This window comes from Erwinia aphidicola (assembly GCF_024169515.1).
GTDB lineage: Bacteria > Pseudomonadota > Gammaproteobacteria > Enterobacterales > Enterobacteriaceae > Erwinia > Erwinia aphidicola.
Genome location: NZ_JAMKCQ010000001.1, coordinates 2,464,111 through 2,922,453 on the forward strand (window position 1 = coordinate 2,464,111; position 458,343 = coordinate 2,922,453).

Sequence of the window (458,343 nt, forward strand, 5' to 3'; positions counted from 1 at the left end):
TGCTTGAAGGTGAGTTCCACTGTCAATTTGCCTGATACCCGTCATTCTTCAAGCTGCAGATGCGTTGGCTGCATGCGCTCACCCGAATCACTTACTCCAGTAAGCTCATCGGGATTCGCTCTTTTGCCGCCTTCCTGCAACTCGAATTATTTAGGGTATCGCTATGAGAGTTATCCATAATGTCTGAACATGATAACAACCGCACGGTGCCGAACGCACTGCCGGTCGGCTACCGCTTCAATGAGTTTGAGATTGAGCAGGTGATTGGCGGCGGCGGCTTTGGCATTGTCTATCGCGCCCGCGACCATCAGCTGGAGCGCACCATCGCCATCAAAGAGTTTATGCCCGCCTCGCTGGCGGCGCGTAACAGCGACCTGACGCTGGTGCTGCGCAGCGAGCACTTCAGTAAAACCTTTCACGCCGGGCTGAACAGCTTTATTCAGGAAGCGCGCCTGCTGGCGCGTTTTAACCACCCGAACCTGCTGCACGTGCTGCGCTTCTGGGTGCAGAACGACACCGCCTATATGTGTACCGCGTTTTACAGCGGCACCACGCTGTCGCAGCTGCATCAGCAGCGCCCGCAGATCATCGACGAGGCCTGGATCCGCCGCCTGCTGCCGCCGCTGTTTGGCGCGATTAACGCTATCCACCAGGAGGGCTACCTGCACCGCGATATCTCGCTGGATAACATCCAGATCCAGGATAACGGCGTGCCGGTGCTGCTTGACTTTGGCTCGGCGCGTAAGGCGATTGGCAACCTGTCCGATGAAACCGAGACCATGCTCAAGCCCGGCTTCGCGCCGATTGAGCAGTACAGCGACGACAACGAGAGCGAGCAGGGCACCTGGACCGATATCTATGCGCTGGGCGCGGTGCTGCACACTCTGATTGTCGGCGCGCCGCCGACCGTCAGCGTGGTGCGCAGCATTGAAGACAGCTACCAGCCGCTGACCGAACGCCGCCCGGCGGGCTACTCGCTGCCGCTGCTTAACGCCATTGACCAGGCGCTGGCGCTGCATCCGGAAGACCGCCCGCAGACCGTCGATGCCTTTGCCGCACTGATGGAGCTGCCGGTCTCTGACATCAACGAGATCCACGAAGTGAAAGTCAGCGGGCCGGGCACCATGCTGGTGCCGGTTGAGCCAGAAGCGCAAGCGCCCGCCCCGGTTAACCGGCTGCAGCGCTTTATGCTGCCGGGCCTGGTGGCCGCCGGGGTGCTGGTGGGGATCGGCGTTGGGGTGCTGATGGGTTCATCCGGCGGCGACGATGCCCCGGTGGCCGCGCAGGCGCCGGCTGAGACGCCCGCGCAGCAGAGCGCCAGCAATGCCGCGCCCGCTAACAGTGGCGCGGCGGCGCCAGAAGCGGCAGCGACGCCTGCTGCCGCACCGCCGCCGCCGGAGCCGATTGCCCAGGTCTATATCCGGCTGCAGCCGGGCGACAAAGTGCAGGTGAACGGCAAAGCCGAAGCGCTGGTGCCGTCGCCAAACGGCTTTGCCACCCTGCAGCTGCCGCCTGGCAACTATCAGTTTGACGTCACCAATCGCGGTGAAACCCGCAGTCAGAGCATCACTATTGAGCAGGAAGGTGCGTGGCTGCTGAACCCGCAGAGCTGACGCTAACGCCCGCCGCGTGCGGGCACCGCATTCAGGGAGCAAGATAATGTTTGATCGTATTACCGCCACCACCCCCGCCGGAGACGGCACCCTGCAGTTCTGGAAGCTGGAGGGGATGGAAGTGGTCTCGCGCAGCTTTGAGCTGACCGTGACGCTGCTCAGCACCGACGCGCGCCTTGACCGCCGGGCGATGCTCGGCCAGCCGATCACGCTGACCATTCCCACCACCGCGCTGGCCGCCGCGCCGCGCTACCTCAACGGCAAAATCACCTCGGTGAAGGTGCACAGCGCCGACCTGAACGGTACGCGCTACGCGGTGTATACCCTGGTGATGGAGTCCGACCTGTGGCCGCTGAAGCGCGACCGCAACCAGCGCATCTTCCAGAACCAGCGCCTGCCGGACATCATTAAAACCGTGCTCGGCGAGTACGGGGTCAACGTGGAGGACAGGCTGGCGGGCGACTACCGCACGTGGGAGTACTGCGTGCAGTACCAGGAGAGCAGCTACGACTTTATCTCGCGCCTGATGGAGCTGGAGGGGATCTACTTCTTCTTCCGCCACGACGCGGAGCAGCACACGCTGGTGATGTTCGACGCGCCGCAGCAGCACCAGCCGTTCGCCGGGTATGAGGCGATCCCCTATCACGCCACCGCCTCCGGCGGCTCGACGGATGAAGAGGGGATTGGCGCATGGTCGATAGCCGAGCGGGTCACGCCGGGCATCTACAGCCTGGACGACTACGACTTCCGCAAGCCGAACGCGTGGATGTTCCAGGCGCGGCAGAACCCGTCGTCGCCGCAGCCGGGCAAGATTGACTACTACGAGTGGCCGGGGCGCTTTGTTGAGCACAGCCACGGCGAGTTTTATGCGCGCATCCGCCAGGAGGAGTGGCAGGCGGAGCACCAGCGCATCGACGCCAGGGCGACCTCGACCGGCATCGTGCCGGGCTGCACCTTCACGCTGAGCAACCCGCCGTTCGCCAGCGACGCCGACGACTACCTGATCCTCAGCGCGCTGTACCACTTTGAAGAGAACACCTACGCCTCCGGCGGGGGCGAGAGCAACCATACGGTGTGGCTGACGGTGATCCCGTCCAGTACGCAGTTCCGCTCGGCGCAGCGCACCGCGTGGCCGCGCACCCACGGTCCGCAGACGGCGAAGGTGGTGGGGCCGCAGGGCGAATCAATCTGGACCGACAAATATGGCCGGGTAAAGGTGAAGTTTCACTGGGACCGTCACGCGAAGGGCGACGACACCAGCTCGTGCTGGGTGCGCGTGTCGAGCGCGTGGGCGGGCCAGGGATTTGGCGGGGTGCAGATCCCGCGCGTTAATGACGAGGTGGTGATCGACTTTATCAACGGTGACCCGGACCGGCCGATGGTGACGGGCCGCGTCTATAATGAATCCAGCATGCCGCCGTGGGCGCTGCCCGCCGCCGCCACGCAGATGGGCTTTATGACGCGCAGTAAAGACGGCACCAAAGACAACGCCAGCTATCTGTTTTTTGAGGATAAGCTGGGCAGTGAATCTGTGGACCTGCACTCAGAAAGAAATATGAATGTCTCTGTTGAAGGGATTCATAATGAAGTTGTGCATCAGCAGACCATCTACTCGCATATGAATACCCGCAATGTGACGGTTATGCAGCACGATACTCAGACGTTCAATAACGGTCAGACGATATCGGTGACCGCAAGTGGGCGTAATGAATCCATTGTTGATAATGAAACCAAGTGTGTGACAGGGTATTCCGATAACAGTTATACTGGCAACGTGATTATTAAAACGGATGCTACAGTGAGTACCAATGCGGTCAGCAAAATCATGTACGAGACACCTGAAGTAGTGTTCGGACAAGTGATTGATGCACAAGGAACTCCGAGTGCAGTGCCTGCTGTACCTTTTGATATCAAAAAAACAGTTGGTCCGGTGATGTCAGCACCTGGTACAACTGTGCCTGCCAGTGATTATCTCGCTTCAGCATCCGGTGCCGCCATCAGCGCAGCAACAAAGGTGACCTATAAAAAAGGTGTGGTGACTGATATTCAGGGCATTGATAAGCTAACCGTGCAGCAAAATCAGATTGTCGATGTTAAAGGGAATGTCGCGAGGACTATCCAGGGTACTTATGCAGATACAGTTATGGGTGAAATGACAATCTACTCTCCTAGTAAGATCACAATAAAAAGTGATACGGAAGTGAATGTGGATACTCCTTGGGCGGTTGAAACTAAGTGGAATACGACTAGTTTAGCTGCAACAAATTTTTCTACCACAGGAACTGGTGTCTCCTTGACAGGATTAAATGTAGGCATAACTACTACGAAGTTGGAAAATAATCCAGTGGCTATTGTTTGGAATAATGGGCTTAAGTTTAAATCAGGGGCTATGACAACCTCAAATTACTTGTTGGCATTAAAAAATGCGGCGTTGACATTATTTAACTAGTAAGGGTCTATAAGATGTTTTTTTGGAAATCATTAAATTATATTATTCCTGCAATAGTTGTTTTTATTATAATCTTTATGATTTTTCGGTCCATGAAAAATGGAAAGGTAGAAAGGGAGATAGCTGCTAACCCTGTTTTTGTTGAGGCAACCATCGTCAAGGTTGTGCCTGGGACACCTTCTACAAATGGTCTTGTTAACATCACTTTTGATTATGAGTTTAACGATGATAAAGGAAAATTAGTAGAACGGAAGAATTACCTCACTGCAATTAAAACTATGGATTTGTATAACTTTAATGTTGGAGGGAAGTTAGGAGTTATGTACCTCAAGACGGACTCATCAAAAAACATGCTAACGATGAAAAATGCTCTTGAAGAGCAATGATTTCAATGTGAGAATTTGATTTATTTTCAGGTGCTCCTTAAGAATATCTGGTTTCTAAAAGTAGTATGCATCTTCGAAGTTTTTATTACATGGTGAGTATGAAAGTTATAATGTAGTGTAAGTATGATAACTGAATGTAATTGTGACGATTTCTTATTGGGCTATTTTTTAAAGTTGGCAGATTGTGCGTCAAAAAAAGTTAGTCGTATGTTCCGGTAATGGTTATTTTAAAAATTATCATGATGGGTTTGAATGGATATGCCCTGGATTTTAAATGCATTATTAGTAATTTCCCTTATTCTTGCTATGAATTTTTTTGTCAGAAGGGCAATAAAGAAGTCTCAATTACACCGCGAAAACATCACGAATAAAGGCACAAGTGTCAACCTGACGATTTTATCCATGAAGCAAAGTGGTGTTTTCATAAACAACTGTCCCGTTTTATTACTCAAGCTTAGAGTTGAAGACGTTGCAACTGGTGATAACTGGGTCATAGATGAATTCAAGGAGACTGCGTTACTGATAGCTCTTAATGACTATCAGTCAGGTAATGTTTACCAGGGGAAACTTGACAGAAATAAAAGTGAAATTATTTTTGTTCGTGATCCTGGTGGAAAACCCATTCTCTTGGACAGGAAGTGAGATGGTCAAGATAGAAATTGCTTTTCCGATAAAGGGAGGTTAGTAACAATAGTGATTTCTGTTGAAACTATAATTAGTGTCTTACTATAATATTTTGAAGGCTGATAATGGGTATGAAGGAAGCGATTGCATCGATGTCTGGCATTGAATTAACTTTCATGATGACCGGAATTCTTGTTCCTATGGTCTTCATTGTTTTTACTATCTTTTCCTTTAAGGGAAAGTCTAAAGGAACTGTTGATGCTTTCAGAGTAATTAAGCATGAATCATGGGCAGGAGACCTTATCAGTACAAAAATGGAATCTTGGCAACAGACTGATATAAGCTATGGAAATGACCTTTTTTTTGATGTGTTTTTTTATACAGGTGATGGATCAGAAATGAAATCAGCCAAGGCACTTGTTGCTCTGAGCGATATGCACCTGCTTAAAAAAGGGTTGGATATCATTGTGAAGCAAGATAAGAAGGGAAGGATTGCAGTAGTAAAAATAGATTATTAATATTCAGAATTTGAATAAAACATTCTAAAAAAGCTACTTATTTTTAATATTTTTTTTACGATGTTTTGATGGCTGGGTTCCCCTCCTTTAATCAATGTAATGTGCCTTGGTTTATAATGTTGATTAATTCATTATAGGTTAAATTATTAATGGTGTTGTGACGGTGTTAATTGCCTGCTTTATATATTCAGCAGTTGCGTTGCTATTTATTTATGTTTTGATTTCACTGTATCGCAGAGATCTCAGGAACAAAAAAATCAAAAACGAAGTCTTGAGGGATGGGGTTGATACCACCGCGGTCATCACTCAGGTTGCCAGTCGCTCTGGCGGTAATTCAGGGTTTATCAATATCTCCATAGACTTTCGTTATCAAAACCAACGTGGTGAAGAGCTGCACGGGCAGTCACTGGCGGTGATCGACGCCATGGACAGCGCGAAATATCAAGCCGGGTAGCGCATCAACATTCGTTATGCCCGCACCGATGCACGAAAAACCCTTGTTGATATTCCCAATCCCCTAATGAAACGGAAAAACAGATCTTCCTAAGGACGTATTCCATGAAGATTATCAAACCGCTGCGCCTCAGCGTGCTAAATCGCCCCTTTCGCCTGCAGGGAAAAAACCATCTTGGCGTTACGGTGCTGGCGCTGGCGGATATGGGGCCAAAACCTCAGCTGCGCCCGGAAGCGGAACTGTGGCAGCTGGCGGCCAGCGAGTTGCAGACCAGCGGCGGAGTGCTGGATATGGCGATCCCCAAGGCCCGCGCCGAATTTCTGGCAACCGGCTTTGCCTATACCCACCATCAGCAGGATAAAACCCTGTGCGCTGCGCGTATAGATGTCGAGTCGCGCAGCAAAACGCTCGCGATCTCCGGCGACCGAATCTGGTCCGGTTCACACCCCACGCCACCGCGCCCGTTTGAGCAGATGCGCCTCGACTGGAGCCGTGCCTTTGGCGGCGAAGGCTATGCCGATAATCCGCACGGCATCGGCGCGCTGGAGGAAACTCAGGATGGCATCAAGTATCGCCGCCTGCCGAATATTGAGCCGCTGCACCCGCGCATCACCTCACCACGCCAGCAGCCGGAACCGGTCAGCTTTGGCCCGCTGGATATGCAGTGGCCGCGCCGCATGAAGCGTATGGGCAAGGCCTATGACGCCAGCTGGCTGCAGAACGAGTTTCCCGGCTTCGCGCGCGATATCGACTGGCGGGTATTTAACGCCGCCAGCCCCGACCAGTGGTGGGACGATCGCGACAGCCTGCCCGATGAGGCCGAGTGGCGCATCTGGAATATGCACCCGGAGAAGGCCCTGCAGCAGGGCAGGCTGCCGCCGTGGCAGGCACGCTGCTTTATCAATCGCCAGCGCGGCGATGAGCTGCTGTTTGAAGAGATCCCGCTGCGCGCCACCACCGTCTGGTTCTTCCCGCACCTGGAGCAGATGGTGCTGATGTGGCAGGGCAACCGGCGCATCAACGAAGATGACGCCGCCGACGTGCAGCAGCTGATGCCCGCGCTGGAAACCACCGGCGCCACCCGCTCGCTGAATCACTATCGCAAAGTGCTGGCGCAGCGGCTGGATAAAGAGAAGGGCGCGCTGTTTGCCTTCCGGGAAAAAGATCTGGTGCCGGAACATGCCATCGGACCCTGGCTGGACAGCGAAGTGCAGACCAGCGAAAGCCCGATGCAGAACAATATGAAAAATCGTGCCAGCCAGCTACGCGAACAGCACCGCGCAACGCTGGAGGCGCAAGGGGGCGATATCAGCACGCTGCTGGCTGAGGTGGAAGAGCCGGAGATGCCAAAGCTGGACGAGCTGCCCGAATTTATCGAGAAGATGGAGCGTAAAGCGGCAGAGATGCAGCAGCAGGCCGAAGCGCGCAAGCGGGAGATGGAAGCGAAATATCCCGATGCCGCCAGCCGCGATAACCTGCCGCGTGGCCCGGAGTCAATGCACCGCATGCAGGAGATGCTGCACCAGCATGGCGACAAGATGACGCAGAAGAAACTGCAGCAGAGCCGCGAGGCGATGCACCAGCTGTACCTGATGTCGGTGCAGAGCCAGCCGCCTGCGCGGCGCTTAACCGGCGATATCGCGCTGATTATCCGCCAGCGTGCAGAACGCACCATGGCGCAGGGCGGTGACTTCAGCGGGCTGGATCTGACCGGGGCGGACTTCTCCGGGATGGATCTGCGCGGCGCTAATTTTCATCAAACCCTGCTGGAGTGCGCCGACCTCAGCGGCTGCCAGCTGGACGGTGCCAGCTTCACTGAAGCGATGCTGGCGCGTGCCAACCTGCACAACGCTTCGCTGCGCGGCTGCGACCTGAGCAGCGCCAGCCTGGCGCTGGCGCAGTGCCAGAACAGCTGTTTCAGCGGTGCGAAGCTGAAAGAGACGCAGCTGGAGCAGGCGCTGCTCGACGGCTGTGATTTCAGCCACGCCACGCTGGAGAACCTGCTGCTGCGCGAAAGCGGCATCAGCGGCTGCGGTTTCCGGCAGGCCACCCTTGAGGGCTGCATCTTTATGGAGATGACGCTGGCGCAGCCCGACTTCAGTCAGGCAACGCTGCGCAAAACCACCTTTCTGAAATGTCAGCTGCAGGCAGCGCGCTTCAGCGGTGCAGATCTTGAGAGCTGCTCCTGGGTGGAGAGCAACGCCGACGGGGCGCGCTTTGACCAGGCGACGCTGACCACCTGCGCGCTGGCTGCGGAAAGCTCGCTGGCCGGAGCCGATTTCAGCAGCGCAACGCTGAAGCAGAGCAACCTGCGCCAGACCGCGCTAAACGGCGCACAGTTTACGCTGGCGAAGTTAGAGAACAGCGACCTCAGCGAAGCCAACTGCCAGGGGGCCAACTTTACGCGCGCCAACCTGGTTGGCAGCCTGTTTATGCGCACCGACTTCCGCCACGCCGATTTTAGCGATGCGAATCTGATGGGCGCCCTGATGCAGAAAACGCAGCTGGGCGGCGCCCGCTTCCACGGTGCTAACCTGTTCCGCGCCGATCTGTCGCAGTCATTCACTGATGATACCACCGCGCTGACAGGGGCCTTTATCAAGCGGGTCAAAACCCTGCCAAAGCGTGACGGAGAAGTGATATGAACGCAGCCGAACTGCAGCAGAAGATCAAAGGCGGCGAACCGATCGGTGAGATCAATCTGGACGGCCTCGACCTCAGCGGCTGTGACCTCTCCGGCGGCATCTTGCAGGAGGTCTCACTGCAGGGGGCTAACCTGCGCGGCGCCAACCTGCATGAAACGGTGTTTACCGAGTGCCAGCTGGAGGGCGCAGATCTGACGGGTGCGACCCTGCAACAGACGGTGTTTAACCAGTGTGGCATGGCGCAGCTGCACACCAGCGACAGCGCGCTTAGCGAATGCGTGTTTAACCAGTGCGCGCTCAGCGGCAGTGACTTTGCGCGCAGCGTGCTGGATAAAACCCAGTTTATGCGCTGCGCGCTGGCGCACAGCCGCTTTAGCCAGTCGCGGCTTGAGCGCAGCACCTTTTTCGAATCCCCACTGACAGAAGCGCATTTCAACGGCTGCCGCTCCCTGCTGACCACCTTTTTTGGCATTGACCTGCGCAGCACCGATCTCAGCAGCAGTCAGTTTGAACGCGTGGTGTTCTTTAACTGCGACCAGCGCGGAAAAAGCTATGCGCAGCAGCAGTTTACTGGCTGCCAGTTTACCGACAATCAGCTGGACGGTGCCAACTTCAACGGTGCCCAGCTGACGCAGTGCAACTTCAAAGGAGCCTCGCTGAAGCAGGCTCAGCTGCGCCAGGTGAATGCCAGCCAGGCGCTGTTTATGGCGGCGGACCTGAGCGGCGCGCAGTGCCAGCACAGCCTTTTTGACCAGGCGCTGTTTGTCGGGGCCACGCTAAGCGGGGCCGACTTCAGCCACAGCCGCCTGTTTCAGAGCATCCTGCAGCAGGTCACGGCCTGCCAGACGTCGTTCGCCCTGTGCGACCTGACCTACAGCGATTTTTCCGCCGCCGATTTACGCCAGGCGGATTTTCGCAGCGCCACATTTTCCCGTACCCGCCTGCACCGGGCACGCCAGGAGAATGCCCACTTTTCCGACCGTCAGGGCATTCTTGAATATGATGAAGAGTTACTGGCTGCCGAAGCCTGGAGCATTGAGCGGCAGAGCCGCAGTTGAGGAGACATGATGAACAATATCAATCACAAACTGGCGCAGGCGGTAACGCTGCCCGTGCAGGCTTCCGGCAGCGTCACCCACGTTTTTGCCGATGGCAGCCTGACCGTTGAGAGTGAGGGGCGCGGCTGGCACTGCCAGCGTGCGGTGAGCTGCGTGATAGCCCCACAGGTGGGGGATCGGGTGTTGATCACTCACGTCGATAACCAGATCTGGCTGCTGGCGGTGCTGGAGCGGGCCAATCCGCAGGCGGCGGAGCTGAGCGTGCCGGGCGACCTGCATATTCGCAGCAGCGGTGAGCTCAGACTGAGCAGCGCGGCGCTGCGCGTCACGGCTGACGAGGGCGACTGCCATATTAGCGCGATGAACTACAGCGGCGACAAGCTCTCCGCGTGGGTCAGCCTGTCGCGCATCGTCGGCAAACGTGCCGAGTCCGTCTGGCAAACGGTGAGCCAGATCAGCCACAACCTGCTGCGCACCACGCGCAACACCGAGCAGGTGCGCGCCGGGCAGCTGGATATCAAGGCTGAAGACTATGCGCGCCTGCATGCGCACAACACGGTGATCACCTCGAAAGCGATCACCAAAGTCGATTCTGAACAGATCCATATGGGCTAAGGAGCTTCTATGTTTGCTAACTGCCAGCTGTTTGGCGTTGACCTCGCTTTTCCCGACGTCTGCCTGACGCCGATGCCGGTGCCGACGCCGGTTCCTTATCCGGATATCGCGCTGGGGCCGACGGCGATCCCTAATGCGCTAAATATTCTGTTTATGGGCATGCCCGCGCACAACATGGCGACGGTGACGCCGCTGACCAATGGTGATAACCCCGGCGTGGCGACCGGCGTGGCTTCCGGCACGGTAATGGGGCCGTCGCGCCATCTGACCGGGGCCTTTACCGTGCTGCTGAAGGGCACCCCGGCCACGCGGCTGACCAGCGTTACCCTGCAAAACTCCACCAATGCTATTGGCATGCGTATTGTGCCCAGCCAGTTCAAGGTGCTGATGCTGGCGCCTTAATTTGCTTCACAGGGTGTATGCCCGATTCGCTGTTGTGCTGCTGACCCGGGGAAGGAGGGCAATATGGAAATTTTTCTCAGATGGGCTGGGGTGACGGTATTTACCCTGTTGTCCTGGCGATATCTTTGGAATGGACGGGATGAGTTTAGTGGAAAAGAGTGGGGGCTGACCCTACTGAAGATGGTGGGCCTGCTGGTCGGTTTCACTCTGGCAATGCTGATTTTAAGAGGATTACACGAGATCTGGCCGGTTATCGATCGGCGGCTCGCCGTCACGATCGTCGTGCCACCCTGCATGTCACTGTTAGCCATACAGATGAACAAAATATTGATAGCCGCCCTGCATACGATCTTCGCGCGAATCCTGCAGTTTCATCAAGTCCACAACACGGCGGAGAATTACCGCAAATTATCCTCATCCCGATACGGCTCCGTCTCCGATCGGGTGTGGTTTATCAAATGGCTACTGACCTTTAATGTTGTGCTGATGCTTTACGGTATTTGGTTTGGCATCCATCCATGATTACGAATCGGGAAGTTATCTATGTTTGACCGTATTACCGCCACCACCCCCGCCGGAGACGGCACCCTGCAGTTCTGGAAGCTGGAGGGGATGGAAGTGGTCTCGCGCAGCTTTGAGCTGACCGTGACGCTGCTCAGCACCGACGCGCGCCTTGACCGCCGGGCGATGCTCGGCCAGCCGATCACGCTGACCATTCCCACCACCGCGCTGGCCGCCGCGCCGCGCTACCTCAACGGCAAAATCACCTCGGTGAAGGTGCACAGCGCCGACCTGAACGGTACGCGCTACGCGGTGTATACCCTGGTGATGGAGTCCGACCTGTGGCCGCTGAAGCGCGACCGCAACCAGCGCATCTTCCAGAACCAGCGCCTGCCGGACATCATTAAAACCGTGCTCGGCGAGTACGGGGTCAACGTGGAGGACAGGCTGGCGGGCGACTACCGCACGTGGGAGTACTGCGTGCAGTACCAGGAGAGCAGCTACGACTTTATCTCGCGCCTGATGGAGCTGGAGGGGATCTACTTCTTCTTCCGCCACGACGCGGAGCAGCACACGCTGGTGATGTTCGACGCGCCGCAGCAGCACCAGCCGTTCGCCGGGTATGAGGCGATCCCCTATCACGCCACCGCCTCCGGCGGCTCGACGGATGAAGAGGGGATTGGCGCATGGTCGATAGCCGAGCGGGTCACGCCGGGCATCTACAGCCTGGACGACTACGACTTCCGCAAGCCGAACGCGTGGATGTTCCAGGCGCGGCAGAACCCGTCGTCGCCGCAGCCGGGTAAGATTGACTACTACGAGTGGCCGGGGCGCTTTGTTGAGCACAGCCACGGCGAGTTCTACGCGCGCATCCGCCAGGAGGAGTGGCAGGCGGAGCACCAGCGCATCGACGCCAAAGCGACCTCGACCGGCATCGTGCCGGGCTGCACCTTTACGCTGAGCAACCCGCCGTTCGCCAGCGACGCCGACGACTACCTGATCCTCAGCGCGCTGTACCACTTTGAAGAGAACAGCTACGCGTCCGGCGGGGGCGAGAGCAACCACACGGTGTGGCTGACGGTGATCCCGTCCAGTACGCAGTTCCGCTCGGCGCAGCGCACCGCGTGGCCGCGCACCCACGGTCCGCAGACGGCGAAGGTGGTGGGGCCGCAGGGTGAATCAATCTGGACCGACAAATATGGCCGGGTGAAGGTGAAGTTTCACTGGGACCGTCACGCGAAGGGCGACGACACCAGCTCGTGCTGGGTGCGCGTGTCGAGCGCGTGGGCGGGCCAGGGTTTCGGCGGGGTGCAGATCCCGCGCGTTAATGACGAGGTGGTGATCGACTTTATCAACGGCGACCCGGACCGGCCGATTATCACCGGGCGCGTTTACAACGAAGCCAGCATGCCGCCGTGGGCGCTGCCCGCCGCCGCCACGCAGATGGGCTTTATGAGCCGCTCAAAAGACGGTACCCCGGATAACGCCAACGCCCTGCGTTTTGAAGATAAAGCGGGTGAGGAGCAGCTGTGGGTGCAGGCCGAGCGCAATATGGACACCACCGTTAAAAATGATGAGACGCGCTCGGTTGGCGGTAACCAGACGCTGGCGGTGGCAAAAAGCTTTGACGGCAAGGTGAGTGGACTCTACAACCATGCCACCCAGCTGAACCGCAGCGAGCTGGTGGGCGGCGATTACAGCCTTGATAGCCAGGGCGCGATCCTGCTCTCTTCAGGTCAGGGCATTCGCCTGCTGAGCGGCGACAGCATGCTGATCCTCGACCCGAACGGCACTATCTCGCTGCAGTGCCTTAACTTCCAGATAAATGCCTCGCAGCAGGGCGAGATCAATACCGGCGGTACGCTGGATCTCAACGTCAAGCAACCCGCGCAGGCCGCCCCGCAGCAGCCAACCCCGGCGGATATCACCGCCAAAGTGAAGGATGCCTTTAACAACTCAGGGAGCAACTCATGAGCCAGCCAGTCGAATATCACCTGTCGGAAGGCACCCTGACGCTGCCGGAAGTGGCGCAGGATCAGAGCGTGACCATTCTGCGCCTGCCAGCAAGCCGCGCCACGCTGGTGCTGACGCGCGCGTGGGAGGTGAAAGCGGGCGACGAGCAGGCTTTTATCGACCAGCAGATTGCCAAAGTTAAGCGAGATATGAAGAAGTTCTCCGGCGATGAGCCGCAGGAGAGCCATTTCGGGCCACTGCCCGCCCGTGAAATCACTATGCGCTTTGAGACGCAGGGCGTGCGCGTGGCGCAAAAACTGCTGGTGGCCATGCTGCCTACGCATCTGCTGGCGGTGACGTTTAGCTGCAGCGGCGAGTTCGATGCGGCGGCGCTGGCCGTCTGGGAGGGGATCCGTCAGGGATTCACTCCGTTGCCGGGCGGGGAGGCGTAAGCGATGGCGGATGAGTTAATCGCAGCGCGCATCGACGACCCGCTGGTCCACAGCTCGCTGCTGGGGGACTTCGCCGCCGGGCTGGTGGAAGGCGCGATCTATCTGGCGGTGTTCTCCGCCGGGGCGGCGATGGCCGCCAGCGGTGTCGGCGTGGCGATTGGCGCCGCGCTGGTGGTGGGGGCGATGGTCAACGGTTTTCCGGAGCGCATCGGCAGCATGGTCAGTGACGCCGTTGATGGCCTGCTGGATACCCTCGGCATGCGTGGCCCGCCGGATGCGCTGATTACCAGCGGTTCCGATAACGTGCTGATGAAGGGCAAAAAAGCGGCGCGTGCGGCGGGTAAAGTCGACCATGATTTTCTCAACGCCCCGGCCCCGAAAGCGGAAGATGAGCCGGGCGCGCTGGCGATTGCTATGGCGATGGCCACCAGCGTGGCCGATACCGTGCGCCATCCGGGGGCTTTTCTCAGCGCACTGGGCGAGAGTATCAGCAGCATCAACGCCGATTCGGTAGGTAACTTCTTCAAAAACGTCGGCCAGGATATTGTGCAGCCGACCGTGGCCAGCGCCAGCCCTTATGCGACCCCGGCGGATAAAGATACCGTGGCGTGCAGCAAAGGGCATATGGCGGAGAGTGAAAACTTTCTTGCGGAAGGCTCAAAGCGCGTACTGATTAACGGCCACCCGGCGGTGCGCAACGGTCACCGCAGCACCTGCGAGGCGAAGATAGAAGTTGCTGACGACCCGCGCGTGCGCATCGGCGGCGACAGCATCGTGGTGCGCGACATCCGCAGCGGTAAAAATTTCCTCGCCTACTTTGCCGGCAACCTGATTGGCGGTGGACTCGGCAAGGAGCTGGGGCAGCTGGGCGTGCAGATGCTTGACCGCTCGGTCAGTCGCCTGATGGCGCGCCTGGCGGTGCGTAAAACCGCCTGCGCCATCGGCGGTGAAGCGGTGGGGAACGCGGCGGCGGCGGCTGTTGGCAGGCTGGCGCAGAACGCCATGGCGACCGCGCACCCGGTCAATATTGCGCTGGGGTCGAAGATCCTCGCCGGGCAGGAAGATCTCGACTTTGTGCTGCAGGACCGTATCCCGCTCTACTGGCAGCGCATCTACCATAGCCGCAACCGCGCCAGCGGGATGCTGGGCAGCGGCTGGATGCTGCCGTTTGAGACCCGCCTGCTGCGCGTGCAGGCAGCGGACGGTACGCTGCATTTTCTCTGGCGCGATATGTCCGGGCGCGAGCTGGGGCTGGGCGAAGTGCGCCCAGGTGATGTGATCCAGTTCCATGAAGATGGCTTTACCCTGTACTGCACCCTGCAGGGCGTGGTGGTGATGCAGACCGCGCAGGGGGAGTTTTTCCTCTACGAGCCGGACCCGACCCGCGAAGGCGAGTGGCGCATTGCGCGCCAGTACGATCGCCACGATAACTGCCTGCACTTCAGCTGGAACGACGCCGGGCAGCTGGTCTCCATCGCCAGCGACAATGAGGCGCTGGAAGTGCGCCTCAGCTATGAGAATGCTCACGGGCGGCTGGAGGCGGTGCATCAGCAGGTAGACGGCGCGCCGCAGCTGCGGGTGCGCTATGCCTACAACCCGCAGGGGCAGCTGATTGCGGTGCAGGATGCGGACGGCATCACCACCCGCTGCTTTGGCTGGGATCGCGCCAGCGATCTGCTGGCCTCGCACAGCTACGCCACCGGCCTGACGGTGGCGTATCAGTGGCGGCCCGCCGCCGACGGCGAGAACTGGCGCGTCAGCGAATATCAGGTTCTCGATGGCGAACAGAGCCTTGAGCACTGGCTGATCGATGCGGATGAACAGGCGCGCAGCGCCACCGTCACCTGCCTTTCAGGGGGCAGCAGCGAGCATCGCTGGGATGCGCTGTACCGTATTACTCACTATACCGACAGCTACGGCGCGGAGTGGCGTTATCGCTGGGCGGTGCAGGGCGAACTGCTGCTCAGCACCACCGGCCCGCAGGGTGAGCGCTGGGAGTATGGCTACGACGAGCGCGCTAACCTGACGCAGGTGAAAGATCCGCTGGGGCGCTCGACGCTGACCGTCTGGCACCCGGTGTGGGCGCTGCCGGAGCAGGAGGTCATGCCGGACGGTGCCGCCTGGCAGTATCAGTACAGCGCGCTGGGCGATGTGGTGGCGGTAACCGATCCGCAGGGTGCCGTGACGCGCTATCAGTGGAACGCGCAGGGCGACCTGACCTGCACGATTGATGCGCTGGAGAATACGCACCGCTACGCCTGGGATGAGCGCGGCCAGCTGCTGCATGACGAGGACTGCTCGGGCTACCAGAGCCACAACCAGTATGATGCCGCCGGACGGCTGGCAGCCCACACCGACGCTGCCGGTAACTGCACGCGCTACCGCTGGAGCGCGGCGGGCCGTTTGCAGCGGCTGACCCGCCCGGACGGGCGCGAGACGCTTTACGAGTACGATGCCGCCGGGCTACTAATCGGCGAGAATATTGACGGCTTCAGCGAGCGTAAGGTAAAACGCAACGTGCGCGGGCAGATTGTCAGCGAGATCAGCCCTGCCGGGCACGTCACCCGTTACCAGTACGATCGCTTTGGCCGCATGACCGGATTGATCAACGCCAACAGCGACCGCTGGCAGTTTGAGTACGACAGCGGCGAGCGCCTGCTGGCGCAGACTGACTACGCCGGGCGGCGTAAGCGCTATCGCTATGACCAGCAGGGCCAGGTGGTTGAGATAACCCAGCAGCCGCTGCTGCAGGCGGGCGAAGCGCTGGCCGCACACAGCACAAAGATGGAGTATGACGCGCTGGGCCGCATTACCGCCCGGCAGACGGCGGAGCACCGCACCGAGTACCGGTACCAGCCGCGTGGCATCACGCTGCGCAAAGTGGCGCTGGCACAGTGGCAGCAGGCGCAGTCTGCGGGCCAGGCGGTAGCGTGGGCGGAAGAGCTGAACTTTACCCGCGACGCGCTCGGCAACCTGCTGAGCGAGGAGAACCACGGCGGCCTGTGGCAGTATCAGTATGATGCGCTGGGCAACCTCAGCCAGAGCAGCCGCCCCGATGGTCGGGCGCTGAATTTCCTGCGTTACGGCAGCGGGCACCTGCTGCAGCTCAACCTGCAGCACGCCGGGCAGAACGAGGAAGTGACGGCTTATCAGCGCGACGCGCTGCACCGCGAGATCGTGCGCAGCCAGGGCGCGCTGAGCCTGGAGACGCGCTATGACCGCGTCGGGCGCATTGTGATGCGACGCAGCCCGGTGCTGGAACGCCGCTATCAGTGGGACCGGCTTGACCAGGTGGCGCAGCAGACGCTGATTAACGGCGTCAGCGCCGACGGCGAAGCGCCGTTTGCGCAGCAGCGCTTTGGCTACGATGCCGAAGGGCAGGTGACGCGCAGGCTGCGCCCGCAGCAGGAGGAGCGCTTCCACTACGACCCGGCGGGCAACCGCACCGATGCACCGGGGCAGGTGGTGTGGCACAACCTGCTGCAGCGGCTGAAGGGGGCGCGCTGGCAGTATGACGGCTTTGGCCGCCTGACGTGGCGCCGCGCCGCGCGCGACGGCGTGGAGCAGCATTTCGCCTGGGACGACGAGCACCGCGTGTCGGAGGTGACCCTGAGCGGCCACCGCGAATTCAGCCGGGTGGCCTACCGCTACGACCTGCTGGGGCGGCGCACGCAGAAGATCCTGCACCGCCACGGCGAGTCCCCGGATGATGCCGAGATTGTCACTTTCCACTGGACCGGCCTGCAGATGGTCGGCGAGCAGAGCAGCCGTCAGCCTGCGCGCAGCACGCAGTATATCTACGCGGAGGGCGGCTGGGAGCCGCTGGCGCGGGTCGACAGCGTGGGCGAGAGCAGCGAAACGTACTGGTATCACAGCGAGCTGAACGGCCTGCCGGAGCGCATGACTGACCAGTATGGCGAGGTGGTGTGGCAGGGGAGTTTCTCCACCTGGGGGGAAACGGAGCGCGAGAGCAGCCCGCGCGGGCTTAAGCAGAACCTGCGCTTTCAGGGGCAGTATTTTGACGCGGAGACCGGGCTTCACTACAATTTATTCCGCTACTACGACCCGGTAGCAGGGCGGTTTACCCAGCTGGACCCGATAGGGCTGGCGGGAGGGCTGAATACCTATGCTTATGTGCCGGACCCGCTGACGTGGGTGGATCCGCTGGGGTTAGCATCTTGTCGACTAAATAATATGGGAAGGACTCCAAGTAAAAATAGCAAGACTGGTAGAGAAGTTATTGAGCGAATGCGTAGTGAAGGCCGTATTCGGGGTACAGGTGATAGAATGCAATTCAAGAGTTCAACAGATAAAAGATGGTATAATATCAAAGATGCCGATATGGCTCACTTAACAGATGCGGTTAAATATTGGAATCAAAAAGGTGGTTATTACGGTCCGAAATCTAAAGAAGTTAGAGCATTTATGAGGGATTCCATGAATTATGAACTGGAATATTATGGTCACAACCGTTCTCAAGGTGCAAGATTATCTGATAGATATAAAACCCCAAGTGATTTTATTGGCGCGGCAGAAAGATCACAATACTTTTTTAATTAAGGTCGATATATAATGAAAGAACTTGCTGTGGAAAATAAAAAGTTGGAAGAGGAAATAGTTGCTATAGTTGAGAAAGGTAATGAGTTTCATGATGTTAAATCTTATGAACGCGCGTTAGGTGAGTATAAAAAAGCTTGGGAATTGATTCCTGAACCCAAGCTGGATTGGGAGATTGCCGGTTGGATTGCAGCATGTATATATAGTGCTTATTTTGATATGGCAGCCTTCACAAATGCTAAAAAATGGGCGGAAGTTGCATTGCAAACTCGAGGGTCAGAAATTGATACTGCGCCTATAATGGATCTTGGAATGGTCTGCTTTGAGTTAGAGGAGTATGATGAGTCATTTAAATACTTCGAAGATGCTTACAGCTATGGTAAAGCCCGTGCTTTTAAAGAAAGGCCCAAGAAATATCTCGATTTTTATTTGTCAAAAAAAAATAACTGAAGTAAAGAATGGTCGGAATAGTTGTTGTTTTTTCGACCATAGTTTACTTTATGTTCTGTTAATATTTTATCTTGTAAAATCTTAACCAACGCTTTGCCTGGCATAGTGCTAATTTACAGTGCTGCCCGGCCAAGCTGTTTAGTGTCAATTAATTCGCCCCTAGAGGTAGCTCAAAGCTATTTTTTTATCTATTCCAGATTAATATATATATGAGCGTCTGCTTTCAATGGAATTCGCTAAAAAGCTGCATCTTTAAAAGTTGATTTTATTTATTATTTATCATGGTCTTTATTTGTGTTAAGTCACTCCTTTCCAAGGGGGTAATTTAATATCAGCATCTTTGTTACGAATAGACTAAGGGGTTAACCCGCTGATGGTTTACTGTGAGTTATGCGAGCTGAGCCTCATTTGCATTCCACCTGAACAATTAATCTTTCCTATTAAATATTTATTATAATTGGCTGGCGGATAAGAATCTTTGTTATTCCAGCCAACATCCCTTTATAAGCATCAGCGGCGCGTTATACGCAGAGGTTTGGTCAATTGATTTATGTTATTTGCCCTTTTACTCAGCTAATTGAATCTTAATCTACATCTCTTACTGCTTGGTGTGGGCGTGAGAAATGAACGTTGTTCGCTGTGCGTCCGACATATTAATAGACCAATACCGATTACGATTATCAGCCGCGTGGCATCACGCTGCGCAAAGTGGCGCTGGCACAGTGGCAGCAGGCGCAGTCTGCGGGCCAGGCGGTAGCGTGGGCGGAAGAGCTGAACTTTACCCGCGACGCGCTTGGCAACCTGCTGAGCGAGGAGAACCACGGCGGCCTGTGGCAGTATCAGTATGACGCGCTGGGCAACCTCAGCCAGAGCAGCCGCCCCGACGGCCGGGCGCTGAATTTCCTGCGCTACGGCAGCGGGCACCTGCTGCAGCTCAACCTGCAGCACGGCGGCCAGAACCAGGAAGTGACGGCTTATCAGCGCGACGCGCTGCACCGCGAGATCGTGCGCAGCCAGGGCGCGCTGAGCCTGGAGACGCGCTATGACCGCGTCGGGCGCATTGTGATGCGGCGCAGTCCGGTGCTGGAACGGCGCTATCAGTGGGACCGGCTTGACCAGGTGGCGCAGCAGACGCTGATTAACGGCGTCAGCGCCGACGGCGAAGCGCCGTTTGCGCAGCAGCGCTTTGGCTACGATGCCGAAGGGCAGGTGACGCGCAGGCTGCGCCCGCAGCAGGAGGAGCGCTTCCACTACGACCCGGCGGGCAACCGCACCGATGCACCGGGGCAGGTGGTGTGGCACAACCTGCTGCAGCGGCTGAAGGGGGCGCGCTGGCAGTATGACGGCTTTGGCCGCCTGACGTGGCGCCGCGCCGCGCGCGACGGCATGGAGCAGCATTTCACCTGGGACGACGAGCACCGCGTGTCGGAGGTGACCCTGAGCGGCCACCGCGAGTTCAGCCGGGTGGCCTACCGCTACGACCTGCTGGGGCGGCGCACGCAGAAGATCCTGCATCGCCACGGCGAGTCACCGGATGATGCCGAGATTGTCACTTTCCACTGGACCGGCCTGCAGATGGTCGGCGAGCAGAGCAGCCGTCAGCCTGCGCGCAGCACGCAGTATATCTACGCGGAGGGCGGCTGGGAGCCGCTGGCGCGGGTCGACAGCGTGGGCGAGAGCAGCGAAACGTACTGGTATCACAGCGAGCTGAACGGCCTGCCGGAGCGCATGACTGACCAGTATGGCGAGGTGGTGTGGCAGGGGAGTTTCTCCACCTGGGGGGAAACGGAGCGCGAGAGCAGCCCGCGCGGGCTCAAGCAGAACCTGCGCTTTCAGGGGCAGTATTTTGACGCGGAGACCGGGCTTCACTACAATTTATTCCGCTACTACGACCCGGTGGCAGGGCGGTTTACCCAGCTGGACCCGATAGGGCTGGCGGGGGGGCTGAATACCTATGCTTATGTGCCGGACCCGCTGACGTGGGTGGATCCGCTGGGGTTGAGTGGTTGTAATCTTGGAATTGTATATCGTGGCGATAAACGTCATCCGAATATAATTTTTTCAGAAGGATTTAAACCACTAGGTGATAGTAATAATTTATTCTTGCACGCTTTGGATAATAAAAATCCGCCAAGTAACTTTATAAGTACATCATTGGATATGGATCGATCGATTGATTTTGCTTCTATGTATAATACACCTGGGTTCCTATATTCAATAAAAAGACCTGTTAATGGGGTTGATGTTAATGGTACGCTGGGAGTAAACAGCCCTTATCCTCATGAGGTAGAAATTGCAGTCCCTGGGGTAATTAAACCTGAAGAAATTCTTGGTGTGACACCAATCAATGCTGATGGTAGTTTTGTAGGTTTCAGTTTTATAAATCCTGTGAGGTTATAGATGGACGAGAATTATGATGTGGTAAGGGATGTGATAGTATATTGTAATGGTGTAAGGGAAAGCGTAAAAATAAAGTTAAACTTGAGGCGTCCTTGTTATCTGCATTTTTCACGTAGCAATGGTTTTACCTTTAGTGCAGGCGGCGAAGATTTTTTTGAATGTCTTTGTGAATTAAGAAGAGCTCTGAAAGATGTTACATTCTTATGTAAGGGCGCGAAGCTAAGTGTTTACCCATCAAGAATGATGCGAGATATGGCTATGGGACTAAAGGCCTATGATCACAAAATTGGCAAGCCTGCTACAAAGATGGATGAAGTTGATATATTTGATTATGAAGATTTCAATATCACGAATAACCCAAGTGATCAAGATGTTTTCTGGAAAGAGTGGTTGGATTTTTTAATGAAAAAAAACGGTTGCTAATCCTTAATATTTAATTGAAATTATAGAGATTTATATCTATGGTGGATTTTTTTTGAAAGTTATTTTGAGTGTCCTATCGAATTAAACAGCCATAATAGGCAGAGGGGAGCATTTTGATGGACTTACGCCAATCTTACCCTTCACTTGCTTACCATGTAGAAGAGCATTATCTCCGCTACTGTCCACCTGAGTATCATTCTTCTTTAACAGAGAGCGGCGATCTGCAAGTAGACTACACTGACTGGCTAAGCGGGCGAAGAGCGTTGCCGCATTGGTTAGGTAATGTTGTTCCGTATGGTGATGAACTACAGTTGTTGGACCGTGCCAAAGGCTCTCTAGTCGGTCTGGCGGTAGCGGACGCAGTCGGTACCACATTAGAATTTTTGCCACGAGATCTGCAGCACGTTAGCGACATAGTTGGCGGTGGTCCTTTCCGGCTTAAGCCGGGGGAGTGGACTGATGATACCTCAATGGCGCTGTGCTTGGCTGAAACTTATATTCAAGCGGGACACTTGGATATAACGTCGTTTCGTAATCGGTTGGTGAACTGGTACCACTTTGGGGTCAATAGTGCTAACGGTGTATGCTTCGACATTGGGAATACTACACGCTATGCGTTGGAGCAATATCTAGATAAGGGGCCATCCTGGTTCGGTAATACCGAATCAGATACAGCAGGTAATGCTGCGATCATCCGGCAGGCTCCGGCGGGGATATTTCAGCGTCATTCTTTGCTGCGCTCACTCTATGACGGTGAGAAGCAGGGGCTGGCTACTCATGGTGCCATAGAGTCACTGGATGCCAGCCGTCTTATGGCATATATACTTTATCAGTTACTTAACGGGGCTGATAAGGCAAAGGCGCTGTCTCCTGCTATGCTGCCGTTGAATGCCCGTTGCGCATTGATCAATGCCGGAGAGTATAAAAATAAGCAACGCGATGAAATCCGCTCCAGCGGATACGTGATCGATACGCTGGAGGCCGCATTATGGGCCGTTTGGCAGACTGATAATTTCCATGATGCAGTACTGCTAGCCGCTAATCTGGCAGATGACGCTGACAGCGTAGCTGCAACAGCAGGTCAGATAGCGGGAGCTTTATATGGTTATAAAGGTATTCCCGAAAGGTGGCGAGAAAAGCTGGTTGAAGAGCCACGCATTTGCATGATTGCCGAACAGTTATTCCTTTCCGGACCTAAGGTTTAATGCAAGCGGAGAATCCGCATCAGGCAGCTTATTTTTACTTACTGGCTGCATTTGCAGTCCCAGTTTATCAAATACCCTCGCGTGGTGGCGTTAAAACAGCTGCTTTTTCTCCAGGCTCACATGCTGCTTGCAACTCAGCCACATTTCACCACCGCGCCGGCTCTCTGCCATTTATTGGCCCAGCGCAGCATAATTACATATGATGCTTTATTGATAGCCGGGTCTTATTACATAAGCATCTTCATCCGTGCGTCCTATCAGGACTAAATCGATACATCACAATAGTATACTCATCCCTGGAAATAATATAGCGATGACTTTTTCAGGGGTGATCGTATTTTCTCCTGCTTTCCATGTCAAAGCGAAAAATCAGGTGAGGAGGGATGCTGACAGGGATATTCACACTCAGGAAGGCCCTTTTGTCAAACAGTTACATTATTAGAAATGCATAAATAATATGATTGAGGTGTGTGATAATTTACATGAATATCTTTTAATAACCTTTATAGCAACAAGGATAGCTAATGAACGATAAAAAAATCAGCAGCCTGGTAATATACAAACTGATGCTGATAGGCTTTGGGGTATCAATAATGGTATTGTCCACCATCATTGGCATAGCCGGTATATTCGGTGCAGGCGTGGTGAAATTTAACGATAAACTCATTACGGGTATTGCCGCATTACCTGTTTCTCTGTTTAGTGGCCTGCTCATCACGGTGGGATTTACTGCTTTTTTTGGTACCCTGGCTTTTATCGGGCTGTGGTTATATAGCAAAGTCAGGCCGCTTAAAATAAAAGTCATTGATTAATCATCTTATCGGTAAGCACGATATCCCACTCTATACGGCACGGGCGGTATCTCTCCGTGAGGCTTAAGACGAAATGCCGGTGGGATTGGGCGGCCTGGCTCAGGCCGCCCTCTGCCGCTCTTACAGCCCCAGCTTAGCAAAGTCCTGCGCGTCGTGGCGCTCCGCCAGCTGCTCGTTCTCCGGGCCCCAGGTGCGGTTAACCACGCGGCCGCGTTTTACCGCCGGGCGGGCTGCCACTTCGTCGGTCCAGCGCAGCAGATTTTTGTACGATGCTGCATCAATAAACTCCGCCGCCTCATACATCAGCCCCTTCACCAGCGCGCCGTACCACGGCCACACCGCCATATCGGCAATCGTGTAATCATCCCCGGCAATATAACGATGCTTCGCCAGCTGCTGGTCGAGCAGGTCGAGCTGTCGCTTGGCTTCCATGGTGAAGCGGTCGATAGCGTATTCGATTTTCACCGGTGCATAGGCGTAGAAGTGGCCAAAGCCACCGCCCAGGTAAGGCGCAGCGCCCTGCAGCCAGAACAGCCAGTTCAGCGTTTCGGTGCGCGCTGCCGGGTCTTTCGGCAGGAAGTGGCCAAACTTCTCGGCGAGGTAAAGCAGGATAGCGCCGGACTCAAATACGCGGGTACCGGGAACGGTGGTGGTGTCGAGCAGCGCCGGGATTTTCGAGTTCGGGTTCAGCGCGACAAAACCGGAGGAGAACTGGTCGCTGTCGCCGATGCGGATCAGGTGCGCGTCATACTCCGCGCCCTGCACGTTTAACGCCAGCAGCTCTTCCAGCAGGATAGTCACCTTCTGACCGTTCGGCGTGCCCATCGAATAGAGCTGTAGCGGGTGCTTGCCGACCGGCAGCTCGGCGTCAAAGCGCGCACCCGCAGTCGGGCGGTTGATGCTGCCCCAGGTGCCGCCGAGGGCTTTGTTTTCGCTCCAGACTTTTGCTGGCTGATACTCTTTATCGCTCATAATTTACACGGCCTTATTAAGTAGTGATGGAGTAAACGTAGTTGAACAGGGTGGTTTATGCGATTAGGTATAGCATTGCGTGCGCGTTGGCGTTTACCCTCAAAGAGCACTGTTAAACAAGGAGAGCGTTAAATGGATAACGTGGATCTTGCCGCTTCAGGGCTGACCCTAAGCGCAGACGGGCGCACCTGCTGTGCCTGGCAGCCTGCCATGCCGCATTACCACGATAGCGAGTGGGGGCGGGTGGTGGTGGATGACATCCTACTGTTTGAAAAAGTGTGCCTGGAAGGATTTCTCTCCGGCATGTCGTGGAAGATGATTTATAACAAGCGCGATAACTTCCGCCGGGCGTTTGCCGGCTTTGATTTTCGTCAGGTGGCGCGCTTCGACGATGAGGATATCGCCCGGCTGATGGCGGATAAGGGCATCGTGCGCAACCGCGCTAAAATCCTCTCGACCATTAATAATGCGCAGCGGGCCATCGAGCTGGTGGACGAAGCGGGTTCGCTGGCGGCGTGGTTCTGGCAGTTTGAGCCTGCGGCGGACCAGCGCCCGGCGCAGGTTGACCTGGCGTACTGGCAGACGGTGAAAACCTGCCCGGAAGCGCAGGCGATGTCAAAAGCGCTAAAAAAACGCGGCTGGACGTGGGTGGGGCCGGTGGCGACCTACTCGCTGATGCAGGCGCTCGGGCTGGTGAACGATCATCTGGCAGGCTGCTGCATTCGGGCCGAGTGCGAGGCCGAACGATCGGCTGCGATAAGACCGTCCTGACCGTTGTTTACGGCGTTTGTCGGCCATTCGGCTGAATAAGCGCCGTTGTTCATTGTTTCTCACGCCGGGATCGGCGAAAATGCCGGCCATTAATGATTTATCATCTGTAGAAGAATTTTCATGTCAAATGCACCCTTTATGCAAGAGGTGGCTCGCCGCCGCACTTTTGCCATCATCTCGCACCCGGATGCCGGTAAAACCACCATCACTGAAAAAGTGCTGCTGTTCGGACAGGCGATCCAGACCGCCGGTACGGTAAAAGGCCGCGGCTCCAACCAGCACGCCAAGTCCGACTGGATGGAGATGGAAAAACAGCGTGGTATCTCCATTACTACCTCGGTGATGCAGTTCCCCTATCGCGATAGCCTGGTCAACCTGCTGGACACTCCGGGGCACGAAGACTTCTCCGAAGATACTTACCGTACTCTGACGGCGGTGGACTGCTGTCTGATGGTGATCGACGCCGCGAAAGGCGTTGAGGATCGTACCCGTAAGCTGATGGAAGTGACCCGTCTGCGCGACACGCCGATCCTGACCTTTATGAACAAGCTCGACCGTGACATCCGCGACCCAATGGAAGTGATGGACGAAGTTGAGAGCGAACTGAAAATCGCCTGTGCGCCAATCACCTGGCCAATCGGCTGCGGCAAGCTGTTTAAGGGCGTTTACCACCTGTATAAAAATGAAACCTACCTGTACCAGACCGGTAAGGGTCATACCATTCAGGAAGTGCGCGTGGTTAAAGGGCTGGATAACCCGGAGCTGGACGCCGCCATCGGTGAAGATCTCGCCGGGCAGCTGCGCGATGAGCTGGAGCTAGTGCAGGGCGCATCGCACGAGTTTGACCGCGAGCTGTTCCTGGCAGGCCAGCTGACCCCGGTGTTCTTCGGGACTGCGCTGGGTAACTTTGGCGTTGACCATATGCTCGACGGGCTGGTTGAGTGGGCGCCATCGCCGATGCCGCGCGATACCGATCTGCGCACCGTCACCGCTGCCGATGAGAAATTTACCGGCTTCGTGTTTAAGATTCAGGCCAACATGGACCCGAAACACCGCGACCGCGTGGCGTTTATGCGCGTGGTGTCCGGTAAATATGAAAAAGGCATGAAGCTGCGCCAGGTGCGCACCGGTAAAGATGTCACCATCGCCGACGCGCTGACCTTTATGGCCGGTGACCGTTCGCACGTGGAAGAGGCCTATCCGGGCGATATTATTGGCCTGCACAACCACGGCACCATCCAGATCGGCGACACCTTTACCCAGGGTGAGAACATGAAGTTCACCGGTATTCCGAACTTCGCCCCGGAGCTGTTCCGCCGCATCCGCCTGCGCGACCCGCTGAAGCAGAAACAGCTGCTGAAAGGGCTGGTGCAGCTGTCTGAAGAGGGCGCCGTGCAGGTGTTCCGTCCGGTCCACAACAACGATCTGATCGTGGGCGCGGTGGGTGTCCTGCAGTTCGACGTGGTGGTTGCGCGCCTGAAAAGCGAATACAACGTGGAAGCGATCTACGAAGCGATTAACGTCTCTACCGCCCGCTGGGTAGAGTGCAGCGACGCGAAGAAGTTTGATGAGTTCCAGCGTAAGAATGAAGTTAACCTGGCGCTCGACGGCGGCGATAACCTGACCTACATCGCGCCAACCATGGTGAACCTCAACATTACCCAGGAGCGTTATCCTGACGTGGTGTTCCGTAAAACCCGCGAGCATTAATCTTCCCAGGTCCGCCCCTACTGTAGGGGCGGACCTTGTTTTTCGGTCCGCCCGCCGGCCAGTGCCAGTTTGTAATAAGGGCCGTTCGAAAAAAAGATCGGCCCCTACAATCTACAGACTCCTCCTAAACAACCTCTTTTCTGCTGCTTTATCCATCAATTCAACTACTCTCCCCGGTGAAATCCTGATTACCGTCTATATTCATTTCTACAGGACGCAAAATATGCGGCGCGGTTGCTGCAACGTTCACGGGCTAAGCTCCATCTGGCCGACAACTACAGCCACGCCGTTTGTGGCTGAAAAGCTCACCGTTGTGAGTGGTACTAATCAAAAGGAACGAATCGATGATCAACACTAAGATTGCAAAAACTCTGATGGCGGTAATGGTAGGTTCGGTACTGGCTGGTGGCTCTGCGATGGCAGCGGACACTATGACGGGCAAAGCGGAGTCTACCGCCGACAGCGCGGGTTCGAAAATCGATAGCTCAATGAAAAAAGTCGGTGGCTACATGGACGACAGCGGCGTAACGGCGAAGGTGAAAGCAGCCCTGGTCGATGACGAAGCGATTAAAAGTACCGATATTTCTGTCGAAACCCACAGTGGCGTTGTCACTCTGAACGGCTTCGTGACTTCCCAGGACCAGGCCGAGAAGGCTGTAGCGGTCGCGGGTAAAGTTGAAGGCGTGAAATCGGTTAGCGACAAACTACACGTAAAAGACAGCACTAAGCAGACAATGAAAGGTTACGCTGGAGATACGGCAACAACCTCTGAAATTAAAGCTAAACTGTTAGCAGATGACATCGTACCGTCACGTAATGTGAAAGTGGAAACCACCAATGGCGTGGTGCAGCTGTCCGGTACGGTGAAAACGCAGGCGCAGTCAGAACGCGCTGAAGGTATTGCCAAGGCCATTGATGGCGTGAAAAGTGTTAAAAACGATTTAGTGGTTAAATCGTAATTACCCGGCGGCCTTCGCTCTGCGGGGGCCACCACTGTCACACCTGCAAAGAATAACGTTCAGCCACAAGCCGTGAGCTGAATGATAAAAACAGTTTGAATACACTACTGGTAAGGAGAGGCTTATGTTTCGTTGGGGTATTATCTTCCTGATTATCGCACTGATTGCAGCTGCGTTAGGGTTTGGTGGTCTGGCTGGTACAGCAGCATGGGCAGCAAAAATTGTCTTCGTTGTCGGTATCATTATCTTCCTGGTCAGCCTGTTTACCGGTCGTAAAAAACTCTAGTTTCCAAACGTTACATCTGAGAGCAAGAAGCGCCTCACAGATTTGACTGATAACAGGTATCCTCTCTTTTTCATCTGAGAGGATACCTGGCTTGGGCATACGCATCCCGATAACCCTCGGCAATATCGAGCCGCTGGCGTTAAAACCTTTCACCCCGGGCAGAATTGCTCTGGTGTGCGAAGGGGGTGGGCAGCGCGGTATCTTCACCGCGGGAGTGCTGGATGAGTTTCAGCGTGCTCACTTCAATCCTTTCGACCTGATGCTCGGCACCTCCGCCGGGGCACAAAACCTTTCCGCTTTCGTCTGCGCACAGCCCGGCTACGCGCGGCGCGTCATCACCCGCTACACCACCAGTAAACTGTTTTTTGACCCGATGCGCTTTGTGCGCGGTGGTCATTTGATCGATCTCGACTGGCTGGTGGATATTACCCGTTCTGAGTTCCCGCTGGCGCTCAGCGCTGCCGAAAAAATGTTTGCTGACGGGCGCGAATTTTATATGTGCGCCTGCCGTAGCGACGACTACACCCCAAGCTACTTCGCGCCGACGGCGGATAACTGGCACGACATTATTAAAGCCTCCAGCGCTATTCCCGGTTTTTATCGCCCCGGGGTGGATCTGGCGGGCGTCAGCTATCTGGACGGCGGTATTCGGGATGCGATCCCGGTGCGTGAAGCGGCGCGGCGCGGGGCAGATACCATTGTGGTGATCCGCACGGTCCCCTCTCAGATGACCTATACTCCGCAGTGGCTGAAGCGCGTGGAGCGCTGGCTGAGTGAGGGCGCTTTGCAGCCGCTGATCAACATTATGCAGGTGCACGAAGAGAGCTATCACCAAATCCAGAGCTTTATCGATAACCCGCCGGATAATCTGCGCATTATTGAGATCTACCCGCCACGCCCGCTCGCCAGTATGGCACTCGGCAGCCGGGTCGCCTCACTGAATAAAGATTATCATCTGGGCCGCCGCTGCGGGCGTTACTTCCTCGCCACCGTCGGCCAGTGGCTGAATGGCGGTGACAGCGTGGTGCGTCGCCATATTGTGGTGCCTCCTGCGCCGGTGGCGAATGAGCCGGATCGCCAGGGGATTATTCTCGACCCGCTGGTGGGTAATGAAACCGATTACGATAAAGGATCGCTGGCATGACAATGCGTTTTGTCGATACCCACTGTCACTTTGATTTTCCGCCGTTTGTCGGTGACGAGGCCGCCAGCCTGGCGCGTGCCGCCGCTGCCGGGGTGGAGAAGATCATTGCGGTGGGCGTGTCGGCGCAGCGCTTTGCCGGCGTGCTGGCGCTGGCAAAGCAGCATGACGCTGTCTATGCCGCGCTGGGCATGCACCCGATGGCGATTGCCGAACACGGTGAGCCGCAGCTGGCAGCGCTGGAGCAGCAGCTAAAATCACGCCCGCCAAAGCTTGTGGCGATCGGGGAGATCGGCCTCGATCTGTTTATCGAAAACCCGCAGTTTGAACGCCAGCAGGCGCTGCTGGATGCGCAGCTGCGGCTGGCGCGTGATTACGATCTGCCGGTGATCCTGCATTCGCGCCGCACCCATGACAAACTGGCGCTGCACCTGCGGCGCATTGCGCTGCCGCGCCGTGGCGTGGTGCACGGCTTTGCCGGCAGCGAACAGCAGGCGCTGGCCTTTATTCGCGCCGGATATTCTATTGGCGTCGGTGGCACCATCACCTATGAACGCGCCAGCAAAACCCGCAATACCCTTGCCCGCCTGCCGCTCTCTTCGCTGCTGCTGGAAACCGACTCCCCCGATATGCCGCTGCAGGGCTTTCAAGGCCAGCCCAACCGCCCGGAACGGGTAAAAGAGGTGTGGCAGGCCCTGTGTGAACTGCGCCCCGAATCCCCTGAGCAAATTGCTGAAACCCTGCGCCAAAACACCCGCACGCTCTTTGGCCTGTGAAGCACGGGCTACACTTCTGAGAGACCTGTTTTGCCTTGAAGATGAAATGTTATAATTATAACATTTTCCAATGGCTCGCTGTGGCCGCCTTACTGCGCGCCGTTCCGGGCGTAATGGCGGTTAAATTGTGATTGCTGTCACTATTCATGCAATAATGGTGCAACTGTCATCTTTTTAATGTGAAACTACCCGCAAAATAGCTCGCCACGGGCTGTTATAATTTTAACATTATCAGGTGCGCTGACCGTGCCTGCTGCTAAATTGTCTGGAGACAACCATGTCCGATGTAAAAACTCAGGCGCTGCGCGCGCTGCAGCTGATGGATCTCACCACCCTGAACGACGATGACACCGATGCGAAAGTGATCGCGCTGTGCCATCAGGCGAAATCCCCGGCCGGAAACACCGCCGCCATCTGCATCTACCCGCGCTTTATCCCGATTGCGCGTAAAACGCTGCGCGAGCAGGGTACCCCGGATATCCGCATCGCTACCGTCACCAACTTCCCACACGGTAACGACGATATTGATATCGCGCTGGCGGAAACCCGTGCTGCTATCGCTTACGGCGCGGACGAAGTGGACGTGGTATTCCCGTACCGTGCGCTGATTGCCGGTAATGAAACCGTCGGCTTCGAGCTGGTAAAAGCCTGTAAAGATGCCTGCTCTGCGGCAAACGTGCTGTTAAAAGTGATTATTGAAACCGGTGAGCTGAAAGAGGAAGCGCTGATCCGTAAAGCCTCCGAAATTGCCATCAAAGCGGGTGCGGACTTTATCAAAACCTCGACCGGTAAAGTGCCGGTCAATGCGACGCCAGAAGTCGCAGAGATTATGATGCGCGTGATTGCCGAGCAGGGCGTGAAGCAGCAGGTGGGCTTTAAGCCTGCTGGCGGCGTGCGCACCGCTGACGATGCGGCGATCTACCTCAAGCTGGCCGATGACATCCTGGGGGCGGGGTGGGCCGATGCGCGCCATTTCCGCTTTGGCGCTTCCAGCCTGTTAGCCAGCCTGCTGAACGCGGCAGGGCACAGCGGTGCAACCAGCGACAGCAAATATTAATTCCGGCATGCGGGTCAGGCATGCCTGACCCCTACGACGGTGCATAACTCGCCGCCGTCGGGCATGCCGATGCGAGACGGCGGCACAGGCAAACGTGCTGTTTACCCGCAGGGGCCGGGCATGCCCGGCCCGTAAATCCGTTGTTCGATTTTCAACTTAAATACCGGGGGTTAGCGTGTTCCTGCCACAAGAAATTATTCGCAAAAAACGTGATGGTCAGGCGCTGAGCGAAGAAGAGATCCGCTTTTTTATCAACGGCGTGCGCGACAACACGGTGTCAGAAGGGCAGATTGCCGCGCTGGCAATGACCATCTACTTCCACGATATGTCGCTGCCGGAGCGCGTGGCGCTGACCATGGCGATGCGTGATTCTGGTTCGGTACTGAACTGGAAGGCGCTGAACCTCAATGGCCCGGTGGTGGATAAGCACTCCACCGGCGGCGTCGGCGACGTGACCTCGCTGATGCTGGGCCCGATGGTGGCGGCCTGCGGCGGCTACGTGCCGATGATCTCCGGGCGTGGCCTGGGGCACACCGGCGGCACGCTGGACAAGCTGGAAGCGATCCCCGGTTTTGACATTTTCCCGGAAGATGACCGCTTCCGTCAGATTATTAAAGACGTTGGCGTGGCGATTATCGGCCAGACTAACTCGCTGGCGCCGGCGGATAAACGCTTCTACGCCACGCGCGATATCACCGCGACCGTCGACTCTATTCCGCTGATTACCGCCTCGATCCTCGCGAAAAAACTGGCTGAAGGGCTGGATGCACTGGTGATGGATGTGAAAGTGGGGTCCGGCGCGTTTATGCCGACCTATGAACTGTCGGAATCGCTGGCGCAGGCGATAGTCGGCGTGGCCAACGGCGCGGGTTGCAAAACCACCGCGCTGCTGACCGATATGAACCAGGTGCTGGCCTCCAGCGCCGGCAATGCGCTGGAAGTGCGCGAAGCGGTGCAGTTCCTCACCGGGGCTTACCGCAACCCGCGCCTGCTGGAGGTGACGATGGCGCTGTGCAGCGAAATGCTGATCTCCGGCGGCCTGGCCGCGACGGCGCAGGAGGCGCAGGCGAAGCTGCAGGCGGTGCTGGACAATGGCCGTGCCGCCGAAATCTTCGGCCGCATGGTGGCGGCGCAAAAAGGTCCGCTGGACTTTATCGAGCGTATGGACCACTACCTGCCCGCGCCGATGCTGAGCAAAGCGGTGTATGCCGACCGGCCGGGCATCGTCGGTGCCATGGATACGCGCGCGCTGGGAATGGCCGTGGTGTCGATGGGCGGCGGGCGTCGTCGTGCCAGCGACAGCATTGATTACAGCGTTGGCTTCAGCGAGATGGCGCAGCTGGGCGACAGCGTTGATGCGCAGCGCCCGCTGGCAGTGATCCACGCGGCGACGGAAGCCAGCTGGCAGGAAGCCGCCGCCGCCGTGAAGCGCGCGGTGGCGGTGGGCAGTGAACAGCCGCAGGTAACGCCGGTTATCTATCGCAGAATCTCGCAATAACGAGTATTCTGTTCTGATCGCATTTTTTTAATGCCAATCGCGCAGGAGACCAGGATGAAACGTGCATTTATCATGGTGCTCGATTCCTTTGGAATCGGCTCCAGTAAAGACGCCGACAAGTTCGGTGATGAAGGCTCGGATACGCTCGGCCATATCGCCGAGGCGTGCTTCAGGGGTGAAGCAGACAAAGGGCGTAAGGGCCCACTCCATCTGCCGAATCTGACCGCCTTAGGGTTGGGCAAAGCGGCAGAGGCCTCAACCGGGAAATTCCCGCCGGGGCTGGACAAAGATGCCGAAATTATTGGCGCTTATGCCTACGCCAGCGAGCTCTCCTCCGGGAAAGATACGCCGTCCGGCCACTGGGAAATCGCCGGGGTGCCGGTGCTGTTTGACTGGGGCTATTTCAGCGACGTGGAGAACAGCTTCCCGCAGGAGCTGCTCGACCTGCTGGTGGAAAAAGCCAATCTGCCGGGTTATCTCGGCAACTGCCACTCCTCCGGTACGGTGATCCTCGACCAGCTCGGCGAAGAGCATATGAAAACCGGCAAGCCGATTTTCTATACCTCCGCCGACTCGGTATTCCAGATTGCCTGCCATGAAGAGACCTTCGGCCTTGACCGTCTGTATGAGCTGTGCGAAATAGCGCGCGAAGCGCTGACCGAAGGCGGTTACAATATCGGCCGCGTGATCGCCCGTCCGTTTGTTGGTGATAAGCCGGGCAGCTTTGAGCGCACCGGGAACCGTCATGACCTGGCGGTGGAGCCTCCGGCCCCGACCATCCTGAAAAAACTGGTGGACGAGCAGGGTGGGGAAGTGATCTCCGTCGGCAAAATCGCGGATATCTACGCCCACGTTGGCATCACCAAAAAGGTGAAAGCCACCGGGCTGGACGCGCTGTTTGACGCGACCGTTGAAGAGATGAAAATTGCCCCGGATAACAGTATTGTGTTCACCAACTTCGTTGATTTCGACTCAACGTGGGGCCATCGCCGCGATATCCCTGGCTATGCCGGTGGTCTCGAGCTGTTTGACCGCCGCCTGCCGGAGCTGATGGCGCTGGTCAAAGAGGGCGATATTCTGATCCTCACCGCCGACCATGGCTGTGACCCAAGCTGGCGCGGCACCGAGCACACCCGCGAGCATATCCCGGTGCTGATCTACGGCCCAGGCGTGAAACCGGGCGATTACGGCTATCGCGACACCTTCGCCGACATTGGTCAGACGGTTGCCAGCTATTTTGGCCTGTCGCCGATGGAATACGGTAAAAGTATTCTTTAAACCCCATTTAATAAGATTAAGGATTTAACATGGCTACGCCTCATATTAACGCTGAGATGGGTGATTTCGCTGACGTGGTACTGATGCCGGGCGACCCGCTGCGCGCTAAGCACATCGCGGAAACCTTCCTGCAGGACGCGGTCGAAGTGAACAACGTGCGCGGCATGCTGGGTTATACCGGCACCTATAAAGGCCGTAAGATTTCAGTGATGGGCCACGGTATGGGTATTCCATCCTGCTCCATCTATGCGAAAGAGCTGATTACCGATTTCGGCGTGAAAAAAATCATCCGCGTCGGTTCCTGCGGTGCGGTGCGCAGTGATGTGAAACTGCGTGACGTGGTGATCGGCATGGGTGCCAGCACCGACTCCAAAGTGAACCGTATGCGCTTCAAAGACCATGATTTCGCGGCGATTGCCGATTTCGACATGGTGCGCAACGCGGTTGATGCGGCTAAAGCGCTGGGTGTGGATGCCCGCGTGGGTAACATCTTCTCGGCGGATCTGTTCTACACCCCGGACCCGCAGATGTTCGACGTGATGGAGAAGTACGGCATTCTCGGCGTGGAGATGGAAGCCGCGGGTATCTACGGCGTGGCGGCAGAGTTTGGTGCGAAAGCGCTGGCGATCTGCACCGTGTCTGACCATATCCGCTCCGGCGAGCAGACCACCGCCGCCGAGCGTCAGACCACCTTCAGCGAAATGATCGAGATCGCGCTGGAGTCCGTCCTGCTGGGTGACAAAGAGTAACCCTGGGCTGACGGGCTGACCGAAAAAGAGGGTCAGCCCCTACGACTTCGGTGTTACCCAATAGGGTAGGGGTCGACCGTTTTTATTCAGGCTGACCGAAAAAGAGGGTCAGCCCCTGGGACTTCGGTGTTACCCAATAGGGTAGGGGTCGACCCTTTTTTCCGGTCGACCCGGTTTGCCCCTACAATTAAAGGATAGGTCGCGTGTTTGCGATCGATGAACAGGGAGAACGTTATGAATTCACGCGCGATGTTCGTCAATGCCGGTGGCGGCTTTGACCATGTCTTTCCCGGTGAAAGCCCGGCTGCCGCCCCCAAAAGCGGCGAAATCACCGTGCGCCTGCACGCCAGCTCCCTTAACTTCCATGATTACGCGGTGGTCTGCGGCATCATGCCCCCTGCGGAAAAACGTATCCCGATGGCCGACGGTGCCGGAGAGGTGATCGCCGTTGGCCCCGACGTCAGCGAGTTTGCCGTGGGTGATGCGGTGGTCAGCACCTTCTTCCCTGACTGGCTGGATGGCGACTCGGCGGAATCGAGCTTTATGAATACGCCGGGTGACGGTATCGACGGCTATGCGCGCAGCGTGGTGACCGCGCGCGTCAATGCCTTTACCCGTGCCCCCAAAGGCTGGAGCCACGCTCAGGCCTCAACCCTGACCACCGCCGGACTGACCGCCTGGCGTGCGCTGATGGTTGACGGGCAGCTGAAACCCGGCGACAGCGTGCTGGTGCAGGGCACTGGCGGCGTGTCAATTTTTGCGCTGCAGCTGGCAAAACTGGCGGGCGCGACGGTGATTGCTACCTCCTCCAGCGACAGTAAACTGCAGAAGCTGCTCGACCTGGGCGCGGATCACGTCATCAACTATCGCCAGCACGCTAACTGGGGCGAAAAGGTTCAGCAGCTGACGCGCGGGCGGGGGGTTGACCATGTTATCGAAGTGGGCGGGCCGTCGACGCTGGAGCAGTCGCTGATCGCCGCACGGATTGGCGGCCATATTGCGATGATCGGCATTCTTACCGGCATGGCGGGCGAGCTGCCGGTGATTAACGTGCTGCTGAAGCAGCTGCGTCTGCAGGGTGTGCTGGTGGGCAACCGCAGCCAGCAGTTGGCGATGATCCGTGCGCTGGATGCCAGCCCGCTGCGCCCAGTGATTGACCGCCAGTTTGACCTCAGCGAAATGGTGGATGCCTTCCGCTATCAGGAATCGAATCAGCACTTCGGCAAGATCTGCCTGAGCATCTGACGCAGCGGGCACGGTGCCGCTGCGCCGTGCTTCTACCTGAATTATCTATTGAAGTATCCATTCCTAAGGCGGCTTGCAGAGAATCTGCAGGCCGTTTGACGGCGTTACTGGCAGCTGTCGCTGATTTTGACGATGACCGCCTGATAGACGCTGGCATCATCAGCGGAGAAGATCGCCAGCCCCTTGTGGTTGCCCTGCGCGGGCAGCTGGCCGCTCAGCAAAGCGTCATCAACCGTATCGAGCTTAAAACGTTTACCATCTGGAGAGAGGGCAATCAGACAAAGGTTCTTCAGGTTGATAGCCTTATCGGATAAATTCGCCAGCGTCACTTCAAAACGTTTGGTGAACACCTGTTTCGCCCCGGTCGAAATTGACCCTATCTCCTGCTGCGTGGCGATAACGGCAATCGAGTCTGTCTTCGCCGCGACGGCGGAAAAGCTGAGAAGAGCGGTGAAAAAGAGGGCGAGTTGATTGCGTTTCATTGCATGTTCCCCGATCCGTGAGAGTCAGAAAGCGCGCGATGCGCGGGTGAAAGACTACCATGCCGGGGACAGGGATGAGCGTACAGACCCGCAAGAGCTATTCGGCGTGAACAGCTCTATTTGCAGAGGGGATCAGCGAGGGTTCTCTTGCGGTTTCTCGTCCTCGTCGTCATCCTCTTTTACCGGGTTATTGGCAGTGAGCAGGAATGGCGACTGCTGCCAGCGCGTACGGCGCGCGCGCAGCAGGGTGCGGGTGAGGATAATTCCAATAGCCAGCGCCAGCAGCATCATCAGGCGCAGAATGTTGGTGGTGTTATCCACCTGCTTGGATTCCGTGACCAGCACGTGGGTATCCAGCGTAATGCGCAGGGAGCCGCGCGGGCCATCCTTCGTCGCCAGCGGCTCCACAATCTGATGGTTGAAATAGCTGCCGGCACGCTGGCCGTCGAGCGCCAGGCGATCGCGCACGTTGATGTTTTCACCACTGTGGGCGATCAGGCTGCCTTCGTCGTCATACACTGAAGCATCCAGAATACGGCTTTCGTGCGTCAGCTGGTCGAGGGTGTCGACAATTTTCTGGTGATTGTCATCGCTGTTTTCCATCAGCGGGGTCAGATTCCACGCCACCTGGCGGGTCAGCGTATGCGCCAGCTCTTCCACCTGCTCGGAACGGGCCATCTGGTGCCCGAGGCTGAACCAGGATGCACCCTGCATCAACACCACTAACAGCGTCAGGCAGATCAGCACGATCACCGTTCGGTGCAGGCGAAATTTTAGTTTGGCTTTAGCCATCTTGACCCTTCAGACTTACCAGAGGAACCGCTGAGCTTTATGTTGCCAGAACACGCTTGAACAAGGTAGCCTCTTGCATTATTTTGCGCAGAATTGCGTGTTGAATGTCCCTACAGGAGCTGTAATGCCAAATAGTCTGACCTGGTGCGACCTGCCTGCTGAAGTCTCTCTCTGGCCGGGGTTACCTCTTTCATTAAGCGGTGATGAAGTGATGCCGCTGGACTACCGCGCTGGCCGAAGCGGCTGGCTGCTGTATGGACGCCAACTCGACAAAGCCCGCCTGACCGAATATCAGCGCCAGCTGGGCGCGGCGATGGTGATCGTCAGCGCGTGGGTGGTGGAAGATTATCAGGTCGTGCGGCTGGCCGGATCGCTGACCCCGCTGGCAACCCGGCTGGCGCATGACGCCGGGTTTGATGTGGCGCCGATGGGCAAGATCCCGCATCTGAAAACGCCGGGCCTGCTGGTGATGGATATGGACTCCACCGCGATTGAGATTGAGTGCATTGATGAGATCGCCAAACTGGCCGGCAGCGGCGAGCAGGTGGCGGAAGTGACCGAGCGGGCGATGCGCGGCGAGCTGGACTTTGCCGCCAGCCTGCGCCAGCGCGTGGCCACCCTGAAAGGGGCCGATGCCAATATCCTGAAAGCGGTACGCGATACGCTGCCGCTGATGCCGGGCCTGACCTCGCTGGTGGCGAAGCTGCAGGCGATGGGCTGGGAAGTGGCTATCGCTTCCGGCGGCTTTACCTACTACGCTGAGCATCTGCGCGACACCCTGCACCTCTCTGCAGTGGCCGCTAACGTGCTGGAGATCGCGGACGGCAAGCTGACCGGTGAAGTGCTGGGCGATATCGTCGATGCGCAGTATAAAGCCGACACGCTGCAGAAGCTGGCCGAGCGCTTCAACATTGCACCTGAGCAAACCGTGGCCGTCGGTGACGGGGCCAACGACCTGCCGATGATCAAAATTGCCGGCCTCGGTATTGCCTATCACGCCAAGCCGAAAGTGAATGAACAGACCGCTGTGACCATCCGTCACGCGGATTTAATGGGCGTGTTCTGCATTCTGAGCGGCAGCCTGATTTTTGACGAGCGTTAAGGGGACGATTTGGCCAAAGCGGTAAAGCGCGCCTTTGTATGTAACGAGTGCGGCGCAGACTATCCTCGCTGGCAGGGGCAGTGCAGCGCCTGTCACGCCTGGAACACCATCACCGAGATGCGGCTTGCCGCCTCCCCCACCGTGGCGCGTAACGAGCGGCTCTCCGGCTATGCGGGCAGTGCGGGCGTCAGCCGCGTGCAGAAGCTGTCGGAAATCAGCCTTGACGAACTGCCGCGTTTCAGCACCGGTTTTAAAGAGTTTGACCGCGTGCTTGGCGGCGGCGTGGTGCCGGGCAGCGCCATTCTGATTGGCGGTAACCCCGGCGCGGGGAAAAGTACCCTGCTGTTGCAGACCCTGTGCAAGCTGTCAGAGAGCATGAAAACCCTGTACGTCACCGGGGAAGAGTCGCTGCAGCAGGTGGCGATGCGCGCCCATCGTCTGGGATTACCGAGCGAAAACCTGAATATGCTGTCGGAAACCAGCATCGAGCAGATCTGCCTGATCGCCGAGCAGGAGCAGCCGAAGCTGATGGTGATCGACTCGATCCAGGTGATGCACATGGCGGATATCCAGTCTTCGCCGGGCAGCGTGGCGCAGGTACGCGAAACCGCCGCCTACCTCACGCGCTTCGCCAAAACCAAAGGCGTGGCGATTGTGATGGTCGGGCACGTGACGAAAGATGGCTCGCTGGCTGGCCCGAAGGTGCTGGAGCACTGCATCGACTGTTCGGTGCTGCTCGATGGCGATGCCGACTCGCGTTTTCGCACGCTGCGCAGCCATAAAAACCGCTTTGGCGCGGTGAATGAGCTGGGCGTGTTTGCCATGACCGAGCAGGGGCTGCGTGAAGTCAGCAACCCGTCGGCGATCTTCCTGAGCCGGGGGGATGAAGTGACCTCCGGCAGCTCGGTGATGGTGCTGTGGGAGGGAACGCGCCCGCTGCTGGTCGAGATCCAGGCGCTGGTCGATCACTCAATGATGGGCAATCCGCGTCGCGTGGCGGTGGGGCTTGAGCAGAACCGCCTGGCGATTCTGCTGGCGGTGCTGCACCGTCACGGCGGCCTGCAAATGGCCGATCAGGACGTGTTTGTTAACGTGGTTGGCGGGGTGAAAGTCACCGAAACCAGCGCCGACCTGGCGCTGATGCTGTCGATGGTTTCCAGCCTGCGCGACCGCCCGCTGCCGCAGGATCTGGTGGTGTTTGGCGAGGTCGGGCTGGCCGGTGAGATCCGTCCGGTGCCCAGCGGCCAGGAGCGTATTTCAGAAGCGGCGAAGCACGGATTCCGTCGCGCGATTGTTCCCGCCGCCAACGTGCCGAAAAAATTGCCGGAAAATATGAAAGTGTACGGCGTGAAAAAGCTGGCCGATGCGCTCTCTATCCTTGACGATCTCTAATTGCCGGAGGCATAAATGTCGTCTTTTGATTACCTGAAAACCGCGATCCGCCAGCAGGGCTGTACTCTGCAACAGGTGGCGGACGCCAGCGGCATGACCAAGGGCTACCTCAGCCAGCTGCTGAATGCCAAAATCAAAAGCCCCAGCGCGCAGAAGCTGGAGGCGCTGCATCGCTTTCTCGGCCTGGAGTTTCCGCGCCGCGAGAAAACCATCGGTGTGGTGTTCGGCAAGTTTTATCCGCTGCATACCGGGCACATCTACCTGATCCAGCGCGCCTGTAGCCAGGTTGACGAGCTGCATATCATCATGGGCTATGATGAGCCGCGCGATCGCCAGCTGTTTGAGGACAGCGCGATGTCGCAGCAGCCGACGGTCAGCGACCGCCTGCGCTGGCTGCTGCAGACCTTTAAGTATCAGAAGAACATCCGCATTCATTCGTTCAATGAAGAGGGGATGGAGCCGTATCCGCACGGCTGGGACGTCTGGAGCAAAGGGGTGCAGGCGTTTATGGACGATCGCGGCATCGTGCCCAACTGCATTTATACCAGTGAAGAGGGTGACGCCGAACAGTTCAGCGCGCAGCTCGGGGTAGAGACGATCGTTATCGATCCAAAACGCTCGTTTATGAGCATCAGCGGCGGGCAGATCCGTCAGGATCCGTTCCGCTACTGGGAGTATATCCCGACCGAAGTGAAGCCGTTCTTCGTGCGCACCGTGGCGATCCTCGGCGGTGAGTCGAGCGGCAAATCGACGCTGGTTAACAAGCTGGCGAATATCTTCAATACCACCAGTGCGTGGGAGTTCGGCCGCGATTACGTCTTCTCACACCTCGGCGGCGACGAGATGGCGCTGCAGTATTCTGACTATGACAAAATCGCCCTCGGCCAGGCGCAGTACATCGATTTTGCGGTGAAGTACGCCAATAAAGTGGCATTTATCGATACCGACTTCGTGACCACTCAGGCGTTTTGCAAAAAGTATGAAGGGCGCGAGCACCCGTTTGTGCAGGCATTGATTGACGAGTATCGCTTCGACCTGGTTATTCTGGTGGAGAACAACGTCCCCTGGGTGGCCGATGGTCTACGCAGCCTCGGCAGCTCGGTCGACCGTAAAGAGTTTCAGTCGCTGCTGATCTCGATGCTGGAAGAGAACAACATCAGCTACGTGCGCGTCGAGCAGGATAACTACGACGAGCGCTTCCTGCGCTGCGTCGAGTTAGTGAAAGAGATGCTGGGCGATCAAAAATAGTAGCCAATATTGACGTTGCTGCGGAAATACCACTTACCGCTGCCGGGGGACTGAGTGCGGGTCCAGCCGGTGGCGTTAAGCGCACCGCCCCAGGGATTGGCGTTTTTTGCCCAGGTTAAATCCAGCCAGAACATCACCGGCAGCGCAAACAGCTGCATTCCCAGGGTGTTCATCTGCGAGTCATCCCAGCTGCCTTTATCTTTCCACAGCACGCTGTAATCATCATAAAAGCGCAGTTTGCTGACCGGGCCAAGATTGACGTCAACATCGCGCGCGATATTCAGCGCCGCAGTGGTGGCTTTAGCCGGGATCAGATAGGCAGGCGACAGCCCGTTGGTTCCCATCAGGATGGTATCTTTATCCCCCCCGCTGGGGTTCTTCGCCGCGTAAGCATAACGGATCGCCTGGGTGCTGAGCTGCCACGGACCGTTGTTCAGTTTGGCATGCAGCCCGCCCGACCAGAATGAGCCGTTATCGCCGCTGCGGTGGTTATACAGGCGCGAGGCCGCCAGTGAGCCGCCCAGCTCGCTGTGCCAGCTGCCGCTGTCAAACTCGCGCGCCAGCCGCAGGTTAAGCTGATCGCGCTTCTCATTGAGCTGCAGGTGGTGCGGGCCATATATTGTGCCTTTCAGCTCGCCGTAATAGCCCACGTCCGGCGCATAGCGCACCCCCTCAGGCAGCATTTTGGCAAAATACGCCGCCTCAAACGTCCAGTTATTCGCCCGGTAGCGATACTTAGCACCGAGCCCGCTGTTGACCGCAAAGCCGAGATAAAACGGAATATCATATGACCAGCCAAACTGCGGATAGGGGGCCAAACCAAAAGGTTTCTCCGGTGCGCCGATCTGAATCTGCTGGTCGCGGTTAATTTGGTAGCCAATATAGGCGCGGTCAATAGCATATTTGCGCTGGTCCTGAAACCAGAAGCCGGAATCAAAAAAGAAATTATCGGCATGGCCGCTGGCATCAATGCGAAAAGTATCAAAACGCAAATGGGGCTGGCGGCGGTTGCGGCTGGTGTTCCAGTCTTCATAGCGATAGTTGGCGCGCAGCGCGCCGCCAATATCAATGCCCTGTTGACCATCCGCGCTCTGCCAGTGCAGGTGGGGCGGGGCGCTGGCGGCCTGAACGCCGCTGCTGAGGCAAAATGTCAGTAACAGCTGCTTTATTTTACGCATAACGATCCCTCGTCTTTTTCCTTAATTAAAGAAAAAATCCATGAAGTATTAAATATGAAACTTGCGCGGTTTAAATTACCGTTGAACCATAAAATAACCAGCAGCTATGTCAAGATGAAATAAATGGAAGTGCCAGCGGGGTAAAATAAAAAAAGATATTAAGGCGGGATGTTTCATGGGCGAACCAAATAAGGTCCGCCCGTTGGGATTAATAGACCATCACCACCTTGCCGCGCATATGACCTTCCAGCACCTGCTTATGGGCCGCGGTCAGCGTGTCGACGCTTAAGCCGTGCAGGGTCTGGCTCAGTGAGGTAGTGACTTTCCCCTCATCCAGCAGTTTTGCCGTGGCGTCGAGGATCTCCCCCTGGCGCGCAATATCCGGGGTGTTATACATGCTGCGGGTGTACATAAACTCGAAGTGCAGCGCGGCGCTTTTCAGCTTCAGCTGGTCCATGCTCAGCGGTTTTTCATTCTCAACGATGGTACAGATTTGCCCCTGCGGCGCGATAAGCTGGCTCATCGTTTCCCAGTGGCCGTCGGTATCGTTCAGGCAGAAGATATAATCCACCTGCTTGAGGCCATGTTTCTCCAGCTCTGCTGGCATATCCTGATAGTTGATCACCAGGTCCGCGCCGCGATCTTTACACCACTGCACCGAGTCCGGGCGCGAGGCGGTGGCGATCACTTTGACCTTGGTGTGCAGCTTAGCAAACGGGATCGCCAGCGATCCAACGCCACCGGCACCGCCGACGATCAGCAGGGTTTTACCTTCTGCAGCGCGGTCAAGCTGCAGGCGGTCGAACAGGCCTTCCCATGCGGTAAGCGCGGTCAGTGGAATAGCCGCAGCCTGCGCCCAGTCGAGCGAGCGCGGCTTGTGCCCGGTGATACGCGCATCAACCAGCTGCTGGCTGGCGTTGCTGCCGGGGCGAGTGATGTCCCCGGCGTAGTAGACTTCGTCACCCGCTTTAAAGCCGCTGACCTTACTACCTACCGCCAGCACCACGCCGCTGGCATCCCAGCCGAGAATACGCGGCTGCTGCAAGCCATTTTTCTGCGCACCCTTATGCACTTTGGTATCCACCGGGTTGACCGAGGCGGCTTTCACTTCAACCAGCAGATCAAACTCGCCCGGAGTGGGCTGCGGCTGCTGGATTTCAATAAAGCTCTGCGGATTTTCTGGATTGATAGCAATCGCTTTGATTGTCATAGCACTTCTCCTTAATGATGTGATATTCAGTGTAGGTAATAAGCAGGCTAATGATAAGCTGCACAATAACGCACTAAGTGTTCGTCTGGGGTGAACAATAATGTTTAAACAGTTGCAGGATATGGCGCTGTTTGCGCTGGTCGCAGAGTGTGGCAGTTTCACGGCGGCGGCTACGCGCGCGGGATTACCGAAGTCCAGCGTCAGCCAGCGCGTCAGCCAGCTTGAACAGGCGCTGGGGCTGCGCTTAATCAACCGTACCACCCGCCAGCTCAATCTGACCTTTGCCGGGGAACGTTATCTGGTGCACTGCCAGGAGATGCTGGCCGCCAGCGAACGCGCCAGTATGGCTATCGAACGCCTGCGTGATAACCCCAGCGGGCGACTGCGCATCACTTCTCCCGCAGGCATCGGTGCCACGCTGCTGGCGCGCTTCAACGCCGGGTTCCAGCGCCAGTTTCCCGACGTCACGCTGGAGGTCTCAGTCTCTGATGAGATCCGCGATCTGGTGCAGGACGGTTTTGATGTGGCGCTGCGCACCGGGCGGCCGCAGGACTCGTCGCTGATCGGTCGGCGTATTGGTTACTGTGAGCGGATGCTGGTGGCCTCACCCGCCTATCTGGCCGATTACGACGTCCTGACACACCCCAGCCAGCTGATGGAGCATCGCAGTATTGCTCACCGGGCCTGGAGCGAATGGGTATTGAAACGTAACGAAGAGTTCTACAGCTGGCTGCTACCGCCGACCCATATGACCGACAACCTGGTGTACGCGCGCGAATGTGCGCTGGGCAATGCCGGGATCACGTTACTGCCGCTCTTTATGATCAATGAATTATTACCGCGGGGTGATTTAGTGCGGGTGTTACCGGAATGGGAAGTGGAGGGGAATGAACTGTGGCTGGTTTACCCGAGCCGAAAGCTGAACTCACCCGCGCTGGCGCGCTTTATTGAATTTGCCATGCAGTCGCCGGTATTCCGCGAATTTTATCAGTAGGGGGCGACCTTTTACTGGTCGCCCCGCAAGCCTGAATAGCTTACTTAATCATACGCTTGTACTTGATACGCTTCGGCTCCAGCGCTTCGGCGCCCAGCGTGCGTTTCTTGTACTCTTCGTATTCGGTGAAGTTACCTTCGAAGAACTCGATCTTGCCTTCATCCTGATAGTCCAGAATGTGGGTGGCAATACGGTCGAGGAACCAGCGGTCGTGCGAGATCACCATGGCACAGCCCGGGAACTCCAGCAGGGCGTTTTCCAGCGCGCGCAGGGTTTCGATGTCGAGGTCGTTGGTCGGTTCATCCAGCAGCAGCATGTTGCCGCCAACCTGCAGCAGCTTCGCCAGGTGCAGACGACCGCGCTCACCACCGGAGAGTTCGCCAACGCGTTTACCCTGATCAACCCCTTTAAAGTTAAAGCGGCCAACGTAGGCACGGCTTGGCATCTCGGTGTTGCCGATACGCATAATATCCTGGCCGCCGGAGACTTCTTCCCAAACGGTTTTAGAATTATCCATGCTGTCGCGGAACTGATCGACCGACGCCAGCTTAACGGTTTCACCCAGCACGATCTCGCCGGAATCAGGCTGCTCCTGACCGGACATCATGCGGAACAGCGTGGATTTACCCGCGCCGTTCGGACCGATGATGCCGACAATCGCACCCTTAGGAACCGAGAAGGAGAGGTCGTCAATCAGCAGGCGGTCGCCGTAGGATTTACGCAGGTTGCTGACTTCCAGCACCTTGTCACCCAGGCGTGCTCCCGGTGGAATGAACAGTTCGTTGGTTTCGTTACGCTTCTGGTACTCGGTGTTGTTCAGCTCTTCAAAGCGCGCCAGACGGGCCTTGCCTTTGGACTGCTGACCTTTGGCACCTTTGCGCACCCACTCCAGCTCTTTCTCAATCGATTTACGACGAGCGGCTTCGGATGAGGCTTCCTGCGCCAGACGCGCATCTTTCTGCTCCAGCCAGGAAGAGTAGTTACCTTCCCACGGAATACCTTCGCCGCGGTCCAGCTCGAGGATCCAACCCGCTACGTTATCCAGGAAGTAACGGTCGTGGGTAATCGCCACCACGGTCCCTTCGAAGTCGTGCAGGAAGCGTTCCAGCCAGGCCACGGATTCGGCATCCAGGTGGTTGGTCGGTTCGTCCAGCAGCAGCATGTCCGGCTTTTCCAGCAGCAGGCGGCACAGAGCGACGCGGCGGCGCTCACCACCGGACAGGTTAGCAATTTTTGCATCCCAGTCCGGCAGGCGCAGCGCATCGGCCGCACGCTCCAGCTGGGTATTCAGGTTGTGGCCGTCGTGCGCCTGGATGATCTCTTCAAACTTGCCCTGCTGAGCGGCGAGCTTGTCGAAGTCAGCATCCGGCTCGGCGTACTTGGCGTACACCTCGTCCAGCCCTTTCAGCGCGCCCACCACTTCGGCCACGGCTTCTTCCACCGATTCGCGCACGGTGTGTTCCAGGTTCAGCTTCGGTTCCTGCTCCAGGTAGCCGATCTTCAGGCCTGGCTGCGGGCGTGCTTCCCCTTCGATATCTTTATCGATGCCGGCCATGATGCGCAGCAGGGTGGATTTACCCGCACCGTTCAGACCCAGTACGCCGATCTTGGCACCAGGGAAGAAACTGAGGGAGATGTTCTTTAAAATATGACGCTTCGGCGGAACGACTTTGCCGACGCGATGCATGCTATAGACGAATTGAGCCACGTTGGGTTGAGCCTCTTATGGTCTGGGGTTTAATTGGGGCAAAACAGCTGCCCACTCAGATAGCGGAGTTTAGCTGTTTTCCCCTGCTATTCACAGCCGGGACGGCCTGATTATCCTGATATCGCTACAAGCGCCTGTTTCTGATTGATTTCTGTTCAGTTACGGCTAAGCTGGTTTTTTTGCCTTTAAAACCATGGAGATATCAATGAGAGTTCTGATAGCCGCGGAAGAGAATGCCTGGGGTGGGATGATCCAGCAGTTTCGCCAGCGTTTGCCCGACGTCGAATTTGTCGCATCGCCGGGCCACGCGGCGGAAAGCCTGGCCGGTTTTGACGCGTTGATCCCTGGCATGGCGAAGGTCACTCCCGCTCTGTTGCACACCGCCGATCGCCTCAAGCTGATTCAGCAGGCCGGGGCCGGGCTGGAAGGGGTGGATATCGCCAGCGCCCATGCGCAGGGCGTGATGGTGGCGAACGTACCGTCCGACCGCTCCGGCAACGCCGACTCGGTGGCGGAGCTGGGCATCTGGATGATGATCGGGCTGGCGCGTAAGGCTAACCAGCTGCCGCAGATGATCGCCACGCGCCAGCTTGGCCTGCCGGTTGGCATGGGACTGAAGGGCAAAACCGTCGGGCTGGTCGGGCTGGGGGGCATTGGCAAAGCGCTGGCGCAGAGGCTGGCGGCGTTTGAGATGCGTACGATCGGCGTTAAGCGCAGCGCCGATGATGACTTTGCCCGCCAGCATCGCCTGGCGTGGGTCGGAGAGATGGACTGCCTGCCGCAGCTGCTGCGGGAAGCTGACTTTGTGGTGCTCAGCCTGCCGGATAACCCGGCGACCCATCATATTATCGATGAAGCGGCGCTGGCGCAGATGAAGCCGGGGGCTTTCCTGATTAATCTCGGGCGCGGCGGGCTGATTGAGAAGTCTGCGCTGCTGGCGGCGCTGGCGAACGGTCAGCTGAGCGGCGCCGGGCTGGACGTGTTCTGGCAGGAGCCGCCCGAGCCGCAGGATGCGTTGTTCAGCTATAACGTGATTGCCACCCCGCACATTGGCGGCGTGACCGATATCTCGCTGGCTGGCAATGTCGCCGCGGTGTGTGAGAATTTACGCCGCCTGCGCGACGGCGAAGAGATTTTAAATCGCTGGTAAAGCGCAGCGGGCGGAGCGAAAAAGAAGGTCCGCCCCTACCGTTTCTGCGGTCGCCGCGCGCCGAGAGTTTGCGCCGGTTACGGGGTGATAACCTCAATACCGATGTCGTACCCGGGGGCGGCATCGCTGATTAAGCCGTTAAACGCGCTGAGATCGGCGATGCGCGCCGGCAGCACCTTGCCATATTTGCTGCTGTCGGCCACCAGTAACTTCTGGCGCGCGCGCTGCAGTGCCAGAAGCTTCATCGGCAGTTCGTTCAGGTTGTAGCAGCTGGCACCCTGCTGCACATCGATTCCGGCGGCGGAGATGAACGCCTTATCCGGGCACAGGCTGTCCATCACTGACAGCTGACCCAGCGGGGTGAAGATGGCGTTATCCGCGTGGAACTCGCCGCCGCACAGGATCACCCGGGCATTTTTCTCTTTCAGCGCGAGGAAAGTGTTCATCGCACAGCAGACGGCGGTAAACGGCAGGTCGGGATCGATGGCGTCAATCACCCACGGAATGGAGGTACCGCAGTCAAAATAGACCGTTTCATTGGCATTGATCAGCGAGCTGGCGTGCTGGCCCAGCAGGCGCTTTTGCTCGACATGCTGCCCCTGCTGATCGGAAACAAAATAGTGGTTCTGGTGACGCATCGGGTCGCTGACGATGTAGCCGCCCAGCAATACCACTGCGCCCGGGCCTTCATTCAGGTCGCGGCGTATGGTCATCTCAGACACCCCAAGCAGTTGAGCCGCCTCTTTCAGATGGATTTTATCGGTGCCTTTCAGCGCCTGGGCCAGCTTATTGATGCGCTCGTCGCGCCGGGTTTCCATGAGTTTGCTTCCAGTTGTCGCGGAATTTGGAGTTTACCGTCAATAAGATAGGGCTGCAAACAGCAGGGCGCAGGCAGGTAAAAACAGGGGGCGGGCATGCCCGCCCCCTACGCAGGAACGCGGATGTTGTAGGGGGCAGGCATGCCTGACCCGCCGTGCAGGGACGCGGATGTTGTAGGGGTCAGGCATGCCTGACCCGCCGCGCAGGAACGCGGATGTTGTAGGGGTCAGGCATGCCTGACCCGCTGCGCAGGGACGCGGATGTTGTAGGGGTCAGGCATACCTGACCCGCCGCGCAGGAACGCGGATGTTGCATGCCTGACCCGCTGGTTTACGCCGCGCTGCTGCCGATCTTCTGCGCCAGGTTCAGCGCGGCGACGATCGGTTCGTGGCACAGGATAATCGAATGGTGATTGGCCGCCAGCGGGATCACCTGCAGCTGCGGGCAGACTTTACCTAGGCCATTATCGCTCAGCGCCAGCAGTTCCGCGCCGTCGATACCGTCCATGCTCAGGTCGGCAAACTCGGTGGCTTTAAACAGCGTCACCCGGCTGTGGCGCAGCGGGGCGCTCAGCGGCTGGTTGTTCATCGACAGTTCAAGCTGCTCAATGCGCAGCGCGCGTTCGGCCGCTTCCCCCTCGATGCCGATCATCGCCAGCAGTGGCGCCAGCATGCCCGCCACAATGCGCTGCTGAATGTCGGTCTGGTACAGGCTGTCGAGCAGGCAGAGATGGATATCGCGATAGCCGCGCTGCTCGAGCTGAGCGGCTATCTCCAGCGCAATCACGCCACCGAGCGACCAGCCCAGCAGCTGCACCGGCTGCTGGCGCGACAGCCCCTGGCTCACCATATGCTGCAGGTAATAGCTGGCGAGCGCCGACAGCGACGGGATAGGCGGCTGGTGGTACAGATTGTAATTATTGATGCCGATGGCATTGAGCTGGCCGTCAAACGCCTGCGCCAGATCGCGGTAGATCTCACAGCCAACCACCGCCGGATGCACCATCCACAGATTACCTGCTTCAGCGGGCGAGTTCAGGCGCTGGGTGAGCCGGAACTGCGCCGCGGGCTGGTTGAGCTGCTTCAGCAGTTTCTGCATCGGCAGCGGCGCGTCAGCCTGCGCGTTCAGCTCCGCGCATCCGGCGATGGCGCGCGCCTGGGCGCTTAGCGTGCTGTTGGCAAACAGGGTTTTCATCTCCAGCGCGATGCCCGCGCGCTTGAGCTTCACCATCAGCTGGATGGCGTGCAGCGAGTGGCCGCCAAGCGCGAAGAAATCGTCGTCGCAGCCGATGTTCTCCACCTGCAGCAGCTCGCGCCACCACGCTGCCAGCTGGCGTTCACCCGCGCTCTGCGGGGCGCGCCACGCCGTTTCTTCCGCCTGCCACGCAGGCTGCGGCAGTGCTTTGCGGTCCAGCTTACCGTTAGGGGAGAGCGGAAACGCATCCAGCCGCACAAAGGCGCTGGGGATCATATATTCCGGCAGCGCGGCCTGCAGGGTGCTGCGCAGCTTCTCGCGCAGGCCGGGCTGCGGGACGGCAACCAGCCAGGCGATCAGCCGTTTGTCACCCCGGCCGTCGTCGCAGGCCATCACCACCACATCGTCGATGCCGCTAAACCCGGCAATCTGCTGCTCAATCTCGCCCAGCTCAATGCGCAGGCCGTGGATTTTCACCTGGAAATCATTGCGCCCGAGGTACTCAATGCTGCCATCCTCCAGCCAGCGCGCCAGATCGCCGGTTTTATACAGGCGGGCATCGGGGTCGCTGCTGAACGGGTCGGCAATAAAGCGCTCGGCGCTCAGCTGTTCGCGGTTAAGGTAGCCGCGCGCCACCTGCACGCCGCCGATATGCAGCTCGCCGCTGACGCTCGGCGGCAGCGGTTGCAGCTGTGCATCAAGGATATAGAGCTGGGTGTTGGCGACCGGTCTGCCAATCGGCACCAGCCCGCGCGCATCGTCGCGCCGGCAGTGCCAGAAGGAGACATCCACCGCCGCTTCGGTCGGGCCGTACAGATTATGCAGTTCGGCATCCGGCAGCTGCTGGTGGAAGCGCTGCACTGCCGCCAGCGGCAGCGCTTCCCCGCTGCACATCACCTTGCGCAGCGGGCGGCACCGTTCCATGTCGCCGTGGCGAAGAAACAGCTGCAGCATTGAAGGGACGAAGTGCAGGGTCGTGACCTGCTGTGCGGCGATAAGCTGGCTGAGGTAGTCCGGGTCCTGGTGACCCGCCGGCCTGGCGATGGCCAACCGTGCGCCGACCATCAGTGGCCAGAAGAACTCCCACACCGAGACATCAAAGCTAAACGGGGTTTTTTGCAGTACGCAGTCCTGCGGCGTCAGCCGGTACTCCTCCTGCATCCAGCGCAGGCGGTTCATCACCCCGAGGTGTTCGTTCATGACCCCTTTCGGTTTGCCCGTTGAGCCGGAGGTGTAGATAACATAGGCCAGCGAGCGCTGGGGATCGGCGGCCAGCGCGGGCAGATTAGCCTCGCGCTGAGTTTGCCAGCGGGCGGCATCGCGGCTCAGATGCCAGACCGGCAGATCGGCGCCCAGCAGCGGGCGCAGCGCCTGCTCGCCGGCATCGTCGAGCAGCACCAGCGCGGCCCCGCAGTCGCTGAGCATATGGCTGAGGCGATCCGGCGGATAGTCGGGATCGAGCGGTACGTAAGCGCCGCCGGATTTGAGGATCGCCAGCAGCGCCGTCACCATCTCACTGCTGCGGGCGCAGCACAGCGCCACGCGATCGTCAGGGCCAATCCCCGCCTGGCGCAGTTCTGCCGCCAGCCGGTTAGCGCGCTGATTGAGCTGCTGATAGCTGACGCTGCCGCCGTGACCGCACAGCGCAACGGCGCCGGGCGTGCGTGCCGTCTGCTGCTCAAACCCGCGGTGAATGCCTTCCGGCAGCGGCCACTGCTGTTCAGTGCTATTCCACTGGCCGAAGATCTGCTGCTGTTCCTGCGGCAATAGCAGTGGGATCTGCGCCAGCGGCTGCTCTGCGCCGTGGTCGAGCAGATGATCCAGCAGCATCAGCAGGCGGTCGGCGCTGCGCTGCGCATCGGCGGCGCTGAACCAGGCTTCATTGAAGTTAAACTCCAGCAGCGGCGCATCGCCGGGGTGATAGTGGCGCAGATAAAGCGCCAGCGGCATCTGTTCAAAACCGTGATGCAGGGTTTCCACTTTCAGCTGGCTGCCTTCCAGTTCAATATCGGTCGGGAAGACTTCCAGCGAAAAGCTCAGGTCATACAGCTGGCGGCGGCCCTGCTGCCCGAGGCGCAGCTGGCGGTTAAGCTCGGCAATCGGGAAGCGCTGGTGGCGGTAGCAGCAGCGAAGTTCGGCGGCAATCTGGCTCATCAGGGCGCTGAATGGCTGGCTGAGGTCAACGCTGAGTGCCACCGGGATCATCGAAGAGAACATGCCAAGCGTACGCTTGTGCTGAGCGCCGCTGCGGTTATGGACCGGCACGCCGAGCGTCAGCTGTTCAACCTGCCACAGGCGGCTGTACCAGCAGGCCAGCAGCGCGGTCATCAGGTGCATCGGCGAACAGCCGTGTGCGGCGGCCAGGGCGCACAGGCGCTGATAGCGCTCCAGCGGAAGAGGGCGGTTAATCTGCTGGCTGGGCCACGCCTGGCCTGGGTCAAAGCCGGCGCGCCGCTCCATTCCCGGCTGGGCATGCTCAGCAAAGCGCGTCAGCCAGAAGGCGCGGTCGCGTTCATAGCGTGTGGACTGCAAATAGGCGCAGTCGTTAGCGATAAAGTCACGATAGCCGAAAATCTGCTGGTGGGCTGCTAACTGACCGCTTTTCAGCTGTTTGTAGCGATCCATAATCATGCCGCTCAGCAGAGAGACGGAAGTCCCGTCGGCGATAATATGGTGGGCATTAATCAACCACAAGGCAGTTGTCGCCGTGGTTTTAATAAATACGCAGCGCCAGAGTAATTCTTCATACAGTTTAAAAGGTTGATTAAATTTATCCTTTAGGTATTCGCGGGCTTTTTTTTCGGCGTCGTTATCCTGACTAAAGTCGTGGTATTCGAGAGTGAAGTCTTGATTCGATACGGTCGTCTGAATAATACCGCCTTCACTCTCTTTTAAGGTTAATTTCAGTGCATCATGTTGGGCGAGAGTTTCATTTATTGCCTGATTTAACAGGGTGATATCAACCTCTCTTTCAATGCGCCACAGCGCGCCAACGTTGTAGCAGGGGGTGGATGGTGTTAATAACTGATCGAGCCAGACGGCTTGCTGCACGCTGGTTAGCGGATAAATAGCCACGTGAGTACCTCCATTAAAGGATCGGTAAATTTGATTTCATGACAATACAGGAAAGTAGTATATGAATATTTCCAAAATATGAAATGAAATTAAATTTATTTCTTTATGAAGAATATTCAGTAACGGCAGGGAATTATAATATTGCGGGCGGAGATATAAATCTATTAATGAGATGGGAATTTATTTAATTGGGATTATTAACATGATTTTTTTAAAGGCCGATCGAGACATCCGTAGGGGCCGACCCTCTTTTTCGGTCGGCCCGCCGTATCAAAATCAAATCGCTACTAACCCGCGCACCCCGTCGCTTTCCATCTCCTTGCCGAGGCCGCGCTGGACGATCTCACCGCGCGACATCACCAGATAGCTGTCGGCCAGCTCGGCGGCAAAGTCGTAAAACTGTTCAACCAGCAGGATCGCCATATCGCCGCGTGCGGCCAGCTGGCGGATCACCGCGCCGATCTCCTTGATCACCGACGGCTGGATCCCTTCCGTCGGTTCGTCGAGGATCAGCAGCTGCGGCCTGCAGGCCAGCGCGCGGCCAATGGCTAACTGCTGCTGCTGGCCACCGGAGAGATCGCCGCCGCGCCGCTGCTTCATCTGCCACAGTACCGGAAACAGCTGCCAGATCTCCTCCGGCACCTGACGCGCCTGGCTGCCGGAAAAACGTGCCAGCCCCATGAGCAGATTCTCCTCTACCGTCAGGCGCGGGAAGATCTCGCGCCCCTGCGGCACGTAGGCGATGCCCGCCTGCACGCGCTGGTGCGGCTTGCGCCCGTTGATTGGCTTATCCTGCCAGCTGATGGTGCCGGACTTCGCCGGGATCAGCCCCATCAGGCATTTAAGCAGCGTGGTTTTCCCTACGCCGTTGCGCCCCAGCAGGCAGGTGATCTCACCCGCTTTAACCTCAAACGACAGGCCGCGCAGAATGTGGCTGCCGCCATAATATTGATTTAGTTCAGTAACCTGTAACATATCAGCGCCCCAGATAAACTTCGATAACCTGCTCGTTGGCCTGCACCTCGCGCAGCGATCCTTCCGCCAGCACCTGGCCCTGATGCAGCACCGTCACGTGGTCGGCGATGGTTTCGACAAAGCCCATATCGTGCTCAACCACCATCAGCGAATGCTTGCCGGCCAGCGAGCGGAACAGCTCGGCGGTGTATTCGGTTTCGGCATCCGTCATGCCTGCCGCCGGTTCATCCAGCAGCAGCAGGTGCGGGTCCTGCACCAGCAGCATGCCGATTTCCAGAAACTGCTTCTGCCCGTGCGACAGCAGCCCGGCGGGGCGCTGACGTTCCGCCCCGAGGCGCAGCAGCTTCAGCACCTCATCAATGCGGTCCTGCTGCTCGCCGTTAAGCTTTGCCCGCAGGCAGGCCCATACCGACTTATCGGTTTTCAGCGCGATCTCCAGATTTTCAAACACCGTCAGCGCGGCAAACACCGTTGGTTTCTGGAACTTGCGCCCGATGCCGATGCGTGCGATCTCGACAGGGGAAAGCGTGGTCAGGTCAGTGCTCTGGTCGTAGAACACCCGGCCATTGTCCGGGCGGGTTTTGCCGGTTATCACATCCATCAGGGTGGTTTTTCCCGCGCCGTTGGGGCCGATTACGCAGCGCAGTTCACCGACGCCAATCTGAAGTGACAGGTCGGTCAGCGCTTTAAAACCGTCAAACGAGACGTTGATTTTTTCCAGCTGGAGCACCGGGTCGGTCTGCTGGCGATGGCGGTCTGCCGGGTGTGGCTGGGTAAACAGGGGTTCAGTCATGCTTCCTCCGGCGCAGCAGGCCAATCACGCCACGCGGCAGGAACAGCGTGACGAGGATAAACATCAGGCCTAAGAAGAACAGCCAGTATTCCGGGAAGGCGACGGTGAACCAGCTTTTCGCGCCGTTGACGATCCCGGCTCCGAGCAGCGGACCGATCAGCGTGCCGCGCCCGCCGAGCGCCACCCAAATGGCAGCCTCAATCGAGTTGGTAGGCGACATTTCGCCGGGGTTGATAATCCCCACCTGCGGCACGTACAGCGCGCCCGCCAGCCCGCACAGCACGGCGGAGAGCGTCCAGACAAACAGTTTGAAGCCTTTCGGATCGTAGCCGCAAAACATCAGGCGATTTTCGGCATCGCGCACTGCCGTCAGCACGCGGCCAAACTTGCTGCGTGCCAGGGCAAAACCGACGGCGAGACTGGCTGCCAGCAGCAGCACGCTGGCGACAAACAGCCCGACGCGGGTGCGGGTGGCGGTGACAGGGAAGCCAAGCAGCGTAGTGAAGCCGGTGAAGCCGTTATTGCCGCCAAAGCCGGTTTCGTTGCGGAAGAACAGCAGCATCCCGGCGTAGGTCAGCGCCTGGGTCATAATCGAGAAGTAGACGCCTTTGATTTTCGAGCGAAAGGCGAACCAGCCGAACACCAGCGCCAGCATCCCCGGCACCAGCACAATCAGGCACAGCGCCCAGGCAAAATGCTGCGTTCCCGCCCAGAACCACGGCAGCTCGTTCCACGACAGGAAGGACATAAACGCTGGCAGGCCATCCCCCGCTGCCTGGCGCATCAGATACATGCCCATCGCATAGCCGCCGAGGGCAAAGAACAGCCCGTGGCCAAGCGACAGCAGCCCTGCGTAGCCCCACACCAGGTCGAGCGCCACCGCGACAATGGCATAGCAAAGGATCTTGCCGATCAGCGTCAGCGTATAGGTGGAGATCGCCAGCGGATTATCTGCCGGTAGCAGGGCGAGAAACGGCAGCAGCAGCAGGGCGAGCAGCAGCAGCGCGCCAAGGCTGAGCGTCAGGCGCGGCGCTTTCTGCGCCACGGTAAGCGTTATCGGTTGCGTCATCAGTCAATCACCCTGCCTTTTAAGGCGAACAGCCCCTGCGGTCGCTTCTGAATAAACAGTACGATGAGCACGAGGATCAGGATTTTGCCGAGTACCGCACCAATCTGCGGCTCCAGCACCTTGTTGAGAATACCCAGGCCCAGCGCGGCGACCACGGTGCCCGCCAGCTGGCCGACGCCGCCGGTGACCACCACCAGGAAGGAGTCGATGATATAGCCCTGTCCCAGCTCCGGGCCGACGTTGCCAAGCTGCGACAGCGCCACGCCGCCCAGCCCGGCAATGCCGGACCCGAGGCCGAACGCCAGCATATCCACGCGTCCGGTCGGCACGCCGCAGCAGTCGGCCATCGCGCGGTTCTGCGTCACCGCACGCACGTTCATCCCGAGGCGGGTTTTATTCAGCAGCAGCCAGGTGAGCACCAGCACGCCGATAACAAACAGGATCACCGCCAGGCGGTTGTACGGCAGCACCAGGTTTGGCAGCACCTGTAAGCCACCGGAGAGCCACGGCGGGTTAGCGACCTCAAGATTCTGCGAGCCGAACAGCACGCGCACCAGCTGGATCAGCATCAGGCTGATGCCCCAGGTCGCCAGCAGGGTTTCCAGCGGGCGGCCATACAGGTGGCGAATGATGGTGCGCTCCAGCGCCATGCCGACGGCGGCGGTGATAAAGAACGCCACCGGCAGCGCCAGCAGCGGATAAAACGCCAGCCACTCCGGGGCGAAACGCTGGAACAGGCTCTGTACCATCCAGGTGGCGTAGGCGCCGATCATCAGCATCTCGCCGTGCGCCATATTGATCACCCCGAGCAGGCCGTAGGTGATCGCCAGGCCAAGCGCCGCCAGCAGCAGCACCGATCCGAGCGACAGGCCGGTGAAGGCCTGGCCGAGCAGGTCGCCGAGCAGCAGGCGATGGCGGATCTGTTTCAGGCTGTCGGCGGCGGCGGCACGCACGCTGGCATCGGCTTCGACGCTGGGTTGCAGCAGGCGTTCGAGGCTGGCCTGCGTCTGCGGATCGCTGGTTTCGCCCAGCAGCTTCACCGCTTCGAGGCGTACCTGCGGGTTAGCGTCGGCCAGCTGCAGCCCGGCAACGGCCTGCGCCAGCACCGCCTGCACCCGGCTGTCCGGTTCGGCGGCCAGCCGCTGTTTCAGCAGCGGCAGCTGATCGGCCTGCGCATCATTTTGCAGCGTGCGCGCCGCGCTGAGGCGCTGGGCGCTATCCGGGCTAACCAGCTGGTGGGCGGCGAGGGTGGTGGCGATCATTACCCTTAGCCGGTTGTTCATAAACAGTTTTTTGGTGCTGCCAGCGGGCGCATTGCTGCCTTCCAGCGGCGTCAGCTGGCCATTAATCTGGCTGAAGGGGTGTTTATTGTCGTCCAGCACGACACGCTCCTGGCGCAGAGCCTGCAGCAGCGGCAGGCGTGCGGCATCCGGTGCGGCGGCCCACTGCTGCAGAAGTTTCAGCCGATCGCTGCGGCTGGCGGCGGCAAAATCGGCGGCCGGTCCGGCCTGAGCAAGCCACGGCAGGCTGAGCAGCAGTAACAGCAGGAATCGCATCATCATATTTTGCTCCGGGAGTGGGCGGGGCATGCCCCGCCCCTACAATTTGACGGCGGGGTATGCCCCGCCCCTACAATTTGACGGCGGATTAATTGCTGGTTTTTACCGGGCTATCCGGCTTTTTATCGTTGCCGGCGATATACGGGCTCCACGGCTGGGCGCGCACCGGTTTGTCGGTCTGCCAGACCACGTTGAACTGGCCGTTATCTTCGATCTCGCCAATCATCACCGGCTTGTGCAGGTGGTGGTTGGTCTGATCCATGGTCAGGGTGAAGCCGTCCGGCGCGGCAAAGGTCTGCCCGGCCATCGCCGCACGCACTTTATCCACGTCGGTGGTGCCCGCTTTTTCGACCGCCTGCGCCCACATATGGATGCCGACATAGGTGGCTTCCATTGGGTCGTTGGTCACCACGGTATCGGCGTTCGGCAGCTTGTGCGCTTTGGCGTAAGCACGGTAGGCAGCGACGAACTGCTTGTTGGTTGGGTTATCCACCGACTCGAAGTAGTTCCACGCGGCGAGGTTGCCGACCAGCGGTTTAGTGTCGATGCCGCGCAGCTCCTCTTCGCCCACCGAGAAGGCGACGACCGGAACATCGGTGGCTTTGATGCCCTGGTTAGCCAGCTCTTTATAGAACGGCACGTTGGAGTCACCGTTGATGGTGGAGACCACCGCCGTTTTACCGCCCGCCGAGAATTTCTTAATGTTGGCGACGATAGTCTGATAGTCGCTGTAGCCAAACGGCGTATAGACCTCTTCGATGTCGCTATCCTTCACGCCTTTTGAGTGCAGGAAGGCGCGCAGGATTTTGTTGGTGGTGCGCGGGTAGACGTAGTCAGTGCCGAGCAGGAAGAAGCGCTTAGCGGAACCGCCATCCTCGCTCATCAGATATTCCACCGCCGGGATCGCCTGCTGGTTTGGCGCGGCGCCGGTGTAGAACACGTTGGGCGACATCTCTTCGCCTTCATACTGCACTGGGTAGAACAGCAGGCCGTTCAGCTCCTCAAACACCGGCAGCACGGACTTGCGCGACACCGAGGTCCAGCAGCCGAACACCACGGCGGCTTTATCCTGAGTCAGCAGCTGGCGCGCCTTTTCGGCAAACAGTGGCCAGTTAGAAGCCGGGTCAACCACCACCGGCTCCAGTTTTTTCCCCAGCACGCCGCCTTTGGCGTTGATCTCATCAATGGTCATCAGCGCCACATCCTTCAGCGGTGATTCGGAAATCGCCATAGTGCCGGACAGGGAATGCATAATCCCCACTTTGATGGTGTCAGCCGCCTGCACGCTCCACGACAGACCCATTGCCACAACGCTGGCAGACAGCGCGAATGCCTTGATCAACGAACGTCTCTTCATCAGTAAACCCCTAAAAGTAGTGAAAGATTATGTGGGTGAAACAGGGTGTAGCCTTGCCTGCTGTAACATATGGAGAGTGATTTTTCTGACCTCGGCCCGACTGACGGCAATGTGATCGGTCAGGATGCGCTGAGCCTCCTCGCTGTGCTGATGCAATATCGCGCGTAAAATGCGCGCGTGTTCGTGATAGGTGGCGCTAATGCGATCCGCGCGGGTGAAGTCGAGGCGGCGAATAATGCGGATTTTCTCCGTCAGTTCGGCGTGAATACGCGCCATTTCGCTGTTGCCTGCGCTGGCGACCAGCGCCAGATGAAACGCCTCGTCGTGCAGCGACACGGCGTTGCCGTCTGCCAAAGGCGCTTCGTCGATCCAGAAGCAGGTCAGCCGGGTCAGCAGCTGGGCGCAGTCAGCGCCAGGCAGGCGGCACAGGCGTTTCACCGCTTCGCACTCCAGCACGATGCGCAGGTCGTACAGCTCTTCGAAGTAGGCGAAGTCGAACTGCCGCACCTGCCAGCCGCTGCGGAACCACACCTCGACATAGCCTTCGCGCTCCAGGCGAAACAGGGCCTGGCGCACCGGCGTGCGGCTGACCTCCATGCGCTCCGCCACTTCGCTTTCGCTGAAGCGGTCGCCCGGCATCAGGCGAAAGTCGAAGATGTCGTTTTTCAGCTGCTGGTAAACGCGATCGGCCAGCGCTTCCGGCCGATCTTTACTGCGTTTGGCCTCCATGACTATTCCAGCCATAGCAGGGCATCGCCGGGGCTGACCGGGCGGCCTGGCTGGCAGCCGATGCGCTTCACGCGCCCGGCCTGTGGGGCGTTGATCGCCAGCTCCATTTTCATCGCTTCTACGATGATCAATGGCTGCCCGGCTGCCACTTCGTCGCCCGGCTGCACCAGCACTTTCCAGATATTGCCGTTCATGTCGGCGCTGACCTGCAGCGCGCCGTCATCCTCTGGCGCCGGGCACAGCGTCTCTTCGCTGGTCACCGGAGCGCCTTCCTCCTCCTGCGCCCACAGCGCCACTTCGGTCTCAAAGGCGCTGGCCTGCCTGCGGCGGAATTCAGCGATAGAGTGCGCATTTTCGTTAAGAAACTGCGTATGTTCGGCGAAATCAAACAGCGACGGCTCGATGCGAATGGTGGCGCGCCCCTCGCGGAAGTCGTCGCGCAGCACGTCCAGCTCGGCTTCGCTCACCGGGTAGAAACGGACCTGGTCGAAGAAGCGCAGCAGCCACGGCTCGCTGGCGGCGAACTGTTCGTTCTTAAGGAACTTGTTCCAGATTGGCAGCGTGCGCCCGACCAGCTGGTAGCCGCCCGGTGAGTCCATGCCGTAGATGCACATGTACATGCCGCCGATGCCGACGGTACCTTCGGCGGTAAAGGTGCGCGCCGGGTTGTATTTCGAGCTCAGCAGGCGGTGGCGCGGGTCGATCGGCACGGCGCACGGTGCGCCGAGGTAAACGTCGCCGAGGCCGAGGATCAGGTAGCTGGCATCAAAAAGGGTGCTGCTGACCTCTTCACGGCTGCTGAGGCCGTTAATACGCTGGATGAAATCAACGTTGTTGGGCAGCCACGGCGCGCTGGCGCGCACGGTTTCGGCATAGCGCTCAACCGCGCCCAGCGTGGCGCTATCCTCAAAGGCCATCGGCAGGTGAACGATGCGCGACGGCACTTTCATCTGCGTGACGTCGCCGAGATTTTTTTCCAGCTGAAGCAGCAGGGTCATCAGCTGTTTCTGGCTGAGGATCTGGCTGTCGTAGCGAATTTGCAGCGAGCGCACGCCCGGAGACAGCTCCTCCACCCCCGGCTGGCCGGACTCGCGCAGCGCGGTCATCAGCAGGTGAACGCGCAGGCGCAGCGCCAGATCCAGCACGTTGTCGCCATACTCCAGCAGGATGTAGTTGTCGCCCGCCTGGCGATAAATCGCGGTTGGCGTGCTGGTAGTGGCTTTGATCGCCGCCAGAACCGTGGCCGAGCCCTGTGCGGTTTGCGCCAGTGACGGCACGGCAAAGGGGGCGCAGTGCAGGGCGCTCAGGCTGTCGACGCTGCGGTCCTGCGCCTGCTCCAGCGCGTGCGCCTCGTCGAAACCGATCGGATGGAAGCGGATGCGGTCACCCGGTTTCACCTGGCCAACCTTCCACAGCTCGGCTTTGGCGATGGTCACCGGGCAGACGAAGCCGCCGAGGCTCGGTCCGTCACGGGTGAGGATCACCGGGAAGTCGCCGGTAAAGTTGACCGCACCGATGGCGTATTCACAGTCGTGGACGTTGGACGGATGCAGACCGGCTTCGCCGCCGTTGGCGCGTGCCCACCCCGGTTTTGGGCCGACTAAGCGCACCCCGAGGCGGTTTGAGTTGTAGTGCACCTGCCACTCGGCGGCGAAGAACTCGTCAATCGACTGCTGGGTGAAGAAGTCCGGGGCGCCGTGCGGGCCGTACAGCACGCCGATGCGCCACTCGTCGCCATACACAGGCTGCTGCGCCGGGGCCAGCGCGGCGGGTTCAGTCTGCGGGGCGGGCGTGGTGCAGGCGGCCAGCTCAGGCTGGGAGATCGCCAGCATATCGGCGACGCGCAGGGTGCGCCCGGCGTGGCCGCCAAACTGACCCAGGGCGAAGGTCGAGCGGCTGCAGAGGTATTCCGGCACGTCGAAACCGTTGCGCACCGCCAGATAGGTGCGGCAACCCTGCTGAGCACGGCCGAGGGTCAGCGTCTGCCCGGCTTTAACCTTTAGCGGCTGCCAGTACGCCACTTCTTCGCCGTCCAGCGCTGCCGGGCAGGCGGCACCGGTCAGGGCAATCAGCGCGTCGCTGTGAAAACGCAGGGTTGGCCCCTGAAGAGTGAACTCCAGCCCGGCGGCCTCTTTGGCATTGCCGACGATGCGGTTGGCCAGGCGAAAAGCGTAATCATCCATCGGGCCGGACGGCGGCACGCCGATGTCCCAGTAGCCGAGGCGGCCCGGATAGTCCTGAATGCTGCTCCAGGTGCCGGGCTGGATCACCTCGATCACCGGCGCTTTGGGCGTGAAGCCGTCGAGCAGGCGCGTCCAGACGTTGCCGGTGCGGAAGGCCTCGGTGGCGACGATCTGGCGCAGGTAGTCGAGGTTGGTGGCGATGCCGTGCAGGCGGGTTTCACTGAGCGCCGCCTGCATTTTTTCCAGCGCCGCCGCGCGGCTGTCGGCATGGACAATCAGCTTGGCGATCATCGGATCGTAGAACGGCGAAACTTCGGTGCCGGTACTAATCCAGCTGTCGACGCGCACCCCCTCCGGGAAGCAGACTTCGGTCAATACGCCGGGGCTGGGCTGGAAATTTTTCAGCGGATCTTCAGCGTAAATACGCACTTCGATCGAGGCGCCCTGCGGCATCCGGGCCATCTTCGCCCAGTCCGGCTGTTCCCCGGCGGCGACCTGCAGCATACACTCCACCAGATCCAGCCCGGTCACGCACTCGGTGACCGGGTGCTCCACCTGTAAGCGGGTGTTCACTTCGAGGAAAAAGAATTCGTCGCGCGCCGCGTCATAGATATATTCCACCGTCCCGGCGCTGCGATAGTTGACCAGTTCGCCGAGCTTAACGGCGGATGCCAGCAGGGCAGCGCGGGTGGCGGCAGGCAGGTTCGGCGCTGGGGTCTCTTCCACCACTTTCTGATTACGGCGCTGCAGCGAGCAGTCGCGTTCGCCGAGGGCCACAACCTTGCCTTTACCGTCACCGAAGATCTGTACTTCGACGTGGCGCGCCTGGTCGATGCAGCGCTCCAGAAACACCCCTGCGTCGCTGAAGAACTGTTCGCCGAGGCGGCGCACGCTCTCCCAGGCGCTGATGAGTGCGGCCTCATCCGCGCAGCGCGTCAGGCCGATGCCGCCACCGCCCGCGGTGCTTTTCAGCATCACCGGGTAGCCGATGCGGGTGGCGGCTGCGATGGCATCGTCCAGTGAGGCCAGCAGCGGGGTGCCGGGCGTCATCGGCACGCCAGCGGCGGCGGCCAGCTCGCGCGCGCGGTGCTTGAGGCCAAACTCGCCAATCTGCTGCGCGGTCGGGCCGACAAATTCAATCCCGGCCGCTTCACAGGCGACGGCGAAGGCCAGGCTCTCGGAGAGAAAGCCGTAGCCCGGCCAGATCGCTTCGGCACCGCTCTGTTTGGCGGCGGTGAGGATCTTGTCGATTGCCAGGTAGCTGTCGCTGGCTTTATCCCCGCCGAGGGCGATAGCGATGTCGGCATCTTTGACGTGCTGTGCGTTTTTATCGGCGTCGGAGTAGACCGCCACGCTGGTCACGCCGAGGCGCTTCAGGGTGCGGATGGCGCGGCAGGCAATTTCGCCGCGGTTAGCGATCAGAACAGTGCTAAACATGTGATTTCTCCTCGCGGCTCAGCCAGCGACGCCAGCCGCCGAATTCGGTAATGTCAGTGGCCTGCGTCAGCGCCGCAGGTTCGCAGATAAAGCCTTTCACCGTGCGGCCATCGGCCAGTTCCAGCGTACCGATGCCGAGCGGGGCGGGGATCTCCGCCACGAACTCGCCAAAGCGCGCCAGCGGGATATCCCACAGCTCAACGATAATGGCGCTGCCTGCGCTATCGCGTGCCAGGCCCGGCTTTGGCGGGGTAGTGTTGGCCAGCGCGTACAGGCGGTAGCAGGCGGCGGTGGTGGTCTCTTCAACCCGCACCGCATCGCGGCGCGTCAGCTGGTGGTTGAGCGGCATTCCGCTAAGGTGCGCGCCGACCACCGCCACGCGCACGTGCAGCGCGGAGGCAGGCAGATCGTTGGCGAACGGCAGCGGCCTGCCGGTGGCGCCGAGGCTCAGGGCCTGGCGCTTCTGCCAGCGGCTGCCAAAGGTCGCCAGCGCCCGGTCATACCAGGCTGGGGCGATCAGCGTAATGCCCGCAGGCAGGCCGTCGGCGCGGAACGGGCCCGGCAGCGCAAGGGCTGACAGGTCGGCGAGGTTGGTGAAGTTGGTGTAAGTGCCGAACTGCGAGTTGTAGCGCACCGGCTCCTGCTTCATCTCTTCCAGGGTGTGAATGGTCGGCGAGGTGGGCACCACTAAGGCGTCGAACTGGCTCAGCGTCTGTTGGATCTGACGGGTCAGTTCGGCCCGCAGGTACTCAGCCTTAAAGGCATCCACCGCGCTGTAGCTGTTGCCGCTGGCAACGATGCCATACACCACCGGGTCCATCTCTTCCGGGCGCGACAGCATTTCGCCCACCGCCACGGTGCGCTCTGCCACCCACGGGCCGTAGTAGAGCTGCTCGGCGAGTTGAGTGAAGGGGGTGAAGTCGATCGGATGCAGCGTGGCTCCGCCAGCGATTAATTTGTCCAGGGCGGCCTGCCACGCATCCTGCGCCTGTTGGTCACCGAAGAACTCCGGGCTGGCCGGAATCGCGAAACGCGCCGCTTCCGGCAGCGAGGCCGGGGCAAGGCCTGGGTTAACACGCGAGTAGGCGTCGAGGCTGTCATAACCCCCGGCGCAGCTGGCGGCGAGGAAGGCATCTTCCACCGTCAGGGCAAAAATTGAGAGGGTGTCATTCAGGCGGCAGGCGGGCACCACGCCGGTGGCGGAGAGCCAGCCTTTGGTGGGCTTCAGGCCAACGATATTGTTAAACCCGGCCGGAACGCGCCCGGAGCCGGCCGTGTCGGTGCCAAGGGCGAAGCACACCAGGCCGCGCGCGGTGACGGAGGCAGAGCCAGAGCTGGACCCGCCGCTGACGTAGTCAGGATTAAAGGTGTTACACACCGCGCCAAACGGCGAGCGCGTGCCGACCAGCCCGGTGGCGTATTGATCGAGATTGGTTTTGCCGATGGCAATCGCGCCTGCGGCCTTGAGATTCGCGACTGCCACGGCATCGCTTTCCGCGGTGTAGGTAAATGCCGGGCAGGCGGCGCTGGTCGGCCAGCCGGCAATATCAATATTGTCTTTCACCGCAAAGGGGACGCCAAACAGCGGCAGCGAGGCGGGATCCTGCTGCCAGGCGACCAGCAGCGGTTCCAGCTGCGCACGCAGCTGCGCCTTCGTCGCCAGGTAGAGCCAGGCGTTGTCATCGATAGAGAGCGAGGCCAGCAGCGCCTCCAGCGTGGAGAGCACCTCCTGTGGATGCTGCTGATGGTGCTGCTGCCACTGCTGGAGCGTAAACCCGGTGGTCAAAGCCATATGTTGAATTCCGTCTGGTATACAAGATGGAATTCAACAAAGCAAACGATGTGCCAGTTTTTAATATATTGATTTAAAGCGATATTTTAAAAGTCAGAGTGACCGCATGCACGCTCAGTGCGCAGGCTTTGTACAAAGTTGGGGCAAGGGTTGAACCGTTGCAGGGGGCGACCGCTTTTTTGTGGCGCCCCGTGTCTTCAATGCCGGGTCGATCGAAAAAGAAGATCGACCCCTACAAAGGAATGCGAACGTGCCGAGCGAAAAAATGGCGTAGGGGGCGACCGCTTTTTTTGGTCGCCCCGTGTTTTCAATGCCGGGTCGATCGAAAAAGAGGATCGACCCCTACAATGGAATGCGGGCGTGCCGAGCGAAAAAAATGGCGTAGGGGGCGACCGCTTTTTTTGGTCGCCCCGTGTTTGCAATGCCGGGCCGATCGAAAAAGAGGATCGATCCCTACAATGGAATGCGAACGTGCCGAGCGAAAAAATGGCGTAGGGGGCGACCGCTTTTTTTGGTCGCCCCGTGTTTGCAATACCGGGTCGTTCGAAAAAGAGGATCGACCCCTACAATGGAATGCGAGCGTGCCGAGCGAAAAAATGGCGTAGGGGGCGACCGCTTTTTTTGGTCGCTCCGTGTTTTCAATGCCGGGTCGATCGAAAAAGAAGATCGACCCCTACAATGGAATGCGAGCGGGCCGGGCGAAAAAATGGCGTAGGGGGCGACCGCTTTTTTTGGTCGCCCCGTGTCTTCAAAACCGGGTCGATCGAAAAAGAAGATCGGCCCCTGCAGTGGAATGCGAGCGTGCCGAGCGAAAAAATGGCGTAGGGGTCGACCGCTTTTTTTGGTCGCCCCGTGTTTTCAATGCCGGGTCGATCGAAAAAGAGGATCGACCCCTACAGAGGGGTGGGTGTCATTCCGTAAATATTTGTTCAGTTCATGGCACGTTGGGCCGCTCCTGGTTAGCATGAAGGGGATACATTTCGCGGTTCAGGATAATTAAGGCGGTAACGTGGGGAAAGTCATGGCGGACAAGTGGCAGTTATGGGTAGTAGCGGCGTGCTTAACGGCAGCCACCGGCAGTGCCTGGGCGGATTCACTGGATGAACAGCGTACCCGCTACCTGCAAATTAAGCAGGCGTGGGACAGCAAGCAGATGGATACCGTCGACCAGCTGATGCCGACGCTGCGCGATTATCCGCTCTATCCCTATCTGGAGTATCGCCAGCTGGCGCAGAACCTCGATCAGGAGACCGGGCTGGCGGTGAACGCATTTATCCAACGTTACCCGACGCTGCCGCCGGTGCGCTCGCTCTCCTCACGCTTTGTTAATGAACTGGCCCGCCGCGAAGACTGGCGCGGGCTGCTGGTGTTCAGCCCGCAGGCGCCGAAGCCGGTGGCGGCGCGCTGCAACTGGTATTACGCCAAATGGGCAACCGGCGAGCAGCAGGTGGCCTGGGAGGGAGCCAAGTCGATCTGGCTGACCGGAACCTCGCTGCCCGCTACCTGCGACAAGCTGTTTACCGTCTGGCAGCAGGCCGGGCAGCAAAACCCGATCACCACGCTGGAGCGTATCCGCCTGGCGATGAAGGCGGGCAACTCGAGCCTGGTGAATTTCCTTGCTAAGCAGCTGCCGCAGGATTATCAGACCATTGCCAATGCGGTGATGGATCTGCAAAACAATCCGGGCACCATTGAGAGCTTCGCACGCAGCGTGGGGCCGACCGACTTTACCCGCCAGGCCACGGTGATTGCCTTTGCCAGCGTGGCGCGCAGCGATGTGGAAAATGCGCGCCAGATGATCCCGACGCTGGTGCAGCTGCAAAAGCTCGACGAGCAGCAGGCGCAGGAGCTGAAAGAGACGGTGGCCTGGCGTCTGATGGGCAACGATATCACCAGCGAACAGGCGCGCTGGCGCGACGATGTGGTGATGCGCAGCGATTCAACGTCGCTGATTGAGCGGCGGGTGCGCATGTCGCTCGGCAATAACGATCGCCGCGGTATGAATACCTGGATCGCCCGTCTGCCGGTGGAAGCAAAAGAGAAAGACGAGTGGCAGTACTGGCAGGCCGACCTGCTGCTGGAGCAGGGGCGCAAGGATGAAGCGCAAGGCATTCTGCGCAAGCTGATGCAGGAGCGCGGCTTCTACCCGATGGCCGCTGCGCAAAAGCTGGGCGTGGACTATCCGCTGCAGGTCGATAAAGCCCCGGCGGTCGACAGCAGCCTGACCAGCGGCCCTGAGATTGCCCGCGTGCGCGAGCTGATGTACTGGGGGATGGATAACCTGGCGCGCAGCGAGTGGAGCTACCTGGTCTCCAGCCGCACCACCTCGCAGCAGCAGATGCTGGCCAGCTACGCGCGCCAGCAGAACTGGTGGGATCTCAGCGTGCAGGCGACGATCACCGGCAAACTGTGGAACAGCCTGCAGGAGCGTTTCCCCATCGCCTGGCAGCCGCAGTTTGAACGCAATATCAGCGGCAAGAGCATCCCGATCAGCTATGCCATGGCGATCGCACGCCAGGAGAGCGCCTGGAACCCGAAAGCGCGATCTCCGGTGGGCGCAGCGGGCCTGATGCAGGTGATGCCCGCCACGGCGCAGCACACCGTGACTAAATTTGCTATTCCGGGCTACAGCAACAGCAGCCAGCTGCTGGATGCGGAAACCAATATCCAGATTGGTACGCAGTATCTGGAATCGGTCTATCAGCAGTTTGGTCAGAACCGTATCTTTGCCTCGGCGGCGTACAACGCGGGTCCGTCACGGGTGCGCACCTGGCAGGGCAACAGCGCCGGGCGCATTGACGTGGTGGCGTTTGTCGAGACGATCCCGTTTTCAGAAACCCGTGGCTACGTGAAGAACGTGCTGGCGTATGACGCTTACTACCGCCACTTCCTGAATAAATCCGATAAGCTGTTTGCCGACAGCGAGTGGCAGCAGCGCTACTGATCGCTGCTTCAAGTCTGTAGGTGATGATGATATGCTTCCGTACTAGTTAAATAGTATGGCGGCCTATCATGAACGAACATGCACCCATTCCCGTTACCGCAGAGCCAGCCAATGAAGACTGGCTGCGCTTTGTCACGCTGCTACAGCGCGCCTATCAGGGTGAGCTGCATCTGCCGCTGCTGCAGCTGATGCTGACCCCGGACGAGCGTGAAGCGCTGGGAACCCGGCTACGGATTATTGAAGAGCTGATGCGCGGCAAGATGAGCCAGCGTGAGCTGAAGAATGAGCTGGGTGCGGGGATTGCCACGATTACCCGTGGCTCGAACAGCCTGAAAAGTGCGCCGCCAGCCCTGAAGCAGTGGCTGGAGGCGCAGCTGCTAAATGGCTCAGATAAGGTCTGAGCCATCATCGGCTTTGCGCTGATAGATGTCGTTATGGAACGGGCACAGCGCGAGGATCAGCGCCTGATGGTAAACGCTGGTGCGCGTCAGATGGCCTGCGGTAAACGCCCCGATAGCACCACCTTTGTGCTTAATATTCTCAACACCGGTCAGGCGCGCCATCTCATCACCCAGCTCGCGCCCGGCGTGAATGCCCTTCATCACAATCGCCGGCAGGGTGAAGCTGGCAGAGCGTGATTCACCACGCAGCTTATGGTTTTCTATCACCATCCACGCGAAGGCGCTGTCATCTTCAATACCGGCTTCAATCGCGACCCAAAAGTCGGCTTCTGGTCTGACCTGGCGAGCATTCATCACGCGCTGACGTGCGCCAGTTCGCGTTTCTGTGTTTGTGATCGGCTGTGCGGCCACGCCGCTATCGACCTCGACACCTTCAATATGGCAGGATCCCTCGCCAAATATATCGCTGAACGCTTGAGAAATTGCCTTAATTTTGGCGGGATTGATGGTAGCAGCGACAACATGGTACATAATTGTTTGAACCCTCTACGCAAATTTGTCGCAGTATAACGGAAAAAAGCATGTTACAGGTCTATCTTGTTCGCCACGGAGAAACGCTATGGAATGCGGCTCGTCGCATTCAGGGCCAGTCAGACAGCGCGCTGACTGAAAAAGGAGAGCAGCAGGCTCATCAGGTGGGGGAGCGAGTGAAGCAGCTCGGAATTACCCATGTGATCGCCAGCGATCTGGGCCGTACCCGCCGTACCGCCGAGATCATTGCCGATGCCTGCGGTTGTGAAGTGACACTCGACCCACGCCTGCGTGAGCTGAATATGGGCGTGCTGGAACAGCGCCAGCTGGATTCACTCAGCGCTGAGGAAGAGGGCTGGCGCAAAACGCTGGTGGATGGCACCGTCAATGGCCGCATCCCGCAAGGGGAGTCGATGAGCGAAATGGCGGCGCGCATGCATCAGGCGCTCAATGCCTGCCTCGAACTGCCCGAGGGGAGCCGTCCGCTGATTGTCAGCCACGGCATGGCGCTGGGCGTGCTGCTGAGCACCATTCTGGGGCTGCCAGCGAATGCTGAACGCCGTCTGCGCCTGCGCAACTGTTCCCTCTCTCGGGTTGATCATCAACAGAGCGCGTGGCTGGCTTCTGGCTGGGTGGTGGAAACGGCCGGGGATGTGGCGCATCTTGAACAGACGTCACTCGACGAACTGCAGCGCTAATGGAATGCCTGAGATAAACAGGGCCGCAGTGAGCGGCCCTTTTGACATCTGTCTGCTTAATCCTGATTGTGACGGATCGGGATCAGATATTCACAGCGAATATCGACCGGAGGTTCAGCGCGCTTCTTACCGCCGTGGGTGTAGAAACGCTCAATATCCTGACCGTGGCGACGTGTCAGTTTCAGTGTCGGCATACAGGTTCCGTAGATTTGCAGGACAAACTCCTGAAGACCGCTACGCGGCCCTTCATAGGTAAACTGTACGTAATCCCCGCCTTCCAACATCACCCGCTGAGTGGCATGAAGCTGGCTGGACATCTGATCGGACGTCACGGCGGTGGTATACAGGATCTCCTGCTCATCATCTTTTTCCGCACTCGGTCGCGACTGGTGCAGGCCATACAGCACCGGCGGAACCGTATCGGTCTCAGTCAGGAACTGGCGCCAGAAATGCAGGCGCATCTCATCGCGAAAGCGAGAAATCTGTTCCAGAGTGCAGGTGTAGCTTTGGGTTTGCCCTATCAGCTCGGTTTCCGGCAAACTGACCCACGTAGGTTCAGGCAGTTTGCTATCGCCAAGGCGAATAGGAGGCCGCAGGCCATAGGCATTCCAGTCTGATATCCGGCGATACCAGGCAGGGGTCTGGGTAAACTGTTTCTTGAAGGCCCGGGTGAAGGTCTGCTGGGAATCAAAACGATACTGTAAAGCGATGTCCAGAATTGGCCGGCTGGTCAGGCGTAGTGCCACTGCCGCTTTTGACAGGCGGCGGGCGCGAATATAAGCGCCAATCGCATGACCGGTGACGTCCTTAAACATTCTTTGCAGATGCCATTTTGAATATCCTGCCTTCGCCGCCACGTTATCCAGCGATAACGGTTGGTCCAGGTGGCTCTCCAGCCAGACAAGCAAATCTCGAATGATACCGGCTTGGTCCATAAATCGTCCTCATATTACTCAGTGTTGGTGCAGATAAGCAAAGCCGACGAATATTAGCATTAATTGCAAAGCAAGGTGTTGAATTTTAGCGGTAAGAATCCGCTTAATCACTGCAGGTTAACGACAAATCAAGAAATAGTTATAGGTAGGCGTTTGCGTTTAAGTTAACTTACAATGGCATCTATTTTCTTTGAAATGGTAACGTGATGACAATTAAAAAAGTGTTAGTAGCCGCGTCAGTGATAGCCACATCCTGGGCCGCACAGGCTGAACAGGTGGGTTCTGTGGACACCGTTTTTAAGATATTCGGTCCCGATCATAAAATAGTGGTCGAAGCCTTTGATGACCCTGATGTGAAAAATGTGACCTGCTATATCAGCCGGGCAAAAACCGGCGGAATCAAAGGGGGGCTGGGTTTGGCTGAGGATACCTCTGATGCCGCCATCTCCTGTCAGCAGGTTGGCCCAGTAGAGATCAGCGATAAGATTGCCAAAGGCAAAGCGGAAGGGGAGGTGGTATTCCGTCAGCGGACATCGCTTATTTTCAAGAAGCTGCAAGTTGTGCGTTTTTACGATCGGAAGCGCAACGCGCTGGTCTACCTGAGCTATTCAGACAAGGTTGTCGACGGTTCACCTAAGAATGCACTTAGCGCGGTACCGATTATACCGTGGGGAAATAAATAACGTACCTGACGGGATTGACGCGGGTCGAGCGGACCTTTGATACAGGTCGACCGGACCTTTGATACGGGTCGACCGGAAAAGAAGGTCGACCCCTACGGCAGAATGTCAATTTACAGGTGGCCCCTGCAATTAATCCTGCAAATCGCCGCAGAAGCGGTAACCTTCGCCGTGGATGGTGGCGATGATTTCCGGGGTGTCCGGAGTCGATTCGAAATGCTTACGGATGCGGCGAATCGTCACGTCGACGGTACGGTCGTGCGGTTTCAGCTCGCGGCCGGTCATTTTCTTCAGCAGATCGGCACGGGTCTGGATCTTGCCAGGGTTTTCGCAGAAGTGCAGCATGGCGCGGAATTCGCTACGCGGCAGCTTGTACTGCTCGCCCTGTGGGCTGACCAGTGAACGGCTGTTAATATCCAGCTCCCAGCCGTTAAAGCGGTAGGCTTCAACCAGCTTACGTTCTTCACTCACTGCCGCCAGGTTCATGGTGCGTGACAGCAGGTTGCGTGCGCGAATGGTTAATTCACGCGGATTGAACGGTTTGGTGATGTAATCATCTGCACCGATTTCAAGGCCGAGGATCTTGTCCACCTCATTATCGCGACCGGTGAGGAACATCAGGGCAACATTGGCCTGCTCGCGCAGCTCACGCGCCAGCAACAGGCCATTTTTACCCGGCAGGTTGATGTCCATAATCACCAGATTGACGTCGTTTTCAGTCAGGATCTGGTGCATTTCAGCGCCGTCTGTAGCTTCATAAACCATGTAGCCTTCGGCTTCAAAAATACTTTTGAGCGTATTACGAGTGACTAATTCGTCTTCAACGATAAGTATGTGCGGGGTCTGCATGTGTTCGCTACCTAAAATTGCCAACAATATCGAAACAGGGCATACCGCTGTTGGCGCTGGCAAAACCCAGTGTTCAGAGCCAGAAGCATAACAACAGCAGTACAGAATTATGTTCTTGATACACCATCCATTACCGTCAACAACATATGTAGCGCAGCCATTAGGATGAATCCTGCATGCCCCGGCAGTGCTCAAAACGGTGTATATCCTAACTGCATTAACAGCAACATAACAGCAAAGGCAACAACCATTACGCAACAAAACAACGCTTAGTTGACTTATATCAAACCAATTGTAGCACGTTAACACTTTTGTGAAAAACTCTTCCCAGATTGCCAGCTTAGCTCACAAACCCGTAGAGAAGGTCACCTTTTAGCGTGAATAGTTAACAGCAGGTTTACGTTGTTTTTAACAAATGTTAATTGATTGATAGATAATGTTTTTGTCTGTGAAAAAACCAATTTTATAAGTTAATCAATAAAGAATGAGTATAACACTGCATCCAACGAATTTAAATCGGCGGGAAATAGCGTTGCTTTACTGTTAATTAATGCCGTTTGGATTTTTAAGGGCGGGCATGGCAAAGTAGGCGCCGTCATTTTTCTATATTGGGATATCTATGCGTTTTCCTCTGATCCTGGTTGCCCCTGCGCGTGCTGAAAATGTGGGTGCTGCCGCCCGTGCCATGAAAACCATGGGGTTTAGCGAATTACGCATCGTCGATAGTCAGGCGCATCTCGACCCGGCAGCAAAACGGGTGGCCCACGGCGCGGGCGAGATTCTGGAAAATGCCACCCAGTGGGGATCGCTAAGCGCGGCGCTGGCGGATATCGATTTCAGCATTGCGACGACCGCCCGCGCACGGGCGAAGTTCCGCTATTACGCGACGCCGCAGCAGGTACAGACAGTACTGGAAGAGAAGCAGCAGTGGGTCAAAAGCGCCGCGCTGGTGTTTGGCCGCGAGGACAGCGGGCTGACCAACGAGGAGCTGGCACAGGTTGACCTGCTGACCGGCATCCCGATGGCGTCTGACTACCCGTCACTGAATCTGGGCCAGGCGGTGATGGTTTACTGCTATCAGCTCTCCGCGCTGCGCCAGGTGAGTGCGCAAACGGCCGCTGCGGCAGAAGTGCCACAGCTGGATGCACTGCGCCAGCGTGCTGAGAATCTGCTGCATCAGCTGGACGTGGCCGCAGACGAAAAGCTGGCGGACTGGATGCAGCAGCGACTGGGCCTGCTGCAGCAGCGCGATACCGCTATGCTGCACCGACTGCTGCATGACGTAGAAAAAAAACTTATAGATAAAAACGCTGGCAAAAAGTAAAAAATTAGCGCGTTTTACTGCCTTTTTTTCTCTGCGTAACAGAACAGATCGGCGACGAAGCGAAAAAGGCTGAGCGGGCATCGCGGCACGAAAAGTGCCGTTTGATAAAAAAATTGACTTGGCCGACCGTTTGCTTTACTTCTGAAGGCCGACAGATTTTACAGACAGAATAAATCCAAAATGCGTAAACACAGCCTGATTGCCACAATCATTATTACCACCACCATTACCACAGGTAACGGTGCGGGCTGACGCATACAGGAAAAATCAAAAAAAAGCCCGCACCTAACCAGTGCGGGCTTTTTTTTCGGCAAAAATTCAGGAGAGCTTGAACATGCGAGTGCTGAAATTCGGTGGAACCTCGGTAGCCAATGCGGAACGTTTTCTGCGTGTGGCTGACATTCTGGAAAGCAATGCAAAGCAGGGACAGGTCGCTACCGTATTGTCCGCGCCAGCGAAGATTACCAATCACCTGGTGGCAATGATTGAGAAAACCATCAGCGGCCAGGACGCCACGCCGAACATCACTGATGCCGAGCGCATTTTTGCCGAACTGCTGCAGGGGCTGGCTGAAGCCCAGCCTGGCTTTAACGGCGACAAGCTGAAAGCGGTAGTCGACCAGGAGTTTGCCCAGCTTAAGCAGGTGCTGCACGGTATCGCGCTGCTGGGTCAGTGCCCGGACAGTGTCAATGCCGCCATCATCTGTCGCGGTGAAAAGCTCTCTATCGCCATCATGGAAGGGTTGCTGCAGGCGCGCGGTTATGGCGTCAGCGTGATTAACCCGGTTGAGCAGCTGCTGGCCGTCGGCCACTATCTGGAATCCACCGTTGATATTGCCGAATCCACCCGCCGCATCGCCGCACGCCTGATCCCGGCCAGCAATATGGTGCTGATGGCGGGCTTTACGGCCGGTAACGAACGCGGTGAGCTGGTGGTGCTGGGCCGTAACGGTTCTGACTACTCAGCCGCCGTGCTGGCTGCCTGCCTGCGTGCGGACTGCTGTGAGATCTGGACCGACGTTGACGGCGTGTATACCTGCGATCCGCGCCAGGTACCGGACGCCCGTCTGTTAAAATCAATGTCTTATCAGGAGGCGATGGAGCTCTCCTACTTCGGCGCCAAAGTGCTGCACCCGCGCACTATCTCACCTATTGCCCAGTTTCAAATCCCCTGCCTGATCAAAAATACCGCCAACCCACAGGCCCCCGGCACGCTGATCGGCGGCGACGGTAGTGATGAAGATAACCCGGTGAAAGGCATCACCAACCTGAATAATATGGCGATGTTCAACGTTTCTGGCCCGGGAATGAAGGGCATGGTCGGCATGGCGGCACGCGTGTTTGCGGCAATGTCGCGCAGCGGGATCTCGGTGGTGCTGATCACCCAGTCGTCGTCCGAATACAGCATCAGCTTCTGCGTGTCGCAGAGCGAGCTGGCGCGTGCGCGCCGCGTGCTGGAAGATGAGTTCTATCTGGAGCTGAAAGATGGCCTGCTGGAGCCGCTGGACGTGATGGAGCATCTGGCGGTGATATCGGTGGTGGGTGACGGCATGCGCACGCTGCGCGGCATCTCTGCCAAGTTCTTCTCCGCGCTGGCGCGCGCCAACATCAATATTGTGGCGATTGCACAGGGCTCCTCCGAGCGCTCCATTTCGGTGGTGGTGAATAATGACGAAGCAACCACTGGCGTGCGCGTGGTGCATCAGATGCTGTTTGCTACCGATCAGGTGATTGAAGTGTTCGTTATCGGCGTGGGTGGCGTGGGTGCTGCGCTAATCGACCAGCTACATCGTCAGCAGAGCTGGCTGAAGAACAAGCATATTGACCTGCGCGTCTGCGGTATCGCCAATTCACGCGCGCTGCTGACCAACGTGCACGGCATTCCGCTGGAGAACTGGCAGGAACAGCTGAAGGCGGCGAAGGAGCCGTTTGATCTGGGCCGTCTGAATCGTCTGGTGAAAGAGTATCACCTGCTGAATCCGGTGATTGTCGACTGTACCTCCAGCCAGCAGGTCGCCGACCAGTACGCTGATTTTCTCGCCGACGGTTTCCACGTGGTGACGCCGAATAAAAAGGCCAACACCTCAAGCTGGAATTACTATCAGCAGATGCGTGCGGCGGCGGCAAAATCGCGCCGTAAGTTCCTTTATGACACCAACGTCGGTGCCGGTCTGCCGGTGATTGAGAACCTGCAAAATCTGCTGAATGCCGGCGATGAGCTGATCAGCTTCTCGGGTATTCTTTCTGGCTCGCTGTCGTTTATTTTCGGCAAGCTGGATGAGGGCGTATCGCTCTCTGACGCGACGAAAATGGCGCGTGAGATGGGCTTTACCGAGCCGGATCCGCGGGAAGATCTCTCCGGCCTCGACGTGGCGCGTAAGCTGCTGATCCTCGCCCGCGAAGCGGGGCATCAGCTGGAGCTGAGCGACATTGAGATTGAAGCGCTGCTGCCGCCAGAACTGACCGCGATTGCCGATGTGGAAGCGTTTATGGCGCGCCTGCCGGAGCTGGATGACAGCATGGCGGCAAAAGTCGCCAGCGCCCGCGATGCGGGTAAAGTGCTGCGCTTTGTCGGTGCCATTGAAGAGGGCGGCATCTGTAAAGTGAAGATCGATGCGGTTGACGGCAACGATCCGCTGTATAAAGTGAAAAACGGTGAAAACGCGCTGGCCTTCTACAGCCGCTATTATCAGCCAATCCCACTGGTGCTGCGCGGTTATGGCGCCGGTAATGATGTGACCGCGGCAGGGGTGTTTGCCGATCTGTTACGTACTCTGTCGTGGAAGTTGGGAGTTTAATCATGGTTAAAATTCATGCCCCTGCCTCAATTGGCAATGTCAGCGTTGGTTTTGACGTGCTCGGGGCTGCGGTGTCGCCGGTTGATGGCACCCTGCTGGGGGACTCCGTGACCGTGGAAGCGGCCAGCGAGTTCAGCCTGCACAATGAAGGCAGCTTTGTCAGCAAACTGCCTGCCGACCCCAAAGAGAATATTGTCTATCAGTGCTGGGACCGCTTCTGTGAGGCGATCGGCAAGCGCGTACCGGTGAAGATGACGCTGGAAAAAAACATGCCGATTGGTTCCGGCCTTGGCTCCAGCGCCTGCTCGGTAGTGGCGGGCCTGATGGCGATGAACGAACACTGCGGCAAACCGCTGAACGACACGGAGCTGCTGGCGCTGATGGGCGAGTTAGAAGGGCGTATTTCCGGCAGCGTTCACTATGATAACGTGGCGCCTTGCTTCCTCGGCGGCATGCAGCTGATGCTGGAAGAGAACGGCATCATCAGCCAGCAGGTGCCAGGCTTTAGTGACTGGCTGTGGGTAATGGCCTATCCGGGGATTAAGGTTTCTACCGCCGAAGCCCGTGCGATCCTGCCTGCGCAGTATCGCAAAGAGGAGATTATTCGCCACGGTCGCTATCTCGGCGGTTTTATCCACGCCTGCCATACGCAGCAGCCGTTGCTGGCCGCGAAGCTGATGCAGGATGTGATTGCCGAACCGTACCGCACCAAATTGTTACCGGGCTTCGCACAAGCTCGCCAGGCCGCCGCCGATATCGGTGCGCTGGCCTGCGGTATTTCCGGCTCCGGCCCGACGCTGTTTGCCGTGTGCAACCAGCCGGATACCGCACAACGCATGGCAGAGTGGCTGCGTCAGCACTATCTGCAAAATGATGAAGGCTTCGTCCATATTTGCCGTTTAGACACGGCAGGCGCACGTAAACTGGGATAACGCATGAAACTGTACAATCTTAAGGATCACAACGAGCAGGTGAGCTTCGCACAAGCGGTGAAGCAGGGGCTGGGCACACAGCAGGGCCTGTTCTTTCCACTGGAGCTGCCTGAGTTCGAACTGACCGACATCGATGAGATGCTCGAGATGGATTTCGTGACCCGCAGCAGCAAAATTCTCTCGGCTTTTATCGGCGATGAAATTGCCCCGCACCAGCTGAACGAGCGCCTGAAAACGGCGTTTACCTTCCCGGCTCCGGTGGTGAAAGTGACTGAGGATATCTCGGCGCTGGAGCTGTTCCACGGCCCGACGCTGGCATTTAAAGACTTCGGCGGCCGCTTTATGGCGCAGATGCTCGCCTACGTTAGCGATGCCGATGAGCAGATCACCATTCTGACCGCCACCTCCGGCGACACCGGTGCAGCGGTTGCCCATGCCTTCTACGGCATGGATAACGTGCGCGTGGTGATCCTCTACCCGCAGGGCAAAATCAGCCCGCTGCAGGAGAAGCTGTTCTGCACCCTCGGTGGCAATATTGAAACGATTGCCATCGACGGCGATTTTGATGCCTGCCAGGCCCTGGTGAAACAGGCGTTTGACGATGAAGCGCTGAAAAAAGCCATTGGCCTGAACTCGGCGAATTCGATCAACATCAGCCGCCTGCTGGCGCAGATCTGCTACTACTTCGAGGCGGTCGCACAGCTGCCGCAGGAGAAGCGTAATCAGCTGGTCATCTCAGTGCCAAGCGGTAACTTCGGCGACCTGACCGCGGGCCTGCTGGCGAAATCGCTCGGCCTGCCGGTGAAGCGCTTTATCGCCGCCACCAATGCCAACGATACCGTGCCGCGCTTCCTGGAAAAGGGTGAGTGGACGCCAAACGTGACGGTTGCCACGCTGTCGAACGCGATGGATGTGTCGCAGCCAAACAACTGGCCGCGCGTGGAAGAGATTTTCCGCCGCAAAACCTGGCGCTTGCAGGATCTTGGCTACGGTGCCGTCAGTGATGAGACAACCAAAGCCACCATGCGCGAGCTGGCGGATATCGGTTACCTGTCTGAGCCACACGCGGCGATCGCTTACCGCCTGCTGCGCGATCAGCTGCAGGAAGGGGAGTTCGGTCTGTTCCTCGGCACCGCGCATCCGGCGAAGTTTAAGGAGAGCGTGGAAGCAATCCTTGAGCAGCAGCTGCCGCTGCCGGAAGCCCTGGCCGAACGCGCCGACATGGAACTGCTGTCGCATAATATGAAAGCGGACTTTGCCGATCTGCGTGCTTTTTTACTGAAAAAGTAACCTGATGCACAGGGGCTGGCCCTTATTGTGGTCAGCCCTCCCTCCTGGCACCCAAAGCTTCAGCGTAGCGGTTTAAAACCCGCAGCCAGCACGATGCTAACGGGGGGATGAGCTCAGACCGGTTAACAGACGTTTAGCGATAGCAGTCATTTCTGGGGAACCCGCAGGGGCGCCCCTGCGCTCAAACGGCTTCGTGACGTTTAAACACCAGCTCGTTGCCCTTGCTGGCATCCGCATCAAAGAAGTAGCCATCGACATCGAACGTCTTCAGCTGTGCCGGTTTACTCAGTTTATTCTCAATGATATAGCGGCTCATCAGGCCACGCGCTTTCTTGGCGTAGAAGCTGATCACCTTAAATTTGCCGTTCTTCTCATCTAAAAATACCGGTTTGATAATCTCGCCGTTCAGCAGTTTCGGCTTCACCGCTTTGAAATACTCATCCGAGGCAAGATTAATCAGCACGTTATCGCCCTGTTCCGCCAGCGCAGCGTTTAGCGCTTCAGTAAGCTTGTCGCCCCAGAAGCTGTAGAGGTCCTTACCGACCGGATTCGCCAGTTTAATCCCCATTTCCAGGCGGTACGGCATCATCAGGTCGAGCGGGCGCAGCAGGCCGTATAAGCCGGAGAGCATGCGCAGATGCTGCTGGGCAAAATCGAACTGCTTCTCGCTGAAGGTTTCGGCCTGCAGGCCGGTATAGACATCGCCTTTAAACGCGAGGATCGCCTGGCGGGCGTTGTCCGGGGTGAAATCCGGCTGCCAGTCGTTGAAGCGCTCGGCATTCAGTACGGCCAGTTTATCGCTGATATGCATCAGCGAACTGATATCGGCAGGGGAGAGCTTACGGGCGACGTTAATCAGCTTTTGTGACTCATCCAGCAGCGCGGGCTGAGTGTAGCGTTTGGTCGCCAGCGGACTTTCAAAATCCAGCGTTTTGGCCGGAGAAATTACCATCAACATGCGCGCGTCCTTTTAAAATTTTTAGTCGCTCTGATTTCGGATAACAGTGTGCAGCTATGTTAGCAAAAAAGCGCCTTCGCGTGACGAATCGCTGCTATTGGTGAAGGTTTATCACCGAATCTGGCCGTTGTTGCCCGCAGAGCATGCAGGGAAAAATGTGATTTTGTGCGCTGGCATTCTCCTGCTGTGTTACGGGGAACGGCACTGCTTGCATGGCGGGGTGCGCGTGCTATCATCCGGGACAGACATTTTCAACACCCTGACAAATCAACTTTGATGAGAATGACAACTATGACGGACAAATTATCTTCCCTGCGTCAACTCACTACCGTTGTTGCTGATACCGGCGACATTGCGGCGATGAAACTCTACAAACCTCAGGATGCCACCACTAACCCTTCTCTGATCCTCAGCGCTGCACAGATCCCGGAATACCGTAAGCTGATCGACGAAGCGGTGAGCTGGGCGCGTGAGCAGACCAGTGACAAAGAAGAGCAGATCTCCTACGCTGCCGACAAGCTGGCTGTGAACATCGGTCTGGAAATCCTCAAGCTGGTCCCTGGCCGTATCTCTACCGAAGTTGATGCGCGCCTCTCTTACGACACCGAAGGCAGCATCGCTAAAGCGCATAGCCTGATCAAACTGTATAACGATGCCGGCATCAGCAATGACCGCATCCTGATCAAGCTGGCTTCCACCTGGCAGGGCATCCGTGCCGCTGAGCAGCTGGAAAAAGAGGGCATCAACTGTAACCTGACGCTGCTGTTCTCCTTCGCCCAGGCGCGTGCTTGTGCTGAAGCTGGCGTGTTCCTGATCTCCCCGTTTGTTGGCCGTATCCTCGACTGGTACAAGGCGAACACCGATAAGAAAGAGTACGCACCTAACGAAGATCCAGGCGTGATTTCCGTGACTGAAATCTACGAATACTACAAGCAGCACGGTTACGAGACCGTGGTGATGGGCGCCAGCTTCCGTAACGTGGGCGAAATCATCGAACTGGCCGGCTGCGACCGCCTGACCATCTCTCCGGGCCTGCTGAAAGAGCTGTCTGAAACCGAAGGCACTCTGGAGCGTAAGCTCTCTTACCAGGGCGAAGTGAAAGCGCGCCCGGCTAAAATGACAGAGTCCGAGTTCCTGTGGCAGCACAACCAGGACCCAATGGCGGTCCAGAAACTGGCTGAAGGCATCCGTAACTTTGCCATCGACCAGGGCAAGCTCGATAAGATGATTGCTGACCTGCTGTAATAGCCCGCAGTCTTAAACTGTAGCGGGGTGAGCGCATTTGCCGCCTTGCTACAGTTCCCATTGTTTTGGCTATTCCTGAATTCTAATCTCTCTCCCCTCGCTATACATCCTGCTTTGCTATGGTTTATCCTTGCTTCAATCTCCCTTTATCTCACGGCAAAAACCTATGAATACACTACGCATTGGCCTGATCTCCGTTTCCGATCGTGCCGCTAATGGCATCTATCAGGATCAGGGCTTACCGGCGCTGGAAGCGTGGCTGGGGAAGGCGCTGACCACATCGTTTGAAATTGAAAAACGTCTGGTGCCCGATGAGCAGCCGATGATTGAGCAGGCGATCTGTGAACTGGTCGATGAGCTGTTCTGTCATCTGGTGCTCACCACCGGCGGCACCGGCCCGGCGCGGCGCGATGTGACGCCGGACGCGACGCTGGCGATTGCCGACCGTGAGATGCCGGGCTTTGGCGAGCAGATGCGCCAGATTAGCCTGAACTTTGTCCCGACGGCCATCCTGTCGCGTCAGGTTGGCGTGATCCGCAAGCAGTCGCTGGTCATCAACCTGCCGGGCCAGCCGAAGTCAATTACAGAGACGCTGGAAGGATTGAAAGATGAGCAGAGTAATAGCCTTGTCCACGGAATCTTTGCCAGCGTGCCTTACTGCATCCAGCTGCTGGAAGGGCCGTATATCGAGACGGACCCGCAGGTGGTAGCAGCATTTCGCCCGAAAAGCGCCCGACGCGAGACAAATAGCTAAAAATTCATTTTTTCAGGCATAAGATCCAGTGCTCGCTGCTGTGGCAGAAAATTGACGGTATAGTAAGCTCAGCTTTACAGCGGCAACGATACTGTTTTCTTCTGACTCTGGGCCATTCTGACAACATATGCAGACCGATCACGCACGCCGTCTTAACCGACAGGATTACAAAACTCTGGCGCTGGCTGCCCTTGGTGGCGCGCTGGAGTTCTACGACTTTATCATCTTCGTCTTCTTCGCTGCGGTCATCGGCGAGCTGTTCTTCCCCGCGGATATTCCCGAGTGGCTGCGCCAGCTGCAAACCTTTGGCATCTTTGCCGCCGGTTATCTGGCGCGCCCGCTGGGCGGGCTTATCATGGCGCATTTTGGCGACAGTAAAGGGCGCAAGAAGATGTTCAGCCTGAGCATTTTACTGATGGCCCTGCCGACGCTGGCCATGGGCCTGCTGCCGACTTATGACGCTATTGGCATTACTGCACCGCTGTTACTGCTGCTGCTGCGCGTATTGCAGGGGGCGGCGATAGGCGGAGAAGTGCCGGGCGCCTGGGTGTTCGTTGCCGAACACGTGCCGGAAAAACGCATCGGCTTCGCCTGCGGCACGCTGACCGCCGGGCTGACCTTCGGCATCTTACTGGGTTCGCTGGTGGCAACGCTGATTACCACGACCATGAGCCAGCAAAGCATCCATGATACCGGCTGGCGCATCCCATTCCTGCTGGGCGGCGGGTTTGGACTGCTGGCGATGTATCTGCGCCGCTGGCTGCATGAAACGCCGGTGTTTACCCGGATGCAGCAGCGCAAAGCGCTGTCGAGCGAGCTGCCGTTGAAAACGGTGGTGCTGCGCCACACGCATGGCGTGGTGGTCTCGATGCTGCTCACGTGGCTACTGTCGGCCTGTATTGTGGTGGTATTGCTGATGGCCCCCGCGCTGCTGCAGAAACTGCACGGCCTGCCCGCGGCGCTGACGCTGCAGGCCAACAGCGTTGCCACCGTGATGCTGATCTTTGGCTGCATCATTGCCGGGGCGCTGGTCGATCGCATTGGGGCCGGCGTAACGCTGATTGTCGGCAGTGTGCTGATGGCCGCGACCAGCTATACCTTTTTCCACGTCGCGGCCACGGCACCGGCTTATCTGTTTAGCGCCTATGCGCTGGCCGGGCTGTGCGTTGGCGTGGTGGGCGTGGTGCCCTTTGTGATGGTGCGCGCCTTTCCGGCAGAGGTACGGTTTACCGGCATCTCCTTCTCTTACAATATCGCCTACGCCATTTTTGGCGGCCTGACGCCGATCGCGCTGACGCTGGTGATGAAGCTGACGCCAATGGCCCCGGCATACTACGTTCTGCTGCTGGCGGTGATTGGCGTGCTGGTCGGCTGCTGGCTGCAGCGCGATGCCGGCAGACAATCGCTGTTAAAACAGGTCAGTATTCAGTAACTCTCCCAATCGCGTCAAAAAGTGGGTCAGCTTCAGCTGGCCCACTTTTTTGCGGCAAAGTGAAAATTTTTTTACCTTCCCCCCTTGATGCCGCGCTGCGCGGCCCCATCTTATTTGGCATCCGAGGCTACGGACCTGGAAAAAAAGCGCAGGGCGAGCAGTTGAAACTGTAAAAAATGCCCGCATTTATTGGTTCATAACCTGATTTGACATGAATTTAAGTGGGAGACGTTTCAATGGGTAAGATTATTGGTATTGACCTGGGCACAACTAACTCTTGTGTAGCTATCATGGATGGCGGCAAAGCGCGTGTACTGGAGAATGCAGAAGGCGATCGCACTACGCCATCGATCATCGCTTACACTCAGGATGGTGAAACACTGGTCGGTCAGCCTGCTAAACGTCAGGCGGTGACTAACCCGCAGAATACCCTGTTTGCGATTAAGCGCCTGATTGGCCGTCGCTTCCAGGACGAAGAAGTACAGCGTGATATTAAAATCATGCCGTTCAAAATCGTCGGCGCTGATAATGGCGACGCATGGCTTGACGTGAAAGGCCAGCGTGTTGCACCTCCGCAGATCTCTGCTGAAGTGCTGAAGAAAATGAAGAAAACGGCGGAAGATTACCTGGGCGAGCCAGTGACTGAAGCGGTTATCACTGTACCGGCTTACTTCAACGATGCGCAGCGTCAGGCAACGAAAGATGCCGGTCGTATCGCCGGTCTGGAAGTAAAACGTATCATCAACGAACCAACCGCTGCGGCACTGGCCTACGGTCTGGATAAAGGTCAGGGCAACCGCACTATCGCGGTATATGACCTGGGTGGTGGTACTTTCGATATCTCTATTATCGAAATCGACGAAGTTGACGGCGAAAAAACCTTCGAAGTTCTGGCAACCAACGGTGATACCCACCTGGGTGGTGAAGACTTCGACAGCCGTATGATCAACTATCTGGTGGCTGAATTTAAGAAAGATCAGGGCATCGATCTGCACAACGATCCGCTGGCAATGCAGCGTCTGAAAGAAGCCGCAGAGAAAGCGAAAATTGAGCTCTCTTCTGCACAGCAGACCGACGTGAACCTGCCGTACATCACCGCTGATGCAACAGGTCCTAAGCACCTGAACATCAAAGTGACCCGTGCGAAGCTGGAATCACTGGTAGAAGACCTGGTTGCACGCTCTATCGAGCCGCTGAAAGTGGCTCTGCAGGATGCTGGCCTGTCGGTTTCTGACATCAACGACGTGATCCTGGTCGGTGGTCAGACGCGTATGCCAATGGTGCAGGCGAAGGTTGCTGAGTTCTTTGGTAAAGAGCCACGTAAAGACGTTAACCCGGACGAAGCGGTTGCTGTAGGTGCTGCGGTTCAGGGCGGCGTGCTGGCCGGTGAAGTGAAAGACGTTCTGCTGCTGGACGTTACCCCGCTGTCGCTGGGTATCGAAACCATGGGCGGCGTGATGACTTCACTGATCGCTAAGAACACCACCATCCCAACCAAGCACAGCCAGGTGTTCTCTACCGCTGAAGACAACCAGTCTGCGGTAACCATTCACGTGGTGCAGGGTGAGCGTAAGCGTGCAGCGGATAACAAATCGCTGGGCCAGTTCAACCTCGACGGTATTCAGGCGGCGCCGCGCGGTATGCCACAGATCGAAGTGACCTTCGACATCGATGCTGACGGTATTCTGCACGTGTCTGCAAAAGACAAAAATAGCGGTAAAGAGCAGAAGATCACCATCAAAGCCTCTTCCGGTCTGAATGACGAAGAGATCGAAAAAATGGTGCGTGATGCCGAAGCTAACGCTGAGTCTGACCGTAAGTTCGAAGAGCTGGTACAGACCCGTAACCAGGGTGACCAGGTCTCGCACAGCACGCGTAAGCAGCTGGACGAAGCGGGCGACAAACTGCCAGCAGACGACAAAGCGCCAATCGAAGCCGCACTGGCTGAGCTGAACACCGCGCTGAAAGGCGAGGACAAAGCGGAAATCGAAGCCAAAATGCAGGCTCTGATGGAAGTGTCCGGCAAGCTGATGGAGTTCGCCCAGCAGCAGCAGGCCGCTGGCGGCGCAGCTGATGCCACCGACGGTGCGAAGAAAGACGATGATGTTGTCGACGCTGAATTCGAAGAAGTGAAAGACAACAAAAAATAATCGCCCTTGAGCGGGCACGGTGGCAGTCATTGCCACCGGTGATAACCAGCACGGGCGTTGGAGAAATCCTACGCCCGTGCACGCATGTTAAGGGCAGGAACAACAACAATGGCGAAAAGAGACTATTACGAGGTTTTAGGCGTATCCAAATCTGCGGATGAGCGTGAGATCAAAAAGGCTTACAAACGCCTGGCAATGAAATTCCACCCTGACCGCAACCAGGGCGAAGGTGCCGAAGAGCAGTTTAAAGAGGTAAAAGAAGCCTACGAAATTCTGACCGATGCGCAGAAACGTGCGGCTTACGATCAGTACGGCCATGCAGCCTTTGAACAGGGTGGTGGCGGCGGTGGCTACGGCGGCGGCTTTGGCGGCGGCGGTGGTGCTGACTTCAGCGATATCTTTGGCGACGTATTCGGCGATATCTTTGGCGGAGGCCGCCGTCAGCAGCGCGCCGCTCGCGGTGCTGATTTACGCTACAACATGGAGCTGTCGCTGGAAGAAGCGGTACGCGGCGTGACCAAAGAGATCCGCATTCCAACCCTGGAAGAGTGTGACGTTTGCCACGGTAGCGGCGCGAAAGCGGGGACGAAACCGCAAACCTGCCAGACCTGTCACGGGGCAGGCCAGGTACAGATGCGCCAGGGCTTCTTTACCGTGCAGCAGGCGTGTCCAACCTGTCACGGCCGCGGTTCGGTGATTAAAGATCCGTGCAACGCCTGCCACGGTCATGGCCGGGTTGAGAAGTCGAAAACCCTGTCGGTAAAAATCCCGGCCGGTGTGGATACCGGCGACCGCATCCGCCTGACCGGCGAAGGCGAAGCGGGTGAGCAGGGTGCGCCAGCGGGCGATCTCTACGTTCAGGTGCAGGTGCGTAAGCACAACATCTTCGAGCGAGAAGAGAACAACCTGTATTGCGAAGTGCCAATCAACTTTGTGATGGCCGCACTGGGCGGTGAAATTGAAGTGCCGACCCTTGATGGCCGCGTCAAGCTGAAGGTGCCTGCGGAAACGCAGACCGGCAAGCTGTTCCGCATGCGTGGTAAAGGTGTGAAATCGGTGCGCGGTGGTGCTCAGGGTGACCTGCTGTGCCGCGTGGTGGTCGAAACCCCGGTCAGCCTGAACGAGAAACAGAAAGCGCTGCTGCGTGAACTGGAAGAGAGCTTTGGCGGTCCTTCCGGCGAACATAACAGCCCGCGTTCTAAAAGTTTCTTCGACGGCGTGAAGAAATTCTTCGACGATTTAACCCGCTAATCTGCCAGCCTCAGGGCCGATCGATATAAAAAGATCGGCCCTTATCCCTTAATCCTCGTAAATACCGAACCTTTCGCGCTGTATAAACTGTTTTTTTCGAGCGGTTTAACGGCGTATGCTATCCGCTATCTGATTGACAACATCTGGATATTCAGCGGAGTCTGTAATGAATCTCTTTCTCAAAAAACTGTTAAAAAATGACGCCACCGGCGGCGTGGTGCTGATCGTTGCTGCGGCAGTGGCGATGTTTCTCGCCAATAACGCCAGCACGCAGCAGGCTTACCAGGCCATTCTGGCCATGCCGGTGCAGTTCCGCTTCGGCGCGCTGGACATCAATAAAGACCTGCTGCTGTGGATCAACGATGCCCTGATGGCGCTGTTCTTCCTGATGATCGGTCTGGAAGTGAAGCGCGAGCTGTTGATGGGCTCGCTGAAAGGGCGTGAGAAAGCGATGTTCCCGCTGATTGCCGCCCTGGGCGGCATGGTAGCCCCAGGGTTGATTTATGCGGCGCTGAACCACAGCGATGAGCTGGCGATCCACGGTTGGGCAATCCCGGCCGCGACGGATATCGCTTTCGCGCTGGGTATCCTCGCCCTGCTGGGCAGCCGCGTACCTCCGGCGCTGAAAATGTTCCTGATGGCGCTGGCGGTGATCGATGACCTTGGCGCCATTGTGATTATCGCCTTCTTCTATACCCACGATTTATCGCTGGTCTCACTCGGCGTCGCGGCGGCGTCGATCGCGGTGCTGGTGATACTCAACCTGTGCGGCGTGCGGAAAACTTCGGTGTATCTGCTGGTCGGCATGGTGCTGTGGGTGGCGGTGCTGAAGTCGGGTGTGCACGCTACGCTGGCCGGTGTGATTGTCGGGCTGTTAATCCCGCTGAAAAAGCAGGATGGGCATTCACCTTCTATCGAGCTGGAACACGGCCTGCACCCGTGGGTCAGCTGGCTGATCCTGCCGCTGTTCGCCTTTGCTAATGCCGGTGTTTCACTGACTGGCGTCTCCATTGACGGCCTGTTCTCGATGGTACCGCTGGGGATTATCCTTGGTCTGCTGGTCGGTAAGCCGCTGGGGATCACGCTGATTTGCTGGCTGTCGGTGAAGTTAAAAATTGCGGCGCTGCCGGAAAATACCAAGATGGTGGATATTGCCGCGGTGGGTGTGCTGTGTGGGATTGGCTTTACCATGTCGATCTTTATCGCCTCGCTGGCGTTTGACGCCGCACATGAAGAGATGGTGACGCTGGCCAAGCTGGGCATTCTTAGCGGGTCGGTGCTGTCGGCGGTACTGGGCTATGTGCTGCTGTACTTCAAACTGCGCCCAGCCCCGCAGAAGCACGCTTAACGGTTTGGCCCAGCTATGGCGCAGATGAACTACAACCACCTCTACTATTTCTGGCAGGTGTGTAAAACCGGCTCGGTGGCGGGCGCGGCGGAGGTTCTCAACCTCACTTCGCAGACCGTCACCGGCCAGCTAAAAACGCTGGAAGAGCGCCTGCAGGGTAAGCTGTTCAAGCGCCAGGGGCGGGGGCTGGTGCCGTCGGAGCTGGGCCAGCTGGTGTTTCGCTATGCTGACCGCATGTTTACGCTTAGCCATGAGATGCTGGATATCGTCAACTACCGCAAGGAGGCTAACCTGCTGTTCGACGTGGGCGTGGCGGATGCGCTCTCCAAGCGGCTGGTGAGTAAAGTGCTGGAAACGGCGGTGGTGGCGGAAGAGCCGATCCATCTGCGCTGTTTTGAATCGACCCATGAACTGCTGCTGGAGCAGCTCAGCCAGCATAAGCTGGATATGATCCTCTCCGACTGCCCGGTCGACTCCTCGCAGCAGGAAGGGCTGTTCTCGGTAAAACTCGGCGAGTGCAGCGTCAGCTTCTGGTGCCACGCGCCGCTGCCGGAAACGGCATTTCCGCACTGCCTCAGCACGCGCAAGCTGCTGATCCCCGGGCGGCGTTCAATGCTCGGCCGCAAGCTGCTCAACTGGTTTCAAACGCAGGGGCTGGAGGTGGATATCCTTGGCGAGTTTGACGATGCCGCCCTGATGAAAGCCTTTGGCGCGGCGAACCGGGCGATCTTTGTTGCGCCAACGCTGTACGGGCAGGAGAGTTTTCAGCACGAGGGAATTGTTGAACTGGGGCGGCTTGATACGGTAATGGAAGAGTACCATGTTATTTTTGCCGAGCGGATGATCCAGCATCCGGCGGTGCAGCGTATTTGCAATAAAGATTTTTCTCAGCTTTTTACCCAGCCCGATTAATATTCAGGCGGCAATCACTCCTTCGCTAATAATAAGCCTGCTCTTTTATTTCACTGCCATTAATTACTGGAATCAGGCGACTTTTCTGCGGGTAAATAATAGCGAAATTCTCAAATTAATCCCGGCTATTTACCGCGCTATCATCCTTGAATACTCTGTTACGTGAAGTTAACTGAACCTGCTCAGGTTTATTTTTCACTATATTTGAATGACATTCCCGGCGGAACGCTGTTTCTGCCGAGGGATGCGTTCGGGAGAGTCGCCTTGGAAGAGACCAACAATACGCTGCCAGAAGCGGGCAGCGCGGCGCTGCTCCCCATTCCCGCGCTGGCCAGCCACAAAAGTCGTCGGCTAGTGCTCAGCCACTATCAGTATTTGTTCCTGCTGGTCGCGCTGGTGAACCTCAGTCTGTTCAGCTATGGATTAACGGGTGGGCACTGGTGGTCAGAAAAAGGCATTCATCTGATTGAAATCGGCAACATGGTTATTATTAATCTGACGGTGGCGGTGCTTATTCGTCAGCAATATATCATCAACTTTTTATTTCGTCTGGTCTGGCATACCCCGCTGCACTGGCCCTTATCAGTACGCAGGCAGCTGGCGAAAGTGTATCATTTTGGCGGTCTGCACTCCGGCTGTGCACTGTTTGCCTGCCTGTGGCTGATGGTTTTCAGCGCGGCGGTCTATTACCATCACTGCCACGCGCTGCCCAATGCTTCCCTGATGCTGCTGACGGTCACGGCGATGCTGGCCGCGCTGCTGCTGACCATTGTGATTCTGGCGCTGCCGGCTGTGCGTGCGCGCTACCATAATCTGTTTGAGCATGCCCACCGCTACGTTGGCTGGCTGGCCCTGCTGCTGTCATGGCTACAGGTAACCTGCTTTATTCGCGACTGCCACGGCGGGCAGTGGTCATGGCAGGCGTTGATTGAAACACCCGCATTCTGGGCACTGCTGACCATCACCGCCAGCATCATCCTGCCCTGGCTGCGCCTGCGTAAAGTTGCGGTGCAGGTTGAGCGCCCTTCATCGCACGCGGCCATCGTCACTTTCTCGCTGCCGCGGGATCCTTTCCCCGGCTCGTCATTTGCGATTAGTCGGGCGCCGCTGGATGAGTGGCACGCCTTTGCCAACATTCCCCTCGGCAGCGGGTCGGGCTGCCGCATGCTGATCTCGCGCGCCGGTGACTGGACCGGGCGCTTTATCGACTCGCCGCCGGATCACGTGTGGTTTAAAGGTTTGCCGACGCCGGGCGTGGGCAGCGTAGGAAAAATTTTTCACTCAGTGGTGTACGTTGCCACCGGCAGCGGCATTGGCCCGCTGCTGCCGCATCTGATGGCGCCAGGCAAACCCCGGCGCTTAATCTGGTCGACGCGTAATCCGCGTCTGACCTACGGCGACAGTTTTGTGGATGAAATCATTCGCCTTCAGCCCGACGTGCTGATCTGGGATACCGATGCACACGGTAAACATGATTTGCTGCAGTTGGCGTTACAGAAGGTAGAAGAGAGCGGGGCGGAGGCGGTGATCTGCATCGCTAATCGTAAGCTGACGGACTATGTTGTCGGGGGCTGTGAGGCGCGCAGGGTGGCGGCCTATGGCGCGATTTGGGATTCCTGAGCGGTTTGCCAAATTTTGGGCATAAAAAAACCGGCCAGGCCGGTTTCTTTATCAAAGCTCGATTAACACGCTGACATTAAGCCAGTTTGCTGATCTGTGCAGCCAGGTTAGCTTTATGGCGTGCAGCTTTGTTCTTGTGGATCAGGCCTTTAGCTGCCTGACGGTCCACAATTGGTTGCATATCGTTAAATGCGTTCTGCGCAGCTGCTTTATCGCCAGTAGCGATTGCCGCGTAAACTTTCTTGATAAAAGTACGCAGCATTGAACGACGGCTAGCGTTGTGCTTACGACGCTTCTCAGACGTTACAGCGCGTTTCTTAGCTGATTTGATATTAGCCAAGGTCCAACTCCCAAATAGTTCTATGAGGACAATTCAAAGGCCGAGGAATATGCCCTTTTCGCCTTCGGTTGTCAATGGATTTGTGCAAATAAGCGCCGATGAAACAATGGCACTTGGTTACGTTTCGATGGCGCAAGATTCTATCAGCTTCGGCATGGCGAATACAGCTCAATCACAAGAAAAATATCAATACGCTCAGGATCAGCACCATACAGAACGAAATGGCGCGGGTATAGCATGAAAGTGATGAATCGCGGGTTAACCTTCCTGGCTGTACAAGGTATAATCCGCCGATTTCCACAAATTTGAGCCAGCCATGAAGTTTATCCGCGGCATACATAACCTTAGAGAGCAGCATCGCGGCTGCGTACTGACCATCGGCAACTTCGATGGCGTACATCGCGGCCATCAGGCGCTGCTGGCACAACTGTGCGAAGAGGGGCGTCAGCGCAACTTGCCGGTAATGGTAATGCTGTTTGAACCTCAACCGCTGGAGCTGTTTGCAGCGGATAAAGCCCCGGCACGCCTGACGCGCCTGCGCGAGAAAGTGCGCTACCTCCAGCAGGCGGGCGTTGATGCCGTGCTGTGCGTGCGCTTTGACCGCCGCTTTGCTGCCCATACGGCACAAAGTTTTGTCACCGACCTGCTGGTCGATAAGTTGGATGTAAAGTTCCTGGCCGTCGGAGATGATTTCCGCTTTGGCGCTGGTCGCCAGGGTGATTTCCTGTTATTACAGAAGGCTGGCGTCGAGTATGGCTTTGATGTCATCAGTACCCAGACCTTTTGCGATGATGGTAAGCGCATCAGCAGTACTGCAATTCGCCAGGCGCTGTCAGATGACAATCTGGCACTGGCTAACGTCCTGCTGGGGCGTCCCTTCAGCATTTCAGGCCGTGTCGTGCATGGCGATGCGCTGGGCCGCACCATCGGTTTTCCTACCGCTAATCTGCCGCTTAAGCGCACGGTCTCCCCGGTGAAAGGGGTGTATGCCGTTGAAGTGCTGGGGCTGGGGGATAAACCGCTTCCCGGCGTGGCCAATATCGGCACGCGTCCCACGATAGGCGGGCTACGTCAGCAGCTGGAAGTGCACCTGCTGGACGTATCGATGGACCTGTACGGGCGCCATATTGAAGTGGTGCTGCGTGACAAACTGCGTAACGAGCAGCGTTTTGCCTCGTTTGACGCGCTGAAAGAACAAATTGCTAACGATGTGCTCACTGCCCGCCGCTTTTTTGGGCTGAACGCATCGGTTTAAGTGTAAACAGAACCGACATACGGAACCGAGAATCTGATGAGTGACTATAAATCTACCCTGAATTTGCCGGAAACGGGGTTCCCAATGCGTGGCGATCTGGCCAAACGCGAACCGGGCATGCTGCAACGTTGGTATGATGACAAGCTGTACGGCATCATCCGCGAAGCCAAAAAAGGGAAAAAAACCTTTATCCTGCACGATGGCCCTCCTTACGCCAACGGCAGTATTCATATTGGTCACTCGGTTAACAAGATTCTGAAAGACATTATCGTTAAGTCGAAAGGCATGGCGGGCTATGACTCCCCTTATGTTCCCGGCTGGGACTGCCATGGTCTGCCTATCGAGCACAAAGTTGAGCAGATGATCGGTAAGCCGGGCGAGAAAGTCAGCGCCGCTGAGTTCCGCGCTGCCTGCCGTGCCTATGCCGCAGAGCAGGTTGAAGGGCAGAAAGCCGACTTCATCCGTCTTGGCGTGCTGGGTGACTGGGATCGCCCATACCTGACGATGAACTTCCAAACCGAAGCGAACATCATCCGTGCGCTGGGTAAAATTATCGGTAACGGCCATCTGCACAAAGGCGCTAAGCCGGTGCACTGGTGCCTGGACTGCCGCTCCGCGCTGGCGGAAGCGGAAGTGGAGTATTACGACAAAACTTCACCGTCTATCGACGTGATGTTTAACGCCGTTGATAAAGACGCGGTTGCCGCCAAATTTGGCGCTGCTGCGGTCAATGGCCCGATTGCCCTGGTGATCTGGACCACCACCCCGTGGACCATGCCGGCCAACCGCGCTATCTCTCTGCACCCTGAGTTTGACTATCAGCTGGTACAGATCGACGGTCGTGCGCTGATCCTGGCGAAAGACCTGGTCGATAGCGTCATGAAGCGTGCAGGTGTTGCCGAGTGGAACGTGCTGGGCGAAGTGAAAGGCGCCGAGCTGGAGCTGATGGGCTTCCAGCACCCGTTCCTCGGCCACGTTTCCCCGGTGGTGTTGGGTGAGCACGTGACGCTGGATGCGGGTACCGGTGCGGTACATACGGCGCCAGGCCACGGCCCGGATGACTTTGTCATCGGGCAGAAATACGGTATCGAAGTCGCTAATCCGGTCGGCCCGGACGGCAGCTTCCTGCCGGGCACTTACCCTGGCCTTGATGGGGTTAACGTCTTTAAAGCCAACGACCTGATTGTTGAGCTGCTGCGTGAAAAGGGTGCGCTGCTGCATGTGGAAAAACTGCATCACAGCTACCCACACTGCTGGCGCCACAAGACCCCGATCATCTTCCGTGCTACCCCGCAGTGGTTTATCAGCATGGATCAGAAAGGCCTGCGTGCGCAGTCGCTGAAAGAGATTAAAGGCGTGCAGTGGATCCCAGACTGGGGCCAGGCGCGTATCGAGTCGATGGTCGCCAACCGTCCAGACTGGTGCATCTCGCGTCAGCGTACCTGGGGCGTGCCGATGTCGCTGTTTGTGCATAAAGACACCGAGCAGCTGCACCCGGACTCGCTGGCGCTGATGGAGAAAGTCGCGAAGCGGGTTGAGCAGGACGGCATTCAGGCGTGGTGGGACCTCGATCCGCGCGATCTGATGGGCGCCGACGCCGATCACTACGTCAAAGTGCAGGATACGCTGGACGTGTGGTTCGACTCCGGTTCAACCAGCTACTCGGTAGTGGATGCTCGCCCAGAGTTTGGTGGCCATACCCCGGACATGTATCTGGAAGGTTCTGACCAGCACCGCGGCTGGTTTATGTCCTCGCTGATGATCTCCACCGCGATGAAGGGCAAAGCGCCTTATCGCCAGGTACTGACCCACGGCTTCACCGTTGACGGCCAGGGCCGCAAGATGTCCAAATCGCTGGGCAACACCGTGAGCCCGCAGGATGTGATGAACAAGCTCGGCGCTGACATTCTGCGCCTGTGGGTAGCATCCACCGACTACTCCGGCGAGATCGCGGTGTCCGACGAGATCCTCAAGCGCTCTGCCGACAGCTATCGCCGTATCCGTAACACTGCGCGCTTCCTGCTGGCCAACCTCGCGGGCTTCAACCCGGAAACCGACATGGTGAAACCGGAAGAAATGGTGGTGGTTGACCGCTGGGCAGTTGGCCGTGCGCTGGCAGCACAGAACGACATCGTTGCCTCCTATGAAGCGTATGACTTCCATGAAGTGGTCCAGCGCCTGATGCAGTTCTGCTCGGTCGAAATGGGCTCCTTCTACCTGGATATCATTAAAGATCGCCAGTACACCGCCAAAGCCGATGGCCTGGCGCGCCGCAGCTGCCAGACCGCGCTGTGGTACATCGTGGAAGCGCTGGTGCGCTGGATGGCGCCGATCATGTCCTTCACTGCGGATGAGATCTGGGGCTACCTGCCGGGTAAACGCAGCCAGTATGTGTTCACCGAAGAGTGGTTCGACGGGCTGTTCAGCCTGGCGGATAACGAACCGATGAACGATGCCTACTGGGCGGAGCTGCTGAAAGTGCGCGGCGAAGTGAACAAGGTGATCGAGCAGGCGCGTGCCGATAAGCGTATCGGCGGCTCGCTGGAAGCCAGCGTCACGCTGTATGCCGATGCCGCGCTGGCTGCTAAGTTGACCAGCCTGGGCGAAGAGCTGCGCTTTGTGCTGCTGACCTCCGGTGCGCAGGTAGCGGATTACGCGCTGGCAACGGATGAAGCGCAGCAGAGCGACGTGGTGAAAGGTCTGAAAATTGCCCTGCATAAAGCAGAAGGCGAGAAATGCCCACGCTGCTGGCATTACACTAGCGATATCGGCCAGAACGCTGAACACGCTGACGTCTGTGGCCGCTGTGCCTCTAACGTCGCGGGCAGCGGCGAACAGCGTAAGTTTGCATGATGAAAAGACCTGTTCTCTCAAGCGGATTACGCTGGCTGTGGCTGGTATTGGTGGTGATTGGCATCGATTTCGCCAGTAAGCAGTGGATTATGAATAATCTGATGCTGCACGAATCGATGTCCGTGATGCCGTTCTTCAACTTCTTTTATGCTCACAACTACGGCGCGGCGTTCAGCTTCCTCGCCGATAAAGGTGGCTGGCAGCGCTGGTTCTTCGCCGGAATTGCCATTGCCATTGTGGTGGTGCTGCTGGTGATGATGTACCGCACGGCGGCGAGCAATAAACTGAATAACATCGCCTATGCGCTGATTGTCGGTGGCGCATTGGGCAACCTGTTCGACAGGGCATATCATGGCTTTGTGGTGGATTTTATCGACTTCTACGTCGGTGACTGGCACTTCGCCACGTTTAATATTGCCGACTGCGGTATCTGTATTGGTGCCGCGCTGATCGTGCTGGAAGGGTTTATCACCCCGGCCAGCAAGCAGGCTAAGAATAAAGGGTAAGGCATGACTGATTCTGTACAGCATGACAGCGCAGTGCTGGTGCATTTCACCTTAAAGCTGGCGGATGGTTCCACGGCGGAGTCAACGCGCAGCAACGGTAAGCCTGCGCTGTTTTGCCTCGGCGATGGCAGCCTGTCAGAGGGGCTGGAAAGCCATCTGCTGGGCCTGCCGGTTGGCGGGAAAGCGGCGTTCGCGCTGGAAGCGGCCGACGCGTTTGGCGGTATCAGCCCGGATCTGGTGCAGTACTTCTCGCGCCGCGATTTTGTCGAGGCCGGGGAGCCGGAAATCGGCGCCATCATGCTGTTCAGCGGCATGGACGGTAACGAAATGCCGGGGGTGATCCGCGAGATCTCCGGGGATTCCATTACCGTGGATTTCAACCACCCGCTGGCCGGGCAGACCATTCACTTTGACGTAGAAGTGCTGGAGATTGATCCGGTACTGGAGACCAGCAATGCAGATCCTGTTGGCTAACCCGCGCGGTTTCTGCGCAGGCGTTGATCGTGCTATCAGTATTGTCGAGCGAGCGCTGGAAATGTACGGTGCGCCGATCTACGTGCGTCACGAAGTGGTGCATAACCGTTACGTGGTGAACAGCCTGCGCGAGCGCGGGGCGATCTTTATTGAAGATATCGGTGAAGTGCCGGACGCGTCGATCCTGATCTTCTCTGCGCACGGGGTCTCTCAGGCGGTGCGTGCGGAAGCCAAAGCGCGCGACTTGACGATGCTGTTCGATGCCACCTGTCCGCTGGTGACCAAAGTGCATATGGAAGTGGCGCGTGCCAGCCGTAAAGGCACCGAGGCTATCCTGATTGGTCATGCCGGTCACCCGGAAGTGGAAGGCACCATGGGCCAGTACAGTAACCCGAAGGGCGGCATGTATCTGGTTGAAGCCCCTGCGGATGTCTGGAAGTTACAGGTTAAGGATGAAAATAACCTGTGCTTTATGACGCAGACCACGCTGTCGGTGGATGACACCTACGAGGTGATTGACGCCCTGCGTGAGCGCTTCCCGAAGATTGTTGGCCCGCGCAAGGACGATATCTGCTACGCCACCACCAACCGTCAGGAAGCGGTGCGCACGCTGGCACGCGATGCGGACGTGGTGCTGGTGGTGGGGTCGAAGAACTCTTCAAACTCTAACCGCCTGGCGGAGCTGGCACAGCGTGCTGGTAAGCTGGCGCGCCTGATCGACTCGGCTGATGATATTCAGGAAGAGTGGGTGCGCGGCGTCGGCTGTGTTGGCGTGACTGCCGGTGCCTCCGCGCCGGATATTCTGGTGCAGCAGGTGATCCAGCGTCTCAATGAGCTGGGCGGCGTCGATGCTGTCGAGCTGATTGGCCGTGAAGAGAATATCGTGTTTGAAGTGCCGAAAGAGCTGCGCGTTGACGTCCGTCAGGTCGACTAACCGCTAACGGGCGGACCGAAAAAGAGGGTCCGCCCCTACATTGATCGCGATTCTTCCGTAGGGGGCGACCTTGTTTTCCGGTCGCCCCGTGCCGATGATTTCCACCGGCCATGATGAAGACCTTGTTTTCTGGTCGCCCCCGTGCTGCTCATTTAATATCATAGGTTCCGCCATTGGGGTCATGCCACTGGTTGTGATCGTAGAAGAGGTTTACTGAGCGTTCATCGTTGAGAACCAGCAGCGCAATACCACTGGAAAATAACATCCATTTCCCTGGCAGTTGATCGCCATACTTAACATCCCCCTGGGCATAACATGAAGAGTAGCGAGTATCGTCAGCGAAATGGCTTTCAACGGGGTAGGCATGGTTAAAGAAGTTGATCACCTGTTCTTTTGTCGGCCTGAATTTTTTACAGGCTCTGATTTCATAAGGATTTGTTACCTCCTTTAGCGTTTGCCCGATGCTGACAATGTTCACGGACGAAACCGATTGGGCCTCGCTGAAGCCAGTGAGAAACAATAAACTCAGAAGTATGTAGCTTTTAAAATCACAGTTCTTCATTCCCATTTCACTGTGCTCGCTTCCGTTTTGTTTTTTCTGGCTATTTCAGGATGCCTGAAAATTTCGCTGGTATTAATCTTAAGTGTGTCTTTTAATTCGGCAATTAACCATTTTAGTGATTCAGACTGTGGCTGATTTACCGTCACATAAATTTTCCCATCAGGATAGTTTTTCAAATCATCGGTCGGGTAAGTCTCTCCGACAATCTCTATACCAATAGAATCCGTATTTGCTGGAAAACGGTCAGGCCACTCTTTCTTCCTTTCACGATCTGATATTGCCTTTACTTGCCAGGCATTCTCTAACTGAATAGCTTTTTTGAGTTCGGCAGGGGCACCTTTGTGGGTGATCAGGCAGCGTGAGCGCATCCTCCCCACGTGATAAGTCACCCTGAACAGCGACGCGGTTTGATAGATGGTGCCGTCTTTATCAATGATAACGTATATTCATATCTGACCCGCGAGAACGACAGGCTGATGTTTTCGGGTGGCATATCCAGCCTGTAAGTAAAAATTCAGTTTTACTGATAATCCTCACGCGCTGGCGTAAAATTCTTATTATGTGGTTTTAGTTGTGGCGCAGGGGTTAACCCGTGGTTAATCTGGGTGCGCTTTGCATGCATAGACATCTGTCAGGAATGAATAATTATGAGTAATGCAGAAATCCGTATCGCCATTGTGGGAGCCGCAGGGCGTATGGGGCGTCAGCTGATTCAGGCAACTGAACAGGCTGAGGGGGCGCGTCTGGGCGCAGCCATTGTCCGTGCTGGCTCATCGCTGGTTGGCGCCGATGCCGGTGAACTGGCGGGCTGTGGCGCACTGGGTATCAAGGTCAGCGACAATCTGGATGCCGTGGTTAATGACTTCGACGTACTGATCGACTTCACCCGCCCGGAAGGCACGCTGCACTATATGGCATTTTGCCGTCAGCATAAGAAAGCGATGGTGATTGGCACCACCGGTTTTGATGAGGCAGGCAAAGCGGCGATCAAAGCCGCAGCGCAAGAGATTGGTATCGTATTTGCGGCTAATTTCAGCGTTGGCGTCAATCTGGTGCTGAAGCTGTTGGAGAAGGCGGCAAAAGTGATGGGTGACTATGCGGATATCGAAATTATCGAAGCGCACCACCGTCATAAGGTTGATGCACCATCAGGGACGGCGCTGGCAATGGGGGAAGCCATTGCTGATGCGATGAACTGGAACCTGAACGAGCATGCGGTCTATGCGCGTGAAGGTCACACCGGTGAGCGTGAAGCGCAGACTATCGGTTTCGCCACCGTGCGCGCCGGGGATATCGTCGGCGAGCACACCGCGATGTTTGCTGATGTTGGCGAGCGAGTAGAGATTACCCACAAGGCTTCAAGCCGCATGACCTTCGCTAATGGCGCAGTTCGTGCAGCTGTCTGGTTAAAGGCACATAAAAGTGGTCTTCATGACATGAGAAGCGTGCTTAACCTGGATGATTTATAAGTGTTGTGCACCATCGTGATGTGGTTATTTCAATCATAACGTTTTGATTGGATGGGCAATAATTTTATTGCCCTTTTTATTTTTAAGGAAAATAGCTGTTTGTCATTAATATTTAATCATTGCTGCTATAAAGTTATATTACCCTTCTTTTTTACTCACTCATGACGCTAATTTTGACCATTTGGTCCACTTTTTTACTCTGTCACACCAGAAATAATGCAGAAGCTGGCAGGCAACCGTTTTTATTGCCAGGATATGTGCTGTTTTCAGGGTAAATCATCCGACTTTCCACTCAGTGAGTTAAAAAACGCAGAAAAAGTGGCGCGCAGGGTAGACTTTCGCCAGGGCTATCATTAGAATGCGCCCAATTTGCCAAAAACTGGGCAGTCAGGCAGTTTTTGCATTGATTTTGGGGTCATACCTGAATTAATATGCAGATATTGTGACTGTTTATTCCCTGGAGGATGTTTTGATTAAGTCAGCGCTCTTGGTTCTGGAAGACGGAACCCAATTCCACGGTCGGGCCATCGGGGCAACCGGATCGGCAGTGGGAGAAGTTGTTTTCAACACTTCAATGACCGGTTATCAAGAAATCCTCACTGATCCTTCCTATTCCCGCCAGATCGTCACTCTCACTTATCCCCATATCGGCAATGTCGGCACTAACGCCGCTGACGCAGAATCCACTCAGGTACACGCTCAGGGATTAGTTATCCGCGACCTGCCGTTGATTGCCAGCAACTACCGCAATGAAGAAGGCCTGTCTGACTATCTGACGCGCAACAACATTGTCGCGATTGCCGATATCGATACGCGTAAGCTGACCCGTCTGCTGCGTGAGAAAGGGGCGCAGAACGGCTGCATCATCGCCGGAGACGCACTGGACGCCGCCGAAGCCCTGGCAAAAGCCAAAGCTTTCCCGGGCCTGAAGGGGATGGATCTGGCGAAAGAAGTGACTGTGGCACAGCCTTACAGCTGGCAGCAGGGCAGCTGGACGCTGGAAGGCGAACTGCCGGCCGAGAAAGCCGCTGCTGACCTGCCATTCCACGTGGTGGCCTACGACTACGGCGTGAAGCGCAACATTTTGCGTATGCTGGTTGATCGCGGCTGCCGCCTGACGGTGGTGCCGGCGCAGACCCCGGCAGAAGAGGTGCTGAAGCTCAACCCGGACGGGGTGTTCCTCTCCAACGGTCCTGGCGATCCGGAGCCTTGCGACTACGCCATTACCGCGATTAAACGCCTGCTGGAAACCGAGATCCCGATCTTCGGCATATGCCTCGGCCATCAGCTGCTGGCGCTGGCAAGCGGTGCGAAAACCGTGAAGATGAAGCTTGGCCACCACGGCGGTAACCACCCGGTGAAAGATCACGACAATAACACCGTGATGATCACCGCACAGAACCACGGCTTCGCCGTTGATGACAGCAACCTGCCGGCCAACCTGCGCGTGACGCACACCTCGCTGTTTGACCACACGGTGCAGGGCATCCACCGCACCGATAAAGCGGCGTTCAGCTTCCAGGGTCACCCGGAAGCCAGCCCGGGGCCGCACGATGCCGCACCGTTGTTCGATCACTTTATCGAACTGATTAAAGCCTCTAAATAAGATCAGGAGAGAAAGACAATGCCAAAACGTACAGACATACAAAGCATCCTGATCCTTGGCGCTGGCCCGATCGTAATCGGCCAGGCCTGTGAATTCGACTACTCCGGTGCGCAGGCGTGTAAAGCGCTGCGTGAAGAGGGTTACCGCGTTATCCTGGTGAACTCTAACCCGGCTACCATTATGACCGACCCGGATATGGCCGATGCCACCTACATCGAGCCGATTAACTGGGAAGTGGTACGCAAAATCATTGAGAAAGAGCGTCCGGATGCGGTGCTGCCCACCATGGGCGGCCAGACCGCGCTGAACTGTGCGCTGGAGTTAGAGCGCCAGGGCGTGCTGGAAGAGTTCGGCGTGACCATGATCGGCGCCACCGCGGACGCGATTGATAAAGCTGAAGACCGTCGTCGTTTCGACGTGGCGATGAAGAAAATTGGCCTCGACACCGCGCGTTCCGGTATTGCGCACACCATGGAAGAAGCGCTGGCGGTTGCCGCTGACGTCGGCTTCCCGTGCATCATCCGTCCTTCCTTTACCATGGGCGGAACCGGTGGCGGTATCGCATACAACCGTGAAGAGTTCGAAGAGATTTGCGAGCGCGGCCTCGATCTGTCGCCGACCAATGAGCTGCTGATTGACGAGTCGCTGATTGGCTGGAAAGAGTACGAGATGGAAGTGGTGCGTGATAAAAACGACAACTGCATCATCGTCTGTTCAATTGAAAACTTTGATGCCATGGGCATCCACACCGGTGACTCGATTACCGTTGCGCCAGCGCAGACGCTGACCGACAAAGAGTACCAGATCATGCGTAACGCCTCGCTGGCGGTACTGCGTGAAATCGGCGTGGAAACCGGCGGATCAAACGTGCAGTTCTCGGTGAACCCGGAGAATGGCCGTCTGATCGTCATTGAGATGAACCCACGCGTGTCGCGCTCCTCCGCGCTGGCCTCGAAAGCGACCGGCTTCCCGATTGCTAAAATCGCCGCCAAGCTGGCAGTGGGCTTCACCCTCGATGAGCTGACCAACGACATCACCGGCGGCCTGACCCCGGCGTCGTTTGAACCGTCTATCGACTACGTGGTCACCAAAATTCCACGCTTCAACTTTGAAAAATTTGCCGGTGCTAACGACCGTCTGACCACGCAGATGAAATCTGTCGGGGAAGTGATGGCGATTGGCCGCACCTTACAGGAGTCGATGCAGAAAGCGCTGCGCGGCCTGGAAGTGGGCGCGCACGGCTTTGATCCGAAGGTGGATCTTAACGACCCGGAAGCGCTGACCACTATCCGTCGCGAGCTGAAAGATGCGGGCTGTGACCGCATCTGGTACATCGCGGACGCCTTCCGCGCCGGAATGAGCGTGGAAGATGTCTTCGCGCTGACCAATGTTGACCGCTGGTTCCTGGTACAGATCGAAGAGCTGGTACAGCTGGAGCAGCAGGTAGCAGAGCAGGGCGTTAAAGGCCTGAGCTATGACTTCCTGCGCACGCTGAAGCGTAAAGGCTTTGCCGATGCGCGCCTGGCCGATGTCGCGGGCGTGTCTGAAGCGGAGATCCGTGCCCTGCGCGAGCAGCACAACCTGCACCCGGTCTACAAGCGTGTGGATACCTGTGCGGCGGAGTTCTCTACGGACACCGCCTACATGTACTCAACCTATGAAGAAGAGTGCGAAGCCAATCCGAATCAGGACCGTGACAAAATCATGGTGCTGGGCGGCGGTCCAAACCGTATCGGCCAGGGTATCGAGTTCGACTACTGCTGCGTACACGCCTCGCTGGCGCTGCGCGAAGACGGTTTCGAGACCATTATGGTCAACTGCAACCCGGAAACCGTGTCGACCGATTACGACACCTCTGACCGCCTTTACTTTGAGCCGGTCACGCTGGAAGACGTGCTGGAAATCGTGCGCATTGAGAAGCCAAAAGGGGTGATCGTGCAGTACGGCGGGCAGACTCCGCTGAAGCTGGCGCGTGCGCTGGAAGCCGCAGGCGTGCCGGTTATCGGCACCAGCCCGGATGCGATTGACCGTGCAGAAGACCGTGAACGTTTCCAGCAGGCGGTTGAGCGCCTGGGCCTGAAGCAGCCGGCCAACGCCACCGTCACCGCCATCGATATGGCCGTGGAAAAGGCGGCGCTGATTGGCTATCCGCTGGTGGTGCGCCCGTCCTATGTCCTGGGCGGCCGCGCGATGGAAATCGTCTATGACGAAATCGACCTGAAGCGCTACTTCAATACCGCGGTTTCGGTGTCTAACGACGCACCGGTGCTGCTGGACCGCTTCCTTGATGATGCGGTAGAAGTTGACGTTGACGCGATCTGCGACGGTGAGCAGGTGCTGATTGGCGGCATCATGGAGCACATCGAACAGGCGGGCGTTCACTCCGGTGACTCTGCCTGCTCCCTGCCAGCCTACACGCTGAGCCAGGAGATTCAGGATGTGATGCGTGACCAGGTGAAGAAGCTGGCCTTTGAGCTGGGCGTGCGTGGCCTGATGAACGTGCAGTTTGCGGTTAAGGACAATGAAGTTTACCTGATTGAGGTCAACCCACGCGCTGCGCGTACCGTACCGTTTGTCTCCAAGGCAACCGGCATGCCGCTGGCGAAAGTGGCCGCGCGCGTGATGGCGGGTAAAACTCTCGCCGCGCAGGGCGTGACCAAAGAGATCATCCCACCGTACTACTCGGTGAAAGAGGTGGTGCTGCCGTTTAACAAGTTCCAGGGCGTCGACCCTATCCTCGGGCCGGAAATGCGTTCTACCGGTGAAGTGATGGGCGTGGGCCGCACCTTTGCAGAAGCGTTCTGCAAGGCGATGCTCGGCGCGCAGAGCAACATGAAGAAAACCGGTCGTGCGCTGCTGTCCGTGCGTGAAGGTGATAAGAAGCGTATTGCTGAGCTGGCGCGCCGCCTGCAGGCTTACGGCTTCGAGCTGGATGCTACCGCGGGTACTGCTGCGGTGCTGAAAGCTGCCGGTATTGAAGTGCGCCAGGTAAACAAAGTGCACGAAGGCCGCCCGCACATTCAGGACCGCCTGAAAAACGGTGAGTACGCCTACATCGTTAACACCACCGCAGGCCGCCAGGCGATTGAAGATTCCAAACTGATCCGCCGCAGCGCGCTGCAGTATAAGGTGCATTACGATACTACGCTGAACGGCGGTTTCGCCACCGTGACGTCGCTGAACTCCAGCGCCACGGACCAGGTGATTTCCGTGCAGGAGATGCACGCGCAGATTACCGCGTAATTCTCAGGACAACGGGCGGACCGAAACAAAGGGTCCGCCCCTACTTCTGAAGGGGGCAACCGTCTTTTCCGGTCGCCCCTTTTTTATTGTGATCTCAACAGAAGGCTGGCTCCGGCAGAAGCAGGCGAGCGCCTTTTACGACAATGCCACTTTAATCCCCAGCGCGATCAGCACGCCGCCGAGCATCTTGTCCACGACGCGCTGCGCTTTTGCCAGCCCGCGACGTACCGGACCGCTCTGGATCAGGACCACCAGTAGCGGCCACCACAGCGTGGAGAGGCCGAGGATAATCCCGGCGTACAGCAGCTTCTCGTGCACGTCCGAGTTGACGTTCAGCACCTGGGTGAAGATCGACAGAAAGAACAGCGTCGCTTTCGGGTTCAGCAGGTTGCACAGATAGCCCTGCAAAAAGGCTTTCTTCAGCGAGGTCTGCTCCTGCACCACATTGCTCAGATCCATTTTGCTGTTGCCGCGCGAGCGCAGCGCCTGGATACCGATATAGATCAGGTAGCCCGCACCGGCATATTTCAGCAGCATAAACAGCCATGGCGTGGTGGTGATCACCACGGCCAGCCCGGCCACGCAGTAGGCCATATGAGTGGCAACGGCACAGTTTACCCCCATGGCGGTCATCAGCGCGGCGCTGCGACGGTAGCGGGCGGCATTTTTAATAATCAGGAAAAAGTCAGGGCCGGGAGAGATCATCCCGAGTGCCGCAATAGTGGCGACAAATAAGCTGGTTTCTAACATGGCGGCGGTCTGTGGCTGAATGAACGGCGGATTCTACCACGGCCGTTGTTTTTTGCATGGTGAAAAACAGCGGGAAGGTGACGCAATCGATACCCTGATAAACCTTTACCGAATAACCCGGGCTTTCCTATCGACGAAAGTTTCGCCTTTCCGTATGATGGCGCCAATTTTACACCCTGTTGAGTTGATATGATGATTAGCCTGATTGCGGCCCTGGCGGCCGACCGCGTCATTGGGATGGAAAACGCCATGCCGTGGCACCTGCCGGCTGACCTGGCGTGGTTTAAAAAGCAGACGCTGAATAAACCGGTAATTATGGGGCGCCGTACCTGGGAATCTATCGGTCGCCCACTGCCGGGCCGCCTGAATATCGTGATCAGCAGCCAGAAGGGCGATGCTGAAGGCGTCACCTGGGTAACCTCAATTGAAGATGCGCTGAAAGCGGCGGGCGAAGTCGAAGAGCTGATGGTGATTGGCGGTGGACGCATCTATGAGCAGATGCTGACGCGCGCCGATCGTCTGTATCTGACGCACATCGATGCGGAAGTGGAAGGGGATACCCATTTCCCGGACTACGAGCCGGATGAGTGGCAGTCAACCTTCAGCGAGTTTCATGACGCTGACGACAAGAATTCGCACAGCTTCTGCTTCGAGATTTTAGACCGCCGTTAAACATAAAACGGGTCGGGCGTGCCCGTAAAAATACGGGTCGGGCATGCCCGTAAAAACACGGGTCGGACATGCGCATAAAAACACGGGTCGGGCATGCCCGACCCCTACGGGGCGCTGCGATTCGATACCTGAGTAAATACCCGCTTATCCTCCCAGCGCAGCATGGTTAAGGTGCCACCCCAGCAGCAGCCGGTGTCCAGCGCAATTATCCCTTCCGGCGTTCCTTTACCTTCCAGCGAAGCCCAGTGACCGAAGGCAATGGTGTAGTCGCGTGATACCGGGCCGGGAATGGAAAACCACGGTTTCAACGGTGGTGGCGCGCTGTCCGGCGCTTCTTTGGCGATCATATCCAGCTGCCCGTTCGGGAAGCAGAAACGCATACGCGTCAGGGCATTGGTGCTGAAGCGCAGGCGCGCCAGCCCGGTCAGTTCCGGTACCCAGTTGTTAGGCATATCGCCATACATCGCATCAAGGAACAGCGGATAGGTGTCGCTGCTCAGCACCGCTTCCACTTCACGCGCGCAGCTGATGGCGGTGTCGATGTCCCACTGCGGGGTAATACCGGCGTGCGCCATCACCAGCTTTTTCTCTTCATCCACCTGCAGCAGCGGCTGGCGACGTAGCCAGTTGATCAGCAGGTCGGCATCTGGGGCTTCCAGCAGCGGGGTAATACGGTCTTTCGGCTTGTTGCGGCTGATCCCGGCGTAGACGGCCAGCAGGTGCAGGTCGTGATTACCCAACACCATTTTTACGCAGTCGCCCAGATAGCGCACAAAACGCAGAACTTCCAGTGAGTCAGGCCCGCGCGCCACCAGATCGCCGGTTAGCCACAGCTGATCGACCTGCGGGTCAAAAGCCACCTGGTCAAGAAGTGAACGTAGCTCGTCGTGGCAACCGTGGACATCGCCGATTAAATAAGTGCTCATGCAGTAACGCCGGATTTAGTGAATATGGGTGGCAATCGCCAGGCGGAAAACCGGGATATCGACAAGGAACAGAGAGCCATCAGGTTCGGCCATCTGATAGTGGCCCTGCATGGTGCCCATTGGGGTTTCCAGAATGGCGCCGCTGGTGTACTGAAACTCGCCGCCGGGTTCGATGTGCGGCTGCTCACCGACCACACCTTCCCCCTGTACTTCGGTTTCACGCCCGTTGCCGTTGGTGATCAGCCAGTAGCGGCCAATCAGCTGAACCGGGATACGCCCCAGATTACGAATTGTGATGGTGTAGGCGAAGACATAACGCTCATCTTCGGGCGCTGACTGCGATGCAATATAGCTGCTCTGCACCTGGACACAAACTCGGGGCGTATCGATCATGATCAGTTCTCCTGCGGCTGTTCCTGTGACTGTGGGTGCGCAGTCAACCAGTTTGCCAGCTGGCAATATTGCTTCACGCTGATGTTCTCAGCGCGCAGCGTCGGGTCGATGTTTAGCTCCGCCAGCACTTCAGCAGAGAACAGGTGACCAAGGCTGTTGCGCAGCGTTTTGCGGCGCTTGCCAAAGGCTTCAGTGGTGATACGGCTTAGCGCGCGGATATCCTCAACGGGATGCGGGATTGTCTGGTACGGCATCAGTCGCACCACGGCAGAGTCCACTTTTGGCGCCGGAGTAAAGGATTCTGGCGGCACTTCCAGCACCGGAATAACCTGGCAATAGTACTGTGCCATTACGCTCAGGCGGCCATAGGCTTTACTGCCCGGTCCGGCAACCAGACGGTTAACCACTTCTTTCTGCAGCATAAAGTGCATATCTTTGATAGCACCCATGTAGCTGAAGAGGTGGAACATCAGCGGCGTAGAGATATTGTAGGGCAGGTTGCCGAACACACGTATCGGCTGGCCTTTCTCCGCAGCGTAGGCGGCGAAATCAAAGGTCATCGCATCCTGCTGGAAAATGGTCAGCTTAGGGCCAAGGAACGGATGGGTTTGCAGGCGTGCGGCAAGATCGCGGTCAATCTCGATCACCGTCATGGCATCCAGACGATCGCCTACCGGCTCCGTCAGAGCAGCAAGACCAGGGCCGATCTCAACGACCACTTCACCTTTTTGCGGGTGGATGGCGTTGACAATACTTTCGATAATGTAGGGATCGTTAAGGAAGTTCTGTCCAAAACGTTTGCGGGCAAAGTGACCCTGGTGAACGCGACTATTCATTACTGCTCTTAATCATGGTAATGGCGAGGTTAAGCGCCGTCTTAAAGCTGCCCGCATCGGCCTGACCACTGGCGGCCAGCTCTAAAGCTGTCCCGTGATCTACTGACGTGCGGATAAATGGCAGACCGAGGGTGATATTCACCGCCCGACCAAAGCCCTGATATTTTAGCACCGGAAGCCCCTGATCGTGATACATCGCCAGCACCGCATCGGCATGCTGCAGATATTTCGGCTGGAACAGGGTATCCGCAGGTAGCGGTCCGGTTAACTGCATGCCGCGCTGGCGCAGCTCATCCAGCGCCGGAATGATCACATCGATCTCTTCCCGGCCCATATGGCCGCCTTCCCCTGCATGCGGGTTAAGGCCACAAACGTAGATGTGCGGCTGCTCCAGCCCGAACTTGCTTTGCAGGTCGGCGTGCAGAATGGTGATCGTTTCATGCAGGCTGTCGCGGGTGATACTGGCGGCAACGTCTTTCAGCGGCAGATGGGTGGTGGCCAGCGCCACGCGCAGCTCCTCCGTTGCCAGCATCATCACCACGCGTTCGCGATGAGCGCGCTCAGCGAAGAATTCGGTATGGCCGCTGAACGGGATCCCGGCATCGTTGATCACCCCTTTATGTACCGGCCCGGTGATCAGCGCGGCAAATTCTCCGCTCAGACAGCCGTCGCAGGCGCGGGCGAGAGACGCCAGCACGTAGCCGCTGTTCTCCACGCACAGCTGCCCGGCGACCACGGGCTGGGCAAGAGGAAGCGGCAGCACGGTCAGCGTGCCCGCCTGCTGCGGCTGGGCTGGGCTGTCTGGCTGATACTCGCGCAGCGTAAGGGGTAAATGCAAAGCTGCCGCGCGGGTGCGCAGCAGCTCGGGGTTAGCACAGACAACCAGTTCAACCGGCCAGTCCTGCTGGGCCAGCTGAACGATTAAATCGGGACCAATCCCGGCGGGTTCGCCGGGAGTGATCGCGACACGTTGATTACTGAGCATTCGCATCCAGAATCTTCACATAGGCAGAAGCACGCTGTTCCTGCATCCAGGTCTGGGCTTCTTCAGAGAACTTACGGTTGAACAGCAGACGGTAAGCGCGCTCTTTCTTCGCCGCGTCGGTTTTATCCACCTGGCGGGTATCGATCAGCTGAATCAGGTGCCAGCCGAAGGAGGAGTGAACCGGTGCGCTCATCTGGCCTTTGTTCAGGCGCAGCAGGGCATCACGGAACGCCGGATCGAACACTTCCGGTGAGCTCCAGCCAAGATCGCCGCCCTGGTTCGCGGATCCCGGATCCTGAGACAGCTGTTTCGCGGCGTCGGCAAAGGTCAGCTTGCCGCTGTTGATCTGCGCTGCCACTTCCTGCAGCTTCTGACGCGCCTGGTCATCGGTCATGATCGGGGACGGCTTCAGCAGGATGTGACGGGCATGAACTTCAGTAACGGAAATACTTTTGTTATCACCGCGCACGTCGTTCACTTTCAGGATATGGAAGCCAACACCTGAGCGGATTGGGCCGACGATATCGCCTTTCTGTGCGGTGACCAGCGCCTGAGCAAACAGCGATGGCAGCTCCTGGAGACGGCCCCAGCCCATGTTGCCGCCTTTCAGCGCCTGTGGGTCAGCCGAGTAGGTGATCGCCAGCTTGCCGAAGTCAGCGCCGCCTTTGGCTTCGCTCACCAGCTGTTTTGCCAGCGCTTCCTGATCGTCAACCTGCTGCTGCGTTGGGTTTTCCGGCAGTGGCAGCAGGATATGGCTGATGTTCAGTTCGGTGCCGGCATCGTTCTGCGAGGCCATCTGCGTGGCTAACTGGTCCACTTCCTGCGGCAGAATGGTCACGCGACGACGCACTTCGTTATTACGCACTTCTGAGGTCAGCATCTCTTTGCGGATCTGCTCACGATAAGTGGCGTAGTTCATGCCGTCGTAGGCCAGGCGGCTGCGCAGCTGATCGACAGACATTTTGTTCTGTGCGGCGATGTTGGCAATCGCCTGGTCCAGCTGCTGGTCGCTAACCTGAATACCGGCCTGTTTTGCCATTTGCAGCAGGATATTGTCCATCACCAGACGCTCAACAATCTGATGGCGCAGGGTTTTATCATCGGGCAGCTGCTGACCAGCCTGCTGAGCCTGGCCCTTTACTGACTGCATCATGCCGTCAACATCACTTTCTAATACCACGCCGTTATTGACGACGGCGGCGACTTTATCAACGACCTGCGGGGCTGCAAACGCGGTGCTGGCTGTCAGGGCTGCACCGAGGATCAGCATTCTCCAGTTCTTCATACTTTTTCCATTCTTCTATCCGCACTGCGGGTTGGCATACCAAACATTACAACATCAGAAAGCGCGCTGATAAGGCAGGATGCCCTGACGCAGCATTTGACCGGTGCCTAAGCCATAACTCGGGCTGAGACCACGCAGTTCAATGTTGAACGAGATTTTGTTGTCGTACTTACTGTTGTCGTTTTCCCAACCGTTGATTTTGCGCTCGTAGCCAAGGCGGACCGCATAGCAGCAGGAGCTGTACTGCACGCCCAGTAGCTGGTCAGCAGCCTGGTTAGCTTTGGTATCGTAATACCAGGCACCCACCACGGACCACGCATCGGCGATTGGCCAGCTGGCGGTTGCACCCACCTGTGAAATCTCCTGCTGCCACAGCGGGTTGTTATACCCGGTAAGCGTCTGCTGGACATATTCTTTGCTGGTATAACGGTAGTTCAGCTGCACCATACGGTCCGCATCACGGCGATATTCCAGCACGGCGTTGCCCTGCGAAACATCATTCAAACGGGTGTCATACTGCACTCCGCCGCGTGCTGCCCAGCGGTCGCTGATCTTCCAGTAGCTGTCACCTGCCCAAATCAGGCTGCCGCGATCGTCTTCACCAACGGTGTTCACTCCGGTACGAGACGGGGTGAACGAGTAGATTTGACCAATGGAAGCGTTAAAACGTTCAACCAGATCGTTATCAAAAATTCGCGTGGTCACGCCGGTGCTGACCTGGTTGTTCGACGCAATGCGATCCAGGCCGCTGTAGGTGCGGTCGCGGAACAGGCCGGTGTAGTCACTCTGCAGCAGCGTGGAGTCATAGGCACGAATGTCGCTCTGGTCGCGATACGGCGTGTAAAGGTACTGCACGCGCGGTTCCAGCGTCTGGGTGTAACCCGGTGACCAGTCCATGTCGCGGTCGAAGACCATCTTGCCGTCAACCTTGAACTGCGGCATGACGCGGTTAACCGTGCCCTTGAGCTGGTTATCAGCGCTGCTGCTCAGCGAGTTGTAATACTCAATGTCATCCTGCTGATAGTGGGTCGCCAGCAGTTTGGCTTCGGTATTCAGGCTGCCCCAGCCGTTCGACATCGGCAGATCCAGCGTTGGCTCCAGGTGCAGACGCGTGGCATCCGGCAGCCTTTGGTTCACGTTGGTAAACTTCACCGCCTGCGCGTAAACGTGAGTATCGAACGGGCCAACATCATTCTGGTACCAGTTCATATCGAGCTGAGGTTCAGCGCGATAGACATCGTTGTTCGCATTGGTTGAGAAGATCTGGAACTGCTTGGTCGACAGCGTGGCATCCCAGTTGGTATCGGCGTAGCCAATGCTGAACTTCTGCGTCACATAGCCGTCGGTAGTCGATCCATAAACCGAGTCGAGATCGGTAAAGTAGTAGGGATCGCTGACTTTGGTGTAGTCAGCGCTGAAGCGCCAGTGCTGATCGTAGACACCGGCATGGCGCCAGTAGAACAGCCAGCGGTTCGAGTCTTCATCCGTCGGATGCTTATCTTCATAGGTGCGGTCAGAGCCGAGGTAGTCGAACTGCAACAGACCGGCACCGGCGGTGGTCAGGTAGCGGAACTCATTCTGCCACTGCATGCCGCGGCGGCTGATATAGTGCGGCGTAATGGTGGCATCGGCCTGCGGCGCGATGTTCCAGTAGTACGGCAGCATAAACTCGAAGCCGCTGTTACTACCGTATTTAGCATTAGGGATCAGGAAACCTGAACGGCGCTTATCCCCGACCGGCAGCTGCAGGTACGGGCTGTAAAACACCGGCACCGGGCCGAGTTTGAAGCGGGCGTTCCAGATTTCGACCAGCTGCTCGTCGCTATCGTGGATCACTTCTGAACCCGCCACGCTCCAGCTGTTCTGGCCCGGCAGGCAGGAGGTAAAGGTGCCGTTTTCCAGAATGGTGTAGCGGTTATCGTCGCGCAGCTTCATCTGGTCTGCCTTACCACGGCCCTGACGTCCCACCATCTGGTAGTCGCCGTTCCAGACGTTGGTGTCTTTAGTATCCAGATTCGACCAGGCTTTCGGACCTTTCAGGATGACCTGATTGTCGTCATAGTGCACATTACCCAGTGCATCAACCGTGCGGGTCGGGGTAGTTTGTCCGCTGAGCATCCTTTGATGCAGCTGAACTTCGTCGGACTGCAGGCGACTGTTGCCCTGACGAATGTCGACATTGCCGGTAAAGACCGCATCATCGGGATAGTTGCCTTTGGCTTTATCCGCGTCAATGGTGACCGGCAGTTCGTTGGTTTTACCCTGTACTAAAGGACGGTCGTAACTGGGCACCCCAAGCATACATTGAGATGCGAGGTCATCGGCCAGGCCCTGCTGGCTGTAAAGCGCTGAACCGATTAGGGTGGCCAGCAACGTAGGTAGTCTTTTTTTCATACGCGGTATCGAGAATTCCGTGATCACTGGCATCATGCCGACAAACGGTCAGAGACTAACTTACTCAACTGCGTTGCGCTAGTCTTTATCCTGGTTGTTTGACCGCGTACCAATAGGCTATGGGATAAATGACAGGTATGATAATGCAATTTTTAGCCTTCAGCATGGCGAATTGAGGAGTATATGCGCTATTGGGGAAAAGTATTGGGTCTTGTGCTGGGATTATTGTCCGGTGCAGGCTTTTGGGGCGTCGTTTTTGGCCTGTTGGCCGGCCATTTGATTGATAAAGCGCGTGCGCCAAATCGACAGGGCTATTTTGCTAACCAGCAGACGCGGCAAATGCTGTTTTTCCGCACCACGTTCCAGGTGATGGGCCATTTAACCAAATCCAAAGGGCGGGTGACGGACGCGGATATCCAGATGGCAACGCTGCTGATGGACCGCATGCAGCTGCATGGCGAAGCGCGCACCTCGGCACAGCGCGCGTTCCGTGAAGGCAAAGAGGGCGATTATCCGCTGCGCGATAAACTGCGTGAGCTGCGCAGCGCCTGCTTTGGCCGTTTCGATCTGATTCGCATGTTCCTGGAAATTCAGATTCAGGCGGCCTTTGCCGACGGTTCACTGCACCCTAACGAACGCCAGGTGCTGTATGTGATTGCCGAAGAGCTGGGCATATCCCGCACCCAGTTCGATCAGTTTCTGCGCATGATGGAGAGCGGCCAGCAGTTTGGCGGCGGCTATCAGGGCGGCGGTGGCTCTTCGCAGGGCGGCTTTGCCGGTGCACGGCGTGGTCCCACGCTGGAGGACGCCTGCAGCGTGCTTGGGGTAAAAAGCAGCGACGATGGCACTACCATCAAGCGCGCCTATCGCAAGCTGATGAGCGAGCATCACCCGGATAAGCTGGTGGCGAAAGGGTTACCGCCGCAGATGATGGAGATGGCGAAGCAGAAAGCGCAGGAGATTCAGTCAGCGTATGACCTGATCAAGCGCGAGAAGGGATTTAAATAAGGCTGAAAAAAGGGCGGACCGAAAAATAACGTCCGCCCCTACCGTAGGGGCCGATCATCTGTTCCGATCGGCCCGTATCACTGGGTCAATAAATTAAAACTCCGCCGGCTGCCGGAACGTCATTGGCGTGCCGTACTGCGGGTGGCTGATGCTCAGGCTTTCGGCATGCAGCTGCAGCCGGGGTGCCATCGCTTTCGCCGCGTCGTGCGCGTAAAAGTTATCGCCGAGGATCGGGTGGCCGAGCGCCAGCATATGCACGCGCAGCTGGTGGGAACGCCCGGTAATTGGCTTCAGCTGTACGCGCGCGCTGTTATCACTGGCGTAGTCCAGCACCTGATACTCCGTCTGCGCCGACTTACCCGTATCAAAACAGACCTTCTGCTTTGGCCGGTTCGGCCAGTCACAGATCAGCGGTAAATCGACCAGCCCTTTCTCCGGCTGCGGATGGCCCCAGACGCGCGCCACGTAAGTTTTCTGCGGCTCGCGCTCGCGGAACTGCCGTTTCAGCTCGCGCTCGGCGGCTTTGGTTAGCGCCACCACCATCACGCCGCTGGTGGCCATATCCAGCCGGTGCACCGACTCCGCCGCCGGGTAATCACGCTGGACGCGGGTCATGATGCTGTCCTTGTGATCGTCCAGGCGGCCGGGAACCGACAGCAGCCCGCTGGGTTTATTGACCACCATGATGTGCTCATCCTGATACAGGATATGCAGCCACGGCTCCAGCGGCGGATTGTAGGGTGCCATCATCATTTACTGGTGCGTCACAACAATCAGACGCAGCGCATCAAGACGCCAGCCTGCTTCATCAAGATTGGCCAGCACCTGCTCGCGGTTGCTTTCCAGCGCGTCAATCTCATCCTGACGGATGTTAGGATTGACCGCGCTCAGCGCCTGCAGGCGTGACAGCTCGGCGCTCAGCTTTTCATTAGCTTCCACGCGTGCTGCATCAATCACTTTACGCGCTTCCAGCGCGGCCGGCTCTTCTGACAGCTTAATGATCTCATGTACGTCCTGTTGCACCGCATTGACCAGCTTGCTGCCGGTGTGGCGGTTAACCGCATTCAGCTGGCGGTTGAAGCTTTCAAACTCCACTTTGGCCGCCAGGTTGGTGCCTTTGCGGTCTACCAGCATGCGGATAGGCGTTGGCGGCAGGAAGCGGGTCAGCTGCAGGTGCTTCGGCGCCTGAGCTTCCACCACGTAGATCAGCTCCAGCAGCAGCGTGCCGACCGGCAGGGCTTTGTTCTTCAGCAGCGACAGCGCGCAGCTACCGGTGTCGCCGGAGAGGATCAGATCCAGCCCGTTACGGATGATCGGGTGCTCCCAGCTGACGTACTGCGCATCTTCACGCGACAGCGCCTGGTTGCGGTCAAAGGTGATGGTGCAGCCATCTTCCGGCAGACCCGGGAAGTCCGGCACCAGCATATGGTCGCCCGGCGTCAGGATGATCAGGTTATCGCTGCGATCTTCCTGATTAATACCGACGATATCGAACAGGTTGAGGGCAAAGTTGACCAGCTCAATATCGTTATCCTGCTCGGAGATCAGGTTAGCCAGCGCCTGGGCTTTTTCGCCGCCGTTGGAGTTCAGCTCCAGCAGACGGTCACGGCCCTGTTCCAGCTGGGCTTTCAGGCCGTCGTGCTGCTTGCGGCACTGGCGGATAAACTCATCCAGCCCTTCCGGGTTCTCCGGCGCGGCGAGATACTCAATCAGCTGGCTGTAGGCGCTGTCATACACGGTACGGCCGGTCGGGCAGGTGTGCTCGAATGCATCCAGCCCTTCGTGATACCACTGCACCAGCACCGACTGTGCGGTTCTTTCCAGATAAGGCACGTGGATCTGAATATCGTGCGCCTGACCGATACGGTCGAGACGGCCAATACGCTGCTCCAGCAGGTCCGGGTTAAACGGCAGGTCGAACATCACCATCTGGCTGGCGAACTGGAAGTTTCGCCCTTCAGAGCCGATTTCAGAACAGAGCAGCACCTGCGCGCCATCCTCTTCCGAGGCGAACCAGGCCGCCGCGCGATCGCGTTCAATAATTGACAGCCCTTCATGGAATACGGCGGCACGAATACCTTCGCGCTCGCGCAGGACCTGCTCCAGCTGCAGTGCTGTGGCGGCTTTAGCGCAGATCACCAGCACTTTTTTATCGCGGTTGCTGGTGAGGAAGCCCATCAGCCACTCAACGCGCGGGTCGAAGTTCCACCAGGTGCCGCTGTCGCCTTCAAATTCCTGATAAATCTGCTCCGGGTAGAGCATGTCGCGGGCGCGTTCGTCGGCTGACTTACGCGCGCCCATAATGCCGGAGACTTTGATTGCCGTCTGATACTGCGTCGGCAGCGGCAGACGGATCTGATGCAGTTCGCGTTTCGGGAAGCCTTTGACGCCGTTACGCGTGTTGCGGAACAGCACGCGGCTGGTGCCGTGACGGTCCATCAGCATGCTAATCAGCTCCTGGCGCGCTTCCAGCTTGCCTTCGCGATCGCTGTTGGCGGTTTGCAGCAGCGGTTCGATATCCTGCTCGCCCATCAGGTCATTCAGCAGGTTCAGCTCATCGTTGCCGATGGTTTTATCGGCCAGCAGCAGAGAGACCGCGTCGGCAATCGGGCGGAAGTGCTTCTGCTCTTCCACAAATTGCGCAAAGTCGTGGAAGCGATTCGGGTCCAGCAGGCGCAGGCGGGCGAAGTGGCTCTCCATTCCCAGCTGTTCCGGGGTGGCGGTCAGCAGCAGGATGCCGGGGATCTGCTCGGCGAGCTGTTCGATCACCTGATATTCGCGGCTTGGTGCCTCTTCGGACCACACCAGGTGATGAGCTTCATCCACCACCATCAGGTCCCATTCGGCATCGGCCAGTTTTTCCAGGCGCTGTTTGTTGCGGCGCACAAAGTCGAGCGAACAGATAATCATCTGCTCGGTTTCAAATGGGTTATCGCTGTCGAGCTGCGCCTGAGCGTAGCGGTCATCGTCGAACAGCGCAAAGCGCAGGTTAAAGCGGCGCAGCATTTCCACCAGCCACTGATGCTGCAGCGTTTCCGGTACCACGATCAGAATACGCTCGGCACGACCGGCCAGCAGCTGCTGGTGGATGATCATCCCGGCTTCGATGGTTTTACCCAGGCCTACTTCATCGGCCAGCAGCACGCGCGGCGCGTGGCGGCGGCCAACATCGTGCGCGATATGCAACTGGTGCGGGATCAGGCTGGTGCGCATGCCGCGCAGGCCGCTGGTGGCAAGGCGATATTGCTCACTCTGATATTTACGCGCGCGAAAGCGCAGCGCGAAGCGGTCCATGCGGTCCAGCTGGCCGGCAAACAGGCGGTCCTGAGGTTTACCGAACACCAGCTTGCTGTCGAGCATTACCTCGCGCAGCACCACATCGCTTTCCTCAGTATCAAGGCGGGTGCCGACGTAGCTGACGACGCCGTTGACCGTGTTGACTTCGGTAACTTCCATCTCCCAGCCTTCGTGACTGGTAATGGTGTCGCCCGGGTTGAACACCACGCGGGTGATCGGAGAATCATTTCTGGCGTAGAGACGGTTTTCGCCCGTAGCAGGAAAGAGCAGGGTGACCATGCGTGTATCGACGGCAACCACAGTTCCCAATCCCAGTTCGCTTTCCGTATCGCTTATCCAGCGTTGACCAAGTGTAAAAGGCATAAATATTCGGCTCGATTCTCGTCTGGTGTGTTTCAGGTGTTAGCATTCCGCCCGGCGATAATAAGGCCCGGCAGTGAATTCAATCTGAGTGAAAACAGGAAGGGCGCTATGGTACTGGAAGGCTGCCCGTTCGTCACCTGTCAAAAAAGCCCCATTTGTCCGGTCACCAGTGTAGCAAAGTCATCATGCATGAAGGGCAGAATGCCATCGGCCACCGGCTGCAGCTGGCGCTCAAGGTAGTGATCGTAGTCCAGCGGCGTAATGCGCGCTTCCAGCGGTTCCGGTCCGCTGGTGGCAATCACATAGCGGATCTTGCCGCCGTTCTGATACAGCAGCGGGCGGCCAAGCTTTTGATTCTGCTCATCGGCGATGCGCGCAGCGCGCACGTGCGGCGGCACGTTGCGCTGATATTCCCCCAGCGGGCGGCGCAGGCGCTTGCTATAGGTGAGCTGATCGTCCAGCTCGCCATCCAGCAGCTGGCGCACGGTTTCGCGAATGTAGTCCTGATAGGGCTGGCCGGTGAAAATTTTCAGGTACAGCTCCTGCTGGAACTTCTGCGCCAGCGGCGTCCAGTCGGTACGTACCGTTTCCAGCCCTTTAAATACCATGCGCTGATTTTCACCCTTGCGGATCAGGCCCGCATAACGTTTTTTACTGCCCTGTTCGGCGCCGCGAATGGTCGGCATTAAAAAGCGGCTGAAGTGGGTTTCATACTCCAGCTCCAGCGCACTCTCGACGCCGTACTCCGCCTGCAGATGCTGTTGCCACCAGCGGTTCACTTTCTCCACCAGCTGATGACCGATTTCAGCGGCGCGGGTTTCGTCGTGCGCCGATTTTAGCCAGACGAAGGTGGAGTCGGTATCACCATAAATCACGTCATAGCCTTCGGCCTCAATCAGCTCGCGCGTCTGGCGCATGATGTCATGGCCGCGCATGGTAATTGACGAGGCCAGCCGCGGGTCGAAGAAGCGGCAGGCGCTGGTGCCGAGCACGCCATAAAAGGCGTTCATGATAATTTTCAGCGCCTGCGACAGCGGCTTGTTACCCTGTTTTTTCGCCGCTTCGCGCCCCTGCCAGATCTGGTTAACGATCTCCGGCAGGCAGTGGGTGGTGCGCGAAAAGCGGGCGCCCAGGTAGCCGCCAACGGAATCGGCCTCGTCAGGGTGCGCCATTCCTTCCACCAGCCCGACCGGGTCAATCAGGAAGGTGCGGATAATCGACGGATACAGGCTTTTATAATCCAGCACCAGCACCGAATCATACAGGCCGGGGCGTGAGTCCATCACGTAGCCGCCGGGGCTGGCCTGCGGGGCGACTTCACCCATATTTGGCGCGACAAATCCGGCGCGATGCATGCGCGGCAGGTAAAGATGGCTGAACGCCGCCACCGATCCGCCGTGACGATCGACCGCCAGGCCATTGACGGAGGCGCGCTCCAGCAGGAATGGCATCAGCTCGGTGTGCTGGAAGATGCGCGTTACCAGCTCGCAGTCTTTCAGGTTATAAAGCGCCAGCGCGGGCTTGTCCTCGGCGAAGCGCTGGTTGATCTCCTCCATGCGCTGCCACGGATTATTGATCGCTTTCCCTTCGCCGAGCAGCTCGCGCGATACCGCTTCCAGACTGAAAGAGTCAAAGTTCCAGAAGGCGGACTTCAGCGCTTCAATACCGTCTATTATCAGCCGCCCGCTGGCCTGGGCGAAGAAGACGCCGGGCTTAAACCCGTGCTCGCGCCACTCAAGCGCGCCGTTGTGTCCGCGCCCAAGCTGAAGAGGAATGCCGTAGCGGTCGGCGTGCTTTTGCAGCACGCGCAGGTCGAACTGCACCACGTTCCAGCCAATCAGCACGTCGGGGTCATGGCGGGCAAACCAGGCATTGAGTTTTTCCAGCAGCTGCGGGCGGGTATCAACGTACTCAAGGTTGAAGTTCAGCTGGCTGGCATCGCCGTTTTCCGGGCCGAGCATATAGACATCACGCTGGCCGCAGCCCTCCAGCCCGATGCAATAAAGCTCGCCGTGGCGGGTGGTCTCGATATCCAGCGACACCCACTTTAGCGGTGGGCGATAGTCGGGGTGGGGTTTCAGCCGGGTATTGACCAGGCGATCGCCGGAAGGCTGACCGCTGAACCACACCGGGGCGGTGATAAAGCGCTCCATCAGATAGCGCTCGGGCGGGCGCACGTCGGCCTCATACACGGCGATGCCGTTTTCGCGCAGCAGCTTTTCCAGCTTCTGCAGCTGACGGTTTTGCTTGCAGTAGAGGCCGACCACCGGGCGCTGGCGGAAATCCTTCAGCTCAAGCGCGGCAAAGCGCCAGTGCCGCTCACCAGCCAGTAAGGCCGCGGCATCCGCCTGCTGCTCTGCGGGGATAAACGCCACGGACTCCTGCGGCGGTAACACCACCTGCTGTGGCCCGCTGTCGGTTGCCAGCCACAGCACCACCTCACTGCCGGCGGGCGTATCGCGCCAGTGGCGGCTTAACAGGAATCCTGCACGTGCGTCGTTCACCCAAATTCTCCTGCATCATAATTCATCAATGATAGCATGTTTATTTATACAGTGATTGTGTTGTTCACTCGCCGCCATACGTTCCCATACAAATCAGGCCTTGACGCTTTCCAGCTGCCTCTGGAGAATCCAGGGTTCTTCTTACCGTTTTGGAATGATATGGAAGCCTGGCTGCAACATTTAATTACCCAATCACTGGCCTGGTCGCTACTGGCGATCGGCCTGGTGACTTTCTTTGAATCGTTGGCGCTGGTCGGGCTGCTGCTGCCGGGAACGGTGTTAATGGCTTCCTTTGGCGCGCTGATCGGCAGCGGGCAGATTGGGCTCTATCCTGCGTGGGCGGTGGGGACGATAGGTTGCCTGCTCGGTGACTGGATCTCCTATTTTATCGGCTGGCAGTTTAAAGGGCCGCTGCACCGCTGGTCGTTTATCAAAAAACACCAGAAGCTGATGGATAAAACCGAACATGCGCTGCACGCGCACAGCATGTTTACCATTATCGTCGGGCGCTTTGTCGGGCCTACGCGGCCGCTGATCCCGCTGGTGGCAGGGATGCTGGAGCTGCCGGTGCGCAAATTTATTCCGCCGAACCTGATTGGCTGCATTCTGTGGCCGCCGCTCTATCTGCTGCCGGGGATCCTGGCGGGCGTGGCGATTGACGTGCCGAAAGACGCCAGCAGCGGGATGTTTAAGTGGCTGCTGCTCGGCGTGGCGCTGCTGGTGTGGTTCGGCTGCTGGCTGTGCTGGCGCTGGCTGCGGGCGAAAAAGCAGAACGACTGGGCCACGCCGTTTCTGCCGGTTGCGCGCCTGCGCTGGTTAGCGCCGCTGGTGGCGGTGCTGGCGATAGCCAGCTTTACCGCGATTCAGTTCCACCCGATGATGCCGATTTTCCGCCATCTGTTATGGGAGGTGTTTTTCTAAAGTCACCCCGAGTACCGCCGCCTCCGGCACGGCACCGCGCTGCAACAGCGCGGTGCTGCCATCCCAGTAAACCCTTCCGTCAACGATCAGCAGGCTGCGCGGTGCGATGGTCGCGGCATCTTCAATGCTGTGCGACACCATCAGCAGCGTGATATTGCGCTCGGCACAGACCTCATCCACCAGCGCCAGCATCTCTTTACGCAGGGCCGGATCGAGGGCGGAGAACGGCTCGTCGAGCAGCAGGATCGGCTGTTGTCTCACCAGGCAGCGGGCGAGGGCCGCACGCTGGCGCTGGCCGCCGGAGAGCTGATGCGGCAGGCGCTGTAGCTCATCCGTCAGCCCGACGCGCTGGGCGATGTTCTGTAACTCATGCTTGTGCTGGTGGCTGAGCTTCAGCCCGGGGTGCAGGCCAAGGCCAATATTCTGCGCCACCGTCAGGTGCGGAAACAGGTTGTTCTCCTGAAACAGCATCGACACCGGGCGCTGCGCCGGAGGCGTCGCACGATGATCGCAGCCGTTTAGCCGCAGATCGCCGCCGCTGATCGGCAGAAAGCCGGCCAGCAGGCTCAGCAGGGTGCTTTTGCCCGCGCCGCTCGGGCCGAGGATCGCCAGCCGCTCGCCCGCCTGCGCGCTGAAGGTGAAGCGCATCGGCAGGTGGTTGTACAGATAGGTGAGATTAGTCAGGCTTAACATGGCGCCCCGGCAGTTTTTCAATCACGGTGAACAGCAGGAAGCAGAGCAGCAGCAGCAGCAGGGCCGTTACTGCGCCGTCGCTGCTGCGGTACGAACCTATCTGCTGATAGAGGTAGAACGGCAGCGTGCGGAAGTGCTCGTTGCCAAACAGCGCCACCGCGCCGAAATCCCCAATCGACAGTACGCAGGCAAAGGCCAGCGCCTGCGCCAGCGGGCGTTTCAGGGCGCGTAGCTCAATCAGCCGCAGGCGGTTCCAGCCGCGAATATCCAGCGATAAGCAGAGGCGGTTGTAGCGCTCGGCGATGTCGCGCAGCGGGTTTTCCAGCACCTTCATGGCATAGGGCACCGCCATCAGCGCATTGGTGAAAATAACGATGCCGTCCGCGGAGTCCGGTAGCCCGACGCTCTGGTTGAGCAGCAGGAAAAAGCCGGTCGCCAGGACAATACCGGGCATGGCGAGGATCAGCATGCCGCTTAGCTCCAGCGCCTGGCTCCACAGCCAATGCTGACGCAGGCGCAGTTCGCGGCTGCTCCACAGCAGCATCACCGTCAGCAGCACGCTCAACAGCCCGGCCCCGAGGGCGATGCGCAGCGAGGTAAACGTCGCCTGCCACAGCGCGGTCTGCTGCAATACGCCGCTAAAGCCCTGATTGAGCCCGTCAGCGACCACCGCCAGCAGCGGTGGCAGGATCAGCAGCAGCGCCAGCGCGATCAGCACGCCGTCAAGCAGGCGTGCGCGCCAGCTGTCCTGCGGATTACGCCAGCCGCCCAGGCTGTCGCTGCCCGCCGGAATCGCCTTGCTCAGACGCTGGCTCAGCACGACCAGCCCCAGGCAGCAGACCATCTGCAATAGCGCCAGCAGAGCGGCGCGGCCCGGGTCGTAGTCAAAGCTCAGCGCCTGAAAAATCGCCAGCTCGATGGTGGTGGCCTGCGGTCCGCCGCCAAGCGACAGCACCGTCGCGAAGCTGGCGAAACAGAGCATAAAGATCAGCGCGCCTGCCGGCAGGATCTGCCGCCGCAGCCACGGCCATTCGACAAGGCAAAAATGCGCCCAGCCGCCCAGGCCCAGCTGGGCAGCAAGCTGGCGCTGTTCGCCGGGGATCTGCTGCAAGGCCTGCAACAGCAGGCGCGTGGCCAGCGGCAGATTAAAGAAGACGTGCGCCAGCAGGATGCCCTGCAGGCCGTAAGGCGTGAACGAATAGTGGATGCCGAGCAGGGCGCAGAGCTGCGCCAGCCAGCCGCTGCGGCCATAGACGCTGAGAATGCCAAACACGGCGACCAGCACCGGCAGCACCATCGTCATGGCGCACAGCCGCAGCAGGGTGGCGCGCCCGGGAAAGCGGCGGCGATACAGCGCCCGCGCCAGCAGAATCGCCGGTAACACCGACAGCAGCGCCGACAGCAGCGCCTGGCCGAAGGAGAAGCGCAGCACGTGCCACAGATAGCTGTCATGCCAGAGTGCGCGCCAGTCGGTTGCGGGTGCATTCTGCCACAGGGCAAAAAACGCCAGCAGCGCCACGCCGATCAGCAGCAGTGCGGCAATCGCGCCGGGCAGCAGCCAGCCGGGGATTACTGGCTGACGGCGCGTTGCCATGCACTAATCCAGCTGCTGCGCTGGCTCGCTACGTCCCCGGCGCTGTACTGCAAAGAGGTGGCGGGCACGGTCAGGGTGTCGAAACCGGCAGGCAGGGTGGTTTTGATCGCCGGGTACATCCAGTTGCCGGTGGCGATAGTGTCCTGGAAGGCAGGCGTCAGAATGAACTGCATAAACTGCTGTGCCAGTTCAGGCTGCTTGCTGGCCTTCAGCTGCCCGGCCACCTCTACCTGTAGATAGTGGCCTTCGCTGAAGTTAGCGGCGGCGTACTGGTCTTTCTTCTCGGCAATCAGGTGATAAGCCGGGGAGGTGGTGTAACTCAGCACCATATCGCTCTCCCCTTTCAGAAACAGGCCATAGGCTTCGCTCCAGCCTTTGGTGACGGTGACGGTTTTCTTCGCCAGCTTCTGCCACGCCTGCGGGCTGTCAGCGCCGAACACTTTCTGCATCCACAGCAGCAGGCCGAGTCCCGGCGTGCTGGTGCGCGGATCCTGGTAAATGATCTTCAGCGGTCGGTCGCTCTCCACCAGCTCTTTCAGGCTTTTTGGCGGATTTTGCAGTTTGGTTTTATCATAAACGAAGGCGAACCAGCCGTAATCGAACGGCACGAAGGTGCTGTTGTGCCAGCCGCCCGGCACCGTGCTGCCGTGGGTGTCGACAGTGGCCGGGGCAAACAGCCCGGTCTTTTCGGCGGCATCCAGCAGGTTGTTATCCAGCCCCAGCACCACGTCGGCCTTGCTGTTTTTGCCTTCCATGCGCAGCCGGTTGAGCAGCGATACGCCATCCTCCAGCGCCACGTATTTCAGCTCGCAGTTGCACTGCGCTTCGAACGCTTTTTTTATCGCCGGGCCGGGGCCCCAGTCGGCGGAGAAAGAGTCATAGGTGTAAACCGTCAGGGTCTCTTTCGCCGCGAAGGCAGGCAGGGAAAACAGCACCAGCAGAGGCAGTATTCTTTTCAACACGTGGCGTTCCTTGAGTGGGGTGGGCCGCTAATCGCGGCTTAGAACCTATCCCATTAGGCTATTTTACTTGCCATTTTGAACCTGGGCAGTGCTCAAAATCCTCACGTACTGCGTGTACGCTCCGGTTTTTCCGCGCTGTCCGTGTCCAAACTGCCTGCGACAATAACGCCTACTGGAAAGGTTCATATTCTAAATGCTTCATCTTAGTTACGAAAGCGTCATGATTCCGGCGGCGCGAACCAGGCAGACTTGAAGTCAAACCAGCCGAGGGTGTTCATGCGTACGCCGCGCATACTGCGCTGCCCGTGCAGCAGCAGCCAGTGGTGGAACAGCGGATGCAGGAAGTTGCTCTCAATCAGCTGCTTGCTCCAGTCGGCGAGCGGCAGCTTCTGCTGGCGCCACTGCTCCGCATCGCTTTCCCAGTCGATCGGCACGCAGTGGTGCATCAGCGGGATCTCATACAGCAGGGCAAACAGCGAGAACTCCAGCGGCAGGGTAAAGTTGGCGCTGCCGAGCCAGATATCGCTTTCGGCTTCGCCGCGATACCAGCTCTCATAGTCGATCTCCTGAGTGATGAGCTCGACGCCGTGCGCGGCCAGGATTGGCCCGAGCGCGTTGGCGATGCCCTGGTGCTCAATGTGGTCGCTATACCAGGTGATGGTCAGCGAAGTCAGCCCCGGCGGCTTCCCGGCAATCGCCATATCGCGCCGGTGGTGCCAGCGCGGCAGCAGGCCGTAGGCCGGGAACCAGTAGCGCTGATAGGCGATGCCGCTGTGGTTAAGCAGCGCGATCGGGTTGAAGATGGTGCTGATCCAGCGGCGCAGCTGCTCGTTGCGGCCGTGTGCGGAGCGCTGGTCAAACATCAGGAAGTAGCAGCCCTCCTCAAGGCGGCTCTCCTCTGATTTCTCATCGGTATTTTCGCTTTGCAGCTTCACGCCGGAGTAGACCAGCTCGTCGCTGATCTCAGGCAGCACCCAGATGTTGACCTCGTCAATCAGCGCCCGGTAGCCAAAGTAGTCGTCAAACGCCGAGATGCGCAGCTGGCTGTGCTGGTTGCGCTCGACCGCGTAGGCTCCGGTGCCCACCGGCTGGCGGGCAAAGTTGCGCATGTGCGGCCACTCCTTTGGCAGGATCATCGCGCTGACGCTGCCCAGCAGCCAGGGTAGCCAGGCATCAGGGTGGCTGAGATGGATATCCAGCGTCCAGGGCGTATGGCTTTCAATCTGCGCGAAGTGGCTGAACAGCTGCTGCTGTTTCAGGCGCTCCAGGGTGGCGATGACATCGTCCATCTCCAGCTCGCGGCCGTGGTGGAAATGAATCGCCGGGCGCAGAAAGAAGCGCCAGTGCAGCGGGGCGATCTGCTGCCAGTGGTGGGCAATGTCCGGCTCGATTTCCCCGTTTTCCTCATTTATCCGCGCCAGCCCGTTAAAGATCTGGCGGGCGAGGTGGGTTTCGGAGCGGCGCAGCGGCGTGCCGGGCAGCAGATTGAGCAGCGGGCGGTAGTAGAGCACGCGCAGGATATGTTTCCCCTGGCGGAAGCTGCGCCCGAGGTGCGACAGCAGCATCTGGCGCACGCGGTTTTTGTCGCCGACCAGCTGCACCAGCTGATCGATGCGGTCCTGCTCCAGCAGGTCCTCCGCCCGCTGCTGCTGCAGGGCCAGCCCGGTGTAGCGGAAGGTCAGGCGTGAGCGCTTACCGCGCCCGGCTTCCGCCTGCCACTCCAGCCAGCCCTGATCCTGCATGGCGTTCAGCAGGTTGCGCATATGGCGGCGTGAACAGCTGAGCTGGACCGCCAGATCGCTCAGCGTGGTTTCCTGTGACTGACCCTCGCAGCACTGCCAGAGCCGGATAAACTGCTGCTGCAAACGCGGTGAAGACATAAAAGGGGAACCCTGTGTTAAAAGCCGTCTGTTTTTGCTGCCCTATATTACGGTGATAATGCTGGCAGATGAAAGAGTGGGAGGCATTCTTCGGAATGGCACTTGATCATCCAGACCCCGCTGGGGTCATTCTGAGTATGGTGCTTTTCACCGGCCAGCTGGCGTCTACGCCGCTGGCTTTTTTCATGCTTTCTCTTCTAAGCTATTGGTTTAGCACTCTCTCCATTTTTGCAGGTCGAGGCACCCGTAATGAAATCGCTCCTTCGCAATCGCCGTATTCATCCGGTGTACCTGGCTTTTATGGCTGTCTCATTTATGGTCGGCGTCGCCGGGGCGCTCCAGGCACCGACGCTGAGCCTGTTCCTCAGCCGTGAAGTCGCAGTGCGGCCGTTCTGGGTCGGGCTGTTTTATACGGTGAATGCGGTGGCGGGGATTGTGGTCAGCCTGCTGCTGGCGAAGCGCTCCGACAATCGCGGCGACCGGCGCATGCTGATCCTGTTCTGCTGCGTGATGGCGGTGGCGAACGCGCTGCTGTTTGCCTTCAACCGCCACTATCTGACGCTGATCACCGCCGGGGTGCTGCTGTCGGCGATTGCCAGCGTGGCGATGCCGCAGATATTTGCCCTGGCGCGGGAATATGCCGACAGCTCGGCGCGTGAGGCGGTGATGTTCAGCTCGGTGATGCGTGCCCAGCTGTCGCTGGCGTGGGTGATTGGCCCGCCGCTGTCGTTTGCTATTGCCCTGAATTACGGTTTTACCACCATGTTTATCGTTGCCGCAGCGCTGTTCGTGGCCTGCGTGGCGCTGGTGTGGTTTACCCTGCCGTCGGTGCCGCGTACGCAGAGCAGTGGGGCAGTTCCTGTCACCGAGATTAGCGCCTGGAAAAGTGCGGACGTGCGCATGCTGTTTATCGCCTCGGTGATCATGTGGACCTGCAATACCATGTATATCATTGATATGCCGCTGTATATCAGCGGCGTGCTGGGGCTGCCGGATAAACTGGCCGGGCTGCTGATGGGCACCGCGGCCGGGCTGGAGATCCCGGTAATGCTGCTGGCCGGGCACTATGTGAAACGCTTTGGTAAACGCACCATGATGCTATTGGCGATCGGCTGCGGCGTGCTGTTTTATCTCGGGCTGGTGCTGTTTCACAGCCGTACGGCGCTGATGATACTGCAGCTGTTTAACGCGGTGTTTATCGGCATTATTGCCGGGATTGGCATGATCTGGTTCCAGGATTTGATGCCTGGCCGCCCCGGCGCGGCCACCACGCTGTTTACCAACAGTATTTCGACCGGGGTCATTCTGGCGGGGGTGCTGCAGGGAGCGCTGGCGGAGACCTTCGGGCATGACGCGGTTTACTGGCTGGCGTTCCTGCTGGCGATAGTGTCGTTTGCGCTGTCGTGGCGGGTGCGGGAGAAAAGAGCGGAGTGATTGATAGGGGGCGACCGGGAAAAAAGGTCGACCCCTACCGTATTTGTAGCGGCTGACCCTCTTTTTCGGTCAGCCCGCCGCCGCATCAACGCAAAAACGCGGGTTGTTTCTGTTCCCAGGCGCTGATATCGGCATCGTGCTGCAACGTCAGGCCAATGGAGTCCAGACCGTTGATCAGGCAGTGGCGGCGGAAGCTGTCGATCTCAAACGGCCAGGCTTTATCCCCGACCAGCACCTGCTGATTGACCAGATCAACGGTAAAACGCATGCCCGGCTCAGCGGCGACCATCCGGAACATCTCATCCACTTCTGCTTCACTCAGCGTCACCAGCAGCAGCTGATTATTGAACGAGTTATTAGCAAAGATATCGGCAAAGCCGGAGCCAATAATCGCCTGGATGCCATAATCGGTCAGCGCCCACGGTGCATGTTCACGCGAGGAGCCGCAGCCGAAGTTTTCACGGGTCAGCATAATGCTGGCACCGCTGAACGCCGGCTGGTTAAGGATAAAGTCCGGGTTAGGGATTTGCCCCTCAGCGTCGCTGTAGCGCCAGTCATAAAACAGGTTGCGGCCAAAACCGGTGCGCGTCACCATCTGCAAAAACTGCTTGGGGATAATCGCATCGGTGTCGACGTTGGCTGCATCCAGCGGCACCACGATACCGCTGTGTTGGGTAAATTTTTTCGCCATAATAATTCCTTACGCCAGCTCACGAATGTCGGCAAAATGGCCGGCTACGGCTGCTGCGGCTGCCATCGCCGGGCTGACCAGATGAGTGCGTCCGCCGCGCCCCTGGCGACCTTCAAAGTTACGGTTGCTGGTGGAAGCGCAGCGTTCACCCGGGCTGAGGCGGTCGTTGTTCATGGCCAGGCACATTGAGCAGCCTGGCAGGCGCCATTCAAAACCCGCATCAGTAAAGATCTTATCCAGACCTTCCGCTTCCGCCTGAGCTTTCACCGGGCCGGAACCGGGCACCACATACCCCTGCACGCCAACAGCGATCTTATGGCCTTTTACCACCGCCGCCGCCGCGCGCAGATCTTCAATGCGTGAATTGGTACAGGAGCCGATAAACACTTTGTCGATGCGCACATCGGTCAGGCGAATACCGGGTTTGAGATCCATATAGGCCAGCGCTTTTTCCGCAGAGGCGCGTTCCACCGGGTCGCTGAACGACGCCGGGTCCGGGATAAGATCGCTGACGGCGATCACCTGGCCGGGATTGGTGCCCCAGGTCACCTGCGGCGCAATATCGGCGGCATCCAGCGTCACTACTTTGTCGAACTGCACGCCATCATCGGATTTTAGCGTGCGCCAGTAATCTACCGCCTGCTGCCACTCAGCCTCTTTCGGGGCAAAGCGACGGCCCTTAACGTAGTCAAAGGTGGTGTCATCAGGCGCAATCAGCCCGGCCTTCGCGCCCAGCTCAATCGCCATGTTGCACAGGGTCATGCGGCCTTCCATGCTCAGGGCTTCCACCGCTTCGCCGCAGAATTCGACCACGTGACCGTTGCCGCCGCCGCTGCCGGTTTTACCGATAATCGCCAGCGCGATATCTTTCGCGGTAATGCCCGCCGCCGTTTTGCCGCACACTTCCACCTTCATGGTTTTCGCCCGCGACTGTTTCAGCGTCTGCGTGGCCAGCACGTGCTCGACCTCGGAGGTGCCGATACCAAACGCCAGCGCGCCTAACGCGCCGTGGGTGGAGGTATGGGAATCACCACAAACGATAGTCATGCCCGGCAGCGACAGGCCCTGCTCCGGCCCCATCACGTGTACGATGCCCTGAAACTGATGGTTCAGGTCAAACAGCTGCACGCCGAACGCCGCACAGTTTTTCATCAGCATCGACATCTGGATACGCGCCATCTCGCCGCTGGCGTTGATGTCCCGCGACTGGGTGGAGACGTTATGATCCATGGTGGCAAAGGTTTTTGACGGCTGGCGCACCGGGCGGCCGTGCGCGCGCAGGCCGTCAAATGCCTGCGCTGAGGTCACCTCATGGACGAGGTGACGGTCAATATAGATCAGCGGTGTTTCATTAGGTGCTTCGTGCACGACGTGCGCATCAAACAGCTTCTCGTACAGTGTTTTCATCATTATGCTTCGCGAATAAACCGGGCAATCACGCTGCCCATTTCATCGGTGCCGATCGCTTTACCGTTACCGGCCAGGTCGCCGGTGCGATAACCCTCTTCCAGCGCGCGGTTAATGGCGTGCTCAATAGCGTCGGCGGCGTTTGCCGCATTCAGGCTGTAGCGCAGCAGCAGGGCCAGTGACAGGATCTGCGCCACCGGGTTAGCGATATTTTTCCCGGCGATATCCGGCGCGGAACCGCCCGCCGGTTCGAACAGACCAAAGCCTTTCTCATTCAGGCTGGCGGAGGGCAGCATGCCCATCGAGCCGGTGATCATTGCGCATTCGTCCGACAGGATGTCGCCAAACAGATTTGAGCACAGCATCACGTCAAACTGCGACGGCGCCTTGATCAGCTGCATGGTGGCGTTGTCGATATACATATGGCTCAGCTCAACGTCCGGGTAGTCCTGCGCCACTTCGTTAACAATCTGACGCCACAAAATAGAGGACTGCAGCACGTTAGCTTTATCGATCGAGGTTACCTTGTTGCGGCGTTTGCGCGCTGACTCAAAAGCGATACGCGCAATGCGTTCAATTTCGAAACGGTGATAAACCTCGGTGTCGAAAGCGCGCTCATGCATTCCGCTGCCTTCACGCCCCTTCGGCTGGCCAAAATAGATGCCGCCGGTCAGTTCACGCACCACCAGAATGTCGAAACCCTGGTCGGCAATGTCGCGGCGCAGCGGGCAGAAATCTTCCAGCCCCTGATACAGGCTGGCCGGGCGCAGGTTGCTGAACAGCTGGAAGTGCTTACGCAGCGGCAGCAGTGCGCCGCGCTCCGGCTGTTCTGCAGGCGGAAGGTGTTCCCATTTTGGGCCACCGACCGAGCCGAACAGAATCGCATCCGCCTGCTCACAGCCTTTAATCGTTGCCTGCGGTAACGGCTCACCGTGGCGGTCAATAGCGATGCCGCCGACGTCATATTCGCTGGTGGAGATGCGCATGTTGAAGCGCTCGCGTACTGCGTCCAGCACTTTGCTGGCCTGAGCCATCACTTCCGGGCCGATGCCATCACCGGGTAATACTGCAATATGGTAGCTGCTGGACATTTATACGGCTTCCTTCTGATCTTTCATCTGCGACTTACGCTGCAATTCCTGCTCGACCTGGCGTGCGCGCCAGATGTTATTCAGTGCGTTAACCATGGCTTTTGCTGAAGACTCAACGATATCGGTCGCCAGACCGACGCCGTGGAATTTACGCTCGTTGTACTGCACCACGATATCTACCTGGCCCAGCGCATCTTTACCGTGGCCTTTGGCGGTCAGCTGATAGTTGATCAGCTCAGCATCGAAATCGGTGATGCGATTGATCGCCTGATAGACCGCATCAACCGGACCGTTACCGGTAGCGGCTTCGGTTTTCTGCTCATCACCGCAGCCCAGCTGCACGGTGGCGGTAGCAATTACGGTAGAACCGGACTGCACGTTGAAGGTGTCCAGCTTGAAGTATTCCGGCTCTTCAGACTGCTTGTTGATAAACGCCAGCGCTTCCAGGTCGTAATCGAAGACCTGGCCTTTCTTGTCGGCCAGCGCTTTGAAGGCCTCGTACAGCGTATCCATGTTGTACTCGGCTTCGGTGTAGCCCATCTCTTCCATGCGGTGCTTCACGGCAGCGCGGCCGGAGCGCGAAGTCAGGTTCAGCTGTACCTGTTTCAGACCGATAGATTCCGGGGTCAGGATTTCATAGTTTTCGCGGTTCTTCAGCACGCCATCCTGGTGGATACCGGAGGAGTGGGCGAATGCGTTGGAACCGATAATCGCTTTATGTGCCGGGATAGGCATATTGCAGATTTTGCTGACGGTCTGGCAGGTACGGTAAATCTCCTGATGATTAATGCGCGTGTGCACATTCATCAGCTGGCTGCGGGTTTTAATCGCCATGATCACCTCTTCCAGCGCGCAGTTACCGGCACGCTCGCCCAGGCCGTTCATGGCGCCTTCAACCTGGCGCGCACCGGCATTTACCGCGGCCAGCGCGTTGCCGACCGCCATGCCCAGGTCATCATGGGTATGGACGGACAGGATCGCTTTATCGATATTGGGTACGCGTTCGCGCAGGGCGCTAAAGATGTTGGCGTATTCGTAAGGCAGGGTGTAACCGACGGTATCCGGGATGTTGATGGTGGTAGCACCGGCATTAATCGCGGCTTCTACCACGCGGCACAGGTCATCGATTGGCGTTCGGCCGCCGTCTTCGCAGGAGAACTCCACATCGTCGGTGTAGTTACGGGCGCGCTTCACCATCTTCACCGCACGCTCAATCACTTCTGGCAGGGTACTGCGCAGTTTGGTGGCGATGTGCATCGGCGAGGTCGCCAGGAAAGTGTGGATGCGGTAGGCCTCCGCCACGCGCAGCGCTTCGTAGGCTGCGTCGATATCTTTTTCCACACAGCGTGCCAGACCGCAAACCCGGCTGTTCTTAATCTGGCGGGCGATGGTCTGCACCGATTCAAAATCACCCGGGGAGGAGACCGGGAAGCCGACCTCCATGACGTCGACGCCCATACGTTCCAGTGCCAGGGCAATTTGCAGCTTTTCTTTCACACTCAGGCTGGCCTGTAATGCCTGCTCGCCATCGCGCAGAGTGGTATCGAAAATAATGACTTGTTGGCTCATTGGGTTGTTCCTTGTCGTGTTTACGTCGCCGGTTGCCGCGAGCATAAAAAAACCCGCGCATTGGCGCGGGTTTCTTAGTTTTGCAAGCCTGAATCAGTGATTGATTCCGCCCACAAGTCTACCGCGCAATGAGGATGCGTTTAGTAGTAGACCGAGTAGGCGGGTGGAACGAATCATTGAATCAGACCCCATAAATTGTAAAGTGGCTTTATTGATACCCGATCAAACCCAGGGCTGTCAACCATCAATAACAATCCGCTGCGCATGGTCATTATTCAGCCGACCGGGCATTCGATGCCACAGAGTTTTAATAACAAAACGATCACAATGCAAATAACCGGGCAGCAGTATATTCCGCTTTTGGAATGCCTTATTTTCAGTGTAATTGTCGCTGGCAAGGGTAGGGCGGCAGAGCCTTAATTAACGCTTTGCGCACTCGTGGTGTGGTTTGCCGTTTGCCTGCCAACTTTTCTACGGTTATGGTATTTGCGATAAACGCCCACAAGAATTCATAACTCAATAACGTTTATCCAACGAGTGGGGCTGCGCCCTGTACCTGGATGTTGGAAATGATTTCCAATTTCTGAGCATAAAAAACAGGTTTTGACCTTATCTGTCCGCAGATAAATCAGCACCTTAAAGCCTGGAGGCAAAAATGGAGATGTTGTCAGGAGCCGAGATGGTGGTCCGATCGTTAATCGATCAGGGCGTAAAACATGTATTCGGCTATCCCGGTGGAGCGGTCCTCGATATCTATGACGCTCTGCAAACCGTCGGCGGCGTAGATCACATCCTGGTCCGTCACGAACAGGGCGCTGTGCATATGGCGGATGGTTACGCCCGTGCCACCGGTGATGTCGGCGTGGTGCTGGTCACCTCCGGTCCCGGTGCCACCAATGCCATTACTGGTATTGCCACGGCCTATATGGACTCGATCCCGATGGTGGTGCTCTCCGGTCAGGTGATGTCCTCGCTTATCGGTTATGACGCCTTCCAGGAGTGCGACATGGTCGGGATCTCCCGTCCTGTGGTGAAACACAGCTTTATGGTGAAGCGGGTTGAAGATATCCCGACCATCATGAAGAAAGCTTTCTGGCTGGCTGCCAGCGGTCGTCCTGGCCCGGTGGTGGTTGACCTGCCAAAAGATATGATGAACCCGGCGAACAAACTGCCTTACGTCTGGCCGGATGAAGTGAGCATGCGCTCTTACAATCCGACGACGCAGGGTCACAAAGGTCAGATTAAGCGCGCATTGCAGACGCTGCTGGCGGCGAAAAAGCCGGTGATCTATGCCGGTGGTGGTGTGATTAATGCAGCCTGCCACGAAGAGCTGCTGACGCTTGCCGAGAAACTGAATGTTCCGGTGACCACCTCGCTGATGGGGCTGGGCGCCTTCCCGGGCACGCACCGTCAGTGCGTGGGGATGCTCGGCATGCACGGCACCTATGAAGCCAATATGACGATGCATCACTCCGATGTGATCTTCGCCGTTGGCGTGCGCTTCGATGACCGTACCACCAACAATCTGGCAAAATACTGCCCGAATGCCACCGTGCTGCACATCGATATCGACCCAACATCGATCTCGAAAACCGTGGCCGCCGATGTGCCGATCGTGGGTGATGCGAAGCAGGTGCTGCAACAGATGCTGGAGCTGCTGGGCCAGAGCGACGTGCAGCAGAATTATGACAGCGTGCGCGACTGGTGGCAGAGCATTGAGCAGTGGCGTTCCCGTCAGTGCCTGGAGTTCGACCGCACCAGCGATAAGATTAAGCCGCAGGCGGTAATCGAAACCATCTGCCGTCTGACCAAAGGTGAAGCCTATGTCACCTCTGACGTGGGTCAGCACCAAATGTTTGCCGCGCTTTACTATCAGTTCGACAAGCCGCGCCGTTGGATCAACTCCGGCGGTCTCGGCACCATGGGCTTCGGCCTGCCGGCTGCGCTGGGCGTGAAGCTGGCGCTGCCGCAAGAAACCGTGGTCTGTGTGACCGGTGACGGCAGTATTCAGATGAATATTCAGGAGCTGTCTACCGCGCTGCAGTACGGCATTCCGGTGCTGGTGCTGAACCTCAACAACCGTTTCCTCGGCATGGTGAAGCAGTGGCAGGATATGATCTACTCCGGTCGCCATTCACAATCTTATATGGAATCACTGCCTGACTTCGTGCGCCTGGCGGAAGCCTATGGCCATGTTGGTATCTCGATCAATCGCCCTGACGAGCTGGAATCGAAGCTGACAGAAGCACTGGAACAGTTAGGCAAAGAGCGCCTGGTGTTTGTTGACGTCAACGTTGATGGCACCGAGCACGTCTACCCGATGCATATTCGCGGTGGCGGTATGGACGAAATGTGGCTGAGCAAAACGGAGAGGACTTAATTATGCGTCGTGTATTATCGGTTCTGCTGGAAAACGAATCCGGCGCATTGTCCCGCGTGGTGGGTCTGTTCTCCCAGCGTGGCTACAACATTGAAAGCCTGACCGTGGCGCCAACGGACGACCCGACGCTGTCACGCATGACCATTCAGACCGTCGGTGACGAGAAGGTGATTGAGCAGATCGAAAAGCAGCTGCACAAGCTGGTGGACGTGCTGCGCGTCAGTGAGCTGGGCCAGGGCGCTTTCGTCGAGCGTGAGATCATGCTGGTGAAGATTCAGGCCAGCGGCTACGGTCGCGAAGAGGTGAAACGCTCGGCGGAGATCTTCCGTGGGCAGATCGTTGACGTTACGCCATCGCTTTACACGGTTCAGCTTGCGGGCACCAGCGATAAGCTGGATGCCTTCCTCAGCACCGTGCGCGAAGTGGCGGAAATCGTTGAAGTTGCGCGCTCCGGCATTGTTGGCGTGTCGCGCGGCGATCGTATCATGCGGTAATTTCACCAGGTGACGATCAGAATTGTTTGCTAACCCGGCGTAATGCCGGGTTTTTTTTATTTGTCACAAAGCGCCTGCTGCGGATGAAAAGCGGTTGCTCGCCACACTTTTCTGCGGTTAGATGTGACAAATGCTAATCCATAAAGAAGTGTGGGGTTATTGTGAAACTGGATGAAATTGCGCGCCTCGCGGGTGTTTCGCGCACGACGGCCAGCTATGTGATTAATGGCAAGGCTAAGCAGTATCGTGTCAGCGATAAAACCGTCGAGAAAGTGATGGCGGTGGTGCGTGAACATAATTACCACCCTAACGCGGTAGCGGCAGGGCTTCGCGCCGGTCGTACGCGCTCAATAGGGCTGGTGATCCCCGATTTGGAAAATACCAGCTACACCCGAATTGCTAACTATCTGGAACGCCAGGCGCGCCAGCGCGGCTATCAGCTGCTGATCGCCTGTTCAGAAGATCAGCCCGATAACGAAATGCGCTGCGTTGAGCATCTGCTACAGCGCCAGGTCGATGCAATTATCGTCTCGACCTCACTGCCGCCGGAACATCCGTTTTATCAGCGCTGGGTCAATGATCCGCTGCCGATCATTGCGCTGGACCGGGCGCTGGATCGTGAGCACTTCACCAGCGTGGTCGGTGCCGATCAGGACGATGCAGAAGCGCTCGGTGCTGAACTGCGTAAGCTGCCGGCGAAATCGGTGCTGTTCCTTGGCGCGCTGCCGGAGCTGTCCGTCAGCTTCCTGCGCGAGCTGGGCTTCCGCGATGCGTGGAAGGGCGATGAACGACCGATCGACTTTATCTATGCCAACAGCTTTGAGCGCAGCGCAGCGGCGGCCCTGTTCGAAAATTATCTCGACACCCACGAGATGCCGGAAGCACTGTTCACCACCTCTTTCGGCCTGCTGCAGGGCGTGATGGACGTGACGCTGAAACGTGAAGGGCGTTTACCACAGGACCTGGCGATTGCCACCTTTGGCGACCACGAACTGCTGGATTTCCTTGAGTGCCCGGTGCTGGCAGTGGGCCAGCGTCATCGCGATGTGGCAGAGCGCGTGCTGGAACTGGTGCTGGCCAGTCTTGATGAGCCGCGCAAGCCAAAGCCGGGGCTGACGCGTATTCGCCGTAATCTTTATCGCCGTGGGCGTCTGAACCGCAAAGCAAACTAAGACAGTGGGCGCGCAACGTCGCGCCCATTATTTCCGCCCCCGTTTGTCCAGAACCAATCTGAGCCACCTTTGGCCCCCTCCTCACATTTAAGCGTCCGCGCTCAGCCAGACAGGTAAATAAAAGTAAAGCCCAGCCGTCGGCGTCAGCTTTTGATTATAAAACTTAACGTTTCTAAATAAGTTGTTGCACCTGTCGCCACGCGCCTGCCGCAGCGAATCTGCATCACGCTGGGAAAGTGTTAGGAAATGCCTTAAAATGCCGCCGGTGTCGCAAAGCGGGCAGTTTATTTTTTACGGTCAAAATGTGGTATTTTTTTGAGCAGCTTAAAGGTGTGTGAGAATTTCCTGCCACTATTCATTAGTTTATTTTTGAATTCTCTCCTCAGGCGGTTTGTTTCTAACTTCCCTACGTTTTATCTCACGAAGAAATAATGCCAATCCGCTATTACTGCGGCTTGACAATGTTTTCCTCTGCTCCGTACACTCTTTTGGTGGGAATTTGTGGAGTAAAGTGGTGATTTTGGGTATCTGGGGGGTGAGGCTGACATGTTCCGGGGAGCAACGTTAGTCAATCTCGACAGCAAAGGCCGGCTTGCCGTGCCAACGCGCTATCGCGAAACGCTGATCGGGGAATCACAGGGGCAAATGGTCTGTACCATTGACCTCCACCAGCCATGCCTGTTGCTTTACACCTTACCCGAGTGGGAAATCATTGAACAAAAGCTGTCGCGTTTATCCAGCATGAACCCCGCAGAGCGCCGTGTACAACGCCTCCTGCTGGGGCACGCCAGTGAATGTCAGATGGATAATGCAGGCCGTTTACTGCTGGCGAATACGCTTCGTCAACATGCGAGCCTGACTAAAGAAGTGATGCTGGTTGGGCAGTTCAACAAGTTTGAACTGTGGGATGAACAGACCTGGTATCAACAAGTCAAGGATGATATTGACGCAGAGCAGTCCTCACAGGACCCCCTGTCTGAGCGGCTGCAGGATTTGTCGTTATAGCTATGCAGGATACTTACAAACACAGAACGGTGCTGTTAGACGAGGCGGTAAGCGGCCTCAATATCAAACCTGACGGCATCTACATTGATGGCACCTTTGGGCGCGGCGGGCATTCGCGCCTGATCCTCTCCCAACTGGGCGAGCAGGGTCGTTTATATGCTATCGACCGCGATCCGCAAGCTATCGCAGCCGCTGCTGAGATTGACGATCCTCGTTTCAGCATCATCCACGGTCCGTTTTCTGCACTGGCAGAGTATGCCGAAGAGCGCGGGCTGAAGGGCAAGATTGATGGGATCCTGCTGGATCTGGGCGTCTCCTCACCGCAGCTGGATGATGCCGAACGTGGATTCTCCTTTATGCGTGACGGGCCGCTGGATATGCGTATGGACCCGACGCGCGGCCAGTCGGCTGCCGAATGGCTGCTGAAAGCGGAAGAGGCGGATATCGCCTTCGTGCTGAAAACCTTCGGTGAAGAGCGTTTCGCTAAGCGCATTGCCCGCGCCATCGTTGAGCGCAATCGTGAACAGCCGATGACGCGCACCAAAGAGCTGGCCGAGGTGATTTATGTCGCCACGCCGGTGAAAGACAAATTCAAACACCCGGCCACGCGCAGCTTCCAGGCGATCCGTATCTGGGTCAACAGTGAACTCGAAGAGATTGAACAGGCGCTGAAGGGCGCACTGAGCGCGCTGGCCCCGGGTGGTCGCCTGTCGATTATCAGCTTTCACTCGCTGGAAGACCGCATTGTGAAACGCTTTATGCGCGAGCAGAGCCGCGGACCGCAGGTGCCACATGGCCTGCCGATGACCGAAGCCCAGCTCAGCAGCCTGGGCGGTCGCCAGCTGAAAGCGCTGGGCAAAATGATGCCGGGCGACAGCGAAGTGGCCGATAATCCGCGCGCCCGCAGTTCCGTGTTACGCATCGCGGAGCGAACGGCATCATGATCGGTAACGAGCGCCACAATTTACCCGGCGTCATCGGTGGTGACCTGTTACGCCACGGCAAGATCGCTCTGATTTTGATGATTGCGGTGCTGGTCACTGCCGTGACGGTGGTGACCACCGCACACAAAACCCGCTTGCTAACCGCACAGCGTGAACAGCTGGTACTGGAGCGGGATGCGCTGGATATCGAATGGCGCAACCTGATCCTCGAAGAGAATGCGCTTGGCGATCACAGCCGGGTGGAACGTACGGCTACGGAGAAACTTCAGATGCAGCATGTTGATCCTTCGCAGGAAAATATTGTGGTACAGCAATAAGGACGCCCGGACTCAATGAGAGCCGCAAAAAAGACGCAGAAGTCGAAACGCACGGAAGATCAGGCCAGCTTTGTCAGCTGGCGTTTTGCGTTGTTGTGTGGCTGTATTTTCCTCGCGCTGTCAGGCTTGCTGCTGCGCGTGGCCTATCTGCAGGTGATCAATCCTGACCGCCTGGTGCGCGAAGGGGACATGCGCTCCCTGCGCGTGCAGGCGGTACCGACCTCACGCGGCATGATCAGCGATCGCGCTGGCCGCCCGCTGGCCGTCAGCGTGCCGGTCAACGCCATCTGGGCCGATCCGAAAGAGCTGCACGACAAGGGCGGGATTACGCTCGACAGCCGCTGGAAGGCGTTGTCTGACGCGTTGTCGATTCCGCTCGACCAGTTAGCCGCGCGCGTGAATGCCAATCCTAACGGCCGCTTTGTTTATCTGGCGCGTCAGGTCAACCCGGCCATCGGCGACTATGTGAAAAAACTTAAGCTGCCGGGCATCTTCCTGCGTGAAGAGTCACGCCGCTACTATCCTGCCGGGCAGGTCACTTCTCACCTGATTGGCTTCACCAACATTGACGGCCAGGGTATTGAAGGCGTTGAGAAAAGTTTTGATAAGTGGTTAACCGGCCAGCCGGGCGAACGTACCGTGCGTAAAGACCGCAACGGCCGCGTGATTGAAGATATCTCCTCGGTGGACAGTCAGGCGGCGCATAACCTCGCGCTGAGCATCGACGAACGCCTGCAGGCACAGGTTTACCGCGAGCTGAACAACGCCGTGGCGTTTAACAAAGCGGAGTCGGGCACCGCGGTGCTGGTGGATGTCAACACCGGCGAAGTGCTGGCAATGGCTAACAGCCCGGCCTACAACCCGAACAACCTCTCCGGCACGACAAAAGATGTGATGCGTAACCGCGCGATTACCGACATCTTCGAGCCAGGCTCCACCGTGAAGCCAATGGTGGTTATGACCGCACTGCAGCGCGGCGTGGTACGTGAAGGCAGCGTGCTGAACACTGTGCCTTACCGGATTAACGGCCACGAAATTAAAGACGTGGCGCGCTATAGCGAACTGACCCTGACCGGGGTGCTCCAGAAATCGTCCAACGTCGGTGTTTCTCGACTGGCGCTGGCGATGCCTTCCAACGCGTTAGTAGATACTTACTCACGTTTTGGTTTCGGCAAAGCGACCAATTTGGGGTTGGTCGGAGAAAGCAGTGGCATATACCCTCAAAAACAACGGTGGTCTGACATAGAGAGGGCCACCTTCTCTTTCGGCTACGGGCTAATGGTAACGCCGTTACAGCTAGCGCGAGTCTACGCAACGATGGGCAGCTATGGCATTTATCGCCCGCTGTCGATTACCAAAGTTGACCCGCCGGTGGCGGGTCAGCGCGTCTTCCCTGAACCGCTGGTGCGCACCGTGCTGCACATGATGGAAAGCGTAGCCCTGCCGGGCGGCGGTGGCGTCAAAGCAGCGATCAAGGGTTACCGCATCGCGATTAAAACCGGTACGGCGAAGAAAGTTGGGCCGGACGGGAAATACGTCAATAAATACATTGCTTATACCGCAGGTGTTGCACCTGCAAGCAACCCTCGTTTTGCGCTGGTGGTGGTGATTAACGACCCGCAGGCCGGCAAATATTACGGTGGTGCGGTATCCGCGCCGGTATTTGGCGCCATCATGGGCAGCGTGCTGCGCACCATGAACGTTGAACCGGATGCCATACCCACCAGTGACAAAAGCGAGATGGTAACTAACAAGAATGAGGGATCGAGTGACCGATCGTAATCTGCGCGACTTACTGGCTCCATGGGTGCCTGCTGCGCCCGATCGCCCGCTGCGTGAAATGACGCTGGACAGCCGTGAAGCGGCCTCTGGCGATCTGTTTGTGGCAGTAAAAGGCCATGCGGCTGACGGCCGTCGTTTTATTCCCCAGGCCATTGCTCAGGGCGTGGCGGCGGTCATCGCGGATGCCGAAGGTGAAGCGGAAGATGGGCAAATTGTAGAGATGCATGGCGTGCCGGTTATCTACCTTGCCCAGCTCTCCCAGCGTTTATCAGCCCTGGCCGGGCGCTTCTATCAGCAGCCAGGCGAAAAGCTCAAGCTCATTGGCGTGACCGGCACTAACGGCAAAACCACCACTACGCAGCTGCTGGCGCAGTGGGCGCAGCTGCTGGGTGAAACCGGCGCGGTGATGGGGACCGTCGGCAACGGCGTGTATGGCCAGCTGGCCCCGGCGGAAAATACCACCGGCTCAGCGGTTGACGTTCAGCATCTGCTGGCATCGCTGGTCAACAAAGGCGCCACGCTGGCGGCGATGGAGATCTCCTCGCACGGCCTGGTGCAGCATCGCGTAGCGGCCCTGCCGTTTGCGGCTGCCGCCTTTACCAATCTCAGCCGCGACCACCTCGACTACCACGGCGATATGGCGCGCTATGAAGCCGCGAAATGGCTGCTGTTCTCTGAGCATCAGGTCGGCCAGGCGATTATCAACGCCGATGATGAAGTCGGCCGCCGCTGGCTGCAGCAGCTGCCTGACGCCGTTGCCGTCACCATGGAAAACAATTTACAGCCTGGCTGTCACGGCCGCTGGCTGAAAGCCACTGACGTTCGCTATCACGACGGCGGGGCTTCCGTGCGCTTTGAGTCAAGCTGGGGCAACGGTGAAATTGACAGCCGCCTGATGGGCGCATTCAACGTCAGCAACCTGCTGGTGGCGCTGGCGACGCTGCTGTCTCTGGATTATCCACTGGCGGCGCTGGTCGCTACGGCAAGCCAGCTGTTGCCGGTTACCGGGCGCATGGAAGTGTTTAGCGCGCCGGGCAAACCGACGGTAGTGGTGGATTATGCGCACACGCCAGACGCGCTGGAAAAAGCGCTGAGCGCCGCGCGACTGCACTGTAAAGGGCAGCTGTGGTGCCTGTTTGGCTGCGGCGGCGATCGCGATAAAGGCAAGCGCCCGCTAATGGGGGCGATTGCCGAGCAGTTCGCCGATGTGGTGGTGATCACCGATGATAACCCGCGCAGTGAAGATCCGGCGGCGATTGTGGCCGATGTGCTGACTGGCCTGCTGGACCCCGGCCGCGCCCGCGTGGTAATGGGGCGTGCGCAAGCGGTCACTAACGCGGTGATGCAGGCGCAGGAAGGCGACATTGTAGTGGTGGCCGGCAAAGGCCACGAAGATTACCAGATTATCGGCAGCCAGCGCCTTGATTACTCTGACCGCGTGACCGTGGCGCGTCTGCTGGGGGTGATAGCATGATCGCCTTCACTCTGCAGCAGCTGGCTGAGATCACCGGCGGCACGCTGTACGGCGCTGACCGCAGCATCACCGAAGTGACCACTGACACGCGTAAGGTGAGCGCAGGCTGCCTGTTTATCGCCCTGAAAGGCGAACGCTTCGATGCCCACGACTTCGTCGGTGACGCTATCAGCGCTGGCTGTTTAGCGCTGCTTGTGAGTAAGCACTTACCTGTCGCGGTAGCGCAGGTTGTGGTCGCAGACACCCGCATTGCCCTCGGCCAGATCGCAGGCTGGGTGCGTCAGCAGTCCACTGCCCGCGTCGTCGCGCTCACCGGTTCCTCCGGCAAAACCTCGGTTAAAGAGATGACCGCCGCCATTCTGCGTGAATGTGGCGAGACGCTGTACACCGCGGGTAACCTGAATAACGACATCGGCGTGCCGCTGACGCTGCTGCGCCTGACCGAAGCTCACCAGTATGCGGTGATCGAACTGGGGGCTAACCACCAGGGTGAGATCGCCTATACCACCGAACTGACGCGCCCGGAGACGGCGCTGGTCAATAACCTGGCCGCAGCGCACCTGGAAGGGTTCGGGTCGCTGGCGGGCGTGGCGAAAGCCAAAGGTGAGATTTTCAACGGTCTGCCGCTGCACGGCACCGCCATTATCAACAGCGACAGCAACGACTGGCCGCACTGGCAGCAGACGCTGCACGGCAAAACCGTCTGGCGCTTCTCACCGGAGCCGCAGGCTGACTGTGATTTCAGCGCCTCTGAGGTGAAGTTCAGCGCTAAGGGTACCCATTTCACGCTGCACAGCCCGCAGGGCGACATCGCGATTACCCTGCCGCTGCCGGGCCGTCACAACATTGCTAACGCGCTGGCCGCGACGGCGCTGGCCCTCTCTGTCGGAGCGCCGCTCGCGGCGGTGCAGCAGGGGCTGAGCCAGCTTAAAGCCGTGCCGGGGCGCCTGTTCCCGATCGCACTGGGTGAAAACAAGCTGCTGCTGGATGACAGCTACAACGCCAACGTCGGTTCAATGACCGCCGCCGCGCAGGTGCTGGCTGAAATGCCGGGCTACCGCGTAATGATCGTCGGCGACATGGGCGAACTGGGGGCAGAAGCCGCCGAGTGTCATCGTCAGGTCGGCGAAGCGGCTCGTCTGGCCGGCATCGATAAAGTTTTAAGCGTGGGCACGCTCAGCCAGGGTATCTCTGATGCCAGCGGCGTGGGTGAGCACTTCACGGAGAAGGCAGCCCTGAGCGCGCGTGCGCTGGCGCTGCTGTCACAGCATTCACACATTACCGTATTGGTTAAAGGTTCACGTAGTGCCGCGATGGAGCAGGTAGTGCAAACCTTACAGGAGAAAGGCACATGTTAGTCTGGCTGGCCGAGCATCTGGTCTCTTTATATTCTGGCTTTAACGTCTTCTCCTACCTGACGTTTCGCGCCATTGTCAGCCTGCTGACCGCGCTGTTTATTTCATTGTGGATGGGCCCGCGCATGATCGCCCGCCTGCAGGAAATGTCGTTTGGCCAGGTGGTACGTAACGACGGTCCTGAGTCGCACTTCAGCAAGCGCGGTACGCCGACCATGGGCGGGATTATGATCCTCACCTCCATCACCATTTCGGTGCTGCTGTGGGCTTATCCATCAAACCCTTACGTCTGGTGCGTACTGTTCGTGCTGGTCGGTTATGGCATTGTCGGCTTCGTCGATGACTACCGCAAAGTGGTGCGCAAGGACACTAAAGGCCTGATCGCCCGCTGGAAATATTTCTGGCAGTCGGTGATCGCCCTCGGTGCCGCTTTTGTCATGTATATGATTGGCAAAGACACCCCGGCGACCGAGCTGGTAGTGCCGTTCTTTAAAGACGTGATGCCGCAGCTTGGCCTGCTGTATCTGCTGCTGGCTTACTTCGTGATTGTCGGCACCAGTAATGCGGTCAACCTGACCGACGGACTGGATGGCCTGGCGATTATGCCAACCGTGTTTGTCGCCGCCGGTTTCGCGCTGGTGGCGTGGGCGACCGGTAACGTGAAGTTTGCCGAGTATCTGCATATCCCTTATCTGCGTCACGCGGGTGAGCTGGTGATCGTCTGTACCGCCATTGTCGGTGCGGGCCTTGGCTTCCTGTGGTTCAACACTTACCCGGCGCAGGTCTTTATGGGGGATGTCGGTTCCCTGGCGCTGGGCGGCGCGCTCGGCACTATCGCCGTGCTGCTGCGTCAGGAGTTCCTGCTGGTGATTATGGGCGGCGTATTCGTGGTGGAGACGCTGTCGGTGATCCTGCAGGTCGGTTCCTTCAAACTGCGCGGGCAGCGTATTTTCCGCATGGCACCCATTCACCACCACTATGAATTGAAAGGCTGGCCGGAACCGCGCGTGATTGTGCGCTTCTGGATTATTTCACTGATGCTGGTGCTGATTGGCCTGGCCACGCTGAAGGTGCGGTAATCATGGCTGACTATCAGGGTAAAAAAGTCGTCATCATCGGGTTGGGGCTGACCGGCCTCTCCTGTGTTGATTTCTTTGTCGCACGTGGCGTGACGCCGCGCGTGATGGATACCCGTGTCGTGCCGCCGGGGCTGGAAAAGCTGCCGAAAGAGGTTGAGCGCTGGTTAGGTTCGTTAAACGAAGACTGGCTGCTGGCTGCCGACCTGATCGTGGCCAGCCCGGGAATGGCGCTGGCTCATCCGTCGCTGATGGCGGCGGCGGATGCCGGAGTAGAGATCGTTGGCGATATCGAGCTGTTCTGCCGCGAAGCGCAGGCGCCCATCGTAGCGATCACCGGCTCTAACGGCAAAAGCACCGTCACCACGCTGGTGGGCGAGATGGCGAAAGCCGCAGGCTGGCAGGTTGGCGTGGGCGGCAATATCGGCCTGCCAGCACTGATGCTGCTGGAGCAACCGGCGCAGCTTTACGTGCTGGAACTCTCCAGCTTCCAGCTGGAAACCACCACCAGCCTGCGCGCCGCAGCTGCCACCATCCTTAACGTGACAGAAGATCATATGGATCGCTATCCGCTGGGGATGCAGCAGTACCGTGCGGCCAAGCTGCGCATTTATGAGAATGCCGCCGTCTGCGTGGTCAATGCCGATGATGCGATGACCATGCCGGTGCGTGGTGCCGACACGCGCTGCGTCAGTTTTGGCGCCGACGTCGGCGATTATCATCTCAATCACCAGCAGGGCAGTATCTGGCTGCGGGTGAAAGGCGAGAAAGTGCTGAACACCGATGAGATGCATCTGGTCGGTAAGCACAACTACACCAACGCGCTGGCCGCGCTGGCGCTGGCGGACGCCGTCGGCCTGCCGCGTGCCAGCAGCCTGAAAGCGTTAACCACCTTCGCCGGTCTGCCGCACCGTTTCCAACTGGTGCATGAGCGCAACGGCGTGCGCTGGATAAATGATTCCAAAGCCACCAACGTCGGCAGCACCGAAGCGGCGCTGAAGGGGTTACAGGTTAAGGGAACGCTGCATCTGCTGCTCGGCGGTGACGGTAAATCCGCCGACTTCAGCGCGCTGGCACCCTACCTGCAGGGGGAGCGTATCCGCATCTGGTGCTTTGGCCGTGACGGTGCGGAGCTGGCTGAGCTGCGCCCGGAAATTGCCGTGCAGACGGAAACCCTGGCTGAAGCGGTGCAGCAGATTAAAACCGTACTGCAGCCTGGCGATCTGGTGCTGCTGTCTCCGGCCTGCGCCAGCCTCGATCAGTTTAAAAACTTTGAGCAGCGCGGCGACGTGTTTGCCCAACTGGCGCGGGAGGCTGACTGATGCGCGTTCCTGGTCTGAGCCTTGCCAGCGGTATTTCTGACCTGCTGAGAAACTGGGTCATGGGATCGCGTGAAAGCGATACCAACTCGATGGTGCTGTATGACCGCACCCTGCTATGGCTGACGTTTGGCCTGGCGATTATAGGTTTTGTGATGGTGACATCGGCGTCGATGCCGGTTGGCCAGCGTCTTAACGATGACCCGTTCTACTTTGCCAAGCGCGATGCGTTTTACATCCTGCTGGCGATGGGGATGGCGCTGGTGACCCTGCGCGTGCCGATGGATTTCTGGCAGCGCTACAGCAATATCATGCTGCTGGGCACCGTTGCCATGCTGCTGGTGGTGCTGGTGGTGGGTAGCTCGGTTAACGGGGCATCGCGCTGGATCGCCCTCGGCCCGTTGCGTATCCAGCCTGCCGAGCTGTCAAAACTGTCGCTGTTCTGCTATCTCGCCAGCTATCTGGTGCGTAAGGTCGAAGAGGTTCGTAACAACTTTTGGGGCTTCTGCAAGCCGATGGGCGTGATGGTGGTGCTGGCGGTACTGCTGCTGGCGCAGCCGGACCTCGGTACGGTGGTAGTGCTGTTTGTCACCACGCTGGCGATGCTGTTCCTTGCCGGGGCAAAACTGTGGCAGTTCCTTGCGATTATCGGCTCCGGGATTTTCGCCGTCTGCCTGCTGATTGTGGCCGAACCCTATCGTATGCGTCGCGTCACCTCCTTCTGGAACCCGTGGGAAGATCCGTTTGGCAGTGGCTACCAGCTGACCCAGTCCCTGATGGCGTTTGGCCGTGGGGAATTCTGGGGCCAGGGCTTAGGTAACTCCGTGCAAAAACTGGAATATTTACCGGAAGCTCACACCGACTTTATCTTCTCGATTATCGGAGAAGAACTGGGTTATATCGGTGTGGTTTTAGCCCTGTTAATGGTATTCTTCGTCGCTTTTCGCGCGATGTCCATCGGGCGAAAAGCTTTAGAGATCGATCAGCGCTTTTCCGGCTTCCTCGCCTGTTCAATTGGCGTCTGGTTTAGCTTCCAGGCACTGGTTAACGTCGGGGCCGCAGCGGGCATGTTACCGACCAAAGGTCTGACGCTGCCGCTGATCAGTTACGGTGGTTCGAGTCTGATTATTATGTCGACCGCCATCGTGTTCCTGTTACGCATAGATTATGAGACGCGTCTGGCGAAAGCCCAGGCGTTCACCAGAGGGTAGTTGATGACTGGAAAGCGACTGATGGTGATGGCTGGCGGAACCGGTGGGCATGTTTTCCCCGGGCTGGCGGTGGCACACCATCTGATGGCGCAGGGCTGGCAGGTACGCTGGCTTGGAACCGCTGACCGTATGGAAGCGGACCTGGTGCCGAAGCACGGCATCGAAATTGATTTTATTCGCATCAGCGGGCTGCGTGGCAAAGGCATCAAAGCATTACTGGCGGCGCCACTGCGCATCTTCAACGCCTGGCGTCAGGCGCGGGCGATTATGAAAGCCTGGCAGCCGGATGTGGTACTGGGAATGGGCGGTTACGTTTCCGGCCCCGGCGGTCTGGCCGCGTGGAGCTGCGGTATTCCGGTGGTGCTGCATGAGCAGAACGGCATTGCGGGTCTGACTAACAAATGGCTGGCGAAGATTGCCAGCAAAGTGATGCAGGCCTTCCCAGGTGCCTTCCCTAAGGCGGAAGTGGTGGGGAACCCGGTGCGAACCGACGTGTTGGCACTGCCTCTGCCGGCGGTACGCTTAGCCGGGCGTGAAGGCCCGACGCGCGTGCTGGTGATCGGTGGCAGTCAGGGCGCCCGCGTACTGAACCAGACCATGCCGCAGGTGGCGGCCAGGCTGGGTGACAGCATTACGCTGTGGCACCAGGTGGGTAAAGGCGCGCTGGATGAAGTGAATCAGGGCTACATTCAGGTGAACCAGACGCAGCATAAGGTGTCCGAGTTCATCGACGATATAGCCGCCGCCTACGCCTGGGCTGATGTGGTGGTGTGCCGTTCCGGCGCGCTGACCGTCAGCGAAGTGGCTGCGGCAGGATTACCGGCGATATTTGTGCCGTTTCAGCATAAAGATCGTCAGCAGTACTGGAATGCCCTGCCGCTGGAGCAGGCCGGTGCCGCCAAAATTTACGAGCAGCCGCAGTTCACCAGTGAGGTGGTGGCGGCAACGCTGGCAGGATGGGATCGCGCAACGCTGCTGAACATGGCAGAAAAAGCCCGCGCGGTGGCGATCCCGGATGCAACCGAACGTGTCGCAGCTGAAGTCAGTAAAGCGGCCAAATGATTTTTGTAGGGGCAGGCAGGTCTGACCCGCAGCAACACAGGTAACAGATGAATACACAGCAACTGGCAAAACTGCGTTCTATCGTGCCCGAGATGCGTCGCGTCCGGCACATCCACTTTGTTGGCATCGGTGGTGCCGGCATGGGCGGTATTGCCGAAGTGTTAGCGAATGAAGGCTATGAAATTAGCGGTTCAGACCTGGCGCCGAATGCGGTGACTCAGCATCTGAGCGCGTTGGGCGCAACGATCTATTTTAACCATCGCCCGGAGAACGTCAGCGATGCCAGCGTGGTGGTGGTCTCTACCGCTGTCTCGCAGGACAACCCGGAAGTGGTTGCCGCACGCGAAGCGCGTATCCCGGTGATCCGCCGTGCTGAGATGCTGGCTGAACTGATGCGCTTCCGCCACGGTATTGCCGTTGCTGGTACGCACGGCAAAACCACCACCACGGCGATGGTCTCCAGCATTTATGCCGAAGGCGGCCTCGACCCGACTTTCGTTAACGGTGGGCTGGTGAAAGCGGCGGGAACCCACGCGCGCCTTGGCAGCAGCCGTTACCTGATTGCGGAAGCGGACGAGAGCGATGCCTCATTCCTGCATCTGCAGCCGATGGTGGCGATTGTCACCAATATCGAAGCCGACCACATGGATACCTACCAGGGCGACTTCGAAAATCTGAAGCAGACGTTTATCAACTTCCTGCACAACCTGCCGTTTTATGGCCGTGCGGTGATGTGCGTGGATGACGCGGTGATCCGCGATTTGATCCCGCGCGTCGGGCGCCAGATCACCACCTATGGCTTTAGCGATGACGCCGATGTGCGGGTGGAAAATTACCAACAGCGCGGCGCACAGGGCTTCTTTACCCTGGTACGCCACGACAAACCGCTGATGCACGTAACATTGAACGCCCCGGGCCGCCATAACGCGCTTAACGCCGCCGCTGCGGTTGCCGTGGCGACGGAAGAGGGCATTGAGGATGATGAAATCCTCAGCGCGCTACTGAGTTTCCAGGGCACCGGGCGCCGCTTCGACTTCCTCGGTGAATATCCGCTGGCAGAAGTGAACGGCCAGGCAGGCAGCGCGATGCTGGTGGACGATTACGGCCATCATCCGACCGAAGTTGACGTGACGATTAAAGCCGCGCGTGCCGGCTGGCCGGATAAAAATCTGGTGATGATCTTCCAGCCACACCGCTACACGCGCACCCGCGATCTGTATGACGATTTTGCCAACGTGCTGTCACAGGTCGATGTGCTGCTGATGCTGGATGTTTACGCCGCCGGTGAGGCACCGATCCCCGGCGCCGACAGCCGCTCTCTGTGCCGCACCATTCGTGGTCGTGGCAAAGTCGACCCGATTCTGGTGTCTGACCATGATGCCGTGCTGGAAATGCTGTTACCGAAGCTGACCGGTAACGACCTTATTTTAGTGCAGGGCGCCGGCAACGTTGGCCGTATCGCCCGCACGCTGGCTGAGCTTAAGTTACAACCGCAGACGATTAAAGAGGAACATCATGGCTGAGAAAGTAGCGGTATTGCTGGGTGGAACCTCCGCAGAACGTGACGTATCGCTGTTATCGGGCGCTGCCGTTCTGCAAGGCCTGCAGGATGCAGGCATTGATGCACATCCGGTCGACATCCGTGATTTCCCGGTGATGCGACTGAAAGAGGAAGGGTTTGCCAAAGCCTTTATTGCCCTGCACGGTCGCGGCGGTGAAGATGGCACCTTACAGGGCGTGCTGGAATTTCTGCAGATCCCTTACACCGGCAGCGGCGTAATGGCCTCGGCCATCACGATGGACAAACTGCGCAGTAAGTATCTGTGGCAGGGCTGTGGGCTGCCGGTGGCGCCATTTGTCGCGCTGACGCGCGCCCAGATGGATGAAGGCCTGACGGCGGATGAGCTGGCCAGCATTGATGCCCTTGGCCTGCCGCTGTTCGTCAAGCCGAGCCGTGAAGGTTCAAGCGTGGGGATCTCGCGGGTGAACGAGGCGTATCAGTTCCCTGCTGCGCTGGATGAAGCCTTCCGCCACGACGATGAAGTGCTGGTGGAAGCCTTTTTAAGCGGCCCTGAGTACACCGTTGGCGTGATTGGCGATCAAATTCTGCCGTCAATCAGAATAAAAACCGCCAGCGAGTTCTATGACTATGAAGCTAAATACATTTCTGACGATACTCAATACTTCTGCCCGTCAGGATTGAGTGCCGAACAGGAAGCGGAACTGAGCGAACTGACCCTCGCCGCCTGGCGCGCGCTGGGTTGCAGCGGCTGGGGCCGCGTAGACGTGATGATGGGCGGTGATGGCCGTTTCTATCTGCTGGAAGTCAACACGTCACCGGGTATGACCAGCCATAGCCTGGTGCCAATGGCGGCAAAACAGGCCGGGATGACCTTCTCGCAGCTGGTGGCGCGCATTCTGGAGCTGGCGGACTGATATGTCCCAGGCTGCTCTGAATGTCCGTAACCGCGAAGCGCAGGAAAAAGCGCGCACCGGGCGCAGTAACGGTTCACGCCTTGCCGGGATGATCTTTCTGGCGATGGTACTGGGCGTGATGCTGGCCGGTGGGTTTGTGGTGCTGAAATGGATGAACGATGCCTCGCAGCTGCCGCTGTCAAAGCTGGTAGTGACCGGGCAGACGCACTACACCACCAATGATGACATCCGCCAGGCGATTTTGTCGCTTGGCGAACCTGGCACTTTTATGTCGCAGGATGTGGATGTTATTCAGCAGCAGATTGAGCGCTTGCCGTGGATCCAGCAGGTGAGCGTGCGCAAGCAGTGGCCGGACGAATTAAAGATTCATCTGGTTGAGTACGTTCCGGTTGCACGCTGGAATGATGTGCATATGGTTGATGCAGAAGGCAAATCGTTCAGCGTCCCGGCCAGTCATCTCGGTAAAGAAAATATGCCGATGCTGTATGGCCCGGAAGGCAGCGAATCTGAAGTGTTAGCCGGCTACCACCAGATGAGTAACGCGCTGGCGGCCAGCAAATTGAAATTGAAGGCGGCGTCCATGACCGCAAGGCGTTCATGGCAGCTGGTGTTAGAAGATGACACCCGTCTGGAGTTAGGGCGTAACGAGGATATGAAACGTCTGCAGCGTTTCATCGAGTTACTGCCTACCCTGCAACGTCAGGGCCAGGCGGAGAACAAACGTATCAGCTACGTAGACCTGCGTTACGACTCTGGCGCGGCAGTAGGATGGGCACCGGCGCCGATGGCGGCCGCTGACAGTAATCAGCAACAGCAACAGAATCAGGCACAGGCTAAACAACAATGATCAAGTCGACGGACAGAAAACTGGTAGTTGGACTCGAGATAGGCACCGCGAAGGTTGCCGCCCTGGTAGGGGAAGTTCTGCCTGATGGCATGGTTAATATTATCGGGGTGGGCAGCTGCCCGTCTCGCGGGATGGATAAAGGCGGCGTTAACGACCTGGAGTCGGTAGTGAAATGCGTTCAGCGCGCTATCGATCAGGCCGAACTGATGGCGGACTGTCAGATTTCGTCGGTTTACCTTGCATTATCGGGCAAACATATCAGCTGCCAGAACGAAATAGGGATGGTTCCTATTTCCGAAGAGGAAGTGACGCAGGAAGATGTGGAGAATGTGGTACATACCGCTAAATCCGTCCGTGTTCGCGATGAACACCGCATCCTCCATGTTATTCCGCAAGAATATGCGATCGACTATCAGGAAGGGATCAAAAACCCGGTCGGATTATCGGGCGTGCGCATGCAGGCGAAAGTGCACCTGATCACCTGCCACAACGATATGGCGAAAAACATCGTCAAAGCGGTTGAACGTTGCGGCCTGAAAGTTGACCAACTGATTTTCGCCGGTCTGGCATCGAGCTTTGCCGTGCTGACCGAAGATGAGCGCGAGCTGGGCGTCTGCGTAGTCGATGTCGGCGGCGGTACCATGGATATCGCGGTTTACACCGGCGGCGCACTGCGCCACACCAAGGTTATCCCGTACGCGGGCAACGTGGTGACCAGCGATATCGCTTACGCCTTCGGCACTCCGCCAACCGACGCGGAAGCGATCAAAGTGCGTCACGGTTGTGCGCTGGGTTCGATTGTTGGCAAAGACGAAAACGTCGAAGTGCCAAGCGTAGGTGGGCGTCCACCGCGCAGCCTGCAGCGCCAGACGCTGGCTGAAGTGATTGAACCGCGTTACACCGAGCTGCTGAACCTGGTGAATGACGAAATCCTGCAGCTGCAGGAGCAGCTTCGCCAGCAGGGCGTGAAACATCACCTCGCGGCCGGAATTGTGTTGACCGGCGGCGCGGCACAGATTGAAGGATTGGCGGCTTGCGCCCAGCGTGTCTTCCACACGCAGGTGCGTATCGGACAGCCGCTGAACATTACAGGATTAACGGATTACGCGCAGGAGCCTTACTACTCAACGGCGGTGGGCTTACTGCACTACGGAAAAGAGTCTCACCTTAACGGTGAAGCAGAAGTAGAAAAAAGAGCCTCAGTGGGTAACTGGTTCAAGAAAATCAACAGCTGGCTGAGAAAAGAGTTTTAATTTTTACCATAGGGGATCATGCTAGACTTATTTAGTGATCTCCAGGCGAACAGGCACATAACGGAGAGAAATTATGTTTGAACCAATGGAATTAACCAATGACGCGGTGATTAAAGTCATCGGCGTCGGCGGCGGCGGCGGTAACGCCGTAGAGCATATGGTGCGTGAGCGTATCGAAGGCGTTGAGTTCTTCGCGGTGAATACCGATGCTCAGGCATTGCGTAAAACTGCGGTAGGCCAGACGATTCAGATCGGTAACGGAATTACTAAAGGTCTGGGCGCTGGGGCAAACCCGGAAGTCGGCCGTAACTCCGCCGAAGAAGATCGCGAAGCACTGCGTCAGGCACTGGAAGGTGCAGACATGGTATTTATCGCTGCGGGTATGGGCGGTGGTACCGGTACGGGCGCTGCGCCAGTCGTGGCTGAAGTGGCCAAAGACCTCGGTATTCTGACCGTTGCAGTGGTGACTAAGCCATTTAACTTTGAAGGCAAAAAGCGCATGGCTTTTGCCGAGCAGGGGATTGCCGAGCTGTCTAAGCACGTCGACTCACTGATCACCATTCCAAACGACAAGCTGCTGAAGGTGCTGGGTCGCGGTATCTCTCTGCTGGACGCGTTCGGCGCGGCTAATGACGTGCTGAAAGGCGCGGTACAGGGTATCGCAGAGCTGATCACCCGTCCGGGACTGATGAACGTCGACTTTGCCGACGTGCGCACCGTAATGTCCGAAATGGGCTACGCGATGATGGGTTCTGGCGTGGCCTGTGGCGAAGACCGTGCGGAAGAAGCGGCAGAAATGGCGATCTCCAGCCCACTGTTGGAAGATATCGACCTGTCTGGCGCACGCGGCGTGCTGGTTAACATCACCGCTGGCTTCGACCTGCGTCTGGATGAGTTCGAAACCGTGGGTAACACCATCCGCGCCTTCGCTTCTGACAACGCAACCGTGGTTATCGGTACTTCCCTTGACCCGGAAATGAACGACGAACTGCGTGTGACCGTGGTGGCTACCGGTATCGGCATGGACAAACGTCCAGAAATTACGCTGGTGACCAATAAGCAGACCACTCAGCCAGTGATGGATCACCGTTACCAGCAGCACGGTATGGCCCCGCTGCCACAGGAGCAGAAACCTGCGGCGAAAGTGGTCAACGATCCGGGCACACAGACTAACAAAGAGCCTGACTATCTGGACATTCCAGCCTTCCTGCGCAAGCAGGCAGACTAGGAATAACCCGAGAAATTGGGATTCTTCGCTCTTTGTGTTAAACTGTTCGCCCGCCAGTGAAGTAAACTGGCGGTCGGATGGCTAATTTTTGCGAGATAATGCGATGATCAAACAACGGACATTAAAACGTATTGTTCAGACGACTGGCGTCGGGTTACATACCGGCAAGAAAGTCACGCTGACGTTACGCCCTGCGCCGGCTAATACCGGGGTCATCTATCGTCGCACTGACTTGAATCCACCGGTTGATTTCCCGGCTGATGCCAAATCCGTGCGTGATACCATGCTCTGTACTTGCCTGGTTAATGAGCATGACGTACGTATTTCGACAGTCGAACACCTGAATGCAGCCCTTGCAGGCCTTGGCATTGATAATATTGTGGTGGAAGTGAACGCGCCTGAAATTCCAATTATGGATGGCAGCGCCGCACCCTTTATCTATCTGCTGATGGACGCAGGTATTGAAGAGCTGAATAGCGCTAAGAAGTTTGTGCGCATCAAACAGCCTGTCCGGGTTGAAGATGGCGACAAATGGGCTGAGTTTACGCCGTACAATGGTTTCTCACTGGATTTCACCATTGATTTTAACCATCCGGCGATTGACTCCAGCTCCCAGCGCTACCGCATGGAATTCTCTGCGGAAGCCTTCGCGCGTCAGATCAGTCGTGCTCGTACTTTCGGCTTCATGCGTGACATCGAAGCACTGCAGTCCCGTGGCCTGTGCCTCGGCGGCAGCTTTGACTGCGCAATCGTGGTAGATGACTACCGTGTATTGAACGAAGATGGCCTGCGTTTCGAAGATGAATTTGTGCGTCATAAAATGCTCGATGCTATCGGTGACCTGTACATGTGTGGCCATAACATCATTGGTGCGTTTACCGCATTCAAATCTGGCCATGCCCTGAACAATAAGCTGTTGCAGGCTGTTCTGGCTAAGCAGGAAGCATGGGAATGGGCAACGTTTGAAGACGAAGCAACACTCCCGGTGACATTCAAGGCACCCAATCTGGTTCTGGCGTAAGCCTGAACCTACTTATTACGACTGGTTGAGCTGGTACCCTCTCCGGCCAGTGAGGCCAGTCGTTCTAATATTTTCTTCAGCTTTTCCGGGCTTTGGCTCGCGACACTCCGTAAAATCTCCGCGCTATGCTCACTCAGCTGCCTCAAAGGCGGTTTCTCCGCGTCTTTCGCTCGAGTGCTGTTTTCTTGCACAGATTCCTGGCCTTTTGCCGCCAGCGATGGATTTATCCTGATGTCGATTGACGTCAATGATGGTAATATTTGCGCACGTAAAGCTGACAGCAAGCTGGACTGTTCGTAGCGTAAGCGCATCAGCCAGTTAGCATTAGCCGTTTCGATCACCAGAACGCCCTGACGAAAGTTTGCCACGCGGCACCAGGGATGCAGTTGGGCAGGAAGAATGCCCTGCACTGCGCGGTTCAGTTTGTTCAGAGCAATAGCTCGCTGCTGCACGTTTTGCAGCGCGCTCTTCTCCTGAGCATGGTCGAAAAAACTCTCAATTGATTGTGGGCGACTATCGCGCATAGCAAGCTCCGGCGGAACACAGTGATCGGTATTCTTAATCGTTGGCGACAATTTGGCAGACGTTATTTCTGGCCGCATCTCCTGTTGGGGATGGTCGCGGCGAGTCTTGGCCTGCCGCACGCGTCAGCGCACGATCGCCCTACCTTAGCAGAAACCTCGTCGCGAAGCCTGAATATTGGCACGGCGGTGCGTTTTGAGAGCCTGGCGCTGCTGGAGAGTGCGCGTCGCCCTTCATTCAGCGTAGATTACTGGCATCAGCACGCGATCCGCACGGTTATCCGCCACCTGTCATTTACGCTTACGCCATCGGTTTCCCCGGTGGCGGAAGAGACCCAGCCGCTTGAAGCCCATAAGCTGGCGCTGCTCGACACCCTTAACGCGCTGCTGACCCATGAAGCGAAACCGCCGGTCATCATTCGCACGACGGCCCAACGTCAGGTTGAAGCCGTTCCCCGCCATCAAACCGGCCTGTGGCTGGCACAGGTTCACGGCATTCGCGCCGGACCGCTATCTGCACTTAATTCATAACAACCAATCTGTTTAAAATTAAACGTTAAGTGTCCATCGTAAACGCGGTGGCTGAGAGAATTATTTACTATGTTAATCAAATTATTAACCAAAGTTTTTGGTAGCAGTAACGACCGCACGCTGCGTCGTATGCGCAAAGCGGTAGACCTGATCAACAAGATGGAACCCGATTTCGTTAAGCTGTCTGACGACGAGCTGAAAGCGAAAACCGTTGAGTTCCGCGCACGCCTGGAGAAAGGCGAAGAGCTGGAAAACCTGATCCCGGAAGCGTTCGCCACCGTTCGTGAAGCGAGTAAACGCGTATTCGGCATGCGCCACTTTGACGTGCAGCTGCTGGGCGGTATGGTGCTGAACGATCGCTGCATCGCCGAGATGCGTACCGGTGAAGGTAAAACCCTGACGGCAACGCTGCCAGCCTACCTTAATGCGCTGAGCGGCAAGGGCGTCCACGTGGTTACCGTGAATGACTACCTGGCCCAGCGTGACGCCGAAAACAACCGTGCGCTGTTTGAATTCCTCGGCCTGAGCATTGGTATCAACCTGCCGGGCATGCCGGCTCCGGCCAAGCGTGCCGCCTATGCCGCCGATATCACCTACGGCACCAACAACGAATACGGTTTTGACTACCTGCGCGACAACATGGCCTTCAGCCCGGAAGACCGCGTGCAGCGCAAACTGAACTATGCGCTGGTGGATGAGGTTGACTCCATTCTGATTGATGAAGCGCGTACGCCGCTGATCATCTCCGGCCCGGCGGAAGACAGCTCTGAACTTTACATCCAGGTGAACAAAATCATTCCGCGCCTGATCCGTCAGGAGAAAGAGGATTCCGATACCTTCCAGGGCGAAGGCCACTTCTCCGTTGATGAGAAAGCGCGCCAGGTTCACCTGACCGAACGTGGTCTGGTCGCCGTTGAAGAGCTGATGGTCAGCGAAGGCATTATGCAGGAGGGTGAATCCCTCTACTCGCCGGGCAACATCATGATGATGCACCACGTCACCGCCGCACTGCGCGCGCACGTGCTGTTTACCCGCGACGTTGACTACATCGTTAAAGATGGCGAAGTGATTATCGTTGATGAGCACACCGGTCGTACCATGCAGGGGCGTCGCTGGTCTGACGGCCTGCATCAGGCGGTGGAAGCCAAAGAGGGTGTGGAAATTCAGAACGAGAACCAGACGCTGGCCTCGATTACCTTCCAGAACTACTTCCGTCTGTATAACAAACTGGCCGGGATGACCGGTACCGCCGATACCGAAGCGTTTGAATTCAGTTCAATCTACAAGCTGGATACCATTGTCGTACCGACTAACCGCCCAATGGTGCGTAAGGATCTGCCGGATCTGGTCTACATGACCGAAATGGAGAAGATCGGCGCGATCATCGAAGATATCCGCGAGCGTACCGCTAACGGTCAGCCGGTGCTGGTCGGTACTATTTCGATTGAAAAATCCGAAGTGGTGTCCCATGAGCTAAACAAAGCGGGCATTAAACACGAAGTGCTTAACGCCAAATTCCACGCCCGCGAAGCGGATATCGTGGCGCAGGCGGGTCAGCCTTCAGCCGTGACCATCGCCACCAACATGGCCGGTCGCGGTACCGACATCGTGCTGGGCGGCAGCTGGCAGGCAGAGATTGCGGCGCTTGAAAATCCAACCGAAGAGCAGATCGAAGCGATCAAGAGCGCGTGGAAAGTTCGCCACGACGCGGTGCTGGCGTCAGGCGGTCTGCATATCATTGGTACGGAACGCCATGAATCACGCCGTATCGATAACCAGCTGCGCGGCCGTTCAGGTCGTCAGGGCGATAACGGTTCATCCCGTTTCTACCTGTCGATGGAAGATGCCCTGATGCGTATTTTCGCCTCGGACCGCGTCACCAACATGATGCGTAAACTGGGGATGAAACCGGGCGAAGCGATTGAGCACCCGTGGGTGACCAAAGCGATTGCTAACGCCCAGCGCAAAGTGGAAAGCCGCAACTTTGATATCCGTAAGCAGCTGCTGGAGTACGATGACGTTGCCAGCGACCAGCGCCGTGCCATCTATACCCAGCGTAACGAACTGCTCGACGTCTCTGACGTGTCAGAAACTATCGCCAGCATTCGTGAAGACGTGTTCAAAGCCACCATTGATGGCTATATCCCACCGCAGTCTCTGGAAGAGATGTGGGATGTTGCTGGCCTGCAGGAGCGCCTGAGCAACGACTTCGACCTCAATCTGCCGATTGCCGAGTGGCTGGATAAAGAGCCGGATCTGCATGAAGAAACGCTGCGTGAGCGCATCATGGAAGAGGCAAAAGCCCAGTATCAGCGCAAAGAAGAAGTGGTTGGCGTGGAAATGATGCGCAACTTCGAAAAAGGCGTGATGCTGCAAACGCTGGACTCGCTGTGGAAAGAGCACCTGGCGGCGATGGATTACCTGCGTCAGGGCATCCATTTGCGTGGCTACGCGCAGAAAGATCCGAAGCAGGAGTACAAGCGAGAGTCCTTCGCGATGTTTGCCGCAATGCTGGAGTCACTGAAATACGAAGTGATTAGCACCCTGAGCAAGGTTCAGGTGCGCATGCCGGAAGAGATTGAGCAGATGGAAGAGCAGCGCCGTCAGGAAGCTGAACATCTGGCGCAGCAGCAGCAGCTGAGCCACGCTGATGCCGACACGGAAGCCGCGCAGTCACTCTCTGAGCAGACTGGCGAGCGTAAAGTGGGGCGCAATGACCTGTGCCCATGCGGTTCCGGTAAGAAATATAAGCAGTGTCACGGCCGTCTGGCTTAACCCAGCAGCACGGTAACATCGAGAGGCGGCGATGCCGACCTGATGTCAGCCAGTGAAGCGAATAAAATTGCCGCAGCGGATAACGCTGCGGCTTTTTTTTTGCCGCGACTGAGGCAGGGCTCCGCCCCCTCTGCCCCCGCGCTATTGCGGCGGCAGGAAGAAATAAAAAAACGCCCCCGGCCATTCAGGCCGGGGGCGTCAGGGTATTAAAGACCTGCTTTCCGCTACATGGATTCAGGTATTAGTGCTTATGAGACTTAGCCGCAGTGCCCACTTCGCTCCACGCATCTTTCCAGTAGCCGCCTACGCCCGGCTCGTAGTGGTTAGCGCTGGCAGCGTAGATGGTGCACCAGCCGCTGGTCTGGCCTTTATTACACTCATACACTTTGCCATCTTTTGGCTGCAGAACTTTGGTGCCGCCTACGTACTGCTTGATGTTTTCCGGGTAGGTGAACTGATAATCACCGCCGCCAGCCGCTTCGCTCAGGGTCAGATCGAAGCTCTGCTGCAGCATCTGCTGATCGCGGGTGATACCCACTACGGTCAGGGTGTAGTTGCCTGGCTTCAGGTTCTTATTTTGCAGCGCCACGTTAACGCTACCGTCTTTCACCGTTTCGCTGCCAAAGCCGAGCAGGGTGTTATGTTTATCGAACAGCTTGGCGTTAATCACCATCTCACCGGTTACGGTAGCGGTCAGCTCAATAGGTGCGTGGCCATCGGTAATGGTGTACTGATTTTTTACCCCGCCGATCTCCATCACCGGTTTAACTTCTTCGTGCGTGTCCAGCTCAATTTCCACGCGCGTCAGGCCGCTGCCATCGCGGGTATAAATGGTATTCATCCCCTCAACCGGGTTAACTTCGCCCTGGTTATTTTTCTGGCCGGCGCGCAGGTCAGGCTGTTGCGCATTGATACGTGCAGCCAGTGCTTTTGACCAGATGTTGATATCGCCTTCGGCGTCGCTGTTAATGGTGAGGGTGGTGCTCAGCTCAGGGCGCTCATCAGGACCAAATACGCGGGTTTTCACGCTGTCGCCCGCTTTCAGCGCCACTTTTGGCGAGATGGTACCGATGGTTTTTTTCCACTCGGAAGGGACGGTATCTTCAAACTCGACGTCGATCATCTTATAGAAGGTGTTCGCGGTGTTAGATACTTCCCAGTTAGCGTAAATCACGTGGTAACCGCTGCGCTCCGGGATAGTACAGCTGTGGGTGATATCGTTCGGCGGAACAATCTCTTTACCGTCATGCACGCAGAATGGCGTTAATTCAAACGAGTCGCGCGTCAGGACTTTATTTGGGTTCCAGCCTGGCTTGGTGATGAAGTATTTCCAGTTTTGCGTGGCATGTACCGCGGTAAAGTGCCATGAGAAGTTATGTTCACCGGCCTGAATCTTATTTTTTGCCCAGCGTTCGCTGGTCTGCTCATTCAGCCTTGCAGCCAAACTCTCGCTATTGTCGTTATTACCGCTAGCCAGTTTGCCATCCGGCGGGGTGCCCGCACCCGGGAAGCCTTTGTGAGACTCACCCACGCTCTGCGGCTCGTAGGCGGCATTGCCGCAGTCGGTGTTCACCCCTTTCTGGCACAGCAGGTCGCGTGAAGGCGGCTCGGTGACATAACCGTGGGCCAAAGCGCCACCGCTGACTAACAGTGAAGATAATGCCAGGGCGACTTTGTTCAGTTTCATCATTTTCTATTCCATAATTCCAGATATAAAGTGGATACCTGCCACAGGTCAGGTGCTCGTAGCCTAGGGAAAAAATGCAGGTGGGGTTACTTATTGAAACTTAAACAGCGTTAACGCCGCTGGCGGGGAATGGCTCAGGGCTGAAAACGGCTTAAATGACCTTAGCAAAACGGAGAGGTGAAACAGGGGATGTATAATTTCCCCTCTTTATGTCTCCCAAAAGATGACCTTAATGATGAAGATAGTGTTTCCCGCTCTGCTGCTCAGCACGCTGGCGCTCAGCGCCTGCCAGCATCACCAGCCTGCGGCAGCCGTGCCGGTTGCCAGCCAGCTCTCTCAGCTCTCTGCCGTTGTGGCTTCCGCCAGCTGGCTGCGCCAAAACTGCAACCGTAGCGATATTGCGGCGGACGATCGCCTGGCCGCCAGCGCACTCTTGCTGGCCGCAGAGCGGGGATGGGCGACGCCGCCAGACTTTCGTCAGCAGCTGGCGGCGCAGGTTGCCAGCCGCATGAGCGCGCTGGATGCGGATGCTCCCACGCTGGCCGACAAATGTGCGGCGCTGAACCAGTCCAGCGCGCCCTTTATTCACTTTACTCAGAAAAAAGAGTCAGCGGTTGCCGCTCAGCCACAGTAACCAGCCGGCAACGGCCAGAAAAGGGCCAAAGGGCAAAGCGGCGCTGAGGGGGCGCTGCCACAGCAGGCGCGCCATCAGCGCCCAGCCAATCCCGCCAATCGAAGCCAGCAGCAGCAGCTGGGGCAACGGTTGCCATCCCAGCCACGCACCCAGCGCCGCCAGCAGCTTGGCATCCCCCAAACCCAACGCCTCTTTCCCGCGCAGCCAGTACCAGCCATGTGCCAGCAGCGCCAGCACGCCATAGCCCGTAATGGCCCCGGCAACGCTGGCATGGAGCGTAACGGCGGGCAGCCACGCCAGCAGGTTAGCCAGCAGACCAAGCCACAGCAATCCCAGCGTCAGCAGATCGGGCAGTAGCTGATGTTCGGCATCAATTACCATTAGCGGCAGCAGCAGCCAGCTCAGCAGCAGCGCCGCCAGCAGCAGCGGGCCACAGGGGAAGATGGCGCTGACCGCCAGCGTCAGTAGCAGGGTGACCCCCTCCATCAGCGGATAGCGCACGGCAATCCGCTGCCGGCAATGACGGCAGCGGCCCTGTAACCGCAACCAGCTGATGAGCGGAATATTGTCGCGCCACTTCAGCGGCGTTTGACACTGTGGGCAGTGTGAAGCGGGTAGCCACAGGCTGAAACCTGCGGGCGCCTGCGCGGTGATCATCAGCGGCAGTCGCCAGCAGACGACATTCAGCAGGCTACCTACCGTCAGACCCAGCGCGGCCAGCAGCAGCCAGTAAGCGGCATCAGCGAACATCGTTCAGCTCCAGCAGCGTCAGGCGCAGCCGTGTTTCCTGCCGTTCCAGCCGCAGGCGGGTAGCCTGCAGGCGCTGCTGCTGCTCCAGCGATATCAACACATTGATCAGCGGCTTAAACTCCACGGAATCGGCACTGGCAATCAGTCCGCCATTTGCCGCCGGCTGCAGCGACAGGCCGGTGAGCTGATTAAGGGTGGCAATGTCGGGCCGCGCGGGTAATACCGCCTGCATACGCGCCTCAAGCTGCTGCATCTGCTGCCATGCCCGCTGCTGCTGTTGCAGGCGTGCTGCCGCCTGCTGCTGCCACGCAACGGCACCCTGCCGGGCGCTGTAAAGCAGGGTAACGCAGGCCACGACCAGGCACAGCAGCAGCAGAGCCTGCTCGCGCGGCTGTCGAGACTGCCAGAAATGGTGTACGCGTTGCTTCATGGTTTCCTTCCTATAATCAGCTCATTACGTTCCTGCAGATTGACAGTGATGCCCGCGGGTGCAGCCTGCAGGGCTGTCGCTGCCAGCGGTGTGGCGAAGTGTAAGTGCAACTGCTGGCGTGCTGCATCCCATTCCAGCCGCTGCAGGGCAGTTGTATCCAGATTTGCGAGCAGTGCCTGAGATGCCGTCATCAGCGACAACAGCCCTGAGGTGGAAGGGGCGGTTTCCAGCCGCTGCAGCTGGTGGCGAAATGCTGCGCCCGCATCGGTCGGCGACTGTCCGTTAAAATAGTGCTGGTAACGCTGCAGCGCCTGCTGGTTTATCTGCCCGGCGGCGCGGTTTAACTGCCAGCCCTGCCACAGCGGTACGGCAGGCAGGGCCGCAAGCGAAAGCAGCAGCGCGGCAGCCAGGCAGTGCAGGCTTTTACCCCAGCGGATGGCCGGAGAAAATGCGCCATGCAGTAGAGAGAAGCAGGGTGGTTTAGCGGGCAGCGCTGGCCACGCCACCTGGGGTAAACCCGCCAGCGTAGGGTCAAGCGTCTGCAAATGCGCAACATCGCCAGAGGGCAGGCTGACGCCAGCAAAGGGCGCATGATGTGCCAGCCACTGTTCGCCAGCCTGGCTGGCATGCCCCTGTGGCAGGCACATGACGTCCGGCAGCGCGTAACTTACCCTGAGGCCACTTTGTGCGATGTGCGCCAGCGTGGTACGTAACCACTCTGCGTCAATGGCCACCAGATGCTGCTGCCCGGCCTCTTTTGCCAGCACGGTGATATGCAAGGCTTCGATATCGCCCAGCGCAAACCCCTCCAGCTGCCAGCGCAGGGCCTGCGGCGAGATCCTGCCGCCGCCGCCGCTGGCGGTATAAAACAGACAGCGTTCCGAGGGGACCGCAAGCCACACCTGGTCGCCCTCAAGCGCCGGGCAAGGGGCATCCTCCACGCCCGTGCTGCATTCGCCAGAGGCGGAGCGATAGTGCCAGTGCCGCTGGTTTCGCCCGGCACCGCTGAAATAAAGACAAAGTAATCCGCTTTGCCTGCGTGCAAATGTGATCATGTCGTTCACTCACTTAATCCATAAAGCCGGGCAGTGACCCGATAGCTTTCATCCTGCTGTTCAACCCGGCTACGTAATGCACTAAAAATTGTCGGATGATCGCCCCAAATCAGCAGTTCAAAGTAGCGGCTCTCGGTTACCACCACGCTTTGCAGGGTGGCGATAGCAGGTTCGAGCGTCCGGCTGCTTATCCCGCTAACCAGAGCATGAATGTCTTTCCACCCCTCAGGTGGACGGGCATCAAGCAGCGATTGCAGCTGCGTGGAGGAGAGCTGCCCGGCAAACAGCGCGCTGAATAACGGCATCTGGCGTGCAGTCAGGCCATTCACGTTGATGTTGAGGCGGGTTTCCGGCGTCACGCACAGCAGCGGCTGCAGTTTTTGCCATAGGGTGGGGGTGACCGCAGGCAGCGTTCTCAGCTGGCTGACTTCATCAAACAGCCGCCATTTGTTGACCTGCGGGTCGGGTTTAACCGAGGCAATAAGCTGCTGCATCAGGCGGTCGGCTTCTTCTTTCTTCAGGCCAAGCTGGCCCAGCATGCGCAGAAAAAGCTGGCGCGCGAGGGAGGGTAAAGCAGGCTGCTGGTCTTCCGCCACCCTCTGCATCAGCAGCGCATTCAAATTGAAACAGGCCTGACGATCGCGCAGCCTGAAGTGCAGCAGCTGTTCACCAAACTGCTGCTGGCGCACCGCATTAAACGGCTGCTGCAGCGGCTGAGTGGTGAGAAACCACTGCTCTGCACCCAGCAGGTCCCATTTCGCCTGCAGCATAGCCTGCCGGTTGCCCGCCTGGGCCACAGCCAGGTTGCCATACTGATTGCTGGTGGTTGCCAGCAGCGTCATCATGGCGATCATTAGCAGAACCACCAGCAGCGCCATTCCGCGCTGTTGCCGCTGCATTATTGCCCGCCGCTCAGCAGAATGATGGTGGAAAGCAGGCCGTAATCCGGGGTGTGCAGCGTGACCTCTATCGCCTCGGGCAGGTTAAACGCTGCGGGCCAGCCAGCCTGCCAGCTCCCCGCCGACCAGAAGCGTAGCTGCACCCGATCGATCCTCTGAAAGCGGGCTGTGATCTCATTCGACTCAAGATTTTCACGCAGCAGGCCGCTATCAGCCAGCCGCCAGCGCACCCTCTGTAATGAGGATCGTGGTGCGATGCTGACGGGAAGGGTACTGTTACGCCGGGTAAACTGCAGCAGCGCAGCCGGCGTATTACTGATAAATGCCGGGTGCGCGTGAGAGCGCTTTTCATCCTGTGACGGGATCATTGCCTGTGAGAGATCGCGATCGAGCAGTGCAAACAGGCGGCCAATCTCTTCCCGCCTGGTGACGTTCTGGCGGATCTGTTCGTCGCTGCGCATAACCGCCTGCAGGATCTGATAGCCCGTCAGGCTGAGAACGGCAAAAATTGCCAGCGCCAGCATCATTTCAATCAGGGTAAACCCTTGCTGACTGCGCATCATGATTTGCCCTGCCAGCCGTGCAGCGTAGCCAGTGCGGCCTGCTGAGAAGGGTCGAGACGCACCTCAATTTCCAGCGCCCTGATTTGCGCATGACGGGTGCTGACGCCGCGCCAGCGCCAGTACCAGCGCCGCTGCGCCATCGACGTGTTGCCATACTGCCGGCTTTGCGGCGGCCAGACCTGCTGCAGCTGTAGCTGTGCGAGTTGATTATCCGCCACCAGATAAGCGAACTGTTTCTCCTCCAGCCGCGACAGATTACGTACCTGCTCACCGCTGGTTTTCATCAGTGCCAGACCGGCAATCGCCAGCAGCGCCAGCGCGACCATCACCTCCAGCAGCGTCATCCCCCGTTGCTTCATGGTGACTCCGATAACACAGCCTCACCGCTGCGCGCGGTGATGCGGGTGGCGCGCAGCCCAGGGCTGCTAATCCGCAAAGTAAAAGCGGGTTGACTGCCGTCCGCCAGAAACAGCAGTGATGCTGGCAGTGCCACCATTTTGCCCTCCACGATTAAACTCAGCTGCCCGGGCTCAGGCAGGTCGAGCTGCCCCAGGCGCGTGCCAAGTGGCTGCCAGTGGTGTCCAGGAAACGGCGTTTCGCCCTCAGAGTGGCCAGCCGCCAGGCGGAAAAGCGTGGCCTGCTGCTGGCTCACCTGAAGCCGTATCACGCCACCATCGAGCTGCGGCTGGCCGATCGCCTGGCGAATCATCACCAGCAGTTTCTCCGCCTGGGGTCTGGTGCTGGCCGCAGGCAGGGTGGCGATAGTTCCCAGGGCAATGATGCTTAACAGCAGCAGCACCATCATCATTTCCAGCAGCGTAAATCCGTTCTGGCGCGGCATCAGTCGCTTTCGGTCTGCCAGTTAGTTATATCGTCCTCAGTGCCGGCGATACCATCCGCCCCCGCAGAGAAAATATCCACGCTGCTCTGTTTCCCGGGGCTGACCAACTGATAATCATTTCCCCACGGGTCCTGCGGCAGGCGGCGAATATAGCCATCGCTGCGGTAATTATGCGGTACGGGCGGCAGGGCCGGTTTACTCACCAGCGCTTTCAGCCCCTGCTCGCTGCTGGGATAGCGGCTGTTGTCCAGCCGGTACATATCCAGCGCATTTTCCAGCGTCACGATATCGCTGATGGCTTTCTGACGATCGGCACGATCTTTATTGCCCATCAGACTGGGGATCACCAGGCTGGCAAGAATGCCGAGTATCACGATCACCACCATCATTTCGAGCAGGGTGAAGCCCCGCTGCCTCTGTTGATTAACGCCTTGTTCCATAATGATTTATCCTACCAGGTTGTTGAGTTGTAAAATGGGTTGCAGGATCGCCAGCACGATAAACAGCACCACGGCGGCCATCACCACCACCAGCAGCGGTTCGAACAGGCTGACCGCCAGCGTCATCTGGCTGAGAAACGCGCTATCCTGCATATCTGCGCAGCGCGCCAGCATGCTGTCCAGCTCGCCGCTGCTCTCTCCACTGGCGACCATATGACGCATCATTGGTGACAGTAGCTGCGTCTGATCAAGCGCCAGCGTCAGGCTGCTGCCTTCGCGTACCTGCGTGGCGGCCTGTTCAAGCTGCTGGCGAATAAACTGATTGGTCAGCACCGTGGCACCGATGCTCATCCCCTCCAGCAGCGGCACGGCGCTGTTGCTGAGAATGCTGAGGGTGCGCGCATAGCGGGCGAGGTTGAGATTGAGAACAATACGTCCCACTATCGGCAGCCGCAGTGTCGCCTGATGCCAGCGCAGGCGGTGTCGTGGCTGGCGCAGCAGCAGATGGGCAGCGCCAGCCGCCAGCAGAAGCAGCACCAGCAGTGGAAATCCAGTGCGACGCACCAGATCGCTGAGCGCCATCAGCAGGCGGGTCGACAGCGGGAGCGCCTGCTTCATGTGCACAAACTGTTCCACCACGGTAGGAACCACGGCGGCCAGCAGCACAGAGATCACGCCAATAGCCACCAGCGTCAGCAGCAGGGGATAGATCAGTGCCTGAGTCAGCTTACTTTTGAGCTGCGCACTCTTTTCGCTGTAGTCTGCCAGCTGCTCCAGCACGCTATCGAGCTTGCCCGAGGCTTCGCCGGCAGCGATCATCGCCTGATAGAGTGGGGGAAAGATGGCGGGGTAGAGCGCGACCGCGTACGCCAGCGTCGCCCCCTCCAGCACCTTCTGGCGCAGGGTATGCAGCATGGCGCGGCCCGCAGGGCGGGTGGTCTGATTTTCCAGGGCCAGCAGCGCCTGTTCCAGCGGCAGTGCGGCAGCGATCAGCGTGGCCAGCTGGCGTATCAGCAGCACGCGTTCCCCGGCGGAGAGCGCGCTGCGTTGGAGGCTCAGGCCTGCCCGCTGTACACGCAACTGCAACGGCTGCAGCTGCTGTTCGCGCAGCCGCTGGCGTGCCAGCTGCGCAGTGTCGGCTTCCAGCACCCCGCGCACGCGCTGTCCCTGGCGGTTAACGGCCTGATAACGAAAACGCATCTTAGCTTTCATTCCTTGTCACGCGCAGGATCTCTTCCAGCGTGGTGACCCCCTCCTGCGCTTTTTGCAGTCCATCCTGCTGCAGGCTCTGATAGTCAGCGCTGACCAGTTGATGCAGCGGCTGCTCGCTATGCGGGTGGCTTATCGCCCGACGCAGGCTGTCATCAATGATTAACAGTTCGTGAATGCCGATACGGCCACGATAGCCGCTGTGATGGCAGCGTTCGCAGCCCACCGCCTGCCAGAGCGTCAGCCCGCTGGAGGCGGAGGGGAAGTAGCTGAGCTGGGCCGCCGTCGCCGCCACCGGCTGGCGACAGGCCTGGCAGAGCCGGCGTACCAGGCGCTGAGAAAGCACACCCAGCAGCGAGCTGGCCAGGAGAAAGGGTTCAACGCCCATATCTCGCAGGCGTTCAATGGCGCCAAGCGCGCTGTTGGTGTGTAGCGTTGACAGCACCAGATGGCCGGTCAGCGAGGCCTGCACGGCAATCTGCGCGGTTTCGCTATCGCGGATCTCACCGATCATCACCACGTCGGGGTCCTGGCGCAGGATCGCCCGCAGCCCGCGCGCAAAGGTCATATCGATTTTGCTATTAACCTGAGTCTGCCCGATCCCTTCCAGCTCGTACTCGACCGGATCCTCAATGGTCATAATATTTTTATCATCGCCGTGGATCAGCTTCAGTCCGGCGTACAGCGTGGTGCTTTTACCTGAACCCGTAGGTCCGGTAACCAGTAAAATGCCGTGCGGGCTGTGCAGCAGACGGGCCATTTCCCGCTGCGCTGCAGCCGTCATGCCAATCGCCGCCAGACTCAGCGTCAGCCCATTTTTATCCAGCACGCGCAGTACAATACGTTCGCCATGCTGGGCGGGCAGGGTTGAGACGCGGACATCAATATTTCGCCCGCCGAGGCGCAGCGAAATACGGCCATCCTGCGGCACCCGCTTTTCGGCAATATCCAGCCGGGCCATCACTTTAATGCGCGACAGCAGATAGCGGCTGAGCTGCACCGGTGGCGATAAAACCGGGCGCAGCATGCCATCAATGCGAAAGCGTACCGACAATACTTTTTCAAACGGCTCAATATGAATATCGGAAGCCCCCTGCTTGATCGCCTCGGTGAGAATGGCATTGATCAGGCGGATCACCGGCGCACCGTCATCGCTGTCCAGCAGATCGTTATCCTCCGGCAGGTGCTGGACCGCCTGATCGAGGTCAAACTCACTGCCCAGTGATTCAAACAGCTCGGCAGAGCGGCTGTTCTGCTGGTAAACCTCCGCCACTTTCTCACGGAAGGCGGCCTCATCAAGCGGCATCAGCGAGCTTTGCGGCAGATAGCGCCGTGCTTCGAACAGCGCGGATGTGCTGCTTTTGGGATGAAAGCACAGGGTCGCGTCAGGCAGCAGCAGCACCTGGTACTGCTGTACCCAGTTAAACGGCAACAGCGGCTGAGTCATGATGCATCCGCCCGCCAGAAGGTCGCGACATCCTGCTGCAGCTGCTGGAGCGCGTGGTTACTCTGGCGCACGTTAAGCTGCTGCTTCAGCGCTTTCTTGAGCGGCAGGTCTTCATTTCCCTCATCAAGCTGCTGACGAAAGGTGTTCAGCTTATCTGAGCTGGTGCGGTCAAAGGCGTGCTGCTGACGAATGATGGTGGGGCGAATAAACAGCATCAGATTACGCTTGCTCTGCTTGTCGGAGCTGTAGCGAAACAGGTGGCCAATCAGTGGGATATCACCCAGTAACGGTACGCGACTTTCGCTACGGTTGTGCGCAGTATCGAGCAGGCCGCCGACCACGACGGTATTACCGCTGTCCACCAGCACCGCGTTTTTGACCATGCGCGTATTAAACGTCATGCCAAGCGGGTCACCGCTGCTTTGATCGGCCACGCTGGAAACCTCCTGCTCGATCTCCATCAGCACCGAATCGCCTTTGTTAATCTGCGGCTTCACCTTCAGCTTGATGCCGACACTTTTGCGCGCCACCGAGTTGAATACCCCGTCGCCGCTGGTGGTTTGTGAACCGGTGAGAATGGGGACATCCTGACCGACGGTGAATTCTGCTTCCATATTATCCAGCGTCACGATGCTGGGGGTGGCGAGAATATTATTCTGTCCATTGGTTTGCAGGGCGCTGAACAGCCCGGCCCAGTTACCACGATAAAACCCGGCGGCCAGCCCGCTGGTCTTGCTCAGCGCACTGGCAAACCCTTTATCCGGCAGCGTGGTAATAGGGGCATCAGTGCCCGGGAACTGCGTGCCGCCAGCGTGACGGTTAAACCACTGTACGCCCAGCGCCAGGCCATCGGCGTCCTGAACCTCCACGATAATCGCCTCCACCTGAACCTGCGGGCGACTGATATCCAGCCGTTTGATAATCTCTTCAAGGTCGTCCATCACGTCAGGCGGCGCGTTAATAATCAGCGAGTTAGTGTGCGCATCGGCTTTCACCACGATATCTTTCATCATGGTGACGCCGCTGGCGGCCTTACCTTCGGCTTTGTCCTGCAGCGAACCGCTGACGCCGGTCAGAACCTCCAGCAGATTGTCAGCCTTGGCATGCTGCAGGTAAAACACGCGCGAGTTGCTGTGGCTGTCATTCTTCGTATCCAGATCGTGCGCCGCGTCAATCATCTGCTGACGCGCCTGCTCCTCGCCGGTAATTAACACGGCGTTGGTCCGGGTGTCTGCCACCGCTTTGGCGCGCAGTTTGCTGCTGCTACCGGGCTGAGTGCCGCTATTTAACTGATTAAGGATTTCGGCAACCTGCGCGGCGGAAGCCCAGCGCAGTTTGACACTGTCAACGCTGTTGTCTTCCGGCTGGTCGATACTCTCGACTATGGCTGACAGCTGCTGGATAACTGCGGCTCGGCCGGTCATCAGCAGCACGTTTGAAGGGTCGTAATGCACGACGCTGCCAGCCGCAGCGTCATTGAGCTGGCGCAGCAGCGGGGCCAGCTCTTTGGCGGTAATATAATGCAGCGGGAGCACGCGGCTAATCATTTCATCCCCGCTGGCCTGACCGTCAGCGGAAACCAGCGGGAGCGCAGCACCTTTGGCATTTTTAGCCGGGATAACCTTGACCACCCCATTGTCCATGCTGATGGCGGCAAAGCCATGCACGTCGAGCACGCTGAGGAAAAACTGGTAATACTGCTGGTCATTCAGCGTTTCGTAACTGCGCACGCTGATTTTCCCTTTTACCGTCGGGTCGATGATGATGGTTTTGTTCAAAGCCTTACTGACCGTGGTAATAAACTCGTCAATATCGGTATTTTTGAAATTAGCCTGGTAGCCCTCTGCATGAGCGCTGAGGGAAAACAGAAAGCTGGCCAGTAACAGCAGCATGCCACGGCCCGCCGGACGACATGGGGAGAAAATCATCGGCATAAATGTTCCAGAGTAAAGCGACTCATTTGATATAAAAGGCTTCATAGCGACCGTTATGGCGAATCACCACGCGGTCGGGAAAAATGCGTACCACAGAGGCTGGCGTGCCCGGCAACTGCTCTGCGATGCTCACGACCAGCTGCTGATTGCCGTGCTGGAAGACGGCCATCGAGAGCCGGGCATCGCTGTTGCTAAGCAATCCGCTTAACCTGAACGGCAGGGAACTTGGCACGGCGTGCACTATTTGCTGCTCTTCATCCCCCGCCGGCGCGGCAGCCGTGCTGGCCTGGGTGGCGAACCACGCCAGCGCCTGCAGCGTCGCATAAGGTTGTGCTGGCGGCGGCGGTGGGGCCGGCGCATGACGCTGCGCCACCGGTGAAGGTTTGCCTTCGTAGTGAAGCGCAGCGGTGAAAGAGGTTAGCGGTAATAGCAGACTGAAAATAATGATCCTGCCTGGTGTTAACACCCGACGACCCAAAAAAAGAAGATCCTGACCAACCGGTAATATCATGATTAATAGTGTAAAACCTTAAAGATTAAATTAGCGAATAGCATTTAAAAACCACTGCCTTAGGGAAGGTCGATTAAGCTTATCTTTCTTTTCTACGGCTTTTACAGCACTGCTTTCGCAAAAGTCATTGTGCCTGGATTCTGCTGCGATCTTCATCAATAAAGGTTTGTTAAGCTTTAATCCATAGTAAGGGACGGTGATCAAAATATCTCCCGGCAGTTGATGGCGTTGTAGCAGCGCCCGTAGTTGAAAAACTAACTGGTGATAGTTATTATCCCGAATGTATTGATGGTTCTCGTACCAGACGATATTGATAATTTCTCTTTTGTTATTGATGTTGGTCAACATGCAGATTAACAACCGCTTTTGCGTTTCACTTAACGGGATGCTGAGCTTTTTGCTGGGAATATTAAGCATATTGAGCTGGCAATCCACCGTTAAAACGTTATCGAAATGAATGTGATCAATATCGAGAATCTTTTCGCATTGCTGAACACTTAGCATTGTAGATATTCCTTGGTAATTTCCACGTCACCTGATTTTTTTAGTAGATCTGACCAGGGCAAATGTTCATGCAAAATGTTCTGATTAACGGACACTTTGATGTTGAAATGCAATTGACCTGAATCGCCATCTGATTTGAAGGATATAGATAACTCTCATCACCCTGCAATACAAGCTGTAGAGGTTAATTTGTAAAGTTATCTATATATATGATTTATATGATTTTTGTATGTTTTATTAATGAATTAATTAAAGTTTAAAACTCATTATTACCTTGCGCAAAGGACTTTTTTTTCATTATGTTTTCCTGTGAAGTTTATGAGGGTGCCAGAGAGTACGCTACCAACTCATTTTCTTCAGGATAGGGTTTCCTGCAAGGTGGTGAAAAAAAACAGCCAGCACATGCATGACAATCAGTATAGACAGCGTCACGCAGGAGATAATATGCAGCTGATGAAATGCGCTGGTCAGAGCTCCGCCCTGCAGCGGATGGGGAAGCTGGATGAAATTAAATATGTTGATATCCCGTTCCATCATCATCACACCGGTAAAAAGCACCAAAGCGGTATTGATGTAGATAATGATATGCACTGCATTGGCTAAAGCATGGTTGCCGGATTTTCTTTTAATATTGGCTGATTTTCCTGATTTGATTGCGTAAAATATACGAACAGCAAAGAAAGGAATAAACAGTGTTGTCACGGATACATTGATAAACCCTACGAACTCTTTTACATGATCTGAAGTATTTCCCAAGAAAATATAAAAGCCACTTGCCATCGCCCATATAATAACGATGGCGGAAATCCAGTGTAATAACACTTGCACCGGTGAGTACTTAGTCATTGTTTTTCCTTCTGCTATGGTGTTCAGCACCATTCATTTTACTGATGCCAGGATGATTTATAGTGGAATACACTAAGCAAATACTCGCTGCGGGATAAAATTAAACTCTCTTATTCAACTTATTGTCCGGGCTGTTTACACCTGCATCCTGTAAAGATGTGTATGTGCGGCGGCAGGACAGTACTGTCAATCGATGATAAAGTGGCGCGGTTCGAATTAAACCCTGGCAGAGTGAATAAGCATGAAACATTTACAGGTAGCAGTAGGCATTATCCGTAACGGCGCTCGGCAGATTTTTCTGGCTCAGCGCGCCGCCAGTTCGCATATGGCAAACATGTGGGAATTTCCGGGCGGTAAAATCGAGAGCGGTGAAACGCCAGAGCTGGCGTTGAAACGTGAGCTGCAGGAAGAGACCGGCATTGAGGTGCTGAGCGCCAGCGCATACGGGATTGCCGACCATACTTACGCTGACCTGCGCGTGACGCTGCACTTCTTTCTGGTTGAACAGTGGAATGGCGAGCCGTATGGGCGGGAAGGGCAGCCGTCACGCTGGGTGGATCAGGCAGAGTTGCAGGCCGATGAGTTTCCACCGGCCAATGCGGAGCTGGTGGTGCGCCTGAAAGCTGAAGCGCATCAGGCCACGCCGTAACCTTAACAGCTAGTCGCGATCGAGCAGTTGCTCACTCCAGCTTTCGTTGTCATTCAGACCGTCGCTGCTGGGAATACGCTTCTCTTCAGCGGCCCATTCGCCAAGATCGATCAGCTGGCAGCGCTTGCTACAAAACGGACGCCAGCTGCTAAGTTCATCCCAAATGACCTGCTTGCCGCAGGTCGGGCAGTTCACCATGGTTACATCACTCATACAATTACCTCAACAACAGGCCAGCTCAAAATCGAGACGGGCGGGAACTTCACCCCGTTCGCTATCCAGCGGCAGAAAACGGATGGCATAACGGCTTTTATGACCGGAAACCTGCGGATAAAGAGAGTCGTCCAGCTTTAACTGCAGGCGCAACAGGTCAGCACCCTCGGCGTTATCCTGGAAGAAACCATTCAGGCTGGTGTGGTTGCGGAAAATCCCGGACTGACGGATCAGGTCGAGGATCATCGTCAGTGCATCGCGCATTGGCGCCAGGGAGTTCACCCAGATGGCCACCTGCTGGTCACGTAGCGGTTGTTCAATATGAAGCCAGATATGCAGCGTCGGCAGATCAAAGCTACAGCAGCCACCCGGAATGCTTAAACGCTGACGCACCAGAGCAATTAAACGGTCTTCGCGCAGCTGCTGGCCCATGCGCGGGGCGGCCATCAGCGCCGCACCGCGGGTTTTCAGGTCGGCACGCAGGGCATCAATCGTGGCGGTATCGACGCCGGGAACTTCAGACCATGACTGCAGTTTTTGCTGCTGACGCTCCAGCTCTTTAAGGATTTCGGTGCGCAGTTCACCACGCTCAAACACGTCCAGCAGCTCGGCGGCATTGCGGAAAAATGTCAGCGCGCCCAGGTGATCAACAATGTTCTGGCTGGCGCTAAGTTGCTTGAGTAAAAATTCGATACGCAGCCAGGTACGCATTTTTTCGTTCAGTGGATGTTCAAAAAGAACCGTTGTGCTCATGCTGTTAATCCCGATCGGTTGCTGCTGCCAGCGCCAGATAGCGCTGATGGAGTTCAGCAACGCGCGCGATCGCCGTCTCGGGCGATCCGCTGTTATCAATAATGTCATCCGCCACTGCCAGACGCGCTTCACGCGAGGCCTGAGCAGCAAGAATATTTTCCGCCTGTTCACGGCTGATACCGTCGCGGCGTAGGGTGCGCGCCAGCTGGGTTTCACGGTCTACGTCGACCACCAGCACCCGGTCAGCGAGGTGTTGCAAATGGTTCTCTACCAGCAGCGGAACCACCCACAGGCACCAGGCCGAGCGGGTCAATGCTAACTGCTTACGCGTCTCTGCATGGATAAGAGGATGTAACAGTTTGTTAATCCAGCTTTTATCCTGCGGCGAACTAAAGATTTTCTGCCGCAGCACGCCCCGGTTCAGCGAACCGTCCGGGTGCAGAATCTCATCACCAAAGCGTTGAGAAATGGCCGCCAGTGCCGGCTGCCCAGGCGCTACCACCTGGCGCGCAATCACGTCGGCATCAACAATATCAATGTCCAGTGCGGCAAAAGCGTTAGCAATGGTACTTTTTCCACTGCCGATGCCGCCGGTTAGCGCAACGATATAAGGCATGCTTTCAAGTTCTCGCTGCTTTGTTGACCTGATTTTACACCGCCCAGCTCAATTTTGAGGCGCAGATCACAAAGCAGTTTTACAGGTAAATTTAACGGATTGTAGCGTAAATAAAGCAAATTTCGCAGTCTTGTCGGCGCGTTTTTAGCGCGTATGATAGCGTCACTGGAACAGGCATTCAGCTTTATCCGCGTCGCGTAACCCTGAAGGGAGCGCGCCCGGATCACCGCCATCAACCAGGATAATCGTTATGCGTATCGAAGAAGATATTAAGTTAGGCTTTAAGGATGTTTTAATCCGTCCAAAGCGTTCCACCCTGCAAAGCCGTTCTCAGGTTGAGCTGGAACGTCAGTTCACCTTCAAACACTCCGCTATCAGCTGGTCCGGCGTTCCTGTCATTGCCGCCAATATGGATACGGTGGGCACGTTCAGCATGGCGACTGCGCTGGCTTCCTTCAATATTCTTACTGCCGTCCACAAGCATTACAGCGTTGAGCAGTGGCGTGAGTTTGTCATCCGTAGCACCCCCGAGGTATTGCGCCATGTTATGGTCTCAACCGGGACGTCAGATGCAGACTTTACCAAGCTGCAGCAGATCCTGGCCTTGTCTCCGGCGCTAAATTTTATCTGTATCGACGTGGCAAACGGCTATTCCGAACACTTCGTGCAGTTCCTGCAGCGTGCGCGTGAGGCCTGCCCGGGGAAAACGATCTGCGCCGGGAATGTGGTGACGGGTGAGATGGTGGAGGAGCTGATCCTCTCCGGGGCCGATATTGTTAAGGTGGGCATTGGTCCGGGTTCCGTCTGCACCACGCGGGTGAAAACCGGCGTCGGCTATCCGCAGCTTTCCGCCGTGATTGAGTGCGCCGATGCGGCACACGGCCTGGGTGGGCAGATCGTCAGCGATGGCGGTTGTTCCGTGCCGGGTGATGTGGCGAAGGCCTTTGGCGGCGGCGCTGATTTCGTCATGCTGGGCGGCATGCTCGCCGCCCACGACGAATGCGAAGGCACGCTGGTTGAGGAGAACGGCGAACAGTTTATGCTGTTCTACGGCATGAGCTCCGAATCCGCCATGAAACGCCACGTCGGCGGAGTGGCGCAGTACCGTGCTGCCGAGGGAAAAACCGTTAAGCTGCCGCTGCGTGGGCCGGTTGATCAGACCGCGCGTGACATCCTTGGCGGGCTGCGCTCAGCCTGTACCTATGTAGGCGCAGAGCGTTTAAAAGAGCTGACCAAGCGCACCACGTTTATCCGCGTTAACGAGCAGGAAAACCGCGTCTTTAATCGTTAAAGATTGCTGTTGACCAGGGGGCCGTCGTGCATCCAGCGCGACGGCCTAACCCAGCGCATCACCGAGGCGGAACACCGGCAGATACATGGCAACCACCAGCGTGCCGACAATCGCGCCAATCACCACCATCATTAGCGGCTCCAGCGCGGCTGCCAGCGCATCCGCCAGCTGATGAGTTCGCTGTTCATGCCAGCCCGCCAGCCTTGCCAGCAGCGCATCCAGTGAACCTGACTCTTCCCCCACTTTCACCAGCTGATAGCACAGCGGCGTAAACAGCTGATGCGTCTTTAACGCCTGGTGCAGCGGATTGCCGTTTTCGATATGCCGCTGCAGCGCAGCAATAGCTTCGCGCCACAGTAGCGGGGACAGCGTCTTCTCTACCGCCTGCAAACTTTGCAGCAGCGTCAGCCCGGCGCGCTGGGTGAGCGACAGGGTGGTAAAGATCTGGCTCAGCAGGCTGCCACGATACAGGGCGGCGATCAGCGGCAGCCGCATCAGCAGCCGCTGCTCGCGGCGCTGCCAGCCAGGGGACTTTTTATGCAGCCTGCGCCAGAGCAGAACAACCGCGATAACCAGCGTAATGCCCGGCAAGGCCTGCTGCTGGATGAGCTGCGAAAAGGCGATCACCGCGGCGGTAAACGCCGGCAGTGGGGCATTAAATGTCTGATAAATCGCGACAAACTCCGGCAGAACAAAGACCAGCATACCGATGCTAATCAGTAGCGCCACCGCGAGGATAAACAGCGGATAGCGCAGCGCCTTTTTCACCTTCTGCTGCAGCTGCTGCTGCTGTTCCTGTTGCAACGCCAGCTGCAGGCAGCACTCATCCAGCTCTCCGGTCAGTTCACCGATGTGGATCAGTGCGGCGTACAGCGGCGGAAATACATCAGGCCAGGCCGCCAGCGCGTCTGAAAAAGGGATACCTGATGTAATCCGCTGCTGGAGTTCCAGCAGCAGGGCCTGCCAGCAGGGTTCAGGATGCCCCTCACCCAGCAGCTGCAGGCTGGATGCCAGCGGCATTCCCGCCTTGAGTAAGGTTGCCAGCTGGCGCACCAGCGCGGTTTTTTGCGCCCCCTTCCACTGACGTTGCCCACAGCGCTGGCGCGGGGATATCTTCAGGGGCAGCTGGTGATGCGCGGCAAGGTCGGCCGCAATCTGCCCGGCGCTGGGGGCAAAACTGCAGCCGTGATGCAGGTTGCCGCTATCGTCCATGGCCTGCCAGCGAAAGAGGTAGCGCTTACTCATCACAGCCTCCGGCAACGCGTGTCAGCTCCTCGAGGGTGGTATCGCCCCGATTCACGCAGTGAAGTCCCTCAACAAACAGTGAATTCAGCCCCTGCTCACGCGCGATTTTCTCCAGCTCTTCAGGCATGGCCGAGCTGGCCAGCGCATTTTGCAGCCGTGCAGATATCGGCAGCATTTCGAACAGCGCCAGGCGGCCGTAAAAACCGGAAAAGCAGCGATCGCACCCTACGGCGTGCCAGTTCTGAATGGTTCCCGGCCAGATATGTGATGGCAGGTGAGCGGTAGCCTCGGCGGGCTGACGGCAGTGCGGGCACAGTCTTCGCACCAGACGCTGGGCAATCACCAGTTTCAATGCTGAAGCCAGCAGATAACCGGGTACGCCCATCTGTCCCAGCCTGACCAGCGTTTCGGTAGTTGAGTTAGTGTGCAGCGTCGACAGCACCAGGTGACCAGTCTGCGCCGCTTTCACCGCAATTTCAGCCGTTTCACCATCGCGGATCTCGCCGATCATAATCACGTCGGGATCCTGGCGTAGCAGCGCGCGCAGCACCCGATGGAAATCGAGCCCCGAGCGGGGGTGGATCTGGGTTTGGTTGATCCCCGCCAGCGGGATCTCCACCGGGTCCTCCACGCTGCACAGATTACGCGTGGCGATATTCAGCCAGCTCAGCCCGCTGTAAAGCGTGAACGTTTTGCCACTGCCGGTCGGGCCTGTCACCAGAATCATGCCCTGCGGGCGTGAGAGGGCTTCGCGGTAACGCTTAAGTTGGGGGGCGGGCATCTTGAGATTCTCCAGTGCCACCGACTGGGAATCACTCTGCAGCAGGCGCACCACGGCTTTCTCACCGCCGCGCACCGGCAGCGTCGACAGGCGGAATGAGTGGGTTTGCTGGCCAAGCTGCAGGGAAAACTGCCCATCCTGCGGCACCCGGCGCTCAGCGATATCGAGGCTGGCGAGGATTTTCAGGCGCGCAATCAGCGGGGCGCTGTTCTCCGCCCAGCTGCCCGGCAATTGCTGTAGTACGCCATCGACGCGTAAGCGGACGCGCAGCCCCTTTTCCTGGGGTTCAAGGTGAATATCCGACGCGCGCTTCTGCAAAGCCTGGGTCAGCAGTTCGTTAATCTTCACAACGGCCGCACCGCTGTACTCTTCGGCGCTCTCCTGTGCTGATGCGGTGGCGCTATTTCCCTCGCGCTGAATAAATTGTTCAAGCCTGGCCTGAGGCCAGCACTCCACTTCGATGGCACTTTGTGTGGCAAAGCGCAGTTCTGTCATCATTTCGTGACCCGGAGTAGCGGCCAGTGCAATGTGCAGCCGCTGGGCATTGAATCCGACAATCACCGCCTGATAGCGCTGGCAGATGGCCTCTACCGCGCGCTGCGTCTCTGGGTTCATGGCGCCTGCTCCTCATCAAAGCGGAACACATCCTGACAAGCCTCTTGCAATCCGGAAGACTCGCTTTTACAGCTGCGCTGCCAGTCCATCTGTCCGTTATCGCTGTTCCATTGCGGTGTCAGTTTGACGTCCAGCCCTTTAAGGCTCTCCTTGCCGCTTAGGGCAATCACGCCGGCTTTAACGCTGAGTGCCGACACATAGCGAGAAGTGCGCTCCATCGGCACACCGTTGCTGCCTGCGCTGCAGTTGCCGCTACCGCCGTGCTCGATAGCGCAGAGCTCAACGGCGGTTTTGAACGGCATCGCCGTTTGCAGCATATCGGTCAGCGCGGCTTTTTGCAGATAGCCCTGGTAAGCGGGCAGCCCGATAGCGCTGAGAATGGCAATAATGGCGATAACGATCATCAGTTCGATCAGGGTGAATCCCTGCTGGTTCATGGCAAACCTCCTTGTGGTTAAGAGGTGAGCAACATAATTCGCCACTGCAGGCTGGCGCCAGCAGCGATCCCGAGTTTTCAGAGCGGGGCCGTAAACAATTTTTGTCTGTTACATCAGCGGATTAATGTGGCGGAAGGCGGCTCGCAAAAATAAAACCTGGGCAGAAAAAAGGCCACTGTATGAAGTGGCCTGAATCGTCAGAGGATAAGTTGTTCGGGGCGGCATTGGTAAAGTCTGGCAAGTTTCTCACGGGTTTTCTTATGCGGTTTACTGTCAACGCGCTCCCACTGCGAAACGGCGGACTGGGTGGTACCCAGCTTTTCCGCCACGTCATATTGCGACAGGCCGCGATGAATGCGCCAGGCTGCCTGCAGGCTGACCTCCTGCCCGACCATGATCCCGACAATTTCCTGCGGAACGGTTTCATTATCATGTTCGTCAGCCTCATAGGGCAGGCTGGCCCATTCACTGCTGGCATTGGACAGCAGCTTTTCATACTCGGCCACAGGCAGTACTACAAACTGCGCCGTGCCGTTTTCATCATAAATAACCTGTTTTGGCACTGGGTATCCTCCAGTCTGAGAGCCATGTTCCGTATCTGGTTGCGTTAGCAAGTGTGGGTTGCCCGACGCTTTACTTCCTGAATAACCACAACCACAGGCTCGCCGTTAATCAGTTGAAAAATGACTCTGTAGTTCCCTACTCGCAGCCGGAAAAGAGTGTCATTTCCCTCTATTTTTTTCACGTCCAGCGGCACCACCGGAAAAGCGACCAGCTGTCGACTCTTTTCAGCGATGGCTCTGCGATAGCGGCTGTCAATTTTGCTGAGCTGCTTTAACGCCCGCCTTGTCCACATAACTTCAACCATTGCTCCCCCATTTCCCTGGCATAGCCACACGAGGTTGATTAGATAATAGGTCTAAAATTTGGCTTATACAATGACTTTACTAATTATCTAATCCCTGTGTGGGCTGGTGCTGTGTAACACATTCCGCTGTTAATCTCATTAACCCTCCCTCTGTTGCCAGCGGTAGCCATGATTTTTCAGAGCGGGGCCGTAAACAATTTTTGTCTGTTACATCAGCGGATTAATGTGGCGGAAGGCGGCTCGCAAAAACAAAACCTGGGCAGAAAAAAGGCCAGCACATGTAGCTGGCCTGAGGTACAAACAGGTGAAGAGCAGGGATGATTAGCGCTTAGCGAAAGCGCATCGACAAATCGAGGGCACGCACATGTTTGGTCAATGCACCAACGGAGATATAGTCCACGCCGGTTTCGGCAAAGGTTCGCAGGGTCTCGTCGGTGACATTCCCGGAGACTTCCAGCAGGGCGCGGTTGTCACTCAGCTTGACGGCATCGCGCATCTGCTCGACGGTAAAGTTATCGAGCATCACGATATCTGCGCCAGCCTGCAGCGCTTGCTCAAGCTCTTCCATGGTTTCGACTTCGACCTCTACCGGCACATCAGGGTGCATCCAGAAGGCTTTCTCCACCGCTTTGGTGATCGAACCGCAGGCAATAATGTGGTTCTCTTTGATCAAAAAGGCATCCGACAGGCCGAGACGATGGTTGGCGCCACCGCCGCACAGCACGGCGTACTTCAGCGCGGTACGCAACCCGGGCAGGGTTTTACGCGTATCCAGCAGCTGGGTGCGGGTACCTTCCAGAATAGCCACATAGCGGCTGACTTCAGTCGCTACGCCGGACAACGTCTGCACAAAATTCAGCGCGGTGCGCTCTGCGGTAAGAATAAGCTTCGCCGGACCGATAGCTTCGAACAGCGTCTGGTCGGCAGCGATCTTATCGCCGTCATCCACATGCCAGGTAAGCTGTACTTTGTCACCCAGCTGGATAAACACTTCCTCCACCCAACGTTTACCGCAAAAAATACCGGGTTCACGGGTAATGACAACAGCGTGCGAGGCCGTATCGTCAGAGAGCAGGCTGGCGGTGATGTCCCGGCAGGGGTCCACTTCGCCACCCAGATCTTCACGCAGCGCCTGCGCGACGGCAGGGGGAATATCGTCCTCAATACGGTCCATCAGTTCAGCACGGCGGCTGTCGGGATCGTAACGGCGAGATGTCATGATCAAACTCCGAAAGGTCGGGTAACAGAGGCTGACATGCTAGCGTGTTTAATCCGGCCTTGCCAGCCACCTCAGCGCACGAAAGGCGTGTCATGATGGCGCCGTTGAAACCGATAACCTTCGACCTGGAAGCCGTGCGAACCTTCGTGCGGGCAGTGGAGTTGGGCAGTTTTGTGCAAACAGCAGGCCAGCTGCAGCAATCGGCCTCTGCGGTCAATGCTCAGCTGAAGAGGCTGGAGCGGCAGTGCGGGCTGCCGCTGTTACAGGCGTCCGGCGAACAGCTGACATTAACCGCAGGCGGGGAGGTGATGATTGCCTATGGCCGACGGCTGCTGGCGTTGAACGATGAAGCTGTCAGCACCTTACACTGCGCCTACCCTGAACGGGTGGTTAAAGCTGAATGACCTTGCCGCTAAACAGGACTGGTCCGGTGGGTTGCCCGGTGGGGGAGCCACCGCGAGGCTCCAGGCTGATCGCCAGCGTTGGCAGGCTGGCAAGCTGAACGGGCCTGATGCTCACCTGCTGGCTGGCGGAGGTGGCAATCAGCCCCAGCGACTGCGGTTTTTCACCCGGCGGGATCAGCCAGAGTTGCAGGCTGCGGTCTGGCTGAATGGCTGCAGCATTGATAGCCTGCACTGTCAGCCGGTCTTTGGCCGCATTAAGGCTGACCACCCACGACCCCTGCTGTGCGCTGCCGTTGAGAACAGCCACGGCCTGTGGAGCAGCAGGCGGGGGCGTAAGCTGCGTGTAGATTAGCGCACCGGCAAAAGAGGCCGCCAGCGCCCAGCCCAGCCACGGCCAGCGCACGCTGCGGGCTGGCGTTTTGTCCGCTGGCAGGCTGTGTGCCAGCCGTTGCCAAACCGCTTGCGGAGGCGTAACCGGCTTAACGTTGTGGTCCAGCTCCGCCAGCGCGTGCTGCCAGCGGCCGACTTCGGCCGCCAGTTCAGGCTCCTGCAGCAGGCGGCGGGCGAAACGCTGGCGCGCCGCGCCGCGCAGCGTGCCAAGGGCATATTCTGCGGCCAGGGCTGAGTCGTAATCGCGTCTGCTGTTCATAGGCCCACACACTCTTTCAATTGCGCTAATGCCCGGCGGATCCAGCTTTTTACCGTGCCGTCCGGTTGCTGTAGGTGCTGCGCTATTTCACGGTGCGACAGCCCCTGATAATAAGCCAGACGGATGCTTTGCCGCTGTTCCGGCTGCAGCTGGTCCATACAGTCAGCCAGCCTGCGCGATTCCGAGCGGAACGGCGAATCCTGAGTGGGGTCGTCAGCGTCTGACAACGCTTCCTCTTCCAGTTCGATAACGCGGTTATCCTGCAGGCGTAAATAATCGATTGCGCGGTTGCGCACGATGTTCGTTAACCAGGTTTTAGGGGCGCTGAGCGCCGGATCGAAGCTGGCGGCACGCTGCCAGACGGTGAGAAAGCTGTCGTGCAACACCTCTTCAGCCCAGCCACGTCGACGCAGCATGCGCAGTGCAATGGCGAAAAGGTAAGGGGAATAACGGCGGTAAAGCGCTTCGAAAGCGCGCTTGTCCCCTGCGGCTATTGCCTGCATCAGCACAACCTGGCTATCAATTACGTCGTCCGTCATGAACCATCCTGAAAAAAGGTGCAGAGGGGTTAAAAATCCTGCTGCACCAAGTGTATACCCTTATTTTTAACCTCTGCGGGTATTTTTAATATTTTCCCTGGTGTTACCGGGTAAATCTTTATGGCATCAGGACGGTATCAATCACGTCAATCACGCCATTTTTCTGCTGCACATCATAGGTACTGATATTGGCGACATTGCCTTTGTCATCTTTCAGCTGAATATTGTGCGGGCCGTTCATCATCAGCCACAGCGGTGCGCCGTTTACGGTCTTCAGCTCTGTGCTGCCGTGGCCCTGTTTGATTTTTTTCATCAGCGCCTGCATATCATATTTCCCGGCAACCACATGGTAGGTCAGCACGCTGGTGAGCATGGCTTTATTTTCCGGTTTTAGCAGATTATCAACGGTGCCGGCAGGCAGTTTGGCAAAGGCCGCATTGGTCGGGGCAAAGACGGTGAACGGGCCCGGGCCCTGTAGCGTGTCTGCCAGTCCAGCCGCTTTAACCGCAGCCACCAGCGTGGTGTGATCTTTAGAATTAAGGGCATTCTCAACGATATTATGGGAAGGGTACATAGCAGCCCCGCCTACCATCACGGTATTCTGCGCCATCTCAGCCATTGACGCGGCGCTAAACAGCAGTGATGCACACAGAGCAGAGCGGATGAATGTTTTCATGATGAATTCCTCAGGGTAAGAGAAGGCGTTTTTGCCTCACACTGCTATCTACGGTTGAGGAGATAAATTGGATGCAGAATCAGAAAAATATTTTTCTTCGGCGCTAAACAGCGGGCAGAGAAGTTTGAAAAAGCGAAAAAAAATCATGTTAATCTGAAGGGAATTGAACACAGGAGAGCAGGGTATGCAGTTGCAAGAGGGTTGGATAGCTGGCGTCCGGCGCGTGCCGTCCCCCCATTTTAACCCGCGGCCGGATGATGAAACGCCTTCGCTGCTGGTGGTCCACAATATCAGTCTGCCCCCGGGTGAGTTTGGTGGCCCGTGGATTGACGCGCTGTTTACCGGCCAGCTCGATCCTGAAGCCCATCCCTATTTTGCTGATATCCACCATCTGCGGGTGTCAGCCCACTGCCTGATCCGTCGTGACGGAGAAATTGTGCAGTATGTTCCGTTTCATCTGCGCGCCTGGCACGCGGGCATCTCTCTTTATCAGGGGCGGGAAGCCTGCAACGATTTCTCTATCGGCATTGAGCTGGAGGGGACCGATACGCTGCCCTACACCGATGCCCAGTACGCTGCGCTGCAGGCCATTACCGAACTGCTGGTGCAGCACTATCCCCTGATTGCGCAAAATATTACCGGGCACAGTGATATTGCCCCGCAGCGTAAGACCGACCCTGGCCCGTCCTTCGACTGGCCTCGTTTTCGCGCCGGGCTGGCGCACCTCACCCAGACTACTGTTAATGGGAGTAAGGCATGACGTTATTTAGCCTGTTGCTGGTTCTCGGATGGGAACGCTTGTTTAAAATGGGGGAGCACTGGCAGCTTGACCACCACCTGATGCCGCTGTTCCGCGGTCGTCAGCGTTTTTCGCTAATGCGCACGCTGCTGATGATGCTGCTGGCAATGGCGGTGGTTGCCCTGTGCCTGCTGGCGCTGAACGGGCTATTTTTTGGCGTACCGAAGCTGCTGTTCTGGATTTTAGTCGGGCTGCTGTGCATCGGGGCGGGGTCGGTGCGCCTGCACTATCACGCCTATTTGCAGGCGGCCAGCCATAACGATGCCGACGCGCATAATGCGATGGTGGAGGAGCTGACGCTGATCCACGGCGTGCCGGGCGAATGTAACGAACGCGAATTCCTCTGCGAACTGCAAAATGCGCTGCTGTGGATCAACTACCGCTTCTACCTCGCGCCGCTGTTCTGGTTTGTGGTGGGTGGCCCGTGGGGGCCGGCGCTGCTGGTGGGTTACGCTTTCCTGCGCGCCTGGCAGAGTTGGCTGGCGCGCAGGCAGGATGCGCTGGCGCGTGCGCAGTCGGGCGTGGATGCCATTCTGCACTGGGTGGACTGGATCCCGGTTCGGCTGGTGGGCGTGGCCTATGCGCTGCTGGGTCACGGTGAGCGCGCACTGCCCGCCTGGTTCGCCTCCCTGGGCGACCGTCATACGCCGCAGTATCAGGTGCTGACCCGCCTGGCGCAGTATTCGCTGGCGCGCGATCCGCACCTTGATAAGGTAGAGACCCCGCGCGTGGCGGTGGCACTGGCGAAAAAGGTGTCGCTGGTGCTGGTGGTAGTAGTTGCGTTACTGACTATTTACGGCACGCTGGTGTAACACCGTGTCGGCCGGTGGTGTGCCAAACTGCGGCATGCCATCGGCGCCCCAGCTGAAGGTTTTGATGCGCGTATGGCGGTTAGGGTCATACAGCGGGTCCCCCTCAATTTCCGTGTAATTGCGCGCGTGATAAACCAGCACATCCTCGCCATTTTCCCCCTGCGTAAAGCTGTTATGCCCCGGGCCATACTGACGGTTCTCCCAGCTGGTGGTGAACACCGGTGCGGCGGATTTTTGCCAGTTAGCCGCTTCCAGCGGATCGGCATCCGCGTCAATCCACAGCAGCCCCATGCAGTAGTTCTCATCGGTAGCGCTGGAAGAGTAGCTGACAAACAGCCGCTGGCCATGGCGAATAGCCGCGGGCCCCTCATTGACGCTGAACCCCGCGCACTCCCACTCATACTGCGGGCGGCTGATCATCACCGTCGGGCCGCTGAGCTGCCACGGCGTCGCCAGCTCACTGAGATAGAGGTTGGAGTTGCCGGGGATCGCCGGATCTTTCTGCGCCCACAAATACCAGTGTTTGCCCTGATGTATGAAGTGGGTGGCATCCAGCGCGAAGCTGTCGATGGGGGTAACGACCTGGCCGCGCTCCTGCCAGCTTCCACTCTGGGGATCGGCATCATCGCAGGTAAGGGCAAACATGCGGTGCTGGAACAGGCCGTTTTTAATCTCCTTTGACGGCGCGGCGGCAAAATAGATCACCCACTGCCCGTCAATATGGTGCAGCTCCGGCGCCCAGATCAGTGCGCTCAGCGGGCCGCGATCGGGTTTACGCCACACGACGGTCGCCGGGGCATCTGCCAGTTGGGCCAGCGTCTCAGCACGGCGGATCTCCAGCCGATCATATTCGGGTACGGAGGCAATAAACCAGTAGCTGTCCTGATGGCGCAGGATGAACGGGTCGGCGCGTTGTTCAATTAATGGATTAGGCCAGTGGCTCATCGGCGGCTCCTTTAAGTTTGGTTTTCAGCGGTTTGCTGTGGTGATAGTCATTGAGTTCCTGGTAATTGACCCGGCGCTGTTCCAGCTCCCGCTGGATCTGCTGCATCAGCGTGCGGTCCACCTTCAGCAGGCGCACTACGCCCGCAGTAATCAGATAGCCCACGCCGGGGATCACGGTGAACAGCAGCACAATACCGTTCAGCGCCGCCGGGCTTTGCTGCTTAGCACCCGCGTCGTAGCCGTACCATGACAGCAGGAAACCGACCATCGCTCCGGCAACCGCCAGCCCGACTTTGAGGAAGAACAGGTTGCCGGAGAAGCTAATCCCGGTTATGCGCTTGCCGGTTTTCCACTCGCCGTAGTCATCCACGTCTGCCATCAGCGACCAGTGCAGCGGTGATGGGATCTGATGCAGAATATTCAGCAGGAAGTACATCACCAGCACCAGTACGGTGGCCTGCGGGTTAAGGAAGTAAAAGCCGCTGGAGAAGATCGCCAGCGCGATGTTGGTCCAGAAAAACACCTTCAGTTTGCACCAGCGGTCGGTCAGCACTTTCGCCAGCGTACTGCCGAGCATCATGCCCACTACGCCAAGGCTGATAAACAGCGTGGCGAAGTGGGTCGACTGCTGCATCACCCAGGTGACGTAATACATGGTGGCCGCCATGCGGATAAAGCCAGGGCAGACGTTGCACAGCGTCAGCAGCAGGATGCGCACCCACTGATCGTTTTTCCACACGTCGCGCAGGTCGGCTTTCAGATCGTCATTGCTCGGCACCGCCGGTCGGATACGTTCGCGCACCGTAGCGAAGCAGAACAGGAACATCAGCAGCGCCACCAGGGCCATCACGCCCATCGCCATCTGGTAGCCGCGCGCTTTATCTGCGCCGCCGAACCACTCCGCCAGCGGCAGCAGCGTCAGTGACAGGATCAGGGTGGCAATCCCCACCATGACAAAGCGGTAAGACTGGCAGGAGACGCGTTCCCCCGGGTCATTGGTGATCACTCCACCGAGCGAGCAGTAGGGAATATTGATGGCGGTATAGGTGAGCGACATCAGGAAATAGGTGACAAACGCCCAGATGACTTTGCTCTGGTAGCTCCAGTCCGGGGTGGTGAACATCAGCACGCTAAACAGGACATAGGGCAGGGAGATCCACAGCAGCCACGGGCGAAAGCGCCCCCAGCGGCTCTGAGTACGGTCGGCAATCGCGCCCATAATCGGGTCGGTTACCGCATCCAGCACCCTGACCGACAGCAGTAAAATGCCCACCAGCGCCGGAGCCAGGCCAAAGACATCGGTGTAGAAATAGTTAAGAAAAAGCATAATGGCGCCGCCGATCATATTGCACCCGGCATCGCCCATTCCGTAGCCAATCTTCTCTCTGACAGAGAGTGCTGTGCCCTTCATGGATAATTCTCCCGCTTGTCGTTAGTGCTCGAGAGTATTCACGCTTAACGTACGGCGTGCGCAGGTGTAAAACGTTGCAGAGATGGACAAAACGCCTGGGAGGGGGAAAGTGTGAGGCAGATAACAATTCGGCCAGCGGGTGCTGGCCGAATCAAAAGCGCGAGTAATGTTTACGCGCGCTGTGCGCGGTTCTTCACCCAGTAGCCGACGCCGAGGATAGCCACCCAGACCGGGATCAGCCACACCGAGATCGCCATACCCGGGGTCATGGCCATCAGCACCAGAATACCGGCAAGGAACAGCAGGCAGATCCAGTTGCCCAGTGGGTAAAGCAGCGCCGGGAAGCGGGTTTTTACCCCCTGCTGGTCTTTCTTACGGCGAAACTTCATGTGCGCCAGGCTGATCATCGCCCAGTTAATCACCAGTGCAGAAACCACCAGCGCCATCAGCAGGCCAAAGGCCTCGCCCGGCATCAGATAGTTGAGCAGTACGCACAGGCCGGTGGCTAGCGCAGAGAACAGGATTGAGATCACCGGCACGCCACGGCTGTCGACTTTCAGCAGCGCTTTCGGGGCATTGCCCTGCTGCGCCAGGCCGAACAGCATGCGGCTGTTACAGTAAACGCAGCTGTTGTACACCGACAGGGCAGCGGTGAGGATCACCACATTGAGCGCATTGGCTACCAGCGCATCGCCCAGCTCGTGGAAGATCAGTACAAACGGGCTGGTGTCAGCGGTGACGCGGGTCCAGGGCAGCAGAGAAAGCAGCACCGCCAGCGAGCCGATATAGAAGATCAAAATGCGGTAGATCACCTGATTGGTGGCTTTTGGAATGCTGGTTTCCGGGTTATCAGCTTCTGCTGCCGTAATGCCAACCAGTTCCAGACCGCCGAAGGAGAACATGATAATCGCCATCATCATAATCAGCCCGGTGAAACCGTGCGGCAGGAAGCCACCCTGTTGCCACAGGTTGCGCACCGTGGCTTGCGGACCGGCGGTGTCGCTGAACAGCAGCCATGCGCCGAACAGGATCATGGCGACAACGGCCACCACTTTGACAATCGCGAACCAGAACTCCATCTCACCGAACACTTTGACGTTCGTCAGGTTGATGGCGTTGATAAGGATAAAGAACACTGCAGCCGACATCCACGTCGGGATATCCGGATACCAGAACTGGATGTATTTGCCGACGGCGGTCAGTTCCGCCATCGCCACCAGCACATACAGCACCCAGTAGTTCCAGCCAGAGGCGAAACCGGCGAAATTACCCCAGTATTTATAAGCGAAGTGGCTGAAGCTACCTGCAACAGGTTCTTCCACTACCATTTCGCCCAACTGGCGCATAATCAGGAAGGCGATAAAACCCGCGATAGCGTAGCCGAGAATAACCCCCGGACCCGCAGATTGAATAACCGATGCACTACCCAGAAACAGGCCGGTGCCGACGGCGCCGCCTAATGCAATCAGCTGAATGTGACGGTTTTTTAACCCGCGCTTCAGCGTTTCGCCCTGCTGTTGTTCCATAGAGACCTCGTTCTTATAATTCTTGAAAATGTATTAAAATCTTTACGCTGTGGTGTAAGCGAAAATAGGGCAAAACCTATCCTGGCGAAGAGAATAGTGTTAAGTGCCCCCTAATGCACTCGCTTTTGCTTTCCGTGCGAAAGAATGCCCAAAAAATCAACGTTCGCTCTCACTTTTCACATTCCATTATTTGGCATAAACCGGAGCGAATGACGAATAACATTCTCTTATAGTGCTTTCAGATTTTATCTACTAAGCCGCTGCCGCCTTTCGAAAAAGTGACCAAATTTAACATTTGCCGCGCTGCTTCAGGTGGGGAATACGGGGGCCTGTTGCCTGATGAGGAACGAGACGACGGTCTGCTTTCAGTCGGTTGCCATATGGACATCAGGTGAATACTTTGTTACTTTACGGGCTCCTTTTGGAAATTGGTATTACCAATTTACTTTGGCAAATCGTAGAAGAAGGGATAATGGCATACAGTAAGATCCGCCAACCAAAGCTCTCTGATGCCATCGAGCAACAGCTCGAGTCCCTGATTATGGAAGGGACACTGCGTCCCGGAGAGAAACTGCTGCCCGAGCGTGAGCTGGCCGTGCAGTTTGATGTCTCCCGTCCCTCCCTGCGTGAAGCTATCCAGCGTCTGGAAGCCAAAGGGTTGCTGCTGCGCCGTCAGGGCGGGGGCACCTTCGTCCAGAACAGCCTGTGGAAAAGCCTGAGCGACCCGCTCGTTGAATTACTTGCCGGCCATCCTGAATCCCAGTTCGACCTGCTGGAAACGCGTCACGCGCTGGAAGGGATTGCCGCCTATTACGCCGCACTGCGCGGCACTGACGAAGACCTGGTGCGCATCCGCGACTGCCACGTGCAGATCCAGACCGCCCAGCAGAGCGGCGACCTGGACGCTGAAGCCAATGCGGTGATGCAATATCAGATTGCTGTCACAGAAGCCGCCCATAATGTCGTGCTTTTGCATCTATTACGCAGCATGGGGCCGATGCTGCAACAGAACGTCAGACAGAACTTCGAAATGCTTTACTTGCGCCGTGAAATACTGGCGCAGGTGAGTGAACACCGCGCCAGTATTTTTGAGGCGATTGTGGCACGCGAGCCGGAACAGGCGCGCGAAGCTTCACACCGCCATCTGGCGTTTATCGAGGAAATATTGCTGGACAGGAGTCGGGAGCAAAGTCGTAGAGAGCGCTCCTTGCGACGTTTACAGCAACGTAAGGACTAACGCGTAAAAATAACGCGGCAGATACCGATAAAGGTATAAACGACGGGCCTGTCTCTCTGTGTTTTGCAATGAGTCAGAGGACAGAGAGACAGGCTCCAGACAATTCAACGTAATTAGACACAGATAAGGAATACCCCCCATGTCAGAACGTTTAAACAATGACGTGGATCCGATCGAAACTCGCGACTGGCTAGAAGCGATCGAATCGGTCATCCGTGAAGAAGGTGTTGAGCGCGCACAGTACCTTATCGACCAGGTCCTGAGCGAAGCACGTAAAGGCGGCGTTAAAGTGGCAGCCGGTGCTGGAGCCAATAACTACGTCAACTCTATTGCTGTTGAAGATGAGCCGGAATACCCGGGCAACACCTCTTTAGAGCGCCGTATCCGTTCCGCGATTCGCTGGAACGCCATCATGACCGTGCTGCGTGCTTCCAAGAAAGATCTGGAACTGGGTGGCCATATGTCCTCCTTCCAGTCTTCCGCAACCGTGTATGAAGTGTGCTTTAACCACTTCTTCCGCGCGCGTACCGAAAAAGACGGCGGCGATCTGGTTTACTTCCAGGGCCACATCTCTCCAGGCGTTTACGCACGTGCGTTCCTTGAAGGTCGCCTGACCGAAGAGCAGATGAACAACTTCCGTCAGGAAGTGCATGGTAAAGGCCTCTCCTCTTACCCGCACCCGAAACTGATGCCTGACTTCTGGCAGTTCCCGACCGTTTCCATGGGCCTGGGTCCACTGGGTGCGATCTACCAGGCGAAGTTCCTGAAATATCTGGAACACCGCGGCCTGAAAGATACCTCTCAGCAGACCGTTTACGCCTTCCTCGGTGACGGTGAGATGGATGAGCCGGAATCCAAAGGTGCGATCACCATCGCCACCCGTGAAAAACTGGATAACCTGGTCTTCATCATCAACTGTAACCTGCAGCGCCTGGATGGCCCGGTCACCGGTAACGGCAAGATCATCAACGAACTGGACGGCATCTTCGGTGGCGCCGGCTGGGAAGTGATCAAAGTGATCTGGGGCGATCGTTGGGATGCGCTGCTGCGTAAAGATACCAGCGGTAAACTGGTCCAGCTGATGAACGAAACCGTTGACGGTGACTACCAGACCTTCAAATCGAAAAACGGCGCTTACGTGCGTGAGCACTTCTTCGGTAAATATCCGGAAACCGCAGAGCTGGTGAAAGATATGACCGACGACGAGATCTGGTCACTGAACCGTGGCGGCCACGATCCGAAGAAAGTCTATGCCGCGCTGAAAAAAGCGCAGGATACCAAAGGCAAACCTGTGGTGATCCTGGCTCATACCGTTAAAGGTTACGGTATGGGTGAGACTGCGGAAGGCAAAAACATCGCGCACCAGGTTAAGAAGATGAACCACGAAGGCGTGCGTTACATCCGCGACCGCTTCAACGTGCCAGTCAGCGATGAAGAGATCGAAAACCTGCCTTACGTGACCTTCGCTGAAGGCTCGGAAGAGCACACTTACCTGCACGGCCAGCGTCAGAAGCTGGGTGGCTACCTGCCAACCCGCGAAGCAAAATTCAGCGAGAAGCTGGAAATGCCTGCGCTGGAAGATTTCCGTCAGCTGCTGGATGAGCAGAACAAAGAGATCTCCACCACTATCGCCTTCGTGCGTGCCCTGAACGTGATGCTGAAGAACCCGTCGATCAAAGATCGCCTGGTGCCAATCATCGCCGATGAAGCGCGTACCTTCGGTATGGAAGGTCTGTTCCGTCAGATCGGTATCTACAGCCCGAACGGCCAGCAGTACACCCCGCAGGACCGTGAGCAGGTTGCATACTATAAAGAAGACGAGAAAGGTCAGATCCTGCAGGAAGGCATTAACGAACTGGGTGCAGGCGCATCGTGGCTGGCGGCGGCAACGTCTTACAGCACCAACAACCTGCCAATGATCCCGTTCTACATCTACTACTCCATGTTCGGTTTCCAGCGTATCGGCGACCTGTGCTGGGCAGCAGGTGACCAGCAGGCGCGTGGCTTCCTGGTGGGCGGTACTTCCGGTCGTACCACGCTGAACGGCGAAGGTCTGCAGCACGAAGATGGTCACAGCCACATTCAGTCGCTGACTATCCCGAACTGTATCTCTTACGATCCAGCGTACGCCTATGAAGTCGCGGTCATCATGCATGACGGTCTGGTACGCATGTACGGTGACGCGCAGGAAAACGTCTACTACTACATCACCACGCTGAACGAAAACTACCACATGCCAGCCATGCCGGCCGGTGCCGAAGAGGGTATCCGTAAAGGTATCTACAAACTCGACACCATCGCGGGTAGCAAAGGTAAAGTTCAGCTGCTGGGTTCAGGCTCTATCCTGCGTCACGTGCGTGAAGCGGCTGAGATCCTGGCGAAAGACTACGGTGTGGGTTCTGACGTCTACAGCGTGACCTCCTTCACCGAACTGGCCCGTGACGGTCAGGACTGTGAGCGCTGGAACATGCTGCACCCAACAGAAGAAGCACGCGTACCGTACATCGCTCAGGTGATGAACGATGCACCGGCCGTGGCGTCAACTGACTACATGAAACTGTTCGCCGAGCAGGTGCGCAGCTATGTGCCTGCCAGCGATTACCGCGTGCTGGGTACGGACGGCTTTGGTCGTTCAGACAGCCGTGAGAACCTGCGTCACCACTTCGAAGTGGACGCGTCTTACGTGGTCGTAGCGGCCCTGGGTGAACTGGCTAAACGTGGCGAAATCGACAAGAAAGTGGTGGCAGATGCCATCGCCAAGTTCGAGATCGATGCAGATAAAGTTAACCCGCGTCTGGCATAAGAGGTAAGAGAGTAATGGCTATCGAAATTAATGTACCGGACATCGGCGCGGACGAAGTTGAAGTCACCGAGATCCTGGTCAAGGTTGGCGACAAGGTTGAAGTTGAGCAGTCGCTGATTGTCGTAGAAGGCGATAAAGCCTCTATGGAAGTCCCATCTCCGCAGGCTGGCGTGGTAAAAGAGATCAAAATCTCTACCGGCGACAAAGTTGAGACTGGCAAACTGATCATGATCTTCGAAGCGGAAGGCGGTGCTGCGGCACCGGCTCCGGCCGAAGAGAAGAAAGAAGAAGCGGCCCCGGCGGCTGCGCCTGCTGCGGCCAGCGGTGCAAAAGACGTTAACGTACCGGACATCGGCGGCGACGAAGTTGAAGTCACCGAGATCATGGTTAAAGTTGGCGACAAGGTTGAAGCTGAGCAGTCGATCCTCACCGTTGAAGGCGACAAAGCCTCAATGGAAGTTCCGGCGCCGTTCGCGGGTACCGTGAAAGAGATCAAAATTGCCACCGGCGACAAAGTCAGCACCGGCTCTCTGGTGATGGTGTTCGAAGTGGAAGGCGCTGCTCCAGCCGCCGCCGCTCCGGCTGCCAAAACAGAAGATGCCCCAGCTGCGCCTAAGCAGGAAGAGAAAGCGGCCCCGGCTGCGGCGCCTGCTAAAGCGGAAGCGAAGTCTGATTTCGCAGAAAACGATGCCTACGTGCACGCCACCCCGGTGATCCGCCGTCTGGCACGCGAATTCGGTGTAAACCTGGCGAAAGTCAAAGGCACCGGACGTAAAGGCCGTATTCTGAAAGAAGACGTGCAGAGCTACGTGAAAGACGCGGTGAAACGCGCTGAAGCTCCTGCTGCCGCTGGCGGCGGTCTGCCTGGCATGCTGCCATGGCCGAAAGTGGACTTCAGCAAGTTCGGCGAAATCGAAGAAGTCGAGCTGGGCCGCATCCAGAAAATTTCTGGTGCTAACCTGAGCCGCAACTGGGTGATGATCCCACACGTGACTCACTTCGATAAAACCGACATCACCGAACTGGAAGCGTTCCGCAAGCAGCAGAACGCCGAAGCCGAGAAGCGCAAGCTGGACGTGAAGTTCACCCCGGTGGTGTTCATCATGAAAGCAGTCGCGGCTGCGCTTGAGCAGATGCCTCGCTTCAACAGCTCGCTGTCTGAAGATGGTCAGAAACTGACGCTGAAAAAATACATCAACATCGGTGTGGCGGTTGATACGCCAAACGGTCTGGTGGTTCCGGTGTTCAAAGACGTGAACAAGAAAGGCATTACCGAGCTTTCGCGTGAACTGATGGCTATCTCCAAAAAAGCGCGTGATGGCAAGCTGACCGCGGGCGAAATGCAGGGCGGTTGCTTCACCATCTCCAGCCTGGGCGGTATCGGGACAACTCACTTCGCGCCAATCGTTAACGCGCCGGAAGTGGCTATCCTGGGCGTTTCCAAGTCTGCGATGGAGCCGGTCTGGAACGGTAAAGAGTTCACGCCGCGTCTGATGATGCCGATGTCGCTCTCCTTCGACCACCGCGTCATCGACGGTGCTGACGGTGCGCGTTTCATCACCATCATCAACAATGCACTGGCCGACATTCGCCGTCTGGTGATGTAACCCTTAACAAGGCCGGCGAAAGCCGGCCTTGTCGTAAGATGTTGTAGTGATTCGTGGCACCGCGGTTTGCAGTTTATTAACAATTCTGTAAACTCTTGCGGTGAACGCGTCCCGGTGGAAGAAGGACGTTCAAATTCAAAGCCCTGACCCGCCGGACAATCAATTAAGAGGTCATGATGAGTACAGAAATTAAAACTCAGGTCGTGGTACTTGGGGCAGGTCCTGCAGGCTACTCTGCAGCCTTCCGTGCAGCGGATTTAGGTCTGGAGACCGTGATCGTTGAGCGTTACAGCACCTTGGGTGGTGTCTGTCTGAATGTCGGCTGTATCCCTTCTAAAGCCCTGCTGCACGTGGCGAAGGTGATTGAAGAAGCCAAAGCGCTGGAAGCTCACGGTATCGTCTTCGGCAAGCCGCAGACCGATGTTGATAAAATCCGCAGCTGGAAAGAGAAAGTGATCGGTCAGCTGACCGGTGGCCTGGCCGGCATGGCAAAAGGCCGTAAAGTGAACGTGGTCAACGGCCTGGGTAAATTTACCGGTGCAAATACTCTGGTTGTGGAAAATGAGAAGGGTGAAACCACCACGATCACTTTCGACAACGCAATTATCGCGGCGGGTTCCCGTCCCATTCAGCTGCCATTCATTCCGCACGAAGACCCACGCGTTTGGGACTCTACCGATGCGCTGGAGCTGAAAGAAGTGCCAGAGCGTCTGCTGGTCATGGGCGGCGGTATCATCGGTCTGGAGATGGGCACCGTGTATCACGCGCTCGGCTCACAGATTGACGTGGTAGAAATGTTTGATCAGGTGATCCCGGCTGCCGACAAAGACGTGGTGAAAGTCTTCACTAAGCGTATCGGTAAGCAGTTCAACCTGATGCTGGAAACCAAAGTCACCGCGGTAGAAGCGAAAGAAGACGGCATCTACGTGACCATGGAAGGCAAAAAAGCCCCTGCAGAACCACAGCGTTACGACGCGGTGCTGGTGGCGATTGGCCGCGTACCGAACGGTAAAGGTCTGGATGCTGGCAAAGCGGGCGTGGAAGTGGACGACCGTGGTTTCATCCGCGTCGACAAGCAGATGCGTACCAACGTGCCGCACATCTTTGCTATCGGCGACATCGTCGGTCAGCCAATGCTGGCACACAAAGGCGTGCATGAAGGCCACGTGGCGGCAGAAGTGATTTCTGGTAAGAAACACTACTTCGACCCGAAAGTGATCCCATCGATTGCTTACACTGAGCCAGAAGTTGCCTGGGTCGGTCTGACCGAGAAAGAAGCGAAAGAGAAAGGCATCAGCTATGAAACCGCCACCTTCCCGTGGGCAGCTTCAGGCCGTGCTATCGCTTCCGATTGTGCAGACGGCATGACCAAACTGATCTTCGACAAAGAGACTCACCGCGTGATCGGTGGTGCGATTGTCGGCACCAACGGCGGCGAGCTGCTGGGTGAAATCGGTCTGGCTATCGAGATGGGTTGTGACGCTGAAGATCTGGCGCTGACCATCCACGCTCACCCAACCCTGCACGAATCGGTTGGTCTGGCGGCGGAAATCTTCGAAGGCAGCATCACCGACCTGCCAAACCCGAAAGCGAAAAAGAAATAATTCGCTGACGCGTTAGAAACGGCTCCTGCGGGAGCCGTTTTGCTTACTGTACCCCGCTAAAAATCCGCGCAGGGCGACGAAAATTCGCGTATCTTTGCAGGCAATTTCTGCCCAGCTAAAAGGCGTGTTGTGCTAAACAAAGTCGCACTGATTACCGGTGCCTCCCGCGGTATCGGTCACCATCTTGCCCGCCATTTCTATGAGCAGGGCTATCATCTGATTCTACTGGCGCGTGATGCGCAGGCGCTGGCAAGCTTTGCCGCTACGCGCGACCCCGCACGTTTACAGACGCTGGCGCTCGACGTCTGTGACTATCCTGCCGTTGCACAGCAGGTGCAGCAGGCACTCAGCCAGCATCCGCAGCTGGACGTGCTGATCAACGCCGCCGGGATTTTCCGCGCCGGGTCGACCTGCACCCCGGTCGATGACTTCAGCGCGATGCTGGCCACCAACGTCACCGCCATTCATCACCTGTGCCAGCTCTGTACGCCGTGGCTGCTGCGTGCGCCGGACGCGCGCATCTTTAATCTGGCTTCGGTCAGCGGCGTGCAGCCTTACGGCAGCGTCGCCAGCTATGCCGCCAGCAAACATGCACTGGTCGGCTACAGCCGCTCGATTGCCCGCGAGCTGGGCGCACAGGGGATTAAAGTCACCACCCTGTGCCCGGACGTGGTGGATACCGATATGGCGCAGGGTTCAGGACTGACACCGGACGAGATGCTGAGCAGCGAAGATATCTGCCGCGCCGTCGATTTCGTTGTGTCGCTGTCGCCTGCCGCGGTGGTCGAGCAGCTGACCATTGGCCGCCAGTATCGCCCGCGCAAACCCGCCTGAGCCAGGAGACTTCATGCTGGAACTGAAAGGGGTATCGCACGCTTACGGTGAGCGCACGGTACTCGACAATATCAATCTGCAGCTGACGGAAAAACGCATCGGCATCGTCGGCAGCAACGGCTGCGGTAAAAGCACCTTTGTCCGCCTGCTGAATGGCCTGCTGCTGCCGAAGCAGGGCGAAGTGCTGGTCGACGGCCTCAACACCCGTCAGCACGGTAAAGCGGTGCGGCGCAAAGTCGGCTTTGTTTTCCAGAACCCGGATAATCAGATTGTTTTTCCGGTGGTGGAGGAAGATCTCGCCTTCGGGATGAAAAATCTTGGCCTGTCGAAGGCGGTGATCCGCGAGCGCAGCGATGCCGCACTGGCGCGCTACGATATGCAGGCGTTTCGCCAGCATCCGGCGCACCTGCTGAGCGGCGGTCAGAAACAGCTGCTGGCGATCTCCGGCGTGCTGGTGATGGCGCCGGAGTACATCGTGTTTGATGAGCCGACCACGCTGCTGGATCTACGCAACAAGCGCCGGATTGCCCAGGCGATTGCCGACCTCGAGCAGACCGCTATTGTGGTCTCGCACGATCTGGAGTTTTTGCAGGATTTCGAGCGCGTGCTGGTGTTCGATCACGGCAAAGTGGTGATTGACGATGTGCCCGCCGTGGCGCTGAAAGAGTACGTCAGGATGATGTCATGACGCTGAGCGACTATATTCCGGGTCATTCCCCGCTGCACCGTTTGCCGCCGGGCATCAAGATCCTCACGCTGGCGATCCTCGGCACGCTGCTGTTTGTCTTCCCGCGCCTGGATGCGACGCTTGGCGCGCTGCTGGTGGTGATGCTGCTCTATCCGCTGGCACGCATCAGCCTGCGTATTATGCTGCTGCAGCTGAAGCCGCTGCTGTGGGTGCTGGTGCTGCTGTTTTCCGTCCAGTGGTGGATGGTCAGCTGGCAGTCCGGGGTGCTGGTGATTGCCCGCCTGGCGGCGCTGATGCTGATGGCGGCGCTGGTGACGCTCACCACCCGCACTTCAGAGATGATCGACGCGCTGGAGAAAGGGCTGTTCTGGCTGCGCTTCCTGCGCATCAACCCGGCCAAAGTCAGCCTGGCGCTGTCGCTGGCGCTGCGTTTTATTCCGGTGCTGGCGGGGATCACCGCCGAAGTGCGCGAAGCGCAAAAGGCGCGCGGGCTGGATCGCAGCGTGCTGGCGGTGGCGATCCCGGTGATTGTGCGTACCCTGAAGATGGCCGATGATATTGCCGCCGCGCTGGAAGCCCGCGCCTGGGACCCCCAGCTGCGCCGTGAGCGCAGCGATGCTGAAAAAGTGAGAGAGTAATGTCGACCCGAGATATTGTGTATATCGCGCTGTTTGCCGCGATCACCGCCGCGCTGGGCCTGTTCCCGGCCTTCAGCCTGCCGGTGATTGCGGTACCGATCACCGCCCAGACGCTAGGCCCGATGCTGGCCGGAGCGATTGCCGGGGCGAAACGCGGTGCGCTGGCGCTGGTGCTGTTTGTGCTGCTGGTGGCAATTGGCCTGCCGCTGCTGGCCGGCGGGCGGGGGGGCTTGGGGATTTTCCTTGGCCCCAGCGGTGGATTTATCCTCGCGTGGCCGCTGGCGGCACTGCTGATTGGCTGGCTGTATCAGCGTAATTTGCGATCGCTAACGCTGGTGAAAGAGCTGCTGTTCCTGACGCTGGGCGGCGTGGTGCTGATCTACTCGGCGGGTATTCCGTGGATAGCGCTGGTGGCGGGGCTGCCGCTTAAGCAGGCGGCGCTGGGTTCTCTCGGCTTCCTGCCGGGGGATATCGTTAAAGTGGTGCTGGCGGTGCTGATTGTGCGCGCCGTGCGCCGGGCCTATCCGACCCTGGAATAAGCCCGACACCTGCGTAGGGGCCGACCCTCTTGTTCGGTCGGCCCGTTTCTGACGCTACATGCGCAATAAAATCTTGCCCTGCAACTCCCCCGACTGCACCGCTTTTACCGCTTGATCAATCTCTTCCAGCGCGAACTCCGCCACAATGTCGGTGGCGATCACCCCGTCGCGGATAAACGCCATCACCTCGTTGATCCGGCGCTGCACCAGCGCTTTCTCATGGTTATGCACCCACAGGCGCAGATGGAAATTGGAAAAGCGAATGTCCGGGCGACTGCGCCAGAACGCAGGGGGAATGGGCTGGCCGGAGAGCAGGCCGTAATGGATAAACTGCCCGCCGGGTGCCAGCGCCTGCGCCAGCGTCAGCGACTCGTCGCCGCCAATGCAGTCGAGGATCGCCGCCGCGCCGCCGCTGCGGGCAATGGCCGCCAGCCTCTGCGCATAATCCGCCGCGCTGCTGTTGATCGCCTGCTCAGTGGCACAGCCCGCGAACAGCCCGAGGTTCTGCGCCCGGCGTACGATAACAATCGGCTCCAGCCCCATATGGTTGGCGATGCGGATCAGCATTTTGCCAATCGCGGAGTTGGCGGCGTTAATGATGATGCGCATCCCCGGGGTAAACTGCAGCTCCTCGGTCAGCATCAGCAGCGCGGTCATCGGGTTGACGTAGCTGGTCGCCGCCTGCTGGTCAGTGACGTAGTCCGGCAGGGTGAAGCACCACTGCGGCTCGCTCTCTTTAAAGGTCTGCCACGCGCCCATACTGCCGACCGGCAGCACGCGCTGACCGACGACCAGCCCGTCGTCATGGCTCTCACAGACAGTGCCGGTGCCTTCAAACCCCGGCACGAACGGCAGGGCGATGCGTGAACGGTATGCACCGGAAATGGTAATAATATCGGAGGGATTAATCGTGGCGTAGCGCATTCTGACCCGCACGCTGCCCGCCGCTAACGGGGCTAATGCGCACTGCTCCAGCTGCACAACGTCGCTGATGTTGCCGAACTCCCGGACCACCGCTCTGGTGAATAAAGTCTCTTTCATGGTATATTTTCTTCAGTGTTGTCCGGTTTACAGGTTAATGATTTTTATGCAGGATCAGTATAATAGCGAAACATTTCGCGTATCAATGCGCGACATTGATTTCAACGGCCACGTGCATAATTCCGTCTATCTGGACTACTGCGAAGACGCGGTAGTGAATGCTTTTCGCCGTGCGGATATTCTGCCGCTGTTTCGCCCCGACAGTGCGGGCGTGGTGTATCACGTTAAAAAATGCGAAGCCACTTTTCTGCATCCGCTGTCGGTGGATGATGTGGTAGCGCCGCAGGTGGCGATTGAGCAGCTCGGCAACAGCAGCCTGACGTTTAGCATCCAGCTGATGCTGCAGGGGAAAAACATTCCCGCCGCGCTCGGCAAGTTAGTCTGGGTCTGCGTCGATCTCACCGACCATAAACCCTGCCGCATTCCCGATGAAACGCGCCAGGCGTTAACCCGCTATTTCCCCGTCAGCGAGGCCTGAGGCAGATGCCGGTCCACGACAGGGTTAAGCTGCACGCGAACAACACCCCGAATAAAACCGCCGTCAGCATCGACGGCCAGACGCTGAGCTGGCAGCAGCTGTGGCAGCGCGGCCTCGCACTGTATCAGCATCTGCGCCAGCAGCCGAATGCATCCGGCACTGTGGCGATTGCCACCGGTAACCACCTTGCTTTTCCCGTCGCCTGGCTTGCCGCCACCGCGCATCCCTACACCGCCGCGATTATCGACCCGCAGGCTCCGCTTGAGCAGCTGCGCGATATGCTGAGCCGCCTGGCGCCCGGCCTGCTGCTGCTGAAACAGCAGGACCATCAGCTGATCGCCGTGGCGGAGCAGCTTGCGATCCGCTGGCTGGCGGTGGACGGCTGGCAGCCAGCCGACCCACTGCGGGAGGAGGGAGAGTTTTGTGCCCAGATGCAGGCGCCAACGCCGTTTCTGATCAACTTCACCTCCGGCACCACCAGCCTGCCAAAAGCCTTTATCCGCTCGCGCCGCTCGTGGCGCTGCAGCTTTGAAAACGGCGAGGCGATTTTCCAGCTGGCCGCAGCGCCGTCAACCCTTTTTCCCGGCCCGCTATCGCACGGCATTGGCCTCTACTGCCTGAACGAGACGCTGTATGCCGGGGGCACCTTTTACAGCCTCGGGCAGTGGCAGCCTGCGGCGGCGCTGGCCCTGATCGCTGCGGAAAAAATTGCGCGCATCGTGCTGGTGCCGACGATGATCGCCGGTTTCGCCCGCGTCAGCGCCGGGGCAGAATTCCCCGAGCTGCGCAGCCTGCTGAGCGCCGGGGCCAAGCTGGAGCTAAACCACTATCGCCAGGCGCGCGCGCTGTTTCCGGCGGCGCGCATGCAGGAGTATTACGGCGCTTCCGAGCTGGGATTTATTGCGGTCTCGACGCTGGATGACGACAACATCAGCGACTCGCTGGCCAACGTCGGGTCTGCTTTTCCCGGCACCGAAATCACCATCCGTGATGACGACGGTAAATTACTGCCCGCCGGCCAGCCCGGCACCATCTGGCTCAGCAGCGAGCAGCTGATCGAAGGGTATTTATGGGGCGATGACGGCACTGCTTTTGTAAAGCAGGGTCATATGGCGACGGTGGCCGATATCGGTTATCTCGACCAGCGTCAGCGCTTAACGGTGATTGGCCGCCGGGGAAATATGATCCTCAGCGGCGGCAATAACATCTATCTCTCCGAAATCGAGTCGGTGATTAAATCGCTGCCGGGAATGATTGAAGCGGTGGTGATCGCCGTTGATGATGACTACCTCGGCAAAAAGCTGGTAGCGGTTGTTGAAGCCGATGACGACGCCTGCCGCCAGCTGGCAGTCAAGTGCCGCGAGCTTCTGGCAAAATATAAGCGCCCGCGCCACTATTACCGCATTAGCCGCTGGCCGCTGACGCCAAGCGGCAAGATAAAACGTAACGAGCTGGAAAAGAGGATTGCAGGCCATGCCGCAGAGCTTACTGAACTATCAGCCGCCGAGTGACAGCCAGCCGGTGATTGTCGCCGCCTGCCGCACGCCGGTAGGCAGAGCTTATGGCGCACTGGCCAGCCTGCCAATGGAAGCGCTGCTGGCACCGCTGTTTACCCATCTTCTGGCGACGCTGCCGGAAAATTTCAGCGCCATCGACGAGGTGATTATCGGCAATGCTACCGGCGGCGGTGGCAACATTGCCCGCCTGGCGGCGCTGGCGGCAGGGCTTCCGCTGGCGGTTCCGGCGGTAACGGTTGACCGCCAGTGCGGCTCGGGGCTGGAGGCGGTGATCAACGCCTGCCGTCTGGTGCAGGCGCAGGCCGGGGAGTGCTACCTGGCCGGTGGCGTTGAGAGCGTCAGCAGCGCGCCGTGGCGGGTGGAGAAACCCGGCTCTCTGAAGCAGATGCCGCGCTTTTATGGCCGTGCGCGCTTCTCGCCGGAGGAGGTGGGAGACCCTGAAATGGGCATCGCCGCCGAAAATGTCGCGCAGCACTGCGGCATCGGCCGCCAGCGCCAGGACCAGTTTGCCCTGCGCAGCCATCAGCGCGCCATCGCCGCGCAGCAGCAGGGCGCGTTTGCCGCCGAAATCGTGGCGCTCAGCGTGAACGGCCAGCAGATTGCCAGCGATGAGTGCCCGCGCCCCGGTACCTCCCTTGAACGACTGGCGGCACTTCCTCCGGTTTTCGCCGCCAACGGCACGGTGACCGCAGGCAACTGCTGCCCGCTAAATGACGGCGCTTCGCTGCTGCTGGTGATGAGCCGCCGCAAAGCGCGCGAGTGCGGTTTTAGCGAGGGGCTGCTATTTGCCGATGCCTGTAGTGCGGGCGTTGACCCGAACCTGCTGGGCCTCGGCCCGGTGCCCGCCACGCAAAAGCTACTGGCGCGCCAGCCGCAGCTGACGCTGGATGCTATACCCGTGATTGAGTTTAACGAGGCTTTCGCCGCGCAGGTGCTGGGTTCGGTGGACGCGCTGGGCATTGATGAGCAGCGCATTAATTTGCAGGGCGGGGCGATCGCTCTCGGCCACCCTTACGGCGCTTCCGGTGCCATTATGGTGACGCGCCTGTTCAACCAGCTGGTCGGCAAACAGCAGGGGAGTGGCTACGGGCTGGCGATGCTCGGCATCGCCGGAGGATTAGGGCTAAGCGCGCTGTTTCAGGCGGTGCGGCTGTAATCCTACTTTCCGCGCCACTGCGGGGCGCGCCGCTCAGCAAAGGCGTGCAGGCCTTCCTGATAGTCGAGGCTGCTTTGCAGCTGCTGTAACTCTTCAGCGCTGCGCTGGCGCAGATCCTCAGCGAGAGTCTCTCTCAATAGCGCGTTGCAGGCCTGAACCGCCAGCGGCGCGTTGCGGTTTAGGCGGGCCGCTAGCGCCAGCGCGCTCTCCATCAGCTCTTCCGCCTCCGCCAGCTGATAAAACAGCCCCAGCGCCAGCGCCCGCTGTGCGTCCATCGGTTCGCCGATCAGCAGCATCTCACGCGCCACGCTGGCAGGCAGCCGCGTGGCCAGCTGGCCGATCGCGCCCCCGAGCGGCAGCAGCCCGTGCTTCACTTCCGGCAGTGCGATTTTCACCTGCGGCGCCGCGATAATAAAATCGCACTCCAGCGCCAGCTCCAGCCCGCCGCCGAAGGCATGACCGTTAAGCGCGGCAATCCAGATTTTGCGCCGCGGCAGGTGCTGCAACGGGTTATAGCCACCGTGAGAGTTCATCAGCCCTTTGCCGCCATCGGTGAATGCCTCCTGCAAATCGGCACCCCCGCAGAATACCGTACCGCTGCCGGTGAGGATCACCGTGCGGATATCCGGCTGCTGCTCGCACCAGCTCAGGCACTCTTCCAGCTCGGCGACCATCACCGCGTTGTAGGCATTGCTGGCGGCGGGGCGGTTAAGCGTCAGGCGCGCCACGTGGGCAATCGGGCGGTCGCAGCGCACCAGCTGCGTGTTCGGTTGTTGGCTATTCATCATGGCTTACCGTGACTGTCTGAGGGCGAAGAGTGTAGCTTTATGCCTATCCATTTATTTAGCAAGCTTACGACGCGCGAGTTCGTGAGGTTAAAGTTTTAAAGCAAAAAGATCCTTCTGCTGAAAAAAGCTAAGTATTTACAGTCGAGGGTAGGGTCGAGGCATGCCTCGACCTGGTGTTTAGAGGCTTATCTCATCCACTGTCACTCTTAATGATCTGTACGTTATTGAAAACCGCACGCCCCTCTTTTTTGTCACCTCGATAACCTTTTGATTTAAACGATCTAATCGAACAGCTTTAAAAAAGGGTTTTTTACCAGGAGTGCGGCAATTGAATAATGTTTATAACGAGTTAGAGTGGTTTGTTAGCCGTTCACTGCCGAGCAGGCAGCTTAGAAAATCATGCACGTGAATTTTCAGCTGTGCAGGGGGGATCAACTGCTGGATGAAACGTTGTCAAAGTATCCCCTTCACACCAGTAATCATTAAATAATGCAATTGCATTAATTTAACCCGCGTCGTATAATTTGCTCAGAAGTTAATCAGATTTTTAAGGTGAGAAATATGAGTGCTAACGCGCGTCCCGATACTGCTCTGACTGTCGATTCAAAAGTGACGGCCCGCTGTCAAACGACAATACCAGCACCGGTACGTGAAGCGCTGAAGCTTCGGCCGGGCAAAGACCATATTCAGTATGAGATCCTTTCCGGTGGGAAAGTACTACTGAGCCGTCAAGAAATAGCGCAAGAAGATGATGTCATGGACGCATTCCTACATTTTCTCGCTGCTGACATCAAAAGTGCTCCTCAGAATGTTCAACCTTTCGACATGTCGCGAGGCCGCGAACTGGTTGCTGGCATGAACGTTAACATTGACGATGATATCTGCGACGAGGACTGATGGGCTAATGGACAAAGGATTGCCGGAAGAAGTTAATGGGTGGAAAATTTATGCGCATCCATGTTTTAAGCAAGCCTACGACGCGCTAGTTAGCGAGGTTGAGGTTTTAAAGCAAAAAGATCCTCAAGGATACCAGAAGAAAGCATCAGCAAAGCTCCTGGCCGTTGTCCATAAAGTTATTGAGGAAGGAATTGCTGTCGACCCTTCTGCTGCAGCGTATCGTCAGGGGACTACCCTGGGGAGCAATTTTAAGGATTGGTCCAGGGCGAAGTTTGGTAATGCACGTTATCGATTATTTTTTCGCTACAGCTCAGCGGAAAAGGTGATAATCCTGGCGTGGATGAACGACAGTAGTACCCTTCGCACCTATGACAGCAAAACCGATTCTTACAGGGTTTTCGAAAAAATGCTTAGAAAAGGGAAACCGCCGAAGGATTGGGGGCAGCTCTTTCATGAATCGAAGAAAAATAAATAAAAATCCGTATTAATACAGCTTCATATCCCGCATAGAATTTTATTCCCGCGCTAGCGTGGGATAGAAGTTCCTGCCTGGAGCCGCAGACAGCGCTAACCAGTTATTCCCGACAGTCAAATTAGGCATGTATGTAAAGTCAGCCGGGTTGATGGCGGTGTTTAATGTCATAGAGCTTGTTCCGAAATCCGCTGAAAAAAAAGCTTAAAGTATTTACCGTCCAGTGTAGGGTCGAGGCATGCCTCGACCTGGTGTTTAGATGCTTATCTCATCCACTGTCACTCTTAATGTTCTGTACGTTATTGAAAACCGCGCGAACCTCTTTTTTGTCACCTCGATAACTTTTTGATTTTAAACGACCTAATCGAACGGCTTTAAAAAAGGGTTTTTACCAAGCGTGCAGCAATTGAATAATGTTTATAACGAGTTAGAGTGGTTTGTTAACCGTTCACTGCCGAGCAGGCAGCTTAGAAAACCACAACGCAGCACAGTAGTCGCCAGGCTTAGTTCACTGCCGTACAGGCAGCTTAGAAAAGTTAAAACGTAGCCAGCAGCTGTGGCTGGACGTTCACTGCCGAGCAGGCAGCTTAGAAAATTCTGTCGTAGAGTCTGCAGTTCACTGCCGTACAGGCAGCTTAGAAAACAGAGTTGCTCCCGCCTGGATGCATACTGCACTGGCATCGAAGGGCGGTTGATGTCACCACAGATATTAAGATGCTAGTGAGTACCGCCGGTACGCCGATTGATCCTAACGATACGGCCATTGCCGTCGGTGCTATTCTGGTGACTAATAACATGCGGGAGTTTAAGCGAGTGCCAGGCATTAAGTTGGAGGACTGATAAAAATAATTTTAGCAATAATGAGCTTTGCGCATTGATGGAAAAACGTATGCTGAAAACACTGCTAATATACTTTTCTTAATATTCTTTTGACTGGTTTTTCGTCATCATAATACCGCGATGGCCAGATTTTTTCTGGCGGAATCCCGATTTTCATAGCAATAATTAACTCACCCTTCAGCCATGGTTTTGATAAAGCATTTGCCAGCGTTCCGGATGATAAACCGTACTCGCGAGATAACTGTGCTAAAGAATAGCCTTTCATTCTGAGTGCGCACTGGATCTGCGCCCTGTGCCAGTCTGGAGCGTTAATGCTAGTTTTGGTTTTATTTCGATTCATGATCTCAACCTTTTTTCTTTGGGTTTATTAGATTTTATGTTTTTCATGTAATCATGTGTTAGAAGGTTTTTTGGTTCATTTCCCCACTTTTGATTCAGGCTTTTGAAAGAAATTCTGTGGGATGTAACTGTTGAAATTATGCTGAAAGCAGTAGTCCAGGAATGCGCGCTTATTATTTACATTGGCTTTGCTATGGATGACCCGCATTCTGTTTTCTATGGTTCTTTTGGACAGACATAGTTTGTTTGATATCTCTTTACCTGTAAAACCATGGATGACATAAAAAATCAAATCCCATTCACTGGTTGTAAACAGCTCTGATGGGGGAGTAAATACGAGCGATGTTGGGATTTGAATGCTTTCAAGACTGGTTAACACCAGTGCATCTACGGGGCGGCCATGAAAAATAGTCCCACAGCACAATCCCACATCATCAAACAAGGGATATTTGTCAAAATACCAGGGTTGCAGCCAGTCATGTTTTTCAAATGGATGAATTTCTATCGATGTGACGCGATCCTGCATTGCTTCAACTTTACGGTCATGCGCCTGGAATTGTTCCTGAAAGCGCGCTGTTGATGCCGGCAATTCGCCATCCAGTCTTCCAGACACGTCGTAGCCTGCAGGCAGCCCCAGTAATCTGCAATAAGCACCATTTGCATAGATAAACGTTGATGTGGCATCTTTCGCTCCCCATGGTTCCTGGCTAACCTCCCAGAATCTAATCATATTATTGATGCTGGTTCTCAGTTTGAACATGTCTTTCATTCTGTTTTCCTTGTAGTAATGCATCCATTTTAATGAAGCGTAATTATTTTCTTTTACATGTTTGTATTATGAGTGTAGGTAATTAGATTGTTTGTAGTGCCGATTTTATAGGGTAAAAGTTACTCTAAATTGTAAACAAAGGAGCCAAACGTGATTTCAATATCAGATTTTAATATTGAACGTGCAGAAAAGGATCAGCTGGCAGGGATTTCAATCACTGAGATGGTCATTAAGAACGGGCTATGTGCCTACGGCACCTCGCTGGCCAAAGGAAAACGGGTGACGTGCCACAGTCATGGCGAAGGGGAAGAGTGGTATATTATCCTGTCAGGCAGGGGGACGATTTGGACGGGGGACAGTGACAATGATACGGTGAAAAATACCCGTTCGGATCCGATAAAGTCAGGTTCGGTATTTTGCATATATCCAGATACTGCGCATCAGCTGATAGCGCTCACCGACATGGAATTTATCTTTTTGTGCCCGCCTACACATATCACCACCGATAGAACCTTTTTTGACGATATAGCCAGCTGAGTAAATTCACGGGGCGGCGAAATGCTGCCCACCGCGCGCATTCAGCAATTGAATCATGTTTATAACGGGTTAGAGTAGTTTGCTAAAGGTTCACTGCCCGGCATGCAGCTTAGAAAATTCCGCTAGAAAGTTCTCATTTATTGCCGCGCAGGTAGCTTAAAAAATTCATTGATATATTGATATAAGGCGTGATTGAAAGGAACGTTTAAAAGTGCACCTTCAGCCTGATCGCCCCTGACTAACCCATTAATCCCACCCCATAAGTTATCAAACCCATCTGATAAATAAGCTGAAATTATTTCCACAGGCTCTGATGGGAGATGACTGTGCGGGAGATATGCGGTTTTTTAATCGCTGTCGCAGTGTGATTGCCAAAACAAGCCTGAAAAGGTAGTGAAAAGCGCTGCAAAAGGCCGTTTACTGCCGCGTGAATCAGCAGCAAGCTGATGTTGCTTTTTTGTAAACAGATTAACATGCAGGCCGAATCCTGCTATGCTGCCACTCGCGAAACCGGGCACCTTACCCTACACACGGATTGTTTTCACTTCGCGGTGACTTAGGTAGCCCGGGATGCCAAATACAATGAGAGTGAGGAGAACGTCGTGCTAGAAGAATACCGTAAGCACGTTGCCGAGCGTGCTGCCCAGGGGATTGTTCCTAAACCGTTAGATGCTTCCCAAATGGCCGCGCTGGTTGAACTGCTAAAAGCCCCTCCAGCGGGTGAAGAAGAGTTTCTGTTAGACCTGTTAATTAACCGAGTGCCGCCGGGCGTAGATGAAGCGGCGTATGTCAAAGCCGGTTTCCTGGCTGCTGTCGCGAAAGGCGAAGCGACTTCTCCTCTGGTTACTCCTGAAAAAGCCGTTGAGCTGCTGGGCACCATGCAGGGCGGTTATAACATCCATGCGCTGATCGAAGCGCTTGACGATGAAAAGCTGGCGCCAATTGCCGCTGAAGCCCTGTCCCACACGCTGCTGATGTTCGACAACTTCTATGACGTTGAAGAAAAATCCAAAGCGGGCAACCCTCACGCGAAGAAAATTATTCAGTCCTGGGCTGACGCCGAGTGGTTCCTGAAGCGTCCGAAACTGGCAGAAAAAATCACCGTAACCGTGTTCAAAGTGACCGGCGAAACCAATACCGACGACCTCTCTCCGGCGCCGGATGCCTGGTCGCGCCCGGATATTCCACTGCACGCGTTAGCGATGTTGAAAAACGCCCGCGAAGGCATCGAACCCGATGATGCCGGTAACGTTGGCCCGATCAAACAGATTGAAGCCCTGCAGCAAAAAGGCTTCCCGCTGACTTACGTAGGTGACGTGGTCGGTACCGGTTCTTCACGTAAATCCGCCACCAACTCGGTGCTGTGGTTTATGGGCGACGATATCCCTTACGTGCCAAACAAGAAGGGCGGCGGTGTCTGCCTCGGCGGTAAAATCGCGCCGATCTTCTTCAACACCATGGAAGATGCCGGCGCACTGCCGATCGAAGTGGACGTTGACCGTCTGAATATGGGCGATGTGATCGACATCTATCCCTACAAAGGCGAAGTGCGTCATCACGAAACCGGTGAAGTGCTGGCTAATTTCGAACTGAAAACCAACGTGCTGCTGGATGAAGTGCGTGCGGGTGGCCGTATTCCACTGATTATCGGCCGTGGCCTGACCACCAAAGCGCGTGAATCTCTCGGTCTGCCGCACAGCGACGTGTTTGAGCAGGCGAAAGACGTGGCGGCCAGCACCCGTGGCTTCTCCCTGGCGCAGAAAATGGTTGGCCGCGCCTGTGGCGTTGACGGCGTGCGCCCTGGTGCTTACTGCGAACCGAAAATGACCTCGGTTGGCTCGCAGGATACCACCGGTCCAATGACCCGTGATGAGCTGAAAGATCTTGCCTGCCTGGGCTTCTCTGCGGACCTGGTGATGCAGTCCTTCTGCCACACCGCGGCCTATCCGAAGCCGGTGGACGTGACCACGCACCATACTCTGCCTGACTTCATTATGAACCGTGGTGGCGTATCGCTGCGCCCTGGCGACGGCATTATCCACAGCTGGCTGAACCGTATGCTGCTGCCGGATACCGTCGGTACTGGCGGTGACTCGCACACCCGTTTCCCGATCGGCATCTCCTTCCCGGCGGGTTCTGGCCTGGTGGCGTTTGCTGCGGCAACCGGCGTTATGCCGCTGGATATGCCAGAGTCGGTGCTGGTGCGCTTCAAAGGCAAAATGCAGCCTGGCATCACCCTGCGCGATCTGGTACACGCGATCCCGCTGTATGCGATCAAAGCTGGCCTGCTGACCGTTGAGAAGAAAGGTAAGAAAAACATCTTCTCTGGCCGCATCCTCGAAATTGAAGGTCTGCCTGACCTGAAAGTTGAGCAGGCATTCGAACTGTCCGATGCTTCGGCAGAGCGCTCTGCAGCGGGCTGTAGCATCAAGCTGGGCAAAGACCCGATCATCGAGTATCTCAACTCGAACATCGTGCTGCTGAAGTGGATGATCTCTGAAGGTTACGGCGACCGTCGTACCATCGAGCGCCGTATCCAGGGCATGGAGAAATGGCTTGCGGATCCTCAGCTGATGGAAGGCGATGCTGACGCGGAATACGCGGCAGTCATCGAAATCGATCTGGCCGACATCAAAGAGCCAATTCTCTGTGCGCCAAACGACCCGGACGATGCCCGCCTGCTGTCCGACGTGCAGGGCACCAAGATTGACGAAGTGTTTATTGGCTCCTGCATGACCAACATCGGTCACTTCCGTGCGGCTGGTAAGCTGCTGGATGCGCACAAAGGCCAGCTGCCAACCCGTCTGTGGGTGGCTCCGCCAACCAAGATGGACGCGGCGCAGCTGACTGAAGAGGGCTACTACAGCGTGTTCGGTAAGAGCGGTGCGCGCATCGAGATCCCCGGCTGTTCCCTGTGCATGGGTAACCAGGCGCGTGTGGCAGATGGCGCAACGGTGGTGTCGACCTCCACGCGTAACTTCCCGAACCGTCTGGGTACCGGTGCCAACGTCTTCCTGGCGTCTGCCGAGCTGTCTGCGGTAGCGTCTCTGCTGGGCAAACTGCCAACGCCGGAAGAGTACCTGAAGTTCATGGACCAGGTGGACAAAACCGCGGTGGATACCTACCGTTACCTGAACTTTGACCAGCTGAGCCAGTACACCGACAAAGCTGACGGCGTGATTTTCCAGACTGCGGTTTAACCCCCAGTCAGCGCTGACAAACCGGGCCTCGTGCCCGGTTTTTTTATGCCTGACGTAAAAGCGCTGCTTTTGTGCAGGCGGGCTGCGATAATGCGCGCTCAAGCTCAGATTTGTCGGGGCAGACGCGCAACAGTAAGCCGTCTGTGCTGGAGGAAAGTATCATGGAATACGAATTTTTAAGGGACATCACCGGCGTGGTGAAAGTCCGCATGACGATGGGCCACGAGGCCGTCGGCCACTGGTTTAATGATGAGGTGAATGAAAACCTCGCGTTGCTGGATGAAGTGGAAGCGGCAGTGGCTGAAGTGAAAGGCAGCGTGCGCCAGTGGCAGCGGGTGGGGAAAGAGTACACGCTGCTGCTGGATGAAGAAGAGGTGATGATCCGCGCCAATCAGCTCGGTTTTGACGGCGACGAGATGGAAGACGGCATGAGCTATTACGACGAAGAGAGCCTGGCGTTCTGCGGCGTGGAGGATTTTCTCGCGGTGATCGCCGCCTATCGCGCGTTTTTGCAGGGGCGATGAGCAGCGGATGCGGGCCGATCAAAACAAAAGATCGCCCCTGGGATGGGGGCAACCTCATCCCGTAGGGGCTGGTCATGGCCCTGCGCTGTTAAGACTCGGGCTTCATTTTCACGCTGAGAAACTGCGTGCCGTCTTTGGTGGTAATCACTTCTACGGTGCCATTTTTACGTGCCTCTGCCAGAGCAGCCTGGGCCCGTTCAATTAATTTAACCTGAGTTGCACGCGCTCGGTCATAATTCTTCAGGGAAGCTGTTTGGTGTTCTAATGACATATTCCTTATCTCCTGTAGCTCGTTGCAAAGAAAATCCCTTATGTTGCCTGAGCAGTATACTCGAAATTGAGTGATAAACTTGATTCAGTTTTTCATCGCTGGCGATAAAACAGTATATCTCAGGATGATGTTCCTCATAGTGGGATAAGATGGTTTCAATAACCCTTCTAAATACAATAACTGCTTTACTTCCGATATTTTGTCTGGCCAAATGGGTATTATTAATCTGGTTTTCGATGCAGTCGAACGCAATTTCGAACATACCGTTAGTTGGAAAAGTAAAATCATCGGGTAAGGTTAATGCAGTGTTTTGTTGTTCTCTGATCTCTGAAAAATAAACCTCATAGGGTTTGTCCCCTAATGAAAAAAAACCAATATGTAGTGTATTTTCAATATTAATCACCTTGAAATCATTCATCGCATTTATCCTTATGCCAGTGCAGCTATCGTGCCTCATGCAGCAAGGGGAGAGCAACAGGCTGGCAGCGGATTTATTGCGTAGCGTTACGCAAATTAGGATGTAATTAAATGAAAATGGCAGAAATAAAAAACGGCCCGCAGGCCGTTTATTTATACGAATAACTTAAAGCGATAAGTTAAGCGGTTAAGGCGCTTTTAATCCAATGGCTGGAATGTTGCGGCCATAGTAAATTTCACGCATCTCTTTCCACAGCAGATCGGTGATGCGCTTATGTTCCTGCGGGCTGAGGTCGGCAGGGTCGGTATTAAACAGATAATGTTTAAGATCGAACTCCTTCAGCAGCATTTTGCTATGGAACATATTTTCCTGATAGACATTCACATCCATCATGTCATACATCGACTTCATATCGTCCGACATAAAGTTCTGGATCGAATTGATCTCGTGGTCGATAAAGTGTTTCACCCCGTTGACGTCGCGCGTAAAGCCGCGCACGCGATAGTCGATGGTGACAATATCGGACTCCAGCTGGTGAATTAAGTAGTTCAGCGCTTTCAGGGGCGAAATCACGCCGCAGGTTGATACTTCAATATCGGCACGGAAAGTACAGAGCCCGCCTTCGGGATGGCTTTCCGGGTAGGTATGCACGCAGATATGGCTCTTATCAAGGTGCGCAACCACGGAGTTTGGCAGCGGGCCGGGGTGCTCGGAGGTATCGATATCGCGCGGATCGACAGGCTCTTCGCTCACCAGAATCGTCACGCTGGCACCCTGTGGTTCATAGTCCTGGCGTGCGATATTCAGCACGTTCGCCCCGATAATCGAGCAGGTTTCGCTCAGAATTTCGGTCAGGCGGTTAGCATTATACTGCTCATCAATGTACGCAATGTATCCGTCGCGTTCAGCCTCAGTGTTCGCGTAACAGATATCGTAGATACAAAAACTCAGGCTTTTCGTCAGGTTGTTGAAGCCATGTAGTTTCAGCTTTTGCAATTTCACTCACCCCCTAAGAATGCCCGGCTAGTCAGCCAGCGCATTCAACAGATATTGCGGCAGGGCAAAACTGCCCGTATGGATTGCCGGATTATAGTAACGGCAGGTCAGTCCTGCTGCGTCAAAGCGCGATGCGATAGTGGCCGCATCCAGCTGGCGTAGCGCCGGGTTGTCGCTGGCCCAGGCAAAGGTCATGATGCCGCCGTAATAGGTCGGCACCGCCGCCTGATAGAAGCTGACATCCGCAAAGTAGTGGCCGAGCTTGCGGTGGCTGTTGACGGCTTCGTCCTGCTGCAGGAAACAGACGCCATTCTGCGCCACGAAGATGCCGCCAGGATTAAGGCAGCGGTGGCATCCCTGATAGAAGTCTGAGGTAAACAGGCTTTCCCCCGGTCCAATCGGATCGGTACAGTCAGAGATAATGACATCAAACTTTTCACCGGTCTGGCTCACGAAGTTCACGCCATCGTCGATCACCAGCGTAAAGCGCGGATCGTCATAAGCGCCCTGGCTGTGGTTCGGCAGGTACTGTTTGCAGAACGTCACCACGCCCGCATCAATTTCGACCATGGTGATTTTTTCGATGTTCTGATGACGGCTGACTTCACGCAGCATGGCACCATCGCCACCGCCGATAATCAGCACGTGTTTTGCCGCGCCGTGAGCCAGCAGCGGAACGTGGGTCATCATCTCATGATAGATAAACTCATCGCGCTCGGTGGTTTGTACCACACCGTCCAGCGCCATGACGCGACCTAACGCGGAGTTTTCAAAAATGACCAGATCCTGATGCCCGGTTGGTTCGCGATACAGTACTTTATCGACAGAAAAATACTGTCCGAATCCGGCATGAAGCGTTTCATACCACATTTCTTTATCGGTCATGGTGGGGACTCCTCCTGACGAAAAATGGGCCAATATCATAGCCATTTATGACCGTGGTTGCACGGTCAAATGATCGGCAGCAGGAAGGATATCAGAGGTTTATTTCACGTAGGCGAGCAGGCTCAGCGAGTCCCGTGCGAGAGATTTGCACTTGGTATCATTAGGAACGGCAATACCGCTCAGATCGCGATAGCTGTCTTCACCCAGCGCTTTCATGTTGAAACTGTTGTAATTGGTTAAATCCCAACGGTTTTGCTGTGCAAAAAAGACCAGTGCCCGGCGAATTTGCCCGTCCGGTAAATCCTGATAGCCACAGTCGTTCTTCAAATAAACAAATACGGCGGTTAAATCTGCCAAATCTTCTGCTTCCGATTCGCTCAGGGCGAAACTGGTGGAGGAGAAGCCAAACAGCCCTAACAGCAACAGAGCCTTGATGCTTTTCTTCATAGTTATTCTCATACGTGTGCAATAACCTGACGTTAGCACAGTTCAGGCCAGGTGCCAGCCAAAATTAGCGTAGAAAATTCCTGAAGCGCCCAATCCGCACAAAGTAAACGGGCTTGACCTTACCGCTGGGGCAGGGTTTATGCTGCCCGCATTATTCACGTTTGACGCAAGGAATGGACGATGCAACGCCGTGATTTTCTCAAATTAAGCGCCGCGCTGGGCGCTGCCAGCGCACTGCCGCTGTGGAGCTGCTCGCTGATGGCGGCGGAACAGCGGCCGCTGTTGCCGATCCCCTCATTACTCACTGCCGATGCACGCAGTGAAATTAGCCTGATCGCGCAGGCGGGCAGCAGCAGCTGGCGCGGAAAAAATGTCCCTACCTGGGGCTATAACGGCGCTCTGCTTGGCCCGGCAATCCAGCTGGAGCGTGGCAAAGAGGTCAACATCACCGTGTATAACCGCCTGCCGGAAGCGACGACGGTGCACTGGCACGGTCTGGAGCTGCCCGGCCAGGTCGATGGCGGACCCCAGGCGCGCATTGCGCCTAACCAGAGCCGCCGCGTGACCTTTACCCCGGACCAACCTGCCGCGACCTGCTGGTTCCACCCGCACCAGCATGGCCGTACCGGTTATCAGGTGGCGCAAGGGCTGGCCGGGCTGGTGCTGATTAACGACCCGGAGAGCGGCAAGCTGCTGCTGCCAAAGCAGTGGGGCATTGATGATATTCCGGTGATCCTGCAGGACAAGCGGCTAACCGCTGACGGCAGCCAGATCGACTATCAGCTGGATATCATGAGTGCCGCCGTCGGCTGGTTTGGCGACACCATGCTGACTAACGGGGCGATTTACCCGCAGGCGGGCGTGCCGCGCGGCTGGTTGCGCCTGCGCCTGCTCAACGGCTGTAACGCCCGCTCGCTGAATATCACCACCAGCGATAAGCGCCCGATGTATGTCATTGCCAGCGATGGCGGGCTGCTGGGTGAACCCGTGCAGGTTAGCGAGCTGCCGATGATGCCGGGCGAGCGCTTCGAAGTGCTGGTCGATACCACCGATGGCAAGCCGTTCGACCTGCAAACGCTGCCGGTGCGCCAGATGGGGATGACGCTACCGCCGTTTAACCAGCCGCTGCCGGTACTGTCGATTGCGCCGCTGCAGGTGCAGGCCAGCGGCACGCTGCCGGATAGGCTGGTTGAGATGCCTGCCGTGCCCGCGGCGCAGGGCGCCAATACGCGCTGGCTACAGCTGATGATGGACCCTGAGCTGGACCGTCGCGGCATGCAGGCGCTGATGGAGAAGTACGGCCATGCGTCGATGGCAGGCATGAGTATGGATGCGCACGACAGCGGCAAGGCGGACGCTAAGCCGCAGATGGCGATGTCGGGGATGGATCACGGCGAGATGGCGGGAATGGATCATGCCAAAGCGCCGAAAGCTTGGGACTTCCACCAGGGAAATCAGATCAACGGCGTGGCGTTCAACATGGATAAACCCGCGTTCGAAGTGAAGCAGGGCGCGTATGAGAAGTGGACTATCTCGGGCGAAGGCGATGAGATGCTGCATCCGTTCCACATTCACGGTACCCAGTTTCGCATTTTGTCAGAAAACGGTAAACCGCCCGCACCGCACCGCAGCGGCTGGAAGGACACGGTGCGCGTTGAGGGCTGGCGCAGCGAAGTGCTGGTCCGGTTTAACCATCAGGCCACGCCAGACCAGGCCTATATGGCGCACTGCCATCTGCTGGAGCACGAAGACACCGGGATGATGCTCGGGTTTACCGTGGCATAAGCCCGAGGGTGCCAGCTAAACGGGACGACCGGAAAAAAGGTCGTCCCCTACGAAAACATCTCCTTGCCTTTGTAGGGGCGAGGCATGCCTCGCCCGCCTCTATCCCAGTGCCAGGCGAGGCATGCCTCGCCCGCCTCTATCCCAGTGCCAGGCGCAAATCCTCGATCAAATCATCTTTGTTCTCAATACCGATCGATAAACGGATGGTAGAGGATTTTATGCCAATGCGGTCGCGCACCTCCAGCGGCACGCCGGAGTGGGTGGTGCTGGCCGGATGGCTGGCGAGAGATTCGGTGCCGCCGAGGCTGACCGCCAGCTTGAACAGCTGCACCGCATTGAGGAACTTAAATGCCGCCTCCTGACCGCCCCGAATATCGAACGAGAAGGTCGAACCGGCACCGCTGCACTGGGCGCGCCAGGTTTTCCCAGCCGCAGAGTCCGCCGCCAGGAATGGCAGATAGTGAATCTGCTCGACCGCCGGATGACTACGCAGAAACTCCGCCACGGCGGCGGCATTATCGTTCGCCCGCTCCATGCGCAGTGCCAGCGTCTCCAGCGAGCGGCCAATCATCCAGCTGGAGTGCGGATCGAGCTGCGTGCCGATTGCGCTGCGCAGCGCCTTCACCTGGCGGATGAGGGTCTTATTGCCCATCGCTGCCCCGGCGATCAGATCCGAGTGGCCGCCGACATATTTGGTCAGGGAATAGAGCGAAATATCCGCCCCGTGCTCCGTCGGGCGGGAAAACACCGGGCCGAGCAGGGTGTTATCGCAGGCAATCACCGGGCGGTGCTGCTGCTGCTGTTCAATTTTGTCGGCCACGCGCTTAATCAGCGCGATATCCACCAGGCTGTTAGTCGGGTTCGCCGGGGATTCAATCAGGATCACCGATACCCGCCCCTGCGCCATCGCGGCATCCGCCGCCGCCTGTACCGATGCTTCATTAACACCATCGCTAAAGCCCACCGAGGTCACGCCAAGATTGTGGAAGGTTTTGCTTAGCAGCGTTTCGGTGCCGCCATACAGCGGCTGTGAGTGCAGGATAACATCACCCGGTTTCACAAAGGTCAGTAGGGTGGTGGAGATCGCCGACATCCCCGACGAGAAAAGCGCCGCGCTGTCGGTACGCTCGTAGATCGCCAGCCGATCCTCGACGATTTCACTGTTGGGGTGGTTGAAGCGGGAATAGACCAGCCCGTTGCCTTCGCCCGCAGGGGGTTCACGGCGGCCCGAGACGTAATCAAAAAAATCCCGCCCCTCTTCCGCGCTGTTAAACACGAAGGTCGAGGTGAGAAACACCGGGGGTTTAACCGCGCCTTCAGAGAGCGCCGGGTCATAACCGTAGTTCAGCATCTGCGTTTCGGGCTGCAGCTCGCGCGTGCCGATATGCGTCTTTTTGGAATGTGATGAAGCCATGTGCTCTCCTGCCCGTTGGCATGATGTTTTATCATTGTGGACGCTAAGCTAGCATGTGGCAGGTTGTGCTGATAAATGAATAAACGCTCTATGGTTAAATCATTATGCGATATGAAATGTGGCTATCTGAACGTACAGCAGTCTATATGTCTGTCACGCGCGAATGAAAACCACGTTGCGCAACAGCGAGCGTCGGGCGTGAGAAGTGTGATAAACTGCGGCGCTTTCCCTGAGCAATCGACGAAGAGCTATGAAACACACCGTTGAAGTTATGATCTCCGAAGCGGAGATCAAATCCCGCGTTGCCGCACTCGGCCAGCAAATCACTGAACATTACCGTGACAGCGGTAGTGAAATGGTGCTGGTTGGCCTGCTGCGCGGTTCATTTATGTTTATGGCCGATCTGTGTCGCGCCATTGATGTCCCCCACGAAGTCGACTTTATGACGGCGTCGAGCTACGGAAATGGCACCTCGAGCACCCGTGATGTGAAAATCCTTAAAGATCTGGATGAGGATATTCGCGGTAAAGACGTGCTGATCGTCGAAGATATTATCGATTCAGGTAATACGCTGAGCAAAGTGCGTGAGCTTTTCAACCTGCGCGGCCCGAAATCCGTGGCGATCTGCACCCTGCTGGATAAGCCTTCCCGCCGCGAAGTGGACGTGCCGGTAGAGTATGTCGGTTTCGCCATTCCTGACGAGTTTGTGGTGGGCTACGGCATTGACTATGCCCAGCGCTATCGCCACCTGCCGTACGTGGGCAAAGTGGTGATGCTGGACGAGTAATCGCAGGTTTATCCACAGCACAATCGACTAAGGCCGGAGTTTCCGGCCTGTAATACCATACTGCGCTTGCTCGTCATTCTTCAAGCTGGCTGTGCGTTGGCTTCTCCTGTTCACCCCAGTCACATAGTTACCTATGCTCCTGGGGATTCGCAGGCTTGCCGCGTTACTCGGCCCAAGTTTGGGCCTCGCCCCTTACGGGGCCAGCACTGGTGCTGTTCAAAAACGCATGGCGTTTTTGTCATCCAGCGTGAATTATTTAGAGCAAGGTTATAAATGTGGATTACGGATTGAGATCCGGGTCGTTCAGCAGGTTGGCGATACCGTGGCGATAGCGCTGTTCGAGGATTTCACGACTGGTTGCGGAGACTTCCAGATCGCGCAGGTAACCGTCCTGAATACCGTAAACCCAACCGTGAATGTTGACCTTCTGCCCGCGTTTCCACGCTGACTGCATGATGGTGGAGTGGCCGAGGTTGTAAACTTGCTCAATCACGTTGATTTCACAAAGTTTATCAAAGCGCTTTTCCGGCGGCAGTTCACCGAGTAACGCGCTATGCTTGTACCACAAATCACGGATATGCAGCAGCCAGTTGTCAATCAGGCCGAGTTCCGGGTTATCCACCGCCGCCTGAACGCCGCCGCAGCCGTAGTGACCACAGATAATAATGTGTTCCACTTCCAGCACTTCAACCGCGTACTGCACCACCGACAGGCAGTTGAGATCGGTGTGCACCACCAGGTTGGCGACGTTGCGGTGAACAAACAGTTCACCCGGCTCCAGCCCGGTCAGGCGCTCGGCAGGTACCCGGCTGTCAGAACAGCCAATCCACAGGAAGCGCGGCTTCTGCGCCAGAGACAGGCGTTCAAAGAAACCGGGATCTTCCTCTTTCAGTAATTTGGACCACTGGCGATTGTTGCTGATAAGGGTGTTAATGTCTTTCATAATGATGTCTGCCACTACCTCGAAATGCGTACCGTAATATAGGGCAACGCTCCGTGATTGGAAATGACAAACAAGAAACCTATACAAATACAGGGCTCTCTCTTACCTATGACATATGCACTGGAACTTGAAAAGCTGACCAAAACCTACGCAGGCGGGGTTCAGGCGCTCAAGGGCATCGATCTCGCTGTCGAGGCCGGTGATTTCTATGCGCTGCTCGGCCCTAACGGCGCCGGTAAATCTACCACCATCGGCATTATCAGCTCGCTGGTTAACAAAACCGGCGGCAAAGTCCGGGTGTTTGGCTATGACCTGCAGCAGGACGTGGTCAACGCCAAGCGTCAGCTCGGGCTGGTGCCGCAGGAGTTCAACTTTAACCAGTTTGAAACCGTGATGCAGATTGTGGTCAGCCAGGCCGGACTGTACGGCGTGGAGAAACCAGACGCGTTAAAGCGTGCGGAAAAATACCTGAAGCAGCTGGATTTATGGGATAAACGCAACGAACGTGCGCGCATGCTTTCCGGCGGGATGAAGCGCCGCCTGATGATCGCCCGCGCGCTGATGCACGAGCCAAAGCTGCTGATCCTCGATGAGCCAACCGCCGGGGTGGATATCGAACTGCGCCGCTCAATGTGGACCTTCCTGCAGGAGCTGAATGCGCAGGGCACCACCATTATCCTGACCACCCACTATCTGGAAGAAGCCGAAATGCTGTGCCGCAATATCGGCATTATCCAGCGCGGTGAGCTGGTGGAAAACACCTCAATGAAGGGCCTGCTTTCTAAGCTGAAATCGGAAACCTTTATTCTCGACCTCGCGGCTAAAAGCCCGCTGCCGAAGCTGGAAGGCTTCCAGTACCGGCTGATTGATACCTCGACGCTGGAAGTGGAAGTGCTGCGTGAGCAGGGGCTGAACAGCGTGTTTAGCCAGCTCAGCCATCAGGGCGTGCAGGTATTGAGTATGCGCAACAAGGCCAACCGCCTTGAGGAGCTGTTTGTCGACCTGGTTAACGGGCGCACAGGAGAAAAAGCATGACACATTTATACTGGGTCGCCCTGAAGAGCATCTGGGGTAAAGAGATTAACCGTTTCGCCCGCATCTGGATCCAGACGCTGGTGCCGCCGGTGATCACCATGACGCTCTACTTTATTATTTTCGGCAACCTGATTGGCTCGCGCATCGGTGAGATGCACGGCTTCAGCTATATGCAGTTTATTGTGCCGGGCCTGATTATGATGGCGGTGATCACCAATGCCTATGCCAACGTGGCCTCGTCGTTCTTCAGCGCCAAGTTCCAGCGCAATATCGAAGAGCTGCTGGTGGCACCGGTACCGACGCACGTGATTATCGCCGGTTATGTCGGCGGCGGCGTGGCGCGCGGGATCTGCGTGGGCGTGCTGGTGACGGCGATTTCGCTGTTCTTCGTGCCGTTCCAGGTGCATTCGTGGCTGATGGTGGCGGTGACGCTGCTGCTGACGGCGGTGCTGTTCTCGCTGGCGGGCCTGTTGAATGCGGTATTTGCCCGGACTTTCGATGATATCAGCCTGATCCCGACCTTCGTGCTGACGCCGCTGACCTACCTTGGCGGGGTGTTCTATTCGCTGACGCTGCTGCCGCCGGTGTGGCAGATGGTGTCGAAGCTGAACCCGATCGTCTACATGATCAGCGGATTCCGCTACGGTTTCCTCGGGATTAACGATGTGCCGCTGGCGTTTACGCTGGGCGTGCTGGTGGCGTTTATCGCGGTGTTTTATATTCTGGTGTGGGTGCTGATCCAGCGCGGTCGCGGATTACGTACCTGATGGATAGGGGCCGATCATTTTCCGATCGGCCCCTACATGTTTGGCTTTTACGCCACCTGAACCGGCACCGCTTTCGCCACGCGCTTCATCTGGTTTTTACCTTCGAAATAGGCCACCTTCGGCTGCCACTCGCGGGCCTCTGCGTCCGACATCTGCACGTACGAACAGATAATCAGCAGGTCCCCTTCGCAGGCACAGCGCGCTGCCGCACCGTTGACCGAGATGATTTTCGAACCGCGTTCGGCGGCGATAGCGTAGGTTGAGAAACGCTGGCCGTTGTTGATGTTATAGATATCGATCGCTTCGTATTGCAGAATGCCGGAAGCATCGAGGAAATCCTGATCGATGGCGCAGGAACCTTCGTAATTCAGGTCAGCCTGGGTCACGGTGACCCGGTGGAGTTTGCCCTGCAACATAGTACGATTCATAACTCATCACTCTACAGTCAATGCAAAAAACGGACGCCAGTATTACCCGGCGCCGCACGTCTGTCTACTGGGTCAGATCAACCTGTTGGTTATCAATCAGGCGAGCCTTGCCGAGCCAGGCCGCCATCAGGATCACCGCACGCTGGCTGTCGACATTGAGCGGCAGCAGCGTATCGGCATCCACAATCGCCAGCCCATCGGCCTGTAAGCCCTGCGCTGCCAGCTCACTTTCCGCCGCCGCAATCATCTCTTCCACGTGGCGCTCGCCGCTTGCCAGTTTTGCAGCGATGCTGTGCATCACCTGGCTCAGCACCGGGGCGATTTTACGCTCATCGCTGCTCAGATAGCCGTTACGTGAGCTGAGTGCCAGGCCATCTTTGGCACGCACGGTGGGCACGCCGACGATATCAATATCGTAGCCCATATCCGCCACCATTTTGCGGATCAGCGCCAGCTGCTGGTAATCCTTTTCGCCAAAGCAGGCGAGGTCGGGCTGCACCAGGTTAAACAGCTTGCTGACGATGGTGGAAACGCCGCGGAAGTGCCCCGGGCGGCTGGCGCCTTCCAGCAGGGTGGAAAGGCCGGGGACGTCAACAAACGTCTGCTCGCTCAGCCCTTTGGGATAGACATCGCCCGGTGCCGGGGAGAACACCAGATCAACGCCACGGCGGTTCAGCTTTTCACAATCCTGCTGCAGCGTGCGCGGATAGCGCGCCAGATCGTCCGCGCGCTCAAACTGCATCGGGTTAACGAAGATCGACACCACCACGATATCGGCACGCGCGCGCGCTTCATCCACCAGGGTCATATGCCCGTCATGCAGGTTGCCCATGGTTGGCACCAGCGCAATGCGCTTGCCGTCCTGGCGCCAGCGGCGAATTTCGCGGCGCAGCATCGGCAGGGTTTCAATAATCAGCACGGTGTTTCTCCTGGTTTACTGGAAACTGTGTTCAGCGGCCGGATAGCTTCCGGCTTCAACTTCTGCCACATACTGACGCACTGCGGCGCGGATCTCTCCGGCCTCAGCGAGGAAGTTTTTGGCAAATTTAGGAATGTGACCGCCGGTAATGCCAAAGGCGTCGTGCATCACCAGTATCTGACCGTCGGTGACGCTGCCCGCGCCAATGCCAATCACCGGGATGGCCAGCGCCTCGGTCACGCGTTTTGCCAGCGAAACCGGCACGCACTCCAGCACCAGCAGCTGTATGCCTGCTGCTTCCAGCGCCAGTGCATCTTCCAGCAGGCGCTCGGCATCGGCGCTTTCACGACCCTGCACTTTGTACCCGCCAAAAACATTCACCGACTGCGGCGTCAGCCCGAGGTGGCCACACACCGGCACCGCGCGTTCGGTTAACTGTTGCACCGTTTCCGCCAGCCACTTGCCGCCCTCCAGCTTCACCATGTTGGCCCCGGCGCGCATCAGCGTCGCGGCGCTGTCAAAGGTCTGCTGTGGCGTGGCGTAGCTCATAAACGGCAGGTCAGCGAGCAGCAGCGCAGCGGGGGCGCCACGGCGCACGGTTTGCGTGTGGTATGCGATATCGGCAACCGTGACCGGCAGCGTGGAGTCGTGGCCCTGAACCACCATGCCAAGAGAATCACCCACCAGCATGACCTGAATACCCTCATCGGCAAACAGGCGGGCAAAGCTGTAATCATAGGCGGTGATGGTGGCGAATTTGTGCCCCTGCTGCTTCCACTGGCGTAAGGTCGAGACGGTAGTCGGTTTCATCAGATCCCCGTTAGGCATTTTCTGTTGGGCGTATCTTAATGGAAGGGGAGAGGGATGTCAGCATTGTCACGGAGCAGGTCACGAGACAGGTCGCGGGTGAGGTCGCGGGCGAGGCATGCTTCGCCCCTACGTAGGGGCCGGGCATGCCCGGCCCGCGGTTTGCCGATTACCAGTGCCGGATGCTGCTGCTGTCGAGCGTCGCCAGCAAATCCGCGATGCGGGTGCCGTTAGGCAAGGTCAGGTCGGGGGCGATCTCCAGCAGTGGCAGCAGCATAAAGGCGCGATTGTGCATATCGTAGTGGGGGACCGTCAGGCGTGGCGTGCTCAGCGTCTGCTCACCAAACAGCATGATGTCGAGGTCAAGCGTGCGCGGCCCCCAGCGATGCGCTTTGCGCACGCGCCCCTGCTCCAGCTCAATGCGCTGGGTATGGTCGAGCAGGGTTTCGGCCGCAAGTGCCGTATCCAGCGCCACGGCAGCATTGAGAAAATCAGGCTGGTCCGGCGGGCCGTAAGGTGGGGTGCGGTAAAGAGAAGAGGTGGCAACCAGCGTGGTATCAGGCAGGGCCGCCAGCGCATTCAGGGCAGATTGCACCTGATGCAGCGGGTCGGCCAGATTACTGCCCAGCGCCAGATAAACGCGGATCATGCGTCGTTGTTATGGTCGCGGCGCTGGCCGCCGGGAACGCGCTTGCGCGGGCGGCGGGTGCGGCGGCGTGGCACCGGATCATCGCCCAGGGTGTTGAGCATGGTTTTCTGCTGCGGTGGCGCAGAAACCTGGAACTCGCCCCACCAGGTGGTCAGACGCTGCAGTTCGTGGTTGTTTTCCACTTCGGCACGCAGTGCCAGCAGGTCGTAAGCGGCGCGGAATTTCGGATGCTCCATCAGCTTCCACGCACGCTTACCGTGGCGGCGCGACAGGCGCAGCTGCAGCTGCCAGATATCCCGCACCAGCGTGGTAATGCGTTTTGGAATAGCCAGCGAGCGGCACGCCTCATCCAGCACGTCATTCATCGACAGCGCGAAGGCATCGTAATAGACCAGCCCGCTCTCCTGGGCAATTTTCTGCGCGGCTTCCAGCTGTGGATACCAGAACATCGCCGCAAACAGGAACGCCGGGTTAACACGCATCTGGTTGTGGATGCGGTTATCGGTATTTTTCAGCACCTGCAGGATCATCTTCTCCATATTACTGTCACCCTGTTCGGTGAAGTAGCGGGTGATGATCGGGAACAGCGGCTGGAACAGCTGATATTCACGCAGTTTCAGATAAGTTTGATGACCGTAACCCGCCTGCAGCAGCTTCAGCGTCTCTTCGAACAGGCGTGCCGGTGGGATATCGTTCAGTAGCGTAGCGAGACGCGGGATGGGCTCACCGGTTTCGGGCGCGATGCTCATGTCCAGCTTGGCGGCGAAGCGCACCACGCGCAGCATACGCACCGGGTCTTCACGGTAGCGGGTTTCCGGGTCACCGATCATCCGGATGATGCCCTGCTGCAGGTCGCTCAGGCCACCCACGTAATCACGCACGGTGAAGTCGGCCACGCTGTAATAGAGGCTGTTAATCGTCAGATCGCGGCGCTGGGCGTCATCTTCAATCGAACCGAAAATATTATCGCGCAGCAGCATACCATTCTGGCCGCGCTGCGAGCTGTTGCGGTCATCAGCAACCGGCTGCTCCGCTTCATGGTGACCACGGAAGGTGGCGACCTCGATAATTTCCGGGCCAAACATCACGTGCGCGAGGCGGAAGCGACGACCGACCAGACGGCAGTTGCGGAACAGTTTACGCATCTGATCCGGCGTGGCGTTGGTGGTCACATCGAAGTCTTTCGGTTTTTTACCCAGCAGCAAATCGCGCACGCCGCCGCCTACCAGGTAGGCTTCGAATCCGGCTTTGTTCAGGCGATACAGTACCTTGAGGGCATTTTCACTGATGTCCTTGCGCGAGATGTTATGACTATCGCGCGGAATGACGGTCATCTGACGCACTTCCTCGACCTCGGCTGGCGCCACGTCATCGCGACTGAGGACTTTCCGGCAAAAATTAGCAACTCGGGTAAAAATGGGACACCTCGATAGTGACAATGAAATTTGGTCGGTAAAAACAGCGGCTAATCATAGCTCAGAGTGAAGCGTTTGAGAATGCCGAAGTCGGTGTATGCTACTGCTGCGCGTCGTTTATTGGGATATTTTTGCACTTCCAGTCACCGATTGCGTGCTGTAACAGCGCGGCAACGCTCAGATCGCGCCAGCTTTCTGCCACCGGCTGACCGAGAAAACGCAGCGCTGCTGCCAGCGCCGGGCGCGGATCGCCTTCCGGCAGCGGCGGCGCATGATTCTGCTTGGAGAGCTTATTGCCGTCATGGTTTAACACCAGCGGCAGGTGCAGATAGCGCGGCGCAGGCCAGCCAAACTGATGGTAGAGCGTGATTTGACGCACGGTCGGCTCAATCAGATCCGCGCCGCGCACCACTTCCGTCACGCCCTGGAAATGGTCATCCACCACCACCGCAAGGTTATAGGCAAACAGCCCATCGCGGCGATGAATAATAAAGTCTTCCTGCGCCAGCCTGGCATCGGCCTTGACGCTGCCACGCAGCTGGTCGTGAAATTCGCTCAGCGGACGATCAACCTTAAGGCGCAGCGCGGCGTTTTCCGGCCCGAGCCCCAGCGCCCGGCAGTGGCCGTCGTACAGCCCGCCAACCTGCTGAATACGGCTGCGCGTGCAGGTGCAGTAGTAGCTGTGCCCGTCACGCTGCAGTCGATCGAGCGCGGCGCGGTAGACTTCATGGCGCTGCGACTGCCACAGGACTTCTCCATCCCACTCCAGTCCGTACTGCTCCAGCTGCTGCAGGATACGCGTTGCCGCACCGGGGACTTCACGCGGCGGGTCAATATCTTCAATGCGTACGTACCACGCGCCATGCTGTGCGCGAGCCTGGAGATAACTGCCTAAAGCAGCAATCAGAGAGCCAAAGTGAAGTTCACCGGAGGGGGAGGGGGCGAAGCGCCCGATATAGTCTGAGGTCATCATCTTGAAGATGGGCAGTGAAGCGACTGCGGGAGAGATTCCCCGCTTCACTGCACAATCATATGCCGTTAACCGGCCATTTGTTTTTCGCGGATTTCTGCCAGCGTTTTACAGTCGATGCAAAGATCGGCGGTAGGACGCGCTTCCAGACGACGGATACCGATTTCAACGCCACAGGAGTCACAGTAGCCGAAATCATCGTCTTCAACTTTCTTCAGCGTCTTTTCGATCTTTTTAATCAGCTTGCGCTCGCGATCGCGGTTACGCAATTCAAGACTGAACTCTTCTTCCTGAGCGGCACGATCGACCGGGTCCGGGAAGTTAGCGGCTTCGTCCTGCATGTGTGTGACCGTACGATCGACTTCATCCCGGAGTTGATTACGCCACGCCCCAAGAATTTTCTTGAAGTGCTCCAGCTGGGCTTCATTCATATACTCTTCGCCCGGCTTCTCTTGGTATGGCTCCACCCCAGCGATGGCGAGAATACTCAGGGACGATGTTTTACGGTTTTGCCCTTCTTGCATGTTGCTTCTCCTGGATAACACGCACTACACCCTTCATCTTTAAGCTGCAGGGGCGTTGGTCGCTATCCCGCAACCCGAAATCTTCGGGTATCGATCCCACATGGGGAAAAAAACAGGCCGCTATAAATACCAGAAGCGGTTAAGGTAAGCAATTATTCCTGATCACGCCTTGACAAGCATGTGAGGAAAAGCGTATTTGCGCGATCGGCAGTATAAAAGCAAATTGCGCTAAATTTTACAACTCCACTTTCAGGGCTTTTCTGAGAACCATCCCCTCCGGTGATAACTGCGCCTTATAACATAGCACCTCTACACCATTCTGCCGGGCCTGCGACAGGAGTTCTGCGTAGCGAGCATCAATGTGTCGCGCCGGGGCAACGTCCTCAATCCCCGAGTGCAGAACGGCGAAGAACAGTACCGCCCGCTGGCCCGATTGCGCAATCTGACTAAGCTCGCGCAGGTGTTTCTGGCCACGCACGGTCACCGCATCCGGAAAATACCCTTTACCCTGCTGTAATAGCGTCACGGATTTGACTTCAATATAGCAGTTACGGCGATCGCTTGCCTGTAACAGGAAGTCTATCCGGCTGTTTTCTGCGCCATATTTAACTTCAGGCAGCAGCGTATCGTAACCGGATAATTCCGCAATCTGGCCTGCATTAAGTGCCTCGCGCACTAACCCATTGGCGCGTAAGGTATTGACGCAAATCCAGTCGCCCTGCTGCGTTTCGGTTAGCTCCCAGCTGTGCGGATATTTTCGCGTCAGGCTGGCCGATGTCGAATACCACACCGTGTCGCCCGGCGTGGCGCAGCCCGTCATTGCCCCGGTATTAGCACAGTGGATTGTCAGCTCTTCACCCTGCGGGGTGACCACATCAGCCAGAAAGCGTTTATAGCGTTTAACCAGCCGCGCGGGTTGCAGGTCCGGGCTAAATTCCATAGGAATTCCTTATCGTAATTTCCATTCCGCCACTTCTTCATAGCGGGTGCGACCGCGCGTAAAATGTGACTGAAACAGGACAAAGCGCTCGACCGGCACTGACCAGTGAAAATTGCGCGGCGGCAACGACACCGGGTGCAGAGCGTGGCGCAGTAATGTGACATGCGGATGAAAAGGCAGAGCAGGTTGCATACAGCCGCTGCGTGCCGCCTGCGATCGCAGCAGCTCTGCCAGCTGCAGCAGCCCGCGCGGCGCCTGGCGCGGCCCCAGCCACACCACGCCGGAGCGCGGCCAGTGCCCGGCATCATCCAGCGTCAGCGTAAAAGCGGGCTGCGTAATGCGGCCGGCGAGCTGCATCAGCGCCCGCTGCTTCTGCGCACTGATTTCGCCGAGGAACGCCAGCGTCAGGTGCAGGCTGTCGGCGGCTACCGGGCGGCCCGCTTCCGCCGGGAAGGTCGCGGCGCGCCACTGGATCAGGCTCTGCTTACACTCATCCGGCAGTTCGAGGCCGAAAAACAGCCGTTTTTGTGCGCTCATCGCGTCCTCCGGTAAATCAAACCCGGGAATGCTACAATGCGCCGCAGATTATGACCATGGCGTTCTGGAGTAAATACGTGAGTTCATTACCGGTCAGTGCCGTCCTACCCGAACTGCTGGCGGCACTGCAATCCGCCCCGCAGGTGCTGCTGGCTGCCCCGACCGGCGCCGGAAAATCCACCTGGCTGCCGCTCCAGATCCTGCAGCAGGCGGGATTCAGCGGGCGCATCCTGCTGCTGGAACCGCGCAGGCTGGCGGCGCGCAACGTTGCACAGCGGCTGGCCGAGCTGCTGGGCCAGCCGCCGGGCGAGATCGTGGGCTACCGCATGCGTGGCGAGTCGCGCTGCGGGCCTGACACACGCTTAGAGGTGGTGACGGAAGGGATCCTGACGCGCATGCTGCAGCAGGATCCGATGCTGGAGGGCGTGTCGCTGGTGATCCTTGATGAGTTTCACGAGCGTAGTTTACAGGGCGATCTGGCGCTGGCGCTGCTGCTGGACGTGCAGGGCGGGCTGCGTGACGATCTGAAAGTGCTGATCATGTCGGCAACGCTGGACAACTCGCGGCTGCGCGAGTGGCTGCCGGATGCACCGCTGATCGCCTCCGAGGGGCGATCCTTCCCGGTAGATCGCCGCTACCAGCCGCTCTCCCCCACGCTGCGCTTTGACGATGCGGTGGCACGGCAGGTGAGCCAGCTATTACGCGAGGAGAGCGGCTCGCTGCTACTGTTTCTGCCCGGCGTGGCGGAGATCCAGCGTGTGCAGAGTGCGCTTAGCGACCTTGTCGCCAGCGATGTTGACCTCTGCCCGCTGTACGGTGCGCTGTCGCTGGCGGATCAGCGCCGGGCTATCCTGCCTGCCGCGGCCGGGCGGCGCAAAGTGGTGCTGGCAACCAACATCGCCGAAACCAGCTTAACCATCGAGGGCATCCGTCTGGTGGTGGACTGCGCGCTGGAGCGCAGCGCGTTTTTCGACCTGCGCAGCGGGCTGACCAGCCTGCAAACCCGGCGCGTCAGCCAGGCCTCGATGACCCAGCGTGCCGGGCGCGCCGGGCGCCTCGAACCCGGCATCTGCCTGCATCTGATAGCAAAGGAGCAGGCGGAGCGCGCTGCCGCCCACAGCGACCCGGAAATACTCACCAGCGATCTCGCGGCGCTGTGGCTCGATCTGCTGCAGTGGGGCTGCCACGATATCAACCAGCTTAACTGGCTGGACGTGCCGCCCGCCGCGGGTATCGAGGCGGCGCGTCAGCTGCTGCAAAAGCTGGGGGCGACCGACGGTGACGGGCGTTTGAATGCGCAGGGGCGCAAAATGGCCGCGCTCGGCAGCGAACCGCGCTTTGCCGCGATGCTGATTGCCGCCGGCAGCGATGCCGATGCGGTCGCCACCGCCGCTCAGCTGGTGGCGATGCTGGAGGATCCGCAGCGCGGCAGCCCCGACCTGCGCGACAGCTTCCAGCGCCGCCTGCCGCAGTGGCAGCGCCGCGCCCGTCAGCTGCAGCAGCGGCTGAAGGTCAGTGGTGGAACGCTGGATGAAGATCGCCTTCCGGCGCTGCTGGCGGTAGCCTTCCCGGACCGCATCGCGCGGCGGCGCGGTGCCGAGGGGCGCTATCAGCTGGCGAACGGCAGCGGGGCCGCGCTCGATCGTGAAGAGGGCTTAACCCGCTACGAGTGGCTGATTGCGCCACAGCTGCTGCAGAGCCATAGCCAACCCGACGCGCGTATTTTGCAGGCGCTGCCGCTGGATATCGACCAGCTGGTGCGCCAGCTTCCTGTTCTGCTGACGCAGCAAACTGAAGTGGAGTGGGATGAAGAGAAAGGCACGCTGCGCGCCTGGCGCCGTGAGCAGGTCGGCCAGCTGGTGCTGAAGTCGCAGCCGCTGGCGAAACCGGACGAGCAGGAGCTGCACGCGGCGATGCTGCGCTGGGTGCGCAGCAAAGGTTTATCGGTGCTGAACTGGACGCCACAGGCAGAGCAGCTAAGATTGCGGCTGGTCTGTGCCGCGCAGTGGCTGCCGGAAGAGGAGTGGCCCGCCGCCGATGAGCCCGCGCTGCTGGAGCGCCTGGAGCGCTGGCTGCTGCCCGCGATGAATGGCGTGCGCGATGCGCGTGGCCTGCGCCAGCTCGACTGTGCCGCTGCGTTATTACAATTGCTCACATGGTCACAGCGACAGCAACTGGATACTGCATTGCCAACTCATTACACTGTGCCGACCGGAAGCCGCCTGCCGATCCAGTACTCTGCTGATAAACCGCCCGCCCTGGCGGTGCGTCTGCAGGAGATGTACGGCGAAGCGCACAATCCCAGCGTTGCCGCAGGGCGCATTCCGCTGGTTCTGGAGCTGCTATCCCCGGCGCAGCGCCCGCTGCAGATCACCCGCGATCTGGCGGCGTTCTGGAACGGGGCTTACCGGGAAGTGCAAAAAGAGATGAAAGGGCGCTACCCCAAACATCTGTGGCCGGATGACCCGGCAAATACATTACCGACGCGGCGCGTGAAAAAGTTTTCCGCGACGTGATTTTTCTGTACTGAATCGTGGCCCGAATATTCGGAAGGTTCCACTTCCGTAACGGCCCCTGTGCGACGAGAGTAGTCGGCCTGGCCGACGCGTGCCCCTGGAGAAATGAAACACATGTCTGACGATCGCGAACCTATCGGGCGTAAAGGAAAGCAGCCCAAGCCGCCGCGTAACAAAGCGGGGCGAGGTCGCCGCAGGGAAGAGGAAGAATATGATGAGTATGACGATCAGGATGAAGACCTGGATGACGAGGAGGTAACCCCGGTGCCACGTAAAGGAAAAGGACGCTCACCGCGTAAGAAAAGAGGCTGGATTGGCTTACTGATTAAGCTGTTCCTGCTGTTTGCCGTGGTGATGGCCATCTATGGTGTCTATCTGGATTCCCAGATCCGCAGCCGCATTGACGGCAAAGTCTGGCAGCTGCCGGCGACGGTTTATGGCCGCATGGTCAGCCTTGAGCCGGGTATGTCGTACAACAAGAAAGAGATGATCGCCCTGCTGGAAGGCACGCAGTACCGCGAAGTGACGCGTATGACGCGGCCCGGTGAATTTACCGTGCAGGGTAATAGCATTGAGATGATCCGCCGCCCGTTTGATTTCCCCGACAGCAAAGAGGGGCAGATCCGCGCGCGCCTGAGCTTTAGCGGCGACCAGCTGAGCGACATCAAAAACCTCGACAGCGGCCGCAGCTTTGGCTTCTTCCGCCTCGATCCGCGCCTGATCACTATGCTGCAGTCGCCGAACGGCGAACAGCGCCTGTTTGTGCCGCGTGCCGGCTTCCCTGACCTGCTGGTGGATACGCTGGTGGCAACCGAAGACCGCCACTTCTATCAGCATGACGGCATCAGCTTCTACTCGATTGGCCGTGCTTTCCTCGCCAACATTACCGCCGGGCGTGCGGTGCAGGGCGGCAGTACGCTGACCCAGCAGCTGGTGAAGAACCTGTTCCTGACCAACGAGCGCTCGCTGTGGCGTAAAGCCAACGAAGCCTATATGGCGCTGATCATGGATGCGCGCTACAGCAAGGACCGCATCCTCGAGCTGTATCTGAATGAGGTGTACCTCGGACAGGCCGGTAACGATCAGATCCGCGGCTTCCCGCTGGCCAGCCTCTACTACTTTGGCCGCCCGGTGGACGAGCTGAGCCTCGACCAGCAGGCGCTTTTGGTGGGGATGGTGAAAGGCGCGTCGCTCTATAACCCATGGCGTAATCCGAAGCTGGCGCTGGAGCGCCGCAACCTGGTGCTGCGCCTGCTGCAGCAGCAGAAGGTAATCGACCAGGAGCTGTACGACATGCTGAGCGCCCGCCCGCTGGGGGTGCAGCCGAAAGGGGGGGTGATCACGCCGCAGCCGGCGTTTATGCAGATGGTGCGTAACGAACTGCAGGCGAAGCTCGGCGATAAAATCAAAGATCTCTCCGGGGTGAAAATCTTCACCACCCTTGACCCGGTGTCGCAGGATGCGGCCGAGAAGTCGGTGGAAGAGGGGATGCCGGCGCTGCGCAAACAGCGTGGCCTGAACGATCTGGAAACGGCCATGGTGATCGTTGACCGCTTCAGCGGTGAAGTGCGTGCCATGGTGGGCGGTGCCGATCCGCAGTTTGCCGGTTACAACCGTGCGCTGCAGGCGCGCCGTTCGATTGGTTCTCTGGCAAAACCAGCGACTTATCTGACCGCCCTCAGCCAGCCGGATACCTATCGCCTGAATACCTGGATTGCCGATAACCCGATTGCGCTGAAGCAGCCGAATGGCCAGGTATGGAAACCGCAGAACGACGATCGTCGATTCAGCGGCCAGGTGATGCTGGTGGATGCGCTGACCCGCTCAATGAACGTGCCGACGGTTAACCTTGGCATGACGCTGGGGCTGCCGCAGGTGGTGGATACCTGGACTAAACTGGGCGTGCCGAAAGATCAGCTCAACCCGGTACCCGCGATGCTGCTGGGGGCGCTTAACCTGACCCCGATTGAAGTGGCGCAGGCGTTCCAGACCATTGCCAGCGGCGGCAGCCGTGCCCCGCTCTCTGCGGTGCGCTCGGTGATTGCTGAAGATGGTAGCGTGCTGTATCAGAGTTTCCCACAGGCGGAACGTGCAGTACCTGCTCAGGCCGCCTACCTGACGCTTTACACCATGCAGCAGGTGGTCGATCACGGTACCGCGCGCGCGCTGGGTGCCAAATATCCTCGCGCCAGCCTGGCGGGTAAAACCGGTACCACCAATAACCTGGTGGACAGCTGGTTTGCCGGTATTGATGGCAAAGAGGTGGCGATCACCTGGATTGGCCGTGATAACAACCAGCCGACCAAGGTCTATGGCTCAAGCGGTGCCATGCAGCTCTACCAGCGCTATCTGGCTAACCAGGCGCCGATGCCGCTGCAGCTGACGCCGCCGGAAGATATCGCGCCGATGAGCGTTGATTCTGCCGGCAACTTTGTCTGCGGCAGTGCCAGCAGCAGCTGGCGTACCCTGCCGGTCTGGACCACCGATGCTGAGGCGCTGTGTCAGCAACAGCAGCAGCAGATTCAGCAGCAGCAGCAGATGTTGCAGCAGCAGAATAGCCAGCAGCAACCGCAGCAGGGTCAGCCACAGCAGCAAAATGAGCAGAAGGACAGCGATGGCGTAGCGGGCTGGATTAAAGATATGTTCGGCAAGTAACAGCGATTGTTGATTGTAAAAAAAGCCGGGAAACCGGCTTTTTTTATCTCTGTTATTCAGAATTTGTGTCGAATAGCGGCTATTTTAGTTAATTGATTACGTTACTGTTTTTGATTTTGAGTGCCAAAAGAGTCCAAATAGATCTAATAAAAAATAAAATGAGATCTGCATATCTTTTTTTGCATTGCCTTTCAGTGAGGATAAGCCTGCTTTTACTCATAAAAAGGAATTTCAATGAAACTTAATGCGTTATATTCCAGCCTGATGTTAGGCGGTGCTTTACTCACCGCACTCTCCGCACAGGCTGACAACACCAGCGTTACTCCTTTCCACACCGCAGCTCAGGCTGTCGACAGCCAGTACTACCTGCCACCACCGCCAAAAGAGGGCAGCTCCGCGTATTCCTATGACAAGGCGGCTTATGAAAAAGGCTACGCGATGAAGGGCTCGCCGCGCTGGCAGCAAGCCACTCAGGATGCCAACCTGCACGTCGAGAATATTGCCAAAATCTTCTCGCCAGTGCTTGGGGTCACTATCAGTCCAGATGAAACCCCTGCGACCTGGAGCATGCTGCAGAAGCTGCTGATCCTCGGCGGTGCTTACGCGCCGGACGGGGCGAAAAACTACTATATGCGCACCCGTCCTTTTGTGGTGTTCAACCATCACACCTGCCAGCCCGCCGATGAACCGGCGCTGCGTAAAAATGGCTCATACCCCTCCGGCCACACCACCTACGGCACGCTGCTGGCGCTGGTGCTGTCGCAGGCAAAACCCGAGCGGGCGAAGGAGCTGGCGGAGCGCGCCTGGGAATTCGGGCAGAGCCGGGTGATTTGTGGCGCGCACTGGCAAAGCGATGTCAATGCCGGGCGTTACGTCGGGGCGATCGAGTATGCTCGTCTGCAAACGATTCCTGCTTTTCTCCAGCAGGAAAAACTGGTCAAAGCTGAGCTGAACGCGGGCTCCGGCCAGTAAACTGCACGCAGTAAAACAGGCAAAGCGGCTCAGGGTAGCCGCTTTTTAGATCAACTTTTCTTTTGCTTCATCCTGCATTATCTGCCCGACATGGAACTTGCCATGGATAAAGGATGAGCGAAACGACAATGAATGTTTATGCGGTTTCCAGAACGATCAGCCGTTATTTTCCTCTGTTGCTGGCCGCAAACTGCTTTGCCACCACCACCACGCTTACCGTCAATGCGCATGATGCGCCGCCACAGGAGGATGCGTGGGGCCCTGCCGCAACCATCGCCGCAAAACGCAGTGCCAGCGGCAGTAAAACCGATACGGCGCTAGAAAAAATTCCTCAGTCGGTTTCGGTGGTGACCGCTGCAGAGCTGCAGCGCATGCAGCCACAGTCGGTCAAAGAAGCCCTCAGCTACACCCCCGGTGTGACGGTGAACGCCAGCGGCAGTGCCAATCTGTTTGATAATGTCGCGATCCGCGGCTTTGGTGGGCAGCAAAATATCAACGAGTATCTGGACGGCATCAAATTGCAGGGCGACAGTTATTCACTGGCCGCCATTGACCCTTACATGCTGGAGCGCGTCGAAGTCCTGCACGGGCCTGCCTCAGTGCTGTATGGCAAGAGCAGCCCCGGCGGGCTAATTTCGCTGGTCAGCAAACAGCCGCTGGGAGAGCGCCTGCGCGAGATCCAGTTTCAGATGGGTAACCAGAATCTGTATGAGACCGGCTTCGATTTTAGCGATACTGTCGATGATGACCCGCGCTATAGCTGGCGGTTGACCGGGCTGGCCCGCAGTAACGATGCGCAGCAGGTGAATGCGCGCGAGAAGCGCTATGCGGTTGCGCCTTCCTTTCGCTGGCAGCCAAATGCGCACACCAGCCTGACGCTGTTAACCCAATTTCAGCACGAACCCGAATCAGGCTATAACGGCTGGCTGCCCCGTCAGGGCACGGTGGACCCGTTTGTCACTGCGGATGGTAAGCAGCATAAACTGTCGACCCGGTTTAGCGATGGCGAGCGCAGCGGGCGCTATCAGCATACGCAGAACCTGGCTGGCTATCGCCTGATACACGATCTCAGCGATAACTGGCAGGTGCGGCAGAATGTGCGCTATATGCATCTTGACTCGCACAGCACCGGCTTCAACGGCATCGGGTATATTGCGCCGCAAACCCTGATGCGCTCTTCAGCGCATTTTGACGAGCGGCTGAGCAATATCGATGTCGATACCCAGATGGAAGGGAAAGTCGCCAGCGGTCCGCTGGATCACCGCCTGCTGTTTGGCGTCGACTATATGCACATGCGCGATGATATAAACGGCTTTTATGGTTTCGCCGATCCGCTGGATCTGCTCGACCCGCATTATGGCAATGACAGCATCCCGGAATTGGGGCGGATGCCGCAAAAAATGCTGGATCGCCAGCAGCAAACCGGGATCTACGCGCAGGATCAGGCGCAGTGGCGGCGGTGGGTGGTGACGTTAGGCGGACGTTATGACTGGGCGATGACCTCCGCCTTTGACCGGGTTGCGCACAGCACCAACCGTCGTCACGATCGGCAGTTTAGCTGGCGCGGCGGGGTAAATTATCCGTTTGATAACGGTATTGCACCTTACTTTAGCTTCAGCGAATCTTTTCAACCGACATCCGGCAGCGATGTCCATCATCAGACCTTTTCACCTTCACGCGGCAAGCAGTATGAGCTCGGCCTGAAGTTTGTGCCGCAGGATCGCCCGATTGTGCTGACGGCGGCGCTGTTTCAGCTGGTGAAAAATAAAAATCTGGTGGTGGATACCAGCGTCGGTGCCGGAATGGGGATGGGGTCTTTCAGCAAGCAGGCGGGTAAAACGCGATCGCGCGGCCTGGAGCTTGAGGCTAAAGCGGCGGTAAACCTCAACCTCAATTTGAGCGCCTCCTATACCTTTACTGACGTGCGCTACGCGCGAGACGGCAGCGAGCAGTCAGACCGCCGCCCGTATCAGATACCCGCCAATATGGCCTCTTTATGGGCTGACTATACCTTCCACCAGACGGCGTTGAGCGGCCTGACGCTGGGCAGCGGCGTGCGCTATGTCGGCAGCAGCTGGGGCGATACGGCCAACAGCTTCAAGGTTAAACCCTATACGCTGGTGGATGCGGTAATGCGTTACGATCTGGCGCGTGTTGGCTTACCCGGTTCAAATGTAGCGTTAAATATTAATAACTTACTCGATCGTCATTATGTGGCGAGCTGCATGTCCGGCTATGCCTGCTACTGGGGGCGAGACCGCCGTATCATCGCCACCATGACCTTCCGCTATTAAATAATTCCTGACCTTGCGCAAAATTCCGCGTGCCGCTGACGGGTAAACTCTGCCCGCAGCCGCGCCGGGCGTGGCTTTTCCCTTGCGAAAGCTGCTTCGTTTCGCATATTATCCGAGCGTTATAATAATAATTATCGTTTCGTTTCACATTCAACAATCCTTGTTCAGAGAAAGCTCAATGGCCAACACGCGCAATTTTTCCACTGATTTCAATACCGTAAAGACGGCGAAACGCCAGCTGGCAGTCTTGGTTGCCTTGTCCCTGACCAGCGGCGCTGCCTTTGCCGCTGACGACACCATTACCGTAAACGCTAATGCCAGCAGCGCGCCGCAGGAGAGTCCGTGGGGGCCAGCGCCAACCATCGCCGCTAAAACCAGCGCCACCGCTACCAAAACTGCGACGCCAATTGAGAAAAACCCACAGTCGGTTTCCGTGGTCACCAGCCAGGAGATGCAGACGCATCAGCCGCTGTCGGTGAAAGAAGCGCTGGGCTACACCACCGGCGTAATGGTGGGCAACCGCGGTGCCTCCAACGTGATTGATGCGCTCTCTATTCGCGGCTTTAGCGAAACCAATACCAACCAGTATCTTAACGGCCTGAAATTGCAGGGTGATAACTACTCTGAATTTGCCATTGACCCTTACTTCCTTGAGCGCGTCGAGCTGATGCGCGGACCGACCTCGGTGCTGTACGGAAAAAGTAACCCGGGCGGTATCGTGGCAATGGTCAGCAAGCGGCCAACCACGGAGACCCTGCGTGAAGTGCAGTTCCAGATGGGTAGCGATAACCTGTTTTCCACCGGCTTTGACTTCGGCGGTGCGCTGGATGATAACGAAGCGTTTTCTTACCGCCTGACCGGCCTGGCGCGCAGCGCCGATGCGCAGCAGCAGATGAACAAAGAGAAGCGCTACACCATTGCGCCATCGTTCAGCTGGCAGCCGGATGAAAACACCCATTTCACCTTCCTGAGCTATTTCCAGAACGAGCCGGAAACCGGCTACTACGGCTGGCTGCCGCGTGAAGGCACGGTAGTGCCCATTACCGATGCCAACGGCAATCAGCATAAGCTGCCAACCGATTTTGATGAGGGTGAAGCGAGCAATAAAATCTCGCGCAACACTAAAATGGTGGGCTACAGCTTTGACCACGCGTTCAACGATACCTGGACCGTGCGCCAGAACCTGCGTTACGCACAGATGCGTACTGATTACCTCAGCATCTATGGCAACGGCCTGAATACGGCAAACAACACTATCGATCGCGGTTACGCACATTCGCAGGAAAAGCTGAACCAGTTTGCCGTGGATACTCAGGCACAGGCGAAGTTTGCTACCGCGCAGCTGGACCATACGCTGCTGATGGGCGTGGATTACCAGCGTTCGCGTAACGATATCGATGCCATCTTTGGCGCTGCTGCTCCGCTGGATGCACTCAATCCGGTGTATGGTAACGACCAGCCAACGGCGCTGTATAACCCGTACCAGTATCTGAATAAGCAGGAACAGACCGGTCTGTACGCGCAGGATCAGATGGAGTGGGACCGCTGGGTGCTGACGCTGGGCGGGCGCTACGATTACCTCACCATGTCTGCCTTTGACCGTAACGGCAGCGAGAATAAAACCCACGACCAGGCCTTCACCTGGCGCGGCGGCGTTAACTACGTCTTCGATAACGGTATCGCCCCTTACTTCAGCTACAGCGAGTCGTTTATCCCGAATACCGGCACCACGCTCGGCGGCGAAACTTTCCAGCCATCGCGCGCCAAACAGTATGAAGCCGGGGTGAAATACGTACCGAAAGATCGTCCCATCGTGCTGACCGGGGCAATCTACCAGCTGACCAAAAACAACAATCTGATGGGTGACCCGACGGCACCGCTGTTCAGCGTGCAGGGCGGCGAAATCCGCTCACGCGGCTTTGAATTTGAAGCCAAGGCCGCCGTCAATGCCAACGTCAACGTGACGGCTTCTTACAGCTATACCGATGCGCAATACACCGAAGACAACTATCTGCGTGGTAAAACCCCGGTGCAGGTGCCGAAGCATATGGCTTCACTGTGGGGGGATTACACCTTCCACGAAACGGCGCTCTCCGGCCTGACGCTGGGTACCGGTCTGCGTTACGTCGGTGAGAGCAAAGGTCTGTATCGCCACCAGGACAGCAACGGTGCTAACCAGGATCAGAACTTCGACGTCGCGGGCTATACGCTGGTGGATGCGGTCGTGAAATACGATCTGGCACGCTTTGGCCTGCCGGGTTCATCGGTGGGGGTTAACGTCAATAACCTGTTTGACCGCGAGTATGTGGCCAGCTGCTACCGCGAGCACGCCTGCTACTGGGGCGCGGAACGTCAGATTGTGGGTACCGCCACCTTCCGTTTCTAACTCTCTTATCGGGCGCGGTACGCTGCGCCCGCCAATCAGAAGAAAACCATGCCACATCAGTCTGCTACAGAAACCACCTTCACCCTGGATAACGTCAGCTTTGCCGTACCGGGCAGAACCCTGTTACAGCCCTTGTCGCTGGCCTTTCCCGCCGGAAAAGTGTGTGGCCTGATCGGCCATAACGGCTCCGGAAAATCGACGCTGTTGAAAATGCTCGGTCGCCACCATGCGGCATCAGCAGGGCAGGTGCGACTTAACCAGCAGCCGCTCGACAGCTGGAGCAGCAAAGCCTTTGCCCGCGAAGTGGCGTATCTGCCGCAGCAGCTTCCCGCTGCGGAAGGGATGACGGTACGCGAGCTGGTGGCGATTGGACGTTATCCGTGGCACGGCGCGCTAGGGCGCTATGGCGCGGAGGATCGTCAGCGTGTTGATGAAGCGATTGCGCTGGTCGGCCTGAAACCGTTGGCCAGCCGTCTGGTCGACAGCCTCTCCGGCGGCGAGCGTCAGCGCGCATGGATTGCCATGCTGGTTGCACAGAACAGCCGCTGTCTGCTGCTGGATGAACCGACCTCGGCTCTGGACATCGCCCATCAGGTTGACGTGCTGGCGCTGATCCAGCGTCTCAGCCGTGAACGGGGCCTGACGGTGATCGCGGTGCTGCACGATCTCAATATGGCGGCCCGCTACTGCGATCATATGGTGGCGCTGCGCCACGGTGAGATGATCGCCCAGGGCGAGCCGCAGGCGATCATGCAGGGTGACGTGCTGGGGGAAATTTATGGTATCCCGATGGGTATTTTACCGCACCCGAATGGCGGCGCGCCGGTGAGTTTTGTTTACTAAGGGTTGGATGTTGTGATGCCGGATATTTCGCGTCGCCGTCTGCTGACGGCACTGGCCTGTTCCCCGCTGCTGGCCCAGCTTCCCCGCTCTGCATATGCTGCTGATGAGCAGCGCATTATTGCGCTGGAGTGGCTCCCGCTCGAACTGCTGATGGCGCTTGGCGTGACGCCCACTGGCGCGTCTGAACTGCACGGTTATCGCAACTGGGTGGGGGAGCCGGTCCTGCCGCCGTCGGTGGTGGATGTGGGGCTGCGTAGCGAACCGAACCTTGAACTCATCACCCAGCTGAAGCCCTCGCTGATCCTCTTTTCACAAGGTTATGGCCCGGACCCGACACGTTTTCAGCGCATCGCGCCGGGCATGGGCTTCACCTTTAACGACGGTAACGGCAAGCCGCTGACCAGCGCCCGTCAGTCGCTGATGGCGCTGGCGCAGCGCATCAACCGCGTGCCGCAGGCTGAAGCCCATCTGGCCGAACTGGATGCACTGATCGCGCGCGTGAAGGCCCGCCTGGCCCGCCGCCAGCAGCGGCCTCTGCTGCTGATGTCTATTCTCGACCCGCGTCATGCGATTGTCTTCACCGCCAACGGCCTGTTCCAGCAGGTGATGGATGCGCTGGGGCTGGTGAATGCATGGCAGGGGGAGACCACCTTTTGGGGAAGTGCGGTGATTGGAATTGAACGACTGGCAGATCGGCACGATGTTGAGGCGATCTGCTTCGAGCACGGCAATGCAAATTTGATGAAACAGGTCACTGCCTCCGACCTGTGGCGTTCGATGCCCTTTGTGCGCGCGCAGCGCTTCACCGAAGTGCCGCGCGTCTGGTTCTATGGGGCGACGCTCTCGGCGATGCAGCTGCTCTACACGCTTGACCGCGTGCTGGGAGGGGAGTGATGCGCCAGTACCGTTTACCGATCGCGCTGCTGCTGCTGCTGTTTATCGCCGCGCTGGCGCTAACGCTCACCAACCTGCAACACCAGCTGCCTGCCGAACAGTGGCTGACGGCGCTGCGCGCGCCGGATATGAACAATATCGAGCAGATGGTATTCCACTACAGCCTGCTGCCGCGCCTGTCGCTGTCGCTGCTGGCCGGCGCCGGGCTGGGGCTGGTGGGGCTGCTGTTCCAGCAGGTGCTGCGCAATCCGCTGGCGGAACCGGCGACGCTGGGCGTGGCGAGCGGGGCGCAATTGGGCATTACCGTGGTGACGCTGTGGAGCGTGCCGGGCGGCATGCTGACGCAGCAGCTGGCGGCGACCTTTGGTGCCATCGCGGTTGGCGTGGTGGTGTTTGGCGTGGCGTGGGGCAAACGGATGTCGCCGGTAACGCTGATCCTCGCCGGGCTGGTGCTGTCGCTCTACTGCGGCGCGGTGAATCAGATCTTCGCTATCTTCAATCATGACCAGCTGCAAAACATGTTTCTGTGGAGCACCGGATCGCTGAACCAGATGGACTGGAGCAACGTCGAGTTCCTCTGGCCGCGCCTGCTGGGCGGTGTCCTGCTGACGCTGCTGCTGCTGCGCCCGATGACCCTGATGGGGCTGGACGACGGCGTGGCGAAAAATCTTGGCCTGGGGATTTCGCTGGCGCGCTTTGCGGTGCTGGCGCTGGCTATTCTGATCAGTGCCTCGCTGGTTAATGCCACCGGGATTATCGGCTTTATCGGCCTTTTCTCGCCGCTGCTGGCGAAAATGCTCGGCTTCCGCCGTCTGTTTGGTCGCCTGCTGGTGGCGCCGCTGATTGGTGCGCTGCTGCTGTGGCTGGCGGACCAGAGCGTGCTGTGGCTGGCGGATAAAATGGGCGAGATCTCCACCGGCACGGTGACGGCGGTGATCGGGGCGCCGCTGCTGCTGTGGCTATTGCCGCGCCTGCGCACCGGTTCGCTGCCGCCGGCGATGAATCAGGGTGATAACGTTCCTGCCGAGCGCCACCGCGTGCTGTGGTGGGCGCTGCTGGGCGGCGGCGTACTGCTGCTGCTGAGTGCGGTGGCGCTGAGCTTTGGCCGCGACGCGCACGGCTGGGTGTGGGCGAGCGGGGATCTGTGGCATCAGCTGCTGCCGTGGCGCGCGCCGCGTATGCTGGCGGCGCTGGCCACCGGGATGATGCTGGGCGTGGCGGGCTGCGTGGTGCAGCGCCTGACCGGTAATCCAATGGCCAGCCCGGAAGTGCTGGGCATCAGCTCCGGCGCGGCGTTTGGCGTGGTGATTATGCTGTTTATCGTGCCGGGTGATGCCTTTGGCTGGCTGCTGCCGGCCGGTAGCCTCGGCGCGGCGGTGACGCTGCTGATTATCTCGATTGCCGCCGGACGCGGCGGTTTCTCCCCCGAGCGCATGCTGCTGGCCGGGATGGCGTTGAGCACGGCGTTTGCCACGCTGCTGATGCTGCTGCTGGCGAGCGGCGACCCGCGGATGGCTGGCCTGCTGACGTGGATTTCCGGTTCGACCTATCAAATCGATGCGCTGCAGGCGAAGCGAACGCTGATCATTGCCGCCATCCTGCTGGCGCTGGTGCCGCTGTGCCGCCGCTGGCTGACCATTCTGCCGCTGGGGGGCGCGACGGCACGTGCCGTCGGCGTGGCGCTGACGCCATCGCGCCTGGCGCTGCTGCTGCTGGCGGCCTGCCTGACGGCGGCGGCCACGCTGACTATCGGCCCGCTGAGTTTTGTCGGCCTGATGGCCCCGCATATTGCGCGCATGCTCGGCTTCCGCCGGGCGCTGCCGCAGCAGGTGATGGCGGCGCTGTTGGGAGGTGGACTGATGGTGGCGGCAGACTGGTGCGGCAGGATGCTCTCCTTCCCGGATCAGATCCCGGCCGGATTGCTGGCGACCTTTATTGGCGCACCGTACTTTATCTATCTGTTGCGCAAGGTATAAAAAAAGGTCAGGCATGCCTGACCTTCTCGGATGTTGTCCGGGCGGGGCATGCCCCGCCCGGAGATTACCGTTTGAGCCCCGCGGCCCATGGCATGGTGGTTTACAGTTTCGCGAAGCTACGACGTGCCGCGTCGATGGTGCGCTGAATATCTTCCGGGCTGTGCGCCAGCGACATAAAGCCGGCCTCAAATGCGGACGGGGCCAGATAAACTCCCTCCTCCAGCATCAGATGGAAGAAACGCTTAAAGCGCTCAACGTCGCACTGCTGCACGTCGGCATAATGAGTCACGCTGTCGGCGTCGGTGAAGAACAGGCCGAACATGCCGCCAACGTGGTTAATCACCAGCGGGACATTCTCCTCTTTCGCTGCCGCCAGCAGGCCGTCAGCCAACCGGGTGGTCAGCTCGGTCAGGGTTTGATGCGTACCGGTGCGCGCCACTTCGGTCAGACAGGCGAAGCCTGCGGCCATGGCGATCGGGTTGCCGGACAGCGTACCCGCCTGGTAAACCGGGCCTGTAGGCGCCAGCGCTTCCATCACTTCACGACGGCCGCCAAAGGCACCTACCGGCATGCCGCCGCCGATGATTTTGCCGAGGCAGGTCAGGTCCGGCTCCACGCCGTAATAAGCCTGCGCCCCCGCCAGCGCTACGCGGAAGCCGGTCATGACTTCATCGATGATCAGCAGCGCACCAAACTCATCGCACAGCGCACGCAGGCCCGGCAGGAACTCCGGCAGCGGCGGAATGCAGTTCATGTTGCCGGCGACCGGCTCAACGATGATGCAGGCCACTTCCTGCGGATACTGCTCAAAGGCCGCGCGTACGGAGTCGAGGTCGTTGTAAGTGCAGGTCAGCGTATGTTTGGCAAAGTCCGCCGGCACGCCAGGGGAGTTAGGCTGGCCGAGAGTCAGGGCGCCGGAACCCGCCTTTACCAGCAGGCAGTCAGCGTGGCCGTGGTAGCAGCCTTCGAACTTGATGATTTTATCGCGATGGGTAAAGCCGCGCGCCAGACGAATCGCACTCATGGTGGCTTCAGTCCCGGAGTTCACCATGCGCACCATATCCATGGTCGGCACCAGCTCGGTGACCAGCGCCGCCATTTTCACTTCCATCTCGGTGGGAGCGCCGAAGCTCAGGCCGCGTTCAGCCGCTTCAATCACCGCGTTGCGGATGGCGGGGTGGTTGTGCCCCAGTACCATCGGGCCCCAGGAGCCGACATAGTCGATATAGGCTTTACCGTCTGCATCGAACAGATAAGCCCCGTCAGCGCGTTCGATAAACAGCGGTACGCCACCCACGCCGTTAAAGGCTCGCACTGGCGAGTTGACGCCGCCGGGAATTAACTGCTGCGCCTGAGCGTACAGGTTTTCAGACTTACTCATGGAACCGCTCCTGATCATTCATTAAAAAACCCGTCTATTCTAAGGTAACTTCGCGAGTCAGCCAAAGGCTGTTGCTGATTCTGACACGATTAGAGAGAAATTAAGCGCGGGCTTTACTGGCGAGAACAGGTAAGATATTGACCAATCTTTACAATAAAATGAATGGCCTATGACTCAGCACTCCACCTCAACTGATGATTTGCACGTGGTGCCTGCCCGGCGCGGCGACTTTCTGCGCCTGCTGCTGCGGCGCGATAAAACGCCGCTGGCGGTGCTGGTGATGGCCGGAATTGCCGGAACCCTGACCGGCCTGGTCGGCGTTGGTTTTGAACACGCGGTGAACTGGATTATCGGCCAGCGCGTCGGGCTGCTGGCGTCATTCAGCCAGCATCCGCTGGTGATGTACCCGCTGGCGTTTATCATTTCCGCCCTGCTGGCGGCGGTTGGCTATGGTCTGGTGCGCGCGTTCGCCCCTGAAGCCGCAGGTTCCGGGATCCCGGAAATCGAAGGTGCGCTGGAGGAGCTGCGCCCGGTGCGCTGGTGGCGGGTCATTCCAGTGAAGTTTATCGGCGGGATGGGGACGCTCGGCGCCGGGATGGTGCTGGGCCGGGAAGGCCCGACGGTGCAGTTGGGTGGCAATATCGGCCGTATGCTGCTGGATATCTTCCGCATGAAGAGTACCGAAGCGCGGCACTCGCTGCTGGCGACGGGGGCGGCGGCGGGGCTGTCGGCGGCGTTTAACGCACCGCTGGCCGGTATCCTGTTTATTATCGAAGAGATGCGCCTGCAGTTTCGCTATAGCCTGATCTCGATTAAGGCGGTGTTTATCGGGGTGATTATGTCGAGCATCGTGTTCCGGGTGTTTAACGGCGACCGGGCGGTGATCGAAGTGGGGCGGCTGTCGGATGCGCCGGTGAATACGCTGTGGCTCTACCTGCTGCTGGGGATGGTCATTGGCGTGGTGGGCGTGACGTTTAATCAGCTGATCTTTCGCATTCAGGATCTGTTTCAACGCCTGCACGGTGGCAGGATGAGTAAGGTGCTGCTGATCGGGGCGCTGCTGGGGGGCATCTGCGGCGTGCTGGGGCTGGTCATGCCTGCGGCTTCCGGCGGCGGCTCCGGGCTGATCCCGCTGGTGGCGGCAGGAAATTACACCGCCGGAACGCTGCTGTTTATTTTTATCATTCGTCTGGCGACCACGCTGCTCTGTTTCTGCTCCGGCGCGCCCGGCGGGATTTTTGCCCCGATGCTGGCGCTCGGCACGGTGCTTGGCACGGCGTTTGGCCTTGTCAGCGCGGCCCTGCTGCCGGAGTATCACTTGCAGGCGGCGACCTTCGCTATTGCCGGAATGGGGGCGCTATTTGCTGCGTCGGTGCGCGCACCGCTGACCGGCATTGTGCTGGTGCTGGAGATGACCGACAACTACCAGCTGATCCTGCCGATGATTATTACCTGCCTGGGGGCGACGCTGCTGGCGCAGTTTCTTGGCGGCCAGCCCTTGTATTCCTCCCTGCTTGCCCGCACTCTGGCTAAGCAGCAGAAACAGGAAGCGGCCGATGCCACCGCACAGGGTGGTACAGCCTGAGCTTGATTGCTCTACCCGTGTGTAAGATAATGACAACAATTATGGTCGATTTGTGACCTGTCAGGCACCCGGCCTGAAAGCATACTGGAGTATCACATGAGCGACGATGTAGCACTGCCCCTGCAATTTACCGATGCGGCGGCCAGTAAAGTCAAAAACCTGATTTCCGATGAGGACAACCCGGAGCTGAAACTGCGTGTGTATATCACCGGCGGTGGCTGCAGCGGTTTCCAGTACGGATTTACCTTTGACGACAAGATTAACGACGGTGACATGACGATTGAGAAATCGGGCGTGGCGCTGGTGGTGGACCCGATGAGCCTGCAATATCTGGTGGGCGGCTCGGTGGATTACACCGAAGGGCTGGAGGGTTCACGCTTTATCGTGACCAACCCCAATGCGAAAACCACCTGTGGTTGTGGTTCTTCCTTCAGCATCTGATCCCGCTTAAAAAAAAAGCCTCCCATCCGGGAGGCTTTTTTTTACATTGGATAATTTTACCATTCGACGGTAACTAACCTTACTTTCTGAGCCGCACTGTCTTCAACAACGTTTTGCGTAATTTTCGGCTGGGCATCAGGCTGTACTCCACAGGCAATATCCGGCTGGCGGCTGGCAGAAACAGCGCTGCCATCGACGCGGCACTGCGTGTAGATGGTTAATTTCACGCCAATGCTGCCGGTTGTTGAAGCGGCAAAGGCATGACCCGTCATCATCAGCCCGAGAGCCAGATAAACGGATTTCATATGACGATTTCCTGGTGGTGTAAACCGGGGAATTAACTCAAAGCAATAAAACGGGCGGCGGATTATGTACGGATTTCGCTGCCTCGTTATTTAGTTAACGGCCAATATTGCCGGAGCTTTAATCACGCATAGCGGTGATTTTTCGTTCTCCGGGCTTGCCGGCTAGCGATAGCTGGCTGCACAGTTTTTGCGCAGCCAGAATCATACGCGGTCCGGCGCGGCTTAGCCAGTCATCATTGATAGCAATCACCGTTGCCGCAAGCTGCGGGCGCCAGAACTGCGCCACCTGCTGCGCCTGAGCGTCATCGCCGGGGATGACAATTGCCCGTGGCTGGCGAACTAAAACCTGTTCGCGGCTGACCTGCGGCCACGGCACTCGTGCATCGGCAAAGATATTCTCCCCGCCGCACAGCTGCAGTACTTCATTTTGCAAAGTATGGCCCGCTGCCGTAAACAGCGGTCGCATGCCAAACTGCATGAAAACCGGCTTTGGCTGCTGCCGGGCATAGCGCAGGCGTAGATCGGCAAACTGCTGCTGCAGGCGATCTGCCGCCTGTTCGGCCTGCTGTGGCTGCGGGCTGTAAACCGACAGCTGGCGCAGGCTGGAGACCAGCTCAGCGATAGAGTCCGGCGCCAGCCACACCACCTTCACCCCCAGCGACTGCAGCTGGTCAGCCTGGCGCTGCGGCGTGCCGCCGCGCCAGGCGAGCACCACGTCCGGCTTCAGCGCCAGCAGCTTCTCCGTATTGATCCCCTGCCAGTTTGCCACTTCGCGGATCTGCTGCGCCGCAGGCGGATAATCAGAGAATGCGCTGACGCCAACCGGGGTAATGCCCGCTGCAAAGGCCAGCTCGGTCAGGTTAGGGGCCAGCGTAACCACGCGCGGCGCTGCCGTGGCGGCACAGGCCAGCCACAGCAGCAGCAGGGGGAGAAAGCGTTTAGCCACGAGCCAGCTGGGCTAGCAGGGTTTCTACCATTAATGAAGACTGCTTAGCGGCGACCACCAGGAACTCGTCAAAGCTGAGGTGGGATTCCTGATCGGCTACGTCAGAGATGGCGCGTACCACGACGAACGGCGTGCTGAACTGATGGCAGACGTGGGCGATGGCGGTCGCTTCCATTTCCACGGCCACCGCCTGCGGGAAGGTGCTGCGTATGCGTGCCAGCGGGGCAGCGCCGTTGATAAAGGCATCACCGCTCACCACCAGGCCGCGCACGGCGTTGAGGCCCAGCTGAGCAATGCACTGCTCTGCGGCGGCAATCAGCTTGTCGTCAGCTTTAAACGCCGCCGGGCAGCCGGCCATCTGGCCTGGCTCGTAACCGAAGGCGGTCACGTCGGCATCGTGATAGCGCACTTCGTCTGACACCACGATATCGCCCACTTTCAGCGTGGAGGCGAGACCACCGGCGGAACCGGTATTGATTACCACGTCCGGCTTGCACAGCTGCAGCAGCAGGGTAGTGCCAAGTGCGGCAGAGACTTTACCAATGCCGGATTTCAGCAGGGCCACGTCAACACCGTTCAGCGTTCCGGTATAAATTTCACAGCCCGCCAGGGTCAGAGTCTGACGGTTTTCAATTTTGTCACGCAGCAGCGTAACTTCCTGTTCCATCGCACCAATAATGCCTGCTTTCATAGGGATACCCGCTAAAATTGTAGAATTTGCCAATGATTTCGGCGCATAGTCTATCATGGCAGCATCAGGCTGTGTCCCGTGATTGGTCGTGGCCCCGTCGCAGCGCCAAAATGCCGTTATCAAGGCGGAGGGTGCAGGCCATAGTGAACTATGGCCAAACCTGACAACACAGAGAGCGGCATTTTGGGGCGCGACCCGTAGGGCTGGGGCCAAATCTGCTTGCAACCGCGTTGTTCGCCGGCTTATTGGGTTCACCCAATGGCGCGACTCACGCCTTGCCGCAAGCAGATTTGACCTCCAGCGGGGCTCACGCACAATTACGGGACACAGCCTGGCGTGATAATCCGTCTGACGGTGATGCGTACCGTTAACCCGAGGGAACAGGCATGAGCGCGATAGACTTTCGCACGAAAATTAACTGGCAGCGTCGCTTTCGTCCGTATCAGGGGCCGAAGGATGAGCATGAAATTCTGCGCATATTTGAGAGCGATCGCGGGCGGATTATCAACTCTGCGGCGATCCGCCGCCTGCAGCAGAAAACCCAGGTTTTCCCGCTGGAGCGCAATGCCGCCGTGCGTACCCGGCTGACGCATTCGCTTGAAGTGCAGCAGGTTGGGCGCTATATCGCCAAAGAGGTGCTGACGCGCCTGCAGGAGCAGGGCCAGCTGGCCGCGCTGGGGCTGGCGCAGCTGACCGCGCCGTTTGAAAGCATCGTCGAGATGGCCTGCCTGATGCACGATATCGGCAATCCGCCGTTTGGTCATTTCGGCGAGTCGGCGATCAACGACTGGTTCCGTCAGCAGCTGGATGCGGGCTGGCAGCCGGAGAGCCAGCGCCCCGACCGCTGTGTGCCCGAGGTGCTGCGTCACTGCGACGATGGGCTGAACGAGCTGCGTGCAAATATTCGTCAGGATTTGTCGCACTTCGAGGGCAATGCGCAGGCGATCCGCATGGTGCACACGCTGATGAAGATGAATCTGACCTGGGCGCAGGTGGGCTGTATTTTGAAATACACTCGCCCGGCCTGGCACAGCGGTCCGGTTCCGGACAGCCACAGCTATTTAATGAAAAAGCCCGGCTACTATCTGGCGGAAGAGGAGTACGTCAGCCGCCTGCGCGAGCAGCTGGATCTGCAGCCGCACAGCCGTTTTCCGCTGACCTATATCATGGAAGCGGCCGACGATATCTCCTACTGCGTGGCGGATCTGGAAGATGCCGTGGAGAAAAAAATCTTCAGCGTTGAGCAGCTGTATGAACATCTGTTCCAGCTCTGGCCGAATCATCAGCAGGGCGATCTGTTTGCCACGGTGGTGACCACCGCGCTGGAGAAATCACGCAGCCGCCAGACCAACCTGAGTCGCGAGGATCAGTTCTTTATGTATCTGCGCGTCAATACTGTCGCGGAGCTCGTGCCGCACGCCGCCAGCCGTTTCATCGATCATCTGCCCGCGGTCTATCATGGTGATTTCAACGAGGCGCTGCTGGAAGATGGCAGTCCTCACAGCCTGCTGCTGGATATTTTCAAAAAAGTCGCCTTCCGCCACGTATTTAATCATCCGGAAGTCGAGCAGCTGGAATTGCAGGGGTATCGGGTTATCAGCGGCCTGCTGGATATATACCGCCCGCTGCTGCTGTTAACGCGCGAAGAATTTAGCGAGTTGAATGAGAAGGATTATCTGAAAGGGTATCCGATTGAAACCCGGCTGTTTCACAAACTCTCAACGCGTTTTCGCCTCGCCTACAGTGAAGCCGTGGAAAACTTGGATAAAACGCCAAACGAAGAGGCTATCTGGGAATACTATTATCGCGCGCGCCTGTTACAGGATTACATTAGCGGGATGACCGATCTGTACGCCTGGGATGAGTATCGGCGTCTGATGGCCGTGGAATAAGCTGTGCTGAGTTTTGTAAAGGGAGACAATACTTTTTTACCTTTCCCTAATATTTAAACATGAACTTAGCGCTAAAAAGTTAATCTCATCATCACAACCACAGCAATGGTTATTTAACTGAATACTTGAGAATCCATCTAATGAAAAAAACCACGTTAGTATTAAGTGCCCTTGCCATGAGCATTGGGCTGGCAATGAGCCCGTTATCTGCCAGCGCTGCTGAAACCGCCTCATCTTCTACGCCCACTCAGCAGTTGCCAAGCCTGGCACCGATGCTGGAAAAAGTGATGCCGTCGGTGGTCAGTATCAATGTTGAAGGCAGCACCACGGTGCGCACGCAGCGTATGCCGCAGCAGTTCCAGCAGTTCTTCGGCGACAACTCGCCATTCTGTCAGGACGGTTCGCCGTTCCAGTCCTCACCAATGTGTCAGGGCGGCGGGGCGGAAGGCAACGGCGGAGCAGATACCCAGCAGCAGAAATTCAAAGCGCTCGGCTCTGGCGTAGTGATTGATGCCGCTAAAGGCTATGTGGTCACCAATAACCACGTGGTAGATAACGCCACCAAAATTCAGGTGCAGCTGAGCGACGGGCGTAAATTTGACGCCAAAGTGATTGGTAAAGATCCGCGTTCCGATATCGCACTGATTCAGCTGAAAGATGCCAAAGGTCTCACCGCGATTAAAATTGCCGATTCAGATGCGCTGCGCGTGGGTGACTACACCGTGGCGATCGGTAACCCGTACGGCCTGGGTGAAACGGTCACCTCGGGGATCGTCTCTGCGCTTGGCCGCAGCGGCCTGAATGTGGAAAACTACGAAAACTTTATCCAGACCGATGCGGCGATCAACCGCGGTAACTCCGGCGGTGCGCTGGTGAACCTGAACGGTGAGCTGATCGGGATTAATACCGCGATCCTGGCGCCAGACGGCGGCAACATCGGTATCGGCTTTGCTATCCCAAGTAACATGGTGAAAAACCTGACCGGTCAGATGGTTGAATATGGCCAGGTGAAACGCGGCGAGCTGGGGATTATGGGCACCGAGCTGAACTCTGAGCTGGCGAAAGCGATGAAGGTCGACGCGCAGCGCGGTGCATTTGTCAGCCAGGTGCTGCCTAAATCTTCCGCTGCGGAAGCGGGCATTAAAGCCGGGGACGTGATCGTTTCTCTCAACAACAAGCCAATTTCCAGCTTTGCGGCGCTGCGTGCTGAAGTCGGCTCGCTGCCGGTTGGCACCAAAATGGAGCTGGGCCTGATCCGCGACGGTAAGCCGATGAAGGTTAACGTGGCGCTGCAGCAGAGCACCGCAGCCAAGGTCGATTCCGGTACTATCTACACCGGTATTGAAGGCGCTAACCTGAGCAACTACGATGCGAAGGGAACCAAAGGCGTGAAGGTGGATAGCGTGAAGGCCGGTTCTGCGGCGGCGCGCATCGGTCTGAAGAAAGACGATGTGATCCTGGGCGTTAACCAGCAGGCAATTGCTAATCTGGGTGAGCTGCGCAAAATCCTTGATACTAAGCCATCGGTACTGGCGCTGAATATTCAGCGTGGTGACAGCAGCATTTACCTGCTGATGCAGTAAATGATGTCGAAAAGGGCGGACCGAAAAAGAGGGGCCGCCCCTACACAGGATTGTAAATATGATAAGGGCGGACCGAAAAAGAGGGTCCGCCCTTACAATGGACTATAAACGTAGGGGGTGACCTTCTTTTCCGGTCACCCCTTATTTATTTTAACGACCGTTGCGGGTCAGTTTATCCAGGTCTGATTCAATTTCTGCGATCTTATTAGAAACAACGCTTTCCAGATGACGCAGGTCGTCGAGAATTTTACGTTTCAGATCGACTTCTACCTGATCGCGCTGGCAAATCTGATCCAGTTCGTCAATCACATAGCGCAGATTAGGGCTAATTTCCTGCACTTCTTTGTAACCCTGGCTGGCATTATCAGCCACCACAGTTTTACGCTGACGCGGATATTTAAATTTCACGCTTTTGGCAAAGAACTCGCCTTTGTCTTTGCGGAAATAGATTTTCAGGATGTCGTTGTTCGCTTCCTGACGCAGGCTGTAACGGTCGATATCTTCCGGCGTTGCAATGCCCAGACCTTTCAAATTATCGTACATAGCATTTTCCTTTAAGGAGACACTCGATCCAGATGCGATCAATGTAGTCGCTATCCGAAAAACGGAAAAGGATCGGTTAATTTAAGAACAGGATTTTTCTGGCGCGGATTATGGCTCAGATTGTGCGCAATAGCATCACTTGTTTCGCGGCGTGAAAGAGGTAGTTCGCAGAAGAAACGTAAAGTTAACGTTACAGGAGAGGGCGGGCCGCCGTGGCAGCCCGCAGACGAGATTAGTCGATGGTACGCAGCAGTTCGTTGATGCCGGTTTTGCCGAGGGTTTTGGCGTCAACCTTTTTCACAATCACCGCACAGTACAGGCTGTAGGTACCGTCTTTGGATGGCAGGTTGCCGGAAACCACTACTGAACCCGCCGGAACGCGACCGAAGTGGACTTCGCCGGTTTCGCGGTCAAAGATTTTGGTGCTCTGGCCGATATAAACGCCCATTGAGATCACCGAGCCTTCTTCCACGATCACGCCTTCTACGATCTCAGAACGGGCGCCGATAAAGCAGTTGTCTTCGATGATTGTCGGGTTGGCCTGCAGAGGTTCCAGTACGCCACCGATGCCCACGCCGCCGGACAGGTGCACGTTTTTACCAATCTGCGCACAGGAGCCCACGGTCGCCCAGGTATCCACCATCGAGCCTTCATCAACATAGGCACCAATGTTGACGTAAGAAGGCATCAGCACGGTGTTACGGGCGATAAATGCACCCTGACGCACCGCGGCAGGTGGCACCACGCGGAAGCCCTCTTTCTTAAAGCGCGCTTCGTCATAGTCGGCGAATTTCATCGGGACTTTGTCGTAGTAGCGGCTTTCAGCGCCTTCCATTACCTGATTGTCATTGATGCGGAAAGAGAGCAGCACCGCTTTCTTCAGCCACTGGTGAGTCACCCACTGACCGTCGATCTTCTCAGCCACGCGCAGGGCACCGCTGTCGAGCAGGGCAATAACCTGGTTAACCGCTTCACGGGTAACGGTATCCGCGTTGGCTGGGGTAATGTCCGCACGGCGCTCGAAAGCAGCCTCAATAACACTCTGTAACTGTTGCATAGTTAGTCTCTTCCTGGTTTTGCCGACGCATATTCAACGAAAACGATTCCGCTGCGGCAGAATCACGCGCTGGCACTGATAAAAAGTAAATCTGGGTCACACTTTATCGTTTGGATTAAGGGCCTCTGTCAACCGTTGTTGCAGCACTTCGCGCAAATCTGCGTCTAATGCCCGACGATCGCTGTTGGCGAGGATAAATAAATCCTCGACGCGTTCACCGATGGTGCTGATGCGCGCGCCGTGCAGCGACACGTTTAAGTCGGCAAACACTTCGCCAACGCGTGCCAGTAACCCGGGCTGATCGAGCGCCACTAATTCCAGATACGTTCGTCTGTCAGTGTGTGTGGGTAAGAAATTCACCGCGGTATCAACGCTAAAATGCTTCAACCTTGCCGACTGTCGGCGCATGCGCGGCGGCTGCCAGTGAGTTTGACAGATCGCCTGCTCCAGCGCCTGGCGGATCATCTCATGGCGATCCGGCGCCAGCGGGCTACCGTCCGGCTCCAGCACGATAAAGGTATCCATTGCCATGCCGTCGCGGCTGGTAAAGATCTGCGCATCGTGGACGCTGAGGTTACGGCGATCCAGCTCCCCGGCTACGGTGGCAAACAGGTAGGGACGATCCGGGCTCCAGATAAAGATCTCGGTGCCGCCGCGTGTCGCCTGCGGGCTGACGAGCATCAGCGGCTTGCTGAGGTCGTGATTCATCAGGTGGCGCGCATGCCAGGCCAGCTGGTTAGGCGTGTGGCGCAGGAAATAGTCTGCGCGGCAGCGGCCCCAGATACGGTGCAGGGCCTCTTCATCGATGTTGTCCATACGCAGCAGCGCCAGCGCCTGCAGGCGGTGATGGCGCACGCGCTCGCGCAGGTCGGGGCTGTTCTCCATGCCGCGCCGCAGCTGCTTCTCGGTGGCGAAGAACAGTTCGCGTATCAGGCTCTGCTTCCAGCTGTTCCACAGCGTTTCATTGGTGGCGCAGATATCGGCCACCGTCAGGCACACCAGGTAACGCAGGCGACTTTCGTTCTGCATCACTTCGGCGAACTGCTGGATCTCGGTCGGGTCCTGAATATCGCGGCGCTGGGCGGTCACCGACATCAGCAGGTGGTGGCGCACCAGCCAGGCAACCAGCTGGGTTTCGCGTGAGTTGAGGCCGTGCATTTCGGCGAACTCCAGCGCGTCCTGCGCGCCGAGGATCGAGTGGTCGCCGCCGCGCCCTTTGGCGATATCGTGGAACAGTGCCGCCATCAGCAGCAGCTCCAGCTGCGGCAGGCGCGGCCACAGCTCCACGCACAGCGGATGGCGCGGGCGGGTGCGTTCGTCGGCAAAGCTTTCCAGCTTTTGCAGCACGCGAATGGTATGTTCATCAACGGTATAGGCATGGAACAGGTCAAACTGCATCTGGCCGACGATGTTGCTCCACTGCGGCATATAGGCCCACAGCACGCTGTGGCGATGCATCGGCACCAGTGCCCGGCTCACCGCGCCTGGGTGCCGCAGGATCGACAGGAACAGCTCGCGCGCCTGCGGGATGGTACAGAGCGGCTGCTTCAGATTGCGGCGCGCGTGGCGCAGATGGCGCAGGGTGGTGGAGTAAATACCGGTAATTTTTGGCGTGCGCACCATCGCCCAGAACATGCGCATGATCGCTTCCGGCTGCCGGGCGAACAGGGTCTCATCCCGCAGGTCAATCAGGGTGCCGCGCAGCTGGAACTCTTCATCCATCGGCCGCGGTTTCTCGTCGGTGCCAAGCGCGAGGATCGCCTCATCAAACAGCTGCAGCAGCATCTGGTTGAGCTCACCCACGCGGCGCGTGACGCGGAAAAAGTCCTTCATCATGTGCTCGACCGGTTCGTTGACGTCACCCTGATAGTTCAGACGCTGGGCCACGTTGAGCTGGCGGTCGAACAGCAGGCGGTTGTCGTAGCGGGTGAGGGTGAGGTGCAGGGCGAAGCGAATACGCCACAGCATGCTCTGGCATTCGTTGAGTTCATTGCGCTCGGCTTCGGTCAGGAAACCAAAGCCGACCATATCGTCCATCGACGTGGCGCCGAAGTGGCGGCGGGCGACCCATAACAGCGTGTGGATATCGCGCAGGCCACCGGGGCTGCTTTTGATATCCGGCTCCAGGTTGTAGCTGGTGCCGTGGTAGCGCTGGTGGCGATCCTGCTGCTCTTCGATTTTGGCGGCGAAGAAGCGGTCAGAAGGCCAGAAGCCATCGCTGAAAATGTTCTTCTGCAGCTCAAGGAATAGCGCGAGGTCGCCGGTCAGCATGCGCGATTCAATCAGGTTGGTGGCGACGGTAAGGTCGGATAACCCCTCCAGCAGGCACTCTTCCAGCGTGCGCACGCTGTGGCCAACTTCCAGCTTCAGGTCCCACATCAGGGTGAGCAGATCGCTGGTGCGCTGGGCATCTTCATCGGACAGCGGTTTGCGGCTGAGGATCAGCACGTCAATATCGGAGAGCGGGTGCAGCTCGCCACGGCCATAGCCGCCAACGGCGACCAGCGCGACGCCCTCTTTTTCCGGGAAGCCATAGAAGCGCCACAGCCGCCGCAGCAGGCGGTCAATAAACAGGGTGCGCGCATCGATCAGGCTCTCCACATCCTGCCCGGCGTCGAACGCGGCGGCCAGATGCTGCTGGAAAACATCAAGGTGATGCTTCAGCGTGTCGCGATTCAGCTCGCGGTCTTCCCAGCGTCGCGGCGCTTTGGTGAGCTTTTTCAGGATGCTGGCTTCAGTTACATCTTTATTCATTTCACCGCCCCTAAGACATAAAAAAACCGGCTTGCGCCGGCCTGGTACTCTGCATGCGGGCTGACCAAAAAATAAGATCAGCCCCTACACCGAATCAATCCTCGTGCGTCAGTATCGCCGGGATGGTGTCGTCTTTGCGCAGCGTCATTATTTCGCAGCCGTTTTCCGTTACCACAATAGTGTGTTCGTACTGTGCGGACAAGCTGCGATCTTTGGTTTTTACGGTCCAGCCATCTTTCATGCTGCGGATGCGGTAATCACCGGCGTTGACCATCGGTTCGATGGTAAAGGCCATACCGGCCTGCAGCACCACACCGCCGTCATCCGCGTCGTAGTGCAGTACCTGCGGCTCTTCGTGGAAGCCTTTACCGATGCCGTGGCCGCAGTACTCACGCACCACCGAGAAGTCCTGCGCCTCTACAAACTTCTGGATCTCACGACCGATGGTGCGCAGGCGGATACCCGGCTTCACCATACGCAGGGCCAGGTAGAGGCTCTCCTGGGTGACGCGGCACAGGCGCTCGCCCTGAATCGTGGGTTTACCCACGATAAACATGGTTGAGGTATCGCCGTGATACTCATCTTTGATCACGGTGACGTCGATATTGACGATGTCGCCGTCCTTGAGAATTTTGTCGTCGCTCGGAATACCGTGGCACACCACTTCATTGACCGAAATGCAGACGGATTTCGGGAAGCCGTGATAGCCGAGGCTGGCGGAGACCGCATGCTGTTTATTAACGATGTGATCGTGGCAGATACGGTCCAGCTCACCGGTGCTGACGCCAGGCTTGACGTGCTCTTCAATCATCTCAAGCACTTCAGCCGCCAGGCGACCGGCAACGCGCATTTTTTCGATTTCTTCAGGGGTTTTAATTGAGATAGCCATTCATTCGGTCCACATTTGTCGTCATTGTCGACAATAATATAAAGAAAGTGCTGCAATGGTATCAGCCTGCCCCGACGCTGCCAATTGCAGTTTGTGGTCTCAGCCATGCTGTGGCCTGCGGCAGTCATTTAATTCGGGCCGCAAGGGTAACAATTGTTGGCTACAGCTGCGGCTTTATGGTATAAAGCGCGCCGACGATTCTCTGTTCGGTGAGTCTCTTCGCCAGATTGAGAAACGCATAAATCTCACTATGTGTAAATAACACACACGTATCGACACCTACGCCGGGGTGCCTTGCTGGTTCGAAAGAGCCGATGGGTCGGTTGTACGGGATACGTGGAGGCTTAACCCCAAACTATATCTATAGAGGTAATCATGGCAACTGTTTCCATGCGCGACATGCTCAAGGCCGGTGTACACTTCGGTCACCAGACCCGTTACTGGAACCCGAAAATGAAGCCATTCATCTTCGGCGCGCGTAACAAAGTTCACATCATCAACCTTGAGAAAACTGTACCAATGTTCAACGAAGCCCTGGCTGAGCTGAGCAAGATCTCTTCCCGTAAAGGTAAGATTCTGTTTGTTGGTACTAAGCGCGCTGCAAGCGAAGCGGTAAAAGAGCACGCTCTGAGCTGCGACCAGTTCTTCGTTAATCACCGCTGGTTGGGTGGTATGCTGACTAACTGGAAAACCGTTCGTCAGTCAATCAAACGTCTGAAAGATCTGGAAACTCAGTCTCAGGATGGCACCTTCGACAAACTGACTAAGAAAGAAGCGCTGATGCGCGCTCGTGAACTGGCCAAGCTGGAAAACAGCCTGGGCGGTATCAAAGACATGGGCGGCCTGCCAGACGCACTGTTTGTTGTCGATGCAGACCACGAACACATTGCTATCAAAGAAGCAAACAACCTGGGTATCCCAGTGTTTGCTATCGTTGATACCAACTCTGATCCAGACGGTGTTGACTACATTATCCCAGGTAATGACGATGCAATCCGTGCTGTTAGCCTGTACCTGACTGCAGTGGCTACCACTGTACGTGAAGGTCGCTCTCAGGACCTGGCTCAGCAGGCAGAAGAAACCTTCGCCGAAGCTGAGTAATAAGGCTTGCTCTGTTAAGAGCCCTTAAAAATCAGATGTGAATCTGTAAGGGGCCTTTGTGGCCCCTTTATTTTTTCGAGTTCGCTTTGCTGAAAGAAAATTCAGCGGGGCAGAATGTTTCCCGTTAAGGCTTCTGTAATTGCAGATGCTGAGCTAACCGAGGATTAGAGAATGGCTGATATTACCGCTGCTCTGGTAAAAGAACTGCGCGAGCGCACTGGCGCTGGCATGATGGATTGTAAGAAAGCGCTGACTGAAGCCAATGGCGACATCGAGCTGGCCATTGAGAACATGCGTAAATCTGGCGCAATCAAAGCGGCTAAGAAAGCAGGCAACGTGGCTGCTGACGGCGTGATCAAAACCAAAATCGAAGGCAACTACGGTGTGATTCTGGAAGTTAACTGCCAGACTGACTTCGTTGCTAAAGATGCTGGTTTCCAGGCATTCGCTGACAAAGTGCTGGACGCGGCTGTTGCCGGTAAAATCACTGATGTTGAAGTGCTGAAAGCCCAGTTCGAAGAAGAGCGTGTTGCACTGGTTGCTAAAATCGGTGAGAACATCAACATTCGTCGCGTTGCAAGCCTGGAAGGCGACCTGCTGGGTACCTACCTGCACGGCGCGCGTATCGGCGTTCTGATTGCCGCTACCAATGCTGATGAAGAGCTGGTTAAGCAGCTGGCTATGCACGTTGCCGCGAGCAAGCCAGAATTCGTTAAGCCAGAAGACGTGTCTGCTGAAGTGGTAGAGAAAGAGTACCAGGTTCAGCTGGACATCGCGATGCAGTCTGGTAAGCCAAAAGAGATCGCAGAGAAAATGGTTGAAGGCCGCATGAAGAAATTCACCGGTGAAGTTTCTCTGACTGGCCAGCCTTTCGTTATTGACCCATCAAAAACTGTGGGTCAGGCACTGAAAGAGAAAAATGCAGACGTCACTAACTTCATCCGCTTCGAAGTGGGTGAAGGCATTGAGAAAGCTGAGACCGATTTCGCAGCAGAAGTTGCGGCGATGTCCAAGCAGTCTTAATTGCTCTAAAAGAACCGCCAAACGGCGGTTCTTTTTTGCCTGTCTTTCGACAGCGCATTTTCAGTCTCATCCCAATAGCATTTCTCTGGCGCTTTTAGGATGATACCGCACACAGTCAACACCCCTTTTCGACATAGCTTCCAGGAAAAAAACCATGGCGACCAATGCAAAACCTGTATATCAACGTATTCTTCTGAAACTGAGTGGCGAAGCCCTGCAAGGCGCTGAAGGCTTTGGCATCGATGCCAGCGTGCTGGATCGCATGGCTCAGGAAGTCAAAGAACTGGTAGAGCTGGGCATTCAGGTAGGTGTGGTGATCGGTGGTGGTAATCTGTTCCGTGGTGCTGGCTTGGCTCAGGCAGGCATGAACCGCGTTGTCGGTGACCACATGGGTATGCTGGCAACCGTGATGAATGGCCTGGCGATGCGTGATGCACTGCACCGTGCCTACGTCAATGCCCGTTTGATGTCCGCTATTCCACTGAACGGCGTGTGCGACAACTACAGCTGGGCTGAAGCCATTAGCCTGCTGCGCAACAACCGCGTGGTGATTTTCTCCGCCGGTACCGGTAACCCATTCTTTACCACTGACTCCGCAGCCTGCCTGCGCGGCATCGAAATCGAAGCCGATGTGGTGCTGAAAGCGACCAAGGTTGACGGCGTGTACTCTGCCGACCCGGTGAAGAACCCGGATGCAACCCTGCACGAACAGCTGACCTACAGCGAAGTGCTGGAAAAAGAGCTGAAAGTGATGGATCTGGCCGCCTTTACGCTGGCTCGCGACCATTCACTGCCTATCCGCGTGTTCAATATGAACAAGCCGGGCGCACTGCGTCGCGTTGTGATGGGTGAAAAAGAAGGCACGCTGATTACGCATTGATATCAGTCTGCGGTTAAAATAAGGTATATTCTGCCTGTCAGAACTATCTTTAAATGCATTTGAACGGCTTTCGGCACTGTCGAAAGCTGGTGGATCAAACAGAATCCAAGGGTTTCAACGTGATTAACGACATCAAGAAAGATGCAGAAGTACGCATGGAAAAATGCGTAGAAGCATTCAAAAACAACATCAGCAAGATCCGTACTGGCCGTGCATCTCCGGCTATCCTCGACGGTATCATGGTTGATTACTACGGTTCTGCTACTCCGCTGCGCCAGCTGGCAAGCGTCACGGTAGAAGACTCCCGCACGCTGAAAATCAACGTGTTTGACCGTTCTATCAGCAACGCAGTTGAAAAAGCGATCATGTCTTCCGACCTGGGCCTGAACCCAATGTCAGCGGGCACCGATATTCGCGTTCCGCTGCCAGCGCTGACCGAAGAGCGTCGTAAAGATCTGATCAAGATCGTGCGCGGCGAAGCCGAGCAGGGCCGCGTATCCGTGCGTAACGTGCGTCGTGATGCTAACGACAAAGTGAAAGCGCTGCTGAAAGACAAAGAGATCAGTGAAGACGACGATCGTCGCTCACAGGAAGAGATCCAGAAAATGACCGACGTCGGTATCAAGAAAATTGATGCTGCGCTGGCAGAGAAAGAAGCGGAGCTGATGGACTTCTGATCCCATCATAATCCGATGAAACGCCGCACAGATTACCGTTCGTATGAAGGGTCAGTCTGGCGGCGTTTTGCGTTTGTTAACTTTCCCGGCAGAGGGTGATTCTTCTCCTGAGCGGGTTTATACAGAGCAACCTCATGAAGCAATTGACCATCCTTGGTTCAACCGGATCTATTGGTACCAGTACGCTCGGCGTCGTGCGCGCTAACCCCCATCTGTTCGCCATTAAAGCACTGGTTGCCGGGCGTAACGTCGAACTGATGGTTGAACAGTGCGTTGAATTTCGCCCGACTTATGCCGCGATGTCAGACAGCGGGGCGGCCGCCGCTCTGCGACTTCGTCTGAAAGAGCTCAATCTGGCGACCGAAGTCATGAGCGGCGAGCAGGCGATCTGCGATCTGGCCGCGCTGGATGATGTTGACCAGGTGATGGCGGCAATTGTCGGCGCGGCAGGATTATTGCCTACCCTGGCCGCAATCCGCGCGGGAAAACAGGTGCTGCTGGCGAATAAAGAGTCGCTTGTCACCTGCGGCCGCCTTTTTCTGGAGGCGGTGAGCGCTTCCGGCGCCCAGCTGTTGCCCATCGACAGCGAGCACAACGCCATTTTTCAGAGTTTGCCTGCTTCCCTCCAGCAGCAGTTAGGGTACGCTTCTCTGGAGGATAATGGCATTGATAGCATTATCCTCACGGGGTCAGGTGGCCCGTTTCGTGACACGCCGCTGGCTGAATTAAGCCATATGACGCCCGACCAGGCGTGTGCGCATCCTAACTGGACGATGGGGAGAAAAATCTCCGTTGATTCGGCCACCATGATGAATAAAGGCCTGGAATATATCGAAGCCCGCTGGCTGTTTAATGCCACAGACGCCCAGATGGAAGTCATTCTGCATCCGCAGTCGGTGATCCATTCGATGGTGCGCTACCGTGATGGCAGCGTCATTGCCCAGCTCGGTTCGCCGGATATGCGTACGCCAATCGCTCATGCCATGGCCTGGCCGCAGCGCGTAAACTCAGGTGCCCAACCACTCGATTTTACGCGTATGTCGGCCATGACCTTTGCTGAACCTGATTACGCACGTTACCCCTGCCTGAAGCTGGCGATTGATGCCAGTATCAACGGGCAGGCGGCGACCACCACGCTGAATGCGGCAAATGAGATTGCGGTGGCCGCTTTCCTCGCGTCTGAAATCCGCTTTACCGATATCGCCGCGCTGAATGTGGCGGTGCTGGAAACGCTGCAGTGTCATGAACCGCAAAGCGTTGAGGCGGTGATTGCCATTGACGGCGAGGCACGCGCAGCAGCGACAGCGCTGCTGCCACGTTTTGCGGCAGGGCGAGTCAGCGCGTTTTAACGCGCCGCCATTTGTGAGCGCTGGGCGGAGGTGGTATAGTCTTGCCCCACCGTCCAGAGCCAGCGACGTGATAAAGCGGATAAGCGAATCGTATTTGTACGGTTCATTTGCGCCGGGCGGGTGAGATATTTCAGAAGCCGTTGTATTTCTGAATAAGGAAATAGTTACGCGTTATGTCGTCCGAAAATCAATTAAAAACCGATGACCAGCAGGGGAACGGTCCCCGCCATGTGGCCATCATTATGGATGGCAATGGCCGCTGGGCTAAAAACCAGGGCAAGCTGCGTATTTCTGGTCATAAAGCGGGAGTGAAATCCGTGCGCCGCGCCGTGAGTTTTGCCGTCAGCAATAAGCTGGATGCGCTCACGCTTTATGCCTTCAGTAGCGAAAACTGGAATCGTCCACAGCAGGAAGTGTTAGCGCTGATGGAGTTGTTCGTCTGGGCACTCGACAGCGAAGTTAAAAGTCTGCACAAGCACAATGTCCGGTTGAAAATTATCGGCGATATCGGCCGATTTAACGCCCGTTTACAGGAGCGTATTCGCCGTGCTGAGGAACTTACTCAACAAAATAATGGACTAACGCTCAACATAGCCGCAAATTATGGCGGTCGTTGGGATATTATCCATGGCGTCAGAAAAATTGCAGAGCAGGTCCAGGAAGGGCTTCTTCGACCGGATCAGATCGAAGAAGAGAGCCTGGCACCGCATCTCTGCCTGAATGAACTGGCGCCTGTGGATCTGGTAATAAGGACCGGGGGAGAGCATCGGATCAGTAACTTCCTGCTGTGGCAAGTCGCCTATGCAGAGTTTTGGTTTACCGATACTCTTTGGCCTGATTTTGATGAACAAGTTTTTGAAGGTGCACTGAATGCGTTTGCACAACGAGAGCGCCGGTTTGGCGGCGCAGCACCCGGCGGCGCATAAGCGCACTGGGGGTAATCTTTGTTAAAGTCTCGCCTGATTACCGCGTTTATATTGATTCCCATCGTCATTGCAGCGCTGTTCTTGCTGCCGCCGTTAGGGTTTGCCATCACCCTGTTAGCGATCTGCATGCTGGCCGCATGGGAATGGGGCCAGCTGGCAGGCTTTGCAGCGCGCTCACAGCGCGTCTGGCTGGCGCTGCTGTGCGGACTGCTGCTGGCCTTTATGCTGTTCACACTGCCTGCTTACCAGCACTCCGTGCATCTGCCACAGATTGGCGGCCCACTTTGGGCTTCCCTCGGTTGGTGGATCGTCGCGCTGGCGCTGGTGCTGTTCTATCCCCATTCTGCTACCTTCTGGCGCCATTCACGCGCCATTCGCCTGATATTCGGTCTGCTGACTATCGTGCCGTTCTTCTGGGGCATGCTGGCGCTGCGCCAGTATCACTACCAGGAAGACCACTTTGCCGGCGCCTGGTGGCTGCTGTACGTGATGGTTCTCGTATGGGGAGCGGACTCCGGTGCTTATATGTTTGGCAAGCTGTTCGGCAAGCACAAACTCGCACCAAAAGTCTCACCGGGCAAAACCTGGGAAGGCTTCCTCGGCGGGTTAGCGACGTCGGCACTGATCTCCTGGCTGTTCAGCGTGTTTGCCCCGCTGCAGGTATCGCTTGCAACACTGCTGATTTGCTCGATTATCGCCGCGCTGGCCTCGGTGCTGGGGGACCTGACCGAGAGTATGTTCAAGCGTGAAGCGGGCATCAAAGATAGCGGGAGCCTGATCCCCGGGCATGGCGGCATTCTCGACCGTATTGACAGCCTCACCGCTGCGGTACCGGTATTTGCCTGCCTGCTGTTGCTGGTCTTTGGGACGCTGTAGGGAAACACTATGCTGAGCGTACTCTGGAGTTTTGCTGCATTTATCGTTGCGCTGGGGATTTTAATCACCGTGCATGAGTTCGGCCACTTTTGGGTGGCCCGCCGCTGTGGCGTAAAAGTCGAACGTTTTTCGATTGGCTTTGGCAAAGCGCTGTGGCGGCGCACTGACAAGCAGGGTACCGAGTATGTTATCGCACTGATCCCGCTCGGCGGTTATGTCAAGATGCTGGATGAGCGCGTCGAGAGCGTGCCGCCGGAACTGCGCCATCAGGCCTTCAACAATAAAACCATTTTGCAACGTGCCGCGATTATCAGCGCTGGCCCGATAGCGAATTTCATCTTTGCCATTTTTGCTTACTGGCTGGTGTTTATCATCGGCGTACCTGGCGTGCGCCCGGTGGTTGGCGAAATAGTGAGCGGTTCACCTGCCGCAGAAGCTCAAATTGCGCCAGGAACGGAACTTAAAGCCGTTGACGGTATCGAAACGCCTGATTGGGATGCTGTGCGCATGGCACTGGTGGCGAGAATTGGCGACGAGAGTACCGTCGTTACCGTCGCCCCATTTGGCAGCGAGCAGACCCGTGATAAAACCGTGAACCTGCGCAACTGGCACTTTGAGCCAGACAAGCAGGATCCGGTGGCTTCACTGGGCATCCAGCCGCGCGGCCCGCAGATCGAATCGGTGCTGGCGCAGGTGCAGAAGAACTCCGCTGCCAGCAAGGCAGGTTTGCAAGCGGGCGACAGGATCGTTAAAGTCGATGGTCAGCCTTTGGACCAGTGGCAAAGTTTTGTTGCCACCGTGCGTGACAATCCAGGTACAGAAATTGCGCTGGAGGTAGAACGTCAGGGCAGCACCGTCGATTTGACGCTGACGCCGGACGTAAATCCTCGTAACAAAGCAGAAGGGTTTGCCGGCGTTATCCCGCGCATTGTCCCGCTGCCAGATGAGTACAGAACGGTGCGTCAGTATGGCCCGTTTGCAGCAATCGGTGAGGCCAGTGAAAAAACCTGGCAGCTGATGAAGCTTACGGTAAGCATGCTAGGCAAACTGATTGTCGGTGATGTGAAGTTGAACAATCTCAGCGGCCCGATTTCGATCGCGCAGGGAGCTGGGATGTCAGCGGAATATGGTTTGATTTACTACCTGATGTTCCTCGCTCTGATTAGCGTGAACCTGGGGATTATCAATCTGTTCCCACTGCCGGTGTTAGATGGTGGTCATTTGCTGTTCCTGCTGATCGAAAAGATCAAGGGAGGGCCGGTGTCCGAGCGAGTTCAGGACTTCAGTTATCGTATCGGCTCGATTGTGCTGGTGCTGTTAATGGGGCTTGCGCTATTCAATGATTTCTCAAGGCTATAGTCTGCCAGCAGGCAAACTATTCGCGAGAACCAGTTAGGAAGAATGCATAAACACGATGGCGATGAAAAAGTTGCTCATAGCGTCGCTGCTGCTTAGCAGCGCTACCGTATACGGTGCAGACGGATTCGTAGTGAAGGATATTCATTTCGAAGGCCTGCAGCGAGTCGCCGTCGGTGCGGCATTGCTCAGTATGCCCGTCCGCGTTGGGGACACTGTCTCCGATGAAGATCTCAGTAACACCATTCGCGCGCTGTTTGCGACCGGGAATTTTGAGGATGTTCAGGTCCTGCGCGACGGCGGCACGCTGATCGTTCAGGTGAAAGAGCGCCCAACGATTGCCAGCATCACTTTCTCCGGCAACAAAGCGGTGAAAGAAGATATGCTCAAGCAGAACCTCGAAGCCTCTGGCGTGCGCGTGGGTGAAGCACTGGATCGCACCACGATCTCCTCCATTGAGAAAGGCCTGGAAGACTTCTACTACAGCGTGGGTAAATACAGCGCCAGCGTCAAAGCCGTTGTTACTCCGCTGCCGCGTAACCGTGTTGACCTGAAGCTGGTGTTTACCGAAGGGGTTTCTGCGAAGATCCAGCAGATCAATATCGTCGGTAACAAGGCCTACAGCTCTGATGAACTGATCTCCCGCTTCCAGCTGCGTGATGAGGTGCCATGGTGGAACGTGGTGGGTGACCGTAAGTACCAGAAGCAAAAACTGGCCGGTGACCTTGAAACCCTGCGCAGCTTCTATCTGGACCGCGGTTATGCCCGTTTCAACATTGATTCGACGCAGGTCAGCCTGACGCCGGACAAAAAGGGTATCTACATCACGGTGAACATCAACGAAGGCGATCAGTACAAGCTTTCAGGTGTGACCGTTAGCGGTAACCTGGCGGGGCACTCTGCCGAAATCGAAACGCTGAGCAAAATCACCCCGGGTGAGCTGTACAACGGCTCGAAAGTGACGCGCATTGAAGACGATATCAAGAAGCTGCTGGGCCGTTACGGCTACGCGTATCCACGCGTACAGACGCAGCCTGAAATCGACGACGTGAACAAGACCGTTAAACTGCGTATCAACGTGGACGCCGGTAACCGTTACTACGTGCGTAAAGTGCGCTTTGAGGGCAACGATACCTCGAAAGATTCCGTGCTGCGCCGTGAAATGCGCCAGATGGAAGGTGCCTGGTTAGGCAGCAATCTGGTTGAGCAGGGTAAAGAACGTCTGAATCGCCTCGGCTACTTCGAAACCGTTGATACCGAAACCCAGCGTGTGCCGGGTTCACCTGACCAGGTTGACGTGGTCTACAAGGTGAAAGAGCGTAACACCGGTACGCTGAACTTCGGCGTCGGTTACGGTACCGAAAGCGGCGTCAGCTTCCAGGCTGGCGTGACCCAGGATAACTGGCTCGGCACCGGTAATACCGTTGGCATCAGCGGAACCAAGAATGACTATCAGACCTATGCTGAATTCTCACTGACCGACCCGTACTTCACGGTCGACGGTGTCAGCCTGGGCGGTCGTGTTTTCTATAACGACTTTAAAGCGGATGATGCCGATCTGTCTGACTATACCAACAAGAGTTACGGTGTAGACGGCACGCTGGGCTTCCCGGTCAATGAAAATAACACCCTGCGTGTGGGTCTGGGCTATGTGCATAACAGCCTCTCCAACATGCAGCCGCAGATCGCCATGTGGCGTTACCTGCGCTCTGTCGGGCAAAACCCATCGCTGACCGGCGATGAAGATTTCTCGGCGGATGACTTCACCTTTAACTACGGCTGGACGTACAACACCCTTGACCGCGGATTCTTCCCAACGTCAGGTAACCGTACTAACCTGAATGGTAAAGTGACTATTCCGGGTTCTGATAATGCCTTCTACAAGGCTACGCTGGATACACAACAGTATCTGCCGCTGAATCAGGATCGTACCTGGGTGCTGTTGGGACGTGGTCGCGTAGGCTATGGCGATGGTCTGAACGGTAAAGAGATGCCGTTCTACGAGAACTTCTACGCCGGTGGTTCCAGCTCCGTACGTGGGTTCCGTTCTAACAACATCGGCCCGAAAGCGGCTTACCTGAACAACGGTTCTTCCGATTGTTCTGGCAGCAGCCCGGTATGTAATTCCGATGATGCTATCGGCGGTAACGCGATGGCTGTCGCCAGCGCCGAGCTGATCACACCAACGCCGTTCCTGAGTGAGAAGTATGCTAACTCAGTCCGTACCTCGCTGTTTGTTGATGCGGGTACCGTTTGGGATACCAAATGGGAAAACACTGCCGAAACGCGTGCGGCGGGTATCCCAGACTATAGCGATCCAAGCAACATCCGTATGTCAGCCGGTCTGGCACTGCAATGGATGTCGCCGCTGGGGCCGCTGGTGTTCTCATACGCTCAGCCGTTCAAAAAGTATGACGGAGATAAGGCCGAACAGTTCCAGTTTAACATTGGTAAAACCTGGTAATTCGCCTTTGCACGGAAGCGTAGCAAGAGAGTATCGCGCTGTTTAATCCTGGCCCGTACGCGGGCCACGATAAAGCGCAACACATGTGTCCGTGACACAAACGTTGATGGTAAGGAGTTTTATAGTGAAAAAGTTGTTGTGTGCCGCAGGTCTGGGTATTGCTCTGGCGGTTTCCGCCGGTGCTCAGGCTGCTGATAAAATTGCAGTGGTGAACGTTTCCAGCATTTTCCAACAGTTACCAGCGCGTGCGACCGTTGCGAAACAGTTGGAAAACGAGTTCAAAGGCCGTGCAACCGAGTTGCAGGGTATGGAACGCGATCTGCAAGCCAAAATGCAGCGTCTGCAGCGTGACGGCTCGACCATGAAGGCAAGCGATCGCAGCAAGATGGAAAAAGACGTGATGGCACAGCGTGAAGCCTTCTCCACGAAAGCTCAGGCTTTCGAGCAGGACAACCGCCGTCGTCAGATGGAAGAGCGTAATAAAATCCTGAGCCGTATCCAGGACGCCGTGCAGAAAGTTGCTGATGACGAAGGTTATGACGTTGTTATCGATCAGAACGCGGTTGCTTATGCTGCTAAATCTAAAGACATCACTGCTGATGTTCTGAAACAGGTTAAATAAGCCATGCCTTCAATTCGACTGGCTGATTTAGCCCAGCAGTTGGATGCAGAATTGCACGGAGATGGCGATATCGCCATCTCCGGCATTGCTTCTATGCAATCCGCCCAAACCGGTCAGATCACGTTTCTCTCAAACAGCCGTTACCGTGAGCAGCTCGCAGCCTGTCAGGCTTCCGCTGTGGTGCTCTCTGAAGCGGACCGTGAATTTTTCCCTGGCGCAGCGCTGGTGGTTAAAAACCCGTATCTGACCTACGCCCGTATGGCGCAACTGCTGGACACCACGCCGCAGCCAGCCCAAAACATTGCCCCAAGTGCCGTGATTGATGCGAGCGCAAAATTGGGGAGTAACGTCTCGATTGGCGCTAACGCGGTGATCGAATCTGATGTAGTACTTGCTGATAACGTGGTTATTGGCCCGGGCTGCTTCATCGGTAAAAAGACGCAGATTGGCGCAGGCAGCCGCCTGTGGGCCAACGTCTCTGTCTATCATGAAGTGCAGATTGGTAGCGACTGTCTGATCCAGTCAGGCACAGTGATCGGCGCTGATGGCTTCGGTTACGCTAACGATCGTGGCAATTGGGTGAAGATCCCGCAGCTTGGCACCGTCATCATTGGTGACCGCGTGGAGATTGGCGCCTGCACCACCATCGATCGCGGCGCGCTGGATAACACCCAAATCGGGAATGGTGTTATCATAGATAACCAGTGCCAGATTGCACACAACGTTGTGATTGGTGACAATACCGCGGTTGCGGGTGGCGTCATCATGGCGGGCAGCCTTAAAATTGGCCGCTACTGCATGATTGGTGGGGCCAGCGTGATTAATGGCCACATGGAAATTTGTGACAAAGTTACCGTCACAGGGATGGGAATGGTGATGCGACCTATCACTGAACCTGGAGTATACTCTTCCGGCATTCCGTTACAGCCCAACAAAACCTGGCGCAAAACTGCAGCTCTGGTGCTGAGCATCGATGAAATAAGCAAACGCTTAAAAGCCATCGAGCGCAAGGTCGGTAAAGACTAAGCGATCGCACTACGCTGCCCGGCTTTCATAATTACAATATGCTAGCAGGGAAAGCTAAAGCTAAGCGTACAGAACATGATTTGCGGCCTGCGGACGATCGACAGATTGTTGCAGGCCGTGTTATTGATGCCATCAGAATTTTTAGGACAGGAAGAGTATTTTGACTACTGAAACTCATACTCTGCAGATTGAAGAGATTATTGAACTTTTACCGCACCGTTACCCGTTCTTGCTGGTCGACCGCGTACTTGATTTCGAAGAAAATAAGTTTCTGCGTGCAGTCAAGAACGTCTCGGTTAACGAACCGTTTTTCCAGGGCCATTTCCCTGGTAAACCGATTTTCCCGGGCGTGCTGATTCTGGAAGCAATGGCACAGGCGACGGGGATTCTGGCGTTTAAAAGCGTTGGAAAACTGGAACCGGGCGAACTCTATTACTTTGCCGGTATCGACGAAGCGCGCTTCAAGCGCCCGGTGGTACCTGGCGATCAGATGATCATGGAAGTCACCTTCGAGAAAACCCGCCGTGGTGTTACCCGCTTTAAAGGTGTGGCCACCGTTGACGGAAAAATTGTCTGCGAAGCAACGATGATGTGTGCCCGCAGCCGGGAGGCTTAATTCGTGATTGATAGCACCGCCGTAATCCATCCCAGCTCGATCGTAGAAGAAGGCGCCATTATTGGTGCGGGTGTCCAGATTGGTCCGTTTTGTACCGTGGGTGCGAACGTCTCGATCGGTGAAGGCACCGTTCTGAAATCTCATGTAGTGGTCAATGGTCACACCTCAATAGGTAAAGACAACACCATCTACCAGTTTGCTTCGATCGGTGAAGCTAATCAGGATCTGAAATACGCGGGTGAACCTACCCGGGTTGAGATTGGCGACCGTAACCGCATTCGTGAAAGCGTGACCATTCATCGTGGCACCTCACAGGCTGAAGGGCTGACGAAAGTCGGCAACGACAATCTGCTGATGGTGAACGCGCACGTGGCGCACGACTGCGTGGTGGGTAATCACTGTATTCTGGCCAACAACGCGACGCTGGCGGGCCATGTTTCAGTGGACGATCATGCCATCATTGGTGGTATGACGGCGGTGCATCAATTCTGCGTTATCGGCGCGCACGTGATGGTCGGCGGCTGCTCCGGTGTGGCGCAGGACGTTCCTCCTTACGTCATTGCTCAGGGCAACCATGCCACGCCGTTCGGCGTTAACCTGGTGGGCCTGAAGCGCCGTGGCTTCAGCAAAGAGGCACTGCATGCGATTACTGCAGCGTATAAGCTGCTGTACCGCAGCGGCAAGACGCTGGATGAAGTGAAGCCGGAGATTGCTGAAATCGCCAAAGCGCATCCGGAAGTTCAGCCGTTTTATGACTTCTTTGCCCGCTCCACAAGGGGTCTGATTCGTTAACTCATGCCAAAGCATCCCTTAACGATTGCCCTTGTCGCCGGAGAAACCTCCGGCGATATTCTTGGTGCCGGTCTTATCCGCGCGCTGAAAGAGAAGCATCCTGACGCACGTTTTGTCGGCGTTGCCGGCCCGCTGATGCAGGCCGAAGGGTGTGAAGCCTGGTATGAGATGGAAGAGCTGGCGGTTATGGGCATCGTTGAGGTGCTGGGCCGTCTGCGTCGCCTGCTGCACATCCGCCGCGACCTGACCCGCCGCTTTACCGCCCTGAAGCCGGATGTTTTCGTCGGCATTGATGCCCCTGATTTCAATATCACTCTCGAAGGGAAGCTGAAACAGCAGGGTATTCGTACCATTCATTACGTCAGCCCTTCGGTCTGGGCGTGGCGCCAGAAGCGCGTGTACAAAATTGGCCGCTCCACCGATCTGGTGCTGGCGTTCCTGCCGTTTGAAAAAGCCTTCTACGATCGCTTCAACGTTCCCTGTCGTTTTATCGGCCATACCATGGCTGATGCGATGCCGATTGAACCGGATAAACAGGCGGCACGCCGCGAGCTGGGTATTGCGTCAGATGCAGTATGCCTGGCTCTGCTGCCGGGCAGTCGCGGGGCAGAAGTTGAAATGCTCAGCGCTGACTTCCTGCGGACGGCGATGCTGCTGCGGGCGAAATATCCGCAGCTGGAGATCGTCGTGCCGCTGGTGAACCCCAAGCGGCGCGAACAGTTTGAAGCGATTAAAGCCGAAGTTGCCCCCGATCTGCCGATGCACCTGCTGGACGGCAAAGGCCGCGCCGCAATGGTGGCCAGCGATGCCGCACTGCTGGCTTCCGGCACTGCCGCGCTGGAGTGCATGCTGGCAAAATGCCCGATGGTGGTGGGGTATCGCATGAAGCCATTTACCTTCTGGCTGGCGAAACGTCTGGTGAAAACCGATTATGTCTCGTTGCCGAACCTGCTGGCCGGGCGAGAACTGGTGAAAGAGCTGCTGCAGGATGAGTGCCAGCCTGAGCAGCTGGCCGCTGCGTTAGAGCCATTGCTGGCTGCCGGTGAAACGCGCGATCGGCTGCTGGCAACCTTTGCCGAGCTGCACCACCAGATCCGCTGGAATGCCGACGAACAGGCCGCCGCTGCCGTACTGGAGTTATGCCCGTGAGTGAATTTATTTACCCTAATGCTGCGCTGATTGCCGGCGTTGATGAGGTAGGGCGTGGTCCGCTGGTGGGCGCCGTGGTCACCGCCGCGGTGATCCTCGATCCGGCTCGTCCGATTATCGGGCTCGCCGATTCGAAAAAGCTGTCGGAAAAACGCCGTCTGGCGCTGTTTGATGAGATCGTCGAGAAAGCGTTAAGCTGGAGTCTGGGCCGTGCCGAGCCGGAAGAGATTGACCAGCTCAATATCCTGCACGCCACCATGCTGGCAATGCAGCGTGCGGTTGCCGGTCTGCACCTGACGCCGGACTTTGTGCTGATTGACGGCAATCGCTGCCCGCCGCTGCCGATGCCGAGCCAGGCCGTGGTGAAGGGCGACAGTCTGGTGCGCGAAATCAGCGCCGCCTCGATTATTGCAAAAGTGACGCGCGACCGTGAGATGGCACAGCTCGATCTGCTGTATCCTGAATATGGCTTCGCTCAGCACAAAGGTTATCCAACCGCGCTGCATATGGAAAAACTGACGCAGCATGGCGTGACTCCGCAGCATCGCCGCAGTTTTGCCCCGGTGCGCAATGCGCTGCTGGATGCCGAAGTCAGCGCGTCGGTAGTCCGCACGCTGTAATTTTCATCCCTAGTTTTAACGGAATCCCAGATGGCCGAACCTCGTTTTATTCATTTACGCGTTCACAGCGACTACTCCATGATCGATGGGCTAGCCAAAACGGGCCCGTTGGTGAAAAACGCGGCGAAACTGGGAATGCCGGCGATTGCGATTACCGACTTCACCAACCTGTGCGGCCTGGTGAAGTTTTACGGCACGGCTCACGGTCAGGGCATGAAGCCGATTATCGGCGCTGATTTTAATGTTGCCAGTGAAGCCATGGGGGACGAGCTGTCGCATATCACCGTGCTGGCAGCGGATAACGAAGGCTACCAAAACCTGACGCTGCTGATCTCGCGCGCCTACCAGCGCGGCTATGGTCCGGCAGGCCCAACGATCGATCGCGACTGGCTGGTTGAACATCAGCAGGGGATTATTCTGTTGTCCGGCGGGCGTCGTGGCGATGTTGGCAAAATGCTGTTGCGCGGCAACACGGCGCTGGTTGCCGACTGTCTGGCGTTTTATCAGCAACATTTTGCCGATCGCTACTACCTTGAGCTGATCCGTACCGGTCGTCAGGACGAAGAGACCTATTTGCACGCCGCGGTGGAGCTGGCGATTGCCAACGGCATCCCGGTGGTGGCCACCAACGAGGTCTGCTTCCTGCAGGAGTCAGACTTTGACGCGCATGAAATACGCGTTGCCATTCATGATGGTTTCACTCTGGACGACCCGAAACGCCCGCGCAGCTACAGCCCGCAGCAGTATATGCGCACGGAAGAGGAGATGTGCGAGCTGTTCTCGGACATCCCTGAAGCGCTGGAAAACAGCGTTGAGATAGCCCGCCGCTGCAATGTCACCATTCGCCTTGGCGAATACTTCCTGCCGCAGTTCCCGACCGGGGAAATGAGCACCGAAGATTTCCTCGTGATGAAATCGCGCGAGGGGCTGGAAGAGCGCCTCGCGTTCCTGTTCCCGGACGAGCAGGTACGCCGCGAAAAGCGGCCAGAATATGATGAACGTCTGGAAATTGAGCTTAACGTGATCAACCAGATGGGCTTCCCGGGCTACTTCCTGATCGTGATGGAATTCATCCAGTGGTCGAAGGATAACGACGTGCCCGTGGGGCCGGGACGTGGTTCCGGTGCCGGTTCTCTGGTGGCCTACGCGCTGAAAATTACCGACCTCGACCCGCTGGAGTTTGACCTGCTGTTCGAACGTTTCCTCAACCCGGAACGTGTTTCGATGCCCGACTTTGACGTCGACTTCTGCATGGAGAAGCGCGATCTGGTGATTGAGCACGTGGCCGATATGTACGGTCGCCAGGCGGTATCGCAGATTATTACCTTCGGGACCATGGCGGCGAAAGCGGTCATCCGCGACGTAGGGCGCGTGCTGGGGCACCCGTACGGATTCGTCGACCGCATTTCGAAACTGGTGCCGCCTGACCCGGGCATGACGCTGGAAAAAGCCTTTGCTGCTGAACCACAGCTGCCGGAAATCTATGAGGCAGATGAAGAGGTTAAGGCGCTGATCGACATGGCGCGCAAGCTGGAAGGCGTGACGCGTAACGCCGGTAAACACGCCGGCGGCGTGGTGATCGCGCCGACTAAAATTACCGATTTTGCCCCGCTTTACTGTGACGAAAACGGTAATCATCCGGTTACCCAGTTTGATAAAAATGATGTGGAATATGCCGGGCTGGTGAAGTTCGACTTCCTGGGGCTGCGAACGCTGACCATCATTGACTGGGCGCTGGCGATGATTAACGCCAGGCGTGAAAAAGAGGGCGAGCCGCCGATCGATATCGCGGCGATTCCGCTTGAAGATAAAAAAAGTTTCGATATGCTGCAACGCTCGGAAACCACAGCGGTGTTCCAGCTCGAATCACGCGGCATGAAAGATCTGATCAAACGCCTGAAGCCCGACTGCTTCGAGGATATGATCGCGCTGGTCGCCCTGTTCCGCCCCGGTCCGCTGCAATCGGGCATGGTAGATAACTTTATTGACCGTAAGCACGGGCGTGAAGAGATCTCCTACCCGGACATTCAGTGGCAGCATGAGTCGCTGAAACCGGTGCTGGAGCCGACCTACGGCATTATCCTGTATCAGGAACAGGTGATGCAGATTGCTCAGGTGCTGGCGGGTTACAGCCTGGGCGGCGCGGACATGCTGCGCCGTGCGATGGGTAAAAAGAACCCGGTCGAGATGGCTAAGCAGCGTGGCGGCTTTGAAGACGGTGCGAAAGCGCGCGGCATCGACGGTGAGCTGGCGATCAAGATTTTCGACCTGGTGGAGAAATTCGCCGGTTATGGTTTTAACAAATCGCACTCCGCCGCCTATGCGCTGGTCTCTTATCAGACGCTGTGGCTGAAAGCGCACTACCCGGCCGAGTTTATGGCAGCGGTAATGACCGCCGACATGGACAACACCGAGAAGGTGGTCGGGCTGGTGGATGAGTGCTGGCGCATGGGGCTGAAGGTGCTGCCGCCGGATATTAACTCCGGGCAGTATCAGTTCCACGTCAACGAGAACGGCGAAATTGTTTACGGCATCGGCGCAATTAAAGGCGTCGGTGAAGGCCCGATCGAGGCGATAATCGAAGCGCGTAACGAAGGCGGTTATTTCCGCGAGCTGTTTGACCTCTGTGCGCGTACCGACACCAAAAAGCTGAATAAGCGGGTGCTGGAAAAGCTGATTATGTCCGGGGCGTTTGACCGCTTAGGCCCGCACCGTGCGGCGCTGATGAGCGCGCTACCTGATGCGCTGAAAGCCGCCGATCAGCACGCGAAAGCGGAAGCGATTGGCCAGGCCGATATGTTCGGCGTGCTGGCCGAAGCGCCAGAGCAGGTCGAGAAATCCTATTCCGACGTCACGCCGTGGCCGGAACAGATTCAGCTGGATGGGGAGCGTGAGACGTTAGGGCTATACCTGACCGGCCACCCCATCAACCAGTATCTGAAAGAGATTGAGCGCTATGTCGGTGGACAGCGCCTGAAAGACATGCACCCGACCGAGCGTGGTAAAATGACCACCGCAGCCGGTCTGGTGGTGGCGGCCCGCGTAATGGTGACAAAGCGCGGCAACCGTATTGGCATCTGCACGCTGGATGACCGTTCCGGTCGTCTGGAAGTGATGTTATTTACAGATGCGTTAGATAAGTTCCAGCATATGCTGGAGAAGGACCGTATCCTGATCGTTAGCGGGCAGGTCAGCTTCGATGACTTCAACGGCGGGCTTAAAATGATGGCCCGCGATATGATGGACATTGATGAAGCACGCGAAAAATATGCGCGCGGGCTTGCTATCTCGCTGACGGACAGGCAAATTGATGACCAGCTTTTGAACCGTCTCCGTCAATCCCTGGAACCCCATCGTTCGGGGACAATTCCGGTACATCTCTACTATCAGAGAGAGGATGCGCGGGCGAAGTTGCGCTTCGGTGCAACCTGGCGCGTGTCGCCGAGCGATCGTTTGCTGAACGATCTTCGGTCGTTGATAGGATCGGAGCAGGTGGAACTGGAGTTTGACTAAAACAGGATTATTATGAGTCTTAATTACCTGGATTTCGAACAGCCAATCGCAGAACTTGAAGCGAAGATCGATTCGCTTAAGTCGGTTGGCCGTCACGATGAAAAACTGGATATTAATCTGGATGAAGAAGTTCAGCGTCTGCGCGATAAAAGCGTGGAGCTGACACGTAAAATCTTCTCCGATTTAGGTGCCTGGCAGATCGCGCAGCTCGCGCGTCATCCGCTGCGCCCGTATACGCTGGACTATGTCCGCAATGTGTTTACCGACTTTGACGAACTGGCGGGCGACCGTGCCTACGCTGATGATAAAGCTATCGTCGGGGGTATTGCGCGTCTGGAAGGCCGTCCGGTGATGATCATTGGTCATCAGAAAGGGCGTGAAACCAAAGAGAAGATCCGTCGTAACTTCGGTATGCCAGCGCCAGAAGGCTACCGTAAAGCGCTGCGTCTGATGGAGATGGCCGAGCGTTTTAACATGCCGATCATCACCTTTATCGACACCCCGGGAGCTTACCCTGGCGTCGGTGCAGAAGAGCGCGGTCAGTCTGAAGCCATCGCCCGTAACCTGCGTGAGATGTCTGGCCTGACGGTTCCGGTGATCTGTACCGTTATCGGTGAAGGCGGCTCCGGTGGTGCACTGGCTATCGGCGTGGGTGACAAAGTCAACATGCTGCAGTACAGCACCTACTCGGTGATCTCGCCGGAAGGCTGTGCCTCTATTCTGTGGAAAAGCGCAGATAAAGCACCGCTGGCGGCGGAAGCGATGGGCATTATCGCCCCGCGCCTGAAAGAGCTGAAGCTGATCGACACCGTGCTGCCTGAACCATTGGGTGGCGCGCATCGCGACCCGCTGGCGATTGGCGCAACGATGAAGGCTCAGCTGCTGTCCGACCTGGCCGAGCTGGATAAGTTGACCAAAGCCGAACTGCTGGACCGTCGTTATCAGCGTCTGATGAGCTACGGTTACGCTTGATTCTGTGGGGCGCGGCACACCGCGCCCCTGCTTTACGTTGTGCCATCTCCTGGCGCGTGGTCGCCTGCCCCTCCTTACTTTAGTCTTAGGTTTCCTCTCAACCACAGGAAGAAACATAAGATGGAAAATCAACCTCTCACCCATTGTGCCTCTCAGTGCGCTAACTTTGAACACGAGGCCATCCATAAGCTCAGCGAGCAGCTGTGCGATCGCCGTACCGCAGAGATTCTGGCGCCGTTTATCACCGATGCCGGTTTTAATATGACCCCGCCTTCAGGCTTTATTCATGAGGCCAGCCTGTTGATTGCTTTTGCCTTTGGTAACCGTCCAAACGCCGAGCATGATCCTGACAAGCTGGCGCTGCCGGGGCCGATGAATAGAGAGCTGGCGCGCTGCTGTGCTGCCGTCTGGCATAAAAAACACCTGCCGATGTTTGTGCAGTGGGAAATTGCCCGCTGCCTGTATGAGCCGGAGTTTTCGTACATCCCGCGTAAAGATATTATCTCGATCGAACCCTACTGGAATGACACAGGCAAGCTGGTGTACCTGAGCACTGACGGCGTGGTGCAGGAGATCGTCGAGAAGTATTACCACAACGATCCGGCTTCGATGGGCAAGGCCGCAGTGATCGGTCATCGCGACCACGTCAAGCGCTGCATTCTCACCTGTGCCGGGCGCAAGGTGAAGGGATTTGCTCCGAGGGGCATTGGCCTGCCAGCCTGGTACGATGTGCACTCTGACCAGAGCTGGACGCGTCGCCGCGACCTCTATGTGCTGCAGGATGTCGCCGCCCAGCTGGCGATGAGTGCGCAGGCAAACATTGCGAAGGCTTACCCGCAGGGCTAAATCCGCTATGCTTATGTTTTGATTATGTATCGGACGAGGCGTGCCTCGTCCCTACAGCAGGAGATAAGCATTGAATATTATCGCGATCGTGGGACCGCAAAACGCCTTTTATAAAGATGAACCCATCCGAGAGCTTGACGCCGCATTAAAACTCCAGGGCTTTCAGACCATCTATCCGCACGATGCCAGCGACCTGCTAAAACTGATTGAGCATAATCCGCGTATCTGCGGCGTGGTGTTCGACTGGGACGAGCACAGCCTCGAACTGTGCAGCGAAATCAACCAGCTAAATGAATACCTGCCGCTGTATGCCTTTATCAATACTCATTCGACGATGGACGTCAGCATTAACGAAATGCGCATGACCCTGTGGTTCTTCGAGTATGCGCTGAGCGCCGCCGAAGAGATCTCGCAGCGCATCCGCCACTATACCGATGAATATATCGATACCATTACGCCACCGCTGACCAAAGCGCTATTTACCTATGTCAAAGAGGGCAAGTACACCTTCTGTACCCCGGGGCATATGGCGGGAACGGCCTTCCAGAAAAGCCCGGTTGGCAGCCTGTTTTATGACTTTTTTGGCGCGAACACGCTGAAAGCAGATGTCTCTATTTCCGTCACCGAGCTGGGTTCGCTGCTCGATCATACCGGCCCGCATCTTGAGGCTGAGGAGTATGTTGCCCGTACCTTCGGCGCGGAGCAGAGCTATATGGTGACAAATGGTACCTCAACGTCGAACAAAATCGTCGGCATGTACGCTGCTCCGGCGGGCAGCACGATGCTGGTGGATCGCAACTGCCACAAGTCACTGACTCATCTGCTGATGATGAGCGACATTATTCCTATCTGGCTAAAACCGACGCGTAACGCGCTCGGTATCCTCGGCGGCATCCCTAAACGCGAATTCACCAAAGAGAGTATCGCGCTGAAAGTGGCGCAAACGCCGCACGCCAGCTGGCCGGTGCATGCGGTGATCACTAACTCCACCTATGACGGGCTGCTGTACAGCACGCAGTACATTAAAGAGACGCTGGACGTGCCGTCGATCCACTTCGATTCTGCGTGGGTGCCGTACACCAACTTCCACCCGATCTATCAGGGGCTGAGCGGCATGAGCGGCGAGCGCACCCCGGGCAAGGTGATCTACGAAACGCAGTCGACGCACAAGCTGCTGGCGGCGTTCTCGCAGGCTTCGCTGATCCACATTAAAGGCGAGTACGACGAACAGACCTTTAATGAAGCCTACATGATGCACACCACCACCTCGCCAAACTATGCGATTGTCGCCTCGATAGAGACTGCCGCCGCGATGCTGCGCGGCAATCCCGGCAAGCGCCTGATTAACCGTTCCGTGGAGCGGGCGCTGCATTTCCGCCGCGAAGTACAGCGCCTGCGTGAAGAGTCGGACGGATGGTTCTTTGATATCTGGCAGCCGGAAGGGGTTGATGAACCGGAGTGCTGGCCTATTCAGCCCGGTGAAGAGGAGTGGCACGGCTTCCGCGATGCTGATGCCGACCATATGTACCTCGACCCGATCAAGGTGACGATCCTGACGCCGGGTATGAGCGAGCTGGGCGAGATGGCGGAACAGGGGATCCCGGCGGCGCTGGTGGCGAAGTTCCTCGATGAGCGCGGCGTGGTGGTGGAGAAAACCGGGCCGTACAATCTGCTGTTCCTGTTCAGCATCGGCATTGATAAAACCAAGGCGATGAGCGTACTGCGCGGGCTGACCGAGTTCAAACGCGCGTACGATCTCAACCTGCGGGTGAAGAATATGCTGCCGGATCTGTATGCTGAGGATCCGGACTTCTACCGTCATACGCGCATTCAGGATCTGGCGCAGGGGATCCATAGCCTGATCCGCCAGCACGATCTGCCGCGCCTGATGCTGCAGGCCTTTGCCACGCTGCCGGAGATGAAGCTGACGCCGCATCAGGCTTTCCAGCAGCAGGTGAAGGGCAATGTTGAGACCGTGCCGCTGAGCGAAATGGTCGGGCGCATCTCGGCCAATATGATCCTGCCTTACCCGCCGGGCGTGCCTGTGGTAATGCCAGGGGAGGTGATTACCGAACAGAGCCGGGCGGTGCTCGATTTCCTGCTGATGCTCTGTACCATTGGGCAGCACTATCCGGGCTTTGAAACCGATATTCACGGCGCGACGCTGACCGACGAGGGGCAGTATCTGGTGCGGGTGCTGAAAGCGGATGCCATGCTCTGATAGCGCTTTCCAGAATCATGCCATTGCGCTATCGAAGGGGGCCGGATAACGTGACGGAGAAGTGTTTAACAGGAGCAGGTATGTCAGGTTTACAGTTAAAAAAAGTGCACCACATCGCGATTATTGCGCGGGATTATCCGGCCAGCCGCGATTTTTACTGCAATATCCTCGGTTTTACCCTGATGGAAGAAGTCTACCGTGAGGCGCGTGATTCGTGGAAAGGGGATCTGGCGCTGAACGGTGACTATACGATTGAGCTGTTCTCTTTCCCGCAGCCACCCGCGCGCCCGACGCAGCCGGAAGCCTGTGGTCTGCGCCATCTGGCCTTCAGCGTCGATGATATTGACGCCGCGAAGCAGCAGCTGGAAACCCACGGCGTGCGCTGTGAGGAGATCCGCATCGACCCCCTGACCGGTAAGCGTTTTACCTTCTTTAACGATCCGGATGGGTTGCCGCTGGAACTCTACCAGGCTTAAAATAGCCGTCATTCTTGAAGCCGCAGCTGCGTGAGCTGCGTGCATTCACCCCGGTCATATTCGGCAATTTAAGCCTTTTCATTATTGCAGGAACGCCCATGTCTGCCATCGCCCATCTTGAACGCGCACTTGCGTCACAGCCTGCTGTGCTGCTGGCCTACAGTGGTGGGTTGGATTCCAGCGTGCTGCTGCATCAGCTGGTACTGCTGAGAAACCAGCGGCCGGAGCTGCAGCTGCGGGCGGTTCATATCCATCACGGGCTGAATCCGCTGGCGGATAGCTGGGTGGCACACTGTGAGCAGCAGTGCGCGCAGTGGCAGGTGCCGCTTGAGGTGGTGAGAGTGCAGATTGATGCGCGCGCAGGCGGGATCGAAGCCGCGGCCCGCACCGCGCGCTACGACGCGTTCAGCCAGCTGCTGCTGCCGGACGAGGCGCTGCTGACCGCCCAGCACCTTGATGACCAAAGTGAAACGGTGCTGCTGGCCCTGAAGCGCGGTAGCGGCCCGGCGGGTCTGGCCGCGATGCCCCAGCAGCACTGGTTGGGGCAACATCGCCATCTGCGGCCGCTGCTGGCAGTAAGCCGCAGCCAGCTGGAAGCGTGGGCGCAGCATCACCAGCTGTCATGGATTGAGGATGACAGCAATCAGGACCCGCGCTATGACCGCAACTTCCTGCGTTTAAAGGTGCTGCCGTTACTCAATGACCGCTGGCCGCATTTTACCAGCGCCGTGGCACGCAGCGCCGCGCTGTGCGGCGAGCAGGAGCAGCTGCTTGACGAGCTGCTGGCCGAATCGCTGGCCCTGCTGGTGGACGAGCAGGGGGCATTGTCGATTGCGCCGCTGCTGGAGATGAGCGATGCACGGCGGGCAGCGCTGCTGCGGCGCTGGATCGCCACTCATCATGCCAGCATGCCGTCGCGCGAGGCATTACAGCGGCTCTGGCAGGAAGTGGCATGCAGCCGTGAGGATGCAGAGCCGCGCCTGCGGATGGGCAGCCATCAAATCCGCCGCTTCCGCGATCGCCTCTACTGGCTACCGCTTTACCCGCCGCTGCGTGAGATCCGCCTGAACTGGCCGCCACCGTGGCAGCCATTAGCGCTGCCCGACGGGCTGGGCCAGCTGCAGCTGGGGGCGCATGGCATTGCGCTGCGTGCGCCGCAGCCCGCTGAAGCGGTCACTATTCGTTTTCAGGCGCAGGGGGCTTTTCACATCCAGGGGCGTGCAGGCAGCCGCCCGCTGAAAAAGCTGTGGCAGGAGCTGGCCGTTGCGCCCTGGCTGCGTGAGCGCACCCCGTTACTTTTTTATGGCGATCGTTTGATTGCCGCCATTGGCGTGTTTGTCACCCGCGAGGGCGCGCCGCTGGAAAATGAAGCCTGCTGGCATCTGCACTGGTGCCGCTAAAATAACTGACTGGAGATCAATGATGAGTACCCGACTTTTGGCGCTGATGCTGCTGGCGTGCAGCCTGCCTGCGCTCGGCGCGGGCAACAGCAGCGCCGGGCAGGAGAAATCAGCCCGCTGCATGGCGTGCCACGGCGCCGACGGCAAAGCGGCTGCGCCAGTCTATCCCAACCTTGCCGGGCAGCATGAGGCGTATCTTGAACAGGCTTTACAGGCGTACAAAAGCGGTGCGCGCAGCGGCGGGCAGGCGGAAGTCATGAAGGCCTTCGTTGCCGGGCTAAGCGATAAGGATATAGCCGATCTGGCGGCGTATTACGCGGGTTTGAAACCTTAGGATGAAGAGGCGGATCGTCGATCCGCCAGGCTAAAACGGGGCTTAATCGGACTCGCTGACCTTTACAGTACCCAGGTCAGGGTGGCTAAAGGTGTCGATATGGTCGAGGCGCAGCTGGCGCTCCTCGCCATTGATCTCAATGCTGAGGTATTCAACGTTTTTGCGCGACACCATATCTTTAGCTTTGGCCGTCAGCTGTTCGCCATTTTTCAGCGTCAGCGACAGGGGCCAGCTGTTCTGGCAGGCGAGTTCCAGATTGTCGTAGTCATCACAGTTGATCGGTTTATACGCTTCGTTCGTCAACATAGTCGCTCACCAATAAGTTTGCGGCAGCAAAGGCTGCCTGTTCCCTGATGGAAGAGTGTAGCTCAGGATTACCCGCTACCTCATCAAGTGCTTTCAACACGCACGCTAATGCGTCCGGCACGTATCCCAGATCGCCACTGCCTATCTCGGCATATTTTTGGCGAACTAACTCACAATACTTTGGCACATGCACCTCCTTCAGAGTTTTCTCTGGCGATTATCCGACTATAGCACAGCCATTTATCGGAAATCAGCCCGCAAGCGGGTGATTTGCTCACTCATCAGGTTACAATAGGCGCGAATTGAAATAAGGAACCTCATGGCACTTAAAGCTACGATTTATAAAGCTACCGTCAATGTCGCCGACATGGACCGTAACGTGTTTATCGACAACACGCTGACGCTGGCACGTCACCCTTCGGAAACGGAAGAGCGGCTGATGCTGCGCCTGCTGGCATGGCTGGTTCATGCCAACGAACGCCTGACCTTCACCCGCGGCCTGAGCGCGGAAGATGAGCCGGAAATCTGGCAGCTGAACGACCATAACGGCATTGATGTTTGGGTCGATCTCGGCCTGCCGGAAGAGCGCCGAATCAAAAAGGCCTGTAGCCGCTCGCAGCACGTCTGGCTGTATACCTACAACGGGCGCGCCGCTCAGCCGTGGTGGCAGCAGAACCAGAATAAGTTGACCCAGCATGATAACCTGACCATTCGTTATATCAGCGACGAGCAGCTCAGCGCCCTGGTGCAGCTGGCCTCGCGTTCGATGACGCTGCAGGCCACTATTCAGGATGGCACTATCTGGTTGTCAGATAACAGTCATCATCTGGAAATTCAGTTCGAGCAGTGGCTGGATGCCGGAAAGCGCACATGATTGTTTTATCACGTAACGTCACTATTCCGGATGCCGAAATCGAGATCACCGCGATCAGAGCGCAGGGCAACGGTGGCCAGAACGTGAATAAGAGTTCGACGGCGATCCACCTGCGCTTCGATATTCGCTCTTCCAGCCTGCCTGAGTTTTATCAGCAGCGTATGCTGGCGGTTAGCCACCATCTGATCACCCCGGAAGGGGTGGTGATTATTAAGGCCCAGGAGTATCGCAGCCAGGAGATGAATCGTGAAGCCGCGCTGAAAAGGCTGGAAAATCTGATTGTTGAACTCACCGTGGTGGAGAAGACCCGCCGGGCAACGCGCCCGACGATGGCGTCCAAAAAACGTCGGCTGGAAGGTAAAGCGCGCAAAGCTTCGACCAAATCGCTGCGCGGCAAAGTGCGCGGCGACTGAGTTGTTTATTTTTTTGCCGCAGCGACGCTGAAAGCTGCTGTTCTCAATCATCTGACGGCGAATAACCGCAAGTTACTGTCAATGCCGGAACGGTATTCCGCCAATAATACCGGGTGATTTAAAAGGTCTTATCTGCAATTAACTCAAATTAATCTCTTCCGTTGCAGAGTATTCCCCGTTCTGCAACTGCACTGTTTTCCTGCGCCAGGTAAATAATCCTAAAGCAACGTTAACCTCTTGTTGCACCTGTTAAAATATTGTCTTATGGTCGTGTTGACTCCCCTAAGTTTTAATATAGCTGACGCATGACCAGAGAAGGATCTCACGCCATTTTTCATTCTGCAGAGAGATCTCTCTTTCGCTATTGCCTGATATAAGCAGCTTTTTCTTTTAACACACAAATTGCGAGTTTAATATCTTGAACGAATTAACGGCATTGAAAAAAGGATATACCCGGGTATTCCTCTGGCTTTTAGTCACGCTTTTTCTCATCCCCACTATTACGCTGCTGTTTGCCGAATATGGCACGCGTCAACTGGATCAGGAATACAGTGCGCTCTTTATTGATGATGCACGTGGTCAGGGCCAGGACGTCAATAAACTCACCACTTTCCTGCAACAGAACCCGCCGTCCAGCGCGTGTGGCCCAGTGCCGGATGATCTGCTCGACTATAAGAGTGCCGTCTGTGCGGAGAAATCAGAGCTGTGGCAGTTCTGGATGATCGATAAAGTGGCCTTCTGGACGCTGGTGGGCGGCGTCGTCATGCTGGGCATGATTGTGCTGTTCAGCATGCTGGCATTTAAAAGTCGTCAGGGTCAGTTGCAAAGCCTGACGCTGGCACGTCCGTTCCTGATGCTGGCGAGTGCGCTGGAAGTGCTGGTTCAGGGGGGAATGCTGGTCTGGCTCTCCTTCTGGGGAACGGCATTCTTTACCCAAACCTATTATCCGAAGCTGGTGATGGCGATGGGGCTGCTGGTGCTGGTTGCGATGTACTATATGATCAGGGGCATCTTCAAAAAGCTGCCGCCGGAAGAGGATGTTGAAGGCGATGTGGTGACGCGTGAGGCAGCGCCGGCTCTGTGGGCGCGCATTGATACGCTGGCCTCGCAGGTCGGAACGGCACCACCGGACCATATTATTGCCGGTATCGATACCAACTTTTATGTGACCGAAGCACCTTTGAGCCTCGAAGGAGAGGCCCTTGACGGCCGCAAGCTGTATGTCAGCATCCCGTTGCTGCGCCAGTTGACTACCGCGCAGGCTGATGGCGTCATGGTGCATGAGTTAACCCATCTGCATGCAGGCGATACGGCATCAGGTGCCTTACTGGGGCCGAAGCTCCATCGTTTTGATCAGTACCTCCATCTGATGAGAAAAGATATCTCTACGGTGATGGTCTATTATCCCCTTTGCCTCTATCGCATGCTGTTTGAACTGGCGTGGCAGCGCAACAGCCGCCAGCGTGAATTCGTTGCCGACCGTAATGCCGCCAGCCTGATTGCCCCTGCGGCGATTGTCGAATCCCTGATTAAAATCTCTGCTTATGCCAGCTATCGCAGCGAAGTTGAGCAGACCCTGTTTGATAATAAAACCCTGCATCAGAATGAACTGGGTATCAGCAAAGCGATTGCTCAGGGCCTGCCACAGCACGTCAGTTCACCGGACTTTATCAGCATGATGCGTGAACAGAATGTGCCGCACCCGTTTGATTCACACCCACCGCTGGCAGACCGTATGCGCAACGTCGGCTATACGGTGGATGAAACCGGCTACGCCGCGATCGCGGCGCAATTACCGACGGAGAGTTGGGTTGACCTGATGCCGGTAGCGGCAGAGATTGAGCAACATCTGTGGCAGAAATATGAGCGTGACTTCTCTTCCGCCCATGAAGTCAGCCTGGCATGGCGTTATTTGCCTGAGGGAGAGGAAGAGACGGCGCTGGTACTGAAGCATTTCCCGCCGGTTGCCTGGACGCTGAAAGATGGTAGCCAGATTGAGATCGCGTATCAGGGGATTGTAAAGCCACTGACCGCCGAGTTGTTGCCGTGGGATAACATCAAAAATATCAATGTGATTCGCCGCTTTGGCACTGACGTGCTGTACCTGCAACACGTTCAGCCTACTTCAGCGGGTAAAAAACGCAGTGAGATCCGTCTGCCTGGCCTGAAGAAGGATATTGAGGTGTTTAAATACACCCTGAGTCACTACTGGCAGCGCCATCAGACGATGCGGGCGCTACAGGAGCAAGACCAGGCTCTGACAGCGCTCAGCTAAAAAGAAAAAGCCACCGCATGCGGTGGCTTTTTTATCTCTGAACGTGTGGCTCAGCGGGGGGAATCTTAAACCGCCAGCTCGCTCACCAGGAAATCAACGATTTCATTGGTTTTGATCATACGCTTCTCACCTTCACGGCGTGATTTGTATTCCACTTCTTCGCTGTCGAGATTACGGTCGCCGATGACGATGGTGTGCGGCACGCCGATCAGTTCCATATCGGCAAACATCACGCCCGGACGCTCTTTGCGGTCATCCAGAATCACATCAATGCCTTTGGCACGCAGCGTGCTGTACAGCTCTTCCGCCAGCTCTTTGACGCGGAACGACTTCTGCATGTTCATTGGCAGGATAGCCACCTGGAAAGGTGCCAGCGCCGGGGACCAGATGATGCCGCGCTCATCGTGATTCTGCTCAATGGCAGCGGCCACGATGCGGGTAATACCAATACCGTAGCAGCCCATGGTCATAATCTGGTTACGGCCATCTTCACCCTGTACCGAGGCTTTCATCGCTTCGGAATACTTCGTCCCGAGCTGGAAGATATGGCCCACTTCGATGCCGCGTTTGATCAGCAGCGTGCCTTTTCCGTCCGGGCTGGCATCGCCTTCAACCACGTTACGCAGATCGGCCACGCGTGGTAATGGCAGGTCGCGTTCCCAGTTGATGCCTTTCAGGTGCTGACCGTCAATATTGGCACCCGCGCTGAAGTCGCTCATTGCCGCAACGGTACGGTCCGCAACGATCGGCATATTCAGACCGACCGGGCCGAGTGAACCTGGACCTGCATTGACCAGCGCACGGATCTCTTCTTCCGTGGCGAAAGTCAGCGGCGCGTCAACGATATCAATCTTCTCAGCTTTAATTTCATTCAGCTCGTGGTCGCCGCGCAGCAGCAGGGCAACCAGCGTATGGCCGCTCTCTTTGGTGGCTTTTACCATCAGCGTTTTCACGGTTTTTTCGATCGGCAGATTAAACTGCTCAACCAGCTCAGCGATGGTTTTGGCGTTCGGCGTAGCGAACTGCGTCATCTCCTGAGTCGCAGCAGCGCGGCCAGCAGCAGGAGCAACGGCCTCCGCTTTTTCCATATTTGCCGCGTAGTCTGACTCGGTAGAGAACACCACATCATCCTCACCGCTCTGTGCCAGCACCTGGAACTCGTGAGAAGCGCTGCCGCCGATCGAACCGGTGTCGGCATCCACCGCACGGAAATTCAGACCCATGCGGGTGAAGATCTGGCTGTAGGCGCGATACATGGCGTCGTAGGTTTCCTGCAGCGACTCCTGGGTCGTGTGGAACGAGTAGGCATCCTTCATGATGAATTCACGTGAACGCATCACGCCAAAGCGCGGGCGCACTTCATCACGGAATTTAGTCTGGATCTGGAACAGGTTCAGCGGCAGCTGCTTATAAGAGCTCAGCTCGTTGCGGATCAGGTCGGTGATCACCTCTTCGTGCGTTGGGCCGAGAACAAACGGACGCTCGCCACGATCAACAAAACGCAGCAGTTCCGGGCCGTACTGCTCCCAGCGTCCACTCTCCTGCCACAAATCCGCTGGCTGCACCACCGGCATGGAAATCTCAATCGCACCGGCGTTATTCATCTCTTCGCGCACGATATTTTCGACTTTTTTCAGCACGCGCAAACCCGTCGGCAGCCAGGTATACAGGCCGGAAGCCAGTTTACGGATCATCCCGGCGCGCAGCATCAGCTGGTGGCTGATCACTTCAGCGTCGGCAGGTGTCTCCTTAAGTGTGGAGAGCAGATATTGAGTAGTACGCATGAGTTACGATTCCATATGAACGCAGAGAGCCAAAAAAAACGTGGACGCTAGTGTACCAGCGTGACAGGTGACTCAAAAGATGCCGGAAGAAATTAACGTGGGTCGATGGCAATTACTTCGGTGCCGCTAAGCGTAACGCGCCAGCGCACGTTGAACTCCAGCAGCCAGGCGGCGTATTCGCGATCGGGCTCTTCCCCTTTACGATAGGCCGGACGTGGGTCCTGCGCCAGTACCTGCTGAATAAAACGCTCAAGGTGGGGATAGTGGCGCAGATGCAGAGCCAGCTGCTGCTGCGCTTCAGGCGTAAAGCTCACCGGCATGTCTGCCTGCGGAGCCTGCTGGGCAAATCCGGCGCGAGCATCGGGCAGCGCCTCAGCGAAGGGGAGGTACGGCTTGATATCGACGATCGGCGTGCCGTCGACCAGGTCCAGACTGCCGAGTTCGAGGATCACCTGCTGCTTGTCAACGCGAATACCTTTTAACTCGACCAGCGACATGCCGATGGGGTTAGGGCGGAAGGTCGAACGGGTGGCAAACACGCCCATGCGGGCATTACCGCCCAGGCGCGGGGGCCTGACCGTTGGGCGCCAGCCGCCTTCCATCGTTTGATGGAAGACAAAAAGCAGCCACAGATGGCTGAACGCTTCCAGGCCGCGCACGGCTTCCGGGTGGTTATACGGCGCTGCGAAGTGGAGTTCTCCACCGCCATCCTGAATCAAACCAGGCTGACGGGGAACGGCGAACTTTTCCTTCCACGGAGAGTGGATCACACCAATCTGGGAGAAGGAGAATCCACTCATTGATTGCTGACTTTCAGTGCGGAGCCCTGGCAAATCGCTTGACGATAGCAGCCCTGCGCAGCGGTGACGATCTCACATTTATGCACCAGCACAGCGTTGGCTTTCATAGCGGATGCCCGAATCTGCATACGTTTACGCGCGGTGGCGAGATTCGGCGGTGAGTCCTGTGAGCTGCTCTGGCAATCGTCGCCATACACTTCACCCAGGTCACGGAAAGGCTTGCTCACCAGGTCAGCAGCATCGGTATACAGTTTTACCGGGGCAGGGCGCGCGGCAGGTTTCGCCTGGGAAGCATCGGTCTGCGTTGACTGCGGAAAAGGTTTAACAGGCTCATAGGGCTTAGGGAATAACGAACACCCTGTCAGCGTCAGCGCTAACAAACAGAGCGGTAAAAAACGCATGGGAAAATCCTCATGATCGATAAAGTGGCGTTATTGAAGCAAGCTGGAACGGAAATAACAAGCGGAGAGCATCAGGCAGGCACATCTGGCAATATCTAATGAGCTGCGGGCAGCTGGCGCTGCCCGCATGCGGCTGGTTACCAGCCTTTTACTGCGCCACCGTTAAACACTTTATTAGCGGCGTCGTTGACTTCGTCAGACTGGTAAGCCTGCACGAATTTCTTCACGTTTTCCGCGTCTTTGTTGTCTTCGCGCGCCACGATCAGGTTAACGTAAGGGGAGTCTTTGTCTTCAACAAAGATGCCGTCTTTCGCTGGAGTCAGGTTGATCTGGCTGGCGTAAGTGGTATTGATCACTGCCAGTGCAATCTGCTGATCGTCCAGTGAACGTGGCAGCTGCGGTGCTTCCAGCTCTACCAGCTTCAGGTTTTTCGGGTTCTCAACCACATCCAGTGAGGTTGGCAGCAGGCCAACACCCTCTTTCAGTTTGATCAGACCCACTTTCTGTAGCAGCAGCAGGGAACGACCGAGGTTAGTGGGGTCATTCGGGATAGCAACCTGTGCGCCGTTCTGCAGTTCGTCCAGAGATTTGATCTTCTTAGAGTAACCCGCGATTGGGTAAACAAAGGTGCTACCCACGGAAACCAGCTTGTAGCCACGATCTTTAATCTGCTGATCGAGGTAAGGTTTATGCTGGAAGGCATTGGCGTCAATATCGCCTTTGCTCAGCGCTTCGTTCGGCAGTACGTAGTCATTGAAGGTCACCAGCTCAACATCCAGACCGTATTTCTCTTTCGCCACTTTGGCTGCCACTTCGGCAACCTGCTGCTCAGAACCAACGATCACACCAACCTTGATGTGGTTTGGATCTTTCTCTTTCTGATCGCATCCAACTAACGCCAGGCTACCAATCAGAGCGCCTACTGCGGCAAACGTTTTAAGATTAAAAGACATATCCCTTCCTTAAATAGAGAGAAATTACTGTTGTGTTTACTTGTGGGTGACCGCACGAACAATGCGATCGCCACAGAACTGAATCAAATACACCAAAACAACCAGCAGGACTAATACCGTGTTCATCACGGTGGCGTTATAGCCGATATAGCCATACTGATAGCCAATCTGACCCAGACCGCCTGCGCCGACGGCGCCACCCATTGCTGAGTAGCCGACCAGGGTAATCAGAGTAATAGTAGCGGCATTCACCAGACCCGGCAGTGCTTCCGGCAGCAGAACCTTGCGGATGATCTGTAATGGGGTGGCCCCCATTGCGCGGGAAGCTTCGATCAGTCCGGTTGGCAGCTCAAGCAGCGCATTTTCCACCATGCGGGCAATAAAGGGGGCAGCGCCAACGGTCAGCGGCACGATAGCGGCCTGCAAACCAATGGAGGTGCCGACGATAATGCGCGTGAACGGGATCATCCAGACCAGCAGGATAATGAACGGAATCGAGCGGAAGATATTTACCGCAGCGGAGAGCACGCGATAGAGTTTGGCATTCGCCACAATCTGACCCGGGCGAGTGACATAGAGAAGAACGCCTGTTGGCAGGCCCAGCACGAAGCCGAAAAAGCCAGAGACAAAGGTCATCATCAGCGTTTCCCAAATGCCCCGGCCCAGTAACCACATCATTGCCTCAGACATAACCTAATACCTCTACCTTTACATGATGCTCGTGCAGGAAAGCGATGGCGGCCTGGGTGTCGGCTGCCTCACCGTGGATCTCCGCCAGCATGATGCCGAACTTCACACCACCGGCGTAATCCATCTGCGCGCTAATAATGTTGTTGTTAACGTTAAAACGGCGTGCTGACTCAGAAAGCAGCGGCGCATCGACAGACTGACCGGTAAACTCCAGGCGCAGCAGAGGGACGGTGGTCGCACTCGCTTCTGGCGACAGGCGCTTGAGGTAGTCCTCGGGGATGTCCAGATGCAACGTTGACTGAATAAACTGCTGAGCCAGTGGCGTCTTCGGATGGGAGAACACTTCACTGACGGTATCCTGCTCAATCAGTTCGCCATTGCTGATGACGGCTACGCAGTCGCAGATGCGTTTCACCACATCCATTTCATGGGTGATCAGCAGGATGGTAATGCCCAGACGACGGTTGATATCTTTCAGCAGTTCGAGAATTGAGCGCGTGGTTGCCGGATCCAGCGCGCTGGTGGCTTCATCGCACAGCAGCACTTTGGGATTGGTGGCCAGCGCACGAGCAATGGCCACGCGCTGTTTCTGGCCGCCGGAAAGATTGGCTGGCCAGGTGTCATGCTTGTCTGACAGGCCGACCAGCTCCAGCAGCTCACTGACGCGCACTTTAATTTCGGTTCTGGACAGATTTCCCAGCTCAAGCGGCAGCGCGACGTTGCCGGCTACGGTGCGTGAGTTCAGCAGATTGAAGTGCTGGAAGATCATACCAATCTGGCGGCGTGCCAGCGTGAGCTGCCCTTCTGAAAGGGTAGTCAGGTCCTGACCATCAACCAGCACGCTACCGGAAGTGGGGCGCTCCAGCAGATTAACGCAGCGGATCAGGGTACTTTTACCCGCACCGGATGCGCCGATCACGCCATAAATTTGTCCGGCGGGAACGTGCAGGCTGACATCCGACAGCGCTGTGATAGTCCGTGAACCCTGCTGGAACACTTTGGTGATATTTGAAAGTTTTATCATTGAGTTATTTATTATCGTGATGGGAATTATCCGTGGCGTAAATGATCAATCCATCCCGCGCTTCCGGGATTGCGAGTGGATGTTAAGGCATCCAGACGTCTAAATCAATCGAAGTCATTCAAACTGCCATTCTCTCTTTTCAGGCAATCATGCGATACTCTACGGCAAATTTTGTAGCAGGAGTTACTACGTGGCTGACAAGGTCCCCGCAATTTTCCTCGATCGAGACGGCACTATTAATGTCGATCACGGTTATGTCTCTGAAATCGATAACTTCGAGTTTATCGATGGCGTCATTGATGCCATGCGTGAACTGAAGAGGATGGGCTTTGCGCTGGTGCTGGTGACTAACCAGTCCGGTATTGCCCGTGGCATGTTTAGTGAAGATCAGTTTATGCAGCTGACCGAATGGATGGACTGGTCACTGGCCGACCGCGATGTCGACCTCGACGGTATCTATTTCTGCCCGCATCATCCCGAAGCAATAGTAGAAGAGTTACGCCAGTCCTGTGACTGCCGTAAACCAGAGCCGGGAATGTTGCTCACTGCTCAGCAGGAGCTGAACATTGATATGGCTTCTTCTTATATGGTTGGCGACAAGATTGAAGACATGCTGGCGGCAAAAGCTGCTGGAGTGGGTAAAAAAGTATTAGTGCGTAGCGGTAAGCCCGTCACTGCTGAAGGCGAAGCCGCAGCCGATTGGGTGCTAAATAGCCTGAAAGAGCTGCCGGCACGTATCAAACAGGGCTAAAAAGCAGCGTTTCGCGTGAACTTTCAGCAGGCAGTAAAAAAGTTAAGATTACTGCTTGCGTTCCCGAAGCGCCTGTCTATAATGCGCAACCACTGAGACGGCACAACGGCTTACAGGCCAGCGGCTCAGGAGGTTCAGGAAGTATCTGAACCGCCGGAAAAACTTCTCAAAAAGAAGTTGACTCCGAAGGAGGAAAGCGTAATATACGCCACCTCGCGACAGGAAGCCTCGGCACTGCTCGCAACGCTCTTTAACAATTTATCAGACAATCTGTGTGGGCACTCGCAGGATTGATATCAACGTCTCCGGACGTAAAAAATATCAAGCCTCACGAGTGAACACATAATGAAATTCATTATGACGTTTTACAGATGAGCACCGCTGAACTTGTTTCAGCAAATCGAACTTTTAATTGAAGAGTTTGATCATGGCTCAGATTGAACGCTGGCGGCAGGCCTAACACATGCAAGTCGAACGGTAGCACAGAGAGCTTGCTCTTGGGTGACGAGTGGCGGACGGGTGAGTAATGTCTGGGAAACTGCCCGATGGAGGGGGATAACTACTGGAAACGGTAGCTAATACCGCATAACGTCTTCGGACCAAAGTGGGGGACCTTCGGGCCTCACACCATCGGATGTGCCCAGATGGGATTAGCTAGTAGGTGGGGTAACGGCTCACCTAGGCGACGATCCCTAGCTGGTCTGAGAGGATGACCAGCCACACTGGAACTGAGACACGGTCCAGACTCCTACGGGAGGCAGCAGTGGGGAATATTGCACAATGGGCGCAAGCCTGATGCAGCCATGCCGCGTGTATGAAGAAGGCCTTCGGGTTGTAAAGTACTTTCAGTGGGGAGGAAGGCGAAGAGGTTAATAACCTTTTCGATTGACGTTACCCGCAGAAGAAGCACCGGCTAACTCCGTGCCAGCAGCCGCGGTAATACGGAGGGTGCAAGCGTTAATCGGAATTACTGGGCGTAAAGCGCACGCAGGCGGTCTGTCAAGTCGGATGTGAAATCCCCGGGCTCAACCTGGGAACTGCATTCGAAACTGGCAGGCTAGAGTCTTGTAGAGGGGGGTAGAATTCCAGGTGTAGCGGTGAAATGCGTAGAGATCTGGAGGAATACCGGTGGCGAAGGCGGCCCCCTGGACAAAGACTGACGCTCAGGTGCGAAAGCGTGGGGAGCAAACAGGATTAGATACCCTGGTAGTCCACGCCGTAAACGATGTCGACTTGGAGGTTGTGCCCTTGAGGCGTGGCTTCCGGAGCTAACGCGTTAAGTCGACCGCCTGGGGAGTACGGCCGCAAGGTTAAAACTCAAATGAATTGACGGGGGCCCGCACAAGCGGTGGAGCATGTGGTTTAATTCGATGCAACGCGAAGAACCTTACCTGGCCTTGACATCCACGGAATTTGGCAGAGATGCCTTAGTGCCTTCGGGAACCGTGAGACAGGTGCTGCATGGCTGTCGTCAGCTCGTGTTGTGAAATGTTGGGTTAAGTCCCGCAACGAGCGCAACCCTTATCCTTTGTTGCCAGCGAGTAATGTCGGGAACTCAAAGGAGACTGCCGGTGATAAACCGGAGGAAGGTGGGGATGACGTCAAGTCATCATGGCCCTTACGGCCAGGGCTACACACGTGCTACAATGGCGCATACAAAGAGAAGCGACCTCGCGAGAGCAAGCGGACCTCATAAAGTGCGTCGTAGTCCGGATCGGAGTCTGCAACTCGACTCCGTGAAGTCGGAATCGCTAGTAATCGTAGATCAGAATGCTACGGTGAATACGTTCCCGGGCCTTGTACACACCGCCCGTCACACCATGGGAGTGGGTTGCAAAAGAAGTAGGTAGCTTAACCTTCGGGAGGGCGCTTACCACTTTGTGATTCATGACTGGGGTGAAGTCGTAACAAGGTAACCGTAGGGGAACCTGCGGTTGGATCACCTCCTTACCTGAAGATACCTTCCCGCGTAGTGCTCACACAGATTGTCTGATGAACGTAACGAGCAAAATGTAGTATCAGAGTCCCCATCGTCTAGAGGCCCAGGACACTGCCCTTTCACGGCTGTAACAGGGGTTCGAATCCCCTTGGGGACGCCATACCGGTAACGAAGTGAAAGTCGTTATCACCGTATCTCAAAACTGACTTTTTGGAGTCACGTTTGAGATATTTGCTCTTTAACAATCCGGAACAAGCTGAAAATTGAAACGACGCGTCGTATTCATTCTCCGTAATAAGAATGAAGTTAACGATGCGTTCGAGTCTCTCAAATGCTCACGACAGCATGCTGTCCTTCGGGACGCTTGTGGGTTGTGAGGTTAAGCGACTAAGCGTACACGGTGGATGCCTAGGCAGTCAGAGGCGATGAAGGGCGTGCTAATCTGCGATAAGCGTCGGTAAGGTGATATGAACCGCAATAACCGACGATACCCGAATGGGGAAACCCAGTGTGATACGTCACACTATCATGTCATGAATACATAGTGGCATGAGGCGAACCGGGGGAACTGAAACATCTAAGTACCCCGAGGAAAAGAAATCAACCGAGATTCCCCCAGTAGCGGCGAGCGAACGGGGAACAGCCCAGAACCTGAATCAGCTTGTGCATTAGTGGAAGCGTCTGGAAAGTCGCAGGGTACAGGGTGATACTCCCGTACACAAAAATGCACTTGCTGTGAGTTCGATGAGTAGGGCGGGACACGTGACATCCTGTCTGAATATGGGGGGACCATCCTCCAAGGCTAAATACTCCTGACTGACCGATAGTGAACCAGTACCGTGAGGGAAAGGCGAAAAGAACCCCGGCGAGGGGAGTGAAACAGAACCTGAAACCGTGTACGTACAAGCAGTGGGAGCACCTTCGTGGTGTGACTGCGTACCTTTTGTATAATGGGTCAGCGACTTATATTCTGTAGCAAGGTTAACCGTATAGGGGAGCCGCAGGGAAACCGAGTCTTAACTGGGCGTTAAGTTGCAGGGTATAGACCCGAAACCCGGTGATCTAGCCATGGGCAGGTTGAAGGTTGGGTAACACTAACTGGAGGACCGAACCGACTAATGTTGAAAAATTAGCGGATGACTTGTGGCTGGGGGTGAAAGGCCAATCAAACCGGGAGATAGCTGGTTCTCCCCGAAAGCTATTTAGGTAGCGCCTCGTGAACTCATCTTCGGGGGTAGAGCACTGTTTCGGCTAGGGGGCCATCCCGGCTTACCAACCCGATGCAAACTGCGAATACCGAAGAATGTTATCACGGGAGACACACGGCGGGTGCTAACGTCCGTCGTGAAGAGGGAAACAACCCAGACCGCCAGCTAAGGTCCCAAAGTCATGGTTAAGTGGGAAACGATGTGGGAAGGCACAGACAGCCAGGATGTTGGCTTAGAAGCAGCCATCATTTAAAGAAAGCGTAATAGCTCACTGGTCGAGTCGGCCTGCGCGGAAGATGTAACGGGGCTAAACCATGCACCGAAGCTGCGGCAGCGGCGCGTAAGCGTTGTTGGGTAGGGGAGCGTTCTGTAAGCCGTTGAAGGTGTGCTGTGAGGCATGCTGGAGGTATCAGAAGTGCGAATGCTGACATAAGTAACGATAAAGCGGGTGAAAAGCCCGCTCGCCGGAAGACCAAGGGTTCCTGTCCAACGTTAATCGGGGCAGGGTGAGTCGACCCCTAAGGCGAGGCCGAAAGGCGTAGTCGATGGGAAACGGGTTAATATTCCCGTACTCGGTGTTACTGCGAAGGGGGGACGGAGAAGGCTATGTTGGCCGGGCGACGGTTGTCCCGGTTTAAGCGTGTAGGCTTGAGTTCCAGGCAAATCCGGAACTCTTTAAGGCTGAGGCGTGACGACGAGGCACTACGGTGCTGAAGTAACAAATGCCCTGCTTCCAGGAAAAGCCTCTAAGCATCAGGTAACATCGAATCGTACCCCAAACCGACACAGGTGGTCAGGTAGAGAATACCAAGGCGCTTGAGAGAACTCGGGTGAAGGAACTAGGCAAAATGGTGCCGTAACTTCGGGAGAAGGCACGCTGTCGGTAGGTGAACCCCCTCGCGGGTGGAGCCGAAGGCAGTCGAAGATACCAGCTGGCTGCAACTGTTTATTAAAAACACAGCACTGTGCAAACACGAAAGTGGACGTATACGGTGTGACGCCTGCCCGGTGCCGGAAGGTTAATTGATGGGGTTATCCGCAAGGAGAAGCTCTTGATCGAAGCCCCGGTAAACGGCGGCCGTAACTATAACGGTCCTAAGGTAGCGAAATTCCTTGTCGGGTAAGTTCCGACCTGCACGAATGGCGTAATGATGGCCAGGCTGTCTCCACCCGAGACTCAGTGAAATTGAACTCGCTGTGAAGATGCAGTGTACCCGCGGCAAGACGGAAAGACCCCGTGAACCTTTACTACAGCTTGACACTGAACATTGAGCCTTGATGTGTAGGATAGGTGGGAGGCTTTGAAGCGTGGACGCCAGTCTGCGTGGAGCCAACCTTGAAATACCACCCTTTAACGTTTGATGTTCTAACCTGGCGCCGTGATCCGGCGTGGGGACAGTGTCTGGTGGGTAGTTTGACTGGGGCGGTCTCCTCCTAAAGAGTAACGGAGGAGCACGAAGGTTAGCTAATCACGGTCGGACATCGTGAGGTTAGTGCAATGGCATAAGCTAGCTTGACTGCGAGAGTGACGGCTCGAGCAGGTGCGAAAGCAGGTCATAGTGATCCGGTGGTTCTGAATGGAAGGGCCATCGCTCAACGGATAAAAGGTACTCCGGGGATAACAGGCTGATACCGCCCAAGAGTTCATATCGACGGCGGTGTTTGGCACCTCGATGTCGGCTCATCACATCCTGGGGCTGAAGTAGGTCCCAAGGGTACGGCTGTTCGCCGTTTAAAGTGGTACGCGAGCTGGGTTTAGAACGTCGTGAGACAGTTCGGTCCCTATCTGCCGTGGGCGCTGGAGAATTGAGAGGGGTTGCTCCTAGTACGAGAGGACCGGAGTGAACGCACCACTGGTGTTCGGGTTGTCATGCCAATGGCATTGCCCGGTAGCTAAGTGCGGAAAAGATAAGCGCTGAAAGCATCTAAGCGCGAAACTTGCCTCGAGATGAATTCTCCCTGACTCCTTGAGAGTCCTGAAGGGACGTTGAAGACTACGACGTTGATAGGCCGGGTGTGTAAGCGCAGCGATGCGTTGAGCTAACCGGTACTAATGACCCGTGAGGCTTAACCTTACAACGCCAGAAGCGTTCTGGTGTGCGTTATGAGAGACGCAAAAGAGATTTTCAGCCTGTTACCGGAATTAAGTCCGAAGTATTTTGCGCTGAGGCAAGGCGGCAAGCGAAGGAAAGGAGGGAGCATACTGAAGTATGTGACTGACTTTGCGAGCGCGGCCAACGCAGCATCAGCACAAAAGACACAGGACAGAGCACAAAGAATTTGCCTGGCGGCTTTAGCGCGGTGGTCCCACCTGACCCCATGCCGAACTCAGAAGTGAAACGCCGTAGCGCCGATGGTAGTGTGGGGCCTCCCCATGCGAGAGTAGGGAACTGCCAGGCATCAATTTAAGACCCGTTTTCGGGTCGTGACCTTACCCCTGACAAGGTAAGGGCGAAACACCTGAAGTCAGACGCCGTCTGAATTCAGTACAGAATCGGTGGAGCGGTAGTTCAGTTGGTTAGAATACCTGCCTGTCACGCAGGGGGTCGCGGGTTCGAGCCCCGTCCGTTCCGCCACTAAAACATGAAGCCCTGACTCATACGAGTCAGGGCTTTTTTGTATTTGAGTTCTTATTTGCATTTCCTTACGCACAATCCCGTCTGAATTACCCTCCTCCGATTGAAAGTACGCAGTAAAGTCCCTATAACTGATAGATGGTAAGCTCATTCAGCAGTAATAAGTACAGGCGGTAACGTGCGGAAAAAAACATATGCCATGAGATACGTAGCAGGGCAGCCAGCGGAGCAAATATTTCCGCCAGGGGCAATGCTGCATGTCGGCCAGGCATTGCCGCCCGGTGCCCCGCTAACGACCGAATCCACCCTGAAGGTACTGGTGTGGAATATCTTCAAGCAGCAGCGCGCCGAGTGGCTGTCGGTATTACAAAACTTTGGCAAAGATGCGCATCTGGTTCTACTGCAGGAGGCACAAACGACGCCTGAGCTGGTGCGTTTCGCCACCACCAATTACCTGGCGGCCGACCAGGTTCCCGCTTTTGTTCTGCCCCAGCATCCTTCTGGCGTCATGACGCTGGCTTCAGCTCATCCGGTCTATTGCTGCCCGCTGCGCGAGCGTGAACCGCTGCTGCGCCTCTCCAAGTCAGCGCTGGTCACCGCTTACCCCTTGCCGGGTGGGCAAATGCTGATGGTGGTCAATATACACGCGGTGAACTTCAGTCTGGGTATTGATGTTTACAGTAAGCAGCTAGGGCCGATCGGTGAGCAGATCTTTCACCATCAGGGCCCGGTGATCATGGCCGGCGATTTTAACGCCTGGAGTCGTCAACGCATCAATGCCCTGTATCGTTTTTCACGCGAAATGGGGCTGCGTGAGGTACGTTTCACCGACGATCACCGTCGCAAAGCCTTTGGGCGTCCGCTGGATTTCGTTTTTTATCGCGGAATGGGAGTGGCAGAAGCTTCTGTACTGGTCACCCGCGCCTCAGATCACAACCCACTGCTGGTAGAATTTAACGCTCATCCGCCATCGCTGGCATAACAGGGAAGCTTCTCGTAATGGCAACAAAACATCATGACAACGTTGATAAACAGTTCGGCGAGCAGGCTAATGCCTACCTGACCAGCGCGGTACATGCCAGCGGTCGGGATTTAGTGCGGCTGGCAGAGCGGCTGTTTGGTGCCTCAGACGCGAAAGTACTGGATATGGGCTGCGGAGCAGGGCATGCGAGCTTTGTTGCCGCTCAGCATGTCAAAGAGGTCATTGCCTACGATCTATCGGAAAAGATGCTGGCGGTAGTGCGCGAGAGTGCGGATGAGCGCGGGTATCACCACCTCAGCACGCAGCAGGGCTATGCCGAGAGCCTGCCATTTGCCGATGCCGCGTTTGATATTGTCATCAGCCGCTACTCCGCACACCACTGGCATGATGTTGGCAGTGCGCTGCGGGAGGTGTGTCGTGTGCTCAAACCCGGCGGCAGAGTGATTTTTATGGACGTCAGCGCACCGGGCAATCCGGTGCTCGATATCTGGTTACAGACGGTAGAGGCGCTACGTGATACCTCGCACGTGCGCGATTACAGCCCTGGGGAGTGGCTGACGCTAATGACCGAAGCCGGGCTGGCCGTGCAGGCTCTCTCGCAGGATAAGTTGGAGCTGGAGTTTAGCAGTTGGACAGCGCGTATGCGCACCCCTGAAGTAATGGTGCAGGCGATAAGGGCTTATCAGCAGGCAGCACCTGACGACGTCCAGAACTACTACGCTCTCAGGCCGGATGGCAGTTTCAGCACCGATATCATCTTTATCGAGGCCCTGCGGCCATAAAAAAAGCCCGTCTGGAGACGGGCTTTTTATTGGGTCTGGTATCGGACTAACTGTCAGGTGTCGCACTATTATCCACAAACAGCGTCAGCTTATCGCCGGGCTGGATGTTCTTAGCACTGTTACTGGCGACGCTATTCCAGCGCACCACATCTTTGATGTTTACGCCGTGACGTTTTGCGATACTGGCCAGAGAATCACCCTTACGTACCTGATAGGTGATGCTGTCGCCGTTATCTGCCAGTCTGTTACTGCTGCTTACGCTCAGCGTCTGCCCCGGTTTGATGCTGGCACCGCGCAAATTGTTTGCCCGCTGCAGATCTTTTACCGGAACGCCAAGACGCTTGGCAATGCCGGACAGCGTGTCACCGTTGCGCACCTTATAGGAGCCGGATGAAACGCTGTTGTTCGCAAGTGAAGTCGGCTGCACCGCTGCGATATCACCGGTCGCCAGTGAGTTACGAAGCTTAGCCACGTTGGACTTCGGTACCATAATGTAGTGAGGACCATTAGGGGCCGTTTTTCCACGCGTGTAGCCGGAGTTAAACGTCTTCATCTTGCTTAGCGACATGCCAGCCATTTCGGCTGCCTGCGTCAATTCAATCTGCTGACCCACTTCAACGCGTGCCAGAGCACGAGATTCGTTGGGAGCGGGCAGACGTATGCCATATCGCTTACTGTTCTTGAGCAGTTGCCCCAGAGCCAGCATTTTTGGCACATAGACCGTCGTTTCTTTTGGCAGCGCTAAAGACCAGAAATCCGTAGGTCGTCCACGGGCTTTATTGGCTTTCATCGCTTTCAGCACGCGTCCTTCACCGCTGTTGTAGGCCGCAACCGTCAGTAACCAGTCACCGTCAAACATACCGTTAAGGCGCTGCATCATATCCAGGGCAACTTTGGTCGATGCCACAACATCGCGTCGTCCGTCATACCACTGGGTCTGCTTAAGACCATAATTTTTACCCGTCTGCGGCACAATCTGCCAGATGCCAGCGGCATTCGCAGATGATGTTGCATGAGGGTCAAAAGCGCTCTCCACTATGGGTAGTAGTACCAGTTCCATCGGCATTTTGCGTTGCTTAATTTGCTCGACAATCCAGTACATATACGGCTCTGCCCGTAATGTTACATCGTGGAGATAGCTCTTGTTCTTCAGGTATTTCTGTTTTTGTTCGCGTATCCGGTAATTATCCGGAACCTTCATCTTCAGCTCGTCGCTAATGAAATTCCACAGATCTTTGTCCTGCGCAAGCGATGTTCCATCATCCTGCCAGCGCGGCGACAACATACTATCTGAGTACTGTCCATTTTCACCTTGACCTGCCGAAGACAAACTCTGTGCATGCTGTTCAGGGATGTTAGCATCATGCCTTGATGCCTGGCACCCTACCAGCAAGACCGAGGCGAGTAATATCGCTTTAGCCTTCATGTGTGTGTCATTGGTTCCGCTTAAAAGACGAGCAATAATACGTGGTAGGTCCCCTCAGCACAACCTAAATTATCAAAAACGGTCTTTCTTCTCGCGTAGAGCCGCAAATACCTGCCACTCATGTTGCGGAGTTGTTTCTAATCCAATAGTGCGTTGTAATTCAACATGTTGCGTTCTTAAAAAAAGATTAATTTTTCGCTCAAAACCCAGTTTTGTAGGCAAACTTACCCCATTTTTTGCGCGTAACTCCTTAATTTCTCGATAGTAGCGGCTTATCTCCGCATCTTGCGGGAAAATGGCCTGCGCAAAGGTTAAATTCGATAACGTATATTCATGGGCGCAACAAACCAGAGTGTCAGCTGGCAGCTGATTAAGCTTTTGAAATGACTGAAACATCTGTTCAGCAGTGCCTTCAAACAGTCTCCCGCAGCCGGCGGAAAAGAGTGTGTCTCCGCAGAAAAGGTAAGGGAAGCTGAAATATGAGATATGTCCTAAAGTGTGGCCCGGCGTAGCATAAATGGTGAAGTTACAGCCTAAAACATCGACGCTATCACCCTCGTTGACGATCGCATTTGCCCCTTTATCTCGGGTTTCTTCCGGCCCATAAACCGTCAGGTCGGGGTAATGAGCCAGCAGCTCCGGCACACCGCCAACGTGATCGTGATGATGGTGCGTAAGCAATATCGCCACCGGCTGCCAGCGGTTTTTTGCCAGGGCACGCAGCACCGGAGCGGCCTCGCCAGGGTCGACAATCAGACAGCGGCCTGCCGCGTCGTTTAACGTCCAGATGTAGTTATCCTGAAGGGCTGGAATGCTGGTAAGATTCATATGATCGCTCCCGTATGCTCGCAATGGAAAGAAGATGGTAAAGCATGAAGCCCGCTAAAACACGTCATATTCGCCATGTGCCAGAGTCATGGTCGCAAATCCCCTGCGGTGAGTATTATCGCGATGCGCTGTCGCATCAGCTGCGCCCCAGCCTGGCTAAATTATATGGTTTTCATCTGCTGAAGGTAGGCAGTCTGAGCGCGGAAATCGATACTGAAAGCTGTGCGATTTCGCATCAGGTTAACGTTGGGTTGAGCGGGGATAATCTGCAGGTTCACGCCGACCCACTAAGCCTGCCCTTTGAGTCTAAATCGGTTGATGCCTGCCTGCTGGCCCATACGCTGGCATGGAGCAGCGATCCGCACCGCGTGTTGCGTGAGGTGGACAGGGTGTTGATCGACGACGGCTGGATGATCATCAGCGGCTTCAATATTTTCAGCGCCCTGGGAGTCGGCAAGCTCATCCCCGGCCTGCACCGTAAGGTGCCGTGGAATAGCCGGATGTTCACCCAGATGCGCCTGATGGACTGGCTGAGCCTGCTGAACTATGAGGTGATACACCGCTCGCGCTTCCAGGTACTGCCGTGGAACCGCCAGGGGGGGAAAGTAATTAGCACCCACCTGCCCGCGCTCGGCTGTTTAAACCTGATCGTCGCGCGTAAGCGTACCTTCCCACTGACCATGAACCCGGCGAAAAAGAGTGCCAGCAAGCGCCAGCTGCACGCCGTGGGTGCTACCAGCCAGTACCGGGAAGGGCGCAGAGGCTGAATGGCATAACGGGACGCCTTCTATCCCGTTCATTCCTTTTGCGTTACGCGCCGGCCTGATAACCCACATCATCAAATGTCGGATTGCCGGCAGCCGCGCGCGCCAGCTCATCGCAGCGCTCGTTTTCTACGTGGCCGGCATGCCCCTTAACCCACTTCCAGTGGATCTCGTGCGTGCTGAGCGCGCTGTCCAGCCGTTGCCATAAATCGACATTTTTAACCGGCTTCTTATCGGCAGTCTTCCAGCCGCGCTTCTTCCAGTTGTGGATCCAGCTGGTGATCCCCTGGCGCACATACTGGCTGTCGGTACTCAGCGTGACGTTACACGGCTGAGTCAGTGCTTCCAGCGCCACAATCGCCGCCATCATCTCCATGCGATTATTGGTGGTGAGATGGAAACCCGCACTGAATGTTTTTTCATGCGAGCCGTAGCGCATAATCGCGCCATAACCGCCGGGGCCTGGATTACCGAGGCACGAACCATCGGTGAAAATTTCTACCTGCTTAAGCATCTCTGGTAGACTCTCCGTAGAAAAACGCCAAGTCTGACATAAACGGGTCCTATGAGCACAGTAAATACAACGCGTCAGATCGTACTCGATACCGAAACCACCGGTATGAACATGATCGGCGTCCATTATGAAGGGCACCGCATCATTGAGATTGGTGCGGTAGAGGTGATCAACCGCCGCCTGACCGGCAACAACTTCCACGTTTACCTCAAGCCCGACCGCCTGGTGGACCCGGAAGCGTTCGGCGTTCACGGTATCGCCGACGAGTTTCTGCTGGATAAACCCACCTTCGCTGACATTGCCGACGACTTCCTTGCCTATATAAAGGGGGCGGAGTTAGTCATCCATAACGCCTCGTTCGATATCGGCTTTATGGATTACGAATTCTCCAAGCTGCAGCGCGGCATTCCGAAGACCGAAACCTTCTGCCAGATCACCGACAGCCTGGCGATGGCGCGCAAGATGTTCCCCGGCAAGCGTAACAGCCTTGATGCCATCTGCTCACGCTATGAGATAGACAACAGCAAGCGCGTCCTGCACGGCGCACTGCTTGACTCCGAAATTCTTGCAGAAGTCTTCCTGATCATGACCGGCGGGCAAACCTCGCTGGCCTTCTCGATGGAAGGGGATCGTGAAGAGCAGAGCGACGGTGAAACCATCTACCGCATCGAACGCCCCGCCTCCGGGCTGCGGGTAGTGCGCGCCAGTGAAGCCGAAGTGGCGGCACACGAGGCGCGTCTTGACCTGGTGCAGAAAAAGGGTGGCAGCTGCTTATGGCGCCCTCAGGAAGAGGCTGACGAGGTATAACGCTTTAAATTTGCATAATAAAACCGCGTGATGGTGAAAAACGCAGCAGTTGATATTAATCCACAGAAAAAGCGTTGACGAACATCTGACTGCCCCGTAATATCCGCCTCGTTCCCGACGGGGAACATCGGTGGAGCGGTAGTTCAGTTGGTTAGAATACCTGCCTGTCACGCAGGGGGTCGCGGGTTCGAGCCCCGTCCGTTCCGCCAAACATTCAGAGAAAGGCCGACTCATAAGAGTCGGCCTTTTTCGTTTCTACGCTGCACTACTCTTTCTGCATCGCCACTTTGGCGTTATAGCCTTTCGCCACGGTCGCCGCCAGGTCACCGCGTGCAATCCAGCGATAGCTCCCGGCACCCAGCGCCACACCGATAAACCAGCTAAAGTTCGCCACGGCATGCAGCGAAGGGATAAAGCTAATCACCAGCCCAATCGCCACCGACGGCAGCAGAGCAGCAATCGCTTTCGGGTTAAAGCCGCCCTTGTACCAGTAAATCCCCTTCGGCGTATCATCAAACAGGTCATCAACCGAAATCTGGCTGCGCTTAATCAGGTAGAAATCCGCCAGCAGAATCCCGAACAGCGGCCCGATAAACGCGCCCAGCACGTCCAGCGTATAGTGGATCAGCTCCGGTGACTGGAACAGATTCCACGGCGTCAGCAGTACCGATCCGACTGCCGCAATCATCCCGCCGGTGCGGAAGCTGATTTTCTGCGGAGAACAGTTAGAGAAGTCGAACGCCGGGGAAACGAAGTTCGCCACAATATTAATACCGATGGTCGCGATGATCATCGTCAGCAGCCCAATTGCCACGGCCAGATCGTTACCCACCATGCTGACGGTTTCAATCGGGTCAGTAATCATGCGGCCAAACAGCGACTGCGTGCCGGAGACAATCACCACGGTAACGATCGAAAACAGCAGGAAGTTGAACGGCAGGCCCCAGCGGTTGCCACGGCGGATCTCGCTCAGGCTTTTACCGTAGCGCGAGAAGTCACCAAAATTAAGCAGCGGGCCGGAGAAGTAAGAGACCACAAGCGCAGTGGCGGTGATCATCTGCCAGGCTTGCTCCCCGCCGGTCAGCGATTTACTCGCCAGCGTCAGAGAGATACCGCTGAAACCCGTTTTGTATACAATCCATCCCGCCAGCGCCACCATCACCACGTACACCGCCGGACCGGCGATATCGATGAAGCGCTTGATGGCGTTCATTCCATGCCAGAACACCATCGCCTGCAGGAACCACATAATCCCGAAGCAAATCCAGCCCAGCTGCGACAGGCCCAGCCACGAAGATTGTGTCAGGGTGCTCAGCGCCGGCCAGAACTTAAGGGAGACCAGCATCAGCGCATTCGCCGCCAGGTAGGTCTGAATACCGTACCAGGCAAAAGCGATCAGACCGCGGATCACCGCCGGGATATTAGCGCCAAAGACGCCAAACGCCTGGCGGCAGATCACCGCATAAGGCACGCCAGCCATCTGACTCGGTTTCGCCACCAGATTGGCGCACAGCTGCACAATGCAGATACCGGCCAGCAGGCAAAGCAGAACCTGCCAGCTGGCGAGCCCGAGCGTAAAGAAGCTGGCCGCCACCACATAACCGCCCATGCTGTGTACATCGGACATCCAGAAAGAAAAGATGTTGTACCAGCTCCAGTTCTGGTCTCGCGTCGGCGCCAGATCCTCATTGCACAGCCTTGGGCTGTAGTTGGCATTGGCTTCAGCAGCTGCTGCCTGGGAAGACACTTCACTATTTGGCATGAAACCTGCTCCTCTGAATACAGTTATCAATAAACCGGGTTGCAGGAGACATTGCAGGATCCAGGCCAGATTGTAATTTCGTGTATACAAAAGTTGTGATTCCTGTGTACGCTTCTTGACAGAAATGATGTTGACCGGAGTAGGGGATGAAGAGTGAAAGCGGGCTGAAAACGGCCTCCGACCTGGGTGACAGGGACGAACCCATCTATCAGGCGCTGATGACCGCCATCGTTGAACATCAGTTACCACCGGGGAGCAAATTACCTGAAGAGGCGCTCTCCGAAGTCTTTGGCGTTAGCCGGACCGGCATCCGCAAAGTGCTGCAACGCCTCGCCGCAGTGCAAATGATCACGCTAACGCCCAAACGTGGTGCACAGGTTGCCACGCCAACGGTGGAAGAGGCGCAGGATATCTTCCGCACCCGCAGCCTGATTGAGTGCGCCAATCTGCCTGCCGTGCTGGCGCACTGCCAGGCACCGCATCTGGCAGCGCTGGAAAAGCTCAATCGCCAGGAGCAGCAGGCGCATGAGGATCATGACGGTGCCGCCGCCATCCGCCTCTCTGCCGCCTTCCATATTCAGCTTCAGGCTATCTCCGGCAATCAGGTACTGACCGAAATGGTGACGCGCCTGACTCAACGCTCTTCGCTGGTGGTCGCTGCCTGGGGCGCACCGTGGCAACAGGGCTGCCGTTGTGACGATCACGATCGGCTGGTCGAGCTGCTGCGCGAGAAATCCCTTACCCGCCTGACTGACTCACTACGGCAACATTTCGATCATATTGTCGCCAGTCTGCGCTTTGAACGCAGTGGCGAGACACTGCCGGACTTTGCCCGGCTCTTCGCCGCCACAGGAGCACGATCATGAACAAGCAGGTCATCCAGGTCATCAACCCCAACACCAGCCAGGCGATGACGGAAACTATCGGCGCGGCTGCGCGTGCGGTTGCAGGCGCCAATACTGAGATCCTCGCGGTCTGCCCGACGCAGGGCGTGCCCTCTATCGAAGGTCATTTTGATGAGGCCATTGCGGCGATTGGCGTACTGGAGCAGGTGAAAGCCGGGCGTGAGCAGGGCGTTAGCGGCCATGTTATCGCCTGTTTTGGCGATCCGGGGCTGCTGGCCGCGCGCGAGCTGGCGCAGGGGCCGGTGGTGGGCATTGCCGAGGCGGCGATGCATATGGCTACGCTGGTGGCGACGCGCTTTTCGGTTGTCACCACACTGCCGCGCACGCTGGTCATTGCCCGTCATCTGCTGCAGCAGTACGGTTTTGAGCATCACTGCGCGGCGCTGCACGCTATCGATCTGCCGGTGCTGTCGCTGGAAGATGGTAGCGGTATCGCCCAGGAGAAAGTACGCCAGCGCTGTATACAGGCGAAGCGCGAAGATGGCAGCGGGGCGATTGTGCTGGGCTGCGGCGGCATGGCCGATCTGGCGCAGACGCTGACGCGTGAGCTGGGGATCCCGGTGATCGACGGCGTAACAGCCGCGGTCAAAATGGTCGAGTCGCTGCTGGCGCTAGGGTTAAACACCAGCAAACACGGCGATCTTGATTACCCGATACGAAAAAATCTGTCGGGCCAGTTTGAGCGCCTAAACTAAGGCAATACCTTTCCGCGACCAGGGAGTCAAACCATGAGTGATGTACCGGAAAAGAAAGAATACAGCTTTAATAAAAACTATCCGCGTGACCTGCGCGGTTACGCCGGGAATCCTCCCCATGCCGCCTGGCCTGGCAAGGCGAAGATCGCGGTGCAGTTCGTCCTCAATTATGAAGAGGGCGCGGAAAACAACGTTCTGCACGGTGACGCCGGTTCCGAACAGTTCCTGTCCGATATTATTGGCGCAGCCAGCTATCCTGAGCGCCATATGTCGATGGACTCGCTGTATGAGTACGGTTCGCGTGCCGGTTTCTGGCGCATTCATAACGAGTTCCAGAAGCGCGGTCTGCCGCTGACGGTGTTTGGCGTGGCAATGGCGCTGGCGCGCCACCCGGAGATAGTCGCAGCGATTAAAGCCGCCGATTATGACGTGGTCAGCCACGGCTGGCGCTGGATCCACTATCAGAGCATGGATGCTAAAACCGAACGTCAGCATATGCAGCAGGCGCTGGATACCCTGACCGACCTGTTCGGCAAAACGCCGACCGGCTGGTACACCGGGCGCGACAGCCCGAACACGCGGCGTCTGGTGGTTGAGCAGGGCGGGCTGACCTACGACAGTGACTATTACGGTGACGATCTGCCGTTCTGGACCCAGGTCACCTGCCAGGATGGCACCGTGAAGCCGCATCTGGTGATCCCGTACACGCTGGAGACTAACGATATGCGCTTCGCCACGCCGCAGGGCTTTAATACCGCCGAGCAGTTTTATACTTACCTGCGCGACAGCTTTGACGTGCTGTATGAAGAGGGCGACAGCGCGCCGAAGATGTTGTCGATTGGCATGCACTGCCGCCTGCTGGGGCGCCCCGGCCGCTTCCGCGCCCTGCAGCGCTTCCTCGATCATATCCAGCAGCACGACAGAGTGTGGATCTGCACCCGTCAGCAGATTGCCGAGCACTGGGTGGCAAAACACCCGGCACCGGAAATTTAATCGATTGCGGGCGAGGTTCTCCTCGCCCTTTCAGATCGCATAATTTATAGATTGGCTGAATTACTAATTCAAAAAGTGCGGATATTTGCCGTCGGCGCTTAATTATCTAAATATTGAGCATATAGTTACTGCGGGATGCAGTTTTCATTTTTATATAAGGATGGACTATATGAATCAGAAAGAAGTTAATACCAAAATAGATAAAATCATTACTCCGCTCATTCGCTTTTGGGAGGGGAGTAACGAGCCTTGGATGGTCAAAAGTAATGTGTCGCAGTTCGTTTACAGTAATAAACGACTGCAAGGTTTTCTCGGGCTTCCAAAGGGCTTTAACATGGAAGGTCTTTACGATCGTGAGCTACCCTTGGCGATCCATGAATTTGAACCTGAGTTTCAGGCCCACGATCGTAAAGTAGAAAGTGTCAAGGATCGCGTAACATCTGTAGAAGTGCATCATTTTGACCAGCTAGATTATCTACAACCCTGGTACTCTGAAAAATTCCCCATTTTAGATGAGGATGGGACACCATTAGGCGTCATAGTACACTGTCGCCCGGTTGAATCGATATTCATCACTCGTCTGGCGAAAATTAAAATGCCCACCTCGCTGATGTTTACCCCTCCTGACGAACTATTTACCGATAAAGAGTGGGAGGTTATTTTCTACACCTGTCAGTCGTTTACACCAAAAATGATCGAAGCTGCGATTGGTGTTTCTAATCGCACGGTGGAAGATACTCTGTGTCGTATCTATAAAAAATCTGGCGTGGGTAATAAACGAGGCCTGATTGATTACTGCATTGAGCACGGCTTTAATAATTTTATTCCGCAAAGTATTTTCCAAAGCAGCGGTTCAATTATGCCATTTGAATAACCTTTGACCTCCGAACTCTGCATTCCAAAAGAAAGGATAATTGATATGAATATCAAAGAAAAGGATTCAGCAATAGAGCGAGTTATTAAGCCTTTCATCTCTTTTTGGGGCCGTGAGCCTGCTGCAATCAGTCCTCTCTCCTTGCACCCAAAGCCTCAGCGTCGCGATTTGAAAACCCACAGCGAGCACAATGTTAGCAGGGGGATGAGCTAGGCCTGAGGTAAGCCGGACGTCACGCGGCAGGGATGACGCGTGCCGAGGCGCGCAGGGAGTCTCTTTTGCCGTTCCGGCGTGCTCAGACCGGTTTGCGGACGTTTAGCGAGGGAAATAATTCATGGGGGCACTCATGAGTGTCTCCTCGCCCTTTTAGATCGCATTATTTAGAAATTGGCTGAATTACTAATTCAAAAAGTGCGGATATCTGCTGTCGGCTCTTAATTATCGCGATATTGAGCATATAGTTATTGCGGGATGCAGTTTTTCATTTTTATAGAAGGATGAACTATATGAATCAGAAAGAAGTTAATGCCAAAATCGATAAAATTATTGCTCCACTTATTCGCTTTTGGGAGGGAAGTAAAGAGCCTTGGATAGTAAGAAATAATCAGTCCCAATTTGTTTATACAAATATCCGTTTGCGTAAATTTATAGGCGTGCCGGAAAGTTTCGATATGGAGGGCCGTTATGATGGCGAGCTTCCTTTAGCGATGCATGAGTTTGAACCAGAATTTCAGGCACACGATCGCAAAGTTGAATATGAAAAAGACCGTGTTACTTCTATTGAAGTGCATAAGTTCGATGATTTAGATTATCTTCAACCATGGTACTGCGAAAAACTCCCAATTTTGGATGAAGATGGCACACCTTTAGGCGTCATCGCACACTGTCGCCCAGTTGAGTCTGTTTTCATTACGCGCCTGGCGAAAATAAAAATTCCTACTTCGTTGATGTTCACTCCACCCACTGAACTGTTCACCGACAAAGAGTGGGAGATCATTTTCTACACCTGTCAGTCGTTTACACCAAAAATGATCGAAGCTGCGATTGGTGTTTCCAACCGTACGGTGGAAGATACTCTGTGTCGTATCTATAAAAAATCTGGCGTGGGCAATAAACGAGGCCTGATTGATTACTGCATTGAGCACGGCTTTAATAATTTTATTCCGCAAAGTATTTTCCAAAGCAGCGGTTCAATTATGCCGTTTGAATAACGCTAAGCCTCCGATCTCTGCATTCCAAAAAAAGGTAATTGATATGAATATCAAGGAAAAGGATTCGGCAATAGAGCGAATTATTAAGCCTTTCATCTCTTTTTGGGAAGGAAGTAATGAACCCTGGTGGGTGAAGAACAGTAAGTCTCAGTTTGTTTATGCGAATAAGAGGATGCGAGATTTCATCGGTTTACCAGCAGGGTATGATTTACTGGGCCGTTATGATGGTGAATTACCCGTCCCTGTCAGTGAATTTGAAAAACCTTTTCAGGCTCACGATCGCATGGTTGAGAAAGTCAAAGATAGAGTGACTTCTATAGGCATCCAACGTTTTGATGGTCACGATTACCTGCAAGCCTGGTATACGGAGAAAGTTCCATTAATGGATGAGGTTGGCAATGTTCTGGGGGTAATCCCTCACTGTCGTCCAGTTGAAGCCATATTTATTACTCGTCTGGCAAAGATAAAGGTCCCAACCTCCCTGGTTTTCACCCCACCTACAGAACTGTTCACCGATAAGGAGTGGGAGATTATTTTCTACACCTGTCAGTCATTTACACCGAAAATGATCGAAGCCGCTATTGGCGTTCCCAACCGTACGGTGGAGGATATCTTATGTCGTATTTATAAAAAATCTGGTGTTGGTAATAAACGAGGCCTGATTGATTACTGTATTGAGCACGGCTTTAATAATTTTATTCCGCAAAGTATTTTCCAAAGCAGTGATTCAATTATGCCATTTGAACAATAGCCTTCTCAAAAGGGGGAGCAAATCACGCTTCCCCATCATATCTTTTCTGCATTTTCACCTTCGCCTTGCGGCGCATCTCATAACGCGTGGGCCAGATCACTTCAGGCTTGATACCCAGCGTCAGCGCAATAATTTTCTCTCCTTTTGGCCACGGTCGCGTTAGGGCATTCGCCAGCGTGCCGCCCGCCAGACCGTATGCACGGGACAGCGAGGCAATAGAGTAGCCTTTAAGACGTATAGCGCATTTTATCTCTTCGCGATGCCAGTCTTCATTAAGCGGTTTTGCTCTGGCAGCGAGGCTGGGGCGGGTGGTGGTCATGTGTCTCTCCTTTTCACATCGTTGGAAAGGGAGTTTTATCATCAGCAGGGGGACGTTGCCACCGTGTAAAGTACGGATCGTAAGGGGCCGTGAGCGGCCCCTGAAAAACGCAATTTAGCTCATCAGGCTGACCTGGGCTGCAACAATCCGCCAGCCGCAGGGTAACCTGACCCAGGTCTGCTGCTGGCGACCTATTCGTTCGCTGCCTTCACGGGTAAACTCGGTGCTGCAGACCGCAAAGTCCTCGCCGTAGCTGGTTATTACGGTGTTCTGTAGCTGGCGGTCTAAGCCGGCAGACGGGCGTGATGCGCGGAACTCTCTGATGGCATCAATACCGTACAGATTCTCCCCGGCCCCCAGGCGCACCGTACGCTCGTCATGCCAGAACAGTTCATCCAGTACCGCAACATTGTTGCTGATTAACGCCTCTTCATAGCGGTAAAACGCGGCGGTGACCTCGGCAAGAATGCCCGGGCGATCGATATATTCACTTTTCATGTTATGACTCCATGCTGGCAGGCGCGGCCTGCGCAATGCCCATCTGCTCAAGCACGCGTGCAGCTCGCAGGCAGGCTTCCTCTTTAAAGGGGGCTGCGATCAACTGTAATCCGATTGGCAGCCCCGAGGAAGTGCGCAGTGGTACGGTGGTGACGGGCAGGCCCAGGAATGAGATCGGCTGCGTCAGCATCCCCATGCTGGCGCGCACCGGCAGATCGCTGCCGTTAATGCGCATGGTTTCCTGACCAATCAGCGTAGCGCTGGTCGGCGTGGCCGGGGCGATCAGCACATCGACCTCGGCAAAGCGTGCCAGCACCTGCTGCTGGAAATGACGGCGGAAGCGCTGGGCCTGCACATACCATGCGGAGGGGATCATCGCCCCGGCCAGCAGGCGCTCGCGCGACAGCGGCTCGAAGCGCTCTGGCGAATGGCGCAGTGCGGGCAGGTAGTGATTGCCGCCCTCGGACGCCGTAATAATAAAAGCCGCCGCGCGCGCCAGTTCGGCTTCCGGCAGCACTATCTCATCATTGACGTTGAGCGCTTTCGCCGCCTGAGCCACCGCCAGCCGTGCATCGTCGTCACACCACTGCTGGAAATAGCCGCCCAGCACGCCGCAGCGCAAGCCTTCCATCCCGCGCTCCAGCAGCGGGGCGACTGGCTGCATGGCTTTCTCCGCCTGGAAACTGTCCTGCGCATCACGCCCCTGAAGCGCATCGTAGACCTGCGTCAGGTCGCTGACGCGGCGCGCAAAGGGGCCGATATGGTCGAGGCTGGCAACAAAAGGATGGCTGCCGCTGCGCGACAGGCGGCCAAAGGTCGGTTTCAGGCCGAAGATGCCGCACAGCGAAGCGGGCACGCGAATCGACCCATTGGTATCGGTGCCGAGAGAAAAGTGGACCACTCCGGCAGCGACGGCGGCGGCAGAACCGCCGGAAGAGCCTCCGGCAATGCGCGTCAGATCGTGCGGGTTATGGGTTGCCCCGTAGTGGCTGTTTTCGGTGGTAAAACCATAGGCGTAAGCATCCATATTGAGCATACCGGAAAGCAGGCCACCGCTGGCGGCCAGCTTGTGGACCGCCCAGGCATCCTGACGCGCCGCCGTGCGGTTGCTGAACAGGCTGGCTCCCGCCAGGGTGCTGTGACCGGCCACGTCGAACAGATTTTTCACGGCATAGGGTACGGCAGCCAGCGCGGGCAGCGGCTGGCCTTCACGCTTCAGACGATCGAGGCGGTCAGCCTCCTGTAACATGCGCTCCTGAGTGACGTGGGTCCAGGCGTTCAGCGCGGGATTATGGCGCTCAATATTTGCCAGCGTCTGGCTGGCGATATCGCGCGCGCTCAGCTCACCCGCCGCCAGCGCGCGTTTCAGTTCTGCAATCGATAAGGACGCCAGATTCATGCTTTATATACCCCCGCCACTTCAAGGCGATCGTCGAGCGGGAACGCCATCAGCGGCGCCGCCATCGCGGCAATGCGGCTAAACTGAGTCAGCAGTTCGGCGCGGCGAGTCTCGTCCAGCTCCAGCGCCAGCACCTGCTCCATCTGTGCCACGTAGGCTGCCCAGTCGGGTGTGTCTTGTTTCATGATCTCTCCCCTGTCTCTTTAAATTTTCAACTCGGTTAAAACCCGGCCGCGCTGCCGTTGCTGCGTGGGTCGAAGGCGCCTTCCAGCATGCCGTTGATGTGGCGCACAATCGCTCCGGCATGGCCGACGGCCTCGCTGAAATCCGCTAACATCTCCACCTCATGCCCCAGCTCGCGCAGCGTGGCAACGATCTCTGCGCTGAAGCGCCCCTCCAGCTTTAACGAATCCGATGCCTGGCCCCAGGTCCGGCCCAGCAGCCAGCGCGGAGCACCGATAGCCTGTTGCAGCGCCATCCCCTGAATCACATGGCGGGTAAAAATCGCCGCCTGAGTTTGCGGCTGGCCGTCCCCGCCCATCGAGCCATACACCATGGTGCGGCCATCCGTCAGGCGCGCCGCCGCCGGATTCAGGGTATGGAAAGGCTGTTTGCCCGGTACCAGCGCCAGCAGATGCTCAGGATCGAGGCTGAAAGAGGCACCGCGGTTCTGCCAGGTGATGCCGGTACCCGGGATCACCACGCCGCTACCGAATTCATGGTAGATGCTCTGAATAAAGCTCACCGCCAGCCCGCTGCTGTCCATCACCCCCATCCACACCGTGTCGCCCGGGCCTTTGCCGGTGCCCCACGGCGCGGCGCGATCCACATCGACGCATGCAGCCAGCTGCTGCAATCGAGCGCTGTCGAGCAGCGCCTGCATCTCTTCCCGCATATGCAGCGGGTCGGTGATGTGCTGGTCGCGCAGGCCAAAGGCCAGCTTAGTGGCTTCGACAATGCGGTGAATGGTTTGCGCTTCGTCAGCATCTGCCATTGCCAGATGGTCGGTAATGCCGAGGATCGCCAGCGAAACCAGGCCCTGAGTGGGCGGCGGCATATTGAATACGTCGCCGTACTGATGGCGGATGCGCAGCGCCCTGCGGCGTTTTGCCTGCTGGCGGTTGAGATCTTCCAGCGTTACCGGCATGCCAAGGCGTGACATCTCGCTGGCAATCTGGCGCGCCAGCGGACCGCGATAGAAGCTCTCCAGCCCGGCTTCTGCCAGGTGGATTAAGGTCGCCGCCAGTTCAGGCTGGGTGAAGCGGCTACCGGGGCGGGGCACTTCGCCATCGGGCAGAAAGGTCGCGGCAAAGCCGGGCTGATTAGCCAGCTCGGCATGTTTACTGGCGGTGGCCGCCGCCTGGGATTCCGTCACTGGAATTCCGTCAGCAGCATAGCGGATGGCATCGGCCAGCAGGCGCGGCAGCGGGCGCTGCTGGCCGCCCAGCTCTTTGGATACCGCCAGCGCTTCCTGCCAGCCGCTGACAGTTCCCGCTACGGTAAGTGCCGATTCAGGACCGCGATGCGGGATGGTGGCGTGGCCGTGGTAGAAATCGATTGAGGCCAGCGAACCGGCGGCACCGCTGGCGTCAATGGCGATCGGCTCGCCGTTTGGCGGCAGGATCAACCAAAAACCATCACCGCCCAAACCGTTCATATGCGGGTAGACCACGGCGATAGTGGCAGCCGCAGCAACCATCGCTTCAATGGCATTGCCGCCTTCGCGTAATACACCCAGTGCGCTTTCTGATGCCAGGTGGTGAGGGGTGACCGCCATACCCAGCGGCGCGATATTGCTTTGATTCATTCCATTCTCGTCGTCCAGATTACTGATAGCTTAATATAAGCAATAGCCGTTCCAGTTTGCCGGATGATGGACGCAGGGAATTGAAAAACTGTCGGTCAGCACCGGTTTTAACAATAAATGTTTAGTGCGCCGCGCTACAGACGGGCACGTTATTTGTATATCATCCAGACCGTGAAACAAAAGTTACAGGGCAGAAGCCATGAAGCAGCTTGATGAACGCCTGCGCAGCCATTACGCACAGCTGTCGCCGCAGGAACAGCGTATCGCCGATTTTGCCTTTGACCATTTCGACGATCTGATCAGCTATAACAGCGCGGAGCTGGCGCGCCTGAGTGGGGTCTCGAAGGCTACGGTCAGCCGCCTGTTTAAGCGCTTGGGCTATGAAAAATATAAGGATATGCGCGACGAGCTGCGTACCCTGCGCCAGAGTGGGATGCCGCTGACCGACAACCGCGATGCAGTGCAGGGCAACACGCTGCTGGCGCGCCACTACAAGCAGGAGATGGCCAACCTCACCCAGTGGGTTAACGCTATCGATACCGGGCAGTTGGGAGAGGTGGTGCAGGCGTTGTCCAACAGTAAACGCATTTTTATCATTGGCTTACGTAACGCGTATCCGGTGGCGTTGCACCTGCGACAGCAGCTGCTTCAGGCCCGCGCTCAGGTGCACTTACTGCCGCAGCCGGGCCAGACGCTTGCCGAGGAGCTGGTGGATCTCACGCCCGACGATCTGGTGGTGGTGATGGCTTTCCGCCGCCGTCCGCGCATCATCCGCCCGCTGCTGCAGCAGCTGCAGCAGAGCGGCATCCCAACGCTGGCGCTGTGCGAGCCGCAGGCGCAGGGCGTCATTGCTCTGGCGCGCTGGCAGCTCTGCGCCCCGCTCGACAGCGTTTCGGCGTTTGACAGCTACGCCGCGGCCAACAGCCTGATCAACCTGCTGGCGAATGCGGTGCTGCATGAACTGTTAAGCGATGGCCGCCAGCGCATTCATCAGATCGCCGACCTCTACAGCCAGCTGGATGAACTGGAACAGCGCTAATGGGGCACTGTTTTGGTGCTTTGCATGATTTTGGGGCGCGCCATCGCGCCCCATTTTATTCCCCATCTCCTGCCTCTGCCCACCTGTTAATCCGCCGTGTCTTCCGTGTTTTTGTTGGCTAATTGCAGGCGAATAAACGCTTTTCCCTCTCCGCTTATCGCTTAAGACCAAAAATTTATGCAGTGTGCCGCGCGCTGGCACATTAGTTGCAAATAAATTCTTTAAGAATCTTTCGTTTCATGATGTATTAACCGGGGAAGTGAAGATGAAAAAAGGTTTACTCGCATTACTGGCTGGCGCCGTGCTGTTCACTCAGACCACCGTGGCGCATGCCGACCAGCTGCAGGATATTGAAAAGCGCGGCGTTATTCGTATCGCCGTGCCGCAGGACTTCCCACCGTTTGGTTCGGTCGGTACCGATTTACAGCCGCAGGGCTACGACATTGATATGGCGAAGTATCTGGCGAAGCAGATGAAACTTAAGTTGCAGCTGGTGCCGGTCACCAGCGCTAACCGCGTTCCCTATCTGCAAACGAATAAGGTGGATTTGGTCATCTCCAGCCTTGGTAAAAACCCGGAGCGCGAGAAAGTGATCGACTTCAGCCGCGCCTATGCGCCGTTCTTCCTGGGCGTATTTGGCCCGAAAGATGGCACGTTGAAAGATGCCGCCGAGCTGAGCGGCAAATCCATCGGTGTGACGCGTGGCGCGGTGGAAGATATGGTGCTGACCGGTATTGCGCCGAAAGACGCTGAGGTGAAGCGTTATGAAGATAACAACACCACGCTCTCCGCTTATCTGTCAGGGCAGGTGCAGTACGTGGCGACCGGTAACCTGGTGGTGGCCGCGATTTCCCGCCAGAACGCCGACAAAGCGCCGGTGGCAAAATTTATGCTGAAAGACTCACCGTGCTTTATTGGCATGAAGAAAGAAGAACCGGCCCTGAAGGCCAAAGTTGATGCGCTGATCGAGCAGGCGATTCAGGACAAAACTCTGAACGGCCTCTCTGAACAGTGGTTGAAAGCACCGCTGCCGGCTGACCTCGGCGCGTAAGGGCAGACTGATGATGGGGCAACTGAATTTTCCTGCACTGTGGCCCTACTGGCCGGAACTGATTTCCGGCCTGTGGGTGACTATCCAGCTTACGGTAATGGCAACGGTAGGCGGCGTGACGCTGGGGATCTTTGGCGCTGCGCTGCGCAGCGGCAAACCGACGGTGCTCAACCGCATTTGGGGTGTCTACGTTGAGCTGATCCGCAACACGCCGTTTGTGGTGCAGCTATTTTTTATCGTGTTTGGCTTGCCCAATCTCGGCCTGAAACTGACGGCGGGCGAAGCCGCACTGCTGGCGATGCTGATTAACCTTGGCGCTTACAGTACGGAAATTATCCGCGCCGGCATTCAGGTGACGCCGAAAGGCCAGTGGGAAGCGGGGCGCGTGCTTGGCCTGAGCCGCACGCAGACCTTTATCCGCATCGTGCTGCCGCCGTCGTTGAAACGCATTTATCCGGCGCTGGTTAGTCAGTGCATTATCGTGATGCTCGGTTCGTCGGTGGTGTCGCAGGTCTCTTATGAAGAGCTGACCTTCGCCGCCAACCTGATCCAGTCGCGCACCTTTTTGAGTTTTGAAGTCTACCTGGTGACCACGCTGATGTATCTGGCGCTGTCGATTGCCATGCGTCAGCTGCTGCTGGCAGCGGGACGGAAATGGTTTGGGGAGCAGCCATAAATGAACACCTTTACCGACTGGGACATTCTGCGCAACCTGCTGCTGGCGGCGCGCTGGACTATCGCGCTGTCATTAACCGCCTTTTTCGGCGGCACGCTGGTGGCGCTGCCGCTGGTGCTGGTGCGCCTCGGCGGGCGCGTCTGGCCTAACCGTTTCATCCGTGGCTATATTGAGCTGTTCCAGGGCACGCCGCTGCTGATGCAGCTGTTCCTCGCCTTTTTCGGCGTGGCGCTGTTCGGCATCGATGTGTCGCCGTGGACCGCCGCCTCGCTGGCCCTGACCTTTTACACCAGCGCCTTTTTGGTGGATATCTGGCACGGCAGCATCAAAGCGCTGCCAAAGGGGCAGTGGGAAGCCAGCCGCTGCCTGGGGTTAAGCTTCGGTCAGACGCTGCTGCGCGTGGTGCTGCCGCAGGCGCTGCGCATCGGGCTGGCCCCGACCGTGGGCTTTGCCGTGCAGGTGGTGAAAGGCACCGCGCTGGCTTCGATAATCGGCTTTATCGAACTGACCAAGGCGGGCACCATTCTGAATAACGTCACCTATCAACCGTTTAAAGTCTTCGGGCTGGTAGCGCTGGGCTACTTCCTGATGTGTTATCCGCTGTCGCGCTACAGCCAGTATCTGGAGAAGAAATTCAATGCCGCTCATCACCATTAATCAGGTGCAAAAATATTATGGCGACAACCACGTACTGAAAGGCGTGGATCTCGACATCGAAATGGGTGAAGTGATCTCGATTATCGGCCGCAGCGGCTCGGGGAAAAGTACCCTGCTGCGCTGCGTCAACGGTCTGGAAGGCTATCAGGAAGGCAGCATCAAACTCGGCGGCATGACCATCACCGACCGCGATTCCCAGGCGCGTGACATCAGCCGCTCAATCGGCATGGTGTTCCAGAACTTCAATCTGTTCCCGCATATGACCGCGCTGGAAAACGTGATGCTGGCGCCGCGCCGGGTACTGAAAAAAAGCGAAGCCGAGTGCCGCCTGCTGGCTACCCAGATGCTGGAAAAAGTCGGCCTCGCTGACCGTGTCGATTACTACCCGGCCAACCTTTCCGGCGGCCAGCAGCAGCGCGTGGCGATTGCCCGCGCGCTGGCGATGTCGCCGAAAGTGCTGTTATGTGATGAAATCACCTCGGCGCTCGACCCGGAGCTGGTGGGTGAGGTGCTGAAAGTGCTGGAGCAGCTGGCACAAGAGGGCATGACGCTGATTCTGGTGACGCACGAAATGAACTTTGCCCGTGAAGTGGGTGACCGCGTGGTGTTTATGCACCAGGGGCGCGTCTGGGAGCAGGGCGACAGCAAAACGGTGTTCTCCAACCCGCAAACTAATGAACTTAAACAATTTATCTCCTCGGTGCGCGGTCTTTAGGCTACTTTGTTTGCCATTTTGCACCTGGGCAGTGCTCAGAATCCTCACGTACTACGTGTACGCTCCGGTTCTTGCGCGCTGTCCGTGTGCAAACTGCCTGCACCAGTAACGCCCAAAGCGTTATCTACATATAGGAATCGATGATGGATTTATCTAAATTTAGCCAGATCAACCCGCCGCAGCGCCTGCTGATGGGGCCGGGACCGATTAACGCCGACCCGCGCGTGCTGCGCGCCATGTCCAGCCAGCTGCTGGGCCAGTACGATCCGGCGATGACGCAGTATATGAACGAAGTGATGGCGCTGTACCGTGGCGTGTTCCGCAGCGAAAACCGCTGGACGATGCTGATCGACGGTACCTCGCGCGCCGGGATTGAAGCAATCCTGCTGTCGGCGATCCGCCCTGGCGATAAGGTGCTGGTGCCGGTGTTTGGCCGCTTTGGCCACCTGCTGTGTGAGATCGCCCGCCGCTGCCGTGCGGAAGTGCACACCATTGAAGTGCCGTGGGGCGAAGTGTTCACCCCGGACCAGATTGAAGATGCGATCAAAAAAGTGCAGCCGCGCCTGCTGCTGACGGTCCAGGGCGATACCTCCACCACCATGCTGCAGCCGCTGGAAGAGTTGGGCGCCATCTGTAAAAAATATGGCGTGCTGTTCTACACCGATGCCACCGCCTCGCTGGCCGGTAACGCGCTGGAAACCGATGCCTGGGGGCTGGATGCCGTCTCTGCCGGGATGCAGAAATGCCTTTGCGGGCCGTCCGGCACCTCGCCCATTACCCTTAGCCCGGCGATGGAAGAAGCGATCCGCAAGCGCAAATGCGTGGAAGAGGGGATCCGCACCGACGCCCATCAGGACGGCGTTGACGAGATGATCTACTCCAACTATTTCGATCTCGGCATGATCATGGATTACTGGGGGCCGGAGCGCCTGAACCATCACACCGAAGCCACTTCTGCGCTGTTTGGCGCGCGCGAGTGCGCCCGCCTGATCCTCGAAGAGGGGCTGGATAACGGCATCGCCCGCCACAAGCTGCACGGTGACGCGCTGTTAAAAGGTATTCAGGGCATGGGGCTGGAAACCTTCGGCAACCTGCAGCACAAGATGAATAATGTGCTCGGCGTGATGATCCCGCAGGGCGTCAACGGCGACCAGGTGCGCAAGCTGATGCTGGAAGATTTCGGTATTGAGATCGGCACCTCATTTGGCCCGCTGATTGGCAAAGTGTGGCGCATCGGCACCATGGGCTATAACGCCCGTAAAGACTGCGTGATGCAGACCCTGAGCGCGCTGGAATCGGTGCTGACCCACCTTGGTTTCCGTACTCCCCAGGGCGCTGCCATGCAGGCCGCCTGGGATCACTACAGCGGGAGCCGCTAATGAACGCCTGCCTGATGAATGCCCCGGCGGCAGCGATTGCCGCCGAGCGCGTTATGTCCCGCTGCGATGCGCTGGCTGAAATCAGTGAAACCCCGGAATACCTCACCCGCGTCTATCTGTCGCCGGAGCATCTGCGCGCCAACGCGCTGGTCGGCAAGTGGATGAAGGCAGCGGGCATGCAGGTGTGGCAGGACAGCGTCGGCAATATCTGCGGCCGCTATGAAGGGCAGGAGACGGGCGCTAAAGCGCTGCTGCTCGGCTCACACCTGGATACCGTGCGCAATGCCGGGCGCTACGACGGCATGCTCGGCGTGCTGACGGCGATTGAGACCGTGCAGTATCTGCACGATCGCGGTGAGCGCCTGCCGTTAGCCATTGAGATTATCGGCTTCGCCGACGAAGAGGGCACGCGCTTCGGCATCACCCTGCTCGGCAGCCGTGGCCTGACCGGGACCTGGCCGGAAAGCTGGGTTACGCATCCGGACGGTAACAGCATTACCGTCGGCCAGGCGATGCGCGATATCGGCCTCAATCCCGATCGCATCTGGCAGGCCGCGCGCGACGCGGAAGATTTCGTCGCCTATCTCGAACTGCATATCGAGCAGGGGCCATGTCTTGAGCAAGAGCAGCTGGCGCTGGGGGTGGTGACGGCGATTAACGGCGCACGCCGCCTTAACTGCCGCTTTACCGGCGAAGCCGGGCACGCCGGGACGGTGCCGATGAGCCATCGCAAAGATGCGCTGGCCGCTGCAGCCGAATGGATGGTGTTTATCGAACAGTGCCCGCCGCAGCACAACCCGCAGCTGGTGGCGACGGTCGGCACACTGCAGTGCCATCCGGGGGCGGTGAACGTCATTCCCGGTGAGGTGGCGCTGACGCTTGATGTGCGCGGCCCGGAAGACCAGGCGCTGAGTGAGCTGCTCTCCGAGCTGCTTACCCAGGGTGAAGCCATTGCCCTGCGCCGTGGCCTGAGCTTCAGTGCCGAAGAGTATTACCAGATCCCGGCAACGCGCTGTGATGATGCTTTGCAGGCCGCGTTAACCCAGGCGGTCAACAGCGTGCAGGGGCGCAGCCTGTCACTGCCGAGCGGTGCAGGTCACGATGCCATCGCCATCGCCGAGCGCTGGCCGGTGGGCATGCTCTTTGTGCGCTGCGACCGTGGCATCAGTCATCATCCGGCAGAGTCGGTGACCACGCAAGATGTGGCGCAGGCGGTGCAGGCCTATGTACAGGCGGTGAATGCGCTGGCCTGTAGCCAGTCAGCGTAGGGTCGAGGCGTGCCGCGACCGCCATAACGGAGGCGAATGATGAAGTTAACAGAGTTCAACCAGGCCAGCGCCGCCGCTGCCCGGCACAGTATTGCACACTGCGTGGCGCTGCCAGACTGGTCCGCCGCGCTGGTGAATGGGCGGCCGTACTCGTCGCTTGATGAGCTGCTGGCCGGGGGCGAGCTGCTGGCGCAGGAGTGGGATGGCGCCGCACTCAATCAGGCGCTCTCAGCGCACCCGCGCATCGGCGAGCGTGCGGCAGGCGGCGGGAAAGAAGCCGCGATGTCCGGCAGCGAGCAGAGCCAGGTCAACAGCGCGGATGCCCGGCTGGCAGAGGCATTACGCGCGGGGAATGCGGCCTATGAACAGCGCTTTGGCCGGGTGTTCCTGATCCGTGCCAAAGGGCGCAGCGGTGAGCAGATCCTCGCCGAGCTGCAGCGCCGCCTGAACAACAATGCAGAGCAGGAGGAGCGCGAAGCCCTTGCCCAGCTGAGTGAAATTACCCTTTTACGACTGCAGGAGGCGTTTCAGTGAGCACCATTACCACACATATCCTGGATACCGCGCTGGGCAAACCGGCGGCAGGGGTGACCATCGCCCTTGAACAGCAGGGCAGCGAAGGCTGGCAGCCGCTGGCCAGTGGCGTCACCAATGGTGATGGCCGCCTCAGCGACCTGACTCCGCAGCCGCTGGCGCCGGGCCACTACCGCCTGACGGCAGAGATTGGTGACTATTTTGCCGCCGGCGGGCGTGAAACCCTGTACGTCAATGCGCAGATCAATTTCGTGATTGCCGCCACCGGCAGCCATTACCACTTACCCTTTGTGATCACCCCGTGGTCGTGGTCCACCTACCGCGGTAGTTAAATCCCGGGCGAGGCAAGCCATCGCCCCTACAACGTCTGTCAGGACGTGTTTTTCGTAGGGGGCAGGCATGCCTGACCCGTCTTACAGCAAATACAAAAGGCACTATTATGAGCGTCAGGCCAGAAGATACGCGTTATCCGGCAGGCAAGGCTTTTGCCTGGGGTTTACAACATGTTCTCACCATGTACGGCGGCATTATTGCGCCGCCGCTGATTATCGGCGCCGCTGCCGGGCTGAACGCCGCACAGCTGGGCGTGCTGGTGACGGCTGCACTGTTCGTCAGCGGCTGCGCCACGCTGCTGCAGGCGCTGGGCGTGCCGGGCTTCGGTTCGCGCCTGCCGCTGGTACAGGGGGTCTCCTTTGCCGGTGTGGCGACGATGGTGACGCTGGTGACCGGTGGCGGTGGGCTGCCGGTGGTGTTTGGCGCGGTGATCGCCTCCTCGCTGATCGGCCTGCTCATCGCCCCGCTGTTTGCTCACATCATCCGCTTCTTCCCCCCGGTGGTGACCGGGACCGTCATTACGGCGATCGGCCTGTCGCTGATGCCGGTGGCGGCCCGCTGGGCGATGGGCGGAAATCCGCAGAGCGCAGGCTGGGGTTCGACCAACAATATCGGGCTGGCGGCGGTGACGCTGGTCATGGTGCTGCTGCTTAACCGCGTCGGCAATGCGGCGGTTAAACGGCTGGCGGTGCTGCTGGCCATGGCGGCAGGCACCGGCATTGCGCTGTTTACCGGCCAGGCCGATTTCAGTCGGGTGGCGCAGGGCGACTGGCTGGCGCTGCCGGGAATACTCAGCTTCGGCATGCCGGTGTTTGACCTGGCGGCGATAGTGTCGATGACGCTGATTGTGCTGGTGCTGCTAACGGAAACCACGGCGGGGCTGATCGCCATTGGCGAGATTGTCGGCACGGATGTGGACGGCAAGCGCATCGCTCGCGGCCTGCGTGCCGATATGCTGACCAGCGCGCTGGCACCGCTGTTCAACTCCTTCCCGCAGAGTGCCTTTGCGCAAAATATCGGGCTGGTGGCAATGACCGGGGTGAAAAGTCGCTTTGTCGTTGCGGCGGGCGGGGTGATCCTGGTGCTGCTCGGCTTCTTTCCGCTGCTGGGTAGGGTGGTGGCGGCGATACCGCTGCCGGTGCTGGGTGGGGCAGGCGTGGTGCTGTTTGGTACCGTGGCGGCCAGCGGGATTCGTACGCTGGCGAAGGTGGACTACAAGGACAATATGAACCTGGTGATTGTTGCCACCTCGATTGCCTTTGGCATGATCCCGATTGTGATGCCGTCGTTCTACGACCAGTTCCCCGGCTGGGTACGTACCCTTTTCCATTCAGGCATCAGCGCCGCATGCCTGGTATCGGTCACATTGAACCTGCTGTTTAACCGGGTGGTACTGGAACGACCGGAAAAAACGGTCGTCCCCTATAAAACCTGAACTAGAAACTAAAGCTGTCCGCATCGCGCCATGCCGGGAACGTCTCACGGTATTCGCGCACCTTCTCCAGCGACAGATCGGCATCGAGCCGCGCTGGCTGATGCGGTTCACCGGCAGCGAGTATCTCACCCAGCGGGCTGATAATCCGGCTGTCCCCGCTGTACTGATGACCGTTGCCGTCCGTGCCGACGCGGTTACAGCCGGCAACATACGCCTGATTCTCAATCGCCCGCGCCTGCAACAGCGCCTGCCAGTGCAGCGCGCGCGGTGCCGGCCAGTTAGCGACGTAGAGCGCCAGGTCATAATCGTTCTGATTACGCGAGAAGACCGGGAAGCGCAGGTCGTAACACACCTGTGGCAGAATGCGCCAGCCGCGCCACTCGATAACTTCACGCCGCTCGCCCGCCAGGTAGTGCTGGTGCTCGCCCGCCATGCGGAACAGATGACGCTTGTCGTAGTGATGCACCGTACCGTTTGGCTCGACCAGTAAAAAGCGGTTAACCGCGCCTTTTTCCGTCTGCAGTGCGGCGCTGCCCGCCACCATCGCGTGGGCCGCTTTGGCTTTGGCCTGCAGCCAGCTCACCACCTGCGCTTCCGGCAGCGAGCTTTTCGCCGCCTCCATCGCAAAACCGGTGGTAAACATCTCCGGCAGGATAATCAGGTCACGGCCGTCGATTCCGGCCAGCAGTTCGTCGAAAAAGCGCAGGTTGGCTGCGCCGTCCATCCACTCCAGCGGTTGCTGAAGTACGGTAATTTTCAAAGTTGACACAGGCGCTCCGCAGCAGCATCCAGCGTGGCTTCCTGTTTAGCGAAGCACAGGCGGATCAGTTTATGGGGGAAGGCGTCGGCGCAGAATACCGACAGGGGAATTGCCGCGACGCCCACTTCTTTTGTCAGCCACTGGCAGAATGCCACATCGTCGAGATCGGAGATAGCGCTGTAGTCTGCCAGCAGGAAGTAGGTGCCCTCGCACGGCAGGATCTCAAAGCGGCTGGTCGCCAGCGCCTGCACGAAGCGATCGCGACGCGCGCGGTAGAATGCCGACAGCTCGCGGTAGTGCTGCGGCTCCTGCTCCAGCATATCGGCAATCGCCAGCTGTGCCGGGGTGTTCACCGAAAAGGTCAGATACTGATGCACCTTGCGCACTTCCGCACTTAACGCCGCCGGAGCCACGCAGTAGCCGACTTTCCAGCCGGTCATATGGAAGGTTTTGCCAAATGAGGAGACCGCAATCGCCCGCGCGCGCAGCTGCGGATGCGCCAGCACGCTGGCATGGCCGTGCTGATCAAAACAGATATGCTCGTACACTTCATCGCTCAGCACGTAGATTTCCCGCTGCGCAATAGCCTGCCACAGCGCGGCAAAATCCGCTCGCTGCCAGACGGTGGCCGACGGGTTGTGCGGCGTGTTGAGGATCACCAGCCGGGTTTTATCCGACAGCAGGGCCGTGAACTGCGCCCAGTCAACGCGAAAGCCCGGCGGCTGCAGCGCAATGCGCTTCATTACGCCGCCTGCCAGCGTCACTGCCGGGGCATAACTGTCGTAGCTAGGGTCAAAACAGATCACTTCATCGCCCGGGCGCACCAGCGCGGTGATGGCAGCAAACAGAGCTTCGGTCGCGCCGGAGGTGACGGTAATTTCGCTATTGGCGTCCGGCTGGTAGCCGTACAGCTCGGCGGTTTTTTTCGCAATCGCCTCGCGCAGCGGGGCAACGCCAGTCATTGGCGCATACTGGTTCGCCCCCTGGCTGACGTGGTGGGCCAGGCGCTGCTGCAGATATTGCGGGCCGTCAAAATCGGGGAATCCCTGCGACAGATTAATGGCGTTGTGCTGCTGCGCCAGCGCGCTCATCTGCGTGAATATAGTGGTGCCCAGCGCGGGCAGCTTGCTCTCTGGGGTGAACGACGTCTGGCTCATGGATCTCAACCCTTACAGTGCGGTTTTATGATGTTGGACTCCGAATATAACACGGTGATAGTATTTGGCAATCAAGACGCTTAGACGTCTATAACCATCCTTATCATCTTTCACACTAAGGAAAGAGATGACGCAAAGCTCTCAGTTAGATCAATTAGTTGCTGCCTGTCACTGGATTGGCGCGCGCGGCTGGGCGCCCGCCACCGGGGGCAATATGTCTGTGCGCCAGGATGCGCAGCACTGCCTGCTGAGTGAGTCGGGCAAAGACAAAGGCAGCCTGACGCGTGACGACTTTATCCAGGTAGAGATCGCCACTAATCACGTACCGTCCGGGCGCAAACCCTCGGCGGAAACCGGGCTGCATACCTTAATCTATCGCCTGTTCCCGCAGGCAGGCGCGGTGCTGCATACGCATACGGTGAACTCCACCGTGCTGTCGCGCGTGGAGAAAGGCGCGGCGCTGGCGCTGCAGGGCTACGAGATGCAGAAAACCCTCGCCGGGCAGAGTTCGCACCTCGACTGCGTGCCGATTGCCCTGTTCGACAACGATCAGGATATCGACGGGCTGGCGCAGCGCATTGAGCAGTTCGCCGCCACCACGCCGCTGCGCTACGGCTTCCTGCTGCGCGGCCACGGGCTGACCTGCTGGGGCAAAGACGTGAATGAAGCGCGTCGACATCTTGAAGGGCTGGAGTTTTTGTTCCAGTGTGAATTACAACGCCGCGTACTGGAGAGAACATGATCCGCGCCATCATCACCGATATTGAAGGCACCACCAGCGATATTCGCTTTGTGCACAACGTGTTATTCCCCTTCGCGCGTGAAAACCTGCCCGGCTTTATCGCCGCCAACCAGCATCAGCCAGCCGTGGCGCAGGCGCTTGACGATCTGCGAGCCGAAGTGGATCGGCCGCAGGCCAGCAGCGAAGAGCTGGTGGAGGTGCTGTTCGGTTTTATGGATCAGGATCGTAAATCCACCGCGCTGAAAGCATTGCAGGGCATGATCTGGCGTGCCGGCTATGAGAACGGCAGCTTTACCGGCCATCTGTATGACGATGTATTGCCCGCCTTAAAACGCTGGCAGCAGCAGGGTATCGCGCTGTATGTTTATTCATCCGGATCCGTAGCAGCGCAGAAATTGTTATTTGGCTACAGCGACGCGGGTGATATCACTGGACTGTTCAGCGGCTATTTTGATACCCACGTCGGCGCCAAGCGCGAGGTGCAGTCGTACCGCAATATCGCCAGCCAGATCGGGCTGCCGCCGCAGGAATTGCTGTTTTTATCCGATATTCATCAGGAGCTGGATGCCGCACAGGAAGCGGGCTGGAATACCGTGCAGTTAATACGCGGCGCACATGACAGCGAGAGCCGTCATCGTCAGGTCGCCGGTTTTGATCAGATTAACCAGGAACTGTAAAACTCATGAGCGCACTGACTATTTTTACCGAAACCGAAGCCACCACCCCGGTCTGGCACAGCACCGAGGCGGCAGAGATTGCGCAAAAGCTCAATGCCAAAGAAGTACGCTTTGAGCGCTGGGAAGCCGACCGCGATCTGGGTGAAAACCCGGATGCCGATACGGTGATCGAGGCGTATCAGCACGCGATCGATCGGCTGGTGGCAGAGAAGGGCTATCAGAGCTGGGATGTGATCAGCATGCGCGCGGATAATCCGCAGAAAGAGGTGCTGCGCAGCAAGTTTCTCTCTGAGCACACTCACGGTGAAGATGAAGTGCGTTTTTTTGTCGAGGGCGCGGGGCTGTTCTGCCTGCATCTCGACGGGCATATCTACCAGATCCTGTGCGAGAAGAACGATCTGATCTCGGTTCCCGCAGGCACGCCGCACTGGTTTGATATGGGATCGTCGCCGAACTTTACCGCGATCCGAATTTTTGATAATCAGGAAGGTTGGATCGCGAAGTTCACCGGTGACAATATTGCAGATGCCTATCCGCGCTTACCTTAATACGGGTGGTTGATGCGGGCTGCCCCGTAACTGCTGCGGGCGGACCGAAAAAGAGGGTCCGCCCCTACAAAACCGTAGGGGTCGACCTTTTTTCCGGTCGACCCGAGTTGATGATTTGCAGTATTGCAATGGAGACCTTTTTTCCGGTCGACCCATGCCGTCATTCAACCGCGTGGCTGAAACACGCCCGCTTTCACATCTTCTGGTGTTACCACCCCGGTATCCAGCACCCAACCGCTGATCAATGACGCTGGCGTCACATCAAACGCCGGGTTATACACCTGCGCATTTTCCGGCGCCCACTGCACCTCGCCAAAACTGCCCGCCACGCCGGTCACTTCACTGGCGGCGCGCTGCTCAATAGGAATGGCAGAGCCGTCCGGGCATTCGCGATCCAGCGTGGTGTGCGGTGCGGCGACGTAAAACGGCACGTTGTGATAGTGGGCCAGCACGGCGAGGCTGTAGGTGCCAATCTTGTTCGCTACGTCCCCATTGGCGGCAATGCGGTCCGCGCCAACCCAGATGGCATCAACTCTGTTCTGCGCCATCAGGCTGGCCGCCATGGAATCGCAGATCAGATGATAGGGCACGCCCAGCTCGCCCAGTTCCCACGCCGTCAGGCGGCCACCCTGCAGCAGTGGGCGGGTTTCATCCACCCAGACGCTGCTCACCAGCCCCTGCTGCCAGCCGCGGGCAATCACGCCCAGCGCGGTGCCAACGCCTGCTGTCGCCAGGCCGCCGGTGTTGCAGTGGGTCAGCAGGCGGCTGCCGGGAGTAATCAGCGCACTACCCGCGAGGGCAATGCTGTCACACAGCGCTTTATCCTCTTCCACCAGGCGAAGCGCCTCCGCACTCAGCGCGCTGACAAAATCAGGCTGTGCCAGCGCCAGCTTCATGCGGTCGAGATTGTTCATCAGGTTAACCGCCGTCGGGCGCGCAGCCCGCAGGACCTCCAGTGAGGTTGCCAGCTCGGCCTGCGCCATGCCGTTTTCCGCCAGCAGCGCCAGCAGCAGGCTGGCCGACAGGCCAATCAGCGGCGCACCGCGCACGCGCAGCGCTTTGATATGGCCAACCAGCGTGGCAACGTCCGGCGTTGGGCACCAGATCTTTTGCTGCGGCAGAGCCTGCTGGTCAAGGATCCAGAGCTGATTATCACGAACCTGTAAGCTGGTGGTGCTGAGTGTCTGCATGGTTAAATCCTGGTTGCTTTAATGCGTCATATTGTGCCAACATGCATAACGGATGTATAGACGTCTGAACGGCTTATTACAACGAAACGTGTCTTATTTTGAGGGTCAGGTCAATGTCGCAATATCGTACGTTCACCGCAGCGGATGCCGTGGAATATGCTCGCCAGTTCGGCGGCGTGGATAATCCCAACAGTCTGGTTGATTCGCTGGAAGTGGGCGATGGAAATCTTAATCTGGTATTTAAGATTTTCGATACGAATGGCATCAGCCGCGTCATCGTCAAGCAGGCGCTGCCTTACGTGCGCTGCGTCGGCGAGTCCTGGCCTTTAACCCTTGACCGCGCGCGGCTGGAAGCGGAAGTGCTGATCGAACACGGCAAATTCTGCCCGCTGCACACGGTGAATATTCTGCATTACGATGCCGAGCTGGCGGTGATGGTGATGGAAGATCTCTCCGATCATGCCATCTGGCGCGGCGAGCTGGTCAAAGGCGTGGAGTATCCGCAGGCGGCAGGGCAGCTGGGCGAATACCTCGCGCAGACGCTGTTCCACACTTCCGATTTCTTCCAGCATCCTTACCAGAAAAAAGCTGACGTGGTGCGCTTCACTAACCCGGAGCTGTGCGACATCACAGAAGAGCTGTTCTTCAACGAACCGTATGAAGTGCACGAGCGCAACGCCTATCCGCGCACGCTGGAGCCGCTGGCACAGGCGCTGCGTGATGATGCCGAGCTGCGCGTGGCGGTGGGTGGGCTGAAGCACCGCTTCTACTGCCATGCCGAAGCGCTGCTGCACGGGGATGTGCACAGTGGTTCGATCTTCGTGGCAGAAGGGCGCCTCAAGGTGATTGATGCCGAGTTCGGCTTCTACGGCCCGATGGGCTTTGATATCGGCAGCGCGCTGGGCAATCTGCTTATCAGCTACTGCGCGGCCCCTGGCCTGCTGGCCCCGCGTGAAGCGGCCGCTGCGCGTGAAAATCGGCTGAAAGACGTGCGTGAAGTGTGGCTGAGCTTTGCCGGGCGCTTCCTGGCGCTGGCGGCGGAGAAGAGCCGTGACCGCGCGCTGGCCGTCCCGGGGTATGCGCAGGCGTTCCTCGATAAAGTGTGGCGTGACACCATTGGCTACTGTGGCACCGAAGTGATCCGCCGTACCGTCGGCATGTCGCAGGTGGCGGATATTAAGCAGATTAGCGATGAAGGGATGCGCGTCGAGTGCGTGCGTCAGGCGATCACGCTGGGCCGTAGCCTGATCCTGCTGGCTGACCACGTGGCGGATATTGATGCGCTGATTGCGCGCATTCGCCAGAACGGGTAATGCAAATAGACGGGGCGACCAGATGGTCGCCCCGTTTAATTACGCCGCTTCAATCTTTCGCTGCGGCTGCTCCTCTTTCACCGGCTGGGTTGCCAGCGCATCGGCAGCAAACTCATCGACGTTAATCGAACGCAGGCGGCTGGCTTCGGCGCGGATCAGCACGTCGGCCTCCTCCTGAGTCACCCATCCTTTCTCTAATCCTTCGGCCGCCAGTGCATCAAGGCGGGTAAAGGAGAGGTGTTTTTTCTGCTGTTTACACAGGCGGTCATGGATAACTTCCGCCGCCATCACATGCTGCAGCGCCTCTTCCAGCTGGCCTGCCGGATTATGCTCGCTCGGCGTCAGATACTGACCGCGACCGAGGCGGCTACGGGTGGCGGAAGGAATTTGCAGAATGCGTGCCAGCTGGTGATCGAGACGGTCCGACGGCGCCCGGCAGTGGCGCCCGGTCGGGAACACCACCACGCGCATCAGTCCGGCCACCAGGCGGTTAGGGAAGTTACGCAGCAGGTCGTCAATCGCCCCTTCTGCCTGATTCAGCGCATCCTGCACGCCCCAGTGCAGCAGCGGCAGATCGGCTTCGTTACGGCCCTCATCCTCATAGCGTTTCAGCGCGGCAGAGGCCAGATAAAGCTGGCTCAGCACATCGCCCAGGCGCGCCGAGATCCGTTCGCGGCGTTTCAGGCTACCGCCCAGCACCGACATCGACACATCCGACAGCAGGGCGAGGTTGGCGCTGATGCGGTTAAGATGCTGATAGTAGCGGCGCGTAGCGTCACGGGTTGGCGTGGCGCTGGTCAGGCCGCCGGTCAGGCCCAGCCAGAAGCTGCGCATTTTGTTGCTGCCGACGTGGCCGATATGGCTGAACAGCGCCTTATCAAAGGCCACCACGTTGTTGCTCTGCGCCGCAGCCATCTCGTCCAGCACGTAAGGATGGCAGCGAATCGCCCCCTGGCCGAAGATAATCATGCTGCGGGTCAGAATGTTGGCGCCTTCCACGGTAATGGCAATCGGTGCGCCCTGATAAGCGCGGGCGAGGAAGTTGCTGTTACCGAGCATAATGCCTTTACCGCCAGCAATATCCATCGCATCGACGATTGCCCGCTGGCCGCGGTGGGTACAGTGATATTTCACGATGGCCGACAGCACCGCCGGTTTTTCGCCGAGCATAATCCCACTGGTGATCAATGAGGCAGCAGCATCCATCACGTAAGCATTACCGGCAATGCGCGCCAGCGGCTCTTCAATCCCTTCCATCTTGCCAATCGGCAGGCGGAACTGACGGCGAATATGGGAGTAAGCCCCAATCGCCATCGCAATGCTTTTCAGGCTGCCGGTGGAGTTCGACGGCAGGGTGATACCGCGCCCGACGGACAGGCACTCAACCAGCATGCGCCAGCCCTGACCCGCCATTGACGGCCCGCCGATAATAAAATCGATGGGGACAAAGATATCCTGACCGCGCGTCGGGCCGTTCTGGAACGGCACGTTAAGCGGGAAGTGGCGCTGGCCAATTTCGACGCCTGGCGTCTGGGTTGGGATCAGCGCACAGGTGATACCCAGTTCAACCGTATCCCCCAGCAGGCGCTCCGGATCCGAGAGTTTAAACGCCAGGCCGAGCACGGTGGCGATAGGCGCGAGGGTGATATAGCGTTTATTCCAGGTCAGGCGCATACCCAGCACCTGTTGACCCTGCCAGTCACCCATGCACACTACGCCAACGTCCGGGATAGCACCGGCATCAGAACCCGCTTCCGGGCTGGTCAGGGCAAAGCAGGGGATCTCCTGACCGCGTGCCAGGCGTGGCAGATAGTGATCTTTCTGCTGTTCGGTGCCGTAGTGCTGCAGCAGCTCGCCTGGGCCAAGGGAGTTTGGCACGCCGACGGTAATCGCCAGGATACCGGAAACCCCGGCCAGCTTTTGCAGCACCCGCGCCTGAGCGTAAGCCGAGAACTCCAGCCCGCCGTACTCTTTCTTGATGATCATCGCGAAGAAGCGGTGCTGCTTCAGGTAAGCCCACAGCTCCGGCGGCAGGTCGGCCATTTCGTGAGTGATCTGGAAATCATTCGCCATGCGGCAGGCTTCTTCCACCGGGCCATCGATAAATGCCTGCTCTTCCGCCGTCAGCTTAGGTTGCGGATAGTTATGCAGTTTTTTCCAGTCCGGCGCGCCGCGGAACAGATCGCCTTCCCACCAGGTGGTCCCGGCGTCGATGGCTTCTTTCTCCGTGCGTGACATTGGCGGCATCACTTTCTGGAAGGTTTTTAGCGTCGGTTTGCTAAACAGCGCACGGCGCATCGGCAGGAGATTGAACGGCAGCAGGATAAGCGCCAGTGGCAGCAGCAGCCACAGGCTCCACAGCCCGGAAAAACCGAGAGCTGCGGTCCATATCAGCAGGATAGCGCTACCTGCCAGCAGGTTGACGCGGTGATAAAATAGCGCGCCGATCAGTACGATCGTCGCCACAATGCTGAGAACCATCATAACGTGTGCTCCGTAAGTAGTAAGAGGTCCGACCTGTTGGTTATATGTTTAGATTATCATCACTGCGGCCGCAATCTGTTTACATAATAATTACAACCTGGCTCACAAAGCGGCGGCACAAAGCGTTAATCCCCCAGGCTGTCGGGGAGATCGCTTCCCGCTTAACGGGCAACTTGATAAACTCCGGCGGTAACTCTTTCCTAAAAAGGACATCCCCTATGTACCAGGACCTCATTCGCGCCGAGCTGAACGAAGCGGCAGACACGCTGAATAAATTTCTAAGCGAAGATGCAAATATCGAGTCGATTCAGCGTGCGGCGGTTTTACTGGCTGACTCATTCAAAGCGGGCGGGAAAGTGCTCTCCTGCGGTAACGGCGGTTCCCACTGTGACGCGATGCACTTCGCCGAAGAGCTGACCGGCCGCTACCGCGAAAACCGTCCGGGCTACCCGGCGATCGCCATTTCAGATGTCAGCCACCTCTCCTGCGTCAGCAACGATTTTGGCTACGATTTTGTCTTCTCGCGCTATGTTGAAGCGGTAGGGCGCGCGGGGGATGTACTGCTGGGGATCTCCACTTCCGGCAACTCGGCCAACATCATCAAAGCGGTTGAAGCGGCGCGTGCGCAGGGGATGAAAGTGATCACCCTGACCGGTAAAGATGGCGGTAAAATGGACGGCGTGGCCGACGTAGAAATCCGCGTACCGCACTTTGGCTATGCCGACCGCATTCAGGAGATCCACATTAAGGTGATTCATATCCTGATGCTGTTGATCGAAAAAGAGATGGTCAAATAATCCTCGTTATCTTTCACGCCGCCAGTGCGTGGGCTGCTCTCGCGAACCCCGGTTACTTACTGATGTAAGCTTCCGGGGATTCACTTGCTTGCCGCCTGCCTGCAGCGCGAAATAGTGAGGGGATTGGGTCTGCTTCTAATTTTCACTGAGGTAATTCTATGTGCGAACTGCTCGGGATGAGCGCCAATGTCCCGACGGACATCTGTTTTAGCTTTACCGGGCTGGTGCAGCGCGGGGGGGGAACGGGTCCGCATAAAGATGGCTGGGGCATTACCTTTTATGAAGGAAAGGGCTGCCGCACATTTAAAGATCCACAGCCCAGCTTCCAGTCGCCGATTGCGCGCCTGGTGCAGGAGTACCCGATAAAATCCTGTTCGGTCGTGGCGCATATTCGCCAGGCCAACCGCGGGGAAGTGTCGCTGGAAAACACCCATCCGTTTACCCGTGAGCTGTGGGGCCGCAACTGGACCTATGCCCACAACGGGCAGCTGAAGGGGTATAAAAACCTCGATACCGGCCCCCATCGTCCGATTGGTGAAACCGACAGTGAACTGGCATTCTGCTGGCTACTGCACAAGCTGACCACGCGCTATCCGCGCACGCCAGGCAACTGGCCGGCGGTATTCCGCTATATCGCCGAACTGGCGGGTGAACTGCGTGGGAAGGGGGTATTTAATATGCTGCTGTCGGACGGGCGCTATCTGATGGCGTTCTGCTCGACCAATCTGTTCTGGATCACCCGGCGCGCGCCGTTTGGCAAAGCCAAGCTGCTGGATCAGGATGTGGAGATTGATTTTCAGAAGCAGACCACACCGAACGATGTGGTCACCGTGGTCGCCACCCAGCCGCTAACGGCGAATGAAACCTGGCACAAGATTGCGCCAGGCGAGTGGGCGTTATTTTGCCTGGGTGAGCGCGAGCGCTGAGTCAGGTGCCGTTGTGCCGTTCGACATTGGGCGGCTCAACACATATTTGCCATCGCTGACGCTGACAAACGGCGGCTGCTTCGTCTGCACGAACTGCGCATATCCCGGCTGTAGCTGTTTCCAGAAATTGTAATAGGTTGAGTAGCGGTGGCGCTGCATATTACTTTCCGTCATGCGGAATGGATAGATGCTCACCTCAACACGCGGCTGGCCATTGCGCAGTGCGGCTTCCACATAGTGATAAATCTCATCCATATAGGCATCGGTCATGGCATAGCAGCCAATCGACACGCAGTTGCCGTGGATCATCAGATATTTCCCCTGATAACCCTGCTGACGATCGTACTCGTTCGGGAAACCGACGTTAATTGCCCGGTAGAAGCGGCTATCAGGCTTCAGCTGGGAGAGCCCCACGCTGTAGAAACCTTCCGGGCTTTTGAAGTCACCCTGCACGCGTTTTGGCCCAAGGCCGCCGGAGAAATTACAGATGCGATAACTGTTGAGCAGGCGATATTCGTTGCCGATCTTGCCGTAAAGCTCAAGCGTGCGCTCTTCTTTGAAAATTTGCAGATACACGGGGGTGCCGAGTAATTGTTTCTTTAACTCTTTGCTTACCGGCGCCAGAGGGGTAACCGCATCGGGTACGCTGGCGAAGACAACGGCTGGCAGAAAAATCATCGCAAACAGCAGTGCGATTTTGCCCATTCTGTTTCCCTTGAAAAGTAGGGGTGGAAAGCAACGCCGGAAGGCGTCTGTTAACTGACAATATAGGACGAATCCACTATCGCTGCGTCACATTAGCATTGTCTATTTTTTTAGCAAGATAGTGAAGGATAAAAAGCGGCAATTTAGTGATGACCGACGTTTATGCGCTGCATTGAACTCTGCAAAATTGACTGTATACTTATCCAGTATCGTCGGAGGGGGGTTATGCGTAAAATTATTCACGTGGATATGGACTGCTTTTTCGCCGCAGTGGAAATGCGCGATAATCCGTCCCTGCGCGACATTCCCATCGCCATTGGCGGCAGCGAAAAACAGCGCGGCGTGATCAGCACCGCGAACTACCCGGCACGTAAATATGGCGTACACAGCGCGATGTCCACTGCGATGGCGCTGAAGCTCTGCCCCCACCTGACGGTGATCCCCGGCCGCTATGAAGCTTATAAAGAAGCCAGCGCGCATATTCGCGACATCTTCTCACGTTTTACCCCGCTGATTGAGCCGCTGTCGCTGGATGAAGCCTATCTCGATGTCTCCGACAGTGTGCACTGCCACGGCTCCGCCACCCTGATCGCCCGCCAGATCCGCGACACTATTCAGCAGGAGCTTAATCTCACCGCTTCGGCAGGCGTGGCGCCGGTCAAGTTTCTGGCTAAAATCGCCTCCGATTTAAACAAGCCCAACGGCCAGTTTGTCATCACCCCCGATGAAATGGCGCCGTTCCTGCTGACGCTGCCGCTGGCAAAGATCCCAGGCGTGGGGAAAGTCACCGCGCGCAAGCTGGAGGAGCTGGGGCTGACGACCTGCGGCGACGTGCAAAAAACCGATCTGACGCTGCTTTTGAAGCGCTTCGGTAAGTTCGGGCGCGTACTGTGGGAGCGCTGCAACGGTATTGACGAGCGCGAAGTGGTCACCGAGCGCCAGCGTAAATCCCTCGGCGTGGAGCGCACGCTGTCGCAGGATATCCACGACTGGGAAGACTGCCTGGAGATTATCGACCGCTTATACGACGAGCTGGAAAGGCGCTTGAGCAATATTCGCCCGGATCGGCAGATTGCTCGCCAGGGCGTCAAGCTGAAGTTCAATGATTTCCAGCTGACCACCCAGGAGCACGTCTGGCCGGAACTGAATAAAGCCGATTTGATTGCGATAGCGCGCAAAAGCTGGGATGAACGGCGCGGCGGGCGCGGAGTCAGGCTGGTGGGGCTGCATGTCACCATGCTGGATCCGCAGATTGAGCGGCAGCTGTTGCTGGGGTTGTAAAAAGAAACTCGGGCCGATCGAAAAAAATGGTCGGTCCTGAAAACACGGGCCGATCGAAAAAAATGATCGGCCTTGAAAACACGGGCCGATCGAAAAAAATGATCGGCCCCTACAGTAGGGGCGGACCCTCTTTTTCGGTCCGCCCGATGCGCCGGGTTATTTAACCGGAATCGCCTGCAGTAACGCGGTCAGCAGCTGCCAGTACAGGCCAACGCTCTTAATATGTACCTGCTCATCCGGCGAGTGTGGCCCGGTAATGGTTGGCCCAATCGACACCATATCCATCTGCGGGTACGGCTCTTTAAACAGCCCGCACTCCAGGCCGGCGTGGATCACCTGAATATTCGGCGTTTTATCAAACAGCTTTTCATAGGTTTCACGCACCAGCGCCATCACTGGTGAGGTGGCATCCGGCTGCCAGCCAGGGTAGCTGCCTTTCGCCAGCGTTTTAGCACCGGCCAGTTCGCCGAGCGCAGTTAGCATTTCCACCACGTAATCCTTGCCGCTGTCGATCAGCGAGCGGATCAGGCAGTTGATTTTCGCTTCATTACCGTCAAAGCTCACCACGCCGACGTTCAGCGAGGTTTCCACCACGCCTTTCATCACGTCAGAGTTGCGGATCACCCCGTTCGGCGTGGCGTTCAGCAGGGCAATAAAGGCATCGCGGCTGCTGGCGTTTAACGCCTGCCCGGTGCTGGCAACGTCTTCCGTCACGATGGTGATATTTTTCTCTTTCAGGCTCAGCTCGTTTTGCAGCGTCAGCAGGTAGCCCGCCGCCAGCGATTTCAGCTTGTCGACCTGCTCCGGCGCAACGGCCAGGGTGGCAAAAGCTTCACGCGGGATGGCGTTACGCAGCGTGCCGCCGGTGAAGTCCACCAGCCGCAGGTCGAGATCCTTGGCGTGAGTAAACAGGAAGCGCGCCAGCAATTTGTTGGCATTACCCAAACCGACGTGAATATCACAGCCGGAGTGGCCGCCTTTCAGACCTTTTAGGGTGAGCTTCAGCGTCTGGAAACCTGAAGGGATAGCTTCACGGCTCAGGGGCAGGGTGCTGGTAAAGTCGATACCGCCGGCGCAGCCCATATAGATCTCACCTTCCTCTTCGGAGTCGGTGTTGATCAGAATATCGGCCTGCAGCCAGCCAGCCTTGAGGCCGAATGCACCGGCCATGCCGGTCTCTTCGGTCATGGTTAGCAGCACTTCCAGCGGTCCATGCTGCAGGCTGTTATCGGCCAGCACGGCCAGCGCAGACGCCATGCCGATGCCGTTATCCGCGCCCAGCGTGGTGCCGCGCGCTTTCACCCACTCACCATCGACCCATGGCTGAATCGGATCTTTGGTGAAGTCATGTACCGTGTCGTTATTTTTCTGCGGCACCATGTCAAGGTGCGCCTGCAACGCCACCGGCTGGCGGTTCTCATAACCTGGGGTTGCTGGTTTGCGGATCAGGATGTTGCCAACCTGGTCACGTTCGTTCCACAGACCCTGCTCGCTCGCCCACGACATGATATGGGCAGCCAGCTGCTCTTCATGATAGGAAGGATGCGGAATGGAGCAGATTTTGGCAAAAATATCCCACAGCGGCTGCGGGGATAATTGAGACAATTCAGACACGATAACTCTCCTGTGTCAGCATCACCGACCTGCCGCGCTGGCAGGGGGCATGCAGTGATATCGGTTAGACGATTCCCGCCAGCGGATCCGGCGCGATGGCAAAAGAATATCACCGATTATCGCCTCATGCTTCTTTCGCCCCAGGAAAAAAGGGTCTGGAGGGCCACTGGTGCTGGTTTTTAGCGCCTCAGATCACTATAATTTCGCGCAACCGCTCCCATTGCACAATTTTTAAGCCAGGTTTACTGGTCGGGATTCTTTTATGAGTGAAAAATACGTCGTCACCTGGGACATGCTGCAAATCCATGCCCGTAAACTTGCCCAGCGCCTGCTGCCTGCTGAACAGTGGAAAGGCATTATCGCCGTGAGCCGTGGGGGCCTGGTGCCTGCTGCGCTGCTGGCGCGCGAGCTGTGCATCCGCCATGTGGATACCGTTTGCATCTCCAGTTATGACCACGATAATCAGCGCGAAATGAAAGTGCTGAAGCGTGCCGAAGGCGATGGCGAAGGCTTTATTGTGATTGATGACCTGGTCGACACTGGCGGCACTGCCCAGGCGATCCGCGATATGTACCCGAAAGCGCACTTCGTGACGATTTTCGCCAAGCCTGCCGGTCGTCCACTGGTTGACGACTACATTATCGACATCCCGCAGAACACCTGGATTGAGCAGCCCTGGGACATGGGCGTGGTTTATCTTCCACCGCTGGTTAAAGGCTGATCCCGCCACGCTGGCTCTCTCAGCGCTGCGTGAGATCAAAGTGCGCCCGGTTATGCCGGGCGCATCTGTTTTTACTCTTCGCGTCAATCCCCGGCCTACGGTAGACTAAAACACTACTAGCACGCCGGAGGACCTCCCTGTTATGTCGCCGAAAAATCTCAGCGAAGAACTGTTCAAGCCGCGCTTCAAGCACCCGGAAACTTCATCGCTGGTGCGCCGTCTCGCCCACCATAATCCGCTAAGTATTCACTCCGCGCTGGACGGGGAGAATCATGCTGGCTGGTATCGCATGATTAACCGCCTGCTGTGGAGCTGGCGCGGCATCTCTCCGCAGGAGATTAGCGAAGTGCTGGCGCGCATTGCCGCCAGCAACGTGGAGCATACCGATGACAAACTGCTGGATACGGTGATTGGCTATCGCGGCGGCAACTGGATTTACGAGTGGTCGAAGCAGGGCGCACAGTGGCAGCAGAAAGCCAGCGAGTGCAGCGACGATGCGCAGGCAGGTCAACACTGGCTGCATGCCGCCAACCTCTACAGCGTGGCGGCTTACCCGCATCTTAAAGAGGATGAGCTGGCGGAGCAGGCGCAGCTGCTGGCCAGCCGTGCCTATGAAGAAGCCACCAACCGCTTGTCTGGCGAGCTGAAAGAGCTGGAGTTTGCCATTCCCGGCGGTAGCCCGGTGATCGGCTTCCTGCATATGCCTGCCGATGTGAAAGCGCCGTATCCTACGGTCATCATGTGCGGCAGCCTCGACGCGCTGCAGAGCGACCATTATCGCCTGTTCCATGACTACCTGGCGCCGCGCGGCATTGCGATGCTGACGCTGGATATGCCGTCGGTCGGGTTCTCCGCGAAATGGAAGCTGACGCAGGACTCCAGCTTCCTGCATCAGCAGGTGCTGCGCCAGCTGAATACCGTGCCGTGGGTCGACCATACGCGCGTGGCGGCGTTTGGCTTTCGCTTCGGCGCCAACGTCGCGGTACGGCTGGCGTATCTGGAAAGCCAGCACCTGCGCGCCGTGGCCTGCCTGGGGCCGGTGGTGCATAGCCTGCTGAGCGACACTAACCTACAGGACCGCGTGCCGGAGATGTATATGGATATGCTCGCCAGCCGTCTTGGCATGTCGAGCACCTCGGACAGCGCTCTGCGCACTGAACTGAGCCGCTTCTCGCTAAAAATTCAGGGACTGCTGGGACGCCGCTGCCCGGTGCCCATGCTGTCCGGTTACTGGCCGCACGATCCTTTCAGCCCGGAAGAGGAGTCGCGCTTAATCGTCAGCTCTTCCAGCGCCGGGCGGCTGTTAAAAATCAATCCCACCCCGGCGATGGGCAACTTCGATAAGGCAGTTCGCGATATTTGCGACTGGATATCGGAGCGTTTACGCGCATGAGTTGCCATAATTCATGGTTTTGCGCTACAACTATAGGCCCAATGAAGGAGGTTAAGCGATGACGTTACCGAGTGGACACCCGAGGAGTAAGCTGATTAAGCGCTTTCACTCTTTAGGTCCTTATATCAGAGAAGGAAAATGTGAGGGTGACCGTTTCTTCTTTGACTGTCTGGCAGTTTGCGTCAATGTGAAACCCGCACCCGAGCTGCGTGAGTTCTGGGGCTGGTGGATGGAGCTTGAAGCTCAGTCCGACCATTTTACCTATGAGTATCACTTTGGCCTGTTCGATAAAGAAGGCAACTGGAAGCCATCGACGGTGAAAGGTAAGGATAATAATGCCCGGCTCGAAGAGACGTTGCGTAATTTCCACGAACGTTTGAAAGCCCAGCTGGCAGAGCTGAAGTTAGGGCTGGTTCCGGCGGCAGATTTCGCCGACGAACCGGTGAAGCTCACCGCGTAAAATCTGAAATAAAAGAAAAGGCTGGATAACTCCAGCCTTTTTTATAGACACATAACGAGGGGTAAGGCTCACTGTGGCAGTGGCGTTGTCACAGTGTTGACAGCGTTAGAACTGATACATCACGCCGACAGCAACGATATCGTCGGTGTTGAGACCGAGTTTATTGTCGTCGTTCAGCAGGTTGACTTTGTAATCTACGAAGGTCGACATGTTTTTGTTGAAGTAGTAGGTGGCGCCGATATCAACAAATTTGTACAGGTCAGCATCGCCAATCCCGTTTTCCATATCTTTGCCTTTGGTCTGCACGTAGGCCAGTGACGGGCGCAGGCCGAAATCAAACTGATACTGCGCAACCAATTCAATGTTCTGCAGTTTGTTCACGTAGCCAGAAACTGCCGTGGTGGTGCCGTTCTGCGTGAAGGTGGCGCCGCTGTTAATGGGATTCATGTTACGCGTTTCAGCGTAAGTACCGGCCAGATAAACCCCGTTGTTGTCATATTTCACCCCGGTTGCCCAGGCTTCCGCTTTCTCACCTGCACCGTAAGTTGACTCTTTCTGCGTCTGGATAAGACGGTTAGAAGAAGAGACTGCCCCGTTGACGGTCAGACCTTCAATAATTCTGTACGACAGTGATGCGCCATAGCCGTCGCCGTTAGAGACGTTGGCATTACGGGTAGAGGATGCGTCGTTTTTGCCCTGGTACTGTAAGGCAAACTTCAAACCATCAACCAGACCGAAGAAGTCATTGTTACGGTAGGTCAGCATGCCGTTACCACGGGTCAGCATGTAGGTGTCAGCGCGGGTATAAGCCGTTGCGCCGAACTCTGGCATCATATCGGTGAAGGCTTCAACGTCGTAGATCACGCCGTAGTTACGGCCGTAGTCGATTGAGCCGTAATCCTTCAGTTTCAGACCGGCAAAGCCCAGACGGGTTTTGTTGCCAGACTGTGCGTCAGAACCCCCTTCGGAGTTGCTCAGGCTGAAGTTATATTCCCACTGGCCGTAGCCGGTCAGCTGGTCGTTAATCTGGGTCTGACCTTTGAAGCCGATACGGGTATAAGACTTGTCAGCATTGTTGCTGGCGTTAGTATCCGCATCGCTCATATAACGCATTGCTTTAACTTTGCCGTAGAAATCCAGCTTATTGCCGTCTTTGTTATAGACTTCTGCGGCTTGTGCAGCGGTGGACAGAGCCAGAGCCGCGGTTAAGATTGCCAGTGCGCTTTTCTTCATCATTTTCAATCAATCCCGAAAGAGTAAAATTTTTAAGTGGCCCGAAGGCTCTGCTGAAAGCACGGACTTTTTACCCTTTCTCCATTAAAGATTTATTACAGTTTTCAACATTTCTTGTTAATTGCGAACTTTTGGTCTAGCGAGTGGTCAGGCCTTTTTCGCCGTTTTCCCTTGATGGCTGTTGGCTTCAGCCACCACACCTGCTAAAACGTTTCTCTGTACTCTTTTTTACGAATGGCAGGAATTTAATGAGCAGCAGTCAGACCCTGGTAGTCAAACTGGGGACCAGCGTACTGACCGGCGGATCGCGTCGGCTGAATCGGGCACACATCGTTGAGCTGGTGCGTCAGTGCGCGCAGCAGCACGCGGCGGGCCACCGGATTGTCATTGTTACCTCGGGCGCGATGGCGGCCGGGCGTGAGCATCTTGGCTACCCCGAACTGCCCCCGACCATCGCCTCTAAGCAGCTGCTGGCTGCGGTGGGGCAGAGCCGCCTGATCCAGCTGTGGGAACAGTTGTTCTCAATTTACGGCATCCACATCGGCCAGATGCTGCTGACCCGCGCAGACCTTGAAGATCGCGAGCGGTTTCTCAACGCCCGCGACACCATGCGTGCGCTGCTCGACAACCATATCGTGCCAGTGATTAATGAAAATGACGCCGTTGCTACCGCGGAAATCAAAGTGGGTGATAACGACAATCTGTCGGCGCTGGCGGCGATTCTGGCCGGTGCCGACAAGCTGCTGCTGCTGACCGATCAGCCGGGGCTGTTTACCGCCGATCCGCGTAATAACCCGCAAGCAGAACTGATCAGCAACGTCCACGGCATTGATGATGCGCTGCGTGCACTGGCCGGGGATAGCGTGTCCGGCCTCGGCACCGGTGGCATGGCGACCAAACTGCAGGCCGCCGACGTCGCCTGCCGGGCGGGCATCGACACCATTATCGCCGCCGGTAGCCGCCCCGGCGTGATTGCCGATGTCATCGCCTGCAACCCGGTCGGTACGCGTTTCCACGCCTTTGAAACGCCGCTGGAGAACCGCAAACGCTGGATCTTTGGTGCGCCGCCCGCCGGTGAGCTGGTGGTCGATGACGGCGCGCTGTCGGCGATCCTCGAACGCGGCAGCTCTCTGCTGCCGAAAGGCATCCGCGAAATCAGCGGTAACTTCTCGCGTGGCGAAGTGATCCGTATTCGCAGCCTGCAGGGGCGCGACGTTGCCCACGGCGTATCGCGCTATAACAGCGATGCAATGCGCATGATTGCCGGGCACCACTCCCAGCAGATCGGCGAAATTTTAGGTTATGAATATGGTCCGGTTGCCGTGCACCGCGACGATATGATTGTTTCTTAAGGAACGCGCATGCTTGAACAAATGGGTAAGGCCGCTAAGGCCGCCTCGTACCAGCTGTCGGTGCTCTCCACCGCCGAGAAAAATCAGGTCCTGATGACCATTGCCGATCGCCTGGAAGCGCAGAGTGCGCCTATCCTTGCGGCCAACCAGCTTGACCTTGCCGATGCGCGCAGCCACGGCATGAGTGAAGCGCTGCTCGACCGCCTGATGCTGAACCCGGCGCGGCTGAAGGGGATTGCCGACGACGTTCGTCAGGTGTGCCGCCTGGCCGATCCTGTTGGGGTAGTGATCGACGGCGGCAAGCTCGACAGCGGGCTGCGCATTGAGCGCCGCCGCGTGCCGCTTGGCGTGGTTGGGGTGATCTACGAAGCGCGCCCGAATGTGACCGTGGACGTCGCCACGCTGTGCCTGAAAACCGGTAATGCGGCGATCCTGCGCGGCGGTAAAGAGACATACCGCACCAACGCCGCTACCGTGCGGGTGATCCAGGATGCCCTGCAGCAGCATGGCCTGCCAGCGGGTGCGATTCAGGCGATTGAAAGCCCGGATCGGGAGCTGGTGAATCAGCTGCTGAAGCTGGATCGCTATGTCGATATGCTGATCCCACGCGGCGGGGCAGGGCTGCACAAGCTGTGTCGCGAACAGTCGACCATCCCGGTGATCACCGGTGGGATCGGCGTTTGCCATATCTATGTGGATAAGAGTATTGAGCTGGAAGCCGCGCTGAAGGTGATCGTTAACGCCAAGAAACAGCGCCCGAGCGCCTGTAACTCGGTGGAAACGCTGCTGATTGATGCGCAAATTGCCGACAGCTTCCTGCCTGCGCTGAGCGCGCGCATGGCCGCAGAAGGTATCACCCTGCATGCCGACGCACGCTCTCTGCCGCTGCTCAGCAGCGGCCCGGCGGCGGTCAGCGCCGTGACGGAACAGCAGTATCGCGATGAGTGGCTGGCGCTGGATCTTAACGTCAAGCTGGTGGATGACCTCGACGAGGGCATTGCCCACATTCGCGAGTATGGCACTCAGCATTCGGACGCTATTCTGACGCGCACCATTCAGCATGCTGACCGCTTCGTTAACGAAGTGGACTCCTCAGCGGTATATGTCAACGCCAGCACGCGCTTTACCGACGGTGGGCAGTTTGGCCTGGGCGCGGAAGTGGCGGTCAGCACCCAGAAGCTGCACGCCCGCGGCCCGATGGGGCTGGAAGCGCTAACCACCTACAAGTGGGTGGCCTACGGCGACGATACGATTCGCGGTTAACAGAGAGTAAGGCGGTTTAAATGGTCACGCTCGCGCAGATTATTCCCTTTGCCGCCATTGCCCTCGGCATGGTGTTAACGCCCGGTCCGAATATGATCTATCTGATCTCGCGCTCGCTCTGCCAGGGGCGCAGGGCAGGGTATATTTCACTGTGCGGCGTGGCGCTCGGTTTTATGTTTTATATGGTCTGTGCCGCGCTGGGGATTACCGCGCTGCTGATGGCGGTGCCACTGGCGTATGACGCGCTGCGATTTGCCGGGGCAGCCTATCTGCTGTGGATGGCGTGGCAGGCGATTTTCGGCGGGAGGTCGCCTTTCCAGCTGCGCGACCTGCCGCCGGACAGCCCGCGCAAGCTGTTCAGCATGGGGCTGCTCACCAACCTGCTTAACCCGAAAACCGCGATAATCTATCTGACGCTGCTGCCGCAGTTTATCCACCCCGAACAGGGCCACGTGCTGGCACAGTCGCTGACGCTGGGCATCACGCAGATCGTCACCAGTATGCTGGTCAACGGAACGATCATTTTTGCTGCGGGAACGATTGCCGCCTTCCTCGCGACGCGCCCCGGCTGGCAGAAACTGCAGCGCTGGCTGATGGGCACCGTGCTGGCGGGCCTGGCGGTGAAGATGGTGGTGGATAAGCGCTAAGAAATTAGTGTACGCAGGATATTAACTCCTGCTGTATAGGCCACTTGCAAAACGAGGGTTCGCTGATTATCTTAATCGCTATAAGGTGATGGTGTTCCACCTTTCCCAACCGCCTCGTCCGTAAGGGGCTGATGACGCCTGATAACCCTGACTCTGTTCAACCAGAGGCGGGTGTATCAGGCTATCTGTTTATTTGCCTGCTGGCACCCGCCTCGAAATTCGCTGAGGAACTTATGCTGAAACCTTTACTTGCTGTCATGTTGGGCGGTGCCTTTGGCTGTGCGTTACGCTGGCTGCTGTCGTTGCGTCTCAACGCGCTGTTTCCCAACCTGCCGCCCGGCACGCTGCTGGTCAATCTGGTGGGCGGGCTGATTATCGGCTTAGCGATGGCATGGTTCCTGCGCCATCCGCAGGTCGATCCGACCTGGCGCTTGCTGATTATTACCGGCATGTGCGGCGGCCTGACCACCTTTTCCACATTCTCGCTGGAGGTCGTGACGTTGATGCAGGCCGGCAACTATCTGTGGGCTATTGCTTCGGTGATGATCCACGTGCTGGGTTCACTGCTGATGACCATCGCCGGATTCTGGCTGGTCTCGCTGCTTTTCTGAGGGCTGCTCTTCATCTTTTAACGCCAGCGCGCTGGCGCTGGCCGCATCAAACAGCGAAAAACTCTCAATCTGGTCCAGCATGATCACCTTGCGAAACGCCATTGCCGACTTAGGCTCTGACTCCAGCGTAATGCCATGCTCGGCATACCAGCGGCTGTAGTTATGCTCAATATTGAGATTTAAGGTCTTTCCATCACGATAGCCGCTCAGCATCGGGATCAGCACCACATTGGCGGTTATCTCAGGCTCAAACGACGCCGTGTGGATCATGCCGATATAGATGCGCCGTGATTTCAATGTCACCCATGCCAGCTCGCCTTCCTCCATACACTGAAACAGCAGCCCCTCGACGCCATTGGAGCGCGAGAGCTTCTTATACAATTTTTTGCGGTCAGAGCTGTTAAGGCGTGCGCTGCCGGACCAGTTGGAGCGATAAAAACAGAAGGCGACGGCGAAGGTCAGCATGACCACAACGGGGGCCTGAATGCCTAAAAAGCTCCAGGTCATAAATTCAACTTGCCACTGATGATGCAGGCCATCAGCCAGCTGCGGGATAGCATTGAAAATAGCCGAGACCAGCAGCAGCAGCAGCCAGATAAGCGCGGTGGCGATCACCCCTTGCAGGACGAAAATACAGCCGTACAGAGCAACCAGGAAGTAAACATCCCAGCCAAACGACCGTTTGATTTTGAAGCGGGTGGAAAGGTCGCGGCTGGTATACCAGTAACCGCAGACCATCAGCACCATAAAAATGGCCGTTCCCATTTTATGCCCTCTTCAGTATCGCTACGTGGCGGGCAAAATCGGCGCGCACTTCCGGGCTGGAAATATTGACCATTGCACTGCCATCTTCGTCGATCAGGATGCGCTCACCCTCTTCAATTGATTCGGCGATGTCATTCTGGCTCATCACCTGTAGCAGGTACTCCGGGCTGGAAAACAGGGACGTGATATAACGAAACATGGGCTCTCCTTAACTTATCTGCCAAGCCTGGCAGCAGGCAGCCGATCCCGCTATAGGAGGAAAGCGCATTTATGGGCAAACAGGGGCAATAAGGTGATCAAATCCTGTTTACCCGTTTCGGGGGGAATGGTAATTTCTTACGAATAAACTGAGAGGATAAAAGTACGATGAAGCAGTTGGTGATCGATATTCTGATGAAAATGGCCAAAATGGATGTGGATAACAAAGAGCTAACCGCTCAGGTTGAGGCGCAGTCGCTGCTGATTGCGGCACTGCTGCTGACCGTGGGTAAGGGGACCTCTTCCTCTATTTCAGACAATATCCAGAATGCCATTCTGACCGCCTCCCAGAGCGGAGACGGTTTCCTGCAAACGGACGTTGACCTGCTGTTGACCCATGTAAACCGCCTGCTGGCGGTGACGCGCTATGTGGATGAAGCGGCGCCTGCCGCAGACGGTTAATCATCACGCATTATCGGTAGACCTCACCGCACAGCAGCACCACGTTGGGGCGGCGCTGATGAATGCGTTCAGCCATCTGTTCGCAGGCGTAGCGGCTGGGAAAGATATGCTCAGATACCGGAAGTGCATCACAGGCGTCATGCCCACAGGCGCTGACGAGTAAAACGAAGCCAATTAACATCTTTCACTCCTTTGATAATCCGGTTTGCTTATCAGTATAGGTGACAAGCTCAGTACCAGCCTGTTCCACACGTGCTGAGCGGTTGAAGTTTCTGCTATCTGTCGTTGTTCACCGTCAGGCGGTGTAATAAGGAGTTTCTGTGGCACTGTTTCAAGGACTTTCTGCTTTTCCCATCACCCCGACTGACGCCGCTGGCGTAGTGGATATCCGCGCGCTGGAAAAACTGCTGCTGCGCCTGAAACATGCCCGGGTCGATTCTGTCGGTTTACTCGGTAGCACCGGTCTTTACGCTTATCTCCGCCGTGAGCAAAAGCAGCGCGCTATTGAAGCGGCGGTGGCCTGTCTGGGGGATATTCCGGTGATTGCCAGCGCCGGGGCGTTGCGTACCGATGATGCCTGCCAGCTGGCTGCCGATGCCGCACAAGCGGGCGCACGCGGTATTTTGCTGGCTCCGGTCTCCTATACGCCGCTGTCTGACGAAGAGGTATTCCAGCACTATGCCGCCGTGGCGCAGGCCAGCGATCTGCCGATCTGTATCTACCATAACCCGGGCACCACGCACTTTACCTTTTCACCTGAACTGCTGCAGCGCCTGGGAACCCTTCCGCAGATTCAGGCGCTGAAACAGCCTGCTCAGCCCGCGACCCGTCGCGATGATGTCAATGAACTGCGCGCCCGCTTTGCCCCGGGTTTTGCCGTGGGTTTTAGCGGTGACTGGAATGCGGGCAATGCCTTGCTGGCAGGGGGCGATCTGTGGTTCAGCGTGCTGGGTGGGCTACTGCCGCAGCACGCACAGGCACTGATGCGGGCGGCTCAGGCGGGGGATGCAGAGCAGGTGGCCGAGCTGAATCAGATACTGGCGCCGATGTGGCAGCTGTTCCAGCGTCTCAGCAGCCTGCGGGTGATGTATGCCGCTGTAGAGATTCTGGGGATTTGCCAGCCTGTGTTACCCCGTCCGTTACTGGGACTGGATCGGGCAGAGCGGCAGGAGATCGAACAGGTGCTGAACGCACTGTTGGATAAAATCTGAGGCGCTAACGGATGAATGGCCTTGCGCTGCATGCAAGGCCATGAGCTGCTGTGCGTTCTAAAATTTAATCAGTGCGCAACCGTTGAGGTTGTCGTTGTGGTGGTGCCGGTGTTCGAGCCATCGCCGCCGCTGGACGTCGCGAGAGCGATACCCAGCAGCGCGGCAACGGCGCCAACGCCAACGGCATTAGAGGTGCCATCAGACATTGACGATGCGCTGCTGCCTGCTGCTTCACCCGCTCCGGTCACGGCCCAGGTACTGCTGCTGCCTGCCAGTAATGCCAGCAATAAAAGTGATTTGACGCGTTTCATATTATTATCCTCGGGCGTTGAGATTCTGGTGCTGCAGAGGAAGCATAATGAGATTTATGGCGAGGTGAAATGGGTGAACAACGGCAAAAATAGCCGCACTCCAGTACCGCTGGATGCTAAAAAGATCCATTAATAACCGGACCTGTTGTGTCATCTATCCCTGTATGCCACGCGTGATAACACGGCGGCAATGCAATAGTGAGATTTTTCCCGTCGCCTGCGCGGTTAACCCTGGCTGTGAAAGATGGCCGTAATAAGCTGGAAATCCACGCTATTTTTCAGAATATCCTCTGATGCTCTCGATCTGGCTGAAAAGTGTGCAATTTTTGCGATTTATCCTGGTTTTAGGGGGATCCTGCAGGTTTTAAGAACTTGTTAACCAAGTTATGGCCTACTGGACTAAGTCAAATTGGCCAGGGGATGAAAGATGTTGTTGACCGCACTGTCGTATATCAAAGATAAAACCGGTTACTTACAAGAGTTTATCGCCGATCCGCGCAAAACCGGGACCATTGCTCCCTCTTCCCAAACGCTGTGTAAAACCATGTCAGACGCCGTCGAATGGCAGCAGTGCCTGCGCGTAGCGGAATTAGGTGCCGGGGAGGGCGTGTTAACCCGCCATCTGCTAAGCAGAATGCGGGCGGATGCCAGCCTGCTGGCTTTCGAAACCAACCCGCGCTTTCATCCGCGCCTGGCATCCCTGCATGACAATCGTTTACAGGTGAGCGGCGAGTCGGCGGAAACGCTGGAGGGGGAGTTTGATGCGATATTTTCCGGCCTGCCGCTGCTGTCGCTGCCCCACGGGGTGCGCCACCGCATTCTGCAGCGTGCCGCCGAACAGCTGAGTGAAAACGGCGTGTTTGTTCAGTTCCAGTACACCTCATTATCCGAGCCGCTGCTCTCTGAATACTTCGCCTGGAACCGCACGCGCGTGCTGGCTAACCTGCCGCCTGCATGGGTGTATCGTGGGCACTCACTAACCCGCTTACCCTGGGCCAGCGCGGCTCGCTAATGCGAATGTTCCTACTCTGCCTGGCAATTGTGTCAGATTTGCTATGCTTAACCTTTAGCCAAAGAGGAGGAGAAGATGAGCAGTGAAACAGAAGTGCCGGTTACGAACGAGGAAGAAGTGTGCAATATCATCGGTAAAGCCGTGGTTGACCTCAGCATCACGGGACAACCGGTCAACAAAGCCACGCTGGGCCTGAAGCTGCTGGCAATGGCCGATCAGGATAGCGATGACGAACGTATTTTACTCTACTGGATTGCCCGCAGGGCCATCAATCAACCGCACAAATTTGCGGAGGCAAGGTACTGACTACCTGCCTGTAGCCGGGGCTGCTGCCCCCGGAAATACGCGGCCGTTCAGTGATATGCTGGGCGGCCATCGAGCTACACCAGCTTGCGCAGCCACGGCACGCGCATCACCAGTGCAATAATCAGCGAAGAGAGTATAAACACTGCCAGCGCTACGGCTGGGATGGTGAACGCCGAGTAGTAACCATTGAACTCCACTGCCACCAGGCGCAGCACGCTCTCCAGCACCAGCATATGCACAAAGAAGATACCTACGCTGAGCTTTGCCTGACCGCGAATCGCCAGATTAACGCGCCGGGTAAATTGTAATGGCGCATTCAGCAGCATAAAGAAACAGGCCAGCGCCAGCGTAACGACCGTCGGCGCAGAATAGAACAGAAAAATTCCGTCCGGCCTGCCGATACTGCGCGACAGCGAGTACTCCATCACCGCAGTCAGCACCGCGCTGAGCACGAATATCACCGAGGCGATAGTCACTTTTGGCGCGAGCTTATAACGCCTTACTACGCCACCAATAATATAAAAGCCGGAAAGGTAGACCACCATATCGATATTACTGGGGTTCTGTAGAAGGTGATTTTCCAGCACGCTCTCTTTGAAGTTATCAAACAGCATATAGACCGATGCCAGCGCGAACCAGACGGCGAGAATATAGTTGATGCGCTGCTGGCTGCCGTGTTGAATAAAGGTATTAAGCAGCGGAGTGACCAGGTAGAGCAGAATTAGCGTGTAAATGAACCACAGATGGCTGTAGGCCGGGGTGCTGAGTAAATCCAGCAGGCTAAAGGGTTTTGGGCTGTCATTCACCGTGCGGTCGTAGACAAAATAGATAATTGTCCAGGCCACCAGCGGGATCAGCAAATCCAGCACGCGCGTTTTTAGCGTGCTGAGCAGGGATTCATTTTTATTTAGAGAGATATAGCCCGCAATCAGCAGGAAAAGCGGAAATGAAATTCGCCCCAGCGTGTCATACATCACTGCAACCGACCAGCCGTTATGAAATGAGCCGTAGGGGATCTCTGCGGTGTGCAGCAGGATCACCAAAAAGGTCGCAATCAGCGTAAGTAATTTAATATTGAGGGTTTTCAACAACAGATTCCTTTGCTAGGGCAGCACTGCAAAGTCTCTACAGGCTTCAACTTAGGGTAAATGTAACATACCTTGGTAAAATCCTGCTGTGTTTACCCGCAAAATTTGCCGTCTGTTTAGCTGGGATGCGTTTCTACGGTAATTTGCGCCGCGCAGCTTTCACCGGGTTTGACCACGCGGAATTCTGCTTTGCCCTGATGCACGTAGATACAGGCGCGCCCCGCATCACCGCCATCCTGCTCCTGCGACAGGGATATCGAAAGGGTTTGCGCGCTGGAAACGGCTATCAACGCGGCGTACAGCGCCAGCGTGGCGCAAATCAACCGGGCTTTAGTGAGCTTTAATTTACTTTCCGATAGCAACATGGGTGCCCTCCGTGAGCGCAGGCTGTCAATAGGGCTGGCGCTGGAGGCGAGGATCCAGAGCGCAACACCATCAATGAAGATAAACGTCTGGCAATATCGGCGTTAACCGCCCGGCGACTCTATGGGATAACTCTTATTTTGAGTGGTAGCAATACGATGGCGGAAGCGCTGCTGCTTCCGCCCGTGGGCTACGGCATTAATGCTGGGAAAACTGATGCTTAATGTGCTGATAGAAGAAAGACCCCTTAGACGGGGAGGCCATAAAGAAGTGCCATGTTGTCAGAGGAACATCGCAATAGGTCCAGGTACCGTGGCCCAGAGTTTCAACTTCCAGTATGCGCTTATCTGCATCGTAACCCACTGAATGAATTGCGGATGATGCAACGGTCTGTCGTTTCATTTCAACCTCCTTTTATCATCGGTAAGGTTAAAATTTAAGCTGATTTTTGCCCGTTTATCCTGTCAGGGATCAAGAAAATTTATCTTTTGGCACGAAAGGTTAATCGAAGCGGCAGAAAAAGAGGGGGGAAAGGGGGGGAGAAAAATAAGCCTCGGGAAGTGGGAAACCCAGCAACACTTCCTGAGGCCATGCAAATGCATAATTCGTTACAGGAGTTACTTTAGCCGCTTCGCCAAACTTGTACAAGTTTATTTTTCTTTGTACAACTTTGTCCGGCGGGGTAAAAAGCGTGACGAAAAGGGGCCAAACTTGCTAGAGTGCGTTTTTACTGTTTTAGCGGAAATGATTATGTCGAACGAAATTGCCCATCCGTCCAGCAGCCCGAAGCAGGCTGCCTTACAGCTGGTGATTGAACTGGTACGTGCGGGGAAGCTCAGCCCGCTGCAGGGAGATGCATCAAATATGATCTCTATCTACGAGCAGTTTAAAACGCATTTTGAAGCGGATAAACAGAAACACGCCTCGGGTTCAGCCATCTCCTGATCTTCAGCTTTGATGCGGTCAGCTACGGGGTGCTCCGTAGCTGACGGAGATGACGAGTTATTCCCTCATTGCTTACTAACGCGGTCAAAGTACAGCAGGCTGATACCAATGCCCTGATGTGCCCCCTGAATATTTTTCCCCAGCCCGACAAGTTGTTGCCCCTGTAACGAGACCACAAACGGTGAATTTTGCTGGATGTCTGTTTGCAGCTGCTGATAAAGCGCCGTGCGTTTTTGCGTATCACTTTCCGCCGCCGCCGCGCGCGTTTTGGCACTCAATTCCGGGATATTCCAGCCAACGCGCCACGCCAGCGTTTTCGGGCCGCCCGCGACGTTATAGGCGAAGGTGCTGGCATTGCTGTTGGCATCAACGTAATCCGCGCCCCAGTAGATAAAGATCGACTGGAAATTGCGGCTGCGCATTTTGCTCCACAGCTCGGACTCGGCGACCGGCTGAATATCAATCTGAATATCCGCTTTAGCAAAGCTCGCCTGCAGCGCCTGGGCAATATCGCTGTACGGCGGCTGGCTGACGACGGTCAGCGCAAAGCGCGTGCCGGGCTTGATCCCGCCCTTCGCCAGGATCGCTTTGGCTTTCGCCACATCGTAGTGGAACGGCTGGTTGGTCAGCGCGCCCTCAAAACCGGCAGGCAGGAACGTTTGATGCACCTGATACTGGCCTTTCAACAGCTGCTGAGAAAGGCTGTTGTAATCCACCAGCCAGCGGGCAGCCTGCCACAGCGCGGGGTTGCCCAGCGCCGGTTGCTGCTTATCCTGGGTATTGAAGCCGAGGTAATAGATCAGGCTGGAGGGGAAGCTGGCGACCTGCACCTTGCCCTGCTTTTGCAGCGTGGCGAACTGGTCGGCGCCCAAATTATAGGCGACGTCGGCATCGCCGCTCTCCAGCAGCAGGCGGCGTGAACCGGCATCGCTGACGTTCTTCAGGATCACCCGCTTGAGAGGGGGGGCTGGCTGAGCGTGCGGGTTCTGCTCCAGCACCAGCGCCTGCTGGGGCACGTAGTTGCGGATGCTGTAGGCCGCGCTACCTGCCGAGTGGGTGCGCAGCCAGCCGTTGCCAGCGTCCCGATCCGTCACGTGCTGCTGCACCAGCTTGCTGTCCACTACCGAGGCGACGGGTGAGGTCAGCAGGCGCAGAGCCAGATCGCGCCCAATTGCCGACTGCCAGCGGATCTCCAGCTGATGGTCGCCGCGCCGGGTAAACTGCGCATCCACATTGTCTGGCGTCCAGCCAAACTCCCCGAGGATAAACACCGGGGTTTTATTCAGCTTCACCGCACGCGTCAGCGAGTAAATGACATCGTCGGCAGTGACGGGATTGCCGCTGGCAAACTTCGCGTCCGCTTGCAGGGTAATCAGCAGGCTGTGCTCGCTGCTCCCCGGCTGCCAGCTGCTGGCCAGCTGCGGCCTGAGCTGACGAGGGTCGCTGATATCCGGCGTGACCAGCGTTTGGTAGACGTTACGCAGGCTGCTGGTGCTGACGGTTTCAAAACTCTCCGCCGGATCAAAGCTGATAATCCCGTCAAGCGAGATGGCAACGATCAGCGTATCGGCTGGCGTGGCGGCCTGGGAACCGGGGCTGAGCAACAGGGCGGTAGTGAATAACAGCGGCAGTAATTGGCGCATAAAAAAGTCCTGAATCGGTTGAGATATCAGGACTATAGAGGTTCACTGCGCGCTTCAGAAATGCCGGATCTGACTATGGTTAGTTGTTTACCACAATATCCTTCAGTAGGGGCCGGGCATGCCCGGCCAGTACGTGAGTCGGGGTCAGCCGACAATACGGCCCTGATCCATATGCACTGCGCGATCGCACATGTGGTCGATAACATCCGGATCGTGGCTGACCAGCACCATCGTCAGGTTATCCTGCTGCTTGAGCTGATTAAGCAGATTGAGGATCTCCGCCTGCACCGACATATCCAGCGCCGATGTCGGCTCATCCAGCAGCAGGATCTTCGGCTGCAGCAGCAGCGCGCGTACAATCGCTACGCGCTGGCGCTGGCCGCCGGAGAGCTGATGCGGATAACGATCGGCCATCGCCGGATCCAGCCCGACGTGGCGGAACCCCTGATCGATACGATCGTCAATATTATCGCTTTTCAGCAGTTTCAACGGCTCTGCCAGCGTGCGGCGCAGGCGGTGCCGGGGATGCAGCGAGGCATAGGGATCCTGAAACACCATCTGCACGTCGCGGCGCAGCTGTCCGCTGAAGGCTTTGCCAGGCTGGGCGTGATGCCCGGCCAGCTGCATCTCACCGCGCCAGTGCGGATTCAGCCCGGCCAGCACCCACAGCAGCGACGACTTGCCGCAGCCGGAAGGGCCAACCAGACCAAAACACTCACCCGGCGTGACCGAGAGCGAAACATCATGCACCACGGTGCGCAGTTCGTAGCCCTGCTTATGGGACACGCTCAGCTGGGATAATTCAATCATGGGAACGCCCCTGCGCCAGCGCGGCGCGATCCAGTACCGGCAGCGGTTTGCCGTGCGTTGACTTATTCGGGCGGCAGGACCACAGCGTGCGGGTGTAGGGATGCGTGGCGTGCGGCAGCTCTGCAGCGGGCAGCGTATCGAGGATCTCACCCTGATACATCACCATCACCCGCTCGCAGTGCTCCGAGACCTGCTGCAGATCGTGGCTGATCAGCAGCAGGCCCATATTGCGCTGCTCGACCAGATTGCGGATCAGCGCCAGCACCTGATCGCGCATCGCGTGATCGAGCGCGGAGGTCGGTTCATCAGCAATCAGAAACTGCGGCTCGGCGATCAGCGCGATCGCCAGCATCACGCGCTGGCCCATGCCGCCGGAAAGCTGATGCGGATAGCGCTTCATCTGCTCGGCAGGCTGCGGCAGCCCCACGGCGGCCAGCATTTCACACACTTTCTCTTTGATCTCAGCGCGGGAAAAACGGCCATGCAGCCTGAGCGGTTCCGCCACCTGCCAGCCAATGGTGCGCATCGGGTTGAGGGCGTATTTGGGGTCCTGCATCACCATGCCGAGGCTGCTGCCGCGCAGCTGGCTCCAGCGGCGCTCATTTAGCGTCAGGCCATTTTCGCCGGCGATGCTGAGCGTGCGCGCCTGCAATTGCAGGGAAGGGGCCAGCAGCCCCATCAGCGCGCGGGCGGTGAGGGATTTGCCGGAGCCGGATTCGCCGACCAGCGCCACGCGTTCGCGCCCCAGCGTAAAGCTGATGTTTTTCACCAGCTCAGCACCGCTGGCCGCGCTAATTTTCAGGCTTTCAGCCACGATTTGCGCAGAAGAATCAGTTGCCATTTCGGGTATCCAGTCGGTCACGCAGGCCGTCGCCTGTCAGATTAAAAGCCAGGCTGGCAAACAGGATGGCGCCACCGGGAACGGCGGCGACCCACCACTGGTCAAAAATCACCTTGCTGCCTTCGGCCACCATCGAACCCCATTCGGCGGTAGGCGGCTGAATGCCCATGCCGAGGAAGCCCAGTCCGGCAGCCGAAAGGATAATGCCGCCGAGGCTAAGCGCGGCGCGCACCACGGCAGTGGGCAGGCAGAGCGGCAGGATATGGCCGAACATCAGGCGCAGGCCGTTGATGCCCTGCATCCGTGCGGCGGCCAGATAATCACTGCGGCGCAGGGCCAGGGTTTCGGCACGCGCCTGGCGGGCGAACGGCGGCCAGCTGGTCAGCGCCAGCGCCAGCGCACCGTTCATCAGGCCGGGGCCCATCATCGCCACCAGCGCCAGCGCAATCACCAGATTCGGCAACGAAAGGAAGATATCGGTAATGCGCATCAGCACGCGTTCGCTCCAGCCACCAAGATAGCCAGCGCTGATGCCGATCAGCATCCCCACCGGAATAGTCAGCACCAGGATGAGCGCGACCAGCAGCAGGGTCGGGCGCGCACCGTAGATCACGCGCGACAGCAGGTCGCGGCCAAAGCCATCGGTGCCGAGCCAGTGGCTGGCGGAAGGCGGCATCAGGCGCACCGCCATCTCCTGCGCGTTCGGGTCGAACGGTGCCAGCAGCGGAGCAAACAGCGCGGCGAAGATCAGCAGGCCAACCAGGCTCAGGCCGACCATGAGCGTAATATTGCGCCGCGTTTTCACTACGCGCGGCTGGACGCTTTCAGCATCGGGAAGAGAGTGCGTCATCGGGTTCTCGGGTCGGTCAGGTAAGTGAGTGCATCCGCCAGCGCATTGATGGCAATAAAACAGCCGCCAATCAGCAGGGTGGAGCCGAGGATAGCCGGGGTATCCGAAGCGAACAGCGCCGTGGTCATATAGCGCCCTACGCCCGGCCAGGCAAACACGGTTTCGGTCAGCACCGACCCTTCCAGCAGCGTGGCATAGGAGAGGGCCAGCACGGTGATCAGCGTGCCGCGCACGTTAGGGAAGATATGCAGCAGCAGAATGCGCGTGCGTCCGGCCCCTTTAGCGCGCGCCAGCGTCACATACTCTTTGCTGCTCTCTTCCAGCAGCGCGGCGCGCAACAGGCGGGTAATGGTCGCCATCGACAGCAGGCCAAGCACCACCACCGGCAGCCACAGATGCGCAATCGCATTGCGGAACATTTCCGGGTCGCCGGAGAGCCAGCTATCAATCAGTACCAGCCCGGTTTTCGGTTCGAGGGTGTAGATCCAGATATCGTCCAGCCGCCCCGGCCCGGCTGACCAGTGCAGCACGGCGTAAAACAGCAGCAGCCCGAGCAGGCCGAGCCAGAACACCGGCACCGAATAGCCGAGCAGCGAGATCATGCGGGCAATATTGTCCAGCAGGCTGCCCGGTTTCCACGCCGCCAGCAGTGCCAGCAGGATGCCAAACACGGCACCAAAAATCATCGCACAGGTCGCCAGCTCAATGGTGGCGGGGAAGGTGCGCAGCAGATCGCTGGCAACCGGCTGATTGGTAATGCTGGAAACGCCGAGATCGCCGCGCAGCAGATGTTCCAGATAGTGCCAGAACTGGACCGGCAGCGGCTGATCCAGGCCGAGACTGGCGCGCACCTGGGCGTAGGTTGACTCGCTGGCGTGGTCGCCAGCGATCTGCAGCACCGGGTCAACCGGCGAAAGATGAGACAGGGCAAAGGTAAACACCAGTAGCCCAAGCAGGGTAACCACCAGCGAGAGCAGGGCGCTGAGCACCCCGCCGCTGCGGCGCAACAACAGCCGGGCGGAAGGCCCGGCTTGTGAGACTGATGACGCCATTACTTGGTGACCTGGCTGTAATAAACCATATCCGGGTTAATACCCTGCACGTACCCTTTCAGGTTATCGCGCAGCGCCACCAGATTCTTTGCCTGCATGCCGATGACATACGGTGAGTGCTGCTGCACTTCACGCTGCATGTTCTGGTACAGCTCAACGCGTTTCGCCTTATCGGTTTCCGCGGTGGCAGCCAGCGTCTGCTTGCTCAGCTCAGGAATGTGCCAGTTAGAGCGCCAGGCCAGGGTTTTGCTGCCGTCTTCCGGGTTATAGGCAAAGGCGGCAGCGTTGGTGTTTGGATCGAAGTAGTCGGCGCCCCAGGCGTTCAGCGTGGCTTCATACTGATGCGCTTTTACCCGCGTGGCGACTTCTGAACTGATGCCTGGCTGCACGTCCACTTTGATGCCGCCCTTCGCGAAGCTGGCCTGCAGTGCCTGAGCGATATCCAGGTACGGCGGCTGGTTGCTGGTCGACAGCTTGAAGCTGACGTTGCTCAGGCCGGCTTTCTTCAGAATGGCTTTGGCCTTCTCCGGGTCATAGGTAAACGGGTTGTCGTTCAGCGCGCCGAGGAAGCCTTGCGGCAGGAAGGACTGATGCACCGAGAACTGGCCTTTCAGCAGGTCGTTGGCAATGCCCTTGTAATCGAACAGATAGCGCGAAGCTTCCCACAGCGCCGGGTTTTTCAGAACCGGGTTGGCATCGATATTAAACTGAATGTAATAGAGCGAGGCCATCGGTACCGCAAGGGTTTTCACGCCTGCTTTGTCTTTCAGCGCGGCCATCTGATCGGCGCCGAGGTTACGGGCAATATCCGCGTCGCCCTGTTCCAGCAGCAGGCGGCGTGCAGCCGGCTCCGGCACGTTCTTGATCAGCACGTTTTTAAGTTTAGGCGCACCGGCTGGCGAGGTCGGGTTGGCGCTGAACAGCACCACTTCATGCGGGATGACTTTACGGATCTGATACGGACCGCTGCCCGCCGAATGCGTGGCCAGCCATTTGTTGCCGAAATCGCCTTTTTGTTCGTTGGCCATCACGGTTTTTTCATCCACGATGGAGGAGACCGGCGCGGCCAGCAGGCTTAGCACGTAGGTCGGGCTGACGTCGGCGCTCCAGCTCAGCTGGACGTGGTTATCATCAATTTTCTTCAGCTGAGCGTCGACGTTATCTTTGGTCCAGCCGAGCTGCGACAGAATAAATGACGGGTCGAGGTTCAGTTTGATCACGCGCGACAGCGAGAAGATTACATCTTCCGGGCGCAGTGGGTTGCCGGAGGCGAACTTAGCGCCTTCACGCAGGGTAAAGGTCATGCTGCGGTTATCTTTACCCGGCGTCCAGCTGGTGGCCAGCGTGGGTTTCAGGTCGGTCGGATTTTGCGGGTCGGACTGCACCAGGCGCTGATAGAGGTTAGTAAATGCCTGTACTGAGGTGAGTTCGAAGCCGTCAGCCGGGTCGAAGCTGCTGGCATCATCAATAGACTGCGCAATAACCAGCGTGTCTTTGGGGGTCGCGGCCGCTGCGGCGAAGGACGCCGCCAGGGCCAGAGCGATAACAGAGGGAACTGCAAATTTCATGACGTTTCCTTGCCTTACGTTTTTTCGCGAGTGTAAGTGAACAACCGATAAGAACAATAGTAGATTATTCACTATCGTTATGCGTGAAAGTTATAAGGATGATGAAACGGTTATAAAACTGAACAATGCCTAACGACCGAGCGTGGCCCAAATCCAGGGCGCGACGCCGAGCAGGTTATTCAGCATATGCAGGAAAATCGGCAGCTTCAGGCCAGAGGAGACCAGGCGGGCGGCGCACAGCAGCAGGGATAGCGCAATCAAGGCAATCACCGTTTGCAGATGGGCGTACTGGGTATGCATCGCCGCAAAGATAATGGACGTCAGCAGGGCGCAGGCCAGGCGCTGGCGCGGAGCCCACAGCAGGAAGCCCTGCAGAATAAAACCGCGAAACAGGATCTCCTCAAACACCGGGGCCAGTAAAACCACCGCCAGGGTGAACCACAGCATGCTCAGATTACCCTGGCTTAACTGGCTGGCGGTCCAGCTCTCCTGCTGCATATACAGCGACTGGCTGGCAATAAGAGCCAGCAGCAGCACGGCGAACAGCAGCACTTGCCGCGGCTGAAGTCTGCCGTGCGGGATGTCATGGTAATGGCGGTTATACCAGCGATAAACCGGCACCAATACGGCAAACTCCAACAGGCACAGCACCGGCATCAGTAGCCCGCGGCTTTTCAGCGCCTGCAGATTGGGGAAGTGAGCGACCAGCAAAGTAATCGCATACCAGAGAATAAACACCCCGGCACACAGCAGGGTGTGAGTGACTCTGTCGGTCGATGATGTCATGAGGGACCTGCTACTGGCACGGATCCCGCCATGTTAACAAGCGACTTTTAGGCTGTCGAGCCGCGTGATTATTCACCATTGCATAAAATTTTCTCAATTGTTCAGTGTTACTGCCGATATCCGTTATTGGAACTTTTTGGGAAACAGGCACTGACGTCACACTGACAGCGCCCCAGCAGTAACAAACGGACAGGGAAGCGTTCGTAAGCCGTATTATTAAGGGGCATGACTATGAATCATCCACCGGTACTGACGGGGGAATTAGCGGATGGGCAAAAAGCGGCATCGGCAACGCGGCGCACGTTGATGGCGCTGGCGCTGCTGCTGAGCAGTGCGCTGTTTTTAGCCATGCTGATGGTTGTTGGCGTAGCGTGGCAGCAAAATCAGGAATCGGTCGATCAGGAAGGAGCGCTGCTGCGTGATGCCTGGCAGCAGCAGCGCCAGTCGCTGGAAACTCACCTGCGCGACTACGCTTTCTGGCAGGAAGCCTGGCTGCATATGTACCTGACGATTGATCCTGACTGGGCGTGGAACCAGCAGAACCTTGGCCCCGGCCTGTTTCGCGAACATCAGTATGATGGCGTCTTTGTTATCGACGTGGACGATCGCACGCGCTATGCCGTAGTGGATGGCCAGCTCTCCACATTTACGCTGGAACAGTGGCTGGGAAGCCAGGCTCAGCCGCTGGTGGAGCAGGCGCGCTTGCAGCAGCGCCACCAGCATGTCATCAGCGAAAGTATCATGATTGGCGATACGCCGGCGCTGGTGGCTGCCGCACCGATCACCCGTGGCAAAATGCCGCATGAGGCCACGCTCTCCGCCACGCCTTCCGTCATGGTGTTTGTTTACCTGTTTACGCCCGATAAGCTAACAGCATTCGGCCATGCGGTTGGGGTCGATAATGCCCGCGTGCCGCAGGATCAGCAGGATCGCTACACCACGCCATTTATCAGCCAGGAGGCTAAAACCGGACCGGCACTGGTTCTGCGCTGGGATCCCAGCCAGCCGGGGCGCAAGCTCCTGATGTATTTGCTGCCGCTGCTCGCCTTTGTTGCGCTGATCCTCGGCGTGGTAACGCGCCGGGTGATCAATAATGCGATGGATAATGCCCTGCTATCGGATACGCGTTTCCTGCAGTTGATGTACAGCCAGCGTGAACTGGCCGCCAGCGAGGCGCGCTTCCGTGACGTGGCGGAAGCGGCCTCAGACTGGATTTGGGAAACCGATGCCGCCGGGCGTCTGACCTATCTGTCAAAGCGCTTCACCGTGGTCACCGGGTTTGGTCTGCTAACCTCCATCGGGCGGCAGCTGGATGAGATCCTCCAGCACGCAGAGTTGCCGGTCAGTACGTGGGTGAAGCAGCAGCAGGCTGGCGGCGCGCGCAGCCAGTTACGCTGCTATCTGCATTCTCAGCATCGCGGGCGACGTATCTGTAGTCTGGTCGCGAAGCCGATCATGCTGCACGGCAAGCTGCTGGGCTATCGCGGCACGGTGTCCGATATCACTCTGGAAGTGGAAGCGCAGGCGCGGGTTCACTATCTCTCACAGCATGATGTGTTAACCGGCTTACCGAATCGGCTTTTTATGCAGGAGTTTCTGCAGGAGCAGCTGCAGGCGTTGCCGGGGCTGGACTATCCGCTGGTGATGATCAGCCTCGACCTTGACCATTTCAAACCGATCAATGATACCTGGGGACACGCGGCGGGCGACAGCGTGCTGGTGGAGGTGGCCCGCCGTCTGCGCAGCTGCATGAGTGCGGGGGATCTGGTTGCACGGCTTGGCGGCGATGAGTTTATTCTGGCAACCACCGGGCTGCTGACCCGGGCCGAAATTAAGAGCTGCTGCCAGCGCCTGCTCGACTGCCTGCACCAGCCGTTCCACGTTGATTCGCAGGAGCTGTATATCGGCACCAGCCTCGGCATCGCCATGGCGCCGGACGATGCCATGCAGCCGGATGAACTCCTGCGGCTGGCGGATATCGCGCTCTATCAGTCGAAACAGCAGGGGCGTAACCGCTGGGTATTTTATACCGGCGATATGTCGCAGCACCTGGCGCAGCGCAGTGAAATGGAGCGCAATCTGCGCCGGGGCATTGGTGGGGATGAACTGCGCCTGCACTATCAGCCGCGCTATCATCTGCAAAGCGGGCGGCTGGAAGGGGCCGAGGCGCTGGTGCGCTGGCAGCATCAACCCGGGCAGCTCATCCTGCCGGACAGCTTTATTCCTCTGGCAGAAGAGACCGGGCTGATTATGGATATCAGTGACTGGGTGCTGAATCGCGCCTGTCGGGACGCCGCCAGTTGGCCCGGCGAGCTGTGCGTCTCTGTGAACATCTCGCCAAAATAGTTGCGCAACGGCAGCCTGCCGCTGCGCGTCGCGGCGGCGCTTGAGCAGAGCGGCTTAGCGGCAGCGCGGCTGGAGCTGGAAATTACCGAAAATATCACCATGGAGCACCCGGAAAGCGCGCTGGAGATCATGCACCAGCTGAAAGGGCTGGGGGTAAAAATTGCCGTGGATGATTTCGGCGCGGGCTTCGCATCGCTCGGCTATCTGAAAAAATTCCCGTTTGACGCCATGAAAATGGACCGTTCGTATCTTGATGGCTACCCGCATTCGCGCCAGGCGCAGTCGATAGTCGAGGGAATTATTGGTCTGGGGCGCGCATTTTCACTGATTGTGACGGCGGAAGGTATTGAAACGGAAGAGCAGCTGGCGCAGCTCAGGCTGATTGACTGTCAGCAGGGGCAGGGATATTTACTGGGTAAGCCGATGGCGCTGCAAGCATTGCGTGGATTGATGGATAAAACCGTCAGCTGACACGCGCCTCTGCGTCAGGGCAGAGGCGCGTGAGGTTTAGCGGACGCGTACCGCAACCAGCGTCATAATGACGGCAAAAGTGATAAAAATAGCCAGTTCCATAAGATTCTCCTCTGTGGGATTAGTCCTAAAATTATCATGTAAGGCTGGCTAAATTGTGAACGATTCGTGCGCAATATCACGCTATCACCTGGCAGCTTTATGCCACCACGCACTGCTCATTTGCGGCGCAATCTGTTAATCTTTCAGCAGAAATGCCGGTTATCTAAGCAAAAAGAGGAGCAGAAACAGTGAAATTTTATGGAAAAGTTGCCGTGATAGCAGCGCTGGTTGCGCTGTCGGGATGCCAGTCCGCTGGGCATAAAAGCGCAGACGCAGGTGCGCCTGTAGACCCGGAGATGGATCGCTGTGGTGCATCGCAGTATCAGCAGTATGTCGGTAAACCGCTGTCGGCCATTGAGTCGCTGCGTTTTGAAAATGCGGTGCGCGCCATTCCGTATAACTCAGCGGTGACGATGGACTTTAACCTGAACCGTATCAATTTTATGGGCGATAAAAACGGGACTATCAGCCGCGTTTACTGCGGTTAATTCTTCGCTCCGGGCTGGCCGCCGCGCGCGTCAGCCCTGTTAGCCTGCACCCCGACTCAGTAGTGCCACTTCCTTACCCACCATAAGCGCAGCCAGATGCCCGCCGAGCTGGTCCAGCCGCTGGTGGTGCTTACCACCTGGCCTTTCGCCACGAGGATCAGGGTAGGCGTACTGCTGACCTGCCAGTGCGTTGCCAGCACGCCGCTGCTGTCGTTCACCACCGGCAGCGTCAGATGATGCCCATTGAGATAGCGCACGATGCTGATGTCATTGCCGGAGCGGCTGGCGACGGTCAGCACATTGGTGCGTTTGCCGTTTAGCCACATCATCATCGGGACGGTGTCATGACAGGCGCTGCAGCCGGTGCTCCAGAACCACACCAGCAGAGGTTTCTTCTCGCTTAGCTCGCCAGGCGTCAGGTCGCGGCCGTCAACGGTGTGCAGCAGCTGCTGAGCAAAATCCGCTGGTAGCTCGGGCGCCCGTAAAACATCAATCAGGCGGATGAGCAGGATCAACATCAGTACCGGCAGCAGTATAAACAGGCTGAACTTCTTAAATTTATTGATCAATTTGCTGTGCCAGTTACTCATTGCCGTCTCCGCCTGCATCCGGCGCTTATCTTAACGGGGCGAGAGTGAATGGCAATCGTCTGGCATGTAAACATACGTATAGGGCAAAAAAACTACTCATGGCCTTCCAGTATTTTTGCCAGCAGGTTGCGGTAACCCTGCAAAACGGACTCGTCGGCTTCCCTCTCCAGGCGCGCAATCACATTCGCTATGATGGCTTTATTACTGGGCGATTTTCCGGACTGCATCAGTTCCATCATGATCACTTCCAGCAACTCACTCTCTTTTGGCGCATGAAACGATGGGCTGTTGAAGTAGTCAGTGATGGCGCGCCCGGCGCCGTGTAGCTGATGACTCATGGTAAACCTCCGCAAAAGCGCCATCGGTGGCCGCACGGCCACTGACAGGATCAGGTATTTAAGCGATAGACGTTGATCCGGGCCGCCAGAACAGCGGCCCGCCACTTGCCTGAAAAATAAACAGGTGGAGATTTTTAATACTGTAGATGGCGCCGGCGGGAATGCCAGTAACAAACAGAAATATTTTTACTCATGCTGCGACAAACTCAGGCAGGGTGGTAAGTGCCAATCACTTCGAGAATACCGTTGATCATAAACTGCACCCCCATGCACACCAGCAGGAAGCCCATCAGGCGTGAGATAGCTTCGATGCCGCCTTTACCGACCAGGCGCATGATTGCGCCGGAACTGCGCAGGCATCCCCACAGGATCAGGCTAACGGCGATGAAGGTCAGCACCGGGGCCACCGTGATAATCCATGGCGCAAAGGTGGTGCCGCTGTGGATAGTTGAGGCGGTGCTGATGATCATCGCAATGGTGCCGGGGCCTGCCGTGCTCGGCATTGCCAGCGGCACGAAGGCGATATTAACCACCTTACGTTCGCTCATCTCATCCAGCTTGTGGTCCGCTTCCACCGACGTTCCGGCCTGCTGCTGGGGGAATAGCATGCGGAAACCGATAAAGGCGACAATCAGCCCCCCGGCGATGCGTAAGCCGGGAATGGAGATACCAAAGGTATCCATCACCACGTTACCGGCGTAGTACGCCACGGTCATAATGATAAATACGTACAGCGAAGCCTGCGCCGACTGGCGGTTGCGCTCCTGGTAGTTCATATCGCCCGCCAGGCCAAGGAACAGCGCCACGGTGGTTAGCGGGTTAGCCAGCGGCAAAATTACCACTAGCCCAAGGCCTATGGCCTTCATCAGTTCAAACATCAGGTGGGATCCTTTGCACACAAAAGAGGCGAAGCCATCATGCCTTAACCTCATGGGGAAGCGAAGAATAACCAGGTCACCAGCGTAAGATTTACCTTAAGATGGGGAATTGACTCACTTAGCGATAAGACTATTCGTGAGCCTGCAGCGCAGGTTAACAATACGTTAAAATATTTTTTGTTTTAAATTAGAGAGTTAGAATTTTCATGGCTTTTTTATCATGCCGACGCTTGTACTGGGGGCGCGGTTATGAGTAAATGCACCTGTCGGTTTTGATACAGACCCACGTATGCGAGCAATTTTAGTAAAGCAGTCTTCAGTTCAAGCGTTATTTCAAGCTTCTTCCTGACTTCCTTCTGAGTGCCTCATAGTAATCCCTGTTGACGAACCCTGTGCCCACTGTGGCTTACTACAATTTTGAAGGAAAGACCCATGTCCCAGACTGGTTTAGTAAAATGGTTTAACGCTGAGAAAGGTTTCGGCTTCATTTCCCCAACTGACGGCAGCAAAGATGTGTTCGTACACTTCTCTGCAATCCAGGATTCAGGTTTCAAAACCCTGGAAGAAGGCCAGAAAGTTAACTTTACTATCGAAAACGGCCAGAAAGGCCCAGCAGCTGCTAACGTAACTGTTGCCTAAGTCCTCTTTCCGCTCCGGCGGTAACAGAACTTAGTTCGAAGTAAAGAAAACCCGCCCCAGTGGCGGGTTTTTTGCGTTTTGACCCCGCCAATAGAGTCGTTTGCTAACACTATTCTGCTGCTGCCCGCTGGATAAGTGACTGACGCCTGCCGTGAGTGTTGTTACACTTGTGTTTCGCTTCTCGCCACTACAGGTCGTTCACACAGCACGATGGAATCCTGGAAGATTAACCTCATCTCTGTCTGGTTCGGGTGTTTATTTACCGGGCTGGCGATCAGCCAGATTATCCCTTTTCTTCCGCTCTACGTTGAGCAACTTGGCGTCACCGATCCCAGCGCGCTGACGCTGTGGTCCGGCCTGATTTTCAGTATTACCTTCCTCGTTTCTGCCATCGTCTCACCGATGTGGGGCAGCCTTGCCGACCGTAAAGGCCGCAAGCTGATGCTGCTGCGCGCCTCGCTGGGAATGGGTATCGTCATTTTGCTGCAGGCGTTTGTCACCAGTGTCTGGCAGCTGCTGGCGCTGCGAGCGCTGATGGGGTTGACCTCCGGTTACATTCCGAATGCGATGGCGCTGGTGGCGGGGCAGGTGCCGCGTGAGCGCAGCGGCTGGGCGCTCAGCATGGTGACCACGGCACAAATCTGCGGGGTGATAATGGGGCCGCTGATGGGCGGGCTGCTGGCGGACTGGGTGGGTTTACGCGCAGTGTTCCTGATCACCTCCGCACTGCTGCTGGTGAGTTTCCTGATTACGCTGTACCTGATTAAAGAGAACGGCCAGCCGCGGGTGAAAAAAGAGAATAAGCTGAGCGGCAGCATGGTATTTCATACCCTCAGCCGTCCCGGCCTGGTGATCAGCCTGTTTTTCACTACGCTGGTGATCCAGCTGTGTAACGGTTCAGTCAGCCCCATTCTGACGCTGTTCGTGCGCGAGCTGGAGCCCAACGTGCAGAACATTGCCTTTATCAGCGGGGTGGTTGCGGCTATTCCAGGGGTATCTGCGCTGCTCTCCGCGCCAACGCTCGGCAAGCTGGGGGACCGCATTGGCGCGCAGCGCATCCTGTTTGCCGCCCTGATCTTCTCGGTGCTGCTGTTTGTCGCCATGTCCTGGGCGAACAGCGCGGTTGAGCTGGGGATCCTGCGCTTCCTGCTGGGCTTTGCCGATGGTGCCATGATGCCAGCGGTACAGACGCTGCTGCTGCGTTACTCCAGCGACCAGGTGACGGGGCGAATCTTTGGCTATAACCAGTCGTTTATGTACCTTGGTAACGTCGTGGGGCCGCTGATGGGCTCGGGGATCTCGGCGATTGGCGGTTTTCGCTGGGTGTTTGCGGCGACGGCGCTGGTGGTGCTGATTAACAGCGTGCAGCTGATTTGGGTCTATCGGAAATCTGCCCGGCGCAAAATCACGCCGGGCAGTTCGCCTTAGTCCGTGAGTTTAAAACTGACCTGATAGCGATACTGGCGGGCAGACAGCAGGAAGTCCGGGCTGACGCTCGGGCTCCAGGAGTCATCACCGCCGACCCCCATATGGAAACCATCGACAATCAGCCAGCTGCCCGGCTCGTCGCGCAGCCGGTGACGGTGCGAGGTATCGCGCAGCTGCTCCATGCTGTGACGGCTGAGCGAGAAGTGAAACTCCCCGCTGAGATGCCAGTCGCCGTAATCCAGCTGCTGCGTACCGCCGCGCAGGCCGTTTTCGCCCGGGAAAACATACGCGGTACTGAGCTGCTCTAACGGCAGCGTCCAGCGCGAGAACTCGGCGGCGAGCCTGCGGTCGGGATAGTTTTCATGCGGGCCAAGGCCGAGCCAGCTGACGCTCTCCGTCACCGTGGCCAGCTGGCAGCGTAAGCCAATGCGCGCTGGCTGCGGCTGCCCGGCGGCGATATCCACTTCTACCTCCACCTGCATCTCCCCCTGAAGGTTAATGCGGTAGCACTTGCGGCTGAGGAAACAGAGTTCCCCGGCAGCCTGCCAGGCGTGCTGCGTGCGGATCTGCACGCCATCGCTCAGGGCATCGACCTGCATCTGCAGGAGCTGGCTCTCCAGCTGATAGTGCCCGGCGCGTTTCCAGCGCTCTACCCACGCATGAGGATCGATGCGGGTCACTTCGCTGATGCCGATATCGTTATCCAGCGGCGCACGCGCGAACAGATCCTGCAGCGGGAAGAGCAGCATCGGCTGGCCGCCGCGCAGCCACTGTAGCAGCTCCCCGCTCTCCTGGCTGAACTGCCAGCGCTGCTCGCCGTGCGCGACTTCCGTCAGCAGCGCATGCTGTTCAACGCGCGGCACTTCACCCGTGACCGGGAGCGGCGGGAGTGCCAGCGCGGCGGGCAGACGCCAGCCGTCCCATGCGACGCGCTGCCCGGCCGGAGACCAGGCCGTAGCAGCAGGCTGGATAACCTCCACCCGCAGCCACAGTTCACCAGCCAGCGGCGGCAGCTCTGCCAGCGTCAGGGTGGTGCTGCCCTCTGCGGCCAGCTCGAGGGCCACTTCTCCTTCAGCCACCGCGCTGCCCTGATGCTCAATACGCCAGCGCAGCCGCTCGTTGTCGCTGTGACGGAACAGATATTCGCTGCGAATACCCACGCTGAGCGGGGCCGTGCTCTCCAGCGTGAACTGGAAAAACTGCTGGGCGCGCTGCGCTTCATACAGCGCCGGATGCGGCGTGCGATCGGCGAAAACCAGCCCGTTCATGCAGAACTGGCGGTCGTTAGGCGTATCGCCAAAATCACCGCCGTAAGCCTGCCACTGCTGGCCGTCGGCATCGGTGCGCGTCAGGCTCTGGTCCACCCAGTCCCAGACGAAGCCCCCCTGCAGCCGCGGATACTGACGAAACGCCTGCCAGTAGCGGTCGAAACCACCAAAGCTGTTGCCCATCGCATGGGCGTATTCGCACAGGATCAGCGGGCGCGTCTCTTGCGGCAGGCCGATCCATTTCTTAATCGACCATTTGGGGACGGCTTCAAACGGCTGATCCTGATCGACGCGCGCGTACATCGGGCAGAGGATATCGGTCGCCGCCGTGTCGGCTCCGCCGCCTTCATACTGCACCGGGCGGCTGGGATCGTGACTTTTGATCCAGCGATAGAGCGCGTCGTGCGTGCTGCCGTGGCCCGATTCATTGCCCAGCGACCAGATGATAATGCAGGGGTGATTGCGGTCGCGCTGCACCATGCGCGTGACGCGTTCGCTGAAGGCGTTAAACCAGCTGGGATCGTCCGACAGCCGGTTCATCGGCTGCATGCCGTGCGTTTCGATATTGGCCTCATCCACCACGTAAAGGCCGTAGCGATCGCACAGGCGATACCACAGCGGGTGGTTGGGGTAGTGAGAGCAGCGCACCGCGTTGAAGTTGTGCTGCTTCATCAGCAGGATATCCTTAACCATGGTGGCCTCATCCATCACCTGGCCATTTAGCGGATGATGTTCATGGCGGTTGGTGCCGCGGATCAGCAGCGGCTTGCCGTTGAGCTTCAGCAGCCCGCCGCTGACTTCCACCTTGCGGAAGCCCACATCGTAAGCTTCGGCTTCCAGCAGCGCACCGCTGGCATCCAGCAGGGCCACCACCGCGCGGTAAAGATGCGGAGTTTCAGCGCTCCACAGCAGCGGCTGTTCTACCTGCAGCGACAGCCGGGTGCGATCGAGGTAGCGCCCGCGTTCATCAATCACCGCGCTGCCAAACGCCTGCTGCTGCTGCGCAATCAGCTGCTCGCCGCGCCACAGCGTCACCTGGACCTGACAGGCACTGGCGTCATTCAGCGAAGCGACCGCCAGCACCTGCAGCTGCGCGGATCGCTGCTCAGCGCTTAGCGGCGTATCGATCTGTACGCCGCTGAGCTGTACAACGGGCTTATGCAGCAGGCTAACGTCGCGGAAAATCCCGCTCATGCGCCACATATCCTGATCTTCCAGGTAGCTGCCGTCGCACCAGCGCAGTACCAGCACCGCAAGGCGGTTTTCCCCGGCGTGCAGCGCCCGGCTGAGGTCAAACTCGGCGGGCAGGCGGCTGTCCTGCGAATAACCGATAAACTCACCGTTGCACCACAGGTAGAAAGCAGAGTTGACGCCGTCAAAGATGATGCGCGTCTGGCCGCCGCTGAGCCACTCAGCAGAGCACTCAAAGGTGGTGGAGTAGCAGCCGGTCGGGTTGTCGCGGGGCACAAAAGGCGGATTGACCGCAATCGGATACTGCACATTGGTGTAGATCGGGGCGTCATAGCCTGAGAGCTGCCAGTTGGAGGGAACCTGCTGGCGGTCGGCCGACGGCAGATCGCCGAGCGTCCACTCATCCGGTACCGCCTCAGGGCAGGCAAAATAGCTAAAACACCACTCGCCATTTAGCGACTGCAGCGACGGGCTAACCTCCTCGTCACGCGCCGACTCCACGCTGCGCCAGCTGGCAAAAGGCGGATGGGCGGGCAGGCGGTGCAGCTGAGTCACTGCCGGATTTTCCCAATGGCGCTGCGAAAGCAGCTGTTGCAGAGAGAGCGGGGCGCATTCTGTCATGGCGTTAACCTCTAAAATGTTATGCGCTCACATTGAGGGCGCATGACGATTTTGTAAAGATAAAAGGCGGGGCGATGCGAGAGCGATCGCAAGATTTATCACTGAAGAAAATCCGTTAATGTTGCCACTGATGCAGGGTTGCGGCAGGAAAACCACAGCAAAACGTTAAGTGTAGAAACGCCCTGTTAATAGCGCGTGTAAGCAGAGAATTCTGCATTGTGGCGGGCCTGAGCGGCGCTTACTATCAGCGCAAAGGGTCCTTAACGTCGTATTGAGGTTTGATGATGGTGAGTATTATTAGAGCAGTGAGTATTGTGGCGCTGGTGGCGGCACTGAGTGGATGTCTGTTCCCGCCTCCGGGCGGCGGTGGCGGTGGTGGTGGCTGGGGCGGACCTGGCGGCGGCGGCGGACCTCATGGTGGTTTCAGCGGCCCGCGCGGCTAACTTTATCGGGGGCCTGTTTTGGCCCCCGTTTTTTTAGGGCCAGCAGCCGAAAAATAACGCGTCACAATGAGCGAAACGTTTCGCCATTATTTAACAACTTTCCTCCCTTTGATCTGCGCTTAAGTCGCGAAAAAATAACGCGAATACAGGTTTTCTTTTTTCAAATCTGGTGATACCGTCTTGCTTTAACTTGCTGAGACAGTCGCATGAAAAACCTCATTGCAGAATTGCTGGTCAGACTGGCGCAAAAAGAGCAGGAATCGAAAGAACTGGTCGCTCAGGTCGAAGCGCTTGAGATTGTCGTCACTGCACTGTTACGCAAAATGGACGGCGGCCAGCTTCAGCAGATCAATGACAGCATCTCCGAAGCGATGCAGACCGCGTCCGTCACGGTCGAACCTGAGCTTTCTGAAGATATGTCACTGCTGGAAAATTACATTCAGCGCCTGCTTAACCACCCCCGCCAGTAATCTTCTTTATGCACGCGGTGCTCACAGGTCTGTGGCAGCGGGCAACGGGCGAGAAATAAAGCCTTCGTCTTATTCATTTCCCTTAAAATTTACGCAAAAATCCCTCGCCGAAAACAAAACTCATGCCACACTTTATTGTGTCGATATAACAATAATGGGATGGGATACGCATGAAAGTTCAATTAATGCTGGCGGCGGCTCTGCTGTCACTGACGGCGGCAGGCTATGCCAGCGCGGCCGAAAAAACCGCACAACAGCAAAAAATGACGGTGTGTAATCAGCAGGCGGGTGAAAAATCCCTGAAAGGGGATGAGCGTAAAACCTTTATGAGCGGCTGCCTGAAGAAGGACAGCAAAATGGATGGCATGACGCCGCAACAGATGAAGATGAAAACCTGTAATGCCCAGGCCGGCGAAAAAATGTTGAAGGGTGACGAGCGTAAAACCTTTATGAGCAGCTGCCTGAAAAAAAGTTAACTTATGCGGGCGAGCGAACGGTCGCCCGATTTTCTCCCGCGCTTTAACTAAACTAATCCTAAACCGCAGCGGGTTAAGCACGCTTATTGCTGCTTTCGGCACGCTGAGTTAAGAAAAATCCCATTTTTGCACTAAAATATTCGGATCTTTTTTTCGACACCCTCATGAGTCAGTCAGACTGTCTTGGATCGTGTCGCGTGCAACCTAAGGATTCGTTGTATGGTGGCTTTAATCATTATCGGCATCTTTATTATTAGCGTGATTTACGCCCACTCGCGCGGAGTGGTTAAACAAAAGCTGTCGCGCCAACTATTTGACCACTCTACTTTTATGGCACCGGTAAATATGTTTATGACCGGCCTGTCCTCACTGCCGGCGAAACAACCCTATTTCGATAGCGCTGAATTTCCCGAATTACAGAAAATTACCGATAACTGGCAGGTTATTCGCGAAGAAGCGGTGCGCCTTCAGGACCATATTAAAGCTGCGCAGTCGCATAATGATGCCGGTTTTAACACCTTTTTTAAGCGCGGCTGGAAGCGTTTTTATCTGAAATGGTATGGCGATGCTCACCCCTCGGCACGCGAGCTGTGCCCGGTGACCAGTGAGCTGCTGAGTCAGATCCCGTCGGTCAAAGCGGCCATGTTTGCCGAGCTGCCTGCCGGAAGCCATCTGGGTAAACATCGCGATCCCTATGCCGGATCGGTGCGTTACCACCTGGGGCTACAGACACCGAATGACGATCGCTGCTTTATTGATGTGGACGGTCAGGTACACAGCTGGCGCGATGGTGAAGCGGTGATCTTCGATGAAACCTATGTCCACTGGGCACAAAATGCCAGCGAGCAGACGCGTATCATCCTGTTCTGCGATATTGAACGGCCGATGAAGTGGCGCTGGGCGCAGGCGGTGAACCACTGGGTTGGCACGGCGCTGATGTCGGCGGCGGCCTCTCCCAATGATGATAACGACCGCGTGGGTGGCATTAACCGCATCTTTAAGTACGTTAACGCGGTGCGTGATGCCGGGCAGAACCTGAAAAAGCGCAACCGCGCGCTCTATTATGGGATCAAGCGCACGCTGATCGTGCTGATTTTTGCGCTGATTATCATTCCGAGCGTTCTGATGTAGGCGCATCGACATATTTGGTTAAACATTTAAAAAAGGCGGCTAACCAGTGAGTTAGCCGCTTTTTTTTATACCTTAACGTTCGAACAGTTGCCAACCAGCCCCTGCCTGCCAGACTTAAGATATTGATACATTTTGTGTGGATATAGCAAAAGGAGAGCTGGGTGAGTTATCAAAACGTTCTGGTATTAAAAGATCTGGCAGAGAATAAACCGCTGAAAGCGCCGGTTGGCGACACCGACATTTTGCTGATTCGCCAGGGCGATGAGGTCAAAGCGTATCAGAGCGAGTGCCCCCACTCCGGCGCCCCGCTCGAGGAGGGTGCGGTCTATCAGGGCACCCTGACCTGCCCGTGGCACAAAGCCACTTTCTCCCTGCTTGACGGTGCGCTGTGTGAACCGCTGGCGCTCAGCGATCTGAAACGCTATCCGGTGCGGGTGGAGAACGGCATGATCCAGGTGGATCCGCAACCGATGCCGCCGCTCGCCACTTTCAGCGCGGGTGACAGCAAGCCGGTCTTTGTGATTCTGGGGACGGGCGCGGCGGGCAGTGCCGCCGCCTGGACGCTGCGCCGTGAAGGGTTTGATGGGCGCCTGGTACTGGTGGACCGCGAATCAGAGGCGCCCTATGACCGCACCGCGCTGACCAAATTTGTGCCGTCCGGAAAAATGAAAATCAGCGAAGTTCCTGCGATGCTCGATGACGACTTTTTCCAGTATGCAGAAAGGTTGCAGGGTAATGTCGAACAGCTCGACAGCCGCCAGCAGCTGCTGCGCTTTGCAGATGGCAGCACGCTGCAGTATGACAAACTGCTATTGGCCAGCGGTGGTCTTCCTCAGCGCCCCGACATTCCCGGTAACGCGCTGGCAGGGGTTCACGTTCTGCGCAGCATTGAACAGTGCGCCGCGGTGATGAAGGCCGTGGAGCAGCAGCGTAAGCTGGTGATTATTGGCAACAGCTTTATCGGCATGGAGCTGGCGTCCGCACTGCGCGCCCAGGATATCGCGGTGCAGATCGTCGCCCCGCAGCCGCTGCCGTTCAAAGCCCAGTTTGGCGAGCAGCTGGCACGCTTTTTCCGCGATCTGCATCAGCAGAACGGCGTGGAGTTTATCACTGACGAAGTGGCTGAGCTGACCGCCGAGAACGGACACGTCAGCGGCGTGCGGCTGAAAAGCGGCCAGCAGATTGCCAGCAGCGTGGTGGTGCTGGCGACCGGCGTTACGCCGGGCTGCGGTTTTATCCACGATATCGCTCTGCAGGACGATGGCAGTCTGGCAACCGATGAAGCGCTTCAGGCCGCTAAAAATGTCTGGGCGGCAGGTGATATCGCCAGCTATCCGGCGGAGGAGGGCCTACAGCGCATTGAGCACTGGCGCGTGGCGCAGCAGCAGGGAAGGATTGCTGCCAAAAATATGCTGGGTGCCGGCGAGGCGTTCGACCGCGTCCCGTTCTTCTGGACGGCCCAGTTTGGCACGCGCTACGAATATCTTGGTCACGCGGAAAAATGGGATGAAGAGCGGCTGATCGGCTCGTTAAGCGATAAAACGTTCGTCATGCTTTACGGGCAGAAAGGCAAGCTGGCGGCGGTGGCCTCCTGCGGGTGCTATACCTTTACCGCCGAACTGGTGCAGCGAATGCAGCAGCCGATGACGCTGGACGCGGCGGAGCAGCTCAGCCGGGCGCATCTCTCAGCCTGAACAGCGCAGCCAGCGGGTAACCCCGCTGGCTGCGTTTTTTTACTGCTTGCTCATCTGCTCGGATTTCGCCATGCACTGCTGCATCGCTTCCATCACCGCCGAGCGGAAGCCTTTCTGCTCCAGCACTCTTACTGCTTCAATGGTGGTGCCGCCCGGTGAGCACACCATATCTTTCAGTTCGCCCGGATGCTTGCCGGTCTCCAGCACCATTTCCGCTGCGCCTTTCACCGCCTGTGCGGCAAACTGGTAAGCCTGAGCGCGCGGCATCCCGCCCAGCACGGCCGCATCGGCCATCGCCTCAATAAACATAAATACATAGGCCGGGGCAGAACCGCTGACGCCGACCACCGCGTGGATCAGGTACTCCGGCACCAGCGCCGCTTTACCAAAGCCGCTAAAAATCTCCACTACCGCATCGGCCTCTTCTTTGGTCACCAGTACATTGGGGGTGACCGAGGTCATGCCCTCGTTGACCAGCGCGGGGGTGTTCGGCATAACGCGCACGATTTTACGGTCGTGGCCAAGCACCGAGGCCAGCGAGTCCAGCGTCACGCCCGCGGCAATCGAAACCACCAGCGTCTCTTTATTCAGGCTGCCCGCAATATCTTTCATCACCGACAGGATCGCATTAGGTTTTACCGCGCCGAACAGAATATCGGCCTGCCCGGCCACTTCGGCTGCGCTCTCTGCCGGGGTGATGCCATACTGTTTCTGCATCGCCAGGTTGGTTTCGGGCTTGTGGTCAAATACCCAGATATTCTCCGCTCTGACCTGCCCGGCGGCGACCAGGCCGGCTATAATCGCCTTCGACATATTACCGCAGCCAATGAAGCCAATTTTCTTGTCCATGAGATTCTCCCTGCTAATTCTGTTTACGAAGTTGGCGTGATGCCATCCCCACACCTTAACTGGATCAGATTAAGTTTGCCATTCGGCAAAAGAATGGGAAGATCGCGCTATTCCCGACTCAATATTATAAGGAAATGGCGATGCCAATCTGGGTGGATGCCGATGCGTGCCCGAAAGTGATCAAAGAAGTGCTGTACCGTGCAGCCGAGCGTGAGCAGATGATGGTGACGCTGGTGGCGAATCAGGGGCTGAGCGTGCCGCCATCGCGCTTTGTGCGCACGCTGCGCGTTCCGGCGGGCTTTGACGTGGCCGACAACGAAATTGTGCGCCGTGCGGAAGCGGGCGATCTGGTGATCACCGCCGATATTCCGCTGGCGGCCGAAGTGATGGAGAAGGGCGCGATTGCGCTGAATCCGCGCGGTGAACGCTACAGCGAAGCCACCATTCGCGAGCGGCTAACCATGCGTGACTTTATGGATACCATGCGTGCCAGCGGGGTGCAGACCGGTGGGCCGCCGGCGCTCAACCAGCGCGATCGTCAGCAGTTTGCCAATGAACTGGATAAATGGTTACAACAGCAGCGTAAGTAGTGGCGAGACCCTCTCCCGCCGGGCGGGAGAGGGTATTAGCGGTCAGACAAAGTTGTCGTCATCAAAATCATCGCCAAACGCATCATTGCTGAAGTCGTTATCGCTGGCGTAATCCTGCTGCAGGCCGTTATCCTGGCTGAGGAAGGACTGATTATCCCCGCCGTTAAAGGTATCGAGATTATTATCAAACTGCGGGTCCGGCATCGCCGGTTCGTTAATGATATTTACAATCTCTTCCGGCTGCGAGTGGTGGAACATGCTGGTCAGCATATCCGCCATCACTACGCCGCCGGCAACGCCGACCGCCGTTTGCAGGGCGCCGCCAAGGAAACCACGCCCGGCAGCAGGGGCCGCGGGCGCCTGGGCATAGGCGGGCTGCTGCTGTGGCTGGGCGGGCGCATTTCCCCACGCTGATTGCGCAGGCTGCTGGACCGGCTGCGGCTGCGAACGGCTGCCGCCGCCAAACAGCCCGGAGAGGAAACCGCCGCTGTTCTGCTGGGGCTGCTGGGCCTGTGCCAGCTTCGCTTCCAGCTCACTCACCCGGCTGTTAAGCTGCTTCATTGCCGCTTCCTGGATCAGGATGGCCTGCGCCATGTAGTAGGGCGCGCCGGGTTGCGCTTGCACCTGCTGCTGGATCAGTTTTTCCGCCGCGGCGTCGCGCGGGCCGGACTGTGACTCTGCCTGTTTTAAGCGGGTAAACAGGCTTTCGATCAGTTGTTGTTCTTCGCTCTGCATGGGGTTCCTCCGAAAACGGGCGATAGGTTAATTCTGACTATCCGCCGGTGAAAGTAAATGCTATCGGAGTAAGGAAATGTTGCACCCCCTTACGCGGCTTATTTATTGTGTAAAGTAAATGATACAACTGTAATTTTCTTTTCAAAACATCGTGTTATTGAGGTTTTCCTCCCTGCTTGCTGTACAGAAAACGTTACTGCTGGTCCCGGTGAATAATGTCCGGTATCATGCGTCAACGTTTTTCAATGTTTGCCCCTCGGTGCGCGATGACCCGCGTAGGAATCGTTAAGGAAGTGCCTGTTATGTCATTACCCATTTATCTGATCGGCGCACGTGGCTGCGGTAAAACCACCGTGGGTCAGGCTCTTGCTCTGGCATTAGGGTACGCTTTCTGCGACACCGACCATTACCTCCAGCTCTCCAGCGGCCAGAGCGTATCGGACATTGTCAGCGCCGAAGGGTGGGAAGGATTTCGCCGTCGTGAAACCCTCGCTGTGAAATCCGTTACGCAGCCGGGGACGGTGATTGCCACCGGCGGGGGGATGGTGCTGGCCGAAGAGAATCGCCAGTTCATGCGCGAGCAGGGGCAGGTGGTCTATCTTAATGCGGATGCAGCGGTGCTGGCGGCGCGGCTGGAAGCCTACCCGGAAGCCGAACAGCGCCCGACGCTGACCGGGCGCCCGATTGCCGAAGAGATGGTCGAAGTGCTGGCGGCGCGTGATGCGCTTTATCAGCAGGCGGCGCACCATATTATCGATGCGATGCAGTCGCCAGAAGCGGTTGTCAGCCAGATCGTCAGCGCACTCTCCCTCGCTCGCGCCAGTTAACTTCGCCTTTTTCTCCCCCTCCTGCGCGATAAAGCGCTGTGCTTGTCTATACTTTGACAGTGGCCGGTTTGCTGGCCACGCCGTGAAAGGGATCTCTTTCGCGTGCTTTTTCTGACAGCCAAGAGGGGATGAGTATGCCAGGAAGACCGCCATATCCACGCGAAGCACATATTGTAGAGGTTGAAAAGGGCGCACCCGGCAAATCCGTTGTCTGGTATGAGCTGCGTTCTGACCATCCGAAACCTGACTCGCTGATCAGCGAGCATGAGAGTCATCAGGAGGCGCTGGATGCTAAAGAGCGCTATGAGGATGCTGAAAAAGAGTAATCCTCACTCCGCCCTGGCAGGGACGCCAGCGGCTGGCACATTATCACCTGGCGTTATTAATTATTTCTTTACCCGCACTTCCGCTAATTTTTCTCAATATGCATCGCAGCATATTTCGCTGGTCACGCCCGGGATCCCGCCATATATTTTTATTTTTTAATCTGCATCAGGGATAATAAATTCTCATCGCCCCGCGGCACCTGATTATCCTTTTCCCTCCCCTTAAAGCCGAATGAAATTAATCCTTGACCGCCAGGCGTGCGCGCCGTAGGTTAATTTTATCACAAACAGGAACAGCAGTTCCTAATAGTGGAACTACCCGATGAGCACGCTTGAAAATGCTTCCGCCGTACTCAAACTGTTTAACCGCAGCGGCCTGACTCAGGGCCAGCCAGGGTTGACGTTTACTGATGTGGTTGAGGCATTAGGGTTGCCAAAAAGTACCGTTTCGCGCCTGTTGTCGACGATGGAAAACGAAGGGCTGCTGGAGCGCGATGCGGAAACCCGCTGTTTCCATGTCGGGCGCATGCTGCTGTCGCTGGCCAGCCATTATCTCTCCACGCCGCTGGTCGATGGTGCCTCATCCATGATGGCGCGGCTGGCCGCAGAGTCCAGCTGTACCGGCTATATCTCGGTGCTGGAAGGGCGCGAGATTATGGTGATGCGTATGTTCCAGGGGCGGATGTTTATTCAGGTAGTGACCCCGCCGGGCAGCCGGTTACCGGCTGCGGAAACCTCGGTCGGCCGCGCCATTCTGGCACGCTACAGCGATGACTTCGTGCGTAAGCTCTATGCCGGAGCCTGGCAGGTGAGTTCCCCTAATTCGCCGCAAACGCTGGAGCAGCTGCTGGCCGAACTGGCGCGCATTCGTGAACAGGGTTATGCGCTGGCACGCAATGAGACCCTGCAGGGCATCAGCTCGCTTGCCACCACGATTACTAACAAACATCGGGGAGAAACCGTGGCGCTGTGCCTGTCGTTCCCTTCACAAAATCAGGAGCCGCCATACTCCTCCGCCACGCTGGATGCGCTGCAGATGGTCACGCGTCAGCTGGCAGGGAATTATGGCGACCTCGCCAATACGATGGTTATTTCCGCCACCGTGTAATACTCACCTGATATCTCCTTATGGATATCAAGTACGCCTCACCAGGGCATTAGCAGTACCGTCAATAATACAACATTCTAATAAGGTCCTCAGAGACCAGTGATAATAAGCAAAATATCCCCCCGCAGTATCGGGGGACTATTTTGCCACGGGCAAAAAACATCATTCCATCACCATCGGACAGGGTCTTTACCGGGGAAAATATGCGGCAGGATAATCCTTTAAAGGATGCTGGCACCATTGTGGTGCTGCTTCTACTTTCAGTGCTCGGCGCCATTATTGGCGTGCAGCTGTTAACCACGCTGGGCGTGACGCCTAACACCTCTATTATCGGCGCCCTGCTGGCGATGCTGCTGGCACGTATTCCACTCAAAGCCTTCCAGCGCTATCGATCGATTCATACCCAAAACCTTGCGCAGACGGCGATCTCTTCTGCCACCTTCGGCGCCGCGAATAGCCTGCTGATGCCGATTGCCGTGCCGTGGGTTATGGGGCAGCCACAGCTTATCCTGCCGATGTTTGTCGGCGTGAGTGCGGCGATGCTGCTGGATGCTTACCTGCTGTATCGCCTGTTTGATACCCGCGTTTTCCCGGCCAGCAATGCATGGCCACCGGGCGTGGCGGCGGCGGAAGCGATTAAAGCGGGCGATAAAGGCGGCAGCCACGCCTGGCTGCTGCTGGTCGGCGTGCTCGGCGGCATCGTCGGCTCAGTGCTGAAAATCCCGATGGCGGCCTTTGGTACCGCGTTTATCGGCAATATCTGGGCGCTGAGCATGTTTGGCATCGGCTTACTGTTACGCGCCTACGCCCAGCCGATTGCCGGGATTGATATCAACGCTAACTATATTCCGCACGGCGTGATGGTCGGTGCCGGGCTGGTGGCGCTGATTCAGGTGGTACAGGTGATCCGCAGCAAAAAGAGCGACACCACGGTTTACTCCAGCCCGGATACAGAGGTGCGCAAAGCGCTGGGACTGGGAACGGTGGGCTACCTGGCGATTGCTGCCCTGCTGGCGCTGAGCGCCGGGCTGTGGGCGCAGATGTCACTGCCGATGCTGCTCGCCTTCATCATCTATGCCGCCTTTGCGGCCTTTGTTCACGAGCTGCTGGTGGGCATTGCGGCGATGCATTCCGGCTGGTTCCCGGCTTTTGCCGTGGCCCTGATCACCCTGATCATCGGTATCCTGATCGGCTTCCCGCCGCTGGCGCTCTGCGTGCTTACCGGCTTCACCGCCGCCACCGGACCGGCGTTTGCTGATATGGGTTATGACCTGAAAGCCGGCTTTGTGCTGCGCGGGCAGGGTCGCGATCTGCAGCAGGAGCTGTGGGGCCGGCGCATACAGCTGTTTGCCGCGCTGATCGCCTTTGTCGTCTCGATCCCCGTGGTGTGGTTCGCCCATGCCAGCTTCTTTAGTCAGGATCTGATCCCGCCGGTGGCGCGGGTGTATGCCAAAACCATTCAGGCCGGAGCGGAACCGGGTATCGCGCATAACTTACTGATCTGGGCGATCCCTGGCGCAGTGATCCAGCTGATCGGCGGGCCGAAGCGTCAGCTCGGCGTTCTGCTGGCGACCGGCCTGCTGATCTTCAACGCAATGGCCGGCTGGGCTGTGGTCACGGGTATCGTGCTGCGCCTGATCATTACCCGTATCTGGGGCGATCGCGGGCGTACGCCGATGGAAGTGATTTATTGCCGGTGATGCGCTTTACAGCTTTTTTAACTCCCTTTTCAGCAGCGGCACCAAACGATAATTAAGGTAACGACATGAGTTTGCAGCAGACTTTGCAGGTTTTTGAGCTACTGGATAGCGCCAGCGTCAGCGGGCAGGATGTCGCGGATCTGTTCAGCGGCTACCCGGGCGTTTGCGCCAGCGTTAAGCGCGTCAGCGGCCCGAAAGGGCAGACCGATTTCGTGAGCATCACCCTGACCGGCAGCGCAGGGAAGAGCCGGGGGGGGGCTGCTCCCACGCTGGGGATTATCGGCCGTCTGGGCGGCATTGGCGCACGGCCAACGCGTATCGGCATGGTGTCGGACGCCGATGGTGCGGTCGCTGCCGTCAGCAGTGCGCTGAAGCTGGCCGAGATGCAGCGTAAAGGCGATTTTCTGGCGGGTGACGTCATCATCACCACCCATATCTGCCCGAATGCGCCAACCCGCCCGCACGAGCCGGTCGACTTTATGGACTCGCCGATCGACGACGTCACCATGAACGATAATGAAGTGGTGCCCGGCACAGATGCTATTCTTTCCATAGATACCACCAAGGGCAACCGCATCCTCAACCACAAAGGGTATGCGCTGTCGCCGACGGTTAAGCAGGGTTATATCCTGCGCGTATCGGAAGACTTACTGCGCATTATGGAGATGACCAGCGGCCGTCCGGCAGTGACTTTCCCGATCACCACGCAGGATATTACGCCGTACGGCAACGGTGTGTATCACCTCAACAGCATCCTCCAGCCAGCAACGGCAACCGATGTGCCGGTGGTGGGGGTGGCAATCTGTAGCGAGTCGGTGGTTCCCGGTTGTGGTACCGGCGCCAGCCATGAAGTCGATATCGCGCTGGCCGTGAAGTTCGCGGTGGAAGTGGCAAAAGAGTTCGGACGGGGCAGCTGCGCGTTTTACGACGCCGAAGAGTATGCGCGCCTGCTGGCGCTGTACGGCAGCCTGAGCCATCTTAGCTCGCGGAATTAAGCTTATGAATCCCTCTCTGGTGACGTTGACGATTGGGCAGTCCCCGCGCACGGATATTATGCCGCTGCTGCTGGAGTACCTGCCCGAAGAACAGATTGCCCACTCCGGGCTGCTGGATGGCCTCACGCCCGGGCAAATTGCTGAGCAGTACGCGCCGTCAGACGGCGAGAAGGTGCTGGTCTCCAGGCTGACCGACGGCAGCCAGGTGACGCTGGCGGCGAGTAAAGTGGAGCGCGGTTTGCATAAACGCATCCTGCAGCTGGAAGATGAGGGGTTTAGCACTATCCTGCTGTTATGCACCGGTGAGTTCGGCAAACTGTACGCCAGTGAGGCGATACTGCTGGAGCCGGACCGTATTATCCCGCCGCTGATCGAGGCGATTGTCGATGGTCATCAGGTGGGGATTGTGGTGCCGGTGGCCGAACAGATTCAGGAGCAGGCCAACAAGTGGAAAAACCTGACGCAGCCACCCTGTTTCGCCGTTGCCAGCCCGTATCTGGCCAGCGATGAGACGCTGATTGATGCTGCGCTGTCGCTGCAGGAGCAAGGGGCAGATGTGGTGGTGCTGGACTGTATCGGTTATCACCAGCGTCACCGTGATTTCCTGCAAAAACTGTTGGGTATTCCGGTACTACTTTCGAACGTGCTGGTCGCCAAACTGGCGGCAGAATTACTGGTCTGAGTCACGATTGCAGCGGCTGATGCGCAATAGTGCGTGACAGCCGCTCAATTATGCCACTACACTGCCAGCTTACCTTTGTCTCTGATTTTAAGGAATTTATATGCTCAATGTTAGTGAGTATTTTGACGGTAAAGTGAAGTCAATTGGCTTCGAGAGCGCCACGACCGGCCGCGCCAGCGTTGGCGTGATGGCGGAAGGTGAATACACCTTTGGTACCGCTCAGGCGGAAGAGATGACGGTGGTCAGCGGCTCGCTGAAAGTGCTGCTGCCGGGTGAAGCCGAGTGGAAAAGATATGCGCCGGGTGAGGTATTTAACGTGCCGGGCCACAGTGAATTCCATCTTCAGGTGGCTGAGCCGTCTGCCTATCTGTGTCGTTATCTGAAAGATTGATAATGTAGCGGGTCGGGCATGCCCGGCCCCTGCGCGTACTGGCGACGCATGCGTCGCCAGCAAGGTCAATTAACGTTCGGCTTCCCCGCCCAGCGCTTCCACCGTATTGCTGATTAGCGCGGCCAGTTCGCCGGTCATCAGAATAAAGTCAGCATCAAAACGCCCGGTCACGTCTTCGCGGTCAATGTCGTCATTCTGCTCGCGCAGAATATCGGCGAACTTCAGGCGTTTGATAGAACCGTCATCGGAGAGCACCATCTGGATGCGCTCCTGCCAGTCCAGTGCCAGCTTGGTGACCAGCTTGCCCGCTTCGATATGGTTGGCGATCTCATCGCACACCAGGTCCTGCTTCTTACAGCGGATCACGCCGCCATCTTCCAGAATCGCTTTCAGCTCGGCTTCATCCATCAGCGCGAAACCGGCAGGCAGCTCGCCAGAGCGCACCCACTCGGTCATGGTCAGCTCAATCGGGCTTTCCAGCGTCAGCGGCACCACCGGCAGTGACCCCAGGCTCTTACGCAGCAGCGCCAGCGTATCCTCGGCTTTTTTCGCGCTGGCACAGTCAACCATAATCAGGTTGTTCACGGTATCGATCCAGACATACGTCTGGCTGAAGCGGCTGAAGGCACGCGGCAGCAGGCTGTGCAGCACTTCATCCTTCAGTGAGTCTTTCTCGGTTTTTTTCAGCTTGCGCGACTGCTCGGCTTCCAGCTTGCTGATTTTCGCTTCCAGCGCCTGTTTGATCACCGGCGAAGGCAGCATTTTCTCTTCTTTGCGCGCGCAGATCAGGATCTGGCCGTTAGTGACGTGGGTCAGATCTTCGCTGCGCGGACCGATCGGCGAGACCCAGCCAGTTTTCGACATATCCTGGCTGCCGCACGGGGTGAAAGAGAAAGCATCGAGCTGTTTTTCCATCTCGTCTGCTACCAGCGGAATGTCGCGACTAAGACGATAGACCATCAAATTTTTAAACCACAGCATGCTGCATTCCCTCTCTGTGCGCGCAAGAAGGCGCGCGAGTTCAAAGTCAGGGCGCATGATAGCGAATCGGCGGCGGGGTTTCATTGCCTTTCCGCCTGCCGCCTTCTAAGGTAGTGATCTCACCGTCAAATAATGAGGAATAACAAGTGCGTATTGGTATTGATTTAGGTGGCACCAAAACAGAAGTGATTGCCTTATCTGACCACGGCGAAGAACTGTTCCGCTACCGCGTCCCCACGCCGCGTGACGACTATGACAAGACCGTGGAGAACATCATCGGGCTGGTAAAGCGGGCAGAGCAGGAGACCGGGCAGCAGGGCAGCGTTGGGCTGGGCATTCCCGGCACGCTGTCGCCGTTTACGCGGCGGGTAAAAAACGCCAACTCCACCTGGCTGAACGGTCAGCCGCTGGATAAAGACCTGCAGCAGCGGCTGGGGCGCGAAGTGCGCATTGCCAATGATGCCAACTGCCTGGCGGTGTCGGAAGCGGTCGACGGTGCCGCTGCCGGTAAGCAGACGGTGTTTGCGGTAATAATCGGCACCGGCTGCGGCGCAGGCGTGGCGCTGAACGGCCAGGCGCACAGCGGCGGAAACGGCAACGCCGGCGAGTGGGGGCACAACCCGCTGCCGTGGATGGATGAAGACGAGCTGCGCTACCGCGAAGAGGTGCCGTGCTACTGCGGTAAGCAGGGCTGCATCGAAACCTTTATCTCCGGCACCGGCTTTGCCACGGATTACCAGCGGCTGAGCGGCATCGATCTCAAAGGCGCGGAGATTATCAAGCGGCTGGAGCAGCAGGACCCGGTGGCCGAGCTGGCGATGAGCCGCTACGAGATGCGGCTGGCGAAGTCGCTGGCGCACGTGGTGAACATCCTCGACCCGGATATGATCGTGCTGGGCGGTGGGATGAGCAACGTTGAGCGCCTGTATCAGACGGTGCCGCAGCTGGTGAAAAACTGGGTGTTCGGCGGCGAGTTTGCCACCCCGATCCGCCGCGCCGTCCACGGTGATTCCAGCGGCGTGCGCGGGGCGGCGTGGCTGTGGCCGTTGTGATCTGACGGGGCCCCTACAGCAATGTAGGGGCGGACCCTCTTTTCCGGTCCGCCCGTAAGGCCGGTTAACATCGCCGAAACCGTTATTCGCCCTGCAGCATCACGTCGTGCGGGGCATTATCGCGGTGGCTTTTGGTCATCAGGAACCACAGATAGCCGATCGCCATCAGGCCGACAAAAACAGCGCCAATCAGCGCGTTAAACCACAGCATCGCGATCAGGCATACCACCGCCAGCACCAGCGCAATCATCGGCACCACCGGGTAACCCGGCGCGCGGAAGGTGCGCTCCAGCTCTGGCGCCGTGCGGCGCAGGCGGAACAGGCTCAGCATGCTCATGATGTACATCACGATGGCACCAAACACCGCCATGGTGATCATCGCCGCCGTCAGCGACATGCCCTGCAGGTTAATCCAGCCGTCGCTGAAGATGGCGACAATGCCGATCGCTCCACCGGCAATAATTGCGCGGTGCGGAGTTTGAAAGCGTGACAGCTTCGCCAGACCGCTTGGCAGATATCCGGCGCGCGACAGCGCAAAGAACTGGCGCGAGTAGCCAAGAATGATGCCGTGGAAGCTGGCAATCAGGCCGAACAGGCCAATCCACACCAGCATATGCATCCAGTTGGAATGGTTGCCGACGATCATTTTCATCGCCTGCGGCAGCGGGTCATTGATGTTAGACAGCGTGCGCCAGTCGCCTGCACCGCCCGCCATCAGCATCACGCCGATCGCCAGCACCACCAGCGTCAGGATCCCGGCCACATAGGCACGTGGGATGGTGCGCTTCGGATCTTTCGCCTCTTCGGCGGCCATGGCAGCCCCCTCAATCGCGAGGAAGAACCAGATAGCAAACGGGATCGCCGCGAAGATCCCCGACAGCGCAGGCATGCCGAAGTGCTCGCCGCCCGCCCAGCCGTTGGCGGCGAAGTTGGCAATGCTGAAGCCCGGCGCCACCACGCCCATAAATACCAGCAGCTCAAGCACCGCCAGCACGGTCACCACCAGTTCAAACATCGCTGCCAGCTTTACGCCAAGAATATTCAGCGTCATAAAGACGATATAGGCGCCGACCGCCGCATATTTCGGGTTCAGCTCCGGGTACTGCACGTTGAGATAGGCACCGATCGCCATGGCGATAGCCGGGGGCGCGAAGACAAACTCAATCAGCGTTGCCATCCCGGCAATCAGGCCACCGGTTTCGCCAAAGGCGCGGCGGCTGTAGGCGAAAGGGCCGCCGGCATGGGGAATAGCGGTGGTGAGTTCGGTAAAGCTGAAAATAAAGCAGGTGTACATCAGGGCGATCATCAGCGTGGTCAACAGGAAGCCCAGCGTACCCGCTACGCCCCAGCCGTAGCTCCAGCCAAAATATTCCCCGGAAATCACCAGACCTACCGCAATCCCCCACAAATGGATGGTGCCCAGCGTGGGTTTGAGTGTGCTCGTCATACCGTTATCCCCGTCATTATTGTGTTAGTGGGCCGATAATGCAGCTCCCCGAGGGGGGAAACTTGACGCGGGCGTGATGATTTCTGCGCGCTGCGGTCAACTACGCTGCAAAAAAAGCGCCAGATGTACGCTACGGTCAAAACAGGGTCGTCTGCGGTCAAGCCGAAATGGGCGGGCGATCGGATGCTGGTTATCACAGAGACATCGTTCAACCTCGATTGCGGAGCCAGATAATGACTGCCAAACAAAATGACACCCTGAACAATGACGCGCTGCAGCGCCTGGCCGAACGCACGCTGGCCCGCTATCCCGCCGCTCTGCAGGGCAAGCTGAGCCTGCTGTGCCGCTCGGAAAACGCCACTTTCCTGCTGGAAGCGGGCGGTAAACGCTATGCGCTGCGCCTGCACCGTCCCGACTATCACCAATACGCCGATATCGTCAGCGAGCTGAAGTGGCTGGACGCTCTGCGCGAAACCGGCATCGAGGTGCCGCAGGCGGTGGCGGATAGCACAGGGGAAACGGTGCAAACGCTGGTGCTGGAAGAGGGAACGGTGCGCCACGCGGTACTGTTCCACTGGATTGAGGGCGAGATGCCGGGCACCGATGTCGACCCGCGCGCCTTTCGCCAGCTCGGCAATATCACCGCGCGCCTGCATCAGCACAGCCGCCGCTGGCAACAGCCGGCCGGGTTCCAGCGCATTATCTGGGATCATCACACCATGGTCAGTGCGCAAAGCCACTGGGGCGACTGGCGCGATGCCCCCAATCTGCGCATCGGCGACCGGGCGATCGTTGAGCAGGCGATCGCCAGAGTGGGATCCGAGCTGGCGGAGTTTGGCAAAGCGCCGCACAACTACGGCCTGATCCACGCCGATCTGCGCCTGACCAACCTGCTGCTGCACAAGGGCGAAACCCGGGTGATCGACTTTGACGATTGCGGCTTCGGCTGGTATCTGCACGACCTGGCGGCTGCAATCAGCTTTGTTGAGCACCATCCGCGCGCCGCAGAGTGGGTCGACAACTGGATCACCGGCTATGAGCAGGTGGCGCATATCAGCGATGCGGAGATGGATCGGGTGCCGACGCTGCTGATCCAGCGCCGCATTCAGCTGCTGGCCTGGGCGGGATCGCACGCGGAAACGGAGATGGCGCACAGCCTCGGCCCGCAGTGGGCGGATCATTCAGTGCGCCTGTGTCGCCGTTATCTGGAAACGTCGCAGCTGCCGGTCGGCGCATAAACCCGCCACGTTGCACCGTGGACGGGCACTTTGTGCTGCCACGGTGCTCTTTTCGCACGGATAGCCATACGCAAGCACGCGAATTGTCTGATGTTGCGGTTGGTACGCAATTTGCTCTGTATACGGGGAGAGGGGAGTACCCCAGGCAGCAGGAGACAATCACATGTTACATACTCAACTGGCACGCCCTGAAATCAGCCACGTCTTGCACAGCGGCAATGCCGCCAACCGTGGCGTGCTCGCCGCCGCCGCCAGCGGCCTGAGCGACTTTATCAGCCACAGCGGCGGCGATGTCGATCGTATCTTTGGCGTCAGCGGTATTGACCCGGAGCTGCTGGCGCAGCCCACCCTCAGCCTTGGCTTAATCAACTACTGCCGGGTGATGGAAGAGGCGGCGCGCAGTTCAGGCTGTGATAACTTCGGTTTACACTACGGCAGGCAGTTTAAACCACAGTCATTAGGTCTGATTGGCTACATTGGCCTGTGCAGCGCCACGCTGGAGCAGGCGCTGCAAAACGTCGCGCATGCTTTTCCCTGGCACCAGCACGATACGCTGACCCGGCTGGTGGACAAGGGGGACTGCTGGCGGCTGGATTATCAGGTGCGCCACGGCGCCATTCTCTGCCGCCGTCAGGATGCCGAGCTGACGTTGGGGATGTTTATGAACCTGATCCGCCACGTGGCCGGTAAACACTGGGCGCCGCGTGAGGTTCACTTTGAACATCCGCGCCCGGCGCAGTGGCACGAACACTGCAAAGCCTTTGATGCCCCGGTCTATTTCGACCAGCCGTTTAACTCCTTGCTGATACCGAAACGCGATCTCGCCCGCGCGATGCCCGACAGCGATCCGCTGCTGCTTGGCGTAATGCAGGATGCGATCCGCCGCCTGAACAGCGCCACGCCGCAGCAGAATATTGTCGACCAGGCGCGTGCGCAGGTGCACCGGGTGATGCTGCAGGGCGAGCCGGTGCTGGAAGAGGTCGCGGATAAGATGGGGCTGTCGAGCTGGTCACTGCAGCGCCGCCTGCGCGAAGAGGGGCTGAGCTTTACCGCGCTGGTGGATGCCGTGCGCTGTGAGATGGCGAAACACTATCTACAGCAGCGCCAGCTGCCGATTTCCGAGATGGCGCTGCTGCTGGGCTACTCCGAAGTCAGCGCCTTTTCGCGCGCCTTTCGCCGCTGGTTCGGCATCAGCCCGCGCCAGTGGCGACAGGACGAGCTGGCGGGCTAAGGGCGAAAATCAATCGCCACGCCGTCAGCCAGTTCAGGCGGCGGCGCGGGCAGATCGGGCGCGCTGGCCACCAGGCTCCACGTTTTCAGGCAGAGCAACTCATCACCTTCGGTGCGCAGCACCTGATAGCGCTGGTTCGCACCGTACTTTAGCGTCACGCGGCAAACCTTACCCTGATAGCGGTGGGCATCGGTGAAATGGCGCTGTATGCCTTGCTGCATCGCGGCGAGATAGCGATCGTTTTTGCGCGCAGTGGCGTGACATCCGCTTAATATAACGCCGACGATTAGCAGGCCCAGAGTCAAATAAGGTTTATACATTGCGCTTTGCCCCAGAATTAAAGCGATAAATAATGTCGCATTGTACCGGACCCGCGCAGACAGCAAACAAAAATCATTCTGGCAAAGTGATTTACAGAATTTTCTCTTAAATTTGCCTTAAGGGGTTGTGGCGGTTTAGTTCGGCTGTATATATTACCGTTAATCAATTAAATTAATTGACTATTTCGGTTTATTTGCAAGAACTGCCTGTGTTATTCTGGCGCCGCATTCTCACCTTTATCTGTAATTCTCGCGTTTATTATTTCCAGATGATATTAATTTGTCTGGTGCGGGATTTTCGCTGCATTTTTCATTCAGGGATTAAAATGAAACCTACCCGTCTTGCTGTTGTTAGCTTATTCGGCACCGTACTGTTAACCGGTTGTGCCACCGAATCCTCACGCTCTATTGAAGCCCCTCAGGTGGCTGCCGCCGCTCAGCCGCAATATCAGGGAGTAAAAAGCCCGATTGCCGTGGGCAAATTCGATAATCGGTCCGCCTATATGAATGGGGTGTTCTCTGACGGCGTGGACCGCCTGGGAAGCCAGTCGAAAACCATTCTGATTACCCACCTGCAGCAGACCGGGCGCTTTAACGTCATGGACCGCACCAACCTGGAAGAACTCAAGGCGGAAGCGGGCTATAAAGGCAGCACGCAGTCTATTAAAGGCGCGAACTATATTATCACCGGTGATATTACCGAATTTGGCCGTAAAGAAGTGGGCGACCACCAGCTGTGGGGCATCCTGGGCCGCGGCAAGTCTCAGGTGGCTTACGCTAAAGTGAATCTTAACGTCGTCGATGTGACCACCTCTGAAGTGGTCTATGCCGTTCAGGGCGCCGGCGAATACAGCCTGTCTAACCGTGAAATTATCGGCTTCGGCGGCACCTCCAGCTATGACTCCACGCTGAATGGTAAGGTGATGGATTTAGCCATTCGCGAAGCGGTCAATCATCTGGTCAATGGAATTGAGTCCGGCGCATGGCGCCCGGCGAAATAATAATAAGGGAATAATCATGAGCGTTTTAAAAACCCTCGGCGTGGCCTGTGCTGCGCTGATCGTTGTCGGCTGCGCGCAAAAGAAACAGAGCGTCTATTACTGGGGCGATTATCAATCCACTTTATACAGCTATTATCAGCACGATAAATCACCCGAGCAGCAAATTGAATCGCTGAATGCGATTGTCGAGCAGGCAAAGGCGAAAAATAAACCGGTTCCCCCTGGCCTGCACGCCCAGCTTGGCCTGTTATACGTCGATACCAGCCGTACTGACCTGGCTTTCCAGCAGTTCAACGCCGAGAAAACCCAGTTCCCGGAATCTGCGGCCTATATGGATTTTCTGATGCGTAATAAGGTGAAAAAATAATGAAGCTCTGGTCTCTGATGATTGTTGCCGGCGCTGTGCTGTTATCCGGCTGTGCCAAACCTAAGCCCTATGACTACAGCGCTTTTCGCGCCAGTAAGCCGGCTTCGATTGTGGTTCTGCCCGCGACGAATAGCAGCCCGGATGTGAATGCGGCTCATAGCGTGGTGTCGGTCGTCACTGCGCCGCTGGCCGAGTCCGGTTACTACGTGTTCCCGGTGGCGGTGGTGGATAAAACCTTCGAGCAGAACGGCCTGAGCAGCGCCGCCGATGCGCAGAGTGTTAGCCCCGCCAAACTGCGTGAAATTTTCAACGCGGACGCGGCGCTGTATATTGATGTCAGCAGCTACGGCACCAAATTTATGCTGGTGGATAGCGTGACCGAGGTCAAAGCGGCTGCGCGCCTGGTTGACCTGCGCAGCGGTAAGCAGATCTGGTCCGGTACTGGCTATGCCACTGATGCTCAGGACAATAACAACGCGGGTCCACTCGGCATGCTCATCAGTGCGGCCATCAAGCAGATTGCCAGCAGCGTGAGCGACAAAAGCCATGACGTTGCAATTCTGGCCGCTGCCGGGATGCTGACCGCTGATGGCGTTAACGGCAGTATTTTGCCTGGCCCGCGCGCGCTTCCGGTGTCCGCACTGTAACGGTCAGGGCCGCGGGGATCCCCCTGCGGCCCTGATAAGCTAGTCTGGCATGCAAATCTGCGCCTTCATAAACGTCACGGCCTTACCTTCAATAACGACCCTGTGTTCTTTTCACTCACCTATCAGATTACGGTATCTCATCTGAAAATCGTGCGCTGATCGCATCCCGTTCATAACCCTGCGGTTGTGTCAGAATCTGGTATAAATCAGGACGGCGGCCGTGGATCCAGCGACGTCCGGTACTCATGGCAAGCAGGCTTAAATCCAGTTCAGCGCTCACCATAAAATCTTCAGCAGCCCAGGTTTCATTAATGATCCTCCCGTAAGGATCGAGGATCATGGCATTGCCCGTGCGGACTTCGTCATCATCTGCGCCTACGCCGTTACTAAAGAGAAGAAATAACCCGTTGTCGTGCGCACGGGCAGGTAACCATCGCATCAGCCATTCCCGACCGCTTGCCCCCTTGAATGCAGCAGTAATTTCTTCCTTGCGCGTTTCCCGTTCCGCCCACAGCGACAGCGGAATGGGTTTCATCGCATAAGGGCTGCGGGAATCGGTGCCGCCTGTTTGATGTGGCGCGAGAAGGATATCGGCACCCAGCAATGCCGTAGCGCGCACATTTTCCACCAGATTATTGTCCCAGCAAATCAAGATCCCTACTTTTACTCCCCAGGGAGTATCAAAAACGGTAAACCTGTCACCGCTGCTGATGGCCGGATGCTCAAAGGCATGAAGTTTTCGATGCGTCTGCATTGAGCCGTCTGGCATACAGGCAACGTACGCATTATAAAGGCGGCCATCATCGGCGCGTTCAATCAGACCGGCGCCAATAAGCATTTGATGTTTTATCGACAGAGCGCGAATTAACATCAGGGAAGGGCTGGTGGCGATCGGTTCTGCAAGTGCGGAAACCTCCGCTGCGGTGAGCTTAGGGACATGCCAATAGCCGGTGATACACATTTCCGGAAACGTCAGGATCTTCACCTGCTGGATGGCCGCCTGTTCAATAAACTTCTCCATTATCAGCAGATTATATTTTTTGTTATTTGCCTGATGCTGAAACTGTACGGTTGCAGCCTTTAAGGACGTCAGCGCGTGCATGATGATTCTCCAGTTGTTATCGAAACTGAATTACATAACGATTGGCAATAACTGTATAATCAAATGATTTCCATTTTCGATAACCTTTTGGAATGAAAAATTGAATATCCGGTTGCTAAAGGCCTTTTTGATTCTGGCCGAAAAAGGAAATTATGCCGACGCGGCCCGGGCACTGTTTATCTCGCAACCCGCATTGACCAAGCAGATCAATCTTCTTGAGTCGACGGTGAAGGTGCCACTTTTTTCACGCGGGCGTCACGGCGCAACACTGACCGCCGGGGGAAGATGCTTATTGCCAGAGGCTGAAAAAGTAGTCAGGCAAGCCCAGGTGTTTATGGATCACGCAGGGCGGGTATCGGCCGGAATTGAGGGGCATATCGCCGTTGGATTTGGTCTCTCCAGCTTTTATCTGGCACCACGCTGTATTGCTGAATTTCGCAGAGACTATCCGGGAATAGAGATGTCTTTGACGGATCTTCCCTCCTTCCTCCAGTACGAGCTGCTGCAAAATGATGAGCTTCAGGTAGGATTTGTCAGGGTTCCACCACCGATAGCGCTTGATTACCTGCCATTATTTACCGATCGGCTGGTTCTGATGGCGCCCGCAACGCCGTCGTTATCATTGTCTGCTGCTGACTGGCTAAAAAAATCTCCTTTGTTACGTCTTCATGCTGAACGCGGGCAGGGATTAAATGCGCAGATTGACCGCTTTCTGCATGATAACGGTCTTTTTATCTCCTCCACCCAGCTGGCTGATGATATACATACCATTGTCGCGTTGGTGATCGCGGGTACCGGTGTTGCCATTTTGCCCTACAGCGTTCTGCATATCGCGCCACCGGAACGGGTTATTATTCCGTTAACAGGCAAGTCAATAAGCTGGAAAGTTGGCATTGCCTGGAATGCCGACAAGGAGAATGTCATTCGCGATAATTTTATTGCCAGTATTAGAAAGCGTATTGCGGTCGAAAGCGCGTAATCAGCCTTGCGGGGGCATTCCCGCGAATCTAACCGCAATTGCATGAAGGTGAGATCAAGCCAGCGGCCGCACGGCTTACTGTCGCCTTAAGACAGCCGCGCAGGGTCTCATCGGTAACCGACAATAGCGGCTCTCGCCGCTTCGGACGTTCGGTGGCTAACCAGGTCAGAACCTGATGCACGTAGTCGCGATCGGTGAGCGGGACCTGGTGACGGCATCTTTCGACGGGCGGCTACGTTGGCTTCTGACCTTCTTCGAAAGAATACGAACAAAGGGGCGGGGACCGTTTAGTACGATTGACTCCTGCTGCAGGCTTCCCGATGCGCGTACCGGTGTTACACAGGGTGCAGAAAAGAAAATGGTGTTTGCAGTCAGGCATGTAGTGGAGCAGGGCGCTTACTTCCGGCGCCAGCAGATAGCAGGACGTCACGCCGCTTAAGATTTTTCCTGTCATTCTCTTCGGAGGATTTTTATTCTCAGTGTCATTTTATCCATTAATACCCTGAAGAAGGAGTACTTCTAATCTAGAGCTGCTGGGGATTTTATCTCTGTCTGAGGGGAGTACCGTTACAATATCCTAAAAGTAAAGTTTAACTGATTTTTTGTATAACATTCTGTCTATTCGGCTAGGTTGAGGTTTTTAAAAAAAAAGTATAAATAGATTGGCATAAACTCCAATTTAACAACTATTATTAAAAATAAATACAGGGTTTGTTAAAAAGTAATTATCTTATGATGCGACGATAACTTTATTTTCATAGCGTTTAGATTCTTTGAATACATAAAATGCATAGTACATGGCTGGTTTTTTTGTATTCTAAGTGGAATATTGTTAATTAACACTGCGCCTGACTGATCTTTTATTCATTATGATCGTTGGAATAAGTAACTTTGTTTTTACCATTCCTTTTGGATCTATATAGTGCTGCGTCTGCAGAAGCGAGGCACGATGAAGATGTCTGATTCTCTGTTTTCAATGCTACGCCAATGCTGACTGTAGTCGGGATGCCATCAGCGCTGCTTAAAGATAGGGATTTCTTTATCCTTTCTGCCAGAATGTTTACAGCCGCCCCCTCTTTTAACACAATGGCAAATTCCTCTCCACCTGAACGGGCCACTAATATATTTTCACATGCAAATTTCTTTAGTATAAGTCCCGATTTTTTAAGCACTTTGTCCCCCATTTCATGACCATAGTTATCGTTAATCATCTTAAAGTCATCAATATCTATAATGCATATTGCACCTGACTTATCCTCCAGGTCTCTAAGTTTGAGGTTTAGATATCTTCTATTAGGAAGTCCGGTAAGTTCATCTGTTAAAGAGAGCTCTACTACAGATTTATACCTGCCATTAACATAATTGATAAAATTATTGAAAGAGTAGATGATAAACATCATTGCAGGTACATACAATACGGCAGAGACAAGAGAAGTAATATCATTATCAATAATTTTCAAGCCACCGACCATAGTGACGATAGTAGAGTTTAAGAGTAAAAAAAGCCCGACGCGAAATGTAATTAAATTTTTCCCGTGTATCTCTATTTTGAATGACTTTCTTATAAACCATGTCAGGATAATTATTGTCAATAAATTTAAAAAAAGGTAAATAGTAATATGTGATGAGATGATTTTATCTGCTCCCAGAAAGAACACCAATCCGGTAGAAAATGCCGTATAAAAAATTATGGTTCTGTAGAGAAGACCTTTTACGCTGTCAATCTCGTGGATTAATTTATCAGAAAAGTTCATATTTATACCTTGCCCTAATGAGAATGCATAAAGTTTATCATAAGGGATAGATAAAAATTTTAGAAGTACTAACATAAATACAATATATTTCGTTAGTTAACCAATATGCAACAAATTAATTGCAATTACATAACATCTGGTTTTTTTGTTTTCTTTAATTTAACTAAGAAAGTTATAACTCATCAAATGTCAAATAAATAATTGTAAATCATCGCTGAGCAAGCTATAAACAAAACATCCTTATATTAAAAGAAAGTGGTTTCCCAGCTATAATCTTAAATCTTAAGTAGTTATCAGAATCTGATATTCTTAATACCAAGAGAAATAGTGAAAACTACTTTTCCAACATCTTTCAGAGAGTTGAAGGAAATTATCAATCAGATAATTTTATGAAAAATATTATATGTAATAACTGCTTCTTTCTGGCACTTCGGAAGTTGCTATCGTAAAATTGTTACCAATAAACTTACAATGCCGTGCCTCGTTTTCAAGAAACCGTGTGTGGGAGTAGCGTCATATGGAATACTACGGATTTGTGTTGGTCAAGTTCATAATTGGGTTTGTGATCGTCATTACTCACCTCAACCTTTCAGGAAAAACCCAACTGTCGCAGATGACGCCGATAGATTTTATCGGGAACTTCGTACTGGGTGGAATAATCGGAGGCGTCATTTACAGCGACTCCATACCTTTGTATCAGTATCTGATCGTGCTCCTTATTGGGGTGTTTCTGATTTCATTACTGAATGCAATAAGCAAGCATGTAAATTTTTTTCGAAGTATGGCCATAGGCCAACCAATACCTATTATTAAGAAAGGCAGGTTTTTAGTCGAAAATATATCTGATAACAAGAATAAAATTGATATTTTGAACGTGTCATCTCAACTTCATGCGAAGGGCATTCATTCCTTTCAGGAGATCTATTACGCTCAGATTGAACCCAACGGGCAAATAACGGCAGTCTGCGAGGGTTCAGAGATGCCGTCTGTTATCATTATGAAAGATGGCAAAGTCCGTGAGCATGCACTCAGTGAAATTGAAAAAAATGTACAGTGGCTTGAAGTTGAAATGAAAAAAGCCTCACTTGATTATGAGGATATCTTTATCGCAGAGTTTTGGAGTGGACGTTTAACGTTTATCCTGAATGATGGGGAAGTATTGAAATCGCGCTCATAGAACTTTTTTAAAGCTATCGACTAACTTAGTTAACTAAAACCAATACCGTATTAGAGCCTCCGGTATTGGTTTTATGATGTGTTTGGCGGTAACCCACCGCTTTTCTCGTAATCAGCGATCGGCCGTTATACCCGTAACGCATCATGTTGCAGCGTTGTCAGACTTTTTGAAGCACCGCATCTACCACGTTTTGGCGTTCCGCCGGTCTAAAATCGGAATAGTGTTCCCGGATGATACTCAGCGCCATCTCAGTCAGTGACGCTTGCAGGAGGCGGTTTCCGCTGCGACCATGGCTCTGGTTATTCATAGACTAAACCTACGGAAACGTACGATAAGGCCATTTAATGATCTTAATCTGAGCATCATTTCAAAAGCTAAGCCATCAGAGTTGTGTTCAAAAAAAGGAAGTTGACTTATAAACCCGAATGCTCTTCGGAGCGTATGATTTATTCGGGCATATTCGAAGTTTCTTTAATCCATGAACGTCAGCATGAAGGGAGCGCTTTAATCAAGCTACGTGGGCTAACCGAGGTCGGAAAAATTACTGTACTCAAAGATATGAAAAACAGCCCGTCTGACAGGATCCTGAAACGGGTTACATTCGTCGGCATGTTTCACCGGGACAAATCCCTGTAGACCTGGTCAGCGTGGAACTTCCCGCTAACACCGCCGTGCCGATGCCGGCCATGTCATATCTCTCTCGACGCCAGCTTATATGGGTATTGAAAGGCAGTCTGACATTTGAGGAAGGAGCCCATACATTCGAGATGCATTCTGGTGATTGTCTGGAGCTTGGCTATCCCGCCGATTGTGTTTTCAGAAATGATACAGATGAAATATGCCGCTATGCCGTGCTAGTGCTCAAATCTTCCTGAGACGTCTGATATGTCGTGAGAATAGTGACGGTATGATTATTTTCATGCTTTTTCAGAGCGTGCATTAATTATAAATGTTCGCTATTCACTTATCGCTGCTCTCTATACGGACAGGCAGCTAAGTGCTGTAATTTCATCTGAACCGCCTTCTTTAACCGGTGTTAGACAGGTCGTCTTTGCAGACGACGTGCCACGCATGTAATTCAGCCCATCAGAAGGTATACAGCACCCCCAGATTGTACGTCAGGCCGCCGTGCTTGATCACAATCGGGCTGTTACTGGCCTTGTCGTCAAGCCAGGTGTAATCGGCACTGACCACGCCGCCCCAGTGTTGCGTGAACTGGTGGCTCCAGGTGAGGCTGCTGTCCATGCCATAGAAACCCCCGGCGGACTGATAGGGTGCAAAGTCAGTGCGGTTACTCTGCTCGCGGCTGACGCCATAAAAGGTGTTCATATAGCGCCGGTCGCCAAAGAGTGCTGCCGACTGAAGTGCAACGGTGTCGCTGTCGTTTTGAAGCGGAAGCAGGGTGACGGAGGTCTGATAATGCCCCCCCTGACCATCCGTCAGCGGCAGAGTAGCCCTGGCCTCAAACGACAGCCACGGCGTTGCTGACCAGCCCACGGCGAGAGCGGTATTGATGGTCGCATCGATATTTCCCATGCCTTTGAGGGTATTCGAGCCATCGCGCCAGCTGGAGTTTTTGTCCGTGCGGCCAAGGGTATAGCCCAGCGTGTGTTCCAGATACAGGCCGTTATCCGCCTGCAGGTCGTACCCCACGCCTTTGAGCGTATCAAAGAAAAATGCCCCGTCGCGTGCCTGAACGATCGGGCCCGCCAGCCAGTGGCGCTGATCCGAACCGCTGTAGCGCGGTGCGCTTTGTGCGCCCATACCGATAGTCAACGTGGGGGCCGGTGAGGCCGCGTCAGCCAGCGCCGGGAGCACTGTTGCGGACAGCCCGAAACAGGTAATGTGCAGTAGTAATTTTCTGGATATCATGTCATTCCTCATCACCCAAACGTATGGTTGGTAGCGGATTGCAGCCGCGACTGAAACCCGAATTATGAAGAGGCAGTGTCAATAAACTGTCAGGGATTTATGAAGAAACGGTCAAGGCGAAAAAATGCAGACAAAGCGGATCCTGATTATTGAAGACGACGCCGATGCGGCGGACGTGCTCGATGCCTATTTAAAACGTGAAGGCTATGAGGTAAAGATTGCGGATGACGGCCTTGCCGGGCTGGCAGCCGCCCAGGTGTGGAAGCCGGATCTGATTCTGCTGGATGTGATGCTTCCCGCCATGAAGGGAACGGAGGTGCTGGTCGCCCTGCGCCGGGAAAGTACCGTTCCGGTTATCATGGTCACGGCAATGGGGGACATGCCCGATAAAATCGGTGCGCTACGTTTCGGTGCCGATGATTATATTGTTAAACCTTATAATCCTGCCGAAGTTGTGGCACGGGTGCAGGCGGTGATGCGCCGCATGTCGTCAGCTGAAAAATCCGCTCCGGTCCTCCGGTGGCAGGAGCTTGAAGTGAATGCTGAGGCCCTCACTGCTGGTGTCAGGACCCCCGCTGGCGGGCTTGCCTGGCTCGAACTGACGCCGACGGAGTTTTCCGTGCTCACCACGCTGATGCGCACGCCGACCCGCCCGTTTTCCCGTCAGCACCTGCTGGAAAGTTGCCTGCCGGAAAGCGAGGCGCTTGAGCGCGTGGTGGACACGCATATCTATAACTTACGTAAAAAGCTCGAAGCGGCGGGTATTGTTAACGTACTGGTTAATGTGCGCGGCGTCGGTTACCGGTTCAGACAGCCATGAATTCAAAACACTATCCGTCACTTTGGCGCTGGATTTGTATCCGTATACTGGCGCTGGCCATTGGCAGCGTTATCGTTATTGCGGTTTGTATGTGGCTGCGTTTTGCCATTGAAAACCTCTGGGTGCTACACCATATGTCTCCTGCGCTCAGGGCCGAATTTTACGTGCTGCGTGATAATCCGGAACTTAATCTGGCGCGCTTTCATCAGATTGTTGATGCAGGCTGGGGAGCGCGCTACTCCGATCCGTCGATCGCCAGCGCTGACTGGATTATGGTCGGCATCCTGGTGGTGGTGGTCATTCCTTTTATTGTCTTTTTCGGCTTAAAAGCGGCACGCCCGCTCTCCTCGCAGTTCAGCGAACTGGCACAGGTGGCGAAGGCCGTGGCTAGGGGGGATTTCAGCACGCGTGCCAGAGCCGTTAAGTATGCCCCGTCTGAACTGGTTCAGTTTACGGATGACTTTAATGCCATGATGCTGCAGCTGTCGCGCTATGAGCGGGAACTGCGGGCGTCACACGTGGCCATGGCACATGAATTACGGTCACCTCTGACCGCGGCGGTGGGAAGGCTGCAGGGCATGCTGGACGAGGTGTTTCAGCCCGAGCCGCGACAGCTGCAAATGGTCATGAAACAGCTGTTGCACTTAAACCGGTTGATAGATGAGCTTCACCTGCTTTCACTGGCGGATGCCGGGCAGCTTAATCTTGATAAAACTCCGGTCGATCTGACCGAACTGTTGCGTGAGCGTGCAGCCTGGCTCACCCCTCAGACGACCCCGATCGGATTTGATATCCGCCTTGGGCAGTCGAGTGTCTGCAGCTACACCGGCGATCCCTTCCGTCTTGGACAGGTGTTCACCATCCTGATGGAAAATGCCTTGCGCTATGCCGCAGAAGGCCAGCGCCTGGAGATTAATCTGGTTAAGAGACACGAGGGTTACGACGTCATCTTTGAAGATTTTGGCCCAGGTGTGGACAGCGAATTTTTACCGCTGATGTTTGAACGCTTTACCCGGGAAGAGGCCTCGCGCGCGCGCCATTCCGGCGGCAGTGGTTTAGGGCTGTCTATTGCCCGCGCGGTGTGCGAAGCGCACGGCGGAAGCATCAGGGCGGAACAGAAAGCGCAGGGAGGGCTGATTATCACCCTCAGCCTTACCTGAACGGCCGGTAATGAAAAAAGTGCTTATCTTGACGGTCTCTTGATGGTTTATTGCCGGAATCTGGACAGTGATTGTATTGAATAGCGATATCTCAATTCAGGATAACTGTCATGGCTGTTACCTTCACCGACTTCGCGCGCCACGGCGTTCGTCATTTACACGCAGCAGGCCGGCTACTCCCGTTGATCCCCGCCGTCTGTGTGCTTGTTATGGTCATTGTGCTGACAGGGTGTGGTGAGAAAGACCCTAAGGAAGCCCCGGTCATCAGGCCGGTGCGCACGATCTCTGCACCGTTTCCTGCTGCCGCTGGCTCGCGGATCCAGACCGGAGAGATCCGTGCCCATGAGGAGGTCGCGCTCGGGTTCCGGCTGGATGGACGTATTCTGACGCGCCAGGCTGAGGTAGGGGACCGGGTGAGCGCCGGGCAGGTCCTGGCCACGCAGGAAAGCGTGACCAGCCATAATCAGCTCAGCAGCGCGCAGGCTGACCTGGAGAGCGCCCGCGCGGCAGAGCAGGTTGCCGCTCTCAACCTCAGGCGGATGCAGCAGCTGATGCCCTCCGGGGCTATTGCCCGCGCGCAGCTGGACAGCGCCAGGGCGGACTGGCAGAGCGCACGAGCGAAGCGACAGAGCAGCGACGATGCGCTGAAAAATGCGCAGGAAAACCTCTCCTGGTCAAAACTCACGGCCCCGGCTGACGGAGTGATCACTCAAGTCAGCGCGTCGGCAGGGCAGGTAGTCAGTGCGGGACAGAGCGTCTTCACCCTGGCCAGCGGCAGCGGGCGCGATGCGGTATTTGATGTGGCGGACCCCCAGTCTGTTGCTCAACACGCTGACGGGCCGTTTAGCGTCTCGTTACTATCAGCCCCTTCCACGATGGCTGTGGGGCATTTCCGCGACGTCAGCCCGCAGGCCGACCCGCAAACCCGCACCTGGCGCGTGCGCATCACGCTGGATAACCCGCCTGCGGCTATGGCTCTCGGTGCCACGGTTCAGCTGGCACTCAACGCCTCAGGCCCGCGCATGACGGCCCTGCCAGCCTCTGCGCTGACCCGTGTCGGCGAACAGCCGGCCATTTTTGTCGTTGACGAAAAGACGCAGTCGCTGCACTTACGGCCGGTTGTCCTGGGGCGCTACAGTACCTCCGAAATATTTATCTGCGACGGTATACGTCCTGGCGAAAAGGTGGTCGTGGCGGGGGTCAGTAAACTGCGGGAAGGTGAAAAAGTGCAGCCCGGGGAGGAGAGCGAATGAAACCGTCATCCGCTGCCGGGGCGTTCAACCTTTCCGCCTGGGCGCTGAACCATCAGTCGCTGGTCACCTTTTTTATGCTGCTGTTAATGGCGGCGGGGATCGTCAGCTATCAGCAACTCCCCCGTAATGAAGACCCGGCGTTTACCATAAAAACGGCCGTGGTATCGGCAGGCTGGCCGGGTGCCAGCATGACGGATACGGCTAATCTGGTCACCGATGCGCTGGAGAAAAAACTGCAGGAAACGCCCTGTCTCGACTACGTGCAGAGCGAAACCCATGCCGGAAAATCGGTGATTTTTGTCAATCTTCGCGATGACACGCCGCCCTCAAAAGTGGCGGGCATATGGTATCAGGTGCGTAAAAAGATGCAGGATATCGCGCCATCGCTGCCTGCCGGTGTGCAGGGCCCGTCCGTCAACGACGAGTTTGATGACACCTTCGGCACCCTTTATGGCTTTACGGCAGAGGGTTTCACGGCGCGTGAGCTTCGTGACAGGGTTGATGATATCAGCCGCAGCCTGATGTCGCTGCCGGACATGGGCAAAATCAGCCTGCTGGGCGTGCAGGAGGAGAATATTGTGCTCGCCTTTTCACCGGCCCAGCTGGCCGGAATGGGGCTGGATTTACAGCAAATAACCGATGCGCTCAAGGCGCAGAACGCGGTGGAGCCTTCAGGGATCCTGCGCAGTGACCGTGAGAACATTGCGCTGCGCGTTAGCGGGGCACTGACCTCTGAGCAAAGTCTACGCGCCGTGACGCTCCACGTTGCCTCGCGCTACATCCCCCTGACGGATATTGCGACCATCAGCCGTGAGGATGCAGAGCCCCCGTCACCCGCGTTTCGGGTCAACGGCCAGCCCGCCATCGGTCTTGCCATCTCCATGGCCGCCACGGGCAACATGCTCACTTTCGGCCACGCGCTGAAAGCGCGGATGGCGGTGATTAGTGCCCATCTTCCGCACGGCATTGAAATGGTCAGGGTGGCGGACCAGTCTGCCGTGGTGGCGCAGGCCGTGAGCGGATTTATCCGGGTACTGATTGAGGCCGTGGTGATTGTTCTGGCGGTCTCCTTCGTCTCGCTGGGGACCCGTGCCGGGCTGGTGGTGGCCGCGGCTATTCCCATCGTGCTGGCAATGACCTTTACCGGCATGATGCTTGCCGGCATCGGGTTACAGCGTATCTCGCTGGGCGCATTAATCATCGCGCTGGGGCTGCTGGTAGACGATGCGATGATAACCGTTGAAGCGATGGTGTCGCGTATCGAGGCCGGTGATACCAAATGGCGCGCCGCGACTTACGCCTTCGAGACCACCGCCTTCCCGATGCTGACCGGCACCCTGGTGATGATAGCGGGCTTTATTCCGGTGGGATTTGCCGCCTCAAGCGCCGGAGAGTACTGCTATTCGCTGTTCGCCGTGGTGCTGATCGCGCTGCTCTGTTCATGGGTAGTGGCGATTCTTTTTTCACCGCTGGTCGGAACCTGGCTGTTACCCGAGAAGCTTGCCTCACACGCTGAGCAGCAGGGAAGGCTGATGCGCGTCTATCAGCGCCTGCTCAATCTGGTTCTTCAGAGACGGGCTGCCACCCTTTGCCTTGCCTGCCTGTTATTAGCGTTAGCCTCTTATGCCACCACGCTGATGCAGGGCGAGTTTTTCCCCGCCTCCGATCGCCCGGAACTGCTGGTCAGCCTGACGCTTCCCGGCAACGCTTCCCAGCGCGACACGGGGCGGCAGGCCGGGCGTCTGGAGCAGGCCCTGCAAGGCAATCCGAACATCGACCATTTTTCCACCTACGTGGGGTCAGGAGCCGTGCGGTTTTATCTGCCGATGGACGTATTACTGGATGATGAGAACACGGCGCAGCTGGTGGTGGTCGCCAGGGGCCTGAAGGAGAGGGATAAACTGCGCGCGCAGCTGCAAACTATTTTAGCCCGGGATTTCAGTGATATCACTACGCGCGTCTCACCGCTTGAGCTGGGCCCGCCGGTAGGCTGGCCAATAAAATATCGCGTCAGCGGGCCGAACTACCGCAAAGTCAGGCAGATTGCGCAGCATCTTGCCAGCGTGCTCGGCAACAGTCCGGCAACCCGGGAGGTTAACCTGACCGCCGGTGAACCTGAAAGAGCGATCGCTTTGCAGGTCAATCAGACCGCCGCACGTGCGGCGGGCGTCTCTTCCGAAAGTCTGGCAACCTTACTCAACACGGTCTGGTCTGGCAGCGTGGTGACCACCGTCAGGGATAAAAACCGGCTGATTGATGTGGTGCTGCGCGCTAACCAGCGTGAGAGTCAGGACTTAACCACGCTGTCCGGGCTGACGATCGCGACAGCAGAAGGCAAAAAAATCCCCTTAAGCCAGGTGGCGACGCCCGCCTGGGGAGTGGATGACCCGGTTATCTGGCGCCGACAACGGCTGCCGTTTATCACCGTGCAGACCGATCTGGCCGCAGGTTTACGGGCTGAGGCCGTTTCACAGCGGCTTGCTCCCTTAATTGCCCGTATCCGAACCACCTTACCGGCGGAGTATGCGATAGAGGAGGGGGGCGAGGTGGCAGAGTCGGACAAAGGCAACAGTTCGGTATTTGCCGTGCTGCCGGTTACCCTTATTATTATGCTTATCCTGCTGATGGTGCAGCTGCAGCGATTCTCGCGCATGCTTATCGCCCTGTTTATGGCGCCGTTTGGCCTTATTGGCATTGTGCTGGCGATGTTGCCGACGGGGACGCCGATGGGGTTTGTTGCCTTGCTCGGTATCATCGCCTTAGCCGGCATGATTATCCGCAACGCGGTGATCCTGATCGCGGAAGTGGACAGCAACGTCAGGCAGGGGCTTGAGTGCGATGAGGCGATCGAAGCTGCGGCAAAACACCGGGCCCGGCCTATCTTGCTCACGGCCTGCGCTGCCATACTGGGAATGATCCCGATTGCTGAGCAGGTCTTCTGGGGGCCCATGGCCTACGCGATTATCGGCGGACTTCTCGTGGCCACCTTCGTCACGCTTACGGTATTACCTGCCGCACTGAGTCTTGTTATGCAGTTCGAGCAGAGGCGTGATGGCGGCAAAATAGGCCGGTGAGCGGGGTCAGAGAGGGGGCATTTTGGCTTTGGCTTCAGATGTTGGAAGGAGCGATATGCCGCCAGGACCGACCGCGCGTGAAACCTTTTACTGGGGAGCAGTAATAGCCTATAGGACGTGACTGCAGCAGGCAGGGTTAGGGTTGTGCTGATTCTTGTGGGATGCTTTGAGCGATGAGGGGAAGTTTTGCATAAATTAGTTTTCTGAATAGCCACACTTAGCTTTCATTCAAGTCAGGCTGAAAAAGTGAGCCATAAATGCAGGCAGGAATGATTTCTGGAACCGTGATTGAAAACTGGACGCACCAAAAAAGCGTAGATGTTGAGTGATAAAGAAGAAAATGCAACATGTTCGGAATGCTACTGCTCTAAATAGTCCCGGACTTAATACCCTGTGTAGACAGAGTTAAACCTGCCTGATTGCACCACAGTAATGTAAGGATTATTGCAAAAAATGCCCGATACGCGGACGGGGCCCTCTTCGCAGGAAATATCTGACGCGAAGAGGGGGCTGAGTTAGCAGATCCCGTTCTGGAAAAGATCCCACCGGTTACCGTATAGATCCTCAAACACCACGACGGTTCCGTACTCTTCCTCACGGGGTTCTTCACAGAAATGCACGCCCTTCTCCTTCATGGACGTATAATCGCGCCAGAAGTCGTCAGTCTGCAGGAACAGGAAAACGCGGCCTCCGGCCTGATCGCCAATGAATCCGGTCTGCCGATCACTAGAAGCCCGGGCAAGCAGCAGATTGCAGTCGCTGCCGGGCGAGGGGGTAACGACAACCCAGCGCTTGCCGGGCTGAGGCGTATCTTCCACAAGGGTAAATCCGAGTTTATCAGTGTAATAACTGATGGCTCTGTCATAATCATCCACTACCACCGCCACGTAACCAAGACATCTTTTTTGTGTACGCATCGCTTTCTCCTTGTTAAGCCAAACTATGGTATATAGCAAAAATGTTGATTATTATACAAAAAAATCGTTAAGCTAATTGATATATAGTCAAGTGTTATATTTTGATGTGTGTCACAGTATTAAGCTGAAAAAACTTATCGCCTGTAAAGGTTATTAATTGAGTCAGGATTCCGCATAAAACTCTACCGATCGAAAATGTACCAGAACAGAAAATTAGCACCCTAATGGCGATATGCCACAATAAGACATTTAAGCAAGATTAACCTCATAAAAACAGAAGGGTTGTTCTAAAAATAGAACACTGGTAATTATCACTAAAAAATGAAATGCAGGCCTAACTTCAATAAAGTGAAAATAAATTTTTTTAATAAGAAAACACACTATAAACAATAGGTTGTTATTATGTTATTAAGAAAAATTAACATATAATATAATTTGAAGAATAGATTGCGTTGCTCTAAATTGAGTGGAGGTTGTATAAGTAAGCTAGGTTCACGAAAAACAAGCATAGTCTTTCTTAGCATTTGTATTCCATGTCACACCATATACTGCTGGGCATCAAAAGGTAGCCAACACTCGTGCTTGATAATAGTGTAATTCCTATTCTTTAAGGATGGTTTATGCGAGAAATATTACGGTCATGTCCTGCAATTTCAGGTGGTCTTTCGCTGATAGGTATCGCATCAGGGATTGACCCTAATCCTTTCCCTTTTAGCGATGACGTTCTGGATCTAAGCACTACTCTTCCGCTTCTGAGGCCTTGCTGCAGTTCTTTTTTTAATGCTCCCCGGGTTTGTATAAAAAGCGTTTTATAAATCGTTTCGTGTGACACATGCATTTCCTGATTATCTGGATAACAGCGTTTTAACCAACCGGCGATTTGTTCCGGCGACCAGTCCTGATGCATCTTCTCTGCAATGATTTTACACAATGTGGGGCTTTCAATTAGCTTGCAAGGTTTTGGTCTCAGAGCATGTTCCCATGCAGCCGTATCCGCCTTTGCTGCACGGTATTGTTTTGCACCTCCGTGCCTCTTGATCTCGCGGCTAATCTTTGAGGGGGCTCTTGATAATTTGTCAGCGATGTTCCTGATGCTCCGTTTTGCTACCAGCCCTCTGGATATCTCCTCTCTTTCATCAAGCGAAAGCGCTAACCGGTGCCGCTTTCGGACAGGGGACGGTATCCACCAGTCTGATGGATAGTGGGCATGATCGAAGAATGGTATCTGTCAAACATTCTGGCGATATCATGCAGGGAATTCCCTTGGTTATATGTGTCCCAGATAATCGCTTTCTGTTCTGGCGTGTAGTAAATGCGCGTTCTTCGTTTCATGGCAACGTCCCCCCTCGTTTTAGGATAGCGTTGCTTCGACCCATTGAACTCACAGCGATAAGCGGACTTTGCGATGCTGTCTAAGATTAGATTAAAATTTTGTTAAAGTTTTAGTTAAAACTGCCGAAAATCCACTGAGATAAATTTTTTTGATTTACAGGGACGTAATGGTGTCTGTGGAAAACCATAGGCATGATAATTTATAAGACCTCCCGCAAATACTCAAGATACTGGATAATCTATGAAGAAGGACGAAAAACCAGCATATATAGGCCATCCTAATCGGTTTCACACTTTGATTATATTAATTAAGAATCAACTTGGCGTTGATGTTTCACCAATTCAATATGGAGAACTGAAAAAATGAAGTATTTTTCTACTGGTTTTTACTTGAAGTCAGGAACTAAATCACAGGATGTTATCAATGAATGTATGACATGGATAGCTGGTTCTCCTTACACCACCTTTTCCCCTGCCGTTCTAGATATGCAAAGAGGACTTGAAGCATTTGAAATTGAGACAGAAAAGGAGAAGATAGAACTAGTTAACTCGTCAGAAAATGACGTTAATATGTCATGTTTTAGATACTCAAAAATAGATGGGCCACATAAGTGGGTTACAGATATATCAGCTAATGAGTATGATAAAGATGGAAGCGTATGGATTCATGTAGAGTCAAACGTTTATGCGCAACAGGCCGCTTACAAAACCCCTGAAACAAAAAGACCATTAATTGTTATGAAGCTCCTTGATAAGTTTTCAGGAGGTAAAGATGACTGTTTTACTATAGGAATTGAGCCCTTTACACTTGACAATAACGAAGAGTGTTTATCTCATGTTTCTTCGGTTATTAATGCAGAGACTAAGAATAGACTCCCAGTTGTTTATGTAAGTGCAAAATATTTTTTTAAAGAACACCCTCACATAATTATCCCCTCAAGATTGGCTAGAAAATTAGCCGGCATGGCACATGTGATGATTGAACCAGAATCTACAACATTTTCACATAAACTCAAGCACCTTGTTTCTTCGAAAAATGCCTATGGAGGTGCTATAGGTATTTATTGGCCAAACGGGCAAGGGATAAATATTTATAAACGAGGTGAAATGTCAGCAGTTGAATTAGAGAATTTGATTTCCGATGAAATAATAAAAGCAATTACCTCCCTAACACCAATGCAACGTAACGGATGGGTCGAAATACATAATGCAAAAACCAGGAAAGCAATACAAAATTTTAAAGAGGAGGGGAAAACCTCTGTAGAGCTTATCTCTTTATACGAAGATGAGAATACTTCCTTACAAGAGGAAGTGAAGGAATTAGGTTCCAAAATACAACATCTAGAATCAAGAATAAGATTATTTTCAGAAAAAGCTGCTGTGCAAGGAGACTTGAGGATTAATGTTGGGGTTGAATATGACCTTTTTCCCGACGAAATAATGGAAATTATACTTATGGTACTAAAAAAATCACTTTCAACAATGCATGAAAAAAGTCGCTTCCATGATGTAATATCATCAGTTATCAATGCCAATCAATCTGATGGACTAATTGAATCCCATGATAAAGATTTGAAACAAGCTATGGTGGGTTATCGTTCCATGACACCAAAACTTCAAGGAGCACTTGAAAAAATTGGTTTCTCTATTAATGATGAAGGTAAGCATTTAAAATTAACTTATAAAGATGATCCGCGCTATACTTATGTTCTTCCTAAAACAGGAAGTGATCGTCGTGGTTCGCTAAATGCGTACTCAGACATTGCTAATATTGTATTTAATTAATAATCAGGCAGTCACAGATTAACACTGAGGCTGCTACGTAGCTTTAGCTAGAAATAATAAGAATGTTTTTGCGATTTTAGAATGACTAATAATGAATGGATTCCATCCTACCATTAATTGCAATTGTACAGATGAACTGTATCAGCTGAACAATTTAAGAGGTTTTTAATTTTTGCATCTACTCTTCAACTTCCGCTTGTGGCACGGAGAGGACAGCTAACTTATCTGAATGCAGTGGAGCGACTAGCGGAAGTTCGCTATTGTTCTCTTAACTGAGTAAGGCGCTGCTAGTATTAGGGTGTATTAATGAACAGTGTAGATCAACGATTACTGGTGCTTGACGCTCAGATGAGAACATTCACCGATTCTGCACGAAAAAATTCAGAATGGGGGGATTTGATATCCCCCTGATAGATGCTTTGGTGAATGTTTATAGGTTAATTGAACTCAGAGCATCATTCTTGGCTCGTCAGAGATGGTCAAAAATAGACCCTTTACGTGGAATAAGGATTTTCTCATAAAGCTTTGTTGCATAGTCATCGGTCATCCCTGAAACATAGTCGCAAATGGCTCGCATACCTGCCTTCTCATCTAATCTAATCTGCTGCTCGTAAATTTCCCTCGTTGAGGCAGGTAGAAACCGACACGGATCATTAGCCAGCACACCGAAAAGCTCGACGATCAACTTTTGTCCCTTGAATTCAAGCTGCTGTACATTTTCATGCATAATTACCTTGTTTTTGACCAGTTTGAAAATTTTCAGCCGTAGTGCTTCGACCGCTTCCGGAAGGACCGCATTATATTTGAGCATGCCACATTCGAATGCTGCATTCTTTTTAATAAGCTCAACACTTGTAATCATCAGGTGAACCAGCATCCCGATGCACTCTTTTCTCTTGTAACTTTTACCAAAAAGGCTATCGGCGACAGATTCGCATGTTCCGGTAAATGTTTTTCCGTAGCAGTCAGTAAATAGGGTTTCATGTCCACTAAAATGCTCCATCCACATTGCTCGTGTCACCATTCCGAGAGAAATAGCATCCTCCAAATCGTGCAGAGAATACGAAATTTCATCGGCAAGATCCATGATTGTTGTATCGAGAGCTTTATAAGAAGCTTTTTTATGATCGGATTTTTTTTGACCATCTTCAACGGAAGTAAAAAGCCTCCGATCCTGTTCAGTAAATGGTGAGAGAGCAAATTCTACAATATCGCTTTCTGAATCTAAATAGCATTTTGGAGGTTTAAAATCAGATGACTTAAAGAGCCAGTTCGGCGATCCGATAGTGGCCGGGATACTGTCTTTTTTAACCACTAGATCCGAGTATTTAACCGGATATTTCAGTATGCCTAGCAGAAGTCTGCGGGTAGGATCGAGTCCGTGTTCTAAGGTATACTTATCTAGTTTCGAGAGAATGCGAAGTGTCTGGCCGTTTCCTTCAAAACCACCGTAATCCAGCATACAGTAGTTAAGAGCTACCTCACCGCCGTGACCAAATGGAGGATGTCCAATATCATGTGCGAGACATACTGCCTGCATCAGATCGTTATCTGGTAAAAATTGCTCTTCCTCTTTACCTTTATATTTTATTTTCAGCTTAGCAAGAAGACCTGAACCGATTTGTGCGACTTCCATAGAATGAGTCAGCCGTGTGCGGTAGAAATCACTTTCACCCAGACCAAGAACCTGTGTTTTGGATTGCAATCGTCTGAAAGGAGACGAGTGAATCAATCGAGAAAGATCGCGCTGAGCTTCAGATCGAATCTCTTCCACTCGAGGATTATTGGTGCCTCGTCTCACATCCCAGACGTTTATTTCACTCCGAGTCATATAATTCCTCATTTTTTACTTTGTGCAGTGTAGTGTTATAACGTAACTAAATTATCAAAATAACTTATTTATTTCTGGCCTAATCTTCAACAATCAATGATGTGTGAACTTAGTAAGGTCCGCTTCTGGCACAAAGCACACAGCTGATTAAACACCCTCCGATCTCAGCGAAGAGCGGAAGTTTGCCACTGTTCTCAGCGCTGGCGAACACTAGCCCAGCCCATGCGCAACCCCCAGCACGTGGGCTTAACGCCCTCAGGCACCCACGTGCTGCATACCGGGTTTAAGGTTACCCCGTCGGGAGATCCAGCCTGCTGTAGCCCAGCCCGTTAATCTTCCGCACCTTGATCTGCACCGGGATGCGCTCCTTCATCGCCTCAACGTGGCTGATCACCCCGATGGTTTTGCCGCTGGCATTCAGCGCATCGAGCGCGTCCAGCGCGCTGTCGAGGGTTTCGGCGTCGAGCGTGCCGAAGCCTTCATCCAGGAACAGCGATTCGATGCGCGTTTTATGGCTCACCAGATCGGAAAGCGCCAGCGCCAGCGCCAGGCTGACGAGGAAGCTTTCGCCGCCCGACAGCGTGCGCGTATCGCGCCGCGCATCGGCCTGCCAGGTATCGACCACTTCCAGCTCCAGCGCCTCCTGCGATTTACGCTGCAGCAGATAGCGGCCGTGCAGGCGGTTGAGCTGGTTGTTTGCCAGCCATACCAGGTGATCGAGCGTCAGCCCCTGGGCAAAGCGGCGGAATTTATCACCCTCTTTAGAGCCAATCAGCTGGTTGAGGTAGCCCCAGTCTTCCAGCTGCTGCTCTCCGGCGACAATCTGCGCCAGCAGCGTTTGCTGCTGGCTGCGCTGGCGGCTGTCGTGATCTAACTGCTGGCGCAGCTGCCCCTGCTGACTGGCCAGCTCGCGCAGCTGCTGATTAAGCGTGCCGAGCTGGCTCTCCAGCAGCGCCCGTTGCGCGGGCAGGTCGTCATCATGGCCGTATTTGGCTAAGGCTTCATCTAAACGCGACTGCAGATTAATCAACTGCTCACTTAGTGATTTATGCTGTCCGGTCAGAGTATTTATCCGGTCCTGCTGCTGTTGCCACTTTTGTTGAACTTCACGTACCGCCTGCAGATGCTGTTCTGCCTCTGCGCGTAACTGCTGCTGGACGGCGGCAACCTGGCGATCGCCGAACAGCGCCTGGCGCAGCTGCTGCTGTTCGCTTAGCGTGGCCTGCTGCTGTTGAACCCGCCGATCGAGCGCGTTCAGGCGCTCCTGCTGCTGCTGTAGCTCTTCGTCCAGCGCCTGCAGGCGGCTGCTGAGCGTCGCCAGCTCCGGCACCAGCGCGGCCAGCGCGTCACTGTTGCTACGCCACTGCTGCCACTGCTGTTCGCGCAGCGTTAGCCAGCCCTGCCAGTCGCCATCCTGCGGCAGCGTCAGCCCCAGCGGCGCCAGTGCGTCGGCCAGTTCCCCGCGCAGCTGCCGGGCGCGCTGCCGATCCTGCTCCAGCTGCTGCTGCTGTTCTTGCAGGGTTTGCGCTGCCTGAGCCATTTGCTGCTGCTGCAGCTGGCTCTTCTGCTGCAAATCCTGCGCTGCCTGCTGCTGCAGCTGTAAGGCCTCTTTCTGCTGCTGGCAGTGGCGCAGCGCCTGCTCCAGCTGCTGCCACTGCTGCTGCAGGGTGACTTCTTCCTGCTCCTGCTGTGCCAGCCAGTCGCTGGCCTCCGGGTGCTGCTGCGGGCTGAAGTGAAGCGCCAGCGGCTGCGCGGCGCTTTGCCACTGCTGCTCCAGCTCTGCGGCCTGGCGCTGCAGCTCGTCGGCTTCCTGCTGCTGGCGCTCCTGCAGCAGCTGTTGCTGCTTCAGCTGCGCGGCGAGGGCGCTGCCCTTATCTTTCAGCTCGTCAACTTCGCGCTTTAACGCCTCCAGCCGCTGCTGGTTTTCGGACAGCACCAGCGCCTGATACTGCTCCACCGCCGGATGCGCAGTGGATCCGCACAGCGGGCAGGGCTGCCCCTGTTCCAGCCGCGCGCGATGCTGCTCGAGATCGGCAATCTGCTGCTCCAGCTTGCAGCGCTGATCTAAATCCTTTTGATGCTGATGCTTCTCTGCCCACTGGGTGCGCAGGGTGTGTAACTGCTCACTGCTTTGCTGGATCTGCTGCGCCAGCTGCTCTCTCTCCTGCTGCAGGCGCGTGCTGCGCGCCTGCATCTGCTGCCACAGCGGGATCAGCGTCGCCAGCCGCAGCCGCTGTGGCCGCTGCCGGGCAAACTGCGCCAGCGCGCTGCGCAGCGCGGCTTCCGGGTGCTGCTGCTGTAACGGGGCCAGCTGCTGCTCGGCCTGCGTCAGGTTGTGCTGCGCCGTGGCCAGGTTTTGCTGCTGTGGCGCCTGCTGCTGCTGCAGCTGCAAACCGGCCTGTTCCAGCTGCTGCACCTGCTGCTGCTGGGCCTGCACGCGCTGGTGTAGCGAGGTCAGTGACTGCTCACTTTCCTGCTGCTGGCGGAAGCGTTCGCGCCACAGCGGCAGATGCTCGCCGTAGTGCTCAAGCTGGGGATGCGCGCTGCGCCAGGCGTCGAGCTGCTGCTGCTGCGCCTGCTTATCCTGCTGAAGCTGCTGGTTTTTGACGCTTTCCTGCTGGCGAAGCTTAAGCGCTTGTTGGTACTCACTTCGCTCTTGCGTCAGCTGTTGCAGCTGCTGTTGCAGGCTGGCGAGCTGTAAATCGAGCGGCAATACCTGTTCGGCGATCAGCGTTTCCTGCTGCTGGCGCTGCGCCTGGTGCTGCTCCTGCGCCGCCACCGCCTGCTGCTGTTGCTGAGCGGCGGCGCTCAGGGACTGCTGCGCCTGTGCCAGCTGCTCGTCAAGCTGGCGGATGTTGCCCGTCAGCTGCTGTTTCTCCTGCTGTAATCGCTCCAGCTGCTGCAGTTCCTGCACCTTTTGCTGCTGTTGTTGCTGCCTGGAAGTGAGTACCTGCTCATCGGCAAGCAGCTGTTCCAGCTGGGCGTTGAGCGCCTGCTGCTGTTCTTCATTCAGCAGTGACATGCCGCCCGCCTGAGCGCGCAGCGTCTCCACGGCCACCCTGGCCTCTTTGTGGCGCTCAAACACCGCCGCAGAAAGCCGACCGTAGATCTCGGTGCCGGTCAGCTCTTCCAGCAGCTCGGCGCGCTTGTTGGCATCGGCGTTGAGGAAAGCGGCGAACTGCCCCTGTGACAGCATCATCGATTTGGTGAAGCGCTCGAAGTCCAGCCCGGTCAGGCTGGCGATCATCTCCAGCTTGTCCTTCACCTTGTCGGCGACAATCTGATTGTCATCACAGCGCGCCAGCTCGACGCGCGGGGCCTGCAGGTTGCCGTCGGCGGCGCCGCGCGCGCGGTTCTGGCTCCAGAAAGCGCGCCACGCCACGCCTTTGACCTCGAACTCCACTTCTGCCAGGCACTCGGCGGTATCGCGCGTCATCAGTTCATTCTGCGACTGGGTGATGCCCTTCAGGCGCGGGGTTTCGTGATACAGCGCGAGGCAGATGGCGTCGAGCAGGGTGGTTTTACCGGCGCCGGTCGGGCCGGTGATCGCGAACAGTCCGTTGCTGGCAAAGGGTTCCGCGCTGAAGTCGATTTTCCACTCGCCCTTCAGCGAGTTGAGATTTTTAAAGCGCAGGGTCAGGATTTTCACTGTGGCTGCTCCTCATGGCGCACCGCTTCCAGCGTCTGCGCAAACAGCAGGCTGGCGCGCTGCAGTTTCTCCGGCTGCTCGCTTTCCAGCGCCAGGCGGCGGCTGAACACCTCCTCCACGCTCAGCTCGCTCAGGGTTTCGTTATTCTGTCGGGCGAGGGTCTGTTCGCGCTGCTCGCGGCTGCGGCGCAGCAGCACCACGTCTACCGGCAGCGCGGCGGTCAGCTCCTGAATGCGGCGCTGCAGCTCGCTGAGCCAGGAGTCGGTGACGATCTCAATATCCAGCCAGATGATTTTGCCGTCGCCAGCCTCAGGCAGCGCCGCCAGCTGCTGCTCAATCTGCTCCAGCGAGCCTTTAATCATCTGCATCGGCTGGAACAGCGGGATCGGCAGCGCTTCGGCTGAGGCGAATTTGCCGTCGATAAAGTCGACCATAAACACGCTTTTCGCCTTGCCCAGCTCGTCAAAGCTGAGCGGGATCGGCGAGCCGCTGTAGCGAATATGGTCGCTGTCGGCAATGCGCTGGGCGCGGTGAATATGGCCAAGGGCGATATAGTCGGCGGGCGGGAAGCAGTCGGCCGGAAACGCATCCAGCGTGCCGATATAGATATCGCGCACCGCATCGCTTTTGGTTACGCCCATGGTGGTCAGATGGCCGGTGGCAATAATCGGCAGCGGCAGGTCCAGCGCCTGGCGCTGGCTTAACGCTTCCTGCCAGCAGCGCTGGTAGTGTTCGGTAATCGCTTCCAGCAGGCTTTGCTGTTTCTCGCGCCCCGACTGGCCGCTCTGGCTGCGCAGGATATCGCGCGGGCGCAAAAACGGGATGGCGCACAGCAGCGCACCCGGCGATCCGTCGCGCTTATTCAGCATCAGCACCTGCTGGCGGATATCGTCGCTGGCGGCGGCGATCACCCGGGTATTCAGGCAGGCCAGCAGCTCGCGCGATTCGTTGAGCGTCGCCACCGAGTCGTGATTACCGCCGAGCACCACCAGCTGGCAGCCGGTCTGCTGCAACTTCACTACAAAGCGGTTATACAGCTCGCGCGCGTAGCTCGGCGGCGAGCCGGTATCGAAAATATCCCCGGCGACAATGATCGCATCGGCCTGCTGCGCCTCCGCCTGCTCCAGCAGCCAGTCGAGAAAAGCCTGGTGCTCGGCCGCCCGGCTTTTGGTGTAGAAAAACTGGCCGAGATGCCAGTCAGCGGTATGGAGGATGCGCATATAACGTCCTGTCAGCAGAAAAACGTGAACCCGATTATAAACAGGCTAAACCGATCGGCCTGTTTTTTTTAAATCGCGCACAATTTCAGGGGGTGCTTTTTTCATAAAAGTGTCATAAAACTGACGCATAATGGCGCCGCATATCCCCGTGAAAGCCGTCAACAGCAGCAGGAGTAATAATGCCTAAGCGCATTCTGGTCGTGGAAGATGAAGCCCCAATCCGTGAGATGTTATGTTTCGTCCTTGAACAAAATGACTACCAGCCGATCGAGGCCGAGGATTATGACAGTGCGGTCAATCTGTTGATCGAACCCTGGCCGGATTTAATTCTGCTGGACTGGATGTTACCCGGCGGTTCCGGCATCCAGTTTATTAAACACCTGAAGCGCGAAGCGATGACCCGCGATATTCCGGTGATGATGCTGACGGCCCGGGGTGAAGAGGAAGATCGCGTGCGCGGCCTGGAAGTGGGCGCTGACGACTATATTACCAAGCCGTTCTCACCGAAAGAGCTGGTGGCACGCATCAAAGCGGTGATGCGCCGCATCTCCCCGATGGCGGTGGAAGAGGTGATTGAGATGCAGGGGCTGAGCCTGGACCCGTCATCGCACCGCGTGATGTCCGATACGCAGCCGCTGGAGATGGGGCCGACCGAATATAAACTGCTGCACTTCTTTATGACGCACCCCGAGCGCGTTTACAGCCGCGAGCAGTTGCTAAACCATGTGTGGGGCACTAACGTATACGTCGAAGATCGTACCGTCGACGTCCACATTCGCCGCCTGCGTAAGGCGCTGGAACTGACCGGGCACGATCGCATGGTGCAGACGGTTCGCGGAACAGGTTATCGTTTCTCTGCACGCTACTGATCGTTCACGCTGGAGTCTGAACCGTGCTGGAACGCCTCTCCTGGAAGAGATTACTGCTGGAACTGCTGCTTGCCGCTCTGCCCGCGCTTATTCTCGGGCTGCTGGTGGGCTGGCTACCCTGGCTGCTGTTAGTCTCAGTGCTCTGCGTGCTGGGTTTTCACTTCAACAATTTATTGCGCCTCTCCCACTGGCTGTGGGTTGACCGCAGCATGACGCCACCCAGCGGGCGCGGCAGCTGGGAGCCGCTGTTCTACGGCCTGTACCAGATGCAGGCGCGTAACCGCCGCCGCCGCCGTGAGCTTGGCCACCTGATCAAACGTTTTCGCAGCGGCGCCGAATCGCTGCCGGATGCGGTGGTGCTGACCACCGAAGAGGGGACGATATTCTGGTGTAATGGCCTGGCTCAGCAGATGCTTGGCCTGCGCTGGCCGGAAGATAACGGTCAGAACATCCTTAACCTGCTGCGCTACCCGGAATTTACCCGCTATCTGCGCCAGCGCGATTTTTCCCGCCCGCTGACGCTGGTGCTTAACAGCCACCGCCACCTCGAATTCCGCGTAATGCCCTACAGCGAAGGGCAGTGGCTGCTGGTGGCGCGCGACGTCACGCAGATGCACCAGCTGGAAGGGGCGCGCCGTAACTTCTTCGCCAACGTCAGCCATGAACTGCGCACCCCGCTGACGGTGCTGCAGGGCTACCTGGAGATGATGAACGACTCGGTGCTGGAGGGTACGCTGCGCGATAAGGCGCTGCACACCATGCAGGAGCAGACCCGGCGTATGGACAGCCTGGTGAAACAGCTGCTGACGCTGTCGCGCATTGAGGCGGCGCCGGCGCTGGATCTGCAGGAAAAAGTCGACGTGCCGATGATGCTGCGCGTGCTGCAGCGCGAGGCGGAAACCCTCAGCAATGGTCGCCATGAGATCCACTTCAATACCGACCCTCAGCTGCGCGTATACGGCAATGACGAGCAGCTGCGCAGCGCCATCTCTAACCTGGTTTACAACGCGGTGAATCACACCCCGAACGGCACGCGCATCGATATCAGCTGGCTGCGCAGCAGCCACGGCGCCGAGTTCAGGGTGAAGGATAACGGGCCGGGAATTGCCGCTGAGCACCTGCCGCGCCTGACCGAACGCTTCTATCGGGTGGATAAAGCCCGCTCAAGGCAGACCGGCGGCAGCGGGCTGGGGCTGGCGATCGTCAAACATGCGCTCAGCCACCATAATGCGCGGCTGGAGATCAGCAGCGTGCCGCATCGTGAGACCTGTTTCAGCTTTCATCTGCCGCCGAGGTTGATTGTCACTGCCGAACTGGCTGAGAATGCCCTGCGATAAGACAACCGGATCTGACGTAATGAAAAAGCTATTCGCCCTGGCACTTCTGCTGGTGGCTGCCTGCTCCCACGCCAAAGAGGGGATGCTGGCGGGCAATCTGACCAGCGTCGGCTCGGACACGCTGGGCAACCTGATGGCGCTGTGGGGCGAGAATTTTAACCGCCTCTATCCTGGGGTGAATGTGCAGATCCAGGCGGCGGGATCGTCAACGGCACCGACCGCGCTGGCAGCGGGCGCCGCCCAGCTGGGGGCGATGAGCCGCCCGATGCAGACGGTGGAGCGCCAGCTGTTTGAGGACAGCTACGGCTACCCGCCGCTGGCCGTGCCGGTGGCGATGGATGCGCTGGTGGTGGTGGTGAATCAGGACAATCCGCTGATCGGGCTGAACGCGCAGCAGCTGGATGCCATTTTCTCCATTACCCGCCGCTGCGGCGCGCGGTCGGTGCCGCAAACCTGGGGCGATCTGCAGCTGAATCAGCCGGGATGGGCGCAGCGCGGGCTGCAGCGCTTTGGCCGCAACTCTGCGTCCGGCACCTGGGGTTTCTTTAAGCAGCAGGCGCTGTGCAACGGTGATTTCCGCAATGATGTCGGTGAGTACCCGGGTTCTGCTGCGGTGGTGCAGGCGGTGGCCGCATCCCTGAATGGGATTGGCTACGCCAGCGCCGGCTTTCATATCAGCGGGGTGAAGATTGTGCCGGTGGCGCGTGAAGGTCACGACTGGATCGCGCCGAGCGCGGAGAATATTCGCAGCGGCCGCTACCCGTATGCCCGCCCGCTCTATATCTACGTGAACAAGGCGCCCGGCAAACCGATGGAGCCGTTAACCGCCGCGTTTCTGCGCTTAGCGCTGTCGCCGCAGGGGCAGGCGCTGGTCAGCCAGGCCGGGTATCTGCCGCTGTCGGATGCACAGATGGCCCAGGCCAGAGCGATGTTGGCACCCTGATTCCCCGCCTGACAGGTGAGGCATGCCTCGCCCCTACATACGCTCTGGCGTAGGGGGCAGGCATGCCTGCCCCGTTGTCATTTCCGCATAATGAATTTATTTCATGCGTGATGAAATTTCCTCGTTTGCCGTGGCAGGCCTCTCATGACACTCTTAGTGACAGACATATAGACGTCCAGAAGTCTATAAATAACTTCACGTAATTGTTACGTCACTAAATTACGCGCCCGCCGTGGCGCAGCCAGGAGCAAACTCATGACTCATCCTATTCATTACCGTGCTGAAGTCGTTGGCAGCTTTTTACGTCCGGCCGCCATCAAGCAGGCGCGCAAGCAGTTTGAAGCGGGTGAAATTGACGCCGCAGCGCTGCGCAGCGTAGAAGATGAGGCGATCCGCCAGGTGGTGGCGCAGCAGCGTGCCAGCGGTTTGCAGGTGGTGACGGACGGCGAATTCCGCCGCGCCTGGTGGCACTTCGACTTCTTCGATGGTCTGGACGGCGTTGAGCGCTATGAAGCCGAGCAGGGTATTCAGTTTAACGGCGTGCAGACCAAGGCGCGCGGCGTAAAAGTGACCGGCAAGCTGGGCTTCAGCAACCACCCGATGCTGGAGGATTTCCGCTTCCTCAAGAGCATCAGCGGCGATGCTGTGGCGAAAATGACCATCCCAAGCCCGAGCGTGCTGCACTTCCGCGGCGGGCGCAAAATGATAGATGCGCAGGTTTATCCGACGCTGGATGCCTATTTCGACGACCTGGCGCAAACGTACCGCGATGCGATCAAAGCCTTCTACGATGCCGGTTGCCGCTATCTGCAGCTTGACGACACCGTGTGGGCTTACCTGTGCTCGGACGATCAAAAGCAGCAGATCCGCGAACGTGGAGATGACCCGGAAGCGCTGGCGCGCACCTATGCTCGCGTGCTGAATCAGGCTATCGCAGGTAAGCCGGATGACCTGACTATCGGTCTGCACGTCTGCCGCGGTAATTTCCGCTCGACCTGGATCTCTGAAGGCGGCTACGAGCCGGTGGCGGAAATCCTGTTTGGCGGCGTCAATATCGATGCGTTTTTCCTTGAATATGATAATGAGCGCTCGGGGGGCTTTGAGCCGCTGCGCTTTATCAAAAAGGGAGAGCAGCAGGTAGTGCTGGGCCTGATCACCACTAAGACCGGCGAGCTGGAAGCGGCGGAAACCGTGGAGCAGCGGATCAAAGAGGCCGCACAGTTCGTCAGCCTTGACCAGATTTGCCTGAGCCCGCAGTGCGGTTTTGCCTCGACCGAAGAGGGCAACAGCCTGACGGAAGCGCAGCAGTGGGCCAAGCTGCGCCTGGTGGTGGATATCGCTAATCGCGTCTGGTAACGCCTGCATCAAAATGTGTACAGGGCGCGTATTTGCGCGCCTTTTGTGCATATGAGGCGATGTTAATGCAGAAAATAAGCGCGATGGGAGTAAAAAACATACAAATCATGTAACGCCTTTTTTGCAGAAGATAAAGATATGCACTGCTTATGCAGTTTTTTGCGCTATATCATCCTGCTTTTCCGATCCCGTATTGCCTTTCTCCCCTATAAACGTTCTACTTAGCCCCGTTTTTTCGCAATCCCCTGCATACAGAGAATAACCTGCTCAGAATCGCTGCCTGTTCGAACAATAAACGGTGTAATTCACTGCATTGTTATGATCTGACGACGTTTTTAGAGCAAGCGGGGCAGATGTATTACAGCATCACGACTTTTAACATCACCACAGGCAACACGATTCTTATGACGCATCGTTTAACTTCTAAAGACATTCTGGCGCTGGGCTTTATGACTTTTGCCCTGTTTGTCGGCGCCGGAAACATTATTTTCCCGCCAATGGTCGGGATTCAGTCCGGCGAACACGTCTGGATTGCCGCCCTTGGCTTCCTGATTACCGCGGTAGGCCTGCCGGTGATCACCGTGATTGCGCTGGCGCGCGTCGGGGGCGGTATTGATGCTCTCAGCTCACCAATCGGTAAAGCTGCGGGCCTGGTGCTGGCTACCGTCTGCTACCTCGCCGTTGGCCCGCTGTTCGCCACGCCGCGTACTGCCACCGTGTCGTTTGAAGTGGGTATTGCCCCGCTGACCGGCGACGGCCCGCTGCCGCTGTTTATTTACAGCCTGATTTACTTCGTGCTGGTGATTGGCATTTCACTCTACCCGGGCAAACTGCTGGATACCGTTGGCCACGTGCTGGCGCCGCTGAAAATTGTCGCGCTGGCTATCCTTGGCGTTGCGGCGCTGCTGTGGCCTGCGGGCGGTCTTGCACCGGCAACCGCTGACTACCAGCGTGCGGCGTTCTCCAGCGGTTTCGTCAATGGTTACCTGACCATGGATACCCTGGGCGCGCTGGTGTTTGGCATCGTGATTGTTAATGCCGCCCGTTCGCGCGGTATCAGCGAGGCGAAACTGCTGACCCGCTACACGGTGATTGCCGGTCTGATTGCCGGCGTGGGCCTGACGCTGGTCTATCTGGCGCTGTTTAAACTTGGCTCAGACAGCGCGGCTATCGTCGATCAGAGCGCCAATGGTGCCGCTATTCTGCATGCCTACGTGCAGCACACCTTCGGTGATATGGGCAGTTTCTTCCTTGCGGCGCTTATCTTTGTCGCCTGCATGGTCACCGCCGTGGGTCTGACCTGTGCCTGTGCTGAGTTCTTTGAGCATCATTTGCCACTCACCTATCGCCAACTGGTGTTTATTCTTGGCTTGTTCTCGATGGTGGTATCCAACCTCGGCCTCAGCCAGCTAATCCAATTCTCAATTCCAGTGTTAACTGCGATTTATCCGCCGTGCATTGTGCTGGTACTCTTGAGCTTTACGCTGCGCTGGTGGAATAAGAGTACGAGAATTATTGCGCCAACCATGCTGGTCAGCCTGCTGTTCGGTATCGTTGATGCAATTAAAACCACCCACTTTAAAGACGTGCTTCCTGCCTTTACCCAAAATCTGCCGCTGGCCGATCAGGGTCTGGCATGGTTGCCGCCTTCACTGGTGATGCTGGTATTGGTAGCCGTGTACGATCGTATTTCTGGCCGCCAGTCAGTTACTGCGCATCAGCAATAGCGTTGTAAACTTTCCCCTTTTCCCCTTTGGAAAAGGGGAATCGACAGGTGGAAATATGACAAGTACAACACTCAAAAAGGGACTGAGTACCCGCCATATTCGTTTTATGGCTCTGGGTTCGGCTATCGGCACCGGGCTGTTTTATGGCTCGGCAGATGCCATCAAAATGGCCGGTCCCGCCGTTCTTCTTGCTTATGTTATTGGCGGTATCGCCGCGTATATTATTATGCGTGCCCTCGGCGAAATGTCGGTCAATAACCCTCAAGCCAGCTCTTTCTCTCGCTATGCACAAGACTATCTCGGTCCACTCGCCGGCTATATTACAGGCTGGACCTACTGCTTTGAAATCCTAATTGTAGCCATTGCTGATGTGACCGCATTTGGTATCTATATGGGCGTCTGGTTCCCGGATGTGCCGCACTGGATCTGGGTGCTGAGCGTGGTGCTGATTATTGGTGCTATCAATCTGGCGACGGTAAAGGTGTTTGGTGAGGTGGAGTTCTGGCTGTCGCTGTTTAAAGTGGCCACGATAATTGTGATGATCCTCGCGGGTCTTGGCATTATCTTCTGGGGCATCGGTAACGGCGGCCAGGCAACGGGTATCAGCAATCTGTGGACCAACGGCGGCTTTGTGCCCAATGGCTGGATTGGCGTGGTGCTGTCGCTGCAGGTGGTGATGTTTGCCTTCGGCGGTATTGAGATTATTGGCATTACCGCTGGCGAAGCGAAAAATCCCCAGGTGTCGATTCCGCAGGCGATCAACACCGTTCCGCTGCGCATCCTGGTGTTCTACATCGGCACGCTGTTTGTCATTATGTCGATCTATCCGTGGAACCAGGTAGGGACCAACGGCAGTCCGTTTGTGCTGACTTTCCAGCATATGGGGATTGCGGCTGCGGCAGCGATCCTCAACTTTGTGGTGATTACCGCCTCCCTGTCGGCGATTAATAGCGATGTGTTTGGCGTTGGGCGCATGCTGCATGGTATGGCGCAGCAGGGGCATGCACCGAAGATATTTTCCACCGTTTCTAACCGGGGCATTCCGTGGGTCACGGTGCTGGCAATGATGGCGGCAATGTTAATTGCGGTTTATCTCAACTATCTGATGCCGGAAAAAGTGTTCCTGGTCATCGCCTCGCTGGCTACCTTTGCCACCGTCTGGGTGTGGATTATGATCCTGTTTTCGCAGATAGGTTTCCGCCGCACGCTGACGCCGGAACAGCGCCAGCAGCTGAAGTTTACGCTGCCCGGGGGGCCGTTCACGGCGGTGGTGGGAATTATCTTCCTGGCCTTTGTGATCTGCCTGATTGGCTACTTCCCGGATACTCGCGTGTCGCTGTATGTCGGCATCGCGTGGATAGCGCTGCTGGTGATTAGCTGGCAGTGGGTGAAGCGCCGGATTCATTGATACTCTGCGGGCCGATCGCTGTTTGCGTCGGCCCTTTCTGTTTATTGCGGGTAATTTACCGGGATCGCCAGCGCAGGGTCGATATGCTGCCTGATACGCTGCAGCGTGGCCTGATACGGGCAGAGCGTACCCACTGGCGTCATCTTACAGCCGTTAAAGGTCAGTTCGGTCAGCAAAGGTGGCTGCTGAGCGCTGAGCGGCGTCAGGTTGCGGATCTGATCGAGGCTCTGGGCCTGGAACAGAACACGCAGGTAGCGCTTACCGCTGCTATTATCCTGCCAGCGCTGGAAAATCAGGCTGCCCGCCGGTGGCACGCTGCCGCGCGGGTAATCGCCCTGGGTCCAGCTGAAGTCGAGCAGGGTGCGCAGGTAGGCGATATTGACGTCGTGCGCCACAAACAGCAGCCAGCGGGTGTCAGGTGGCGCATTCTCCTGCAGCGTGACGCCGCTCTGCAACGCTTTGGCTATCTGGTCCATTAACAGTGAGCCGCCGCGCTGTGCAACATAGGGCTGATCGTTAGTGGCATCATATTTTGGCGTCTGCATCGCCATCAGTTTGCCGATCTGCGCCGCACTGGCGGCATGCCCAAAGGCCACTTCACTCAGCGGTTTATTCTCACTCCACTCCAGCCGCAGCGTTTCTGCCATCGCAGCCAGCGTATCCAGCCCGCTAATCATAATGCGGCCATCGCGGGCAAATTTAATCTCCCAGGCTTGATCAAACACCGGGCAAGGCGAACCGGCCTGACATACGGCATTTTTCAGCAGGTCTATTTCGGGTTTAAACCGCTGCTGCGCCGCAGCCAGGCTGCCGCCCAGCGCATTGAGCGCACCCTTGCGCTGCGTCTCTTCATCCAGCGTGGCATAGCCCGGGCTGTCATTCTGGAACAGCGGGTCGTTATGTTGTGCCGAGTGATGCACGCGGATACCGCAGCCGGGGAAGGCGGCGTCAGTCAGCGCCTCCGCCGTGGCCAGAGTGCGCTTGAGCGGGCTGGACCAGACGTAGACCTCTTTTGCGCTCGGGCAGCCAGCGCCCAGTAAGCCATGCTGGCGATAGCTCTCGGCCTGATACTTGCCTTTCAGCCAGGCAGCAGTGTAACCGTGCCCGGTCAGCTGGCCGTCAGCAGTCAGCCAGCTTGCCCACGCCCGACCGCTGGCCGCTTCCATCTCTTTACGGTTGCCGGCGGTCGGTGGGCGCACGCCGTGGCGGCTGACCTCCACCACCTTTTCCAGCACGTAGTGAGGTTCTGCCCCGGCGTTCAGGCTGGCGGTAAGGCAGCAGGCGGCGAGTGAGAGAGTGCGGAGGGATTTTTTCATCAGGTCATCCTTGCAGGGAACGCGCTATTCGACAGATATGATGGCAAATTTTCAGCATCAAAAGGGACATAAGAGGTGGGGAGAGAGTAAAGCACGGGCGAAAAAAAAGCCCGCCGAAGCGAGCTTTTTTTGAAAACGGCAGCAATTACAGCTTAGTTGCGTTCTCGGACAGGTACTTAGCCACACCTTCTGGAGATGCGCCCATACCTTCTTTTCCTTTTTCCCACTGAGCCGGGCACACTTCGCCGTGCTCTTCGTGGAACTGCAGCGCGTCAACCATGCGCAGCATTTCATCAACGTTACGGCCCAGTGGCAGATCGTTAACAACCTGGTGGCGAACCACACCGGCTTTGTCGATCAGGAAAGAACCACGCAGAGCAACGCCCGCATCCGGGTGCTCGATGCCGTAAGCTTTCTGGATTTCACGTTTGATGTCAGCAACCATCGCGTACTGAACTTCGCCGATGCCGCCTTTATCAACTGGCGTTTTGCGCCATGCGTTGTGCACGAACTCTGAGTCGAAGGAAACGCCGACTACTTCCACGCCGCGCTTCTGGAATTCTGCATAACGCTTGTCGAAAGCGATCAGCTCAGAAGGGCAGACGAAGGTGAAGTCCATTGGCCAAAAGAACACAACGGTGGCTTTACCAGCGGTGTGTTTTTTAAAGTTGAAGTTTTCTACGATCTCACCGTTGCCCAGCACAGCTGCGGCGGTAAAATCAGGGGCTGGACGAGTTACCAGGACCATGTTCACTCCTGTAGAAGTAAGTTGAAATAAGGGGACAAGACGCAGGCAGTATATGATCTGCGTCACAGTGCTAACCAGCGCTAAACGCCGATTATTGAGATAGGTTGTACCTATCAAAAATCTTTGAATAATAAAGCAGTTTCATACAATAACCTTTTTTACAAAAAGGGCAAGGTGTAAAACTGCGCTCGCCTGTTTACAGCGCTTTCTGCACTGCCTGCGCCATCATGCGCGGATAGAACTGCCAGAAAAACTCTTCAAGCTGTTGATAGTTATCGATGAAATCCTGGTAGCTCTCTGCCAGTGCTGCCAAACGTGGGCGACGGCTGGCCATGCCGCGCAGCACATTTTGCAGATAAGCGGCCTCCGCGTAGCGCTCCATCCAGCGCTGCTGCCATAAATAGCGGTTAAGATTCTGGAACGACTCAGGCGTGCTGGCTAATTTCGGGGCGATCACATTTCTGGCATCACGCAAAAAATCTGGCAGGGAAATTTCCGGCACCAGTTTATCCCAGTGTAATGACAGAAAATGGTCCCAGATGACATCCAGGGTAATCGGCGCGACGCGGCGGGTTTCCGTGCGGAAAAACTGGCGCGCCGCACGTACCTCCGGCAGAGAGTCGGTCATCACATCGACGCGGCGATGCATCGCGATGCCGTCAGCGATCGGTGCTGGCCACTGCGGATAGGGGTTGCCGCGAACGCAATCGGCCATCAGATTGCCCAGCAGCGAGCTGTCGGCCAGGTGGGCGAGGTGAAGGTGTGCAAGATAGTTCATGCGATGATTCTATCCCACTTTTTGCAGAGTTTACGCAGATTGTTTAGCTATGGTCAGTTTTCAGCTAGAATGTGCGCCCTGATTTCCCAGACTGTGAATGATCATGCGCGTTGCCGATTTTACCTTTGAGTTACCTGAATCTTTGATTGCCCACTACCCGCAGGCTCAGCGCAGCGGATGCCGCCTGCTGAGCCTTAACGGCCCGGACGGTGCGCTGTCGCACGGGGTTTTCACCGATTTATTGCACAAACTCAATCCAGGCGACCTGCTGGTATTTAATAATACGCGGGTGATCCCGGCGCGTATTTTTGGCCGCAAGGCCAGCGGCGGCAAGATTGAAGTGCTGATCGAACGCATGCTCGATGACACCCGCGTGCTGGCCCACGTGCGCTCCTCGAAAGCGCCGAAGCCGGGCACAGCGCTGCTGCTGGGCGACGATGAGAGCGTGCAGGCGACGATGGTGGCACGTCACGATGCGCTGTTTGAAATAGAATTTAACGATGCTCGCCCGGTGCTGGATATCCTTAACGCCATCGGCCATATGCCGCTGCCGCCGTATATTGATCGGCCGGATGAAGATGCCGACCGCGAACTGTACCAGACGGTTTACAGCCAGAAGCCGGGGGCGGTCGCTGCCCCAACCGCCGGCCTGCACTTTGATGAGCCGCTCTTGGAAGCGCTGCGTGAGAAGGGGATCGAGACGGCTTTCGTCACCCTGCACGTCGGGGCGGGGACCTTCCAGCCGGTGCGCGTCGACAGCATAAAAGATCACATCATGCATGCCGAGTATGCCGAAGTGCCGCAGGAGGTGGTTGATGCGGTGCTGGCCTGCAAGGCGCGCGGCAACAAGGTGATCGCGGTTGGCACCACCTCAGTACGCTCGCTGGAGAGCGCGGCGCAGGCGGCAGAAGACGCGCTGATTGCCCCGTTCTTCGGCGATACCAAAATCTTTATCTACCCGGGCTATCACTATCAGGTGATTGATGCGCTGGTGACCAATTTCCACCTGCCAGAATCAACGCTGATTATGCTGGTATCGGCGTTTGCCGGCTATCGCCACACCATGCATGCTTATCAGCAGGCGGTGGCAGAGCAGTACCGTTTCTTCAGCTATGGCGATGCCATGTTTATCACCCGAAATCCTGAGGCTTACGCCGAGATCCCGGGCCAGTAATCTCCCCGGACGGGACACTCCCGTCCTTTATAACCATTTGCATCGGACTGTTTATCCGGTGGAGGCAATGTGAAGTTTGAATTAGACACAACCGACGGCCGCGCGCGTCGTGGCCGCCTGGTCTTTGACCGTGGCGTGGTAGAGACCCCGGCATTTATGCCCGTGGGCACTTACGGCACCGTAAAAGGCATGACGCCGGAAGAAGTGCAGGATACCGGTGCGCAGATCATCCTCGGCAACACCTTCCATTTATGGTTGCGTCCGGGCCAGGAGATCATGAAATTGCACGGCGACCTGCACGACTTTATGCAGTGGAAAGGGCCGATCCTGACTGACTCCGGCGGCTTCCAGGTCTTCAGCCTGGGCGACATTCGTAAGATCACCGAAAAGGGCGTGCACTTCCGCAACCCGATTAACGGCGATGCGATCTTCCTCGATCCTGAAAAATCGATGGAAATTCAGTACGATCTCGGCTCTGATATCGTAATGATTTTCGATGAATGTACACCGTACCCGGCCGACTGGGATTACGCTAAGCGTTCAATGGAGATGTCGCTGCGCTGGGCGCAACGTAGCCGCGATCGCTTTGATTCCTTAGGGAATAAAAATGCCTTATTTGGCATAATCCAGGGCAGTGTTTACGAAGATTTACGAGATGTGTCAGTTAAAGGACTGGTAGAGATTGGCTTTGATGGGTACGCTGTGGGCGGCCTGGCGGTCGGTGAGCCAAAGGAAGATATGCACCGAATTCTCGAGCACGTCTGCCCGCAGCTTCCGCAGGATAAACCGCGCTATCTGATGGGCGTCGGTAAGCCACAGGATCTGGTGGAAGGCGTCCGTCGCGGTATTGATATGTTTGACTGTGTGATGCCGACGCGTAATGCGCGTAACGGCCATCTGTTTGTGACCGACGGGGTGGTAAAAATCCGCAACGCGAAGTACAAAGATGACACGTCGCCGCTGGATGCTGAGTGTGATTGCTACACCTGTCGCAATTACAGCCGTGCATACCTGTATCATCTTGATCGCTGTAACGAAATTTTGGGTGCGCGTCTGAACACCATCCACAATCTGCGTTACTATCAGCGCCTGATGGCCGGTTTACGCCAGGCTATCGAAGAAGGTAAGTTAGAGCACTTCGTGACCGAATTCTACCAACGGACGGGGCTGGCGGTTCCGCCATTGCCGTCTGATAATTAAACAATGAGGGAAATTTAATGAGCTTTTTCACTTCTGATGCCGTGGCAGCCGCAGCTCCATCTCAGGGAAGTCCTTATTCTCTGGTGATCATGCTGGTGGTATTTGGCCTGATTTTCTACTTCATGATCCTGCGCCCACAGCAGAAACGTGCGAAAGAGCACAAGAAACTGATGGACTCTATCTCTAAGGGCGATGAAGTGCTGACGACCGGTGGCCTGGTCGGTCGCGTGACCAAAGTAGCTGAAACTGGCTATGTTGCTATCGCACTGAACGAGTCCACTGAAGTTGTAGTCAAACGTGACTTCGTAGCTGCCGTTCTGCCGAAAGGTACCATGAAGGCGCTGTAATCTTTTGATTTCCCTAAGGGAACTGCCGTGTTAAACCGTTATCCTTTGTGGAAGTACATCATGCTGATCGTCGTATTACTCGTCGGTCTGCTGTATGCACTGCCCAACCTGTATGGTGAGGATCCGGCTGTTCAGGTCACTGGTGCGCGCGGAAGCGCCGCCAGTGAGCAAACGCTGGTTCAGATCCAGAATGCATTAAAACAAGATAATATCCAGAGCAAATCACTGGCACTGGAAAATGGCGCTATTCTGGCGCGTTTTGCGAATACCGACGTGCAGCTGCGCGCGCGTGAAGCGATTATGCAGGCTCTTGGCGAGAATTACGTAGTGGCGCTTAACCTCGCCCCGGCTACTCCAACCTGGCTCGCGATGCTGGCCGCAGAGCCGATGAAACTCGGTCTCGATCTGCGCGGCGGCGTTCACTTCCTGATGGAAGTCGATATGGATACCGCTCTGGGTAAACTCCAGGAGCAGAACATCGACAACCTGCGTAGCGACCTGCGTGATAAAAATATTCCTTACGTTAACGTGCGCAAGACCGACAACTACGGTCTGGAAATTCGTTTCCGCGACGCAGGCGCACGTGACGAAGCGGTGAGTTATCTGACCGGCCGCCATCGCGATATGGTTATCAACAGCAGCGGCAGCAATGCCCTGACGGCGGTAATGAGCGATGAGCGTATGCGTGAAGCGCGTGAATATGCGGTTCAGCAGAACATTAACATTCTGCGTAACCGTGTTAATCAGCTTGGCGTAGCGGAACCACTGGTACAGCGTCAGGGTTCTGACCGTATCGTGGTTGAACTGCCGGGTATTCAGGATACGGCACGTGCTAAAGAGATCCTCGGCGCGACAGCGACGCTGGAATTCCGTCTGGTTAACACCAGCGTGGATGCCACCGCTGCAGCTAACGGCCGCGTACCGGGTGACTCTGAAGTGAAAGACACGCGTGATGGTCAGCCAGTGGTGCTGTACAAGCGTGTGATCCTCACCGGTGACCATATTACCGACTCCACCTCAAGCACCGATGAATACAACCAGCCTCAGGTTAATATCTCCCTGGACAGCGCTGGCGGTAACATCATGTCCAACTTCACCAAGGACAGCGTCGGCAAAGCGATGGCAACCCTGTTTGTTGAGTACAAAGACAGCGGGAAGAAAGATGCCAACGGCCGTGCCATTCTGGCGAAGCAGGAAGAGGTGATTAACGTGGCGAACATCCAGTCCCGACTGGGTAACAGCTTCCGTATTACCGGTATCAACAACCCGAATGAGGCCCGTCAGCTGTCGCTGCTGCTGCGTGCCGGTGCGTTGATTGCGCCAATCCAGATTGTGGAAGAACGTACCATTGGTCCAACCATGGGTGCGCAGAACATCACTCAGGGTCTGGAAGCCTGCCTGTGGGGCCTGATCGCTTCCATCGTCTTTATGGTGGTTTACTACCGTAAGTTCGGTGTGATTGCGACCTCTGCACTGGTGGCGAACCTGGTATTGATTGTCGGAATCATGTCACTGCTGCCGGGCGCAACGCTGACCATGCCGGGTATTGCCGGTATCGTGTTAACGCTGGCGGTAGCCGTTGATGCCAACGTACTGATTAACGAACGTATCAAGGAAGAGCTGAAGAATGGGCGATCCATTCAGCAGGCGATCCATGAAGGCTATAAAGGCGCGTTCTCCAGTATTATTGATGCCAACGTCACGACGCTGATTACCGCGATCATTCTGTACGCTGTGGGCACCGGCTCGATTAAAGGCTTTGCGATCACCACCGCCATCGGCGTTGTGACCTCAATGTTTACTGCCATTGTCGGTACCCGCGCCATCGTAAACCTGTTGTACGGCGGCAAACGCATCAACAAGCTGTCTATCTGAGGAGTGCGATGTGGCACAGGACTATAGCGTTGAACAACTGAACTACGGCCGTAAAGTCCATGACTTTATGCGCTGGGACAAAGTGGCCTTTACTCTTTCGGGGCTGCTGCTGATTGCTTCCTGCCTGATTATGGGCCTGAAGGGGTTTAACTGGGGTCTGGACTTCACCGGTGGTACGGTGATTGAAATTACCCTGGAAAAACCGGCTGATATCGAGCAGCTGCGCGGCGCGCTGGAGAAATCCGGCTTCGTCGACCCGCAGGTGCAGAACTTCGGCAGCAGCCGCGACGTGCTGGTTCGCATGTCGCCAAACGAAGGCAATGCCGGTCAGGAGCTGGGCAACAAGGTGGTGACTATCATCAACCAGGCCAGCCAGCAGAATGCCACCGTTAAGCGTATTGAGTTCGTCGGCCCGAGCGTGGGTAGCGATCTGGCGCAGGCGGGCGGTATGGCGCTGCTGGTGGCTTTGATTGCCATCCTGATTTACGTTGGCTTCCGCTTCGAATGGCGTCTGGCACTGGGGGCGGTACTGGCCCTGGCGCACGACGTGGTGATCACCATGGGGATACTCTCACTGTTCCACATTGAGATTGACCTGACCATCGTGGCGTCGCTGATGTCGGTTATCGGCTACTCGCTGAACGACAGTATCGTGGTATCGGACCGTATTCGTGAGAACTTCCGCAAGATCCGTCGCGGTACGCCTTACGATATCGTCAACGTCTCGCTGACGCAGACGCTGAGCCGTACCATCATGACCTCTGCCACCACGCTGGTTGTGGTGCTGATGCTATTTATCTTCGGCGGTGCGCTGCTGGAAGGCTTCTCGCTGACCATGCTGATCGGTGTTTCCATTGGTACCGTTTCTTCAATCTATGTGGCTTCGGCGCTGGCATTGAAGTTGGGTATGAAACGTGAACACATGCTGCAGCAGAAAGTGGAAAAAGAGGGCGCAGATCAGCCTTCAATTCTGCCTTAACCAGACGGGTTAGGAGCCAGAGCGGGCGGACCGAAAAAGAGGTCCGCCCCGACAAAAAAGCCGCATCGGATGATGCGGCTTTTTTTATGGCGCGGTTTTCACCACCACATCATGGATGCGCACATAGCCCAGCTGCTCCGGCGGCAGGTTGCTCAGGCGCAGCGAGACAGTTTCTTCACTCTTAGGCAGCAGCGCGCTGTCGACCTGAATCTGCTGTGACTGGCTGTTGACGGTGAGGGGTTTGCCGGTGGCGGCGTCCAGCTCGCCCCATTCCACTTCGGCAGTGAAGGCAGGGAGCGGGGCGTCATTGGTAGCATGAATTTGCAGGATCGCGCGCGTGCCGTTGGCTTCCGCCTCCACATGGCTTAGCGACAGCTTGAGGTCACCGGCCTGGCTTTTCAGCACCACGCCGGTTTTTGCTGCGGGTAACAGCCAGGCACCCTGCGCTGAGCCGCTATTGAGATTACCCTGCCTTTCCAGTGCGCTGGCCTGAGTCGTCAGCTGGCGCATCTCTTGGCTCAGCTTTCCGACCTCATTATGCAGCTGGCTGATTTTCGGCTGCGGCGGGGTAGCGGCACAACCTGCCAAAAGCAGCAGAGAACTGACCAGCGAAAGTCTGAGATAAGCCGTTGTCATTGTTCATTTCCTTGTGATTAAACCGATTCACTTTATCTTAGAGCAAACGGGTCTTAACCGCCCGCAGATAAATCCTCTGTTTTGTTGCGCAAGACCGATAAAATTGGTGCGTAATTACCGAGCCGGCTTTGGCAGCAGGACACGATCGCGGTACACTAACCGCTAATTTTCAGGATTATCAGGACGCGACATGCATTGCCCATTCTGTTCCGCCGTCGATACCAAAGTGATCGATTCCCGCCTGGTCGGGGAAGGCACCTCCGTGCGCCGCCGCCGTCAGTGCCTGGTGTGTCACGAGCGCTTTACCACGTTTGAAGTGGCGGAGCTGGTGATGCCGCGCGTGGTCAAGAGCAATGATGTGCGCGAACCGTTCAACGAAGACAAGCTGCGCAGCGGGCTGATGAAGGCGCTGGAGAAGCGCCCGGTCAATTCCGACGCGGTAGAAACCGCCCTCAGCCACATTAAAAGCCAGCTGCGCGCCACCGGTGAACGCGAAGTGGCCAGCAAGCTTATCGGTGGGCTGGTAATGGATGAGCTGAAAAAACTGGATAAAGTTGCCTATATCCGCTTTGCTTCGGTTTACCGCAGCTTCGAAGACATTCGTGAATTTGGCGAAGAGATTGCCCGCTTACAGGACTGACGCGATGCGTGATGAAATCTACATGGCGCGCGCGCTGGAACTGGCGCGTCGCGGCCGCTTTACCACCACGCCGAACCCTAACGTCGGCTGCGTGATCGTGCGCGACGGCGCCATCGTCGGCGAGGGCTATCACCTGCGCGCCGGTGAACCGCACGCGGAGGTGCATGCCCTGCGTATGGCTGGAGAGCGTGCCAGAGGGGCCACCGCTTACGTCACGCTGGAACCGTGCAGTCACCACGGACGCACGCCGCCGTGCTGTGATGCCCTGATTGCCGCGGGCGTCAGCCGGGTGGTTGCCGCCATGCAGGACCCAAACCCGGAAGTGGCGGGCCGCGGTCTTTATCGTTTGCAGCAGGCGGGTATTGAAGTCAGCCACGGGTTGATGATGCAGGAAGCGGAAGCGCTGAACCGTGGCTTTCTCAAGCGCATGCGCACCGGGTTCCCGTGGGTGCAGCTTAAGCTGGGGGCATCGCTGGATGGCCGTACGGCAATGGCCAGCGGCGAAAGTCAGTGGATCACCTCACCCGAGGCGCGGCGCGATGTGCAGCGGCTGCGCGCGCAGAGCTCGGCTATCCTCAGCACCAGCGCCACGGTGCTGGCGGATAATCCGTCCCTGACCGTGCGATACGACGAGCTGGACAGCGGCACGCAGGCGGAATACCCGCCCGAACTGCTGCGTCAGCCGGTGAGAATTATCGTCGACAGCCAGAATCGCGTCATGCCCGGGCACCGATTGATTGCACAATCGGGGGAAACCTGGCTGGCACGCACGCAGTGTGACGAGCAAAGCTGGCCGGAGAACGTAACGCAGTTTTGCGTGCCGCGTCATCACGATCGCCTCGATCTGGTGTCGATGATGATGCTGCTCGGCAGAAAACAGATTAACAGCGTCTGGGTGGAGGCCGGAGCACAGTTTGCCGGGGCGCTGCTGCAGGCCGGCGTGGTAGACGAGCTGATCGTCTACCTGGCGCCGAAGCTGCTGGGCGATGCCGGGCGTGGCCTGTGCCACCTGCCGGGCTTGCAGCAGCTGGCCGCCGCCCCGGCCTTTACCTTTAGTGATATTCGTCAGCTGGGGCCTGATTTACGCCTCACGCTGAGCCCGTTATGACGGTTTCTGCAAAAACAAGCAGAGCGCCGAAGAGTGTGATAGAATCCGCCCCCCTGCGGGGCCAAACAGAACCCTGAAAGGAAGATTATGAACGTTATTGAAGCTGCTGTTGCTACCCCTGACGCGCGCGTTGCCCTGGTTATTGCGCGTTTCAACAACTTTATCAACGACAGCCTGCTGAGCGGTGCCATCGATGCCCTGAAGCGTATCGGCCAGGTGAAAGATGAAAACATCACCGTCATCTGGGTTCCGGGCGCTTACGAACTGCCAATGACTGCACGTGCCGTGGCGAAAGCCGGTAAGCATGATGCGATTGTGGCACTGGGCACGGTGATCCGCGGCGGTACTGCTCATTTCGAATATGTGGCAGGTGAGGCCAGTTCTGGCCTGGCCAGCGTTGCCATGAACAGCGATATCCCGGTTGCCTTTGGCGTGCTGACGACGGAAAGCATCGAGCAGGCCATTGAACGCGCCGGAACCAAAGCGGGTAATAAAGGTGCTGAAGCAGCCCTGACCGCTCTGGAAATGATTAACGTATTGAAAGCCATCAAAGCCTGATTTTAAGGGGAATTTCGTGAAACCTGCTGCTCGTCGCCGCGCCCGTGAATGTGCTGTTCAGGCACTTTACTCCTGGCAAATCTCCAAAAACGACATCGCTGATGTCGAATACCAGTTTCTGGCGGAACAGGACGTCAAAGACGTCGATATTACTTACTTCCGTGAGCTGGTCGGCGGCGTTGCAACTAACAGTGCATACCTCGACGGCCTGATGAAACCTTACCTGTCGCGTCAGCTGGAAGAGCTGGGACAGGTTGAACTGGCCGTTCTGCGTATCTCACTGTTTGAACTCAGCAAGCGTGCAGACGTTCCCTATAAAGTGGCGATCAATGAGGGGATCGAGCTGGCCAAAGTGTTCGGCGCTGAAGACAGCCATAAGTTTGTCAACGGCGTGCTGGATAAAGCCGCTCCGCAGATCCGCCCAAACCGCAAATAATTCTCTGAGGCCGCTAACCCGGCCTCTTCTTTTATACTCCCGGAATGCACTATGGCATGTGGCGAATTTGAACTGATCGCGCGTTACTTTGACCGCGTGACAAGCTCCCGTCGCGATGTGGAAAAAGGCATCGGCGATGACTGTGCGCTACTCAGCGTACCTGAAAAACAGACCCTGGCTATCAGCACCGACACGCTGGTGGAAGGGGTTCACTTCCTGCGCGACATCCACCCCGCCGATCTCGGTTACAAAGCCCTGGCCGTCAATTTAAGCGATCTCGCGGCGATGGGGGCCGATCCTGCCTGGTTAACGCTGGCACTGACGCTACCGGAAATTAACGAAGAGTGGCTCAAGGATTTCAGCGACAGCCTGTTTGAACTGCTCGACTACTACGATATGCAGCTGGTCGGCGGTGACACCACGCGTGGCCCACTCAGCATGACGCTGGGCATCCACGGCCTGGTGCCGCAGGGCAGAGCGCTGAAGCGCAGCGGCGCACGCGTCGGTGACTGGATCTACGTGACCGGCACGCTGGGTGACAGCGCGGCGGGGCTGGAACTGCTGCAGCACCACGTGAAAATTAACGATCCGGCGGCGCACGAAGCGTTGATCAAGCGCCATCTGCGCCCGATGCCGCGCATTTTGCAGGGCCAGGCGCTGCGCGATCTCGCCAGCTCGGCTATCGATCTTTCTGATGGGCTGATCTCCGATCTCGGCCATATTCTCAAAGCCAGCGACTGTGGCGCACGCCTTAATCTGGACGCGCTGCCGCTCTCTGCGGCGATGAAGCAGCACTTCGAGCCGCAGCAGGCCATCCGCTGGGCGCTGAGCGGTGGCGAGGATTATGAGCTGTGCTTCACGGTACCGGAAATTAACCGCGGCGCGCTGGACGTGGCGCTGGGCTATCATGGCGTGCCGTTCACCTGCATCGGTCAGATTGCTCCGCAGTCGGAAGGCCTGACGCTGTTGCAGAACGACAAGCCGGTAGAGTTCAACCTGAAAGGATTTGACCATTTTGGCACGCGCTAAGGATGTGGCGAAAAGTCGCCTGAAGATGAGTAACCCGTGGCACCTGCTGGCGACCGGGTTTGGCAGCGGTTTAAGCCCGTGGATGCCGGGCACCGTGGGTTCCGTTGCCGCAATACCGCTCTGGTATCTGATGAGCTTCCTGCCACAGGACCTCTATTCGCTGGCGGTACTGCTGGGGATCTGCATTGGTGTCTACCTGTGTCACCGCACGGCGAAAGATATGGGCGTGCACGATCACGGGAGCATTGTCTGGGATGAGTTTATCGGCATGTGGATCACGCTGATGGCGATCCCGGTTAACAGCTGGCAGTGGGTACTGGCCGGTTTTGTGGTTTTCCGCGTGCTGGATATCTGGAAGCCGTGGCCGATCCGCTGGTTCGACCGTAACGTGCACGGCGGTATGGGGATCATGGTGGATGATATTATCGCCGGGGTGATCTCTGCAGGAATTTTGTTTGCGGCCGCGCACTACTGGCCGCTCTAAATGTTCCGGGTCGGGCATGCCCGACCCTCACGCGATACGCCGTTATCCGTTACTCGAATCCCACCACGCTGTGCGGCTGATACACGCTCTCCAGCTCGAAAATCTCTTCCTGCGTTAACGCCACCTCTACCGCTTTCACCAGGTCGGCCAGCTGTTCGCTGCGCGATGCGCCGATAATCGGCGCGGTGACGGCCGGTTTGCTCAGCAGCCAGGCGAGTGCAACCTGCGCCCGGCTGACGCCTTTATCGCTGGCGATATTGGCCAGCCGTTCGGCAATCTCAGCGTCATTCTGTTCACTTTGGCTGTAAAGCGTGGCGCCATATTCGTCAGAGACGGAGCGGGCGGTGGTTTCCCCCCACGGGCGCGTCAGGCGACCTCGCGCCAGCGGGCTCCACGGCAGCACCGCAATGTTCTCTTTCAGGCACAGAGGGTGCATTTCCCGCTCCTCCTCGCGCTGGATCAGGTTGTACTGATCCTGCATGCTGACAAACCGCGTCCAGCCGTTGTTGTCCGCCGTATGCAGTGCGCGGGCAAACTGCTCGGGATGCATGGAAGAGGCACCGATATAGCGCGCTTTGCCGGACTGCACTACGTCATGCAGCGCCTCCAGCGTCTCTTCCAGCGGCGTGTCGTAGTCCCAGCGGTGTATTTGTAACAGGTCGACATGATCCATACCGAGACGTTCAAGGCTGTCGTCTATCGACTGCAAAATATTGGCGCGCGACAGCCCGCCGGAAAGATTGCTCATCGGGAAATAGACCTTAGTGGCGACGACGACCTCATCACGGCGGGCGAAGTCACGCAGGGCGCGGCCGACGATCTCCTCGCTGCTGCCGTCCGAGTAGCTGTTGGCGGTGTCGAAAAAATTGATCCCGGCTTCCAGCGCCTGCTTAATCAGCGGGCGGCTGCTCTCTTCCGGCAGTGTCCAGGCATGGCGGCCGCGATCGGGCTCACCATAGGTCATGCAACCGAGGCACAGGCGGGAGACGGTCAGGTCGGTATTGGCTAACGTAAGGGTTTTCATTCGGGTCGCTCCTGCTGGTTATTTACCCTAAGCATAGCAGGTGACAGGCTCCCCCGCGGGGGAGCCGAAGGGGAGTTACTGCGCCAGCCAGTCGGCAATCTGCTGCTGGATACCGGCGGCATCCAGTTGATAATCCACGCGGATCTCTTCCTGGGTGCCCTGGGGAATAAACGCATCCGGCAGGCCGATATTCAATACCGGAACCGGCCGACGTTTTGCCATCAGCAGTTCATTGACGCCGCTACCGGCACCGCCTTTGATCGCCCCTTCTTCCAGGGTGATCAGGGCTTCATGACTGCCAGCCAGCTCAAGGATTAACGCCTCGTCGAGCGGCTTAACAAAGCGCATATCCACCAGCGTGGCATTCAGGGCTTCAGCCGCCGCGCGGGCCTCAGGCAGCAGCGTACCGAAGTTGAGGATCGCCAGTTTTTCACCGCGGCTCAGCACGCGGCCTTTACCCAGCGGCAATGATGCCAGCGGTTCGAGGGGGGCCCCGGTGCCGGTGCCACGCGGATAGCGCACTGCGCTTGGCCCGCTGCTGTGGTGGTAACCGGTGAACAGCATCTGGCGGCACTCGTTCTCATCGCTTGGCGTCATGATCACCATGTTCGGAATGCAGCGCAGGAACGCGATGTCGAAGGCACCCTGGTGCGTCTGCCCGTCGGCGCCGACGATGCCGCCGCGGTCAATGGCAAACAGCACCGGCAGTTTCTGGATCGCCACATCGTGGATCAGCTGATCGTAGGCGCGCTGCAGGAAGGTGGAGTAGATCGCCACTACCGGCTTGTAGCCGCCAATTGCCAGGCCCGCAGCGAACGTCACCGCATGCTGCTCGGCAATGGCGACGTCGAAATATTGCTGCGGATAGTCGCGCGAGAAGCTCACCATACCGGAACCTTCGCGCATCGCCGGGGTGACCGCCATCAGCTTGCTGTCTTCCGCGGCGGTTTCACTCAGCCACTGGCCGAAAATTTTAGAGTAGCTTGGCAGACCGTCGGCGCTTTTTGGCAGCAGGCCGCTGGCCGGGTCAAATTTAGGTACCGCGTGCCAGCTAATCGGATCTTTTTCGGCCGGGGCATAGCCCTTGCCTTTTTTGGTCATGATATGCAGGAACTGCGGGCCTTTGAGCGCGCGCATATTGCTTAAGGTCTGCACCAGCGCCAGCACGTCATGGCCGTCGACCGGGCCGATATAGTTAAAGCCCAGCTCCTCAAACAGCGTTCCCGGCACCACCATGCCTTTCAGGTGCTCTTCGGTGCGCTTCACCAGCTCTTTGATCGGCGGCAGGCCACCGAGCACCTTTTTGCCCCCTTCACGCAGGCGGGAATAGGTCTTGCCGGAGAGGATCTGCGCCAGACGGTTGTTAAGCGCCCCGACGTTTTCGGAAATCGACATCTCGTTGTCGTTCAGTACCACCAGCAGGTCGGCTTTAATATCGCCTGCGTGGTTCATCGCTTCGAACGCCATCCCGGCAGTAATCGCCCCATCGCCAATCACGCAGGCGGTGCGGCGGCCTTTGCCTTCTTTGCCGGCGGCCACTGCCATGCCCAGACCGGCGCTGATGGAGGTTGAGGAGTGGCCGACGTTCAGCACGTCGAACTCGCTCTCATCACGCCACGGGAACGGGTGCAGGCCATTTTTCTGGCGGATGGTGCCGATACGGTCGCGGCGGCCGGTCAGGATTTTATGCGGATAGGCCTGGTGGCCGACGTCCCACACCAGATGATCGAACGGCGTGTTGTAGACATAATGCAGCGCAACGGTGAGCTCAACCACGCCGAGGCCGGAAGCAAAATGACCGCTGGAGCGGCTAACGCTGTCGAGCAGATACTGGCGCAGCTCGTCACAGAGTTTTGGCAGACTCTCTTTCGGTAGCAAACGTAATTCTTGCACCGTGCTTGCGAGGGCAAGCGTCGGGTATTTTGCAGGTTCAAAGCTCATCGGAGACTCATTTGGAAGTTATTTATCGCGTTCAATTATAAAGCCTGCCAGCGCCCGCAGTGGGGTAGTGTCATACGACTGCGCGGCCAGCGTTTCTAATGCGCTGAGGGATTCCTGATACAAATCCCATGCTTTTGCCTTCGCACTGTCAAGCCCCATTAATGCCGGGTAGGTACTCTTGCCTAACTGTTGATCGGCTCCCTGCCGCTTACCGATAATGGCGGTATCACCAATAACGTCCAGAATATCGTCCTGCACCTGGAAAGCCAGGCCAATCGCGTTGGCGTAGCGGTCAAGCGCAGGGAGGGCATCGCGCCCGCGTTCGCCAGCGGTGAATGCACCGAGACGCACCGCCGAGCGGATTAATGCCCCGGTTTTGTGGCGGTGGATCTGCTCCAGCGCGGCTAAATCAACCTGCTGGCCTTCAGCGGCAAGGTCCAGTGCTTGTCCTCCGCACATGCCCGCTACGCCGCTAGCCTGGGCCAGTTCGGACAGCATTGCAATACGCGCCTCAGCCGTGACGCCTGGCATCGGGGTATCGGCAAGGATGGAGAAAGCCAGAGTCTGCAGGGCATCACCGGCAAGAATCGCCGTGTCTTCGCCAAACTTAATATGGCAGGTGGGCTGGCCACGCCGCAGGCTGTCGTTATCCATGGCCGGTAAATCGTCATGGATCAGGGAATACGCATGAATACATTCAACCGCAGCCGCCGGGGCATCCAGCGCTGCATCGTCAGCGTGTAGCATGGTGCCAGTGGCGTAAACCAGGAAAGGGCGCAGCCTTTTACCCCCTAATAATGCACCATATTCCATGGCATTCACCAGAGGAGAACTCTGAAATGGTTGCCCGGAGATAAAGCGCTGAAGCGCAGCATTAACCCGCTGAAAGTGCGCGCTAAGGATCAGGTTAAAATCCATCACTCATTTTCCGGCGTGAAAGGCGTCAGATTGGCGTTCTTATCATCGCTGAGTAATATCTGTACCCGCTGCTCGGCCTGCTGTAGCGTCTGCTGCCCGGCACGTGCCAGCTGCACACCACGCTCAAACTCATTCAGCGCCTCTTCCAGCGGAAGGTTGCCGCTTTCCAGACGGGTGACGATCTGCTCCAGCTGCTGTAGCGATGTTTCAAAACTGGCAGGCGGTTCGGCTTTTTTCGGCATTTTTAGATCCTGACTTATCATTTTTCATCAGCAAGCGCTCATGGTAGCCGACTCTAAATGATTAGCAAAATATCCCCTGCATTTTTCACGCGGCGGGGAAGGGTGATATCGGCAGCAGCCACCGGTCAAAGATGATATACTGTTTTTCCTGGATGCAAAGAGCGCAAGCCCGTTGCAAGACTCTGATTTTATCAGTTAAGCGCCCCTCTTTTCAGCACTTAATTACCTGACGAATATATACCGCCATGAAGTTTATCATTAAGTTATTCCCTGAAATTACGATTAAAAGTCAGTCAGTTCGCCTGCGTTTTATCAAAATCCTGACCGGAAATATTCGCAACGTCCTAAAACCTTTCGATGAAACCCTTGCCGTGGTGCGCCACTGGGACAACATTGAAGTGCGTGCAAAAGATGAAAGCCAGCGTGCGGCGATTATCGCCGAGCTGACGCGCATTCCCGGTATCCACCATGTGCTGGCGGTAGAAGATCGTCCGTATACCGATGTGCATAATATCTTTGAGCAGGTGCTGGAGATGAATCGCGAGCGCATTGAAGGCAAAACCTTCTGCGTGCGCGTTAAGCGCCGCGGGAAGCACGAGTTCAGCTCGCAGGACGTGGAACGCTATGTGGGTGGCGGGCTAAATCAGCACGTGGCCAGCGCCCAGGTGCAGCTCAACCGCCCGGAAGTGACGGTCAATCTTGAAATTGAAGATGACAAGCTGGTGCTGGTGACCGCACGTTACGAAGGCATCGGCGGCTATCCGATCGGCACCCAGGAAGATGTGCTATCGCTGATTTCTGGCGGCTTTGACTCCGGGGTTTCCAGCTATATGCTGATGCGCCGCGGCTGTCGCGTGCACTACTGCTTCTTTAACCTTGGCGGTGCTGCTCATGAGATTGGCGTTCGTCAGGTGGCCCACTATCTGTGGAAGCGCTACGGTAGCTCGCACCGCGTGCGCTTTGTCGCTATCGACTTTGAGCCGGTAGTCGGTGAGATTCTGGAAAAAGTGGATGACGGCCAGATGGGCGTGGTGCTGAAGCGTATGATGGTGCGTGCCGCGTCACAAATTGCTGAGCGTTACGGCGTGCAGGCACTGGTGACAGGCGAAGCGCTGGGGCAGGTCTCCAGCCAGACGCTGACTAACCTGCGCCTGATCGACAATGCCAGCGATACCCTGATCCTGCGCCCGCTGATCTCCCACGATAAAGAGCACATCATTAAGATTGCGCGTGAGATTGGCACCGAAGATTTTGCCCGCACCATGCCGGAATACTGCGGCGTGATCTCAAAAAGCCCGACCGTGAAAGCGGTGAAGGCGAAAATTGAGGCCGAAGAGCAGAACTTTGATTTCTCTATTCTCGACCGCATGGTTGAGCAGGCAACTAACGTGGATATCCGCGAGATTGCAGAGAAAACCGAAGAGGAAGTGGTGGAAGTCGAAACGGTGGCTTCGTTTGCGGAAAACGATGTGGTGCTGGATATTCGCTCGAACGACGAGCAGGAAGCCCGCCCGCTGAGCGTAGACGGCGTCGAGGTTAAATCCCTGCCGTTTTACAAGCTGGGTACGCAGTTTGGCGACCTCGATCAGAGCAAAACCTGGCTGCTGTACTGTGAGCGTGGGGTGATGAGCCGCCTGCAGGCACTCTATCTGCACGAGCAGGGCTTTAAAAACGTCAAGGTTTATCGCCCATAACCTGTAGGGGCGGACCTTTTTTCGGTCCGCCCGCATGCAAATCCGGCCTCGCGCCATTAATCGCGATAATCGTAAATTCCCGCCGCCAGCACCATCTGTTCAGCCACTTCACGCGCTTTCTCTTTCCCTGCCACTAAATCAATCAGCTTCAGTGCGAAATCGATCGCCGTGCCCGGCCCCTGGCTGGTCAGCAGATTGACGCGGCGGTCCCATACCACGCGGCGGTCCATCCACTTCTCTTCCGGAATGGTCTCTTTCAGAGCCGGAAAGCCGGTCATATTGCCGACCGGGAACAGATTGTGGGGGATCAGTACGGTGCCGGGCGCAGCGCAGATAGCGGCAACAATGCGTCCTGCCAGGTTGAACTGGCGCACGGTCTCCACCAGCAGCGGGCTGTCGCGAAAACACTCGGCGCCTTTGAGGCCACCGGGCAGCACGATGGCGGCGTAGTCATCGTCGGCAACTTCAACCAGCGGCGCGTCGGCCAGCAGGCGCACGCCGCGTGAACAGACGATTTCGCAGCTGCCGTCATCGGCAACGCTGGCGGTGACCACCCTCAGCCCGGCACGGACCAGCAAATCGATGGTGGTGACGGCCTCTGTCTCTTCACTGCCAGGTGCCAGGCAAACCAGAACCGATGGATTCGCGGTCATAATCATGTTCCTTTCGTTTAATAAATTCATAAAGACGGTTGTTTTCCGGCGTGGCGATGCCCTGAGCACGGGCGCGGCGGATGACGTAGCCGTTGATATAGTCGATTTCGCTGCGGCGCTGGGCGCGGATATCCTGCAGCATTGATGAGGTATTACCCGCGGTGGTGCGAATGACTTCCAGTACATAGTCGACCAGCCATTCGCGTGAAATATGCTGACCTTCACGCTCCATCACGCTGGCGACTTCGTCGCACAGCGCCTCAATCTCCGCACGCCTGTGCGCCAGCTCGCCGTTGGTGCAGTTGTACAGCACTGTGAGCGGGTTTATCACGCAGTTAACCGCCAGCTTCTGCCACGCGGCGGAAGCCACGTTGTTATGCCACGCAACGTCGGGCAGGGCGAGATGCAGCATTTCTGCCAGATCGCTCATCGCTTCGCTCGCGGGCGATGTTGGGCCAATATGAGTAATGCCGGAAGCAACATGGACGATCACCGTGCCGTCGCGCTTAGCCGCATGCGTGGTCACGCCGCGCAGCAGCGGCTGGGGCAGGCCTCTCAACTCATCCAACGTACCCATACCGTTGTGCAGCAGCAGCACCGGGCAATTTTCCGGCAGAATAGCCTGCAGGTTTTTAACCGATTCAGAAACCTGCCAGGCTTTCAGCGTCACAATCAGCAGTTCGCTGGCGGCGAGAAAAGCCGGATCGTTGGCAATAAAGGTTTTGTTGACGGTGTGACCGTCAAGGTCAACCACATTCACCGAGCAGTAAGGTTGCGGAACCCGCAGCCAGCCCTGTACCTCGTGTCCCTGTTTATCAAGAGCAGCCAGCCAGATCTGCCCTAAAGCGCCGCATCCGAGTACGGTAATTTTCATTGTTCCTCCCGCGTGCGGGTTATGTTCATTGCCGTGCAGCCCGCCTGCTCATTATTATAGCTATCAGCGCCTGTCATTTTATTTACCCGCGGCAAGCAGGTATTATGCCTGTCACTTTAGTATCAGGAGAATAGATCATGCCATCTTTCGATATCGTTTCTGAAATTGATATGCAGGAAGTGCGTAACGCAGTAGATACTGCTAACCGTGAAATCGCTACCCGCTTTGACTTTCGCGGCGTGGAAGCCAGCTTTGAGCTGAATGATAAGAACGAATCCATCAAGGTGCTGAGCGAATCTGATTTTCAGGTTAAGCAGCTGGTGGACATTCTGCGCGAGAAGCTGCTGAAGCGTGGCATCGAAGGTGCAGCGCTTGATGTGCCGGAGCAGATCGTACACAGCGGTAAAAGCTGGAGCGTCGAAGCCAAAATGAAAAAAGGCATCGAATCTGACATCGCTAAAAAGCTGGTGAAGCAGATTAAAGACAGCAAAGTGAAGGTGCAGACGCAGATTCAGGGTGATGAACTGCGCGTCACCGGTAAATCACGTGATGATTTGCAGAGTGCGATGGCGATTGTGCGCAAAGCCGATCTGGGCCAGCCGTTCCAGTTCAAGAACTTCCGCGACTAACTTCCAGGGGCCGGTTGGAAAACCATCGGCCCCTGCTTTCTGCCCGCCTGTTAATTAAGCTGCTGTCGCGATGAGTTTCTCAATCTCGGCACGGTTGGTCACTTTGCTGTCGATTTTGATGTAGGCACTTTTCTCTTCCGCCACGATAAACACCGCGGAAACGCCTGGCTGAGCCTTTAGCTGGCGCTCCAGCTCGCTTTTATCCAAAGAACTTCCTTCCAGCGTAATGCGCAGACTGCTGACATAGGGCGGTTCCTGCATAGTCAGGCTCACCAGCAGCCAGACGAACGCCACCAGCGCCCCGACCAGGAACACGCTTTGTGCATCGATATGACCATACACCCAGCCTCCCATACTGCCGCCAATGGCCACGCCGAGGAACTGGCTGGTGGAGTAGAGGCCCATCGCCGTCCCTTTGTAGCCTGGAGGGGACTCTTTACTGACCAGCGAAGGCAGGATGGCTTCCATCAGGTTAAAGCCAATAAAGAACAGCTGAACGCCAATCACCAGCGTCCAGAAATGGTTACCTGCGCCCCACAGCACCACTTCAGCCACCAGCACCAGCGCCACGCAGCCGACAAATACCCGCTTCATGCGGCGTTTCACTTCGGCGTAGATAATAAACGGCAGTACGGCAGCGAAAGCCACCAGCATAGTGACCAGATAGACTTTCCAGTGCTCGGCGGCGGGCAGGCCGGCCTGCTCAAACTGGCCGGGCAGGGCAACGAAGCTCGACATCAGCAGGATGTGCAGGCAGAGAATACCGATATTCAGTTTGACCAGACGGCTGTTGGCCAGCACGTCACGTATACTGCCTTTCACAATGCCGGATTCGCGGTTCAGGACGTGGTTCGAAGCTGAAGGAACCACCAACAGCGTAATAACAATACCCGCGCTTGCCAGCAGGGCAATCATCCAGAACAGCGCATGCAGGCCAAGCGCGTTGGTGATAATCGGGCCAAGAACCATGGCAATCGCGAAGGTAATCCCGAAGCTGATGCCGATAAACGCCATCGCTTTAGTGCGGTTCTGCTCGCGCGTCAGGTCGGACAGCAGCGCCATCACGGCAGCAGCAATGGCGCCGGATCCCTGCAGTGCGCGGCCAAGGATCACCCCCCAGATAGAGGTGGTCATCGCGGCAATCACGCTGCCAATAACAAAGATCAGCAGGCCGCCAACGATGAGCGGCTTACGCCCAATGCGGTCGGACAGCAGCCCGAATGGAATTTGAAAAATGGCCTGCGCTAAGCCGTAAATGCCAATAGCCAGTCCGATCAGTGCTTCACTTGCTCCCTGCAATGCCATGCCATAAGTGGTGAGAACGGGTAATACCATAAACATTCCCAGCATGCGCAGGGAAAAGACCGTTCCTAAACCCCATGTCGCACGCAGCTCGACCGGGGTCATTTTATTATCGTTCATTACTACCTCAATGCGGGGATACCCTTCATCTGGAAATCTTTGGGGTAATTTATGTCTATTTTAAGTGGCAGGAGAGGGCGGGTAAAACATTACTTTTTAAGCAGTGGTAACAAAAAGAAAGGGCGCGAAATCGCGCCCTTAGTAGTGATGGTTCGTGCTGTTATCTGACCATCGTCAGCAGGTCTTTTGACGCCGGGGTCATAAAGTCGATGGACATCATTACGCTTAGCGCAGTGATGGCCACAATCGAGAACACAAACAGCTTACGCGCCCAGACACGATCGTTCTGAGTTTTGTAACCTGACAGTGCCATCCCCAGCCACCAGACACTCACGGCGGCTGCCACGACCAGATATTTGTAGCCCGCGTAGCCCACCAGCGTCAGCATCAGCGTGGCAACCATAAACGCCAGGATATAGAGCGTAATATGGTTTTTCGCCACCGAGATACCTTTCACCACCGGCAGAACCGGGATGTTAGCGGCCTGGTAATCTTTAAAGCGGAAGATGGCAATCGCATAAGAATGCGGCATCTGCCACAGGCTAAAGATAGCCAGCAGGATCAACGCACCAGCATCAAACTGGTTGGTCACGGCACAGTAGCCAATGACCGGCGGCGCAGCGCCGGACAGGCTACCAATCAGCGTGCCGTATACGGAGTTGCGCTTCATGTAGAGGCTGTAGACGCCGACATAAACCACAAAGCCCATCACCGCCAGCCACATCGCCAGCGGATTTGCTCCGAAATACAACAGCGCGAAGCCAGCAATACCCAGAACGGTTGCATAAACCAGGCTTAATTTCGGAGAGATAAGGCCTTTTACCAGCACCCGATTCTTGGTCCTCTCCATTTTTTTGTCGATATCACGGTCGATAAAGTTGTTATAAACACAACCCGATGCGACCACCAGCGAAACACCGACTAAGGTGGAGACAAACAGGGCATAGTCAATGCTGCCTTTCGAAGCCAGCAGAAATCCCCCGATGACAGAAATTAAATTTCCGAAAATAATTCCTGGTTTTGTTACTTGCAGGTATTGCTTAATCATCACAGTAGCTCGGTTAGTGGCTCATCATGTTGTAGTTGAGGTTCCACATGATCCATAGCGAGCCGACAACAACAATCAGGATGATAAGTGCTGCAAACACGATAGCAATCAGGTTCCAGCCCCCCTCGGACTTGCTGTCCAGGTGCAGGAAGTACACCAGGTGCACCAGCACCTGGACTACGGCACATACCAGAACCACAGCAAGGATAGTGGCTTTAGAAGCGCCACCGTCCATCACCATCCAGAATGGGATACCGGTCAGAATGATCGACAGGATAAAGCCGATCATATAAGACTTCACGCTACCATGAGAAGCGCCATGTTCAGTTGCAGGATGGCTCATTACATAACCCCCATCAGGTAAACAATGGTGAATACGCAGATCCAAACCACATCCAGGAAGTGCCAGAACAGGCTGAGGCACATGATACGGGTACGGTTAGTTGCGTTAAGACCACGAGTGGCAATCTGATACATCAGCACCAGCATCCAGATCAGACCAGACGTCACGTGCAGACCGTGAGTTCCTACCAGCGTAAAGAAGGCAGACAGGAAGCCACTACGGTCAGGGCCGAAACCTTCTTTAATCAGGTGATGGAATTCATAGATCTCCATACCGATGAAGCCCAGGCCGAACAGGAACGTCATCGCCAACCAGCCGATAACTGCACCTTTCTGCTCTTTGTTCATGTTGATAACTGCAAAACCATAGGTAATGGAGCTCAACAGAAGCAGGGCGGTTTCCACCAGGACGAACGGCAGTTCAAAGATATCTTTCCCTGCCGGGCCACCCGCGGTGTTGTTTACCATCACACCATAGGTCGCAAACAGCGTTGCGAAGATGATGCAGTCACTCATCAGGTAGATCCAGAAGCCGAATACTTTATTGGCTCCTGCATCGTGATGCCCATGGTCCGCATGGGCGTCGTGGTGTTTAGTCACAGTTTCAGTCGACATTTTTCAGACCTGCTTTGCTAATTTCGTCAAAGTGCTGATTCTCGATTTTTTGAATCTCAGCAACAGGAACGTAGTAATCCACGTCTTCGTCAAAGCTCTTAACGATCCAGGACACGATCATGCCCAGGAATGACAGGCCTACCAGCCACCAGATATGCCAGATCGCTGCAAAACCAAAGACCACGCTGAAGAAACCAATTACCACACCAGCGCCGCTGTTCTTCGGCATATGAATTTCTTCATAGTGAGCCGGCTGCTTATACGCTTCGCCTTTTTCCTTCATTTCCCAGAACGCATCGCGCTCGTGAATTTCAGGAACCACAGCAAAGTTATAGAACGGCGGTGGTGAAGAGGTTGCCCACTCCAGGGTACGCGCACCCCACGGGTCACCGGTCAGGTCACGCAGCTGTTCACGGTCACGGACCGAAACGTAGAACTGGGTAATCTGGCAGATAACACCACAGGCGATCAGGCCAGCACCACATGCCGCAACAACCAGCATCGGGTGGAACTGTGGATCGATATCCTGACTAATACGACGGGTCATACCCATGAAGCCCAGTACGTACAGCGGCATAAAGGCAACGAAGAAGCCGATAATCCAGAACCAGAACGCACGGATACCCCAGGTTTCATTCAGCTTGAAGCCGAATGCTTTCGGGAACCAGTAAGTCACACCAGCAAAGCAACCGAATACAACACCACCGATAATCACGTTATGGAAGTGAGCAATCAGGAACAGACTGTTGTGCAGCACGAAGTCTGCACCTGGCACGGCCAGCAGAACCCCGGTCATACCACCTACAGAGAAGGTCACCAGGAAGCCAATGGTCCAAAGCATGCAGGAGTGCATCTGAATGCGACCCTGATACATGGTGAACAGCCAGTTAAAGATTTTAACCCCGGTAGGAATGGCGATGATCATCGTCATAATACCGAAGAAGGCGTTGACGTTGGCACCCGCACCCATGGTGAAGAAGTGGTGCAGCCACACGATGAAGGACAGTACGGTAATAACCACCGTTGCCCACACCAGTGAGGTGTAACCAAACAGACGCTTTTTCGAGAAGGTCGCAACAACTTCTGAGAACACACCGAAGACCGGCAGAACCAGAATGTAAACTTCCGGATGACCCCAAACCCAAATCAGGTTGACGTACATCATCATGTTGCCGCCCATATCATTGGTAAAGAAATGGAAACCAAGATAACGGTCAAGGGTCAGCAGAGCCAACGTCACGGTCAGAACCGGGAACGCAGCGATGATCAGCACGTTAGTACACAGGGAAGCCCAGGTGAACACCGGCATTTTGAACATAGTCATGCCAGGCGCACGCATCTTCATGATGGTCACGAAGAAGTTGATACCTGTCAGGGTCGTACCAATACCGGAGAGCTGTAGACTCCATATCCAGTAGTCAACACCGACCCCCGGACTGTATTCCGCCCCCGAAAGTGGTGGATAAGCCAGCCAGCCGGTCTGAGCGAATTCGCCCACGCCCAGTGACAGGTTAACCAGCACTACACCGACAGCCGTGAACCAGAAGCTCAGGTTGTTCAGGAACGGGAAGGCCACGTCGCGTGCGCCGATCTGCAGAGGAACAGCGATGTTCATCAGACCAACAACAAACGGCATCGCTACGAAGAAGATCATAATCACGCCGTGGGCAGTGAAGATCTGGTCGTAGTGGTGCGGTGGCAGAATGCCAGCTTCACCCGCAGAAGCGAGTACCTGCTGAGTACGCATCATTACTGCATCGGCAAAGCCGCGCAGCAGCATGACGAAAGCCATGATGATGTACATGATACCGAGTTTTTTATGGTCAACTGAGGTCAGCCACTCGGTCCACAGGTATTTCCACTTACCGAAGTAAGTCAGAGCGGCGACAAGCGCCAAACCGCCCAGGATGATAGCGGCAACCGTAACCATGATAATAGGTTCATGATACGGCACTGCATCCAGTGTTAATTTTCCTAACATCGTATTATTCCTCGGCTCCCGCTTTAGCGGTGTTGCTCATATCCATGCCTTCATGGCCTTCGCCGTGTGACATGTCCATGCTTCCGCCGTGATTCATCTTGAACTGACCAATGATGTCCTGGAACAGTTCAGGTTTAACACTTGAGAAGAATTCAACCGGGTGATTTTCGCTAGGCGCTGCCAGCTTTTTAAAATCATCCATCGTAGTGAGGGTATCTGGAGACTGCTTAGCTTTGGCAACCCACTGATCGAAAGTCGCTTCGTCAGGGGTAGCAATCGCCTTGAACTTCATACCAGAGAAACCACGACCACTGAAGTTGGAGGAGATACCGTCAAAAGTGCCGGCTTCATTCGCAATCAGATGCAGTTTAGTTTGCATGCCCGCCATAGCGTAAATCTGGCTACCGAGGGTTGGAATAAAGAAGGAGTTCATTACGGTGTTTGAAGTAATCTTGAAGCTGACCGGGCGGTTAGCCGGGAAAGCAATCTGGTTCACGGTAGCGATACCCTGCTCTGGGTAAATGAACAACCATTTCCAGTCAAGTGACACAACTTCAATCACTACAGGCTTAGCATCCGACGCCAGTGGCTTGCTCGGTTCCAGCGCGTGGGTTGATTTCCACGTCAGAATACCAAGGAAGACAATGATCAAGATCGGCACAGTCCAGACCACGGCTTCCACTTTGTTCGAGTGGGACCAGTTAGGGCTGTATTTTGCATTGGTGTTCGATGCCCGATATTTCCAGGCGAACACGATGGCCATTAAGACTGCCGGAATAACGACGATCATCATCAGGCCAAAGGCCGTCAAAATCAGCGAGCGTTGCTCCATTGCAACCTGTCCTTTGGGACTTAATAACGCACTATCACAACCACTTAACAAAACCATGCTTGCGATTAATGACAAAATCCCCAAACTTTTATTGTATTTCCTGAGTCTCATTTAACGACCTCAATGACAAGGGCTCTATTGTCGTTTAAGTGTGGCGGCATTTTACGGGAAGGTTTCAGTACTGTAAACCTGCAACAGGTTGTGTCAGCGGCGTGTTGACACCTTTTGCAAACGCTGTCACATATGTTGCCGTAGGTGACAAAATATGAACGCTGGCAAAGGGTTGGCGCTAATATAACAAAATCCGATGAAAAAAACCTTACAGAAATTGTATCTGCTATAACCAGCCATTTAATGCACCAATTATTTAACAAAAACGCATCATTTTAGCGATATAAATTAACTTAAAATAATTACTCACCGGGTTTTAATACCTCAAAATGACAGGCCGGATGAGCGCGATTTTTTTTTGAGCGAATTAATAAATAGGCAAAATAATATTCGGGCGAAGCTATCAGTAACGCTGATGGGTTTCCGCTGGGCTGGCGCCCGGATGGCCAACGGCCGATCCGGGTTTGTTAACTCATTGTTGTACGGATAATTTTATTAACATTCTCGCTTCAGGCAAAAAACGCTACAAATTTAGCCGTCTGTGCGTTTTACGCAGCGAGAGGAAGTCAAGCAGGGTCCCACAGACAATGCCCGCCAGCAACAGCGCGATCCCGCCTTCAAACAGAGCAGAACTGATGCCCTGTAACGTCAGCCAACCCAGTGCATTTACCGCCAGCGTCAGCAGCCACGCGATCAGCAGTGCGCAGCCGGCGATCAGCCCGCGCACCGCCCAGCGATACCCTGAAGGGTAGTCTGTGCGTGGCAGAAAATCAGCATTATTCTGCGCATATTCCAGCGTGGTTCGGCACCCGAGCAGCAGTAACAGCCCGGGTAGCGCAGCAATCACCGAGAATGCATAGAAGGTAGGCCAGCCCCAGCTTTCAACAAACCATCCTGCCACCGGCCCGACATAGACTCGTCCAACGGCAGAGAGGGCAGAGAGCAGCGCGAACTGGGTGGCGGAAAATGACTTATTGCACAGCGTCATCAGTAAAGCGACAAAGGCCGCCGTGCCCATTCCGCCGCACAGGTTTTCAACAAACACCGCGACAGCCATGCTGTAGAGATGTTTGTCGGTGACTGAAAGTACCCAGTAACCGAGGTTAGAAACTGCCTGAAAAATGCCAAACAGCAGCAGGGCACGGAACAGGCTGAGCCGCTGCATCAGCACGCCGCCTGCCAGTGCGCCAATAATGGTCGCGATCAGCCCCAGCGTTTTATTCACCAGCCCAACGTCGCCGGCATCAAAGCCAACGCCGCGGATCAGGAAGATAGTCGTCAGGCTGGCCGCAAAGGCATCCCCGAGCTTGTAGAGCACAATCAGCGACAGGATAAGCCACGCATTATTACGGTTAAAGAAGTCGCGCAGGGGAGCAATGACCGCTTCTTCCAGCGTGTTAGGCCGGGCAATGCTGCTGTCTGGCTCTTTCGCCAGCAGCGTGGCAATCACGCCGGGCACCATCATCGCTGCCATCAGCCACCAGATCGCCTGCCAGCCGAGGTAACGGTCTGCCAGCCACAACGCCAGACCGCCAGAAACCAGCATCGCCAGCCGGTAGCCCAGCACGCTGATGGCCGCACCGTTACCGCGTTCAGCAGCGGAGAGCACGTCGGTTTTCCATGCGTCAAAAACGATATCCTGGGAGGCCGAGCAGAACGCCACCAGCACCGCCAGCGCAGCCAGCATGGTCAGGTCACGTGAGGGCTGCATAAAGCCCATCAGCGCAATGCCGACAATCAGCAGCAGCTGCGTGAGTAATAGCCATCCACGCCTGCGCCCGAGAAACGGCGGCGTGTAGCGGTCCATCAGCGGGGACCAGAGGAACTTAAAGACATAGGCCTGACCGACCAGTGAAAAGAAGCCGATGGTTTTAATATCGACATTTTCCACCGCCATCCACGCCTGCAGCGTACCGGATGTCAGAGCCAGCGGAAGGCCGGAGGCGAAACCGAGTAATAGAAGGAGGGCAGAATTGCGCCGGGTGAAAATCTGCAGATAGTGATTGGACATACGGACCTTAAATCAGGCCCGGCTTCCTGCCGGGCCAGGGGGGATTAACGCGCGTTCTGCTTAATGAATTCGCTCACGCTGGTATCCTGCGCCATATCAGCAATCACGTCGCCCAGACTCTGGTTCACCACATTAGTGATTTTCTGATTGGTGGCGGAGAAGGCCCCTTCAACGCTGTTAGTCTGACGGTAGTTCTTGACCTGTTTGCTGCCGTTTTTCGCGGTGGCAATGATCGAGATATCCGCTTTGGTCGTGATGCTGTAACGCACGTTGCCCTCGGTGACATCGGCATACAGACCGTTAACCACGATCTGCAGGTCAACCGCGCCGTTAGGGCCGATCATATAACCACGGGCCGTCATTTGTTTCTCCAGCGTTTCCTGCAGCAGGAAACGTAGGTCGCGTGATGGCGTCAACGTGATGAGCTGGCCGTCGCGGTTCACCTTCGCCAGAGCCTGATCGCTGCGCTGATCGGCCCCGTTGATGCTGACGGTGATGCCCATCAGGCTTGGGTCGCGCTGCGGCAGCTGAATTTTTGGTGCTACATCAAGCGTATTGCTGTTACTCGCACAGCCAGCCAGAATAAATGCGGCCAGCAGAGGGAAAAATAATTTTTTTAACATGCTTATTTTCTCGATAACGTGAGTAGTATTGCTGACAAAACTGCGGTCATCATAACATCGCCAGTAGCCAGTGGAAGACCTGATAGCGCGTAAATTCATCGCGTTGCGGATTTTTCAGACATCGGAACGCGTGAGTCTTTGACCGCCGCAGCCGCGTTAGGTTTCTTTGTGACGTCAGAGTTATCTGCCTTCGCAGGAAAAATTCAGCAAAACGGGCCAGTTTTAGCTAAAAACAGACTACGATTGAAAGGGATGGGGCGTAGTTCTCTGCATCAGAGGAGTTCAGGTATGATCCGCGAACAAATAGAAGAAAAGTTACGTACGGCGTTTTCGCCGGTGCACCTTGAAGTGCATGATGAAAGCTACCGCCATAACGTGCCGGCGGGTGCAGAGAGTCATTTCAAAGTGGTGATCGTCAGCGACAGCTTTGTCGATCAGCGTTTCCTCACGCGGCATCGCGCTATTTATGGCGTGTTGTCTGAGGAGCTGGCGGGCAGCGTACATGCACTGGCATTACACAGCTACACCTTGAAGGAGTGGGCGGGGTTACAGGATACCGTACCCGCCTCACCGAACTGCCGTGGCGCCGGAACCCTGGCGTAAATTAAGCGCACTCACAGAAAACGGCCTACGGGCCGTTTTTTCATTTATAGCCGCCAAAACCCCTTGTCCTCAGTATTATCTGACGCAATATCGACAAAAATGGTGAAAGTAGCGCGATTTGGAGGGGCGTGTAGCCTCGACTCGCTTAGACGTTGTCGCTATAATGCTGCGTCTATTTTTCCGGAATGTCTTCGGGACGCTTCTGTTAACAGGGAATGCGGTTCTGGCACCAGAAGCCGTCCCGGTTCTTAGATGCAGCCTGTGTTCACCACAGGCTGCGTCTGAAGTTGACCGAGCACGTGATTTTTTGAGGTAATAAGATGCAAGTTTCAGTAGAAACAACTCAGGGCCTGGGCCGTCGCGTTACGATTACCGTTGATAAAGATGTGATCGAGAACGCGGTGAAAAGTGAGCTGGTCAGCGTAGCTAAGAAAGTGCGCATCGACGGTTTCCGCAAAGGAAAAGTGCCGATGAGCGTAGTGACACAGCGTTACGGTGCTTCCGTTCGCCAGGATGTTCTGGGCGATCTGATGCAGCGCAACTTTGTTGACGCGATCATCAAAGAAAAAATCAATCCGGCTGGCGCACCTCAGTATGTGCCGGGCGAATACAAAATCGGCGAAGACTTCACTTTCTCTGCAGAGTTCGAAGTTTATCCGGAAGTTGAGCTGAAAGGTCTGGACGCAATCGAAGTTGAAAAACCGGTTGTTGAAGTGACTGACGCTGACGTTGACACCATGCTGGACACCCTGCGCAAGCAGCAGGCCACCTGGAAAGAAACCGACGCAGCAGCGACAGCTGAAGACCGCGCAACCATCGATTTCTCCGGTTCTGTAGACGGTGAAGAGTTCGAAGGCGGCAAAGCGTCTGACTTCGTACTGGCGATGGGCCAGGGTCGTATGATCCCAGGCTTCGAAGAGGGTGTTGTTGGCCACAAAGCGGGCGAAACTTTCACTATCGACGTCAACTTCCCGGAAGATTACCACGCTGAAAACCTGAAAGGGAAAGCAGCGAAGTTTGAAATCGTGCTGAAGAAAGTTGAAGAGCGTGAGCTGCCAGAATTCACCGAAGAGTTCATCAAACGTTTCGGCGTTGAAGATGGTTCTGTCGACGGTCTGCGTGCAGAAGTGCGTAAAAACATGCAGCGTGAGCTGAAAGGCGCCGTGCGTAACCGCGTGAAGACTCAGGCAATCGATGGTCTGGTGAAAGCTAACGACATCGACGTTCCTGCTGCACTGATCGACGGTGAAATCGACGTGCTGAAGCGCCAGGCTGCACAGCGCTTTGGCGGCAACGAAGCGCAGGCTCTTGAGCTGCCTCGTGAACTGTTCGAAGAGCAGGCAAAACGCCGCGTTGTTGTTGGCCTGCTGCTGGGCGAAGTGATTCGTACCCACGAGCTGAAAGCTGACGAAGACCGTGTTAAAACGATGATTGAAGAGATGGCTTCTGCTTACGAAGATCCATCAGAAGTCATCGAGTTCTACAGCAAGAACAACGAGCTGATGAACAACATGCGTAATGTCGCGCTGGAAGAGCAGGCTGTTGAAGCCGTGCTGGAAAAAGCGAAAGTGACTGAAAAAGCCACTAACTTCCAGGAACTGATGAACCAGAGCCAGCCGGCCTGATTATCAAATCTGTAAGTTGACGTGAAGCCCGCAACCTCCCGGTTGCGGGCTTTTGTCATTTATAGGGAAAAATCCGACTACTTTTAACGGTTGTTTGCTCATTTAATCTGCAAATTATCGCGTAAGCTACTTTTCCTGGTTAGCAGTTGATAAAAACGTTGTTATGCTTGAAATAGCAGGGGATCATCCCCAAATCGTAACCACGAAGTCACCAGCCCGATAACTGTCCGGGCGGCATCGGGTGTAAGGCCTGGAATCATAGTGTTCCTGATCGCTCTCAAGTAATATCACTACAGAGTGTTGCCAAATGAAATTTATCCAGGAGACGATAATGTCATACAGCGGCGAACGTGAACTAACTGCACCTCAGATGGCTTTAGTGCCAATGGTGGTTGAACAAACTTCTCGCGGAGAGCGTTCATACGACATCTACTCGCGCCTGCTGAAAGAGCGCATTATTTTCCTGACTGGCCAGGTTGAAGACCACATGGCCAACCTGATCGTCGCACAGATGCTGTTTCTGGAAGCGGAGAATCCAGAAAAAGACATCCACCTGTATATTAACTCTCCTGGTGGCGTGATCACCGCAGGGATGTCGATTTACGACACCATGCAGTTTATTAAACCTGATGTCAGCACCATCTGTATGGGCCAGGCTTGCTCCATGGGAGCATTTCTGCTGACCGCAGGGGCGAAAGGTAAGCGTTACTGCCTGCCAAATTCACGCGTGATGATCCACCAGCCACTGGGCGGTTTCCAGGGCCAGGCATCTGATATTGATATCCATGCGCGTGAAATTATCAAAACCAAGCACATGATGAATGAACTCATGGCGAAACATACGGGTCAGACGATTGAAACGATCGAGCGCGATACCAATCGCGACCGTTTCCTGTCGGCGAGCGAATCCGTAGAGTACGGCTTAGTGGATTCCGTGTTGTCCCAGCGTAACTGATTAACATGTTGTTGTGACATAGTGCCGTTGCCTCTGCAGGCCGTTCAGGTGGCGGCCTGCGAAGCTGACCCCACGTGGGAAGGTGAGTGTGACAATGAGGGGAAAGTAAATGACCGATAAACGCAAAGACGGTTCAGGGAAGCTGCTGTACTGCTCTTTTTGCGGCAAAAGCCAGCATGAAGTGCGTAAGCTGATTGCCGGCCCGTCAGTGTATGTCTGCGATGAATGCGTCGACTTATGTAACGACATCATCCGCGAAGAGATTAAAGAGGTTGCGCCGCACCGCGATCGCAACTCGCTGCCTACGCCGCATGAGATCCGCCACCACCTTGACGATTACGTTATCGGCCAGGAGCGGGCGAAAAAGGTGCTGTCGGTGGCGGTGTATAACCACTACAAGCGCCTGCGCAACGGCGACACCAGCAACGGTATTGAGCTGGGCAAAAGTAACATTCTGCTGATCGGCCCGACCGGTAGCGGTAAAACTTTGCTGGCGGAAACGCTGGCGCGCCTGCTGGACGTGCCGTTCACCATGGCGGATGCCACCACGCTGACCGAAGCGGGTTACGTGGGCGAAGATGTGGAAAACATCATTCAGAAGCTGCTGCAGAAGTGCGACTACGACGTGCAGAAAGCGCAGCGCGGCATTGTTTACATCGATGAAATTGACAAGATTTCGCGTAAATCTGACAACCCGTCGATTACCCGCGATGTCTCCGGCGAAGGCGTGCAGCAGGCGCTGCTGAAGCTGATCGAAGGCACGGTGGCGGCGGTTCCTCCGCAGGGCGGGCGTAAGCATCCGCAGCAGGAGTTTTTACAGGTTGATACCTCGAAAATTCTGTTTATCTGCGGCGGGGCGTTTGCCGGCCTGGACAAAGTGGTGTCGCAGCGCGTGGATACCGGCACCGGGATTGGCTTTGGCGCCTCGGTGAAGGGCAAGTCAGAGAAAGCCACCGAAGGCGAGCTGCTGGCCCAGGTGGAGCCGGAAGATTTGATCAAGTTTGGTCTGATCCCGGAGTTCATCGGCCGTCTGCCGGTGGTGGCAACGCTGACCGAGCTGAGTGAAGACGCGCTGATCCAGATCCTGCGCGAGCCGAAAAACGCGCTGACCAAGCAGTATCAGGCGCTGTTTAACCTGGAAGGCGTGGAGCTGGAGTTCCGTGAGGATGCGCTGACGGCGATTGCTAAGAAAGCGATGTCGCGCAAAACCGGCGCGCGCGGCCTGCGTTCAATCGTGGAAGCGGCACTGCTGAATACCATGTACGATCTGCCGTCGCTGGACGACGTCGAGAAAGTGGTGGTGGATGCTCAGGTTATCGAAGGTGATAGTGAGCCTAAGGTGATCTACGGTCAGCACGAAACCCAGCAGGCTTCCGGCGAATAAGCGGCGAGCGAGGCAAATAAAAACGGCCCGTATAAACATACGGGCCGTTTTTTTATCCCCGGAGCACGTAAATCAGGCTTCGAGTTCATCCCAGCTACTGACCACGTGAGTAGCAATACCGTAATCAACGGCCTGCTGCGGACTCATCCAGTAGTTGCTGTCGGTATCTTTCTCGACTTTCTCCAGCGGCTGACCGGTTGCATTGCTGATCAGCTTATTAATACGCTCACGGGCGCGCAGCAGCTCTTTTGCCTCGATTTCAATGTCTGAAACCTTACCGCGCACGCCGCCTAACGGCTGGTGGATCATAAAGCGAGTATTAGGCAGCGAGTAGCGGTCATTTTTCTCGGCAGCAAGGAAGATGGTGATCCCAGCGCTGGCGACCCAGCCGGTACCGATAACCATCACTTTCGGCTTAACGAATTTGATCATGTCGTGGATGGTATCACCCGCTTCGACGTGACCGCCCTGGCTGTTGATGAACAGCTTGATCGGCTCATCGCCCATTTCCTGCAGGATCAGCAGCTGAGCGGTAACTTTCTCGGCAAGTGCCTGATTAATCTCACCGGAAATGATAATAGAGCGTGACTGCAGCAGTTTATTGACTGCCAGCGCTGAACTCTTCTCTTCCTGGCCGGTTTCTTCTTTCTCTGGCTCTTGCGGCATGTTTACACTCCATCGGATTATCATAAGTGACCAGAGTTTAGCATAATCCAATTATCAGCTAAATCAACAGTAACATTGCCCCCTATTTCTTATCTAAAACAGCATGTTAAATCGAAATCTGGCATCATGTTCAGCCGCTTGCTCACTTTTAGTACCGTCGCGCTCTGCGCACTATCCTGTGCACCTTTAACCCGGTGTTATGGAGTTTTACTGCCATTGGTCGGGGGAAATGGGCTATATTAAGGGCTGATACGCATAAATGAGACAGCCCACTTCAGGTCTGTTGATAAGGCATGAGGTTAACTGATGACAGAGAAGCGCAAAGACGGTTCAGGGAAGCTGCTGTACTGCTCTTTTTGCGGCAAAAGCCAGCATGAAGTGCGTAAGCTGATTGCCGGCCCGTCAGTCTATATCTGCGATGAATGCGTCGACTTATGTAACGACATCATCCGTGAAGAGATTAAAGAGGTTGCGCCGCACCGTGAGCGTAACTCCCTGCCTACGCCGCATGAGATCCGCCACCACCTTGACGATTACGTTATCGGTCAGGAGCGGGCGAAAAAGGTGCTGTCGGTGGCGGTGTATAACCACTACAAGCGCCTGCGTAACGGCGACACCAGCAACGGTATCGAGCTGGGCAAAAGTAACATTCTGCTGATCGGCCCGACCGGTAGCGGTAAAACCCTGCTGGCGGAAACGCTGGCGCGCCTGCTGGACGTGCCGTTTACCATGGCGGATGCCACCACGCTGACCGAAGCGGGTTACGTGGGCGAGGATGTGGAAAACATCATTCAGAAGCTGCTGCAGAAGTGCGACTACGACGTGCAGAAAGCGCAGCGCGGCATTGTTTACATCGATGAAATTGACAAGATTTCGCGTAAATCTGACAACCCGTCGATTACCCGCGATGTCTCCGGCGAAGGCGTGCAGCAGGCGCTGCTGAAGCTGATCGAAGGCACGGTGGCGGCGGTTCCTCCGCAGGGCGGGCGTAAGCATCCGCAGCAGGAGTTTTTACAGGTTGATACCTCGAAAATTCTGTTTATCTGCGGCGGAGCGTTTGCCGGCCTGGACAAAGTGGTGTCGCAGCGCGTGGATACCGGCACCGGGATTGGCTTTGGCGCCACGGTGAAGGGCAAGTCAGAGAAAGCCACCGAAGGCGAGCTGCTGGCCCAGGTGGAGCCGGAAGATTTGATCAAGTTTGGTCTGATCCCGGAGTTCATCGGCCGTCTGCCGGTGGTGGCAACGCTGACCGAGCTGAGTGAAGACGCGCTGATCCAGATCCTGCGCGAGCCGAAAAACGCGCTGACCAAGCAGTATCAGGCGCTGTTTAATCTGGAAGGCGTGGAGCTGGAGTTCCGTGATGAAGCGCTGACGGCGATCGCTAAAAAGGCGATGTCGCGCAAAACCGGCGCGCGCGGCCTGCGTTCAATCGTGGAAGGCGCGCTGCTGGACACCATGTACGATCTGCCGTCGATTGACGACGTCGAGAAGGTGGTAATTGATGAATCGGTGATCGCCGGTGAAAGCCAGCCGATGTTGATTTATGGAAAACCGGAAGCGCAGCAGGCTTCTGGCGAATAAATAACCAAATCAATCCAGTCAGTTATCTTAAAAGGGGGAAAATGTTCCCCCTTTTGCTTTTCTCGTTACCCCAACATTGAATCTATTCCGTTCATCCCCATATACTCAGATACCTGTGGGTCAAACTGCACTTTTTCTGGATGATGTGGTTCCCCTTACCCTGGCGGAAATTAAACTAAGAGAGAGCTCTATGAATCCTGAGCGTTCTGAACGCATTGAAATCCCTGTGTTGCCATTGCGTGACGTAGTGGTTTATCCGCACATGGTCATTCCGTTGTTTGTCGGTCGTGAAAAATCAATTCGCTGCCTCGAAGCCGCC

The 458,343-nt window shown here is 56.8% G+C and carries 418 protein-coding genes, 3 tRNA genes, 3 rRNA genes, 6 pseudogenes, 1 riboswitch and 1 other annotated feature (2 of these 432 cut by a window edge); of the genes and pseudogenes, 254 read left to right on the forward strand and 176 right to left on the reverse strand.

What is annotated here, in order from left to right:
* From tssH to J2Y91_RS11545, 20 genes are all read left to right on the forward strand, one after another.
* Positions 1 to 35: the end of a type VI secretion system ATPase TssH gene (tssH, locus tag J2Y91_RS11445; protein ID WP_133624671.1), read on the forward strand. Its footprint begins 2,578 nt before the window's first position; the window shows 35 of its 2,613 coding nt (coding positions 2,579-2,613); its start codon lies beyond the left edge, outside the window; it ends in the stop codon at positions 33 to 35.
* Positions 36 to 179: 144 nt separating this feature from the next.
* Positions 180 to 1,613, forward strand: a complete 1,434-nt coding sequence (locus J2Y91_RS11450; protein WP_133624669.1) for a serine/threonine protein kinase — start codon at positions 180 to 182, stop codon at positions 1,611 to 1,613.
* Positions 1,614 to 1,659: 46 nt separating this feature from the next.
* Positions 1,660 to 4,062, forward strand: coding sequence for a type VI secretion system Vgr family protein (locus J2Y91_RS11455; RefSeq protein ID WP_133624667.1), 2,403 nt, complete (start codon positions 1,660 to 1,662; stop codon positions 4,060 to 4,062).
* A 14-nt stretch (positions 4,063 to 4,076) separates the two neighbouring features.
* Positions 4,077 to 4,448, forward strand: coding sequence for a hypothetical protein (locus tag J2Y91_RS11460; protein WP_133624665.1), 372 nt, complete (start codon positions 4,077 to 4,079; stop codon positions 4,446 to 4,448).
* A 252-nt stretch (positions 4,449 to 4,700) separates the two neighbouring features.
* On the forward strand, positions 4,701 to 5,090 hold the full coding sequence (locus J2Y91_RS11465) for a hypothetical protein (RefSeq protein ID WP_133624663.1): 390 nt from the start codon (positions 4,701 to 4,703) through the stop codon (positions 5,088 to 5,090).
* A 113-nt stretch (positions 5,091 to 5,203) separates the two neighbouring features.
* Complete coding sequence (locus J2Y91_RS11470; protein WP_133624661.1) at positions 5,204 to 5,590, forward strand: hypothetical protein; 387 nt, start codon at positions 5,204 to 5,206, stop codon at positions 5,588 to 5,590.
* A 157-nt stretch (positions 5,591 to 5,747) separates the two neighbouring features.
* Positions 5,748 to 6,044, forward strand: coding sequence for a hypothetical protein (locus J2Y91_RS11475; protein ID WP_253538419.1), 297 nt, complete (start codon positions 5,748 to 5,750; stop codon positions 6,042 to 6,044).
* A gap of 104 nt (positions 6,045 to 6,148) precedes the next feature.
* Positions 6,149 to 8,689 carry a DUF2169 family type VI secretion system accessory protein gene (locus tag J2Y91_RS11480; protein WP_133624657.1) on the forward strand — a complete coding sequence of 847 codons (2,541 nt, stop codon included), beginning with the start codon at positions 6,149 to 6,151 and terminating at the stop codon, positions 8,687 to 8,689.
* Positions 8,686 to 9,747 (forward strand): pentapeptide repeat-containing protein, encoded by a 1,062-nt coding sequence (locus J2Y91_RS11485; protein WP_133624655.1) that lies wholly within the window; start codon positions 8,686 to 8,688, stop codon positions 9,745 to 9,747. Before J2Y91_RS11480 ends, J2Y91_RS11485 begins: the two co-directional genes overlap by 4 nt.
* A gap of 9 nt (positions 9,748 to 9,756) precedes the next feature.
* Positions 9,757 to 10,362, forward strand: coding sequence for a DUF3540 domain-containing protein (locus tag J2Y91_RS11490; RefSeq protein WP_133624653.1), 606 nt, complete (start codon positions 9,757 to 9,759; stop codon positions 10,360 to 10,362).
* Positions 10,363 to 10,371: 9 nt separating this feature from the next.
* Positions 10,372 to 10,764, forward strand: a complete 393-nt coding sequence (locus tag J2Y91_RS11495; protein WP_133624651.1) for a DUF4150 domain-containing protein — start codon at positions 10,372 to 10,374, stop codon at positions 10,762 to 10,764.
* A 63-nt stretch (positions 10,765 to 10,827) separates the two neighbouring features.
* A complete protein-coding gene (locus J2Y91_RS11500) occupies positions 10,828 to 11,286 on the forward strand; it encodes a hypothetical protein (RefSeq protein ID WP_133624649.1) in 459 nt (152 codons plus the stop codon).
* A 21-nt stretch (positions 11,287 to 11,307) separates the two neighbouring features.
* Positions 11,308 to 13,239, forward strand: coding sequence for a type VI secretion system Vgr family protein (locus tag J2Y91_RS11505; RefSeq protein WP_133624647.1), 1,932 nt, complete (start codon positions 11,308 to 11,310; stop codon positions 13,237 to 13,239).
* Positions 13,236 to 13,670, forward strand: coding sequence for a DcrB-related protein (locus tag J2Y91_RS11510; protein ID WP_133624645.1), 435 nt, complete (start codon positions 13,236 to 13,238; stop codon positions 13,668 to 13,670). The genes J2Y91_RS11505 and J2Y91_RS11510 overlap by 4 nt, the downstream gene beginning before the upstream one ends.
* 3 nt (positions 13,671 to 13,673) lie before the next feature.
* Positions 13,674 to 18,230 (forward strand): RHS repeat-associated core domain-containing protein, encoded by a 4,557-nt coding sequence (locus J2Y91_RS11515; RefSeq protein ID WP_133624643.1) that lies wholly within the window; start codon positions 13,674 to 13,676, stop codon positions 18,228 to 18,230.
* Between the two features lie 12 nt (positions 18,231 to 18,242).
* Positions 18,243 to 18,677 carry a hypothetical protein gene (locus J2Y91_RS11520; RefSeq protein WP_133624640.1) on the forward strand — a complete coding sequence of 145 codons (435 nt, stop codon included), beginning with the start codon at positions 18,243 to 18,245 and terminating at the stop codon, positions 18,675 to 18,677.
* Between the two features lie 708 nt (positions 18,678 to 19,385).
* Positions 19,386 to 21,077, forward strand: coding sequence for an RHS repeat-associated core domain-containing protein (locus J2Y91_RS11525; protein ID WP_133624638.1), 1,692 nt, complete (start codon positions 19,386 to 19,388; stop codon positions 21,075 to 21,077).
* Positions 21,078 to 21,500: a hypothetical protein gene (locus J2Y91_RS11535; RefSeq protein ID WP_133624636.1), complete on the forward strand. Its 423-nt coding sequence runs from the start codon at positions 21,078 to 21,080 to the stop codon at positions 21,498 to 21,500.
* Positions 21,501 to 21,616: 116 nt separating this feature from the next.
* Positions 21,617 to 22,705, forward strand: a complete 1,089-nt coding sequence (gene tri1, locus J2Y91_RS11540; RefSeq protein ID WP_301292099.1) for an ADP-ribosylarginine hydrolase Tri1 — start codon at positions 21,617 to 21,619, stop codon at positions 22,703 to 22,705.
* Positions 22,706 to 23,229: 524 nt separating this feature from the next.
* Entirely contained in the window at positions 23,230 to 23,517 is a 288-nt protein-coding gene (locus J2Y91_RS11545; protein WP_133624633.1) for a hypothetical protein, read from the forward strand.
* A 120-nt stretch (positions 23,518 to 23,637) separates the two neighbouring features.
* Here the strand turns inward: J2Y91_RS11545 and yghU are convergent, their stop codons facing one another.
* On the reverse strand, positions 23,638 to 24,489 hold the full coding sequence (yghU, locus tag J2Y91_RS11550) for a glutathione-dependent disulfide-bond oxidoreductase (protein WP_133624631.1): 852 nt from the start codon (positions 24,487 to 24,489) through the stop codon (positions 23,638 to 23,640).
* A 132-nt stretch (positions 24,490 to 24,621) separates the two neighbouring features.
* Here yghU and J2Y91_RS11555 point away from each other — a divergent pair, with 132 nt between their 5' ends.
* The 11 genes from J2Y91_RS11555 (at position 24,622) to J2Y91_RS11605 (ending at position 35,959) form a co-directional block, all read left to right on the forward strand.
* Positions 24,622 to 25,260 carry a DNA-3-methyladenine glycosylase I gene (locus J2Y91_RS11555; RefSeq protein ID WP_133624629.1) on the forward strand — a complete coding sequence of 213 codons (639 nt, stop codon included), beginning with the start codon at positions 24,622 to 24,624 and terminating at the stop codon, positions 25,258 to 25,260.
* A 120-nt stretch (positions 25,261 to 25,380) separates the two neighbouring features.
* The gene (gene prfC, locus J2Y91_RS11560; protein ID WP_048914744.1) at positions 25,381 to 26,970 is read left to right on the forward strand and encodes a peptide chain release factor 3; all 1,590 of its coding nucleotides are present in this window, start codon (positions 25,381 to 25,383) and stop codon (positions 26,968 to 26,970) included.
* Between the two features lie 344 nt (positions 26,971 to 27,314).
* Positions 27,315 to 27,929, forward strand: coding sequence for a molecular chaperone OsmY (osmY, locus tag J2Y91_RS11565; protein WP_048914745.1), 615 nt, complete (start codon positions 27,315 to 27,317; stop codon positions 27,927 to 27,929).
* A 124-nt stretch (positions 27,930 to 28,053) separates the two neighbouring features.
* Positions 28,054 to 28,215: a DUF1328 domain-containing protein gene (locus J2Y91_RS11570; RefSeq protein WP_072166347.1), complete on the forward strand. Its 162-nt coding sequence runs from the start codon at positions 28,054 to 28,056 to the stop codon at positions 28,213 to 28,215.
* 91 nt (positions 28,216 to 28,306) lie between these two features.
* Complete coding sequence (locus J2Y91_RS11575) at positions 28,307 to 29,359, forward strand: patatin-like phospholipase family protein (RefSeq protein ID WP_133624627.1); 1,053 nt, start codon at positions 28,307 to 28,309, stop codon at positions 29,357 to 29,359.
* Positions 29,356 to 30,132 (forward strand): TatD family hydrolase, encoded by a 777-nt coding sequence (locus J2Y91_RS11580; protein ID WP_133624625.1) that lies wholly within the window; start codon positions 29,356 to 29,358, stop codon positions 30,130 to 30,132. Before J2Y91_RS11575 ends, J2Y91_RS11580 begins: the two co-directional genes overlap by 4 nt.
* 277 nt (positions 30,133 to 30,409) lie before the next feature.
* Positions 30,410 to 31,189: a deoxyribose-phosphate aldolase gene (gene deoC, locus J2Y91_RS11585; protein ID WP_133624623.1), complete on the forward strand. Its 780-nt coding sequence runs from the start codon at positions 30,410 to 30,412 to the stop codon at positions 31,187 to 31,189.
* A 175-nt stretch (positions 31,190 to 31,364) separates the two neighbouring features.
* The gene (gene deoA / locus J2Y91_RS11590; protein WP_048914749.1) at positions 31,365 to 32,687 is read left to right on the forward strand and encodes a thymidine phosphorylase; all 1,323 of its coding nucleotides are present in this window, start codon (positions 31,365 to 31,367) and stop codon (positions 32,685 to 32,687) included.
* Positions 32,688 to 32,741: 54 nt separating this feature from the next.
* Entirely contained in the window at positions 32,742 to 33,965 is a 1,224-nt protein-coding gene (deoB, locus tag J2Y91_RS11595; protein WP_133624621.1) for a phosphopentomutase, read from the forward strand.
* Positions 33,966 to 33,994: 29 nt separating this feature from the next.
* On the forward strand, positions 33,995 to 34,714 hold the full coding sequence (gene deoD / locus J2Y91_RS11600) for a purine-nucleoside phosphorylase (RefSeq protein WP_048914751.1): 720 nt from the start codon (positions 33,995 to 33,997) through the stop codon (positions 34,712 to 34,714).
* A gap of 234 nt (positions 34,715 to 34,948) precedes the next feature.
* Positions 34,949 to 35,959 (forward strand): zinc-dependent alcohol dehydrogenase family protein, encoded by a 1,011-nt coding sequence (locus J2Y91_RS11605; protein ID WP_133624619.1) that lies wholly within the window; start codon positions 34,949 to 34,951, stop codon positions 35,957 to 35,959.
* Positions 35,960 to 36,063: 104 nt separating this feature from the next.
* On the opposite strand, the gene J2Y91_RS11610 is transcribed toward J2Y91_RS11605, so the two are convergent.
* Together J2Y91_RS11610 and J2Y91_RS11615 are read right to left on the reverse strand one after the other, a co-directional pair.
* Positions 36,064 to 36,441: a DUF4354 family protein gene (locus tag J2Y91_RS11610; protein ID WP_133624617.1), complete on the reverse strand. Its 378-nt coding sequence runs from the start codon at positions 36,439 to 36,441 to the stop codon at positions 36,064 to 36,066.
* 132 nt (positions 36,442 to 36,573) lie between these two features.
* Positions 36,574 to 37,233, reverse strand: coding sequence for a YtjB family periplasmic protein (locus J2Y91_RS11615; RefSeq protein ID WP_133624615.1), 660 nt, complete (start codon positions 37,231 to 37,233; stop codon positions 36,574 to 36,576).
* 124 nt (positions 37,234 to 37,357) lie between these two features.
* Between J2Y91_RS11615 and serB the strand changes: the two genes are divergently transcribed.
* From serB to nadR, 3 genes are read left to right on the forward strand one after another with little or no spacing between them, the layout of a single operon-like run.
* Entirely contained in the window at positions 37,358 to 38,335 is a 978-nt protein-coding gene (gene serB / locus J2Y91_RS11620; RefSeq protein WP_133624613.1) for a phosphoserine phosphatase, read from the forward strand.
* Between the two features lie 9 nt (positions 38,336 to 38,344).
* Complete coding sequence (gene radA / locus J2Y91_RS11625) at positions 38,345 to 39,727, forward strand: DNA repair protein RadA (protein WP_048914756.1); 1,383 nt, start codon at positions 38,345 to 38,347, stop codon at positions 39,725 to 39,727.
* 15 nt (positions 39,728 to 39,742) lie between these two features.
* Positions 39,743 to 40,975, forward strand: a complete 1,233-nt coding sequence (gene nadR / locus J2Y91_RS11630; protein ID WP_133624611.1) for a multifunctional transcriptional regulator/nicotinamide-nucleotide adenylyltransferase/ribosylnicotinamide kinase NadR — start codon at positions 39,743 to 39,745, stop codon at positions 40,973 to 40,975.
* On the opposite strand, the gene J2Y91_RS11635 is transcribed toward nadR, so the two are convergent.
* Together J2Y91_RS11635 and J2Y91_RS11640 are read right to left on the reverse strand one after the other, a co-directional pair.
* Positions 40,966 to 42,153, reverse strand: coding sequence for a putative porin (locus J2Y91_RS11635; protein ID WP_133624609.1), 1,188 nt, complete (start codon positions 42,151 to 42,153; stop codon positions 40,966 to 40,968). The two genes, nadR and J2Y91_RS11635, sit on opposite strands and share 10 nt — an antisense overlap.
* 208 nt (positions 42,154 to 42,361) lie before the next feature.
* Positions 42,362 to 43,363 carry a zinc-binding alcohol dehydrogenase family protein gene (locus tag J2Y91_RS11640; RefSeq protein WP_048914759.1) on the reverse strand — a complete coding sequence of 334 codons (1,002 nt, stop codon included), beginning with the start codon at positions 43,361 to 43,363 and terminating at the stop codon, positions 42,362 to 42,364.
* A gap of 97 nt (positions 43,364 to 43,460) precedes the next feature.
* Here J2Y91_RS11640 and J2Y91_RS11645 point away from each other — a divergent pair, with 97 nt between their 5' ends.
* Positions 43,461 to 44,357, forward strand: a complete 897-nt coding sequence (locus tag J2Y91_RS11645) for a LysR family transcriptional regulator (protein WP_048914760.1) — start codon at positions 43,461 to 43,463, stop codon at positions 44,355 to 44,357.
* 40 nt (positions 44,358 to 44,397) lie between these two features.
* On the opposite strand, the gene ettA is transcribed toward J2Y91_RS11645, so the two are convergent.
* Complete coding sequence (gene ettA, locus J2Y91_RS11650; RefSeq protein WP_048914761.1) at positions 44,398 to 46,065, reverse strand: energy-dependent translational throttle protein EttA; 1,668 nt, start codon at positions 46,063 to 46,065, stop codon at positions 44,398 to 44,400.
* A 205-nt stretch (positions 46,066 to 46,270) separates the two neighbouring features.
* Between ettA and J2Y91_RS11655 the strand changes: the two genes are divergently transcribed.
* Entirely contained in the window at positions 46,271 to 47,215 is a 945-nt protein-coding gene (locus J2Y91_RS11655) for a 2-hydroxyacid dehydrogenase (RefSeq protein WP_133624607.1), read from the forward strand.
* Between the two features lie 77 nt (positions 47,216 to 47,292).
* Here J2Y91_RS11655 and deoR read toward each other — a convergent pair whose 3' ends face one another.
* From deoR to atzF, 10 genes are all read right to left on the reverse strand, one after another.
* The gene (gene deoR / locus J2Y91_RS11660) at positions 47,293 to 48,033 is read right to left on the reverse strand and encodes a DNA-binding transcriptional repressor DeoR (RefSeq protein WP_133624605.1); all 741 of its coding nucleotides are present in this window, start codon (positions 48,031 to 48,033) and stop codon (positions 47,293 to 47,295) included.
* 331 nt (positions 48,034 to 48,364) lie between these two features.
* On the reverse strand, positions 48,365 to 52,303 hold the full coding sequence (locus J2Y91_RS11665) for a non-ribosomal peptide synthetase (protein WP_253538422.1): 3,939 nt from the start codon (positions 52,301 to 52,303) through the stop codon (positions 48,365 to 48,367).
* 276 nt (positions 52,304 to 52,579) lie between these two features.
* A complete protein-coding gene (urtE, locus tag J2Y91_RS11670) occupies positions 52,580 to 53,278 on the reverse strand; it encodes an urea ABC transporter ATP-binding subunit UrtE (protein WP_133624601.1) in 699 nt (232 codons plus the stop codon).
* Between the two features lies 1 nt (position 53,279).
* Positions 53,280 to 54,071, reverse strand: coding sequence for an urea ABC transporter ATP-binding protein UrtD (urtD, locus tag J2Y91_RS11675; protein WP_048914766.1), 792 nt, complete (start codon positions 54,069 to 54,071; stop codon positions 53,280 to 53,282).
* Positions 54,064 to 55,140 carry an urea ABC transporter permease subunit UrtC gene (gene urtC, locus J2Y91_RS11680; RefSeq protein WP_133624599.1) on the reverse strand — a complete coding sequence of 359 codons (1,077 nt, stop codon included), beginning with the start codon at positions 55,138 to 55,140 and terminating at the stop codon, positions 54,064 to 54,066. Before urtC ends, urtD begins: the two co-directional genes overlap by 8 nt.
* Positions 55,140 to 56,702, reverse strand: coding sequence for an urea ABC transporter permease subunit UrtB (urtB, locus tag J2Y91_RS11685; RefSeq protein ID WP_133624597.1), 1,563 nt, complete (start codon positions 56,700 to 56,702; stop codon positions 55,140 to 55,142). Before urtB ends, urtC begins: the two co-directional genes overlap by 1 nt.
* Positions 56,703 to 56,787: 85 nt before the next feature.
* On the reverse strand, positions 56,788 to 58,056 hold the full coding sequence (urtA, locus tag J2Y91_RS11690; protein WP_048914769.1) for an urea ABC transporter substrate-binding protein: 1,269 nt from the start codon (positions 58,054 to 58,056) through the stop codon (positions 56,788 to 56,790).
* A gap of 27 nt (positions 58,057 to 58,083) precedes the next feature.
* Positions 58,084 to 58,785: a GntR family transcriptional regulator gene (locus J2Y91_RS11695; RefSeq protein ID WP_208864895.1), complete on the reverse strand. Its 702-nt coding sequence runs from the start codon at positions 58,783 to 58,785 to the stop codon at positions 58,084 to 58,086.
* Positions 58,786 to 58,787: 2 nt separating this feature from the next.
* The gene (gene uca, locus J2Y91_RS11700) at positions 58,788 to 62,405 is read right to left on the reverse strand and encodes an urea carboxylase (protein WP_133624593.1); all 3,618 of its coding nucleotides are present in this window, start codon (positions 62,403 to 62,405) and stop codon (positions 58,788 to 58,790) included.
* Positions 62,398 to 64,197 carry an allophanate hydrolase gene (gene atzF, locus J2Y91_RS11705; protein WP_133624591.1) on the reverse strand — a complete coding sequence of 600 codons (1,800 nt, stop codon included), beginning with the start codon at positions 64,195 to 64,197 and terminating at the stop codon, positions 62,398 to 62,400. The genes uca and atzF overlap by 8 nt, the downstream gene beginning before the upstream one ends.
* Positions 64,198 to 65,218: 1,021 nt before the next feature.
* On the opposite strand from atzF, the gene sltY reads away from it, so the two are divergent.
* Together sltY and trpR are read left to right on the forward strand one after the other, a co-directional pair.
* On the forward strand, positions 65,219 to 67,141 hold the full coding sequence (gene sltY / locus J2Y91_RS11710; RefSeq protein WP_133624589.1) for a murein transglycosylase: 1,923 nt from the start codon (positions 65,219 to 65,221) through the stop codon (positions 67,139 to 67,141).
* A gap of 68 nt (positions 67,142 to 67,209) precedes the next feature.
* Entirely contained in the window at positions 67,210 to 67,542 is a 333-nt protein-coding gene (trpR, locus tag J2Y91_RS11715) for a trp operon repressor (RefSeq protein WP_048914775.1), read from the forward strand.
* Here trpR and yjjX read toward each other — a convergent pair.
* On the reverse strand, positions 67,528 to 68,073 hold the full coding sequence (yjjX, locus tag J2Y91_RS11720) for an inosine/xanthosine triphosphatase (protein ID WP_048914776.1): 546 nt from the start codon (positions 68,071 to 68,073) through the stop codon (positions 67,528 to 67,530). The two genes, trpR and yjjX, sit on opposite strands and share 15 nt — an antisense overlap.
* A 50-nt stretch (positions 68,074 to 68,123) precedes the next feature.
* Here yjjX and gpmB point away from each other — a divergent pair, with 50 nt between their 5' ends.
* On the forward strand, positions 68,124 to 68,771 hold the full coding sequence (gpmB, locus tag J2Y91_RS11725; RefSeq protein ID WP_062818081.1) for a 2,3-diphosphoglycerate-dependent phosphoglycerate mutase GpmB: 648 nt from the start codon (positions 68,124 to 68,126) through the stop codon (positions 68,769 to 68,771).
* Positions 68,772 to 68,827: 56 nt separating this feature from the next.
* Here the strand turns inward: gpmB and robA are convergent, their stop codons facing one another.
* Entirely contained in the window at positions 68,828 to 69,706 is an 879-nt protein-coding gene (robA, locus tag J2Y91_RS11730; RefSeq protein ID WP_048914778.1) for an MDR efflux pump AcrAB transcriptional activator RobA, read from the reverse strand.
* Positions 69,707 to 69,912: 206 nt separating this feature from the next.
* On the opposite strand from robA, the gene creA reads away from it, so the two are divergent.
* A complete protein-coding gene (gene creA / locus J2Y91_RS11735) occupies positions 69,913 to 70,389 on the forward strand; it encodes a protein CreA (protein WP_133624587.1) in 477 nt (158 codons plus the stop codon).
* Positions 70,390 to 70,518: 129 nt separating this feature from the next.
* On the opposite strand, the gene arcA is transcribed toward creA, so the two are convergent.
* The gene (gene arcA / locus J2Y91_RS11740; RefSeq protein ID WP_048914780.1) at positions 70,519 to 71,235 is read right to left on the reverse strand and encodes a two-component system response regulator ArcA; all 717 of its coding nucleotides are present in this window, start codon (positions 71,233 to 71,235) and stop codon (positions 70,519 to 70,521) included.
* 619 nt (positions 71,236 to 71,854) lie between these two features.
* Here arcA and J2Y91_RS11745 point away from each other — a divergent pair.
* The 5 genes from J2Y91_RS11745 to thrC all read left to right on the forward strand — a co-directional run bounded on the left by J2Y91_RS11745 (position 71,855) and on the right by thrC (position 77,578).
* On the forward strand, positions 71,855 to 72,559 hold the full coding sequence (locus J2Y91_RS11745) for a tRNA/rRNA methyltransferase (RefSeq protein WP_133624585.1): 705 nt from the start codon (positions 71,855 to 71,857) through the stop codon (positions 72,557 to 72,559).
* Between the two features lie 180 nt (positions 72,560 to 72,739).
* A complete protein-coding gene (gene thrL, locus J2Y91_RS23055; protein ID WP_133625123.1) occupies positions 72,740 to 72,811 on the forward strand; it encodes a thr operon leader peptide in 72 nt (23 codons plus the stop codon).
* Positions 72,747 to 72,868: a sequence feature (Thr leader region), on the forward strand. It overlaps the preceding gene by 65 nt.
* 25 nt (positions 72,869 to 72,893) lie before the next feature.
* On the forward strand, positions 72,894 to 75,356 hold the full coding sequence (gene thrA / locus J2Y91_RS11750; RefSeq protein WP_048914782.1) for a bifunctional aspartate kinase/homoserine dehydrogenase I: 2,463 nt from the start codon (positions 72,894 to 72,896) through the stop codon (positions 75,354 to 75,356).
* Positions 75,357 to 75,358: 2 nt separating this feature from the next.
* Positions 75,359 to 76,288, forward strand: a complete 930-nt coding sequence (thrB, locus tag J2Y91_RS11755) for a homoserine kinase (protein WP_133624583.1) — start codon at positions 75,359 to 75,361, stop codon at positions 76,286 to 76,288.
* A gap of 3 nt (positions 76,289 to 76,291) precedes the next feature.
* A complete protein-coding gene (gene thrC / locus J2Y91_RS11760; RefSeq protein ID WP_048914784.1) occupies positions 76,292 to 77,578 on the forward strand; it encodes a threonine synthase in 1,287 nt (428 codons plus the stop codon).
* A 181-nt stretch (positions 77,579 to 77,759) separates the two neighbouring features.
* Here the strand turns inward: thrC and yaaA are convergent, their stop codons facing one another.
* Positions 77,760 to 78,536: a peroxide stress protein YaaA gene (gene yaaA / locus J2Y91_RS11765; RefSeq protein ID WP_099753895.1), complete on the reverse strand. Its 777-nt coding sequence runs from the start codon at positions 78,534 to 78,536 to the stop codon at positions 77,760 to 77,762.
* Between the two features lie 291 nt (positions 78,537 to 78,827).
* On the opposite strand from yaaA, the gene tal reads away from it, so the two are divergent.
* From tal to J2Y91_RS11805, 8 genes are all read left to right on the forward strand, one after another.
* On the forward strand, positions 78,828 to 79,781 hold the full coding sequence (gene tal, locus J2Y91_RS11770) for a transaldolase (protein WP_133624581.1): 954 nt from the start codon (positions 78,828 to 78,830) through the stop codon (positions 79,779 to 79,781).
* Between the two features lie 166 nt (positions 79,782 to 79,947).
* Positions 79,948 to 80,535 carry a molybdopterin adenylyltransferase gene (gene mog, locus J2Y91_RS11775; protein ID WP_133624579.1) on the forward strand — a complete coding sequence of 196 codons (588 nt, stop codon included), beginning with the start codon at positions 79,948 to 79,950 and terminating at the stop codon, positions 80,533 to 80,535.
* 127 nt (positions 80,536 to 80,662) lie between these two features.
* A complete protein-coding gene (locus J2Y91_RS11780; RefSeq protein ID WP_099753894.1) occupies positions 80,663 to 81,967 on the forward strand; it encodes an MFS transporter in 1,305 nt (434 codons plus the stop codon).
* Between the two features lie 236 nt (positions 81,968 to 82,203).
* On the forward strand, positions 82,204 to 84,117 hold the full coding sequence (gene dnaK / locus J2Y91_RS11785) for a molecular chaperone DnaK (RefSeq protein WP_048914789.1): 1,914 nt from the start codon (positions 82,204 to 82,206) through the stop codon (positions 84,115 to 84,117).
* Positions 84,118 to 84,225: 108 nt separating this feature from the next.
* Positions 84,226 to 85,368 carry a molecular chaperone DnaJ gene (gene dnaJ / locus J2Y91_RS11790; protein ID WP_133624577.1) on the forward strand — a complete coding sequence of 381 codons (1,143 nt, stop codon included), beginning with the start codon at positions 84,226 to 84,228 and terminating at the stop codon, positions 85,366 to 85,368.
* A 166-nt stretch (positions 85,369 to 85,534) separates the two neighbouring features.
* Positions 85,535 to 86,716 (forward strand): Na+/H+ antiporter NhaA, encoded by a 1,182-nt coding sequence (nhaA, locus tag J2Y91_RS11795; RefSeq protein ID WP_133624575.1) that lies wholly within the window; start codon positions 85,535 to 85,537, stop codon positions 86,714 to 86,716.
* 15 nt (positions 86,717 to 86,731) lie between these two features.
* On the forward strand, positions 86,732 to 87,628 hold the full coding sequence (nhaR, locus tag J2Y91_RS11800; protein WP_133624573.1) for a transcriptional activator NhaR: 897 nt from the start codon (positions 86,732 to 86,734) through the stop codon (positions 87,626 to 87,628).
* 264 nt (positions 87,629 to 87,892) lie between these two features.
* Positions 87,893 to 89,248: a ferredoxin reductase domain-containing protein gene (locus J2Y91_RS11805; RefSeq protein ID WP_208864894.1), complete on the forward strand. Its 1,356-nt coding sequence runs from the start codon at positions 87,893 to 87,895 to the stop codon at positions 89,246 to 89,248.
* Between the two features lie 76 nt (positions 89,249 to 89,324).
* Here the strand turns inward: J2Y91_RS11805 and rpsT are convergent, their stop codons facing one another.
* Positions 89,325 to 89,588, reverse strand: a complete 264-nt coding sequence (gene rpsT / locus J2Y91_RS11810) for a 30S ribosomal protein S20 (RefSeq protein ID WP_048914793.1) — start codon at positions 89,586 to 89,588, stop codon at positions 89,325 to 89,327.
* 49 nt (positions 89,589 to 89,637) lie between these two features.
* On the opposite strand from rpsT, the gene J2Y91_RS11815 reads away from it, so the two are divergent.
* From J2Y91_RS11815 to ispH, 6 genes are all read left to right on the forward strand, one after another.
* Positions 89,638 to 89,829, forward strand: a complete 192-nt coding sequence (locus tag J2Y91_RS11815) for a hypothetical protein (protein ID WP_099753893.1) — start codon at positions 89,638 to 89,640, stop codon at positions 89,827 to 89,829.
* 75 nt (positions 89,830 to 89,904) lie between these two features.
* Complete coding sequence (gene ribF / locus J2Y91_RS11820; RefSeq protein WP_048914794.1) at positions 89,905 to 90,843, forward strand: bifunctional riboflavin kinase/FAD synthetase; 939 nt, start codon at positions 89,905 to 89,907, stop codon at positions 90,841 to 90,843.
* Positions 90,844 to 90,879: 36 nt separating this feature from the next.
* A complete protein-coding gene (gene ileS, locus J2Y91_RS11825) occupies positions 90,880 to 93,696 on the forward strand; it encodes an isoleucine--tRNA ligase (RefSeq protein ID WP_133624571.1) in 2,817 nt (938 codons plus the stop codon).
* A complete protein-coding gene (gene lspA / locus J2Y91_RS11830) occupies positions 93,693 to 94,202 on the forward strand; it encodes a signal peptidase II (RefSeq protein ID WP_099753891.1) in 510 nt (169 codons plus the stop codon). Before ileS ends, lspA begins: the two co-directional genes overlap by 4 nt.
* A 3-nt stretch (positions 94,203 to 94,205) precedes the next feature.
* Positions 94,206 to 94,676 carry an FKBP-type peptidyl-prolyl cis-trans isomerase gene (fkpB, locus tag J2Y91_RS11835; RefSeq protein ID WP_048914797.1) on the forward strand — a complete coding sequence of 157 codons (471 nt, stop codon included), beginning with the start codon at positions 94,206 to 94,208 and terminating at the stop codon, positions 94,674 to 94,676.
* A complete protein-coding gene (gene ispH, locus J2Y91_RS11840; protein WP_133624569.1) occupies positions 94,657 to 95,610 on the forward strand; it encodes a 4-hydroxy-3-methylbut-2-enyl diphosphate reductase in 954 nt (317 codons plus the stop codon). The genes fkpB and ispH overlap by 20 nt, the downstream gene beginning before the upstream one ends.
* Before the next feature lie 148 nt (positions 95,611 to 95,758).
* Here the strand turns inward: ispH and J2Y91_RS11845 are convergent, their stop codons facing one another.
* Positions 95,759 to 96,172, reverse strand: a complete 414-nt coding sequence (locus J2Y91_RS11845; protein WP_133624567.1) for a hypothetical protein — start codon at positions 96,170 to 96,172, stop codon at positions 95,759 to 95,761.
* Positions 96,169 to 96,618, reverse strand: a complete 450-nt coding sequence (locus J2Y91_RS11850; protein ID WP_133624564.1) for a peptidoglycan recognition protein family protein — start codon at positions 96,616 to 96,618, stop codon at positions 96,169 to 96,171. The genes J2Y91_RS11845 and J2Y91_RS11850 overlap by 4 nt, the downstream gene beginning before the upstream one ends.
* 201 nt (positions 96,619 to 96,819) lie before the next feature.
* Here J2Y91_RS11850 and dapB point away from each other — a divergent pair, with 201 nt between their 5' ends.
* From dapB to carB, 3 genes are all read left to right on the forward strand, one after another.
* On the forward strand, positions 96,820 to 97,641 hold the full coding sequence (gene dapB / locus J2Y91_RS11855; RefSeq protein ID WP_133624562.1) for a 4-hydroxy-tetrahydrodipicolinate reductase: 822 nt from the start codon (positions 96,820 to 96,822) through the stop codon (positions 97,639 to 97,641).
* 469 nt (positions 97,642 to 98,110) lie between these two features.
* Entirely contained in the window at positions 98,111 to 99,247 is a 1,137-nt protein-coding gene (gene carA, locus J2Y91_RS11860; RefSeq protein ID WP_048914800.1) for a glutamine-hydrolyzing carbamoyl-phosphate synthase small subunit, read from the forward strand.
* Between the two features lie 18 nt (positions 99,248 to 99,265).
* Positions 99,266 to 102,490 (forward strand): carbamoyl-phosphate synthase large subunit, encoded by a 3,225-nt coding sequence (carB, locus tag J2Y91_RS11865; protein ID WP_133624560.1) that lies wholly within the window; start codon positions 99,266 to 99,268, stop codon positions 102,488 to 102,490.
* A gap of 135 nt (positions 102,491 to 102,625) precedes the next feature.
* Here carB and J2Y91_RS11870 read toward each other — a convergent pair whose 3' ends face one another.
* Complete coding sequence (locus tag J2Y91_RS11870; protein ID WP_133624558.1) at positions 102,626 to 103,240, reverse strand: LysE family translocator; 615 nt, start codon at positions 103,238 to 103,240, stop codon at positions 102,626 to 102,628.
* A 189-nt stretch (positions 103,241 to 103,429) separates the two neighbouring features.
* On the opposite strand from J2Y91_RS11870, the gene folA reads away from it, so the two are divergent.
* Complete coding sequence (folA, locus tag J2Y91_RS11875; RefSeq protein ID WP_180276736.1) at positions 103,430 to 103,912, forward strand: type 3 dihydrofolate reductase; 483 nt, start codon at positions 103,430 to 103,432, stop codon at positions 103,910 to 103,912.
* Between the two features lie 104 nt (positions 103,913 to 104,016).
* On the opposite strand, the gene apaH is transcribed toward folA, so the two are convergent.
* The 6 genes from apaH to lptD are packed head-to-tail and all read right to left on the reverse strand — an operon-like array spanning position 104,017 to position 110,767.
* The gene (gene apaH, locus J2Y91_RS11880; RefSeq protein ID WP_048914808.1) at positions 104,017 to 104,838 is read right to left on the reverse strand and encodes a bis(5'-nucleosyl)-tetraphosphatase (symmetrical) ApaH; all 822 of its coding nucleotides are present in this window, start codon (positions 104,836 to 104,838) and stop codon (positions 104,017 to 104,019) included.
* 15 nt (positions 104,839 to 104,853) lie between these two features.
* Positions 104,854 to 105,231: a Co2+/Mg2+ efflux facilitator ApaG/CorD gene (gene apaG / locus J2Y91_RS11885; protein WP_048914809.1), complete on the reverse strand. Its 378-nt coding sequence runs from the start codon at positions 105,229 to 105,231 to the stop codon at positions 104,854 to 104,856.
* Positions 105,232 to 105,233: 2 nt separating this feature from the next.
* Positions 105,234 to 106,067, reverse strand: coding sequence for a 16S rRNA (adenine(1518)-N(6)/adenine(1519)-N(6))-dimethyltransferase RsmA (gene rsmA, locus J2Y91_RS11890; RefSeq protein WP_048914810.1), 834 nt, complete (start codon positions 106,065 to 106,067; stop codon positions 105,234 to 105,236).
* Positions 106,060 to 107,052: a 4-hydroxythreonine-4-phosphate dehydrogenase PdxA gene (pdxA, locus tag J2Y91_RS11895; RefSeq protein WP_133624556.1), complete on the reverse strand. Its 993-nt coding sequence runs from the start codon at positions 107,050 to 107,052 to the stop codon at positions 106,060 to 106,062. The genes rsmA and pdxA overlap by 8 nt, the downstream gene beginning before the upstream one ends.
* Positions 107,042 to 108,337, reverse strand: coding sequence for a peptidylprolyl isomerase SurA (gene surA, locus J2Y91_RS11900; protein ID WP_133624554.1), 1,296 nt, complete (start codon positions 108,335 to 108,337; stop codon positions 107,042 to 107,044). Before surA ends, pdxA begins: the two co-directional genes overlap by 11 nt.
* 54 nt (positions 108,338 to 108,391) lie before the next feature.
* Complete coding sequence (lptD, locus tag J2Y91_RS11905; protein WP_133624552.1) at positions 108,392 to 110,767, reverse strand: LPS assembly protein LptD; 2,376 nt, start codon at positions 110,765 to 110,767, stop codon at positions 108,392 to 108,394.
* A 147-nt stretch (positions 110,768 to 110,914) separates the two neighbouring features.
* Here lptD and djlA point away from each other — a divergent pair, with 147 nt between their 5' ends.
* Positions 110,915 to 111,739, forward strand: coding sequence for a co-chaperone DjlA (gene djlA / locus J2Y91_RS11910; RefSeq protein WP_048914814.1), 825 nt, complete (start codon positions 110,915 to 110,917; stop codon positions 111,737 to 111,739).
* A 93-nt stretch (positions 111,740 to 111,832) separates the two neighbouring features.
* Here the strand turns inward: djlA and rluA are convergent, their stop codons facing one another.
* The 3 genes from rluA to polB all read right to left on the reverse strand — a co-directional run bounded on the left by rluA (position 111,833) and on the right by polB (position 117,903).
* Positions 111,833 to 112,486 (reverse strand): bifunctional tRNA pseudouridine(32) synthase/23S rRNA pseudouridine(746) synthase RluA, encoded by a 654-nt coding sequence (gene rluA / locus J2Y91_RS11915; RefSeq protein WP_133625121.1) that lies wholly within the window; start codon positions 112,484 to 112,486, stop codon positions 111,833 to 111,835.
* A gap of 6 nt (positions 112,487 to 112,492) precedes the next feature.
* A complete protein-coding gene (gene rapA / locus J2Y91_RS11920) occupies positions 112,493 to 115,399 on the reverse strand; it encodes an RNA polymerase-associated protein RapA (protein ID WP_048914816.1) in 2,907 nt (968 codons plus the stop codon).
* A 140-nt stretch (positions 115,400 to 115,539) separates the two neighbouring features.
* On the reverse strand, positions 115,540 to 117,903 hold the full coding sequence (polB, locus tag J2Y91_RS11925; protein ID WP_133624549.1) for a DNA polymerase II: 2,364 nt from the start codon (positions 117,901 to 117,903) through the stop codon (positions 115,540 to 115,542).
* A 159-nt stretch (positions 117,904 to 118,062) separates the two neighbouring features.
* Between polB and J2Y91_RS11930 the strand changes: the two genes are divergently transcribed.
* Entirely contained in the window at positions 118,063 to 118,824 is a 762-nt protein-coding gene (locus tag J2Y91_RS11930) for a DedA family protein (protein WP_133624547.1), read from the forward strand.
* Here J2Y91_RS11930 and thiQ read toward each other — a convergent pair.
* The 4 genes from thiQ to sgrR all read right to left on the reverse strand — a co-directional run bounded on the left by thiQ (position 118,804) and on the right by sgrR (position 123,953).
* Positions 118,804 to 119,517, reverse strand: a complete 714-nt coding sequence (gene thiQ, locus J2Y91_RS11935) for a thiamine ABC transporter ATP-binding protein ThiQ (RefSeq protein ID WP_133624545.1) — start codon at positions 119,515 to 119,517, stop codon at positions 118,804 to 118,806. The genes J2Y91_RS11930 and thiQ overlap by 21 nt on opposite strands.
* Complete coding sequence (gene thiP / locus J2Y91_RS11940; RefSeq protein WP_133624543.1) at positions 119,501 to 121,111, reverse strand: thiamine/thiamine pyrophosphate ABC transporter permease ThiP; 1,611 nt, start codon at positions 121,109 to 121,111, stop codon at positions 119,501 to 119,503. Before thiP ends, thiQ begins: the two co-directional genes overlap by 17 nt.
* On the reverse strand, positions 121,087 to 122,073 hold the full coding sequence (gene thiB, locus J2Y91_RS11945; protein WP_099753880.1) for a thiamine ABC transporter substrate binding subunit: 987 nt from the start codon (positions 122,071 to 122,073) through the stop codon (positions 121,087 to 121,089). Before thiB ends, thiP begins: the two co-directional genes overlap by 25 nt.
* 218 nt (positions 122,074 to 122,291) lie before the next feature.
* A complete protein-coding gene (gene sgrR / locus J2Y91_RS11950) occupies positions 122,292 to 123,953 on the reverse strand; it encodes an HTH-type transcriptional regulator SgrR (RefSeq protein WP_133624541.1) in 1,662 nt (553 codons plus the stop codon).
* A gap of 249 nt (positions 123,954 to 124,202) precedes the next feature.
* Here sgrR and J2Y91_RS11955 point away from each other — a divergent pair, with 249 nt between their 5' ends.
* Entirely contained in the window at positions 124,203 to 125,387 is a 1,185-nt protein-coding gene (locus J2Y91_RS11955; protein ID WP_253538430.1) for an MFS transporter, read from the forward strand.
* Positions 125,388 to 125,472: 85 nt separating this feature from the next.
* On the opposite strand, the gene leuD is transcribed toward J2Y91_RS11955, so the two are convergent.
* The 5 genes from leuD to leuL form a co-directional block, all read right to left on the reverse strand.
* On the reverse strand, positions 125,473 to 126,078 hold the full coding sequence (leuD, locus tag J2Y91_RS11960; protein ID WP_048914824.1) for a 3-isopropylmalate dehydratase small subunit: 606 nt from the start codon (positions 126,076 to 126,078) through the stop codon (positions 125,473 to 125,475).
* A 9-nt stretch (positions 126,079 to 126,087) separates the two neighbouring features.
* Positions 126,088 to 127,485, reverse strand: a complete 1,398-nt coding sequence (gene leuC, locus J2Y91_RS11965; protein WP_253539511.1) for a 3-isopropylmalate dehydratase large subunit — start codon at positions 127,483 to 127,485, stop codon at positions 126,088 to 126,090.
* 2 nt (positions 127,486 to 127,487) lie between these two features.
* A complete protein-coding gene (gene leuB / locus J2Y91_RS11970) occupies positions 127,488 to 128,576 on the reverse strand; it encodes a 3-isopropylmalate dehydrogenase (protein WP_048914826.1) in 1,089 nt (362 codons plus the stop codon).
* On the reverse strand, positions 128,577 to 130,145 hold the full coding sequence (gene leuA / locus J2Y91_RS11975; protein WP_048914827.1) for a 2-isopropylmalate synthase: 1,569 nt from the start codon (positions 130,143 to 130,145) through the stop codon (positions 128,577 to 128,579). It lies immediately after the preceding gene.
* A gap of 93 nt (positions 130,146 to 130,238) precedes the next feature.
* The gene (gene leuL / locus J2Y91_RS23060; RefSeq protein WP_208864893.1) at positions 130,239 to 130,337 is read right to left on the reverse strand and encodes a leu operon leader peptide; all 99 of its coding nucleotides are present in this window, start codon (positions 130,335 to 130,337) and stop codon (positions 130,239 to 130,241) included.
* Between the two features lie 463 nt (positions 130,338 to 130,800).
* On the opposite strand from leuL, the gene ilvI reads away from it, so the two are divergent.
* The 19 genes from ilvI (at position 130,801) to lpxC (ending at position 152,521) form a co-directional block, all read left to right on the forward strand.
* Positions 130,801 to 132,525, forward strand: coding sequence for an acetolactate synthase 3 large subunit (gene ilvI / locus J2Y91_RS11980; protein ID WP_048914828.1), 1,725 nt, complete (start codon positions 130,801 to 130,803; stop codon positions 132,523 to 132,525).
* A gap of 2 nt (positions 132,526 to 132,527) precedes the next feature.
* The gene (gene ilvN, locus J2Y91_RS11985; protein WP_048914829.1) at positions 132,528 to 133,019 is read left to right on the forward strand and encodes an acetolactate synthase small subunit; all 492 of its coding nucleotides are present in this window, start codon (positions 132,528 to 132,530) and stop codon (positions 133,017 to 133,019) included.
* 161 nt (positions 133,020 to 133,180) lie between these two features.
* A complete protein-coding gene (gene cra, locus J2Y91_RS11990; protein WP_048914830.1) occupies positions 133,181 to 134,191 on the forward strand; it encodes a catabolite repressor/activator in 1,011 nt (336 codons plus the stop codon).
* Positions 134,192 to 134,737: 546 nt separating this feature from the next.
* Positions 134,738 to 135,196 carry a division/cell wall cluster transcriptional repressor MraZ gene (mraZ, locus tag J2Y91_RS11995; RefSeq protein WP_253538433.1) on the forward strand — a complete coding sequence of 153 codons (459 nt, stop codon included), beginning with the start codon at positions 134,738 to 134,740 and terminating at the stop codon, positions 135,194 to 135,196.
* A 2-nt stretch (positions 135,197 to 135,198) separates the two neighbouring features.
* Positions 135,199 to 136,140, forward strand: a complete 942-nt coding sequence (gene rsmH, locus J2Y91_RS12000; RefSeq protein ID WP_253538435.1) for a 16S rRNA (cytosine(1402)-N(4))-methyltransferase RsmH — start codon at positions 135,199 to 135,201, stop codon at positions 136,138 to 136,140.
* Entirely contained in the window at positions 136,137 to 136,457 is a 321-nt protein-coding gene (gene ftsL / locus J2Y91_RS12005) for a cell division protein FtsL (protein WP_187497792.1), read from the forward strand. Before rsmH ends, ftsL begins: the two co-directional genes overlap by 4 nt.
* 15 nt (positions 136,458 to 136,472) lie before the next feature.
* Complete coding sequence (locus tag J2Y91_RS12010) at positions 136,473 to 138,239, forward strand: peptidoglycan glycosyltransferase FtsI (protein ID WP_253538438.1); 1,767 nt, start codon at positions 136,473 to 136,475, stop codon at positions 138,237 to 138,239.
* Complete coding sequence (murE, locus tag J2Y91_RS12015) at positions 138,226 to 139,713, forward strand: UDP-N-acetylmuramoyl-L-alanyl-D-glutamate--2,6-diaminopimelate ligase (RefSeq protein WP_253538441.1); 1,488 nt, start codon at positions 138,226 to 138,228, stop codon at positions 139,711 to 139,713. Before J2Y91_RS12010 ends, murE begins: the two co-directional genes overlap by 14 nt.
* Positions 139,710 to 141,071 (forward strand): UDP-N-acetylmuramoyl-tripeptide--D-alanyl-D-alanine ligase, encoded by a 1,362-nt coding sequence (murF, locus tag J2Y91_RS12020; RefSeq protein ID WP_099753874.1) that lies wholly within the window; start codon positions 139,710 to 139,712, stop codon positions 141,069 to 141,071. The genes murE and murF overlap by 4 nt, the downstream gene beginning before the upstream one ends.
* Complete coding sequence (gene mraY / locus J2Y91_RS12025; protein ID WP_048914878.1) at positions 141,065 to 142,147, forward strand: phospho-N-acetylmuramoyl-pentapeptide-transferase; 1,083 nt, start codon at positions 141,065 to 141,067, stop codon at positions 142,145 to 142,147. The genes murF and mraY overlap by 7 nt, the downstream gene beginning before the upstream one ends.
* A 2-nt stretch (positions 142,148 to 142,149) precedes the next feature.
* Positions 142,150 to 143,466: a UDP-N-acetylmuramoyl-L-alanine--D-glutamate ligase gene (murD, locus tag J2Y91_RS12030; protein ID WP_253538444.1), complete on the forward strand. Its 1,317-nt coding sequence runs from the start codon at positions 142,150 to 142,152 to the stop codon at positions 143,464 to 143,466.
* Entirely contained in the window at positions 143,466 to 144,674 is a 1,209-nt protein-coding gene (ftsW, locus tag J2Y91_RS12035) for a cell division protein FtsW (protein ID WP_048914880.1), read from the forward strand. Before murD ends, ftsW begins: the two co-directional genes overlap by 1 nt.
* A 3-nt stretch (positions 144,675 to 144,677) precedes the next feature.
* Positions 144,678 to 145,736, forward strand: coding sequence for an undecaprenyldiphospho-muramoylpentapeptide beta-N-acetylglucosaminyltransferase (gene murG / locus J2Y91_RS12040; protein WP_253538447.1), 1,059 nt, complete (start codon positions 144,678 to 144,680; stop codon positions 145,734 to 145,736).
* Between the two features lie 47 nt (positions 145,737 to 145,783).
* Entirely contained in the window at positions 145,784 to 147,259 is a 1,476-nt protein-coding gene (gene murC, locus J2Y91_RS12045; protein ID WP_133624530.1) for a UDP-N-acetylmuramate--L-alanine ligase, read from the forward strand.
* Positions 147,252 to 148,172: a D-alanine--D-alanine ligase gene (locus tag J2Y91_RS12050; protein ID WP_048914883.1), complete on the forward strand. Its 921-nt coding sequence runs from the start codon at positions 147,252 to 147,254 to the stop codon at positions 148,170 to 148,172. Before murC ends, J2Y91_RS12050 begins: the two co-directional genes overlap by 8 nt.
* Before the next feature lies 1 nt (position 148,173).
* Positions 148,174 to 149,019 carry a cell division protein FtsQ gene (gene ftsQ, locus J2Y91_RS12055; RefSeq protein WP_048914884.1) on the forward strand — a complete coding sequence of 282 codons (846 nt, stop codon included), beginning with the start codon at positions 148,174 to 148,176 and terminating at the stop codon, positions 149,017 to 149,019.
* Positions 149,016 to 150,272: a cell division protein FtsA gene (gene ftsA, locus J2Y91_RS12060; protein ID WP_048914885.1), complete on the forward strand. Its 1,257-nt coding sequence runs from the start codon at positions 149,016 to 149,018 to the stop codon at positions 150,270 to 150,272. Before ftsQ ends, ftsA begins: the two co-directional genes overlap by 4 nt.
* Before the next feature lie 73 nt (positions 150,273 to 150,345).
* Entirely contained in the window at positions 150,346 to 151,500 is a 1,155-nt protein-coding gene (gene ftsZ, locus J2Y91_RS12065; protein ID WP_048914886.1) for a cell division protein FtsZ, read from the forward strand.
* 103 nt (positions 151,501 to 151,603) lie between these two features.
* Positions 151,604 to 152,521, forward strand: coding sequence for a UDP-3-O-acyl-N-acetylglucosamine deacetylase (gene lpxC, locus J2Y91_RS12070; protein WP_048914887.1), 918 nt, complete (start codon positions 151,604 to 151,606; stop codon positions 152,519 to 152,521).
* Positions 152,522 to 152,529: 8 nt separating this feature from the next.
* On the opposite strand, the gene J2Y91_RS12075 is transcribed toward lpxC, so the two are convergent.
* Complete coding sequence (locus J2Y91_RS12075; protein ID WP_133624528.1) at positions 152,530 to 153,045, reverse strand: DUF721 domain-containing protein; 516 nt, start codon at positions 153,043 to 153,045, stop codon at positions 152,530 to 152,532.
* Between the two features lie 21 nt (positions 153,046 to 153,066).
* Here J2Y91_RS12075 and secM point away from each other — a divergent pair, with 21 nt between their 5' ends.
* Together secM and secA are read left to right on the forward strand one after the other, a co-directional pair.
* Positions 153,067 to 153,573, forward strand: coding sequence for a secA translation cis-regulator SecM (gene secM / locus J2Y91_RS12080; protein WP_048914889.1), 507 nt, complete (start codon positions 153,067 to 153,069; stop codon positions 153,571 to 153,573).
* Between the two features lie 69 nt (positions 153,574 to 153,642).
* Positions 153,643 to 156,348 carry a preprotein translocase subunit SecA gene (gene secA / locus J2Y91_RS12085; RefSeq protein WP_133624526.1) on the forward strand — a complete coding sequence of 902 codons (2,706 nt, stop codon included), beginning with the start codon at positions 153,643 to 153,645 and terminating at the stop codon, positions 156,346 to 156,348.
* A gap of 241 nt (positions 156,349 to 156,589) precedes the next feature.
* Here the strand turns inward: secA and gbpA are convergent, their stop codons facing one another.
* Positions 156,590 to 158,038, reverse strand: a complete 1,449-nt coding sequence (gene gbpA / locus J2Y91_RS12090; protein WP_133624524.1) for an N-acetylglucosamine-binding protein GbpA — start codon at positions 158,036 to 158,038, stop codon at positions 156,590 to 156,592.
* 229 nt (positions 158,039 to 158,267) lie between these two features.
* On the opposite strand from gbpA, the gene gspS reads away from it, so the two are divergent.
* Positions 158,268 to 158,669, forward strand: a complete 402-nt coding sequence (gene gspS / locus J2Y91_RS12095; RefSeq protein WP_253538450.1) for a type II secretion system pilot lipoprotein GspS — start codon at positions 158,268 to 158,270, stop codon at positions 158,667 to 158,669.
* Here the strand turns inward: gspS and J2Y91_RS12100 are convergent.
* From J2Y91_RS12100 to J2Y91_RS12165, 14 genes are all read right to left on the reverse strand, one after another.
* The gene (locus J2Y91_RS12100) at positions 158,643 to 159,419 is read right to left on the reverse strand and encodes a prepilin peptidase (protein WP_048914894.1); all 777 of its coding nucleotides are present in this window, start codon (positions 159,417 to 159,419) and stop codon (positions 158,643 to 158,645) included. The two genes, gspS and J2Y91_RS12100, sit on opposite strands and share 27 nt — an antisense overlap.
* Complete coding sequence (locus tag J2Y91_RS12105) at positions 159,409 to 159,849, reverse strand: type II secretion system protein GspM (protein ID WP_133624520.1); 441 nt, start codon at positions 159,847 to 159,849, stop codon at positions 159,409 to 159,411. The genes J2Y91_RS12100 and J2Y91_RS12105 overlap by 11 nt, the downstream gene beginning before the upstream one ends.
* Positions 159,846 to 160,904, reverse strand: coding sequence for a type II secretion system protein GspL (gspL, locus tag J2Y91_RS12110; protein WP_133624518.1), 1,059 nt, complete (start codon positions 160,902 to 160,904; stop codon positions 159,846 to 159,848). The genes J2Y91_RS12105 and gspL overlap by 4 nt, the downstream gene beginning before the upstream one ends.
* Positions 160,905 to 160,909: 5 nt before the next feature.
* Entirely contained in the window at positions 160,910 to 161,803 is an 894-nt protein-coding gene (gene gspK, locus J2Y91_RS12115; RefSeq protein ID WP_133624516.1) for a type II secretion system minor pseudopilin GspK, read from the reverse strand.
* Positions 161,803 to 162,366 (reverse strand): type II secretion system minor pseudopilin GspJ, encoded by a 564-nt coding sequence (gspJ, locus tag J2Y91_RS12120; protein WP_253538454.1) that lies wholly within the window; start codon positions 162,364 to 162,366, stop codon positions 161,803 to 161,805. The genes gspK and gspJ overlap by 1 nt, the downstream gene beginning before the upstream one ends.
* Positions 162,363 to 162,725 carry a type II secretion system minor pseudopilin GspI gene (gspI, locus tag J2Y91_RS12125; RefSeq protein ID WP_253538457.1) on the reverse strand — a complete coding sequence of 121 codons (363 nt, stop codon included), beginning with the start codon at positions 162,723 to 162,725 and terminating at the stop codon, positions 162,363 to 162,365. The genes gspJ and gspI overlap by 4 nt, the downstream gene beginning before the upstream one ends.
* The gene (locus J2Y91_RS12130) at positions 162,722 to 163,207 is read right to left on the reverse strand and encodes a prepilin-type N-terminal cleavage/methylation domain-containing protein (RefSeq protein ID WP_133624514.1); all 486 of its coding nucleotides are present in this window, start codon (positions 163,205 to 163,207) and stop codon (positions 162,722 to 162,724) included. The genes gspI and J2Y91_RS12130 overlap by 4 nt, the downstream gene beginning before the upstream one ends.
* A complete protein-coding gene (gspG, locus tag J2Y91_RS12135) occupies positions 163,207 to 163,647 on the reverse strand; it encodes a type II secretion system major pseudopilin GspG (RefSeq protein WP_133624513.1) in 441 nt (146 codons plus the stop codon). The genes J2Y91_RS12130 and gspG overlap by 1 nt, the downstream gene beginning before the upstream one ends.
* Positions 163,648 to 163,653: 6 nt before the next feature.
* Positions 163,654 to 164,847 (reverse strand): type II secretion system inner membrane protein GspF, encoded by a 1,194-nt coding sequence (gspF, locus tag J2Y91_RS12140; RefSeq protein WP_133624511.1) that lies wholly within the window; start codon positions 164,845 to 164,847, stop codon positions 163,654 to 163,656.
* Between the two features lies 1 nt (position 164,848).
* On the reverse strand, positions 164,849 to 166,303 hold the full coding sequence (gene gspE, locus J2Y91_RS12145; protein WP_133624509.1) for a type II secretion system ATPase GspE: 1,455 nt from the start codon (positions 166,301 to 166,303) through the stop codon (positions 164,849 to 164,851).
* Positions 166,300 to 168,231 (reverse strand): type II secretion system secretin GspD, encoded by a 1,932-nt coding sequence (gene gspD / locus J2Y91_RS12150; protein WP_166643217.1) that lies wholly within the window; start codon positions 168,229 to 168,231, stop codon positions 166,300 to 166,302. The genes gspE (J2Y91_RS12145) and gspD overlap by 4 nt, the downstream gene beginning before the upstream one ends.
* A 28-nt stretch (positions 168,232 to 168,259) precedes the next feature.
* Entirely contained in the window at positions 168,260 to 168,610 is a 351-nt protein-coding gene (locus tag J2Y91_RS12155; RefSeq protein ID WP_166643196.1) for a type II secretion system protein N, read from the reverse strand.
* A gap of 168 nt (positions 168,611 to 168,778) precedes the next feature.
* Positions 168,779 to 169,252, reverse strand: coding sequence for a winged helix-turn-helix domain-containing protein (locus J2Y91_RS12160; protein ID WP_133624503.1), 474 nt, complete (start codon positions 169,250 to 169,252; stop codon positions 168,779 to 168,781).
* Between the two features lie 339 nt (positions 169,253 to 169,591).
* A complete protein-coding gene (locus tag J2Y91_RS12165) occupies positions 169,592 to 170,098 on the reverse strand; it encodes a cytochrome b (protein WP_166643195.1) in 507 nt (168 codons plus the stop codon).
* Positions 170,099 to 170,339: 241 nt separating this feature from the next.
* Here J2Y91_RS12165 and mutT point away from each other — a divergent pair, with 241 nt between their 5' ends.
* Positions 170,340 to 170,747, forward strand: a complete 408-nt coding sequence (mutT, locus tag J2Y91_RS12170) for an 8-oxo-dGTP diphosphatase MutT (RefSeq protein WP_099754497.1) — start codon at positions 170,340 to 170,342, stop codon at positions 170,745 to 170,747.
* A gap of 9 nt (positions 170,748 to 170,756) precedes the next feature.
* On the opposite strand, the gene yacG is transcribed toward mutT, so the two are convergent.
* Genes yacG through coaE form a run of 3 tightly spaced genes read right to left on the reverse strand, consistent with a single transcriptional unit; the run spans position 170,757 to position 172,329 of the window.
* Positions 170,757 to 170,960, reverse strand: coding sequence for a DNA gyrase inhibitor YacG (yacG, locus tag J2Y91_RS12175; RefSeq protein WP_048914908.1), 204 nt, complete (start codon positions 170,958 to 170,960; stop codon positions 170,757 to 170,759).
* 9 nt (positions 170,961 to 170,969) lie between these two features.
* Positions 170,970 to 171,713 carry a cell division protein ZapD gene (gene zapD / locus J2Y91_RS12180; protein ID WP_133624499.1) on the reverse strand — a complete coding sequence of 248 codons (744 nt, stop codon included), beginning with the start codon at positions 171,711 to 171,713 and terminating at the stop codon, positions 170,970 to 170,972.
* 4 nt (positions 171,714 to 171,717) lie between these two features.
* Complete coding sequence (gene coaE / locus J2Y91_RS12185) at positions 171,718 to 172,329, reverse strand: dephospho-CoA kinase (RefSeq protein WP_133624497.1); 612 nt, start codon at positions 172,327 to 172,329, stop codon at positions 171,718 to 171,720.
* A 250-nt stretch (positions 172,330 to 172,579) separates the two neighbouring features.
* Between coaE and J2Y91_RS12190 the strand changes: the two genes are divergently transcribed.
* Positions 172,580 to 173,620: a GMP reductase gene (locus J2Y91_RS12190; protein ID WP_048914910.1), complete on the forward strand. Its 1,041-nt coding sequence runs from the start codon at positions 172,580 to 172,582 to the stop codon at positions 173,618 to 173,620.
* Positions 173,621 to 173,665: 45 nt separating this feature from the next.
* Here the strand turns inward: J2Y91_RS12190 and hofC are convergent, their stop codons facing one another.
* The 6 genes from hofC to nadC form a co-directional block, all read right to left on the reverse strand.
* Complete coding sequence (hofC, locus tag J2Y91_RS12195) at positions 173,666 to 174,865, reverse strand: protein transport protein HofC (RefSeq protein WP_133624495.1); 1,200 nt, start codon at positions 174,863 to 174,865, stop codon at positions 173,666 to 173,668.
* The gene (gspE, locus tag J2Y91_RS12200) at positions 174,858 to 176,261 is read right to left on the reverse strand and encodes a type II secretion system protein GspE (protein WP_133624494.1); all 1,404 of its coding nucleotides are present in this window, start codon (positions 176,259 to 176,261) and stop codon (positions 174,858 to 174,860) included. The genes hofC and gspE (J2Y91_RS12200) overlap by 8 nt, the downstream gene beginning before the upstream one ends.
* Positions 176,258 to 176,698, reverse strand: a complete 441-nt coding sequence (gene ppdD, locus J2Y91_RS12205) for a prepilin peptidase-dependent pilin (protein ID WP_099754493.1) — start codon at positions 176,696 to 176,698, stop codon at positions 176,258 to 176,260. Before ppdD ends, gspE (J2Y91_RS12200) begins: the two co-directional genes overlap by 4 nt.
* Before the next feature lie 197 nt (positions 176,699 to 176,895).
* The gene (locus J2Y91_RS12210; RefSeq protein WP_048914914.1) at positions 176,896 to 177,261 is read right to left on the reverse strand and encodes a helix-turn-helix domain-containing protein; all 366 of its coding nucleotides are present in this window, start codon (positions 177,259 to 177,261) and stop codon (positions 176,896 to 176,898) included.
* A 44-nt stretch (positions 177,262 to 177,305) separates the two neighbouring features.
* Positions 177,306 to 177,566, reverse strand: a complete 261-nt coding sequence (locus J2Y91_RS12215) for a type II toxin-antitoxin system RelE family toxin (protein ID WP_133624492.1) — start codon at positions 177,564 to 177,566, stop codon at positions 177,306 to 177,308.
* A gap of 328 nt (positions 177,567 to 177,894) precedes the next feature.
* Complete coding sequence (gene nadC, locus J2Y91_RS12220; RefSeq protein WP_048914916.1) at positions 177,895 to 178,785, reverse strand: carboxylating nicotinate-nucleotide diphosphorylase; 891 nt, start codon at positions 178,783 to 178,785, stop codon at positions 177,895 to 177,897.
* 92 nt (positions 178,786 to 178,877) lie between these two features.
* On the opposite strand from nadC, the gene J2Y91_RS12225 reads away from it, so the two are divergent.
* Entirely contained in the window at positions 178,878 to 179,189 is a 312-nt protein-coding gene (locus tag J2Y91_RS12225) for a LysR family transcriptional regulator (protein WP_053110399.1), read from the forward strand.
* On the opposite strand, the gene J2Y91_RS12230 is transcribed toward J2Y91_RS12225, so the two are convergent.
* The 3 genes from J2Y91_RS12230 to J2Y91_RS12240 form a co-directional block, all read right to left on the reverse strand.
* Positions 179,176 to 179,838, reverse strand: a complete 663-nt coding sequence (locus J2Y91_RS12230; RefSeq protein ID WP_133624490.1) for an anti-sigma factor — start codon at positions 179,836 to 179,838, stop codon at positions 179,176 to 179,178. The two genes, J2Y91_RS12225 and J2Y91_RS12230, sit on opposite strands and share 14 nt — an antisense overlap.
* The gene (locus J2Y91_RS12235; RefSeq protein ID WP_133624488.1) at positions 179,835 to 180,377 is read right to left on the reverse strand and encodes a sigma-70 family RNA polymerase sigma factor; all 543 of its coding nucleotides are present in this window, start codon (positions 180,375 to 180,377) and stop codon (positions 179,835 to 179,837) included. The genes J2Y91_RS12230 and J2Y91_RS12235 overlap by 4 nt, the downstream gene beginning before the upstream one ends.
* Before the next feature lie 118 nt (positions 180,378 to 180,495).
* Positions 180,496 to 181,053: a fasciclin domain-containing protein gene (locus J2Y91_RS12240; RefSeq protein ID WP_048914919.1), complete on the reverse strand. Its 558-nt coding sequence runs from the start codon at positions 181,051 to 181,053 to the stop codon at positions 180,496 to 180,498.
* Positions 181,054 to 181,237: 184 nt separating this feature from the next.
* Between J2Y91_RS12240 and ampD the strand changes: the two genes are divergently transcribed.
* A complete protein-coding gene (ampD, locus tag J2Y91_RS12245; RefSeq protein WP_048914920.1) occupies positions 181,238 to 181,813 on the forward strand; it encodes a 1,6-anhydro-N-acetylmuramyl-L-alanine amidase AmpD in 576 nt (191 codons plus the stop codon).
* Complete coding sequence (ampE, locus tag J2Y91_RS12250; protein WP_133624486.1) at positions 181,810 to 182,664, forward strand: beta-lactamase regulator AmpE; 855 nt, start codon at positions 181,810 to 181,812, stop codon at positions 182,662 to 182,664. Before ampD ends, ampE begins: the two co-directional genes overlap by 4 nt.
* On the opposite strand, the gene J2Y91_RS12255 is transcribed toward ampE, so the two are convergent.
* From J2Y91_RS12255 to aroP, 3 genes are all read right to left on the reverse strand, one after another.
* Positions 182,635 to 183,609, reverse strand: a complete 975-nt coding sequence (locus J2Y91_RS12255; protein ID WP_133624484.1) for a glycoside hydrolase family 43 protein — start codon at positions 183,607 to 183,609, stop codon at positions 182,635 to 182,637. The genes ampE and J2Y91_RS12255 overlap by 30 nt on opposite strands.
* Positions 183,593 to 185,020: a glycoside-pentoside-hexuronide (GPH):cation symporter gene (locus J2Y91_RS12260; RefSeq protein WP_048914923.1), complete on the reverse strand. Its 1,428-nt coding sequence runs from the start codon at positions 185,018 to 185,020 to the stop codon at positions 183,593 to 183,595. Before J2Y91_RS12260 ends, J2Y91_RS12255 begins: the two co-directional genes overlap by 17 nt.
* Positions 185,021 to 185,190: 170 nt before the next feature.
* A complete protein-coding gene (aroP, locus tag J2Y91_RS12265) occupies positions 185,191 to 186,546 on the reverse strand; it encodes an aromatic amino acid transporter AroP (protein WP_048914924.1) in 1,356 nt (451 codons plus the stop codon).
* A gap of 472 nt (positions 186,547 to 187,018) precedes the next feature.
* On the opposite strand from aroP, the gene pdhR reads away from it, so the two are divergent.
* From pdhR to J2Y91_RS12305, 8 genes are all read left to right on the forward strand, one after another.
* Positions 187,019 to 187,783: a pyruvate dehydrogenase complex transcriptional repressor PdhR gene (gene pdhR / locus J2Y91_RS12270; protein WP_048914925.1), complete on the forward strand. Its 765-nt coding sequence runs from the start codon at positions 187,019 to 187,021 to the stop codon at positions 187,781 to 187,783.
* Between the two features lie 139 nt (positions 187,784 to 187,922).
* Positions 187,923 to 190,586 carry a pyruvate dehydrogenase (acetyl-transferring), homodimeric type gene (gene aceE / locus J2Y91_RS12275; protein WP_048914926.1) on the forward strand — a complete coding sequence of 888 codons (2,664 nt, stop codon included), beginning with the start codon at positions 187,923 to 187,925 and terminating at the stop codon, positions 190,584 to 190,586.
* 14 nt (positions 190,587 to 190,600) lie between these two features.
* Positions 190,601 to 192,193, forward strand: coding sequence for a pyruvate dehydrogenase complex dihydrolipoyllysine-residue acetyltransferase (gene aceF, locus J2Y91_RS12280; RefSeq protein ID WP_133624482.1), 1,593 nt, complete (start codon positions 190,601 to 190,603; stop codon positions 192,191 to 192,193).
* 176 nt (positions 192,194 to 192,369) lie between these two features.
* On the forward strand, positions 192,370 to 193,797 hold the full coding sequence (gene lpdA, locus J2Y91_RS12285; protein ID WP_048914928.1) for a dihydrolipoyl dehydrogenase: 1,428 nt from the start codon (positions 192,370 to 192,372) through the stop codon (positions 193,795 to 193,797).
* Positions 193,798 to 193,926: 129 nt separating this feature from the next.
* Positions 193,927 to 194,631, forward strand: coding sequence for an SDR family NAD(P)-dependent oxidoreductase (locus tag J2Y91_RS12290; RefSeq protein ID WP_133624478.1), 705 nt, complete (start codon positions 193,927 to 193,929; stop codon positions 194,629 to 194,631).
* A 13-nt stretch (positions 194,632 to 194,644) separates the two neighbouring features.
* Complete coding sequence (locus J2Y91_RS12295; protein WP_048914930.1) at positions 194,645 to 195,319, forward strand: energy-coupling factor ABC transporter ATP-binding protein; 675 nt, start codon at positions 194,645 to 194,647, stop codon at positions 195,317 to 195,319.
* Positions 195,316 to 195,957 carry an energy-coupling factor transporter transmembrane component T family protein gene (locus J2Y91_RS12300; RefSeq protein ID WP_133624476.1) on the forward strand — a complete coding sequence of 214 codons (642 nt, stop codon included), beginning with the start codon at positions 195,316 to 195,318 and terminating at the stop codon, positions 195,955 to 195,957. Before J2Y91_RS12295 ends, J2Y91_RS12300 begins: the two co-directional genes overlap by 4 nt.
* Positions 195,957 to 196,496 carry a biotin transporter BioY gene (locus J2Y91_RS12305; RefSeq protein ID WP_133624474.1) on the forward strand — a complete coding sequence of 180 codons (540 nt, stop codon included), beginning with the start codon at positions 195,957 to 195,959 and terminating at the stop codon, positions 196,494 to 196,496. The genes J2Y91_RS12300 and J2Y91_RS12305 overlap by 1 nt, the downstream gene beginning before the upstream one ends.
* A gap of 54 nt (positions 196,497 to 196,550) precedes the next feature.
* Here the strand turns inward: J2Y91_RS12305 and J2Y91_RS12310 are convergent, their stop codons facing one another.
* On the reverse strand, positions 196,551 to 197,537 hold the full coding sequence (locus tag J2Y91_RS12310; protein WP_133624472.1) for a zinc-dependent alcohol dehydrogenase family protein: 987 nt from the start codon (positions 197,535 to 197,537) through the stop codon (positions 196,551 to 196,553).
* 46 nt (positions 197,538 to 197,583) lie between these two features.
* On the opposite strand from J2Y91_RS12310, the gene J2Y91_RS12315 reads away from it, so the two are divergent.
* Genes J2Y91_RS12315 through J2Y91_RS12325 form a run of 3 tightly spaced genes read left to right on the forward strand, consistent with a single transcriptional unit; the run spans position 197,584 to position 200,688 of the window.
* Complete coding sequence (locus J2Y91_RS12315; protein WP_413449724.1) at positions 197,584 to 198,015, forward strand: acyl-CoA thioesterase; 432 nt, start codon at positions 197,584 to 197,586, stop codon at positions 198,013 to 198,015.
* A 5-nt stretch (positions 198,016 to 198,020) separates the two neighbouring features.
* Positions 198,021 to 199,526 (forward strand): class I adenylate-forming enzyme family protein, encoded by a 1,506-nt coding sequence (locus tag J2Y91_RS12320; protein WP_133624468.1) that lies wholly within the window; start codon positions 198,021 to 198,023, stop codon positions 199,524 to 199,526.
* Complete coding sequence (locus J2Y91_RS12325; protein ID WP_133624466.1) at positions 199,489 to 200,688, forward strand: thiolase family protein; 1,200 nt, start codon at positions 199,489 to 199,491, stop codon at positions 200,686 to 200,688. Before J2Y91_RS12320 ends, J2Y91_RS12325 begins: the two co-directional genes overlap by 38 nt.
* 2 nt (positions 200,689 to 200,690) lie before the next feature.
* Here J2Y91_RS12325 and J2Y91_RS12330 read toward each other — a convergent pair whose 3' ends face one another.
* Entirely contained in the window at positions 200,691 to 201,473 is a 783-nt protein-coding gene (locus J2Y91_RS12330; protein ID WP_133625119.1) for an enoyl-CoA hydratase/isomerase family protein, read from the reverse strand.
* 564 nt (positions 201,474 to 202,037) lie between these two features.
* On the opposite strand from J2Y91_RS12330, the gene J2Y91_RS12335 reads away from it, so the two are divergent.
* The 3 genes and pseudogenes from J2Y91_RS12335 to J2Y91_RS12345 form a co-directional block, all read left to right on the forward strand.
* Entirely contained in the window at positions 202,038 to 202,373 is a 336-nt protein-coding gene (locus J2Y91_RS12335; RefSeq protein WP_133624464.1) for a type II toxin-antitoxin system PrlF family antitoxin, read from the forward strand.
* A gap of 7 nt (positions 202,374 to 202,380) precedes the next feature.
* Complete coding sequence (locus J2Y91_RS12340) at positions 202,381 to 202,848, forward strand: type II toxin-antitoxin system YhaV family toxin (protein ID WP_133624462.1); 468 nt, start codon at positions 202,381 to 202,383, stop codon at positions 202,846 to 202,848.
* A gap of 646 nt (positions 202,849 to 203,494) precedes the next feature.
* A pseudogene (locus J2Y91_RS12345) lies at positions 203,495 to 203,685 on the forward strand (VapC toxin family PIN domain ribonuclease); the annotation flags it as partial.
* Between the two features lie 64 nt (positions 203,686 to 203,749).
* On the opposite strand, the gene J2Y91_RS12350 reads toward J2Y91_RS12345, so the two are convergent.
* The gene (locus tag J2Y91_RS12350; protein WP_133624460.1) at positions 203,750 to 204,025 is read right to left on the reverse strand and encodes a helix-turn-helix domain-containing protein; all 276 of its coding nucleotides are present in this window, start codon (positions 204,023 to 204,025) and stop codon (positions 203,750 to 203,752) included.
* Positions 204,026 to 204,100: 75 nt separating this feature from the next.
* The gene (locus tag J2Y91_RS12355; protein ID WP_253538463.1) at positions 204,101 to 204,793 is read right to left on the reverse strand and encodes a helix-turn-helix transcriptional regulator; all 693 of its coding nucleotides are present in this window, start codon (positions 204,791 to 204,793) and stop codon (positions 204,101 to 204,103) included.
* A gap of 150 nt (positions 204,794 to 204,943) precedes the next feature.
* On the opposite strand from J2Y91_RS12355, the gene J2Y91_RS12360 reads away from it, so the two are divergent.
* The 3 genes from J2Y91_RS12360 to yacL all read left to right on the forward strand — a co-directional run bounded on the left by J2Y91_RS12360 (position 204,944) and on the right by yacL (position 209,054).
* Positions 204,944 to 205,330 (forward strand): cupin domain-containing protein, encoded by a 387-nt coding sequence (locus J2Y91_RS12360; protein ID WP_253538466.1) that lies wholly within the window; start codon positions 204,944 to 204,946, stop codon positions 205,328 to 205,330.
* Positions 205,331 to 205,932: 602 nt separating this feature from the next.
* Positions 205,933 to 208,530 carry a bifunctional aconitate hydratase 2/2-methylisocitrate dehydratase gene (gene acnB / locus J2Y91_RS12365; protein ID WP_099754541.1) on the forward strand — a complete coding sequence of 866 codons (2,598 nt, stop codon included), beginning with the start codon at positions 205,933 to 205,935 and terminating at the stop codon, positions 208,528 to 208,530.
* Positions 208,531 to 208,691: 161 nt separating this feature from the next.
* The gene (yacL, locus tag J2Y91_RS12370) at positions 208,692 to 209,054 is read left to right on the forward strand and encodes a protein YacL (protein ID WP_048914942.1); all 363 of its coding nucleotides are present in this window, start codon (positions 208,692 to 208,694) and stop codon (positions 209,052 to 209,054) included.
* Between the two features lie 88 nt (positions 209,055 to 209,142).
* On the opposite strand, the gene J2Y91_RS12375 is transcribed toward yacL, so the two are convergent.
* From J2Y91_RS12375 to J2Y91_RS12395, 5 genes are all read right to left on the reverse strand, one after another.
* On the reverse strand, positions 209,143 to 209,325 hold the full coding sequence (locus J2Y91_RS12375; RefSeq protein WP_133624455.1) for a hypothetical protein: 183 nt from the start codon (positions 209,323 to 209,325) through the stop codon (positions 209,143 to 209,145).
* Entirely contained in the window at positions 209,285 to 209,743 is a 459-nt protein-coding gene (locus J2Y91_RS12380) for a hypothetical protein (protein ID WP_133624453.1), read from the reverse strand. The genes J2Y91_RS12375 and J2Y91_RS12380 overlap by 41 nt, the downstream gene beginning before the upstream one ends.
* A gap of 186 nt (positions 209,744 to 209,929) precedes the next feature.
* The gene (gene speD, locus J2Y91_RS12385; protein ID WP_048914972.1) at positions 209,930 to 210,739 is read right to left on the reverse strand and encodes an adenosylmethionine decarboxylase; all 810 of its coding nucleotides are present in this window, start codon (positions 210,737 to 210,739) and stop codon (positions 209,930 to 209,932) included.
* Between the two features lie 27 nt (positions 210,740 to 210,766).
* A complete protein-coding gene (gene speE / locus J2Y91_RS12390; protein ID WP_133624451.1) occupies positions 210,767 to 211,624 on the reverse strand; it encodes a polyamine aminopropyltransferase in 858 nt (285 codons plus the stop codon).
* A gap of 99 nt (positions 211,625 to 211,723) precedes the next feature.
* Positions 211,724 to 212,071, reverse strand: coding sequence for a YacC family pilotin-like protein (locus tag J2Y91_RS12395; protein ID WP_048914955.1), 348 nt, complete (start codon positions 212,069 to 212,071; stop codon positions 211,724 to 211,726).
* 180 nt (positions 212,072 to 212,251) lie between these two features.
* On the opposite strand from J2Y91_RS12395, the gene cueO reads away from it, so the two are divergent.
* Positions 212,252 to 213,856 (forward strand): multicopper oxidase CueO, encoded by a 1,605-nt coding sequence (cueO, locus tag J2Y91_RS12400; RefSeq protein WP_133624448.1) that lies wholly within the window; start codon positions 212,252 to 212,254, stop codon positions 213,854 to 213,856.
* 136 nt (positions 213,857 to 213,992) lie between these two features.
* Here cueO and J2Y91_RS12405 read toward each other — a convergent pair whose 3' ends face one another.
* Positions 213,993 to 215,270: a cystathionine gamma-synthase family protein gene (locus J2Y91_RS12405; protein WP_133624446.1), complete on the reverse strand. Its 1,278-nt coding sequence runs from the start codon at positions 215,268 to 215,270 to the stop codon at positions 213,993 to 213,995.
* A gap of 250 nt (positions 215,271 to 215,520) precedes the next feature.
* Here J2Y91_RS12405 and hpt point away from each other — a divergent pair, with 250 nt between their 5' ends.
* On the forward strand, positions 215,521 to 216,057 hold the full coding sequence (gene hpt, locus J2Y91_RS12410) for a hypoxanthine phosphoribosyltransferase (protein WP_048914958.1): 537 nt from the start codon (positions 215,521 to 215,523) through the stop codon (positions 216,055 to 216,057).
* A 280-nt stretch (positions 216,058 to 216,337) separates the two neighbouring features.
* Here the strand turns inward: hpt and can are convergent, their stop codons facing one another.
* Entirely contained in the window at positions 216,338 to 217,000 is a 663-nt protein-coding gene (gene can, locus J2Y91_RS12415; protein WP_048914959.1) for a carbonate dehydratase, read from the reverse strand.
* A gap of 108 nt (positions 217,001 to 217,108) precedes the next feature.
* Between can and J2Y91_RS12420 the strand changes: the two genes are divergently transcribed.
* Positions 217,109 to 218,035 (forward strand): ABC transporter ATP-binding protein, encoded by a 927-nt coding sequence (locus J2Y91_RS12420; RefSeq protein WP_133624443.1) that lies wholly within the window; start codon positions 217,109 to 217,111, stop codon positions 218,033 to 218,035.
* Positions 218,032 to 218,802: an ABC transporter permease gene (locus J2Y91_RS12425; RefSeq protein ID WP_048914961.1), complete on the forward strand. Its 771-nt coding sequence runs from the start codon at positions 218,032 to 218,034 to the stop codon at positions 218,800 to 218,802. Before J2Y91_RS12420 ends, J2Y91_RS12425 begins: the two co-directional genes overlap by 4 nt.
* 47 nt (positions 218,803 to 218,849) lie before the next feature.
* Here the strand turns inward: J2Y91_RS12425 and panD are convergent, their stop codons facing one another.
* From panD to thpR, 9 genes are all read right to left on the reverse strand, one after another.
* Positions 218,850 to 219,230: an aspartate 1-decarboxylase gene (gene panD, locus J2Y91_RS12430; protein ID WP_099754623.1), complete on the reverse strand. Its 381-nt coding sequence runs from the start codon at positions 219,228 to 219,230 to the stop codon at positions 218,850 to 218,852.
* 64 nt (positions 219,231 to 219,294) lie between these two features.
* A complete protein-coding gene (gene panC, locus J2Y91_RS12435) occupies positions 219,295 to 220,149 on the reverse strand; it encodes a pantoate--beta-alanine ligase (protein WP_133624441.1) in 855 nt (284 codons plus the stop codon).
* A gap of 15 nt (positions 220,150 to 220,164) precedes the next feature.
* Positions 220,165 to 220,959, reverse strand: a complete 795-nt coding sequence (gene panB, locus J2Y91_RS12440) for a 3-methyl-2-oxobutanoate hydroxymethyltransferase (protein WP_048914973.1) — start codon at positions 220,957 to 220,959, stop codon at positions 220,165 to 220,167.
* A 166-nt stretch (positions 220,960 to 221,125) separates the two neighbouring features.
* Positions 221,126 to 221,605 (reverse strand): 2-amino-4-hydroxy-6-hydroxymethyldihydropteridine diphosphokinase, encoded by a 480-nt coding sequence (gene folK, locus J2Y91_RS12445; protein WP_133624439.1) that lies wholly within the window; start codon positions 221,603 to 221,605, stop codon positions 221,126 to 221,128.
* Entirely contained in the window at positions 221,602 to 223,023 is a 1,422-nt protein-coding gene (gene pcnB, locus J2Y91_RS12450) for a polynucleotide adenylyltransferase PcnB (RefSeq protein ID WP_208864919.1), read from the reverse strand. The genes folK and pcnB overlap by 4 nt, the downstream gene beginning before the upstream one ends.
* 97 nt (positions 223,024 to 223,120) lie before the next feature.
* Positions 223,121 to 223,990: a tRNA glutamyl-Q(34) synthetase GluQRS gene (gene gluQRS, locus J2Y91_RS12455; RefSeq protein ID WP_133625117.1), complete on the reverse strand. Its 870-nt coding sequence runs from the start codon at positions 223,988 to 223,990 to the stop codon at positions 223,121 to 223,123.
* Between the two features lie 68 nt (positions 223,991 to 224,058).
* Complete coding sequence (gene dksA, locus J2Y91_RS12460; protein WP_048914966.1) at positions 224,059 to 224,514, reverse strand: RNA polymerase-binding protein DksA; 456 nt, start codon at positions 224,512 to 224,514, stop codon at positions 224,059 to 224,061.
* A gap of 235 nt (positions 224,515 to 224,749) precedes the next feature.
* Entirely contained in the window at positions 224,750 to 225,454 is a 705-nt protein-coding gene (gene sfsA / locus J2Y91_RS12465; RefSeq protein WP_133624437.1) for a DNA/RNA nuclease SfsA, read from the reverse strand.
* 9 nt (positions 225,455 to 225,463) lie between these two features.
* Complete coding sequence (gene thpR, locus J2Y91_RS12470) at positions 225,464 to 225,991, reverse strand: RNA 2',3'-cyclic phosphodiesterase (protein ID WP_133624435.1); 528 nt, start codon at positions 225,989 to 225,991, stop codon at positions 225,464 to 225,466.
* A 77-nt stretch (positions 225,992 to 226,068) separates the two neighbouring features.
* Here thpR and hrpB point away from each other — a divergent pair, with 77 nt between their 5' ends.
* From hrpB to fhuB, 8 genes are all read left to right on the forward strand, one after another.
* Positions 226,069 to 228,507, forward strand: a complete 2,439-nt coding sequence (hrpB, locus tag J2Y91_RS12475) for an ATP-dependent helicase HrpB (protein WP_133624433.1) — start codon at positions 226,069 to 226,071, stop codon at positions 228,505 to 228,507.
* A gap of 114 nt (positions 228,508 to 228,621) precedes the next feature.
* Positions 228,622 to 231,162, forward strand: coding sequence for a bifunctional glycosyl transferase/transpeptidase (mrcB, locus tag J2Y91_RS12480; protein ID WP_133624431.1), 2,541 nt, complete (start codon positions 228,622 to 228,624; stop codon positions 231,160 to 231,162).
* A 264-nt stretch (positions 231,163 to 231,426) separates the two neighbouring features.
* The gene (locus J2Y91_RS12485; protein WP_133625116.1) at positions 231,427 to 232,134 is read left to right on the forward strand and encodes an acid phosphatase; all 708 of its coding nucleotides are present in this window, start codon (positions 231,427 to 231,429) and stop codon (positions 232,132 to 232,134) included.
* Between the two features lie 113 nt (positions 232,135 to 232,247).
* The gene (gene fhuA, locus J2Y91_RS12490) at positions 232,248 to 234,428 is read left to right on the forward strand and encodes a ferrichrome porin FhuA (RefSeq protein ID WP_253538468.1); all 2,181 of its coding nucleotides are present in this window, start codon (positions 232,248 to 232,250) and stop codon (positions 234,426 to 234,428) included.
* 178 nt (positions 234,429 to 234,606) lie between these two features.
* Positions 234,607 to 236,814, forward strand: coding sequence for a ferrichrome porin FhuA (gene fhuA / locus J2Y91_RS12495; protein WP_133624429.1), 2,208 nt, complete (start codon positions 234,607 to 234,609; stop codon positions 236,812 to 236,814).
* Between the two features lie 48 nt (positions 236,815 to 236,862).
* Positions 236,863 to 237,657: a Fe3+-hydroxamate ABC transporter ATP-binding protein FhuC gene (gene fhuC, locus J2Y91_RS12500; protein WP_048914976.1), complete on the forward strand. Its 795-nt coding sequence runs from the start codon at positions 236,863 to 236,865 to the stop codon at positions 237,655 to 237,657.
* 15 nt (positions 237,658 to 237,672) lie between these two features.
* Positions 237,673 to 238,551 (forward strand): Fe(3+)-hydroxamate ABC transporter substrate-binding protein FhuD, encoded by an 879-nt coding sequence (gene fhuD, locus J2Y91_RS12505; RefSeq protein WP_133624427.1) that lies wholly within the window; start codon positions 237,673 to 237,675, stop codon positions 238,549 to 238,551.
* Positions 238,551 to 240,527 (forward strand): Fe(3+)-hydroxamate ABC transporter permease FhuB, encoded by a 1,977-nt coding sequence (gene fhuB / locus J2Y91_RS12510; protein WP_133624426.1) that lies wholly within the window; start codon positions 238,551 to 238,553, stop codon positions 240,525 to 240,527. Before fhuD ends, fhuB begins: the two co-directional genes overlap by 1 nt.
* A 100-nt stretch (positions 240,528 to 240,627) precedes the next feature.
* On the opposite strand, the gene hemL is transcribed toward fhuB, so the two are convergent.
* Positions 240,628 to 241,908: a glutamate-1-semialdehyde 2,1-aminomutase gene (gene hemL / locus J2Y91_RS12515; RefSeq protein ID WP_133624424.1), complete on the reverse strand. Its 1,281-nt coding sequence runs from the start codon at positions 241,906 to 241,908 to the stop codon at positions 240,628 to 240,630.
* Positions 241,909 to 242,077: 169 nt separating this feature from the next.
* Between hemL and clcA the strand changes: the two genes are divergently transcribed.
* Together clcA and erpA are read left to right on the forward strand one after the other, a co-directional pair.
* Positions 242,078 to 243,493, forward strand: coding sequence for a H(+)/Cl(-) exchange transporter ClcA (gene clcA / locus J2Y91_RS12520; protein ID WP_133624422.1), 1,416 nt, complete (start codon positions 242,078 to 242,080; stop codon positions 243,491 to 243,493).
* Between the two features lie 96 nt (positions 243,494 to 243,589).
* Entirely contained in the window at positions 243,590 to 243,934 is a 345-nt protein-coding gene (gene erpA / locus J2Y91_RS12525; RefSeq protein ID WP_048914981.1) for an iron-sulfur cluster insertion protein ErpA, read from the forward strand.
* Positions 243,935 to 243,990: 56 nt separating this feature from the next.
* Here erpA and J2Y91_RS12530 read toward each other — a convergent pair whose 3' ends face one another.
* From J2Y91_RS12530 to mtnN, 3 genes are all read right to left on the reverse strand, one after another.
* On the reverse strand, positions 243,991 to 244,239 hold the full coding sequence (locus J2Y91_RS12530; RefSeq protein WP_048914982.1) for a hypothetical protein: 249 nt from the start codon (positions 244,237 to 244,239) through the stop codon (positions 243,991 to 243,993).
* 118 nt (positions 244,240 to 244,357) lie between these two features.
* Positions 244,358 to 245,185: a vitamin B12 ABC transporter substrate-binding protein BtuF gene (gene btuF, locus J2Y91_RS12535; RefSeq protein WP_133624420.1), complete on the reverse strand. Its 828-nt coding sequence runs from the start codon at positions 245,183 to 245,185 to the stop codon at positions 244,358 to 244,360.
* On the reverse strand, positions 245,178 to 245,876 hold the full coding sequence (gene mtnN / locus J2Y91_RS12540; protein ID WP_133624418.1) for a 5'-methylthioadenosine/S-adenosylhomocysteine nucleosidase: 699 nt from the start codon (positions 245,874 to 245,876) through the stop codon (positions 245,178 to 245,180). Before mtnN ends, btuF begins: the two co-directional genes overlap by 8 nt.
* 386 nt (positions 245,877 to 246,262) lie before the next feature.
* On the opposite strand from mtnN, the gene dgt reads away from it, so the two are divergent.
* The gene (gene dgt, locus J2Y91_RS12545; RefSeq protein WP_133624416.1) at positions 246,263 to 247,768 is read left to right on the forward strand and encodes a dGTPase; all 1,506 of its coding nucleotides are present in this window, start codon (positions 246,263 to 246,265) and stop codon (positions 247,766 to 247,768) included.
* Between the two features lie 140 nt (positions 247,769 to 247,908).
* Positions 247,909 to 249,351 carry a serine endoprotease DegP gene (gene degP / locus J2Y91_RS12550; protein WP_048914986.1) on the forward strand — a complete coding sequence of 481 codons (1,443 nt, stop codon included), beginning with the start codon at positions 247,909 to 247,911 and terminating at the stop codon, positions 249,349 to 249,351.
* A gap of 150 nt (positions 249,352 to 249,501) precedes the next feature.
* Here the strand turns inward: degP and J2Y91_RS12555 are convergent, their stop codons facing one another.
* The 4 genes from J2Y91_RS12555 to map form a co-directional block, all read right to left on the reverse strand.
* A complete protein-coding gene (locus J2Y91_RS12555; RefSeq protein ID WP_048914987.1) occupies positions 249,502 to 249,894 on the reverse strand; it encodes a DUF3461 family protein in 393 nt (130 codons plus the stop codon).
* A 232-nt stretch (positions 249,895 to 250,126) separates the two neighbouring features.
* Positions 250,127 to 250,951: a 2,3,4,5-tetrahydropyridine-2,6-dicarboxylate N-succinyltransferase gene (gene dapD / locus J2Y91_RS12560; protein ID WP_048914988.1), complete on the reverse strand. Its 825-nt coding sequence runs from the start codon at positions 250,949 to 250,951 to the stop codon at positions 250,127 to 250,129.
* Positions 250,952 to 251,047: 96 nt separating this feature from the next.
* Entirely contained in the window at positions 251,048 to 253,705 is a 2,658-nt protein-coding gene (gene glnD / locus J2Y91_RS12565) for a bifunctional uridylyltransferase/uridylyl-removing protein GlnD (RefSeq protein ID WP_133624414.1), read from the reverse strand.
* 94 nt (positions 253,706 to 253,799) lie between these two features.
* Positions 253,800 to 254,594: a type I methionyl aminopeptidase gene (gene map, locus J2Y91_RS12570; protein WP_133624412.1), complete on the reverse strand. Its 795-nt coding sequence runs from the start codon at positions 254,592 to 254,594 to the stop codon at positions 253,800 to 253,802.
* 375 nt (positions 254,595 to 254,969) lie between these two features.
* Here map and rpsB point away from each other — a divergent pair, with 375 nt between their 5' ends.
* The 22 genes from rpsB (at position 254,970) to J2Y91_RS12680 (ending at position 279,833) form a co-directional block, all read left to right on the forward strand.
* Entirely contained in the window at positions 254,970 to 255,695 is a 726-nt protein-coding gene (gene rpsB / locus J2Y91_RS12575; protein ID WP_048914991.1) for a 30S ribosomal protein S2, read from the forward strand.
* A gap of 171 nt (positions 255,696 to 255,866) precedes the next feature.
* Positions 255,867 to 256,718 (forward strand): translation elongation factor Ts, encoded by an 852-nt coding sequence (gene tsf / locus J2Y91_RS12580; RefSeq protein ID WP_048914992.1) that lies wholly within the window; start codon positions 255,867 to 255,869, stop codon positions 256,716 to 256,718.
* A gap of 154 nt (positions 256,719 to 256,872) precedes the next feature.
* Positions 256,873 to 257,598, forward strand: coding sequence for a UMP kinase (gene pyrH / locus J2Y91_RS12585; protein WP_048914993.1), 726 nt, complete (start codon positions 256,873 to 256,875; stop codon positions 257,596 to 257,598).
* A gap of 119 nt (positions 257,599 to 257,717) precedes the next feature.
* Positions 257,718 to 258,275 (forward strand): ribosome recycling factor, encoded by a 558-nt coding sequence (gene frr / locus J2Y91_RS12590; RefSeq protein WP_048914994.1) that lies wholly within the window; start codon positions 257,718 to 257,720, stop codon positions 258,273 to 258,275.
* Between the two features lie 134 nt (positions 258,276 to 258,409).
* Entirely contained in the window at positions 258,410 to 259,624 is a 1,215-nt protein-coding gene (ispC, locus tag J2Y91_RS12595) for a 1-deoxy-D-xylulose-5-phosphate reductoisomerase (RefSeq protein ID WP_253538471.1), read from the forward strand.
* Between the two features lie 173 nt (positions 259,625 to 259,797).
* Positions 259,798 to 260,550 (forward strand): (2E,6E)-farnesyl-diphosphate-specific ditrans,polycis-undecaprenyl-diphosphate synthase, encoded by a 753-nt coding sequence (ispU, locus tag J2Y91_RS12600; RefSeq protein ID WP_048914996.1) that lies wholly within the window; start codon positions 259,798 to 259,800, stop codon positions 260,548 to 260,550.
* Between the two features lie 18 nt (positions 260,551 to 260,568).
* Positions 260,569 to 261,426 (forward strand): phosphatidate cytidylyltransferase, encoded by an 858-nt coding sequence (cdsA, locus tag J2Y91_RS12605; RefSeq protein WP_099754165.1) that lies wholly within the window; start codon positions 260,569 to 260,571, stop codon positions 261,424 to 261,426.
* A gap of 9 nt (positions 261,427 to 261,435) precedes the next feature.
* Positions 261,436 to 262,785, forward strand: coding sequence for a sigma E protease regulator RseP (rseP, locus tag J2Y91_RS12610; RefSeq protein ID WP_048914998.1), 1,350 nt, complete (start codon positions 261,436 to 261,438; stop codon positions 262,783 to 262,785).
* 55 nt (positions 262,786 to 262,840) lie between these two features.
* The gene (gene bamA, locus J2Y91_RS12615) at positions 262,841 to 265,246 is read left to right on the forward strand and encodes an outer membrane protein assembly factor BamA (RefSeq protein ID WP_253538474.1); all 2,406 of its coding nucleotides are present in this window, start codon (positions 262,841 to 262,843) and stop codon (positions 265,244 to 265,246) included.
* Between the two features lie 124 nt (positions 265,247 to 265,370).
* The gene (gene skp, locus J2Y91_RS12620; RefSeq protein ID WP_048915000.1) at positions 265,371 to 265,868 is read left to right on the forward strand and encodes a molecular chaperone Skp; all 498 of its coding nucleotides are present in this window, start codon (positions 265,371 to 265,373) and stop codon (positions 265,866 to 265,868) included.
* A gap of 3 nt (positions 265,869 to 265,871) precedes the next feature.
* Positions 265,872 to 266,894, forward strand: coding sequence for a UDP-3-O-(3-hydroxymyristoyl)glucosamine N-acyltransferase (lpxD, locus tag J2Y91_RS12625; RefSeq protein ID WP_253538477.1), 1,023 nt, complete (start codon positions 265,872 to 265,874; stop codon positions 266,892 to 266,894).
* Between the two features lie 160 nt (positions 266,895 to 267,054).
* The gene (gene fabZ / locus J2Y91_RS12630) at positions 267,055 to 267,510 is read left to right on the forward strand and encodes a 3-hydroxyacyl-ACP dehydratase FabZ (protein ID WP_048915002.1); all 456 of its coding nucleotides are present in this window, start codon (positions 267,055 to 267,057) and stop codon (positions 267,508 to 267,510) included.
* Between the two features lie 3 nt (positions 267,511 to 267,513).
* Positions 267,514 to 268,302: an acyl-ACP--UDP-N-acetylglucosamine O-acyltransferase gene (gene lpxA, locus J2Y91_RS12635; RefSeq protein ID WP_048915003.1), complete on the forward strand. Its 789-nt coding sequence runs from the start codon at positions 267,514 to 267,516 to the stop codon at positions 268,300 to 268,302.
* Between the two features lie 3 nt (positions 268,303 to 268,305).
* A complete protein-coding gene (gene lpxB / locus J2Y91_RS12640; protein WP_133624406.1) occupies positions 268,306 to 269,451 on the forward strand; it encodes a lipid-A-disaccharide synthase in 1,146 nt (381 codons plus the stop codon).
* Positions 269,448 to 270,071: a ribonuclease HII gene (gene rnhB, locus J2Y91_RS12645; protein ID WP_099754172.1), complete on the forward strand. Its 624-nt coding sequence runs from the start codon at positions 269,448 to 269,450 to the stop codon at positions 270,069 to 270,071. The genes lpxB and rnhB overlap by 4 nt, the downstream gene beginning before the upstream one ends.
* Positions 270,072 to 270,101: 30 nt before the next feature.
* Positions 270,102 to 273,584, forward strand: coding sequence for a DNA polymerase III subunit alpha (gene dnaE, locus J2Y91_RS12650; protein WP_062818111.1), 3,483 nt, complete (start codon positions 270,102 to 270,104; stop codon positions 273,582 to 273,584).
* 12 nt (positions 273,585 to 273,596) lie between these two features.
* Positions 273,597 to 274,556, forward strand: a complete 960-nt coding sequence (accA, locus tag J2Y91_RS12655) for an acetyl-CoA carboxylase carboxyl transferase subunit alpha (RefSeq protein WP_048915006.1) — start codon at positions 273,597 to 273,599, stop codon at positions 274,554 to 274,556.
* Positions 274,557 to 274,676: 120 nt separating this feature from the next.
* The gene (locus tag J2Y91_RS12660; protein WP_253538481.1) at positions 274,677 to 275,402 is read left to right on the forward strand and encodes a hypothetical protein; all 726 of its coding nucleotides are present in this window, start codon (positions 274,677 to 274,679) and stop codon (positions 275,400 to 275,402) included.
* A 70-nt stretch (positions 275,403 to 275,472) separates the two neighbouring features.
* Positions 275,473 to 277,623, forward strand: coding sequence for a lysine decarboxylase LdcC (locus J2Y91_RS12665; protein WP_253538485.1), 2,151 nt, complete (start codon positions 275,473 to 275,475; stop codon positions 277,621 to 277,623).
* Positions 277,624 to 277,703: 80 nt separating this feature from the next.
* Positions 277,704 to 278,099, forward strand: coding sequence for a VOC family protein (locus J2Y91_RS12670; RefSeq protein ID WP_253538488.1), 396 nt, complete (start codon positions 277,704 to 277,706; stop codon positions 278,097 to 278,099).
* A gap of 98 nt (positions 278,100 to 278,197) precedes the next feature.
* Positions 278,198 to 279,499 carry a tRNA lysidine(34) synthetase TilS gene (tilS, locus tag J2Y91_RS12675; RefSeq protein ID WP_253538491.1) on the forward strand — a complete coding sequence of 434 codons (1,302 nt, stop codon included), beginning with the start codon at positions 278,198 to 278,200 and terminating at the stop codon, positions 279,497 to 279,499.
* 19 nt (positions 279,500 to 279,518) lie between these two features.
* Entirely contained in the window at positions 279,519 to 279,833 is a 315-nt protein-coding gene (locus tag J2Y91_RS12680; protein WP_048915010.1) for a c-type cytochrome, read from the forward strand.
* A gap of 42 nt (positions 279,834 to 279,875) precedes the next feature.
* Here J2Y91_RS12680 and rof read toward each other — a convergent pair whose 3' ends face one another.
* Together rof and J2Y91_RS12690 are read right to left on the reverse strand one after the other, a co-directional pair.
* The gene (rof, locus tag J2Y91_RS12685) at positions 279,876 to 280,139 is read right to left on the reverse strand and encodes a Rho-binding antiterminator (RefSeq protein ID WP_048915011.1); all 264 of its coding nucleotides are present in this window, start codon (positions 280,137 to 280,139) and stop codon (positions 279,876 to 279,878) included.
* Positions 280,117 to 280,326 carry a YaeP family protein gene (locus J2Y91_RS12690; protein ID WP_099754171.1) on the reverse strand — a complete coding sequence of 70 codons (210 nt, stop codon included), beginning with the start codon at positions 280,324 to 280,326 and terminating at the stop codon, positions 280,117 to 280,119. Before J2Y91_RS12690 ends, rof begins: the two co-directional genes overlap by 23 nt.
* A 132-nt stretch (positions 280,327 to 280,458) precedes the next feature.
* On the opposite strand from J2Y91_RS12690, the gene J2Y91_RS12695 reads away from it, so the two are divergent.
* The 3 genes from J2Y91_RS12695 (at position 280,459) to J2Y91_RS12705 (ending at position 283,701) form a co-directional block, all read left to right on the forward strand.
* Complete coding sequence (locus J2Y91_RS12695; RefSeq protein WP_048915012.1) at positions 280,459 to 281,013, forward strand: YaeQ family protein; 555 nt, start codon at positions 280,459 to 280,461, stop codon at positions 281,011 to 281,013.
* The gene (gene arfB / locus J2Y91_RS12700; RefSeq protein WP_048915013.1) at positions 281,010 to 281,426 is read left to right on the forward strand and encodes an alternative ribosome rescue aminoacyl-tRNA hydrolase ArfB; all 417 of its coding nucleotides are present in this window, start codon (positions 281,010 to 281,012) and stop codon (positions 281,424 to 281,426) included. The genes J2Y91_RS12695 and arfB overlap by 4 nt, the downstream gene beginning before the upstream one ends.
* Positions 281,427 to 281,844: 418 nt before the next feature.
* Entirely contained in the window at positions 281,845 to 283,701 is a 1,857-nt protein-coding gene (locus tag J2Y91_RS12705) for a M48 family metallopeptidase (RefSeq protein WP_253538494.1), read from the forward strand.
* A 65-nt stretch (positions 283,702 to 283,766) separates the two neighbouring features.
* Here the strand turns inward: J2Y91_RS12705 and proS are convergent, their stop codons facing one another.
* From proS to metN, 6 genes are all read right to left on the reverse strand, one after another.
* The gene (gene proS, locus J2Y91_RS12710; RefSeq protein ID WP_253538497.1) at positions 283,767 to 285,485 is read right to left on the reverse strand and encodes a proline--tRNA ligase; all 1,719 of its coding nucleotides are present in this window, start codon (positions 285,483 to 285,485) and stop codon (positions 283,767 to 283,769) included.
* A gap of 92 nt (positions 285,486 to 285,577) precedes the next feature.
* Entirely contained in the window at positions 285,578 to 286,285 is a 708-nt protein-coding gene (gene tsaA, locus J2Y91_RS12715) for a tRNA (N6-threonylcarbamoyladenosine(37)-N6)-methyltransferase TrmO (RefSeq protein ID WP_133624397.1), read from the reverse strand.
* On the reverse strand, positions 286,282 to 286,686 hold the full coding sequence (rcsF, locus tag J2Y91_RS12720; RefSeq protein WP_048915017.1) for an Rcs stress response system protein RcsF: 405 nt from the start codon (positions 286,684 to 286,686) through the stop codon (positions 286,282 to 286,284). Before rcsF ends, tsaA begins: the two co-directional genes overlap by 4 nt.
* A 137-nt stretch (positions 286,687 to 286,823) precedes the next feature.
* Complete coding sequence (locus J2Y91_RS12725; RefSeq protein WP_133624395.1) at positions 286,824 to 287,639, reverse strand: MetQ/NlpA family lipoprotein; 816 nt, start codon at positions 287,637 to 287,639, stop codon at positions 286,824 to 286,826.
* A gap of 36 nt (positions 287,640 to 287,675) precedes the next feature.
* Positions 287,676 to 288,329, reverse strand: a complete 654-nt coding sequence (locus J2Y91_RS12730; RefSeq protein WP_048915019.1) for a methionine ABC transporter permease MetI — start codon at positions 288,327 to 288,329, stop codon at positions 287,676 to 287,678.
* Entirely contained in the window at positions 288,322 to 289,353 is a 1,032-nt protein-coding gene (gene metN, locus J2Y91_RS12735; RefSeq protein ID WP_133624393.1) for a methionine ABC transporter ATP-binding protein MetN, read from the reverse strand. The genes J2Y91_RS12730 and metN overlap by 8 nt, the downstream gene beginning before the upstream one ends.
* Positions 289,354 to 289,543: 190 nt before the next feature.
* Between metN and gmhB the strand changes: the two genes are divergently transcribed.
* The 8 genes from gmhB to J2Y91_RS12775 all read left to right on the forward strand — a co-directional run bounded on the left by gmhB (position 289,544) and on the right by J2Y91_RS12775 (position 297,591).
* The gene (gene gmhB / locus J2Y91_RS12740) at positions 289,544 to 290,104 is read left to right on the forward strand and encodes a D-glycero-beta-D-manno-heptose 1,7-bisphosphate 7-phosphatase (protein WP_048915021.1); all 561 of its coding nucleotides are present in this window, start codon (positions 289,544 to 289,546) and stop codon (positions 290,102 to 290,104) included.
* Between the two features lie 409 nt (positions 290,105 to 290,513).
* A 16S ribosomal RNA gene (locus tag J2Y91_RS12745) occupies positions 290,514 to 292,054 on the forward strand.
* Positions 292,055 to 292,127: 73 nt separating this feature from the next.
* Positions 292,128 to 292,203 (forward strand) — tRNA-Glu (locus tag J2Y91_RS12750).
* Positions 292,204 to 292,420: 217 nt separating this feature from the next.
* Positions 292,421 to 295,326, forward strand: a 23S ribosomal RNA gene (locus J2Y91_RS12755).
* A 208-nt stretch (positions 295,327 to 295,534) separates the two neighbouring features.
* A 5S ribosomal RNA gene (gene rrf, locus J2Y91_RS12760) occupies positions 295,535 to 295,650 on the forward strand.
* Together the 16S, 23S and 5S rRNA genes with 2 tRNA genes alongside form the textbook arrangement of a ribosomal RNA operon.
* A gap of 100 nt (positions 295,651 to 295,750) precedes the next feature.
* Positions 295,751 to 295,827: transfer RNA gene (locus tag J2Y91_RS12765), tRNA-Asp, on the forward strand.
* Between the two features lie 178 nt (positions 295,828 to 296,005).
* Positions 296,006 to 296,809 carry an endonuclease/exonuclease/phosphatase family protein gene (locus J2Y91_RS12770; RefSeq protein ID WP_048917082.1) on the forward strand — a complete coding sequence of 268 codons (804 nt, stop codon included), beginning with the start codon at positions 296,006 to 296,008 and terminating at the stop codon, positions 296,807 to 296,809.
* Positions 296,810 to 296,826: 17 nt separating this feature from the next.
* Positions 296,827 to 297,591 (forward strand): class I SAM-dependent methyltransferase, encoded by a 765-nt coding sequence (locus tag J2Y91_RS12775; RefSeq protein WP_133624392.1) that lies wholly within the window; start codon positions 296,827 to 296,829, stop codon positions 297,589 to 297,591.
* A gap of 46 nt (positions 297,592 to 297,637) precedes the next feature.
* Here J2Y91_RS12775 and mltD read toward each other — a convergent pair whose 3' ends face one another.
* Complete coding sequence (gene mltD, locus J2Y91_RS12780) at positions 297,638 to 299,017, reverse strand: murein transglycosylase D (protein ID WP_133624390.1); 1,380 nt, start codon at positions 299,015 to 299,017, stop codon at positions 297,638 to 297,640.
* Positions 299,018 to 299,089: 72 nt separating this feature from the next.
* Positions 299,090 to 299,845: a hydroxyacylglutathione hydrolase gene (gloB, locus tag J2Y91_RS12785; protein ID WP_133624388.1), complete on the reverse strand. Its 756-nt coding sequence runs from the start codon at positions 299,843 to 299,845 to the stop codon at positions 299,090 to 299,092.
* Between the two features lie 44 nt (positions 299,846 to 299,889).
* Here gloB and J2Y91_RS12790 point away from each other — a divergent pair, with 44 nt between their 5' ends.
* Positions 299,890 to 300,612 (forward strand): class I SAM-dependent methyltransferase, encoded by a 723-nt coding sequence (locus tag J2Y91_RS12790; RefSeq protein ID WP_048917078.1) that lies wholly within the window; start codon positions 299,890 to 299,892, stop codon positions 300,610 to 300,612.
* A gap of 43 nt (positions 300,613 to 300,655) precedes the next feature.
* Here J2Y91_RS12790 and rnhA read toward each other — a convergent pair whose 3' ends face one another.
* Positions 300,656 to 301,123 (reverse strand): ribonuclease HI, encoded by a 468-nt coding sequence (gene rnhA / locus J2Y91_RS12795; protein ID WP_133624386.1) that lies wholly within the window; start codon positions 301,121 to 301,123, stop codon positions 300,656 to 300,658.
* A gap of 51 nt (positions 301,124 to 301,174) precedes the next feature.
* On the opposite strand from rnhA, the gene dnaQ reads away from it, so the two are divergent.
* Together dnaQ and J2Y91_RS12805 are read left to right on the forward strand one after the other, a co-directional pair.
* Positions 301,175 to 301,930 carry a DNA polymerase III subunit epsilon gene (gene dnaQ / locus J2Y91_RS12800; protein WP_048917076.1) on the forward strand — a complete coding sequence of 252 codons (756 nt, stop codon included), beginning with the start codon at positions 301,175 to 301,177 and terminating at the stop codon, positions 301,928 to 301,930.
* 132 nt (positions 301,931 to 302,062) lie between these two features.
* A tRNA-Asp gene (locus J2Y91_RS12805) sits at positions 302,063 to 302,139 on the forward strand.
* A gap of 56 nt (positions 302,140 to 302,195) precedes the next feature.
* Here J2Y91_RS12805 and J2Y91_RS12810 read toward each other — a convergent pair.
* Positions 302,196 to 303,692, reverse strand: a complete 1,497-nt coding sequence (locus tag J2Y91_RS12810; protein WP_133624384.1) for an NCS1 family nucleobase:cation symporter-1 — start codon at positions 303,690 to 303,692, stop codon at positions 302,196 to 302,198.
* 146 nt (positions 303,693 to 303,838) lie between these two features.
* On the opposite strand from J2Y91_RS12810, the gene J2Y91_RS12815 reads away from it, so the two are divergent.
* The 7 genes from J2Y91_RS12815 to J2Y91_RS12845 all read left to right on the forward strand — a co-directional run bounded on the left by J2Y91_RS12815 (position 303,839) and on the right by J2Y91_RS12845 (position 309,121).
* Positions 303,839 to 304,558 (forward strand): GntR family transcriptional regulator, encoded by a 720-nt coding sequence (locus J2Y91_RS12815; protein ID WP_133624382.1) that lies wholly within the window; start codon positions 303,839 to 303,841, stop codon positions 304,556 to 304,558.
* Positions 304,555 to 305,292, forward strand: a complete 738-nt coding sequence (hpxA, locus tag J2Y91_RS12820) for an allantoin racemase (protein WP_133624380.1) — start codon at positions 304,555 to 304,557, stop codon at positions 305,290 to 305,292. The genes J2Y91_RS12815 and hpxA overlap by 4 nt, the downstream gene beginning before the upstream one ends.
* Before the next feature lie 33 nt (positions 305,293 to 305,325).
* Entirely contained in the window at positions 305,326 to 306,285 is a 960-nt protein-coding gene (puuE, locus tag J2Y91_RS12825) for an allantoinase PuuE (RefSeq protein ID WP_048917072.1), read from the forward strand.
* A gap of 169 nt (positions 306,286 to 306,454) precedes the next feature.
* Positions 306,455 to 307,159 carry a helix-turn-helix transcriptional regulator gene (locus tag J2Y91_RS12830; RefSeq protein ID WP_133624378.1) on the forward strand — a complete coding sequence of 235 codons (705 nt, stop codon included), beginning with the start codon at positions 306,455 to 306,457 and terminating at the stop codon, positions 307,157 to 307,159.
* A 45-nt stretch (positions 307,160 to 307,204) separates the two neighbouring features.
* Positions 307,205 to 307,372, forward strand: a complete 168-nt coding sequence (locus J2Y91_RS12835) for a hypothetical protein (protein ID WP_166643194.1) — start codon at positions 307,205 to 307,207, stop codon at positions 307,370 to 307,372.
* Positions 307,373 to 307,665: 293 nt separating this feature from the next.
* Positions 307,666 to 308,370, forward strand: a complete 705-nt coding sequence (locus tag J2Y91_RS12840; protein WP_133624376.1) for a helix-turn-helix transcriptional regulator — start codon at positions 307,666 to 307,668, stop codon at positions 308,368 to 308,370.
* Between the two features lie 43 nt (positions 308,371 to 308,413).
* Positions 308,414 to 309,121, forward strand: a complete 708-nt coding sequence (locus tag J2Y91_RS12845; RefSeq protein ID WP_133624374.1) for a helix-turn-helix transcriptional regulator — start codon at positions 308,414 to 308,416, stop codon at positions 309,119 to 309,121.
* Positions 309,122 to 309,143: 22 nt separating this feature from the next.
* On the opposite strand, the gene J2Y91_RS12850 is transcribed toward J2Y91_RS12845, so the two are convergent.
* The 5 genes from J2Y91_RS12850 to J2Y91_RS12870 form a co-directional block, all read right to left on the reverse strand.
* Entirely contained in the window at positions 309,144 to 309,440 is a 297-nt protein-coding gene (locus J2Y91_RS12850) for a helix-turn-helix domain-containing protein (RefSeq protein ID WP_133624372.1), read from the reverse strand.
* Between the two features lie 114 nt (positions 309,441 to 309,554).
* Positions 309,555 to 309,938, reverse strand: a complete 384-nt coding sequence (gene hpxZ / locus J2Y91_RS12855) for an oxalurate catabolism protein HpxZ (RefSeq protein ID WP_048917068.1) — start codon at positions 309,936 to 309,938, stop codon at positions 309,555 to 309,557.
* A gap of 1 nt (position 309,939) precedes the next feature.
* The gene (locus tag J2Y91_RS12860; protein ID WP_133624370.1) at positions 309,940 to 311,337 is read right to left on the reverse strand and encodes an AtzE family amidohydrolase; all 1,398 of its coding nucleotides are present in this window, start codon (positions 311,335 to 311,337) and stop codon (positions 309,940 to 309,942) included.
* A complete protein-coding gene (gene hpxX, locus J2Y91_RS12865) occupies positions 311,334 to 311,522 on the reverse strand; it encodes an oxalurate catabolism protein HpxX (RefSeq protein ID WP_048917066.1) in 189 nt (62 codons plus the stop codon). The genes J2Y91_RS12860 and hpxX overlap by 4 nt, the downstream gene beginning before the upstream one ends.
* A 35-nt stretch (positions 311,523 to 311,557) precedes the next feature.
* Positions 311,558 to 313,144 (reverse strand): gamma-glutamyltransferase family protein, encoded by a 1,587-nt coding sequence (locus J2Y91_RS12870; protein WP_133624368.1) that lies wholly within the window; start codon positions 313,142 to 313,144, stop codon positions 311,558 to 311,560.
* Positions 313,145 to 313,343: 199 nt separating this feature from the next.
* On the opposite strand from J2Y91_RS12870, the gene hpxU reads away from it, so the two are divergent.
* The 10 genes from hpxU to J2Y91_RS12920 all read left to right on the forward strand — a co-directional run bounded on the left by hpxU (position 313,344) and on the right by J2Y91_RS12920 (position 322,231).
* The gene (gene hpxU / locus J2Y91_RS12875) at positions 313,344 to 314,183 is read left to right on the forward strand and encodes a MurR/RpiR family transcriptional regulator HpxU (protein ID WP_048917064.1); all 840 of its coding nucleotides are present in this window, start codon (positions 313,344 to 313,346) and stop codon (positions 314,181 to 314,183) included.
* Between the two features lie 265 nt (positions 314,184 to 314,448).
* A complete protein-coding gene (locus J2Y91_RS12880; RefSeq protein ID WP_133624366.1) occupies positions 314,449 to 315,234 on the forward strand; it encodes a transporter substrate-binding domain-containing protein in 786 nt (261 codons plus the stop codon).
* A gap of 10 nt (positions 315,235 to 315,244) precedes the next feature.
* A complete protein-coding gene (locus J2Y91_RS12885; protein WP_133624364.1) occupies positions 315,245 to 315,910 on the forward strand; it encodes an amino acid ABC transporter permease in 666 nt (221 codons plus the stop codon).
* The gene (locus tag J2Y91_RS12890) at positions 315,911 to 316,567 is read left to right on the forward strand and encodes an amino acid ABC transporter permease (protein WP_048917061.1); all 657 of its coding nucleotides are present in this window, start codon (positions 315,911 to 315,913) and stop codon (positions 316,565 to 316,567) included.
* Positions 316,548 to 317,282: an amino acid ABC transporter ATP-binding protein gene (locus J2Y91_RS12895; RefSeq protein WP_133624362.1), complete on the forward strand. Its 735-nt coding sequence runs from the start codon at positions 316,548 to 316,550 to the stop codon at positions 317,280 to 317,282. The genes J2Y91_RS12890 and J2Y91_RS12895 overlap by 20 nt, the downstream gene beginning before the upstream one ends.
* Positions 317,283 to 317,425: 143 nt before the next feature.
* On the forward strand, positions 317,426 to 318,661 hold the full coding sequence (locus tag J2Y91_RS12900) for a pyridoxal-phosphate-dependent aminotransferase family protein (RefSeq protein ID WP_133625114.1): 1,236 nt from the start codon (positions 317,426 to 317,428) through the stop codon (positions 318,659 to 318,661).
* Complete coding sequence (gene hpxK / locus J2Y91_RS12905; RefSeq protein WP_133624360.1) at positions 318,661 to 319,929, forward strand: allantoate amidohydrolase; 1,269 nt, start codon at positions 318,661 to 318,663, stop codon at positions 319,927 to 319,929. The genes J2Y91_RS12900 and hpxK overlap by 1 nt, the downstream gene beginning before the upstream one ends.
* Positions 319,930 to 319,968: 39 nt before the next feature.
* On the forward strand, positions 319,969 to 320,463 hold the full coding sequence (uraD, locus tag J2Y91_RS12910; protein ID WP_133625113.1) for a 2-oxo-4-hydroxy-4-carboxy-5-ureidoimidazoline decarboxylase: 495 nt from the start codon (positions 319,969 to 319,971) through the stop codon (positions 320,461 to 320,463).
* Positions 320,460 to 320,795, forward strand: a complete 336-nt coding sequence (gene uraH, locus J2Y91_RS12915) for a hydroxyisourate hydrolase (protein WP_048917056.1) — start codon at positions 320,460 to 320,462, stop codon at positions 320,793 to 320,795. The genes uraD and uraH overlap by 4 nt, the downstream gene beginning before the upstream one ends.
* Positions 320,796 to 320,902: 107 nt before the next feature.
* Positions 320,903 to 322,231, forward strand: coding sequence for a nucleobase:cation symporter-2 family protein (locus tag J2Y91_RS12920; RefSeq protein ID WP_133624358.1), 1,329 nt, complete (start codon positions 320,903 to 320,905; stop codon positions 322,229 to 322,231).
* Between the two features lies 1 nt (position 322,232).
* On the opposite strand, the gene J2Y91_RS12925 is transcribed toward J2Y91_RS12920, so the two are convergent.
* Entirely contained in the window at positions 322,233 to 323,000 is a 768-nt protein-coding gene (locus J2Y91_RS12925; RefSeq protein WP_133624356.1) for an amidohydrolase, read from the reverse strand.
* Positions 322,988 to 324,148: a pyridoxal phosphate-dependent aminotransferase gene (locus J2Y91_RS12930; RefSeq protein ID WP_133624354.1), complete on the reverse strand. Its 1,161-nt coding sequence runs from the start codon at positions 324,146 to 324,148 to the stop codon at positions 322,988 to 322,990. Before J2Y91_RS12930 ends, J2Y91_RS12925 begins: the two co-directional genes overlap by 13 nt.
* A 127-nt stretch (positions 324,149 to 324,275) precedes the next feature.
* Here J2Y91_RS12930 and J2Y91_RS12935 point away from each other — a divergent pair, with 127 nt between their 5' ends.
* The 3 genes from J2Y91_RS12935 to J2Y91_RS12945 are packed head-to-tail and all read left to right on the forward strand — an operon-like array spanning position 324,276 to position 326,115.
* A complete protein-coding gene (locus tag J2Y91_RS12935) occupies positions 324,276 to 324,890 on the forward strand; it encodes a methylthioribulose 1-phosphate dehydratase (protein ID WP_133624352.1) in 615 nt (204 codons plus the stop codon).
* Complete coding sequence (gene mtnC, locus J2Y91_RS12940; RefSeq protein ID WP_133624350.1) at positions 324,887 to 325,567, forward strand: acireductone synthase; 681 nt, start codon at positions 324,887 to 324,889, stop codon at positions 325,565 to 325,567. Before J2Y91_RS12935 ends, mtnC begins: the two co-directional genes overlap by 4 nt.
* A gap of 5 nt (positions 325,568 to 325,572) precedes the next feature.
* Positions 325,573 to 326,115, forward strand: coding sequence for a 1,2-dihydroxy-3-keto-5-methylthiopentene dioxygenase (locus J2Y91_RS12945; RefSeq protein ID WP_133624348.1), 543 nt, complete (start codon positions 325,573 to 325,575; stop codon positions 326,113 to 326,115).
* 164 nt (positions 326,116 to 326,279) lie between these two features.
* Here J2Y91_RS12945 and mtnA read toward each other — a convergent pair whose 3' ends face one another.
* Positions 326,280 to 327,305, reverse strand: coding sequence for an S-methyl-5-thioribose-1-phosphate isomerase (gene mtnA, locus J2Y91_RS12950; RefSeq protein ID WP_099753617.1), 1,026 nt, complete (start codon positions 327,303 to 327,305; stop codon positions 326,280 to 326,282).
* Positions 327,306 to 327,418: 113 nt separating this feature from the next.
* On the opposite strand from mtnA, the gene mtnK reads away from it, so the two are divergent.
* A complete protein-coding gene (mtnK, locus tag J2Y91_RS12955; RefSeq protein ID WP_253538500.1) occupies positions 327,419 to 328,618 on the forward strand; it encodes an S-methyl-5-thioribose kinase in 1,200 nt (399 codons plus the stop codon).
* A gap of 39 nt (positions 328,619 to 328,657) precedes the next feature.
* Here mtnK and fadE read toward each other — a convergent pair whose 3' ends face one another.
* A complete protein-coding gene (gene fadE / locus J2Y91_RS12960; RefSeq protein ID WP_133624346.1) occupies positions 328,658 to 331,102 on the reverse strand; it encodes an acyl-CoA dehydrogenase FadE in 2,445 nt (814 codons plus the stop codon).
* A 218-nt stretch (positions 331,103 to 331,320) separates the two neighbouring features.
* Here fadE and lpcA point away from each other — a divergent pair, with 218 nt between their 5' ends.
* Complete coding sequence (gene lpcA, locus J2Y91_RS12965) at positions 331,321 to 331,899, forward strand: D-sedoheptulose 7-phosphate isomerase (RefSeq protein WP_048917046.1); 579 nt, start codon at positions 331,321 to 331,323, stop codon at positions 331,897 to 331,899.
* A 158-nt stretch (positions 331,900 to 332,057) separates the two neighbouring features.
* Positions 332,058 to 332,825: a class II glutamine amidotransferase gene (locus J2Y91_RS12970; protein ID WP_099753614.1), complete on the forward strand. Its 768-nt coding sequence runs from the start codon at positions 332,058 to 332,060 to the stop codon at positions 332,823 to 332,825.
* On the opposite strand, the gene dpaA is transcribed toward J2Y91_RS12970, so the two are convergent.
* Positions 332,796 to 333,530 (reverse strand): peptidoglycan meso-diaminopimelic acid protein amidase, encoded by a 735-nt coding sequence (gene dpaA, locus J2Y91_RS12975; RefSeq protein ID WP_048917044.1) that lies wholly within the window; start codon positions 333,528 to 333,530, stop codon positions 332,796 to 332,798. The genes J2Y91_RS12970 and dpaA overlap by 30 nt on opposite strands.
* Positions 333,531 to 333,755: 225 nt before the next feature.
* On the opposite strand from dpaA, the gene dinB reads away from it, so the two are divergent.
* Positions 333,756 to 334,811 carry a DNA polymerase IV gene (dinB, locus tag J2Y91_RS12980; RefSeq protein WP_133624345.1) on the forward strand — a complete coding sequence of 352 codons (1,056 nt, stop codon included), beginning with the start codon at positions 333,756 to 333,758 and terminating at the stop codon, positions 334,809 to 334,811.
* Between the two features lie 156 nt (positions 334,812 to 334,967).
* Here dinB and pepD read toward each other — a convergent pair whose 3' ends face one another.
* On the reverse strand, positions 334,968 to 336,425 hold the full coding sequence (gene pepD / locus J2Y91_RS12985; protein WP_133624344.1) for a beta-Ala-His dipeptidase: 1,458 nt from the start codon (positions 336,423 to 336,425) through the stop codon (positions 334,968 to 334,970).
* A 262-nt stretch (positions 336,426 to 336,687) separates the two neighbouring features.
* On the opposite strand from pepD, the gene gpt reads away from it, so the two are divergent.
* The 3 genes from gpt to crl all read left to right on the forward strand — a co-directional run bounded on the left by gpt (position 336,688) and on the right by crl (position 338,999).
* Complete coding sequence (gene gpt, locus J2Y91_RS12990) at positions 336,688 to 337,146, forward strand: xanthine phosphoribosyltransferase (RefSeq protein WP_048917041.1); 459 nt, start codon at positions 336,688 to 336,690, stop codon at positions 337,144 to 337,146.
* 142 nt (positions 337,147 to 337,288) lie between these two features.
* Positions 337,289 to 338,539 carry an esterase FrsA gene (gene frsA / locus J2Y91_RS12995; protein ID WP_099753613.1) on the forward strand — a complete coding sequence of 417 codons (1,251 nt, stop codon included), beginning with the start codon at positions 337,289 to 337,291 and terminating at the stop codon, positions 338,537 to 338,539.
* A gap of 58 nt (positions 338,540 to 338,597) precedes the next feature.
* Entirely contained in the window at positions 338,598 to 338,999 is a 402-nt protein-coding gene (crl, locus tag J2Y91_RS13000; RefSeq protein WP_048917039.1) for a sigma factor-binding protein Crl, read from the forward strand.
* 105 nt (positions 339,000 to 339,104) lie between these two features.
* Here the strand turns inward: crl and J2Y91_RS13005 are convergent, their stop codons facing one another.
* On the reverse strand, positions 339,105 to 340,232 hold the full coding sequence (locus tag J2Y91_RS13005) for a porin (protein WP_133625112.1): 1,128 nt from the start codon (positions 340,230 to 340,232) through the stop codon (positions 339,105 to 339,107).
* Positions 340,233 to 340,480: 248 nt separating this feature from the next.
* Here J2Y91_RS13005 and proB point away from each other — a divergent pair, with 248 nt between their 5' ends.
* The 4 genes from proB to crcB all read left to right on the forward strand — a co-directional run bounded on the left by proB (position 340,481) and on the right by crcB (position 344,105).
* Positions 340,481 to 341,584, forward strand: coding sequence for a glutamate 5-kinase (gene proB / locus J2Y91_RS13010; protein ID WP_133624343.1), 1,104 nt, complete (start codon positions 340,481 to 340,483; stop codon positions 341,582 to 341,584).
* Between the two features lie 9 nt (positions 341,585 to 341,593).
* Complete coding sequence (gene proA / locus J2Y91_RS13015) at positions 341,594 to 342,847, forward strand: glutamate-5-semialdehyde dehydrogenase (RefSeq protein WP_133624342.1); 1,254 nt, start codon at positions 341,594 to 341,596, stop codon at positions 342,845 to 342,847.
* Between the two features lie 20 nt (positions 342,848 to 342,867).
* Positions 342,868 to 343,494, forward strand: coding sequence for a LysE family translocator (locus J2Y91_RS13020; protein WP_133624341.1), 627 nt, complete (start codon positions 342,868 to 342,870; stop codon positions 343,492 to 343,494).
* 75 nt (positions 343,495 to 343,569) lie between these two features.
* A riboswitch (Fluoride riboswitch) is annotated at positions 343,570 to 343,642 on the forward strand.
* A gap of 85 nt (positions 343,643 to 343,727) precedes the next feature.
* On the forward strand, positions 343,728 to 344,105 hold the full coding sequence (gene crcB, locus J2Y91_RS13025) for a fluoride efflux transporter CrcB (RefSeq protein ID WP_133624340.1): 378 nt from the start codon (positions 343,728 to 343,730) through the stop codon (positions 344,103 to 344,105).
* On the opposite strand, the gene J2Y91_RS13030 is transcribed toward crcB, so the two are convergent.
* Positions 344,055 to 344,870 (reverse strand): hypothetical protein, encoded by an 816-nt coding sequence (locus tag J2Y91_RS13030; RefSeq protein WP_133624339.1) that lies wholly within the window; start codon positions 344,868 to 344,870, stop codon positions 344,055 to 344,057. The genes crcB and J2Y91_RS13030 overlap by 51 nt on opposite strands.
* 1 nt (position 344,871) lies before the next feature.
* Positions 344,872 to 345,069, reverse strand: coding sequence for a hypothetical protein (locus tag J2Y91_RS13035; RefSeq protein ID WP_133624338.1), 198 nt, complete (start codon positions 345,067 to 345,069; stop codon positions 344,872 to 344,874).
* A gap of 167 nt (positions 345,070 to 345,236) precedes the next feature.
* Between J2Y91_RS13035 and iraP (J2Y91_RS13040) the strand changes: the two genes are divergently transcribed.
* Positions 345,237 to 345,530: an anti-adapter protein IraP gene (gene iraP, locus J2Y91_RS13040; RefSeq protein ID WP_133624337.1), complete on the forward strand. Its 294-nt coding sequence runs from the start codon at positions 345,237 to 345,239 to the stop codon at positions 345,528 to 345,530.
* A 10-nt stretch (positions 345,531 to 345,540) separates the two neighbouring features.
* On the opposite strand, the gene J2Y91_RS13045 is transcribed toward iraP (J2Y91_RS13040), so the two are convergent.
* Entirely contained in the window at positions 345,541 to 345,711 is a 171-nt protein-coding gene (locus J2Y91_RS13045) for a hypothetical protein (RefSeq protein ID WP_099753612.1), read from the reverse strand.
* A 139-nt stretch (positions 345,712 to 345,850) separates the two neighbouring features.
* Here J2Y91_RS13045 and J2Y91_RS13050 point away from each other — a divergent pair, with 139 nt between their 5' ends.
* Positions 345,851 to 346,741 (forward strand): dihydrodipicolinate synthase family protein, encoded by an 891-nt coding sequence (locus J2Y91_RS13050; protein ID WP_048917026.1) that lies wholly within the window; start codon positions 345,851 to 345,853, stop codon positions 346,739 to 346,741.
* A gap of 68 nt (positions 346,742 to 346,809) precedes the next feature.
* Here the strand turns inward: J2Y91_RS13050 and yjbE are convergent, their stop codons facing one another.
* On the reverse strand, positions 346,810 to 347,052 hold the full coding sequence (gene yjbE / locus J2Y91_RS13055) for an exopolysaccharide production protein YjbE (RefSeq protein ID WP_099753610.1): 243 nt from the start codon (positions 347,050 to 347,052) through the stop codon (positions 346,810 to 346,812).
* A 427-nt stretch (positions 347,053 to 347,479) separates the two neighbouring features.
* Here yjbE and J2Y91_RS13060 point away from each other — a divergent pair, with 427 nt between their 5' ends.
* Positions 347,480 to 348,064, forward strand: a complete 585-nt coding sequence (locus J2Y91_RS13060) for a class I SAM-dependent methyltransferase (RefSeq protein WP_180276723.1) — start codon at positions 347,480 to 347,482, stop codon at positions 348,062 to 348,064.
* 75 nt (positions 348,065 to 348,139) lie between these two features.
* The gene (locus J2Y91_RS13065; RefSeq protein ID WP_048917024.1) at positions 348,140 to 348,370 is read left to right on the forward strand and encodes a hypothetical protein; all 231 of its coding nucleotides are present in this window, start codon (positions 348,140 to 348,142) and stop codon (positions 348,368 to 348,370) included.
* 74 nt (positions 348,371 to 348,444) lie between these two features.
* Here the strand turns inward: J2Y91_RS13065 and J2Y91_RS13070 are convergent, their stop codons facing one another.
* The 3 genes from J2Y91_RS13070 to J2Y91_RS13080 all read right to left on the reverse strand — a co-directional run bounded on the left by J2Y91_RS13070 (position 348,445) and on the right by J2Y91_RS13080 (position 350,223).
* Positions 348,445 to 349,461, reverse strand: a complete 1,017-nt coding sequence (locus J2Y91_RS13070; protein ID WP_133624336.1) for an acyltransferase — start codon at positions 349,459 to 349,461, stop codon at positions 348,445 to 348,447.
* A 113-nt stretch (positions 349,462 to 349,574) separates the two neighbouring features.
* Positions 349,575 to 349,823, reverse strand: a complete 249-nt coding sequence (locus tag J2Y91_RS13075) for a hypothetical protein (protein ID WP_133624335.1) — start codon at positions 349,821 to 349,823, stop codon at positions 349,575 to 349,577.
* A 196-nt stretch (positions 349,824 to 350,019) separates the two neighbouring features.
* Positions 350,020 to 350,223: a KTSC domain-containing protein gene (locus tag J2Y91_RS13080; RefSeq protein ID WP_133624334.1), complete on the reverse strand. Its 204-nt coding sequence runs from the start codon at positions 350,221 to 350,223 to the stop codon at positions 350,020 to 350,022.
* 348 nt (positions 350,224 to 350,571) lie between these two features.
* Between J2Y91_RS13080 and J2Y91_RS13085 the strand changes: the two genes are divergently transcribed.
* Positions 350,572 to 350,766 (forward strand): hypothetical protein, encoded by a 195-nt coding sequence (locus J2Y91_RS13085; RefSeq protein WP_048917021.1) that lies wholly within the window; start codon positions 350,572 to 350,574, stop codon positions 350,764 to 350,766.
* Positions 350,767 to 350,831: 65 nt separating this feature from the next.
* Here J2Y91_RS13085 and J2Y91_RS13090 read toward each other — a convergent pair whose 3' ends face one another.
* The 7 genes from J2Y91_RS13090 to J2Y91_RS13120 form a co-directional block, all read right to left on the reverse strand.
* The gene (locus tag J2Y91_RS13090) at positions 350,832 to 352,409 is read right to left on the reverse strand and encodes an ABC transporter substrate-binding protein (RefSeq protein ID WP_133624333.1); all 1,578 of its coding nucleotides are present in this window, start codon (positions 352,407 to 352,409) and stop codon (positions 350,832 to 350,834) included.
* Between the two features lie 144 nt (positions 352,410 to 352,553).
* On the reverse strand, positions 352,554 to 353,219 hold the full coding sequence (locus J2Y91_RS13095; RefSeq protein ID WP_133624332.1) for an ABC transporter ATP-binding protein: 666 nt from the start codon (positions 353,217 to 353,219) through the stop codon (positions 352,554 to 352,556).
* Entirely contained in the window at positions 353,212 to 354,060 is an 849-nt protein-coding gene (locus tag J2Y91_RS13100) for an ABC transporter ATP-binding protein (RefSeq protein ID WP_099753608.1), read from the reverse strand. Before J2Y91_RS13100 ends, J2Y91_RS13095 begins: the two co-directional genes overlap by 8 nt.
* Entirely contained in the window at positions 354,050 to 354,910 is an 861-nt protein-coding gene (locus J2Y91_RS13105; RefSeq protein ID WP_133624331.1) for an ABC transporter permease, read from the reverse strand. Before J2Y91_RS13105 ends, J2Y91_RS13100 begins: the two co-directional genes overlap by 11 nt.
* On the reverse strand, positions 354,907 to 355,962 hold the full coding sequence (locus J2Y91_RS13110) for an ABC transporter permease (RefSeq protein ID WP_048917016.1): 1,056 nt from the start codon (positions 355,960 to 355,962) through the stop codon (positions 354,907 to 354,909). Before J2Y91_RS13110 ends, J2Y91_RS13105 begins: the two co-directional genes overlap by 4 nt.
* The gene (locus tag J2Y91_RS13115; protein WP_133624330.1) at positions 355,962 to 357,530 is read right to left on the reverse strand and encodes an ABC transporter substrate-binding protein; all 1,569 of its coding nucleotides are present in this window, start codon (positions 357,528 to 357,530) and stop codon (positions 355,962 to 355,964) included. Before J2Y91_RS13115 ends, J2Y91_RS13110 begins: the two co-directional genes overlap by 1 nt.
* Before the next feature lie 129 nt (positions 357,531 to 357,659).
* Positions 357,660 to 358,316, reverse strand: coding sequence for a CPBP family intramembrane glutamic endopeptidase (locus tag J2Y91_RS13120; RefSeq protein ID WP_099753607.1), 657 nt, complete (start codon positions 358,314 to 358,316; stop codon positions 357,660 to 357,662).
* A gap of 354 nt (positions 358,317 to 358,670) precedes the next feature.
* On the opposite strand from J2Y91_RS13120, the pseudogene J2Y91_RS13125 reads away from it, so the two are divergent.
* Positions 358,671 to 361,133, forward strand: a pseudogene (locus J2Y91_RS13125) (bifunctional diguanylate cyclase/phosphodiesterase).
* A 290-nt stretch (positions 361,134 to 361,423) separates the two neighbouring features.
* Positions 361,424 to 361,723 carry an I78 family peptidase inhibitor gene (locus J2Y91_RS13130; protein WP_048917012.1) on the forward strand — a complete coding sequence of 100 codons (300 nt, stop codon included), beginning with the start codon at positions 361,424 to 361,426 and terminating at the stop codon, positions 361,721 to 361,723.
* 56 nt (positions 361,724 to 361,779) lie between these two features.
* Here J2Y91_RS13130 and J2Y91_RS13135 read toward each other — a convergent pair whose 3' ends face one another.
* From J2Y91_RS13135 to J2Y91_RS13145, 3 genes are all read right to left on the reverse strand, one after another.
* On the reverse strand, positions 361,780 to 362,313 hold the full coding sequence (locus tag J2Y91_RS13135; RefSeq protein WP_099753606.1) for a thioredoxin domain-containing protein: 534 nt from the start codon (positions 362,311 to 362,313) through the stop codon (positions 361,780 to 361,782).
* Between the two features lie 92 nt (positions 362,314 to 362,405).
* Positions 362,406 to 362,651 (reverse strand): biofilm development regulator YmgB/AriR family protein, encoded by a 246-nt coding sequence (locus J2Y91_RS13140; protein WP_048917011.1) that lies wholly within the window; start codon positions 362,649 to 362,651, stop codon positions 362,406 to 362,408.
* A gap of 206 nt (positions 362,652 to 362,857) precedes the next feature.
* On the reverse strand, positions 362,858 to 363,529 hold the full coding sequence (locus tag J2Y91_RS13145) for a MarC family NAAT transporter (RefSeq protein WP_048917010.1): 672 nt from the start codon (positions 363,527 to 363,529) through the stop codon (positions 362,858 to 362,860).
* Between the two features lie 432 nt (positions 363,530 to 363,961).
* Here J2Y91_RS13145 and cspE point away from each other — a divergent pair, with 432 nt between their 5' ends.
* Positions 363,962 to 364,168 carry a transcription antiterminator/RNA stability regulator CspE gene (gene cspE / locus J2Y91_RS13150; protein ID WP_048917009.1) on the forward strand — a complete coding sequence of 69 codons (207 nt, stop codon included), beginning with the start codon at positions 363,962 to 363,964 and terminating at the stop codon, positions 364,166 to 364,168.
* Positions 364,169 to 364,378: 210 nt separating this feature from the next.
* Entirely contained in the window at positions 364,379 to 365,596 is a 1,218-nt protein-coding gene (locus tag J2Y91_RS13155; protein ID WP_253538504.1) for a multidrug efflux MFS transporter, read from the forward strand.
* Here the strand turns inward: J2Y91_RS13155 and J2Y91_RS13160 are convergent.
* Positions 365,593 to 368,676 (reverse strand): beta-galactosidase, encoded by a 3,084-nt coding sequence (locus J2Y91_RS13160; RefSeq protein WP_253538507.1) that lies wholly within the window; start codon positions 368,674 to 368,676, stop codon positions 365,593 to 365,595. The genes J2Y91_RS13155 and J2Y91_RS13160 overlap by 4 nt on opposite strands.
* A 281-nt stretch (positions 368,677 to 368,957) precedes the next feature.
* Between J2Y91_RS13160 and J2Y91_RS13165 the strand changes: the two genes are divergently transcribed.
* The 5 genes from J2Y91_RS13165 to J2Y91_RS13185 all read left to right on the forward strand — a co-directional run bounded on the left by J2Y91_RS13165 (position 368,958) and on the right by J2Y91_RS13185 (position 372,890).
* Complete coding sequence (locus J2Y91_RS13165) at positions 368,958 to 369,119, forward strand: hypothetical protein (protein WP_187498556.1); 162 nt, start codon at positions 368,958 to 368,960, stop codon at positions 369,117 to 369,119.
* 206 nt (positions 369,120 to 369,325) lie between these two features.
* Complete coding sequence (gene iraP / locus J2Y91_RS13170) at positions 369,326 to 369,589, forward strand: anti-adapter protein IraP (protein WP_099753604.1); 264 nt, start codon at positions 369,326 to 369,328, stop codon at positions 369,587 to 369,589.
* 170 nt (positions 369,590 to 369,759) lie between these two features.
* Positions 369,760 to 370,065, forward strand: a complete 306-nt coding sequence (locus tag J2Y91_RS13175) for a PsiF family protein (protein WP_133624328.1) — start codon at positions 369,760 to 369,762, stop codon at positions 370,063 to 370,065.
* A 219-nt stretch (positions 370,066 to 370,284) separates the two neighbouring features.
* Positions 370,285 to 371,196 carry a lipid A hydroxylase LpxO gene (gene lpxO / locus J2Y91_RS13180; protein ID WP_253538511.1) on the forward strand — a complete coding sequence of 304 codons (912 nt, stop codon included), beginning with the start codon at positions 370,285 to 370,287 and terminating at the stop codon, positions 371,194 to 371,196.
* Between the two features lie 161 nt (positions 371,197 to 371,357).
* Entirely contained in the window at positions 371,358 to 372,890 is a 1,533-nt protein-coding gene (locus J2Y91_RS13185; protein ID WP_253538516.1) for an FAD-dependent oxidoreductase, read from the forward strand.
* Positions 372,891 to 372,929: 39 nt separating this feature from the next.
* Here J2Y91_RS13185 and proC read toward each other — a convergent pair whose 3' ends face one another.
* Complete coding sequence (gene proC / locus J2Y91_RS13190; RefSeq protein WP_048917003.1) at positions 372,930 to 373,739, reverse strand: pyrroline-5-carboxylate reductase; 810 nt, start codon at positions 373,737 to 373,739, stop codon at positions 372,930 to 372,932.
* A gap of 140 nt (positions 373,740 to 373,879) precedes the next feature.
* Here proC and J2Y91_RS13195 point away from each other — a divergent pair, with 140 nt between their 5' ends.
* Positions 373,880 to 374,329: a YaiI/YqxD family protein gene (locus J2Y91_RS13195; RefSeq protein WP_048917002.1), complete on the forward strand. Its 450-nt coding sequence runs from the start codon at positions 373,880 to 373,882 to the stop codon at positions 374,327 to 374,329.
* A gap of 42 nt (positions 374,330 to 374,371) precedes the next feature.
* Here the strand turns inward: J2Y91_RS13195 and J2Y91_RS13200 are convergent, their stop codons facing one another.
* Entirely contained in the window at positions 374,372 to 375,064 is a 693-nt protein-coding gene (locus J2Y91_RS13200) for a DUF2076 domain-containing protein (RefSeq protein WP_133624326.1), read from the reverse strand.
* Positions 375,065 to 375,366: 302 nt separating this feature from the next.
* On the opposite strand from J2Y91_RS13200, the gene aroL reads away from it, so the two are divergent.
* From aroL to ppnP, 7 genes and pseudogenes are all read left to right on the forward strand, one after another.
* Positions 375,367 to 375,891, forward strand: a complete 525-nt coding sequence (gene aroL, locus J2Y91_RS13205; RefSeq protein ID WP_133624325.1) for a shikimate kinase AroL — start codon at positions 375,367 to 375,369, stop codon at positions 375,889 to 375,891.
* 134 nt (positions 375,892 to 376,025) lie between these two features.
* Complete coding sequence (locus J2Y91_RS13210; protein WP_048916999.1) at positions 376,026 to 376,217, forward strand: YaiA family protein; 192 nt, start codon at positions 376,026 to 376,028, stop codon at positions 376,215 to 376,217.
* Between the two features lie 322 nt (positions 376,218 to 376,539).
* The gene (locus J2Y91_RS13215) at positions 376,540 to 377,325 is read left to right on the forward strand and encodes an IclR family transcriptional regulator (RefSeq protein WP_253538519.1); all 786 of its coding nucleotides are present in this window, start codon (positions 376,540 to 376,542) and stop codon (positions 377,323 to 377,325) included.
* Between the two features lie 203 nt (positions 377,326 to 377,528).
* Positions 377,529 to 379,077 (forward strand): annotated as a pseudogene (locus J2Y91_RS13220) (OPT/YSL family transporter).
* Between the two features lie 13 nt (positions 379,078 to 379,090).
* A complete protein-coding gene (locus tag J2Y91_RS13225; RefSeq protein ID WP_253538522.1) occupies positions 379,091 to 380,020 on the forward strand; it encodes a DUF1177 domain-containing protein in 930 nt (309 codons plus the stop codon).
* Between the two features lie 4 nt (positions 380,021 to 380,024).
* Entirely contained in the window at positions 380,025 to 380,702 is a 678-nt protein-coding gene (locus tag J2Y91_RS13230; RefSeq protein WP_253538525.1) for an AroM family protein, read from the forward strand.
* Positions 380,703 to 380,802: 100 nt separating this feature from the next.
* On the forward strand, positions 380,803 to 381,093 hold the full coding sequence (gene ppnP / locus J2Y91_RS13235; RefSeq protein WP_048916994.1) for a pyrimidine/purine nucleoside phosphorylase: 291 nt from the start codon (positions 380,803 to 380,805) through the stop codon (positions 381,091 to 381,093).
* A gap of 69 nt (positions 381,094 to 381,162) precedes the next feature.
* On the opposite strand, the gene rdgC is transcribed toward ppnP, so the two are convergent.
* Complete coding sequence (rdgC, locus tag J2Y91_RS13240; RefSeq protein ID WP_099753599.1) at positions 381,163 to 382,074, reverse strand: recombination-associated protein RdgC; 912 nt, start codon at positions 382,072 to 382,074, stop codon at positions 381,163 to 381,165.
* Between the two features lie 146 nt (positions 382,075 to 382,220).
* Between rdgC and mak the strand changes: the two genes are divergently transcribed.
* Positions 382,221 to 383,126, forward strand: a complete 906-nt coding sequence (gene mak, locus J2Y91_RS13245) for a fructokinase (RefSeq protein ID WP_048916992.1) — start codon at positions 382,221 to 382,223, stop codon at positions 383,124 to 383,126.
* A gap of 82 nt (positions 383,127 to 383,208) precedes the next feature.
* Here the strand turns inward: mak and eat are convergent, their stop codons facing one another.
* Positions 383,209 to 384,573: an ethanolamine permease gene (gene eat / locus J2Y91_RS13250; protein WP_062818376.1), complete on the reverse strand. Its 1,365-nt coding sequence runs from the start codon at positions 384,571 to 384,573 to the stop codon at positions 383,209 to 383,211.
* Between the two features lie 233 nt (positions 384,574 to 384,806).
* Here eat and J2Y91_RS13255 point away from each other — a divergent pair, with 233 nt between their 5' ends.
* Both J2Y91_RS13255 and qhpR read left to right on the forward strand, forming a co-directional pair.
* Positions 384,807 to 385,811, forward strand: coding sequence for a phosphotransferase enzyme family protein (locus tag J2Y91_RS13255; protein WP_253538528.1), 1,005 nt, complete (start codon positions 384,807 to 384,809; stop codon positions 385,809 to 385,811).
* Positions 385,812 to 385,974: 163 nt separating this feature from the next.
* Positions 385,975 to 387,042 (forward strand): AraC-like transcriptional regulator QhpR, encoded by a 1,068-nt coding sequence (gene qhpR, locus J2Y91_RS13260; RefSeq protein ID WP_253538531.1) that lies wholly within the window; start codon positions 385,975 to 385,977, stop codon positions 387,040 to 387,042.
* Here the strand turns inward: qhpR and J2Y91_RS13265 are convergent.
* Entirely contained in the window at positions 387,039 to 387,362 is a 324-nt protein-coding gene (locus J2Y91_RS13265) for a cell envelope integrity TolA C-terminal domain-containing protein (RefSeq protein WP_133624319.1), read from the reverse strand. The genes qhpR and J2Y91_RS13265 overlap by 4 nt on opposite strands.
* Positions 387,363 to 387,688: 326 nt before the next feature.
* On the opposite strand from J2Y91_RS13265, the gene J2Y91_RS13270 reads away from it, so the two are divergent.
* The 3 genes from J2Y91_RS13270 to J2Y91_RS13280 are packed head-to-tail and all read left to right on the forward strand — an operon-like array spanning position 387,689 to position 389,377.
* Positions 387,689 to 388,363, forward strand: a complete 675-nt coding sequence (locus J2Y91_RS13270) for a CsgG/HfaB family protein (RefSeq protein WP_253538534.1) — start codon at positions 387,689 to 387,691, stop codon at positions 388,361 to 388,363.
* A 16-nt stretch (positions 388,364 to 388,379) separates the two neighbouring features.
* Positions 388,380 to 388,730, forward strand: coding sequence for a DUF4810 domain-containing protein (locus J2Y91_RS13275; RefSeq protein ID WP_253538536.1), 351 nt, complete (start codon positions 388,380 to 388,382; stop codon positions 388,728 to 388,730).
* The gene (locus J2Y91_RS13280) at positions 388,730 to 389,377 is read left to right on the forward strand and encodes a DUF799 domain-containing protein (RefSeq protein WP_253538539.1); all 648 of its coding nucleotides are present in this window, start codon (positions 388,730 to 388,732) and stop codon (positions 389,375 to 389,377) included. Before J2Y91_RS13275 ends, J2Y91_RS13280 begins: the two co-directional genes overlap by 1 nt.
* A gap of 127 nt (positions 389,378 to 389,504) precedes the next feature.
* Here the strand turns inward: J2Y91_RS13280 and J2Y91_RS13285 are convergent, their stop codons facing one another.
* Positions 389,505 to 390,479 carry a nitrilase family protein gene (locus J2Y91_RS13285; protein ID WP_048916984.1) on the reverse strand — a complete coding sequence of 325 codons (975 nt, stop codon included), beginning with the start codon at positions 390,477 to 390,479 and terminating at the stop codon, positions 389,505 to 389,507.
* 100 nt (positions 390,480 to 390,579) lie between these two features.
* Here J2Y91_RS13285 and J2Y91_RS13290 point away from each other — a divergent pair, with 100 nt between their 5' ends.
* Positions 390,580 to 391,458 carry a LysR family transcriptional regulator gene (locus J2Y91_RS13290; RefSeq protein ID WP_048918624.1) on the forward strand — a complete coding sequence of 293 codons (879 nt, stop codon included), beginning with the start codon at positions 390,580 to 390,582 and terminating at the stop codon, positions 391,456 to 391,458.
* 61 nt (positions 391,459 to 391,519) lie between these two features.
* Here J2Y91_RS13290 and J2Y91_RS13295 read toward each other — a convergent pair.
* A pseudogene (locus tag J2Y91_RS13295) lies at positions 391,520 to 391,894 on the reverse strand (site-specific integrase); the annotation flags it as partial.
* Between the two features lie 424 nt (positions 391,895 to 392,318).
* Positions 392,319 to 393,212 carry a GGDEF domain-containing protein gene (locus J2Y91_RS13300; protein WP_253538542.1) on the reverse strand — a complete coding sequence of 298 codons (894 nt, stop codon included), beginning with the start codon at positions 393,210 to 393,212 and terminating at the stop codon, positions 392,319 to 392,321.
* A gap of 517 nt (positions 393,213 to 393,729) precedes the next feature.
* Here J2Y91_RS13300 and J2Y91_RS13305 point away from each other — a divergent pair.
* Positions 393,730 to 394,389, forward strand: coding sequence for a DUF421 domain-containing protein (locus J2Y91_RS13305; RefSeq protein ID WP_133624314.1), 660 nt, complete (start codon positions 393,730 to 393,732; stop codon positions 394,387 to 394,389).
* A 554-nt stretch (positions 394,390 to 394,943) separates the two neighbouring features.
* Positions 394,944 to 395,264, forward strand: a pseudogene (locus tag J2Y91_RS13310) (LacI family transcriptional regulator); the annotation flags it as partial.
* Between the two features lie 211 nt (positions 395,265 to 395,475).
* Here J2Y91_RS13310 and J2Y91_RS13315 read toward each other — a convergent pair.
* A complete protein-coding gene (locus J2Y91_RS13315) occupies positions 395,476 to 396,261 on the reverse strand; it encodes a MipA/OmpV family protein (protein WP_253538545.1) in 786 nt (261 codons plus the stop codon).
* A 124-nt stretch (positions 396,262 to 396,385) separates the two neighbouring features.
* On the opposite strand from J2Y91_RS13315, the gene J2Y91_RS13320 reads away from it, so the two are divergent.
* The 4 genes from J2Y91_RS13320 (at position 396,386) to J2Y91_RS13335 (ending at position 402,568) form a co-directional block, all read left to right on the forward strand.
* Positions 396,386 to 397,081, forward strand: coding sequence for a response regulator (locus J2Y91_RS13320; RefSeq protein ID WP_253538548.1), 696 nt, complete (start codon positions 396,386 to 396,388; stop codon positions 397,079 to 397,081).
* Positions 397,078 to 398,241 carry an ATP-binding protein gene (locus J2Y91_RS13325; RefSeq protein ID WP_253538551.1) on the forward strand — a complete coding sequence of 388 codons (1,164 nt, stop codon included), beginning with the start codon at positions 397,078 to 397,080 and terminating at the stop codon, positions 398,239 to 398,241. The genes J2Y91_RS13320 and J2Y91_RS13325 overlap by 4 nt, the downstream gene beginning before the upstream one ends.
* A 110-nt stretch (positions 398,242 to 398,351) precedes the next feature.
* Positions 398,352 to 399,494, forward strand: a complete 1,143-nt coding sequence (locus J2Y91_RS13330) for an efflux RND transporter periplasmic adaptor subunit (RefSeq protein WP_253538555.1) — start codon at positions 398,352 to 398,354, stop codon at positions 399,492 to 399,494.
* Positions 399,491 to 402,568, forward strand: a complete 3,078-nt coding sequence (locus tag J2Y91_RS13335) for an efflux RND transporter permease subunit (protein ID WP_253538558.1) — start codon at positions 399,491 to 399,493, stop codon at positions 402,566 to 402,568. The genes J2Y91_RS13330 and J2Y91_RS13335 overlap by 4 nt, the downstream gene beginning before the upstream one ends.
* A gap of 515 nt (positions 402,569 to 403,083) precedes the next feature.
* Here the strand turns inward: J2Y91_RS13335 and J2Y91_RS13340 are convergent.
* Both J2Y91_RS13340 and J2Y91_RS13345 read right to left on the reverse strand, forming a co-directional pair.
* Complete coding sequence (locus J2Y91_RS13340; protein ID WP_133624308.1) at positions 403,084 to 403,485, reverse strand: VOC family protein; 402 nt, start codon at positions 403,483 to 403,485, stop codon at positions 403,084 to 403,086.
* 646 nt (positions 403,486 to 404,131) lie between these two features.
* A pseudogene (locus J2Y91_RS13345) lies at positions 404,132 to 404,817 on the reverse strand (transposase); the annotation flags it as partial.
* 363 nt (positions 404,818 to 405,180) lie between these two features.
* Between J2Y91_RS13345 and J2Y91_RS13350 the strand changes: the two are divergent.
* Complete coding sequence (locus J2Y91_RS13350; RefSeq protein ID WP_253538560.1) at positions 405,181 to 406,602, forward strand: hypothetical protein; 1,422 nt, start codon at positions 405,181 to 405,183, stop codon at positions 406,600 to 406,602.
* 469 nt (positions 406,603 to 407,071) lie between these two features.
* Here the strand turns inward: J2Y91_RS13350 and J2Y91_RS13355 are convergent, their stop codons facing one another.
* From J2Y91_RS13355 to sbcD, 3 genes are all read right to left on the reverse strand, one after another.
* Positions 407,072 to 408,433 (reverse strand): anti-phage deoxyguanosine triphosphatase, encoded by a 1,362-nt coding sequence (locus tag J2Y91_RS13355; protein ID WP_253538562.1) that lies wholly within the window; start codon positions 408,431 to 408,433, stop codon positions 407,072 to 407,074.
* 289 nt (positions 408,434 to 408,722) lie between these two features.
* Positions 408,723 to 412,082, reverse strand: coding sequence for an AAA family ATPase (locus tag J2Y91_RS13360; protein WP_253538564.1), 3,360 nt, complete (start codon positions 412,080 to 412,082; stop codon positions 408,723 to 408,725).
* On the reverse strand, positions 412,079 to 413,302 hold the full coding sequence (gene sbcD / locus J2Y91_RS13365; RefSeq protein ID WP_253538566.1) for an exonuclease subunit SbcD: 1,224 nt from the start codon (positions 413,300 to 413,302) through the stop codon (positions 412,079 to 412,081). The genes J2Y91_RS13360 and sbcD overlap by 4 nt, the downstream gene beginning before the upstream one ends.
* A 179-nt stretch (positions 413,303 to 413,481) precedes the next feature.
* Here sbcD and phoB point away from each other — a divergent pair, with 179 nt between their 5' ends.
* From phoB to proY, 6 genes are all read left to right on the forward strand, one after another.
* Positions 413,482 to 414,171 (forward strand): phosphate response regulator transcription factor PhoB, encoded by a 690-nt coding sequence (gene phoB, locus J2Y91_RS13370; protein ID WP_048916973.1) that lies wholly within the window; start codon positions 413,482 to 413,484, stop codon positions 414,169 to 414,171.
* Positions 414,172 to 414,194: 23 nt separating this feature from the next.
* Positions 414,195 to 415,508, forward strand: a complete 1,314-nt coding sequence (gene phoR / locus J2Y91_RS13375; protein ID WP_253538568.1) for a phosphate regulon sensor histidine kinase PhoR — start codon at positions 414,195 to 414,197, stop codon at positions 415,506 to 415,508.
* 19 nt (positions 415,509 to 415,527) lie between these two features.
* Complete coding sequence (locus tag J2Y91_RS13380) at positions 415,528 to 416,451, forward strand: PstS family phosphate ABC transporter substrate-binding protein (protein ID WP_253538571.1); 924 nt, start codon at positions 415,528 to 415,530, stop codon at positions 416,449 to 416,451.
* 255 nt (positions 416,452 to 416,706) lie between these two features.
* Positions 416,707 to 417,807 (forward strand): cobalamin-independent methionine synthase II family protein, encoded by a 1,101-nt coding sequence (locus tag J2Y91_RS13385; protein ID WP_253538574.1) that lies wholly within the window; start codon positions 416,707 to 416,709, stop codon positions 417,805 to 417,807.
* A gap of 404 nt (positions 417,808 to 418,211) precedes the next feature.
* Entirely contained in the window at positions 418,212 to 419,534 is a 1,323-nt protein-coding gene (brnQ, locus tag J2Y91_RS13390) for a branched-chain amino acid transporter carrier protein BrnQ (RefSeq protein WP_253538577.1), read from the forward strand.
* Positions 419,535 to 419,589: 55 nt separating this feature from the next.
* Positions 419,590 to 420,942 carry a proline-specific permease ProY gene (gene proY / locus J2Y91_RS13395; RefSeq protein WP_253538581.1) on the forward strand — a complete coding sequence of 451 codons (1,353 nt, stop codon included), beginning with the start codon at positions 419,590 to 419,592 and terminating at the stop codon, positions 420,940 to 420,942.
* A 41-nt stretch (positions 420,943 to 420,983) separates the two neighbouring features.
* On the opposite strand, the gene J2Y91_RS13400 is transcribed toward proY, so the two are convergent.
* The 3 genes from J2Y91_RS13400 to J2Y91_RS13410 form a co-directional block, all read right to left on the reverse strand.
* Positions 420,984 to 422,258 carry a histidine-type phosphatase gene (locus J2Y91_RS13400; RefSeq protein WP_253538584.1) on the reverse strand — a complete coding sequence of 425 codons (1,275 nt, stop codon included), beginning with the start codon at positions 422,256 to 422,258 and terminating at the stop codon, positions 420,984 to 420,986.
* 145 nt (positions 422,259 to 422,403) lie between these two features.
* Complete coding sequence (locus tag J2Y91_RS13405) at positions 422,404 to 423,006, reverse strand: peroxiredoxin C (protein ID WP_048916968.1); 603 nt, start codon at positions 423,004 to 423,006, stop codon at positions 422,404 to 422,406.
* Between the two features lie 196 nt (positions 423,007 to 423,202).
* On the reverse strand, positions 423,203 to 423,784 hold the full coding sequence (locus J2Y91_RS13410) for an ACP phosphodiesterase (RefSeq protein ID WP_133624292.1): 582 nt from the start codon (positions 423,782 to 423,784) through the stop codon (positions 423,203 to 423,205).
* 103 nt (positions 423,785 to 423,887) lie between these two features.
* Between J2Y91_RS13410 and queA the strand changes: the two genes are divergently transcribed.
* From queA to secF, 5 genes are all read left to right on the forward strand, one after another.
* Positions 423,888 to 424,958 (forward strand): tRNA preQ1(34) S-adenosylmethionine ribosyltransferase-isomerase QueA, encoded by a 1,071-nt coding sequence (gene queA / locus J2Y91_RS13415; RefSeq protein ID WP_133624291.1) that lies wholly within the window; start codon positions 423,888 to 423,890, stop codon positions 424,956 to 424,958.
* A gap of 69 nt (positions 424,959 to 425,027) precedes the next feature.
* Entirely contained in the window at positions 425,028 to 426,158 is a 1,131-nt protein-coding gene (gene tgt / locus J2Y91_RS13420) for a tRNA guanosine(34) transglycosylase Tgt (RefSeq protein ID WP_048916966.1), read from the forward strand.
* Positions 426,159 to 426,175: 17 nt separating this feature from the next.
* Positions 426,176 to 426,505, forward strand: coding sequence for a preprotein translocase subunit YajC (gene yajC / locus J2Y91_RS13425; RefSeq protein WP_133624290.1), 330 nt, complete (start codon positions 426,176 to 426,178; stop codon positions 426,503 to 426,505).
* A 27-nt stretch (positions 426,506 to 426,532) separates the two neighbouring features.
* On the forward strand, positions 426,533 to 428,380 hold the full coding sequence (gene secD, locus J2Y91_RS13430; RefSeq protein ID WP_133624289.1) for a protein translocase subunit SecD: 1,848 nt from the start codon (positions 426,533 to 426,535) through the stop codon (positions 428,378 to 428,380).
* Positions 428,381 to 428,390: 10 nt separating this feature from the next.
* Positions 428,391 to 429,359: a protein translocase subunit SecF gene (gene secF / locus J2Y91_RS13435; RefSeq protein WP_048916963.1), complete on the forward strand. Its 969-nt coding sequence runs from the start codon at positions 428,391 to 428,393 to the stop codon at positions 429,357 to 429,359.
* A gap of 84 nt (positions 429,360 to 429,443) precedes the next feature.
* Here the strand turns inward: secF and J2Y91_RS13440 are convergent, their stop codons facing one another.
* Positions 429,444 to 429,995, reverse strand: a complete 552-nt coding sequence (locus J2Y91_RS13440; protein ID WP_253538586.1) for a SadB/YajI family lipoprotein — start codon at positions 429,993 to 429,995, stop codon at positions 429,444 to 429,446.
* 190 nt (positions 429,996 to 430,185) lie between these two features.
* Between J2Y91_RS13440 and nrdR the strand changes: the two genes are divergently transcribed.
* The 6 genes from nrdR to pgpA all read left to right on the forward strand — a co-directional run bounded on the left by nrdR (position 430,186) and on the right by pgpA (position 434,250).
* Positions 430,186 to 430,635 (forward strand): transcriptional regulator NrdR, encoded by a 450-nt coding sequence (nrdR, locus tag J2Y91_RS13445; RefSeq protein WP_048916961.1) that lies wholly within the window; start codon positions 430,186 to 430,188, stop codon positions 430,633 to 430,635.
* Between the two features lie 4 nt (positions 430,636 to 430,639).
* Positions 430,640 to 431,743 (forward strand): bifunctional diaminohydroxyphosphoribosylaminopyrimidine deaminase/5-amino-6-(5-phosphoribosylamino)uracil reductase RibD, encoded by a 1,104-nt coding sequence (gene ribD, locus J2Y91_RS13450; RefSeq protein WP_253538588.1) that lies wholly within the window; start codon positions 430,640 to 430,642, stop codon positions 431,741 to 431,743.
* Between the two features lie 87 nt (positions 431,744 to 431,830).
* A complete protein-coding gene (gene ribH / locus J2Y91_RS13455; RefSeq protein ID WP_048916959.1) occupies positions 431,831 to 432,301 on the forward strand; it encodes a 6,7-dimethyl-8-ribityllumazine synthase in 471 nt (156 codons plus the stop codon).
* Between the two features lie 16 nt (positions 432,302 to 432,317).
* Positions 432,318 to 432,737: a transcription antitermination factor NusB gene (nusB, locus tag J2Y91_RS13460; RefSeq protein ID WP_048916958.1), complete on the forward strand. Its 420-nt coding sequence runs from the start codon at positions 432,318 to 432,320 to the stop codon at positions 432,735 to 432,737.
* A gap of 51 nt (positions 432,738 to 432,788) precedes the next feature.
* Complete coding sequence (gene thiL / locus J2Y91_RS13465; RefSeq protein ID WP_253538590.1) at positions 432,789 to 433,766, forward strand: thiamine-phosphate kinase; 978 nt, start codon at positions 432,789 to 432,791, stop codon at positions 433,764 to 433,766.
* Entirely contained in the window at positions 433,744 to 434,250 is a 507-nt protein-coding gene (pgpA, locus tag J2Y91_RS13470) for a phosphatidylglycerophosphatase A (RefSeq protein ID WP_253538591.1), read from the forward strand. Before thiL ends, pgpA begins: the two co-directional genes overlap by 23 nt.
* A gap of 49 nt (positions 434,251 to 434,299) precedes the next feature.
* Here pgpA and J2Y91_RS13475 read toward each other — a convergent pair whose 3' ends face one another.
* The 4 genes from J2Y91_RS13475 to xseB all read right to left on the reverse strand — a co-directional run bounded on the left by J2Y91_RS13475 (position 434,300) and on the right by xseB (position 438,375).
* A complete protein-coding gene (locus J2Y91_RS13475; RefSeq protein ID WP_133624284.1) occupies positions 434,300 to 435,274 on the reverse strand; it encodes an aldo/keto reductase in 975 nt (324 codons plus the stop codon).
* 75 nt (positions 435,275 to 435,349) lie between these two features.
* Positions 435,350 to 437,215, reverse strand: a complete 1,866-nt coding sequence (gene dxs, locus J2Y91_RS13480; protein ID WP_133624283.1) for a 1-deoxy-D-xylulose-5-phosphate synthase — start codon at positions 437,213 to 437,215, stop codon at positions 435,350 to 435,352.
* Between the two features lie 18 nt (positions 437,216 to 437,233).
* Complete coding sequence (gene ispA, locus J2Y91_RS13485; protein ID WP_133625110.1) at positions 437,234 to 438,133, reverse strand: (2E,6E)-farnesyl diphosphate synthase; 900 nt, start codon at positions 438,131 to 438,133, stop codon at positions 437,234 to 437,236.
* Complete coding sequence (xseB, locus tag J2Y91_RS13490; protein ID WP_133624282.1) at positions 438,133 to 438,375, reverse strand: exodeoxyribonuclease VII small subunit; 243 nt, start codon at positions 438,373 to 438,375, stop codon at positions 438,133 to 438,135. The genes ispA and xseB overlap by 1 nt, the downstream gene beginning before the upstream one ends.
* A 245-nt stretch (positions 438,376 to 438,620) precedes the next feature.
* Between xseB and thiI the strand changes: the two genes are divergently transcribed.
* Positions 438,621 to 440,069, forward strand: coding sequence for a tRNA uracil 4-sulfurtransferase ThiI (gene thiI, locus J2Y91_RS13495; protein WP_048916952.1), 1,449 nt, complete (start codon positions 438,621 to 438,623; stop codon positions 440,067 to 440,069).
* 56 nt (positions 440,070 to 440,125) lie between these two features.
* On the opposite strand, the gene yajL is transcribed toward thiI, so the two are convergent.
* Both yajL and panE read right to left on the reverse strand, forming a co-directional pair.
* Positions 440,126 to 440,722: a protein deglycase YajL gene (yajL, locus tag J2Y91_RS13500; RefSeq protein WP_048916951.1), complete on the reverse strand. Its 597-nt coding sequence runs from the start codon at positions 440,720 to 440,722 to the stop codon at positions 440,126 to 440,128.
* Positions 440,676 to 441,596: a 2-dehydropantoate 2-reductase gene (panE, locus tag J2Y91_RS13505; RefSeq protein ID WP_133624281.1), complete on the reverse strand. Its 921-nt coding sequence runs from the start codon at positions 441,594 to 441,596 to the stop codon at positions 440,676 to 440,678. Before panE ends, yajL begins: the two co-directional genes overlap by 47 nt.
* Before the next feature lie 137 nt (positions 441,597 to 441,733).
* Here panE and J2Y91_RS13510 point away from each other — a divergent pair, with 137 nt between their 5' ends.
* On the forward strand, positions 441,734 to 442,225 hold the full coding sequence (locus tag J2Y91_RS13510; RefSeq protein WP_048916949.1) for a YajQ family cyclic di-GMP-binding protein: 492 nt from the start codon (positions 441,734 to 441,736) through the stop codon (positions 442,223 to 442,225).
* Positions 442,226 to 442,279: 54 nt separating this feature from the next.
* Here J2Y91_RS13510 and J2Y91_RS13515 read toward each other — a convergent pair whose 3' ends face one another.
* The 8 genes from J2Y91_RS13515 to J2Y91_RS13550 form a co-directional block, all read right to left on the reverse strand.
* A complete protein-coding gene (locus tag J2Y91_RS13515) occupies positions 442,280 to 443,647 on the reverse strand; it encodes an MFS transporter (RefSeq protein ID WP_133624280.1) in 1,368 nt (455 codons plus the stop codon).
* Between the two features lie 160 nt (positions 443,648 to 443,807).
* On the reverse strand, positions 443,808 to 444,695 hold the full coding sequence (cyoE, locus tag J2Y91_RS13520; protein WP_048916947.1) for a heme o synthase: 888 nt from the start codon (positions 444,693 to 444,695) through the stop codon (positions 443,808 to 443,810).
* 13 nt (positions 444,696 to 444,708) lie between these two features.
* Positions 444,709 to 445,038, reverse strand: a complete 330-nt coding sequence (locus tag J2Y91_RS13525; RefSeq protein WP_004156287.1) for a cytochrome o ubiquinol oxidase subunit IV — start codon at positions 445,036 to 445,038, stop codon at positions 444,709 to 444,711.
* Positions 445,038 to 445,652, reverse strand: a complete 615-nt coding sequence (locus J2Y91_RS13530) for a cytochrome o ubiquinol oxidase subunit III (RefSeq protein ID WP_133624279.1) — start codon at positions 445,650 to 445,652, stop codon at positions 445,038 to 445,040. The genes J2Y91_RS13525 and J2Y91_RS13530 overlap by 1 nt, the downstream gene beginning before the upstream one ends.
* On the reverse strand, positions 445,642 to 447,633 hold the full coding sequence (gene cyoB, locus J2Y91_RS13535; RefSeq protein WP_133624278.1) for a cytochrome o ubiquinol oxidase subunit I: 1,992 nt from the start codon (positions 447,631 to 447,633) through the stop codon (positions 445,642 to 445,644). The genes J2Y91_RS13530 and cyoB overlap by 11 nt, the downstream gene beginning before the upstream one ends.
* Before the next feature lie 4 nt (positions 447,634 to 447,637).
* On the reverse strand, positions 447,638 to 448,576 hold the full coding sequence (gene cyoA / locus J2Y91_RS13540; protein WP_048916944.1) for a cytochrome o ubiquinol oxidase subunit II: 939 nt from the start codon (positions 448,574 to 448,576) through the stop codon (positions 447,638 to 447,640).
* A 523-nt stretch (positions 448,577 to 449,099) separates the two neighbouring features.
* Entirely contained in the window at positions 449,100 to 450,587 is a 1,488-nt protein-coding gene (gene ampG / locus J2Y91_RS13545; RefSeq protein ID WP_133624277.1) for a muropeptide MFS transporter AmpG, read from the reverse strand.
* A gap of 44 nt (positions 450,588 to 450,631) precedes the next feature.
* Positions 450,632 to 451,210: a lipoprotein gene (locus J2Y91_RS13550; RefSeq protein WP_048916942.1), complete on the reverse strand. Its 579-nt coding sequence runs from the start codon at positions 451,208 to 451,210 to the stop codon at positions 450,632 to 450,634.
* 288 nt (positions 451,211 to 451,498) lie between these two features.
* Between J2Y91_RS13550 and bolA the strand changes: the two genes are divergently transcribed.
* From bolA to clpX (J2Y91_RS13570), 4 genes are all read left to right on the forward strand, one after another.
* Positions 451,499 to 451,813 carry a transcriptional regulator BolA gene (gene bolA / locus J2Y91_RS13555; protein WP_133624276.1) on the forward strand — a complete coding sequence of 105 codons (315 nt, stop codon included), beginning with the start codon at positions 451,499 to 451,501 and terminating at the stop codon, positions 451,811 to 451,813.
* Positions 451,814 to 452,133: 320 nt separating this feature from the next.
* Positions 452,134 to 453,438: a trigger factor gene (gene tig, locus J2Y91_RS13560; RefSeq protein WP_133624275.1), complete on the forward strand. Its 1,305-nt coding sequence runs from the start codon at positions 452,134 to 452,136 to the stop codon at positions 453,436 to 453,438.
* Positions 453,439 to 453,769: 331 nt separating this feature from the next.
* Positions 453,770 to 454,393: an ATP-dependent Clp endopeptidase proteolytic subunit ClpP gene (gene clpP / locus J2Y91_RS13565; protein ID WP_048916936.1), complete on the forward strand. Its 624-nt coding sequence runs from the start codon at positions 453,770 to 453,772 to the stop codon at positions 454,391 to 454,393.
* 109 nt (positions 454,394 to 454,502) lie between these two features.
* Complete coding sequence (gene clpX, locus J2Y91_RS13570) at positions 454,503 to 455,777, forward strand: ATP-dependent protease ATP-binding subunit ClpX (RefSeq protein ID WP_099754980.1); 1,275 nt, start codon at positions 454,503 to 454,505, stop codon at positions 455,775 to 455,777.
* 72 nt (positions 455,778 to 455,849) lie between these two features.
* Here the strand turns inward: clpX (J2Y91_RS13570) and J2Y91_RS13575 are convergent, their stop codons facing one another.
* A complete protein-coding gene (locus tag J2Y91_RS13575) occupies positions 455,850 to 456,443 on the reverse strand; it encodes an ATP-dependent Clp protease proteolytic subunit (protein WP_048916933.1) in 594 nt (197 codons plus the stop codon).
* Positions 456,444 to 456,749: 306 nt separating this feature from the next.
* Here J2Y91_RS13575 and clpX (J2Y91_RS13580) point away from each other — a divergent pair, with 306 nt between their 5' ends.
* Together clpX (J2Y91_RS13580) and lon are read left to right on the forward strand one after the other, a co-directional pair.
* The gene (gene clpX / locus J2Y91_RS13580; protein WP_133624274.1) at positions 456,750 to 458,024 is read left to right on the forward strand and encodes an ATP-dependent protease ATP-binding subunit ClpX; all 1,275 of its coding nucleotides are present in this window, start codon (positions 456,750 to 456,752) and stop codon (positions 458,022 to 458,024) included.
* A 190-nt stretch (positions 458,025 to 458,214) separates the two neighbouring features.
* On the forward strand, positions 458,215 to 458,343 hold the 5' portion of the coding sequence (gene lon, locus J2Y91_RS13585) for an endopeptidase La (protein ID WP_048916931.1). The gene runs 2,226 nt beyond the window's last position; the window shows 129 of its 2,355 coding nt (coding positions 1-129); it begins with the start codon at positions 458,215 to 458,217; its stop codon lies off the right edge, out of view.

Coding starts and splice junctions, on each gene's coding strand:
- fadE (WP_133624346.1), bottom strand. CDS start 331,102: ATGATGGTTCTCAGCATTGTGGCGACGATCGTACTGATCGGCGCGCTA.
- thpR (WP_133624435.1), bottom strand. CDS start 225,991: ATGAGCGCACAAAAACGGCTGTTTTTCGGCCTCGAACTGCCGGATGAG.
- J2Y91_RS13510 (WP_048916949.1), top strand. CDS start 441,734: ATGCCATCTTTCGATATCGTTTCTGAAATTGATATGCAGGAAGTGCGT.
- J2Y91_RS11515 (WP_133624643.1), top strand. CDS start 13,674: ATGGCGGATGAGTTAATCGCAGCGCGCATCGACGACCCGCTGGTCCAC.
- aroL (WP_133624325.1), top strand. CDS start 375,367: ATGTCATTACCCATTTATCTGATCGGCGCACGTGGCTGCGGTAAAACC.
- rnhA (WP_133624386.1), bottom strand. CDS start 301,123: ATGCTTAAGCAGGTAGAAATTTTCACCGATGGTTCGTGCCTCGGTAAT.
- zapD (WP_133624499.1), bottom strand. CDS start 171,713: ATGAGCACAACGGTTCTTTTTGAACATCCACTGAACGAAAAAATGCGT.
- J2Y91_RS11655 (WP_133624607.1), top strand. CDS start 46,271: ATGAGAGTTCTGATAGCCGCGGAAGAGAATGCCTGGGGTGGGATGATC.
- brnQ (WP_253538577.1), top strand. CDS start 418,212: ATGACGCATCGTTTAACTTCTAAAGACATTCTGGCGCTGGGCTTTATG.
- thiL (WP_253538590.1), top strand. CDS start 432,789: ATGGCATGTGGCGAATTTGAACTGATCGCGCGTTACTTTGACCGCGTG.
- trpR (WP_048914775.1), top strand. CDS start 67,210: ATGAACGAACATGCACCCATTCCCGTTACCGCAGAGCCAGCCAATGAA.
- dnaE (WP_062818111.1), top strand. CDS start 270,102: ATGGCCGAACCTCGTTTTATTCATTTACGCGTTCACAGCGACTACTCC.
- J2Y91_RS12335 (WP_133624464.1), top strand. CDS start 202,038: ATGAGTGCTAACGCGCGTCCCGATACTGCTCTGACTGTCGATTCAAAA.
- J2Y91_RS12075 (WP_133624528.1), bottom strand. CDS start 153,045: ATGCGCGATAGTCGCCCACAATCAATTGAGAGTTTTTTCGACCATGCT.
- J2Y91_RS11605 (WP_133624619.1), top strand. CDS start 34,949: ATGAATTCACGCGCGATGTTCGTCAATGCCGGTGGCGGCTTTGACCAT.
- J2Y91_RS11500 (WP_133624649.1), top strand. CDS start 10,828: ATGGAAATTTTTCTCAGATGGGCTGGGGTGACGGTATTTACCCTGTTG.
- J2Y91_RS13525 (WP_004156287.1), bottom strand. CDS start 445,038: ATGAGCCATCCTGCAACTGAACATGGCGCTTCTCATGGTAGCGTGAAG.
- ispC (WP_253538471.1), top strand. CDS start 258,410: ATGAAGCAATTGACCATCCTTGGTTCAACCGGATCTATTGGTACCAGT.
- map (WP_133624412.1), bottom strand. CDS start 254,594: ATGGCTATCTCAATTAAAACCCCTGAAGAAATCGAAAAAATGCGCGTT.
- J2Y91_RS13325 (WP_253538551.1), top strand. CDS start 397,078: ATGAATTCAAAACACTATCCGTCACTTTGGCGCTGGATTTGTATCCGT.
- ampE (WP_133624486.1), top strand. CDS start 181,810: ATGACGTTATTTAGCCTGTTGCTGGTTCTCGGATGGGAACGCTTGTTT.
- J2Y91_RS13225 (WP_253538522.1), top strand. CDS start 379,091: ATGAGTTTGCAGCAGACTTTGCAGGTTTTTGAGCTACTGGATAGCGCC.
- rluA (WP_133625121.1), bottom strand. CDS start 112,486: ATGGCACCCTACAATCCGCCGCTGGAGCCGTGGCTGCATATCCTGTAT.
- uca (WP_133624593.1), bottom strand. CDS start 62,405: ATGTTTAGCACTGTTCTGATCGCTAACCGCGGCGAAATTGCCTGCCGC.
- pdxA (WP_133624556.1), bottom strand. CDS start 107,052: ATGCTCAGTAATCAACGTGTCGCGATCACTCCCGGCGAACCCGCCGGG.
- thrA (WP_048914782.1), top strand. CDS start 72,894: ATGCGAGTGCTGAAATTCGGTGGAACCTCGGTAGCCAATGCGGAACGT.
- sfsA (WP_133624437.1), bottom strand. CDS start 225,454: ATGGAATTTAGCCCGGACCTGCAACCCGCGCGGCTGGTTAAACGCTAT.
- J2Y91_RS13400 (WP_253538584.1), bottom strand. CDS start 422,258: ATGAAAAAATCCCTCCGCACTCTCTCACTCGCCGCCTGCTGCCTTACC.
- J2Y91_RS12880 (WP_133624366.1), top strand. CDS start 314,449: ATGAAAAAAGGTTTACTCGCATTACTGGCTGGCGCCGTGCTGTTCACT.
- xseB (WP_133624282.1), bottom strand. CDS start 438,375: ATGCCGAAAAAAGCCGAACCGCCTGCCAGTTTTGAAACATCGCTACAG.
- deoC (WP_133624623.1), top strand. CDS start 30,410: ATGTCCGATGTAAAAACTCAGGCGCTGCGCGCGCTGCAGCTGATGGAT.
- J2Y91_RS11505 (WP_133624647.1), top strand. CDS start 11,308: ATGTTTGACCGTATTACCGCCACCACCCCCGCCGGAGACGGCACCCTG.
- dpaA (WP_048917044.1), bottom strand. CDS start 333,530: ATGGGCAAAATCGCACTGCTGTTTGCGATGATTTTTCTGCCAGCCGTT.
- creA (WP_133624587.1), top strand. CDS start 69,913: ATGACAATTAAAAAAGTGTTAGTAGCCGCGTCAGTGATAGCCACATCC.
- surA (WP_133624554.1), bottom strand. CDS start 108,337: ATGAAGAACTGGAGAATGCTGATCCTCGGTGCAGCCCTGACAGCCAGC.
- J2Y91_RS13385 (WP_253538574.1), top strand. CDS start 416,707: ATGACTCATCCTATTCATTACCGTGCTGAAGTCGTTGGCAGCTTTTTA.
- rsmH (WP_253538435.1), top strand. CDS start 135,199: ATGCAGGATACTTACAAACACAGAACGGTGCTGTTAGACGAGGCGGTA.
- arfB (WP_048915013.1), top strand. CDS start 281,010: ATGATTGTTTTATCACGTAACGTCACTATTCCGGATGCCGAAATCGAG.
- J2Y91_RS13085 (WP_048917021.1), top strand. CDS start 350,572: ATGTCGAACGAAATTGCCCATCCGTCCAGCAGCCCGAAGCAGGCTGCC.
- aroP (WP_048914924.1), bottom strand. CDS start 186,546: ATGGAACAACAGCAGGGCGAAACGCTGAAGCGCGGGTTAAAAAACCGT.
- murC (WP_133624530.1), top strand. CDS start 145,784: ATGAATACACAGCAACTGGCAAAACTGCGTTCTATCGTGCCCGAGATG.
- dnaK (WP_048914789.1), top strand. CDS start 82,204: ATGGGTAAGATTATTGGTATTGACCTGGGCACAACTAACTCTTGTGTA.
- ftsL (WP_187497792.1), top strand. CDS start 136,137: ATGATCGGTAACGAGCGCCACAATTTACCCGGCGTCATCGGTGGTGAC.
- iraP (WP_099753604.1), top strand. CDS start 369,326: ATGAAAAACCTCATTGCAGAATTGCTGGTCAGACTGGCGCAAAAAGAG.
- J2Y91_RS12375 (WP_133624455.1), bottom strand. CDS start 209,325: ATGTCATTAGAACACCAAACAGCTTCCCTGAAGAATTATGACCGAGCG.
- bolA (WP_133624276.1), top strand. CDS start 451,499: ATGATCCGCGAACAAATAGAAGAAAAGTTACGTACGGCGTTTTCGCCG.
- dnaJ (WP_133624577.1), top strand. CDS start 84,226: ATGGCGAAAAGAGACTATTACGAGGTTTTAGGCGTATCCAAATCTGCG.
- J2Y91_RS13030 (WP_133624339.1), bottom strand. CDS start 344,870: ATGGGAACGGCCATTTTTATGGTGCTGATGGTCTGCGGTTACTGGTAT.
- J2Y91_RS12100 (WP_048914894.1), bottom strand. CDS start 159,419: ATGTTCGCTGATGCCGCTTACTGGCTGCTGCTGGCCGCGCTGGGTCTG.
- mrcB (WP_133624431.1), top strand. CDS start 228,622: ATGTCTGACGATCGCGAACCTATCGGGCGTAAAGGAAAGCAGCCCAAG.
- clcA (WP_133624422.1), top strand. CDS start 242,078: ATGACTCAGCACTCCACCTCAACTGATGATTTGCACGTGGTGCCTGCC.
- J2Y91_RS13210 (WP_048916999.1), top strand. CDS start 376,026: ATGCCAGGAAGACCGCCATATCCACGCGAAGCACATATTGTAGAGGTT.
- ppnP (WP_048916994.1), top strand. CDS start 380,803: ATGCTCAATGTTAGTGAGTATTTTGACGGTAAAGTGAAGTCAATTGGC.
- gspD (WP_166643217.1), bottom strand. CDS start 168,231: ATGATTTTCTCCCCATGTCGTCCGGCGGGCCGTGGCATGCTGCTGTTA.
- thiP (WP_133624543.1), bottom strand. CDS start 121,111: ATGGCAACGCGCCGTCAGCCAGTAATCCCCGGCTGGCTGCTGCCCGGC.
- J2Y91_RS12240 (WP_048914919.1), bottom strand. CDS start 181,053: ATGAAAACATTCATCCGCTCTGCTCTGTGTGCATCACTGCTGTTTAGC.
- urtC (WP_133624599.1), bottom strand. CDS start 55,140: ATGACGCAACCGATAACGCTTACCGTGGCGCAGAAAGCGCCGCGCCTG.
- J2Y91_RS13095 (WP_133624332.1), bottom strand. CDS start 353,219: ATGATTGAATTATCCCAGCTGAGCGTGTCCCATAAGCAGGGCTACGAA.
- gluQRS (WP_133625117.1), bottom strand. CDS start 223,990: ATGACCTCAGACTATATCGGGCGCTTCGCCCCCTCCCCCTCCGGTGAA.
- J2Y91_RS12930 (WP_133624354.1), bottom strand. CDS start 324,148: ATGAGCCAGACGTCGTTCACCCCAGAGAGCAAGCTGCCCGCGCTGGGC.
- arcA (WP_048914780.1), bottom strand. CDS start 71,235: ATGCAGACCCCGCACATACTTATCGTTGAAGACGAATTAGTCACTCGT.
- J2Y91_RS13230 (WP_253538525.1), top strand. CDS start 380,025: ATGAATCCCTCTCTGGTGACGTTGACGATTGGGCAGTCCCCGCGCACG.
- J2Y91_RS12300 (WP_133624476.1), top strand. CDS start 195,316: ATGACGCTGAGCGACTATATTCCGGGTCATTCCCCGCTGCACCGTTTG.
- J2Y91_RS13120 (WP_099753607.1), bottom strand. CDS start 358,316: ATGACATCATCGACCGACAGAGTCACTCACACCCTGCTGTGTGCCGGG.
- djlA (WP_048914814.1), top strand. CDS start 110,915: ATGCGCTATTGGGGAAAAGTATTGGGTCTTGTGCTGGGATTATTGTCC.
- eat (WP_062818376.1), bottom strand. CDS start 384,573: ATGACGAGCACACTCAAACCCACGCTGGGCACCATCCATTTGTGGGGG.
- J2Y91_RS11555 (WP_133624629.1), top strand. CDS start 24,622: ATGGATAACGTGGATCTTGCCGCTTCAGGGCTGACCCTAAGCGCAGAC.
- fkpB (WP_048914797.1), top strand. CDS start 94,206: ATGACTGATTCTGTACAGCATGACAGCGCAGTGCTGGTGCATTTCACC.
- J2Y91_RS13075 (WP_133624335.1), bottom strand. CDS start 349,823: ATGTTGCTATCGGAAAGTAAATTAAAGCTCACTAAAGCCCGGTTGATT.
- rcsF (WP_048915017.1), bottom strand. CDS start 286,686: ATGCGTTTTTTACCGCTCTGTTTGTTAGCGCTGACGCTGACAGGGTGT.
- J2Y91_RS13265 (WP_133624319.1), bottom strand. CDS start 387,362: ATGTATAAACCTTATTTGACTCTGGGCCTGCTAATCGTCGGCGTTATA.
- crl (WP_048917039.1), top strand. CDS start 338,598: ATGACGTTACCGAGTGGACACCCGAGGAGTAAGCTGATTAAGCGCTTT.
- gspF (WP_133624511.1), bottom strand. CDS start 164,847: ATGCGTTTTCGTTATCAGGCCGTTAACCGCCAGGGACAGCGCGTGCGC.
- fhuB (WP_133624426.1), top strand. CDS start 238,551: ATGCGCCAGTACCGTTTACCGATCGCGCTGCTGCTGCTGCTGTTTATC.
- J2Y91_RS12380 (WP_133624453.1), bottom strand. CDS start 209,743: ATGAATGATTTCAAGGTGATTAATATTGAAAATACACTACATATTGGT.
- gspL (WP_133624518.1), bottom strand. CDS start 160,904: ATGATCACATTTGCACGCAGGCAAAGCGGATTACTTTGTCTTTATTTC.
- J2Y91_RS12010 (WP_253538438.1), top strand. CDS start 136,473: ATGAGAGCCGCAAAAAAGACGCAGAAGTCGAAACGCACGGAAGATCAG.
- J2Y91_RS13530 (WP_133624279.1), bottom strand. CDS start 445,652: ATGTCGACTGAAACTGTGACTAAACACCACGACGCCCATGCGGACCAT.
- gloB (WP_133624388.1), bottom strand. CDS start 299,845: ATGAATCTTACCAGCATTCCAGCCCTTCAGGATAACTACATCTGGACG.
- ribD (WP_253538588.1), top strand. CDS start 430,640: ATGCGTGATGAAATCTACATGGCGCGCGCGCTGGAACTGGCGCGTCGC.
- rdgC (WP_099753599.1), bottom strand. CDS start 382,074: ATGCTGTGGTTTAAAAATTTGATGGTCTATCGTCTTAGTCGCGACATT.
- J2Y91_RS11870 (WP_133624558.1), bottom strand. CDS start 103,240: ATGTTAGAAACCAGCTTATTTGTCGCCACTATTGCGGCACTCGGGATG.
- J2Y91_RS11745 (WP_133624585.1), top strand. CDS start 71,855: ATGCGTTTTCCTCTGATCCTGGTTGCCCCTGCGCGTGCTGAAAATGTG.
- clpP (WP_048916936.1), top strand. CDS start 453,770: ATGTCATACAGCGGCGAACGTGAACTAACTGCACCTCAGATGGCTTTA.
- J2Y91_RS12815 (WP_133624382.1), top strand. CDS start 303,839: ATGAAGAGTGAAAGCGGGCTGAAAACGGCCTCCGACCTGGGTGACAGG.
- ftsQ (WP_048914884.1), top strand. CDS start 148,174: ATGTCCCAGGCTGCTCTGAATGTCCGTAACCGCGAAGCGCAGGAAAAA.
- gspJ (WP_253538454.1), bottom strand. CDS start 162,366: ATGATGCGCAGTCAGCAAGGGTTTACCCTGATTGAAATGATGCTGGCG.
- metN (WP_133624393.1), bottom strand. CDS start 289,353: ATGATAAAACTTTCAAATATCACCAAAGTGTTCCAGCAGGGTTCACGG.
- gbpA (WP_133624524.1), bottom strand. CDS start 158,038: ATGATGAAACTGAACAAAGTCGCCCTGGCATTATCTTCACTGTTAGTC.
- J2Y91_RS12890 (WP_048917061.1), top strand. CDS start 315,911: ATGAACACCTTTACCGACTGGGACATTCTGCGCAACCTGCTGCTGGCG.
- J2Y91_RS12900 (WP_133625114.1), top strand. CDS start 317,426: ATGGATTTATCTAAATTTAGCCAGATCAACCCGCCGCAGCGCCTGCTG.
- urtE (WP_133624601.1), bottom strand. CDS start 53,278: ATGTTACAGGTTACTGAACTAAATCAATATTATGGCGGCAGCCACATT.
- osmY (WP_048914745.1), top strand. CDS start 27,315: ATGATCAACACTAAGATTGCAAAAACTCTGATGGCGGTAATGGTAGGT.
- J2Y91_RS11455 (WP_133624667.1), top strand. CDS start 1,660: ATGTTTGATCGTATTACCGCCACCACCCCCGCCGGAGACGGCACCCTG.
- J2Y91_RS12895 (WP_133624362.1), top strand. CDS start 316,548: ATGCCGCTCATCACCATTAATCAGGTGCAAAAATATTATGGCGACAAC.
- accA (WP_048915006.1), top strand. CDS start 273,597: ATGAGTCTTAATTACCTGGATTTCGAACAGCCAATCGCAGAACTTGAA.
- panD (WP_099754623.1), bottom strand. CDS start 219,230: ATGAATCGTACTATGTTGCAGGGCAAACTCCACCGGGTCACCGTGACC.
- J2Y91_RS13115 (WP_133624330.1), bottom strand. CDS start 357,530: ATGAAATTTGCAGTTCCCTCTGTTATCGCTCTGGCCCTGGCGGCGTCC.
- leuA (WP_048914827.1), bottom strand. CDS start 130,145: ATGAGCCAACAAGTCATTATTTTCGATACCACTCTGCGCGATGGCGAG.
- ftsA (WP_048914885.1), top strand. CDS start 149,016: ATGATCAAGTCGACGGACAGAAAACTGGTAGTTGGACTCGAGATAGGC.
- J2Y91_RS13215 (WP_253538519.1), top strand. CDS start 376,540: ATGAGCACGCTTGAAAATGCTTCCGCCGTACTCAAACTGTTTAACCGC.
- yacG (WP_048914908.1), bottom strand. CDS start 170,960: ATGAGTGATGTAACCATGGTGAACTGCCCGACCTGCGGCAAGCAGGTC.
- panB (WP_048914973.1), bottom strand. CDS start 220,959: ATGAAACCGACTACCGTCTCGACCTTACGCCAGTGGAAGCAGCAGGGG.
- lpxO (WP_253538511.1), top strand. CDS start 370,285: ATGGTGGCTTTAATCATTATCGGCATCTTTATTATTAGCGTGATTTAC.
- J2Y91_RS12330 (WP_133625119.1), bottom strand. CDS start 201,473: ATGAATAGCCAACAACCGAACACGCAGCTGGTGCGCTGCGACCGCCCG.
- J2Y91_RS12105 (WP_133624520.1), bottom strand. CDS start 159,849: ATGAAGCAACGCGTACACCATTTCTGGCAGTCTCGACAGCCGCGCGAG.
- leuD (WP_048914824.1), bottom strand. CDS start 126,078: ATGGCGAAAAAATTTACCCAACACAGCGGTATCGTGGTGCCGCTGGAT.
- hpt (WP_048914958.1), top strand. CDS start 215,521: ATGAAACACACCGTTGAAGTTATGATCTCCGAAGCGGAGATCAAATCC.
- J2Y91_RS11450 (WP_133624669.1), top strand. CDS start 180: ATGTCTGAACATGATAACAACCGCACGGTGCCGAACGCACTGCCGGTC.
- J2Y91_RS12845 (WP_133624374.1), top strand. CDS start 308,414: ATGAATATCAAGGAAAAGGATTCGGCAATAGAGCGAATTATTAAGCCT.
- gspS (WP_253538450.1), top strand. CDS start 158,268: ATGATGAAGATAGTGTTTCCCGCTCTGCTGCTCAGCACGCTGGCGCTC.
- J2Y91_RS11610 (WP_133624617.1), bottom strand. CDS start 36,441: ATGAAACGCAATCAACTCGCCCTCTTTTTCACCGCTCTTCTCAGCTTT.
- J2Y91_RS11535 (WP_133624636.1), top strand. CDS start 21,078: ATGGACGAGAATTATGATGTGGTAAGGGATGTGATAGTATATTGTAAT.
- sgrR (WP_133624541.1), bottom strand. CDS start 123,953: ATGTCTTCACCGCGTTTGCAGCAGCAGTTTATCCGGCTCTGGCAGTGC.
- J2Y91_RS13320 (WP_253538548.1), top strand. CDS start 396,386: ATGCAGACAAAGCGGATCCTGATTATTGAAGACGACGCCGATGCGGCG.
- J2Y91_RS13350 (WP_253538560.1), top strand. CDS start 405,181: ATGAAGTATTTTTCTACTGGTTTTTACTTGAAGTCAGGAACTAAATCA.
- proY (WP_253538581.1), top strand. CDS start 419,590: ATGACAAGTACAACACTCAAAAAGGGACTGAGTACCCGCCATATTCGT.
- sltY (WP_133624589.1), top strand. CDS start 65,219: ATGGCGGACAAGTGGCAGTTATGGGTAGTAGCGGCGTGCTTAACGGCA.
- J2Y91_RS13100 (WP_099753608.1), bottom strand. CDS start 354,060: ATGGCAACTGATTCTTCTGCGCAAATCGTGGCTGAAAGCCTGAAAATT.
- dxs (WP_133624283.1), bottom strand. CDS start 437,215: ATGAGCTTTGAACCTGCAAAATACCCGACGCTTGCCCTCGCAAGCACG.
- yajC (WP_133624290.1), top strand. CDS start 426,176: ATGAGCTTTTTCACTTCTGATGCCGTGGCAGCCGCAGCTCCATCTCAG.
- robA (WP_048914778.1), bottom strand. CDS start 69,706: ATGGACCAAGCCGGTATCATTCGAGATTTGCTTGTCTGGCTGGAGAGC.
- iraP (WP_133624337.1), top strand. CDS start 345,237: ATGAAGCAGTTGGTGATCGATATTCTGATGAAAATGGCCAAAATGGAT.
- rseP (WP_048914998.1), top strand. CDS start 261,436: ATGCTGAGCGTACTCTGGAGTTTTGCTGCATTTATCGTTGCGCTGGGG.
- nhaA (WP_133624575.1), top strand. CDS start 85,535: ATGAATCTCTTTCTCAAAAAACTGTTAAAAAATGACGCCACCGGCGGC.
- J2Y91_RS12050 (WP_048914883.1), top strand. CDS start 147,252: ATGGCTGAGAAAGTAGCGGTATTGCTGGGTGGAACCTCCGCAGAACGT.
- panE (WP_133624281.1), bottom strand. CDS start 441,596: ATGAAAATTACCGTACTCGGATGCGGCGCTTTAGGGCAGATCTGGCTG.
- J2Y91_RS13110 (WP_048917016.1), bottom strand. CDS start 355,962: ATGGCGTCATCAGTCTCACAAGCCGGGCCTTCCGCCCGGCTGTTGTTG.
- J2Y91_RS13475 (WP_133624284.1), bottom strand. CDS start 435,274: ATGAAAACCCTTACGTTAGCCAATACCGACCTGACCGTCTCCCGCCTG.
- urtB (WP_133624597.1), bottom strand. CDS start 56,702: ATGATGATGCGATTCCTGCTGTTACTGCTGCTCAGCCTGCCGTGGCTT.
- J2Y91_RS13255 (WP_253538528.1), top strand. CDS start 384,807: ATGACTGCCAAACAAAATGACACCCTGAACAATGACGCGCTGCAGCGC.
- J2Y91_RS11470 (WP_133624661.1), top strand. CDS start 5,204: ATGAAGGAAGCGATTGCATCGATGTCTGGCATTGAATTAACTTTCATG.
- mutT (WP_099754497.1), top strand. CDS start 170,340: ATGAAACATTTACAGGTAGCAGTAGGCATTATCCGTAACGGCGCTCGG.
- J2Y91_RS13405 (WP_048916968.1), bottom strand. CDS start 423,006: ATGGTCCTGGTAACTCGTCCAGCCCCTGATTTTACCGCCGCAGCTGTG.
- serB (WP_133624613.1), top strand. CDS start 37,358: ATGCCAAATAGTCTGACCTGGTGCGACCTGCCTGCTGAAGTCTCTCTC.
- J2Y91_RS13065 (WP_048917024.1), top strand. CDS start 348,140: ATGAGCAGTGAAACAGAAGTGCCGGTTACGAACGAGGAAGAAGTGTGC.
- J2Y91_RS12350 (WP_133624460.1), bottom strand. CDS start 204,025: ATGAATCGAAATAAAACCAAAACTAGCATTAACGCTCCAGACTGGCAC.
- J2Y91_RS11815 (WP_099753893.1), top strand. CDS start 89,638: ATGCCCTTTTCGCCTTCGGTTGTCAATGGATTTGTGCAAATAAGCGCC.
- J2Y91_RS12775 (WP_133624392.1), top strand. CDS start 296,827: ATGGCAACAAAACATCATGACAACGTTGATAAACAGTTCGGCGAGCAG.
- leuL (WP_208864893.1), bottom strand. CDS start 130,337: ATGGGGTCTGATTCAATGATTCGTTCCACCCGCCTACTCGGTCTACTA.
- J2Y91_RS11520 (WP_133624640.1), top strand. CDS start 18,243: ATGAAAGAACTTGCTGTGGAAAATAAAAAGTTGGAAGAGGAAATAGTT.
- folK (WP_133624439.1), bottom strand. CDS start 221,605: ATGATCCGCGTTTATCTGGCGCTGGGCAGTAATCTGGCCGACCCGCTG.
- J2Y91_RS13155 (WP_253538504.1), top strand. CDS start 364,379: ATGGAATCCTGGAAGATTAACCTCATCTCTGTCTGGTTCGGGTGTTTA.
- ilvI (WP_048914828.1), top strand. CDS start 130,801: ATGGAGATGTTGTCAGGAGCCGAGATGGTGGTCCGATCGTTAATCGAT.
- hpxX (WP_048917066.1), bottom strand. CDS start 311,522: ATGAAACAAGACACACCCGACTGGGCAGCCTACGTGGCACAGATGGAG.
- J2Y91_RS13105 (WP_133624331.1), bottom strand. CDS start 354,910: ATGACGCACTCTCTTCCCGATGCTGAAAGCGTCCAGCCGCGCGTAGTG.
- J2Y91_RS11545 (WP_133624633.1), top strand. CDS start 23,230: ATGAACGATAAAAAAATCAGCAGCCTGGTAATATACAAACTGATGCTG.
- tilS (WP_253538491.1), top strand. CDS start 278,198: ATGTCTGCCATCGCCCATCTTGAACGCGCACTTGCGTCACAGCCTGCT.
- bamA (WP_253538474.1), top strand. CDS start 262,841: ATGGCGATGAAAAAGTTGCTCATAGCGTCGCTGCTGCTTAGCAGCGCT.
- ribH (WP_048916959.1), top strand. CDS start 431,831: ATGAACGTTATTGAAGCTGCTGTTGCTACCCCTGACGCGCGCGTTGCC.
- J2Y91_RS11955 (WP_253538430.1), top strand. CDS start 124,203: ATGAAATCGCTCCTTCGCAATCGCCGTATTCATCCGGTGTACCTGGCT.
- J2Y91_RS13380 (WP_253538571.1), top strand. CDS start 415,528: ATGAAAAAGCTATTCGCCCTGGCACTTCTGCTGGTGGCTGCCTGCTCC.
- J2Y91_RS13300 (WP_253538542.1), bottom strand. CDS start 393,212: ATGAACTTTTCTGATAAATTAATCCACGAGATTGACAGCGTAAAAGGT.
- J2Y91_RS11640 (WP_048914759.1), bottom strand. CDS start 43,363: ATGACAATCAAAGCGATTGCTATCAATCCAGAAAATCCGCAGAGCTTT.
- aceE (WP_048914926.1), top strand. CDS start 187,923: ATGTCAGAACGTTTAAACAATGACGTGGATCCGATCGAAACTCGCGAC.
- glnD (WP_133624414.1), bottom strand. CDS start 253,705: ATGAATAAAGATGTAACTGAAGCCAGCATCCTGAAAAAGCTCACCAAA.
- J2Y91_RS12870 (WP_133624368.1), bottom strand. CDS start 313,144: ATGAATCAAAGCAATATCGCGCCGCTGGGTATGGCGGTCACCCCTCAC.
- crcB (WP_133624340.1), top strand. CDS start 343,728: ATGCTGAAACCTTTACTTGCTGTCATGTTGGGCGGTGCCTTTGGCTGT.
- J2Y91_RS13315 (WP_253538545.1), bottom strand. CDS start 396,261: ATGATATCCAGAAAATTACTACTGCACATTACCTGTTTCGGGCTGTCC.
- J2Y91_RS12695 (WP_048915012.1), top strand. CDS start 280,459: ATGGCACTTAAAGCTACGATTTATAAAGCTACCGTCAATGTCGCCGAC.
- ampG (WP_133624277.1), bottom strand. CDS start 450,587: ATGTCCAATCACTATCTGCAGATTTTCACCCGGCGCAATTCTGCCCTC.
- yghU (WP_133624631.1), bottom strand. CDS start 24,489: ATGAGCGATAAAGAGTATCAGCCAGCAAAAGTCTGGAGCGAAAACAAA.
- cyoE (WP_048916947.1), bottom strand. CDS start 444,695: ATGATTAAGCAATACCTGCAAGTAACAAAACCAGGAATTATTTTCGGA.
- urtA (WP_048914769.1), bottom strand. CDS start 58,056: ATGAAGAGACGTTCGTTGATCAAGGCATTCGCGCTGTCTGCCAGCGTT.
- atzF (WP_133624591.1), bottom strand. CDS start 64,197: ATGGCTTTGACCACCGGGTTTACGCTCCAGCAGTGGCAGCAGCACCAT.
- J2Y91_RS11615 (WP_133624615.1), bottom strand. CDS start 37,233: ATGGCTAAAGCCAAACTAAAATTTCGCCTGCACCGAACGGTGATCGTG.
- J2Y91_RS13045 (WP_099753612.1), bottom strand. CDS start 345,711: ATGTTAATTGGCTTCGTTTTACTCGTCAGCGCCTGTGGGCATGACGCC.
- ftsW (WP_048914880.1), top strand. CDS start 143,466: ATGCGCGTTCCTGGTCTGAGCCTTGCCAGCGGTATTTCTGACCTGCTG.
- J2Y91_RS13305 (WP_133624314.1), top strand. CDS start 393,730: ATGGAATACTACGGATTTGTGTTGGTCAAGTTCATAATTGGGTTTGTG.
- phoB (WP_048916973.1), top strand. CDS start 413,482: ATGCCTAAGCGCATTCTGGTCGTGGAAGATGAAGCCCCAATCCGTGAG.
- proA (WP_133624342.1), top strand. CDS start 341,594: ATGCTTGAACAAATGGGTAAGGCCGCTAAGGCCGCCTCGTACCAGCTG.
- lpxD (WP_253538477.1), top strand. CDS start 265,872: ATGCCTTCAATTCGACTGGCTGATTTAGCCCAGCAGTTGGATGCAGAA.
- proC (WP_048917003.1), bottom strand. CDS start 373,739: ATGGACAAGAAAATTGGCTTCATTGGCTGCGGTAATATGTCGAAGGCG.
- J2Y91_RS12530 (WP_048914982.1), bottom strand. CDS start 244,239: ATGAAATCCGTTTATCTGGCTCTCGGGCTGATGATGACGGGTCATGCC.
- deoD (WP_048914751.1), top strand. CDS start 33,995: ATGGCTACGCCTCATATTAACGCTGAGATGGGTGATTTCGCTGACGTG.
- pyrH (WP_048914993.1), top strand. CDS start 256,873: ATGGCGACCAATGCAAAACCTGTATATCAACGTATTCTTCTGAAACTG.
- J2Y91_RS11460 (WP_133624665.1), top strand. CDS start 4,077: ATGTTTTTTTGGAAATCATTAAATTATATTATTCCTGCAATAGTTGTT.
- frsA (WP_099753613.1), top strand. CDS start 337,289: ATGTCGCCGAAAAATCTCAGCGAAGAACTGTTCAAGCCGCGCTTCAAG.
- J2Y91_RS13195 (WP_048917002.1), top strand. CDS start 373,880: ATGCCAATCTGGGTGGATGCCGATGCGTGCCCGAAAGTGATCAAAGAA.
- dapD (WP_048914988.1), bottom strand. CDS start 250,951: ATGCAACAGTTACAGAGTGTTATTGAGGCTGCTTTCGAGCGCCGTGCG.
- dnaQ (WP_048917076.1), top strand. CDS start 301,175: ATGAGCACAGTAAATACAACGCGTCAGATCGTACTCGATACCGAAACC.
- J2Y91_RS11465 (WP_133624663.1), top strand. CDS start 4,701: ATGGATATGCCCTGGATTTTAAATGCATTATTAGTAATTTCCCTTATT.
- nadR (WP_133624611.1), top strand. CDS start 39,743: ATGTCGTCTTTTGATTACCTGAAAACCGCGATCCGCCAGCAGGGCTGT.
- J2Y91_RS12190 (WP_048914910.1), top strand. CDS start 172,580: ATGCGTATCGAAGAAGATATTAAGTTAGGCTTTAAGGATGTTTTAATC.
- J2Y91_RS12305 (WP_133624474.1), top strand. CDS start 195,957: ATGTCGACCCGAGATATTGTGTATATCGCGCTGTTTGCCGCGATCACC.
- lptD (WP_133624552.1), bottom strand. CDS start 110,767: ATGATGCCAGTGATCACGGAATTCTCGATACCGCGTATGAAAAAAAGA.
- dgt (WP_133624416.1), top strand. CDS start 246,263: ATGAGCGCGATAGACTTTCGCACGAAAATTAACTGGCAGCGTCGCTTT.
- nadC (WP_048914916.1), bottom strand. CDS start 178,785: ATGACATCTCGCCGTTACGATCCCGACAGCCGCCGTGCTGAACTGATG.
- erpA (WP_048914981.1), top strand. CDS start 243,590: ATGAGCGACGATGTAGCACTGCCCCTGCAATTTACCGATGCGGCGGCC.
- J2Y91_RS11490 (WP_133624653.1), top strand. CDS start 9,757: ATGAACAATATCAATCACAAACTGGCGCAGGCGGTAACGCTGCCCGTG.
- J2Y91_RS12660 (WP_253538481.1), top strand. CDS start 274,677: ATGGAAAATCAACCTCTCACCCATTGTGCCTCTCAGTGCGCTAACTTT.
- hpxU (WP_048917064.1), top strand. CDS start 313,344: ATGAAGCAGCTTGATGAACGCCTGCGCAGCCATTACGCACAGCTGTCG.
- J2Y91_RS12230 (WP_133624490.1), bottom strand. CDS start 179,838: ATGAACAGCAGACGCGATTACGACTCAGCCCTGGCCGCAGAATATGCC.
- hofC (WP_133624495.1), bottom strand. CDS start 174,865: ATGAGTAAGCGCTACCTCTTTCGCTGGCAGGCCATGGACGATAGCGGC.
- clpX (WP_099754980.1), top strand. CDS start 454,503: ATGACCGATAAACGCAAAGACGGTTCAGGGAAGCTGCTGTACTGCTCT.
- ispA (WP_133625110.1), bottom strand. CDS start 438,133: ATGGATTTTAACCTGATCCTTAGCGCGCACTTTCAGCGGGTTAATGCT.
- fhuA (WP_133624429.1), top strand. CDS start 234,607: ATGGCCAACACGCGCAATTTTTCCACTGATTTCAATACCGTAAAGACG.
- mraY (WP_048914878.1), top strand. CDS start 141,065: ATGTTAGTCTGGCTGGCCGAGCATCTGGTCTCTTTATATTCTGGCTTT.
- J2Y91_RS11485 (WP_133624655.1), top strand. CDS start 8,686: ATGAACGCAGCCGAACTGCAGCAGAAGATCAAAGGCGGCGAACCGATC.
- J2Y91_RS12835 (WP_166643194.1), top strand. CDS start 307,205: ATGAATATCAAAGAAAAGGATTCAGCAATAGAGCGAGTTATTAAGCCT.
- cueO (WP_133624448.1), top strand. CDS start 212,252: ATGCAACGCCGTGATTTTCTCAAATTAAGCGCCGCGCTGGGCGCTGCC.
- hpxK (WP_133624360.1), top strand. CDS start 318,661: ATGAACGCCTGCCTGATGAATGCCCCGGCGGCAGCGATTGCCGCCGAG.
- yajL (WP_048916951.1), bottom strand. CDS start 440,722: ATGACCGCGAATCCATCGGTTCTGGTTTGCCTGGCACCTGGCAGTGAA.
- gspK (WP_133624516.1), bottom strand. CDS start 161,803: ATGCAGCGGCAACAGCGCGGAATGGCGCTGCTGGTGGTTCTGCTAATG.
- aceF (WP_133624482.1), top strand. CDS start 190,601: ATGGCTATCGAAATTAATGTACCGGACATCGGCGCGGACGAAGTTGAA.
- gpmB (WP_062818081.1), top strand. CDS start 68,124: ATGTTACAGGTCTATCTTGTTCGCCACGGAGAAACGCTATGGAATGCG.
- J2Y91_RS11695 (WP_208864895.1), bottom strand. CDS start 58,785: ATGGAGGCCAAACGCAGTAAAGATCGGCCGGAAGCGCTGGCCGATCGC.
- J2Y91_RS12485 (WP_133625116.1), top strand. CDS start 231,427: ATGTTAGGCGGTGCTTTACTCACCGCACTCTCCGCACAGGCTGACAAC.
- mtnK (WP_253538500.1), top strand. CDS start 327,419: ATGTCGCAATATCGTACGTTCACCGCAGCGGATGCCGTGGAATATGCT.
- J2Y91_RS12790 (WP_048917078.1), top strand. CDS start 299,890: ATGAAGCCCGCTAAAACACGTCATATTCGCCATGTGCCAGAGTCATGG.
- coaE (WP_133624497.1), bottom strand. CDS start 172,329: ATGCCTTATATCGTTGCGCTAACCGGCGGCATCGGCAGTGGAAAAAGT.
- J2Y91_RS13280 (WP_253538539.1), top strand. CDS start 388,730: ATGAAGCTCTGGTCTCTGATGATTGTTGCCGGCGCTGTGCTGTTATCC.
- J2Y91_RS12840 (WP_133624376.1), top strand. CDS start 307,666: ATGAATCAGAAAGAAGTTAATGCCAAAATCGATAAAATTATTGCTCCA.
- mraZ (WP_253538433.1), top strand. CDS start 134,738: ATGTTCCGGGGAGCAACGTTAGTCAATCTCGACAGCAAAGGCCGGCTT.
- J2Y91_RS13175 (WP_133624328.1), top strand. CDS start 369,760: ATGAAAGTTCAATTAATGCTGGCGGCGGCTCTGCTGTCACTGACGGCG.
- lpxB (WP_133624406.1), top strand. CDS start 268,306: ATGCCAAAGCATCCCTTAACGATTGCCCTTGTCGCCGGAGAAACCTCC.
- J2Y91_RS11580 (WP_133624625.1), top strand. CDS start 29,356: ATGACAATGCGTTTTGTCGATACCCACTGTCACTTTGATTTTCCGCCG.
- yaaA (WP_099753895.1), bottom strand. CDS start 78,536: ATGTTGATGGTAATTTCTCCGGCCAAAACGCTGGATTTTGAAAGTCCG.
- rapA (WP_048914816.1), bottom strand. CDS start 115,399: ATGCCTTTTACACTTGGTCAACGCTGGATAAGCGATACGGAAAGCGAA.
- fhuA (WP_253538468.1), top strand. CDS start 232,248: ATGAGCGAAACGACAATGAATGTTTATGCGGTTTCCAGAACGATCAGC.
- leuC (WP_253539511.1), bottom strand. CDS start 127,485: ATGAAAACACTGTACGAGAAGCTGTTTGATGCGCACGTCGTGCACGAA.
- J2Y91_RS12555 (WP_048914987.1), bottom strand. CDS start 249,894: ATGTACGATAATTTGAAAGGTCTGGGCATTGCAACGCCGGAAGATATC.
- sbcD (WP_253538566.1), bottom strand. CDS start 413,302: ATGCGCATCCTCCATACCGCTGACTGGCATCTCGGCCAGTTTTTCTAC.
- J2Y91_RS13550 (WP_048916942.1), bottom strand. CDS start 451,210: ATGTTAAAAAAATTATTTTTCCCTCTGCTGGCCGCATTTATTCTGGCT.
- mtnA (WP_099753617.1), bottom strand. CDS start 327,305: ATGCAGACACTCAGCACCACCAGCTTACAGGTTCGTGATAATCAGCTC.
- mog (WP_133624579.1), top strand. CDS start 79,948: ATGAATACACTACGCATTGGCCTGATCTCCGTTTCCGATCGTGCCGCT.
- carB (WP_133624560.1), top strand. CDS start 99,266: ATGCCAAAACGTACAGACATACAAAGCATCCTGATCCTTGGCGCTGGC.
- gspE (WP_133624509.1), bottom strand. CDS start 166,303: ATGACTCAGCCGCTGTTGCCGTTTAACTGGGTACAGCAGTACCAGGTG.
- murF (WP_099753874.1), top strand. CDS start 139,710: ATGATCGCCTTCACTCTGCAGCAGCTGGCTGAGATCACCGGCGGCACG.
- cyoB (WP_133624278.1), bottom strand. CDS start 447,633: ATGTTAGGAAAATTAACACTGGATGCAGTGCCGTATCATGAACCTATT.
- J2Y91_RS11930 (WP_133624547.1), top strand. CDS start 118,063: ATGGAAGCCTGGCTGCAACATTTAATTACCCAATCACTGGCCTGGTCG.
- folA (WP_180276736.1), top strand. CDS start 103,430: ATGATGATTAGCCTGATTGCGGCCCTGGCGGCCGACCGCGTCATTGGG.
- ispU (WP_048914996.1), top strand. CDS start 259,798: ATGTCGTCCGAAAATCAATTAAAAACCGATGACCAGCAGGGGAACGGT.
- J2Y91_RS13340 (WP_133624308.1), bottom strand. CDS start 403,485: ATGCGTACACAAAAAAGATGTCTTGGTTACGTGGCGGTGGTAGTGGAT.
- apaG (WP_048914809.1), bottom strand. CDS start 105,231: ATGATCGATACGCCCCGAGTTTGTGTCCAGGTGCAGAGCAGCTATATT.
- J2Y91_RS13335 (WP_253538558.1), top strand. CDS start 399,491: ATGAAACCGTCATCCGCTGCCGGGGCGTTCAACCTTTCCGCCTGGGCG.
- J2Y91_RS12130 (WP_133624514.1), bottom strand. CDS start 163,207: ATGCCGCGCCAGAACGGATTTACGCTGCTGGAAATGATGATGGTGCTG.
- gpt (WP_048917041.1), top strand. CDS start 336,688: ATGAGTGAAAAATACGTCGTCACCTGGGACATGCTGCAAATCCATGCC.
- J2Y91_RS12160 (WP_133624503.1), bottom strand. CDS start 169,252: ATGCTAAGTGTTCAGCAATGCGAAAAGATTCTCGATATTGATCACATT.
- murD (WP_253538444.1), top strand. CDS start 142,150: ATGGCTGACTATCAGGGTAAAAAAGTCGTCATCATCGGGTTGGGGCTG.
- ispH (WP_133624569.1), top strand. CDS start 94,657: ATGCAGATCCTGTTGGCTAACCCGCGCGGTTTCTGCGCAGGCGTTGAT.
- rsmA (WP_048914810.1), bottom strand. CDS start 106,067: ATGAATAGTCGCGTTCACCAGGGTCACTTTGCCCGCAAACGTTTTGGA.
- tsaA (WP_133624397.1), bottom strand. CDS start 286,285: ATGAGTGGATTCTCCTTCTCCCAGATTGGTGTGATCCACTCTCCGTGG.
- nrdR (WP_048916961.1), top strand. CDS start 430,186: ATGCATTGCCCATTCTGTTCCGCCGTCGATACCAAAGTGATCGATTCC.
- J2Y91_RS13200 (WP_133624326.1), bottom strand. CDS start 375,064: ATGCAGAGCGAAGAACAACAACTGATCGAAAGCCTGTTTACCCGCTTA.
- J2Y91_RS13575 (WP_048916933.1), bottom strand. CDS start 456,443: ATGCCGCAAGAGCCAGAGAAAGAAGAAACCGGCCAGGAAGAGAAGAGT.
- thiQ (WP_133624545.1), bottom strand. CDS start 119,517: ATGTTAAGCCTGACTAATCTCACCTATCTGTACAACCACCTGCCGATG.
- J2Y91_RS13515 (WP_133624280.1), bottom strand. CDS start 443,647: ATGAACGATAATAAAATGACCCCGGTCGAGCTGCGTGCGACATGGGGT.
- J2Y91_RS12730 (WP_048915019.1), bottom strand. CDS start 288,329: ATGTCTGAGGCAATGATGTGGTTACTGGGCCGGGGCATTTGGGAAACG.
- tri1 (WP_301292099.1), top strand. CDS start 21,617: ATGGACTTACGCCAATCTTACCCTTCACTTGCTTACCATGTAGAAGAG.
- yacL (WP_048914942.1), top strand. CDS start 208,692: ATGGAATACGAATTTTTAAGGGACATCACCGGCGTGGTGAAAGTCCGC.
- J2Y91_RS12725 (WP_133624395.1), bottom strand. CDS start 287,639: ATGTCTTTTAATCTTAAAACGTTTGCCGCAGTAGGCGCTCTGATTGGT.
- thrB (WP_133624583.1), top strand. CDS start 75,359: ATGGTTAAAATTCATGCCCCTGCCTCAATTGGCAATGTCAGCGTTGGT.
- J2Y91_RS12920 (WP_133624358.1), top strand. CDS start 320,903: ATGAGCGTCAGGCCAGAAGATACGCGTTATCCGGCAGGCAAGGCTTTT.
- yjbE (WP_099753610.1), bottom strand. CDS start 347,052: ATGAAACGCGTCAAATCACTTTTATTGCTGGCATTACTGGCAGGCAGC.
- thiI (WP_048916952.1), top strand. CDS start 438,621: ATGAAGTTTATCATTAAGTTATTCCCTGAAATTACGATTAAAAGTCAG.
- queA (WP_133624291.1), top strand. CDS start 423,888: ATGCGCGTTGCCGATTTTACCTTTGAGTTACCTGAATCTTTGATTGCC.
- dapB (WP_133624562.1), top strand. CDS start 96,820: ATGAGTAATGCAGAAATCCGTATCGCCATTGTGGGAGCCGCAGGGCGT.
- J2Y91_RS11570 (WP_072166347.1), top strand. CDS start 28,054: ATGTTTCGTTGGGGTATTATCTTCCTGATTATCGCACTGATTGCAGCT.
- J2Y91_RS12670 (WP_253538488.1), top strand. CDS start 277,704: ATGTCAGGTTTACAGTTAAAAAAAGTGCACCACATCGCGATTATTGCG.
- dksA (WP_048914966.1), bottom strand. CDS start 224,514: ATGCAAGAAGGGCAAAACCGTAAAACATCGTCCCTGAGTATTCTCGCC.
- J2Y91_RS12850 (WP_133624372.1), bottom strand. CDS start 309,440: ATGACCACCACCCGCCCCAGCCTCGCTGCCAGAGCAAAACCGCTTAAT.
- nhaR (WP_133624573.1), top strand. CDS start 86,732: ATGGCGCAGATGAACTACAACCACCTCTACTATTTCTGGCAGGTGTGT.
- J2Y91_RS12420 (WP_133624443.1), top strand. CDS start 217,109: ATGACATATGCACTGGAACTTGAAAAGCTGACCAAAACCTACGCAGGC.
- fhuD (WP_133624427.1), top strand. CDS start 237,673: ATGCCGGATATTTCGCGTCGCCGTCTGCTGACGGCACTGGCCTGTTCC.
- qhpR (WP_253538531.1), top strand. CDS start 385,975: ATGTTACATACTCAACTGGCACGCCCTGAAATCAGCCACGTCTTGCAC.
- J2Y91_RS12935 (WP_133624352.1), top strand. CDS start 324,276: ATGACGCAAAGCTCTCAGTTAGATCAATTAGTTGCTGCCTGTCACTGG.
- cyoA (WP_048916944.1), bottom strand. CDS start 448,576: ATGAGACTCAGGAAATACAATAAAAGTTTGGGGATTTTGTCATTAATC.
- J2Y91_RS13060 (WP_180276723.1), top strand. CDS start 347,480: ATGTTGTTGACCGCACTGTCGTATATCAAAGATAAAACCGGTTACTTA.
- J2Y91_RS13140 (WP_048917011.1), bottom strand. CDS start 362,651: ATGAGTCATCAGCTACACGGCGCCGGGCGCGCCATCACTGACTACTTC.
- cspE (WP_048917009.1), top strand. CDS start 363,962: ATGTCCCAGACTGGTTTAGTAAAATGGTTTAACGCTGAGAAAGGTTTC.
- J2Y91_RS12970 (WP_099753614.1), top strand. CDS start 332,058: ATGTGCGAACTGCTCGGGATGAGCGCCAATGTCCCGACGGACATCTGT.
- J2Y91_RS13145 (WP_048917010.1), bottom strand. CDS start 363,529: ATGTTTGAACTGATGAAGGCCATAGGCCTTGGGCTAGTGGTAATTTTG.
- apaH (WP_048914808.1), bottom strand. CDS start 104,838: ATGAGCACTTATTTAATCGGCGATGTCCACGGTTGCCACGACGAGCTA.
- ileS (WP_133624571.1), top strand. CDS start 90,880: ATGAGTGACTATAAATCTACCCTGAATTTGCCGGAAACGGGGTTCCCA.
- lpcA (WP_048917046.1), top strand. CDS start 331,321: ATGTACCAGGACCTCATTCGCGCCGAGCTGAACGAAGCGGCAGACACG.
- J2Y91_RS12260 (WP_048914923.1), bottom strand. CDS start 185,020: ATGAAGGGCACAGCACTCTCTGTCAGAGAGAAGATTGGCTACGGAATG.
- gspI (WP_253538457.1), bottom strand. CDS start 162,725: ATGAAGCAACGGGGGATGACGCTGCTGGAGGTGATGGTCGCGCTGGCG.
- J2Y91_RS12235 (WP_133624488.1), bottom strand. CDS start 180,377: ATGACGGACGACGTAATTGATAGCCAGGTTGTGCTGATGCAGGCAATA.
- J2Y91_RS12225 (WP_053110399.1), top strand. CDS start 178,878: ATGATGGCGCCGTTGAAACCGATAACCTTCGACCTGGAAGCCGTGCGA.
- rpsB (WP_048914991.1), top strand. CDS start 254,970: ATGGCAACTGTTTCCATGCGCGACATGCTCAAGGCCGGTGTACACTTC.
- J2Y91_RS12165 (WP_166643195.1), bottom strand. CDS start 170,098: ATGACTAAGTACTCACCGGTGCAAGTGTTATTACACTGGATTTCCGCC.
- puuE (WP_048917072.1), top strand. CDS start 305,326: ATGAGTGATGTACCGGAAAAGAAAGAATACAGCTTTAATAAAAACTAT.
- ampD (WP_048914920.1), top strand. CDS start 181,238: ATGCAGTTGCAAGAGGGTTGGATAGCTGGCGTCCGGCGCGTGCCGTCC.
- uraD (WP_133625113.1), top strand. CDS start 319,969: ATGAAGTTAACAGAGTTCAACCAGGCCAGCGCCGCCGCTGCCCGGCAC.
- J2Y91_RS12405 (WP_133624446.1), bottom strand. CDS start 215,270: ATGGCTTCATCACATTCCAAAAAGACGCATATCGGCACGCGCGAGCTG.
- deoB (WP_133624621.1), top strand. CDS start 32,742: ATGAAACGTGCATTTATCATGGTGCTCGATTCCTTTGGAATCGGCTCC.
- J2Y91_RS11480 (WP_133624657.1), top strand. CDS start 6,149: ATGAAGATTATCAAACCGCTGCGCCTCAGCGTGCTAAATCGCCCCTTT.
- J2Y91_RS13355 (WP_253538562.1), bottom strand. CDS start 408,433: ATGACTCGGAGTGAAATAAACGTCTGGGATGTGAGACGAGGCACCAAT.
- J2Y91_RS11635 (WP_133624609.1), bottom strand. CDS start 42,153: ATGCGTAAAATAAAGCAGCTGTTACTGACATTTTGCCTCAGCAGCGGC.
- leuB (WP_048914826.1), bottom strand. CDS start 128,576: ATGTCCAGCAGCTACCATATTGCAGTATTACCCGGTGATGGCATCGGC.
- J2Y91_RS11845 (WP_133624567.1), bottom strand. CDS start 96,172: ATGAAGAACTGTGATTTTAAAAGCTACATACTTCTGAGTTTATTGTTT.
- fhuC (WP_048914976.1), top strand. CDS start 236,863: ATGCCACATCAGTCTGCTACAGAAACCACCTTCACCCTGGATAACGTC.
- tig (WP_133624275.1), top strand. CDS start 452,134: ATGCAAGTTTCAGTAGAAACAACTCAGGGCCTGGGCCGTCGCGTTACG.
- J2Y91_RS12810 (WP_133624384.1), bottom strand. CDS start 303,692: ATGCCAAATAGTGAAGTGTCTTCCCAGGCAGCAGCTGCTGAAGCCAAT.
- thrC (WP_048914784.1), top strand. CDS start 76,292: ATGAAACTGTACAATCTTAAGGATCACAACGAGCAGGTGAGCTTCGCA.
- J2Y91_RS12325 (WP_133624466.1), top strand. CDS start 199,489: ATGCCGCAGAGCTTACTGAACTATCAGCCGCCGAGTGACAGCCAGCCG.
- mtnN (WP_133624418.1), bottom strand. CDS start 245,876: ATGAAAGCAGGCATTATTGGTGCGATGGAACAGGAAGTTACGCTGCTG.
- ilvN (WP_048914829.1), top strand. CDS start 132,528: ATGCGTCGTGTATTATCGGTTCTGCTGGAAAACGAATCCGGCGCATTG.
- J2Y91_RS13270 (WP_253538534.1), top strand. CDS start 387,689: ATGAAACCTACCCGTCTTGCTGTTGTTAGCTTATTCGGCACCGTACTG.
- J2Y91_RS12320 (WP_133624468.1), top strand. CDS start 198,021: ATGCCGGTCCACGACAGGGTTAAGCTGCACGCGAACAACACCCCGAAT.
- J2Y91_RS12255 (WP_133624484.1), bottom strand. CDS start 183,609: ATGAGCCACTGGCCTAATCCATTAATTGAACAACGCGCCGACCCGTTC.
- tsf (WP_048914992.1), top strand. CDS start 255,867: ATGGCTGATATTACCGCTGCTCTGGTAAAAGAACTGCGCGAGCGCACT.
- lpxC (WP_048914887.1), top strand. CDS start 151,604: ATGATCAAACAACGGACATTAAAACGTATTGTTCAGACGACTGGCGTC.
- J2Y91_RS12295 (WP_048914930.1), top strand. CDS start 194,645: ATGCTGGAACTGAAAGGGGTATCGCACGCTTACGGTGAGCGCACGGTA.
- proB (WP_133624343.1), top strand. CDS start 340,481: ATGAGCAGCAGTCAGACCCTGGTAGTCAAACTGGGGACCAGCGTACTG.
- J2Y91_RS13005 (WP_133625112.1), bottom strand. CDS start 340,232: ATGAAGAAAAGCGCACTGGCAATCTTAACCGCGGCTCTGGCTCTGTCC.
- J2Y91_RS13020 (WP_133624341.1), top strand. CDS start 342,868: ATGGTCACGCTCGCGCAGATTATTCCCTTTGCCGCCATTGCCCTCGGC.
- J2Y91_RS11495 (WP_133624651.1), top strand. CDS start 10,372: ATGTTTGCTAACTGCCAGCTGTTTGGCGTTGACCTCGCTTTTCCCGAC.
- clpX (WP_133624274.1), top strand. CDS start 456,750: ATGACAGAGAAGCGCAAAGACGGTTCAGGGAAGCTGCTGTACTGCTCT.
- proS (WP_253538497.1), bottom strand. CDS start 285,485: ATGCGTACTACTCAATATCTGCTCTCCACACTTAAGGAGACACCTGCC.
- J2Y91_RS13090 (WP_133624333.1), bottom strand. CDS start 352,409: ATGCGCCAATTACTGCCGCTGTTATTCACTACCGCCCTGTTGCTCAGC.
- J2Y91_RS11510 (WP_133624645.1), top strand. CDS start 13,236: ATGAGCCAGCCAGTCGAATATCACCTGTCGGAAGGCACCCTGACGCTG.
- J2Y91_RS13035 (WP_133624338.1), bottom strand. CDS start 345,069: ATGTTTCGTTATATCACGTCCCTGTTTTCCAGCCCGGAGTACCTGCTA.
- J2Y91_RS12340 (WP_133624462.1), top strand. CDS start 202,381: ATGGACAAAGGATTGCCGGAAGAAGTTAATGGGTGGAAAATTTATGCG.
- yjjX (WP_048914776.1), bottom strand. CDS start 68,073: ATGTACCATGTTGTCGCTGCTACCATCAATCCCGCCAAAATTAAGGCA.
- degP (WP_048914986.1), top strand. CDS start 247,909: ATGAAAAAAACCACGTTAGTATTAAGTGCCCTTGCCATGAGCATTGGG.
- gspG (WP_133624513.1), bottom strand. CDS start 163,647: ATGGAACAAGGCGTTAATCAACAGAGGCAGCGGGGCTTCACCCTGCTC.
- ppdD (WP_099754493.1), bottom strand. CDS start 176,698: ATGAACCAGCAGGGATTCACCCTGATCGAACTGATGATCGTTATCGCC.
- lspA (WP_099753891.1), top strand. CDS start 93,693: ATGATGAAAAGACCTGTTCTCTCAAGCGGATTACGCTGGCTGTGGCTG.
- J2Y91_RS13440 (WP_253538586.1), bottom strand. CDS start 429,995: ATGACAACGGCTTATCTCAGACTTTCGCTGGTCAGTTCTCTGCTGCTT.
- J2Y91_RS12860 (WP_133624370.1), bottom strand. CDS start 311,337: ATGAATCTGGCGTCCTTATCGATTGCAGAACTGAAACGCGCGCTGGCG.
- prfC (WP_048914744.1), top strand. CDS start 25,381: ATGTCAAATGCACCCTTTATGCAAGAGGTGGCTCGCCGCCGCACTTTT.
- J2Y91_RS13285 (WP_048916984.1), bottom strand. CDS start 390,479: ATGCACGCGCTGACGTCCTTAAAGGCTGCAACCGTACAGTTTCAGCAT.
- J2Y91_RS12215 (WP_133624492.1), bottom strand. CDS start 177,566: ATGGTTGAAGTTATGTGGACAAGGCGGGCGTTAAAGCAGCTCAGCAAA.
- J2Y91_RS13080 (WP_133624334.1), bottom strand. CDS start 350,223: ATGAAACGACAGACCGTTGCATCATCCGCAATTCATTCAGTGGGTTAC.
- lpdA (WP_048914928.1), top strand. CDS start 192,370: ATGAGTACAGAAATTAAAACTCAGGTCGTGGTACTTGGGGCAGGTCCT.
- J2Y91_RS13160 (WP_253538507.1), bottom strand. CDS start 368,676: ATGACAGAATGCGCCCCGCTCTCTCTGCAACAGCTGCTTTCGCAGCGC.
- pdhR (WP_048914925.1), top strand. CDS start 187,019: ATGGCATACAGTAAGATCCGCCAACCAAAGCTCTCTGATGCCATCGAG.
- gspE (WP_133624494.1), bottom strand. CDS start 176,261: ATGAACCCAGAGACGCAGCGCGCGGTAGAGGCCATCTGCCAGCGCTAT.
- J2Y91_RS13165 (WP_187498556.1), top strand. CDS start 368,958: ATGATGGTGAGTATTATTAGAGCAGTGAGTATTGTGGCGCTGGTGGCG.
- mtnC (WP_133624350.1), top strand. CDS start 324,887: ATGATCCGCGCCATCATCACCGATATTGAAGGCACCACCAGCGATATT.
- J2Y91_RS13330 (WP_253538555.1), top strand. CDS start 398,352: ATGGCTGTTACCTTCACCGACTTCGCGCGCCACGGCGTTCGTCATTTA.
- tal (WP_133624581.1), top strand. CDS start 78,828: ATGACGGACAAATTATCTTCCCTGCGTCAACTCACTACCGTTGTTGCT.
- secA (WP_133624526.1), top strand. CDS start 153,643: ATGTTAATCAAATTATTAACCAAAGTTTTTGGTAGCAGTAACGACCGC.
- J2Y91_RS12945 (WP_133624348.1), top strand. CDS start 325,573: ATGAGCGCACTGACTATTTTTACCGAAACCGAAGCCACCACCCCGGTC.
- speE (WP_133624451.1), bottom strand. CDS start 211,624: ATGACCGATAAAGAAATGTGGTATGAAACGCTTCATGCCGGATTCGGA.
- hpxZ (WP_048917068.1), bottom strand. CDS start 309,938: ATGAAAAGTGAATATATCGATCGCCCGGGCATTCTTGCCGAGGTCACC.
- hemL (WP_133624424.1), bottom strand. CDS start 241,908: ATGAGTAAGTCTGAAAACCTGTACGCTCAGGCGCAGCAGTTAATTCCC.
- J2Y91_RS12680 (WP_048915010.1), top strand. CDS start 279,519: ATGATGAGTACCCGACTTTTGGCGCTGATGCTGCTGGCGTGCAGCCTG.
- J2Y91_RS11780 (WP_099753894.1), top strand. CDS start 80,663: ATGCAGACCGATCACGCACGCCGTCTTAACCGACAGGATTACAAAACT.
- J2Y91_RS13275 (WP_253538536.1), top strand. CDS start 388,380: ATGAGCGTTTTAAAAACCCTCGGCGTGGCCTGTGCTGCGCTGATCGTT.
- ribF (WP_048914794.1), top strand. CDS start 89,905: ATGAAGTTTATCCGCGGCATACATAACCTTAGAGAGCAGCATCGCGGC.
- hpxA (WP_133624380.1), top strand. CDS start 304,555: ATGAACAAGCAGGTCATCCAGGTCATCAACCCCAACACCAGCCAGGCG.
- can (WP_048914959.1), bottom strand. CDS start 217,000: ATGAAAGACATTAACACCCTTATCAGCAACAATCGCCAGTGGTCCAAA.
- ftsZ (WP_048914886.1), top strand. CDS start 150,346: ATGTTTGAACCAATGGAATTAACCAATGACGCGGTGATTAAAGTCATC.
- J2Y91_RS12885 (WP_133624364.1), top strand. CDS start 315,245: ATGATGGGGCAACTGAATTTTCCTGCACTGTGGCCCTACTGGCCGGAA.
- J2Y91_RS12355 (WP_253538463.1), bottom strand. CDS start 204,793: ATGAAAGACATGTTCAAACTGAGAACCAGCATCAATAATATGATTAGA.
- deoR (WP_133624605.1), bottom strand. CDS start 48,033: ATGGAAACCCGGCGCGACGAGCGCATCAATAAGCTGGCCCAGGCGCTG.
- dinB (WP_133624345.1), top strand. CDS start 333,756: ATGCGTAAAATTATTCACGTGGATATGGACTGCTTTTTCGCCGCAGTG.
- J2Y91_RS12425 (WP_048914961.1), top strand. CDS start 218,032: ATGACACATTTATACTGGGTCGCCCTGAAGAGCATCTGGGGTAAAGAG.
- J2Y91_RS12310 (WP_133624472.1), bottom strand. CDS start 197,537: ATGAAAGAGACTTTATTCACCAGAGCGGTGGTCCGGGAGTTCGGCAAC.
- mltD (WP_133624390.1), bottom strand. CDS start 299,017: ATGAAGGCTAAAGCGATATTACTCGCCTCGGTCTTGCTGGTAGGGTGC.
- rof (WP_048915011.1), bottom strand. CDS start 280,139: ATGTTGACGAACGAAGCGTATAAACCGATCAACTGTGATGACTACGAC.
- J2Y91_RS12315 (WP_413449724.1), top strand. CDS start 197,584: ATGCAGGATCAGTATAATAGCGAAACATTTCGCGTATCAATGCGCGAC.
- J2Y91_RS13410 (WP_133624292.1), bottom strand. CDS start 423,784: ATGAACTATCTTGCACACCTTCACCTCGCCCACCTGGCCGACAGCTCG.
- J2Y91_RS12830 (WP_133624378.1), top strand. CDS start 306,455: ATGAATCAGAAAGAAGTTAATACCAAAATAGATAAAATCATTACTCCG.
- J2Y91_RS12395 (WP_048914955.1), bottom strand. CDS start 212,071: ATGAAGAAAAGCATCAAGGCTCTGTTGCTGTTAGGGCTGTTTGGCTTC.
- murG (WP_253538447.1), top strand. CDS start 144,678: ATGACTGGAAAGCGACTGATGGTGATGGCTGGCGGAACCGGTGGGCAT.
- J2Y91_RS13135 (WP_099753606.1), bottom strand. CDS start 362,313: ATGAGTAACTGGCACAGCAAATTGATCAATAAATTTAAGAAGTTCAGC.
- urtD (WP_048914766.1), bottom strand. CDS start 54,071: ATGACTGAACCCCTGTTTACCCAGCCACACCCGGCAGACCGCCATCGC.